We start from the raw sequence: 461,373 nt of genomic DNA, 5'->3' as shown, positions 1-461,373 counted from the left end.
CGGACATATCGTCGTGAGTACACAGACTTTAGTCTATGTTCGTACAGGTGTCAAAGCTGACACTTCTTGGGTGAAATACAACGAAGATTACAGAAAAGATACCAAACCCACACGTTTTGTGGAGCAGGCTGAAATTGATGAATTAAAGGCAATCGCTATGCAAAGTATCGAACAGATCGCCAAAGACTACGAAAATGGTGTTTTCGGAGAGATTACTTCTTTTTCTACAGCGACCTATGGTTATCCAATGAATACAGTTGAAGATGTTATCGCTTTGACCTCTGGACATGACAATGTTCATTATGGTTATGCTTTGGCACAACGTAAATTAGTACAATAAAAAAATAAATAATCAACAACCAATAACAGAAAGAAAGTAAAACAATGGCAAATTATTTCAACACCTTACCGCTTAGAGAGCAGTTAGAACAATTAAGTCACGCTGAATTCATGGATAATACTGAATTCACGGATGGAGTAAATGCTTTAAAAGGTAAAAAAATCGTAATCGTAGGATGTGGTGCTCAAGGCTTGAACCAAGGTTTAAACTTAAGAGATAGCGGATTGGACGTATCTTATGCGCTACGTAAAGAGGCTATTGAACAAAAAAGAGATTCTTGGAAAAACGCTACGGACAATAACTTCAATGTAGGGACTTATGAAGAGTTGATTCCAACAGCAGATTTGGTCATTAACTTGACTCCAGATAAACAACATACTTCGGTTATCACTGCAGTGATGCCGTTAATGAAAGAAGGCGCAACCCTATCTTATTCACACGGTTTCAACATTGTTGAAGAAGGCATGCAAATCCGCAAAGACATCACAGTAATCATGGTTGCTCCAAAATGTCCAGGATCTGAAGTACGTGCTGAATACCTTCGTGGATTTGGTGTACCTACTTTGATCGCTGTTCACCCAGAGAATGATCCTCAAGGAAAAGGATGGGATGAAGCTAAAGCATACTGTGTAGGAACAGGTGGTCACAAAGCAGGCGTATTGAAATCTTCATTCGTAGCGGAAGTAAAATCAGATCTAATGGGTGAGCAAACTATTCTTTGTGGTTTGTTGCAAACAGGCTCTATTTTATCCTTCGACAAAATGATCGAAAAAGGAATTGAAGCTGGATACGCCTCCAAATTGGTACAATATGGTGTTGAGGTGATTACTGAAGCCTTGAAACATGGTGGTGTAAGCGGTATGATGGACCGTTTGAGTAACCCTGCAAAAGTGAAAGCTTTCGAAATATCTGAAGAACTGAAAGATATCATGCGTCCATTGTTCCAAAAACACCAAGACGATATCATGTCAGGTCACTTTAGCAAGACGATGATGGAAGACTGGGCAAATGGAGATGCTAACTTATTGAAATGGAGAGCTGAAACAGGCGAAACTGCATTCGAGAAAACACCTGCTGGTGATGTTAAAATCAACGAACAAGAATACTTCGACAATTATACCTTGATGGTCGCTTTCATTCGTGCTGGGGTAGAATTGGCATTTGAAACAATGGTTGAAGCTGGTATCAAACCAGAGTCTGCTTATTACGAATCATTGCACGAAACACCATTAATCGCAAATACGATCGCACGTAAGAAATTGTTTGAAATGAACCGTGTTATTTCTGATACAGCAGAATACGGTTGTTACCTATTTGATCAAGCTTGTAAACCTTTATTGGCTGATTTCATGAAAACTGTTGATACAGATTTAGTAGGTAAAAACTTTAACGAAAACAAAGATGCAGCAGTTGATAATGCGCAATTAGTTGTTATCAACGAGATTTTACGTGATCATCCAGTAGAAATCGTTGGCCGTAAATTGCGTAAAGCAATGACCGCAATGAAAGCAATCAAAACTGTTTAAAAATTTATACGAATTATTTGTTTTTTTAAAGCCGAATAGCATATTGAGGTGAATTCGATCCATGGATATGCTCCAAAATCATGAATATTTCGTAATTTAGTATATTGAAATCAGGGTGATATTGAGACATTTACAATATCACCCTGATTTCAATAAAAATAACATAAGAGAGATTAAAAAATGTCAAAAACATTAGTAGAAAAGATTTGGGATGCTCACGTCGTCAAGCGTGAAGAAGGGTTTCCGGATATTATATATATCGATACTCACTTGATTCATGAGGTTACTTCACCTCAAGCTTTTGATGGCTTACGCAAAAGAGGAATTCCAGTCTTTCGTCCAAAGCAAACGGTAGCTACTGCCGACCATAACGTACCGACCCTCAACCAACATTTACCGATCAAAGAAGAGTTATCGCGCTATCAAGTCGATATGCTGACCAAAAATTGTGCTGAATTTGGTATTGAATTATATGGTTTGGGACATCCTTATCAAGGGATTGTCCATGTAATTGGTCCAGAGTTAGGTATCACACTACCCGGTAAAACGATGGTCTGTGGGGATAGCCATACCTCAACACATGGTGCCTTTGGAGCTATTGCTTTTGGTATTGGAACTTCTCAGGTTGAACAGGTGTTTGCGACGCAATGTTTATTGCAGTCCAAGCCCAAAACAATGAAAATTGAAGTTAATGGCACCTTGCAAAAAGGGGTTGGCGCAAAAGATATTATCCTCTATATTATTGCCAAGATTTCTGCTGCAGGTGGTACAGGCTATTTTATCGAATATGCCGGTTCAGCAATCCGCTCTTTGAGCATGGAAGCACGTATGACCATCTGTAACATGAGTATCGAAATGGGTGCACGCGGTGGACTTATTGCACCGGATCAAATCACATTTGACTATGTAGAAGGTCGTGAATTCGCACCAAAAGGAGAAGAATGGGACAGCGCCTTAGCCTACTGGAAAACATTGTATTCAGATGAAGATGCCATCTTTGATAAAGTATTGACCTTTGATGCAGCAGACATCGCCCCGATGATTACCTACGGTACAAATCCAGGCATGGGTATGGGTATTGCAGAACATATCCCAGCAACAAATGCACAACCTGAATCAGAAAGACCATCGTATCAAAAAGCCTTAGATTATATGGGCTTTAAGGATGATTCAACAGTCTTAGGTAACCGTGTTGATTATGTTTTCATCGGAAGCTGTACCAACTCCCGTATCGAAGATTTACGTGAAGTAGCTTCATTCGTTAAGGGAAAACAGAAAGCACAGGACGTCGAAGTTTGGATTGTACCAGGCTCCAAGCAGGTAGAAAAACAAGCCAAAGAAGAAGGCTTGGATAAAATATTTGAAGCGGCTGGATTCCAATTGCGTGAGCCTGGATGTTCGGCATGTTTAGGTATGAACGAAGACAAAATTCCTGCGGGTAAATATTGTGTTTCGACTTCAAACAGAAACTTCGAAGGACGCCAAGGCCCTAATGCGCGTACCATGTTGGTATCACCACTGACAGCAGCGGCGGCAGCAGTAACTGGTAAAGTAACAGATGTTAGAGAGTTGATCTAGTATTGAATAGTGAGACATGAGAATTGATTTAATTTTGACTTTTTAATTTTTGACATGAAAAAATTTGAAACTTTAACATCACAGGTAGTTCCATTACCTATTGAAAATATTGATACTGACCAAATTATTCCAGCACGCTTTCTAAAAGCGACCACACGAGAAGGCTTTGGAGACAACCTGTTCCGTGACTGGCGTTTTGATAGTGAGAATCAGCCTAAAGCAGATTTCGTATTGAATAGCCCAACCTACTCGGGGAAGATACTGGTTGCCGGTAAAAACTTTGGTTGCGGCTCTAGCCGTGAGCACGCTGCATGGGCAATTCAAGACTATGGGTTTGATGTTGTCATCAGTTCGTTTTTTGCAGATATCTTTAAGGGTAACGCCCTTAATAATGGCGTATTGCCGATACAGGTTTCGGAAGAGTTCTTAGCGAAAATCTTCGAACTGGTACACCAAAATCCAAACACAGAAATTATCGTTGACCTCGAAAAACAAACAGTTATGTTAACAGAGACTGGCGATCAATTTGAATTTGAAATCAATCCATACAAAAAATCATGCTTGATTAATGGATACGATGATATCGATTTCATCCTTAATCAAAAAGATCTAATTGAATCATTCGAAACAACAAGAAAATGGTAGACCCAGTCGTCCATATTGCCAATTTAACTATTCAGCATGGTAAAGACACCGTGCTGCAAGATTTAAATTGGCAAATTTTCCCTGGTGAACAATGGATCTTAGGTGGTCCGAGCGGCACTGGAAAAACAACGCTTGCGAAAGCAATTGCGGGACAACTAAAATATGAGGGTACCCTATCCTTTCATTTGGATATGGATAGTCCCTTGCCAGCTCTTGTGCATTACGTTTCTAATTGGTTTCAATTTACCAATCTGGAGGGTGATCGCAATTTCTATTACCAACAACGCTACAATAAATTTTCAAAAAACGATACACTGACGGTTTTTGCGGAATTAAAACATTTTGCAAAAGAACAACAGCTATCCTTTGAAGATGTTGCACCTTACCTCTCCATCTTTGGATTTGAAAATTTCAAAGATCAACAGTTGATCGAACTTTCCAGTGGCGAACATAAAAGGCTACAGTTGGTCAAAGCGCTATGGCTTCAACCCCAGCTATTGATTATCGATCAGCCTTATACCGGGTTGGATGTGCAGTCCAGAAAAGATCTGAATCAGGTCTTTGATCAACTAGCAGAAAAGGGTGTAACACTCCTGCTTATCAGTAATGATGACGAGCAGCCTGATTGCATAAATCGTTTTGCTGAAATACAGGAAGGGAAAATAGTCATTCGTCAAAAGGGTGGCGAAATTTCAAAAGGAATACCACGAAAGCGAAAGGAATTACCTTATTTCTTGCAACAATCGCCTAAAGTCTCCGCTCCCATCATGGTAAAGATGAAACAGATTCATATTTCCTATGGCGAGAAGCAAGTCTTAAAAAACATTGATTGGGAAGTTAAGGCAGGTGAAAAATGGTTATTGCAAGGACATAATGGTTCTGGAAAATCGACCTTATTAAGTCTGATCAATGGGGACCATCCGCAGGCCTATGCAAATGATATCCACCTTTTTGGTAAAAAAAGAGGATCCGGAGAAAGTATCTGGGAAATTAAAGAACACCTTGGCATCATTTCTCCCGAATTACATTGGTATTACGATATGAATGCCAATGTAGGACAAACAATCGCTTCAGGGTTCTTCGACTCGATGAGCCTCTATCAGAAATTGGGGTATGAGCAACAACAGAAGCTGGATCAGGTACTTCATTTTTTTGATCTCAAAGAAGTGAAGCATAAAACATTAGGATCTTTACCCTTAGGTCAACAACGATTAACCTTGCTAGCCCGCACCATTGTAAAACATCCCGAATTGCTTATATTAGATGAACCATGTCAGGGATTAGACAAGGAACAATCGCAATATTTCAATGATGTGATCGATGACCTGAGCAAGAATGGCCAAACCCTTATTTATGTCGGTCATTTCCAAAGCCAATTACCAACCTGTATAGATAACAAGATGGTACTGGAAAAGGGTGAAATTAAATCCGTAGAACGAGTTATCCACAAAAAAGAGGCTTTATCAACATAGAAATTGTGGAAAACGATAATTAACAATAGATATTTAGACGATAGATAATAGATATTAAACAATGGACATGAGCAGATGGATATTCAAATTTTATAAAAATAGCATCTCCATACTCATAGCTCTATACGCAATACTAATAAAACAATGAAAAAAAATATATTAATCATCCCCGGAGATGGCATTGGCCAAGAAGTAACAACATGGGGTAAAAAAGTTTTAGAAAAGATTGGTGAAAATTATGGTCATGAATTCAGTTTTGATGAAGCGATCATGGGACACACAGCGATTGAGGTTACGGGTAATCCGCTTCCGGATGAAACACTAGCGAAAGCAAAAGCATCAGATGCAATCCTTTTCGGCGCAATCGGACATATCAAATACGACAATGATCCATCGGCTAAAGTACGACCTGAGCAAGGCTTACTGAAGATCCGTAAAGAATTAGGTTTGTATGCTAATCTTCGTCCTATCCTTTTATTTGATGAACTATTAGATGCATCGAGTTTAAAGCCTGAGATCCTGCAAGGAACAGATATTCTTTTCTTCCGCGAGTTGACGGGTGACGTTTATTTCGGGGAGAAAAACCGTAATGAGGATAATACCTTCGCTTCGGATTTAATGAACTATCACCGTTATGAAGTAGAGCGTATCGCGCGTAAAGCTTATGATGCTGCCCGTACCCGTAACAAGAGATTATGCTCAGTTGATAAAGCCAATGTATTGGAAACTTCCCGTTTGTGGAGAGAAGTTGTTCAAGAAATTGCGAAAGAATACCCTGATGTTGAAACAGAACACATGTTTATCGACAATGCAGCAATGCAATTGGTTAAGAATCCAAAGAAATTTGATGTCGTATTAACAGCGAATCTTTTTGGTGATATCTTGACAGATGAAGCATCTCAGATCGCAGGATCAATGGGTATGTTAGCCTCAGCTTCAGTCGGTGATGGTACAGGTTTCTTTGAGCCTATCCACGGTTCGGCGCATGATATCGCAGGCCAAAATAAAGCGAATCCACTTGCCTCAATTTTATCTGCGGCATTAATGCTTGACATTAGCTTTGGTCTTCAAGAAGAGGCAAAAGCAGTTACCAATGCTGTTGCTGAAACACTAAAAGCAGGTTGGAGAACGGGAGATATCGCCAATGCCCACACCGAAGCATCTAAAGTCCTAGGTACGCAAGAAATGGGTGAAAAAGTATTAGCGTTTATTAAATAGTAATAAGATATGGGTAGGGAGTTTTACTTCTTACGTTTTTTTATAAATCTTTTGAATTAAGAAATTATGTTACACGATCCTAATCATCTTTACATCTTCGACACCACATTACGTGATGGCGAGCAGGTTCCAGGATGCCAATTAACTACTCCAGAGAAAATTGAGATCGCGAAGGACTTAGAAAAACTAGGTGTCGATATTATCGAAGCCGGTTTTCCTGTTTCCAGCCCCGGAGATTTTCAATCTGTAGTAGCGTTATCCCAGGCGGTGAATGATGTTATTATATGTGCATTAACCCGTGCTAATCAAAACGATATTGACGTAGCTGCCGAAGCATTGAAATATGCCAAGCGTCCACGTATCCATACCGGCATTGGTTCTTCAGATATGCATATCAAATATAAATTCAATAGTACACGTGAAGAAATTTTAGAGCGTGCTGTAGCGGCTGTAAAACATGCTAAATCCTATGTGGAAGATGTTGAGTTTTATGCAGAGGATGCGGGCCGTGCAGATCTGGAATTTTTAGCTAAAATGATTGAATCAGTTATTGCTGCTGGTGCGACAGTGGTGAATATTCCAGACACCAACGGCTATTGCTTACCAGATCAATATGGTGCTAAAATCAAGTATCTAAAGGAGAATGTACGTAATATTGATCAAGCAATCATCTCTGCACACTGTCACAATGATTTGGGGCTAGCTACAGCCAACTCCATTGCTGCGATACAAAACGGTGCCCGTCAGGTAGAATGTACCATCAATGGTATCGGTGAACGTGCAGGTAATACCTCATTGGAAGAAGTTGCGATGATCCTTAAAGTACACAACCAATCTTTCGGCAGCTTAACTTCAAATATTGATAGCCGTATGTTTACCTATCTATCACGTAAAGTGAGTGAAATGATGAACATGCCTGTGCAACCCAATAAAGCGATTGTTGGCCGGAATGCCTTTGCTCATAGTTCAGGTATCCACCAAGATGGCTTCTTGAAACACCGCGAGAATTATGAAATTATCAGACCCGAAGATGTGGGCCTTGACGAAGCAGATATCATCTTAACTGCCCGTTCAGGAAGACATGCACTTAAACACCATTTAGAGCGCTTGGGTTTCCATCTTGAAAAAGATGATCTTGCGGATTGCTATCAACGCTTTTTGGTTTTGGCCGACGAAAAGAAAAATATTTGTGATGATGACCTAAAAAGCCTCATCCAAGAAAAGATATAAAAAAAGGAAAGGCTGCTGATGCAGCCTTTTTTCATCAAGAACATATTTTTTAAGAGGATTCCACAATCATATGTATAAACTTTTTTGTTCTATACACTCGTGGTCTTTTTCATAAAAATCAACTAAATTTAAATCAACTTTTAAACACAGTATAGGTAGAATCTCTAACATAGCGGCGGATATCCCCGTTTTCTTTACTACCTTCATTAGACATATCATCTAACTATGGATCTATCAACCCTAAACATCGATTCCGAAGCTACACTTGAGCGCATCAAATCTGTGGTAAATCGTACACCGCTACAATATAACCGGCATTTATCCGAAAAATATGACGCCGAAGTCTATCTCAAAAGAGAAGATTTGCAAGTTGTACGTTCTTATAAATTGCGTGGTGCCTACAATAAAATTATTTCGTTGACAGATGAAGAAAGACAACGTGGTGTGGTCTGTGCAAGTGCAGGCAATCATGCTCAAGGTGTAGCCTTCTCATGCAACAAATTAGACATTAAGGGTGTTATATTTATGCCTGGACCGACACCTCGTCAAAAAATCTCACAGACCGAAATGTGGGGTAATGGCAATGTTGAAATTGTATTGACCGGAGATACATTTGATGACTGTCAAAAAGCCGCTCTAGCGTACACGGAAGAACATGGTATGACTTTCATTCCGCCATTTGATGATCTCAAAGTTGTGGAAGGACAAGGTACTGTAGCCGTTGAAGCATTGCAGGATCTTCCTGATATGGATGCCATATTTATTCCGATCGGTGGTGGTGGACTAGCTGCTGGAGCAAGCTATTACCTGAAAAGCAAAAACAAAGCGATCAAGTGCTACGGTGTAGAACCTGAAGGTGCACCATCGATGCAGGCCGCACTTGAAAACGGCGCACCCTTTGAATTAGAGCATATCAACAAGTTTGTGGATGGAGCTGCTGTAAAAAAAATAGGTGCTACGACGTTTGCCATTGCTAAGCAACTGCTCGATGATACACGCTCTATTCCTGAAGGTAAAATCTGTACTTGTATTTTGGAGTTATACAATAAAGACGCAATCGTCGTTGAACCCGCAGGAGCACTTTCTGTTGCCGCATTGGAGTTCCACAAAGATGAAATTAAAGGGAAGAAAGTAGTCTGTATTATTTCAGGTGGCAATAATGATATTGACCGCATGAGTGAGATCAAAGAACTGTCGCTACTTTATGAAGGATACAAGCACTATTTTATCGTTCGTTTTCCCCAGCGTCCCGGCGCATTAAAACTTTTCGTATCCGAAGTTCTCGGTCCTAAAGACGATATTACGAGATTTGAGTTTATCAAAAAAACTGAGCGGGAAAGGGGGCCAGCCTTAGTCGGCATTGAACTTAACAAGCCTGAAGATTACGAGACACTCATCGCACGGATGAAAGAATACAAATTCGATGTCATTGAAATCAATAAAGATCAAACATTATTTGAATATCTGGTATAAAAAATAAAGACCTGCGATTTAAATGCTGTAAAAAAAGAAACACAGCCAAGTTTAGATAATGAACTACACCCCAAAAGTTAGACAAAAAACTTTTGGGGTGTATTGTTATGAGCAAACATACTTTTAAAGATAAACTCTCTATTTTTTTAATAGACTAGCTTGGGCAATACCAGGAAGCTGGAACTGTATTTCTCTTTTCAGTAGCATCACGAATAGGTATGAGCAATTTGCTCGATTAATTATATCTGCTAAAAATTAATGCCATTTTCATCATATAAAAATCTTATATTTAAGTGTTTAATCAAAAATAAGCACAGATGAGAGTACTAATTTTAACGATTTTGACCCTAATCGGTCAACTTAGCTTCGCCCAGACAGACAAAAGCAAACGTCCAAGTCCTCCAGACAACACTAAGGTAACAACAACCGATGGTGTTACCATCGACATCAATTACAGCCGTCCTTCACTAAAGGGTCGCAAACTCGGTGTTGATATTGTTCCTGTAGGTGTAGTTTGGCGTACAGGCGCCAATGAAGCCACTACAATCGAATTCAATAAAGATGTATTGGTTGAAGGCAAAAAACTAGCCGCAGGGAAATATGGTCTTTATAGTATCCCTGGAGAACACGAAACAACCCTTATGTTCAGCAAAGTGTGGAACCAATGGGGAACAAAATATGACGCCAAAGACGATGCGCTACGCGTTTCGGTCAGTAATGATAAGTCGGATAACAGTCAGGAGCAGTTCAAAATAAATGCGACTCCGGAAGGTAATGTTTCACTGGAATGGGGAGAGTATGTCATTCCTTTTAAGGTCAAAGCAAGTAACTAGCTGATCCCATAAGTCCGTTTTATAAAAATAGGCTACCGGTCAAAGTACGACTGGTGGCCTATTTTGTATAATCGAAAAGCTTTTATATAGTCTAAAAGCAGTTCGTATGCTTAGTCAATAATCGTCTTTTCAGTGACGGTCTTGTGTGTTTTATTCAACCCGTACTTTACCATAAAGGCATTATATTCCTCCTCATCACGATTCATCTTATCATACCAGTTTTTTTTCAGGATAAGTGTAGTAATACCCAATGTCAAGATTGTTGTGAGCAAGCCCTGTCCCTGTTTGATCACAATATACATGGGCACCAAGGTCAGACAACATTGCCATACTATACCGACAGCCACATTGACCATATCCCGCTTAAAATGATCATTCTTCTTGAGATCCGGGTATTTCTCCAGTGCTTTTTGATGAATCGGTCCCCAAAAACCCCAAGGGCGTACACGCACATAAAAGTCTACCAGCACTTCCTCTTCCGTAGGCCTGGATAACCATGTCCCTGCAAAACAGCCAAACAAAGATAGGACAAACAAAAAAGGAAAAAAATATAGCGGCAGTGTATCCGGAAAAACCTGTGGTAAGATGATCGCCCCAACTATACCCGCCAGCATTCCCCAGAAAAATCCGGCACCATTAAAACGCCACCAGTGCCATTTCAATACATTTGCTGCGATATAACCGCCATATAACGCCGAGACAATCCATTGTAAAACGGAGTTTATATTCTGCACATATAAGCCAATAATAGTACTACAGACGACCACAGCGATTGAAACAGCATAACTCAGACGGATCTGCTTTTTAGGTGAAGCAGATCGGTACATAAACTTCAACAAAACGTCATTTACAAGATAAGCCTGAGCAGCATTTATCGTCGAAGCAAATGAAGACATGAATGCCGCCAATAGCCCTGCCAACAATAGCCCAGTCAACCCAACCTTGCCGAAACGGCTGATAGCTTTAGGCAGAATAATTTCAAAATCCATCTGATTGCCCATCTGTGCAAATTCATCCCGAAAAAACACAAGCGCTAATACCGTGAACCCCATGATCATCAGGTAACGGGGGATAAGTAGGATGACCGACACTGAACCACTCATTAAAGCCGCCTCTTTAGGGGATCTACAGGCTAATATCTTCTGCATGTCATAGTTGGCAGCCGGTCCTGCCATGCTCATAAATATCCCTTTAAATAGCATCATCATGACAAATACCGTGAAAAGATTATATTGATCATCGGCGATCCGATCCATTATCGAGGGGAGCAAAGTACTCCAGTCCAAATCCAATTGCCAGCCGAAAAAGGGTGAGTCCCAGCCTTCCGGTGTGTTTGCTGCCAATAGTTCAGGGCTAACCTGCTGCATGGCTATTACAGCGATGGCAATCCCCGAAATAATCATAATAGCAAACTTGACCATATCTGCCCACACAATACTGTGCATCCCACCAAGCATGACGTAAAAAGTCGTAATCGCTGTAAAGAAAATACCATACAATTGAGGAGCCATCGCTGGATCAATCGTCAATGGAATAAAGCGGGATACCTGTTCCCATGGAAAAAAAACTTCCATGAATTTCCCTATACCGATAAAGCCGTAACACAAAAAACCCATTACCGCAACAATGGCATATAGAATGACGATGGTATAGGCTCCATCAGCTCCCCGACCATGACCAAAACGAGTACGGATCCATTCTGCTCCAGTAAGGACATTGGATCGCCGCAACCAAACCGACAAATAGACCATCAAAAAAATCTGATTGAAAACAGGCCATAACCAAGGGATCCACATGCTTTTTAAGCCATATACAAAAGCAAGGTAGACCATCCACATAGTTCCCGAGATGTCGAACATACCCGATGCATCAGAAATACCGAGCATATAATAGGGTAGCGTTTTTCCACCTAAAAAATAGGAATCGAGATTCTTGGCGGCTCGCTTTTTAAGGATCAAACCGATGACAATCATCGCAAGCAAATAACTGACGATGATAACTATATCTATTGCGGAAATTTCCATGAATATTCTTTTCGTGGTCATCCGCAATCTACAATTATATTTCTATTTCTCCAATTGATCAATCACGACCGAAACAGGGTAGTGATCAGATATCCCCTCAAGTGCAGGACCATTATACACTTCCACCTGTTTCACTTGAGATGCTAAAGGTTCAGACAACAAAATATAATCGAGACGTTCAGAAACAGTGGCCAGCCGGGAGTCTCCCCATTTCCAATTGTAAAGCGTCGCTGCGGGATAGCTGGCACGTTTGATTTCAGGAAATACATACCGTCCGATACAATCGTCAAAACCGGCAGCCAGAAAAGTTGATAATACACGATAATCAAATCTACTTCCGTTCATATTGCCATACTGCGGATGTTCCTGATCCCATTTCGCTAAATTTGTCTTCAATACAGACTGCGTTTCCAACCAAATGGCATCTAGCGGGGAGTAGGCATTCAGATCTCCCATAATAATACAGCTGTCCAAGCGATTATTCTTTACATATTCTACAATTTGTCTCGCCTCTCCCAGCCGGTATTTCCAGGAAAAAGGGCTTAGATGTGTTACGATAAGATCTAAGCGGTTGATCTTCACATGAAGCATCCCATGCCAAAACTGATCTACTTGTGCTTTTATAAGTCTGATCGGATAACGTGAGGAAATACCGACAGGGTAACCTTGCTCTTTTAACAAAACCGTGTAAGTATGTCCATATGTTTTAGCCAATTGCGCGAGATCTGTTTGCTTAAAATCGACCAGTTCCTGCAATGCCACAATATCAGGCTGCTCTTTTCGCATCCAATCACTAAATTTATCCTTTCGATCCTGTTGCTTCTCAAAACCATTCCAGATATTATAGGAGATAATTTTTAAGCTCTCCGATTCTTGAGCCCGCACAGAAAACGCTAAACTGCAAAGACTGATCAAAGCGAGAATTTGAACACAAACATTCTTTAACATAGCATTGTTTTTTTCGTCGCACATTTTTTTATTCGTACATTTTATTGCCCTGTTGCTTAACCGTGTGCTAAGCACACTATTTTCGGCATACGATTTACGATCATTTACTGAGGGTCAGGTACACTTTGTATTTCTTCCAGATCGAACACTATTGTGAAAGATGGCCAAGCTCTCCCCGGCTTTTATTATTTATATAGTGGATATTATGATCAATCAGATTAATCACCTTGCGTAATGATTCCGCTGAGCGGAGTCCGTCCGCTGGTGTATTCAGGCAATAATCCAGCAATTTCGTCACAGAAGAAACTGCAACATGTGTCCGCGTATCGCTGGAGGCGTAATAAATATACACGGTACCATCTGCATCCATAATCCAACCGTTAGAAAAAAGCACATTGGAAACATCCCCCACCCTTTCCTCACCTTCGGGAGCCATGAGATAACCCGCAGGCTCTGCAATTAATTCACTTGGATCCTCTAGGCTCGTGAGATAGAGGTATAATACATAACGTAAGCCCGCTGCAGTACCCCTAACTCCGTGTGCAAGGTGCAACCAGCCTTTCTCCGTCCGTAGTGGCGCCGGTCCCTCCCCATTTTTAAGCTCCTTTATCGTATGATAAGAACGTTTATTAATAATCTTTTCCTCCTGGATAACAGCTTTGGTGATATCCTCCACCAAGGCCCATCCAATGCCACCACCACTTTTTGCCAGAATAAAATCATCCTGGGGGCGTGTATAAAACGCGTATTTTCCTTGCACAAACTCAGGATGCAGCACCACATTACGTTGCTGACTGCCAGCCTTTAAATTAGGGAGACGTTCCCAATGTATCAGATCTTTTGACCGAATGATCCCGGCAGAAGCGACGGCACTAGAAAGATCGCCTGGAGCAGCATCAGACGCACGGCGTTCACTGCAGAAAATTCCATAGACCCAGCCGTCGTCATGTGCCGTAAGCCGAAGATCATAGACATTGGTTTCATCAGATTCCGAATCCGGAAGTGAGACTGGATGATCCCAGAAGCGAAATTGATCTATTCCATTGTCACTTTCGGCAATTGCAAAGAAAGACTTTCGGTCTACTCCCTCCACACGAACGAATAGCAGGTACTTTCCTTTCCAATAGATTGCTCCAGCATTCATGGTTGAGTTGAAGGCAATTCGTTCCAAAAAATGAGGATTTGTCAATGGATTGAAATCGTAGCGCCAGGTAAGCGGAATATGTTCTTTGGTGACAACAGGATTAAAATAACGCGTGACAATTTTTCCAGGACTGGATAATCCAACGTTTGCTTTTTCTAATAATAAACGTTGTGTTTCGATAATATAAGCTTGCTGACGCTCAAAGGATTCGGACATAAAATTACGTAAGTTCAAAAAATAGTTATTTATAAATTCGTTGGATAGAGTGGTATACGTGTTACCCGGTGAAATGCTGTTCCGCTGCCAGTAGCTATTTCAAGTTCAAACAAAACTTCCTTTGTCTTCGGATCGATTTCCATCACACGGCCTCCGGTCCCTATGCTTGTTTTCACCCCCATACCTGGAAAGAATAGAATATTACCAGTCTGTGGCAGGTATTGTACCCCCGATAAAGCTTGAGAAAATGCATTTGCCCCTCTTTCTTTACCATAAGACCAAAGTTGTTGCACTGTTTTCTTAGCCGCATCAATTTTATATTCGACCACTCGGCTATAATTGTTTACACCCGTTCCAAAATTGGGGATCCAGCTTCGGTTATAGCCATTATCAAAGACTAAAATACGATCTTCGGAAAGTGCCACTGGTGTATGAGGGCCCCAGGGCCAGTCAAATCCCGCGATGCTTGCATCACCATTGATGACAGCAGGATCGGTAATAACTGTACCATCTTCGGCAATAGGTTTCAGCAACAACGATTGATAATTGGCACCCCAAAATTTATGTGGTGAAATCATCCATTGAGTCTGTCCTGCGTGGTTAAAACGCACAATACCCTGATAACGTAAGGTCGCCAATAAGTCATTTCCTATTTCGGCAATGGAGTTGTTGTGTGCCCAGTTATTTGCTGTCTGCGAAAATGCAGGTGGGGTAATACCGTCAGGTTTTACGTAACGGGTAGTATCCAGCTGCGCCGCCAGATCCCATTCATTGACTAAACTCCCTGTTTGGGGATTCAATTCAACGATAAAGTCATTGATACGGGGCTCACCATTAACCAGACGTGCAGCTGTTTTTGTGACAGTTATTAAAAAATTTCCGTTGGCAGCTTCTGTAATCTCATGATGAAATCCAAATCCTAGTTTAGCAAGATCCCATTCCCGCTTCAGATTACCGAACATATCAATTTCCACTATCCTTTGCTGCGCCTGGTCACCCGCAATAAAAGTTCCGCTTTTAGTACGCTTGAGGCCAATGGAATAAGAGAGTCGCTTTAGTTCAGGAGATGATTTGAGCTGCAGAAGCCAGCGCAATTCCCCTTCCTGATCGATTATATAAGGAAGTGAAACATCGGCTTCGCTCTGACCTGGATAATGAACCAAATTGACCCCTGGCTCCATCTTACCGGCTTGGGCTTTTACAATCTTCCACCTTGGGAAGTCCTGCAGACTCAATGCCGCAGTCTGGATATGTATGGTCGTTTTCCCTCTTTCATTGCCTTCCCGATCGGTAAAAATCAGATCGACAACATTATCGTGATCAGGATATAAGCCCAGCACAGGCACACTTTGTCGCGGAATATCGGTATGGCACAAATGTGTAATTGCACCCGCAGCTCCATTTTTTCCTTTCACGGTCACCTTCACACGACCATAAGTAGGTAACCACACATCGACCATCGCCGCCAACGGATTATACCCGGAGGGGTTGAGCTTGATCTTTTCAATAATATAATCGAGTGATGTGCCTTTCGTCGGAACGACCAATTTGGAACCGTCACTAAACGTCAGATCAGTCCGCCAGCGTGCCAGTTCAGGTTCTATTTTTGAAATATCCGCCAACGGAATGTATACACTTCCTTTTTCAAAATTGAAGATATACTCATCCACTTTCTTAGTGACGTCCAGTAGCAATTCACCATCCTTAACTTTTACATCCAGGGAAAGCTTAGCTGTTGATTCTACTGCCGTTTCCCGATCTTTCTTACAAGAAACAAACAGCAACAGTAAGGTTGCTCCATAAAAGAGCAAACCTGCAAAAGTACTACCTATTTTTTTCGTTGCTATCATACGTTTATTTCGTTAAATTCGAGCTTTTCTAATATTCCAGCAGCAGGAATACTGCTGCTGGAGAAAAATTTAGGTTTATGTAAGCAGTATTGTACTATCAATTACTGCGTTTTGGGGGAATTTTAATTAGATAACTTATCCTGTTCAGTGTCAACCGAAGCCATATATTATCTCACATCTATCGCCAAAATGGATGCTGATGAATTTTTGAATTCGTATTGATTTCAGCTTCTGGAATCGGCAAATAGTAATGCTTAGGCTGGAAATTATTAGCGCCCTGCTTTTTATTATCGACAAAGATCTGTTTCATTTGTGCTGGTGTATACCAGCGTTTTAGATCGAAAAAGCGATGTCCTTCAAAGAAAAATTCCAGCTCATTTTGTTTGATCACCTCCTTCATCAGCTCATCGGCATTGGCCCAGGTTTTATTTGCTAAACCCGCACGATCACGAACACGCTTCAAACTAGATGCAGCTCCCACTGTATTTCCATTTTTTGTGCAGGCTTCGGCATGCAATAACAAAACCTCAGCAAAACGGAATACGCGAAGGTTATTATTCCGGTTAGCGGCGTCATACATGCTATTCGCTCCGGATATATTTCTATAAAAGTTAGTATATTTCTTAATCAGGAAACGACCAGCTTTACCATCAATTGCGGAAAAAGTAGGCTCGCCGCGTTGACGTTTAGGTCCAGCATTGCTCCACATAAGGTCGAAAGATTGATTACCAAACCAGGCACCGTCAGTAAGCCCTGTTTCATAATCAGAGTATTTCCAAAAGAAACTTGTATACATCCTTTTATCAAAGCGCGTATCAGAGCCCACAGGACGCTCTTCAGAAATAAAATCACGAACGACAGCTGCCCCCGGCATTAATTTAAACCAAGCACCTGTACCATCTGGTCCAGCAAAATTAGGTAGAACAAACCCCATTGCACAAGAAGCACAATCTACACCCCAATTTCCATCTCCTCCAAATTTGCTGTCGTAGACTATTTCCCAAACTGACTCTTTATTAAGCTTGGTTGTTTCCTTGAAATTATCTTCAAAATTAGCCGTCAAATCGTAAGTATAGGGTGCTGTCAATAAGGTTTTCAGTTCTGCTTCGGCCTCAGCATACTGCTTGGTGTATACAAGCGCCTTACCTAGATAGGCAATCGCTGCCCCCTTTGTAATTCGCCCAGCTTCGGCTGCAGATCGTGTTAGCGGTAGATTGTCCTTCGCTATTTTAAAATCTGCAATGACCTGTTTCCATACTTCGGCTTCTGCAGCGGAAGGCTTGCTCGCACCATCTGGATCATCATCTGTTGGCAACAATCTCAAAGGCACATCACCATAATTTGCGGCCAGCAGGAAATAATACATTCCTCTTAAAAAGCTCGCTTCCCCGATCAATTCCTTCTTCCTATTTTCATCCATCGAAACACGTGGAATATTTTTCAAAAATACATTCGCTCTGTTTATCCCATTATATAAGCTACCGAAATCGCTCTCTGGTGTACCTGCCGAATTGAGAAAATTGATATATTCCCAGGTAAATGCTTCTTCACCGCTGAGAAACCACATATCATCCGCCCTATTCATCGTTTGATAACCACCATATGCTCCGTAATAGCCTGACATTTGTGAGCGAATTGGCGAATAAATAGTAGCCATGGCAGATTGAGCATCGGATTCAAGTCTCCAATAGGTTTCCTCAATAGGTAAATTAGGATTGGTTCGATCCAAAAAATCTGACTTGCAACCTCCTAAGAACAACAAGGACGCTGCTATAACCGTATATTTTTTTATTGAAAAGTTCATCTATATCGTATTTAAAACATAAAATTTATTTATATAACAGATCGATTATCCATTAAAAATTAGCTTGAACACCAAACATAATGGTTCGTGCCAATGGAAAACGGCCATGATCCGTACCAGCTGTTAATACACCCGATGGTGTTCCATTATCACCATTACTTTGACCTAAATCTGGTGTATAGCCTTTATATTTTGTCACTGTAAACAAATTGTCCCCAGCCAGAAATACGCGTGCATTTTTCAAAGTAGCCTTACTTAGCCATTGTGCTGGCAATGTATATCCTACTTCAATAGTTTTTAAACGGAAGAAAGCTCCGCTCTCAATCCAACGGTCACTGACCCGGCGCTTATTGTCATTTGGATCCTGTCTAGTGTAACGAGGAATGTCGGTATTGGTATTGCTGGGTGTCCAAGACTCTAATAAACGAGCGGAATGATTATTCACTTCGTTGGTTTGTTCCATGCGAGCTCGGGTATAATTATAAATCTTATTACCGTACATACCATCAAAAAAGACAGCCATATCGAATCCTTTATAGTCTAGACCTCCTCGAATACCATAGGCAAGACTTGGAAAAGGGCTACCAACATACTGACGGTCATTATTGTCGATACGACCATCTTTGTTATAATCTACAAATTTGATATCCCCCGCAGCAGCATTTGGTTGAATTACTTTGCCATCTGCTGATTTATAGGCTTGTGCTTCTGCATCTGACTGGAAAAGTCCATCGGTTTGAATCACCCAGAAACCGCCAATTGGATAACCAACTTTGGCCCAAGTAATTGTTCCCTCACCTTGTGGATTATAGCCACCAAATTCCTGAACATTACCTACTGTAACTGCTTTCACTTTATTTTTCACCGTAGAAGCATTCACGCCAATGTTATAGTTCAATTCTCCAACAGAATTCTTGTATGTCGCTAATAACTCAAAACCTTTATTGCTAATTGTACCCGCATTCATTACTGGTGTTCCTTTAAGTCCAGCGGAAGGAGGTTGATTGATACCTAAAAGAATATTCTTGGTCTCACGTACGTAATAATCAGCACTGATGTTCAATTTCTTTTGCATAAATGCTAAATCCAATCCAATATTGCTTGTCGCAGTCTCTTCCCAAGTCAGGTTTCGAGGCGAAACCCAGTTGATACCTGTACTTGCTCCCTGCCACCAGGTACCGCCTTGTAAATAATTGATACCGTAGGTAGTTATCCGCTGTGTGGTGTAATTTGCAATTTCCTGATTACCTAGTCGACCATAGCTAGCACGTAGTTTAAATTCATTAACTGTACCTTTTGCTGTTTCGAAAAATTTCTCATTCATCACATTCCAGCCCAAAGCGATAGACGGGAACACTCCATATCGCGCTCCATCTGCGAATTTGGAAGAACCATCGCGACGTATTGTGGCAGTAAGTAGGTAACGACTATCATAACTATACATTATCCGTCCAAACTGGGAGATCAATGCAGCCTCATTTAGGCTTCCAGAAGTCGTTTGTTCTGTTGGAGAAGCGGCATCAATAGCATCAGTCCCCAATGGGAGATTATTTCTTCCCACACCAAAACCTCGATTCGTATTTTCCTGCGCGGAATAACCCGCTAAAGCTGAAATGGTATGTTTGTCAAACGTATTATCGTAATGTAATGTATTTTCAACTAACCATTGATTGTTAAAAAATGCACTTTCATTGAGAAAAGATTTACGCACATCGGTACCATAGGTATAGGCATCCCCTTTATTATAATTCCGGCCAGTTGTCTTGTTGACCCCAACATTTAATTTATATTTTAGTCCCTTAACAAACAAATCTACCTCAGCATATCCATTGAGCATAAGATCTGTCTGATATACATGTCGGTTAAATAAGTTCAAAATCCCCACTGGATTGTCCAAGTTCTTCATCCACGGAGCATAAGTAGCATATCCTCCAACTAAATTGGCATCATAAATAGGTACCAACGCGTTTTGTCGTAAGATATCTGTAATGGTCAGGTCTGAAAATTTTCGGTCACCTGATTTTATCAAAAAGGTATTTCCTACCCGTAAGTGGTTGTTAAAAAAACTGAACGTATTTTTTGTACGTAGATTGAATGCTTTATAACCAGTAGTCTTCAAAATACCTTGTTGATTCAAATAACCTCCGGACACACTGTAGGTAGACTGTTCTCCTCCACCCGAAATATCTAGGTTGACCTTATTAACTGGGGCTGTATGAAATACCTCGTCTTGCCAATTTGTATTCGTATTCAGATTTTGTGCTTCCGTTGGTAGATACCCGTTATCCTGTTGAAACTGTTTCCATTGTGGGCCATCCATCAAATCCATTTTTTTAGGAAGGCTTTGAATACCCGTGTATGCATTTACGCTTAAAGTCGCTAGAGTCGCTTTTCTACCGCCTTTTGTGGTAATGATAACAACACCATTGGCCGCCCGAGATCCATAGATCGCAGCAGCTGAAGCATCTTTCAAAACTTCCAGTGAAGAAATATCATTGGGATCCACCATATTGATATCGCCAAATACCCCATCAATGACATAAAGAGGTGCATTATTCCCCATAGAACTTAGGCCACGGACATTAATACTCATACCTGCTCCTGGCGTTCCGCTAGCGCTAGATACCGTTACCCCCGCAACACGACCTTGCAAGGCACCAGCAGCACTCTTCGCTAAATTAGACTGTAGATCTTTACCTGTAACAGAAGCAACAGCTCCTGTCAGATCGCTTTTTTTCACTGTACCGTATCCGATAACAACGACCTCGTCTAATTCCGTTCCCGATTGAAGTATAATACTATATGTCGATGCGTCATTAACAAGAACCTCCTGTTCCTTCATTCCAACATAGGTAACTTTTAAGGTTTTCCCTTTCTCAACATCAAGCGCGAACGAACCGTCAGCCTCAGTTTTTGTCCCCCCGGTGCTACCTTTGATGTTTACTGTGGCCCCCGCCACTGGCTTATTATCTGCATCAAGGACTTTCCCTCGTACTTTTTGGGATTGTTGTGCCCAAGCAAATGTGCCATAAGCCGAAAGTAAAAGCAGTAGAGCTGTTTTTCTCATATTTTGTGTATTTAAGGTTTACAATAAATAGATAGATTGTATATAATATGTCTATACTTAATTTGGTATGCTATTATTGGTCTATAGGACGAAATTAGAGAAAAGGAAAAGCCAAGGATAGCAAGATCTGGTCATTTGTATTGTACTTTTAATTCATATTTCTGACAAAGGAATCGCAAAAAGAACAAACGCAAACGATTGCACGTTCCAAAAAAGAAAAGAGATCAATGAAAAAATATATTAGTTCAACAGAAAATACAATAAACTGAAAAACAACATGTTAAAAACAAGTCAACAGCAATTCATTGAACTCTGAACTCATTTTTATTGAATTATTCCACAGCGTTGAGCAACACGATGCAATCGTTTGTCAGACAGCATGGTCCCTGTCAGACAAATTGCCTTGGCTTGCTTATTGGTATCGTACGCATGAAAGAATGTACTCAGAATCTGAGTATAGGAGTAGGTTACGACCAGATCGCTAGATAATCATCTGCTTCTTCCGTAGGCTATTTCTGTATTCAATGGGGGTTATCCCTTTTTTCTTTTTGAATACACGGTAGAAATAAGAAACACTATTAAAACCACATTGCTCGACGATATCAGCAATTGGAGTCTCCTCTTTTAACAGCCGAACGGCCATATTGATCCGGAAGTCAAGTAAGTAGTCGGTAAAATTCAATGTTGTAGCTGATTTCAAAAAACGAGAGAAGGTTGATTTACTCATGTTCATAATCGCCGCTACCATAGGCAGACTCAATTCTTTGTTAATATTCGCAACAACATATTCCTGTAGACGCCCCATAAGCAGCTCACTATTGCTCAAGACGGAATTTGTCGCTGTAGATAATACACGGATATCCTCACCTTTTGAGAGTTCATAAAGCAGGACAAGCAATTTCATGACCGAATAAAACCCATCGCGTTCCAAGGTCAATATGCGAAGCAAAGGAAGCACCCGGTCAACCGTATCCTTTCCGAATACAACACCACGCGATGCTTTTGCCAAAAGCTGCTGTATGCTTGCAAATTGCTTTTTGTCCAGATATTGGTCAATAAGCGAGGGGTGAAACTGTATCGTGATTTCATGAATATCATTGGACTGACATTCACCATCTTTCCAGGCATGTTCAAGCTCCGGACTCGCAATCAGTACCAGATCCTGCTCACCGATCGTTTCTACAGAATTACCAATGATACGCTGCGCACCGGAAGCCCCCTCCACATAATTAAGTTCATATTCGGGATGGATATGTACCGGAAAAGTGAAAGAAGATTTTCGCCTGTCAAAGACCACAAAGCAATCATCAGAGGACAATGGCGATTTTTCTCGAAATATATCAGGTCTCATAATTAGTTCATTTTTCCCTTTGGTAAATTACCCAAACTTAACTAAAATTATACGCATAATCAATGCCCTCCTCTTGTCAAGAAACATGTTAACTCAGTAGCAATACACTAATTTAAACTGTTCTCTCCCTGCGATTCAGGTATTGATCATCAACTTACAACATAGCACAAACGCAGTACCATGCATTTTATACAGCCGCAAAGTACCTGATGAGACTTTATTCTCCTTATAGGATAGTCAAAAAAAACTGTCTAAAGGCAGCCTTTTTTTCTGAATTGTCTATTTTTTATTGATTCGTATTTTTTCCATTAAGGGATCAATGGACTCCCTATGGCCGATTTATCGACCAGAAAGAACCTTCAGTCGATTTTCATAATGGCTGGTACTCGCGAAAGCATATAGGTTATATCATTCAAATACAACGACTAGTTCTTTAAGTATTTTTCAAGGAATTGATCCTGCTCCCATAAGAGGTGAAAGATATTCTCCTTCGCTACATAACCATGTGCCTCACGCGGCAAAATCACCATACGTACAGGTGCACCCAAATTTTTTAACGCCTGAAAATAACGTTCTGTTTGTAGGGTAAATGTTCCCGGATTATTATCTGCTCCACCATGAACTAACAATAAAGGGGTTTTCATCCGATCAGCACTTACAAATGGAGACATGGTCATATAAAGTTTTGGATCATCCCAAAAGTTGCGTTGCTCACTCTGAAAACCAAATGGGGTCAAGGTCCTGTTATAAGCTCCCGAACGCGCTATCCCAGCTGCAAATAATTTTGAATTAGACAATAAGTGTGCAGTCATAAAGGCTCCATACGAATGCCCGCCCACAGCAACCTTCTTACGGTCAATATAGCCCAGTTTGTCCACGGCGTTGATGGCAGCTTCTGCATTGGCAACCAGCTGCTCGATAAAGTTGTCATTTGGTTCTTTCTTTCCTTCGCCAACAATCGGGAAAGCCGCATTATCTAGCACAGCATACCCTTTTGATACCCAATAAATAAATGATCCATAGCTTGGAAATGTAAATTCCTTTGGGTTCGCCGTGCTTTGGCCAGCTGTATTTTTATCCTTATACTCTCGTGGATAGGCCCACATCAACAAGGGCAATTTTTCTTTTTTAGTAAAATCATAGCCTGCAGGCAGGTATAATGTCCCCGAAAGTTCAACCCCATCCTTTCGTTTATAATTCAGGATTTCTTTATGCACTTTCTCAAGTGATTTAAACGGGTTCTCCAAGGTTGTCAATGCAACCTGTTTGCCTGATTTCATGTTTTTCAGGTAATAATTCGGATAGACTGATGCCGACTGGAGCGAGATCAACAATTCGCCGTTTTTTGGATTTACAATCTCTCCAATCCGTTCTTGCAATTCAGATGCTGCTGCCGTATATAAGCGTTTTTTCTTTAACGTTCGCAGGTCTAATTCGTCGATAAAGGGAAACTCTCCTTCTTTGGTAAAACCTTTTCCTACAAACAGGATCTTGTCCTTGTCCATATACATACTGTATGTTCCGAGAGTATTTTTTTGCTGATATACTGTACCCGGATCATTATAGACATCTTGGCTATTGCGATCATGCAACAATTTGGATTCTCCAGTGGAAGGATTAACGACAAAGGTTTTCGCATTACGGGTATCATACCATTGCGAATGAACCAAGGCATATTTATCGCTACCCCAAACAACCCCAGCATAACGATCTTTAGTTTTGAAAATCAGCTTTCCCGCACCTGTATATGGGAAGTCCAATGTATAAAGCGCATCGCGAAATTCTGCCGGTTTGTTGGCATCACCACCATCCAGGGCTTCAACATAAGCTAAGGTTGCTGGCTGGTCGTCACGCCACTGCAAAGAACGCCTACCCGGACGTGTAGAGGAGAATCCTTTTGGCATGACCTCTGTTAAAGGTACTTCATTAACCAGTGCAATCTCTTTTCCCGATAGATCATAGATCCGCGTCTGTTGTGGAAAACGCGACGCTGGTACCAGATAGGAATAGGGTTTAGCGATTGTTGTTACCATGACATAGGTACCATTTGGCGAAAAGGCAACCCCAGTATAGATATCTTTATCTTTGAATTTGGAAATAGTCCCATCCAGATCCACAAACTGTAGATTAGATTGTACAAGTGTCTCGAAATTCCGTTCGTCCTGTGGATTCTTCAATAAATCTTGGTATGTTCTGAGTTGAGATACTTTGCCATCGCTTGTAGATACGACCGGTCCCGTGGGCAGATCTTTGGCAGGATCCAACAAGGCATTTTTTTCCTTCGGCAACGCCGTAATAATTAATCGTGTTGAATTGCCCAACCACTGAAAAGGCGCATCCAATGTTGCATTCAAATTATAAGCTGTCAATTGTTTCGCTCTTCGTGTAGCTAAATCCAGTACAAACAGTGCGGTTCCAGATTCATTTGTATTGGTAAATGCCAAGCGGTTATTGTCTGGGGAGAATGCAAAATTTGACAAAGAGGGGTTTTCTGGCATTCCAACAAAATCCGTTTCTTCCAACTGTTGTCCAATTTTCTTCAGACCGATCTTATTAAAAAAGACTGTAGAACTTTCCATATTTGTACGCGGATTGATACGCAATCCGGCCAATTTCATTTCTTCCTGTCCCAGATCCTTCAAGCTCTTATAGGTCGATCGGTAGGTGAATAACATCCATTTGTTATCACTGGACATTTTTATCTGAGGTGGCCGCATAAAATCGGCCAAAGCCAAAATTTCGGTAGTCGGTTTTTGGAAAGTGATATTCTCCTGTGCATGCGTCTTCAACGACAATAACAACAAGAGAGCATAGCATAGCTTCTTCATAAATTTATTTTGCATATTAGGGCAATAAAATATAATAAATTTATGAAAAAAAACCAAGTATTGTAGCCGTTTTATGACACTAAAATTAAACTTAGATTGTTTCGTAAAAAACAGGTGAAATTTCTTGATTTAAAGTTATCCACATTCATATCACCCACTATAACAAATACTTAGCACAACCAACTAGCAGTAAACGCATCCTATGACAAACTTTTACCCAAAATGTGGAAAAGTCAAACTACCGCTTCGCAAGAAAATATATGATATTTGTTAAGCTAATGAAAGAATTGGCAATTCAACGAAGTAACGACCTTTCTTTTTCTATGAAGATTGGATAAAAAAAATAAACATACAAACATGGCAAGAATTATCAAATTTGAGAAAAACGATTGTGCTCCTTGTGCACAAGTATCGGCTTATTTGGATCAAAAAGGTATCCAATATGAAACGGTTAATCCTTTTGATGAACCTGACTTGGCCGCAAAATTCAAAATCCGTACGGTACCAACAGTAATCGTATTGGAAGATGAAGAAATTCAACACCGTATCATTGGCTTTAAACCAGAAGAATTGGCTGCCATTGCACTTTAATAAATCGAGGGTATCATTAAATTAAAAACAGCAGTATGATACACATTTATTACGATTCCAGAACGGGTAACGTACAGCGTTTTATGGATAAAGTCGCACAGATCACTGGCTGGCAGATCCATAAAATCAGCGCTGACCTTGAGGTAAATCACCCTGGCCATTTGGTCACATTTACCACGAATTTTGGACAGGTGCCCGAAAACACAAAAGAATTCATGAAACGAGAAGCTAAAAATATCTATTCCGTAACCTCCAGTGGCAACCGCAACTGGGGCCCAAATTTCGGTTTGGCAGCTGATCGTATTTCACAGGATTTCGACATTCCACTGGCGTTCAAATTTGAACTGTCCGGAACAATGGAAGACATAAACCAATTTATTGACATCTTAAAGAACTTTTGCGATGGTAGCAAACGAAGTAGCAAAAAACTGGATATTGCTTAATAATGAAATCATGATTAAGCATGATGACGAGTTCAGCTTACATAAAGATAAGGAAGCTGTTCGCGCATATTTCCTGGAGTATGTAAATAAGAACACTGTGTTCTTTTATACATTGAAAGAAAAAATAGACTATTTGATAGAAAACAACTACTATATTGATTTTTACCAATGGTTTACATTTGAAGAAATGGAAGAGGTATTCAATTATGTGTATGCCAAAAAATTCCGTTTCGAATCCTTTATGGCAGCCTTTAAATTTTTCCAGAGCTATGCGCTTCGTGACGACTCTGGTGAAAAATTCCTGGAGCGCTATGAAGACCGCGTTGTTGCTGTATCCCTATTCTTAGCACGAGAAGAAGGTGTAAAAAAAGCGATAGAATACGCCGAGATCATGATCAACCAAGAGTATCAACCTGCTACACCAACATTCTTGAATGCAGGTAAAAAACGCTCTGGGGAATTGGTATCCTGTTTCTTAGATGAAATTGGTGACAACCTGAACGGTATCGGTTATGCGGTTGATTCAGCCATGAAATTATCCTCTATCGGTGGCGGAGTTTCGTTCAATATCTCCAAAATCCGTGCACGTGGCGAGGCGATCAAAGGCGTTGAAGGCCGTGCAGGTGGTGTGCTTCCAATCATGAAAATCATGGAAGATACCTTCTCTTATGCAAACCAATTGGGACAACGTCCTGGTGCTGGAGCAGTATACTTAAATATCTTCCACTCTGATATTGAAGAGTTCCTTGATTGTAAAAAAATCAATGTGGACGAAAAAGTACGTATCAAATCACTTTCAATCGGTATTATCGTTCCGGACAAGTTCATGGAACTAGCGGAGAAAGATGAGCCTTGTTATTTGATCTACCCACATACAGTAGTACAAGAGTATGGACAATTCTTGGATGAAATGGATATGGATAAGATGTACGATGAGTTGATCACCAATCCAAATGTCAAAAAGAAAAAAATCAACGCACGTCATCTGTTGGTTAAGATCGCACAGACACAAAAAGAATCCGGTTACCCTTATATCTTCTTCAAAGAAAACACCAACCGTGTGCATGCATTGAATGAAATTGGTCAGGTAAAATTCTCCAATCTATGTACTGAGATCATGCAGGTATCACAAGTATCCGATATCGAGATCTATGGCAAACAAGATACAATCCGTTATGGTATCTCCTGTAACCTTGGTTCGTTGAATATCGCTACGGTGATGGACAACAAACGCATCAAAGAAACGGTGAAAACAGCGATGCGTGCACTAACGGTAGTCACTGATGTAACCAACATAGACATGGTACCTTCGATTGCAAAAGCAAACCGCGAATTGCACTCCGTAGGACTTGGTGCGATGAACCTACACGGTTACCTTGCCAAAAGCTTTATCATGTACGAATCTAATGAAGCCTTGGATTTTGCCAATACATTCTTCATGATGATGAACTACTATTCATTGGAAGCATCCATGGAAATTGCCAAAGAACGTGGTAAAACATTTGTTGGATTTGAGAAATCAGCCTATGCAGATGGCACTTATTTCAATAATTACATAAACCGTGATTACATTCCAAAAACAGCTAAGGTAACTGAGTTGTTTGAAGGTATACACATTCCAACTGTTGAAGATTGGTTAGAATTAAAAGCAAAAATCAAAGAACATGGTATCTACCATGCGTACCGTTTGGCGATTGCTCCAAATCAATCAACTTCCTATATCATGAATGCGACAGCGTCGGTGATGCCAATTGTGGATATTATTGAAGTGCGTGAATATGGTGATAGTACAACTTACTACCCAATGCCATATTTGACCAACGATAACTATTTCTATTTCAAATCGGCATATGATATGGATCAGTTCAAAGTATTGAAATTGATTTCGGTTATTCAACGTCATATCGACCAAGGGGTATCTACGATCTTACATACCAATTCGAAAGACTCCACAAGAGATTTGTCTAGATATTATATCTATGCACATAAATTGGGATTAAAGTCCCTTTATTACACACGAACAAGAAAATCGACCATCGACGAATGTGTCTCTTGTTCAGCCTAATCTTGAGATTTTAGTATTTGGATATATAATGTGAATAGGTCAAAAGTTGCCAAGTTATCGGCAACTTTTGGCTTAATCAACAGATCAGAAATTCAAATACATGATAATAAATGCCTAATACTTTAAAATAAAAATGAGTAAAACATATAAAGCTGTCAATTGGAATACTCCCGAGAACGATTATGTATTGATGTTCTGGGAACAAAACATTCGTCAATTCTGGATTGACACCGAATACATTCCATCAAAAGATATCGATAGTTGGAAACGTATCAGCCCAGAAATGAAAGATGCCTATAAAAAAGCATTAGGTGGTTTGACCCTGTTAGATACCTTGCAGAGTCATACGGGTATGCCAAAAATCATCGACCACATAGATACTTTACAGAATAAGGCTGTATTATCCTATATGTGTATGATGGAGGCCATTCACGCGAAATCATATTCAACTATTTTCACAACGGTTTCAACGACAGCTGAAATCAATGATATCTTCGAGTGGGTTCAACAAAATAAATACCTGCAATACAAAGCGCAGATGATCGATGGTTATTACCGTACTATCGATAAAGAAGATGCTTCCGATGAGGAAATCTACATGGCTATGGCCGCTTCCGTATTGTTAGAATCTTTCTTGTTTTATTCTGGATTTTTCCTACCATTGTGGTTATGCGGTCAAGGTGAAATGGTTGCTTCTGCGGATATCATCAAGAAAATCATCGCTGATGAATCTATTCACGGTGTATTCGTAGGATTGATGGCACAGGATCAATTCAAAAAATTAAAGAATCAAGATCAGGTAAAAGCACGTTTCTTGGCTTTACTTTATAACTTGTATGAAAACGAATTGAAGTATACCGAAGAGATTTACACTGAAGTAGGTTTGACTGCAGAGGTTAAAGAATATGTTCGTTACAATGCAAACAAGGCATTAATGAACTTAGGTTTTGATCCGATCTTTGAAGTAAAACAAGTCAACCCAATTGTATTGAATGGCTTGAATACAGAAACGACACAACACGACTTCTTCTCTAAGAAATCGACAAATTACGAAAAAGCGACAGAAATCGTCCATCTAAAAGATGATGACTTCAAAATGGATGTAGTTGTTGATATATAACGATTGTCAATAGATCCAATAAAAAATCCCCAGAAGTTGTCACTTCTGGGGATTTTTTATTTCTGAATTGTCTGTTTTTTATTGATACGCATTTTTTCATTAGGGTATCAATGAGCTCGCTACGTTCAGTTTATTGACAGAAAGAACCTTCAAGTTGATTTTCATAGCCCTTGGGGCTCGTGAAAGCTGACGGTTTTATTGGGCAGATGTATGCTATTGCTGAAAAGCTTTTATTACCTGACCACGCCAAGCAGCATCAAGCGGTGCGCCAAGCAACCAGGTCAATGTAGGTGCGATATCATAAATCATGACCGTCCCTTTGATCTCTTTACCTTTGGGCACTCCCGGCCCAGTCATAACCCAAGGAATCTCAACTTCTGCCAATGATTTACCGCCATGGCCTTTACCCGTTCCACCATGGTCCGCAGCGACAACAAAGATGGTTTCATCAGCAATACCTGCATCCTTGACGGCTTGTTGTAAAGTTCCGATTCGTCGGTCAACATTTTTTAGTTCAGCGTAATATTCTGGCGTATCATGCCCTATATTATGACCAACGCCATCGGGTTGGTCGAAATGTACAAAAGTAATCGTCGGTTTCTCTTTTTTGATGATATCGACAGTCGTATTCAATGCCGCTTCGTCATCATCCTTCGTATTAATGATTTTTTGGACGACCTTATTATCAATTAAATATCCTATCCCCGGCCAGCTATGTACCACAGCAAATTGAGCTTTAGGATTTTTCTGAGCTACAGCATTAAACAAAGAAGGAAACATCCCATTTTCAGTTTTGGTCGTTGACGGAATTTCAGGAGTCTTACTATCCCATTCGGTATAACCATGTGTTGTCGGCCCAGCCCCCATCAACATGGAAGCCCAATTCACCGCACTTGACGAAGGTAAAACGGTACGCACATGTGTACTATAGGTTCCGTCCTGCATCATCTTTTTGAGATTTGGCATTTCAGCTTTAGGCACGGCATAGGCACCGAATCCATCAAATCCCACTAAAACGACATGTTTGATTTTTTTACTTTGTGCCATCACACCACAGGTAGATAGACCTATCAAAAGGAATGGCAATAATAAATTTCTAATTTTCATAATTGTTGAGCTTTCAAAGACTTAATAATTCAAAAATAAAAACTTTATTCTATCTATTATGTTAAGTAAACATTATTTAATATACCTAACCAACATGTTACAGAGGATTCCCGGTGCATAAAAAAACCGCTAGAAAAAAATCCTAGCGGCTTTCTCAAAGACATTGTAGCCAATAATAGGCTGATTTCCGTGGTTTATTATTTTATTTAAATACTAATAACCCGGATTTTGCTTTAAATTAGGGTTCATCGATATTTGTTGTTGAGGTATAGGAAATACTGTCTTTGTCTCAGTTGTCGGCTTGTGATCCCACCAAGTTGCTGTGTGGAATTTACCAAAACGAATTAAATCCCTCCTTCTGAATCCCTCGAAAATAAACTCACGACCACGCTCGGCTAAAAGTTCATCCAACGTTAATGTACCCGTTGTATATTGCCCTTCAGCCCAATCTGTATTCGTAAATGCTCGTTTTTTGCAACTATTGATTAGATCAACAGCTTCTTGAGATGCAATACCACCATTTTTCCGCATTAGGGCCTCTGCTTTCGCAAAATAAATCCAGCTCAAACGATAGACGTTCCAATCCGTATTATTATAATTTTCATCCACTGGTATCTTTACACCATTAACATTCCCCACAAGTGAGTTACCGAGTTTATATTTATTAAAACGGATCCCACTATTTTCTTCACCGTCGCTCATTGTAGAGGATGTACCTCCAGTTTTGGCCCTTCGAATATAATCGACAAAAACCAGCTGTTCTCCCTTATATTCTTCTGATCCTTCCACAATTTTACCATCCACAAACTTAACCATCGGTCCGTTTAAAAACCATTCTTTTTTTCGCAGATCTTTTTCATTGTATTGACCAAAAACCCCCGGGATCAAGACAATACCATTATTTCCAGTTCTCCCGCCACCGTAAATCTCGCTTTGTACGAAATGATAAAACTCACCAGGAAATCCAGTTGCAAAATCTGCTATTTTATAATCGTAGGCAATTGAAAAAATGGTTTCCTTGGACATATCATTCGTAGGCACATAAGAGTCTGTTATATTAGCGTCTAACGCCATAGCACCATTCAATCCTCCCCCAGCACCCGATATCAATTTGTCAGCCGCCGCGATACAATCATCCCATCGTGGTTGCCCATGCCATTTTTCAGCATTTAAATACAGTTCGACTAACATCGCATAACCTGTAGCCTGCGAAACTCGGCCTAACATCGCTCTAGATAGTTTGGGCGCTGAATCAATATTATCCAAGATTTCCTTTTCAATAAATTCAAAAACCTCTTTCGTAGAAGAAGGTTTGGGTAATGGTTCTTCCGCTGTACTAGGGGCTTTAGTCGTTATCGGGATGTTTCCGAATAGATCCATTAATTTTAAATAATGTAATGCACGCAGCAACTTAAGTTCGGCGATGAATTCCGTTTTCTCGACATTTGTTAAACCCATCTCCGCTACATCAGATTTTTCAAGAATATCAATGGGACTATTACACAAACCAACCCCCCAATACATCAATACCCATGCATTGTTTAATCCACCCTCATCTACTGTCCAAGTATGATAATGTAGCCGTTTCCATTTCCCGCCGTCTTCTCCATGCCGTCCCTTGGTTGGCCAGGCCAATTGATCCCCAGATAACTCTGCAGGTCGCCACCATCCATCCTGCCCTGAGGGTGATATCCATGCATTTGCATGCGTATATGGTCGTAATACTGCAGATATCACTTCATTCTTATTCTTATAAAAATCGCCTGCGACAATAACATCATAAGCGTTTTCATCTAGGTTTGTGCAACTTGATGCATTTATTACACACACTAGAAGTAAAATTTTAACAATATTTCTCATAGTAATCATTCATTAAAAACTAAAATTTACGCCAAACAAAAGCGATCTGGTGTTGGGATAGGGACCTCTACTGTCAATGCCCAAACGCTGTCCATTAATTTCATTACCTAAGCCCGTATCCAATACAAAATCTGGATCATTTCCCGAATAGCCAGTAATAGTTGCCAAATTCTGAACGGTTAAATAAGCGCGTACATTATTTACCCAAGTATTGCTCTTCAATTTAAACCGATAACCGATCGTAACTTCATCAATTTTTAAATGGCTACCGCTCTCCAAATAATAATCAGAGTACATATAGGTATCGTCTATTTCTTTATATTTGGTAAACGCGTCTCTCAAAAGATTCCCTGACCATACTTTGTTGCCGTAAGAAAGCGCTGTCGTGTTTAATATATCGTAGTCGAATTTACCTCGCATAAAGATTCTTAAATCAAAATTTTTATAAGAGAAATTATTGGTCCAAGAGAGATAATATTTTGGAACCGCGTTTCCTAACACCGCCAGGTCAGAAGCACTTAAATCATCTCTTGAATTATTAATCGCGTCATTGCGTACAGCCTCGCCGTTTCGATTATAAAATAGCCATTTTCCCTCATCATCAAATCCAGCAAACCGTTTACCAAAAAACTCACCAATACGGTGCCCTTCATAAGTCGTAAAGGCATCACCCAATGCGCCAGCTCCACCGATCTCACCAAATGTTTTATATTTCACTTTGAATATATCGTTTGAATAACTTTCTAATACATTTTTCAATGTACTCGCCGTAAAATCCATGTTCCACTTAAAATTATCACGCTCGATAGCGCGATAGCTTAGTGCTAATTCAATACCTTTCGAGGAAAGTGTACCTACATTGGAATAGATATTATTTCTTATATAAGGTGGCTGAGGGGTAGTATAGGTATCCAAAAGATCAACGGTTTTCCTTTGAAAAAGATCAATTGAACCTGAAAGCTTATTGCTCAACATCGTGAAATCAACGCCAATATTTGTCTCCTTCTTGGTCTCCCACCTCAAATTTGGATTAGGGTTACGATCAGGACCATAGGTTTCCCGATAGATTTCATCTGGGTACAAATACTTACCTCCTCCTCCTAAGGTCAATCGAGAGGCATTATTTGCAAAACCCGTATTTCCTGTTTCGCCATAACCTGCACGTAATTTCAAATTATTTATAAAACCAACATCCTTCATAAAGTCTTCATTGCTGATATTCCAGCCTACTGACACCGCAGGAAAGCTCCCCCATTTGTTATTCGCACCGAATTTGGATGAACCTTCACGTCTTAAAATAAATTGGGCCATATACTTATCCGAGAAAGTATAATTTATCCGACCAAAAAAAGCGATCAATGTATTATCGTTTTTATAACTGTCCAGGTTGGCACGTCCATCGCGTAGCGCTTGCCCTTCCGACATGTTATCCTCATTAAAACGATCGTTTATAAAGCCCCTATTGTCTGCACTTTGCCCCTCATCTTTCTCATAACGGTAACTGTAACCTGCCAATGCCGTTATGCCATGTTTCTCTGCGACTGTCGTATTATATTGGAGTGTGGGCTCAAACGCATACTTTTCATTCAACAGATTGGATTTGGAAGCATAGCCGCCACCTGGATAATCTTGGTCTTCCAACGATGCTTCGCTGTTTAAAGCCCTATAAGCACCATCTATATAAGAATTACGCTGCACTGACCCAAAAACACTGGCCTTTAACCCTTCAATTATATTTAAATCCGCTTTTCCGTCGAGTGAAGATGTCTGTTGTTTCCGATAACTGGTCTCAGTAAATAATCGAGCAAATTCATTTGTACTTGTCCGATCATAGCGATAAGATCCATCTTCGTTAAAATTTGAAAGCGTCGGATTTTTGGTAGCTTCACTTTCCCATCCTCCACCGCCCAACAAGTTTGCATTGTTTGTATTTGTCGCTATATTCAAGAGAACGTTCAAGCGATCATTAAGTCCCTTCTGATTGATACTTGTTCGCACAGTATACTCCTTTCGCGAATTTTCCTTGGCGATACCTTCCAGATTTCGGAAATTCACACTTCCGCGATAAGTGGTTGACTCATTACCTCCTGACAATGAAAGATTATGATTTTGTGAAAAATTATCCTTATTAATCAAATCATCAAAAAACTTTGTGGAATTGCCGAAATCTGTTTGCTTTAACTCACCAGATGCGATCTTGTCCCTAAACTCCTGTGGAGTCAAAAAATCAGGTTTGTTATAAACAAACTCCTTCCTAAAATAACTGGAATAGTTGAATATAGCTTTACCTGGTTTTCCCCTTTTTGTTGTAATTAGAATGACCCCTGCGTTAGCACTAGTTCCATAGATAGCAGCACCAGATCCATCTTTCAATACATCCACAGATTCGATATCATCTTGCTGCAAAAGATCTGGATTACCTCCAGGTATTCCATCAATGACAAAAAGGGGACTGGCGCTACCTGTGACAGAAATCGCACCCCGTAATTGCGTGGCTACTCCCGAATTGGGATTTGATCCACTTCTGGAAACCTGAAGACCTGCGACCTTACCTTGTATCAGATCCAAGGGGTTTCTTGCCCCACTTTGGCGAAATTGGTCTGCGCTTACGTGGGCGACAGAAGATGTTACTTCCTTCATTTTTTGCGTCCCATAACCAACAACAACGACTTCATCCAATTGGCTCTGATCTTCTTCCAACTGGACAGAAATTGCAGTTCCATTAACAGTGATTTCCTTGGCTTTGTAACCAATAGAAGAAACGACTAATACATCTCCAGTTTTAGCCTCCAAAGTGAAATTACCTGACACATCTGACTGTGTGCCCTTTGACGACCCTTTTACCGCGATGCTAACCCCCGAAATTGGCTTCCCAGTGGCATCAAGTACTTTTCCCTTAATTTGTTCTTGATCTCCTTTCAATTCTTTTAGAAATCGACTCATTAGCCTATTTTCAGAAGAAAAAGCTTGGACATGCTGCGTTGTACCGGCAAGGAAAATGAGTGAGAAAAACAATTTAGATTTCCCCTTTAATCGCGCAACTGTTTTAAAATCAATTATGCTCATATATAGTATTTATTGGTGTATAAAACGATTTAGCTAATTTGAAAAAGTATTTGTTCTAGTTAGTATTCCCTCCCAAAATTTTGAGTTGAAAGTAATGATTCTAGCATTTGTACTTAAAACAAATGCTGGAATCAGTAAAACCCCATGTTTAACAATCTTAATTGAATGTGATAAAGCAATTAAATCGCCCTTTTCACCTAGCAAAATCGGTTTTGCTATACAGGTAAAAAAAGCAAAATCTGCTTTTGAAAATTCGATATGATTCTCTCCTTTGGTTTAGTTTTTAGTTTAAGTGTTTGATTCGGACATTAAGGTAGGTATTTTTAAGTTTAAATCAAAAAAAGTTGTTAAAATAAACAAGTTAACCCACAATTGCCGTATTGCGATGGGAGTAATAACGACGATAACAGACATTTTAAACTAATACAATAAAAAATGGATTCATCGAGAAGAGGCAAACCTCTAATCAATGAACCCAATTCTATTCGTTAAGGAAGCTAACGCTTACTTTTTTCTATTGATACCCTGGATTCTGGGTCAATTTATTGTTACGTTGGATCTCATCAGGCGAGATAGGCCACAATAAATCAGATTCTTTAAAAGTTGCTCCAGAGGCGTTTTTCGCGCCCACTAAAGGAACGAAATCTATTTTACCAGCTTCTGTCGTAGAAATTACAGGGAACATCTTCGTCCGTAGGATATCATCCCACATCTTGAATTCCAAAGGGAACTCCCGCAACCGTTCTCTCCAACATTCTTTGACAAAATCATCTGCGGATAAGGCCTGTAATTCTGTTGTCCATGTGGCAACTGTTTTTCCTTCAGTATTTGCACGAGCTTTTACCTGAGCTAGATAACCAGCTGCTTCTGCACTAACGCCAGTTGATTTGGCAATACCTTCTGCTGCGGTCAACAAGGCTTCAGGGAAACGGTAGAAATTCCAGTCTTTGGTTCCGCGACCCGTTACGGTTGCCGCTTGCTCGTCAAAGTAATACCAGATGCCAGGTACATCCGAAGTCCAGGTTTTACCATTTACCGGATTGGTGTATTTATAATGGAAAAACTGATTCGGTTGAATACGTAAATCTTTCGTATTATAAGCATTCAAGAACTGATTAGTCGGGCCATAAATTCGTTCAAAAATTGAATATTTGTCAAAAACTGAAGTAGCTGAAGAACTAAAAGCATAAGTTGTCCACCAACCACTATTGTTGATTGTCGCGTCATACTCTTGTGCGTAAATTACTTCTTCAAGATCATCGGTAGTGCGCAACTTATTATACGCGCTATTGAATTGCAGATCCGCATTGGCTGTCATCTTATGTGGTGAATTGATGACGATCTTAGCAGCAGCTGCCGCATCAGCATATTTACCTTGTTGCAAATAAACACTCGCCAGGGTCATTGCCGCAACATACTTCCCAATACGGTGTCCCCTTGCAGCAAAGGTAGCCGCAGGCAAATCAGCGACAGCATCTTTTAGATCCGTTTCAATCAGCTCATAAACTTTAGCAACATCTGTTCTATCTAAATAAAGCTCGTCTGCCAGCGTCTCATTTGGTTTCACTGATAGTGGAATTGCACCAAATGTTTTGACCAGATAAAAATAATTGTACGCTCTAAAGAACTTTGTTTCGGCCAATAAGGTCTTTTTCCGGGATTCATCCATATTGATCCCAGGTATATATTTGACCCCCGCATTGGCGATATTGATCGCTTTATAGCTTTCATCCCAAATCGTATTCATTGTGCTCGATACCACACTGGTATTTTGTTGTCTTGTCAGCTGTCTCGCAAACAAACAGATTTGTTCCTGACCTTCATAGGTATTGATAAAGTAACCGGTGAGCATCGTGTTAATTGAAGCTGTCGGTCCCACATAAGCACTTGCAGCAACGGAGTAGCGTGATGGCGCCCCACGACGGTAAAGCGAATTCACCGTTGCCATTGCTTGGCCGTCATTTGCATAATACTGTTCCAAGGATAAATTGGACCTTGGCTCCTCTTCCAAAAATTTATTGCAAGATGTTGTCAAAGCCATGCCGGCTAGCAACAACAGAAATAATTTATTTTTCATTTTTGATAAGTTCTAGATTAAAATGTAACATTTACCCCCAAGGAGAAAGTTTTCGCTCTTGGATATGCGAAAAAGGTCATATTTTGTCCAAATTTACCTTCCCCTTGCGAAGTACTCTCTGGATCATAACCTTTGAAATCGTTCGAAGTAAATAAGAACGGATTGTTCGCATTTGCATAGATTCTTAATCGCTGTAGACCAATACGTTTCAGCGCATCAGGTTTAAAGGTATACCCAAGCTGAATTAAATTGACACGCAGGTAAGATCCATCTGCAATCCAAGCATCGTCCACATTAGAGTCCTGTCCACGGTGTCCGCCATTGGTTAGATAAATCGCTTGCTCCTTTGTATTCGGATTTGAACCATTATATGCGTCTGTCAAGATCTCTTTCAAGCCGTTGGTAATACCAAAACGGTCATAAGTGGAGTGGAAGAATTGCTGCATAATCTCTACGCCTTTCACAAATTGAAGATCGAGTGTAAAGTCAAAATTCTTGTATCTTAAATTATTCACGAAGCTTCCCGTCCAATCTGGTAATCCTTTACCAATAATTTCCTTCTCTTTGGTGCGTTTCGCTCGGCCAATATCTTCCAGTTTCGCTTCTCCGGCATCCACGTCAGCCTGTGTATAAACACCTAACCTTCTATAACCATAAAAGCTATTTAAGTTTTCACCCACGCGAATAATACTATTCGCACCGCCTACCCAGCTATTCATCAGGATGTCCGCATTATTCTCACCCAATGTCAATACTTTATTTTTATTGTAGTTGGCATTCACGGACGCTTTCCAATTGAAGTCTTCGTTGTCTATAATCGTTCCATTAACCATAATATCCAGACCCTGGTTTTGGACAGAACCGATATTTTTCATGACAGTACTAAATCCAGAAGCCGTTGGTAAAGGTGCATCCAACAATAGATCTGTGGTTTTTTTACGATAATAAGAAACGTCAAAATTCAACCGGTTCTGCCATAATCCCAATTCTACACCAACATCAAACTGGGCTGTTTTCTCCCATTTTAGATCAGGATTGGCAATGGTATTGACAAAAGAGTATGGAGCCCGATTATTATCTAACAAGATGGTTCCAGCATCCACAATAGCCAGTGATTTGTACGGATCAATCTCCGAGTTACCCGTCATACCAAAACTGGTATGCAATTTCATATTGCTGACAGATTCGCTTCCTTTCAAGAAGTCTTCATTGGAGACATTCCATGCTAAACCTACGGATGGGAAAAAGGCATATTTGTTGTTTTTACCAAATTTGGACGAACCATCGTAACGGCCTGTAACGGTCGCTGAATAACGGTCATCGTATGAATAGGCCGCACGCAAGAAATAGGAGTTCATCGCCCATCTGTTCCAAGCTGATGTTGGTGGATCAGGTGTAATACCGATACCTAAGTTATTATATTCGTAAAAATCATCAAAGAAACCTGTTGTCCGCGAACGGTCGTTATCATAAGTTCTCGCTTGCCAAGATAATCCAGCCATCCCATTGATCCGATGTTTGTCGAACTGCTTATTATATGTCAAATAAGTTTCTTCTTGCCAATAAAGCGTATTGGTATTATTGATCTCAGCCCAACCATTCGGTCTTGAAATATTGTTTAAAGATATGGAAGAGTAGCCCTTATAGATTTTTCGGTGGCTATCAATACCCAATTGGGTCTTTAGATCCAAGCCGTCCGCCAGATGGAAGGTCAACGCGGCATTTCCAAAGATCTGTGTATTGTAACGCATTCTCTTTTGCAGATCCAAGATTGACACCGGATTTGCCATTCCTTCAAACCCTAATTTCTCAGAGACTGTAGAGGAAGATGAATTGGTATATTGACCATTCTGATCATATACAGGATACCATGGCAACATTTCGATCATGGTCCGGCGCGCTTCCTGACCACCTCCATCTTCAGGGGTATAACGTCCCCAAGTATGATTAACCGTCATATTAATAGCTGTAGACAACCAAGAGGTAGGCTTGGCATCATAAGATAGCTTCCCATTCACACGTTTGTTCCAGGTATTGTTTACCACACCTTGTTGATCCGTATAGTTTAAGAAAGCGCCTACCGATGACTTCTCATCACCTTGCTGTACATTTAACTGGTGATTATGTGAAATGGCCGTTCTTGTTGCTTCCCTCTGCCAATCTGTATCATATAATGGATTTCCATTGCCATCAAAGTAGTTCGGATCATTGAACCAGTCTTTTTTATTTAATGACCAAGGCGCCCAGTTTTTGTCTCTATCTTTTAAAAATTGCGCAGCATATTTATTTTCATTTTCCAGACCGATCATAAAAGCATCAACCCATTCCTGTGCATTCAATACATCCATATAGCGCTGCACAGAACTTACACCAGCCGATCCTTGATAACTAATTGTACGTGTTCCATCTTTACTCCCACGTTTTGTTGTTACTAAGATAACACCGTTCGCGCCCCGAGCACCGTAGATAGCTGCTGAAGAGGCATCTTTTAAGACTTCAATGTTTTCGATATCATTCGGATTCAGCAAATGGAAATCTTCCATCACAACACCATCCACTACATATAGTGGGTTTGAAGACGAGTTGATTGTTGCAACACCGCGAATCACCACCCTATTCGCATATGCGCCGGGCTGGCTAGAATTGGAAAAAATGTTTACCCCTGATGCTTTACCTCTCAAGGCATCCAAAGGGCTAAAACTTTGGTCTTTGATCATGTCAGCCCCTTTGACCATCGCAATGGAACCGGTTACATCCGATTTGCGCATCGTACCGTAGCCGACAACAACAACTTCATCCAATTGGCTCTGATCCTCTTCCAATTGTACAGTGATGGTAGCACCGGCGACTGTCACCTCTTTCGATTTATAACCGACTGAAGTAACAACCAGAACATCACCGGACTTTGCTTCCACAGAGAAATTCCCCTGTGCATCCGATTGGGTCCCGTTTGAGGTACCCTTAACTGCTACAGAGGCTCCTACAACAGGTTTTCCGGTAGCATCCAATACTTTTCCTTTCAATTGCTGCTGCAGATTACGAACTTCCTTTACAAAGGATTTACCTTCGTAATTTGCTGAAGTTGCTACAGCGGCATTGACTTGTTGAAATGTACCAGCAATGACAGCCAATGAGAAAAATAACTTTGATTTTTTCCCAAGCTGCACAAATGATTTTACGTCAACTGTGCTCATATTAATAGTGATTTGGTTTATAAAAACGTTTTAGCAAAATAATACTAGAAACGTTTAGTTTAATTTAGTTTTCCCTTATAATCGATTATAATAAAAGGTTTTAGCTCATTACCCTTTTCATTATAATTTTTTCGATTTAATATCCCTTCCCTCAAAGCATCAATTTTATCTCAGTTTAATTGATCGCCATAAATACAGAAAAAATGCTAAATCGCTTTTGCTTTTTTTGTAAAAATTTTTGGTTTGTTCGTTTGGTTTATACTGTTTAATTTTTGTTTGCTTTTCCTATTTGGTTATGTTTTTCTGGTTTTAATATCTTAATTAAGGCTGTAATTTAGTATTTTAAATTCAAACTGGGAAAGATTTATTTCCAAAATCTTTCCCAGCTAAAACTATATATTTCCCTTCTTCATTTCACTGATAGCATAATCAACCGAACGTGCTGAGAACGCCATGTAGGTCAATGAAGGATTTTGGGTTGATGTTGAAGTCATACAGGCACCATCCGTAACGAAAACATTTTTTACCGCATGCATCTGATTCCATTTGTTCAATACAGATGTTTTCGGATCGTGTCCCATACGTGCGCCGCCCATCTCATGGATGTCCAGCCCCGGAGCTTGCCAATGTGTGTCTGGTCGAATATTCGTAAAACCGGCATCGGTAAACATTTCGGTCATGACCGCAATATAATCTTTTTTCATTTTTTCGTCATTGTCATCATAGTCGACGGCAATCTTCAACAATGGAATTCCCCAATCATCTGTTTTACTGCTATCTAGAGACACCATGCCTGATTCTTTTGGTATGGTCTCACCCATCATATGTGAACCAACCTGCCAAATCCCCAATTTCGGGTTTAACAAATTCTCTTTAAGTCCTAATCCTAGGCCAGAGCGGTCTGATTCTTTACTACGCGATGCGCCAAAACCTGCCGCATAGCCGCGTAAGAAATCTGTTTCCTGTTTATGTAGGTTGCGAAAGCGAGGAATATATCCACCGCCGGCAGGATTTCTTCCCTCCGCCGTGTAATCCAATAGTCCCTCGTATTCGGCATAAATACGTGCGCTATAGTTGTGGAAAGCAACATATTTACCCAATACACCACTGTCGTTTCCTAAACCATTCGGGAAGCGGTTAGATTTGGAATTCAACAAGATTAGATTGGTATTGATGGCAGCTGCATTGACAAAAATCAATTTTGCATAGAAATCAATCTCCTCTTTGGAATCTGTATCAATAACCCGAACACCTACAGCTTTTCCTTTTTGTTCATCGTATAGGATAGAGTGAACCACCGAATGTGGACGCAGGGTCATATTTCCTGTTTTAGCGGCCCACGGAATCGTCGTTGCATTGGAGCTGAAATACCCTCCAAAAGGACATCCCCTCTGACAGAGCACACGGTTTTGGCATTGTACACGGCCTTGATCGATGTGAATCTGGTTGGGCTTGGAAAGGTGTGCACAACGCGCAGAGATCACCTTACGTTCCGGGAATTTTTTCTGAACTTTCTCTTTAAAATACTTCTCTACAATATTTAACGGGTAACCGGGCAAAAATTCACCATCTGGCAGTTCTGGAAGTCCATCATGATCCCCGGCGATACCGGCAAACTTCTCTGCATAAGCATACCAAGGAGCTAAATCAGCATAGCGTATAGGCCAGTCTACGGCAAAACCATCACGTGCGGGACCTTCAAAGTCAAAGTCAGACCAACGTTGCGTCTGTCTCGCCCATAACAAAGATTTCCCACCAACCTGATATCCTCGGATCCAATCAAAAGGTTTTTCCTGTATATAGGGATGTTCCTTATCTTTCACAAAGAAATGTGCGGCATCTTCATGAAAAGCATAACATTTGCTGACAATCGGATTCTCCTCTTTCACTTTATAAGGCATCTCATTCCGATGTTCAAACTCCCAAGGCATCATATTCGTGGTTGGATAATCCTTAATATGCTGTACATCACGACCACGTTCCAATACCAAGGTCTTTAGTCCTTTCTCACATAATTCCTTTGCAGACCAGCCACCACTAATTCCCGAACCTATCACGATAGCATCATAGGTCCTATTTTTTTCACTGTCAATATTTAGATTTGCCATATTGGATTTATCCATTAATTTTCACCGCACCATTGTACGGTCCCGGAATAAGCTTATATATCACCTTATTCTTCATCACATATTCTGAATTCATATAACCTTGGATCGCACGCGATTTAAAGATTTCAAAAAAAGTCTTTTCATCCGTTTTATCGGTCAAGTTAGCTAACTTATTTTCTGTCTCTTTGCCATTGGCCAGATTCAGCTGTTTTCTTAGTTTGTTAAAACCGGAAACAAATTTCTCCTGGTTTTCTGGCGACTCACAATCATCCACCATCTTGATTACAAACAGGTGCAGGTTCAGATCCTTCCCACCCGGAGTATCCGTTTTCGGGATAAGGACATCCACCAGGTCAGCCAAAAACTGCTCATCTTCTGCTGATAATTTCAGCTTATTTAATACAATAGATGCACCACCATCATTCAGACAGGATGACAAAATAGTCAGTCCGCCTGCGATAATGAAAAATTGCTTTATTGCGGTTCTACGGTTCATAATCAGAGTTCTCTTTACAATTCGGTAATATTACATATATCCGAATAAAATTACAAATGCTAAAACGATTAAATTATACGATCGCCCTTAAATCCAGTCGGATAATAGCTGTTTTGCCTGTTGCAAGTTTTCCACAATGTTATCAACAGCTGTTAGTCTAGCGCGCTCTAGCTCCTGTTTTGTGACAGCAATCAACTGCAAGCCAGCGTCCAATGCTGATTTACTTCCTGTTATCGTATCTTCTATTGCGACACAGGATGCTCCTGACAAGCCTAATTTTGACAGAGCCAAACGATAAGGCTCCGGATTAGGCTTCGGAAACTCCACACATTCCCTTGTCACAAAAAATTCAAAGTAATCCAGCAGTCCATGCTTTCCCAAAACAGTATCCACTGTACTACGGTAACTTGAGGTCACCAGTCCAATGCGGATGTTATTGTGTTTGAGGTAGACTAAAATATCTTTGGCAAAAGGCATCAATTCGATATCGCTCATATTAGAATCAGCGTAGGCGGCACGCGTCCTTTTCCACATGTGTTCTTCGGTTGTATCGTATCCATAGTCTTCAACCAGGCGCTTTACATTATGTGCTAAGGTATGTCCGGCAAAATCCCGAATCCAATCTTCATAAGTTATCTCCAATCCAAATTCTTGTTTTAAGATCGGCGCCCAATTTTTAAAATAGAAATATTCCGAATCAATTAAGGTACCGTCCAAGTCAAACAGTACGGCTTGTAGTTTATTCATAGTGTTAAAGATACACAAGTAGGCTGAAAAATCCTACTAAATGACACCACAATAGACCGAATTAGAAAGCGCCCTTCTAAAAGTATCCCAAACACCAATGTAAACATGATATTCAGCTTTCTGATTTAATTCAACCGGCATATTCACAAAACATTGACCATCTCTAGCAGATGCAACTGCAAGCTTCAACGAACAGAAATCGTTTAAGCTAACACATGCCAGATTTAACTTATAAATTTCATCATCATACGCTGGGCTTGGTATCCATTCCAAAAATATACGTCCTTCATTCACACTTACCTTAGTACACTCAGGTGGCATTAAATCCCCCACAAACACTTTCAAATTTTCAAAATTCACAACGGGATTATAATCAGCATCAAAAGCCAACACATCATTGAAAACATGTTTTTGCGCGAGCTGAAATGCACCATATTTAGATCCGTTTTCTTTTTTTAGCTCATAGCCAAAATCAAAAACAGCCTTGTTCTCCCTACAAAACTCACTTACCAATTTTAATTTTTGGCGATGTAAGCGTTGTGCTTCGGTTGGAGGTTTATTACTTTTTCTACGCGCACCTCGAATAATCCATTGCCCCATTCGATTATATCCATATATTGAACCGACTTTACCTCGAAAACCACCATTTGGACCATCTTCTAATATTGCCATACTTTAAGATTTTGTTTAATTTAATTCCTATGTCAACTAGATAAACACATGATCAATATTAAAGTTTGAATTAGCTTAGTTATAAAATAGGTTTAAGTTAGATTTAATATAGGTTTTAGTTAGATATTACCTATACTATACCTAACTAAAACCTAAACAAAACCTAAGTAAAACCTATATAAATAGCAATATTGTTATAAATTATAAATACAGTTGTTCTCCTTGATTTTTGGATAAGCATTCTACATTTGTTAAGTTTGTTTTTTCAAGCACCCGAGCGGGCATATCATGCTCGTAAATTCGTCGTTCTCTTGAAAAATGTTCCGATATCATTCAAAAAATAGACAGGCATGAAATCTACATGATTTATTTCGGCATTAGTAGGATACATTCATCAATGACTAGAAAGTAAAGGATGGATAGCTGCCATCATCGAATAGCGCAAAAAATCTGAAAGCTTCATCGCCTTAAAAGACTTATACAATGAAAATAATTGCAATCGGTCGCAATTACATCGACCACGCGAAAGAACTCAATAATCCAGTCCCTGAAAATCCGATCATTTTTTTAAAACCCGATACTGCGGTATTAAAAGATAACAAAGATTTCTATTACCCAGAATTTTCCAAAAACATTCAGTTTGAGACCGAAGTTGTTCTCCGGATCTGCAAGGAAGGCAAACATGTAACGCCTAAATTCGCCTCGACCTATTATGATGCAATCGGTCTGGGAATCGACTTCACTGCAAGAGATCTACAACAGGAGCTTAAAGCAAAAAGTCTTCCCTGGGAACTGGCAAAAGCCTTTGATCACTCCGCTGTGATCAGCAATTTAATTCCCAAAGAAGAATTCAGCACTATCGATGCTATTGATTTCTCTTTGCAACAAAATGGGCAAACTATCCAACAGGGCAATACCAAGGATATGATTTTCTCCTTTGAAGACCTGATTGTCTACACATCCAAATTTATCACCTTACGTAAAGGCGACCTGATCTATACCGGCACGCCGGTTGGTGTTGGATCCGTCACAATTGGCGATCTATTGGAAGGGTTTATCGGAGCGCAAAAAATGTTTAGCTGCAAAATCAAATAGAGGAACGGACATGATGAAAAAAACAACATTTTTAATGAGTGTATTGACCTTTGCCTTTAGCCTCGCCCAAGCACAGGATATTATCAAAAGTCGCAATTATCCGCAGAATTATTTCGTACGGCCGATGGATATCGCTCCCCAAGCATCGGGCTCATTTGGTGAGTTGCGGGCAACGCATTTCCATGGTGGCGACGATTATCGCACTCAGCAGCGCATCAATATTCCAGTACACGCAGCGGCGGAAGGTTTTGTGTCCCGTGTACGTGTACAGATCGGTGGCGGCGGAAATTACGTATATATTGACCATCCGAATGGATATACCTCAGTGTATATGCACTTGGAGAGTTTCAATGCTGATCTAGCAAAAATTATAAAAGACGAACAATACAAACAAAAACGCTTTGATGTTGATGTCTTTCTCAAACCAAATCAAGTACCCGTCAAAAAAGGTGAGTTTATTGCCAATTCGGGAAATACAGGTGGGTCAGCGGGGCCACACCTGCATTTTGAGATCCGCGACACCAAAGCACAACTGCCATTAAATCCCCAATTGTTCGGGCTGTTATTTCCGGATGGTGTAAAACCATTGATCAGAGGTATAACAGTTTACGACCTTGGCCGTGAAATCTTTGACGAGAACACCCCACGCAGGCACCAGACGATTAGATCCATCGGTGATGGAAATTATAATTTGGCATCAGGTGCCCCTATCCCAGTTAATGGCAACTTTGGCCTTGGTATCAATACCGTAGACCGACGCGGTGGTATTTCATTTACCTATGGTGTTTATTCGATCGAACTATTTCTTGACAACAAAAATATCAGTACGGTACTTTTTGAATCCATCCCCTTTGACCAGACCCGTGCGATTCAATCGTATATAGACTACCCTTATTTAAAGAAATCTGGTGTTCGGGTACAGAAGAGTTTTAAAGACCCTAATAATCCGATCAATATCTACAAACAACTGGACAACCTGGGTATGATCGAGTTAAAGGACAATGAGGTCCATGATGTAAAATATGTAGTCAAGGATGTTCAGGGCAATAAAAGCGAACTCAATTTTAAGGTACAGAACAACCCTTCCCTATCTATCAGCCGTAAGTCAGCAGAAGGGCTCAAAATGTTTCATTATGCTGATGAAAACAAATATGAGGCTGAAAATGCACGCGTTTATATGGGTAAAAACATCCTCTATAACGATCTTTATTTCAATTATTCCCAAGGCGCCAAACCAGCAAAAGGCTACTCCGCGGCGCATTACATCCACAATAGCTATACACCCGTATTCGGCTATTACAAACTGATGATCAAACCGGACTATAGCTTACCCGAAAGTTTGTATAGCAAGGCGCTGATCGTCTCCACAGATGGTGGAGCGCAGGGTGGGAAATACGAAAATGGTTGGGTTGTTGCCAATGTGCGCGAATTTGGCGGTTTTTATGTGGCTGTTGATACCATTGCCCCAACCATCAGTGCACGTAACCTGAGCGATGGCAAGAATGTATCCAATCAACGCTCCATAGATTTTACCATTAGTGATAATCTTTCAGGAATAGATACCTTCGATGCTTATATAGATGGCAAATGGGCCCTGATGAAATATGATCCTAAAACAAGACACCTGTGGCACGACTTTGAATCCAATCTAAGCAGTGGCACCCACAGTTTCAAATTGGAGGTCAAAGACAATAAAGGAAATTTAAAAACATACGAGGCCTCTTTCAGCAGATAGTTTTATCTGCTGTTCGTAGTACATCCTTAATGGGCCCTTATTCTTGGATCATTTTTGCAAGCAAGTCTAACGTGCATGCTGGATTTTCATCGGATAATATCGTATCTTAATAGGCTAAATAGAAATACATATGGCAACACTAGAAATAGGACAACAGGCACCGGATTTCAGTGCAAAAAATCAAAATGGTGAAACCGTCCATCTTTCGGATTTCAAAGGAAAAAAGGTGATTCTCTACTTTTATCCAAAAGACAACACCCCAGGCTGCACAACAGAGGCTTGCAATTTTAGGGACAACTATCAATCGCTGAAAAAAGAGGGCTTTGAAATTATTGGCGTAAGCGTGGACAGTGAAGCATCACATCAAAAGTTTATCAGCAAACACGAGCTACCATTTCAACTTCTTGTAGATGAGGACAAAATCCTCGTAGAGGCCTATGGTGTATGGGTGGAGAAAAACATGTACGGAAAAAAATATATGGGTACAGCACGCACTACCTTTGTGATCGATGAGCAGGGCATCATTCAGCACATCATCAAAAAAGTGGACAATAAAAATGCTTCACAGCAGATTCGTGATTTAGGGATAACTAAATAAGTCTCAGGCTTGAATAAAGAGTGGGGAGAAAATCTAAATACTCAATACGCAATACTAAAATCTAAATACTAATATCTATATTTGCCACTTATGAGCAAACAGACAGACGATTTTTTCAAAAGTGTAGTATCACACGCGAAGGAATACGGTTTTGTATTCCAATCGAGCGAAATATATGACGGATTAAGTGCCGTTTACGATTACGGTCAATTAGGTTCTGAACTTAAAAACAACCTAAAGACTTATTGGTGGAAATCCATGGTGCAATTGCACGAAAATATTGTCGGTATCGACGCCGCAATTTTCATGCATCCAACTACATGGAAAGCATCTGGTCACGTGGATGGGTTCAATGACCCAATGATTGATAATAAAGATTCAAAAAAGCGCTACCGTGCCGACCAATTGATCGAAGACAAAATTGCACGTTATGAAGCAGACGGAAAGGCGACAGAAGCAGCAGCGCTTTTAGAAACGTTAAACACGGCATTGAACGCGGACGATCTGGCTGGTTTAAAATCAATCATTGAAGAGCATAATATCGTTTGTCCGGTTTCAGGCACCAAAAATTGGACTGAAGTACGTCAATTCAATTTGATGTTTGCCACACAGATGGGTGCCATGGCAGATGGGGCAGATCAGGTTTATCTTCGTCCGGAAACTGCCCAAGGTATTTTTGTTAACTTCCTGAACGTTCAGAAGACAGGTCGTATGAAAATTCCTTTTGGTATTGCTCAGATCGGAAAAGCTTTCCGTAACGAAGTCATTGCACGCCAGTTTATCATGCGTATGCGTGAGTTTGAACAAATGGAAATGCAATTCTTCTGCCGTCCGGGCACTGAACTGGAGTGGTACAACAAATGGAAAGAAACACGTCTAAAATGGCATTTAGCGCTTGGATTTGATCCTGCTAACTACCGTTACCATGACCACGATAAGTTGGCGCATTATGCCAATGCAGCTGTGGATATCGAGTTCAACTTCCCATTCGGATTTAAAGAAGTGGAAGGTATCCACTCCCGTACGGATTTTGACTTGAAACAGCATCAGGAGTATTCGAAAAAGAAAATTCAATATTTTGATCCGGAAATCAATCAAAATTACATTCCTTATGTCATCGAGACTTCCATCGGATTGGATCGTTTGTTCTTAACTGTTCTATGTAATTCATTGGTAACAGAAGATCTTTCTACCGCAGAGAAACAAGATTCTCGTGTTGTATTGAAATTCCCCGCAGCATTGGCACCGGTGAAAGCTGCAATTTTGCCTTTGACTAAGAAAGACGGTTTACCAGAAAAAGCACGTGAGATCCTGAATACATTAAAATTGGACTACAATGTCCAATATGATGAAAAAGATGCGATCGGAAAACGTTACCGTCGTCAGGATGCAATCGGTACGCCAATCTGTATTACGGTTGACTACGATTCTTTGGAAGATAATACCGTAACAATCCGTCACCGTGATACCATGGAACAAGAGCGCGTCGCGATCGCTGATCTTGAACGAATCTTAAATGATTTAGCAGGTTGGAATACTTTGCTAAAAAAATTGCTATAAATATAAAAGCAAAAACGACCCCGCTACGCATTGAATAGTTGGAAACAAATTGTATAAGGGGCAAACAAATTAAATAAAAATAAGGCTTTCCGAACTGGTAAGCCTTATTTTTAGTATTGAATTTATTCAAATTGGTTCGTTGGATTGACTTTTTTAATCAATATTCTATGACCACATTATCACGCCATTTTTCATTTTTCATCACCTGAAAACCCTGACTTCCGCTCGCGCCATCAAGCAGCTTTCCTTTGAATGAGAGCTGTACATTACTTCGAATCTCACTGCCCAATTCAAATGTACGCATCAGTTCCCCCTTTCGGAAAATGCACAACTCATAGCTGACCATCTTATTTTCTGGGAAATCTCCCATAAACTGATTAAATAAAAAACTTTTCGAACTGCTGCTGAAATTGGGAATAATACGTAAGATGGTCTTATCAGCTAGTTCATCTGTCCCCGTTGCAAAAGGATAATATTGGAAGGCTTTATGCAGCTGCTTGATCTGAATACTGTCGACAAGATCCAGTCCCTCAGTATCCGTGCATTCAAATTTAACTTCGCTATAGATACGGCTCATGGTCAACACTCTTTCAATAGATTCATTCACATCAAAAGTATCGCGTACCGCAAATATTTCAGCAGACTGCTCACTGAAAGCATTAGACACCGAAAGACTCCTAAGATCAGTCACTGATGCCGGAAGCAATAAGGGTAGACCTGAATTTTTGGATAGCAGGCTCAGGTAGTACGTTCCCATCGGCAGAGCGATATTAAATTTTTCTTTTGCGTTGAGTGTACCTGCCTTCACCAGCAGCTTGGTATTAACATCGAAGATATGATAATACAACTTATCGGGCAGAACAGATTGATCTGTCGTCCCCATAATCTTGATATTGTCCATTTTAAAAGTCCCTGTACTCTCGTTGTAGTTACTTGCCCCTTCCCTATTACCCGAAAATAAGGCAATTTTTAACCAACATCCCTGAGCTGCGACCAGGTTAATAGCCCGAAGCGACTGCTCTACAACAAACTTGGCGGAAGTAGTGAGATTTGCCGGATAATGTAGGGTATCCGAGAGATTTTTGAATGTTGCACCTTTATCCGTTGAATAACTCAACAGTAATGCACGAGGTCCAGTTCCAGAGCTATTGGCGTCAAAAGAAAGATTTGTCAACGTAGCGATACCCGAACCAGGTATCTTGATCAGAACCTCTTTGGCCCCTTTGAAACTAATGCCTTTGCCGGACGTCGGCCAACCGGCGACATAGCTATAGTCGGTTTTACCATTGTTGTAATCAATGACAGTGGCATCCTCAAGCGCCAGGGTCGGGTCCGCGTTACCGTTATCAAAATTCCAATGGTAGAGGAGTTGATTTTCGGTGGTGCTTCCGGTGGTCGAAGCACTTTTAAACCTAGGCGATTGTGCTTTCAAGGGTGTGACAATCGTTTCAAAATCCTTGATTTTGAAGGTTACCTCATGCGTTTTCTCAATGCTTTCATCAGGAAGTTTTGCATTTTTCTTGCAGGATAGAACAACGGCTAAAATCACGATGGATAGCCACGAAAAAATCCCCCAAGTAGAAAGGGTTTTCGTTTTCATAATTATGAATGATTTATAAGTTAACTAACCGGCAGATTAAAATTAACTTATAAATCACTAGCCACCAACAATGTAACTAAAAAATTACTTCCGCCCGATCACTCTTGCAGGTTGTTTCTTTATCTACTTTTTGGACATAGACTTTTCGCTTGGTAGTAGTTCGTTCCAACACAAGCATCGTATTTCCACCCGTCGGGCGTACATATTCGCCATTGAATTCATCCCATTCGTAAATTGGTTTACCATCTGCATCCGACCAGATGTAATTGTAGCGTGCATCCGCTTTATCTTGTATGATCAATTGTACCTTATTTTTCTTTTTGTTGATCTTAACGCGGATATTTTTGGGTTTCTCCACTTTTGCTAGTGTTTTCAGGAAGACTTCCGATTGCACTGAATGCTTGTCTTTCCAATATGCGACTACATGATATTTTTTGGACGCAGAGACCTTTTCGATCACAATATTAATCCCCGTTCCGACAGGTGCAGCACTTTGAGTTTCAAACCAACGGTACACTAGTCCACCGACAGGCTTTTTAACCGTAAGCACCTGATCCCCACCAAAACAGGTTTCGAGTGTATCACCCCAGGTATTGATGGGTTTCGCAAGTTCATGGGATTTAAGCTGATTAAATTTCCATACAATGGAATCCTTATGGTTTACATATTTCGGATTGCGGAGCAGATCTGTTGTATCTTGAATAATCACTTTCAATTCGTTCGCACCAATGCGCAACATTCCCGGATCCAAATAGATCGAATCGATGCCATGGGCGATAGCTTCATTATTTAAGGACCATACCAGCTTAAATGTATTCGGGGACGGTTTTGCTAGCTGTAAAGTAAATTTCTGAACGCTATCTAAGGTCAATACATTATTCAATACCGGTTTTACAGCAATAAAAGGGCTAGATTTTTGCTTGATTGAAGCCACAAATTGCTCTTGGCAGACAGGGCAAAAAGGGGCAACAAGATATTGCATTTTACAATACTCATGTGGCCTGAACCAGTTGGACGGAGATCCCTTCCCGCCATAGGAATAGATCCCTACACCATCTTTTCCAAGCCAATGTTTCCAGGGAACAGCATTTGCAGCAGCCGTTTGAGAGCGATTGACAGATTCAATAGCATATTGATTTCCTGCCCAATATTCATCAGCCAGCTGAGCAAAGGAATGCCCGATCTCATGGACAGCGATGTCATTGCTTTTAAAGTTGACCGTCGAGGTGGCCCACTTTCCACCTGATCCACCATAAAATGGTGAATTGACCAATACCACCACTTGTGTATAGTTGGGGATATGTGTTTTTAACACTTCTTCAATACGCTCATTTTTTTGAGGCACTACAAGGCGGTGTAGTCCACCATTGTCAAAACTGCTTCCAAAAATAGTATTGGGATGCGTGACTGGCACAGCATGATCTCTAGTGAATTTATTGTAGCGTCTTGGATATTTGCTGAGATCGGTGTCACCGTGTACACAATCGCTTGCTTTGCAATCATGCGCAGCACCGGATTCTTCGGATATCGTCCGAATAGCAAACACATTAAAGAAACTGCTGTATTGTTTGAAAGGTTCTATTGAAAAAAAATAATTTGTGAACTGCTTGGAATCTTCTTCATAGTCGTCTAATTGATCTTTTGTATAGCCATCGCCCAAAATAACCAGGTTCACTATATTTTTAGCTGTCCCTTGATATTGTAGTGTATCAATCTTGAAATTTTGAGATTGCGCTGTTGCAGGCATCAGATAGCCCAATAACGCAAACAGGACAAAGATTAAATTTTTATTCATCGGAGTAACAATCGTTAGACTCCAAATTTAAGGTTTTCGTATCCCTAATCGTTACATTTTATTGCCGAGTGCTTCTCCGATATTGTCCACTGACGGGATCTGTAAGGTCATACTACGCACCTCTTTTCGAACAATATTTTCAGTGTACCAACGATGGCTTAATCCCGCATCCGATGTTCCTGCACATATTCACTTGGGGAATGTTTTGTGATCTTCTTAAATACCCTATTAAAATTGACCACATTGTTAAACCCTGTTTTAAATGCAATATTGGAAACGCTTTCGGAGGACTCGTCAATCAACATCTTGCAGGCCCGTTCAATTCTGATTTCATTCAGGAAGGTCACATAAGTCTTGCGGGTGTGCTTTTTAAAATACTTACAAAATGCGTGGGGAGTCATGTGAGCTACTGCTGCGATATCTTCAAGCGAGATTTTATCACCAAAATGCTGAAAGGTATATTGAAATATTTCGTTGATACGCAACCCTTCCGCGTCCGAAAATTTCTTCTGGGGAATTCCCGTATATAGGGAGGTCCATTGATCGACCTTTTTACTCAAAAAATTGATCAGTTTTACAAAGTATAATAAGCGATCTATTCCGGCGCTTGTATTGATCTGTACAAATTTATCTTTGAGGGCAATAGCATGTTCGGCATCCAGTTTCTTACTGACATTGATGTGTTCCAAAAAATATTTGACATCGTCAAATTCAGGGAAATCCAAAAAAGATTTAAAATGCTCGTAGTCGAAGAAAATATGAATCGCATGAATGCTGTCCTTAATATCCTCTCCTGTTTTAAACATATGTGGTTCATCTGCATCAACGATATAGATTTCATCCTCTTCAAAACTATGGGTAAAGTTGCCGATCATAAAGGTCCCCCGCCCTTTTAAGATATAGGTCAATTGGATCTCTTTATGCCGATGGTAATTGCTATAGAAGGAGGGCAAGATATCCTCTTGCACGCAAATAGATCCTTGATAAACCACCGGAACTGTAAATTGAACAACTTTCATCGTCTATTGAAATAACAAATATTAAACCGTTAATTCAAATATACCATTTTTTAAGACAATAATCGTTAATTTTTAACCAAAAACTCCTTAACCTTACCAATGAACTTCGGTAAAGTCGGATCTTCACCAGTGAGTGACAAGATTTTGAAGGTCTGTGGATTGATCCATAAATAACTTGGCGAACGGTCTATACCAAAGTCATTTTCCATTGTTGCCCGATCATTTGTATTCAAATAATAGCTATGAGGCCCCAGAACGAGGGAGTTGCTGGTTTTAATCCAGGCATCTTGATCCGCATCTAACGAAAAGTAAATAACCCGCACTCCCATTGCCTTTAACTGCGCCTCCTTTTTGCGTAGTTCAGTAACATCAGAAACACTGTATTTACTGGCTGCTTTCCAGAACGCGGCGATCAACATCTTGGCATTTGAAAATTCACTGATTTTTAGCGAGTCCCGTTGGACATTCATTGGCGTGATGGGTGGAAAGACAGGCATATTCTCGTAAAAATCTTTCACCCGGTCTACTTTCTCACGCGCAAATTTATAATAAGGGTGTTTTTGCAGGGTTGCATCGAACCGCTGTAGTGCAGTATCAAATTTTTTGAAGTTATCCGCATTGATGGAGACATATTTGAAAAAGTAAGGGAGAACTAAAGACGATTGATGTGTACTATCAAGAATAAAGTCAGCATATAAATTGCGAATGTTATAAGGTTTACCAGCCGACAATCGTTGTATTTCATCAATAGTTTTCTCGTAAGATCCATCGTTGCGTAGGGCCATCGCTGAGAGCTGCCCATTTAATCCACCGATTCTGGCGATCTTATTTTCCTCCTTCAATTTTTCTTCTTTTTCACGTTGGCGATAGCGTTGCGTAAACTGAACAAATTCCGTTGCATTACTGGAGGTTGTAGTCAAGGTAAAGCCGCCTTTATTTTCTTTCAGTTCATAGTCACTTCCCCCTTCCAAAAACAGGATGTAAGGCTCTCCACCACTAATCTGAATTGCATAAAAACCAGTCATTGCCAATTCACCTTCCAAGACAAATTGCCCGTTCGTTACACTTGTTTTTGTAAACTGTTGCATTTTGTTTTCCGGATCGATAAGCGTCACTGAGCTCCCCTCCGCAGCACTTGTCTGCCCAGTAATTTTATAAGCGAACGTTTTCAAAAGCTCTTCTTTTTTAGCTTTGTCTGTTTTCTGGGAACAAGCAGTTGTTCCCAGAAAAATAAATAGAAAGCAAAAATAGCTAAAGGACTTTATGGTCCTTATAGGTTCCATTTTCAAATATGCGAACATTTCTCTTTTTTCCTTTTATGTTAAGCTTCACAATTTTCCCATTTTCCCAGCTCATATCCACGGTGTAATTTCCTCTGGCTTTTAGCCCTTTGACCTGTCCCTTAGACCAAGCTTTAGGCAGGGCTGGTAGCAGATGGATATATCCATTGTGGCTTTGGATCAACATCTCTGCGATACCTGCAGCGCCGCCAAAGTTGCCATCAATCTGAAACGGTGGATGAGCACAGAATAAGTTGGGATAGGTGCCGGCGCCTACACCCTGATAGGTTGTTTCACTGGCAAAAGCCGGTTTCAGCAACTGACGAAGGATTTCCAAGGCATGATCGCCATCCTGCAATCTTGCCCAAAACAATATTTTCCAAGCTCTTGACCAGCCTGTCCCTTCATCTCCCCTGACAGCAAGCGTTTTTCGTGCAGCTTCGGCCCAAGTCGGAGTCGTTTGGGGAGAAATAAATGCTGCAGGATATAGACCATAAAGATGGGATACATGACGGTGTTTGGGTTCAACCTCCTGATAATCTTCAAGCCATTCCATCACACGTCCAGATTTACTAACCACTACTGCTGGGGGAATCTCTTTTAATTTTCCCTTCAAGCTAGCTACAAAACTATCCTTGACAGCCAAAATAGAATCTGCCTGAATAACGGCTTGATACAGCTCGCGTACAATCTGATTGTCGATTGTGGGGCCCATCACCACTGCTGCGATCTTTCCATTAGCCATCCGAAACGCATTTTCGGGTGATACCGATGGTGAAGTTACCCACCATCCCGTTTTTGGATCTTGCACCAATGTATGGTTGTAGAATTCTGCGGCACCTTTGAGTATCGGATAGATTTCTTTCAGATACCCTTGGTCTCCTGTAAAAAGATAATGCTCCCACAGGTGGTTACATAACCAACCGGAGGCTGTACTTGCACCCCAAGAAGCCTGTTCACCTGGCGCTGAATATCCCCAGATATTGGTCATCATATAAACAACCCATCCAGGTGCGTTATAATAGGCTTTTGCAGTTTGCTCCCCTGTTTTTGCGATCCGTTTTATCAGCTCGATAAAAGGTTGATGATATTCACTTAGATTGTTTACCTCTACCCCCCAGTGATTCATCTGCGCATTGATATTTAGATGATAATCACCATTCCAAGGCGTTTGGATCTGATTGGCCCATAAGCCCTGTAAGTTTGGCGGAAGTGCATTTGTATTTTTCGGCGCTGAACTTGAAATATTCAAATAACGACCATACTGATAATAAATCGTTGCCAAATCCGGATCTTGTGTTGGGTCTTTATAAAAATTTGCAATCCGTTCATTGGTCGGAATATTCGTATTTGCTTTATTCCCAAAAAGGTTAAGCTCCACGCGGTTAAAAATCCGTTGATAGGAATTCACATGATTGCGGTACATTTTAGCTGCATCGTACTGCTGTACCGCAGCAATAGTCGCCTTTGCTGTAGCTAGCGGATCCTGTCCATAATAGGATGTACTTGCCGTGAGATAGATTGAGAGATTTCCTGCTGCTGAAACTTCCAGCACCTGATCTTTTCTGTTGACCTGAAGATGTTTACCTTGTACTTTCAACAAGCCGACAAATTTTAGGTTCTTGTCCCCTTTACCATCCGGTAGCGACCCTTCGACCAAAATACCATCATCCAACAGGGTGTAGCGGTCTATATTCTCCTTCCGCTCAAAAGAAATACCAACGCTCTGTCTGGCGTCGCTGTTCTGATTCAATTGAATAACACCGACATTCTTGTCAAAGGAGGTGTAGTAGGTACGTTGAATTTTTGTGTTTCCGGCACGAAAAGAAGTCTGTGCTGTCGCCGTGGCTAGATCCAATGACCTTGTATAGTCTTCAATAGAAGAAGATGGCAGTTGATAGTGCAAAAGTAGATCTCCGAGCAACTGATAACAGCCAAAAGGAACATTAGCGCCATTTCCAAAACCGGAACCTTTACCATTGGTGACAAAAGTTTCATTGACCAATTTCTCGGCTTCGTCATTTTTACCCGCCTTCAACAAAGCCTGTATGGTGTTGACATTTTTGTGCGCGTCATAGTTATTGGGATCCTCCGGGCTTCCGGACCACATACTGATCTCATTCAGTACAATTTTTTCCTGCGTTGGATTTCCATCAGGCATCATACCAATTAGCCCATTACCCAACGGCAGTGTTTCTTCCCAGATTTTGGCAGGCTTATTATACCAAAGACGAAGTGGATTTTGTTGTGCAAACAAAAGCGTGGTCTGACAGATGCAGACCACGAAAAGTATTAAAATTCTATTTCCCATAAAGTTCAAGCTCGGCAATTGTCAGCTCATTCCCTTCAATAAATTGCGTTGGTTCAAATTTGATAAACTTGATATTATTGCTTGTTTCAAAAAATACCTGCTGCAAAATTGGATTTGCTTTGATATTGGAGAATTCACCTTCTTTCACGCTTGTCCATTTTTTACCGTCTACACTGGTTGAGATCCTGTATTTCGTCGGGATACCGCTTGTCTTTTTATCCTGACGTGGTAAGAAACCAATACCCGAGGTTGCGCCATCTGTTTCAATGACCAAGACTCCCTGATCGCCCACAGTTGCAAAGGTATTTGGATTACCATCTGTTATATAAGCCTTGTCGGTCATACCTGCTGTCCGTAATTTAAAGCCCGTTTGTTTTTTAAGCTCTTTTGTATCGAAGGCAAAAGATTCATTATACTCCTTGAATAGACCAAAATCACTTAAAGTAATTGCTACCGGAGCATAAATATGTAGCTGTAAGCGTGTCGTTGTCGTTGGTTGTTCAAGCTTTATCAAGCGATTCGCACCAATACTGGTTGCTCTGGCCAGTGGCTTCCAGGTGTTGTCAGCCCATTGTTCCACAACAACGCTGTCAATCCGTTGTCCCAATTTGATGTTTTCGCGCAATTGAATAAGATCGAACGTCGCCGCTGACTTTAGCTTAATTTCAAGTGTAGCTGAAGTTTTTGTATCATCGGTCGCCCAATAGCTATAACGGTCATTATCCGTAATCAGCGATGTGGCATATGTTTTAGTGTCGGCATTACGTGTATTTGAGGCCGTTATGGTGGCGCCTTTTGCTAGATTGGCACGGAAAGTTTCTTTGATCTTTTTACCAAAAGCCTTTAGGGATTTCACATCATTTTCATGGAGTGTACCTGAAGGCATTGGAGCTAGACCAAGATTCATACTGGCACCTCGACCGACCGATTTCAGGTAGATTTCAAACAGTTGATTGGGTGTTTTCACCCGGCCATTCTGTTCCTCATGATAAAACCATCCTGGACGTTGGGGAACATCACATTCTGCGGGAATCCAATATTTTCCATTACGGTCACCCGATTCGGCATTATGCGATTCGGTCGCTCCGGGCACTGCTACTTTTCCATTGAGCCCTATTGGTGTAAATGTCGCCCACGAGGTTTCGGCAGCAAAACCATGTTCATTACCTACCCAGCGCATATCGGGTCCAATATCCGAGAAAATCACCGCATTAGGTTGAAGTTTACGTACAATAGGCCATGTTTTCTCATGCCATTCATAATAAGTTGTTCGGTCAATGATCCGTTTCCCCTCATGTCCACCGTAGTAACCATCACCTCCATTGGCACCATCGTGCCAAGAGGTAAACAAGGGGCCATAATTGCTCATCAATTCGGTCAGTTGCTGTCTGTAGGCATCGGCATAAGCTGGTGTACCATAATGTTCATCGTGACGGTCCCATGCAGATAGATATACACCGAACTTCATTCCATTACGATGTGTCGCTTCCATAAATTCCTTTACCATATCGCCTTTTCCATTTTTCCATGGAGAGGATGCGATACTGTAGGCGGTTGTTTTGGTCGGCCATAAACAAAATCCATCATGATGTTTGGCAACACTGATCAGGCCTCTGAAACCTCCATCCGCTGCTGCTTTGGCAATCTGATTTGCATTAAATGCCGAAGGATTAAACAAAGCAGGCTGTGCATCACCATAACCCCATTCTTTATTTTGAAAAGTTGTGGGTGTATAATGGATCAAGCAGTAGGTTTCCATCTCCTGCCATTTTAATTGGCGTTCGGTTGGCAAAACTCCATAAGGTTTTAACGTATCTGGTTTAGCTACCGTACTGCTGGAAAGTAAGATGGAGGATAACAAGATTGTGAACATATTCTTTATTATAAGTACTAGAAAATTAGGTTGTAAAGTCCTAATATAAGAAGTTTTATAAAATTATCTATGTAACATTTGCGTACAGAAATCGGCTGGGAAAATCCAAAAATGTATACTAATAGTCGATAATTAGCCTTATTTAATCAAATCAATCGATTGATCTAAAACATTTCGGTGAAACAATATAATAGTTTGTTGGGGCTTTGTTGCTGTTCTTTTTTTAGTATGATTCGACCAAAACGAACTTATTTACCTGTTGGAGTGCAAACAAAAAACACAAATTTGTTATTATTAGAGGATAAAGAAGTTAGATGTACTATAATAGGTGATTGGATGCTATTGGGACGAGATTGGCATGATAATTATAAGTTGTAGTGCAGAAAAAGGAATGTTTATATATTATTAGAAATTATTATGAAAGTGAATTTAATGATTTTAGCAGTTGCATTGGCATTTTCAACTGTTGCATGTAACACAACAGGAAAAAAATCTGAAGCAACAGGAGCTGGCGATACCGCAACTACAGTCCAAAAACCAAGTGTAGTGGATAACGCATCTTTGGAAGGAACATGGGAACTTAAATCAATTACCACACCGGAGACAGCAGGAAAAGCGCTCAAAGAATTGTTCAAAGACAAAGTTCCAACATTGACTTTCACAAGCAAAGATCACAAAGTAGAAGGTAACAACGGCTGTAACGGTATCGGCGGTACTTACGAAAGCGAAAAAGGCAATTCCATTAAAATCGGCGATAAATTGGTATCTACGATGATGCACTGTGAAAATGCAGCTTACAATGAATTTATGAATGGCTTAAAATCTACGACAAACTTTGATGTTAGAGATAATGAGTTAACATTTATTTCTGGCGATATTGTGGTGATGCAATTTGTAAAGAAATAAGGAAATACTCAATAGAATGAATAGGCCCCAATACGAGGGCCTATTTTCTTGATTTTTATATTAGCCTTTGCAAGCTCTTTTAGCATATTAAATTCTTGATTGCTTCGGTATCATTTGTTCTATAACCTTCTTATTTTTAAGCGAACTCTCCTTTATTAAAAAAAGTTGCGCTCCCCATGTTCGCTCTTCTCTTAGCACCCGCTCGCCAGATCCGGATATGGTTATGATTGTTTTTTTAGATAATTATTTGGGGACAATGCTCTTGACAACAACTCTTCCAATACCATGACTCCTTTTATTTTATTAGGTTTTTTATCATAATAAGTAAATATCTCAACAGACTTATGGGTGTAAGTGTTATGACTTACGACCAGACTATCCAGATTTCCTGCAGTATTATAATAAAATGCTTTTCTGGATAAGAAACTGACTGTCCTTATAAATTTGCTCTTCTTTCAGCAAGTCACCATTATATTCATACGTATAGATTATGGGCGTATTAGCCTTTTCGAAAATTTTTCGTTCGACGATTTTGTTTCCCTGATAACGCAGTTCATGTTTATCTGAAAATGTGACCGACTTATCAATGCTCTTTTTTTCCAATGTTACCCGATTGTCGTTTACAACAACATTCCAATAAACCTGATCCGTGAAAAGTTTGCGGAATCCGCCCACCATAGGTATAAAAGCAAATCCACCAGTAATACGAGTCAGCTGTCCCCCATCATAACTCAACTTCATTTCATTTACAGCAGGGATAAACGATGCGTTTGTCGGTGACTCCAGGTAAAAAACCGGAATTTCTTTCAATCCCTGACCTAAATTAATTTCTCCATCTTTCGAACATGAAAAACAGGTTAATAACGACAACGTACAGACTGATAGCCAGTTTTTTTTCATAAAAACAAGTTATTTAGCAGCTAAATATACCATATTAAAATTTCATCTCGTAACTTTACACATCATGAAAAAAGATCAATCTAAAATCATACGTGAACAGGTCGATCGTTCAGCACTTCGCGAACATTCGACTCCTTTATACCTCACATCAAGTTTTATCTTCGACAGCGCTGAACAAGGTCGGGCGGTCTTTGCTGGAGAAGAAGATGCAATGATTTATTCCCGCTATGCAAACCCGAATACTTCCGAGTTCATCAACAAGGTCTGTATTATGGAAGGTGCTGAATCGGGCTTATCTTTCGCATCGGGTATGGCTGCAGTATTTGCATCCTTTGCTGCAATTATCGAAAGTGGAGACCATATCGTTTCTTCACGCGCGATATTTGGTTCTACCCATCAGTTATTTACAGAACTTTTTCCGCGTTGGGGTGTTACCACAACTTATGTAGACGCGGCTAATCCCGAGGAATGGGAAAAGGCCATACAGCCAAATACGAAAATTATATTCTTGGAATCACCATCCAATCCCGGATTGGAATTAGTTGATTTAGAATGGTTGGGTAAATTCAAAGAAAAATATCCGAATATTATTCTTTCGATCGACAACTGTTTTGCGACACCATATCTTCAGAAACCAATTCAATATGGATTTGACTTGGTCATCCATTCGGCGACTAAATACATGGATGGACAGGGACGTGTTTTGGGTGGTATTGTCGTTGGAAAACAGGAATTGATAGACAAATTGATGTTCTTCATCCGTCACACAGGCCCTGCATTGTCACCATTTAATGCTTGGATTATTTCCAAAAGTCTGGACACCCTAGGTATCCGTATGGATCGCCATTGTTCCAATGCACTCGCACTGGCACAAGCGTTAGAAAATCATCCGGAGATTGAAGATGTAAAATATCCTTTTCTACCAAGCCATCCACAATATGAGCTAGCTAAGAAGCAGATGAAAGCAGGCGGTGGTATTGTTACACTGGTTGTCAAGGGTGGTTTTGAACGTGCAAAAGCTTTTGTTGACCAATTGGAAATGATTTTATATACATCCAACTTAGGTGACTCCAGATCAATCGCTACGCATCCGGCATCCACCACACACTCCAAGCTGTCCGAAGATGAGCGACTGAACTTAGGTATACAACCGGGCAGTATTCGATTGTCGGTTGGCTTAGAGGATCAGGAAGATATTATCAACGATATCTTACAAGCCCTAGAGAAGACAAAATAAATACTAAAAAAGCGTGCTAAGCACGCTTTTTTAGTATTTATTATTGAGATATGAGATGCTGGTTGTTTAAGCCTTTGGCTAATAGTTCTGCCTTCTTTATCCTCATACTACTCATGATTTCCTAGTTCAACGAAGCAATCGCTGCAGCATAGTTTGGTTCGTCAGCGATTTCGGCAACTTGCTCTTCATACAAGACTTTACCATTCTCGTCCAAGGTAATCACAACACGGCTCAATAGACCTGCTAATGGTCCATCGGCGATTGCCAATTGATAAGCATCAGAGAAATTCGCATCTTTATATTCTGATAATGTCACTACATTGCTCAAGCCTTCGGCTGCGCAAAAACGACCTTGTGCAAATGGCAAATCTTTCGATATACATAATACAACGGTATTGTCCAATTGAGATGCTTCTTTGTTAAACGCACGTACAGATGCTGCACAAGTTCCAGTATCCACACTAGGAAAAATATTTAACACAATTTTTTTTCCTTTGAAGTCTGCGAGTGACTTATCTGAAAGATCTCCTGCAGTTAATTTAAAATCAGGCGCTTGCTCACCAACTTGTGGTAAATTGCCTTTTGTGTTCACTGGATTGCCCTTAAAAGTGATTGTAGCCATAAAATATGTTCGTTTAATTTTTAGTTTCCTTGCTCTTAAAGGTACGAGCAAAAAAAATATTACACAACATTTATTAATATTAGCCAAACATTTATTATGTTAGCATTGTATTTTAAAGAGGAATGTTAACCAACAATAAACACTAGTATGAAGAAATTATTATTCTCAATACTTTGTGCATCACCATCACTGCTCTTTGCACAAGGGTCTCAAGTGAACACGCAGGGCGTACGAGCATTAGGTATGGCTGGTGCTGGATCTGCACTATTCACAGACGAAACAAGTATATTCTACAATCCGGGAGGTTTAGCAAAAATGGACCACAATGCGGTATCTGCAGGGATATCTACGGTAATGTATCGATCAGCCTTCAAAGAATCAGGAAGCAATCAAGTCTACAACACACGTTCGCAAGTTACCCCACCATTTTCTGTCTTTGCTACATTTGGCCCAGACAATGCACGTTGGAAAGCTGGTCTAGGTGTTTACACACCTTACGGTGGAGCAGTGGATTGGGGAGACAGTTGGCCTGGAAAATACGAGCTCAACCACCTCAAGTTGCGCGCGATTTACATACAGCCTACCATTAGTTATAAACTTACCGATAACTTAAGTGTAGGTGCCGGATTTGTGTACAACATCGGTATGGTCGATCTAGCGCGGTCATTACCTTTGTTTTTACCTGACGGATCTTCTGCAAGCGCTAAATTAACCGGTACTGGTACTGGTATAGGTTACAACGTTGGTGCACATTACAATTTTGACAACAACGTCGCGATCTCCCTATCTTACCGATCGAAAGTCGTTACCAAACTGAAAAAAGGGGATGCTGATTTTACAGTACCTGATGCTGTTGCGGCCTCGTTTCCTGATACCAAATTCAGTGCAGAGCTCCCTTTACCGGCATCACTCAACCTAGGCATTTCGGTCCCGGTTAGTGACAAAGTAGATGTTGTTGCTGATGGAACTTTTATCCAATATAATATTTATAAAAAGTTAGTATTTGATTATGCAGACAATACACCGCTGCTACAAGATACTGAGCAGATAAAAAATTATAAGAATGCATTTTCCGGGAAAATTGGGGTGAATTATAAAGCCTGCGAGCATTTGGCTGTACGTGCCGGAGTAGGTTATGTAAAAACACCGGTTGACAAAGACCATGTTTATGCGGAGACTCCAGACAACGACCGTATCATGGGTGCACTGGGATTGTCATATGCAATTAACGACAAATTCAGCCTGCACGCAGCTTATGTTTTACAAAAATTGAAAGAGCGTACTGTCGTAAGCCCAGCTACACAAATTGAGGGTGCTTACAAAACTAACATTCATGCTCCTTCAATTTCATTCACCTATAAATGGTAATAGATTATGAAAAGATTTCAAAAAAATATTAAGCTTTATATTGGTTTTGCGGCGATAGCATTGGCTGCGTCCTGTAAACCGTCTATCGACCTTGACACCAAAGGCGGAAATCCCGAAAATGTAGATTTCAGCAAATATATAGCTGTTGGTAACTCACTAACTTCTGGCTACGCCAATAGTGGGCTCAGTCTCAAGGGTCAGGAACAATCTTTCCCGAATATGCTCGCTCAAGAAATGAAAAAAGTAGGCGGAGGAGAGTTTTTGCAACCTTATTTTCCTGCGGAAAACTATAATGGTAGCGGGTTCTTATATTTAAAAGCACTGGTGAACGGTCAACCGCAATTGGGTACAATTACTGACCACCTGGCCATCCGTGGACAAACGGAAGACAAAAAGCCGCTTTACATCAAGTACACTGGTCCCATCAATAATCTGGGCGTACCGGGAATGCGTTTGGATATGGCATTTGCGCCAGGAATAGGTACCACAAAAGGGAATCCTTATTTTGAGCGATTGCTACCAGACAATGCGCCAGTTACCACAACTTATGTAGATTTCGCAACCACGAAAGACCATACATTTTTCTCCTTCTGTTTAGGAAATAATGATGTGCTGGGCTATGCCACAAACGGTGCTGTAACCACTGATCCAACAAATGCCTTGATTTCAGAACAGACCTTTACAGTGCGTTATACTGAATTTATAACCAAATTGACCAGCAAAGAACAAAAAGGAGTTGTTGCGACCATTCCTGATGTGACGGCCGTTCCTTACTTCACAACAGTAACACGTCAGGCATTATTGGCTGCAGCGAATGCGGCGTTAAAAGCACAAGATCCCAATGCCGCACCACTCACGGATATCTACATTAAAACAAAGACAGCCCCTTTTCGTCCAGCAACGGATAAAGACATGTTTATTCTGCCATTTTCTTCGGCTGGCTTATTGGGTAGACGAGATCTCAAAGATCCTGTAACTGGCATTGTCAATCCAGCTCCTTACGGTCTACATCCGGCAAATCCTGTTGGCGACAATTTTGTATTGGATGAGGCTGAGGCAAAAATGGTCCAAGATCGTATCGTCGCGCTAAACACAACGATCAAACAGATTGCGGACAGCAAAAAACTTGCAGTAGCGGATATCTACAGCTTCTTGAACAAAGTAAAATCGGGCTATCAGATTAACGGTATCGCCATCAGTAATAAATATATCACTGGTAATATATTTTCGTTGGATGGTGTTCACTTAACACCTATGGGCTATGCCATTATGGCCAATGTTTTTGTTGATGCGATCAATGCAAAATATAGCACCAAATTAGGGAAAGTAAATGTCAGCCAGTATGGTGGAGTTGCCTTACCTTAGTGCTATAAATTAGCCAAAAGGATAACAAAAAAAGGTCATTTGAATTGAACATTCAGATGACCTTTTTTTGTTAGACAATGCTTATTTTTGTTTAGCATTCATCCGCTTCAAAAGCTACACCTAACAAATCTGCATAGGATAAGAATGGTACAGTGGAAGTCATCATAGTGGCCGCGTGGATGCGTTAACAGAGAAATACAATACGCATAGTAAATAATTATTCTTATGAAAATCAAATTAAACCGTGTCAACCAAGCTGTGCATTTCGAAGCCAGCAGTGAATTATCTTCCGTCAAAGTCAACATCGATGGTTCTGAAGCGATTGGTGGTGAAGGAAAAGGTGTTCGCCCCATGGAGTTGGTATTGATGGCATTGGGTTCTTGCAGCGTTTTTGACCTACATAGTATTCTATTAAAACAACGTCAGCAAATTGATGATGTCCAAGTGGAAGTAGAAGGAAAGCGCCGTGAAGAAGTGCCCCAAGTGTTTACGGATATTCATATCAACTTTTTCCTCAAAGGGGAAATTGATGAAGTGAAGGCGGCGAAAGCAGCCGAGCTAGCTGTCAAAAAATATTGTTCAGTACATGATATGCTTGCAGCGGGTGGTATCAACATCACTTATTCGCTAAAAATAAACTAATATTTTAGGCTGTCTATTGTTCAGATTTGTTTGCAATAAAAAATCTGAACAATAGACAGCTATATAAATAATAATGCGGGGCTAAAGTCTTGTTTGCTCTTCGGTCTTATTCGGTTGGTTGCCGCTCTTGACCTTTTGGTTCCCAAAGTGATACCGCAATGTCACATTTACCTTTCTTGTATCCCGATAATCATCAAAATAATTGTTTTGATCGGCATATTTTGACGATATTCTCATTTTCTCTGTCCTAAAAATATCCATAAACGCAAGGTTGACCTCTAATCGCTTATTAAAAAACTTTCGATTGGTCATCACGTAGGTACTGGAGTAGCCTGTAATTCGGAATGGTCCCTGAATAGTCGGTGAGGTAAACGTATTGCCGAGTTCCAGATTCCAACCCGCATTTTTGTCCAGGATATAGTTTGAACTTATGTTACCATTACCGATATAAACATCGTTCTTATGCAACACCGCATCGGCCCCCATAAAATAGTTTTCATTGTACATTCCTTCCAGTTGAAGATTTAATCCCCAACGGGAGGTCAATTGAAAGCTCTTCCCCAAATCTATTCCTGCCCCTTGCCCTTTCTTAATATTGGTATATTGAAAGATCAGCTGGTGATTGATGTTATCCTGCAAAGCAATTTCCATATTAGGCCATTTTTCAAAACGATAAAATAGATCCATATTCCAATTATCCTTTGTCCAGGTCAGGTTGAGATTATGCACAATCGTAGCCCTCAAGCGGGGATCTCCCTGGAAATATGAAAACAGGTTATAATAGGATTTCGCCGGATTAAGCCATGAATAAGCGGGACGGCTGATGCGTTTACCATAGGAAAATCCGAATTGCTGCTGATCCGAGAGCGCATATTGCATGTAGAAAGTGGGAAATAACACAAAATAATCCTTTTTATTCATGTCCTCCGGTTCTGAAACCCGTCCTTCTAGATCGGTATACTCCCCTCTTAAACCCGCTTTCCAGCTCCATTTCTTCCAGCTATAGTTAAACGATGTATATAGGGCGGCATTACGCTCATTATAATCAAACAGGCTGCTCTTGTCGGGCCGGTATTGAAGGGTACCTGATTCATCGTCCGAAAATATTAAGTCACTTGTTGTTTTGACAGCGCTAAACTTTCCACCGAACTCAACCTCTAGCCCTTTAATCTTTCCCGTAATATCCATTTGTGTGGAAAAAAGTCGGTTTTCACTATCGTTATTACTGATAAAACGCGTACTTGATGGTTTTTCCCCCTTAAAATTCAATGCTGTCAAAACATCTTGATCGTTGGTCGCACTGCTGGACGTGAAATAAGAAGACCAATTGATACTCCATTTGGAACTGAGTTTCTTGGCCACCTGGAGATATAGATTGTTGTTTTTATTGGACCGTTCATGATCATTTGTTGTAAAATAGCTGGATTCCTGCACATGGTCTTTGTTATAGATTACTGTAGGCACCTCATAGATGCCGTAGGACCTCGGCCCATAATAACCCGTTAAGCCCATATTGATTGACCATGTTGTGTCTGGTGTATATTCCATAGAAAGCACATAACTATTTTGGCTATTATTGGTATCGAAACGATCCATCGTGCCTTCCCATGAAGTCTGTTCCTTCGGGTAATACACGTAGTTTGTTTCATAACGGGCATAGGTACCGCGTCCAAAATTGTATGTTGCCCGTAGATTGAATTTTTCATTCTTGTAATACTGTGTCAGTCCAAACAACTGTTTCCAGGTCGTGCTTTTTTCTGCCAGGCCCACTACCGTACCCCGATAGCCATATAAGGTAGATTTGGAAAGCTTGATATTGATGATTGTACTTCCCTCCGCTTCATATTTTGCAGGGGGATTGGTAATCACCTCGATGGACTGGACATCGTTGCCCGCGGTATTCTCTAGATAGGTTTTCAGTTCCTCACCACTGAGCAGAATCTTGCGGTCATTGATCAGCACCATAATCTTTTTACTTCCGCGGACCATTAAGTCCGAGCCACTCGCCATCACCAAAGGTGTACGTTTAAGGATGTCCCAGGTATTGAGCGCAGAGAGGTTACTATGCCGTACGTTAAATTCTAGGCGATCCAACTTGCGGATCAATCGGGGTTGCCGGCCTACAACATTCACTTCCTCAAGCTCTTTCGCCTTAGGAAGAAGCGTCACGATCAGCGGACTTTTTATGGTATCGCTGTAAAAAAATAATTCCTTGGTGCCAAAATTCAAATGTGATGCTTTGAGATAGTATTTCGTATGCTGTGCTAATGCTAATTCAAACTTCCCGGAAAGATCAGTCTTCATTTCGCGAACCTGTTGATAAGTGCTATCCAATAACACAATAGATGCATCAGCCAGTCTCTCGCTATTTCCATTTTGAATCTGTCCCCCTACTTGCCTAGTCTGTGCTGTAGAAAGCAAAGGTGCTAAAAGCAAAAATAATAATCCTTTCATATTTCGGTATTTAATGCTCCAAAATTGTCCATTACCTCCGCTAAATATGGTTAATGAAGAGTTAATGCTGTGTTAAGGTGTCTGATGTTGCTTGCAAGCAATTATATTTGTATATGGAATTGAAACCTAAAAACTATATTATTCTTTTCATCTTATTTTTTGCTGTTCTTATCGGCATCCAAGGTTATCAATTGTACAACACCTACCAACTCAAACAACGTGAGATGCTCGGGATGGTCAAAAAGAATCTGGACAACTTAGATGACTCCGATTCCATTTTTGACCACAACCTATTAAGCAAGGATATCGCTAGAGATTACTACATCAAATTGGTCAAGAAAGAGATCACAGAAGAAAGCCTAAAAAATCTATATCAAACACATGCGCATAAAACTTCCAGAGAGCTGACTAAATATGTCGACAGTATATTCCAGCCCTTGGGTATGCATGTCATCCTTAAACAGGAAATACTAGGTATTTATTATAAAGATGCTGTAAAACCATTGGCCAAAGGACCGATCACCGTCTATACAACAAGCGGTACCTTTCACAATCCCACGGAATTATCCACAAGCAAATGGGTTACGGAAAAAACAGAAACAAATAAGATAGAGGATCGTATCGAAAGCAAAGAAATATTATATATTTTTTCAGTTCCGCGAAAGACTTCCTTTGAAGTGGTCAATCTGGGCTGGATTTTATTTAAGGAGCTGGCTTCCCTCCTGTTAAGCACCTTATTGATTCTGGCAGCATTTATCTGGCTATTTTATCGAACCATCACGAATCTCCGAAAACAAGACAAACAGATTGCGGTATTACATGATGTCGTAGACAATATTTCGCATGAGCTAAAAACACCGGTTGCGACCTTAAAAATTGCGGCTAAAACACTCCGAAAGTCTACCGATGATAACATCATCACGGTTATTGAACGCCAGGTAAGCCGCTTAGAGCAAACGCTAGATCCATTAAGCGAGAATCAAAGCGCATCAAGCCTATCCCCAATAACAGCAGGGGAGCTACAGGCGATTTTTAGTGATTTTCAGCTTTGTAATCCAACCATCCAGCTCATTTTAGAGCCAGGCCCCAAAGCGCAAATTTGCCTTAACGTCACTGATGCTACGACATTATTTAATAACTTAATGAATAATGCTGTTAAGTATGGTGCCACACAGTTGGGTATTCGTCTTGAAGAACAGAAAAATTATCTATCCATTCAGGTCAAGGACAATGGTCAAGGTATGGCAGAAAGCGAGTTGCCCTATATTTTTGAAAAGTTTTACCGTATCCAAAAAGACAATATCCATGATACAAAGGGATTAGGGATCGGTCTGTTCCTTGTTAAGAATATCATCAAGAAATACGGCGGGGAGATCAAGGTTATGAGTAAATTGCAACATGGAACAACTTTTACAGTGCTCTTACCACGCTAATTTATCGGGTTATGAAGAATAAACTATTACTGGTAGAGGATGATCCGGATTTTGGATTTATGTTGAAACAATACCTGGAGCTTTCGGATTTTAACGTGGATTGGATTGAACAACCGAATGATCTTACTGCCAATTTTCAAAGGCTCACGAGTTATGATTTAATTATTTTGGATGTTATGCTTCCACAAGTGAGCGGTTTCACTTTAGCAAAAGAGATCAATACGCTTTTTCCTTTACTTCCATTTATTTTTTTAACAGCCAAGGAGCAAAAGATCGATAAACTAACGGGCTTGAAAATCGGTGCTGATGATTACATCACCAAACCCTGTGATCCCGAAGAGTTGTTACTTCGTATACAGAATATATTAAAGCGTAATCAAAAACATGTTTCATCAGGTTCCATTTCAATTGGTTCATATCTATTTTCACCAGACCAGCTACTGTTAAGTCATGCTCTTGAACACTATAAGCTCACAGAACGTGAAGCACAGTTGCTGTTATTCCTGTGTCAACACAATGGTCAACTCGTAACGCGGGAAGATATTCTCGAAAAAGTATGGGGAACTGCTGATTTTTTTACGGGTAGAAGCATGGACGTCTTTATCACACGTATTCGAAAATACCTGAGCCATGACCCCACTCTTAGCATTAGTTCGAATCGTGGTGTAGGGTTTACCGTTCATTTCTGAAACTTACACCAGAGGTTGTTTTTAACGATGCCATCTATTGGAGGATTCAATTGTTATTACCTTTCAAGCTCCTCTTTTCGTCTATTCCATAATTTTTCCGCCCAGCGTCCGACAAACCAAAAGGAAACTGCCAGGATCAGGAAAAATACAGCTCTATTGATATTATCCCATAGGTACTCGACATAGCGTGTATAGATATTCAGTACCAAAAACACAAAACCCACCTCACGGGTGACATTATCTTTTGCTTTTAGCCCATAAATAACGAGAAAAGCGGACACTGCTGTAGATAAAATACCCCAATAAAACATATGGTATTGACGGACGGTGGTCCATTCGTAAAAATCCGAATAGTTACCAAAAATGGACAGTGTCCATAAGGAGACCATGAGGTAAATCAATCCAATAATATAACTGACCGGCTGAAAGATCTGCAAGCGTTCGAAACGCGGCTGCAGCCAAACCGCTGCTGCTGTGATCATTGCACCGAAAATAGTAAAGCGCAACGGATAATTCATTCCCCAGAATTTAAATCCCCAGTTGCTGTGATAGGCTGTCTCGGTAGCGAACCAAACGCCAAGGGCCAATAGCATAAAAGTCCAGATCAGCTTGCTATCGAGCTTTACGGCGAGAATTCCGTAGATCGCGACGGACAATAAAAACAAAAGCGAATAATGCATGGTATCTTTATCCAATACCTTGCCCATAAACCCGATGCAGGCTGCCGTTCCGAATACTCCGATCAACATCATCGTTTCTGTGGAAAGATTCTTATAAGGATAACGCTTTTTATAACGAAACCCCAGTGTATAGAACAGTACAGCAACCGCAGCAAAAAAGAAGCAGAATAAAATGTTGGGTGCTTCATAGAGGGTATCCACAAAAGCCAGGAAAGAAGCGTCTGTAAATAGCGAAAAAACAGCGAATACCAAAGAGGCTAAGGCGATCCAAAAAGCATAACGCGCCAGTTGCCCCCAATCAAAACTTTTAACATCGAGGCTATCCATCAGTTCATTGGCTTTTTGTTCATCCAAGAGATTCTCCTTTTTCCAAAATTGGACAATATCTTCGATGGATTGTTTCTCCTGTTTGCTGACGTCGTATTTTCGCATTATTTATTGTATTAAGTATTGAGCATTGAGACCCTAGTGAAACATAACTCTGGTCTACAAACTCGTTGAATTGGCTTTTTTAATTTTAACGTTTTATTTTCGAGACACTTCCTGTATAAACTTACAGCTTACAAGGTTGTCATAACGATCTAAATCGATCACAAGATAACAATAACCTTCATAACTTTCCTAAATCATTGCAGCATCACAAGAGCTCCGCATCACCTGTATATCACATTTTATTCCAAAAGTCAGATAGGCTCGCATAATTCCTTTAAAATCTGTAATTTTGCATGTTTTGCATTTTATCCCTTTACAAGGGTTTTAAGGAGTTTTCATGGCAGTAAAAAGAAGCCCAGATTTGGGCGAACAGAGTGAAGTTCAAGTATTTGGAGCGCGTGCGCACAATCTAAAAAATATAGATGTATCTTTTCCGAGAAATGAATTGGTCGTCATCACCGGTTTAAGTGGCAGTGGAAAGTCTTCCTTGGCTTTTGACACCATTTATGCGGAGGGACAACGTCGGTACATGGAAACTTTTAGTGCCTATAGCCGTCAGTTTTTGGGGGGTATGGAGCGTCCGGATGTGGACAAGATATCGGGTTTGAGCCCTGTGATTTCCATTGAACAGAAAACAACGAGCAAAAATCCAAGGTCAACCGTAGGAACCATCACTGAAGTATATGATTTTATGCGTCTTTTGTTTGCCCGCGCAGGTGAAGCATTCTCCTATGTCACTGGCAAAAAAATGGAACGCATGTCTGACGACCAGGTTATCGACCGTATTTTGGACGAGTTTGAAGGGCAAGCGTTAAATATCCTCGCTCCTGTTGTAAAAGGACGTAAAGGACATTATCGGGAGCTTTTTGAGCAAATTCGTAAACAGGGTTATGTCAAAGTACGTGTAGACGGTGAAATACTGGACCTTGTCCCAAAAATGCAAGTAGACCGCTATAAAATTCACGATATTGAGATTGTCGTTGACCGTCTGAAAATAGAACGCGATGACAAAAAGCGGCTACAGACTTCGGTTATGCAAGCCATGAAAACGGCAAAAGGCATTATCAAAGTGTCTACCAAGGATAATCAGGAACAATTTTATAGTCGCTATCTGATGGATGCGGAGTCAGGGATCTCTTATGATGAACCCCAACCCAATACCTTCTCATTCAACTCACCTTATGGCGCCTGTCCGACATGTGATGGGTTAGGCTATATCTTTGAGATTGATAAAAATGCCGTCATTCCTGACAAGAAACTCAGTATTCAAAAAGGGGGGCTGGCACCATTGGGGCCAACACGGGAGAACTGGACTTTTGAAGTACTTAAAGCAGTAGCCAAAAAATTGGATTTTGCGGTAACAACACCACTGGAAAAATTGAGCGATGAGCAGATCGACCAACTTTTGTTTGGTAATAAAGAAGAACCTATTGTCGTCACCGTATCCTATGGAAGTTATGGTACCCGTGAATATCGTGTGGAATTTGAAGGTATCTTCAAAATGCTCGAGGAATTTTCGGGAAAATCTTCTGATGAAGCACCTTCACTGGATGATTTCAGGACCAAAGTTACCTGCCCTACTTGCGAAGGAGCACGGTTGAAGAAAGAATCGCTTCACTTTATGATCGCAGACAAGAATATCCATGAGCTATCAACATTAGATATTTCTGCGTTAAAAGAATGGTTCGATCAGGTAGAGAGCAAACTGGATGAACGCCAATTGGTCATTGCTACAGAAATACTTAAAGAAATAAGGGCTCGTTTGGGCTTTCTTTTGGATGTAGGCCTGAATTACCTGACATTGGATCGTACAGCAAAAACCTTATCCGGAGGGGAAGCGCAACGGATCCGTTTAGCCACCCAGATTGGTTCACAGTTGGTCAACGTACTTTATATTCTGGATGAACCGAGCATCGGATTACATCAACGCGACAACGAACGTCTCATTAAGGCGCTCAAAAACTTACGTGATATAGGCAATTCGGTCTTGGTTGTTGAGCATGATAAGGATATGATCTTACATGCGGATTATGTGATTGATATGGGCCCGGCGGCGGGTGTTCATGGTGGTACAGTCGTTGCTGAAGGCCAGCCCGACGAGATCTTAAAATCAGACTCCTTGACCGCAGCTTATCTTAATGGGAAAAAAGAGGTTAAGATCCCGGAAAAACGTCGTGAAGGCAACAGCAAAACACTGACCATTCATGGCGCTACAGGGCATAATCTAAAAAACTTGACTGTAACCTTTCCACTCGGCAAATTAATCGTTGTATCAGGTGTTTCAGGCTCTGGGAAATCGAGTTTGATTACTGGTACATTGTACCCGATCTTAAATAAACATTTCTTCCGGGCAAAAGCGACTCCACTTCCATTCAAAAAGATTGAGGGCTTGGAGTATATTGATAAAGTCATTGAAATTGATCAAAGCCCTATTGGCCGTACACCACGGTCCAATCCTTCAACCTATACAGGTGTATTCTCCGATATACGCACGCTCTTCGTTCAGCTTCCCGAAGCAAAAATTAGAGGCTATAAACCTGGTCGTTTTTCGTTCAATGTCAAAGGTGGGCGTTGTGAAACCTGCCAGGGTGCAGGGTTGAAGGTGATTGAAATGAATTTCCTTCCTGATGTGCAGGTTCCTTGTGAAACATGTCACGGAAAGCGTTATAACCGAGAAACTTTGGAAGTGCGCTACAAGGGTAAATCTATTTCGGATGTACTTGATATGAGCATCAATGATGCTGTTGATTTCTTTGAAAATGTGCCAAGCATTTACAGAAAAATCAAGACCTTACAGGATGTGGGTTTAGGTTATATTACCTTAGGTCAATCTTCTACGACCTTATCTGGAGGAGAGGCACAGCGGGTGAAACTTGCCACAGAACTTTCCAAGAAAGATACCGGAAACACATTTTACATCCTCGATGAACCGACAACAGGACTTCATTTTGAAGACGTCAATGTACTCATGGGTGTGATCAACCGACTTGTAGACCGTGGAAATACAGTCTTGATTATCGAACACAACCTTGATGTTGTCAAATCCGCGGACTGGGTGGTTGATATCGGCCCTGAAGGCGGGAAAGAGGGTGGTCAAGTATTATTTGAAGGAACCCCAGAAAATTTAATTAAAAACAAGAAAAGCGAAACCGCACGTTTCCTAAAACTGGAGATGTCATAACAGCGAAGAGCCCATATTTATTAAAGGCAGGCACAAGGCTTCGACGGTTTTAGAGGCCATCTGGAATATCCAGTTGATTTTCATTTGTGTTTGTGCTGTCTAAATATGGATATTTCGTAACTTTGTATTATATGTCGGATATTATTCAATTACTTCCAGATAATGTTGCTAATCAGATTGCGGCGGGAGAAGTGGTGCAGCGACCAGCGTCTGCCATTAAAGAATTGATTGAGAATGCCATTGATGCTGGAGCTGACAAAATAAAACTTATTGTTAAAGACGCGGGCAAATCGTTGATCCAAGTCATTGACAATGGCTGTGGCATGAGCGTAACAGATGCTCGCCTTTGCTTTGAACGCCATGCGACGTCAAAGATCCGGAAAGCTGAAGATTTATTTGCTATTCGCACCATGGGTTTCCGTGGGGAAGCGATGGCGTCCATCGCTGCGATAGCACAAGTAGAACTAAAAACTCGCCGTATCGAAGATGAACTTGGTACTGTGGTCGAAATAGAAGGATCAAAAGTTGTCAATCAATATCCAGAAGCTGTTGCTGCTGGAACAAATATTTTAGTCAAAAATCTTTTTTACAATATTCCTGCCCGCAGGAACTTCTTAAAGAGCAATTCTGTTGAAATGCGCCATATCATTGACGAATTTCAACGTATCGCCTTGTCCAATCCACAGATTTTCCTTTCACTACATAGTGATGGAAATGAAATATATCATCTCCCTGCTGAGACACTGAAACAACGGATTGTCCATATCTTCGGAAACAACTACAACCAACGACTGGTCCCTGTGGAAGAGGATACATCCATTATTAAAGTGGAAGGTTTTGTCGGAAAGCCTGAATTTGCGAAGAAAACACGTGGCGAACAGTTTTTCTTTGTCAACAGGCGATTTGTCCGTGACCCTTATCTGCACCATGCGGTTATGAATGCGTACGAGGATATTATGCAAGCGGAAACTTTTCCGTTTTATGTCCTATTTATCGATATAGATCCTGCTCGTATTGACATCAATGTACACCCAACAAAGACCGAAATCAAATATGAGGATGACAAGGCAATTTATGCCATCATCCGTTCAGCGGTGAAAAGGTCACTGGGACGCTATAATATCATGCCTTCTTTGGATTTTGAACAGGAGACAAGCTTCACCAATCTGATTACCAAGAAATCATTGGACGAAATTATTGCGCCAACAGTCACCTTTAATCCAGATTTTAACCCTTTTGACACGGACAAGTCCAAATCGTCGTATTCCAGATCGGATAGTTATGCGGAAGGCTTTGCAAAAAAAACAGGGGGAATACCAAGCAATTGGGATTCATTGTACGAGATCGTCGAAAAGGAGGAGTCTGTACAACTTCCTTTGCATACTGGTTCAGAATTGGAGACGGACCGCCCACAGGCCATCCAAGTGGAAGATAAAACTTCCTCTAAATTATTTTTTCAGCTGCACAATAAGTATATTGTTTCACAGATTCATTCTGGTTTTATCCTTATTGATCAACAAGCTGCCCACGAACGTATTTTATTTGAACAGTTTCTGGAGCAGCTCGATCAGCATAAAGGTTTGAGCCAACAAAGTTTATTCCCGCAGACCATAGATCTCAACCCTGCGGATAATGAGTTGATGAAAGACTTATTGGACGACATCAACGGTCTAGGTTTTCAGATTCGTGAATTTGGAAAAAATTCCTATATTATTGACGGAATTCCGGCAGACTTGGGAACAGGCTTTGATGAGATCAAAATGATTGAAAAAATATTGGAAGATTATAAAAATAATCAATCCGAATACAAGCTAGCTAAACGCGAGAATCTAGCGAAAAGCCTTGCTCGCAATGCTGCGATCAAACCAGGCACACAGCTTGACAACACCGCTATGGCAGAATTGGTCGACAAGCTCTTTGCCTGTCAATCACCGAATATCTCCATCTATGGTAACCCTGTTATCGTAACATTTACATTGCAGGAATTAGCAGAAAAATTTGGTAAAAACTAGAAGATAAAACTATATGTTTCAACAATTGACACCCGTTATCAAGAATTTACTGATCGTAAATATTGTATTCTTTTTAGGATCAGAATTTGTGCCCATTGCCCATAATTATCTTCCGGTTTTCTACCCTGACTCGCCATATTTTAAAGTATGGCAGATAATCACGCATATGTTTATGCATGCTAACCTCGGTCATATCTTCTTTAACATGTTTTCTTTGGTCATCTTTGGCCCGATGATCGAGCAAGTACTTGGCCCAAAACGTTTTTTGAATTTCTACCTGATTTCGGGTATTGGAGCATGGCTATTGCAAATGGGTGTTCAGGGTGTTGAAATATTTAATGCAACAGGAAGCTTCTTCCCATTGCACCATAGTCTGGACTTGTCCACGCTAAACACATCCAATCCAGGTTTGGTGCAAGAGATCTATACTTCACGTATGCTGGGTGCCTCTGGTGCCATATATGGTGTATTACTCGCTTTTGCTTACCTTTTCCCAAACATACCGCTTCAATTTTTGTTTATTCCTGTACCAATCAAAGCAAAATATATGATCGGAGGATATATTTTGATCGAGATCTATATGAGCTTATCTAGGCCAGGGGATTCGGTAGCCCATCTAGCACACGTTGGTGGTGCACTGTTTGGTTACTTGCTACTCAAATTTTGGAGGATTAGAAAGGGAATTTATTAATAGCGCGAATAATGAATAGCATTGGTTTAAAAGATTTTTGGAGACAAACATATAAAACAGGTTCACCGATTCCGGTTGTGATCAGTATTCAGGTATGTTTATTTATCCTCATTTATTTTTTGGACCTGCTCTTTGAGTTGAAATTTATCGCTCAAAGTTTCCTACAGCCTATCGTTAAGCATTTGAGTTTACCAAGCAATTTTTCGGTTTTCTTAGCACAGCCTTGGTCCTTGATTTCGTCCAATTTTGTCTATGTTCAGCTTTTAAATTTAATCTTCGACAGCTTATGGCTGTATTGGGTAGGCCAGATATTCTTCACATTCTTAAATAAAAGACAGTTTTTCTTTGTCTACATTGCCTCATGGCTCTTGAGTAGTACCCTCTATGTGGGTTTTGGCACACTTATTCCTCCGCCGACAGATCTGCATTTAATGGGGGGAGCTCATCCATTGGCAGCGGTACTCGCAGCAATTGTCACTTTAGTTCCGAACTATGAATTGCGGCTATTACTGTTTGGTACTGTTAAATTAAAAATAGTAGCCATCGTCTATTTTGCATTGGAATTTTTATTTTTCGCCATTGGCAACAGACCTGCCGCAGTCTCTTACTTTGCTGTTGTTCTCTTTGGAATGGCTTTTACCTATGCCCTAAGATCAGGAATGGACTGGTCAACACTTTTTCAGAAAAAACAAAAAAAGCCTGCAAAAATGAAAGTTGTTGTAGGCAATCATATACCGACAAATCGGAAACATCGTTATGACTTACCAAATCAGGATGAAATTGATGCTATCCTGGACAAGATTTCAGTATCTGGTTATGAAAGTCTGACACACCATGAAAAAGAAACGCTCTTTAGGGCAAGCAATAGTGGCGACAAGGTTGATGGATAGAAGGACATTTTTAAGGAGAAAACTGGGATTTATAAGCAAAACAATGTTCCTGGCAAATATGCTTGGGATCATTGCATTGCTCATGAGTTACTCTGCAACCTTCATCAACCCCAAATCTTTTTGGCCCATTGCATTTATGGGGCTGGGCTACCTTCCTATTCTGCTTGTCAATATTGGCTTTATCTGTTACTGGTTACTGCGTAAACGAAAGGTTGCCCTTTACTCTTTGGCAGCAATCTTATTGGGGTGGCCCTTTCTAACCAAACATTGGAATATCCGCAAAGAAAACCCACCTGTCCCTTCTGAAACACGGACATTACGCATCATGACTTTCAATGCCCATTTGTTCAAAAAAGTTGATGAGGAAAAAAAGAACTTTAAAGCCGACGTTGTCCGTATCATTGATAGCATCTCTCCTGATGTCATTTGCTTTCAGGAGTATATCAGTAAAATCAAAGGGAAACATGTTTTCTCCGAAGAGTTTAAGGACAAATTGGGTTACGATTATTTCTTCTTTGAACCCAGTTCCAAAAATGACTACGAGGCCTATGGCATGGCTGTTTTATCCCGTTTTCCCATCTACGATTCGGGCACTATTCGTGACAATGACTATGGCATCAACAGAATATGCTATGTGGACATCAAAAAGCAGGACACCTTGGTGCGCATCTATAATATCCACCTGCGATCCTTTGCCCTGCAGAACGAAGACAAGGAATTTATTCAAAATCTGTCCAACAAGACTGAAACAGATAATAGGGCCACTCGCCGGTTAAGCCGAAAGCTAAAAAATGCATTTGAACTCCGCAGTGAACAGGCTCATTCGCTGAAAAAACATATGAATGACTGTCAGTACCCTTATATTGCTGTTGGTGATTTTAATGATACGCCTATGAGTTATTCGGTGAATCTAATTGGAGATGGCATGTATAATGCCTTTAAGGAGAAAGGAAATGGATGGGGGGTCACCCACCATGCGCTTTTGCCGATTTTTCAGATTGACTATATCTTTGCCAGTCCAAAATTTCAGGTTATGAATTATCAGGTCGTCAAACAAAAGCTGTCCGACCACTACCCGGTGTGGTCAGATTTACGACTTAAACCTTAGGCATCTGATAGCCCAACGATTTGAGACCTATTTCGATAAATTTATCCCTTCTATTTTTTATTTTATAATAAGCTTCGCGGCCAAAATAATACCTTCCGACCAAAGCTTCAATATCCGACTGAATCAGATCATGCAGATTTTTTGCTTCATTTGCATTCACCGGAATCCGCTTTTGTGTTTTCAGAAATGAAATAAAAAGATCAAACTCTGCCGCAGGTAAATGGTAACCACTGATAAAGTTTTCAATGGAATATGCTGGTAGATGTTTGGTGAACCGGTCGTACACAAATTCTTCGATTGAATTGGAATGGTAGATCTCCCGATACTTAGCGCTTGTTTCGTTGGTATCAATTGGGATATTCACATCCGGCAAAATTCCACCACCACCAAAAACCAGTTTACCCTTGCTTGTTGTAAACATTTCCTTTTGACGAAATTCGGTATCAAGTGTCCAGAGATCAAAACCTGTCATATATTTTGCAGCATCAAAGTTTGCCCGGCTATATTTACGTTGAATACATCTTCCTAATGGGGTATAATATCGCGCGACAGTCAAATTTACGGCAGATCCATCGGAGAAATCAAATTGCTCCTGGACTAGTCCTTTTCCATAGGATCGCCTTCCTACGACAGTAGCCCGGTCTAAATCCTGTAAGGCACCACTCAGAATCTCACTCGCTGATGCTGTGCTTTCGTTGATCAATATGACCACACGACCGTCACCAAACTCACCCGGTTTCTCTGAATAATAATCCTGACGTTGTTCATTAGCCCCTTCGGTATACATCAACAGTCTCTTTTCTTTAAAAAACTGTCCCGCCAGATCTATCGCAGTATGCACAAATCCGCCACCGTTATTTCGTAGATCTAAGATGAGGTCCTGCGCACCGCTTTTTCGCAGATCAATCAGCGACTGTTTAAATTCGTCTGAGGTCTTATGTCCAAAGCGACGGATCTTGACGTAAGCAGTCTTAGGAGCGATCATATAAGAGGCATCAAGGCTTGTTACGTTTACCTGGTCACGGATGACTTTCAGCGGATTAACGAGTGCCTGTCCATTCCGTTGGATCGAAATAAATACAGCAGTTCCCTTCTTTCCACGAATCAATTTTTCAATTTCTGCCTCAGGCACTTTTTTCCCCGCAAGATCCTTGTTCCCGATTTTTAAAATACGATCACCGATCCGCATGCCGCTTTTCTCCGCAGGTCCTGCAGAAACCATTCCTACGACAAGCAGCGTATCCTTTAAACGGAAATATTCCACGCCTATTCCATCGAATGAACCTTCCAGCGTTTCCTGCTTAGCGAGCACCTGATTAGGTCGTAAAAAAGTGGAGAAGGGATCAAGGCGAGAAACAACGTGTTCAATGGCTTCATCTTGCACAGTGTCAACGCTAATATTGTCAACGTAATTTTCAGCGATCAGCTGGACCAGATATTGTAATTTGTCCGAATTTCCATTGGAGCCTAAACTTGAAAATGTTGTTTTTTGGTTACTACCTTGTTCTTCGGCATAATTCTGTCCCAACAGCAAGCCAAGAAGCAATACTGCAGCATATGTAGCGGCTACAAAAATATTTCGCTTAATACTCTTTTGCATTGGAAAAACCCAGTGTTTATAAAAAGATAAACCGAGCCTGTGCGCTCATGAAATTACGTCTCAAAAGTAACAAGTTTATTCGGTTTAATCTGTAAACAGCCGTATAATTTTACATTAAAAACAAAAAATTGTCGCTGACTGTTTACGTCCAGAAGTTCCGCTCACTCGCTTTGACAGAAAACACGAAATAGCGGCAATGAAACTTGCAAATAAGCACAAATTTATCTTAGTTTGAATTTGGAAAGGAATTTAATATATGCACGAAATCGAACCTTATTACAATTGGCGCGACTATTATATCGCTGCCGAGGACGGACAATCACCATTTTATGGCACAGTATACAGCGAATTCGATTTCGACAAACAGATCTACAATTTTTTACTGCATCCACAATGGGATGAATTCGGTTCGCTCACGCTGTATCTAAAGGTATTATTTGTCGATTATGAAAAACAATACTGTGTTATTGAGTTGATCGGTGAATGGAATGATGCCATATACAATGATATCATGTTACTGAAAAGAGAGCTTATAGATGTCATGATCAGTCAAGGTATAAAATATTTTATCCTCATTGGAGAGAATGTATTGAATTTCCATGCTTCCGATGACTCCTATTATGAGGAATGGTTCCAAGATATCGACGATGGCTGGATTGCGGGCGTAGGCTTCCGTGACCATGTCATTGAAGAATTTCAACAACAGAATATTGATTATTACATCAATTTTGGCGGTGCACTCAATGAACTATCTTGGCGTGCATTAAAACCAAAGCAGGTATTTCATCATGTAAATGAATTCCTGACCAAGCGTCTTGGCTTTTAAGTCTTGAGTAGAGAGTATTTAGATTTTGGTTATACAAGCCTATGGCTTACTAATTGTTTCAATTTTTGATTTTTACCTTTTAATTTTTACTTTTTACTGTATTATCCGTTAACTTTGTGATCGATGTGTTCTGTGCTTTGCACAGATACTGATTAATTTTTACGTTTTACTTATACAAAACAATATGTCATTCAGAATTGAAAAAGATACGATGGGTGAAGTTCAAGTACCTGCAGATAAATACTGGGGTGCACAAACAGAACGTTCACGCAACAACTTCAAAATCGGACCGGCAGCTTCTATGCCACATGAGATCGTCGCAGGTTTTGCTTACTTGAAAAAAGCAGCAGCATATGCAAACCACGAATTGGGTGTATTACCTGTTGAAAAACGTGATGCCATTGCAACTGTCTGTGATGAGATCCTAGCTGGTAAACTAGACGATCAGTTCCCATTGGTGATCTGGCAAACTGGTTCGGGAACACAATCCAACATGAATGTGAATGAAGTTGTGGCAAACCGTGCCCAAGTATTAGCTGGACATAAGATTGGCGAAGGAGAACCTGTATTAAAAGCTAATGATGATGTAAACAAATCACAGTCATCAAATGATACCTTCCCTACTGGAATGCATATTGCAGCTTATAAAGCTGTTGCCGAAGTAACCATTCCAGGTGTTGAAAAACTACGTGATACATTGGCTAAAAAGGCTGAAGAGTTCAAAAATGTTGTTAAAATCGGTCGTACACACTTAATGGATGCGACACCATTGACATTAGGTCAAGAGATTTCTGGCTATGTGGCACAATTAAACCATGGTCTGAAAGCGCTAAGAAATACACTTTCACATCTATCTGAGGTAGCATTAGGCGGTACTGCTGTAGGAACTGGTTTAAACACACCTACTGGTTATGATGTTGTTGTTGCAAAATACATTGCTGAATTTACAGGTCTTCCATTTGTTACTGCGGAGAACAAATTTGAAGCTTTGGCAGCACATGATGCTATCGTAGAGACGCATGGTGCGTTGAAACAATTGGCTGTAGCATTGAATAAAATTGCCAACGACATCCGTATGTTAGCTTCTGGTCCTCGTTCAGGTATCGGTGAAATCCTTATTCCAGAAAACGAACCGGGATCATCTATTATGCCAGGTAAAGTGAATCCTACACAATGTGAAGCATTGACAATGGTCGCTGCCCAAGTTATGGGGAACGATGTTGCGATCACTATTGGTGGTACACAAGGGCATTATGAGTTGAATGTATTTAAACCATTGATGGCAGCTAACTTCTTACAGTCTGCACGTTTATTGGGTGACGCTTGTATTTCTTTTGAAGAGCACTGTGCTGCCGGTATCGAGCCTAACTACAAACGCATCAAAGAATTGGTTGACAACTCATTGATGTTGGTAACTGCGTTAAACACGAAAATTGGTTATTACAAAGCTGCTGAAATTGCACAAACGGCGCATAAAAACGGAACTACACTTAAAGAAGAAGCAGTACGTTTGGGTTATGTGACTCCGGAAGATTTTGATGCTTGGGTAAAACCTGAAGAAATGGTTGGAAGTTTAAAATAAGCTGTGGCAATAATTTCAATAAAAAATATAACATCAAAAACATACCTACTGGCTCTTGCCATAGGTATGTTTTTCTTTTTTACCGCCTGCAAATTTAATTCAGATATGCAGGGTGAAGGAGCTTCATTTTTACAGGGCGAGTGGGTACAGGACAGTATTCCGGGACAGCAGCAGATGATGCAATATACATTGGCTGAATTTAAGTTTACCTGTGATTCGGTTTATGCGACAATGCATGTGAACAACAAAGTACAGACTATCCCTGATAGTTGCTATAAAAACGGTTCCTGGACAGAGCATGCCAAAGGTATTTATGTGCTACGTGGTGATTCGGTTATCGTAGACGGAATATACACCAAAGAAAATGGCAAGCAGAAGATCTCAGGTTGTTATCTTTCGGGTCAATATATTCCACGTTTTAAAGTTGTTTATCATTCTGCGGACTCCGTTGTACTGGAAAGTCGATTTGATCAACGTCCTATTGTCCTTAGAAAGACCAAAGATATTACCTGCGTACCTAAAAAGAGATATTAGTATTGAGATATTAGTATTTAGACTTTACTTGTTCAAGCCAGCGGCTTACGAGCACTGTCTTTAATCCTTGCCCCTTAATCTTTGTTCTCTACGCAAGCCTTTGGTGGTCTACTTCAACCTGATCTTGATCGATCGGCTCGTCCAAAGGGATTATTACATCGATGCGTAAATCAACATGTAATAACCCGTTTTTTATTTTTACTTTTGATTATCAACTTCCAACCATCCATATGAACAAAGGAATTATTGCCTTAGCTTTTGGGGGACTTGCCATCGGGATGACCGAATTTACGATGATGGGTATTCTGCCTGATATTGCTAAGGATCTGCATATCGAAATCCCTACTGCGGCTCACCTTATTGCCCTGTATGCGCTCGGTGTAGTTGTAGGTGCTCCTACGTTAGTCTTATTCACGGGTAAATATCCTCCAAAAAAGGTTTTACTCTTTTTGATGTTACTATTTTTTATTTTCAACGGCTTATTCAGTATTGCACCGGGACAGTTTTTGATCAGTCTTTCACGTTTTATGGCTGGACTTCCACACGGAGCATTCTTTGGCGTAGGATCCGTTGTTGCAGCCAAGCTTGCACCGAAAGGCAAAGAGGCTCAGGCCATCTCGATCATGTTTACGGGCATGACTATTGCGAACCTCGCCGGAGTTCCGTTAGGAACCTATCTTGGTCATCATTATTCCTGGCGACTGACTTACGGCATTATCAGTATACTGGGACTGGTTACCTTCGCTGCAATATATGCCTGGATGCCGAAAATTGAGGCTTCCAAAGGAAATAATATATTCAGTCAGCTCAGCTTTTTCAACAAAAAGATTGCTTGGTTATTAATGGCGATTATTGCTATCGGTACAGGTGGGTTGTTTGCCTGGATCAGTTATATTGCTCCCTTGGCGACTAAAGTTTCTGGCGTTCCTGCTGACCGGGTACCGCTGATTATGATTTTGATAGGTGTTGGTATGTTTTTCGGAAATCTGATCGGCGGGAAATTGGCAGACACAATCTCACCAACAAAAGCAGCTATCGCGAGTTTCTCGGCTATGGCGCTCTGTTTGGTTATGGTCTATTTTGTTTCGCCACTAGGCTGGACAGCGTATCCTTTGGCTTTTATTACTGGCTTGGTTTCTTTTACCATCGGTTCACCAACCCAGCTGATGTTGATCCGGGCTTCGAAAGATTCCGCAACATTAGCCGCAGCAGGCGGACAAGCTGCTTTTAATCTCGGCAATACACTTGGTGCATTTTTAGGAGGCATTCCCATCACTATGGGATTAGCGTATAATACCCCCTCCTTGGTAGGTGTGGGTATGGCAAGTATCGGCGCTTTGTTGACCTTGATGTACCTCAAGGTCTATGACAATAAAAGTTAACACATAAAAAAAAGATTCTAATGGCCCGAAGTAGTTATATCAGTGTATTGCGTATTATAGCAATCTTTTTGATTATTCTAATCCACTCTTCTTCGGGCTATTTAAATAGTAATGACTTTAATTCTTTTGATTGGGATTATGCCAATTGGATCAATAGCTTTTCGCGCTTTGCAGTCCCTCTTTTTGTCATCATCTCAGGTGCATTGCTTTTGCAAAGAGATGAAGATACAGGCACATTCTACAAAAAACGTCTGTTTAAAATTATTCCGCCATTTGTCTTTTGGACCATTGTCTACCTGATCTATTATTTTATCCGTTACATTGATTTTGAGTATGTGGGTTTTCCACAAGTTATCAACATCGTGTTAATTCGCTTAAAGTCAGGAAGCAACGCACACCTATGGTACCTCTACATGCTTATCGGGCTCTATCTAGCAATACCTTTTTTGCGAAAAATGATCCGGAACTGTTCAAAAAGAGAGATTGAGATTTTCTTATGTCTGTGGTTTGCTTCACTGTTTTTCAGCAACAAATGGTTTAATGCATATCTTCCGAATTTTGACCTAACCTTTTTTACAGGCTACATGGGTTATCTCGTCTTGGGGTACTATCTCTACAATCATCCGCTCCCCCAGTTAAGATGGCATAGCCTCCCCCTCTTTGTAGGTTGTTGTCTGATTACGGGTTGGGGGACTTACTATCTCAGTCTGGAAAAAGGCGAATTTGACCCTACATTGTATAATTATCTTTCACCCAATATTGCATTAAGTGCAGGCTTATTATTTGTATTTATCCAATGTCTAAAACTCCCAGAACGGTTGAGTGCATTCTGGGAATTCATCGACATCCATAGTTTTGGCATCTATTTAAGCCATATCTTGTTTTTGAATTATATTCATCCACTGCTACCGTTAGCGACGCTTTGGAAAATACCGGTAGCAGCGATTCTCACTTTATTCGCCAGTGCTTTGCTGACATATTGCCTGCGAAAGATCCCGTTTGGGAAATATGTGAGTGGTTAATTCGTTTTGATCCAGCTATTATTTTTCGCCTTCGACCTTATTGTAAATATAGCGATCCGCATTGGGACCATCGATCTCTTTGCCTTCCTGATCCAGTCCGATCAGTCTATTTTCACCTACCTTTAATTTCATATTGGTTTCTTTGCCCGTCAGGTGTACAACAGAACCATTGTCATGCCACATGACTTTACCTGAATCTTCAACTTTGGTGTTCTTATTGATATATTCACTTACAATCGAGAAAGTATTGTCATTTTTTAAAGTAATATTAGTTTTTATACCTTCACAATCCGCACAGGGAATGGTTGCTTCATATTTACCGGGCCAGTCCAACGAATTTTGAGACGTATGGACGGTATCTGCTATCATCGTTGTATGATCGGACGAATCTGCTGCTATCACTTGTTGATTTTCCTTTTTTGTTTGATTACATGCACTTAAAGAAAGTGCTACCAGGCAAATAAATAATACTGATGATTTCATAATGTGCTGTTTTGATTTAAATATACCCCATATCAAGCAATTTCGGCGCCAAGAAAATAATTGATGTGATTCAAAAAATTGCACACCATAAAATAACGAGTGGTACCCAAAGCGTGTTGCGTAGCAGTTGGATATCGAATAAGGGTGAGCAAACCGAGGCAGAATGTGCGCAAAATAAAAAGGACTGCCCGAACAGGGCAGTCCAATCTATATGATATACTGTAAGGCAAAATACGATACATACAATGCATGTATCGGCTATGCCGACAGGATTTGAATGTCTTATTTCAGACTAGAACGGCAAATCATCATCATCTGATGAACCAGACAAATCTACAGGAGCAGGCATATCAGCATAACCTGGAGTAGATGGTGCTGGAGCAGCATTTCCTAGTTTTGTTACACGCCATGCAACCAATGAATTGAAATATGTCGTTACGCCATCTTTATTTGTCCAAGGACGACCACGAAGATTAAAAGATACCTCTACCTCTTCGCCAATAGCTAGGTTATCAAAAATTGAAGTTCTGTCTTGTGTTGATTCAAAACGGATATATTCAACAAATTGTGGGTTTTCGGCATAAGCTACAATCATATCACGTTTTTTGAATGATTCTGTCACTTGTTGTGTCGCTCCTATCTCGTGTACTTTTCCTCTAATTTCCATAATCAAAAAAATAAATATTAAAGCGTAAAATTAAGCAATTTTTGAGGAAGAGTTTAATTAACTTTGTACAAAATATGATGGAAGTTTTCAACACCCCCAATAAAGTTATCATTACGTGCAATAAACGCTTATCGCCGTATTTGCAACAGGAAGTTAAAGAGTTAGGTTTTGACATCGTCAGAGCATTTCCTACTGGAGTCGAATTGAAAGTCAGCGTAAATGATACGATCAAGCTCAATCTGAACTTGCGTACCGCCTCGCAGATTCTATATTCGTTAAAGGAATTTTCAGCGAACAATCCTACTGAGCTCTACGAAGAGCTGAGCACGATTGCTTGGGAAGAGCTCATTCAATTCGATGGTTATTTCTCTGTGAGTTCCAATGTGGACAATGAAACAATTAGTACGCCTTTATTTGCGAATGTCAAAGTGAAAGATGCGATTGTAGATCGTATTAAAGATAAAAAAGGTATACGTCCAAATTCTGGTCCGGAAAACAACAAAGCTGTCATTCACCTCTACTGGAAGGATGACCGTGCTGAAATTTTCATTGATACCTCCGGAGAAACGCTGGCCAAACATGGTTACCGTAAGATTCCGGGCAAGGCACCCATGCTGGAAGCCCTAGCAGCCTCAACAATTATTGCTTCAAAATGGGATGGCGAATCCGCTTTTGTCAATCCGATGTGTGGATCGGGAACATTGGCCATCGAAGCGGCATTGATTGCTACCAATAGAAAACCTGGACTACTGCGTATGAATTATTCATTCATGCATTTCATCGGTTATGATGAAACAGTTTTCTTCCAGGAACGCCGCCTGTTAAAAGATCAGATCAATAAAAAAGCAGCTCCTCAAATTATTGCTACGGATATCTCCGAAGAAGCGATCAACGTTTCCAAAATGAACGCCCGCACTGCAGGGGTGGAACAATTAATTTCATTTGAAGTATGCGATTTTGCGGAAACGCACGTTCCTAAAGAAGGAGGTGTCATCTTATTCAATCCAGAATACGGTGAACGTTTAGGTACGCATACCAAGTTGGAGATTACCTACAAACGTATGGGTGATTTTATGAAACAGGAATGCAAAGGTTATAGAGGCTATATATTTACAGGTAATCCGGATCTCGCAAAGAAAATTGGGCTCCGTGCGTCCAGACGTATAGAATTTTATAACGGTAAATTAGATTGTAGATTATTAGAATACGAATTATACGAGGGTACTCGCGAAAAAACAAAAGTATTGTATGAATAACATTATTGAACGCACAGTCGCATTTGTGCAAGATCGTTTGAAATTTGCGGAAGCAGGCCATGATTGGTCGCATATTCAACGCGTATGGAACAATACGAAGTTAATTTTAGAAGATGAAGAAGCTGATGTCATGGTCTGCGAATTAGCAGCGCTCCTGCATGACATTGCAGACAGCAAATTCCATGACGGTGACGAAACAATTGGCCCTCGCGTTGCCGGAGAGTTTTTGGCAAGTCTAGAAATTTCTCCTGAAATCATTGACCATGTCAAAAAAATCATCTTTAACATGTCTTTCAAAGCAAGTTTGGGTGAAGTTTCTTTCCATTCCAAAGAAATGGAAATTGTACAGGATGCCGATCGTTTGGACGCCATCGGTGCAATAGGTATTGCGCGTGCATTTAGTTTCGGTGGAAATAAAGGTCGTGAAATGTACAACCCCAACATTCCGGTACAGGAATATAAAGATAAGGAAGCCTATAAACATTCTGAAGCTCCAACAATCAATCACTTCTATGAGAAGCTCCTCTTGTTGAAAGATAAAATGAATACACAGGCCGCAAAAAGAATTGCGGAACACCGTCACCAATACATGCTTGGATTCTTGGATGAGTTCATGGCAGAATGGAATGGTAAAAAATAAATTACAGTTAACAATAACTAAACATAAAAGTGGTACTTTAGATCTTGTGAATCAGGATAAAAAGTACCACTTTTTTTATACTGTAAAAATCAGCTTTCAAACTAACACATATGAAAAAACACATTTTTAGCTGTCTGACGTTGGCTATGGTCATTTCATCGGCAACACTATTTGCACAGACCAAAGCAATTGCACATCGTGGCGTATGGAAAAACAGCCATCTTCCTCAAAATTCCATCGCCTCTTTAAAAGCCGCACATGACCTTAAACTCTTTGGTTCTGAGTTTGATGTACACCTCACCAAAGACAATATTCTTGTTGTCAACCACGACAATGATTTCTACGGTATTGACATCGCAACAGCAACATACACAGAACTCCTAGCAAAAAAACACCCGAATGGGGAATCTATCCCAACACTGGAAGAGTATATCAAAGCGGGAAAAAAATTAAAGGGCTTACGTCTGATCCTGGAGTTAAAAACCAACAAATTAGGTGTAGAGCGTACGCTTGAGGCAGCAACCAAGTCTGTTGAAATGGTGAAAAATCTGAAAGCAGAGAAAATAACAGATTATATCGCATTCAGTTTTGAGGCTTGTCAAAAGATTCATGAGCTCGCTCCAAAAGCAAATATCCAGTACCTAAATGGGGATAAATCACCTGCTGATGTGAATGCCGCAGGAATCAATGGTCTAGATTATCATTTTTCAGTCTTCAAAAAGAATGCAAGCTGGTTGCAGGAAGCGCATCAATTGGGTATGAAAGTGAATGCCTGGACAGTCAATACGGAAGAAGAAATGAGCAATCTAATTGGACAAAAGATCGACTTCATCACAACAGATGAACCAGAATTGTTGCTTCAGGTATTGAAAAAATAAAGATTATCCCTGAGATCATCACTAACAAAACAAGCTGAAGATCAGTAAAATAACATAACTGAAGATCTTTTAATTTCCTACAAGCCGAATATAACAAGTTTAGCCTATGGCTTTATTGACACGAGACCCAAGGTGGGAAATACAAATGAAATTCGAAATTAAACAACGGACAAAATCGGAATACTGCACATCTATATATTAATGAGATAATTATTCCTAAACTAATTATTCTAATGAAAAAATACTTTATTCTCGCAGCAGCATTATGCCTATCGTATATCTCCTATGCGCAAGATTTCATTGCTGCCACATACAATATTAGACAAAGAAATACTGTAGATACTGGTAATATGTGGGTTGACCGCAAAGTGCCTCTGACCAATCTGATTAAGTATCATGGTTTTGATATATTCGGTGTTCAGGAAGCCTTTCATGATCAGGTTCAGGATCTAAAAACGTTGCTTCCGGGATTCGATTATGTTGGTGTGGGGCGTGATGACGGTGCACAGGAAGGTGAGCACTCTGCAATTTATTACAACACCAATCGGTTCAAAGCCATCAAAAGTGGTACATTCTGGCTTTCTGCAACAGATACCGAACATCCGAACAAGGGTTGGGATGCGGCCTTACCACGTATCTGTACCTGGGGAATTTTTGAAGACAAAGCCAATAAAAAGCGCTTTATTTTTATGAATACCCATTTTGACCATATCGGACGTACAGCCCGCACGGAAAGTGCAAAATTGATCCTGGCAAAAGCAAAAGAATTTGCGAAGGATCTTCCGCTGATCTTAACAGGCGACTTCAATGTAGACGAAAAAGATGAGGCCTATTTTACACTTGCCAAGAGCAATATCGTCACAGATGTACATGAAGTATCTCCGCTTAAATATGAGCCCAACTCTTCTTTTAATAGTTGGGGAAAGAGCCTAAGGCCTTCTGGTCGTATCGACCATATCTTTATCACCAAACCTTTTCAGGCGAAGAAATATGGTATTTTGACAGACACTTACCTGAGTAAGTTTCCTTCTGACCACTTCCCTGTTGTGACAACACTTTCGTGGAAATAGGCTCTATAAGATTAAAAAAGCAATTTTATTATATAGCGGATAAAGCGCCCCTTTTTGGGGCGTTTTATTGTTAGACCTTACCCCTTCCAACAAAGACTGCTGTGACAATGCGCAGCTTTCGTAGCATTAAGGTTGTGGCGTATCTGCTACGGATACGGACAATCTCATGGAAAGAACAACCGACAATTTAAACTTTTACAAAAAATAACGGTCGATATCCTTAATTTTGACAGCAAAACATATCATGATGAAATTTCCATTACTATATTGTACCCTATTTGTTTCAGCGCTTTTGTTCTCTAACAACAGTGAAGCGCAAATCTTTAAAAAGATCAACGACGCGTTGAATAAAGCAAATCAGAGTCAAACTGACAGCACAAAAAAGACGAATTCGTCAACAGCGAGCTCTTCAACAACGGGTTCGAACAAGTCGAACCCCCTGGCTTCATTATCAAATAAAGATGCTTCATTGGGTATCAAACAAGCTCTAAGCAACGGCCTTAACCTAAGTATTGAGTCTTTGGCAAAAAAAGATGGCTTCTTAGGTGATGCCGCAGTGAAAATTTTAATGCCTGCGGAGGCCCAAAAGATAGAAAAAACACTTCGTGCAGTCGGCATGGGCAAGCTTTGTGATCAATTTATTCAAAGCATGAACAGAGCCGCTGAAGGTGCAGTAAAAGAGGCCGCTCCGGTATTCGTAAATGCATTGTCTAAAATGACCATCACTGATGCGACCAATATCCTGTTGGGAAGCAAGCAAGATGCTGCAACAACATTTTTCAAAACAAATACATCAACCGAATTAACAAACAAGTTTAGTCCGGTCATTCAATCTGCTATGGGTGTAAATAATGTAGACCAATATTGGACGCAATTGACCTCAGCCTATAATAACTTGCCGCTAGGCAATAAGGTGGAAACAAATCTGACTGCTTATGTTACGCAAAAGGCCATAGATGGTTTGTTTATCAAAGTCGCTGATCAGGAATCAAAAATCAGAAACAATATCGGCGGAAGCAGAAATACAAATATCTTGCAGAAAGTATTTGGCTACGCCGACGAAAAAAAATAAGCTAAACGTAGGGTTAGTCCCCCAAAAAGATATAGGAGGTTAGCGAAATATTACCTCTAGTAAACAAGACTTGTCAGTTTATTGACAAGTCTTGTTTGTTTTTGGTCGAAGCCCGTTAGAATTTGTAAATTTGGTCACCCTTATCACATTAAGGCTATTAAAATGAGTACATTTGAGATTAATAACATAAGTGACTTTTCAGTTTCGGAAAGATTTCAACGCTACGTACAGATTGATACACAATCTGATGTAAATTCACCAACATGCCCGTCTACTGAAAAACAGAAAAATCTGGGCAAATTATTGGTAGAAGAACTCTTATCATTGGGTATTTCGGATGCCGCTATAGATGAAAATGGTTACATCTATGCGACCATCCCTTCCAATACTTCCAAGAAAGTTCCAGTTATCTGTTTCTGCTCACATATGGACACTTCTCCGGATTCTTCGGGCAAAGATGTAAAACCATTGGTACACCGTAATTACCAAGGACAAGATTTGGTCCTTCCGGATGATAATAGCATTGTGATCAAATATGCAGAACATCCCGATTTAGCCAATCAAATCGGAAACGATGTAATTACGGCCAGCGGAACAACGCTCTTAGGAGCGGATGATAAGGCTGGTATCGCTGAAATAATGGATGCTGCACGCCTATTGATGAAACACCCGGAGATTAAACATGGTGATATCAAGATTTTATTCACGCCAGACGAAGAAATCGGCCGTGGGGTTGATAAAGCAGACTTAAAGCGTCTGGCAGCAGACTTTGCCTACACCATGGATGGTGAAAAAGCTGGCACGATCGAAGATGAGACATTCTCGGCAGATGGAGCAACTTTAACAATCCATGGCGTCTCTGTACACCCTGGTTTTGCAAAAGGAAAAATGCAAAGTGCAATTAAAATCGCAAGTGCCGTCATTGATGCATTACCGAAAGACAGACTTTCTCCTGAAAGCACCAATAAAAAAGACGGTTTTGTGCACCCCGTCAATATCAGTGGGTCGGTTGAAAAAGCTGAGATTCAATTTATCATCCGTGATCATGCGACAGCTAATCTAAAAAAACATGAAGATGAACTGGAAGCAATAGCAAAATCTATTGTTGAGCGTTATCCAAATTGTACCTATACATTCAGTGTAAAAGAGCAATACCGCAATATGAAAGAGGTTCTGGATCAACATCCCGAAATTATGGAAATCGGTATGGAAGCTATTACAAGAGCAGGGATGGTCGCAGAAAGAAGAAGTATCCGTGGCGGTACCGATGGATCACGCCTGTCATTTATGGGGCTTCCATGTCCTAATATCTTTGCCGGTGGACATGCTTTTCATGGAAAGCAAGAATGGGTATCAGCACAAGATATGGAAAAAGCGGTCAAAACAATTTTGCATGTTGTATCTTTATGGGAAGAAAAAGCATAAGTACATTCTAAAATCAACATATTTTTAATGAAAAACGACGTTTTAAAAGCAATACACTACAGAAGATCGGTATTTCAAGCTTCTTTTACCGAAAAAGAAGTAAGCAAAGAGGATATCCTTAGCATTTTGGAAGCAGCTAATGCTGCTCCAACACATAAACGGACACAGCCTTGGCGTTTTGTGATCTTCCGTAAAGAAGGACTTCAACGCTTGGGCACTGAATTATCGCGCATCTATAAATCGGTTACACCAGCGGAGAAATACACGGAAGCGACAGAGATCACCATGGGCAAGAAAGCAACACAATCGAATGTTGCCATTGCGCTTATCGTCAATTATACGGGTGAAGTTCCTGAATGGGAAGAATTGGCTTGTACTGCTGCTGCCGTAGAAAATATGTGGCTCGCGGCACATTCGTTGAATATTGGTGGTTACTGGGCAACACCAGGCTTAATCAATCATTTGGGTGGTTTCCTTAATCTGGAAGAGAACCAAAAATGTATCGGCCTATTTTACTTAGGACATCATGAATCAGATGCACGCGAACCTGTACGTACGCCTATCGAAGAAAAAATTCGTTGGGAAGAATAAGGTAGCACAGCTTACCATAAATAGACAAGGGCTCGAATAATTCGGGCCCTTATTGCTTTTATATCCCAAAACAATGTGGTGGTTTGATGATATTCGACTGGGCAGAATTCTTCATCTCCTTCAGAGGAAAAGTGATCTTCAGGCGCCCTTTTGTTCCTTGCCATTTAGCACCTGACTGAAGAAGCCGTACAGCCTCGTCAAAAAGAGCTTGCTCGGGTGTTCCTTCTGCGTGGATCTGATCAGGCAATCCATTCTTTCCGATTGTGAAATTAACAATAATCTCCCCACCTTTTCCGCCATCCCTCACCTGATTGTTTAAATATTGTTCAAAGGCTTTCCATCCACCGACCGGAGTAGCATCACCACCATCCAACAGAGGCTCGATCGCTAAAAGGTTTTCTGGTTCGCTCAACGTGACATCTGTCGTCCGCTCGGCTTTACCATTGAAATGTTTAAAATATAGAAGCGCTAATAAAACAACAAACAAAACCCCTGCCGCCGCGCCTATAGCCAGACGTTGCCAAGTATAATATTGTGCATGTCTTGTCGCTATGGTATTTTCGACCCGACGATTAAGTCGCTGCTGCAGCAAGCTTAATTGCCGGGTATCAACTCCATTCTGCAATCGGTATCCATCGATGGCATCCTGTAAAAAGGGGTCTTCCAATGCTTCTTTTTCCAGTTGAAACATTTCCTCCTTGCTCATTAGACCATGGATGTAATTATGAATTCGTGATAACTGATAATTATTTTCCATTTTCTTTCCTTTCCATACAGATTTTCAGATTGCGTTTCCCATTCTGGATGGCACTCTTGACTTTATTCAGATCATACCCTGTTAAATCTGCGATATCTTTATAGCACTTTTGTTCCAGATAAAACAAACGTACACATTCTTTTTGCTCTTCATTTAAAGTCTGCATACAACCTTCTAGTTTTTCAAAATCCCGCTCCTCCCATTTTGTCTCTTCACTGGTATTGAGTTTTTGTTCGCTTTCAAACAAATTATCTTCAATATCCACCTGTGTCGTCCGTTTATCTTTGCGCAATTGCATCAAACAATAGTTCTTACTGTATACGTGCAACCAGCTTTTAAAATTATCAACCTCGTAATGACGCAGTTTCTGAATCAGCTCTTCAAAGATCTGCATGACAGCATCCTGGCTACGATCGGGATCTTGCAAATACTTGAAACATACACCATAAAGCAAGGACATATAAGGCGAATATAATTTTCCCAGCGCAGACAGGTCTCCTGTTGTTTTATAATGTTGTAATAGCTCTTTTTCGTTCATGCGCAAATCTTTCACCTTAATGATGAATTAAGATACGGTTTTCCATAAATAAAGCAAGTAGAGGTTGCAAATTATCATCGATAAAATTTCTATTGACACAATCTCTCTTTTCGGACAAAAAAAACCGTCTCTAAATAAATTAGAGACGGCTAATGAAAATATGTTATGAATTACGGTCCTAATTTCCCTGTTTCCAATTGTACCGCAGTGTTACTCCATAGGTTCTCGGATCGGCTATGACTCCAGCATATTGACCATAACTGCCAGGAGCTGCGAGCAATTGCTCATAGTAATCTTTATTTGTCAAATTTCTGCTCCACACAAAAACTGAAACGCCATTCGACCCCCTAAAGCCTAAACGCGCATTCAGCAAAGTATAAGCATCAATATTCAAATACTGCGATGGAGATGAGCTTGAAGAGAATTTGGAGCGATGGAAAAGATCTGCTCCCAAAAAGTAGGAGCCATTGATACCAATCAGTTTACCGCTCTGATTAACTTCTCCGCCCAAAGACCAAGACCATTTGGATACTCCCGGAAGCACTCCACCCGAAATATCTTTAAAAGCCTGCGGCCCACCAACTTCTTCCAGCGGAACTGGTGCATTTGTAAATTTCACGTATTTCGCATCTGTATAGGCCAGCGCACCATTCAGGCGCAGAAAGTGGCCAATATTAATATTACCGTCGAGTTCCACTCCTTTGACACGTACTTTCTCAGCATTGGCCAAGTAACCCCGATTCACTCCTGGTTCAGGCGTTTGTACCTGTGTTTGATAATCTTTAATATCAGTCTGGTAAACGGACAAGTTAAGGATCGAGTTGCGTGTTGGGTTAGTTTTCACACCCAACTCTTTGTGGCGAACCGCTTCTGGTTTTACTTCAGCTAGATCTAGCAGCACAGCACCATTTGCTGTTGGCAATCCACCTACATTGATTCCAATTGGCTTATAGCTGATGGAGTAGGTTGCATAAGCATTGATTTTGGGGTTGAAACGGTATTTCGCAGACAGTTGTCCTGAAAAATTATCCGCATCCGCGTTTATATCAAAAGTTTGGTTGGTATAGACCCCATTTTTGAGTGCCAACAGTGCTGGATCGGATGTCTGTAGCCCACCATAGGTCTGTCTATCGTAGTTTGCTTTCTTTTTGTCGTAGTTATAGCGCAGTCCTGGTAAAATATGAAGTTTGGAGGTCACCTCCCAGTCAATCTGTGTATAAGCGGCTAAACTTGTACTTTTGATTCCATATACAGTCTTAATGCCAAAATTGTCAAATAACCCTGGAGTCTCCCATAGGGCGCTCGTAGAGCTTTTCTGGAAGCGCCAGAATGCGGATCCCGTCTCTTCTGTATGCACAGGATCAGTACCAAGATCCTGCCAAAGGCCAAATAAGCCGATTACACCACTTACTTTCTCACTGATTTTGCCAGAATACCTAAATTCTTGCGACCATTGGTTATGCACCGAATTACCTGCGGAAACAGTATAAACAGGAAGACCTAGATAATCCCGATCATTGAGTGGCACCCAAGTCCATTTCCGCCAAGCTGAGGTAGAGGTTAATGTTCCCGCTCCGATTTTAATGTCTGCATTCAACGCTACACCGCCCAATTTGTTATCAGCTTTGGATTGTGTATCGAGGTCAATCTTACGTTCAAATGCACTTTTATAGGGTAATTCATACCCTAAATCTTTGATTATAGCATCAAATTGTCGGTAATCAGCACGTTGGGTTTTGACGACACCTGCGACTGCCCAACCATATCCATCAGGCTTTTGGGAAGAGACATCTCCTGAGAGTACCAATTTGATATTCTCAGTTGGTGTAAACAACAATTGCCCCCTAAATCCGAGGTTATTGATATCATTGATCTTTCGATTGGTATGGACGTTAAACAGATTACCATCCCGTTGCGTGCCCGAAAAGGAAGCCCGCGCAGCTAGATTCTTAGCTAGCGGTCCGGAGATAGATGTCTTTGCCTGAATAAATCCTTGATTGCCATAGCTAACTTCAACATTAGCCTCAGGTGTAAATTGGGGTAGCCGCGAAGTAATATTAAAGGCTCCTGCGGTCGTATTTTTACCAAAGAGTGTCCCCTGTGGCCCCCGCAATACTTCGATCTGATCAATATCAATAAAGTCTAGCCAAGTTGCAGCTGGCCGAGCGATGTATACACCGTCCAGATAGAATCCGACACCCGGGTCTATACCATCATTGGTAAGACCGTAAGTGGAACCAAGACCACGAATATTAAGTGTCGTGTTACGCGCATTGGAAGAATACAGTTGTACCGTCGGAACAAGTTCTTTCAGTCGATTGACATTAAAAGCTCCAGCATCTTCCAATGCTGCACCACGGATAATAGAAACGGGAATCGGTACATCTTGCAATTGCTCCTTGCGTCTACGGGCCGTCACAACTACCTGGTCCAGGGCTTCCAACCGGGGTGTCAGTTCGATCACGGTAGGCGATTGGTCCACGACAACCCGCCTTGTTTGATAACCTACAATGGATACAATAAGTGAAAACGGCAGTTTCTGTCCTGTAACAAATTGAAATACGCCTTTGCTATCGGTCTTCACCTGGTGGGTAACGGCTTCAATTTGTACCGTTACACCCTGTAGGGGCTCTTTTGTAACCGCATCGATCACAGTACCTGTCAATGAAGCATTTATAATGGGTTTAGGATTTTCTACCTGCGCATAAGTCTGATAAGAACCAGCTAAAAGCAAGCTAAAAATGACGCTAATTCGAAAAATAGCATTTTTTTTCATAAATTTATTCAGTTTAATAGTGAAAATAAACAAGTGCCAACGCCAATAGAACTTGTTTCATTGTTAAAACTTTGTTTAAAAAGGGAAGCCTCGGCTTCCCTTTTCTAATATAAGAGAGTGTAAGAGAGAAATTTTAACAACACATTCGTTTTTCACTATTTCCTTGGGTAGTAAAAACCACTTCCAATGAAGTAATCTGTAAGCTTGTTTTTAAGAAGTATTCTTTTTTCATTCTTTCCATAATTAAGTATGCTCATTTTTTGCCAATCCTCATGACTCACTGTAAATCAGGACGACAGTACAAATATAGAAATATTTTTTAAAAGACTACTAATTTGATAGATTTTATAAATATTTTTTTAAAATATCATTAACCACTAATTAACAGCTACTTATGTCATAAAAATAATATTTTACATATCATATTTTTTGTATAAACCATTCAGATCCGTTGCTATACATGAGATATTTCCCTTAGGTTTAGCTTTACTTTTTCATGTGCGACCAACATTGTCTTATCCGACAACCTAAACACTTTAGTAAGAAAAAATTGGTTCCTCTATTTTCGCGGAGGCCATTCGGCAGGACTATTTCGAGATCGAGAAAATGAAAAAAGAGTAGAACAAAAAAGTCCGCCAAGGACGGCAGACTTTTGTACAAATGTTATTCAGTTCCGAAAGTATTCGGTCCATATCTTTATCTATAAATTATCGGAACAGCACTAATGCGATCAACAAAGTCACTACGACATTAAAGGTCTGCGCAATCAAAAATGCATAAAGGGGTTTCTTATTATCTTGTACAAAAAGGTCTTTGAAATTTGTTTCCAGACCGATCGAAGTAAATGCCAATGTAAACCAAAGTCCCTGCAGGTTTTTCAGACTACCTTTGACGACATCAATCTTTTCAGGAGAAATTACAAAGGAAAATAATAGCGATGCAAATACAAACCCAAGCACAAATTTAGGAAAGCGTTCCCAAATAATCTTTAACGTCGGTTTATCCCGCTTTGTTTCGTCATCCACAGATTTTGCATAGGTCCAATAAATACTGATCGCAAATGCTGCTAGTCCCAGCAATACGTTTTGCGAAAACTTGACAATTGTGCTGATCTTTAACGCCTCCTCTCCAACAAGGGACCCTGAAGCAACAACAGCTCCTGTTGTATCGATACTACCTCCTAGCCATGCGCCGGTCACTTCCTGTGACAAGCCCATCCATTCAGCCATATAGGGCATAAAAATCATCATTGGAATTGCGGTGATCAGCACCAAAGAAATCACATAAGAGAGTTTTTTACTATCACCTTTAATGGCTCCGGAAGTAGCGATAGCCGCTGAAACACCACAAATAGAAACTGCACTGGACAACATCAGGGACATTTCCTTGTCTATTTTCAATTTTTTACAGAGCCAAAAAGCGAAATACCATACTGACAATACAACTGCCAAAGCTTGGATAAGCCCTAAAGAGCCCGCTTTAAGGATATCCCCAAAGATAACGGTGGTACCCAATAGGATTAATCCGATCTTGACATATAGTTCTGTACTCAAGGCTTCTTTAAACCAAGCAGGCAGCTTAAAACAATTGCTAATGACCAAACCTATAATCAAACTAAAAATAACAGCCTCGAGATTATATTCTTTCACTGTCGAATTGCCCGCTAATATGAGCGCGAATACAGTCAAAATAAACACTACAGGAAATACGACCAGCAAATGTTTAACAGATTTACCGAGCAAAAATACCCCTAAAACACCTGTCACAAAAACAAAGATAAACTGCTGGAAAATCTTGTTGAGATTGGCCGAATCAAAAATTGCGGAGGTCAATTCGGAAGAATTACTCCAGGAAAAATTAGGCACAGGTGCAAAAATACCCGAAAGTGCTAAAAAAATGGTAGCGAGTCCCAAAATAACGACGACCCAGTCTTCTGTAAGTGCAAATGATCTTGACGATGCCATATAACGGTTAGTATTAAAAGGCTAAATTTAATATAATTGCTGCTACTTTTCGTTATTGTAACACAAAAATGGCCGAAGATTTCTCTCCGGCCACACAACCAAAACCAATAATCATTATCAATCAAAAACAATATTTATTTTCTTCTATTAATTTTTTGGCAATCCGCTGACGTGCATCTTTGATATTAAATGGCTGCGCTTTGGTGAACCGACGTAATCCAACAAGCATCATATTCAATTCATCGCCCTCACCAAAGGAATACAGCGCTTCTTTACCTGCAGCGTTTATTTTATCGATCGCACCATATAGATAGATCTTCGCCATATCTGTCGCGTACTCGGCCTTTTCAGAACCAGTATGGACAAGCTTTTCCGCACGTAACAGTACAGATTCCGCAATGTATACGTAACCGATAATATCTGCGATATTCATCAGGATCTCTTCTTCTTTTGAAAGCGACATCATCAGCTTTTGAACGGCGGCTCCAGCAATGAGTAAGCCTGCTTTTTTGAGGTTAGCGACAATTTTCTTCTCTGCTGCGAATGGCGCATCATCTTCTTCTCCGAAGTCAGGAATAGCCAACAGTTCACTTGCCACTGCCTGCGCTGGCCCCATCAGATCCAGCTCACCTTTCATTGCACGTTTTAACAACATATCTACAACAAGCAGTCTATTCACCTCATTGGTACCCTCGAAGATCCGGTTGATACGTGAATCGCGATAAGCACGCTCCATCGGTGCATCGGCCGAATAGCCCATTCCACCATAGATCTGCACACCTTCATCCACAACATAATCTAACATCTCAGAACACCATACTTTAATAATGGCACACTCAATCGCAAATTGTTCAACGGATTTCAATTTGGCTTTTGCTTCATCCATACCGCCCGCAATCAATGCATCATAGGCATCATCAATATTTTGACCCGCACGATAGGATGCTGATTCCACAGCAAATAAACGGGTCGCCATTTCAGCCAGTTTGTATCGAATAGCACCAAACTTAGAAATCGGCAGGTTAAACTGCACACGTTCATTGGCATATTGAACCGCATGATTGATCACCATACGAGCTGAACCATTTGTCGCAGCACCCAACTTGATCCGTCCGATATTCAGGATATTTACGGCAATCTTAAATCCATTTTCCCGCTCGGATAGCATGTTTTCAACAGGCACGGGACAATCATTAAAGAAAATCTGACGTGTAGAGGATCCCTTGATGCCCAGTTTATGTTCTTCGGGGTTCATGGTGATCCCACCAAAATCTTTTTCGACAATAAATGCTGTCAGGTTTTTATCATCATCGATTTTTGCAAATACAATAAAGATATCTGCAAATCCACCATTGGTAATCCACATTTTTTGACCGTTGATCAGATAATGGGTTCCTTCAGCATTTAGTTTTGCGGAGGTACGGCCGGAATTGGCATCCGATCCGGCATTTGGTTCTGTCAAACAGTAGGAAGCCTTCCATTCGCCAGTTGCGAGTTTAGGAATATACTTTGCTTTCTGCTCCGCATTACCATAATAAAGGATAGGCAAAGTACCAATACCCGTATGTGCAGACAAGGCGACAGCAAAGGAGAATCCTCCTCCTACTGCCTCTGCTACGAGCATCGACGTATTGAAGTTTTTACCAAACCCACCATACTCTTCCGGAATCGACACACCCAGCATCCCCAGCTCGCCGGCTTTATCCATCAGGCTAGGCATCAATCCCTCCTCTTGCGCATCAATACGATCAAGCTTATTTAACACTTCGGTATCTAAGAAATCCAAACAGGTCTGACGAATCATTTTCGCTTCTTCATCAAACTCCTCTGGGATAAAAATAGCTGTATAGGGAGTCTCTCTAATAACGAACTCACCGCCTTTGATTGCTTTATTTTCGCTCATTGTTTTTTAGATTTGAGGTGCAAGCCCTGAGCTGGCTTTTGACCACCCAGGTTTACACAATATTTTGAATACTTTTATCTGCTATGAGACTAGCAAATAAAATGGTTTATATTGTTATTTTTAGTGTTCGAACTTAGTCCAATAGTTCAAAGATACCGGCCGCTCCTTGACCAGTTCCCACACACATGGTCACCATACCATATTTTTTGCCACGACGTTTCAATTCATGCAAAACCTGCACGGTCAACTTCGCTCCTGTACAGCCTAGCGGATGCCCCAAGGCTATCGCCCCGCCATTGACATTGACTTTTTCTTCATCAAGCCCCAGTTCACGAATAACAGCCAAAGACTGGGAAGCGAAAGCTTCGTTCAATTCAAATAAATCAATATCCTCTTTTTTAAGTCCAGCCCGTTCCAAAGCTTTTGGTATCGCATAGATCGGTCCGATTCCCATGATCCGTGGCGGCACCCCTGCAACAGCAAAACTGACTAACTTGGCAATGGGTTTAACCCCTAGCTCTTTCACTTTTGCCTCGGACATGACCAACACAAATGCTGCTCCATCAGATGTCTGTGAGGAGTTTCCTGCTGTCACCGAACCATTGGCTGCGAAGACAGGCTTCAACTTACCCAGAGCTTCCAAAGATGTGTCTGCACGAGGCCCTTCATCTGTATCTACAACATATTCACGTGTTGCGATCTTTCCGTCTTTCAGATAGTTCTCTTTGACTGTGATCGGTACAATACCATCTTTAAGATGACCATTTTGAATAGCTGCTATTGCTTTTTGATTGGATTTAAGTGCAAAAGCATCTTGATCTTCACGGGATACATTGTAGTCTTTTGCTACAGCCTCTGCAGTCAGCCCCATACCCCAATACCAATCGGGATGCTCTTTGGCCACGACAGGATTGGGAACAATCTTCCACCCCCCGAAAGGCATTCCGGACATCACTTCAACACCTCCCGCGATAATGACATCAGCCATACCGGTTTTGATCTTTGCAACTGCCGTAGCGATCGTCTCCAATCCAGAGGCACAATACCGATTGACAGTGACGCCAGGCACTTTATCTGTATCTAAACCCATTAGGGAAATAAAACGTGCCATGTTCAGCCCCTGTTCTGCCTCGGGCATCGCATTACCCACAATGACATCATCTATATCTTCTTTATTTAAATTCGGCACAGTGGACACAAGATGTTTAATCACATCTGATGCTAAATCATCAGCCCGCATAAAGCGAAATCCTCCTCGAGGCGCTTTACCTACTGCTGTACGAAATCCTGCTACTATGTATGCTTCCATTATTTGAGATATTAGTAGTTAGATATTAGTAGTTAGATTTTTGACCTTGAGTAAAAGCTTTTGTTGAAAAATGTAGTTCATTTTCTGCAATTCCTCCAGCTTTTCCAAAAGGCCCTCTAAATCCTCTTCTGATAAATAACCTAAATTTTTTGATATTATTAACTGTGTTTCGACTTCATATGTAGACGCATGTGCTATTGCCAAAAACTGGACAAACTCTTTATCTGAATTTCTTCCTGCACCCTCAGCAATATTTGAAGGAATAGATACAGCAGCTCTATTTATTTGTGAAATGAGATTAAATCGTTCACGATCTGGAAAAGTAGCTGTAGCTTTATATACATCAGATACCAACGTGATAGATTTCTGCCAAAGTATTAATTCCTTATAATTATGCATATCTAAATACTATGTACTAAATACTTTCGTCTATACTAATTTCGTAAAGGCTTTCCTTTTGTCAACATGTACTGGATTCTTTCAAGCGTTTTACGTTCAGCACAGAGCTCGAGGAAGGTTTTTCGCTCAAGATCCAACAAGTACTGTTCGGAGACTTCCGTTGGCGATGACAGATTGCCACCACACATCACCCAACCCAGTTTTTCCGATATTTTACGATCATAGTCGGAGATATAATTTCCTTCACGCATCGAAGATGCACCTACATAAACGATCCCTAAACCTTGATTGCCCAACACTTTGATATCGTTTCGTAGCGCAGGTTGTACGTAGCCTTCATCCGCCAACTCCAATGCCTTTGCTTTGGCGTCAGCAAGTAAGCGTGCACGGTTCATCGTGATCGCAAATTTATCTTTCTGTAGATATCCCAGCTCATAGGCCTCGTAAGCAGAGGTCGATACTTTCGCCTGACCAATAGTTAGGAATTTGTCCTTTAACGTGTTCTGAACAATTTGGTCATCTTTAAATTCTTCGGAAGCACGCAATGCAAATTCTTTAGTTCCACCACCACCTGGGATAACACCTACCCCCAGTTCCACTAAGCCCATGTAGGTTTCGGCATGTGCCTGCACAAAATCTGCATGCATTGAAAATTCACACCCACCACCCAAGGTCATCTGAAATGGCGCTACGACAACCGGAATGGATGAATAACGCAAACGCATTGAAGTATTTTGAAAGGCCCTAACGGCCATATTTAACTCATCAAAATCCTGCTCCACAGCCATCATGAAAATCATTCCAATATTGGCTCCAGCAGAGAAATTTTTTCCGTCATTGGAAACAACCAATCCACGGTATTCCTTTTCAGCAAGATCTATTGCCTTATTCAATCCCTGAATCACATCGCCACCGATCGTGTTCATCTTGGTATGGAACTCACAATTGATGATTCCATCACCGAGATCAATAATTGAAACACCTGTATTTTTCCAAATTGTTTTGCTTTCGCGGATATGATCCAAAACAATCAAATCCTCTGTTCCAGGAATAGCTTTGTAAGATTGGGATGCAATATCATAATAATGGCGAACGCCATTTTCTATTTTATAGAAAGACTCATGTCCCGAATCCAACATTTCGTGCACCCAGGATGCTACTTCACCATCCTGGCCCGGCAACCGTTTCTCTTCAGCCTTAATCTTAGCCAAGGTCTCACGCACACCTAAAGCATCCCATACTTCAAATGGCCCAAGTTCCCAGCCAAAGCCAGCACGCATCGCATCGTCAATACGGAAGAAATCATCTGTAATCTCAGGAACACGACGTGAAACGTATTCGAACAATGGATAGTGCATGGCACGAAAAAGCTCCGCAGCCTTGTCTGTTCCCTGTTCATAGACTTTCATCCGTTTACGAATATCTTCGACTGGCTTGGTAGCTTCTAATGTCGTTGACTTAACTTTTTGTTGCGAGCCAAATGTTAATGTTTTAAGATCTAAGGACAGGATTTCAGAATTACCATCAGCGGCTTTTACTTTTTCGTAAAATCCTTTTTTTGTTTTTTCACCTAGCCATTTATTTTCAACCATCTTACTGATAAAGGCAGGAAGCTGGAAGACGCCTTTGGCTTCATCTTCGGGCGCATTCTGTGCCAGCCCATTGGCCACATTCACCAAAGTATCAAGACCTACAACATCCGCAGTACGGAAAGTTGCCGATTTTGGATGTCCCATCGCGGGGCCTGTATATTTATCCACTTCCTCCACTGTCAGCCCCAAAGGCTCAACCAGGTGAGTCACTGCCAACATCGAATAAACTCCAATCCGATTACCGATAAATGCTGGTGTATCCTTACACAAAACAACCGTCTTCCCTAGCATCTTATCGCCAAAATGAAGCACGAAATCAACAACCTCAGGCTTAGTATGCGGTGTCGGAATCACCTCCAATAGAGGCAGATAGCGCGGTGGATTGAAGAAGTGTGTCCCGCAAAAATGATCTTTAAAATCTTCACTACGTCCCTCTGTCATGAGATGAATAGGAATACCAGAAGTATTGGAAGTAATCAATGTACCTGGTTTACGGAATTGTTCTACACGGTCAAAAACAGATTTTTTAATATCTAATCGTTCCACAACGACTTCGATGATCCAGTCCACTTGTGCGATGTCTTGGAGGTTATCATCAAAATTCCCTGTTTTGATACGTTTTACAAATGATTTGCTGTAAATTGGCGAAGGATTTGTCTTTAATGTAGTCTCTAACGAACTGTTGACAATCCGATCCCGAACGGCTTTACTCTCTAACGTTAGACCCTTAGCTTGCTCTGCTGGCAGCAGTTCGCGAGGAACAATATCCAGCAGCAAAACCTCGACACCAATGTTAGCAAAATGACAAGCAATTCGCGAACCCATAACACCCGAACCGAGAACTGCCACTTTTCTAATATTTCTGTTCATCATAACATATTTATCATGCACACCTGTACATTTGGTTTAACTTCTATACGATCACTTCTTCCTTATAACTGGTCGCCAGCTCATTGAGCTTAGCCAAAGAAGCAATCAATTGATCACGTTCATTTTCCGAAAAATTATCAGCGAGGTACTGATTAAAATTACGTACCACATCCTTGGCTATTCTTCTTTTCTCCCGACCTAAATCTGTCAGATACACCTTTACAGAGCGTTTATCCGTTTCGCTGGTCTCCCTGTAAATGAATCCCAAGGATTCTAAGTTATTTAACACCCGGGACAAACTCGTTGTTTTAACTCCCGTCAAATTCGCAATCTGAGAAACAGGAGTACCCTCTTTATGGATATTGATTAAAATATAACCAGCAGCCTGGGTAAAGCCATACTGCGAAGCAATTTGATTATATTTATTGGCAATCGTTTGCCAACCTGTTTTTAAAAAATAGTCGATTGTCTGATTTTGGTCCATAGCGTAATCACAAGCGATTTATTATTATGCTTGCATAACAAATATAATAGTTAAGAATTAGAATAACAAACTAGAATATGTAATTTTTATGAATTATCGCCCAGCACCTTCTAACAAGTGTATTTCTTGCACTTTTATGACCAAAACCCCCATTGTGGAAAACTTTTAACAACTGACACACAGCTAGATAAAGTAAAACATAAAACTTTTATTAACAATCAATGTATAATATTCAAAATTAATTGCGTTAAATTTGTCCTAAACAAACATCAACTTCGTATGGCTTTAGTAAACATACCTCGCTTGGACTTGTTACATTACACACAAGGAACCCAAGAACAACGAAATCAATTCATTCAGGATATTGGCACGGCTTTCAACGAGACAGGCTTTGTAACGATTGCAAACCATGGTTTATCAAAAGAATTAATTGAGGAATTATATCAGGTCGTTCCAGAATTCTTTGGTTTACCAACTGAAACAAAAGAAAAGTATGAATTTCCTGAACTTGCGGGCCAACGTGGATATACTGCTAAGGGAAGAGAAAAAGCGAAAGATGCTAAAACACCAGATTTAAAAGAGTTCTGGCAACGTGGTCAAACTATCGTTGGTGAAGAATATTCAAAAGCTGACTTTCCAGACAATCCTCAAGTGGAAGAAATTCCGCGTTTTAATGGCGTAACGGCTGAAGTTTATAAAAAACTAGAAGACACAGGTCGCGAACTGCTAAAAGCTATTGCCACTTACTTAGATCTTGAAGAAAGTTATTTTGAGAAATTTGTGATCAATGGTAACTCAATTTTGCGTGCGATCCATTATTTTCCAATTGCAGATCCAGACGCATTAGCTCCTGATGCAGTACGTGCAGGTGCTCATGAAGACATCAATTTGATTACACTATTAATTGGTGCTAGCGCCGATGGACTGGAAGTCTTAACAAAAGATGGTGAATGGTTCCCGATCAAAGCAAAAGGAGAAGATATTGTCATCAACGTGGGAGATATGTTGCAGCGTTTGACCAACAACAAACTTAAATCAACAACCCACCGTGTAGTCAATCCTCCGCGTGAAAAAATGGGCACCTCCCGCTTTTCGATTCCTTTCTTTTTACATCCGAAATCTTCTATGAGTTTAGCTTCGTTGGACTCTTGTATTGACGCAGCTCATCCTAAGGCCTATGAAGACTATACCGCAGGTGAATATCTGGATGAAAGATTGAGAGAGATCGGCTTAAAAATGTAAGGCGAGTAGCTTCATTTAAATAAAAACAGTCCGTTAGTAAATCAAACTAACGGACTGTTTTCATTTTATCCTAATGAAATTGTAATGTAAAATAATCCACACGATGATCGGATTTTATACCATCCGTATCCATTAGAAATTGTATCCAAATCCCACATTAAGGTAGATATTATGCATACCAAAATCTATGGAGGTAAAATCTTTTTCTAAAATATTATTAAAACCGTAGGTAAGATCTGTCAATAATTTGAAATGTCTGTTCATCTTCCACTCCGCTCCAAGTTGCGTTCCCCATTGAAATTTCCGGATATTATCAGAGAAGTCATAAGAAGCTTGACTCCCTTCTTCAAATGTAATTTTCGTTCCTACTGGGGTATTTTGTCTCAAATATCCATCCGATACATTTCCATCAAATGTATTATCCAGCAATGTCGAGAAGTAAAACCCTCCATATAAATTCCAATGATCCGATAATTTGTAAACAGCTAAAACGGGCAATGTAAGATAGGTGTTTTGTACGTTGGTTTCTACCTTTCCAGTATAATACCCTTTCACTTTTGAATTATCTTTCACAATCTCTGTCAGATAATTTTTCACACGAGCTTCGGTCTTCATTCCTTTCGTCTCGAAACGAATTCCCGTACGAATTCCCCATCGTTTATCTCCCTGCAACCACTTTGTGGCATTTGCCTCCAGGCCTACCTGTAACCCGGGATTATAGCTTTCGATTTTACGTATAGTCTTAGGAAGGCCTAATGGGCTACTACCACCGATACTGAATTGCGCCTGTACCGAGTAGTCAATATCTGTATTAAAAAAATTCGCATTACCGTTTGACGGACCATTTTGAGCCTGTACATAACCGGTCGCCATCATGAAAACAGCTATTATATAAAGTATTTTGTTCATTAAAATATTCTTTTGATGTATGTTTATCTTCAGAAATCAGCGCCCTATATTCTTAGAGCCTCCTCTTCCTCATACAAGCACCCATGTAAAAATTCACCTAGTTAGCAATTACACCATATTACTGTATTCAGCATATGGACCAATAATTATTTGGCATCATCGACGACAAGTTCTACTTCATCAATAAGCAATGTACTTCCTACGGCGCCGTTAAATTTATCTCCCTCTTTACTCGAGCTGAACACAATCGTATACATATATTCTTTATTGGGGTCAAATGATTTGCCATTTACAAAAGAAAAGGGTAAGCTAAATGCGGTCCACTCGTTAGTCTCGATCTGTTCTTTGGCTCCGACCCGTGCTATTGCGACTATTCGCTTGTCAACAAAGCCATGGTCACCCGACAAAAAGTCGTCATTGGGTGGTAGAGCTCTTTCAAATAACAGCGCATAACCATCCCAGGTATCCTTGGTGAGCGATGATGGCTTATTATTGACAACAAATTTTTCACCAGCTTTATATTTAAAAAAGCCCTTTATAGCTAATGGTGCAGTTTTTTCCTCATACAATATGCCAAAACGAGGAGATTTGATCGTCGGGAAAGTGGTTTGAAACGCTCCTAAGAATAAATTACCAGCAGCCAGAGGTGTGCCGAAAATCCCACCTAAAGAGCCTGTACTCTTAGTCAAAAGCCGCGCACCTTTACCAATATAGCCATCGGCAATTTGGGATGTTGGATAAAAACTGGGAACCAATTCCTCGCCATCTTCCAAAAGTGTTTCAGCCAGAATATTATAGCCATCATTTGCAGTTGCCCAGCTATATGTCTTCTGCCCAAGTTTTGTTAATTCATAAAATTTATGGTAGTGTCCTTCAGGGCTATCTGTATCTACCACTTCAGCATATTCAAACGCTGAATACAAATCTGCGCCTTCATCAATAACAAATGAAACAGTATAGGTCTTGGACCAAGCCCCATCCTCAGAAGTAACCGTGTATTTCTGTGGTTCAGTGAAATCAAGCTGGGTTCCGCTTTTCGGCTCTATTGTAGCTCCTGGAGTTAATACAAATTCGGGCGAATGCACATAACTTCCCGTAAAACGTTTTAGAGAAAAAACAACTGTATTATTATCAATGGAAGGTTTTCTCTTTAAAAACTGGTCACTCTGAGCAATAGTAGCTCCTTCAATATCCGCTTCAGCATTTAATGCTTCCTCCTTTATGCAACTCCCCAGACTAAAAAGTAGCATAAAACAAATTACCCAAGGGTAAATTCGTCTTTGTTTCATAAAAAATAGTATTAGTGTAAATATATTCCCAATGCTGTCGATTATGCATTGAAATGACCGCAAAGCTACTATTATAGCCCCCAAGAAAAGTCATTTCTATCACCTTTTCCTTCAAAGCAACTAATTCTTTACACTTCAGAAGGATATTAACTACCTTTTATTTCCTGTTTAACTCTAGTCGGCAAGCTTTCAACAATCAGGCTATAACTGTGCAAGACAAGTTCTTCCAATGCTCGATCATTCAGTTCCCGATTCGCAATGACGGTATTCCAGTGCTTTTTGTTCATATGATACCCCGGAAATACAGTCTGATCATATCTTTCCCTGAGTTCCACCGCTTTCTCTGGATCACATTTTACATTAAATCGCAGCATATCGACCTGATCTAATCCGACCAATAAAAATATCTTACCCCCAACCTTAAACACCAAAGTATCTGGTCCGAAAGGCGTCTCCTCTGTAACTGGCCCAATGGACAAACAATAATCTCTTAGATCTTCAATATTCATATCTTCTTAATTTAAGTTCGCTCATTTTCAACTACTAACAGTTAGATTTATATATAAATTTGACAATAATCAATATAAATCTAACAAAACAACCGCTTAGTTTGTACCTAAATTTGTAGTATATCAAAAAGCGAATACAAAGAAACTAAAATGAATAAGAAAGATTATTAACCCATTCCTCAAAATGAAAAATTTATACATTAAGATAGTGTTGCTCTTTATCATATCAACACTTTCAGTACAGTGCAAAAGTATGGACACGACAAATCAAGACAATATCACCCAGAACGACATCATTGAAGCCGTTACCAAAGGGCAGATTAACACCGTAAAAGCACTCTTGGACAACGGAGCTAACGCAAACCAAAAAGGTAAAGATTCAAAATCGCTGTTGTTGATCGCCACAGAGAAGAAAGACCTAGTAATGGCGAAATTACTTCTTCAATATGGTGCGAATGTGAACCAGCAGGACAACATCCTAAATAGCCCCTTTCTATATGCTGGTGCTTTGGGCTATACTGAACTAGTTAAACTTTACCTTGATCACGGTGCGGATTTCAAGATTTTCAATCGGTACAATGGTACAGCACTTATTCCGGCCTGCGAACGCGGGCATGTGGAGACTGTAAGACTATTGGCTAATACAAAAGAGTTCCCTATCGACCATATCAATAGACTAGGTTGGACTGCGCTATTAGAGGCAATTATACTTGGAGATGGCAGTCAAAAATATGTGGATATTGTCCAGATACTACTGGACGCCAACAGCAATAAAAATATCGCCGACAATGAAGGTGTAACACCGCTCCAGCACGCAAGAAAAAGAGGGTTTAATAAAATTGTAACACTACTGGAGGCAAAGAGCAGTATAAAACAATAGCTGGATTTTCGAAAATAAACCTCTATAGAAAAGATAGCAAAAAGGAAGAACCAAATCAAGTGAATCTAGTTCTTCCTTTTTATCACCTTTCTTCTATTTCTGCAAAAGCGCCTGAATCTCCTTTTGGATCTCCGTTCCCTTATCCGTATTATACCATTTTTGAATCTCTTCTTTAATATCAGAGAAATCTTTCCCTTGTTCCTTCAAGCTCAAGAATAGGTCTTGACAGCCCTTTGGTCGTGGTCCCCAGACAGCTAAATCTGCACCATCCTGATTTCGGATTACTAGAATCGGGATTGATTTCCCGCCGTTTGTTAAATACGAATCTATTAAAAAGGGAGCGCTATCACGCAACTGGATATCGACAGTAATATTGGGATTTTGGGCCGCCATCTTAGCCAGCATTGGGACAGAGTGTGCCGCATCGCCACACCAAGGCTCCGTAATAATGATCCATTGTTGTCGTTCCGAAATCGTGTCAATAAACTGTTGAAAAGCCTCATTTGGTTCAAAACGTTTTAACCAACGGCCCATCCTTGTCCAGTTCATTTTAGTGTATTGATAGTACTCGTCATCCTGATAGGTGGGGTGATTTTCAGGATGATTCAATATATCTTCGAATTGTTGCAAATAATTTTCAAACGTCATAACATCAATTTTGTGCAAAGGTAATTTTTAGATCCTACTTTGTCAAAAATCTCTATACCAAAGATTTTACACGCCTTGACAATAATTTCACATTTATTAACAATTAACTAAATTATCTTTGGCACATACAACCAGTAAATGAAAAGATTAATTCAATTATTCCTATTATTTTTTGTTATCAGCACAGCTTATTCCCAGACAAGCATAAAGGGGAAAATTTTAGACAAAGCTGACAATAAGCCATTGACCAATGCCTCAATCATCCTGTTGAATAAAGACTCTGTGCTCCGATATTTTAACAGAGCCAATGAGGAGGGGAAATTTCTGATCAAAAATATTAAACCAGGAAGCTATATACTTTTAGCCACCTACCCAAAGTTTGAACTTTATAGTGACACCATCGACATTAAGGATAAGGAAATCGACCTCAACGACATTAAAATCAATTCGCAAAAAAATGTTCTTGAAGAAGTTATCATTACACGTAGGCTGCCCATTACACTCAAGGGAGACACGATAGAATATGATGCAGCAAGTTTTGCAACCGAGAAAAACGCAAAGCTCGAAGATCTTTTTCGACGATTGCCAGGTTTCACAGTGTCTGGAGATGGAAATATCACCGCTCAGGGTAAAGCAGTACAGAAAGTCTTTATTGATGGCGAAGAATTTTTTGGTTATGACCCTAAAATTGCCATACGGAATGTACGGGCCGATGCAGTAGACAAAGTACAATTGTATGAAAAAAAATCAGAAGAGGCCGAACTATCGGGTATAGATGACGGTGTACGTATTCAGACCGTCAATGTAGTATTAAAAGAAAAGGCGAGAAAGGGTATCTTCGGAAATGCTGAGCTATTAGGTGGTACCAAGGAGCTCTACGCTGGAAATTTGTTTGCAGCCAAATTCAATCAGACGGAACGGATTGGCATCACCGCCAATCACAATAATATGGGGAGCTCTAATAGTCGTGAAGGCTCTTTGCGGATGAACAACCAGATCACGGGGCAACCACTGAACACATCTCTCGGCGCTAACTACGAAAACCAGTTTCTCAAAAAGACTTTAAAGGTAAATGCGAATTATAATTACAATAACAGCAGCAACAAAAATCAATCGGAAAATTACAACAAAAACATCCTCCCTGATAACTCGATCTTAGAACGAAATAGCAAAAATTACAACGAAAATAGCGCAAGAAGCAATGGCGTCAGATCCAATCTCTCCATGCGACTGGATTCAACTCAAAATATAGAACTACAGACCAACGGAAATTGGTCAAATAATTTCAGTTTAAGTCAGTCGGAAAGTGCCACCAATGATGGCGTCGGTGCCGCTGTTAGCTCCTTTAATGAGAAAAATGAATCGAATACTTCGAGCCAAAGCAATAATTTTCGTCTGAACTATAGAAAAAGACTCAAAGCCGGCAGTTCATTAAATTTAATGGTCGGCAACAACTATAATGAGTCAACTTCCGACAGCAAGGTTAACTCAGAAACAATTATCCATCAGAGCAATGATACCACGCGTATTAACCAAAATAGAAAGGGCAATAACAAAGGCAATAACTTTTCTACTTCATTGAATTTCAATAACAGGCTAAATGACGCCATGAATTTAGCTTTGGGCTACAGCTTCAATCAGTCAAACAACAGGAATGAACAGATATCAACAGACATAGAAACTAAAGAGAAAGATCCCTTATACTCTAAAAATCAGATTGACAATAATACCAACCAGGGAGTTAATGTCCATTTGTCTTATCGGAAGGATAAATTTGAGGTCAATCTCTCCAACCGCACATTCTACAAAAATCAAAAGTTAAGCGATAGTGACCGGGATATAAACCTTTCGAGAAATTTTTGGGACAACAATCTAAACTTTGATGCCAATTACCGGATTTCAAATAGCAAAAATATCCGACTGGCCTACCAGAGTTCGAATATCATTCCTTCCTTTGATCAGTTACAGCCACTGCAACCGCAGACCAATCCATTGTTTCAACAGATCGGTAACCCTGACCTTAAACGGGCTGTCAACAATAACATCTCGGCAAATTATAATGCATTCAGTTTATTGAAGGGAACCAACATTAATATTAACGGAAATTTCTCTTTTGTCAATAACCCAATTGTCAATAAGACAACAGTCATGGAGAATTCGGCCCAGATTAGTAGCTATGAAAATTTATCGGGTAAATCAAACTGGAATGGTGGATTAAACATCAATCATATGCAACCCCTGGCCAATCGTCGCATTAACTTCAATAAAAGTGCAAATATCCGATACAACAATAGTTACAGCTACACAAAATTTGAAAGTGGTCAATCTCAAGGTGAGTTTCTCTTGAACAATTCAAAAAACACCTCATTCGGCCTAGGCTCGAGTTTAAATGAACAAGATTCAGAAGGATTTGATTTTGACATATCTTTGAATGCAGGTCTTAACGCACAGCAAAATTCGATCAACACACAATATAACGCAACAAACTTTGAAGGTGGGGCTTCGGGATATATCAAATATTTTCTACCGAAGAAATTCAACATTATGACCAACGTTTATTATAGTTACACCGGCCCTACCAAGCTCTACAAGAAATCAATTAATCAATTTTACACCAATTTAGAGCTGGAAAAAAAGGTATTGAAAGATGAAAGTCTTACAGTCAGCCTTAAGGCTTTTGACCTCTTTAATACATTTAATAATACACGTCGGAATGGCAGTGATACCAATTATTCAGAATCTACCCAACAGGTATTGACTCAGTATTTTTTAGTTGGTGTCAAATGGGATTTCAATAAATATTTAGGAAAAAGCAATGATTAGAACATATTTGACCATTATTATATTTTGTCTAACCGGATTATCTCTGCAGGCACAATACGCCTATTTTGGTAATAGGGGTACCATTAGTTTTGACAAGGTGACGTATACAAAAGCACGCATGCGACAAATGTCCAATGACATGAACTCAAAAATGATGGGGCGGGGAATAGACTTCATGGAACACCTAGATAAAATGCCGGACTCGCATACAGATCGACTGAACTTATACTTTGATGAAAACGCGACCGTTCTTATGCCTGAAGAAAGCACAAGTACCGAAAAACAGAATGGAGAAGGCAAAATGCGTGCTCCCAGTATCACTGCAAGCGGTCGAGGTGGTAGAAATCAAGGTGGTTCGCGAGGTGGAGGGAACCAGCGTGGTATGCTCAGAGGTGGAGCCAGTAAAAATGGAAAAGTGCTCTATCAGGATTTAAAAGCTGGAAAGGCCGATATCCAGCTCGATATCGATGAGAAATATTTGCTTTCTGAAACCTTGGACAGTATCACTTGGCGCTTTACGGAGGAATTTCGCAATATCGCCGGCATAAACTGCCGAAGGGTGAATGGCGCGACCAAGGACTCTCTCTACCTGATTGCTTATTATGCCGAAGAAATACCAGTGTCAGCAGGACCGGCTTTGAGCCATGGTCTGCCGGGTATGATATTGGGGCTGGTCATACCCGAGATGCATATCCAATACTGGGCAACAAATATCGCCTATACCAATAATCTCGTCCCCACAGATTGGCGCGACAAAAAATCAAAACAGATGAAGCTGGACGAATTTACAGCGCTCTTTGGCAGATATATGCCACGCAATCGTCAAAATGAGTCAGCAAAAAAAAGGATCTTGGAGCAACTTGTCTATTGAAAATGTCAGTTTGGCAGTACCTAACGACAAATTGATGACAAATAGTGATTTTTTTACAAAACTTTCGGATTGGCATAAGGGTTGATAATAGAGTGATAGAATTTATTTAAGTAAAAAAATTAAAATACAAGATATGTCTAAAATTATAGGAATTGACTTAGGTACTACAAACTCATGTGTTGCCGTAATGGAAGGTAACGAGCCTGTAGTAATTACGAACAACGAAGGTAAACGTACTACTCCTTCCATTGTAGCTTTCGTAGAAGGTGGTGAGCGTAAAGTGGGTGACCCAGCTAAACGTCAAGCAATTACTAATCCACATAAAACTATTTATTCTATTAAACGTTTTATGGGGCTTTCATATGATGAGGCAATAAAAGAAGCTGAACACGTACCTTATAACATCGTTAAAGGTGATAACAATACACCACGCGTAGAAATCGACGACCGTAAATATACGCCACAAGAAATCTCTGCAATGATTCTTCAAAAAATGAAGAAAACTGCTGAAGACTTTTTAGGTCAAGAAGTAACTGAAGCTGTCATCACAGTACCTGCATACTTCAACGACGCACAACGTCAAGCAACTAAAGAAGCTGGTGAAATCGCTGGTTTATCTGTTAAACGTATCATCAACGAACCGACTGCTGCTGCTTTAGCTTACGGTTTGGACAAAGCGCACAAAGATATGAAAATCGTTGTGTTTGACTGTGGTGGTGGTACACATGACGTTTCCGTATTGGAATTAGGTGATGGTGTATTTGAAGTAAAATCTACTGACGGTGACACTCACTTAGGTGGTGATGACTTCGATAACGTGATCATCAACTGGTTGAATGAAGAATTTAAAAATGAAAACAATGGTTTTGATCTGAAAAAAGATCCAATGGCATTGCAACGTTTGAAAGAAGCTGCTGAAAAAGCTAAAATTGAATTATCAAGTGCGACTTCTACTGAAATCAACTTACCATATATCACAGCAGACGCTACTGGCCCAAAACACTTAGTTCGTTCATTATCACGTGCTAAATTTGAAGCTTTGGCAGCTGACTTGATCAAGAGGACAATTGCTCCTTGTGAGTCAGCATTGAAAAACGCTGGTTTCAGCAAATCAGATATCGACGAAATTATCTTAGTAGGTGGTTCTACACGTATCCCTGCAATCGTTGATGCAGTAAAAGCATTCTTTGGAAAAGAGCCTTCTAAAGGTGTAAACCCTGACGAAGTTGTTGCTTTAGGTGCTGCAATCCAAGGTGGTGTATTAACTGGTGAAGTAAAAGATGTATTGTTATTGGATGTAACTCCACTTTCATTGGGTATTGAAACAATGGGTGGTGTAATGACTAAATTGATTGAAGCGAATACAACTATTCCGACTAAAAAATCGGAAACATTCTCTACTGCTTCTGACAATCAACCATCAGTAGAGATCCACATCTTACAAGGTGAGCGTCCAATGGCAAGCCAAAACCGTACAATCGGCCGCTTCCATTTGAACGATATTCCACCAGCGCCTCGTGGTGTGCCTCAAATTGAAGTTACTTTTGATATTGATGCCAACGGTATCATCAAAGTATCAGCAAAAGATAAAGCAACTGGTAAAGAGCAAAACATCCGTATTGAAGCATCTTCAGGTTTATCTGATGACGAAATCAAACGTATGAAAGAAGAAGCTGAAGCAAATGCTGATGCTGATAAAAAAATGAAAGAAGAAGCTGACAAAGTAAATGCAGCGGATGCCTTAATCTTCTCAACTGAAAAACAATTGAAAGAATATGGTGACAAAATTTCTGCAGATAAAAAAGCTCCTATTGAAGCTGGCTTAACGAAATTAAAAGCTGCATACGAAGCGAAAAACTTCGCAGATATTGATTCGGCTTCTGAAGAATTACAAAATGCTTGGAATGCTGCTTCTGAAGAAATGTACGCTGCTTCTCAAGGTGGTGCACAACAACCCCAAGGAGATGCTGGTCAAGCACAAGGTGGAAACCAAGGTGGTGATGACGTAACTGACGTAGATTACGAAGAAGTGAAATAATCACTCCTCCTGATAAATAAAAAGCTCCGGGTATGTATACCCGGAGCTTTTTTATTATAAGAACTGTTTCTCTTTTTAACACTTCGAAAAGCGAAAGAGCTGTTTATCTATAATGCGCAAAAGAATTCAATAAGCCACAGCTATTTCCGATAATGGCTCAATATTCCTTTATCCAAGGTCGCCCAGACTCCTGCTGGCATATTTGCCTTCTTCAAAGCATTGTTTGTCCACGTATTACAGGAATAGAACATGCTATAAGCTCCTTTGGCTTCATAGAAGGCATCTGAATCATCGTATTGTGCATCCGTCTCGACCAATATAGGTTTACCTTCACGCAAATCCAAAGAATCATAGATATACTTTACCAGTGCGCGATATTGTTCCTCATTTATTTTATACCCAAAACATAAGTCATTCTCTCGAATGGAATTATAGTAGGTCACATGTATTGCAGACTGCCCCAATCCAAAGGCCGCCACAAAAGCTGTTGATGCCTTGAGATCTTTCCATTCCGGTGTATCCAAATAAAAGCCTTTGTCCCCCCAGCCTATACCCATATATTGATAACCGTTTTTTTTACCAACTGTGTTGGCATAAGGAAATACGTTGGACCAATCCATCTCTTTCACGATGACCGGCAAAACAATATCTGTATGCACACCGTTGGATTTGACAAATACCTGAATCGTCTGATCTGTGGACGACGCTTTACATGATGCTGAGAGTCGCGACAGGCTATACTCGCCAACAATATATAAAACGCAAAACCCAATAATTCCTAAAACAATATACCCTAACACCTTAAGTATTTTTTTCATTTAAAATAATTCGCTTTTCTATCATAATCTAATGTATCGGTTTAATCTTAGCTCTCCCAATACCTCCTTCTCCTAAAACAGTACAGCCCCCATCCACAGCACTGTTAAGCACAAAAAAACCTGTATTGTTGACAATACAGGTTCAATATAAGCTATTTCTCTTAGCTCTTAAAATAACTTTTCAGGATATACACCATCGGCAACCAATTTAGAAATTGATTCTTGAACGATAGGTTTATCTTCTTTATAGGTTACTCCAAACCATTTCGATGATGTCGGGATTACTTTGAAATCCGCCAGTTTATGTTTGACCATATAATCAGGAACCGAAGGAATAAAGAATTCCGCTTTCAAATTCTCTTTGTTTTCTTCAACAAAAGCTGGAAACATCGCTTGTGCTACTTCGAAGATTTTTGGTGTAAAGCCCCAAAAATTCATCGATACACGCGTTTCTGGATCTAAATCGTTTTCAACGCCGTTTTCTTCATAAACGATTTTGCGATCGTCACCCTCACCTTTGTAATAGATGTTTGTACGTTCTGTGACACTGTCCATTTGTCCTGTTGGACTAACTTCACAGACACCACGTGATACATAGCCGTAATCAGACATTGTATTACCGACCTGAAAGCCCATCAATGACATTTGTTGATCTGACACCTCAGTGGTTAAGAACTTCGCCATTTTGTCAAAAGAATCTGAACCATAGAAATCATCTGCATTGATTACGCAGAATGGTTCATTTACTTTATCCTTAGCACTCATGACAGCATGTGCTGTACCCCAAGGTTTCGTTCTTTCAATGACGTGATTCACGCCAAATTTCGTTAAATCAAAATCTTGAAAAGCGTAGTCAACTTCTATTTTACCTTCCAATTTTTTATCAAAAACTTCTTTCATTTTCTCCAGGAATTCTTCCCGAATAATGAATACAACTTTTCCAAATCCTGCACGAATGGCATCATAGATTGAATAGTCAATAATTGTCTCGCCGTGTGGGCCAAAACCATCTACTTGTTTTAAAGAACCATACCGGCTAGCCATTCCTGCTGCCAAAATCAAAAGGGTTGGTTTACTCATATTTAAATTGCGTTAATAGAACTTTCGTTTCGTCCGCAAACTTAGCTAAATTTGCCCTTAAAAGCAAATGTAGCTGAGTGCTGATCACTGTCTAAAAATAGTGTATCGGAACGAAAATCATCAATAAATTTGTGTTATTTCTTTTTTAAGAATGCGTTCAATAGACCGCTCGCCAATTTCCCTAAAAGCTTGACCCCTTCTCTTGCGAGTGTCGTTGTCGCAGTACGCTGCGCAGCTTCTAATGGCGTCTGTCTTCTGGATGTCGGTCGGTCAGCTTTGGCGGCCTCTTTTTCCGCAGCTGCACGCTGTTCTTCCTGCTCTACAACCTGCATTTTCTCATCAATCATCTCAGCGGCAGAACGATTTTCCTGTCTTTCCTGATATTTTATCTTTAAGTCCGATTGATTAATAATCTGATTGATTGTCGCATCGTCTGCGGGGCCCATTACAGCACGGGCTGGTACCAGATGGGTTGCCACCACTTCGGTAGGAATACCCTTATCATTCAATACCGTAATTAAGGCCTGACCTGTACCCAAAGAGGTCAAAATCTGATCAATCTCATAAAAGTCCGATTTAGGGTAGGTTTTCACTGTTTTTTTTAGGTTTTCGGCATCATTCGGTGTAAAGGCCCGCAAAGCATGTTGCACCCTATTTCCCAATTGGGCCAATACCGATTCCGGAACATCTGTCGGAGACTGTGTGCAGAAAAACACACCGATTCCTTTGGAGCGGATAAGACGGATAATCTGATCCACCTGGGTTAAAAAGGCTTTGGAAGCTCCGTTAAAAAGAAGATGCGCCTCATCAAAGAAAAATACCAATTTCGGTTGATCCAAATCCCCCACTTCGGGCATATTCTTAAACAGCTGGGCGAGCAGACTCAACAAAAATGTAGAATAGAGCACTGGTTGATCCTGTACATCGGAAATGTTCAGTAAACTGATTATACCCTTTCCGTCGACTTTCTGAAATAAGTCATTGATGTCAAATTCCTTTTCTCCAAAGATATGTGCTAACCCCTGTTGCTCCAGGGCGACGATCTTCCGCAAGATCGTTCCCGAGCTTGCGGAACTGATCTTACCATAATCATTTTTGATTTCCTCGCTTCCGGGACCGTCAGAAAGATAGGTTAGCAGCTTTTTGGTATCTGTAAAGTCTATTAATGGCATCTGATGATCTTGCGCGTATTTAAACATTGCTGCCAAAACCCCAGTCTGTGTTTCATTCAATTCCAGGATCCTCCCCAACAAGACAGGCCCAAAATCATCGATCGTAATGCGCATCGGAATTCCTTTGTTCCCTGACAGGGAATAGAGCTCAACGGGAAAACTCGCTGGTTCGAAGGGCACTCCTACCGCATTTCCACGATCCAACAGCGCTTGATTTGTCACTCCCGGTACAGCAAGACCAGATAGATCACCTTTTACATCCAGCATAAATACCGGTACAGATGCATCTGATAATTGCTCGGCTATCAATTGTAGCGTCCTAGTTTTACCTGTCCCTGTTGCACCGGCAATAAGCCCGTGGCGATTCATCATTTTCAGCGCTAGATTGACCTTTGCATCCGCCAAAATTTCACCATTCAAAATACCCGCTCCCAAATATATAAAAGCCCCCTTGGGGTTATAAGAAGCTTGAACCTTCTCGATAAATTGTTCTTTATTTGCCATAGAAAAGGCTTAATATTTATAGTTCATAAATGATATTGAAAACTCTACAAAAAATAATCTTTTCGTCACAATTTCGTGCCAAAATTCATTTTTTATGCACTTTTAATTTGAAATTAACATAGAATTGCTATTTTTACCATGTAAAACAATACCATTAAAGGTACTAAAAAATGTTAAATAAGAGATTTAGATTTGTGGCAGCATTCTTATGTGCGATCATCTTTTTCACAAAGATGGCCATCTCTATATCGCCTATTTTTTCCAATAGCTTGGATCAGAATACCATTTTACAAATTGTTTTACAAATCGAAATCGAGAACAATAATGGCGCAAGCACTGACACGCTTGAAACTGCCTCAAAATTTTTCAATACAAAAACAGACGAACCCATTGTATTCGAGACCATCATTGTTGAGAACCAAGGAAAACAAAAGAATTACCTTAAAAACGAGAAAAGCATTTTAGCTTTCCATCCTACGGTTCCAACGCCGCCTCCTAACTGTTAATAAAGGCATCCCTTTATGAGATGTATTCAAATTGTCCCCATGCTGAATCCCAGTATGCGGTTTCTTATTGATTTCTTCTGAAAGTACAATGCTTCTTGGCATTTAATACCCTTCAATTTGGTATCTATTGCTATTGTCGCAGTTGGCATCAGGAAGATTTATTATACAGATAAACACAAATTTTATGTTTGGAACTCGTACGTCGGCTTTTCTGAAACTTTCGAAAAGAGACTTAAAATATGATTTCCCTGCTAGTGTTGTGGTGTTTTTGGTGGCACTTCCATTATGTTTGGGAATTGCAATGGCCTCAGGTGCGCCATTGTTTGCAGGATTATTGACTGGTGTAATTGGTGGAATCGTTGTTGCTTCAATCAGTAAATCACCACTCAGTGTCAGTGGGCCAGCTGCTGGCCTCACAGTTATTGTTCTAGGGGCTATCCAGAGCCTAGGCGCCTATGAAACCTTTCTCCTTGCGGTTGTCATCGCAGGTGTCGTACAAGTGGTTCTCGGTATTCTAAAAGCGGGTATGATCGGAAATTATTTCCCTTCCGCAGTTATCGTCGGCATGTTGGCTGCTATCGGTATTACGATTATCATGAAACAAATCCCTTTGGCCTTGGGATTGATCGAGACACACGCTTTTGAGCTGGACAATGGGCACGGCATAGGTGCATATTTTGACACCGTTGCCTCCGCCATCAATTTTGGTGCATTGATTATCTGTGCCCTATCGTTAGCCATTCTGATCTTTTGGCCAGCAATCCCTAAATTGAATAAAGTGCCTGCTCCGCTGGTAGTCGTTATTGTCGGTGTCGCTTTGGCTTATCTTTTTAATGGCTCCTTTTTTCAATTACACAATAAACAATTTGTACTTGTGCCAATTGTAGGGTCATTTGCAGAGTTTACAGGTTTATTCACATTACCTGACTTCACCCAGATCGTCAATAAAGATGTTTGGATCGCGGCATTTACTATTGCCATTATTGCTAGCTTGGAAACCCTATTGAGTATTGAAGCAGTAGACAAGATTGATCCATATAAACGCAATACACCAACCAACCGCGAATTAGTCGCTCAGGGGATCGGTAATATGACAAGTGGACTCTTGGGTGGGCTGCCATTAACATCAGTTATCGTACGGTCATCAGCCAATGTCAATGCTGGTGGAAAGACCAGACAGTCTGCAATCTTACACGGTATCTGGCTGCTCGTTGCCATGTTGGCTATTCCAACAATGTTAAATATGATTCCGCTAGCATGTCTTGCCGCAATACTGTTACATACAGGGTATAAATTAGCTAAACCAAGCTTATTTACCTCAATGTATCGAAAAGGTCTGGATCAATTCATTCCGTTTTTCGTGACTATTGTTGCTATCGTATTTACCGACTTATTAATGGGTGTTGGAATTGGAATCGTTGTGGCAACATTTTATATTCTAAGAGCAAATATGAAAAATGCTTTTAAATATAATATTGAAAAGGACAACGAAGAGGATAAGGCTGTCATCACATTAGCAGAGGAAGTTTCATTTTTGAACAAGGTTCCTATCCAGCAGAAACTATATAGTTTACCAAAATCAGTCAGTAAGATCCGTATCGATGGTACATTCAGTAAATTTATCGACAAGGATGTTATCGAAGTCATTAAAGACTTTGAACAGAACGCAAAAAGTAAAGGCAAGGAGATCGAACTTCTACAGGTCGTTTATAAAAAATAAAGTTGTTTCTAGTAAACAATAAATTAGGAAATTTGTATTATTTTATCGAAAAAGAGCTCTAGAGCAAAGTGATATTAAAAAAGGAATATGGAAAATAAAGATTTAAAAACAGGATTTGATAATATTATTAAGGGAAATCAGGAATGGATGGATTTTGTAAAAAATGATACCACAGGACGTTTCCAACAACTTGCAAAAGGTCAAAATCCTGAAATTCTTTGGATCGGCTGTGCAGACAGCCGTGTACCAGCCAACGAGTTGACCGGTACAAAACCAGGTGAGGTTTTCGTACACCGTAATATCGCCAATATGGTTATCCATTCAGATATGAGTTTATTAAGTGTCCTAGATTATGCCGTCAATGTATTAAAAGTACAACAGGTCATCGTAGCTGGACACTATGGTTGTGGTGGGGTTGCTGCATCTTTAAGTCGCAATCAATATGGTATCATTGATAACTGGCTGGGTCACATCAAAGATGTATACCGTTTGCATAGCGAAGAGATAGATAGCATCGAAGATAACGAAAAGAAAGTGGACCGCTTAGTTGAACTCAATGTCAAAGAACAGGTTTTTAATCTTTGTTCTACTTCCATCATTCAAAATGCATGGAAAAATGGCCAGGCACTAGCTGTGCATGGTATGGTAATCAATATCGGAACAGGCCAGTTGATTGATCAAAGTTGTACATTTACAAGCAATGAATCCCTTGGAAAGGTGTTCGCTTTCAAATAGTAACAAATCGGTAAAAAGGGACGGATCTGCGTCCCTTTTTTATTTCAAGTTATCACTGCCCCCGCAGTCACAACTAAAATAGGTATTTTTCGGTTGATTACCGGCTCAGACTAAGCTGAATATCTATCATCTCCTAGCTAATATCTCGCTTCTAATAATTAACTTTGTATTATGAGTGAAGAAAAATCATTAAATTTTATCGAGGAAATTGTCGAAGAAGATCTTCGTACAGGAAAACATGGCGGACGTGTATTGACACGTTTTCCTCCTGAGCCAAATGGTTACCTCCACATTGGTCACGCCAAATCCATCTGCTTAAATTTCGGATTAGCACAGCAGTATAACGGCAAGACTAATCTACGTTTTGATGACACTAACCCTGTCACTGAGGATACCGAGTATGTTGAAAGTATCAAGAAAGATATTCAATGGCTAGGATTCCAGTGGGCGGAAGAACTATATACTTCGGATTATTTTGAAACACTTTACAGCTACGCTGTTGAGCTCATAAAAAAGGGTTTAGCATACGTGGACGATAGTACAGCGGAAGAAATTGCAGCAGCAAAAGGTACACCCACAGAACCGGGTGTTCCAACACCTTACCGCGCCCGATCTATAGACGAAAATCTGACCCTATTCGCAGATATGCGAGCTGGGAAATATAAGGATGGCGAGAAAGTGCTCCGCGCAAAAATAGATTTGGCTAGTCCAAATATGCACCTGCGTGATCCTTTGTTATACCGTATCAAACATGCTCACCATCATCGGACAGGCAATCAATGGTGTATCTACCCAATGTATGATTTTGCGCATGGTCAATCGGATTCAATTGAAAAAATTACCCACTCGATCTGTACCCTTGAATTTATCCCACACCGTCCTCTTTATGACTGGTGTATCGATAAACTGGAAATTTTCCCATCCAAGCAATATGAATTTGCACGCTTAAATATGACATACACGGTCATGAGCAAGCGTAAATTATTGCAATTGGTCAATGATAAATTTGTTGAAAGCTGGGATGACCCTCGTATGCCAACGATCTCCGGCTTGAGAAGAAGAGGATATACACCGGCAAGTATTCGCAACTTCTGTGAAAAGATCGGAGTTCAAAAACGTGAAAATATGATCGACGTCAGTCTATTGGAGTTTTGCATCCGGGAGGATCTCAACAAAACAGCTTGGCGTAGAATGGCTGTCCTTGATCCGATCAAATTAGTGATCACAAACTATCCTGATGGTCAAGTGGAAGATTTAATCGGTGAGAATAACCCTGAAGTTGAAGGTGGTGAAGGCGCTCGAATCATACCTTTTTCCAAAGAACTTTGGATAGAACGTGAAGATTTTATGGAAGATGCTCCAAAAAAATTCTTCCGTCTCGGCCCAGGACTTTCGGTTCGTCTAAAACATGCTTATATCGTTACCTGTAACGATTTCGTCAAAGATGAAAATGGAAAGGTAACAGAAGTACATTGTACCTACGTGCCTAATTCCAAATCAGGTGAAGATACATCCGGATTAAAAGTAAAAGGAACAATCCATTGGATTTCTGTTCCTCATGCTAAGGAAGCTGAAGTAAGATTATACGACAGGTTGTTCAATGATGAAAACCCTGCCGCAGCTGAAAACTTTAAAGATTCTATCAATCCTGAAAGTTTGCATGTGATTGAACGTGCCTATATCGAGCCCGATCTGGCTACTGCTACACCTGGAAAAGGGTATCAATTCATCCGTTTAGGCTACTTTACATTAGACACACATTCCATTCCGGAACACCTTGTCTTTAACCGTACAGTTACGTTGAAAGATTCTTGGGGGAAAGAAGTGAAAAAAAATGGATAAGTAAACGATTACATAAAAAACAAAAGGTCGGAATTGTTTCCGACCTTTTGTTTTTTATAGCGTAAAATAACGTTCCATTTAAATCAGCTATCTCTCTCTATCTAAATATACATAGACAATACGGCTTGTCCATATTTTTAGGAACAGCAAATAATAAAGGTACATCTTTTCTGTTAACCAATAAATTATTTCATTCAGTTTTTAACTTGATTATCGTCATTCACTCAATGCTGTAAAACAAATAGTTTTACAGCAAACAAATACCATTAACGATATGAAAAAGTTACTATTTCTTGCTCTCGCACTTACATTCGGCGCTGTAAATTTACAGGCACAGAATATTCCCGAGCAACGCTGGCAGATGCGCCTTAGAGGAGTCGCGGTAATGCCCAACGAATCGGCCAATATCAGCGCTATTGGTGGCGACATTGCGATCAACACAAAATTTATCCCAGAACTAGATTTCACTTATTTCTTTACCAAAAATATTGCCGCGGAGCTGATTTTAGGAACAACGAAACACAAGGTCAATACTGTTGGTTCCGACTTAAGTGCCATTGGTGGTCACACTTCAGCAAATATAGATTTAGGTAGTGTATGGCTCCTGCCGCCGACCTTGACGGCGCAATATCATTTTCTGCCGAATGGAAACCTCAGACCCTATATAGGTGCAGGAATAAATTATACAATTTTCTATAGTGCAAATGAAGGCCCCACGGTCAAGAACGTTAAGTATGATAATGCGTTTGGGTTTGCCACACAACTTGGTATTGATGTCAAACTTTCAGAAAAATATTTCCTGAATTTGGATGCTAAGTATATCCTTTTGAAGACGGATGTTCAAGTGGATGCGTCCAACTTGGCTCCAAACTTATCAATACCGGCAAAAGTTGATATAAACCCCTTTCTTTTGGGGGTTGGGTTTGGCATGAAGTTCTAGCATTTCTTTAAGCTCCCTATATAAAATGAGGCACCTTCTGATCGTTCAAAAGGTGCTTCTGAATTTCTATTCTATGCCATACCATTGCTGATACTGCTTTCTAAGCCCCTCAACACGTGCCAGTCGCTTGCTATCATTGGCTACCAATAAGATATCTCGATAACGATCGACTGAGTCTAATGCCGTTTGTATATCGTTCCATTCAAAGCCTAGATTTTTCTTATCCAATACCAGCTGATGCAGATATTCCATATTTTGTGACACATAGTCCAAATTTCGATCGACTACGTTTCCAGCAAGATGTCCCTGTCCAGAACGGTATAGGCTATCAATGATATCCACATAATTAATCGCATCCGACATCGCATATACACGATCAGGTAATTGGTCGTATGCTTTCTTGGCCACTTCCCCAGCTTGTTTAACCTGCCCTTTTTCCAACAGCAATCGTGCTGTCTTTCCAAAAATATCCCGTGCATACATACTCGAGAAGCGAAAGGAGTCGGTATCTAAATATTTTGCATTCTTGGTATTTCCCCAATTATATTTATGCATGATATTATCATATAAGGCTTCCACGTTGACCAAAGCTGCCATCTCGCCAGCAGACGCCTGCTGTTCATTGGTCACAGCAACTGGCATCAGCCTTGAAGCGAACCCCTCGTTGACAAGGTATTTGTCCAACCCCAACTTAATATCACTAGGGAGCATATTCGAAAAATAGATCGGTCGATCCCAATGATTATTTTCAAGGAGGGACAACAAAGTCAGATCCGATCGGGATAAGTGATCCCCGGGAATTTCCCATTCCATTGTTGAAACGACCGCATCCTGGAAATAAGCGGGCACAGCATTCTTTTTCAAAATCTCAGCTTTGTTAATGGCTAATTTGACCTTCTTAGTCGGAAAATAATTCTCCAGATTTCCCGAATTCAGCTGTACTTTATAATCAGGATCATCAGAAGTAACAAACTCCAATAACTGTTGGATATCCACAGATTCATTCAACTGCCTATCCACAAAAGGTATGTAATCGCGAATACCCTTTTTTGTCTTTTCCGCTGGGATCGCAATCGGAAGTCCCGCAGCCCGATAGGTTGATTTCTTGGCCTGCTGCATATACCAATCACCCGTTAAGTAGCTCAGTACAACTATTCTTACATCCTGACGAACACCTTCCACCTCCTGCAAATACCATAACGGAAAGGTATCGTGATCGCCATAGGTAAACAAAATCGCATTTGGGGCACAGGTTTCAAGGTAATTACGGGCCACGTCCCGAGCCAAGGATTTCTCGGAACGATTATGATCATCCCAATTTTGATGTGCCAAAATAATTGGTCCACCTAACAGGGCAAAAGATAATCCCGTAGCCATGGCGGAGCGGTTATTGAGAAAACGTTTAAAAAAGCGCATCAGTGCAATTGTACCCAGTCCGATCCAGATCGCAAAAGCATAAAAAGATCCTGCATAAGCATAATCACGTTCACGGGGTTGCAGTGGTGTCTGATTGAGATAAACAACAATCGCTATACCCGTAAAAACAAATAGCAAAGTCAACACCAAAGTATAGGGTTTATTGTTTTTATACAACCAGATCGCTCCAGCTATCCCTAATATCAAAGGCAAGAAAAAGTATGTATTTCGACTGGGATCATGCTGCTGTGACTCCGAAAGATTATGTTGCCCGCCAAGGCGCCAATTATCCAGCATTTTCACTCCAGAGAGCCAATTCCCCTCCGTGTAGGATCCATAGCCTTGCTTGTCATTCTGCCGGCCAACAAAATTCCATAAGAAGTAACGTGCATACATTTCTCCCAATTGAAAATTAAAGAAAAACTTAAAGTTATCGGAGAACTGAGGTCTTTCGCCCTCTTTTAACTTGAGATAACTTCTATAGTAGGCTTGATGATTTGCATCCTGGCTATAGATACGTGGAAAAAATGTTTCGCGATCAAATGTATACTTATCAACCTGTGTAAACACCGTATAATTGGATTCATCTTTCCGATAACTGGTCTTGCTTTGGACATCCACAGCCCTTGAATCAAAATATGGACCTTTGACTAGAGGCTCTCGCGTATACTGCTCCCGCTCTAAGTAACCCAAAAACGAAAAGACATTATCAGGCGCATTGTTATTTAAGGATGGATTTGCCTTTCCACGGATCAGCACCATGGTATAGGAACTATAACCAAACAGAATAAAGCAAAATACTAATAAAGCTGTATTTAAAGTATACTTGCGTTTTTTATGGGTATAAAAAAGACCATATACAATTGAGCCACCGAAAAGTAGGCATAACAAAAGAATTCCTGTACCAAATCCCAGTCCAAAAGAATTCACAAACACTAGATCTATTTTGGAAGCAAAACCGATCAGCCACTGAATAACACCCCAAAGGATTGCTGCAAGAACTAATATCCCTAATAGAAATGCCTTTATAATGCCTTTAAAATTAATTTCTGAAGTCCTTTTAAAATATACCACCATGGCTATGGCCGGAATAGCCAAAAGATTTAATAGGTGGACTCCGATCGAAAGCCCCATAACGAAAGCGATAAAAATCAGCCAGCGGTCACTTCCGTCCTGATCCGCGCGCACCTCCCATTTAAAAATCGCCCAGAAAACCACCGCAGTACAAAGTGAGGACATCGCGTACACTTCGGATTCTACGGCCGAATACCAGAAGGTATCACTGAAACTAAAGGCCATAGCCCCCACTGCACCTGCTCCAAAGATCTGTAAATAGTAAGAAAAAGCAGATTGCTGTGGCTTCTTTAAAATCTTCCGGGCAATCGCTGTAATTGTCCAAAATAAAAATGTCACCGTCAGACCACTACAGACTGCCGAACCAATATTCATCCAGTAAGCGACCTGCCCTGTATTACCAAAAGCCAGATTGGAAAAAACATTCTGAATAAGTAGAAATAGTGGGGCGCCAGGTTGATGTGCCACCTCAAGTTTGTACGCGCAGGCGATAAATTCACCACAATCCCACCAGCTCACGGTCTTTTCAACAGTAGCAATGTAGACAACAGTAGCAATGAGGCCACTGGTCAAACCAAATAGCGAGTTTAATTTATTATACGTCATAAGGAAAATTGGTCTATATCTTAGTTCCTTTTAGTACTTCAAATTAAATAGTTATCTCGATTTAAAAATGTTAATTAACACTATTTAACACTACTGTCTAACAAAAAATATTTTTTGAAAGAGACCACTTCTATAGTGAAAAGAGAAATGCTGATTTTGAAAGCAGAGGTAATGGCATACTTCATCCCAAAAGCTGCATATGGCCATGGAGTAAATGGGGATTCATTTCACAAGTACAAAACAGTATACCGCCTATAGGAGCAATAAAAAAGCGAGGGAAAATCCCTCGCTTCTCTTGTATTTTTTAGGCTAACTTCTCGACAATCTTTTTCGTTGGCCCAGGATTACTCATGGTATAAAAGTGCAATACTGGAGCACCAAATTTAATCAGCTCCTGACATTGTTGCACAAGCCATTCTTCACCTACTTGTCTTACATCAGCATTGGTTTTACATGCTGCGACAGCATCACTCAATTCCTCAGGAATATCCAGGTGGAAAATTCTTGGCAAAGTAACCAGTTGCTTTTTGGTCGTCAATGGTTTGAGGCCTGGAATAATAGGCACATGAATTCCATTGTCCCGGCATTTGGTCACAAATTCCTTATATTTCTCCACGTTAAAGAACATCTGAGTTACAATAAACTCCGCACCCATATCCACTTTTTGCTTCAGATATTTAAAATCAGTATTGAAATTAGGAGATTCAAAATGCTTCTCAGGGTATCCTGCGACACCAATACAAAAATCGGTCTTTTCGGATGTGATAATATCTTCGTGGAGATACTTTCCTTTATTCATATCCGTTACCTGTTCCAATAGATCCGTTGCAAAAGCATGTCCGCCTTCACTTGGAATAAAATCAGCATCTCCTTTGCGTGCATCACCTCGCAATACCAATACGTTATCGATACCCAAGAAATTTAAGTCGATCAGGGCATTTTCAGTTTCCTCTTTGGTAAAACCACCACATATCAGATGGGGCACTGCGTCCACTTTATACTTATTCATGATGGCAGCACATATCGCCACTGTTCCTGGTCGTTTGCGATAAGATACACGTTCCAACAGCCCGCTTGCATGTTCCTTATAGATATAATCTTCACGATGATAGGTCACATCAATAAAGGGAGGTTTAAATTCCATCAGTTCATCCATTGTTTTAAAAATACTTTGGATGCCCTGTCCCTTTGCAGGAGGCAATAGCTCAAAAGAAAACAATGTTTTTCCTTTAGCATTCTGGATATGGTCGATAATCTTCATTAAAAAACTGTTTTAAGTTTGGGTTGGCTTACATCGAAACGCACAAGTCGAGGATATGTCTATCTGCATGTAACTTATCTTTCCCACATGGAGCAGGGTAGAATTTAGCACCTTGAACAATACAGGTTGCTAAGGCTTCACTGGGTCTAGTCCCTCGGCCTTTCTCTATAAGCGTTGCTAATATCGTCTTAAAAAACCAAACAACAAAAATATTTTTTCGAAAAGCTATAAATTATAGCAACAAAGCTGTCTTTTTTCCAGATTTCCCATGCAAATTATTTCAAAGTTGAGAGAGAATTACGTAGATTCTTTAAATAGAATGTGATCAGCAGCAGACCCGAGACACTATACTTCTCCTTCTGCCCGTATTTAAACCCATCCATTAAATATTTATAAGCAACCAATGCATTCTCCTCATTGTAAAACAGCTCTTTCCATGAGACAGGAACGTCTTCCCATTGTTTCAATACAATGCCATTTTGCGCATAAGTAATTGGAGATTCAATCCCATCTATCTTATAATCACTATGGACGCCAGAATTTGAGATGTGCTGAAAGTATGCTATAGAATAATCTAAAAAGTTTAATGCGCGGGCCTTTACCTCTTGATCATTTTCAGCACTTGTCGGAATATTACGCCAAAGATTGACTACACTATCAAATTTACTAGGCTGCTCGCGAAGGGGTGTTCTGTCCAATTCGAAATTGAGAAACAACCGTTCCGTATTTGGCAAATGGGCTGAATTGAATTGGGAGAAATCACCTTTCAATTGTATGAAATTCTTTTTTACTTGAATTATATCCAAAGAGATGGTTCCCTTTTTATCATCCATCAATTCAATTTTATTCCCTTCAAATCTATATCTGCCATAGAGCAAGATATCGCCTATCGCGAGGACAAATTGCCCTTTATCCTGAAGGGAGAGAAAGGAACGATGATGAAGCTGATGATCACAATATGTATCAGATTCAATATTTAGCGGATCCTTAGCTTTAGCCTCTCGGTAGCTGTCATTGGTATAACCGCAAATAACTTGATAATTTCCGATCGGAAATTCTTTGTTCTTCCCAAAGAAAGCACAAGAGGATAAGAATATCGTTGAAATAATTAGCAGTAATAGTTTCAAGACAGATCGTTTATAGTGGTCAATATATTGATTATTCAGTACCAATTTAAACAAAATCCATCAGAGTAAGAGATCCCTGACTGTCCCAAAACAAAAATTTTGTCAGATGAAGCAAAATATGATTTAAAACCTCAACTTATTGGATCGAAAAAGGTCTAAATTCCTTTACGAACTTAGACCTTTTTCATTCAAATTTATAGGAATTAAGAACGATGCTCTAAAGTAAATCCCGATTTGCAATCAGGGATAATTTACGAGAGGTCCGTCCACTTTTATTCTTTATAAAGATCGACTAGCCCTTCAGGCAATTCTACTTCTATAATCTCCTCTTCACCATCTATGCCAACGATTAAATCATCGGATAGGGGGAACATCAATTCTTTACCATTCATATCAACTGTCGCGACGAATTGCTGAGGAAATTCCTGTACATCCGTAATTTCCCCCAGTTCACCATGAGTTTCATCGATCACCAAAAATCCGATTAAATCCGTATATCTAAAATCATCGGGATCCCGTTCTGGCATTTTATCATTGGGTAGATAAACCTTTTTGTGAACAAGCACCTGTGCCTTGTCGATATGATCAACATCTTCAAATGTCACGTAGGCGGTACTATTTTTCTGCAGTTTTATAGCATCGATAAAATAAGGTACAAGTTTTTTGTTGACCTCCAAAAAAACGACATCTATATCCAAACTCTCATAGTCTTCAAATTCGAAAAACAATTGCATCTCGCCTTTTAGACCTCGCGTTTTGCTGATATAGCCTATATAAAAACTTTGATCGATAGTCATTTTGTAATATTGCGTATTAGGATATTAGTATTGAGATGCTTTTCCTTTCGGCTTCCACTATATATTCAGCATCTGTTTTATTTTCACTTTTTTGTATAGCGATATGATAATATGCTCTGCCTTCTATTTTAGATTAGAGCAATCAGCATCACTTTTTAACACATAAACTATTTTATTAAAAAAGCCGGCTCAAGATTGAGTCGGCTTTCTCGAATACTTTATGAAAGAATTAACCTTCAGTTTCTTCTGCTGCAGGAGCTTCAGTCTCTTCTGCAGCAGGTTCTTCTGCTACAGGAGCGTTTTTAGCAGCTACAGCAGCAGCTTTTTCTTCTTTTTTCTTCGCTTCAGCAGCTAAAGCAGCTTTCTTAGCATCAGCTTTAGATTGAGCTAAACCATCTTTTTTACCAGAGATTCTAGCTTCGTTAGCTTCAGTCCAAGCAGTGAATTTAGCTTCAGCAGCAGTTTCATCAAAAGCACCTTTTTTCACACCACCTTGTAAGTGTTTTTTGTAAAGAACACCTTTGTAAGAAAGGATAGCACGAGCTGTGTCAGTAGGTTGAGCACCTTTATTCATCCAATCCAAAGCTTTTTCAAAATCCAAAACGATAGTTGCAGGATTTGTGTTTGGGTTGTAAGAACCGATACGTTCGATGAATTTACCATCACGTGGAGCGCGAGAATCCGCTACGACTACGTGGTAAAAAGGACGTCCTTTTTTACCATGTCTTTGCAATCTGATTTTAGTTGCCATTTCTTAATTTTATTTTATGTATTCAACATATCCCCCGAGCTTCATACTAGAGGGGACGCAAAGATAAACATAAAAAAAGGAAAAACGAAAATAAAAAAAGCTAAATTTCAGAATACCAAAGCACTAAGTATCTCTCCGAAAGAAAATACATTTAAACGTCTAAATCATCCAATTACAGGGATAACAGCCTAATGATAGCAGATCTCGTTCAAAAGGTTTATAAAAAGTATTACTCAGTGACACAAATGATAATCATAGTTTAATTGCTAGCAACTGTCGCGCTTTTAGTTTCGAAAGCAGTAAATTCGACAGAGACCTGGATACATCCTATGCACAGCGATACCCATTTGCTTTTCACCAAAGCATTTGCCAATTCACATTTTACTTTCTACCTTCATTCCATGAAATCTGTTGCGCCATTAAAAATACTTAAAGCTTCGGCCGGTTCCGGAAAAACCTTTAGTCTGACACTACATTATCTAACATTATTGCTGTCCAATGAAAACAGCTATAAGGAGATATTGGCAGTAACGTTTACCAACAAGGCCACCGCAGAAATGAAACAGCGCATACTCTCTGTGCTCCACGGCCTAGCTATTGGCGATCTCAGTTCCAAAATCGAAGATTTCAGAAAATTATTACTGCAGCAACAACCCGATTGGACAAGCTATTTGATCCAGGAGAAATCCTACCGTGTCTACCGTCGGATCTTACACGATTATAGTCATTTTACCATCAGTACAATTGATGGTTTTTCTCAAAAAGTTATCCGTGCTTTCACCTATGAGCTCAACCTCGACGCGGCCTACAAGATAGAAATGAATGTCAATAAAGTCAAAAATGAATTGACAGTCATGCTCAATCAGTTGTTGGATGAACGCCCAGACCTCCTCGATTGGATCATCGCCTATGCGGAGAAAAAAATAGCCAAAAATGAAAACTGGAACTATCGACAACAATTGATGGGCCTAGCCAACCTTATTTTTTCTGAAAATTTCCAGGAATTTGACAGCTATATTAATTCAGCTAACCCAAGGGAAGTTTTCAACCTCCTGAATCAAGAAATCGAACAAAAAATAAATGCCTTTACCGAAGCACTTTCGCTGACCATCGAAACTTTCAGTGATACGTTCAAAAGATTCAACATCAGTGAAAATGAGCTCAAGGGAAAATCACGCAATAAGATTATCTCAGCGAGCAAGACCAGTAAAAAGACAGACAAGTTAAGTTCTTCCGAAATTGCCAAAATATTGGACAAATATGTACAATTGATAGGTAATGAGGACGCATTTACAGATAGCGACAAAAATATACGCTACGACCTCCAATCAGCGCTTGCTCCCATCTTACAGTCTTTTCAGGCACTACAGGAGAATCTAGCAGCTTACATTGCTTATCAGGCGGTACAAAACAACCTCTATTACCTACGTTTGCTCAAAGAAATGAGCGACTTACTGACCCAATGGCGTAAGGAAAACGGCGCTCAATTAATCTCCGATTCACAGATCCTGTTAAATAAACTTGGGATCGATGAGAACAACGATCCGACATTCATCTGGGAAAAGATCGGCAATCGCTTCAATTATTTTTTATTCGACGAATTTCAGGACACCTCGCGTATCCAATGGAAAAACTACAGCCCCCTATTGATTAATGCACTTGCAGATGCTAATGGTGCACTAAGTGAGCATCTCATTGTTGGAGATGTCAAACAGAGTATATACCGTTGGCGGAACGGAGATTGGCGCATATTGCTCCAACAGGTCGAACAGCAAATTGGTCATGCATTCCACTTGGATGAGAGTACCAAAACCAGCTTTATAGAAAATGGTAGTCTTGACACCAATTTTAGAAGTCTCCCAAATATCATCCAGCTAAACAACTATCTTTTTAACAGTATCCCTCAACATCTGCAGCGTGTTCTCAATGAAAAAGTAGACGAAAACTTAGACGAAGAGGGGAAACATTGGTGGGCAGCCTCAGGCAATGATAATATGCTGGTTAAAGCTTATGAAAATAGTCAACAGGAAATCCCTGCACACAAAAAAGGGAATCTCGACAAGTTGGGGTCCATCGAGATTTCGTATATCTCTGTGTCTGACGGTCGCTACAGGAGAAATCAGGTCATCGAGGAGTCTCTTCATCTTTTATGTAAGAAGATAGGTGAATGGTTTCATACTAGCCGATATCAAGCCAAACAAATAGGGATCCTTGTACGTAGTAATGCACAAGCGAAATTAGTTATCCAGAAATTGATGGATTTCAAAAAAGAGGAGAATCTTAGCTTTGAGGTCATCTCCGGAGATGCGCTATCCTTGGCCAGCAACGACGCTGTACTCCTCCTGATTGAAACATTAAAAGCGCTCGTATACAATTCGGACAAACATAGTATACATAAAGCAAAAATGGTCTATCTCTATCAGACCATCCAGAAAAATACGGTCAATCAAACCGCTTGGCTAACCTTCGCTTCAAACGACATCCGTGTGCTGAAAGATTTTCTTCCCCACGCATTGATCGACTCCTGGGAAATTTGGCAAAAACAGCCTTTGGTTCATTTAATAGAAAAACTCATCGAAATCTATGGCTTCACGACGGAGCAGAACATTCACCTTCCCTACCTATTGGCATTCAAGGATATGATTTCGGCTTTCTCGACCAATGGTGAGCGTGGAATTATTCAGTTTCTAGAATTCTGGGAAGAAGATGGTAATCGTGCAGTACTCCCCTCAAACGGTGATATAAACGCAATTGAGGTAACAACAATCCATAAATCAAAAGGACTGGCTTATGATGTTGTTATGCTCCCTTTCTGCTCCTGGGATCTGGACGGGATGATCAATGGAGACTTCTGGATCGACACTTACGATACGCCATTTGCCCAGTTAGGAAAAATTCCCATAAAATATACCACGACAGTTGGAAAGTCTGTGTTCTTCAAACAATATTTTGAGGAAATGCTATTCAATTATATGGATGCACTAAATACGTTCTATGTAGCTACAACACGTGCCGTTGAACACCTCTATATTACTGCTCCATCATTTAAAGAATCTGTAGACAAAAAGACCGGCGAAATTACAGGATATGACATCAAAGATGAATATATCAGCGATATCCTCTATCAAGTATTGGATTCCTCTATTGCTCCATTTACATTAGAAGATGCCCATATAAAGGTTGATCAGATCATCGAACGAGTCGACCCTAAAAGTCAAGAAAACAATATCATTGCACTCAGCCATTACCCTATTTCCAAAGAATTGGAGATGGCCTTGGAGAAATCCAGCACACGCACGATCAACGATATCATGATGCTGGAAAAAGCCGCGCAATATGGGATATTGGCGCATGAAATCATGTCCCAGATCGCTAAAGAAAAAGATATTTCCAGATTAGTCCGTCAACTGATTCAGGAAGGTATACTCTCAAAAGAGGATGAGCCCTACCTGATGCAAGAAATCAATCGGATCTGGAATCATCCCATCATCAATCAGTGGCTTACCGGAAAATATAAAATCTGGAATGAAGCCAGTATCATTACCGCTAAAGGAGAAACCATCCGCCCTGATAAAGTCTTCACATCTGAGGAAGAGACAATTGTCCTCGACTTTAAATTTACACAAACGGATTACATCGGACATAAATATCAGGTTGACAACTATAAGAAAAACTTGGAGAACCTAGGCTACAACAATGTCAAAGCCTACCTCTACTATGCTAAATCAAATCAATTAATTGAAGTAAAATAAACGATCACGATGCAAACAGCCTTTTTAAAATTAGTAGCAGCGGATATTCAGCAACGTTTTGGAAACGATTTGAGTGAGATTGCCATCGTGTTTAACAATAAACGTCCGATTACATATCTCAAAAAACATCTTGCCGATGTCTATGGACAGGCAATCTGGTCTCCACAGTTTTTTACTATACAGGAATTCTTCAAATTATCGACCAATGATGCCGAGGCTAGCCCCTTGGGACAGTTCTTTCAGCTGTTTAAAATCCATAACCAACTTTTGGCCACAGAGGGTAAAGAACCGGAAACATTAGAAGAATTTTATCCTATCGCAGAGATTATATTGAGTGACTTTGGACAACTGGATTATGATCTGGTTCCTATCGATCAGATCTATATGGAGCTTTATGATAACACCAAAATTGATCTTGCTTTTCAACACCTTACGCAAGAACAGCAAGGGTTTATCCGTCAGTTTTGGCAATCCTTTTCCATTGCTGGTCATAGCGGTGTACAAGAGCGGTTTCTACAATTATGGAAAAGACTGCCAATATTATACACAAGGTTTAAAGAAACGCTTAAAGCTGCCGGTCAGACTAATTATCCGACGATTTATCGTGATCTAGTCGAGAGCAAAGCTACCCTTCAGGACTTTACATCATCCTTTAAGCAGATTCTTTTCGTTGGATTCAATGCCCTGAATAAAGCCGAAGCTAAATTATTCCGTCAATGGCAAGAAGAAGGAAAGGCACTATTTTACTTCGATGCAGATGCCTATTATCTGGACGACAATATGCAAGAAGCGGGTCTGTTCATTCGTCGGAATATCTTTCAGACCGGACTTGTCAACGCGCTCGGCAGCAGCCCCAATATTATTGGCAACAGAACCTCAACGGTAAACTTATATGCAAGCACAGGAAAAATAAGTCAGACAAAACTACTCTATGACATTCTTGAAAAACAAAATAACAAAGAGCAAACCTCAGCCATTTTATTAGCCGATGAGAACCTATTGGTTCCTTTATTGCAAAGTCTACCTGATGTTAATCCCAACATTACTACCGGCTATCCCTTAACCCAATCCCCTATTTATGGTATATTGGATTTATGGATGGAAGTACATTTAGAAATTTCGCAGTTAAAGAGGAACAAGATCTCTTATCAGACCATTGAGACATTCATTAATCATCCCTTGACACAGGTTTCTTTGGAAGACAAGCTGCAAATTCAGAAAGAAATCGCCGATAAGCAATTATTTGAAATTGCACTGGAAGAACTCCATTTCAAAAGCTCACTACCTCAATTTTTCGTTCCGATTGTACACGCGGCGCAATTGATCCCTTCGCTCATCACAATTGTTGACGATCTGCTGCATAGTATTTCCGCACATGAGCGCATCCGTCAGATTGACAACAACCTGTTGATAGAAACCAAAAAGACACTCAACCAGTTACTCTTGGGATTTGAGACAGTGGCACCTTTAAGTATCAGCTTCCAGATTGGCCTGATCAAGAAAGCCATATCGCCGATAAATTCTGCCATAGAAGGAAATCCACTGGAGGGCATCCAGATTATGGGACTTCTGGAAAGCCGTTGTTTAAATTTTGACAATGTATATATTTTAGGTGCAAATGAGGGTATCCTACCCAAAACATCCAATTCCCCAACCTTTATCCCCAACAGCCTGCGAAGAGCCTATGGATTGCCAATATTGGAAAATCAAGATGCTTTATCAGCCTATTTGTTTTATAGACACTTTCAATATAGTGAGGGGATCCATATTTTTTACAATGGACTTGTAGACGAAAGTTCAACAGGAGAGGAAAGTAGGTTTATCAAACAGCTTGAGTTCGAGAGCAAGTTTAATTTTGAACGCAAAATTCAACAACAAACGATCCAGTTCGCCGACAAAACAACAGAGATTATCATCGAAAAACAAGGCGAAGTATGGGAAAAGATGTATCAGGACTTTATTGTCGACCAAAAGAGAATATCAGCAACGGCGCTCACAACCTATCTACAATCGCCATTACAATTTTTCCTCAAACATATCGCGAATATCAAAGAACCACCTTCCATTTCACAGGAATTTGAGATGAACAAGTTGGGGACTGTTATCCACAATGTCATGGAGAAAATATTCCTACCCTTCAAAGATCAGAAAGACTTCATACCAACGAATATCCTGCAGCAGCAATTCAATCAGATCGAATCTTTTGTTGTGCGGGAAATAGGCTTTCAATATCAGGTTGAATTAAATTCCACAAGCGATTTAAATAGTCTACAGCGCATCATGCTAAAGATCGCCTCTGAATATATCAAAATGTATCTTGAATATGATATCGCCAATTATAAAGCTTTCCGTATTATAGAACTTGAAAACGACACAGATTACACACTTCCATTCCCTATTTCTATAAATGGTAAAGAGGAACAGGTTACTTTATACGGTATCATCGATCGTGTCGACGAGGTCGTCACACATGATGATCGTATCATCAGCCGGATTGTCGATTACAAGACAGGAGGTGATTCAGTTATATTTAGAGAGATCGATCAAGTGTTTGCACCAAACACCGAAAATAAAGCACTAATACAAACACTTTTCTATGCCTATGTATTTGAGCAAAAGACAGGTCGGAAGCAACTGGAGCCACATCTATATGTCGCCCGAAAAATGCGTGAGGAAGGAACTTTGTTTAATGGCAAAGAAGGGGTATTGACCGCCGACTTTCTCGCCTTTCAAAAAGAGAACTTTGTCGGATTCCTAAGCAATATACTCAGTGAGATTTTTAATCCTGAAATTCCATTTAGACATAATCCAGATGCGACCATCTACCCCGGTGATCCTTATACGCTGTTCTACAGAGAAGCAAGCAAATGGGCAGAAAATGAAGAATCGGTTTAGGAAAGATCTTTATTCTGTAGATCAAACAAGGATAAGCGATAAAAATAAAGGGGATATCAATTGATATCCCCTTTATTTTTATCGCTTCTTTCTCTTAATGGCATTATTTGCGCGACGCTTGGCTGTATTTATTTTGTAATGAAACCAATGATCCTTAAAAATCTTCCGCATCGTATTATCAAAATGTCTTGTTATAAAAAGATTTCGTGCCCCCTGTAATTTCTCACTGATCGAATTAGCCAATGCTCTTACCGAAATCGAATATCCTTCAGTCTCATATTGTATATAGTGCCACCATCCTGCGGGCATGTACAGTGTCTCTCCGGGATGGATCACAGCTTCATATCCCTCCAGATATTCTATTCCCGGAAATTCCTCCACATTGCTATACTTCGGATTGGCGATACTATGAAAGTTGTACGGTAACTTATACATCAGATCCGATTGATCATTCGGAAAAAGCCAGATCCGCTTAAGTCCCTGAAATTGCGAAATGAACACATGGGACATATCAATATCAAAGTGATTGCGGGTGCTAGACCCCTCTCCTCCGAAAAACATAAATGGTAGCCACTGTAACACTTTTCCACCGGTCACATCATTATAAATAACATCCTGCTTTAATTCAGGACGTATTTTGAGTAGATTGAACAGAAATAATCGCAACTCGGTAGGTTCTTTGGTAATCAGATCCAAATATTCCGCAAATGTCATTTGCCCCACAGGAGCACTGGCAGCACGGTCCATTGAATCTTCTTCTTTTCCATAGACATCAATCTTAATATCCCCCGCAATTTCCTTAAAGTAATCATAACTCCATTTCTTCAATGCAGGACTATCAGCACTAATGAAATCTGTTATGACCACCGGAAATCCTGGTTTCAGATAGTTTTTTAAAAAGTCTTCTGATCGAATGCCCGAAATTTTATCAACTTGCTTTAACTTCACGACTGACTAATTTTGCTTAATTACAAACATAAAAAAAATATCTCTACCAAATTTTAAAAATAACGTCTACACCTTATTTTAATTGGAACAAATAACCCCATTACAATTTAATAGAAATATAATTAAAATCTCAATGACATATGTCACTTTTATTACATTTCATCCTACAACAATCCAGTTCCATCATATAGAACCTTATTTTAACAAACCAAATGAATCACCTGTTATAACAACTCAATTATCTACAAACTGTATGCCTTGATCAAGTTCCTAGCAGGTTTCTTTATCAATCGCATGAAAACTAAGCGACTATTTTTATTGTGATTGTGCTAGACAGGCAAACTCAATGCTATCATAACACATTGAATCCCACGAAATAACCAAATCAAACAAAAAAAGGGTTTAAAAAAACCCTTTATATCATCAACCTAAGATAGGTTATTATTTATTCACTTTTTTAATGTATTCTTCTACAGCCATCGTCATACTAGGTGCTTTTGGTGTAGGAGCAGGAATATCCAATATCAATCCATGTTCTAAGAGAGCCTGTTGCGTTGAAGCTCCAAACGCTGCGATACGGGTATTGTTTTGTTTAAAGTCCGGGAAGTTGTCATATAACGATTGAACACTAGAAGGACTAAAGAATACAATTACATCATAAAATACATCTTTAAGATCGCTCAGGTCACTTACCACAGTTCTAAAAAGAACTGCTGGGGTAAACTTATAGCCATTTTGTTGTAACCAATTGCTTGTTTCTTCATTAGCAACATCCGAACAAGGGAACAGGAAGTTTTCAGCTTTATGTTTTTTCAAAACTTCTTCCAGATCTTTAGCCGTTTGTTTACCAAAGAAAATTTTGCGTTTCCTATATTGAATATATTTTTGAAGATAGAGAGCGATCGTCTCGGAAATACAGAAATACTTCATTTCCGCCGACACTTCAAACCGCATCTCTTCGCAGATCCTAAAATAATGATCTACAGCATTTCTACTTGTAAATATTACCGCAGTGTGATCTGCTAAATTAACTTTATCCCTACGCACATCTTTGGCAGGAACTCCTTCTACGTGTATAAAACCTCGAAAGTCTAATTTTAACCCGTATTTCTTTGCTAAATCATAATAAGGGGACTTATCGTTTTCAGGTTTTGGTAAAGTCACCAGTACACTTTTTACCTTCTTTGCTCTTTCTACGTCTGAAGTTTGCATATTAACCAGTTTTAGCTCAATAATCTTAACAGTATTAATATTGGTGCTATTTCTAGGCAACAAAGGTACAAAATTAAATAGGAAATTGAAAATTTATACATCGACATAATATGCGCTGCTGTCTTGAGAAATCTATATAAGAATAACAGGATTGCTCCAACAATAGCCAAATGTAAAACGACGCCAACAGCGCTTAATGGGACAAGACTCAATATTAATAACACAGGAAGCATCAAAAAGAGTGTGTTAAAATAAATCAGATATAACACCGTCACATATTCTTTTACCAGCTTCCTAATTTCAAAGACAAAGGATAAAAATCGGATAAAGCCAATTTTTAAGGCAAATAACCCACCGACCATACCTACTGTTTTAATATAATTGGGAAAAGTAATAAAATCAAAGCGGTTCAATTCATATGCATAAAATAAACTGACAAATAGCGCCATTGCTCCCGAAAACAATACAAACAGAAAAATGAAGGGCCAAGAGGTTAGGATAGTATCTTCCTTACTAACCGACAACAGCACCCGGTCATCAAAATAACCCTGAAAGACCAACTTTATATCTGAAGGAAAAAATATGCGAATTAACCCAACCCCAAATATCAGGAAGAGCACAGTAAATAAAATCCAGTTCTCCCGGTGCGGCTTAGGACTTCCATATTGTCGAGCCAAAGCATTATTGTGCTGCTCACCTTTAAAATATTGTTTCACATCATAGTCATACATATTGTGAACAACCAACCCCTCCGCTTCTACAGTTACAATCCGATATTGTTTCTGCAGTACTGGATTTAAGGATGCCAGAACCTCCTGGTTAGGCGACAGAATAGAATCGCTTAAAATATGTGTACTATCGGATAGGGATAGGCTATCTTGGACAATATGTCGCAATGCCCGTCGCTGTGCACTCACCTGTACAGCCGAAAACACAAAGAGAATTACAAAGACAATAAAATATTTAAAGATGTTAACTTTCATTGAAATAAACTGTTCCTTAACGGTGATGAAGAAATCATAGACCTTTTAAATTCGAAACTTTTTTATGGTCGTAAAGTTAGGATAAAAAGTTATATTGCATTCAAAAAATCTTTATAGAACATGCCAAAAGAAATTATACGCTGCCAATGGTGCGGATCTGATGAACAGTATGTCAGCTATCACGATAAAGAATGGGGACGACAGGTCAAGGACGATAAAACCTTATTTGAATTTTTAGTGCTAGAGTCGGCTCAGGCTGGTTTGAGCTGGATTACGATCCTCCGCCGAAGATCAGCTTATCAGGAAGCCTTCGCCAATTTTGATGTCAGCAAAGTCGCGATTTATACAGCAGATCACGTCGAAGCACTCCTGAAAGATTCCGGTATTATTAAACATCGAAATAAGATCGAATCGACCATTACAAATGCACGACTGTTCAAAAACGTCCAACTGGAATATGGCAGCTTTTACAATTACCTGTATACATTTTTACCAGAACAACAACCGTTGATCAACCATTGGCCGAGTTTGCAACATGTTCCAGCAACGACTGAGATTTCTGATAAAATAGCAAAAGACATGAAGAAAAGAGGTTTCAAGTTTTTTGGTTCAACGATTTGTTATGCTTACATGCAAGCAGTGGGCATGGTCAATGATCATATTGAAACTTGTACTTTTAAATATTAAGCTATATTGCTATAGGATCAAGGACCAAAGATAAAAAAGACGACCTCACTGAAGGATCTTTCTATCCTTAAAACTATTCAAAAAAATACGCTATATGAAACAGATCGACTTAAGACAAAACCGATTAATGTTAAAAGAACAAACGGGGTCCCTAATTGCCAGATTATTCATCTATCTACTCACAATATTTACAATCGTCCTACCTTTAAGTGGCCTCATTGCCAATATACTCAATGGCGGAGTAACTATTGTGAGTATTGCTATCTATGCAGTATTTGGATTAATAGCGTTCTATATGCTTCGTGTTTCGCTATGGAATACTTATGGCTCCGAAATAATTCATTTTCAAGAAAACAAATTAAATTACACCGCGGACTACCATTGGTTTAAGGGCGGTTCAAAAGAATTTGATTTTGACAAGATAAACTTTTCGATAGAAAGAACGGGGTATAATGAAGATAATAAAGGGATCTTAATCATTAAATTTGATGAGAAAGAAAAATTTGAAACTGTCTCCAAATTACCGTTATCTGATCTGGAAGATTTGATCATACATTTGAAAGAATTATACAACAAGCAAATGCTTTAATAGCGCACAATTTCACAAGTAAAATATCATTATCTCTGGTAGCATCAGACCACGACGTTTTTATAAATATCAGGTAAGTTGCGGCATAGACCATTAAAATCCATCCCATACCCCACAACAAACTCCTTACTAATCTCAAAACCAACATAGGTCAGCTCTTCAAAATGATATTGCAGTGCTTCAGGCTTAACCAGAAGTGCACATGCGATGACGCTGGCTGGATTTAACCGTTTCACGGCATCCAATGTATGTTTCAGCGAATGTCCGGAGTCTACAATATCTTCCACGATAATCACATCACGCCCCTCTAAATCAATACCTAAACCCAAAAGCTCATTCAATTCAGATTGACCAGTACCGATATAAGAGGCCAATTTAATAAAAGACATCTCACAGGGAACTTCAATTTGTTTAAGCAGATCTGCCATAAACATAAAACAACCATTCAACACGCCTATAAAAACAGGTTGCTTATGTTCATATCGTAGACTAATGTCTATCCCCATCAAACGTACCCTTTTCTGAATCTGTTCTTCTTCAAAAAGGGGCTCAAAAAGCAATCCGTCAATTTCTATTTTTTTCATTCCATTATATTATTTTTATCGGTATCATTTCCTTTTTCCAGACAGATTTTCCAAAATATTGAGCACGCTAAATTTTTTAACCCACCCCCGATGATAACAAATCAACAGTTTTTTCAATATGAAAACTACTAATTTATAAACCTAGTTTACCAGGCTACTTTTGTACTTTTTTAGGGTACTTAGTTGTCTCGTCCTCCGTTTTTTCCTTTTCTTCCTTGTTACGGCCTAGGATTTTATCGAAAATAGACCGCTTATGTTTTTCTGGTTCAGCTGTTTCCTCGTCCTGTTTTTCAGGATGAGACATCTTTTTTATGGTTTTAGGAAGGGAAACCCCTTCTAAATTATCAGTTGCTCCTCCGCTCCCAAGATCATCGAATAACAATGGATCATCTCCCATATCCAATGTGTCTATCGAATCTACAACTGCAGGTCTAGCGGCACGCAAATGTGGCTGCAAGACGACTTCGTAGAAACCATAAGCTACTGTGGTCGAATCAACACCTATCTGCCCTGTTTTAGTCATGATATGGCCATAGGTATTAAAATAGCGCAACATATTTCCCTTAAGATGTCCAGTCCAGTCAAAAAAGTTAAGTCCTTTCTTCGGACGCGGTACGATACTGGACAAAAATATACTTTCTCCAAGTCCGAGTTGCGCAGGAGTTTTTCCAAAATAGTAGCGTGCGGCTTCAGTAATCCCATAGACATTATTACCCCACTCGATAACATTGAGATAAACCTCATACATCCGCTTTTTACTTACCTGCTGCGAACGCTCCATTAGCCAAACCAATAGGATCTCCTCAAGTTTCCGAACGACAGTCTTATTACGGTTTAGAAATACATTCTTCACCAATTGCATCGATATGGTACTTGCACCCCGCTTAAAGCCTTTTTCTTTGATATTCGTGACAATAGAGAGTTTGAAAGCCTTTTCTTCAAAGCCCTTATGCTTGAAGAAAAAAGGATCTTCGGTGTTGATCAGACTAATCTGCATGTAACGGGAGATCTGATCCAATGGTGTAAAATTCGGATTTTGCGGACCAACCACAATCTCACGCATCGGTTTACCATCCTCATAAGCTGTATACGTAAAAGGCGTATTTAGCATCCCAATGTTAGCCTCGCCCCATTTCACGACTTGCAGATCTTTATCATCCATTTTTGACGAAAAGAGAAGCTTATCCGGCCTTTTTAATTCTAAAGCGAAATTTAGATCGTATTGAATATGCCCCTCAACCTGAATTCCGTCCACCCCTGGAAACAACCCAACTGGCATCGCATCAAAAAAGTCTTGTGCCTTGATTTTATCTGTGTGAATAGCCAAAAAAACCTCTTTTTCAGGTTTATGTACATATTTTATGTATGGAGAAAAAACAAAATCTTTTACCTGTACTGTACTCTCCTTACTGACTTCAATGGAAGAAGCTCCGATATTGAGTGCCCCCTGCATCGTCGCTTCGGGGAAAATAACGTCTTTACTAGAGATACGCCAATGATTTACCTTCAGGTTTTTAAAGCCCCATTGCCCATGTAACTCCAACAGCTCCTTATTACGTCGGTTGGCCTTGTCCAATCGAAAGGATATCTCATCAAAACTAACAGCCAGACCGAATTTGCGCCGCAATAGTGGGAGATTCACCTCCCTCTTATCCGAAAAAAGACGCAGATCACATTCCTGATTATCCGAATCTATTGTCCCTGTTAGGTTCCAGGCAGCCTCATGATCATTTAGCAAAAACTTAGATTCCATATCGCCACCGTCAATGACAGCAGAAGGTATGACAATACGTTGTGAAGTACTGTCGTCCTTATAAGAAAGCTCAAGATTTTTAAGATCTAGATCATTTGGGATTTTAAAGAATACATTCTTTAGTAGACGGTCCGCCAAAGCAGCCAAATTCTGCTTCGGATTATCATTCTCGACTGTATCCTTCTTTTGTTTCTTAAACAGGAAATCGTAGTTGCTAATGGAATCTTTCTTGACCAAAGACACTGTTGCATTGTCCAGAATAACCTCCCCAAGCTTTACATCACCGAATAAAAGGGGCCATAATTTAACAGATACAGTCAGATCATTAATCTGTGCCAGCGGCTCCCTATTTTTAGGTAACAACTGTATATTTTTAAACTGCACTGCATTAATTCCCTGAAAAGCATAATATTGAATTTTCAAATCCATATCATACTTTTCCAACAGCTTAGCTTTTGCTTTATTGATTGCCCCCATGAGCATCCCGTCTCTCTTTTGGTAAGCATAAGTACCTGCTGCGATTACCAAAATCAAGAAAACAGCCAAAGTAATGTAAAGCCATCGCCACTTGCGGGACTTCAGTGTTGTTATAAATCGATTGGACATAATTACAATTTCATGCAAATCCATGCATATCAATAGTCAAACTTAGATAAATTTGCCTTTATATACAATTATAATTACCCGGAAACCATCCGAAGCACAGCTTATTTAAAACCCCAATTAGAATGAAGACAAGATTATCAGGCGATTTTCTGGCCAATATAAAAACTATCTCCGTCAAAAGTTATCCCAGCGCATTCACTATACCACGCTATAGAGTTGTCAAGGATTTGTTCAGTGTTTTTGGACAACCCCTACATCATAAACAGGGAACAGTTACAACGATCTAAATTCCATTAAAAACAAACAAATGACATGAAATTGATCGGCAATGAGTAGTTTTGTATTCCATGATTTCAAATGAATAATAGATGGTTACCAAAGAACAAGTATTAAATGCATTATCCTATGTTGAAGAGCCTGATCTAAAAAAGGATCTTGTAACATTGAATATGATTCAAAATATTCAGATCGAAGACCAAAAAATTGCCTTCGATGTCATATTGACTACCCCCGCCTGTCCACTAAAAGACCATATAGAGCATGCTTGCCGCAACGCCATAGCACATTTTATTGATAAAAATCTTGAAGTTCAGATCAACATGACTTCCAATGTGGTCGGTAAACAGGGCGCTCAGGTTTCAGGGATTAAAAACATCATTCTGGTTTCATCAGGTAAGGGCGGTGTTGGAAAATCAACAGTCGCTGCGAACTTGGCACTTGCACTTCATTCCAAGGGAGCAAAAACAGGTCTATTGGACGCCGATATCTATGGTCCATCACTACCGATGATGTTCGGATTGGAAGGAGCCAAACCCGGATCTGTTGAGATGCCTGATGGCCAGGTTAAAATTGAACCACTTGAAAAATTTGGTCTAAAACTACTTTCAATTGGTTTCTTTACGGATCCCAACCAACCTATTCCATGGCGTGGCCCAATGACCACCTCGGCCATCAAACAACTTTTCAATGATGCCAATTGGGGTGAACTGGATTATCTTGTTGTCGATATGCCACCGGGAACCGGTGACATCCATATCACGGTATCACAGACTTTCCCAATCGCCGGAGCAGTTATTGTCACCACACCGCAGCAGGTAGCGCTAGCCGATGCTGTCAAAGGAATCGGCATGTTTTTAATGGACAGTATCAATATTCCGCTCTTGGGAGTGGTTGAAAATATGGCTTATTTTACACCGGCAGAACTACCTGATAACAAATACTATATCTTTGGTAAAGATGGTGGAAAACGTTTAGCCGAAGAATATAAAGTACCATTCCTTGGCGAAATACCATTGCTTAAAGGGATTTCTGATGCCGGAGACAACGGTTTCCCTGTCGCAATAGATCAAGAAGATCCTGTAACAAAATCATTCCTGACGATTGCGGAGAAGGTTGCGCAACAACTCTCCATCATCCATAGTCAGATTTAAATATAACAGCTATTGAGACACCGGACCGACTAAACAGTCGAACTCCATTTAATGGATTGATCAACATACCACTTCCATAAAAACAGGGGTATCCGAAAATGTTCGGCTACCCCTGTTTTTCTTTAAATTCATTCATATCCCCCGCCACCGCTTTTCAAATATCCAATACTTAGGGGCTTCTCTTTTATTTTCTAGACAACATATCTTTTTTGCGAGGTCACTCTTATCTACACATCCAGTTCCAACAGAACCGGGCAATGGTCCGAATGAACCGCATTTGCTAAAATCTGTGAAGATCTGATCTGCGCCTCTAACGGTTTTGACACCATATTATAATCGATGCGCCAACCCAAATTTCTGGAACGTGCACCAGCACGATAGCTCCACCAGGTATAGTTATGCGGTTCCGGATTCAAATGACGGAAAGAGTCAATGTATCCCGAATTGATAAAGTTTTCCATCCATTCGCGTTCTTCCGGCAAAAATCCTGAAGAGTTTGCATTCGATTTTGGATTATGGATATCAATAGCGCGATGACAGATATTATAGTCACCACATACAACCAAATTAGGCTTTTCAACTAACAATTTATTGCTATATAACTGGAAATCATCCAAAAAACGATATTTAAAATCCTGTCGAACATCTCCTGTTGTTCCGGAAGGGAAATAAGTACTCATCACTGACACTTTATCAAAATCAGCACGAATGATACGGCCTTCAAAATCATAATCTTCATGACCACAACCATATTCGACATGTGTAGGAGTAATTTTACTGAAGATGGCCACGCCACTATATCCCTTTTTCTGTGCCGGATACCAGTAATGCTCATAACCCATTTCTTCCAGCAAAGCAACTTCCGGAATTTGATCAGGAGTGGCTTTAATCTCTTGAAGACATATGACATCTGCATTCACATTTTTCAACCAGCCTAACCAATCTTTCTTTAAAGCGGCCCGCAAACCATTCACATTATAGGTTACTATTTTCATTTGTTTAGATATGAGTATTGAGATATTAGATTTGAAACTTTACACCTTTTAATAATCTTTAGATGAGAATAGATCACCTATTTTGGTAAAGAAACCTGTTTGAGGCTTCAGGCCTTTCAGCTCGCGTTCCAGATTAAGTGCTTCACGTCTGGTCAACACGTGCATGCTCATTTTTTGATCTACTTCCGGTCGATCATGTTTGTCGGTCTTCACCGCCGCAATCTGGTCGATAATTTCTATTCCCTGAACCAATTCACCAAATACCGTATAGTTCCAGTCCAGATGTGGAGCTCCGCCTACTGTTGTATAGGCCTGACGTTGTGCTTCAGAAAATTTCTTTCCGTTCATCCGTGTCTGTTCTAATCGGCTGAGATCTTCAGGGGTGAATACTTTGCCCTGAACAAGGTAGAATTGAGATCCAGAAGATGCTTTCGCAGGGTTATTGTCCCGGGCGGCACCTATTGTCCCCTTCTTGTGGAATAGTCCATCCTGGATTTCCGAAGGAATGGTATAACCGGGACCTCCGTTGCCTAGCTGAGCTCCACCAACCGCATTTCTTGAATCTGGGTCACCACCCTGTATCATAAAATTCTGAATAACCCGATGGAACAGGGTCGCATCATAATATTTGCTTTTTGCTAATTTCACAAAGTTATCCCGATGTTTTGGTGTTGCATTATACAAGCGTAATACACAGATTCCCTTGTCGGTAACAATCTGAACATATTTATACTCCGGTTTAGCTGCAAATGCCATGATCTGCAAAAAACAAAATACTGTTACTAAACAAACTTTTAAAAATCTCATACTTTAGATGACGTTTAACTCTTCAAAATAATCAATAATCAAGGACTTCATAATAAGTTCCTGCTCCAATAAGGTGTAGTTAGGAATGGGTTTTATCAGCTCCCAGTGTGGCCACCCTTCTTCATCCAGCCCCTTTAGGGTATAGAATCCCATTGCACTGAACAAGCGACATGTAGCGATATGCATCAACTCCTCTTTTTGTCGCTTTGAGAAATTCTGTGGACCTTTTCCCAATTCCTGCACACCAATAAGGAATAAACACACCTTGATGTCAGGTTTTTCCATATCAAATAAAGAAGCTATTTCACCCTGCAAGGTGCTCCACTTCTTGTTTACTTCTGCTGCTTTCATTTTTTTTCTTTAAACAAAAAAGACAAATTCACCTGCGTAGGCTTATGATATTATCCTTTTCTAAAACATTATTCACCGAGATCTCCAAAAGTCTTCCTCTCCTTTTGGAATTTTTAACCATCGAAAATTAGGAATTAATTCACGATATTCAGATAATATCAATGTCATTTACGAGAAGGGTGACACCTTCGCGATAACCTCCGTACAACGCTTGTCAATCATTTGAAAAACGGGGTCAAACAAATTGTCATCAAAATACGGATCAGGAACGATATCATCATCTAAAAACAATTGTACCTTCTCCAAATCATCTTTGTTTTCCGCCTGTGCACAGACATCCGCAAAATTCTGACGGTCCATGACAAAAATAAGATCATATTCATTAAAAAATGCAGGGTGGAAATGTCTTGCCCGTTGTCCGGATATATCGACCCCATATTTCTTTGCAATCGCAATTGCCCTTCGGTCGGGCGCCTCAGCAATATGCCAGTCACCTGTACCTGCAGATTCTACTACCCAGTTTAATTGTTTATCTTTTACTTTTTGCTTCAATATCCCATGTGCCAATGGCGAACGACAGATATTTCCCAAACAGACCATTAAAATTTTCATCGAAATACTTTTTTTAAACCATGTAACCTAAAGAACAATACGATAAATCGACTATCTCAATTGCTATCAACATTTGGACAGATCGTATGTTATTGACTTCCGAAAGGCCCTCTAAACTTCCATGGGTATAATTATGTAACTATAAATCATAAACATGTTACAGCTCATTTTTCAAAGCGGGAACAGTCTATCTCAACATTATTGCGCAAAATAACTAAACTTAAACTATTAAAGAAACAACCCTGATGAAATCGTACTTTCCGGTTACAATTGGAGCATCCAGACGATTCCCAAAATTCCGGCATTTTAGACTAAATTTTCATGCATCCACGGCATTCACACAAAGGTTTATGAAAGTGCGCACAATAGGCGATGATATCATGTACCAAAATCTCAGTGACCATATCCTAGTGGGGATTATTTTCCCGTGACAAATGCATCAAATATTTAAAGATCTTGCTCGCCCTTAAAACAAACGATACCCTTTAATAAAAAAGGTGGTCTAACCTTACGGTTAGAACCACCTAAACTATATTAATCAACCAATTCTTAATTCAATTTTTAATATTCCACTGGGAAGCTGAGTTGAACTGCACCACCTTGCGGAGACACACCTTTTAAGCGTACAATATTACGCTGAGTGGCACCCAATGCAGATTCTACATCATCAACACTATTGACAGCTTTTCCATTGATCTCTGTAATTACTAAGCCTCTTTCGACACCGAAGTAATCAAATATACCACCACGGTTTACTTGTGTCACCACAACACCGGAGTTTACACCCAATTCTTTTTTCTTCGCTGCAGAGGCAGGAATAAAGCTTGCTCCTAATTTGTTGTAGATTTCAGTTGCGCTTTTCGAAGCTTTTCCACTCGCGCCAGAAGCTGATTTAAGCGATTCTTCACCTTTCAATGTCAAAGAAACCTGTTTTTCCTTACCCTCACGTTTGTAGGTAATATTCACTTTATCACCCGGACGTAGACGGCCGATAGTTTCACTTAATACAGGAGAACCCGTAATCACCTTACCATTGATCTTCGTTAAGATATCTCCTTTTTTAATACCTGCAGCTTCAGCGGCTCCACCAGTGACCGCATCCTCCACATATAAACCATTAATCTCTGTAATACCTTTTTCTTTGGCCAATTCTGAGGTTATAGGCACATAACTAACACCAATATAACCACGTTTTACATTACCAAATTCAACAAAATCATCCGCAATTTTTTTCACCAAATTAACTGGAATCGCAAATCCGTAACCGGCATATACCCCCGTTGGTGACGCAATTGCTGAGTTGATACCTATTAATTCACCCGAAGCATTTGTTAATGCTCCACCACTATTCCCTTTGTTGATTACGGCATCTGTCTGTATAAAAGATTCGATAGCCGAGCTTGCAAGTGGCTGCTCTGCACCACCCCCAAAAGGATTACCACGTTGCTGTTGTCCCTCTCTTAAGATACCAATATCGCGACCTGTTGCACTGACGATACCCGCTGTCACCGTAGACTGTAAACCAAGTGGGTAACCAAAGGCCAATACCCATTCACCTACATTGACATTATCCGAATTACCCATTTTTACAACAGGAAGACCTTTGCCTGCAACTTTCAATAATGCAATATCCGTATTGGGATCACGTCCGATCAATTTTGCTTCAAACGTACGTTTGTCTGTCAGTACCACCTCGATCTTATCCGCATCCTCTACCACGTGGTTATTAGTAACGATGTAACCGTCATCCGAAATAATAACACCCGATCCCGATGCTTGTACTGGCTGTGCCTGCATCTGACGGCGTCCACCACCCTGCGGCATACCAAAAAATTCTTCAAACATATCAAAAGGAGAACCCTGCGATTGTTGGGAACCCTTTCTACTATATGTTGTCTTAATATGTACCACACCTGGAGCTACCGCAGCCGAAGCCTGGGTAAAATCAGGATTGCCTGTGGAAGACATCACACCTGTAGGATTATTGGCAAAATAAACTTTCTGTTTGTCTTCGAATGACATACCATCGAGTTTTTTATTCTCAATAAGCTTGTAACCACCTAATGCTACTGCTCCACCGAAAACAGCTGTTAATAGCGTTAAACCGACCTTATTCATAAACTTATCTATATTTTAAATTGTCTTAATATAAGCTGATAATTTTTGCTCTTAAAATTACCGATTTTATTCGGATATGTTCAAATGTAATACCATTTCAAGGCCTTCGGAAAATCCGACACGTTAAAAAATGTTAATTGCTAGACAAATGCAATAATTTTAACAAATCTTAACTTTCTAGCGGTTTTTTGTAACAAAAAAACGTATTTTTGTTACTACAAATCAACATAATGGCATCGAAAGTAAGATTTTCAAAATATCAGGGAGCGGGAAATGATTTCATTTTAGTGGACAATCGCAATAATTCATTCAACCGTGCAGATGAAGCACTGGTCAAAAGTCTTTGTGACCGCAGATTTGGTATTGGTGCAGATGGTCTTATGCTGCTCCAAAGCAAAGAAAATTACGACTTTGAGATGATCTATTATAATGCAGATGGACGTGAGGGCAGCATGTGTGGCAATGGCGGACGCTGTATCGTGGCATTTGCACATGACCTGGGTATCATTACTGACAGTACTGCCTTTTTGGCAGTAGATGGAATACATCATGCCTCTTTATCGAACGATCTTGTCAACCTACAAATGATTGATGTCAGCGAATTTGGTCGCGACGGCGATGCTTATGTCTTGCAGACCGGCTCTCCCCATTATGTTTCCTTCGTTACAAACCTGAAAGAGAAAAATGTTTTTCAGGACGGCTTCTCGATCCGCAATAACGCGACCTATGCCAAAGAAGGTATTAACGTCAATTTTATAGAAAAAGAAGAAGATGGTTATTTCCTCCGTACATTTGAGCGCGGTGTAGAAGACGAAACTTATGCCTGTGGCACAGGTGCTACTGCAGCAGCGATGGCAGTAGCGCTACAAGCAGATCTTCAAGGCAATATCAATATTCCAATTCGCGTATTGGGCGGCCAACTCTATGTCTCCTTTCATAAAGACGGACACAATTTTACAGATGTCTTCCTCAAAGGCCCAGCACAATTTGTTTTTGAAGGCATTTTTTAGTCATTAGATAGAGATATTGTCCATTGATACGTTCAAGTGTATGAATAGGCTCTCTATATATTTACCTGAACTTTTACACACAACTTCCGTTAGCTATATTTTTTTAATTTTCGTCTGGCAAATTGTGATTAATGGTATATTTTATTGTATATTAGATACCTTTATTTACAAGGTCCGCTATTTTTAATGCAACAGTCAAAGTCATTTCCAGTATATAAAATCGTTTATTCTATCTGTGAGCATCCCTATCTTGGCTATCTCATTGAGCCACACATGGTCAAACTCAATCCCAATGGGACTTATTCACTACGATATCAACGTATATTTAGCAATACTGTAGATGCCTATGCTGCAGAATTGGATGAGGTAGACTACAAGCTCATCCGACTGCTCGACGATATCGAACAGACAAATCTCATCAAAAAATACTATAAAAAAGCAATCAGACCCGTAGACTTTTTCTCTAAAGTTTTTGACAAAAAACTCTATGACCTATTGCGCCCAAAGATTGATGAAAAGATGATTCAATTCTTTGAGTCTATCGGAGATAAACCGCTTTTCATGATGAGTAAAGATGGTTATCCAGCAGATCAGGAAATTAAACGCGCAACATCAGCGGCCTCTATCTTATTTCACTTTCGCCGAACCGAAGAAGAAACACGTTACTTTCCAACCATAAAATACGAAAACCAACGCTTGGAGTTCATGTTTAAAAATGCCATTGTATTAACCAATGCACAGGCATGGCTAATTTTAAACAATACACTATACTATTTTGATCAGGCCCTGGAAGGAAAAAAATTGAGTCCCTTTCTAAATAAACGATATATTTCCGTTGGAAGAAGTACCGAAAAAAAATATTTTGAAACTTTTGTCTGTGGATTGATCGAACGCTACCATGTTTATGCCGAGGGCTTTGAAATACAGACACATCAGCACCAAGCAATCCCGTTACTTCATCTGATCTACGTAGAAGATGGAGCTTCGCAATTACAGCTGCAATTCAAATATGGTCCCCACACATTTACCGCGGGAGCGGAAAATAAAGTTACCGTCCGAATGAAGTATAATGAGGATAAAGACCAGTATATCTTTCATCGGGTCAAACGATCTTTACAATGGGAGGAACAACAACAGGAGAATCTTAAAGCCCTAGGCCTAGAGGATCTGGATCGCCAACTTGGATTACTTGCGCCATCTATTCAATCCGGAAAACGCATTTCAATATTTGATTGGATAAATAATCATCAGGAACAAATAAAGGCCCTGGGAGTTCAAATTATACAAAACAGTGAACAAAAACGCTTTTTCATCGGACATACCTCATTGGACATCGCTATTGATGAGGATAATGACTGGTTCGATATCAGCGCTATCGCTAAATTCGGCCCTTACGAAATTCCTTTTATTCAGTTAAGAAATCATATTCTAAACAATATCAAAGAATTTACCCTGCCAAATGGTGAAATCGCCATGATCCCCGAAGAATGGTTTGCACAATACAATCACCTCTTTCAGTTTTCTGCCGACAGACATGAGCTTAAATTAAACAAAGTTCATATCGGCCTGCTCTTTGAGATTAGCGAACACACCAAATTGGTTTTCAGTCGTAAATTACAAAATCTTGCTACATTTGAAGAAATTGAAGATATTCCGGAGCCAAAGCACTTCAAAGGTAATCTCCGGCCTTATCAGAAAGCAGGATATAACTGGTTCAACTTTCTGAAACAATATAAATTTGGCGGCTGTCTCGCAGATGATATGGGATTGGGTAAAACCATACAAACCTTAGCCCTATTACAACAACAAAAAGAACAGATTGTCGATCAGCAGGAAATACATACATCACTCCTGGTATTACCGACGTCACTTGTTTACAACTGGCAGAAAGAAGCACATCAATTTGCTCCCCAGCTCAAAATCCATCTGCACACGGGAAACAATCGCATCAAAGATGCCTCACTGTTCTCCAAATACGATCTAATTATCACCACCTACGGCATTGCACGTATTGATGAAGATATATTGAATAGCTTCTATTTTAATTATATCATCTTGGATGAAAGCCAGAATATTAAAAATCCGACATCAAAATCCTTTAAAGCCATAAAAAGTCTGAAGAGCAAAAATAAACTGGCTTTAAGCGGAACACCGGTAGAAAACTCTGTTTCCGATCTTTGGGCACAAATGCACTTTACTAATCCCGGTTTATTGGGAAGTTACACCTACTTTCAAAAAGAGTTTGTACAGCCCATTGAAAAGAAAAAGGATGAAGAAAAAGCACAACGCCTTCAGGCGATTGTCAAACCTTTCATTCTAAGACGTACAAAAGATCAGGTCGCAAAGGAACTGCCGCCCAAAACAGAACAAGTGCTCTATTGTGAAATGACCGATAAACAATCGGAACTTTATGAGAAGGTCAAATCTGAGTATCGCAATGCCATTCTTGATGGACAATTGGACAACAAACCAAAATCAACGCAAATTGCACTATTACAGGGACTGACTAAGCTTCGTCAGCTAGCCAATCACCCTAGAATGGTCGACGAGGACTTTTTGGGTGATTCGGGAAAATTTGACGCCGTCATAGAGACCCTTGAAATGGTGATGCAGCGAGGAAATAAGGTTCTTATTTTCTCCCAGTTTGTCAAACAGCTCAATATCTTCAGGCAATATTTTGATAAGAAAGGGACAAACTATGCCTACCTGGACGGAGGTACCAAAAACCGCGACGAAGCGGTGAGCCAATTCCGCAAAAACAATAACACCAAGTTGTTCTTAATATCAATCAAAGCCGGTGGCGTAGGGCTCAACCTGATTGAAGCGGATTATGTCTTTATACTAGATCCATGGTGGAATCCTGCGGTAGAACAACAAGCCGTAGACCGTTCACATCGTATTGGACAGACACGGAATGTATTTATCTATAAATTTATCAGTAAGGACACCGTAGAAGAGAAAATATTGGCGCTGCAGAACCGCAAGAAATCCATTGCACAAAGCCTCATTACAACAGAAGAAAGTTTTATAAAATCGCTTTCTCAGGAAGATTTGCACGAGCTTTTGGCATAAAAAAAGCAATCAATTCTTGTATTCATTAATTTTCGACATATAAACCGAAGGACGAATACCCGTTACACGCGTAAAGATATTACTGAAAGATGATAATTCGTTGTAGCCAATCCGCATAGCGATTTCTAGGATAGAATAGGAATTTTCAGCCATCAGCTCCAAGGCTTTTGCAATGCGTATAGCTCTTAAAAACCGGATATAGCTGATGCCCATGTCTTCCTTAAAAAGTCGTGAAAGGGATCTACTGCTCATTCCAAACTGCGCCGCCACCTGTTCGATACTAAAGGCTTGATCAATATACATGTTTAAATATCGAGCGACACGCCGAAGCTTTTCGCTTTTAGGATAAGGATGTTGCATAGGAAATGCATCTATCGGCCGACTCATCTCCGGAATAATAGCCATCATCGCCCGTAGCAAACAATACCTTGAGTAGCGGGTCTTTCTACTGATTCCCCCTTCCCAATCCCTCGCAAATAAGAACATCTCTCGCATCAGGTCGTTGCTTAAAAATATATTGGGATCCAAAAGGACGGGGTGAGTTCCCTCTTGTTCTTTAAAGTAAAAGCTATACAAGTGAATAGAAGAACTGGAACTTTCCAAATGATAAGCAGTATTGGCGGGAATCCACATGTAAAACCGACCCGGCAAATACCAATGTTTCGTGGCAGTAAATATATGTATAATACCACCATCCGCATAAAGTAATCGTGCTTTCCGATGTATATATTCACGGGGATCAATCCGATCTACATGTGTATGACATACATAAAAGTCGTATTGATCGTCATCAATAGCCGCTAGTTGTTCCTGTTCCATAATTTAAATTTACATTTTTTTGCAATTTGGCGCAAATGAACAAATATCCGTCCGACTATACAAAACTAAACTCCCGTCCACAGCAGTATCTTTGTACACAGTTTCACTCCTTGCTTACAGAAGTATCCTATACAGCGCATCCGGGCAATCTCGATTCATGAACAATTTGTCATCCTATTTTGGAAATTGCTGGTTGAAACCTTGGATGCAAATCACTCATACCTTAACGGGTAGATCACCAGGAGAATGGATGAAAAAGCAATTAAATATTCATAAAAACAATAATGGGTAAAGAAGAAAATAAAGATAAGACAAAGGGATTTAATAAAGTTTTAGTTGTATTTGCCGCGATCTTGCTGCTCATAGGGATCGGCATTTTGGGTAAACATCTGCTATTTACTAGTCAGCACGTAACGACAAACGATGCTCAGATAGATCAGTATGTTACACCAGTTGCAAGTCGAATAGCAGGCTTTGTGAAAGAAGTCAGATTTGAAGAAAATCAATATGTACATCGTGGTGACACCTTATTGCTCATCGATGCCAGCGAGTATCAGACCAAAGTAGATATGGCTAATGCCGAACTTCGAAGTAGTCAGCGAAATGCCGAAGTGATTGTCAAAAGCACAAATGTTACCGCCAATAGTATTTCTGTCCAAAAAGCAAAATTAGAAGCTGCCAAAGTGAGTGTATGGCAAACGGAACAAGATTATAGACGGTTTAAAAATTTGTTTGAAGCAGATGCCGTGGCCAAACAACAATACGATAATGCCAAGGCAGCATATGAAATTTCTTTGGCGCAACTCAATGCCATACAGGAAGAATACAACGCTGCACAATTAAATACAAGTAAAGAAAAAGCCAACGAGCTACCTGCCAGGGCAAATATCGATATTAAAAAAGCCGCAAAAAACAATGCAGAGGTCTTCCTTTCCTATACGATAGTAACAGCACCCTACGACGGTTTTGTTGGGAAAAGAACAATCCAACCCGGGCAATTTGTTAAAGAAGGGCAAACTTTAGTCAATGTTGTCAGTGAAGAGAAATGGATAAATGCGAATTTTAGAGAGACCCAACTAACGAATCTCGCCGAAGGTACCGAGGTGAATATACAAGTAGATGCCTTTCCAAATTTACATCTCAAAGGCATCATTCATTCCTTTTCTCCAGCTTCGGGGTCTAGATTTTCGGCCATACCTCAGGATAACGCAACCGGAAACTTCGTTAAAATTGAACAGCGCATACCGATCAAAATTATCTTTTCACCAAAACAGGACCTGACAAAACTACGTGCTGGAATGAACGTCGTGGTTCATGCCCCTCACCAATCTTAATCATTCATGAGTTCAAATACATCTTTATATTATAAGTGGGTACCCGAATGGATTAAACTTCCCATGATGATTTTGGCCATGTTTCCGCATCTCATGTTGCTGTCCCTTTTTCATTCTAATACAGCTTTTACAGCTTCCACATTAGCGATCGAAATGGAGGATATACAGTATTTTCTTTCATTGATGTATGGTGCTATTGTTGTAGCACTATTGATATTTCACCGACTATTTGCATTCTTTCGGGTAAGGACGTATATACTTTTGACCTGCACGGTGTCCATCCTCATTCTCTTAGCCATCTCCCTGACTAGAGATCCATTTGTCATTGCTGTGCTCAGAGTGATTGAAGGCATTTTCTGTGTACTTGAAGGAGCCTGTTTTCTTCCCTTGCTGATGATGCAAATCAGGCATTCCAAAAGTCGAACCATAGCCTATTTCTTCTTGTATACCTTTATGCTGACAGGCGGCACCATAACAACATCCCTTCTAAAAGAAAGTATTATGGATTATGGCTGGGAAGATATGATCCATGTTGTACTCTATTGGCATTTGATGGTCATCGCGATTGCTTTACTACTCTTGAATAACAACAGATTAAGCCGAAAATTCCCACTTCATCAATTGGATCTGGCCAGCTGTCTCTTCCTGTTGCTTTCGTTAAGTTGTGGTGCATATGTATTAATTTATGGCCGAAAAAATTATTGGTTCGAAAATGAGGCAATCTCGATTAACCTGGCACTTTTCCTTATTTTTGGTGCGCTTTTTATCATCAAACAACATCTCGTAAAACGACCACTATTTCATTTTGAAATTTTGAGCTATAAGAACATTATCTTTGGTGTTATCCTATTTTTCCTATTTTATTTGATCCGAAGCAGCCTCAACAATATCTACACCGTCATGGCTAATGTATGGAAATGGCCCTGGCATTACATCGTCGATATCCAATACATTAATGTATTTGGGACCATAGTAGGAGTAGGTAGCTCAGGCATACTGTTATTGCGCGATGTATCACCGAAATACATTTTCGGACTGGGGTTCCTGGTCTTGACCATATCGTGTTTTTTGTTTGTCCCCACGTTCTACCCCGATACCACGATTTGGGCAATAGGCCTACCATTATTTATCCAGGGAATCGGACAAGGCTGGCTCTTTACACCACTTGTGATCTATATTATAACAGGGGTTTCTCCACATCATGCGGGCAATGCAGGTTTAATGGGCACGACCGTTAGATTCTGGAGTACCAATATTGGCTTTGCGCTGATTCAGAACATCAATTACACCTTAAATCAAAAACATTTCATCCAGATCGAACAACACTTAAATACGGGCAATCCGATCACAGGCGCCTATTGGAGCGCTTTGGTCGAAAAATACGCGGGGACATCCAGCGATCAATTGGCAACTAATCTCGCCAGCAAAAGTCTACAGGCAACACTTAGTCAACAGGCATCTCTGGTTAGTAATATGGAGATATTTACCTATCTCGGGATATTGGGATTATTCATCACGCTGATCATTTTTCTATTTACCCCAGCTAAAACAATGTTCATGCGGTTGCGGATTCCATACCTATAAAAAAAGCTGTTGCAAGATTTGTCAACAGCTTTTTTAAATGATATATTTCAGCGTTTAAGCGTCAAATTCCTGAAGTGCTTTCTTTATACGTTCAATGACTTCACGTTGACCAAGTAACTCAACGATTTGGAATACATCAGGGCCAAATTTACCGCCTACTAGCATAATCCGGAATGGCATCATCAATTCCCCCATCTTCATTCCAGAGTTTTGAATTGCTTCTTTAAAGAATGACTCAAGCTCCGCCGCTTTCCATTCTGTAAATCCTTCAAATGATGTCATCATATCTTCAAAGAATACTGTCTTTTCAGCAGACCATTTTGGTTTTACCGCATTCAGATCGTATTCAACGGGCTGCACAAAAAAGAAAGAAGCTTGGGCCCAGAAATCCTCAACAAAGGTTAAACGCTCTTTGACGGCTGCCAAAACACGGTTTACATAACTTTCTTCAGCTGCTACCTGATGGTGAGTCAATACATCCTTGATCTGTGGCAATAAAGAATCGCTTGAGGAACGTTTAATCCATTCATGATTGAACCATTTTGCCTTCTCAAAATCAAATTTTGCTCCGGCTTTGCTGATGCGATCGACACTGAATTTCTGGATTAACTCCTCCAAAGAGAATAATTCCTGTTCTGTACCATCATTCCAACCCAATACACCAAGCATATTGACAAAAGCTTCCGGCAAGAATCCCATCTCGCGGAACCCTTTGGTTGTATCACCAGATTTGGCATCTGTCCAGTTCATGGCATACACAGGGAATCCTAAACGGTCTCCATCACGTTTGCTTAATTTTCCATTACCGTCAGGCTTAAGGATTAACGGGAGATGTGCCCATTGTGGCATGCTGTCCCCCCATCCTAGGTATTCCCACAATAGGATATGAATCGGCGCAGAAGGCAACCATTCTTCACCACGAAAAACATGCGAGATCTCCATCGCCTTATCATCCACGACCACGGCTAAGTGATATGTTGGCATTCCATCGGCTTTAAGCAAAACCTTATCATCGACAAGGTTGGTATCAAAAGCAACTTTTCCACGGATCATATCCGTGAAGGACACCGTTTCCTCGGTTGGAATCTTTATTCGGATTGTATGCGGTGTTCCCGCTTCTAGTAATTGTTGAGTTTCGCTCTCACTCAGGCTCAAAGAATTGCGCAATTGCAACCTATTTTCATGGCTATAACGAAAGTTTGGCTGTAGCTTGCGTTGCTCCTCTAGTTCCTCTGCTGTATCAAATGCATAATAGGCGTAACCATTCGCGATCAATTGTTCAGCATATTTGCGGTAAGACGGTTTTCGTTCACTTTGACGGTAAGGGCCATATTGACCACCTTGCAATGGACTTTCATCCGGAATCAGGCCACACCAAGCTAAACATTCGTTGATATACTCCTCGGCTCCTGGGACAAAACGAGTTTGATCCGTATCCTCGACACGTAAAATAAAATCTCCCTGATGCTGACGTGCATAGAGAAAATTAAACAAAGCTGTACGTACGCCTCCAAGGTGCAGGCCACCAGTAGGACTCGGTGCAAATCGCACTCTTACTCTTCTTTCTGAACTCATGCCGCAAAATTACCACAAAATTTTTGATTTGGATAACAGGATGACTTCTAAGGTGAAATAAAAGTGCAGAAAACAGACATTTATTCATTAATTTGCAATAGAAGTACACTAATAAGGAATCATGAAACCCTCTCAGATAAGCCAACAACGCTGGAAATTTATTTTGCTCATCTTTGCAGCAGTCATTGCCATCGCATCATTGGTTTATACCAATTACCTTGTCCGAAATCTTGCTCACGCCGAACGCTCAAAAGCCGAAGTATGGGCCATGAGCACCAAAAATATTATGACTATGCCCGATGTCGATGATGAATTCATTACATTCATCTACGCTGTCAGGGATAGCCTCAATTTGCCGGCAATTATCACAGACGATAAAAACGATATTATTTTCTGGCGCAATCTAGATTCCACCAAGACCAATATTAAGCCGATCCATGACGACAGTGTTACAAACGACCTGGATTATGACCCCGCTTATTTCCAGAAACAGCTTGCCTTTATGAAGAAGAGTCACCCCCCTATTACCTTGGAATTGGAAAATGGTCAAAAATGGCATGTTTACTACAAAGACTCCTGGTTTTTGCAACAATTGCGGGTATTCCCCTATGTTCAACTATCGCTGATCGCCCTCTTCCTTATTATTGCTTATACCGTTTTCAATTCTATTCGAAAATCCGAACAGAATCTAGTATGGGTGGGACTGACAAAAGAAGCCGCCCATCAGCTGGGCACCCCAATATCTTCGTTAATGGGCTGGCTGGAGCTTATTCGGATCAAATTTGACGCCGAAGAAGACGATACGCTCAATGAAATGGAAAACGATATTAAAAGATTAGAAATCGTGGCTGATCGTTTTTCGAAAATAGGGTCAACCCCCGTGTTGACCAATCACAACCTCTATAATGTCATCAAAAATTACATGGATTATTTCCGAATACGGACCAGCAACAAGATTATATTCGAATTACATGGAGACACACATGTGGAGGCCAAACTCAATATTCCACTCTTCGATTGGATCATTGAAAATTTATTGAAAAACGGGGTAAATGCTATTGGCACAGAGGGAAAGATAACTGTTAATATTTCAGAAAATATTGCGAAAGAAGAAATTTTTATAGACATTAGTGATACGGGCAAAGGAATTCCAAGGTTAAATTTTGAATCTGTCTTCCAGCCAGGTTTTACAACACGCAAAAGAGGTTGGGGACTTGGCCTGAGTTTAACCAAACGAATGGTACGGTATCATCAAGGACAAATCTTTGTTAAAGAATCTGAAATAGGTAAAGGAACAACATTTCGAATAATCTTAAAAAGCAACTTAAAATATGAAGCCACTCAAATCTGACGAATATCCGGCAGTCTACGCTCCCTATATTGAGACTGTAGTCGATAACGTATTAGATGCATTGGAAGAACAGACGCTCTCCTTTCCTGCATTTCTGGATGCTATTCCAGAAGAAAGAGGCAATTTCAAATATGCCGAAGATAAATGGACAATCAAAGAGGTCGTCGGACATGTCATCGACAATGAGCGTATCATGGCCTACCGTGCATTACGTTTTTCGCGCAACGATCTCAAAGAGCTCGCAGGATATGACCAGGACTACCTTATTCAATATTCCCGTTACAATGACCGCACATTGGAAAGCCTAAGTAAGGAATTTACTTACCTACGCAAAGCCAACCTAATGTTGTTCAACAGCTTTAACGACGCAGAATTAGAACGCAAGGGCATGGCCTCAGAGCGGCTCACGAGTGTCAAAGCACTATTATATGTGATTGCCGGGCATCTCAATCATCACCGTATTATCATTCAAGAACGTTATTTAAATTCAGACGATGTCAAAAATTTGGTTTCAGCCTTACAGCATTGAGGAAATAAATGTCTTTTTCAATAAATACCTCTCGGGGTTATTGGAAATCAGGGCAACCGAAATAGATGATAACTGTATTACAGCAACCATGCCGGTCACAGATAATGTGAAACAACCCCACGGTATTCTGCATGGTGGCGCCTCAGTAGTCCTGGCAGAATCTTTAGGGAGTATTGCGTCCAATTTGGTGGTTGACCCCGACAAATACCGGGGGGTAGGACTCGAAGTGAACGCAAATCACATCCGCCCAGTAAGTAGTGGAATCATCACAGCGAAATGTAGCCCGATACATATCGGTCGGTCAACCCACATCTGGGAGATAAAAATGTATGATCGCTTCGATAAATTGAATTGTATCTCAAGACTTACAGTAGCTATTGTACCAAAGTAAGCTAATGTTTGCTAACTCGATTTATCAATCCCATGTAATTCGAAATCAACAATATTTGCAACTAAAGAAGGATAATTTTTACAATTTATTCTTCTTTTTTTTGCCAAATAATTATCAAAATACCCCTTTATTTATTTCCAATATTCAAGAAAATTAAGTAGTCTTGTAAGATGGATATTTTAAAAATCAACAAAAATTTCATGCAATCGTTTGTCTAAAGCTATTTTTTTGACTGATTTCCAATCCTTGAACGATAACTTAACTAAATATAATTAAAAAAATGACCACTAATCCTAATTCGGGTAAAACAGCGATAGTTCCTATGCTTATTTGCTGTGCATTATTTTTTATTCTGGGGTATATCACCTGGGCCAATGGGGCCTTGATCCCATTTGTACGATTGGCATTCAATTTGGAGACAGATACGCAAGCGTTTTTAATCCTTTTTGCCTCGTATATCGCCTATTTTTTCCTGGCATTGCCGAGTTCATGGATTTTAGGTAAAATAGGTTTTAAAAATGGCCTTGTTGCTAGTTTGGTCTTAATTATTATTGGTGCACTTATCATTATTCCCGCCGCATCAAACCTAAGCTATCAGCTCTTCCTTGTTGCGATCTTTGTCCAAGCCTCAGGTATGGCGCTATTGCAGACCGCGATCAATCCATATCTCAGTATCATCGGACCAATAGAAAGTGCTGCTCAAAGGATCTCTATTGTAGGAATTTTCAATAAAACAGCCGGTATGATAGTACCAGTGGTTTTGGGAAGCATTTTATTAAAAGATTACGACAGTATTTCCAGCAAAATCAAAGAACTGAAAGCGGGTGCAGAGCATGATGCTTTACTAGCTGAATTATCGGAGAGACTCCACGGTCCTTATATTGGCGTAGCCATTGGTGTTGCGATTCTAGCTATTGTCGTATTCGCGGTAAAAATGCCAGAAGTAGATGTTAATAAGGAAGAAGAAACAACAGATGATGCTGCTGTAACAAGCACAAAAAAGACAAGTATATTCCAATTTCCACATCTATTTTTAGGGTTTCTCGCTATTTTCTTCTGTGTAGCAGTGGAAGTGATGGCAGGCGATATCATCGGAACTTATGGAAGATTACTATCTCTTCCGCCATTTTTTGTTAAATATGGTACGACTTTCACGCTTGTCTGCATGCTTGTTGGTTATTTTATTGGTATTATTTCTATTCCAAAATTTGTATCGCAACAGACAGCTTTGCGTATTTGTACAATTGTCGGAATTACCTTCACTGCAATTTCTGCATTTTCTACAGGTCTGACGTCCTATATCTTTGTTGCCCTATTAGGTATTGCAAATGCATTGATGTGGCCAGCTATTTTCCCACTAGGAATTAAAGGACTGGGACGATTTACAAAAACAGGATCTGGTATTATGATTATGGGTATTGCCGGAGGAGCAATCTGGCCTTTGATCTATGGTTATCTGAAAGACACTTTACATGTTGATTTTCAACATGCATTTCTCTTTGCAATGGTTCCAGCATACTTATATATCTTGTTTTTTGCCACAAAAGGGCACAAAATCGGAAAAGAAAATTAATATCAAAACAAAATATTGGTATAACGAAAGGGCATCTAAAAATAGATGCCCTTTTTTGTGAAATTCTTCCTATTTTTAAGTGATGAATCTTCGTCCGATTGCAACAGGATTCATTCCACATGCCATGATGTAGAGTGCCTCATCCGAAATAAATGAGCCTCAACCATTAATTCGCAAAATTCTATATTCATAAATAATCGAGCAAACAAGCTCACAATGTAATTATCGAACAAATGAAAAAGAAATTCTTTGCCATTGCTTTTGCAGCAGCCCTGATGTTTACTGCAAATGAATCCTTTGCTCAGTTAAAACTCCCTGCAGCAAGTAGTGCTCAAACAATCACACAGGGATTAGGGATTGAAAATGTAACGCTAAACTATAGTCGTCCAAGCATGAACGGCCGTAAGATTTTTGGTGAACTCGTACCATACAATGAAGTATGGCGTACAGGTGCCAATACCAACACAACCTTAACATTTGAAGGCGATGTTAGCCTAAATGGACACAAACTTACTGCGGGAACCTACGCATTATTTACCATTCCTAATAAGAATGAATGGACTGTTATTATTAGCAAGAATACCAAGCAATGGGGAGCCTACACCTACAATCAATCTGAAGATGCATTTCGCTTCAATGTGAAACCGCAGAATTTGAGTTCGCCGGTCGAAACATTTACGATCTCTTTCGACAATGTTACACCGACGGATGCCGTATTAACTCTTGCATGGGAGAAAACAGCAATAAAAGTTGATCTTAAAGTCAATCAACAGGCAAAAATTATCGCTTCCATTGATGAAGCTATGAAAGGTGAAAAAAAACCTTATTTCGCCGCTGCCCAATATTATTTCAACAACAATCTGGATCAAAATAAAGCATTAACTTGGTTTGACGAAGCGGCCAAAGCACAGCCTAAGGCTGCCCACGTATTATACTGGAAAGCAAAAGCACAATTAAAGGCCGGCGATAAAAAAGGCGCGTTAGAAACCGCGACGAAAGGAGTTGAAGTCGCTACTGAAGGTAAGAATAACGAATACATCAAATTGAATACACAAATAATCAATGCTGCAAAAAAATAACGCATTGGAAACTGTATAACGAAAATGGGGGTATCCGACTTTTTGGATACCCCCATTTTTTGTTAATTTCTTTCTTATGTCTTCCCCGCTCTTTTCGAATATTCAATGCGCAGGCACTTCTTTTACTTTTGACCAACTTCATTTTTATAACTCATCTTTTAGCAGTTGTTCCAGTTCTTCGGGAGAAACATTCATGTTCACATTACCGTCCTTTGCAAAAGAGATTTCCCCAGTTTCCTCGGAGACAATGACCGCTATGGCATCGGAGATTTCCGTCACCCCAATTGCCGCACGGTGCCGCAACCCGAATTGTAGCGGTAAATCCTCACTATCTGACAATGGCAGTACACAGGAAGCCGTCATAATCTTGAAATCGACAATCACGACTGCCCCATCATGTAGGGGGCTATTTTTATGAAATATACTCTCAATTAGACGTTTTGAAATATGTGCATCGATATACTCACCACTGCTCTGGTAATATTCCTCATCAAAATATTTTGAGAAAACCAATAGTGCTCCGGTTCGTGTACGCGACATACTTCTGCAGGCTTCCACAACCGGCCTTAAATCCTCCGTCAGGTCCTTCTGTATCGCTTTCTTGTTTCCTAAAAAGGACCAGAAAACCTTTTTTCGCTTCATCGATATATTCTTCCCCACATGAAGCAAAAAACGTCTGATTTCCTGTTGGAATACCACAATAAGCGCAATGGATCCTACAGATATAAATCCACCAAATATTTCGGTCAATAGACGCATGTGCATCTGTTTGACAACAATATAGACCCCATAAAACAAGGCAACCCCGATCAAGATATTCACGGCTATGGTACCCCGAATCAGACTATAGATATAGTAAATAATAATCGCCACCAATATAATATCGATAACGTCCAATAGGCGAAAGCCACTAAACAAACTATAATCGATTCCATCCATATATGCAAGTTAAAAAAAAATAGATATTATTCGTATTTTTACCGTATAACATACAGGAAAATGACTAGACTTTCAGTAAATATCAATAAAATTGCAACACTCAGAAACTCCAGAGGGGGTAATAACCCCAATCTTGTAGCTGCTGCATTAGCCTGTGAACGTTTTGGGGCACAAGGCATCACTGTCCACCCAAGACCGGACGAAAGACATATCCGCTATCAGGATGTATTTGACTTAAAAGCCGAAATTCAGACCGAACTCAATATTGAGGGCAATTGCCAGGAACAGAAATTTATTGACCTTGTACTGGCCAACAAACCTGCTCAGGTAACCTTGGTTCCTGATACCGAAGGCCAGCTGACTTCCAATCACGGCTGGGACACTATCAAAAACAAAGCCTATCTAAAGGATATGTGCCAATTGTTCAAAGATGCTGGCATCCGTGTATCAATCTTTGTAGATCCCGTGGAGGAGATGGTCGAAGCGGCAGCAGAAACAGGGACAGATCGAATAGAGTTATATACAGAAGGTTTTGCCAGCGAATATGGCTTTGATAAAGAAGCCGCCATCAGACCTTACTTCAAAGCCGCATTAAAAGCACGCGAGGTTGGCTTAGGTTTAAATGCAGGCCATGACCTAGATTTAAACAATCTCCAGTATTTCAATCAACATATACCTGAATTACTGGAAGTAAGCATTGGACATGCCTTGATTTCTGATGCCCTATACCTTGGACTTGAGGAAACAATCAAACGTTATCTGATCTGTCTAAAATAAACGATACGATGAAGGCTGGATGCCTTAAACAATAACTATTGCAAATAAAAAAGGCTTTCCTGTGGGAAAGCCTTTTTTTGACTCACGTCCGCTATAAGAAGAAAATGATTTCTTCGTTATAGCGACTATTAATGAATTCCTTTAAATATACGGTTCCAACGGATTTTAGTCAGTCCCGAACCGATTTCATCCCAGCTCATCCAGGTGAATAATGCTTTACCTACAATATGGTCTTCAGGCACAAATCCCCATCCTCTTGAATCCAGGGAATTGTGACGGTTATCGCCCATCATCCAGAAATAGTCCATTTTAAAGGTATAGTTATCCGCTTTAACATCGTTGATGTAGATACCATCGGTACGTTTTTCCAATTTGTTATTTTCATAAACGCGAATGGCGCGCTCATAGATTGGTAAAGTCTGAGCATTCAAAGCAACAGTCCAGCCTTTTTTCGGAATCAAGATAGGTCCAAAGTTATCAAAATCCCACTTATACTGAGGATCGTACGGATAAGCACCTTCACCAGCTGGACTTCTTCTGATTTCCTTTACATTTGACCATGATTTCACAAGCGCGACCTCATCATCTGTCATATACAGCTCATATACACCTGGTTGCTGATCAGATCCACCACCTTCGATACGTAATTCACGTAGACGTTCCATATCCAAGGGCGTGCCATCTGTCAACACATAATAATTCAACTGGCTTTCAGGCGGATCAAATCCCGGTTGATCATTGATAAAAAGCTTGGCATCCTTCATTGCAATCTTATCCCCCGGCAATCCGACGCACCGCTTGATATAATTTTCACGTTTGTCTATTGGTCGGGCCTGAATGGTAAACTGCGAATTAACGGTCTGCCAGCCGTAGGCTCTGACCAAGTCATAGTAACTTGCATTCTGGTTTTCCAAGGCTACTGTATCACCTGCGGGGAAATTAAAGACAACGACATCATTTCGCTCTATCTTTTGAAAGCCCGGCAATCGTTTGTAAGGCAACTCAATCAACTCAGAGTAAGCCTTTCCTCCTGTTATTGGCATCGTATGATGCGCAAAAGGAAAAGCAATTGGCGTATTAGGCACACGAGGGCCATAATTCAATTTACTCACAAATAAGAAATCCCCGATCAATAAGGTACGTTCCATTGATCCTGTCGGGATCATATACGCCTCGATTAAAAATCCGCGGATAAGTGATGCCGCAACAGTTGCAAATACGATTGCATCAGCCCATTCACGCACCATAGATTTCTTATAAGGATATTTGATTTTATATTCCTTATAGGAGGCTTGTTCAATTTCCGCAAGCTTCTCTTCGGTCAATTCCACCCCTTCCTGTGCAGCGGTCTTCAGGTTTTTAGCATACAAACCATTCAAGAAACGCACGTTAGTATCTTTTGCCCACATAGGCAACACGATAAATGGTACCAAAACAGCAGCAGCATTCTCCCAAAAGCGACGCTTGCCAAAACAATGGATAAAGTCGAGGTAAAGGTTATAGAAGACAAAAATATTGACTATTGGAATCAACAATAAGATCACCCACCAGGTTGGTCTTCCTGTTAATTTAGCCTGTATATATTGACTATAAAAAGGTACGATTGCTTCCCAGCCTTTTCTGCCAGCTTTAACAAACAATTGCCACAATCCATATCCCGCTATTGCCGTTAAAACCGCAAAGATAATTAACCACATAATCTATTAATTAGTACTATTTATTAAAATCAAAAATTTCAGTTACTTGATAGAATCCTTTCTTACCATTCAACCATTCGGCGGCTACGACAGCGCCCAACGCAAAGCCATCACGACTATGCGCAGTATGTTTAAATTCTATTTGATCCACTTCAGAACTGTACAGCACGGTATGTGTACCCGGAACTTCCTCAATCCGATGGCTCTCGATGAGAAGTTCTTGTGGTTTAGGAATAATTTCATCTTGCTCGCCCACAACAGTATTGACCCAGTTTGTTTTCACATCACTGTAATCCAAGATACCCTCTGCAATGGTAATCGCAGTACCACTAGGAGCATCTAACTTGTGGATATGGTGGATTTCTTCCACCTGCACATCATATTGTTTATAAGGTTGTAAGGCTGCAGCCAACATACGGTTGATATGAAAAAATACATTCACTCCGATCGAATAATTTGAACCATATAAAATTGTTCCATCTGAGTCCAGACATTTTTCTCTGACACTTTCCAATTGATCATACCAACCTGTTGTCCCCACTACAATTGGTACACCTGCTTCCAAACAGAGGTTCATATTATCCAAAGCAGCAGATGGCACACTAAAATCAATAGCTACATCAGCTCCCTTGATATCATCAACTGTCAGGCCGGGACGATTATTTTCATCCACAATTAAAAAAATCTGATGGCCCCTTTTCAGTGCATACCTTTCGATAATCTGCCCCATTTTGCCATATCCCAAGAGAATGATGTTCATATATCTAGAAAATAAAGTATAGTTTATTTTTAAAATTAAAAAATTCCATTGAAAAACAGACACAAAACCGTGATTAACAACGATTTTTTATTGAAAGTGTCCGTATTCAAAGACCAATAAGAACCCTATTTCGTCGGCCATTGCACTTGCTGCAGGCTTCAGCGCGAGGTTTTTAATTGAATTTTATGGACAACTTTAATCCGACTGTAGGTTTAAAAGTAAACGATCCAGATGCGAGACTTGCATCCATTAATGTAGGTCCGATAGAAAAAGCTGTCTTTTTGGGCTTGTCATCACCAATACTCCAGCGATATTTTAGCATAGAATCAATATACGCTTCGGCAACGTTCAATCCATAGACCCCGAGCGTTAGCAATACCATCAAATCCCTGTTTCGTCTTGCATTGTCCTTTGCCCGTATAATTGACTGATCTGGGATTCTTTCATAAAAAGGATCTACTGGTCGACCTTCAGCCCTATCTTGTAATACACCCAAAAGTTCTTTGTAATATTTATTATTGAAATCAAAAACGAGCACGGTAGTTGCCAATCCACCATAGATCACAGGCACTTTAATCCACCATACGCCACCGTTGGTATACTGACCCCAGCCAGGGAGCACCAAAGAACGTTTCCAGGCCTGTTTATTCTTTGCTTCAATAGCTAAGCGGGTTGAGTCTTTAAAAACGACCTTCTCCTTCGCTTTGGCCTCCTCCTTTTCGCGCTTTTTACGCTCTTTTCGGGATTCCTTTTTAACAGTATCCTGTGCTGATTTTGGTTTCAAACTTTCTGCTTTAACAGTTTGAACCTGTTTTTTTGGAATTGTATCGACAGTCTGCGCTTGTACGATCAGTACAGCAAATACGGCAAAAAGCAGACTTATTAATTTGGTCATATTACCAATCTAAAAGTTCAAGAATACGGCTCAAATCATCCTCCGATTCAAAAGGAATCTCAATCGCCCCCTTACCTTTGGTACTCTTCAAATTCAATTTGACTCTCGACGAAAATTTCGACGCCAGATCATCTTCAATTTTTTGCAGCTGAAATGACATCGCAGTTTTCTCTTTGCCAACTTTTTTCTTCCCGCCTTTTTGAAGTTCGCGAACAAGTTCTTCGGCTTTTCTAACAGACAAACCTTGATCGATGATCAATTTAAAGATATATAACTGTTTATCTACTTCTGGAATATTAATCAGTGCACGAGCGTGTCCCATGGTCAAGGCGCCATCTCGTATCGCCGCCTGAATGACAGGTGGAAGTTTCAATAGGCGGAGGTAGTTTGTCACTGTAGAACGGTTTTTACTGACACGTTCACCAAGTTCCTCTTGCTTTAGATTACATTCTTCGATCATACGCTGAAAGCTCAAAGCAACCTCAATGGCGTTTAAGTTTTCGCGCTGGATATTCTCGATCAATGCCATTTCCAGCATTTGCTGATCATTAGCGGTACGGATATAAGCTGGAATTTCCGTGATTCCCGCCAATCGTGAAGCACGAAGACGTCGCTCCCCTGAGATCAACTGATAGTTGCCATCCGAAATCTTACGTACTGTAATCGGTTGGATTAAACCCTGCAAAATAATAGATTCGGATAATTCTTGTAGGGCAACCGGATCAAATTCGGTACGAGGTTGAAATGGATTCACCGATATTTCTTCTACACGGACATGGCTGATGCTGCCATTTTCTTTGTTTGTATGTACTGTAGAAGAAGTCACAAGCGGTGACTCCTCAACTTGCTGATTACTTTTAGCAGGAGCTTCTACACTATCGTTTAATAGCGCACCTAAACCTCTTCCCAGTCCTGTTTTACGCTGATGTGCTGCCATATTATGCGGTTACTGTTGTATTCATTTCATTAAGATGCCCGTTTTTCTGCAATATCTCACGCGCCAAATTCAAATAGTTGATCGCTCCTTTACAAGAAGCGTCGTGCATGATAACAGAAATACCGAAGCTAGGAGCTTCACTTAAACGAGTATTACGTTGAATGATGGTGTCAAAAACTAAATCCGTAAAATGCGTTTTCACCTCTTCTACAACCTGATTAGAGAGTCTTAAACGAACATCATACATCGTCAATAAAATACCTTCAATCTCCAAGCTAGTATTTAAACGGTTTTGAACGATTTTAATTGTGTTCAGTAATTTACCAAGACCTTCCAATGCAAAATATTCACATTGAACAGGTATGATGACCGAATCAGATGCTGACAAGGCATTAATCGTGATCAAACCCAAGGAAGGAGAGCAGTCAATGATAATAAAATCATAATCATTTTTCACCTGATCCAAGATTTTTTTCATCTTATACTCCCGTTCGTGCATATTGATCATTTCAATCTCAGCACCCACCAAGTCGATATGAGCAGGTAAAAGATCAAGATTTGGCGTTTCAGTTGACTGAATAGCGTCTCTTGGACTCAAATCATTGACCAAACATTCGTATATACTTTCATTGATCGTACGAGGGTCAAAACCAATCCCAGAAGTAGAGTTTGCTTGTGGATCTGCATCCACCAACAATGTTTTATATTCTAAAACCGCCAAACTAGCCGCCAAGTTAATTGACGTTGTGGTTTTTCCGACCCCACCCTTTTGGTTTGCGATTGCGATTATTTTTCCCATCTTGAATGAAAACCTTTCTTAATTAAAATGTCATTTTACACTACATTTCACTTTTCCGAAGATCAATTTGTCCAAATATTTACGCTAAATTTAAATTAGCCTAACAAATTCAGCATATTTCGTACTTTTGATTGATCAAAGGCACATATCCTCAGGATGCTAAGATACAAAAAATCAAGATATGTATCCACTTTGAAATAGTGCTTTTTATAAGTATCAACAACACAATGATTTTAATAATATCCGGAACAAACCGTCCAAATAGTAAGACGTTAAAAATAGCAAAATGCTACCAACAGCTTCTTAATCGTAAATCTATTGAGAGTGAGATCTTTTCGCTATCAGATCTCACTCCAAATATTTTAGAAACAGATCTTTACGGAAAAAGAAGTACCGCTTTTGAACCGATTCAGCAGAAGGTTAGTCAGGCCGATATGTTTATTTTCATAGCACCCGAATACAATGGAAGCATCCCTGGCGCGCTTAAGCTTTTTATTGACTGCTGCACTTTTCCGATTAGTTTTTACCACAAAAAAGTTGCATTGGTTGGTTTATCTTCTGGAAGATATGGCAACCTACGCGGGATAGATCATCTCACGGGAATATGCCACTACCTCAGAATGCATGTTCTCCCCCTCAAGATATTTCTTCCCAATGTACAGCAGGAACTGAACGAAAACGGTGAATTATTTAAAGAAGATACACTACAGTTTATCAACGAACAGGTTGAGGAGATCATTCGATTTTAAGCCCTTATGACGAAGATCAAACACAATTCAGTAGATCATCCCTTCCATTTTGCAAGAGATTATCATACGTTTTTGATAAGCAAGAAGCTAGCTTATCGGCAATTTTAAGAATACAAACAACAATTAGATAACCAGTGGGAAGACTATTCCAAAAATAAAAGCACCATTGAGAACTAACTATTTGAAAAGAGACTATCGGGGATACCAAATAACATAACAACGGGGCTGCCTAATTGAGTAGCCCCGTTGTTATGTTAATGTAGAAAATCAAGAAAGGAGATAATAGTTTATCAAACAAAGGCCTAAAAACTATTGTCTAAAATCTCTTGTCCAGATACTAATATCTAAAAAAACTAATAGCCAAATATTTCTTTTAAATCCAGTTTTTTCACCTCGCCCAATTTAGCAAGATCTTCTGGTTTGAGGCTATCTTCCTTCGCTACGATACAGTATACATAAGGCTTCTGGCTCATCTCTTTCTTATGGAACATATTCAAATCAGCATAAGTCAGCTTGGGAGCTTGCTCATAAACAACTTTACGAATATCTGTTGTGTTCCCCATACGTTGTGCACTTAAATAGCTACCTAGAATAGAAGCATTCTGTACACGCTCACTCGCAATAGACTTCTGCAAACTAACTTTCGCAATATCCAAACCCTTTGTACTTTCAGGAAGTACATCCAATAATTCATTCATACCCTTGATTGCCTCATTGAATTTATCGGCCTGTGTACCGACATAAGCACCCACTGTATAATGATTTTCTTTTTTATAAGGCTGGCCATAGAATGCGTAAGTAGAATAAGCCAACGCTTTCGATTCACGAATAGTTTGGAATACAATACTTCCCATACCACCACCAAAATAATTATTGAACAACGATACTGTTGGTGTAAGTGGACTAGAATAAGCGTCAGATGTTCTATACCAGAATACTTCTGCTTGTTTCATATCAAAATTAGCAAACAATACCTGATTTTTATTGGTTGGCTGCTCCGCAAACACCAAGCTTTTTCCCCCTTGTACATAGTCACCCGAACCTTGTTTTAATGGTTTTGCCTTCGCTACAAATTCACTCGCGCTCAATGGTCCAAAATAAAGCAATGTATGTTTCATATTCGCCAGATCATGTAATGCTTTTACGAGATCTTCCGCTTTTAAGGCATCCAGTTCCGCATCTGTAAAAACATTATTGAATGGGTTCTTAGCACCATATTTTGCATAAGATTTCAATCCCTCCATAATCGCTCCCTTGTTTTCCTTTGCATTCGCTCTGGACTTCTTAAGGCGTGCAATATACATTTTGAATGCTTCTTGGTCAGTCACGCAATTGCGCAATAGATCCTGAATTAAAGATTGCGTGGAGATAAAATTCGAATTCAAACCCGAAATTGAGACCAGTGTTTCTTCATTTCCCGCAGAGACCGAGAAATCAGATGCCAATTGATAAAAGTCTTTGCTGAATTGCTCACTGGATTTATCTTTAGTTCCCAAAAACTCCAGATAACCTGCCGCCAACGACAACAATTTATTACTCCATTTCCCTACATCAAAACGATAAGACAGGGAAAATAATTCATTGTCACTATTCTTCACAGCAAGCACCGGCAAACCATTTGCGGTAGCTTTCTGAACATCTTTATTGTAGTCTACCCACACCGGCTGGATCTTATCCTCTGGCATTGCCTCCACTTTTTTCAAGAAATCAGATTGATCGTCACGGTTTACAGTGACAGGTGTAATTTCCGGTTTCACTACCTTGACAACATTATTGTCTACCCCTTTACGTTTATAAACGACAACGTAGTTATTATCGTTCAAATATTTATTGGCAAAATTGACAATATCTTGTTTTGTAATCTTATTCAACCCATCCGAATAACTAACCACCGACGACCAGTCCTGACCCGATGTAAAAGCATCCATCAATGCTTCTGCACGATCGCCATAACTTTCATTCTGTTTGATCTCATCTTTTTTCGCGTTATTGACAATTGCTCCAATCAAATCATCAGAGAATTCACCTTTCCGCAGTTTATCCAGTTCTTTTAGCAGCAACTGTTGTACTTCCTCTAGGCTCTGACCCTGCCCTGGATTTCCCTGTAGAATCAATAGTGAATAATCCTTCAACACATACGGGAAGGCTCCCGCACCCAATAGCTTCTGGTTCTTCACCAAATCCAGATCAATCAGACCTGCAGAACCGTTCGTCAAAATCTGACTCATCAGATTTAATAGCTGCGCATCCTTGGTGGCTGCACCCGGAAAACGGAACCCCATAAACATAAATTCCGCATCCGGCCCTTTTACCTCCCGAACAATTGGGCTTAAAATAGGCTTCTCAGGATCAAAAGTATATGGCGGCACCTCTTTTGGCTGCATAAAGGCAAAACTCTTATCCACCTTCTTCACAACTTCTGTAGGATCAAAATCACCGGACATGATCACACCCATATTGTTAGGCACATAATAGGTATTAAAATATTCTCGGATCGCTTTTAACGATGGATTTTTTAGATGTTCTACTGTACCGATAGTGGTCTGCTTACCATAGTTGTTATTTGGAAAAGCTGCTTCAAACATTGCTTCAATAGCCCTACGGCTATCTTTATCCAATCCGATATTTTTTTCTTCATACACCGCTTCCAGCTCCGTATGGAACAGACGGAGTACCGGATTTCTAAAACGCTCGGCTTGTACAGCAAGATACTTATCCATTACATTGCTCGGAATCTGCTCCTGGTAAACTGTTTGTTCAAACGAAGTAAATGCATTTGTACCTTCAGCACCCATGGATGCCATCAGTTTATCGTATTCATTAGCAATCGCGTATTTGGCCGCTTCACCAGACACGCGGTCGATTTCCTTGTATATCGCTTTCCGTTGCACCTCGTCAGTCGTACCGTTGTACTTTTCATAAAGTGCATCAATCTGATCCAGCAAAGGCTTTTCCTTGGCCCAATCTTTGGATCCAAATTTATCCGTACCCTTAAAGAGCATATGTTCCAGATAGTGAGCCAAACCTGTATGATCTTTTGGATCGGTTTTACTTCCGGCTTTTGTTGCAATGTAAGTTTGGATACGCGGTTCTTTTTTGGTTGGACTTAGGATAACGGTTAGACCATTTTTGAGTTTGTAAAACCTCGAATGGGTAGGGTCATTGGTCACATACTTGTAGGTATACCCACCCTCAGAAGATTCTTTCCAGTCAAATTTGGCGTTCTGAGCAAACAAAGTACCTCCTGCTGTTGTTAGAGCAATCGTAACAGCAGTAATTTTAAATAGATTTTTAATCATATTTCCTTTTTCTTTTCAGCTCAAACTTAGATAAATTGCTGTGGATATGCAATATAATTACTTAGATATAAAAACAATTTATTGCAAGTCACTACTGCTGCACTTTCTTCTTTGTAGCTGAAATAGGGCAATTTGTCATCTGTATTTCCCATATGTTGAATGAATATTGTTACAATGGTTTATCATTCTTATTTTTGCAAAAATTTTAAAAAACGCAAACGTTTTATTTCATGAGATCAAGCATACTTGTTTTTGTGATCTTCGCACTTCTTTCCTTTCGTACAAATGCGCAGGTCACTCCTAGAATAGAAAATCAGAAAGACACATCAAACAACCGTACTCCCGCAAAAACAAGGTTAATATTTCAACTTGAGCATGAAAGTGGTGGCGAACTCAAATTTAACGAACGTTCGAAGCAAACCCTGGAAGACTCCTATTACAGTGGCCTTAATTTTCGCGTTGGCTTCCAAACACAATTTCAGGATTCGTTAAAAAGCATTTATAACGAAATATATAACTATCCTATTTATGGTGTCGGCATCTATAGCAGCACTTTTGGCCAGGAGCACCTGGGCCAACCTTTTGCTCTCTATGGCTTTGTTGCGATTCCCATAAAACCGAAAGTCAACAGCCGATGGAATTTCAACTACCGGATTGCATTGGGACTTTCCGGCAGGTTCAACCCTTACAACGAAGAGGACAACCCTTTCAATCTACTTATTGGAAGCAAAAACAATGTATTTATTGACCTTGGACTTCAGGCAAACTACCGATTAAGCCAAAAATTTCAGATCGGTGCCGGCGTGGCGTTCCACCATTTCAGCAATGGCGCATTGGCTTTGCCAAACACCGGAATAAACCTCCTGCCATTGAGCTTATCCGTCTCCTATACGCCAACGAGCAAACCATTTGATTTCAGAAAACGCACGATTCCAAAAATGGAAGAAACGGAGGAACTACATTTCAACTATGCTTTTGGATTTAAACAGATCGATCGGGAGCACGATGGCCAGTATTTCAAATCGACCCTAGGGGCCTATTATAGCAAGCATTTTGGATACAAATGGCGTCTTGGTGCTGGAATGGACGCATTCTATTCAGCAAGTGGTAACGACGAAAACATCGCTGGGGATAAAGCCAGTAAATTCTCCGCATTATTTTCCTATGGGCCCGCTTTCTATATTGACCACGTGTTAAATTCCAGACTATATATCAATGGAAATGTCGGCGTATACTTACACCGTAATAAATTCAATGGTGAAAGCACACCCGTATACCTAAGAGCAGGTGTACGCTATAAAGTGTATAAAGATTTCTTTGCTGGAGTTTCCATTAAAGCACATGGTGGTAAAGCAGACTTTATCGAATGGACAACAGGCTATGGCTTTAAGTTAGGTAAAAAACGGGGGACTCCAACCAGCAACTAATACATGCGCTCTACGGCTCCGATAACAGAGGCAAATACATTGGTACTATAGAAAGCCATATTAACAGCATAAAAAAAGCGTTCATAAGAACGCTTTTTTTATTGTGGGGATTACTGGGTTCGAACCAGTGACCCCTACCTTGTCGAGGTAGTGCTCTAAACCAGCTGAGCTAAACCCCCTAACGAAAAAAAAGCACCATTTTATGATGCTTTGTGGAGGCTACAGGATTCGAACCTGTGACCCTCTGCTTGTAAGGCAGATGCTCTGAACCAGCTGAGCTAAGCCTCCGTTTTGGATTGGTGGAGAATACTGGATTCGAACCAGTGACCCTCTGCTTGTAAGGCAGATGCTCTGAACCAGCTGAGCTAATTCTCCGACTTTGTATGGTGGAGGCTACAGGATTCGAACCTGTGACCCTCTGCTTGTAAGGCAGATGCTCTGAACCAGCTGAGCTAAGCCTCCATACTTTTTTAAAGAACGCCGTTCCCTAATTGCGTGTGCAAATATAGCTTAAAAATTCTATTCTCAAAATTATTTTCAAAGATTTTCTACATTTAAAACCGCAACAAGCTAAAAAACACCCACATAATTTTCATAGCTATTAATCGTAGAACTTCCACGAAATACCAAATCTAAAATTGGCTGTATTCATTGGATAACGCCGTACAGTATAATAACCATTCGGGTAGAAATTCTGATTTAGGAAATTATAACTTAAAAACATATTGACCCGCTGTATATTGGCGGTGATCCATAAGTCCATAATCGGATAAGTAGAAAATTCTATCTGCTGATAAGCGTTATAAAACTGTCCTGTTCCTATCGAGTAATTTGGATTGGCATAAGGTGTATTAAATTTGGCATCAATACCTATACTATAATCAATGACTTTATAAAAGAGATTGCTATAATAGAGACTATGCCAAGTATAAACCTCAGGAATAGCCAATACGCTCTGTTGATCAGTTTTTTGATAAACCACCAAGTTATCAAGTGTAAAATGATTGAGTTTAAATTTTTGGCCCACACTCACTTTCAATAAATTGGCGTTATCCAGTTGCGCTGGATTAATCCATTTATCCTTCCTACGGTCGTTTTGCGGATTCGGCAGCTCTTCAAAATAAGTATAGTTATTCATCAGAAAATACTCAACTTTCCCGTTGAACCCCAATGTAGGATTACGGTATTGAAACGCCACATTTTGAATTTTGGTCTTTTTCAAGCCCAGATCATTCCAGTTACCATAAGTATAGTTCAGGTTCTCAAAAATCATTTCAGGAGATTTGTTCTGCGAATAGGCAGAAAGAGTTACCTTTCCGATTTTATCCCCCATGGAGATATCCGCCTTTGCTTCATAGAGGAAATCTCCTATATTATGGCCAAAAACAATCTGGTTGGCTTTTAAGCTAAAATCTAACCGGTCTGAAAATTTGTAACCCAACTCTCCCTTAACAATTCCATTTTGATAGAAACGATCAAAAGTTGTGCTATCTGGCAATTTCTTAAGCGGTTCAGGATAGGCCGTCTGATTGCTATAATATCGCAATGAGTCCACCTGGCTCTGCTCCACCCAGTTCATATCATGTTGAAAAGCGAGGTTCAGCTTAGCTTCATTTTTAAAAATTGATTTACCGCGCAGAAAGAAATTATACTCAAACTCATTGGAAACATTAGTGATCGCTGTTTTATCATTATTCAGCGCAAGTGCTTTATTATTGTAAGGCATTGCAGCAGCACGGTCGTTCATGTTCTTGAAGAAGTTATAAGTCTGCCTTCTTACCCGGGTGTTATGCGCCATACTGTTTGTCGGATAGATCTGCATAGTCGGCTTACCCTTATCTACGGTATCAATCCGACCTACATAGAGTGACTGACGTAGGAACAGCGAGTTGTCCCACCACTTTGATCTTGGCACAGTAGCATTACTAGCATCCTGAAATTTGACAGGAAACCGATCCGGGGACTGTTTGTTTTCGGGAGCAAATGGACGATCTTCAATAGTAGAGCCATTTTCCATCGCATCTAAGCGGTTAAAAACGGCGTTGATCAATAAGTTATAACGATTATTTTTAGACTCGTACCACGATGCAATGGATGCCTTCAGATCCGAATAATTCTGATTAAGATAAAATCCATCTGTTTTCGTTGAATGAAAGTCAACATTCATATTCCATTGCGAATTGATATTCTGTGCTACCCGGGCCCTAAAAACCTGATCATTGAAAAAGAACCCCACCGCTGACAGTTCGGAATAACGCGCCCGAGCCCTAAAATATTGAACAGAGTCAGGATTTAACAAATAACGTTCTAAGGCAGTGAATCCAGACTGAAATCCAATTGTCTTTTTGGGCTGGAATAATAAGTCACGTGTGGCAAGACCATATGATCCTAGATTCACACTGGGATTCCAGGGTAGATTTTGGGGATTGTAATATTGATAATTACGATGTGATGTATCTATTTGCCTTGTGTAGGTTCCTTTTTTAAGCATATCCAATGTCGCATAACGGATATACTTTGCAGAAAGGATAACCGAATCTTTTTTCCCATCTTCTTTGGCTCTCGCCGAATCCAATGCGCTGCTCCACTCTTCTTTGCTTTGCGCAATAACATCCATGGAACAAACAAGTAAGACACACAGTGCGGCTAATACGCGTACGATCAACTTCATCTAAAATTGTATATAGTCTAAATTTACTGCAAAGCTATCAATTCTTTCAAAATTAATGTCATCTTAGGTTCCGCTTTCTCAGCGACAGCGACGATTTCCTGCAAAGAGACAGGTTTTAACACATCGTGAAAGCCCTCATCCGTAACAACAGAAATCGCGAACACCGGAAGAGCCATATGATTGGCAACAATCACCTCTGGCACCGTACTCATTCCGACTACATCCCCACCAATAATCCGCATGAAGCGGTATTCAGCTTTTGTTTCCAAGTTTGGTCCCTGCGAGGAGACATACACAACCTTTCGCGCTGTAATTCCATGCTTTGCGGCAATTTCAAGCGCCTGTTCAATCATTACCCGATTATACGGCTCACTCATATCCGGAAAACGAGGCCCAAATTCAGTCAGGTTTTGTCCACGCAAGGGATTGTCGGGCAATAAATTGATATGGTCTTCAATAACACCCAGATCTCCATTCCTGACCTCAGGATTCAGCGATCCCGCTGCATTTGACACAAAGAGCTTTTTGACGCCCAACACTTTCATGATCCGAATAGGAAAAGTAATCTGCTGCATATCATAACCCTCATAATAATGAAGTCTTCCCTGCATGGCAACCACATTCTTACCATTCAACTTTCCAAAAATCAATTTACCGGAATGAAATTCTACTGTAGAGATGGGGAAATTAGGAATATTGGAATACATCAGCTGATATTCGATCTCAATCTCATCAACCAATTTACCTAAGCCAGTACCCAGGATGATACCGAATTCTGGAGTAAAATCTCCAATTTTTCTACGGATAAATTCCGTAGTCTCATTTATGCTATGATACATACGTACAAAAAAACTAAGTATCTCAAACTTAACTTAATTTTTTTGTACGTACAAATCAAATATCGCAGCTTAGTTATGCGAAAGCGCCTTTTCACTCGCCTTACCTGGAGAACTGACCAAAAGCATCAGGAAAGTGATAAAACCATTGATGATAATCAGATCCAATCCGATCACATAAGGTGTATACACCTCAATCACATAGGTTTTCAGTAAATACAATATGGTTGGTGAAAGCACACAGATATAAGGCACCGCCTTATCCCGGACAGCAGATTTTGTGAAGATCCCAAAAACAAACAATCCAAGCAATGGGCCATAGGTATAGCTCGCCGCAGTAAATATCGCATTCACCACTGAGTCGTCATTGATCAGCTTAAATACGAGTATCACCAATAACATGACAATCGAAAAACCAAAATGAACATAATTACGCTGTTTGATGAGAGCGGGATCATTGGGATTTTCCTTTTTATTGAAGTTCAGGAAATCCACACAGAACGAAGTTGTCAATGCTGTAAGCGCACTATCGGTTGTTGCAAATGTCGCTGCAGTCAGCCCCATCATAAAGATAATCGCCGGAACGATCGCCAAGTGGTTCAACGCAATCTCCGGATAGAGGTAGTCGCGTGTCGCCAGTTGTGACACATCAATACCATTTTTGGCGGCATAGATATACAGCAGGGCTCCCACCGCCAAAAAGAAAATATTGATCACCACAAATACGCTTGTGAAGGTAATCATATTCTTTTGCGCTTCTTTGATCGTTCCCATAGACAGATTCTTTTGCATCAGGTCCTGATCAAGTCCCGTCATGGCAATAGTCACAAAAATTCCACCCAAGAATTGTTTCCAAAAGTTTGCTTTACTGCCAACAAAGTCATCCCAGAAGAAGATTTTGGAATAGCTGCTTTCTTTAACCGCTTCGAATGTATCCACGATCCCGAAGTCCAATCCCTTCGCCATAAAATAGATCGACAGAATAACAGCAGTCACTAAAAAGGTAGTCTGTAGGGTATCTGTTACGATAATCGTCTTTAAGCCCCCCTTATTGGTATATAGCCAGATAAGCACCAGACAGATCACTACCGTGATCGCAAAAGGCACATTCCAGGCATCAAAAATAAAATGCTGTAGGACAATTGCAACCAGGTATAAACGAAAGGCTGAACCAATGGTACGGGAAATCAAAAAAATAGCGGCACCGGTTTTATAGGTTGTGTGCCCAAAACGTTCTTCCAGATAGGTGTAGATGGAGGTCAGGTTCATCCGGTAGTAAAGCGGAAGCAATACATAAGCGATGATAATGAAGCCAACAGCATTCCCTAGCACAAATTGAAAATAGCTAAATTCCGAAGCGCCAACAGCACCGGGAACAGAAATAAAAGTTACACCGGAAAGCGCCGTACCGATCATCCCGAAAGCGACCATATACCATTTCGAATTTCGGTTAGCGACAAAGAAGGTAGAGTTGTCGGAAGATCCTTTTGAAGTGAAGTGCGCTACAGCGAGTAAGACCGCAAAATAGATCACAATAAAGGATAATAATATAACTGGTGACATAGTTTGTTTTTAATAGGTGATTGTGATGCTGATAGTTTTAATGTGTTGCCTGGTAGGCTTCGATTGCTTGCCTTACATTGCCAAATTGTTCCAACAAAGCTGCGGCATCCTCTTCAGTTGCCCCAGTCTGATCCATAATAATGCGCACACCCCGGCCGACCAATTTGTGGTTTGACAATTGCATGTCAACCATTTTATTCCCCTTAACGCGGCCCAGCTGAATCATTACTGCGGTACTGAACATATTTAATACAAGCTTTTGTGCTGTACCAGACTTCATACGGGTAGACCCCGTCACAAATTCTGGCCCTACAATGACCTCAACAGGATATTGTGCAATTTCAGCAATCGGAGAACCGTCATTACAAACGATACAACCTGTTATCAGTCCTTTTTCGTTTGCAGTCTTCAAGCCACCAATGACGTAAGGCGTAGTACCCGAAGCGGCAATACCGATCACGACATCATTCTCATCAATATCATAAGCTTCCATATCCTTCCAGGCCTGCTCCAGATCATCCTCAGCAAATTCCACAGCTTTACGGATCGCTGTATCCCCACCAGCAATTAACCCAATGATCCACTCAAATGGCACACCATAAGTCGGAGGCAATTCAGATGCATCTAAAACCCCCAGTCGACCACTTGTACCAGCTCCGATATAAAATGTCCGACCACCAGCCTTCATTTTCTCTACCGTAACCTTAACCAATGCTTCGATCTGAGGAATAGACCTTTCAACAGCTAGTGGCACAGATTTATCCTCGTTATTGATATTAGTCAATAACTCATGTACAGACATCTTGTCCAAATCCTGATAATTCGAATCTTTCTCCGTTGTATTAACCATTCTTAATATATATTGTATTTCTTAATTCAATAAACTAGGAATATCCACGATTTGATACCCCTTCTTTTTTAATATCTTAATTATATCATCCAAATGATGATATAGTTTATCTTTACGTCTGTCATCCGTCCCCATATGGATTAGTACCATAAAACCATTCAGGCCAGATTTCGCTTCATGAGACCAAAGGCCTTCCAAAATTGCGGCAGAAGACAGATAACGTTTCCCCATTTCGGGATACGTGTAATCTGCAGCGGTCCGTATTCCGGGTGTATAATTGATTGAAGACAACCCTACTTCTTCTGCCCACGCTACCGTCTGGCTATTATACCATTCATAAGAAGGAATATAATAATTTATCTTGCTTGTATCCGCCCCCGAAAGCGCCAATTCAATCAAATTAGCCTTCAAATCCCGCAGGAACGAATCCCGGCTGATCAGCAATTTATCCCGGTTCCCCCAATCACTGATCAGGAGATGCTTATCTGAATGTCCTGATACCAAATGTCCGTCTTTCAACATCTGCCTGATATAAGGCTTGAAACTTGCATTCCGTAGATAATCTCCTGTTAAGAAAAAATTCCCCTTCACATGATGATGCTTCAAACTTTTCAAAACCACCGCTGTTCCTTCTGACAAATCATGTCCTGTAAAAAGTAAGGACACTTTTTTTGTTGTCGAATCGCCACGGACAACAGCACCAAAAACATCCCTGATTACTTTTTTCCAACAGGCTCCTCCAATGCCTTTCCTTCTTTAGCCGCTAGCAAGTAGATCAATGAAGCTGTTCCATCCATGGTGGGTTCATTGGTACTGTAGTCGCCATAATCATCATGGTAGACAGCCAGGTCACTCTGAAAGTCCGCATAGCTATCAGGGTTGTTTAGTTTAATACCGATCAGGTTACGATAAGTAGAGGCCATTATTGGGCCATCTACCAAGCCACCATCAATCGGATGTTTACCCAAATAGGTAAAAGCAGAATGTGGATCAACTGGTGTATCGCCCCAAGATGGAAGACCATAGACCATACTTGTTCCCCATGGATTGGCACCAAAGAGCCAATCGAAATTTGCCTGCTCCAGTTCATCAAACCGATTATCCCCTGTCAGCTCTTTATACCAAAGGCATTGCATTGCGAAAGAAGCCGTTAGATTGTTACTGCACCAGATAAAAGGAACCCCTCTTAAAAATGCATTTTGCTCCGCACGTTTATTGACCTCTTCAATACCTTGTCTATAATATGAAACAATCTCCTCGCGATCCTGTCCTTTCAATTTTTTTGCCAATTCATAATGTCCCAAGTTGATAAAAGGATACCACTGATAATGTGCAGCAGTATCTGTTATCATCCAGGGTGTTACTTTTTCTTGTCTGGCATACTGCATAGCTTCTTCGGCGAACTTGTTTTTCCTTGTTACCGAAAGTCCCATTGCCGCTGCCAGCTGCATATCATCCACCCAATTGTCTTCGGCATAGATATAAGGTGATTTGACCGAAACCGTCTGTGTCACCCCGGGTTTTATATTTGCATACGCATAGGCTGTCTCCGCTTTCTGTGACAGCAATTTTGTATATTTTTTATCCTCTTTTCCAAAAAGCACAGATCCCAAACGGAAAGCACTGCTAAATTTCCCTGCTGTAGAACTTGTTCCGGTCGTGTTATTCATAAACTTGCCCCTTTGTTGCGGCTCGCCATCTATGAAATACACTGGGCGTTCAAATCCACGACCATAATAAGGGTCCTCCTTGGGCATGCGCATACTTGCATGATCTCGGTCATCCGCAATCTGATTATACATCTGATTTGCTTTGGGATGCATCTTCAACAACCAGTCCAGTCCCCATTTAGCTTCATCCAATATATCAGCACGGCCGTTCTTCCCGTCCAGACCATTTGCCTGCTTTTGATCTGCAAACACCTTAGGAAAGTCCCGATAAGCCGCCAGCAGATGAAATGTTGCATTTGCCGAAGTCGTCGCGTATTGCAAATAATCAGAAGCATCATGCCAACCTCCGCCAGCATCAATATGCGAGCTATCTGCTACACCCACTTTACCTGCATACAATGTAAAACCATCGTGCGTATGACAACTGTCTTTTAAAAAGGGATTGAACAATGTTCGTTGTTGACGCATATATCGCAATACAAAGTCCGCTGCACCCTTATAGACATCTCGGGCAATCCTAAAATGAGGAGATTTGATTTCTCCCAACTGGATAAAAAAACTTCCCGTATCCTGTAAAGCTGAGAAATCGAATCGAAAACTCTGCACAAAAGGGCCGTAAACACCATAATCTTTCCCTACGGAATGAGCATACACTGTCTTACCTGTCTTTGCATCTTTAACCTCAAAAGAACGAAGCTGCCTGATTGATTTCCCGCCCCATACCGCGACCTTTTTACCTGCCGGTGTATAGCCTAATTGGTTTATTCGAATCCAAGCATTTTGCTGTGCTTCCGCAAAGTTACAAACAAAACATGCAAAAACAAGCAAAAAAGCTTGACGTAAATTTAAGAAGTTTAGACATTCTTTTATCATAATAAGGCATTTATTTTTAATAAAATCAACTCAAACGGTTGTTTAAAACCTCAAAGAAACTATTTTACCGTCCATCGTACCTGCAACAACCTCATTACTACCGTTTACAGCAACAGGATTGACCATTCCATTGGAAATTTTATATTGCCACATTATATCGCCTGTTTTTGCATCAACAGCCGAAAGCAAACCCGAATGACTCGGCACAAACACCAATTTACGATTTGTTTTTATCGCCGAGGGAGTCAATTCATAAGGCAATTTTAGTTTTGCTTTCCAAATTACGTCCATTTTCTCACCTGAAGAAGAAATCCCCAGCAAATCGCCATCCATTGTCTTCACGTAAACCTGTTTTTTATTTACAGCCAGTCCCATAGACTCCCGCACACGTATGCGGTCTTTCTTTTCTCGCCAGACCACAGTACCATTCTTTGCATCCAATGCAGTCATAAATCGATCCGGCGCTACAACAAATACGCGATTATTTACTCCAACGGGATTGCAGGCGGCAGCCGAAAACATCCGATTGGCGTGACCATTGTTCCATTCCCAGGATAGCTCTCCAGTTTTAGCATCCAATGCATAAAATCCATTTCCCCACGAACCGAAGATGACATTACCCAAATAATACGTTGGCAAAGTCGATACAAACCCTTTGACCTGATCAAAACTCCATCTTAATTTACCAGTCTTTATATCCAACGCCCTGAATTTACCATCCGAACCACCGATAAAAGCGACACCATCATGCAGCAGTGGCGAGCCCAATACTGCCTTATCTGTCCGCACCTTCCAGAGAAGTTTTCCATTTTCCGCATTGACAGCATATATAAAGTGATCAGAAGAACCGGCTACAACAATACCTTTCCAAATCGCTGGCGTAGAGTACACTTTCCCTCCCGTCCTGTAAGCCCAAAGTTTTTTACCGGATTTAAGATCCAGCGCAAAGATATCGCCCGCGGTATTGGAGGTAACAACCTTATTTTTATAGATTGTCAGCCCTGCACCAATATCGCTCGCATCTTCAAAAGTCCAATTTACATGAACAGCACTTGCATACTTTTCATTGACCGCATAACTCGGCCGTGGATAAGTCGCAGTTTCGCGGTCATAGTGATGATCAAACAAAGGCACTTCTAACCAAGGTTTTTCTTGTGTACCAATTTCCGGATTACGCTCCTGATAAGAGGCCTTTCCATCACCGATGGTCACAATATTATAACCACCGACAGCTTTATTTGCACGTAGATTGGATCGCCCCATTACACCCGGAATCCCCTCCCAGTCATACGCTTTGTTAGCATGTCCATGGCCACAGAAAGCCAATTGTACATTGCGTGTTTTAACACGCTTCAATGCATCAAACCAATTGTTCAGGGAAGAGTCTTGTGGGTAATGATTAATATAAATTAGCGGTGTTTGCCTGTCAGGGTTCGCAGCAAAGATGGAATCCATCCACACCAGATTTTCTCGTGGTATCTGCCCAGGACTCATCCGCATATTCGGACCAGAGTTTGTTCCAATAAATTCATAGCCCTTATGTTTAAAGAAAAAAGTCTCCCCACCAAAGACAGTACGAAAAGTATTGGCGCCGTTTTCAGACCAATTCCCATCGTGGTTACCTGGAATAACGTACCAGGGCAGCTGCAGGCTATCCAAAATCCGCTTTGCCAATTTCAATTCCTGATCAGCCCCAAATTCAGTGATATCTCCTGAGAGTATAACAAAATCGATGTCTTTCAATGTATTAAGATCCTTTACAGTACGTCGCAGATCTTCCTCCCCTGTTGCACCACCGACATGTGTATCCGTGACATGGGCAAATTTAAAAGACTGCGCAAAGGACACATTGATAATGCACAATAATGCAATAATTAAGGCTTTAAGCTTCGGTTTCATGGATAAAGTTTTCTTAAAAATAGCGTTTTTATGCGTAAACATAAAACATAAATGCGTTTTTATGCATGATATTTTTGATACAACAAACATATTACCTATTTCTTTTCCAATAGATTTACAAAAAAGCCTTGTCTAATTCTTAGACAAGGCTTAATAGTATTAAGAATCGAATTACCAGCCCTTTGTTTGGGTCAGTTTATAACCGCGCTGCTCATATTCGACCATTTGCGCCTGACCAACAGGAGCCAGATAATTCTTATCCATTATCGCATTTCTGTTTGAAGCATTTTGTACGACAATAAAACCAACCATTTCAGCAGCATTTGAGCCATTGTAAGTCACAATAGTACCATCCGCCTTTCTAACTTTGGTAACATTAATATAATTTGCTTTCAAAAAATCTGGAGCTTGTTTTGCCACATCAACCCAGATACCCGTAAAGTAATCAGTATTTTTGGAAAAATCCATATAATTCAGTTTCTTCCATCTTCTAAGATCCATTAAACGTGAATACTCAAAAACAAACTCCATGCGACGTTCACGACGGATCTCCCACATCAAGGGCGATACATCTCCATCACGCAAAGGATCATTCGCGATAGCCCCTAATTGAAGCGCTGCCGTTTTCTTCACCCCTCTTGCTACTGCTATTTCATCCAAAGGCCTGCTACGAATCGCATTAATTGACTTATCTATATCCGACTGGCCAACAGCAGCTCCCCCAAAGAATTCTGCCAAAATCTGCTTTGCCTCCAACCAGTTTAACACGACTTCCGCATATCGGATAACAGGAGCATCAGAAGTATTTGTATTGGAATTCCATTTTGAATAATCCGGGTTTGCGCTTGGAATTTTATATCCATTTCGTGCAACATACTTCGTTCCATAAACAAAAGTGGAAGCCTTCGAGTTTAGATCAGTATCAAATGAAGCCTCAAACCGCGGATCGCGCGTTTTTGCCAAATTTGCTAGGGAAAAATCCGAGACATTTTCTACAGTAGATGAAGCAAATGGCTTGCCATCAACACAAATAAACTCCTTGATCAGCTTCAAGTTTGGAGCTGCCGCCTGTGCCTCTATGCCATTTTGATAAGAACCGATTGCGTGAAACACATTAACAGAAGCGTCATACTTGCGATAAAGGATAACCTCCTTGTTGCTATTCAAGTCTTGTGAAGAAAACAAGCTTTTAAAATCAGAACCAAAGGAAAATTTACCAGAATTCATCACAATCTCTGCAGCACTTTGCGCCAATTCCAAATATTTTTTTGCTTTAGCCTGATCCAAACCATGGTATTTTTGCCAAGACCCTTCAAATAGCATCAAACGCGAAATAAAAGAAGCTGCCACATATTTATTCAGGACATTTACCCCGTCATCATTACGCATATTTTGTAACACAAATACAAAGTCATCATACACGTGATCCATTACTTCGCCACGATTCGTACGATCTTTATACTGAGTATCAAAATCAGCCGCAGGTATTTCTTTCTCAAAATAAGGCACATCACCAAACACAGAAACCAAGCGCGCATATTCAAATCCTTTGAAAAAACGAGCCACGGCAGTCCAATGATTATACTGCTCAGGTGTCAAATTAGGCTTAGCCATATTCTCTAGACGGTCTAAGAAAATATTAGACTTACGTACCCAGGAAAAATTCCAGGTCGGTCCTGCATAACCACTCAACCAATCACCAGCTTCAGCAACAGAATATCTCGAATCTGGAATAGAGTTTTCAAAACTAGTCTGCTGACCACTAAAAGTCAAATCATCAGAAAAGGTATATCCCCTAACTGGCGTATAATCCGTTGTATAGGAACTATTATAACCATTGAAATACTGCGTATAAAATCCATTCGCAAACAGCCTGAGATCATTTTCATCCCGCCAGTAAAGACCTTGTCCGTCTGTAATTTTATCCAGGGCTGGGCGATCCAACAAACTATTACAACCTGTCAGTCCCATTGAAACCCCTAATAATATATATATAAATTTTGCTTTTATTTTCATGATAATTTCAATTAGAATGTTAATTGAACACCCACTGATGCCGATTTAAAAGTTGGCGTTCCAACTCCAGTACGACCACCGTTGTAATTATTTTTTAACACATCAACAAACATATTCACACCGTCCACAGCCTCCGGATCGATTGGTAGTCCCTTCAACTTATCCCATGTAAAGAAATTCTCCAACGCAGTGTAAACTCTAAGGTTACTGATACCGATTCGTTTTAAGGTACCTGCCGGAACCGTATAACCGAGCGTCAGATTCTTCACCCGCAGATAAGACATATCTAGCAAATAACGGCTTTGAATCTGCATATTATTGATATCATTTGTTCCACCATTATTAAAAGGAGCCGGATAAAACGCATCTGTACGATCTTTAGTCCAGTAGTTTGAAGACATTACCGCTGGCATAGCACCATCTGAAGAATTAAAGCCCGCCTGCGCTAAGAAACCTGTCCCCCATACTTGTCTACTACCTACACCCTGAAAGAATGCCGAAACATCAAATCCTTTAAAATCAGCTCCCAATCTAAAGCCATACTCATATCGCGGGGTTGAATTACCAATAACTTTCAAATCACCATGGTCCGCCAATGTTTTCTTACCATTATCGATCTTACCATCTCCGTTCAGGTCCTTGAATTTAACATCACCTGGGCCAAAGCGGAATGTCGCGGAATTTTGCACCCAGCTTTGGTAAGCTCCATTCGGATCCGACAACTTATTCATTGTCTTACCATCTATAACCGCGGTAACTAAGTCATTTCCATTATAGACGAAATCGCTATTTTGATATAAACGATCTGTTTCATATCCCCAAATTTCGCCATAAGTCTTACCACTATAGTTTTCAGTAACAATCGTTGTGGTTCCATATTCCGTGATAACAGACTTCGCATCAGAAATGTTAGCTCGCAAGTTGATACCTAAGCCATTCTCAAATCGATGATTAAAATCGACAGCAAATTCCCATCCGCGAGTGCGCAATGCTCCAAAATTACCCATAGGAGCTTTAGAACCAAATGTTGGCGCAACACCCTCCATTGGTACAATCATATTCTTTGTATCCCGTTGATACCAATCAAATACAAAACCCAGTTTGTTTTTAAAGAAACGCGCATCAAAACCAACATCTAATGTTGCAATATCTTGCCAACCGATAGCAGATAAAACCGCCGCCGGCGTTCCGACAAACCAATTCCTATCACCGGCATTGCCTATCCATGTAGATTGCGAGTTTTCCATAAAACTTGTGTATAACGCATTGGAAACAGATTGATCCCCAATACTACCCCAAGATCCTCGGATTTTCAATTGGTTCATAAAATCACTAGACCAATCCATAAAAGACTCTTGCGACACTACCCATCCTGCGGACACCGATGGATACCACTTCCATCTTAAGTTTGTCGGGAATTTTGAAGACCCATCTCTACGCAAATTAGCCTCAAAAAGATATTTATCTTTATAAGCATAATTCACACGACCGAAGAAACCTATTTGTGATTCCCAAAATTTCGCACCCGATCCAGTCACAGTTCCTGAACCAAATGTCAATTGCGGATTCTTAATATCTAGCAATTTAGTAACTTGAGTCCAAGAATTTTCTGTCTTCTCCGCGATACGGTTTAGACCTAACATAAATTTAAAATCATGACCACCATCAAGATTTAAATTATACGTCGTAAAAGCGTTGATCGTGTGACGTAGAATATTTGAATTATCCCTGCGGTAATGATCCGGATTAGCTCCGGATGCTGTATATGTAAAATAGTCTAAATCATATGCTGGCACAGCACCTGTAGCCGAAGCATCCACATAGTTACCCGATCCATCCACATATCTCTGATTGCCAGCAGCATCTAATTTTTTCACTGGCGCACCCCATGAATTACCAGCAGTAAAACGAGTTCCCGGCTGGTTCCAGAGCATTTCTTGATTTGACAACGTATAATCAAAATCAAGCTTCCAGTTTTCCATAAAGTTTACTGTAGCACCGGCATTAAAATTCATGTAATTCTTCACTTGACTGGCAACATTTGCCGCCCCAGTCTCATAGGCAGGGCTACGGATCGGATCGCCGTCACCATCATTTCCGTACGGATACAATGAACTCCATCGATACATATAAAGCCACGGATCGGCCGTGGTTGAATTTGTTGCATAAGGATACTGTTTATTCGTCCGAGAATAGATGGCACCTGCACGCGCTGTAATATACTTGTTTAATTCACTTGTAACTCTTACTGACGCATTGTAACGCGAGAATTGATCTGTATTGGTTTTTAACATACCGGACTGATCGAGCATCCCCAACCCAACGTTATAACCTGTTTTACCAGTCTTCCCTGACAGTGACAGATTATGCTGCTGTGTCGGAGCCCATTCACGAATCATATAATCAAATGGATCGTAAGTCCTGACACCATATTTATATCCTGTAGCAGGATCAAAATACCAGTCACGCTCATACAAGGTTGGATCGTCTTTACCAATAGAACCGCCATACTTTTCCTGCCATTCGACAGCTCTCTTGTAGCTCTCTTCGTTGATTTTATAGAAAGCCCCAACAAAATTGTTTCCTTCTCGTTTTCCAGCATCCAACGAATACCTCAAAGCATCCACTGTCCCCATTTCATATTTCTTGAATGGATTCTGAAAAGAGAAATTATTGGAATAACTGATTGTATTACTTTCCGTTTTAGCCCCCTGCTTAGTCGTTATCAGAACAACACCAAATGCCGCCTTAGCACCATAAATAGAAGAAGCAGCAGCATCTTTTAAAACAGTAATTGACTCAATATCATCAGGATTGACAACATTAATGCTTGGGATTTCAACATTATCCAATAAGATCAATGGATTGCTAGATCCATTAATAGATCCTATTTGTCCCCGAATCTTAATTGTCGGATCAGATCCAACCTCGCCATTAGGTATAGTAACACTCAAACCTGGCGTACTCCCTTGCATTGCACGACCAGCGTCGGCAATTGGCCGCCCCTGCATCGTCTCTTTAATATTTATAGAAGCAACTGCTCCTGTCAAATTACCTTTCTTTTGTGTACCATAACCGACAACAACAACCTCTTCCAAGGATTGATTATCATCCACCAACGTCACATTAACTGTATTTGACATAACAGTAACATCTTGCGCAACATACCCAATGGATGAAAAACGCAGCTTACTTCCCACAGCGGCTGTAATCTTGAAATGCCCCTGTGCATCGGTTTTAGTAGACGCGGTCCCGCCAATGACAGAAACGCTTACTTCTGAGACTGGGCCTTTTCCATCCGTTACAGTACCTTGCACCGTATTTTGAACCGAAGTCTTCGATGAAGAGCGAAGAAGAGCACTTGTCAAGTTAGCACTGCTCAAAGCGCCCTCTTTCTTTACGAAAGAATAGGATTCAGAAGGAAAACTCAATCCAAGAGCAACAGAAAATAGTACAAATTTTCTCATTGATTATAGAGTTTTAAAAATAAATGATTCTAGTTAGTATTGTTTATTCGTTAGTATTGTTCGCAATAGGTTATTCAAAATCGCTATACAACAGGTACTTTTTACGCATTTGCTTGTAAACCTTCAAGTCTGCAGCCCAAGAAGCGCGAATCTGCCCCTCGGATTCTCCGTCCATAATTTGTTTGCGCAATTGATCTGTCCCAGCTAGCTTATCAAAAAATTCTGGCCGAGCAAAAAACGTAGTCTTATCCGGTGTTTTATTATAAAAATCCAGCAAGTATTTTAGTGTAAATTTTTGTTTATCAGGATTCAGGCTACGTAGGTCGATACCATAATTCATAGCGCCTTTTCCCTCTACATGCTTTGACATACCATGACGCTCACCTGGAGTAAACGTAAAAGATCCATAAACAGGATTTGTATATCCCAACACCTGAAAGGGCCAGTCTGTACCGCGACCTACCGAAATATCTGTACCCTCAAACAAACAGAGGGAGAGATATAAGCGTACCGAAAGCTGATTGGGTAAGCTTGGCGATGGAATAACAGGCAGATCATACATCTTCTTGTGATTCCAGTTTTGCACTTTTACAACTTGCACATCAGCCTGGCGCCCATTCTCCAGCCATTTCTCACCATTGATCATCTGCGCGAGTTCACCAATGGTCAATCCATGAATCATGGCAATTTTATGCCAGGAAACATCTGACTTAAATTTATCATCATGGCGCACGGGCCCATCTACCTGATCTCCGTTTGGATTAGGGCGATCCAAAACAATAAGTTTCTTATTGTGCTTCGCACATAATTCCATGACACGGTGTAAAGAAGTAATGTACGTATAGAAGCGTGCTCCCACATCCTGTAAGTCAAAAATCATCACATCGATGGAATTGACAATCGAATCTTGTTTTTTATTACCGCCGTAAAGAGTAAATAAAGGTAATCCAGTTTTTTGATCAATATCGTTTCCAAATTTCTCTCCACGTTCAACATTCCCACGAAAACCATGTTCCGGAGCGAAAGCAAACTTCAGATCTACTTTATTTTCAAGCAACACATCCACTAAATGCTTTTTATCGTCCCCTACAATGGAAGTTTGATTCCCCATAATACCGACTTTTTTGCCTTTTAGTTGCGGCAAATACAGCGACAATTGATCCGCCCCAGGAATAGTAGTACCGACACTCCCTTTTACATCATCCATAGCATTCGTTTCATTCAGGACAACGGTTCTTCGCGCATAACCACAAGAAGAAGCCAGGGAGAAAAGAGAGACCACGAAGGTTAATTTTAGTAAGGTATGTTTCATCATAAATAGACCATTAGACCATGCATAAAATGCAGTTTTATGCATGAATAATTGAAAATCAGGATAAAAGTAAGTAGATTTTTTCGTTTTATAAACGAAACAAATTAAAAAACGCAAAATAAAGTAAGTGCACACTAAGTATCCTACCCAAGCCTTCAAGATTAAAAAGCCCTATATTCGACTAAAAAACAAGAAAAAAGACGTTTTCATAAACAAAAACACCTCAAATATATCTTTTCAAAAAACATTCCCATTAAACATGGTTATAAAAAAAACACTCACAATAAAGCATAATAACGCACATCTTTACCCTAACCGCACCCTAATAAAAAAGTCGGAAGAAATCCTTCCGACTTTTTTACGCAATCTATTTTAATTGATATTACTTCATTTTCACAAAACCAACTCCATTTAAACTACCAATCATGCTCACAGGCGGCTTATTCACAACGTTCCACGACGCCAATCCAACCGAACCGGCAGAAAGCTGCCGCTGAGCCATTACACTAGCACCACCGCTATTAACCACAAAAGCATCATAAGAACCGATTGCCTTCATTATCCGAGCCAAATCATTAAAAGTGACGCCCACTGAAAAACTACTATTTGCCCCATCTACGACAACGGCATATAAGATAGATCTATCAGAAGATAAGCCAAGAGCTGTATTTGCCTGCACCACTGCCGAAGTAGACACAATAACACCTCCTCTATACTGCAGCCAGCCTGTCCCAGAAATCAAACCCTTAAATTTATTTATATCATAAGGCTCAAAATTAAACTGCAAAGTATCAAAACAATTTCCAATATACGCTGTCCCGTCAGATTGAACAGCAAAGAACGGCCTGGTCTTTTCCTTTCCTGAAGTGGTAGAAATATTGATCTTACGCCCATTTTTTATATAGGAATAAGTAGAAGTAGTAGCCCCATTAATCACAGCCAGAATCTCCCCTCCAGATGAAACCTCATTATATTTAGCCATATCCGAAACCGGCTGCGCGACATAAAGATGATCATCGAACGAACTCATCACATAAGGAACAATCTTTTTCTTGAGATCTATTTCTAAGATTTGAATGCTCGTCGGTTGATTTAATTTATTAAGAAACCGAATATGGGTCCTTTCTAATCCATCAGCCAGACTAACTGTAGAATCCATCTGAAAAACCCCAACTACATCTGCCTGATTCATAATTTTCTGGGTAATTTTTTCGATTTTATCGTCTGGAGGAATAACATCTTCTGGCACAAGCCCATCTTTTTTGTCATCAAATTTAGGATAATCATCCCTTTTCTTACAGGAAACAAAAGAGATCAAAAACAAGACAAACATCAAGCTGATCTTAATTGGGCAATATAATATATTCTTTTTCATAACTATCGGACTAAGAAAAATGAAAGATAAGGCTTCATAATCGCCGTCGTAAATCCATTATACCCTAACGCATACACAGCATAGGACCTTCTATCAAGAACAGCACCCGCATTCGAATAAAATGCAATAACCGAAGCATTTGTAACCGGAGCACCGGCAGGCCGGATCTTCCAGGTCCTCGTCGCAATACGATTCAATTCAAAATAAGGACTACTATCAAGGTATTGGATATTTTTTGCGACCAAAGAATCTTGGGTCGGCTCAGCGGCAGTTGCAGCCGCCCCATAGTACAAGTCTATCGCAGGAACATTAGGCATCAGATTCGTGAATCGATAACGAGCCTGCGTAGAGTCTGGCCGAGACAAATCTTCTTCATTCAAAATCATCTTGGTATTACTAGCTGTATCGGTCACATGTAATGTATACCTTTTCCCTGCTTCGAAATTCACCTGCGTTTCATACAGGACTATTGAATCCCTACCATCATCTATACGATAAGGAAGCCCCACCTGAACCTTAATATTACCAGCCTTATATTTCAAAAAATCAGGTCGAGAATCCCCTCTTGTATTATAACCACCACCTGGAAATGGCTCTCGACCCCTGATTAGCGAAGTAACCCGTTGTCCGTCAAACTTAACATACATATAGCGATCATCAGGATAAATTGAAGCCATATTTATTTTAACGATAACATCACCACTACCCAAGAACTCCACTTGACCGAAGTCTTGAATAGATTTTTTACAAGCGACTATTCCGAATGCCGCTAGTCCAAAAAATATAGTTTTATATAAAAATCTCATAATGTTCAATCAATTTTATCAATTCTCAGCAGTAACAAACCAGGTTGGTTTAGTTATATATTCAGGCTCCAATGCGCCCCAACGATCCAATTCCTTTTCATTCCAAACATATTCTGAATTATAACGCGGCCGCACCCTGTAACAATAATCATTATAAGTAAGCTGACTGCCACTTAATGGAATATACTGTCTAAAGATATCTGAACTGTAACGATATTTCCTAAGATCACACCATTGCTCTAAGCCTCCCCACCCCCATTGCACTATATACTTCTGCCCCATAATATCAGCCAAAGTCAGGTCCGCAGCAGATTTTGCAACTTCGCCTCCTTCCAGATAAGCCTTCATATCATTCAGCGAAATCGCAACTTCTTTATTATCTATATATTTATTCACAAAGTTCATATGTGCCACAATTCCTTTTTGATAAGCATCATAAGCTCCAGATTTATCTCCTTTAACAAACAACGCTTCGGCTTTCACCAATTGCAATTGCGCATGTGTCATTAAGGGAAAATCGACCGTATTTCTAAAGATAAATTTCCCCTGATAGGTATTGTTCACAAATTCTCCCAAAATATTTGGCACGGTACTATTCGTAACATTTGGCTCCCCGCCGATATAAATACTATCCCTCACATTATTTATCATCAGCATGCGGGACAAACGAGGATCAGTAGATGATTTTGGATTCTCAATTGGCGTACCACGAAGTCCCCCTGTAAGATAACTGACAATAGGCTTCCCTGCACGATTATAATAGGAGGTTGTATAGATTCCAAACAAAGCGCTTACCACATTCGCATTCGCAGACTTATCTCCAGTAAACTTGACCCCCGCATCGTCTGCGATAGATTGAAAGGACAGATCAACAAATTTTGCCACAGAATCAGCATATTTATCTTTAAAATCCTGCTTATTGACCAAATGAATATATTGTATCGCTTTCAAACCATACACAAAACGCCGCCACTGCTCCATATTACCCCGATATAAATTATCTCCTTTTATAGAATTCAATGAAGCACTATAATCTATCGGACTCTTTTTATCGAGGTATAACAATGCCGAATCACACCATTGCCTTACTTTCGCATAGACCTCCGGTTGGTCATTGTATTTGAACGAAAGTTGGTTTGAGCGAAATGCCTCATCTAGGATAACTGGCCCATGATAGTCCGTCAGAGATTGGTACCCCCAAGCTTTTATCGCATAACCAATCGCCGCATACTCATATTTTTCATTTTCTAGCGCATCTTTTATCATACGCTCCAGATTCAATCCCAGATCAAAATATACCATACGCCACATGACACCCCCAACATCGCTTCTTTCCGGGAAACCGTGTTTTTCCCAAATTTTGGAAGAAACATCACTACTCCCACCAAGAATTGTCTGATTAAATTTATTCATCTGACGCTGATCCTGCGAATATCCACTTGCCATCTGCGCTATAATAGGCGCTAATAACAACTCAGCTTTCACCAACTGAGGATTAGACGGATTTTCATTTATATCCAGGTATTTTCTGCAACCACTCATCAGCATGAGTACGGCAACAACGATTATATAGAAACGTTTACGCATCTCTTTTTCCTCCTATAATTTTAAAGTAAGACCAAAGTTAAAACCCCTAGGTTTCGCCATGTTTCCAAAGTCGATACCATAACCACCAATACCACCTAAGCCAGGGGTATTCATATTACTTTCAGGATCTAATCCTGTATAATTTGTAAACAAAAAAACATCAGTAGCTGTAAAAAACACGCTCAGACCAGCTTGTGCTCCAATTTTTCGTGTCAGATGCTTCGGCAGGCTATACCTCAACGTGACATCACGTAAACGCACCGTATAGATATCCTTTTCTATAAACATCTGCGGCTCTGTATTGACCGTATAATACCCAGAAGAAGAATAAGGAGTCACAGCAATCCGATTGATTGTTGGATTTTCGCTATTCTGCAAACCATCCTCCAGCACCCCTGCAATCACCCTTGGCTCCTCTCTATTCAGCGTTTTAGAGGACATACCATTGATATACAACCTATAATCCAAACCATTCAATACATCTCCACCTTTCCGCCAGTCCCACAAAAATGTAAGGTAAAAATCTTTATAGGTTAATTTATTGACTATTCCAAGCGTAAAATCAGGGATTCGATCTCCAATAGGATAATAACGATCCGTACCCGCTATTGGCAAGCCTGTTTGCGCATTGATCAAAACATCTCCACGATCATTTCTTTTGAATCGAGTACCCGTCAACGTACCGATACTATATCCAGGAACCACTCCAGAGCGAACACCACCCAATACCTGCGTATCCGATTCATAAAGCTCCGGAAGGTCCTCCGCCAGAGACAGCACCTTACCTTTATACTGTGTAAAGTTGAACGTTAGATCCCATTTTAGATTATCCCTACGGATCGGGTTAATTGTTGTCTGCAATTCCGTACCATAAGTTTTCACCTCGCCTCCATTCATCATGCGCAGTACAAATCCGGAACCATAACTCAATCTAGGCATAATAATCTGGCCGGTACTTAACCGATTAAAATAACTAAAATCAAAGGTCAACCTACGATCCAGCAACGCCAGCTCTAAACCTGTTTCAAAATCCCTCGTTTTTTCCGCCTTCAAATTAGGGTTTCCGCCATTGACGCCATAAGCAAACCCACCCCCTGTCGTATTCTTTGGTTCAAAATTTGAGAGCGTATAGTAACTCTTATACGGCGCTTTTCCTGTAGTACCTACTGAAACCCGATACTTTCCATTGGTCATCCAAGAAACCTTATCCTTGAAAAAATCCAGATCAGTAAAATTAAAAGCCAATGAAGCAGAAGGATAGGCAAAATATGGATTATTAGGCATCATACGCGAGGCCGCATCCAAACGCCCCGTCAAATTCAGGTAAACCATATCATTTAAATATCCAAATCCGGTCTGCGCCATAAATCCTACTGTTCGAAAATTCGCTGCAGCACTCTTTACGAGTCTTGAACTTGGAAATGTATTATTAATACTATAAAAATCTGGATCATAAAAATCCTCGCCATATTGTGAATTTGTCAAAAAGTCATAGTCTTTAAATTCAGCACCTAGATTTGCACGAAAAGAAAAATCCTTTGACAAATTCTTTTTTACATTTGCCATGAACGAGCCCGAAAGAATACGTCCGTTTACAGTATACTCATTAATAGAACCATTCCTCATAGCCGTACTGGAACCAGAACCCGAAAAAGACTGTGGATGATACACACTCTGGCCTAGTGTATTTGAAAAATCGATACCGATAATCCCATTCAAGCTCAACCAGCTGTTTGCACGATAGGAGATATTGGAGGTCGCAAGCACACGATTAACGACGTCATACGCTGTATTCCGATAAACATCCCAAAAAGGATTATCTCTTTCATTAAAAATATCGGAATTATGAAGCACCCGATTGCCTTTATCATCTATCCAATCGCGTACATCAAAAATCGGATTGAAACTCATTAATGTCATCAGATAGCCAGAAGCCCCCCGTCTAACCTTATCATTTTTTGAATAAATATAATTCAATGAGGTATTGAACTCTAATTTATCGCCAAACTTAGCCGTGCTGTTTAACCGCGTTGAAAAACGTTTATACAAGGTATTGGGCACTACACCGGTATTGTTATTATATTCATTTGACCAGCGATAGGTCACCTTTTCGGTTCCTCCTTCAAAAGCCAAACTATGTTTTTGGTTATAGCCTGTGGTGAAGAAATTTTTCACATTATCTTCATAGATATGAACACCTTCAGGATAGCGCGGGCCAAGTGCAGTCGACGCTGTTCCATCATAGGAACCATTCAACCCTTGCGCATAAACATACTGTCTTTCAGGAAATTTATTAACGCTTTCAACACGTCCCGAGAAGGTATAATTCGCAGTGAACTTACCAGCTTTTCCTTTTTTTGTGGTAATTAAAATTGCGCCACCAGCACCTTGACTACCAAACTGAGCTGTAGCTTCAGGCCCCTTCAAAACTGTATAGGTCTCGATATCATCTGGATTGATATCCATAGCTCTATTGGAGTAATCCAAACTCTGGTTAGCCCCATTACTTGCAAGATCATTCTCATTGATGGTAGAATTATTGATCGGTATCCCATCTACAACAATGAGCGCATTATTATCCCCTGATATAGATGCAAATCCTCTAAGTACAATTTGCGCGGAAGCACCAGGCAAACCACTTGTACTATTAATAGATAAACCTGGGACACGACCTTGGAGGCCTTGAAAAAAGGATTCCCGTTGGGTATCTGAGACATCCTCACCAGAAACAATTGGCGTTGAATACCCTAAGGATTTTCTATCCCTCTTGATACCATAGGCAGTCACGATGACCTCGTCTATTGCCGCACTGTTATCAGAGAGAACAACATTAATTACCGATCGACCCTGGATATTCTCTTCGGTAGACGTATAGCCTACAGATCGGAAAATCAATGTCGCACCGTCGCTTACTGTAATTTTGTAAGCACCGATAGAACTGGTAGCAGTTTGCGTGTTCTTTCCCTTTTCTTGAACAGTAACGCCTTTTAACGCTTCACCTTTTGTATCAGTCACTTTACCTGTAATGACTTTTTGGGAAAAAGCAGTACAGTACATACATAGTAAGCTCATTAGCAAGAGCAGACTTCTTTTCATACTTAAACAATTTAATTCGTTAACTAGGTTTTATAACTTTAAAACTCCCCTTTCCAGCAAGTAGCTAAGACTGGGAAATTTCTCAAATCCTCAATTATTTACAAAATGAATCTCAGGCAAAATATTGGTTTATATATTTCTTTAATCAAATATAGCATAAAAACGCATATATTAAAACAAAAAATAGATTTAAAACGCGCAATAACGAAAAAAGCCGAATAAACAGGATTTATTCGGCTTAATAACGTAAAAAATAACCTACGGCATTTTATTTAATTGCAGATCAACCAAACGCCCCCTCAGCGCATGCATAAATTTATCCCCTGGATCATCTTTACCAGTGATATATTTAGGATCAGTTTCCTTCCACCAGGAAGTTTTTTTAAAGCGTTGATATTCATGGTGCCCGATCACATATTCAATAGCGTATTTTTTACGAAGGTAGCGAATCAGCTCTTCATTTGCCTTCAACTGCGCATCAGTCAAAGGGTTCTGGCGGCTACCTATATTTTCGATACCAATTGCACAATAATTGAGACCAATGGTATGTCGGGCAAAGATAGTATCGGGCAGAAATTGATAGATTGTTCCATCACGGTCGATTACAAATTGAGAAGATACATTCAAGGGACTCGCCTTTGTCAGTTCAGGCCGGCCTGGCAATTTCACAGGATTAAAGGTATTGAATGTTGCTTTTACACTATTGTTAGCTGTCCAATGCACAACAACCATTTTGGGCTGTATCGTTGGCGCAGCTTGACTTAGCCCATGTCTATTTTTCAGATAATCCAAAGACAGCTGTATGCGCTCTTGATTCCAGGTGATAGGCTTTTGAACAATCTTGGGCGATTGGGCAAAAAGAAAAAATGGAAATGCTGTGAGGAAAAATTTAATAAAGTATTTCATCGAAAAAAGTATTAGATAAAGAAAGCCGCAATTGCGGCTTTCAAATTTAAACTATTCTTTAGTATCCCACCAAACCGGAAATGACCATATATCGTCATTCAACGCATTTGGATGAGATGCTTTTAAATTATCGGAATTATAGTTGATCTCATGCGAAACTTGACGAACTCTTCTGAACTGTTTTCCCTGCGGTATTTTTAGCTGCGCGGCAGCAGTCACTGTATACTCATAAGGAACAGCCCAGCCCGGATATACCGAATTACTGAAATCGTAGCGACGCATATCATTCCAGTTTTGCTGCGAAAACGAAAGTGCGATAAATTTTTGCGTCATAATTTTAGCCAGTGTGATATTTCCAGCCGTACCAATGCCATTGTTTAGGAAATTATCAATCTTGGCCTGCGCCATTGGCGATTTACTCACGTTAATATTTCCATAAGAATTAAGCTTCATATTCATCAAATCTATATGTGCTTTAATCCCCTCTTTATATGCATTAAAAGCTCCTGCTCTGTCACCTTTGTTAAATAGGACTTCTGCCTTTATAAAGCACATTTCAGGATAGGCAACCAGATGGGTAGGCGCATCCGGACGTGAATAAAAGGTACCTGAAGCAGCTATCGTTCCACTATTTTCATCTGGAGAATCCTTCCATCTATAAATATCAGACTTATCTTTATCGTACCCCTTAGAACTACTTTTAATTGAAACATAAACTGTATCACCCCATCTTGCTGTATTTGCTGAATTTATATACCAAGAATGCGGCGCCACTTTACGCCCGTTACTTTCTATTTCGACATCTTTTACGTTAAAAGATGATGCTATAGGGCCTGATTCCATTCGGATTTTCGATTGCACATCAACACCCTTAGACCGGATAAGTGTTTTAGGGTAACCGAACTCTGCCCAAGGCAATAATTTGTCCGCCCGCGGATCCTCTACACCTTTATTGTCAAAATTGGTCAATAAATTTTCATACCACTTAGTAACCAAGATATTGGTATTCATACCCGCATTATTAAAAACGATAGATGTTTTTACAGGATCTGCAAATAGGATATCCCCGATATTATCAGTCGCATCATCCATATGGGCAATTACTGTACTTTCTCCAACCGAAGTAGCAGCCTTACTTAACGCTGCCAATACATCATCTGGCTTGTATAAAGCGCTCTTTTTCGACAAGTTATTTAACCACCTTGCTTTTAGCCCATAACACATTTTCAACCATTTACCGACATCACCACCATTCCAGCTATCACCAGCTGACAAAGGTGCCGCAGTACCCGGCTGAGCCATATTAAAAAATTCAATGGCTTTATCAATGTCAGCAAGGCAACCTTCGAAGATTACTTTTCCACCATCAAACTTTGGTGTTATAATGGTACCCAAGGCCTCCGTATATGGCATTTCACCATACCAATCCGTCATCAGCATAAAACCCATTGCGCGGATAGCGTGCAATGCGCCAAGATAATGATAAGCCTTATCTGCCGTAGCCTTATCTTCCATATCTTTAAAGTTGGCCCCTGCTCCGACAAAGAAAAACTGATAGGGCGTGGTCGACATACCTGCTGCAGGATTCCAGCCAGCAATCATACTGTTTGATGCAGTACCGTTGACAAATGTAAGTTGCTGTGTCACAAAACCCGCTCGCGTTCCCGCTGTCCCTTGCGCATACATATAATAATGCTGTATCCAAGCCAAACGACTTTGAACCGAAGCAACGGTACTTGAAGGCGTATTGGGATCTATATTGATATCCAACCAATTTTTACTACAGGACGAAAATAAAGTTAGAACCAACAGAAATGAGACTATTTTCTTATATTTATTCATGACTTTTCTATCTTAAAATCTAAAATTTAAACCAAACATAACACCAGCAGTACTCGGCACGCCGTTGTAATCAATACCGACCGAACTGGATCCTGTTACGCCAGACCCCGCAGCAGAAGCTTCCGGGTCGAGACCTTTATAATTAGTCAGCAACCAGAGGTTAGTGCCAGTCAAGGTCGCTGTAAGACCTTTAACCACTTTGGAAACACCGGCATTCTTCAGGACACCATCCGAAAAGTTATAGGACATCGAGATATTCCGCAAGCGCAACCAGTTAGTCTTCACCATAAAGTTCGCACTTTCACGGGCATAAAAATCACTCCAATAATCTTGAATAATCTTCCGTCCACTTGTTGACACACCTTTAATATCATACATTTGATCTGCTAAAAATGTAAATGTTTTATCTTCGTACACCGGCGCATCATTTGTTCCACCGCTACGGATCGCACCGTTTAACACCAACTGATCACGATCCTCAGTTCGTTTACTCATCCCGCCGACCGTCATCGCATAATCTGTACCATTGTAGATATCGCCACCTATACGAAAATCAAACAGAAAGGACAGATTAAAATTCTTATAAGTCAAGCTGTTATTGAATCCACCGGTCAATTTAGGCTCACGATTTCCAATATTATAGGTCACCTGGTTATCACTGGTCGGCATGCCGGTATTGGCATCCAGAACAACTTTTCCATCCGCTGTGCGCGTCCATTGCGAACCTGAAATCCCCATAAAATTCCCTCCGTTAAAGGATGCAGCTTTTGCATTTCCGACCTGCACATCGGTGACATACAGAATATTGACACCCGCAAGTAAATTATCTACTGTCCCTTTATTTTTGGACATATTCAAAGTCGACTCCCAAACAAAATCGTTCTTCACAATCGGTTTACCAGTCAGGGACAATTCCATTCCTTTATTGTAGATATCCCCCCCGTTGACCGAGATGAAAATATAACCTGTCGACTGTCCCAAACGTGGAGACAGAATCTGGTTATAGGAATTATTGGTATAGTAGGCATAATCCACACCCAATCGCCCTTTAAAGAAACGCAATTCAGCACCGACTTCAAACGAACCTGTTGTCTCAGGCTTTAAAAACGGATTACCTTTCTGCCAGTTATTTCCCGCACCGACAATTCCGCCTAAATATTCAACAGGCTTCCATAGATAGGTATTGGTCACATACGGATTTGCATCTTTACCCACGCGAGCCCAGGAAGCTCTCAACTTCCCAAAATCCAACCAATCTGGACGACTGTCTTTCATGAGTTCGGTAAACACGAAGCTACCCCCGATAGATGGATAAAAATAAGATCTATTATCCACTGGCAGTGTTGATGTCCAGTCATTTCTTCCAGTGACATTCAAAAACAACATATTTTTATAGGAAGCCCTTAACTCACCATACAGACCAAACAGGCGTTTTTTTGTATTGTTCACCGCAAACTGTTTATTCGCCGCAGCAATATTTTCGAAACTATAAAAATTGTCTACCTCAAAATGATAGCCCATCCGGCGGTTTGTCGTGGTCTTGGTTTGCTCTGAGAAAAATCCCACTAAAGCCCCCAGATCAAAATCACCCACCTTTTTATTGAAATTGGACATGATATTGGAAGACCAATAGTTATATTTGAAATCACTTTCTGACATCATGCCCTTTTGCCATGGTTTTTTGATAGCGCCATTTTCGCCAATAATAGTTGAGTTCTTTGTAAGATAACTGTCCATACCTACACGATAGGTAAGACTCCACCAATCGAAAATAGGCATCATTGCATTGATACTACCTGTAATGCGCTCCGTATTATCCCCTAAAATATTTCGGTTAATTGTCCAATACGGATTTTCTATGTCGTCTTCTAGCTGTTGACGTCCTTCGAACATACGATATTTTGTACCATCATCATTGAGGTATTTCTTCATATTATCACTACGGGACCAGCTGTATAGCGATTCCATTGCACCGGTTCCACCAGAGCCCCATAGACCCGCAGAGGTTAACGTCTTGTCTGTATTCGCAAGCGAATACCCGACATTAGCGCCCACAGTCAACTTACCAAATTTTTGATCACCATTAAAGCGGAATGTGGTTTTATCAAAGCTCGTATTTGGAACGATCCCTTTTTGGTCAAAGCGAGAACCAGACAAATAGAAGGATCCATTTTTACTTCCCCCCGATAAATTCACCGTATTATCAAATACCGTCGAATGCTGGAAAAAATCTTTCACGTTGTTATACACGACATCATTATTTCCAAATTTTTCACCCCAAGATTGAGTTGTATAATCATCCAATACGCCTGCACTATTATAATAGCCACGTTTATATTTCCCTTGTTGCTCCGGCAACCGATTAACCCAATTATTTGAAAATCTACTTGAAAAACCGATTTCAGTTCGACCTTCTTGTCCTTTTTTTGTGGTAATGATAATAGCCCCCGCTGCTGCTCTCGATCCATATAGTGCCGCTGCAGCGGGCCCCTTTAATACAGACACATTATCGATATCTTCGGGATTAATATCCATAACACGATTACTATTAGAAGTAGATGTAGCCTGAGCTCCATCGAAAGCACTATTCCCACCAATTACTGTAGAGTTATCATAAATTACGCCATCTACAACAAATAAAGGTTGATTATCTCGCTCCAATGAAGTACCACCCCTTAAAATAATTTGTGCACCCGCACCCGCCGAACCAGAAGCTTGTGTGACATTAACCCCAGCAATCTTTCCTGCTAAAGAATTCACAACGTTAGCCGTCTTATTCTTCATCAATTCATCCGACTTGATATCCTGAACAGCATAGCCTAAGGCTCTCTTCTCCTTTTTTATCCCCATTGCCGTGACAACAACCTCTTCTAAGGCTTCTTCGCTCCCCGAAAGAGCGATGTTAATGGTAGCATCTGACCCCACAAGCTGCTGCCGTTCTTTCGAACCCACAGCCCTAAAAATCAAAATATCTCCGGGCTCGGCTTTAATTGTGAAACTTCCATCTGGATTGGTTTGCGTATTGATGGGTTTACCTTTGATGCTTACTGTAACATTTGCCATAGACCCACCATCTGAGGCATTTGTTACCTTACCTGTTACCGTTTTGGTTTGAGCCCATAAACTGGTAGATAGCATCACTCCTGAACAGAATAAGAGCAATTTTTTATTCATGGTATTTAGTTAGTTGTTAATAACTGATCATAACGGGAGGTTCCAGCCCGAGGTTTACACCAATTATAATACAATACTATAAAAAGCAGTTTAGTTATGCAAGTTTATGCATAAGTATTTGAAAAAGAAATAAAAATAAACGAACTATCGCACACATCGACACGCACAAAACCAATTAAGAGGCACCAAAAACACACAAAACCGCAAAATGTAGCAAAAAAAATACAAAACAACCCTAATAACCTATTTAAAACTCTATATTTATATGAAATAAAACCACAATAGATAAGCTATTGTATTTAAAATCTGACTTTATGATAAAACACTTACTAAACAGCAAAGTGCCTTATCGTTATTATGCGCTTTTAATGATGCTCGGAACAAGCTCCATGGCATTTGCGCAGCAAAAAAATTACACGATCAAAGGCAAAGTCACCGATTCTCGTACCGGGCAATCCGTTCCCGGAACAACCATCAAGCTCAAAGGGACTAACCAATCCGTCAGCACCAATGCCAATGGAGAGTTTACATTAACCACATCCATCAATCCCGGAAAGTATGACCTCGTGTTATCCAATGTAGGCTACACTCCGACCACCACAAGTATCGAACTGGGAAACCAGACAACCCTTACCCTTGCTCCGAGTCTTCAGGAAGATTTAGTACGGATGAATGAGGTAATTGTTATCGGTAACGCTGTTGGAACAAGCCGTAAAGTCCTAGGTAACGCGGTATCTACCGTCAATGCCAAAGATATCGCCAATAGCAATGCGACATCCATTGACCAGGCCTTAACCGGAAAAGTCGCCGGAGCGCAAATCTCTCAAAACTCCGGAAATCCAGCCGGCGGTATTAGTGTACAGTTACGCGGGCCAAGTTCCATCGTGGGCGGTGGCAGCCCACTCTACATCGTAGATGGAGTCATTGTCAATAATTCCTCTGCAGAATTACTGGATCTAGGTGGATATAGTCAAAACAGATTGGTCGATATCAATCCCGCCGACATTGAAAATATCGAGATTATCAAAGGTGCCGCAGCAGCTGCAATCTATGGATCACGGGCAAGCAATGGCGTGGTACAGATCACCACAAAAAAAGGAAAAGAAGGAAAACCTGCTTTCACCTTTAGCACAAGCCTGAAAACTTCTTCTCTACGAAAGAAACTTCCTTACAACACCTATAACAAAACATTCGTCAATACAACGGCTACCGATCTGACGCAAACCGATGTCACAAGATACGACTATCAGAACAAAATCTTCCAGACCGGCATTGGTACAGACAATAATATTTCTATGTCTGGAGGTACAGCAGGCACTAAATATTACATCAGCGGCAATTACCTAAACAACCAAGGTATTATCAAAAGTTCTGATTTCACTCGTGGCGGACTTCGCGCTCGTTTGGACCAAGATCTCAATTCTTGGCTAAAACTTGGTGCGGGGATGAATTATGTGTATAGTCATTCCAATGAAATGCCCAATGGCGGCATGACCGAGGCCTATGGTGCATTAACCGGATTTATTTTTAGCAATAATTTTATTAATCCCGAACGAGATCCAGCAACTGGTTATTATCCATCCACAACACCGGTCGCTGTTGTAAAACGCACCAACCCTTTAGAAGCGATTAACAACTTCAAGTTTGCACAACGCACAAGTCGCTTTATTGGAAATCTGTCCTTACAGGCGAAACCTACAGAAGGGTTAACATTAAATTATGTCCTTGGTTTTGACAATGCCAATTCCATCGGAACAGCTTATATTCCACCAAGAAATACCACCCCTTCCTACACAACAGGCTATGCGCAGCGCGCTGACTTAACCACATTCTTGCTGAACAATGATATTAACGCTTCCTATCAGACAAAAATTGGAGACTGGCTAGAATCAACTACCGGAGCTGGACTGACCTTTCAGACTGAAAAAAACATGTCCACCAACATAAAAGCCACGCAAATGGGATATGGAGGCGAAACTGTCAATAATGGCGTCATGGTTCCTTCTGAATCCCGTTCAGACATGAATATCTTTGGAGCCTTTGTACAACAAACTTTTGGAATCAAAGAGAAGCTATACATTACAGGTGCCGCAAGATATGATATGTCCTCGGCCTTCGGCGCTGACAACCGGAGTCAATTCTACCCAAAATTAAGTGGAAGTTATGTCGTTTCAAACGAACCCTTCTGGCAGAATTCCAAAATCAACAACGTTGTCTCCAGCTTTAAAATCAGAGCTTCTTATGGCCAATCCGGAAATCTTACCGCTTTATCCCCTTTTGATAGATACACACTCTTCAATCCGGTAACGGTTAGTGGCTTAAACGGCATTATTGTCAGCAACAAACTTGGAAATGAGAATATCAAACCTGAACGACAAGAGGAATTCGAAATCGGAACCGACCTTAGTTTATTTAGAGACCGTTTAGGATTGGAGTTCTCCTACTACAAAAAGAATGTCAAAGACCTACTTTTGAACGTCAACCTCACTCCGTCCATGGGCTATAGCACGCAGTTTGTCAATGTAGGAACAATGACTAACAAAGGAATGGAGGTGATGCTGAGAGCTGTACCTGTATTGAAAGAAAATTTGAAATGGAATGTCACAGCCATTTATTCCCATAATAAAAACGTTGTAAACAATGTCCCAGGGGGAATATTAATGTACACTGCCGGATTTGGCCAGGTGGCGGCGGTAGACGGATATCCTTTAGGAGCCTTCTACGCAACCTATTTTGCCCGAAACGAAGACGGATCCATTTATCACAATGCTGCAGGGCTACCGACTACTGCCAAAGTCGGAAAAGACAATAATGGTACCCCTATCGGCGCCACTCTTAAAAAAGTCATTGGCGACCCCAATCCAGACTGGACTGGATCCTTGATCAATGAAATCAATGTCGGATCAAAATGGACTTTTAGAGCTCAATTGGATGCCGTCGTCGGACAGGATGTCTTTAATTTCACCAGACGTGTCGGCGATCGAGACCTATATGGTGGCCTTGCAGGCTATGAGCCGGAGCTGAGAGGCGAGGTACCCAAAGGTACTTCAGCAGCATTGTTCTCCATTATGGAAAACTGGATTGAAAAAGGATCCTTCGTCAAAGTAAGAGAAGTGTCAGCATCTTACAATTGGGCACGTCCAAACTCAAAGATTAAAAATATCCGTTTTTCTCTAGCTGGCCGTAATTTATTCTCTTTCGACGATTATAGCGGCTGGGATCCTGAAGTGAACGCTGCAGGCCAGAACAATGCCGTCCGTGGATTCGATTTTGTCGAAGTCCCCCTCCCTCGTCAAGTAATCTTAGGTGTAAATCTTTCATTTTAGACTATCATGAACAAAAAGATAACTATCATCACAATCCTTGCAGCCTGTCTCGGTATGACGCTCAATAGCTGTAAAATGGATCTACCAAATGTGAACCAACCTTATGGAGATGAAGTGCCAAAAACTAAAGATGGCATCTATGCGTTGAGTGTAGGTTTACGAACATTATATTCAACAGATGTCATTGCTGCTACTTACTTCTATCCAGCAGTTACATCCAGAGAATTAAAAGGTGTAGCTACCTTTACAAATACGCTTGAGCTAGAGGCAGGTGGCAAAGATTTGCCAACAGCCAACGGCAATATACTGGCCTATTGGACTGTAAACCAAAAATTGATGGGGATAAGCGAAACCATACTGGCCAACGCCTCCAATATACCTACAATAACTGGTGGCACGCTATCCGCAATCATCGCACATGCCAAATTATACAAAGCAATTGCATTGGGAAATCTTGCGGCTGCGTTTGAACAATCAAATATTCAAACCGACTTAGGCGGAAAAGCGGCTTTTGTCCCTCGTCAACAGGTATTGGAAACCGCTGTTAAATTACTCAATGAAGCAATCCAAGAAATCCAAACGACACCAATATCTTCCGAATTCAATTCAACAATTGCCGGCCCGAACTTTAACCTGACCAATGTGTTGTACGCATTTGCTGCACGATACAATCTCATGGCAGGAAAATATGCGGAAGCTTACAACTTGGCAAGCAAAGTCGATTTGACTTCAAAAAACCAGTTTCAATACACCGCACTGGCCCAAAATCCGCTTTGGCATACGACTATTAACCTAAAATATTATGTCGCCCGCGAAAATCTCGGTTTACCGACTGGACTTTTTGATGCAGGAGACAAACGTATAGGCTTTTATACCGGACTTATCGATAATATACTGAGTCTTAAAGGATTTGCGTTAACACAGAATGGAGAGGTTCCCGTTTACTTACCTGACGAAATGAAACTGATCAAAGCCGAAGCCTTATTACGCAACAACGGTCCATTGACCGAAGCACGCGATCTGATCAATGAAGTTCGTACCCAAACGGCTAGCGATCTATTCAATGTCAATGCTGGGCTGCCCGCATATGCTGGCGCCATCAACAAAAATGATCTACTGCTCGAAGTCTATAAACAACGTTGCGCAGAGTTATTTATGTCAGGATTACGATTGGAAGATAGTAGGCGATTTGGTCGTCCTGCCCCACCGCAAAATACAACGGAACGCAACCGGAATTTCTATCCTTACCCGGATCAGGAAAGAATCGGCAATCCGAATACACCTGCAGATCCAGAAATCTAAAAAAATAAGGGGTTATCACAACAAGATAGCCCCTTATTTTTTTAAGGCAATCTTGACATCATAATGCGCCCTGATATAAGCCTGCTGCTCTAGGGAGTCCCGCTCCAGATCATGAATCGCACGATCACGTTCTTTATCCACCTCCATCTTTACCACACAGCGATAAAACCGAAACACGTCCTTCTCCGTCTCCAAAATCAATCGAGGTACCCGTGCTGGTTTACCCCTTTCATCTTTAGCGACCATGGTAAAGTAAGAGGAGTTGCAATGTTTTGTTTCACCCGTTTGGATGTTCATTGCCTCCACCCGAATCCCTACCTCCATAGACGAATTGCCCACATAATTAACCGAAGCGATCAAAGTCACCAGTTCCCCTACCTCAATCGGCTTCAAAAAATCAACCTTACCAACAGAAGCCGTCACACAATAATGTGCCGAAAACTTAGAGGCCACCGCGAAGGCTATTTGATCCATCAAGGACAAAATATAGCCTCCATGGATCTTTCCGCCAAAATTAGCATTGGATGGTAACATCAACTGTGAAATTCGGATCACCGAATCACTAACGGTTTTATATATCTCTTCCATATCCCTAAATTTACCCCAGACAGATTGAAATTCAAAACAAAATCACTGTGTTCCAGAAAATCCCACTATTTCTGATCAAAAAAAGACAAATCATCCCGATCACTCAAAATACAACGGAATGATATCCGAATATGAAGTCTTCACCATGCGCGAAAAGAAAAGAGGGCTATCCGAACAGAGTCAGATAGCCCTCTTTGAAATCGTATAAAAATGTCTTTATTTTACCTTTTCTGCAATGTAAGGACTTTCATTGCTCAAACGGTCAATCGCCTTAACCGCAACATATTGCAATTTTTTATTATTCAATGTCGTCGGCACATCTTTCGTTGTTACGCCTGGATCCAAGATCTCATACGTCCATTGACCACCATAGTTTAGGTATAACACCCATTTTGCCACCTGGTCAACTTGTTGATGTTGCCATTTCAAGAAGATATTATTGCCTTGTGGTGTCAGCAATAAACTTGGTTTCAAGAGCGGGTTCGCATTGAGCCATGGTGTTGTTGGCACCAAAGCTTTAGTTTGATAAGGTCCATCCACAAGTGCCTGCGCCATTGCCGGATTTTTTGTTAATCCAGCCAAGCTCCAATGGATGACACCATCGCGATTATCTGGCAAAATATTCCGGGCCGCAGCAACCTGATTGACAATCTCCTGTACATATTCCGGCCCACGTCTCCCAACGGTATTGATACCCGGCCAAAGGTGACGTCCCATTGTATTTTCACTATCCCACCATTTCAACAAAGCCGTATAGCTTTGTTTTGCTGGTTGGATAGGCCAATAAAGCTGTGGTGCAAAATAATCGATCCAGCCTTTGTTCAACCACAGTTTAGCATCAGCATATAACATATCGTATTGACTTGACCCTTGTATTCCCGCGGGATAACCGGGCTTCCAGATCCCAAAAGGACTAATCCCAAATTTCACAAAGTTCTTTTCCTTTTTAATATCCTTGTAGATACGTTCAATAAAGGTATTCACGCTGTTTCTTCTGAAATCACCACGCGACAGGGTGCCACCATTACGTTTAAACTCATTATAGCTATCCGAATCCGGAAAATCCTGTCCACCATTGTATTCAGCATAAGGATAGAAATAGTCATCAAAATGAACCCCATCAATATCATAGCGCTTAACAATATCCATGACCACACGCGCAGCATGATCCTGTGTCGACTGTTTCGATGGGTCAAACCAGTAGTAGCCCTGTTTTAATTTCACAACAGATTCAGGCATCTTGCGTGCCATTGAAGCCGAAGTCACCGCACCGCCGGCGGTATGGTGCGCACGATAAGGATTTAACCAAACATGAAGTTCGATTCCCCGTTTGTGTGCCTGTTCAACCCAAAATTCAAGTGGATCATAATAGGGCGATGGCGCCTGACCTTCAGTTCCCGTCAAAAAATAAGACCAAGGTTCAAGATCACTTTTATAAAAAGCATCTGCCGAAGGGCGTACCTGAAAGACAACTGCATTAAAATTATTGTTCTTTAAAAAATCCAAAATCCCAATCGCTTCCTGCTGTTGCTCAGCAGTACTGAGGTAATTTTTGCTCGGCCAGTTGATATTCGCAACAGAAGCAACCCAGGCAGCACGAAACTCGCGTGGCACAGCTGGAAGTTCAACAACGATATCCTTCTTCTTTTCAACAGCAGGCTGTTCTTTAGTCTCTTTAGTCTCGATTGTATTTTTCATCCGCTCTCTTTTTGGAACCGAAGGCGGATCTTTTTTTACAATTTCAACATTGGTCTTCGTATTAACAGGTTCTTCCTTCTTATTTTTCTTGGATGAACAAGAAGACAAAAGAAAGGCTGCCGTAGCTAAAAATAATAAGGAACGTTTCATTAAGCGATAAAGTCTAGTGTTTTTTTTCAAAATAACCCCCAAAACTAAGCTAAATTTCAATAGAAAAGAAATTTAGCGTTCTTTCATCCTTCTTACAATATATTTCTATCAGATGAAAATACACATTATATAAGTCAATTTCAGATTACAAAATAACCTTCCCAAACAGGTTCATCAATAACGCAGTTCCCCTTTAAAGATAACATGCTCCAACTTGAAATCATCCGTAAACACGATGACATTGGCCGTACTTCCTGCATTCAGGTTTCCGATATCGCTTCGTCCTAGCAGATTCGCCGGATAGGTTGTCGACATTCGGATCGCTTCGTCCAACGGAATCCCTACTTGCTGTACACAGTTTCTGATTCCTTCAAATAGGGAAATTGCTGCCCCTGAAATCGTGCCATCCGGCAAGGCGTAATAACCGTCATTCAACACATGCTGATAGATCCCCTTATTGCATGCCGCGACAGCGTCAGTAATCATAAATAGACGGTCGCCCATTTGCTTTTTAGCAATTTTCACAGCTTCGAAGCTGACGTGGTGTCCATCGACAATAATACTCGCACAGGCTTTGTGATGGTTAAAAATAGCTCCGACCAAACCCACCTCGCGATGATGCAATGGTGACATGGCGTTGAACAGATGTGTGCTTGTCGGAATTCCCGCATCATAGCCATGGGTCCCTTCGGCAAAAGTAGCATTACTATGTCCTGCACTCAGCAACAACTGATACGTTTGTAAATACCTCAGCACCTCATCCGAAATACATTCAGGAGCAATCGTCATCATCTTGACAACTTGAGTTCCCTGAAGCAAATCTTCGATCCGTTCTCTTGTCGGTGTTATAATCAGTTCTTCAGGATGTGCACCACGTTTTTTTGCATTCAAAAATGGACCTTCCAGGTGCAGTCCCAAAAATGCATCATGATGATAGTCCTCAGCAACACGAATGGCTTCTTTAAATACCGGAATGGTATTCGTCGCCAAAGTCATCATATAAGAAGTCGTTCCCTTATCAATCAATCCATTGGTGATCCGTTCCAATGACGCCAGGCTAAGTTCAGCAGAATAAAGATCCGAACCATCGCCATATAGCTGCAGATCGACCAATCCAGCACAGATATTGGCACCGTTGACGTCAAGAGACTGATATCCCGCTGGGATATCCTTATCATCGACCGTCCCGACTATTACACCACCATCCAAAAGCAATGCCTTCTTCTCTAAAATTTCATTGCCGGTATAGATCCTACCGCCTACTAATGCTGTTTTCTTCATCAAAATAATTTTTACATTTTTCCTTTCCGATACTTCAAATGGGATACATTTCACGATGAATATATTGACTTACAATCCTCTCGAAAAGCTTCCGATATGAAACTCGCTGTAACAATCCGCATTGTAACATCTATATATCCCTTTCGGTCTTTCCTTTCCACTTATACACAACAGCAAATTTTGCACAGCACACTTCATATTACTAAAGTTAGGATTTGTCTTCACGCTATCCCAAAGTTTTTACTTTTTAATTTTAACTTTTTAATTTACTGTCGTAACTTAGTTCCATGTACTTTTTCAGAAAGCGCAACGCTGACCAACCCACCAATGGCAGTATCAAAGCCATGCATATCATTAATGCAACGGCTATTATTGTCTTTTTATTGGGGTTGATCTATAAAATATTTTTTTCATCCTAAACAAGCAACCATGTCAAAAAAAGAGATCTTAAATACAGACAAAGCTCCAGCAGCGATCGGCCCCTATAACCAAGCAATCAAAGCGGGAGATACCCTCTATGTATCCGGACAGATACCACTTGTTCCAGAGACCATGGAACTGATATCTTCGGGCGTAAAAGATGAAACACACCAGGTTTTGAAAAATGTGGAAGCCATCTTAACAAATGCAGGATATACATTTCAGGATGTTGTAAAGGCCTCAATTTTTCTAAGTGACATGGGCAACTTTGGCCTTGTAAACGATGTTTATGCCGAATATTTCAAGGACACACAACCGGCACGTGAGTGTGTAGCGGTAAAGACATTACCAAAGAATGTCAATGTCGAAATTTCGGTCATTGCCTGGAAAGATTAGTCCGTGGAAAATAATAACGAAACTGTAAGCCGCGGAAAATATCTTTTCGCGGCTTTTTTAGCACCCTTTATTTGGGGCTTCATGTCCATTCCCGTTCGGTGGATACGGGAATATCCTGCAGAGGACATTCTATATTTTAGGATTGTAACAGCCTTAGCGGTGCTCTGGCTCTATCTCCTATTATTTCAAAGAAAGACACTGCGTGCAGATATTCAAAAATTCAAAGACCTCCCGCGAAACCGCAAGATTCAACAGACCGGTCTCACCATTCTTGCGTCCCTATTGATCTTCGGAAATTGGTTTACCTATATCTATGCCGTCAACCACATCAGCATCCAATCCGCGGCATTGGCCTATCTCACCTGCCCATTGATCACCGCAGCAGCAGCCTATTTTATCTTAAAAGAAGAACTGCGCTCCTTGCAAAAGCTAGCTTTGCTCATTGCCTTTGGTAGTGTTTGCCTACTGGCTAAGGGCTCGTTAAATGATGTTTTATGGGCCGCAACCATCGCGACCTGCTATGCCTTCTACCTTATCGTACAGCGTATATCGACAGGCTTCAACAAACTCAACCAATTGGTTTTCCAATTGAGTATATGTGCACTATTCGTTATCCCCAAGCTGATCTATAATCACCATGACATCCCTACCAAACCCATCTTTTGGGGCACCATAATACTGATTGCGGTTGTCTTCACCATTATCCCGCTTTTCTTGAGTATGTATGCCCTAATTGGCATTTCCTCAACAACGACAGGCGTATTATTATACATCAACCCAATCATAGCCTTCACGTTGGCAGCGACCTATTTTCAGGAACCTGTTCCCGTCATCAAGTATGTAGCTTATGGCATAATATTGGTTGCGATCGTTCTCTTCAATAGCAGCAATTTCCGTCAGATTAAGAAAAATTAGGTTAGGCTTCCTAGTACTATACTTCATCTAACACCGAAAGGCTTCAACTATAAAATTTGGGAGCCTTTCGTAATTTAACATGTCCCCACAAAGATACATTTTTGACAAAGCACAAAAAATTACAAAACAACACAAAACTAAAAATCAACTAGTTAACACCATTCACTCTACATTTGTATCAATTTTGTTTCTTAAAATTTTTGATTTTTAATCAACAGTAGTAAATTAGTATTAATTAAAGGAATCACACCCCTCTAATCCAATCAATTTAGGGTATTGAATACTATACTATAATTACTTGCTTCACTCTCCAGCAATATTCAATACTATTTCCCTAACCAACATGCTAAATGGAATTAGCCCATTACTGCGAAAAATAACTTCTGTTGTGAAAATATGTATATAAAAACTGAATATAACACATATTATACTACATGAATAACAAATTATACACTACACTAAGGATGTTAAGTATTGTTCCGACAATGCTTTTTTCAGCATCTTTACTTCACGCACAAAGCAACCAAGTGAAAGGGACGGTTGTCGATGCAAAAACAAAAGCTCCACTTGTAGGTGCCACTATTAAAGTGTTGGGCACTTCAACAGCTAGTTCTACAGACAGCAAAGGGGCTTTCCAGATCAATGTCGACGATAAAAATCGTGTCCTGAATATCAGCACGATTGGCTACGAAAATAAGACGGTTACACTTGGACCGGGCGAAACAACAGTTACAATAAGCCTAGATGAGCAGACGCAACAGCTTGAAAGTGTTGTCGTCACAGCGCTGGGTATCAGCCGCGCACAGAAATCATTGACCTACTCTACACAACAGGTCAGTGGAGATGAACTGAACAAGGTAAAAAGCACCAACTTGGCCAATAACCTGAATGGTAAAGTAGCAGGGGTTAATATCGCTTCCAGCTCCTCAGGACCAGGCGGATCAGCAAAAGTCGTTTTACGTGGTAACAAATCTGCCTCAGGCAATAACCAAGTACTTTATGTTGTCGATGGTGTACCGATCAATAACCAAACTCTAGCCGGCCAACCAGATAATGTTTTCGGTGGTCAGCGTGATGGTGGGGACCCAATAGCTATGATTAACCCTGAAGATGTGGAAAATATCTCCGTCTTAAAAGGTGCCTCGGCGGCAGCATTATATGGTAGTCAGGCCGCCAATGGTGTGATTTTGATTACAACCAAATCTGGAAAGCAAGGACGTACGACCATTAACTTTTCATCAAGTGCCCAAATCGAACAAGCTGTATCAACACCGAAGTTCCAGAGCCAATATGGCCAAGGTTCTAAAGGCAAAAACAGTGGTACGAGTGTATTTAGTTGGGGTGATAAAACGAATGGCGCTAAATATGATAATGTTGGCGAATTCTTCCGTACGGGGAGTAATTTCACAAATTCACTAACGCTATCTGGTGGTAATGAGAAAAATCAAACCTACTTTTCTTATGCCAATACCCTTGCAAAAGGAATACTACCGGAAAATGACCTAATGCGTCACAACTTCAATCTCAAAGAGAGTGCAACATTCTTTGATGACAAATTAACGGTAGAAGCAAGTGCAAATTACATTACACAAAAATTGGACAATGCTCCTACTTCAGGCTTCTACTACAGTCCTTTAGTCGGCCTTTATCTTTTACCTCGCAGTTTGAATATTGCAGATTATAAAAATTACGAAAAATTTAATCCAAGTCGTAGTCTCAATGAGCAGAATTGGTTTACACTTTCGGATGATGAAACTACACAACAAAATCCCTGGTGGATTGCAAACCGGAATTCGACAAGATCTACCAGAAATCGCTTATTGTTGAACGGAAGTGCAAAATACAAAATCGCACCATGGATCAGCGTGCAGGCACGTGGTAGTGTAGACCGGACGAGTGAAGTTTGGGATAGAAAAGCCTATGCAGGGACCCAGAAAATTCTTGCCCGCGAAAATGGTGCATATAGCTACACAAATACCACCATTACACAACAATATGGTGATGTCGTTGCTAATATGAACTTTAATGTTGGTGACAAATTGCAGATCACAGGATTGGTCGGCACAAGTATCACGGATTGGAAAACAGAAGGATCTGACTTCACGACAGGAAAAGACGGCTTGAAGGTTCCAAATCAATTCTTTATCCAAAATACCACCACACCTGTCACATCCACATTATCTGCCAACCGCAGACAATTACAATCGGTATTTGCCTCGGCAAATTTAGCCTATGATAATTGGATTTATTTGGATCTGACGGCTCGTAATGACTGGTCGAGTACACTTGCTTTTACTGGCACAAAATCCTTCTTCTATCCCTCAGCGGGTTTGGGGATTGTCCTGAATGACAAGCTGAACCTACCTGAATTTGTCAATATGGCCAAGATTCGCGGTTCTTATGCTGTAGTGGGTAATGACCTTCCGCCTTATACAAGTTTATTAACAAATACAGTGAATCCTTATGCGGTATTAACCGTTAATGATATCGCCTTTTTGAAAACTTTAAAACCGGAAAAGACGAAGTCATTGGAAATCGGTACAGAATGGCGTATGTGGAATAATCGTCTGAATGTTGACGTGACCTACTACAAAACCAACACAACAAATCAATTCTTTAAGGTCGCAGCAAGTCACGCTTCACTGAACAAACAATATGCGATCAATGCGGGAAATATCCAAAACCAGGGTGTCGAAGCATTGGTTTCATTGGATGCCATCAAGAATGATAATTTTACTTGGACCACAAGTGTAAACTTCACCTACAACAAAAACAAGATTATCGAACTTGCAGAAGCTGTACCTGAATTTAATCTGACCGGAGAAGGTAGAAATAACTTTGCTTCCAAATTGGAAGTTGGAGGATCTTTTGGTGATATCTACGGACAGGATTTTGTCCGCGATAACCAAGGCCGTATCATTATTTCCGCGGACGGAATTCCACAAAAAAACAACGTCTATACCAAACTTGGAAATTCCAATCCGATTTGGCAAATGGGCTGGAACAACAGCTTTAACTACAAGAACTTTAACTTAAGCTTCCTCATCGATGGCAAGTTCAACTATGACGTCATGTCGGTGACACAATCTTTACTTGACGGTTATGGTGTATCGAAAGTAACTGGCGATGCGCGTGCGAATGGTGGTGTGATCGTCAATGGCGTAACACCAGATGGTAAAGCAGTCACAAAAGTGGATGCAGAACAATGGTACACATCAACTGCTGGTATGGGGCCTGTGAGTAGTCAATATATCTATGACGGAACTGTAGTGAGATTGCGCGAGCTAACCTTTGGCTATGATTTTAACATTAAAGATAGCTTCTTCAAAAAACTTCGTGTTAATGCTGTCGGAAGAAACCTATTCTATATCTCGAAAAAGGCACCTTTCGATCCTGAAGTGACCATGTCTACGGGCAACGCACTAAGTGGTGTTGATATCTTTATGATGCCAGCAACACGTAACTATGGTCTAACATTAAACGCAACGTTCTAACAGAAATACAATGAAATTTACAATAAAAAATATATCCAAGTTCTCTCTCGCTCTTTTAATTTTAGGAGGCTCTATGACTAGCTGCACCAAAAATTTTGAAGACTACAACAAAAACAATATTGGCGTTACAGATGAGGACTTAAAAGGAGACGGACAAGATCTTGTCATTTTTCTTCGGAACGCTCAAATGTCCATTTATAATTTTTCAGGTGCCGGCGATCCAAACTCATACCAGGTACAACAGAATCTGAATGCGGACGTTTATTCAGGCTTCTTTATGTCACCAACACCGTTCAATAGTGGACAGAATAATCTCAATTATGCTATGGTAAATGGCTGGAATGGCGAACCCTTTCAAGTATTATACCTCAATGTCATCAAGGCGATCGATAAATTAAAAAAGAATGGTCTTGCAGAAACATACCCAGCATTATGGGGGTCAGCGCTGGTCATCAAAGTGGAAGCGGCAAGCCGGGTTACGGATATCTATGGCCCCATCCCTTACAGTCAGGTAGGTACATCCAATACAATTCCTTACGACAAACAGTCGGACGTGTACAATAGCTTCTTTAAAGAACTTGATGAAGCGGTAACTGTATTGAAGGCCTATAAAGCAGATAGTCCAATGGCGGCAAAAATCGACCAGATTGATTTGGTTTTTCCAAATACAGATAATCAGGTAAGATTTAAAAATTGGTTGAAAATTGCCAACTCCCTGCGCTTACGCCTTGCGATGCGCTTGGTTAAAGTTGACCCACAGCTAGCAAAAACACAGGCAGAAAAAGCATTGGATCCAGCAAATGGTGGTGTTTTGGAAAGCAATTCCGATAATTTCAAGGTTACCGTACCTACTGATGGAACCTATAGCAATCCCCTTTGGTTTATTGCCAAAAACTGGGCCGATACGCGTATCAATGCAACACTTTCGTCTTACATGGTCGGACTAAAAGATCCCCGGATCTCAAAATACATGTCCCCCGTTTCAAACGATCCTACACTGACATCAGTGGCAGGCCAATACATTGGTATTCGTACGGGTGCAGAGGGTATTGAAAAAGACAAATACCAAAAACTTTCAGCACTGAATACAGAAGGTACCACACCAACCTTCACCGCCAGTACGGCACCTATTCTAATGACAGCTGCAGAAGTTTACTTTTTACGTGCTGAAGCAGCTTTAAGAGGATGGGGAAATACAGGCGGGACAGCACAGTCACTTTACGAAAAAGGAGTTGAAACTTCCTTCACACAATGGGGTGTCAGCTCCGGTTTGAGTGCATACTTAAATGACAATACAAGCAAAGCGGCGGCCTATAAGGACCCATTCAATGCGGAAAACAACGCAGTTTCACCTAGTGCACTAACCATAAAGTGGAACGATGGTGCCACGAATGAGGAAAAGTTAGAACGTATCATTACCCAAAAATGGTTGGCAATCTTCCCGGAAGGACAAGAGGCATGGAGCGAATTCCGTCGTACCGGATATCCACGTTTATTTCCAGTAGTTGTCAATAACAGCGGTGGACTGATCGACACCAAAATACAGATACGTCGTTTGCCGTTCCCACAGAACGAATACAATACCAACAAAGCTGAAGTACAAAACGCAATATCACTTTTGGGTGGCCCCGACAATGGCGGCACTCGCCTTTGGTGGGATGTTGCGAAAGGTAATTTCTAAAAGAATTCCCTGCAATACCGAAGCGGCTTAACCATATGGTTAAGCCGCTTTTTTTATCGTTTGGCTCCTGTTTATCTCCAAATTCATCGCCCGCCCTACGTTCCGGCACAAGCTACAGTTTCGAAAAAAAATCACAGCTATGAGAAATTTTCGATCCTCACTGTAGCACCTATACAAAATTGCCCGTTCAGTCAAAAAACCAAATACGCTATTATGAAAAATCTGTCCGTCCTAGGCATTACCTCCCTGCTCGCATGTACTATGTTATTTGTTGTTTGTAAATCCGAATCCCATCTTGAAAACCCTTATAAAGAAAAAACCGAAAAGGAATTGGAAACACTTTCAAATGAAAAATACAGTAAAATTATAGCCCTGGCCCATCCAAAAGAATGTTCCAATGCCGATGACTGGAAAATAATAGACATCGAGACTGTATGTGGTACCAGTCATATCGCCTACCACCGTTCCGTTGATAATACCACCCTACAAAACATGATCAATGATTATAATAAGTTGATTGAAATATACCAGCCCATGATGGCACCAAAGATCAATTGTATGCCCTATCGAAAACCGCTAGATGTCATCTGTAAGGAAGGAAAGGCCACGATTAAATACGAATAAACCGATTCAAAATATAAACATTAAACAGATTAAAAACTTAAAAGTACCGAAAACCCAATTTAACCAAACATGAAAAAAATAATATTTATACTCCCGATTATTGGGCTTCTACTATTTATAGCCTGCTCGAAAGACAGTTCTAAATCATATGAATACTGGAATGAGCAAATCAATGAAAAAGCACAGGAGCTTACCAAAGTACTCCAGTCTGTTCCCTGTAAAAATATTGAGGAATTTGAAATTATACAACGCCCCTACTATACCTATTACCTGGTACATTCGTCACTGAAAAGCCAATTCGAAAAATTGCAGCAAGAACTGGATTATTTGCAAAATGAACGGAATAAAGCGGCCGAACGCGAAGGTAAAATTTTCTATGATACACATCTGATGTCGATGCCAGTCCCCGACCCGCCCCTGGGTAAAGTCTGCGACAATGGGAAAGCAATGCTCCGCTTTGCGCATAACCTTTCCCTCGAAGAAGTCAACCTGGAATTGCCCAAAAGATACAAAGAACTTCAAGAATTCTATAAAGACGTTGCTTGCAGCAACCCAAACGATTGGCAAAGTCATTTTTTACGAACAGGCTGTTGCATGGAGGGAATCGCCGTACACAAAACCATCCGGTCCAATGAGATGATAGAAAAAATTCAACTATACAATCGTCTCACCGAAAGAAAACTCAGTCTAGAAAAAACAAGCTGTCAGGGGGGGTGTCCAAATATGGCAAGGCCAGTTCAATGCAGGGATGGTAAGCCATTTGTAGAAGTATTTAAATCGTAAAAATTAAATTTTTCGTATTTTAGCCCGTCAAGAAGAATGGCTGAATTAAGTTTAATTACCCCAATAGAATACCTCAAAGGTGTAGGTCCCCAAAAGGCAGATGTACTCAAGAAAGAGTTACAGGTATTTACCATTGGGGACCTGTTGACCCAATACCCTTTCCGTTATATCGACCGTACAGAATTTCACAAAATACGGAAGCTACACCCCGATATGATGGCAGCACAGGTTTTGGGACGGCTGGTTTCACTACAGCTCGTGGGTGAGAAAAGGACCAAACGACTCGTCGGCTCATTCAAGGATGAAACTGGCTCCATGGAGCTCGTCTGGTTCCAGTCTATTCCCTGGCTCCAAAAGTCCCTAAAAGTAGGTTCGGCCTATATCATTTATGGCAAACCCAGTGAATTTAATGGGCAGCTATCCATCACCCATCCTGAAATGGACCTGTACAATCCGCAAGTCAAACAGGCCGGCAACATGAGCTTACAGCCAGTCTATTCTTCCACGGAGAAACTCAAAAAATTCAATTTGGATACCAAGGGCATCCAACGTTTGCAACAGACAGCATTGGAGACCGTATTTCGGAGTATCGGAGAGACGATCCCCCAGGAAATAATAGCAAAACATCAGCTGGTTTCCCACCAGCAGGCTTTAGCGTCCATTCATTTCCCGAGCAACCAAAAGGAATTGAACCAGGCGATCAAAAGGATCAAATTCGAAGAGCTGTTTTTCATACAGCTCAAACTGCTCAACAACAAACAACTGAACACCCAGAAATTCAGGGGGCAGCGTTTCAATAAAGTGGGGGAAAAGTTCAACACTTTTTTCAATGAGCGTCTTCCATTTCCGTTGACAGGCGCACAGAAACGCGTTGTTAAAGAAATCCGTATCGATACCAATACCGGCGCACAGATGAACCGCCTCGTGCAGGGCGATGTGGGCTCCGGTAAAACGGTGGTTGCCCTGATGAGTATGCTGCTTGCAGTTGACAACGGCTTCCAAGCCTGTATGATGGCTCCCACCGAGATCTTAGCCACACAGCATTACCATGGACTCAAACAGCTCGTCGGTGATGATCTCGTCAGCATCAAGCTACTCACGGGATCGACCGGCACCAAAGAACGTCGGCTGATCCATCAGGCCCTCGAAGAGGGCACGCTCGACATCCTGATCGGCACCCATGCACTGATTGAAGATAAGGTACAATTCAAGAATCTTGGCTTCGTCGTTATCGATGAACAACACCGTTTTGGTGTAGAGCAGCGCGCCAAGCTCTGGCGCAAGAATGTCATCCCACCGCATATGTTGGTCATGACAGCCACACCCATTCCACGGACGCTGGCGATGACCATGTATGGTGATCTCGATATTTCGGTGATCGACGAACTTCCTGCCGGACGTAAACCGATTAAGACTGTACACTTTTTTGAAAGCTCCCGTCTGCGGATGTTTGGCTTTATGCGTGAAGAAATCGCCAAAGGCAGGCAGGTCTATCTGGTCTATCCCCTGATCAAAGAAAGTGAAAAACTGGATTTGATCTATCTAGAAGCCGGACTGGAAAATTTGCAGCGCGAATTTCCCCTGCCGCAATACAAGATCAGTATTGTTCACGGCAAGATGCCCGTGAAAGATAAGGATTTTGAGATGCAGCGTTTTGTGAAACACGAAACACAGATCATGGTGGCAACAACCGTAATTGAAGTCGGTGTCAATGTGCCTAATGCCTCTGTCATGGTCATTGAGAACTCCGAGCGATTTGGTCTCTCCCAACTCCATCAATTGCGGGGTCGTGTGGGCCGTGGAGCTGAGCAGTCCTTTTGTATCCTGATGTCGGGCAATAAGCTCAGCAAAGAAGGACGTCTCCGGTTGGATACCATGGTACGCACCAATGATGGCTTTGAGATTGCCGAAGTTGACCTGGAATTACGCGGTCCCGGTGACATCTCCGGCACACAACAATCCGGTGTCCTCGACCTTAAGATGGCCAACCTGGCAACAGATCAGGCCTTATTGACCGAATGTAGAAACACTGTGATCGCCATATTCAAAGAAGACCCTACGCTTCAGAGCGAAAAAAATCAGTTACTTCGAAGCTTTTTGGCACGGAAATCAGATGGTATTGCCTGGGACAAAATATCCTGATCAACAGCCAATCAGCACTGCCGCGTTCAAATTCAAAACAAGAAGCACTAAATATTCGGCACAAACCAGATAAGAACACCTTCAGCGCTCAATTCATTTGTATATAAAATCAAAATTATTTATTTTTGCATCATTATGAACATGATATAGAAAAATATCCCTTCTTTTACTAGGCAAAAGATGGCGACTGACCGCTTACTTATTTTGAGTTGCCCCTGGTAAGCAAATCACAAAAAACTTATTGGTTTTTCTTAAATTCACCTTTTTCAAAACAAAAATTAAAAGTGGAAGTATGATAAGAGGTAGACGATCGCTATGAACTCGTAGCTGAACGCGCTCCATACGCTACAATATACTTAATAGTACAAAATGGCCAGAATTAAAATACACGATACAGCAATAAAACCCGAAACAGCCGTCTTGGTCAGTGTGATCACCCAAGGCGTGACTGAAACAAAAGCAAAGGAATATCTGGAAGAACTTGAATTTCTCGTACAGACAGCCGGTGGAGAGACCAAAGGCATGTTTACACAGAAATTAGCTTTTCCAGATAGAGCGACATTTGTCGGTAGCGGAAAACTTGAGGAGATCAAAGCCTATGTCGAAGCCGAAGAGATCGACATTGTTGTCTTTGACGATGAGTTATCCCCTTCCCAATTGCGTAACATCGAGAAAGAACTCCAACGCAAAGTCTTAGACCGTTCCAATCTGATCCTGGATATCTTTGCCCGACATGCGAAAACTGCACAGGCAAAAACCCAGGTGGAACTGGCCCAATTGCAATACCTATTACCACGATTGACCCGCCTGTGGACTCACTTGGAGCGTCAACGCGGGGGTATCGGTATGCGTGGTCCCGGTGAATCGCAGATCGAAACCGATAGACGGATTATCTTGGACAAAATTTCGTTGTTCAAGGAAAGACTGAGAACGATCGACAAGCAGAATGAAACCCAGCGCAAAAACCGTGGCGAGATGATCCGCGTAGCTCTGGTAGGTTATACAAACGTTGGTAAATCAACGATCATGAATATGATCTCCAAATCTGATGTATTGATCGAGAACAAACTTTTTGCAACGCTGGACACTACGGTACGTAAGGTCGTTATCGACAACCTTCCGTTCCTGCTGTCCGACACAGTAGGTTTTATCCGCAAACTACCGCATCACCTAGTGGAATGTTTCAAATCTACATTGGATGAAGTCAGAGAAGCAGATGTGCTGATCCACGTGGTGGATATCTCACACCCCAACTTTGAAGACCATATCCAGGCGGTAAATGAAACATTGGAAGATCTGAAAGCTTTAGATAAGCCCGTTATTACAGTGTTCAACAAAATCGACCTGTACAAACCGGCTGTTGAAGAGGGACACGATGGTGAAGAGGTAGAGATTACATTGGACGATTTCCGCAATTCATGGATGGCGAAAAACTCCGATCCGGCGATCTTCCTATCTGCGACAAACAAGACAAATATCGAAGAGTTCAAACAGAGACTTTACGATATCATCGTGAAGATGCACAATGAACGTTATCCATACAACAACCTGTTGTATTAATTTGACAAACATGACGGCGGATCGTTACTGACGATCCGTCTTCTTAAAAAAATAAGCAATGAATAAAGTGGTGCAGTTCCAAGATTGGGGACTTGTAGACTATCAGGAAGCCTGGGACAGACAAGAGTCCATCTTCAAGGGCGTATTAGACGTCAAACACGACAATCGGGTCAATGCGACAACGACAGACACGCCAAACTACCTGATTTTCACAGCCCACCCCCATGTCTATACCTTAGGAAAAAGCGGACACGAAGAATACCTGCTCTTGGATGAGAAAGGCCTGGAAGAAAAAGAAGCGAAGTTCTATAAGATCAACCGTGGCGGTGATATCACCTACCATGGACCTGGTCAGATTGTAGGATATCCGATTCTGGATCTCGACAACTTTTTTACCGATATCCACCTTTATTTAAGGACATTGGAAGAAGCGATCATCCTGACCTGCGCCGATTATGGTGTTCCGTCGGGGAGATACCCCGGATTTACGGGAGTCTGGATCGAGCCAGACAAGCCCACGGCCCGCAAGATCTGCGCGATGGGCGTGCGTGCCTCACGCTGGGTCACCATGCATGGCTTCGCCTTTAACGTCAATACAGACCTGGATTATTTCAGCAATATCATCCCATGTGGTATCGACGACAAAGACGTGACCTCATTGAAGCGGGAACTGGGTCAAGAAGTCGATATGGATGAAGTGAAGGAAAAACTTCGCGGACACATCGCCAGACTTTTTGAAATGGAAGTAATCTAGCATTAGAAATCATAGAAACGAACAAGGACCTGCTCAACACAGGTCCTTATTTGTTTATGGTGTCCTTAAAAACAGAGAACCTCTGTAAAATACGTTTCTTTATTTAGCGCCTTACTCTGGTCGGCTAACAATAGTACATACAGTCATAGCTAAACAATTTGCCATCTTTAAAGGTAATGATCAGTTGACCTGCATCGCCATTTTGAAGACGGTATACATGCGGCTCCTCGATCATATTTGCAGAGACCATATCGCCAAAATGATTGATAAAATCCCTTTCAGTGTAATTGGCATCCATACGCTCATTGCCTATCACCAAAATCTCACCATCCGTAAAGTATAGCTTATAGACCGTTCCGACGATCTTCTTTTTGTAATTTTCCTCGAATGCCACAATCATATTCGGGGTTTTATAGAAGTAGCGCGGTTCCCAGCCACATTCGGGCATATCCGGTATATCCGCAACACGTTGCATCTTCAATTGGTTCATTTGTGCATCCTTGATCTCTCCGTCCACGAGCGACAACCCTTTCCAGATAAAATGCAGGTTCAGCGCCTTCATCTTTTTTTCATACGCGTCAAAATCAGGCTTTTTATCCAGTTTACTGGCCAGCAGCAATTCAAAATCAATATCGACTTTCGGATTTTCCACCCCATAAGCGGCATAAGATTCCTTCCAGTAGGAAAAGGCCTGTTTTAAGTTTTTCCCCTCCCGCCAGGCCAGCTCCCGCAATCTTCCTACCTGAACCAGTTCTTTTTCTTGATCCTTACCTTTTACCGCCAAATAATCTTTCAGTACTTTATCGTAGGTCAGGACGGAACCCAAAAATTTCAATTGCACATATTCAGGCTGTTCATGAAAATGATCGCCGATATACACCCAACCGTCGGTATATAAAGGGACATAATCAATGCACAGCAACTCATTGAGCGGTGCGCGGCGCACAGCGGTACTTGTCGTTGACGGCGCTTTACGGACACGCAATTCGGACACCTGTACATAATAGTGCGGGCACTGATACCCTTCGACGCCCCGATAGAAATACTTGGCGGGCTCCCCAGCAGATTTTTTCCCGTCCATGAATTTCTTCAACGGTTGTCGATCGATAAATCCGATATCACCGTTGCTGACCTGCACCTTATACTGCATGCTGGTCGAGTCGACCAGATAAATAGGCGCTTCGGTAATAAATACCCCCAAAGGATCATTGTTATTTCCAGCCTCCCGATAGAGATAGCCCCACTTGGATGTATACACAGGCCGTTCACCCGCTGGCTGCGCCATGCTTCGGTTCACAAAACAACTGTATAGGATACAGCACAGGAGTAATACTTTTCCAAACATATAGCTTTATTTCTTTAAATAGCGATACAGATATCCATCAATGTTGGCTAAATCCGTTGAAAACTATCCATAAGGGCAAGTCAACTTTTTTAGCATAACAATAGCATCTCTGATACTTAACAAAAATAGGCAAAAAGGAGGCCAAGGAAATCGCTATAATCAGCTATTTCGCGAACGAAGGGTTGATCTTATTTTGGGTTTTATTTCCGACTCAGTAATGCCACCTGTCCCTCCAAAGCGGAAATGGTCTTTTCCTGCGCTTTGATCGTCTGTTCAAGCGCGGCGACCAATTGTCTGGAAACTGATGAACCTTCGGAACTGGTCGCGGCCATCTGCGGCTCGGGGCTAACGGTTTCCGCAGTGCGCATCATTTTGCCTTCGCCCATCAATAACCAAGCAGGGCTAATATCCGGATGGCGGGTCAATATCGCAATCATTGCATCCGAACTCAGCGCCGTATTTTTCTGACCGCCCTTAAAATTGGCATAGGAAAGACCCACATCTTTAAAAAATTCAGTTTTACTGATGCCCTTTCTTTCAGCGATCAGCAATACGCGTTCTTTTACGTTCACAATTATTCAATTTTTAAGACGCTATTATTCTAAACCAAACAACAAACCAAATTTCCCGTCTGTGCAGGAGTTTATCTCTACAAAAAAAAGAGGCTCACTAATTCCTATTGATTCCACAGCGATTGAACAACTTATTCCCATGCAAATAATGACCAATTAGCTTCCCGTCTCCGATAAGAAAACAAAAATTTATGGTTAGAATCTATTTATTCCGCAGCGATTCAATCTCACGCTCCAACGACAATAATAATCGCTCCAATGATATAATTGTCTTTTCTTGAGATTTAATAGTGATATTTTGTGACGAAATCAATTGCTTTAACGTATTAATCTCCCTGTTGGTGATTCTTTCCAATTCAGTAGTTAGATACGTTTCTTCATCTTCTTTAGCTAAAACAGGCTTAAGCATTTCTCCTTCCCCTTTCAATAACCACTCGGAGGAATATTCCGGATATTTTTCGACAACACTGATCAGCCATTTAGCCTGAACATCTGTATTATTGCTAAGTGCACGTGTAAATACGCCTCTACTGGCTCCAATAGCCGATTCAAATGCTGTTACACTCAATCCCTCTCTATCAGCAATAACCTTAATTCTCGTTAAAAAAGAACTCATAATCAATAATTATCAATATATAATTTGTTTTATCGAAAATTAGTGCTTAAATTAGCTTTACCATTGATAATTATAAACACATTATTTAACTAAAAACGTTCCTAGCATGAAAAATACGCAAAAGAAACTAAAAGCGAAACATTTTCGCTATTTAAGCAAGGAGTATATTGAAGATCCGCTGAAATATCTCGAAGATTTTTATGAGCAAGAGACTTACCATCATTACTTTGTTATGGAAATAAACTTGCTTATAAACGCGGCGTCAAATGTAAAGATGAACTGCCCTAATTCCAGTTTAGGTTACAACACAAAAAAACTGATTACGTTTGTTGAAATAGCCTATGTCATTTTCAAAAAATGCAATTTGAAAAAGCTGAAAAATCCCTTGAATTTTATTCAATGTGTTTCCGACTATTGGAATTACGTATCAGGGGAATGTTTCAGTGTAAATGACATTGAATCGCCAGAAGATGAGATCAGCCGATTTTTCTCACATCAATCATTAGGACAATGGTACGAGACTCTGGATGAAATCTGGATAAATATTAGCGATAGAAATGGTGATTTTCTAGGAAATGAGGGAAATAACATCCTTGCCGTTAGAGAATTATTACAAAGATTAGCGATATCGCTGCATAAAATATATGAAAATAAATCGCTTCCAGACATTATTGCGAACAATCAAGAAGAGATTGAACATGAGGAAAGCCAAGATCAAAAGTCTTTGGAACAGACCGACAGCATAAAGACAAAAGAGGAACCCTTCGATGACGCCGTAGAAAACGAAATATTTAGTCCCAAAAAGCAAGTTACTCTACCACCTTGGTTGGCACCTCAGCCTTTTTCTATAAAAGCAATTCAAGACTTCTTTTCCCACGGATGCCTCGACAGATGGAAGGAACATATAAAATACTGGCATAAAGCAGCCATCACAGAAAACTGCTTTTGGTCTGCGACCAAAGAGAGTCCTTTCTACGGTGGATCAACTCTATTATTCAACTATTCCTGTATCTATACCCTATTAGAAATGTTTCGTAATGAAGCCGATTTAAGAAAGATCGAATATATAGTCAAAGATCCAAATCAACAAATACTTATCCGTGATAAAGTGTCAATTACCATCGTAAATAAAAATGATAAATTTCACCTAAGTCACACAAATACTGAACAACTCGAAAATCTATTTCCTTCAATTGCCAATTTGATCAATCAATACACCAAAATAGAATGGGACGAAATTTTATATGACTGGTTAGAATATGGACTATCTAAAGAAGCATACGCCAATGAAGATTTTTCAAATCAAACCTTGCTTATTTACGAGACTTTGATCAACCTCGTTGAACTTGCTTATATATTAGCATACGAAAATGAGATTGAAATACTAGATGCTGTAGCCTAATTACAAAGACGTTCAGCTCTGAGTGTCAACTTACCTTAAAGTATAACAATAGGCGATAGACTAACCAAATAACCTCAATACCAAACCAATCAATTATGAACACCGAACTTACCCCAATCATCGAAGCTATCCTTCGCGTAGTCGCGGTTGATGAAATCTATCAATGGACCTATGCCCACGATGGCAAAAAATATCAGATGTTACAGATCAATCTACCTCCAAATCCCGGAATTCGGTTTGCCGATGCACGCGAACTGGTCAACGAAGCATTAGAAAGTTACCCCAACCTTTACTTCAACTTAAATTTCGTACATGAAATACAAAAAAAGCTCGGACAGGGATTAGGCCGCACTTACCTGATTTGCCAACCTGAAAACCGTATCTACCACAATCCCACACAGGAAATACCGCTCGTATTACCTAACGATTCTGCCGAACAGATTATTGAAAGATCCAGCCTGTATATAGATAAAGAGAAAACCAAAATCCGTTCTTTTATTGACGGCTACAACTTCTATCTAGGACATGATAACCATGCACATGCCGCATTTATGCTACATCAAGCCATTGAGCTATCACTTAAAACAGCAGAAAGCCTATTAAAAGGAGACGAAAAGAAATCACATTCGCTAAAAGGTAATATTAGCTACCTGAAAACATTTGATTCTAAAATTGCCAAGCTCGCAGTTAAAGATCAGGAAAAAAAAGCGCTAGACAAGATCGACGAAGCTTATATTGATTATAGATATAATCACGATTACACAATTGACAAAAACTTATTAGAAACAGCTTATCAAATTGCTATAAACGCATTAAATTGGATCTACGATTATTCCAATCTTTTATTCGAAGAAATCAGAGAACAACTTAGCCCAGAACAAATTCAGTACAGGAGGATTGAAAAATTCAAAAACAACATCGCTATTTACAACAATAATCATTGTAACAGCAATTATCGTGACCTGATCTTAAATATTCTGGAGTTATACTGTACCCCTTCCTTAGTTGCCTGCTTCGGTTATTATTCGGATCAACATAAGTACAATAGTCTGCTCCAAAACAATAAAGAAGACCAGATAACGCATGCTTACTACCTCTTTATTGCGTATGATAGCCTAAATACAGACCTCGCCAACCTACAACAACAGACAATGGATCTCTTGCCGAAAAGTGTTTCGCTGACCTTAGTCACCGAAGAAACAGCACACTTTATCAAAAAACTTACCAAAGGCCATCCTTTCTTTCTATCCCTCGTAAAAGCTGGCGATATCTGGTTTCAAAATGCAGTAATTGAAAATATCAAACCTGACAGCATCACTGCTCCTCAACTTGACCTGGAGTATGCACGCAAGCAATGGGACAGTCGCTACAAGAATGCCCGCTGCTTATATCTAGCTTATGAAGAAGGCTGGCCTAGTGGTGTCGAAGCGGTATATTTCACCCTCTCACAGGCTTTAGAACAAACCTGCCTCGGTGTTATCAATACAATCCTTCAATACAAACCTCAATCAGTAGGTCTTCCTTTTTTAATGAATCTCTGCCGACTAATTGTTCCCGAAGCACACGCGACCTTTTGTCTCAACAACAGCGACCACGTTAAACTGTTTAAGGAAGTTATCAAAGCTCAGCAGGAATTTAGACATAACGCCAACTATAAAGGAGACCCATGCGCCATTATAAGATTACAGGAGCTTACAAAGTTGTTTATCGAAAAATGTAACCAAGAGATGGAAGATTACTTTGGGAAAATAGCAAGTGCTATTCAGGTCGAGAAAATAGCGTAAGAAATAAAACCATTTCCAGTTATCTTACCAATTTAATACATTTAAATTATGAAAGAACTTCAACTAACCCTTTCCGAGCAAGATCAACTGGATGCATTGCTGTTCAGCATGTCCAAATCACCTCAAATAATTAAAGCACGCAAAAAATCAAGATTCATGTTTATGCTGCTCATGCTGATACTTGCCATCCCATTTTTCTTTTATGAACGTCAACTGGCCATTCTGATTATCGTAGTGAGCATAATCGCCTTTTTGTTCTTTCCCAAATATCTTGGGATATACTATAAACGTTATTTCACCAAATATGTCAAAAGCCCCGAATTCCAGAATCGAATCGGTATTCTACACACAATCAGCTTTGAAGATAATTATCTCCAGATCAAAAGCACACAAATGGAGTCCAAATATCAATACGATCAGTTTGAATATATGAGCGAAACGGCCTTCGCATTTTTTATCAAACTAAAAATGGTCGATCAACTGTTTTTCCCAAAACAGCAGATCGAAGATACCGCCGAATTTAAAGCTTTCCTGGTAGAGCTTAGCCAACGCCTTCATATCGCCTATAAGGAGGAACTGGACTGGAAATGGAAATAACAGTCGAAAGACCTTATGTCCATGCATAAACTAAGCCAATGCCCTGATATCCTTGATTTCCAATATATTTTTCACATCGTCCCGCTCCACAGCATGAATCATCGCCCGCCCCACCTCATGTAGGGACAACACCGCCGAAGGGGCAAAGAATTTTATAATCTTCGCAACAAATGAAAACGGATTGGCATGCTTCTGTCCCGCAACGGTGGTCATTCCACCTGGCCGGAAATTGTATTCCTTCTTAAAAGGCAATTTCGCTAGATCATTTTCCGTCTTGCCCTTCACCCTTGCCCACATCACCCGCCCCCGTTCAGTACTGTCCGTACTCCCGCCCGATACGTATATAAAGCTGATTTCAGGATTGATATTCAACAGCGATTTTGCAAATGCCAATGTCGTATCATAGGTGATAAATCGGTATTTATCTTCTTTCATGCCAACCGAACTGACACCTGCGCAATAAAAACAGGCATCATAGCCCCGGATCTCCGCTTCAACTTCGGAAAGATCCGTGAAATCTTTCACCAAAAGCTCCTTTAGCTTTGGATGTTGTATATCAGCAGTACGACGTGATATGCTCAATACCGCCTCTACTTTATTATTTTGAAGACATTCCAATAAAACACCTTCTCCGACCATTCCGGTGGCCCCTGTTATTATAACTTTCATCGCAATTCAACTTATGTACCAAGCCAAAGGGCTATAACTATTATTATTTATCCAGATCAATAGGATGCCATGGCATTATATCATGCGCAAGCGCTCCTCCTCCAAATCAATCTGATAGAGCTGCGAACGGATAAGATCCTCATCAATCTCCGACTCGCTGTTCAATCTTTCCAGATATTCGCGCTGCACATCCAACAATTCAATGAAAATCACTTTAGTGCGCTCATTCATCCACGAATCATCCGCAGCATTGACTTTTTCCTCCCAATGTCGCAAGATCCTCTCCATGGCCTCCCGATTATGTTCTTCTTGCTCATATTTATTTTTGAGAAACTGATAGACATGCTGTTTTAAGCCTTGCTTCATCTGCTGTTTGGCAACCTCTTCGGGCGCCTCAGCAAGAACGGCATCAAAGAGCTTCGTTCGCTTGATCAGATAGGGTAAAGTGAGTCCCTGAACCAAAAGGGTTGAGAGAATGACGACAAAGGTGATAAATAGAATCAGATGCCGCTGCGGAATCACAGTACCATTCATGACCAAAGGAATGGAAAGTGCCGCTGCCAGGGAAACCACTCCCCGCATTCCTGTCCAGCCCAGTAATAGTGGCATAAAGAAACGTTGTTTTGAAGACCGCGCCCTAGGTGCCACACTTGGACGAAAGATAAGCGTTGCAATCATTGCAGCATAGGCGCTGATCACGCGAGCAAAGATAAGAACAGCCGTCACCAAGAGACCGTAACCGATCGCCTCCCGAAGCGAAGTACCATTTGCACGCAAGCCGGCAACAATCTCGGGGAGATCCAGACCAATAATAAAAAATACAATCCCATTCAGGATAAACACAAAACTTTCCCAGACACTCAGCCCTCGCACACGACTGGTACTGTTCAGAAATTTAAGCCGCTGGTTGGACATCAACAGACTTCCCGCAACGACCGCCAGCACCCCAGAACTGTGAAACTGCTCGGCAATCCAATACATAAAATAGGGTTCGATCAAGGTCAATGCAATATCCGATGGCGCGTCTGTCGGTAAGCGTTTATGTGCCTGGATAAAAAACCAACCCAACAGAACACCGATACCAACCCCACCGACCAACATCCAAATAAAAGATACCGCTGCCTCCTGCCATACAAACTGCCCCATACCCACGGCAATCAGTGCAAAACGGACAATAATCAAAGAGGAAGCATCATTCAGCAGACTCTCCCCTTCCAAGATTGCAGAAGTAGATTTTGGAACTTTCACAAACTTCATGATGGCCCCCGTACTGACGGCATCTGGCGGGGAAACAATCCCGCCCAGTAGAAAACCCATTGCGAGCGTGAAACCCGGAATATAATGATTGGCAACCACCGCAACAGATAGTGCGGTGAAGAAAACCACCAAAAAGGCGAAACTTCCAATAATACGCCACCATTTCTTCATCTCCTTATACGAAATCGACCATGCAGCCTCACATAGCAAGGGTGGAAGGAAAATCAGAAAAATAACATCCGGATCGATCGTAACAACGGGCAATGTTGGAATAAAGCTGACAATCAAGCCCGCCAAAACCAGTAAAATGGGATAAGCAACCCGAAGTTTCGTTGCCAGCATTTCGAGTAGAACGATGGCCGTAATCATGGCGATAAATAGCGGAAACAAGTTATGCATAGGCTGTCATAATTTATTGGTCCTGAGACATATCATTAACTCTTGTAAATATCTTAAATGGAAATTAAAAACCATCAACTCCCGGTCATATTTTTTACTTTTTCATCTGTACCCTAGTTTTACCCCAATTCTGTACCTCAAATTGAGCCTGTACCCTTCTTAAATTAGCAAAAAATGATTTATTGCCATGTCGACTACAACACATCAATCGTATTCCATCAGACAGGTTGATCTCTCTGATCTCTCTGATCTCTCTTTACTAAAAAAGGCTCAGTCTGAAGCGAGCAACAAAAACTTGCTGCACATGCCTTTTCTCTTGCTTGCGCAAAACGAAGAAATAGCAGCTGTTTCTTCTGCTACGGTCTCCGAAAACAACAACCTTACTGTCGAAATTTCTTATCGAACTGAAGTTTCCGAAGACTTATCAACCGTATTTAAGCGCAAAGCGCAGGCTTATTTCGAACAGCAGCTTTTAAATATGTTTGGCAGCGAAGAAGCACTAAAAAGGGGAATCCGTCATTTCCATGATTGGGTAAATCCAAAGGGAAACAGTAAATTAGTATAAGTATGGAGCAGCAACAATTGTATAAAAAAATTGCAAACATCGTAGAGAACCAGATCAAAAATGGCTCTTTGACCTACGGAGATCGTCTACCTTCTGTCCGTAGTGCACAAAAATTGTATAATGTGAGCTTAAATACGGCAAAGAGCGCCTACATGGAACTCGAGAGCAGATCGCTGATCGAGTCTCGCCCCAAATCTGGCTTTTTCGTCAGCCTGGCCGGCCAACGCCGGATGTCCATACCGTCGATCTCAACATTTAAGATTGACGAAAAGAAGCAAGATCCCGCGGCATTGATTGATAAAGTTTTTCACTCGTTGGAGGATAAGGAAATTACGCGATTCTCTTTGGGATTGCCCAGCCCCTCTTTGCTCCCCATTCAGAAACTCAATAAATGTATCCTGGAAACGGTGCACGAGCTGCACGATTACGGCGATCAGTACGGACAGGTGCAGGGTAGTCCGACTCTACGTAAAGAGATTGCCAAATGGTCGCTCGTACTGGAGGGAAAAATAAGCGACGAAGATCTGATTATCACTTCGGGTGCCATGAACGCCATTTATAGCTGCCTCCGCGCAGTCACGAAGCCTGGTGATACCATTGCTGTGGAAAGTCCGCTCTATTTTGGCTTTATCCAAGCATTTCAGGTATTGGGATTGAAGACCATTGAGATACCGACACATCCCATTACAGGTATTGAACTGGACGCCCTTAAAAAAGTAATCCATAAAATCGATGTATGCTGCTTTGTTTCTAATTTCAGCAACCCCTTAGGTGCCCTGATGCCCGATGAACATAAAAAAGAACTTGTCAAGCTCCTTGCTTTCCATCATATTCCCTTGATCGAAGACGACCTTTATGGAAATATTTATTTCGGAAACTCAAGACCCAAGCCCTGTAAATACTTTGATGAAGAAGGTTTGGTCATGTGGTGTGGATCTGTCACCAAGGTATTGGCGCCAAGTTTTCGGATCGGGTGGGTTGAACCGGGACAGTACAAAGACAAGATTCTCAAACAAAAGCTGATCCAGACCATCTCGCAGCCGGCTATTTACCAAGAGGCTGTTGCCAAATTTCTGCAGATCGGTCGTTATGACCACCACCTCAATACCTTTAGAAAGAAGTTGTACAGCAATTACATCAATTTTAGAAATAGTATCGAGGCCCATTTTCCCGAGAATACCAAGATGTCACAGCCCGAAGGTGGATTTGTGCTCTGGTTGGAAATGGATCCAAAAATTGATTCTACCGTACTATACGATTATGCGCTAAAACAAAAATTGAGCTTTGCTCCAGGTCGAATGTTTACCCAACATGATCAATTTAAAAACTGTATTCGCCTGAACTATGCCGTCGATTGGAACGAAAAGACAGCACATGATCTGATGCGATTGGGCCGCTTTTTTAAAGCCGTCATCTAATCGGCTAATCCCAGTCAACTTCATCATCGTGACTTGGTAAAATAGGCGGTGGCAGTTTATCGGATTTTTCTTCGGGGAATATCGTATGCTTACCTCCACGGATCAGGAGCGCATCGAAAATTTCACCAGTCATCAAGGTGCCACCGTTGGACATAAATTCGTCCTGCCCATCAGGGCTCGTCAGCCAGCACCTTACTGTACCCAGACATAAAATAACAGCATCTTTGCAATCCTCCAATGTGAAAGTAATTCTACGGTCCGCTTTATGATCTCCTTTCCTTAGCTCCAATGTCTTGCTAGCATGATGAAATAGGGTATTCCGGTCATCCAGTTTAATTATCACACAATATATTTTTATGTCTATTTTAGCTAGCCTTTCGTGAATTAATTCAAATTTACGGAGACCTGCCAAATGAAGCTGAACCTGAACTTGTTGCTGGGCTTCATCAAAATGCGCAACTGGGTGATTCATAAAGAAATTGTTCCAGCTGACCCGTTTGGAGTACCGGAAACCTTTCAAGGGGAGTACTGATCCATATCCGAGCCGTAAGCTCCCGAGATCGTGCACCCGATCATTGCGAACAGCTTCATAAAGTATATTTTGTAATCGTATATAGGTACTACGTTCACAGGCACGAGGTTGAATGGATTTTAGAATCTGGTACAAACGACTGGCTAATCCACTGTTATAGGTAAAATCAAGTCCAGCTAGACGACTATTTTCACTCAGCACGTATGATACCATCTGCTTTACTCCTGTATTGCGGTTACCAGAAGATTTACTCATTTCATAAAGTTAAATTGGTATACTTTAAAAATACAATAATCGTATGAATTAAACAACAGCTCGTTTAACAACACATAAGACTATGATTGCTAAAGCGCACAAAGTCCCTTCAACTCCCTTTAAATCCCCTCAAGTCCGCTCAAGTGCCAACAGTATTCGAGGAGGTTTCGCACATACTTCGTACCAACTCCGGGATTGCTTCGGAGTCGGTTCGACATCTGGTCGGTTCGGCTTCGGTCATTCATCGACAATAAGGCAAACAACAGTCAAAGAACAGTCAAACCAAACCCGACGTTGTCCCAACGCAGTGCCGAAGCAGTAGCAACGCCCACCCGAAGGATCTCCGAACAACTATCGAACATGGGGCAACAAATCAGCGGAAACGTACTACCCGTCCAGTACTGTACCTCCTCCCAAATTGTATAAGGCGAAAAGTACTTTATAGGTGCTTTAGTGGTACCTTATATATGCCTAGGGGCTGCTTGGATAAAGCAGTCCCTAGGCATATATTTTACAATACGGAATGTTTAGGTACCCAACGACATTCATTAAATGACTTGGAATTATATGTTTGCCCTAAGAATTTCTCCTTTTAGGTGCGAACTCTTAGCATATACACCATCAAAGGGGCTTAAAAAATCTCTAAAATAATGAAGACGTCCTAAAAGGACGCCTTCTAATTACTGAATTTTTTGAAAGAATTTTTTTGTCTTATAGAAAGCCAGTAATCCGATGATACCAATCATCAACCAAAGAAAATCGACAACAAATAAATCACGTTGCCCATCAACAAATGTTTTCCAAAGCCAATTATGTGTCACCAGACCATTGGCTATCGGAACGAGAAATGCAAGGATGCTTCCGACCAATAGTGTTTCGCGATTTGTCCTTCTTATGCTGCGACGAATGATATAGTAAAGCGACAGCAGCAACCATGCGTAAAAATAGACCCGATAAATAAAGGACTGATCAACTTTAGGACTGATTTTAATCGCAATAAATGTAATCGCCGTAACCGGGAGCATCGTCAAGCATATCGCTGTGAAAACATTAGCTGCCCAAAAGTTGAATTTGCGTTTTCTTGGAATAACATTGTTTTTATCACGTGCAACCAACCAGATCAGAATTCCTGAAATAATAACCAGACAGCCCATTACCCCTAAGATGAAATAGACCATTTTGAGCGGGTATCCACCATAGTCGCCATAATGCAAACGGTAGATAATGCTGCGGACATAGTCCCCATAGCTCGCTCCTGTTAAGGGTGATTTCTCTTCTACAATCTTATTATCGGCCACCTTCACGGTCAATATTCCAGATCCGGCAAAGCTGCTGTTAAAATGCGGTTCAAGCTCCATAATAACATGCATATTTGAATCCGCATAGTTTTTTACGACAATACGCAGGAACTCGCTTTCTGGCCACTTTGTCTTTGCGATGTCCAAGATAGGAGCAATTTTCACATCCTTATTTAAAGATTTATAGCTATACACATAGTCCTCCTTGGCGGAAACACCAATGTCCTGATACATTTTCTGCTGATCGCCATCGTACAGCAATTTGCTGAAAGGCAATGCCAAAACTGAATTAACAATCAGAAATGTACCTGTAACGGCAAAAATAAACTGAAAAGGGAACCCAATCACCCCCAGGGCGGTGTGCATATCTGTCCAGACAGTCTTCCATTTGCTGAATGGCCTAAACACAAAGAAGTTCGACACTAATTTGTCCCAATGCAATAATAGCCCTGTTATCAATGCAAATAAAAAGATAAAGGCTGTAATTCCGGCAACAAGGTATCCAAATGGCGCTATTCCTACGCTAATGGGTACTTGATTGAGTTGGGCCAGAAAATGTAAGCGGAATAAAAACTCGCCCATGTCATAGTTCTGCGCATAATCCCCTACCTTTTGATTGACAAAATTATAGGTAAAATTTTTCGAGTCATCATCTCCACCTCTCCGTCTCCGGCCTTTCTTTTTTTCAGCTTTCTGTTTGGGCGTTATCTTGGATAGATTTTCCTTATTGAGTATCGTGTCGTTTGACGCTGTGTACCCCACATAAGCAGAAGTTCCTTCCCGGTGCATATAGAAGTTGATATCACGCCCATGAAGGTTGGCTTCTCCTTTTAGAGAATCCAGAAGCTTGTCAAAGCTCTGATGGTTTTCCTTGTATGTTTTGTATGACGCATTATTTTGCCAGGCCGCAATCTCATTTCTAAAAAATGCAAAAGAACCTGCAAAAAATATCACGTACAGAAGCGCACAGATGATAATGCCACTGATGGTATGGGTATTAAAATAGATATTGTAATTTCTGTTGTTCATGATTGATTACATCTTTAACAAATAAGGCAACGAAAAAACCGCAGCCAAGAGTAAATAAATTCCCCATATTTTCCATCCGCTTTTGGAAAGAAAAGCCAGGAGCATCAGGACTGCCCAAAGTAGATAACCTGTGAATCCTGCAGTCATAACAACATCTTTTTTCTCAAAAAGGTTAGTCAACAATACATGAAAAGAGAGCATAACAACATAACCGCCGATAAATCCGGCCGTAATCTTCAGAAATCGTTGCAAGGGCGAACTCAGGTATTTTTTATTTGCTGGCATAAGAAATCAATTAGGATATCAAAAATTCAACACAGAGACTGGCGGCATACAATGCGAGAACTTGGTACCCTGTTAAATAACGGTAAGGGTTCAGTAAAACGACAAGGCTCATCATGCACATGACATAGGCAAAAAAAGCAAAGAATCCAGCACCAAGCCCCTGCAGATAGAGGATAACCCCAAATGGTAGCAGGAGCATCACAATGCTCAAGATACGCACAGACTGTGTCTGTGCGCAAAGCTTTTTCAACCACTCGGGTCTATGATGGAACTTCACTTTTTTACTGCTGTTATAAAAGAGGTAAGCGCCAATAAGTATAATTATTAAAAGTGTGCTATACATCGTGTAAATGATTTATATAGAATCGCTTAATTAAAACTTGTAAGTTATACCCATACGGAAATTACGTCTTGCTTCAACGATGTACGAATAATAATTTACACTTCCGGCTATTTTTGCATTAGCAGCACCTGTCGAACCCGCTGTTAACAACTTACGGTTATCTAGCAGATTGTTAACCATAAGAGAGATATTATATTTACCTTTTTGATAACTGATACCACCATCAGTACGTAGATAGTTCTTAAAATTACTTTCTTTTGTCGTTCCTACGGCACGGTCAAACATCCCTTGAACACTTCCAACAAAACCTACACCTTTTAGCACACCTTGTTGTAACCGATAGGATAACCAGGCATTTGCCGTATGTTTGGCCGTATTGGGTGTAATATTGCCAACATTTTCTTCTTTCGTATCTTTTGATATTTTGGAATCTGTCAACGCATAATTGGCATTGACATTTAATCCTCTTAAAATCTCTCCTGTGATATCAAACTCAATACCTTTAGATCTTGTTTCGCCTAACTGTGCCTGAAAAGATACCCCATTAACAACATGGCTCGGATCAGGATCGGCAACTAAAGCATTCTTACGTGCAATAGTATAAGCACTAAGCGTAGAAATCCATTTTCCTCCCATCCATTCTTTCTTCACTCCCGCCTCTAAATCAACACCTCTTACCGGCTTAAAAGCATTACCTTCCCAATCCGTACCAGCTACAGGAACAAAAGATTGGTCAAATAATCCGTATATACTCGTGGATTTGTTAATAGAATAGCTTAATCCAACACGAGGAGTAAATGCTTTATCTGTTCTATCCGAAACAGCTGTCTTTCCAACAACTTCATTAATCGTATAGCGCAGGCCTAAAGATAATCTCAATTTTTCTTCCAAAAACGCCATTTCATCGTGCGCGTAAAAAGAAATATAGTTTGTTGAGGTAACGTAATTACTGCCTCCAGCGCGTACTTTCACACTTTTAGAACGATCTACTGTCGGAAGCAAATTTCCAGGTATACCATAAACAGGATTATATACATTCAATGGAGTCAAAGGAATCGGCGCAAATCCAGTACTATCTTTAGGCATTAGATCTCTGAAATCGCCCCAAAACTTTTTATTTCCATAATCAGCACCAACCAAAATTCGGTGACGGACGCTTCCCGTATACTCCTCGCCATTTAAAGAGATTTGACCAAAACGATTTTCGCCATGCTCGTCAGCTATTGAATAAGTTCGGGGCATATCTCCCTTTGCTGTCATATAGGTAAGCCAAGTACTTGTCGCCTTCATATCGAAGTTAAAGTAGGCCATCTGCGCGTGTAATTTCCATCGATCATTCAGTTTGCGGTCTAAATAGATGTACGCACTGTGATCCCTTAGCTTACCCGGCTCCATAGATGGATCACCATAGAAAAAATCATTGGAAATATCTGAATCAGCAAATCCTTTTGGCGAAAAAGTATAGTTACCATTAGCCAAATAAGTTGAACCTTGATAAGTATATTCGAATGTCAAATTAGTTAATGAATCCAATTTGTAAGTTACCACTGGCGCAATCACTACACGATTACTATAGTTGTATTTTGTAAAATAGTCCTTTTGCTGTGCAGCCATATTTAAGCGGTACAACAATTTACCATCTTTACTCAACTTGCCATCAAAATCAACCGCGGCACGGTATGTACTAAAGCTCCCCATATTGAATGTCGCCGAGCCTTTCGTATTTCCTGTCGGTTTTTTGGTCACAACATTATAGAATCCCCCCGGTTCACCATTGGCCAGCATAAAGCCAGCTGGGCCTTTTACAAATTCAATACGCTCAATCATAGATGCGTCCTCAGCTGTGGGCCCCCATGATGCTTCGATATTCATGCCGTTACGAAATGCCGGGATCTTGGATCCACGCATACGAATATTGGCGTATTGATTGTCCCAGTGTCCTTGACGTGTTGCACCACTGATATTGCGTGTAATACCATCGACAATGTCAAAAACCTGTTGATCAGCCATGAGGTCAGATGAAATAACCTGAATATTTTGGGGTAACTCCAAGATCGGTGTTTTAAGACGTAATGACCCAGATATACTATCAAACTTATAATGCTCATAGTACTTACCGTACACGGCCACTTCATCGATTGACTCGGATTGGTCTTTCATAATGATGGGCCCTAAATGTGTTTCTTCGTCTTTTACGGTTACCTCCATAAAATGTTTACCATAGCCGAAAGCTTTGATTTCCAGGCTGTAAGTCTTGGCAGAAAGTCTATCAAAGATAAAGTGTCCCTCACTATCGGTACTGGTCGTTACACCTGTATTCGATAGTTTAATTGTTGCACCCGAAATAGGTTCGGATTTCTCATTGACAAGGATACCGTCAATCTTCAATTTGCTCTGCGCTTGCGCTACAGAAAAAATTGAGCTGATCATCGGAATAGCTAGAAAGGATAAAGTTTTATTCATACGTATTTCACTGGTAGATATGTAATAAAGAATAGATTCATTTTGAATGTGGGATTTAAAATGAATCCATCTAATTTGTAGGTATCAATTTTTATTTTACTGCAAAAAAGGTTGTACTTCCCTGCCACGACGATGCATATGGTTTTCCCTCATGCTCGCCTGCTTTTTCGACAAATGTACTTGCTTCGAGTACATAAGCACCAGCCCAAAGGGCATCGAACGTAACAACACCGTTGGCATCAGCTACAAATTCTTTTCCCCAACCTGTGGACGAGAAAACAGAGACCTTGGCATTTGGAACAACTTTTCCTTCGCTGGTTATCTTAGCCTGTAAGCTAGCGCCTTTTTTTGCATTTGCAGAATTGATCAACTCAACCTGTAACGGATTTTTTAATGCACTATAGTCTAATTTGCTTGATTTGCCAATGACAACGGGCATTAGTGAGGAAAACTCATATTTTGTCTGGCCACCCAGATCTTTAGGTGCCTTTACGATCGATAAAAAGTAAGTTCCTTGCTCAGTCGGTTGGAATGAACCGCTGAAATGATCTCCTTTATTGGTCAATTGCACTTTAACAGGGGCTTTTCCCGGAACATACAATAACAAGGTGAAATCCTTCACATCAGAATACCATTTTTCAATCTGATCTCTTTCATTGGTAACATATTCACCATAATAGACTTTTACTTCATGCGACTGATTGACTGTACCATGAGGAGCGGATTCTATCCAAAGTGCGTGAGCGGAACTGCTGTTACAGTAAAACAATACTGTAAGGAATGCAAAGAGTGATGTTAAAATTTTCATAATATGTTGATTGAAGCGTATAGTTTTTCAACTTATTATGGAGGAGCTTACAGGTAAAAAAAACGGTTAACCAATAAAACCGCAAATTTCGTTATCTTGCAAGTTCTTCCATATCCTATATCGGAAGCAACTGGAGCAGCGAGCTGCTTCAGTCAACTAGAGACAGTTGCCGCTGTCTGTAGCTTTTCGCCATGTGATAGATTGCCGTCTATTGCATGGTGTTTTTGTCTTTAATCAGACCAGCAAATTCTTGTTTAATAATTTAGACTGATTAAAAACAAAACAAATATAAAAGGAATTATTTGGAAATCAACTATATTTTAATTTTTTCACTTCTGAAGTTTTCTTTGATTTTTTCACGAAATTTCACTGTAAAACAAGAACTTACAAGGTATTGATCAATAAAATCAGCTGGCCCGTTTCTTTAAGTCGCGCCAATAGGACATGCCATAGCGGATCGGTATCAGCAAAAAAAGGAAGTGGTTGAGACTTTATTAAGAGTGATCATTGATTTTATGAGGAGTAGCGGTTAGTTTAATTATCCGAGGAAGGTCCTTTGGCGTTGAAACAGACTGTTTATGTAGCAGCCCCTGTGTCGGATCGATATCAGCAATGAAAGCGAAGTTGTGGTTGACTTTACTAGGAGTAGCGGCTGACTTTATTCGGAGTGATGGTCGCCTTATTAGAAGCAGCGCTCAGTTTAATTATCCAAGACAGGCCGTCGGCGATGAAACCGCCTGTTTATTTAAGATATGGGTAATGTCAAACAATTCCGTTTCCTGATAACGTGTAGCCACATGAAGTTTGATATGCTCACAATGGGGTTCAAATGTCGTATGAACAAGATCGACCGTATTATTTTCACCGGAGAGGTGTGTTAAGATCAGATGCTTGAGACGATCAGTTTTATATTGATTGAATAGTTCAACCGCAACACGATTGGAAAGATGCCCCCATCCGCTGCTGATCCTATTCTTCAAAAAATAAGAATATCTTCCTGTATGCAACATATCTTCATCGTAATTGGATTCCAACAAGAGAATATCCGAATGTTGGATCACATGCTGCACATTTTCGCAGGGCCGTCCAATATCGGTCAGCACACCGATATTATGAACTCCATCAGAGACAAGGAAACTACAGGGTTCTTTTGCATCATGGTATTTGGGGATCCCATAAATTTTAAGCCCTCCTATTTCAACTTCCTCATTGGGCGCAATGATATTGACCAGGTGGGAAGGTAAATGTAGTCTGGATCCTTCATAACTTCCCTTCGTGATATACACGGGTAGATTGTATCTTTTTGCAAAAACCGACAATCCGCGGATATGATCGGAGTGTTCGTGCGTTATGAAAATTGCTTTAATCTGGGTCGGAATAATCCCAAGATTATACATCCGGAGATGAATATGTTTACTGTTGATACCAGCATCAATTAATATAGCCGAATCATCTTTGGCTATATAATAACAGTTTCCATTACTCCCGGAGGCGATCGCACAATATTTCATTCGCGTATACTAATTATGAATATATATGTTCTACTGCAGCAAAGATACAAAAAACAAGAAAACTCAGTTGAACCTTAACATTCCGGCAAACTCAATGGAATATTGACCGCCAAACCGCCGTCTGCTGTTTCTTTATATTTGGCGTTCATATCCAAAGCGGTCTCCCACATGGTTTTGACCACTGTATCCAAACTTACTTTGGCTTTGTCGGGATTTGACTGTAAAGCCAGCTGCGCTGCTGTAATCGCTTTTATCGCCCCCATAGTATTGCGTTCGATACAAGGAATCTGTACCAGTCCTCCGATCGGATCGCAGGTCAACCCGAGGTGATGTTCCATGGCGATCTCCGCAGCCATCAGCACCTGGCGTTGTGATCCACCCAGCACCTCCGTCAGCGCACCGGCAGCCATTGCTGAGGATACCCCAATTTCTGCCTGACACCCCCCCATGGCGGCTGAAATAGTCGCATTCTTTTTAAAGATGGATCCGATCTCCGAAGCTGTTAGGATAAACTGCACAATTTTATTTTCCCGCATACCGTCATGGAAAGTAATATAATACTGTAAAACCGCAGGTATAACCCCTGAAGCACCATTGGTAGGAGCAGTAACAACACGTCCAAACGATGCATTTTCTTCATTTACAGCAAGTGCAAAACAGCTTACCCAGTCTAGGATATATTGAAAATTCTGTCCACCTTCACGAATTGCCGTTATCCATGATTCATAATCTTGGTAACTACGTCCCTGCATCAATTTTTTATTTAATTTTGCAGCCCTACGTTCCACATTCAAGCCTCCGGGCAGTGTACCACCAGTGTGACAGCCACGATAGATACACTCATAGATCGTCTTATAGATATTCAGGACACCAGCAACAGTTTCACTTTCCTCCCGCCATGCACACTCATTTTCAAGAACAAGTTCTGATATTTTCAAGCCTGTTTTCATGGTCCAGTGCAGTAGCTCCTGTGCGGTATCCACCGGAAAAGGAAGATCCACTTCGGATAATACACCCTCGGTATCATTTTCCTGAACGACAAATCCACCACCGATAGAATAATAGGTTTCGGTAATGGCTTTACCACTTGACAGGAAAGCCTGAAAAGTAACAGCATTTGGATGGAAGGGTAAACTCTCTGTGTATAAAAACAGAAGGTCTTCCTGATAGGAGAATGGAATCGTGCGCTCACCTGCAACCACCAGTTCGCCTACCGCTTTGATATGCGCCACTTTCGGTGTCACCTGATCTACATCAAAGGTAACCGGATCATCGCCACTCAGTCCAAGCAGAACAGCGATATCTGTACCGTGTCCAGCACCGGTCTTGGCTAAAGATCCATAAAGCAAAATCTTGACCTGATCGACCTCATTCAATACACCTTTTGTCTTGAGGACATGGGTAAATTGCTGGGCTGCACGCCAAGGGCCTAAGGTATGCGAACTGGATGGTCCGATACCGATCTTAAACATATCAAAAACGGATATTTGTTCTTTGCTCATAATCTTTATTGTTGCGGTTAGCTCGCTTTGCATAGCTTTTGTGAAAACCGCATCTAAATTAGCACAAATAAGTGTACAATGTTACCTGTATTTGCATTATTATCAATTTCAAAACCAAGCTGACATTCTTTTAACAAGTATCCAACAAACATCTTACATTTTTTAGGGAAAAAGTAAGAAATGCTTCCCTATCTTTGTTGGCTACAATTTATAGAATGACGGGAAAAACATATTTATATTCTTTTTTTGCCTTTTTTATCTGTTTATTTTCGATCAGAACATATTCCCAACAAATACCTAAGCGAGAGTTTCGTGGTGTATGGGTTGCAACCATAGGTAATATAGACTGGCCTTCGGTCAGAGCCGGCAACAATGTTGCCCAGCAAAAGCAGGAATTTATAGACCTCCTCGACCAGCACCGTAGTGCGGGTTTAAATGCAATCATTCTACAGGTACGGCCTGCAGCAGATGCTTTTTATGGTAAAGGTCGTGAACCTTGGAGTAGATACCTGACAGGAAAACAGGGGCAGGCCCCATCCCCATTTTATGATCCTTTAGAATTTGCCATTGAGGAAGCACATAAAAGAGGCATGGAACTGCATGCCTGGTTCAACCCCTATCGGGCCTCGACCACATTGAATCCCGCACATTTCTCAGAGGACCATATCACCAAACGGCACCCCGAATGGTTCTTTACATACGCAGGAAAAAAGCTTTTCAACCCGGGACTGCCCGATGTCCGTAAATATATCATCGATGTCATTATGGATGTTGTCAAGAATTACGATGTGGATGGTATTCATTTTGACGATTATTTTTACCCTTATCCCGATAGCCGGAGTACATCTGTCCCGGATCAGCTGACTTTTGCCCAGTATAATAATGGCATCGAAAATATTGAAGACTGGCGACGCAATAATGTGAACATGCTCGTGCGCGACCTCGGCATTGCCATAAAAAAAATAAAACCTTATGTTAAATATGGGATCAGTCCATGTGGTGTATGGGATAATAAGGAAAACAATAGTATCGGTTCGGAAACACGTGGGCTAAGTGCCTATCGGGAGCTCTATGCGGATGGTGTAAAATGGATGCAGGAAGGCTGGATCGACTATATCAATCCACAGATCTACTTTCCATTTAAAAACCGCGCCGCGGCGTATGAGGTTCTGGTATCCTGGTGGCAACGACATACCTATGGTCGGCATTTTTATGTAGGTCATGGAGCCTACCGGGTAACAGAAAATAAGAGCGGTTGGACCGACAAAAGTCAGATCCCGCGACAGGTACGCCACCTACGCGAAGAACATGATGTAGAAGGAAGTATCTATTTCAGTTCCAAATCGCTCATGGACAATTTGGCGGGACTACAGGACTCCATGCGAAATGACCTGTATCGTAGCCCTGCTTTACCCCCAACAATGCCTTGGCTGGACAGCATCCCACCAAACGCTCCTTTCGGCTTGCTGGTAAAATCATCCGCTAACGGGAAAATGAATACGCTTTTTTGGCAGAAACCGGATGTGGCCAGTGATGGTCAATCCGCTTACGGGTATGTGGTCTATCGATTTGTCGTAGGTGAGCGGGTCAATATCAAAGATCCGGGCAAAATTATCTTTATCACATACGATGCCGATAAACTCCAGTATACGGATGATGACATCAAACAGAATCAACGTTATAAATATGTTGTCACTGCAATAGACCGGATGAAAAACGAGAGCCGTCCTTCTGACAGTCGAGAGGAAAACGAGGAGAGCTAATCTTCTTCAGAACGATTGGCATTGACAAAAAATAAGAAGAGCCCTCCCGGATGGCTGTGCTGATGACAGCAACACGATCCAGGAGGGCTCTTTTATTGGTGTGATTTTATAGCGACCTTATTTGCCTTGTCCGTACTTGAATTTTTTATTGATGGTAACAGGCAATTTTCCTTTAGGAACATTTTGTCCCAATATCGTTTTGGCAGCAGCCTTCTGCATAAAAGCATCATTTTGATAAGCTAGCAAAATTGTCTTCGCTTTCTTGGATGCTTCAACGCCATCTAATGCATATACATTTGTAAATAGGGTCAAGATGGATTTCTTTGCAAACTTCTTCATCAGGTCCTGCACATTTTCATTCAATTGCATTGTAGGACGTGGACGTAACCGCGTATCGTGTACAGCGATGATGTATTGCTTGTTTTTCTTGATTTCCTTCACAAGACGTTTCATATCATCTTTGCTCAAGCTGTCTGGCACAAAATAGTGAGTTTCGTTGGTCAATCCCGCCGCCAGTTCGTTCTGGAATGTTTGATTGGCAGCAACACCGACATTGATAATCGCTGTAGGCAGATCCTTTTTAAAGGATTTTAATTTTTCGGTGCTGTTAAGAGCTGTAATAGCAGCATTGGACAATTCATCAATCAGCTGAACTGCAGACGCTCTATGTAAATCGGCATACAGATTCTGCTGCGGGGTTGCCTGGTATTTGTCTAGGCCTAACCATAGTTTAGCAGCCAATACCCTTTTCACGCGTGCATCAATATCCACCTGTGAAATCCGACCTTCCTCAATTGCTTTCAGAATAAGGTCAATCGCGCGTTTACTATTCTCGGATACCTCAAGGAGATCGTGTCCCGCAATGATTGCCTGAACATCGGCTTCACCATTCGGGAAGAATTTTTTAACGCCTTTCATGTCCATTGCGTCTGTCACTGTTAAGCCTTTAAAGCCAAGTTCATTCCGCAATAGGTCTGTAACAACCTTTTTAGAAATAGAAGATGGCATATTGGGGGTATCATCCAAGACAGGAATATTCATATGCGCAACCATAACTGCTGGAGCACCTGCTTTAATAAGTTCTTTGAAAGGGTACAGTTCCAGCGTATCCAATCTGGCTTTATCAAAAGGGAGCTTAGGCAGATCATAGTGTGAATCTACATCTGTGTCACCGTGTCCCGGGAAGTGTTTAATGGAGGCCAAGATACCACCATCCACCATACCGTCCATATAAGCTTTTGCTTTTTTGGTGACATTATATTTATTATCGCCAAAAGAACGAATACCGATGACCGGATTTTTCGGGTTGTTATTGATGTCCACATCTGGTGCAAAATTGAAATGCATACCGATACGATGAAAATCCAGCGCAACCTCACGTCCCATGCGATAAATCAACTGATTATCCTGCACAGCACCAAGTGTCATCTGATAAGGGAATGATAACGTAGAATCCGGCATACGCATACCAAGCCCCCACTCTCCATCAAAGGTTATCATTAATGGTACTTTAGATAATGACTGATATCGATTGAACATGTCCACATGACGCACGGGACCACCCTGAAAAACCACAAGGCCGCCCAGATGTTCATCTTGAACAACCTGTGCAACGGAATCAATATATTTCTCACCAAGATTAGTATGCGCCCTTACAAGGAACAACTGGGCCACTTTTTCCTTTGGAGTCAAGGTATTAAACACGGCATCTACCCAATCATGCTGGGAATTGATGTATTTTACAAAATCTTTCTTGTCCTGTGCCTTCGCAAATGATAGCGCACTGGCCAATGCCAATAGGCCCAGACTGAATTTTTTGAACATAAATTAGTTTGTATAATGTCTTAAATAGAATACTAATAACGTTATTATTTTGGATAATATGAAATTGTTTTTGCAACAATTTTATTAAAACATGCAACAAGATGCATTTCGAACACAACAATGGGGAATATAATGATACAATACCTGAGAAGTGCTGCCGGATGTACCTGTTGTCTATCGTTGATTTTGTTGAGAACCTGCTTCGGGACAAATCTGGTTATGGATTTGATTAGGTAATGAACGTCAGTTATAGCTAAGTCTCTGCAATAAGCTTAAGCAAGCCTAAAATACCCAAGAGTAAAAACAAACGAAGTATCAGCTGTAAGCTTAAACAACCAGAATCTAAATACTCATTACTAAATACTAGGTACTAAAAGATAAGACGAGGTATCAGCTGTAAGCTTAAGCAATCAGAATCTAAATACTCAATACTAGATACTCAATACTATGATCTAAATCAAATTATACTTTTTCTCCAGAAACAGCGTCAATTCCATGACATGCTCCAATTCGCCAATTGCCTCCTTTTTCCAAAATGAATCAATGATCAATAGGAGAAACTGCGTTTCCAATTCAGGATTTTCATAACCCAGTTCTTCAAAAGCACGATGGATAATCGGCTGTACAGGTTTCATGAACTGCTCATGTTGTTGTTTGGAAAAGGGATGATGGGACAGTCGTTCCTGCAATTTCCAGAATATGGGTTCAGCACTGACCAACTTATTGGGAAGATTGATCATGGTACGCAAGAAGTCTTTGGGTTCACGATAGGTCATCATCCCACGGTGATGGGTCAGAACCTTGCGATATCCAGATTTGATCAAATAGACCAAGAGTGCATCTTTGTTACCAAAATGTTTGAATATCAAAGCCTCAGAAACGCCAGCGTTCTGCGCTATTGTTTTGGTAGACGTATTGGTATAGCCCTGGTCTGAAAAAAGCAGCAATGCTTCTTTCATAATACGCTCTTTTCTACTCAAAACACTTTCTTTCATATACTATGCCGTTCAGTTGATTTCTAATTCTACTGCAAATATATCTAATCTTTCCGTTCAGTTAGGATTATTGTAACTAAAATGATAGTAATTCGTATCAAATAGTCGCATAAATTTGACAAATAAAAAAATAGAACTAACAACAGCGCCTAAAACCACGCAGACATCCTCAACCAATGAAAATCAAGACCTGGACAATTGTTACTCTCTCGCTTAGTTTAATGCTGTTAACGATGAATGCTTTTGCCCAGCAATATATCTCAGGGAGACTCATGGATAGCAATGGTTCAAAACCAATTTCGGGAGCCAGTGTTACGATCATCGCCTTAAAAGATTCCAGTAAGCTGCAAACACCAACGGATATCTTGGGCAAGTTTACCAGTGTAGCCCTTCCCAATGGTGATTATCTGATTTCGGTGCAGCCAATGGGTTATACTACAGACATTCGGAAGATCAAATTAGTAGGTAAAACTGTGGAGGTCAATTTTAAACTCAACAGCTCGGAGATCGTGTTGGAAGAAATCAGCATCTCACCGACGAGTGTACAGGTACGGGGGGACACCTTAGAATTTGATGCCAAAAAATATGTTACACCTGAATTTGCGGATGCTGACGAACTGGTCAAACAGATCCCAGGTGTAGAAATCGACGAAGATGGTAATGTAAAGGCGCAGGGGGAAGCCGTAAGTAAGATTATCATTGATGGCCGTGAGTTTTTTAGCACTGACCCAAAAGTGGCCCTTAAAAACTTACCTGCGGATGTCATTGCCAAAGTGCAGCTTATTGATGACAAAACCGAACAAGCGAAATTCAGTGGATTTGATGATGGCAAACGGCTGAAAGTGATTAATATTGTCACCAAACCGGATAAAAGAAAATCTTATTTTGGTAAAATCAGTGGCGGAGCCGGTCCGGATGAGAAGTATGCCATCAATACGCAGGTCACCAAAATGAACCCAAAGCGCCAATATTCCATAGATATCAATACCAATAACGTCAATCAGCCCAATGGTTTTGCGCCACGAGGCAACACGCGAGGACGTACAGGACAGGGCGTCACAACACGTTTCAATGCTGGATTCAACTATCTCGACCGGTTTTTTGCGGACCGGATGGATTTTAACGCCAATTACGCCTACAACTATACCGACAATAACACCATCAGCCAAAACAAAACGGAATACACTGCAGGCAATAGAGCCAACCAGATCAACAATCAACAACAATCTGGTAGCACCTACACAAACAATCATGCATTCTCCCTGCGGGCGAACTGGAAAATAGATTCTATTCAAAAGCTGGACATACAGCCCAATTTCTCCTACCAGAGCAATAATAGGCATAGCAGCTCGCTGGGCAGCACCTTATTAAACCTGAGCGAAATGCTCAACCAATCCGACAGGAACAACAGCAGTTTTGGCGAAAATTTCAACTGGGGTGGCGATCTGACTTATATGCGCAGGCTAAACAAACCGGGACGAACCATTAGCGTCAACTTTAATGGTTCTTTCAGTACAAACAAGGGGAATGCCGCAAACTATGCCTTGAATACCTATTACAGAAATGGGGACTTCAATCGAATTGACACCACAAACAATCGCAACTACTCAAATGGTGACAATAATGGCTTTCGTTCAAAAATTGCCTATACCGAGATGCTGGATAAATACTCCCGTTTGCAGGGTAATTACACCTTCCGAAATACGGCGCGCTACTCTGACCGTAAAACGTATGAATTCCTGGCAGAAACGGAACAATTGGGAGAGTTGAAAAATCGCCTTTCGAATGAATTTCGCAATGACTTTGTTTACCACAGTGCGGGGCTATCTTATTTATTCAATAAAAAAGATAGTATACGATTTCAAATCGGATTGGACTACCAGACCGCGAATCAGACAAATGACAAGCTATTTCCAAACAAATTGAAAACAAAGAGCCATTTCAACAGCCTGCTGCCAAACTTGAATTTCCAGTACAATTTCAACAAGGAAACACGTATTGAATTGCGCTATAATGCCAAAACGAATACACCTGCCATTGAGCAGCTACAGGATTTTATCGATAATCAGAACCCACTACGTATTACTTCGGGCAACCCGAACCTAAAACAGGAATATGACCATAACCTGGTTATGCAGTTTAGGTCTATCAATAAGGCCTCTGGCCGAAGCTTTACATCTGACTTTACAGCCGATTTTATTCAGAACAAGATTTCAAATACCATCTTTACAACTGATTCGGCATTTACCATTGAGAATGATGTCGTATTGGGACCAGGAGGCCAATATATCAAACCGGAAAATTTTGATGGGGTCTACAACCTAAAGTGGCACAATAGCCTTGGTTATCGTATAGAACCTTTAAAACTCAATGTCAACCTAAATAATAATCTATATTTCAATCAAAACTACACTTTGTTGAATCTGGAAAAAGTAGATGCAAAGACATATGGCATAAATCAACGTCTCGGTGTGAACACAGCTTTCAGTAAGGAGCTGATCATCGGATTGGATTATAATGGAAATCTATCGTATTCAAAAAATTCGGCAACTGAAAAATCCAATTATTCTGTTTATAAGCATACCATCAGCAATTCCATTGCTTTGACATTATTGCAAAGCTGGACGTTAAATTCGACTTTTAATTACTTATATAACGGAAGTATTCTTAACGCGCCTAGTACGACAAGCTTATTGTGGAATATTTCCGTCGGCAAGAAGCTGTTCAAAAAGAGAAATGCAGAGATCAATTTAACGGTTTTTGATATTTTTAATGACAATAAAAACGTCAATCAACAGGTCAACGACCTTTGGGTACGTGTATCGCAATCCAATGCAATTACCCGTTATGCCATCTTAAGTTTTACTTATCATATACGAGGTATGGGTGGAAAGGCTAACCGAATGCGAAAAGAGTAAAAAATCTCCACGTGGAACGCTGTTATCAATCCACTGTAAGCATATAGCCGACTCCCCGTATATTGGTAATTTTGATCCTTGGATCCTGACTTAAATACTTTCGTATACGACTAATGAATACATCTAGGCTTCGTCCTGTAAAATACTTATCATGGCTCCAATAAGCACGCATGATCTCTTCCCTGGGGATTACCTTGTCCTTCTGTTCGTAGAGTTTACGGAGGAGTTCACTTTCACGAAAAGACAACTTGAGCATTTCATCCTGATAAATCAGCTGGTGCTTCAAACTGTCCAGTGTATAATCACCGATCATCAGTTTCTGCCCAAACAGCATCTTGGGGCTATTCTTTAACAGAGACTCTATCCGTACGACCAATTCTTCGATTTTAAACGGTTTTTTGACATAGTCATCTCCCCCAAGACGAAATCCCCGGACCACGTCTTCTGTCTGCACTTTCGCTGTTAAGAAGATGATGGGAAGCAGGGTGTCCATCTCGCGGATTTTTGCCGCCAAGGTGAACCCATCCATGACAGGCATCATCACATCTACAACCATAATATCCGGTTTCGCGATGCTAAAAGATTCCAAGGCCTCCTCCCCATTGTTGCAGTGTACAACCTGAAAGCCATTGGCCTCCAGACTATCTGCAACAATCATCGCCAGACTCGGTTCGTCTTCTACGTATAAAATATTAATCATAATTCCTGTTATTCAATAATAATGCTTTTTCTATACTAACGTTATGTTGAAGATAGCTTTCTTTAGGTTAATATGGTAATCTGATCATAAAAGTACTCCCTTTTTCCAGCTCACTCTCTACACTGATCTTACCCTCATGGCGTTTTACAACTTGTTTGACATAAGCAAGTCCCAGTCCAAAACCTTTCACATCATGTAAGTTGCCCGAAGGTACCCTAAAAAACATATCGAAGATCTGCTGATGGTATTCGGCTGCAATACCTTTGCCATTATCCGTAATATGGATCTGAACATGCTCCTTAGCCCCTTTTATTTCAACTTTAATCTTAACATGCGGTCCAGCATATTTAATCGCATTCTCCAATAGATTATTGATGACATTTTTCAGATGGGACTCATCTCCTTTGATCAGGATTGATCCAGGGTCAGCAAAAAGCTCGACCTCGACGGTTTTTGTTTTATTGAGCTGAGCCACTTCAATCACACTTGCCACCATCGCGACAATATCGAAGTCCGACCGTTGTAAAACAATTCCCCGAGAGGCATCAATATCCATCTGCAAGACCTTTTCAATCATACCAGAGAGGTGCTCAAGTTCCTTTTTTGAAATATCAAGGTAACGGTCCATCTTTACCTTATCGTCCCGTACCCCATATAATTGTATGGCTTCAATCGCTGCCATCACGGTGGATACTGGAGTTTTCAGTTCATGGGTCATATTGTCAACAAAGTTCTTTCGGAGCTCAGCCATTTTATTTTGGTTAAAAATGGTTTTCATCAGGTAAAAGAAGGTTCCTAACAAAAGACCAATCAACAGCAGTGAAATCAGTAATTGCCAGCTCAAGCTGTACAGCAGGTATTTCCAATCCTCCTGAAATTTGACAACGAGGAATTCATTCTTTAAGGGATTGACCATCATCGGTCTGGTCCAGGCTAGGTTCTTTTCCCGATATTCGCGGCGTACGTCCTTCACCTGTTCACGTGGAATGGTTACGATACTCAGTTCATAGGGTACCGAAATGCTTTTATTGCTCAGTGATTCCTTGAATTTATTGTCGATCTGCTCTAGATTCGTTTTGTTCATTTCAAAATCACGGAACAAAAAGGGTGGAATAATGGCATTCTGATGATCACGATCTTTGGAATACATTTTACCTTTTCGATCAGGATCGCCACGAAAAGCATGTTCTTTGCGTGGCTGGCGGGCGCGTACCCTTTGCAAAGCCTGATCAAGCTCCCTCTCGGGTACCGCAGGTAGAAGTTCTTTTTTGACATCGTTGAGCAGCTGATCTCTTTCGGTCTCAGGCCCATCCAATCGTTGATCACCATTTTCCGCCTGGTATACCTCCTGCACCGCATTAAAGAGCGACCGCTCAGCCGTGGACAGAAAAAGATCCCGCCGATTGGTATAACTTCCGTAAAGCCAGATGCCCAGCACAATGGTGATTCCTGTGCCTATTAAAACGATCAAGCTGATCAGCAATTTAAATCTTCTACCCATAATGAAAACAAATTTAAATTACTAGATTTGCAATCGCTGTGGTAATTAACCATATTTAACAAAATATAACACTGATTAACAGTAAGCATTGATTACTTTTGCACTATTCAAAAATTAATATGATCAAAAACTTTAAGAAACGTAGTATACAATTTTTACTTCCACTTTTTACGTTGGCAGCTTTTGTCGGTTGTAATAAAGACATTTCACTTTCTTTGGATAACTCAAGAGATGAAACGATTGGCGTAGTACCAATTGATACTGTTTCCGTGAAAGTTTCCACTTACCAATTGGATCCTCTTCCAACTTCAAATACGGGGACGATTCTGGTAGGAAAAAATAACAATGCTGTCACTGGTAGTGTCAAATCAACTTCCTATATGCGTTTGGGGATTGGTACAATAAACAGTACCGCCATTCCAGATGATGCGGTATTGGATTCTGTGTCTTTGGTTCTAAGTCCGAACAAATACTATTCTGGTGATACAACCAAAGTTCAGAAAATTGCTGTTCATCGTGTTACGGAAGATATCACCCTGACACCAATTGATCCGACACAGCCAACGACATCAAGGCCACTTTATGTAACTGCAGCCAGTATATTCAGCAATAAAAAATTTGCTTATGAAAACAAACCATTAGCAGAGCTTTCCTTTAACCCTCGTGTCAAAGCAACAGATTCATTGTTCTTTAAGTTCAATAGTACCATTAGCAATGAACTTTTCAGATTGATCAAAGATGGTGATAACAGGATTCAAAGTAACACTAGTTTTCAAGAATATTTCAAAGGGTTAGCGCTTGTCCCAGATAATAACAATACAGCGATTATCGGCTTTAAAGACACTGTTTTCCTACAGGTGCATTATTCTTTTGAAAACAATGAGGGAAACAAGACAAGAGGCAAGCAGTTTTTTGCTATTGACAACAAAGCATACCAATATAACCAAATTGAGACAGATCGTTCTGCGACAAAGTTTTCTTCTATGACGCTATCAAATCCGCAGATTGATGTTGAAAAAACTGATGGAAATACATTCTTGGAAGGTTCAAGTGGTGTTGTAGCGAAAATTGAGTTTCCTACGTTATTATCATTGGTCAATGATCCAACAATTTCAATCAATAAAGTGGAACTTGTCATTGAAGCAGAAAATAATCCACTGGAAGGCTATGAGCAACCAAGTAATTTGGTCCTTATGGTCGCAAATAGCGAAGGGACGCCTGTTAGTGCCTTAGCATCATTAGAGACTGCAAACGCAATGCAAGTAGCCCGATTGATTAAAATTGGAGACGCAAATGGTAAATACACCTTTAATTTGATTGATTATTTAAATAAAATTAAAACAACAGCATATAAAAACACTTCATTATATCTATCTTTACCCCCATTGCCAGTACCAGTTGGAACTGTAGGTGGGAGTTCAATAGCAATACCTCCACAGCTATCAAGTACAGCGAATCGGTTGATATTGGCAAAAGATGGTAATGATCCAAGAATTAAATTAAACATCCTTTATACTAAATTTCAATAATTTATGAACAAGAAAAATTGGCTACTCGTATTGTCAGCTTTTGTAGTTACAGTTACATCATTCTCTTCTTGTAAAAAAAGCGACGACAACACTGAAGATAAATCTACGGAGTGGTTTCAAAAAGCAGCTTACAAAGGTCCACAAACTTCTTCCGCAGCAAGTTTTGTAATAAAGAATATCGCTTATGTAACTACAGGTCAATCAAACAATGCAGGTAGCAAGCCTGTTAACCTAAAAAACACCTATGCTTATGATCAAGCATCTAACACGTGGAGCGAAAAAGATCCATTAGCGGATAATAACGCAGAAAGCAGTGGTCGTCGTGGCGCAATTGCTTTTGCTATCGGAGATTTTGGCTATGTAGGTGGCGGTAATGATGGCGCAAACTTCTTGAAAGATTTCTATAAATTTGACCCTTCGGCAGAAAAAGGAAAACAATGGACTAAAGTTGCTGATTTACCTATCGTATTAGCAAATGCTGTAGCATTTACTATCGGAGGAAAAGCCTACGTGGGTACAGGAGAGACAACGATTGCAAATGGTACTTCCTTTACCAATCAGTTTTTCAAATATGACCCAGATTTAAATAAATGGGAAGCAATTCCTGATGCTCCATTTACAGCTAAGAGAAAAGGTGCTTTTGTATTTGTATCGGGTAATGCTGCATATGTTGGTGGCGGAGTTTCCAATGGTGGTTACCCAGGAGATTTTTACAAATTTGATGGTAGCAAATGGACACAATTAGCAGATCTAAACAGAAACGATGGCACATATAGTTATGATATGACTCGTTCTAATGCTGCTGCTTTCGTTATTGGCAATAGTGGTTTCTTAGTTGGTGGATTAAAAGGGACTGCAACAAGTTCAGTTGTGAAATATAATATCAGCGGCGACTATTGGACAAGTGACAATACAGCCCTTGGTGGTGGTGCAAGACAAGATGCTGTTGCTTACACAATCGGATCAACAGGTTATGTTGCTACAGGCCTAAATGGTACAACACGTTTTGATGATAACTGGAGCTTTGTTCCTGTTTATTAATAACAAAATATAAATCAAAAAAAGGGATGGAACATATGTTTCATCCCTTTTTTTATAGTGCCTGTTTTTTTCTGGAAGTGTCTGTTTTCTATTGGTCAGGAAGAACCTTAAGTCGATTTTCATAGCTGTTGGTGCTTGTGAAAGCATGAAAGTTTTAGGCCAAGATCTGTCGTTGTTGGTTTCTGTCTGATCGCTTTAGTTATAGAGGCCAAGATGTAAAATGACCTCTTCGATATAGATTGGTGGCTACTTTTTAATGTTTGAAGGATCCATGCGTCAATGTCCTACAATGAATTGATATGAGTTTGTGTTTCTCAGGAGGCCTATCCATGCATTCGTTTTGCGTGGACCAAGTCGCCTCGCATGAACGATCAATACTCTTTACATGATATTGGCACTGTTAGACCCACCGCAAAAAGAAAAGCGATATCCAGGGACATCGCTTTTCTTTACATGTATTTTGCTTAATACGTTACTTTTCTATTGCTTTGATTTCATACAGTGTGTTCCACAACTTACCAGTTACGAACAAGCGTTTATTGGCCTGATCATAGGCGATTCCATTCAGCTCATTATCATAAGCTGAAGTATGCTCATAGATTCCAACCAGATTAATCCTACTCTCTACAGCACCTGTCTCTGGATTGATAATTGCGAGAACATCCTTTTGATAGACATTTGCGTAAACTTTTCCATCAATATACTCCAATTCATTCAGTTGATCTACGGGACCATTCTCGTCATATACACCAATTGAGCCCAACTCTTTACCAGTAACGGCATCCAGGAAAAACAATTTATTGGAACCATCTGACTTGATCAAACGCTTGCCATCGTAGGTAATGCCCCAGCCCTCTTTACTATTTTCGTATTTAAATGAGCTCTCTTTTGTAAATGAATTTTTATCAAAAACGTATCCTTCCCCTTGCTGCCAGGTTAGCATAAACAATTTATTACCGACTAACGTCATCCCTTCAGCAAAAGTTTTCTCATCGAATTTGATTTCTTTCAGGACTTTTCCAGTTGTCAGATCCACCTTTCTAAGATTAGATTCACCATATCGTCCATTTGATTCATACAATACACCATCGGCAAACTGAAGTCCTTGGGTAAATGCAGTTGTGTCATGCGGGTATTTGTTGACAACCTGAAATCCATAGTTCTTTGCACTTGCAGGAACCACAAAGAACGTACTGGAGACGGAATTTGACTTACCACCGCTATAGACTGTTGCGGAAATATTGCGTGAACCATAGGGCATATCTTTGGTCTCTACAGTGATTGCGGCAGTATCTGTAGAGGACCCTACATGTTTGTCGTCCACAAAGTAAGCGACAGAATCCATGGTAATTGCGTCAAATTTCAATTTTAATTGCACTTGACTGCCCTTTAAAACGGCTTGGTTTGCACCAGGTGACGCAAATTCCAAAGCAGATTTTTTCGATTTACAGGAAGCAAAAGCAAGTGTTGCTATCGCAATAAAATACGTGATTTTTTTCATCTAAATAATCTATTTTTAAAGCTGATGAAACGATCGCATTGTTATAAAACAGTATGTTTAATAAATCATGATCGTTTCATTTTTATAATATAAAAGTCTGATTCAAAACCAGAAACTTGGTAAACTGATGGCTTATACGCCCAAGATCTCTTATTTCAAATCGGATAGCTCAATACTATTCTCAACTATCCCAAAATGCATCTTTAATATAAGTAAGTTTTGAATGCGTGTTATTCGTTACAGCTACTACGTCGAATCTCACTTCACCACTATATGCATGTTTCAATATATAGGCTTGCGCTGCCCGAATCAGTCGCCGTTGCTTGCGCACATCTACAAATTCATAAGGCTCACCAAAATCTGTCGTCGATCGTGTTTTCACCTCCACGAATACCAGGGTACTCCCATCCATGACGATCAAATCTACTTCTAAATTCTTAAATCGCCAATTTCTTAACATTATTTTATAGCCCATCTCGATCAGGTATTCCATAGCCAACTTTTCGCCCTGTATTCCTATTTCAAGATGTTTCGCCATATTATCCGGATTACTTTACAATCGTATTTCCCAAAAATCCCCCCAAAAGACGCTCCGCCTCTTTGAGTTTTTGATACTTAAAGATAAGCACTTCCAGATTAGCAACATCCTGCTCTTGCTTCATTTCTTCACGAATATGATGCATTTCAGCGCCGATCTTTTGCTTTTTTATCCGATAGATAGCCTCTACGACCAATTGTTTGAGATGCTCATACTCTTGAGTCACATAGATCTTGCGTTTATCGTCATTCCAATTTTCACTGAGTGAATATTTCGTCGCCACGCAATTGATCGCCAGCTCGGAAACTGCAGCATCAGCATTGGAGTAAAATAATTTTGCATCGGGGATTTCATAATTTTCAGCAGCATCCCGATAAGCTTTCAGAATAAATGCAGCGCCCTTATCTTTGAATTCAATATCGCTGATATTACCCAGCAAGACACCCGCAACCGGAATGTCGCCATCCCCTTCCCAGGTCGCCAGGTAATCACCATAGTTGATCAGGATACGGACGATCTCACGTTCCTGCAGGATCTCAGCAGTAAGCTGTGTAGGCTGCTCCGTAGCCTCCATGGCCGGCACACCTCCACGCTCATCTTCTGTCATAAAGAAATCAGGCGGCGGGCCATCCATTCCAAAAGACGGCATTCCCGTGTTTGCAGGGGTATTTTGGGCCTTGCGAGAGGCATCCTTATCGGCTTTTTTTGCCTTATTCAGCCTTATCTTGTTGAGCTCGGCAAGCAAAATACGCTCCTCAATATCCAATAAGCTGCTACATTCCCGAATAAAAACAGAGACTTTAATCTCATCCGGGATCAAAGCGATACTTTCAACAACATCGCGTATCACTTCGGCCCTTTTGATGGGATCGTTGTTGGCATCGCGAAGTAAAATATTGGTCTTATAGAAGATAAAATCCTGCTGATGGGATTTCACATATTCCTTAAAGGCTGTGGCTCCATATGTTTGCACATAGGAATCGGGGTCATTCCCATCCGGGAAGAGCAATACCTTTACATTTAACCCTTCTTCCAGCAACATATCGGTACCACGCAATGAGGCTTTTATACCAGCTTCATCTCCATCATAGAGTATGGTTACATTTTTGGTAAATCTGGAAATCAATTTAATCTGACCAGTGGTCAGCGAGGTTCCCGAGGAAGAAACCACATTTTCAACACCGGCCTGATGTACAGATAGAACATCCGCATAGCCCTCAACGAGATAGCAATTGTCCTCTTCCATGATTGCCTTCTTGGCAAAATTCAACCCATAGAGTACATCTGACTTATGATAGATCTCACTTTCGGGTGAGTTTACATATTTGGCGACCTTCTTATCCGTTTTTAGCGTACGTCCACCAAACCCGATAATACGTCCGGTCAAGTTATGAATAGGGAACATGACACGCCCCCTGAAGCGATCGTAGAGCGATTTATCGTCACGTTCAATAGCAAGTCCACTTGCAGCCAGGTAATCCGGATGGAAGCCTGCTTCCTGTGCCTTATCCACCAATGCCGTCCACTCTTCGGGTGAATAGCCTAGTTCGAATTTCTTGATGATATCCTCACGGTATCCCCGCTCTTTGAAATAGTTGAGTCCGATGACCTGCCCCATTTCACTTTTCCAGAGCTGTTCTACGAAAAATTTACCTGCCCAGGCACTCAAGACATAAAGACTTTCTCTTTTATCCTGTGCAGCGAGCTGTGCTGGAGACCGTTCAACCTCTTCAATCTCAATGGAATATTTATCAGCCAGATAACGAATCGCTTCGGGATAGGAGAACTTTTCCAGTTCCATCACAAATTTGAGGGAATCCCCTCCTACACCACAGCCAAAACATTTGTAGATACCTTTTGAGACAGAAACGTGGAATGATGGTGTTTTTTCGTGGTGAAATGGACAATTCCCGATCAATGAGGTACCACGCTTCTTTAAATCAACGAAGTCACCCACCACTTCCTCTATCCGTGCCGTTTCCAGTACTTTGTCAATAACGTCTTGCTTTATCAAAATCGTGCTCCTATTTTTAATGTAAAATTAGTATAAATCTGATAGATTTTAGTCCAGATCCAATTATTTATGCTGGCCCTTCGCTGTACAATTAAACAGCTCAAAAAGATATTTACACCCAACTAAACCGCCCACTTCAGTTCTTATACCTTCAGAATGAGCCAGACAAAGGCTGTGATGGAACCTCTATGCTACAATAACGTCTTGTTTTTATACTTTCGAAATGAAATATTGACTTTTATCGACAAAAAACAATTTCGAATTCTTTACATTTGTTGTTCAATTTATAGCTGATTAAGATAATCAAAATGAGTAAAACTATCAAGAAAATATGCTGTATAGGAGCTGGTTACGTGGGTGGGCCAACAATGTCGGTTGTTGCGAAACAATGTCCTCATATTGAGATTACCATTGTTGATATGAATGCCGAGCGTATTGGAGCATGGAATGATGAAAACCTAGAAAACCTTCCTGTTTACGAACCGGGCCTCCAAGAAATCGTTGCTGAAGCGAGGGGACGCAATTTGTTTTTCTCAACCGATATCAACAAGGCTATTGATGAGGCCGAGATGATTTTTATTTCGGTCAATACCCCAACCAAGAATTACGGAAAAGGAAAGGGGATGGCTGCGGATTTAAAATATATCGAGCTATGCGCTCGTCAAATCGCTTCAGTCGCCAAAGATGATAAGATTGTTGTCGAAAAATCCACTCTTCCGGTACGTACAGCTGCTGCATTGAAAAGTATCCTTGACAATACCGGTAACGGTGTGAATTTTCATATTTTATCAAATCCTGAATTCCTCGCCGAAGGGACGGCAATACAGGATTTGATCAATCCGGACCGTGTACTTATCGGCGGTGAAAATGAAGAAGCAATTGCAGCATTAGTGAATATCTATGCGCATTGGGTAGATCAAAGCAAAATCTTGACGACAAATCTGTGGTCTTCTGAGCTTTCTAAATTGACCGCTAACGCTTTTCTGGCGCAACGGGTTTCTTCTATTAACTCAATTTCTGCTCTTTGTGAGAAAACGGGTGCCAATGTTGATGAGGTATCCAAAGCTATTGGTATGGATACACGTATTGGCGCTAAGTTTTTAAAAGCATCGGTTGGTTTCGGGGGGTCATGTTTTCAGAAAGACATTCTCAACCTCGTCTATATCGCACGCAGTTATGGGCTTACGGAAGTCGCTGAATACTGGGATCAGGTTATTTTAATGAATGATTATCAAAAGCAGCGTTTTGCTGACAATATTATCCAGACATTGTACAATACGGTATCAGGAAAAAAGATTGCTTTTTTGGGCTGGGCGTTTAAAAAAGATACCAATGACACTCGTGAATCCGCAGCGATCTACGTTGCCGATTATCTATTAAATGAGCAGGCGGAAATTACAGTGTATGATCCAAAAGTGTCTGCTGAACGTATTTACGCTGACTTGGATTATCTGAACACGCGTTCATCGGAAGAAAATAGACTCTTGGTCAAAGTTGTCGATACACCTTATGAAGCCTGTGACGACGCACACGCTGTTGCCATATTAACAGAATGGGATGAATTCAAAAGCTATGACTGGAAGAAGATCAAGGATCAGATGAAGAAACCTGCCTTTGTATTTGATGGGCGGAAACTATTGAATCGGAAACAGCTTGAAGATCTCGATTTTAAATATTATGCGATAGGCGAATAACCGCATCACGAGATAAAGTAGAACCCTCAGTAGCTATCTGTATGTTCATACGGATATCACTGAGGGTTTTGTTTGTGCCTGTTGGCAACGCATAAGGAAAGAGAGATGAAACACAAGCGAAGCAACAGGACTTTTTATCTTAATTGTTTAACATGCCATAAAATTCATTCATGTAATACGATTCTTGTAGCGCGTCCCTAAAGTTGTGCCATTGCTCTTCATCAAACGAGAAAACAATGTCAGGATAAGGGGTCTTCATAATCAAGCGAAATTCACCATCCGGGAATGAACTGAAGAAAAGTTCGTCACCATTACTCTTAATGATGGTCAGAAAATCGAAAAACTTATTCTGTGTAAATGTCAGTACAAAACTTTGCTGCCAGATATAATATGTTCTGCACTTATGGCAAACACTAATGTGGGTATCTCCGCGTTGACTTAGAATCTTGGTATCACACATACTATACACATTTATTTAGACTCATTATAAATAATATCCAAATGTAAGCATTGTTTTTAGAATAACAAGTATGAAAACAAAAAAAGGAGATATATTTTCATATATCTCCTTTTTTTGTTTTCTAGTGGATTAATTCAACCCTCTTTTTTTCAATAAATATTTCGGATCTGGGTCTGCTCCTCTAAAGGTACGGTACATTTTTGCCGGATCATCTGTGCCTCCTTTTTCGAGGACGTTCTTACGGAATGAATCCGCTGTTGCTTTATCATACAAAGATTTCTCTTTGAAGGCTGCAAAAGCATCTGAATCCAACACTTCCGACCAGATATAAGCATAATATCCTGCTGAATAACCTCCAGCAAAGATATGCTGAAAATAAGTACTTCTATAACGCGGGATAATTGCGTCAATAATACCTATTTTCTTCATGGCTGCTTTTTCAAATCCATTGACATCTTTCGAAATTTCCTTGGTTGTCGCATGGTAATCCATATCCAACAATGCTGCTGAAAGGTATTCCACTGTTGCAAAGCCTTGGTCAAAAGTACCTGCTTTTTCCATTTTCTGGATCAATGAATCTGGCATGGCCTCTTTGGTTTTAAAATGTTTTGCATAGGTCTTTAATACCTCTGGATCTGCTGCCCAATTTTCCATGATCTGTGATGGCAATTCTACAAAGTCACGTGGTACGGAAGTACCAGCCATTGATCTGTATTTGACATTAGAAAGTAGTCCATGTAAAGCATGTCCAAATTCATGAAATAGCGTAGTCGCTTCATCAAATGTCAGCAATGCAGGGTTCTTACCAACAGGTTTTGTGAAATTACATACAATAGAAATTACCGGAGCAACGCGTTTGCCATCTTTTGTGGATTGATCACGGTAAGATGTCATCCAGGCACCACCACGTTTAGATTCACGCGGAAAGAAGTCTGCATACAAAAGTCCCAGATGTGAACCATCTTTGTCTTTCACTTCGTACACCTCGACTTCTTTATGATAAGTTGGTACATTGTTGAGGGCAACAAATGTCAAACCATATAGTTTGTTTGCTACTGCAAAAGCGCCTTCACGTACTGTTGGTAAGCTCAAATAAGGTTTGATCTCATCTTCGTCCAGTGCAAAGCGTTTTTTGCGTATAATCTCTGTATAATATCTCCAATCGTATGGCGCAACCGCAAAAGTACCACCTTCGCCTTTAATCTCTTTTGCGATATCTGCCTCTTCGCCTTTCGCTTTCGCCAAAGCCGGTGTCCATAACTTATTCAATAAAGCATATACATTTTCAGGTGTCTTAGCCATAGATTCCTCCAAGACATAGGCCGCATGCGATTTATAGCCCAATAGCTTCGCTTTTTGAAGGCGAAGGTTGACGATTTTCCGAATGATTTCTTTGTTATCATTTGTGTTATCGTGGTTCCCGCGCATTTGATATGCTTCCCAGATCTGCTTTCTCAGTTCCCGATTTTTGGCATATTGCAGGAAAGGCATGATCGAAGGATTCTGTAAGGTAAATACCCATTTATCTTTTTTACCTTTGGCAACAGCTTCCTCGGCAGCTGCAGTTTTTAATGACTCAGGTAGGCCTTCCAATTGACTCGCTGAATCAACAACAAGTTGGTAGGCATTGGTTTCAGCCAATAGATTCTGTCCGAACTGTGTTGTCAATGTCGAAAGTTCGGCATTGATCTTTTTCATTTTTTCTTTATCCGCATCTTTTAGGTTTGCGCCAGAACGCACAAAGCTCTTATAAGTCTCTTCTAGGAGCTTGTTGTCTTGGGCGTCCAGACCAAGTGTGTTACGGCTATTCCAAACTTCCTTGATTTTATCAAACAATTTGGAGTTCATCGAGATCTCATCCGAATGACTAGACAATATTGGGGCTAGATCTTTTGCGATTGCCTGAATGCTATCGTTAGTGTTTGCACTGTTGAGATTATGAAATACAGTAGATACATTATTTAGCAAGCTTCCAGCATTTTCAAGGGCTACTATCGTATTTTGGAAAGTCGCTTTATCAGAGTTATTGACAATGGAGTCAATTTCCAAATTATGCACTTTTATTGCCTCCTCAAAGGCAGGCCTGAAATGTTCGGTTTTGATCTTGTCAAATGGTGGAACATTAAAGGGTGTTTCATAGGCTAACAAAAGAGGATTATCTGTCATCATTTTTTTTTCCTCACAACCAACAATTGCAGTTGCCACTATCATTAAAAATGGCAAAAGTTGTCTTTTCTTCATATCGTCTGATTATTCATGATTTTTTTTCAAAGATAATAAAATTAGGCAAATACGGGAGTCCCGCTTCTTTGGATCACAAGCGACCGAAAAAACGTCATCCTATTGTAAAACAAAAACTTATTCGTAACCTTGTTAAAAATAATCTGTCAATTTGGGTAAAAATATTTAAATGAGCGCTATTAACCGTTTCTTTTGGAGATGTGCAGGTGCACATCAAGAAACTCTTGAAAAGTATCCGGAGGAGCATAGTAAGTACACAGCCATAGGTGCTACTATTTTTTTTACCGGATTGTTTGCCAGTCTTTCTGGCGGCTATGCGATGTATTTTGTGTTTAGTGGGGGAACACTGGACTGGTTCCTTGCAATCGTATTTGGTATCATTTGGGGCTTAGCGATTTTCAACATGGATCGCTATATCGTACTGAGTATCAACAAATCAAAAAGTGGCTGGATGCAACTCTTGCAGGCGCTACCTCGTATTCTCTTGGCTATTTTAATTGGTTTAGTTATTTCTCGGCCTTTGGAACTGAAAATTTTTGACAAGGAAATCCGTGAGAATTTACGTGTACGTTTTCTCGCTGACCAACGTGCAAAAATTGATACCCTGAACAGTACATTCAATAAAAAATACAGCAATGAGGTCAATCAACTAAAAGCCATAAGTGTAGAACGTGATTCACTGGAATCAGGTATCAAGACCGATCGCACCAAATTGAATTATGAAATCTATGGTAATAAAACCACGGAGACATCGGGTGTGATGGGTTATGGTCCTTATGCTAAAATGAAGGAAGAAGAACTCAAAAAGAAAGAAGCTTATCTGGACACGCTGCGTAATAAGATAGCAGCACAACAAAATGCTATCCGTCAAAAGCAAAAATTTGAAGGAATCCTGGATCAAAAGGTTTTGTCCAATGCCTCGCTGGACAGTGCTGTCAACGTCGCAGGTTTTGCTGATCGCAATTCAGCGCTAGGTAATCTACGCTATGATGCCAATGGAAAAGTCAATGAATCCAATGCGAATGCGGTATTTTTTATCGCGCTACTCTTTGTCTTTTTAGAATGTCTTCCTGTCATTGTCAAACTGTTGGCCGGACGTGATCCTTATGACAATGAAATCCAAAATCTAAGAACCTTACATGATTACGAATCAGATACCAATCTTGTTGTCGAGAAAGAGGCTGTTGATCGTCTCAAGGATACTTACGTCGATGTTTCGATCAATAAACGCATGAAAGAACTGTAGGGAGTTATTAGTATTGAGTAGTTAGTAGTGAGTATTGAGACGTTGGTGGGGCAAGCCTTCGGCTTATGTTATATAAGTGAGTTGGCTTTATCTATTAGTATTGAGATATGAGTATTGAGTATTGAGACTTTAGTGAGTTCAAGCCTTCGGCTTACGACCTTAGCTTGAGGATTGAAGAGCTTATCTGCAAGAAGCCTAGCGTTTTTATGACCAGCTCTTCAATCTTTGTTGTTATGCCTGCAGAACCTGCCGGACAGGTAGGACTTCATTATTCGTCCTCGTCCAGAAATTTAGCATCGATCTGTTTATTTGCTTTTGCTCCCAATCGTTTCAGCTTCTCCACTTTCCCGATGACATTTCCGGCACCAGTAGAAAGCTTTTTGGTGGCATCCTCATGGCTTTTCAGCGCACGCTCCAGCTGATTTTGAACCTGCTCCATATCTGTCAGGAAGCTCACAAATTTATCGTACAAACTTCCTGCTTCTTTAGCAATTTCAATGACATTGCGTGTCTGGCGCTCTTGCTTCCAGATACTCGCGATGGTACGCAATGTCGCCAGCAACGTCGAAGGGCTAACGATAACGACCTTACGATCCCAAGCATCGCTGAATAGATCTGGTTTTTCTGCGACAGACATACTCAATGCAGATTCGATCGGCATAAACAACAAGACAAATTCGGGCGATTCTATCCCATACAACTCATGATAGTTTTTGGCGGAAAGTTCCTTCACGTGATTTTCAACGGACTGTACATGTTGTTTCGCGAAAATCGCACGGTCTTCATCAGTCTCAGCATTTACCCAACGCTCGTAAGCGATCAAGGAGACTTTAGAATCCACAATCAGATGTTTATCTTCGGGAAGGTCAATAATCGCATCGGGCTGCATTCTCCGTCCTTCAGCATCCATTAAAGAAACCTGTAACCTAAACTCACGGTCTTTCATCAGTCCCGAACGCTCTAGGACTCGTTCCAAAATCACTTCACCCCAATTCCCCTGCTTTTTTGTATCTCCTTTTAAAGCTTTGGTAAGACTATTGGCTTCATCTTTAATCTTGAGACTTTGTTCGACCAACTGCAACACGACGCCTTTCAGGGAATTTCGTTCGGCCGCTTCCTGATTATAATTTTTATCTACCTTCTCTTCAAACAGCTTGATTTTCTCCTTGAGCGGATCTAGGATCAGTCCAAGTGAGCGGTGGTTTGTTTCGGTAAATTTCTGAGTTTTCTCTTCCAATATTTTATTGGCGATAACCTGAAATTCATTGTTAAACTGCCTTTTTATTTCGGCAATTTCATTTTTTTGCTCCTGAAATTTATCCATTTGGGCCTCATAGAATGAACGTGTGCTTTCCAGCGAACGCTCAGCAACCAATACACTCTCACGCTCCTTGTCCAATTCATCTCTTAGTATTAAACGTTCTTCCAGCAAACTTTGCTCTCGTTGTTGGGAACGCGCCAGCTCTATTTTCAATGCCTCTACTTCTTTATTCTGGCCCACATCCATAGCAGGAGCGCCATTTCTTTTCAACACCAATATGATCAAAATGACCAACAACAAGACAATTCCTGCAAAGAAAAATATTTCCATGATTTATATTTTACGAGAATAGCAGCTTCTTACCTGTCGTGACAGAACATCTGCTATCAAATTTGATTAATGTTAAGTTTACTTGTCAACAGCAGTATACAATAGTCTTTGTTGACTGATCATACCACTACTGACTGATGAATTTATGCAGCTGCAATTGTGTAATGCTTTCATCAATCCAATACCGCTTTAATTTAGACATTGCATTAAGACACAAGCAAGATATTGCGTTATTCTGATTTACTGCAACTTCTGATGGGTTTTCCACCATAGATCGGGCATCTCCCCAGAAACGGCCATTTGGTAATCTTCATAACGGCATGGCACAAGGTAGTACCTTTCGTTGACAGATTTTGATCCAAAATAAGGCACTTGTATCCACCAGCGGTCTGATTTTTTGCTTTTCACAAAAACCAATTCATGTTCTTCATTTTCAAGTGTGGTACGGTAGATGATATAAGATGATTTAGGATACAACGGTGTATCCTGCTTGCGATTATAATAACCGTCGATAAAACACCAGATCATTTGAGAAACCAACATTGCGGTCTGTTCCATGGGATCAAATGTAGGGTTCAATTCGTAGAAACCAATAGAAGTACATTTGTCCGACATGCCTGCATAACGTGCAAGCTGACAGGCTTCGTCTCCGTACAAGCCATTTGGAATCGCATTGGCATTGCCCGGTGCCTCTGATGCCCGTATGGCGCCGATATCGAAACTGATCAAGTCAGCAGCCCGGATAAGCGGTTCAGACTGGTCCATTTTACCCGCGATCATTCCCACGCGGGTTGCATTGAAAAACAATTTGTCGTACATATTGATGGACTCTTTGCTGACGAGGTAGGTCTGATAAGCAATGGAATTCAGGTTAAACAGATAATCGGGCTGATGCAAAATAATGTGATTGACATAAGACCGAGAGTTTAGGCTGACATTTTCAGCTTCCTCCTGATTGAGATCGAAACGCGAATCCACAATAGCCAATTCGATCTTCCGTTCCAAATTCTGGTAGCCTAGGTATTGTGCATAGGTCAGATCCTGTCCGCCACCGATAATAATCGGGAGAATATTCGTCTTTACTAATTCTTCTACCACCGATTTCAAGGCCACGTAGGTATCCTGAATAGTATTACCTGCTTTTATATTCCCCAGATCGACAATATTTATCTTATAGTCCCCTTGATACAAGGTATAAAGGTGTTTGCGTACCGCATCCGGAGCTTTATCTGTTCCATTATTATTGACCGATGCCCGATCCTCCTGTACACCGATAATAGCCAATTGAGGTTGTTCATTTTCCTCCCAAGTGGGAAAATCTGTTTCATAAGCCTGAATCACATTCCCTAATTGGGAATTTAAGAAACCATGCTCTGGAGAGATACTTGCAATTGAAATCGGGCTAAAGAATACGGACAATGATGACATAAGCTATAATTTGTTTAAAACATCTTATTTTTTCGGGATGCAACTCACACAAATATCCATTTATTAACTAACTTTTGAAAACATTATTTTTAACAGTATCTTTATCAAGTGATATTAATAACAGGAGGAACAGGTTTTTTAGGATCTACATTGATCAAACAATTGATCGATCAAGGAATTGACGTCATTGCGACCAAGAGAGCTCAATCGATTATTCCAGCCAGCCTGTTATCTTCTTCGTTGATTCAGTGGATTGATGCAGACATCAACCATTATTTTGAACTGGAAGACGCGCTGGAAGGCGTAACGAAAGTGTATCACTGCGCGGCACTGGTCTCCTATCAGAAGAAAGATGCTAAATCACTCTTTAAGGTCAATGTAGAAGGAACAGCAAATATTGTCAACCTTTGCCTGGAGAAAAACATCCGTCTACTTCATGTTAGTTCAATCGCCGCATTGGGCACCAACAAAGACAACTTACCGATATCTGAAAAAGACCATTGGGAGCATAGCCCCACTACCTCCAACTATTCGCTGTCTAAATATCAGGCGGAAATGGAGGTTTGGCGCGGTATTACGGAGGGACTGGATGCTGTTATCGTAAACCCTTCGGTGATATTGGGGGCGGCAGCCAAAGACAAAGGATCTGGAGCCATATTCTCAATGATCAATAAGGGATTGAAATTTTATCCGAAAGGGAGTGTCGGCATCGTCGATGTTGAGGATGTCGCGTCAATTATGATCCAATTGATGGAAAAGGGCGAGATTACCGCTGAACGCTATATTATCAATCACCTCAACATTCCCAATAAAGATCTGCTCAGTGTCGCCAGCGTCCTGATGAACAAGCCCGAACCCACGATTGAAGTCTCCGAGACTCTTCTTCAGATCGCATCCACTGTTTCTAGCATGCTCGCTGTCTTCAAGAAATCGGACTCTTCGCTGACCAAAGAAACGGCAGCAGCGTCAAGTGCCAAATTACAGTACTCCAATGCGAAGGTACAGTCACTCTTGAACCACAGTTATCGCCCGTTGGAACAGACATTAAAAGAAATTGCAAATTTGTACAGCAAACAGTAAAAACAATATAAAATATTAAACAACCGAACCCTGAACCCGTCATGAGCTTACCAAACTATCCGATTCAAAATAAAGCCTGCGTGTTTATGATTGTTTCATTTGCTAAACAGTATCCCGATGAAACCATCAAAAGCTCCAATTGCTTGCCAAGGAAATGACAGTTTGCCCATGATCGCTTCATCGCCATTAAAAAACAAATAATTAAGATGAAACCATCATGGTTAACTAAATCACAGTTCGATAGTAATAAGTATCCTCATGATAGATTCATCACCACTAAAAAACAAATAATTACGATGAAAAACTATTACATCATTGATTTTGATAGTACATTTACCCAAGTAGAAGCGCTCGATGAGCTCGCCCGGATCTCACTCGAAAATCATCCTGATCGCGAATCTATCTACAATGAAATTGAACGATACACCAATCTTGCCATGGAGGGAAAACTCTCTTTCCGTGAAGCCTTGGCCGGTCGTGTGAAATTACTAAACGCGAACAAAAGCCACCTGGATAAATTGGTATCTCACCTCAAGAAAAAGGTTTCAACGTCTTTCTCACGTAATCGTGAATTTTTCAAAAAACATTCGGATACGGCCTGGATTGTTTCCGGAGGATTTAAGGAATTTATCACCCCTGTGGTGACTCCTTATCATATCAAAACCGAAAATATCTACGCGAACACATTTAGATTCGATGCGGAAGGCAATATCATTGGCTTTGATGAAGATAATCCCCTATCCACTGAAGGCGGAAAAGTACAGCTCCTAAAACAACTAAATATCGAGGGGCGGCTTTTTGGCATTGGCGATGGTTATTCGGATTTCCAATTGAAAGAATCGGGTTTAATCGAAAAGTTCTTTGCCTTCACCGAGAACATCCAACGTAAAAGTGTCACTGAAAAAGCGGATTTTATTACGCCAAGCTTCGATGAATTCTTATATGTAAATGATCTACCCCGTGCGATCTCTTACCCTAAAAACCGTATCCTTTGTCTCATTGTCGGGGATGTTCCGGAGATTGCTGCCCATATTCTAAAAAGAGATGGTTTCTCAATCCGTACAAAAGAGACTTTCGAAGAAAAATATATAAAAGATGTTGGCATGCTTTTGCTAGGCGACAATATCGACATCACTGATGAACAGCTTCAACAGGCAGATAAATTAAAAACAATCGGTTATCTGGGCGACATCAAGGGGCATATCAATAAAGATATCTGCAACGCCAAGGGAATTGTCGTCTTTGATGATAAGAAAAGTAAAAAGAAAAATTCGGAATTTATACCACGTCGTATGGCCGAATTTATCAACAATGGTGACACTTATCTCAGCCGCAATTTCCCGAATCTGGTATTACCGAAAGTAAAACAGGTGACAAGATTACTGCATATCCATAAAAACGTACCTGGTATCATGGCCCAAATCAATAAGGTCTATGCACAAAACAACATCAATATTGTTGCACAATTTTTAATGACCAGGAGCGATATTGGCTATGCCGTTACAGATATTCAGGGCGAATATGATAAAGATCTATTGAAGCAATTGAAGCAGATTGACAATACGATCAAATTTAGAATATTGTATTAACAATCAACCAGCTGATCTATGCGGTAGAGTCTGGATGATACTTCCCGTCTACCTAATTTTAGGTCGCTGATAAAGTATGGATAAGGGAGCAAGGATAACAGACTATTAGCTGAACAATCAGTAGTCTTTCATCTTTGCTCTTTCATCGCTAATAACAAGATCATTTTACGTAAACATTATGTCTCTACATCAAGATGCCGAGCTAAAGAAAGCTGTCCTTGAGTTACCTCAAAAAGAAAAAGACAAATTACTTGTCCGTCTGATCAGTAAGGACAAAATGCTGATGAAACAATTGCATTTTCAATTGTTGGAGAACGAGTATGATTTGGAGGAACGTATTGATAAATTGCGCAAGCAATTAGCTCAATTATTTGACATCGGAACAAGTCAGATTGGCAATACTCCGCATCATAGTAATTTTATCGCGCTGAGCAAGCTGGTCAAGCAGGCAAGTGGTCTGGTGAACGAGCATGAGAAAGTCACCAAAGACAAAACCAGTGAAGCTGAATTCCGTTTTTATATCTTACAGCGGGTCATAGGCGACTATGAACGACTATTTGATTCGTCTTATCAATCGGCAGCCCATAAATTGCATAAATATATCACAGGCCGTATTAAACATGCTGTCGGCAAATATGATAAACTTCATGAGGACTTTCAGTTCGATTATCGGGAAGATTTTCAAAACGCACTACATGCTTTTGGTAATACAACATTAAAAAGCTATATTAGTGAACAGCGAATCGAGCTTGACCTGAATTAATTATGAGAAACAGCAAAAACCGTGTTAAAATTGGATCTTATCGTGTCACAGCCTACGAGCAATATAAATTGCTCTATTTGGCGATCCTTTTAATCTTATTAGGCTTTGCCTATACATTCCACTTAGCAAAATAATTCATTACGGAACCTCAATTGCTAGTCTTCAATGAGAGGCAGTATAATTGGTCGTTTGCCAAAATACTCTCGCTCGCCATTCATGGGATATTCTCTTTTTGTCCCAGCAGCAAAGTTATTTTTTCGACAAGTTTTTTACCAAAAAATTTAGCACAATATACCATATACTTACGAGGAATTAATTAAATTCGCAATTATTCGAAATTTTTGCTCGTGGGAATTCAAGAAATACTAGAGAAATACAGCCAAAGCGAATCAGTCCAGTCGCTTACAAAGGCTATGCAGTCCAAAAACCCAAAGATTCAACTTAAAGGTCTTATCGGTTCTTCGGATGCATTCATTGCCGTTTCATCCTACAAATTGCAGGAGCGTCCAATGGTGTTTATTTTGCCAACGCATGAAGATGCCTCCTACTTTTTGAGTGACCTGGAAAGCTTATTGGACAAACAGGTACTTTTTTTCCCTTCTTCTTACCGAAAAGCTTTTGATTTCACACAGACGGATTCGGCAAACGTACTACAGCGTGCTGAAACATTAAGTTCGCTCAATCATACGTCTGAATTACCAAAGATGGTGGTTACCTATCCCGAAGCGATTACTGAAAAGGTAATCAATCGTACCGATCTGGAGAAAAACACGCTGGAGATTACAGAAAACACGGCTTTAAGTATTGATTTTATCAATGAGTTTTTGATCGAATATGATTTCGAACGTGTAGATTTTGTCTATGAACCCGGACAATTTGCAATACGAGGAGGTATCGTAGATATTTTTTCTTTCTCGAACGACCTTCCCTACCGCATCGAATTCTTTGGTGATGATATCGAAAGCATTCGGACCTTTGACATTGAATCTCAGCTCTCGGTCAATAAAATCCATAAGGTTACCATTGTTCCGAATGTTCAAGCCAAGTTCCTGACTTCGCAGCACATTTCTTTACTGGAATATATCGATCAGGGGGCATCCATCTGGATCAAAGACGCCCTGTTTACGCTGGATATTGTCAAGGATGGGTTGAAAAAGGCGAAGCAACTCTGGGCCAGTTTGACTGATAAACAGAAAAAAGATAATCCAGATTGGCATAATCCAGCGTATGAATTTACCGATGAGAAAAACCTCAATGCCCTATTTTTTGATTTCCCGATCATTGAATTTGGAAAACAGTTTTTCTATAAGGGGGAAGTCACGATCAAGTTTGATATTCATCCACAACCTTCTTTTAATAAAGACTTCAATCTACTGATCCATAATTTCAAGGAAAATGAGAGCCATCGGATCCAGAATCTGATCTTTTCGGATTCAACGAAACAGGTTGAACGGATCTATACGATATTGGAGGATCTTGACAAAGCGGCTACATTTATCCCTATTCATAAAGCATTGCGTGAAGGCTTTAGGGATGACAGCTTGAAATTAGCTTGTTATACGGATCATCAGATATTTGACAGATATTACAAATACAAACGTAAAAAAGCATATGAACGTTCGCAGGCAATTACGCTAAAAGATCTACGGGATCTTAAACCCGGAGATTTTATCACGCATATTGATCATGGGGTGGGTCGGTATGGCGGCCTGGAAAAGGTGGACGTCAACGGCAAATCACAGGAGATGATCCGGTTGATCTATGCGGACAATGACTTGCTTTATGTCAATATCAACTCATTAAACCGAATTTCAAAATATTCCGGCAAGGAGGGTACAGTTCCGAAGATGAACAAGCTCGGTACGGATGCCTGGGATAAATTAAAGAAAACGACCAAGAAAAAGGTTAAGGATATTGCCCGTGACCTGATTATGCTCTATGCAAAACGGAAGGCTCAGCATGGGAATGCCTTCTCTCCGGACAGCTATTTGCAGAATGAACTGGAGGCATCGTTTATCTATGAGGATACCCCAGATCAGGAAAAGGCTACCGCAGATGTAAAAAAAGATATGGAATCGCCGCATCCAATGGACCGGTTGATCTGTGGTGATGTCGGATTTGGAAAGACAGAAGTTGCCATCCGGGCAGCATTTAAAGCCGTTGCAGACAGCAAACAAGTTGCTGTGTTAGTTCCAACAACCATCTTAGCATTACAGCATCATCGTACATTTACAGAGCGCCTAAAAGGACTTCCATGCAATATTGACTACATCAACCGTTTCAAAACGACTAAACAGATCAAGGACACTTTAGCGCGCCTTGCGGAGGGAAAAATAGATATCATCATCGGTACGCATCGCTTGGTGAGTAAGGATGTCAAGTTCAAGGATCTGGGTTTGATGATTATTGATGAGGAGCAGAAATTTGGTGTTGCCGCTAAAGAGAAGTTAAAGGCTATGCGCGCCAATGTGGACTCGTTGACCTTAACAGCAACCCCTATCCCAAGGACCTTGCATTTCTCCTTGATGGGAGCGCGAGATCTAAGCATTATATCTACTCCTCCCCCCAATCGTCAACCGGTACAGACTGAGCTTCATGTATTTAATGAATCATTGATCGGTGAAGCAGTCAGTTATGAACTCGATCGGGGTGGACAGGTTTTCTTTATTCATAACCGCGTGGCTGACCTTCCTCAATTGGGCAATTTGATTCGCAAGCTCGTACCCGGGGCACGTGTTGGTGTGGCCCATGGTCAGCTGGAAGGTGATGAATTGGAAGATGTGATGCTCAAATTCATCAACCATGATTTTGACGTACTTATCGCAACAACGATTATTGAAGCAGGTCTGGATATCCCGAATGCCAATACCATTATCATCAACCATGCGCATATGTTCGGTTTGAGTGACCTTCACCAGATGCGGGGCCGTGTAGGTCGTTCGAATAAAAAAGCCTTCTGTTACTTATTGAGTCCACCATTATCGACATTGACACCGGAGGCATACAAACGACTTTCGGCGATAGAGGAATTCTCAGAACTAGGTTCGGGATTCAATGTTGCCATGCGGGACTTAGATATCCGGGGTTCCGGAAATTTACTGGGCGGAGAGCAATCAGGCTTTATTGCTGAAATAGGTTTTGAAATGTACCACAAAATCTTGGATGAAGCCATCCAAGAACTGAAAGACGATGAGTTCTCGGAGGTATTTGCGGATGAACAGGAGCGCAAATATGTTAATTTTACACAAATAGACACAGATCTTGAAGTATTAATCCCTGATGAGTACGTAACGAATATCACCGAACGCTATAACCTCTATACGGAGCTTTCCAAACTCGAGAACGAGCAGCAGCTGGCGGCATTCGAGAAAGAACTCGAAGACCGCTTTGGCCCGATTCCACACGAAGTATTCGAGCTATTCAATACTTTACGCCTGCAATGGTTTGGAAAAACAATTGGGTTTGAAAAGATATCCTATAAAAAGAATACACTAAAAGGGTATTTTGTCAATAACCCCAAATCGAGCTATTTTGAATCGGATCAATTTGGTCGGGTCTTGTCTTTTGTGCAGTCCCGCCCTGAAATCAGCAATCTAAAAGAAGTAAAAGGGCAACTTCGCCTTGCGCTAAGTAATGTAAATACAATAAGCTACGCGCTAAACCTACTCAAACAGATGTTATCATAACAGTCTTGGCACTCAGCTATAAATAAAATCTACTTATTGTGTAGATTTTATTTATATTTGGGTATACAAGAAACCTTCCTATAGCAATCTGCGCCAAGTGCAATGAAAGGATATTGAAGGCTCTTATTGGCTCTCAGGAACAGACATATATGTGATGGGTCTCTTGAAGCTAAAAAAAGGACACTTATCAATAAAAATTAGCATGGCATCCAATACCGAAACGATACTCGTCCATGAAGGACAACACTTCAATTCAACTGCAGCTGTAACGGCTCCTATCTTTCAGACATCAACTTATATTGCGGACAGTGATCCCGCGGAATACATTAGGGCAGCGACCGAACCCAAACATCCTTACTTTTATCACCGCCATGGTAATCCAACCAATAGCCAAGTTGCGGCAGTCATTGCCAAACTTGAGAAAACAGAAGATGCACTCGTATTTGCAACAGGCATGGCCGCTATCAGTACTGCCATATTAGCTATTGTGAAATCCGGTGACCACATCGTTACACAGCTTGCTCATTACTCAGGAACAGCTATTTTTTTTAAAGAATTTCTAACCGACTATGGTATCACCGTCACAGCCGTAGACCAGACGGATACCGCAGCCTTTGCCGATGCTATTCAGGTAAATACGAAACTCATCTATATCGAAACTCCTTCCAATCCGAATTTAAATATTACGGATCTAAAGGCTGTAGGTGAATTAGCTAAGCAGCATAATATTTTGAGTATGGTTGACAATACCTTTGCTTCCCCTATAAACCAGACACCGCGGGACTTTGGGATTGATATTGTTGTTCATAGTGCCACGAAATATTTGGGCGGGCATAGCGATCTAACGGCTGGTATTGTCTGTGGAAGCCAGGACTATATTGCAAAAGTATGGAAACGCAGTGTTGCTCTGGGAGCATCTCTGGCTCCATTGGATTCTTGGCTGCTGCTCCGCGGACTGAAAACGCTGAGTCTACGTGTCAAACAAATCAATTCAAATGCATTAGAACTCGCCAGCTTCCTTGATCGGCATCCTAAAATTAAGAACGTAAGTTATCCGGGGCTTTCAAGCCACCCCCAGCATAAACTGGCGGCCCGCCAGATGCACGGCTTTTCAGGAATGATCTGTATTGAAGTTGAGGGAACAGACGAGGAGCAGGCCTTCAAAAATGGCCAGGCTTTAATTAACAATCTGGAAATATTTATCAATGCAGCTAGTTTAGGTGGTGTTGAATCACTCATTGTGCATCCGGCCAGTATGTGGGGCGGCCATCACACGCAAGCGCAGAAGAAAGCCTCCGGTATCACTTTGGGTATGCTCCGCATCTCTGTTGGTATTGAAAATGTAGCAGATTTAATTGAGGATCTAGAGCAGGCGTTGAGGAAACTTGACTAAATTCGGGTAGCGGCCCCGCTTTAGTCCCATAAAATAAAAGAGAGCGGACAGTTAATATAGACTGTCCGCTCTCTTTTATTCTATTCGTTTATTAGCTAAAGTACGCGCGTACCATTGGCAATTTTTACCTGGATGACTGAAAGTTCCTTATCAAATTTTTGTTGATATTCTTTCTCCAATGTTGGTAAAATTGATGCTACGGCACCTTCTTTAACAATATTGATTGTGCAGCCACCAAAGCCGCCGCCCATCATCCGGGCACCAATGACTTCAGGGAATTGTTTGACATAATCAACCAGATAATCTAATTCGGGGCAACTGACCTCATATACTTTGCTCAAACCCTCATGACTCTGGAAAATATATTTACCCAATTGTTCGATATCACCTGAACGTAATGCTTCGCAAGACTTTTCTACCCGTTCATTTTCACGGACAACAAAACTTGCTTTGGCATAGATATCTGCATCTTTATCTTTAACCAGTTCATCCAGCATATCTACTGTAACATCTCTCAGATTTTTAACTTGAGGATATTGCTCTCTTACCCATGATGATGCCTGCTCACATTGCTCTCTACGTGTATTGTAAGCCGTCGAAGCAAGGGAGTGTTTCACGTTTGTATTCAATAGGACCACTTCATAACCTTTGAGATCAAGTGGCACGTATTCAAATCCCAAGGAGCGACAATCCAGTTTGATGACATTTTTCTCTTTACCAAAGGCCGACGCAAATTGATCCATGATACCACACATCACACCAGCATAGGTATGCTCAGCTTTTTGTGCGATCTGTGGAATATCAATCTGTTCCACATTCAATTCAAACAGTTCACTAAGGGCTAAAGTAACAGCACATTCTACTGCTGCTGAAGAAGATAAGCCGGCACCCAATGGCACATCACCATCAATATAAAGGTTAAACCCGCCCAATATAGCACCTCGTTTTTGGTATTGGTCCACCACACCGAGGATATAATTCGGCCAGTGCTTTTCTGAAATAGCAATTTCATTTAATTTTACTTCATGGTTTTCTTGATAGTCTTCAGCATACAACACAATATTATCGTCCGTCCGTCTGCTGACAGCAACATAAATAGCCTTGTCAATAGCTGCAGGTAATACAAAACCATCGTTATAATCGGTATGTTCGCCGATAATATTAATTCGGCCCGGAGAGGAAACCACAATGGGTTCTTCCTGATATAAGCTTTTAAATTTATTTACTATAGTTTCTTTTGCGATCATTCTTACTTAGATTTATAATGTTTGGTAGCACAATTCCGCAATTGTTCGGCGGCGACTTCGGGTGTAATATCCCGTTGTGGATTAGCGAGCATCTCGTATCCGACCATAAATTTTTTGACTGTTGCCGAGCGTAATAAGGGTGGATAGAAATGCATATGCCAATGCCATTCTGGATGATCTCCATCATTGACTGGAGCTTGGTGCATACCCGCAGAATAAGGAAAAGATGTTTTGAAAAGGTTATCGTAACGTGTGGTCAATAACTTGAGTATTGCGGCAAGATCTTCCTTTTCCTTTTCGTCAAATCCGGCTATATTTTGCACAGTTCTCTTGCTGACAATCATGGTTTCATAAGGCCAAGCGGCCCAAAAAGGCACCAAAGAGACAAAAGAATCATTTTCATCAATAATGCGCTCTTCTTTTTTTAGTTCGGCTTTAATATAATCGGCTAATAGCGTACGCTGGTATTTATCGAAGTACTTTTGCTGTTGCACACACTCCTTTTGAATCTCTACCGGTAAATGATTTTGTGACCAGATCTGTCCATGTGGATGTGGGTTGCTACATCCCATAATAGCACCTTTATTTTCAAAAATCTGAATATAGCGGATCCATTCCACTTTGGAAAGTTCCTCAAATTCCTTCTGCCAGAGATCAACTACAGCCTTTATCGCTGATTGTTCCATTTCGGGCAAAGTGAGGTCATGGCGTGGTGTAAATGCAATAACTTTACAGATTCCTTTTTCGGTCTCTGCAATAAACAATTCGTCCTCATTAAATTCCTGTTGGCTAGTATCTTTCAATAATGCCGAAAAATCGTTGACGAAAACAAAGCTTTCTTTATAATCTGGATTGATATCCCCATCTGCCCGCTTATTGGTTGGGCACAAATAGCATTTGGGATCATAAGCCGGTCTATCATCGCCAGGCAGATCTTCTACCTGTCCTTGCCATGGCCGCTTGCTGCGATGTGGAGACACAAGTACTTTTTCCCCGGTAAGAATATTAACGCGTGTGTGGGGAGAGTCCCCAAAGTTTAAAGTTGATTGCATGTTATGTATAACTGGTGTACAGAATACACAATATTAGCTTTTTTAAGTAAAAAGTTAAAATTAAAAAGTAAAATTATCTAAAGATGAATCCTTTAAAGCTTAAAAAACTGACGATGTCATCTTCCCACTGTATGGTTAGTCATTTTTAGACTTAAGTAAGCCCCAGGTCGGAACGACCAAAACCTCCATACAGCAGGTTAAGCCTTAAATTTCGGATCTTGTCCTTTAATCAACTCAAAGATTGTAATTTCAGGCAGGATACCAACACGGCCAGGATATCCTAAGAATCCATAACCGACATTAACATAAAGACGTTTGTTTTCTTGTGCACGATATAATCCAGCCCATTCTTTATAAATATATTGTACTGGGCTCCATTGCAACATTTCAGCGCGTACACCAAACTGCATACCATGGGTATGGCCTGCGAACATCACATCGACATCAGTATCCAATACTTGTGCGCGCCAATGAGAAGGGTCATGGGACAATAATAACTTAACGGACTGTTCCTCGGTTCCCATCAATGCCTTTTTGATATCGCCATGTTTTGGGAAACGACCTGTTCCCCAGTTCTGCACCCCAACGATACAGAGCTCTTCACCATCTACTTTGATTTTGCGGTTTTCATCCATTAATAGATCCCAGCCCATCACTTTATGGACATCAATCACATCCTTTAAATTCTTCCGCTTCTCGGGAGAATCTTCTTTTCCATAATAGTAATCACCATAATCATGGTTACCCAATGTTGAGAATACCCCTAAATCCGACTTCACCCGTGCAAAAATATCCTGGTATTCGCGCATTTCAGAAGCTTGGGAATTCACGATATCACCTGTAAAGAAGGTTACATCAGCTTTTTCTTTCAATAACATATCGATTCCACCATTTACAGCGGTCTTATTATAAAAGGATCCCGAGTGTACATCTGATATCTGTGCGATGGTCATGCCATGGAAAGCTTTCGGAAGATTAGGTAAATATAAAGGTACACGTCTTACGCGGTAATCATATGCGCCAGAAATAATACCCCAGCTTAATGGAATCAACGGTGAGGCCCCAATTAAAATACCCGCTTTGGTCAAAAATTCGGATCGACTGATGCCCTTAACAGGATTTTCGGGTAATGGATCGCCAGCATCTTCAACAACATCCTCTACAGACTCTTTCTTGCTGAACAAACGTTTGACCCAGACTCCACCACGACGGATATCATCAATCAATAAAATCAAAAAGAAGAATAACTTTGAAGCTGCTGTCAGAAAGAACCCGACCAAAATAACAGATCGTACAATCAATGGAATGTTATATTTGGCAGATATAAAAACGCCTAATAATAATAGGGCTGAATACGACCACCATAAAACGGCGAATATTTTTGTTTTGGGAAATTTAATCTTCGTAGCACGAAGGGCAAAAAAGATATAAAAATCTAGAATGAGTAAAACACATGCATTTACTAACAACATCATTAATTCGTTTTAATTTTTGGCATTGAGTGCCAATTGCTTCAGAGATGCAATCCATTTGGGATCGTCATTGAGACTTTCGACCAAACAGACCTCCTCTCCACCTAAATCCTTGAATTCATTAGCATATTCCACGCCAATTTCATCGATAGTCTCTATACAGTCTGCCACAAATGCCGGACTGAAGACCAATAATTTTTTATAGCCTTTACTAGCGAGTTCATGCAACAGATCGGAAGTATAGGGTTGAATCCACGGTTCTTTGCCCAAACGGGATTGGAAGCACAGGGAGTATTGTTCTTTCTGCAAACCTAGTTTTTCAACAATGGTCCGAGTCGTCGCATAACACTGAGAAACATAACAATATGCGTTGACATTTGTTTTGCAGGAATCACAACCCGATTCAGGGCATTTCAGTTGACCTGTAGGATCTACTTTGCCAAGCTGCCTGACGGGAAGGCCATGGTAGCTAAACACAAAGTGGTCGAAATGTGTAAGATCGTGTTTTCGAGCATGGTCTGCAAACGTCTCAGCCATTAATTCATCCGTGCAGAAATTGCTAACAAAACTAATCTCAGGTAAATAGTTCCATTTGCGGATCAACTCCATCACACGGTCTATTACCGAGCCTGACGTCGCCGATGCATATTGTGGGAATAATGGAATAACGCGAACGGATTCGAGCAGCATTCCCTCCATCTTGCTCAGTGCAGCTTCTATGGATGGATTTTGGTAACGCATGGCCAACTCCACATGATACTCCTCCCCTAGCGATTCCTGCAAGAGGTCTCGCTGCAATATGCTGTAGTGCATCAAGGGAGAGCCGGTTTCCTTATCCCAGATTGTTTCGTAAATTTTTGCTGATTTTGGTGCGCGCGTACGAGCAATAATTCCTTTTACCAATAATGTCCGTTGAAAATAAGGAATATCTATGACGCGGGGATCCATTAAGAATTCGGTCAAATATTTTTTCACGTCTGGAGTAGTTGGACTATCGGGTGTACCTAATTGTACTAAAAGAATACCTTTTTTGGCTTTATTGCTCATAGCCTACAAAAATAAACAAAAAAGCATGTACTGCAGATTCACTCGCGATAATATGAAATATCTATGACGGGTAAATTAGGCTAGAGTGCTTCCAAGGTCGCTTTTACATCTTTCATCAGCCACATTGGTGTTGATGTCGCTCCGCATATACCAATACGGTCACCTTTACTAAAAACTGTCGCATTCAGTTCGGCAGGGTCAGAAATAAAGTAACTTTCAGGATTGGCTTTTTGGCATACTTCAAACAAAACTTTTCCATTGGAAGACTTTTTACCAGACACAAAAACAATTTTATCATATTGTCGAGCAAAGGCACCAAGGTCTTCATATCTGTTAGACACTTGTCTACAGATGGTATCATTGGCTTTGACCTCATACCCTCTCTTGATCAACTCATCTTTGATGGCGTAGAATTTATCCACACTTTTTGTTGTCTGACTATAGAGCGTAAATGAAGCTGGCAAATCAGCATCATCCAACTCAGCTATATCCTGAAATACGAGTGCTTCGTTATTTGTCTGTCCCTGTAGACCGATGACCTCCGCATGCCCATGTTTTCCAAAGATCAAGATCTTTTCCTCCTGGTCAAAAGAGGTTTTGATCCGATTCTGCAACTTGAGTACGACTGGACAGGAAGCATCAATTAGGGTAATATTGTTTTCTAACGCTGTACGATAGGTTTCGGGGGCTTCACCATGCGCACGGATCAGTACCTTCTCGTTTTGTAGTGTAGGCAGTGCAGCATGATCGATAATACGCAGTCCTTTGGCTTTCAGCCGGGCTACTTCTTCGTCATTGTGTACAATGTCACCAAGACAATAGAGGTAACCATCCTCTTCCAAAATCTCCTCTGCCATATCTATAGCGTATACCACTCCAAAGCAAAAGCCGGAATCCTTATCGATGTCTACTGTTAGATTTAATGCCATAACATTACAAAGTTACATATTCGTATCGAATATATTTATTTTATAGATTTGTTTACAGTTGATTTTTTATTTCCGCTCATTATCAATTGCCTATAGACTTATTACATTCTTCACGGCAAAAAGATTACCTGTGACGGAGGGAGGCACAACTTGCGGGTTCAGCATAATTAAACTGAGACTTGTTTCAAGGCCGCGAGTACCTTTAATTAACATACTAAGGTGAATAAATTGTTTTTATATAAGCCTAATTATATTGCATATAAAAAGCAATTTATCTAAGTTTGCAAAAAAATTAAAATAATGGCAACTAACAGAACTTTTACGATGATTAAACCTGACGCAGTAGCGAACGGTCACATCGGTGCAATCTTAAACGATATTATTGCTGGTGGTTTTAAAATCATTGCAATGAAATACATTCAATTATCAAAAGAAACTGCTGGTGCATTTTATGCAGTGCACAAAGAACGTCCTTTCTACGGTGAATTGGTAGAATTCATGACTTCAGGTCCTATCGTTGCTGCAATCTTAGAAAAAGACAATGCTGTTGAAGATTTCCGTACATTAATCGGTGCTACTAATCCAGCTGACGCAGCTGAAGGTACAATCCGTAATAAATATGCTAAATCTATCGATGCTAACGCTATCCACGGATCTGATTCTGATGAAAATGCGGCTATCGAAGGTAGCTTCTTCTTCTCTCAATTTGAAAGATTTTAGTCATTAGCAATGCTATAAAAAAAGCGTTGTACAGCTGTACAACGCTTTTTTTATGTATTATCGATTTGCTATCTCCACATAAATCCACCAATCCTAAAAAAACGGAGGAATTTATTGATCGCAGTTAACGCCGGTTTCTTAATCTTCCACTTTAATCCGCTTATACCTGTTGGCGGAGCATCAAAATCCTGTACGGTAGCAGTACCTGTTCTCATATGTGTTGGCGGCTGCATTTTATGTTTCTCAACAACCAATATACTGTCGTAATAATGCAAGGAGTTGACCGAACGTGTAAATTCATTGACTTTCAGCCCGCGTTGTTCTGAATGATGGGCATTGATGTAATCAATAAAATTCTTACTGTATTCGATAAAAGTGCCATTCCGTTTATGCCCACCGCCATAAAAAACTTGGTAAGAGGTATGCAGGTCTTCACATAGATAGACACCATCCTCTTTTACATGTCCAAATAACTCTTCAAATGTAATAATCTGTTGCAGCATGGTATGCCCGCCATCATCTATCAGGATATCTATTGGCGGGATTGATTCTTTCACTTTACGAAGGAATTTACGGTCTGACTGAGATCCGATAAATATTTCAACGTTCTCCTCTTCTAGTTCTTTGCAATTGGGGTTGATGTCTACCCCATAGATTTTTGCTTTGTCGCCAAAATATTTCTTCCACATCTGAAGGCTTCCGCCCTGAAAAACACCTATTTCCAGCACAACGATCTCTTTATCTTTAAATCGACGAAAATGGCGATCGTATACGTCGAAATAATGCATCCATTTGTTTATCAGCTTCGCATTGTTATTTCGGAAATATTCCTCTAATTCGTTCATATTAGACACAAATAAATGGTTTAGTAAATTTGTGTTTTGAAGCTAATTAAATATAATGGGAAAGTCAAGTTTTTTTGATGGAAAAACTTATGAGATATTCGCATATATACCTTATACTTAAGTGTTCCTCAGCCGGGAAGATCTAAGTCAGAATAGAACAGATCACTTGTATAAAAAAGAAGTTGTCAAAAAAGAGAAAGCGCCTCGTTGGAGAATTTAACTACTGAAATGAGGCTCTGAGAGGAAACGAGTAAAAAATAGGGTATCCGTTTTTTTTGGACACCCATACAGACATTGGATTGTAGAATAAACTAGAAATTTCTTTTCCCTAGATATTCATCTTCTTTAGCCGTCATCTTAGCTTTATCAGCCGGCTTTTTATCCGGATATCCACAAAGGTGCATAACACCGTGAATAATGACGCGATGCAACTCATCACGTTCATCAACCTTAAATTTTTGTGCATTCTCCTGGATACGTTCCACACTGATAAAAATATCGCCAGCAATGGTATCCTCATCTTCTGATGAATCAAAAGTCACAATGTCGGTATACGTATCGTGATTCAGGTATTCTTTATTGATCTCCAACAAATAGGCATCCGAACAGAGGATAAAACTTAGCTCGCCTACGCGCTTAAATCCCTCGCCTTTAATCGCATCAGCGATCCATTGACGAATCTTACCTTTTTCTTTTAATTTAAAATCTATGTCTTCTGTAAAAAATAATATACTTTTCATCTGTAACTATGTATTAAGTGAGCCCGCTACACCCAGTTTTGATTCCATCGCCTAAATGGACTATATGATCATAAAATTGACATTAATCCATCAATAAACGAGTTATCTATTGCTAACGGCTCATGCGATAAAATTCGTATTTAAAAATTCCTACCCTCCATATAGCTCTGCAAGATAATTGTCGCTGAGACCGTATCGACTAGGCCTTTCTGTTGACGGTCCTTTTTCTTCTTCCCACTTTGAGCGATGGCTGCCGAGGCCATTTTTGAAGTAAACCGTTCATCAATTTCCACAACTGGAATTGTAGGGTAGGTCTTTTTCAATTTGCGCATAAACCCGACCACATGCGAAGCTGACTCCGAATCCGATCCGTCCAGTTGTTTGGGTTTACCGACAACGAATGTTTCGATCTGTTCGGTTTGGAGGTAATCCGTTAGAAAAGTCCAAATATCCTGTGGGTGAACTGTTGTCAGTGCCGTAGCAATAATCTGCATCGGATCCGTAACCGCAACCCCAATTCGTTTTGTACCGTAATCAAATGCCATTAACCTCATGGAAAATCTTTTTTACAAAAGTACAATTTAGATTTGAGTATCGAGATATGCGTGTTGAGATTCTGCCTCTAAAGGCTATAAGCCCATGAAGTGTCATCATTTTTTTATTTTTTATTGTGTAAAACCTCAATTCACTAAAAAAGCTATAACTTTGATAGACTATTTAAAAGATAAATGAGAAAAACAGTTATTGCCAGCCTTTTTGTTGCATTTTGCCTATATGGTCATGCGCAGAGCAGTTATGAGCAACAAATTTTGGCCCAGCGCAAGGAAAAGGCTTTGGAATTAGCCAAAGAACAATTTGGCCCATTGAAAGCCGATCAAGTGGCATCTTTAGATTACTTTCCTATTAGCCCTAACTATAAAGCTAAAGCAAAAATAGAGGTCTTATTTGATGAACCTGTATTTCGTATGCCCACCTATGACGGTACCAGCAATGAATACAAACGCTATGCGATTGTGACATTTCAATTGAATGGGGCTGAAAGGACATTGAATATTTACCAAAGTGTGGCCTTATTTCAAAATCCTGCTTACAAAAAACATTTATTTTTACCATTTTTAGATCAGACAAACGGCCAGGAGAGTTATAGTGGTGGACGGTATATCGACTTGTCCACGGATGACATCAAAGGCAGTACCATTGAGATAGATTTTAATAAGGCTTACAATCCTTATTGCGCCTACAGCAACGGTTATCGTTGTCCAGTTCCCCCAGTAGAAAACAATTTAGAAACAAAAATTATGGCAGGAGAAAAAGCCTTTCATAAAGCGAAGAATGAACGACCGGTCAACCTGAATGCCGGACAGGAATTTACAGAAGCTGACAAGAAGATTATTCTATCAAGGAATGAAAACACGCTTCTTCGTGTATTACAAACTACCGATGAAAAAGATTTAAAGGTATTGAAAGCGACAAGCAGTGATGTTAAGTACAATGACCCACTGTTAGAAACACTTTCAAAACGGATGTTTGCAACCGTTAGGGATCCAAACCATCCAGGGGTAGGAATAGCGGCTCCTCAAATTGGGATCAACAAAAACTTGATCTGGGTACAACGGTTTGACAAACCGGAACAACCTTTCGAGTTTTATGTAAACCCAAAAATTCTGTGGCGTTCAAAGCTAAAACGGAAGGGTGCAGAAGGCTGTCTATCCATCCCTAATCGCAAAGAAGATGTTCTGCGGAGCTATGCGATCCGTTTACAATACATCAATAGGGAGGGAAAAGTTATCGAAGAAAATATTGAAGGGTTTACCGCAGTAATCTTCCAGCATGAAACGGATCACCTCTTCGGCATATTATTTCCTGACCGTCTGGAAGAGCAGGAAAAAGACAGCTATGTACCATTGAATGATAAGATTGATTTTTCCATCTTGCCAAAGACTTTGACACCATAGCAACAGATTTGTTGGACCAGGCTGAAAAATGCCTGTCCTTCAAGAAATCATAAATGTACCTATAAAAAAGAGCCCCCATGAATTGCTTCATGGGGGCTCAATATTATGGAATCTACTTGAGTTAGATCAATCCTTTTTCTGCCAATAGTTCAGCAACTTGAACAGCATTTGTTGCTGCACCTTTACGCAAGTTGTCTGCTACTACCCACATATTTAACGTATTCGGTTGCGATTCATCACGACGGATACGTCCTACAAAAACCTCATCTCTACCATGTGCATCTTTTGGCATCGGGTATTGAAGATTAGCAGGATCATCAACAACGATACAACCACTTTGAGCAGCTAATGCAGCACGTACATCATTTAAATCAAAGTCATTTTCAAATTCAATGTTCAATGATTCGGAGTGTCCGCCCATCACTGGAATACGCACAGTTGTTGCTGTTACCTTGATTGAATCATCACGCATGATTTTGTTTGTTTCCAAAATCATTTTCATTTCCTCTTTGGTGTAGCCATTTTCCTGGAATACATCGATATGTGGAATGACATTCAAATCAATCTGATAAGGATAAGCTTTTTCGCCTTCTTTACCTGCGCGCTCGTCCATCAACTGGTTAACGGCTTTTACTCCTGTGCCTGTTACGGACTGATAAGTCGAAACGACAACACGCTTAATTTTATATTTATCGTGTAATGGTTTTAACGCCACTACCATTTGAATCGTTGAGCAATTTGGATTTGCGATGATCTTGTCATCAGCAGATAACACATCGCCATTTACTTCTGGAACGACCAATTTCTTCGTCGGATCCATACGCCATGCTGAAGAATTGTCAATGACTGTAATTCCAGCTTCTGCAAATTTTGGTGCAAATTCTTTAGACGTATCACCTCCTGCGGAGAACAATGCAACATCAGGTTTCAAAGCAATAGCCTCAGATGGTGTAACCACCTTATACTTCTTTCCCTTGAATTCAATTTCCTTACCCTTGCTACGCTCTGAAGCTACTGGAATCAATTCTGTTACTGGGAAATTTCGCGCCGCCAACACGGTTAGCATCTCAGTACCTACAAGGCCTGTTGCGCCGACTACTGCCACTTTCATTTTTGTCTGTGTTTAAATTGTGTATATAAAATTTGTTATTTGATTTGTTTTTAGTTGATTCTTGAAGAATGAATTCTTCAAATTTAAAAAATATTCCCCAATTACAATATTAAAATAACAAAATATCGCTTATTCTGCTAAAAAAGTCACAACGGTTTTGTTTTTTCCACCTCAGTCAAAAAAATTATTGGCCACGAACCAGGGAATTGACTAAAAAAATTGAAGTAACGAGAATTCAAAAAAAATAAAAATTTTCGCTGCTCGTTCAAAAAAACAGAACAAACGATTGAAACGGTTTAAAATCTCATAAAAACGGTGCCAAGAGTCTATAAATTAACATTTTTAGAAAGATATCCTTTGCATCAAACAGTTGCTAGATACTGAAAAGCCGTTATATTTGCATCATGAAAGAAAGCATTATTATCATTGGTGCAAACGGCCAAATCGGTACTGAATTGGCAATCGCTCTGCGTAAAAAATTTGGTGCAGAAAATGTTGTCACCACAGACATCAGAGAACCACAAACAAAAAGCCCCGACGAGAATTTTGAAATTGCAAATGTGCTTGACAAAAATGGTCTCGACATATTGTTTCAAAAATATAAACCTACTCAAGTATATTTATTGGCAGCCATGCTTTCAGCAACAGGAGAGAAATATCCTGAAAAAGCCTGGGAGCTTAATATGAATGGATTGCTCAACGTGCTTGACCTTGCTGTTACATATAAAGTTTCAAGAATATTCTGGCCAAGTTCCATTGCCGTCTTCGGACCACACTCACCGAAAGTAAATACGGAGCAATACTGTGTTATGGATCCGAATACGATCTATGGAATCAGTAAGCTTGCAGGTGAGCGTCTTATCGAATGGTATCAGGAGCACCGCGGATTGGATATCCGTAGCGTAAGATATCCAGGTATTATCTCCTGGAAGACAGAACCGGGAGGTGGAACGACAGATTATGCTGTTGATATATTTTATGAGGCGCTGAAAACAGGTACTTACGAATGTTTCTTATCCGAGAATACAGCATTGCCGATGTTATATATGGAAGATGCCATCCGTGGCACACTTGAGCTGATGGACGCACCACAGGAAAGTCTGAGCATCCGCCACGCCTATAATCTTGGTGGAATTACTTTTACTCCAAAAGAACTCGCACAAGAAATTAAAAAAATTCTTCCTAATTTTGCAATCTCTTACGTAGAGAATGACCCAAGACAACAGATTGCCGATTCATGGCCTGCAAGTCTGGATGATTCATACGCAAGCAAAGACTGGAACTGGAAGCCAGAATTTGACATCCAGAAGATGACAGTCGATATGATTGAGAATCTTAAAAACAAAATATAACAATGGGAAGAGCTTTCGAATTCAGAAAAGAGCGGAAATTCAAACGCTGGGCTAAGATGGCCGTGCAATTTACACGTTTAGGTAAAGAGATCGCTATGGCGGTTAAAGAAAGCGGCCCTCACCCTGAAACCAACTCGAGACTTCGCACAGCAATACATAATGCTAAGGCTGTAAATATGCCTAAAGATCGAATCGAAGCAGCTATAAAACGTGCTTCAGAGAAAGATTCAAAAGGCTACGAAGAATATGTATATGAGGGTTATGGCCCACATGGTGTTCCGGTTTTGATCGAAACAGCAACAGACAATACCAACCGTACCGTAGGAAATATCCGCAGCTATTTTACCAAAGCTGGGGGTTCATTGGGAAAAACAGGATCCTTAGATTTTATTTTCAATCGCAAGTCTATTTTCCGCTTTGCAGCTACAGACGAATTGGATCTTGAAGAATTGGAACTGGAGCTTATCGATGGTGGTTTGGAAGAATTATACGTTGAAGCTGATGAAGAAGGCAATGATGTTGCTGTAGTTCAGACTTCTTTTGAAGATTTCGGTAATATGCAAAAATTGCTGGAAGAGAAAGGTATCGAAGTAAGCTCGGCAAAGTTGGAGCGTATTGCTTTATCACACTCTGATATTACTGAAGAACAAGCGGCAGATGTGTTAAAGATGATCGATAAAATCGAAGAGGATGATGATGTTCAGGCGGTATACCATAATATGGCATAAGCTATTTATCTCACAAAATATCTAAAAAGAGCGCTTGTCGCTCTTTTTTTATAACAAGGTCTCTCAGCGCCGTCAGAAAAATTACTACATTTGTAATAGACTATATCAAACTCGTAACAGGATGACTTTTGAAGAATTTTTCACGAAAAAGAAAATTGATTTAAAAGCTTTAAAAGCTGCAGATGAACCTTTATTTGAAGAGTTCAGAGCGCACTATTCTGCTATGGGCGAGAAAAGCTTTGATCATAGCAAGAAGTTTTGGTTCAACAAGCTTCGTAAAAGCTACCATCTGGCAGAAGAAGAAACGGTGGTTATCAAAAAACCGATCCAAACAGATCCTGTTGAGAAGGCTCCAGCCGCAACAGATGCCACTGCCGCAAAACCTGCAGGTTTCAAACCTAGGTTTAAAGCAACAACTCCAACAACTGAACCTGCTGAGCAGAAAGAGGAACCTAAAACAGAACCATCAACAGCAGCTGCAAATTCTACCGCAGGATTTAAGCCGCGCTTTAAACCGGGAATCACTAAAAATACAGCGACTTCAGCCGAAGAGACGTCCGCACCTACAGATTTGTCGAACGACACTGCTCCAGAAACGGCTAAACCGACAGGTTTTAAACCACGGTTCAAGCCGGGTGTGACGAAGGTAGCTGAAGCTGGCCCTGCCAATTCATCCATTGAACCACAACAGGAGAATATCGCTGAAACGGATGCAACCGCAGTAAACAAGCCCGCAGGTTTCAAGCCTAGGTTTAAAGCTGGTGTAACGAAAACAGAAAATACTGATTCTTCGTCGACAGTAGCTCCCTCAGCAGCGGATACAAGCGAAGAGCAGACAGCTGCCCGTGTCCCAGAAGCAACACCAACTGACAGCAACACGGCCAATCCGACGGTTGAACCGCAGCAGCATGATGATACTATAGAGGAACAAACTGTAACTAGTAAACCCACAGGATTCAAACCTCGCTTTAAAGCGGGGATAACCAAAACAGCAAGTACTGATTCTTCGTCGACAGTAGTTCCCTCAGTAGAGGATACAAGCGAAGTGCAGACAGCTGCCCGTGCCCCAGAAGCAACACCAACTGACAGCAACACAGCCAATCCGACTGATGAACTGCAACAGAACGATAATACGACACAGGAACAAACTGCAACTAGCAAACCCACAGGATTCAAGCCTCGCTTTAAAGCGGGTTTAACAAAAATTGATAAAAAGGAAGAATAATTTTCATTACATTTAAACTGATTTTTTTCAATTAATTTCAAAATTCCGATTAAAACCAAAGACCAATGTTAAAGGAAGAAAGACAAGCATTTATTATACATCAGATCAATCTACATAACAAAGTTTTATCTTCAGATTTAAGTGTCCAACTTAATGTATCCGAAGATACGATCAGACGTGACTTGAACGAGCTTGCAGAAAATGGCAAAGTTTTAAAAGTCTACGGTGGAGCGCTTTCCAAATCTTTTCAATTTCCTTTTCAGGACGGAAATGTCTACGCTAAAGAAGCGAAGAAAGAAATTGCCAAGAAGGCAAGCTCATTGATCTCAAATGGTATGACTGTATTGGTCGGCGGGGGAACGACCTTGATTGAACTGGCGCGAACAATCCCTGACCACCTTCAATGTACATTCTTCACGATCAGCCCATTAGTTGCATTGGAACTAGCTGAAAAGCCAAATCTTGAAGTGATCTTGGTTGGCGGAAAGCTTTCGCGTAATACAAATATTGTATCAGGTGCACAGGTAGCCAATGAATTGGCAGACCTAAAAGTAGATCTTTGCTTGCTGGGAACCAATTCACTCTCTGTAGAAGATGGGGTAACGGATTCAGACTGGGAAGTTGTTCAGATCAAACGTGCAATGATCAAATGCTCTAAGAAGGTTGCTATACTCAGTATTGCGGAAAAACTTAATTCCGTTCAAAAAATGAAAGTGGTACCCCTACGTGATATTTCCTATTTGATTACTGATATCAATCCGACTGATGTTTCCTTAAAAGAATTTGCGAATACAATTGCAATACTTTAATATTGCCGCTCATTTAATTTAGCATGTCATCGCAAACGGGAAATGACTCTTTAAAATCAAAAACAACAAAAGGATTGCTATGGGGTGGTATGGCCAGTATCATCCAGCAGTTTTTGGGCTTCGGCTTCGGTATTCTACTAAATCGTAAACTAACAGCAGAAGATTACGGTTTAGTAGCCATGATTACCATATTCTCTGTTCTTGCATCGGCATTTCAGGAAAGTGGTTTTATCTATGGTATTGTCAATAAAAAAGAAGTACAGCACAAAGATTACAATGCCGTATTCTGGACAAGTGTTGGGATAGGTACATTTATTTATATTGTATTATTCTTTTCAGCTCCTCTCATTGCCCTGTACTACAACCAGCCGGTACTTGTTGAACTCAGTCGCTTCACCTTTCTATCCTTCTGGTTAGGAAGTTTCGGGATTGCACATAACGCCTACCTTTTCCGCAATTTAAAAATCAAGGAAAGAGTGATCACCGGGACTTTGGCCCTTATCTTATCAAATACAATTGGTATATATTTAGCCTATAAAGGTTATGCCTATTGGGCATTTGCCGTTCAAATCGTTTCCTATAGTGGTTTTAATATGCTTGGCTTTTGGTATTTCTCCAAATTCAAGCCCTCATTTACCTTTGATTTCAGTCCTATCCGCGATATCCTAGGGTTTAGCAGTAAAATACTGGTTACCAATATTTTTATCAATATCAATAAAAACATATATGCGGCAATTTTGGGAAAACATTATACAACCGAAGAACTAGGATATACTGTTCAACCAAATAAATGGAGCCAAATGGCTCAGTCTATTTTAACCAATATGGTTAATAACGTCACACAACCTATTCTACGTGAGATAGAAGACGATAAGGACAGGCAGGTTCGTGTATTCCGCAAGCTCGTCTCCTTTACTGCTTTTTTGGCTTTTCCAATGTTATTTGGTTTAACCACGGTTGCACAAGACTTCATTACGATTACAATAACCGAAAAATGGCAGCAAAGTGCTATCTTTCTTCAAATTTTCTGTATTGGCGCGGCTTTCGATTCTGTAAGCAATGTCTTCTCCAGCTTGATTATCAGCAAGGGTAAGTCCCAGATCTATATGCGAAATATCGTTGTTTTTGGTTTACTTCAAATCGCTATTTTAGTCTTTGGCAAATCGCTTGGCATTGAAATGCTCATCGCCTTAACCTCAGGATTAAACGCGCTATGGATATTTGTCTGGTACGCTTCGGCTAAACCCTATATGACCTATTCATTCCGTTATCTAATTCAGGATGTATTTTCATATGCTATATTAGCCGGTATCAGCTGTTTGGCAGCACACTACGCCACCGCATCCATTGCCAACCTGTACCTTCGATTTGCAAGTACTATCGCTGTCGCTGTATGTGCATATATTATCGTCAATAGAGTCTTTAAGCCGAGTATTTTACTTGAATTATTTAGCTATTTCATCACAATTATCCGAAAAAAATAGATGGCCAAGATTCTCACCATAATCGTTTCTTATAATTTTGAACCTTGGATTCACAAATGCGTACCCAGTTTGTTAGCATCAAGCCATCAAACGGATATCCTTGTTATAGATAATAACTCAAGGGATCATACTACCCGTATCATCAAAGAAACTTATCCTGCTGTCAGGCTGATAGAAAGTCCCGAAAACCTCGGTTTTGGGAAAGCCAACAACATTGGATTGACTATCGCCCTAGAGGAAGATTATGACTACGCCTTTTTGGTCAATCAGGACGCTTGGATAGATCAGAACTGCATCGCCAACCTGATCAAGGTAAACACCGCAAACATTGGAATTATTTCCCCCATCCACTACGATGGTACGGAGGAAAAACTCGACCATGGGTTCTCGGTCTATACGAAGCATACGCAGCTTGAAAATTCCTACCGAACCTGCTCATTCGTCAATGCTGCTTTTTGGTTGATACCTAAAGCTGTCATCAAAAAAGTCGGCGGTTTTTCACCAGTTTTCTTCCATTATGGAGAAGATAAAGATTATGCCAACCGCATCCATTATTATGGATTGAACTTTGTATTAGCCGAAGATGCCAGGGCTTATCACGACAGACAGCAACGCCAGGTAGATCGCAAAGCTTTTCTAAAGAGCGAATTTGTCTATCATCTGACAGAGTATTGCAATATCAATTATACGTTTATAAAGGCTTTCTCAATGGCGATATTGGCAAGCGTAAAGAAAATGCTGTCTTCTTTGGGTAAAGGTCGTATTTTTGAAACAAGAAGTTACTTCAATATTGCTTTTAGACTATTGGGTAAGACCATGGAAGTCCGAGATACCCGCCAGGCCAATAAAAAAGCTTTTAACAAAATTTTTTGATAGATGAACAGTCTTGCTCCAGTCTTACTCTTTGTGTATAATCGTCCCGCACATACGCTAAAGACACTTGCAGCACTTGAGAGAAACAAGTATGCTGACCAGACGATTCTCTATATTTATTCGGATGCGGCAAAAGATGAGCGCGCGATTGAGGCTGTAGAAGAGGTACGTCGGATTATAAAAAAACCGTGGTATTTTAAACAGATCAAAATTGTCGAGCGGGACAAAAATTGGGGCCTGGCTGCGAATGTCATTGACGGTGTTACCAAAGTCGTGCAAGAACATGGACAGATTATAGTCTTAGAAGATGATCTTGAAACATCAGCATTTGCGCTCGATTACTTTAATAAAGCACTAGACCGCTATAAAGAGGACGAACAGGTCATGCAGATCAGTGGCTACGGCTATCCGGTAAAAAATCTGAATGAGCTTCCTGAAACGTTTTTCTTTCGGGTCGCCAATAGCTGGGGTTGGGCAACATGGGATCGTGCGTGGCAACATTTCAATCCCAACATAGATGAGCTTGTCTCCGATTTTTCGGAAGAACAGATTCATCAGTTCAGCATTGAAGGAAAAGAGAACTTTTGGAAGCAGGCACAGGAGCTTCGCACGGGAAAGATCAACTCCTGGGCAATACGTTGGTACGCTTCGGTATTCAAAAAAAATGGACTAGTTTTGTATCCGAGGAATTCGATGACACAGAATATCGGTAACGATGGTTCGGGCACTCATACAGCTGCAGAATCAACCTATCAGGTCACTTTAGCAGATCATCCTGTACATGTTTTCCCTACCGAAATAGCGGAGAATGTACAAGGGTATGAAGCTATAAAATATTTCTACACACATCGGAAAGGTTCTTTATTCAATCGGGGCATCCGATTCCTCAAGAAAAAAATTAACAAATTCAATAAATAGACATGTCTGCTCATCCAAAATTTTCAATCATCACTGTCGTTTACAATAATGTGCGGGATATTGAGCATACCATCACATCTGTTGTTAACCAGACTTACGACAATATTGAATATATTGTCATTGACGGGGAATCGTCCGATGGCACTTTAGCCGTTATTCAAAAATATCAGGATAAAATTGCGATCTTATTATCTGAAAAAGACAAAGGAATTTACGATGCGATGAACAAAGGCCTTGCTTTAGCTACAGGTGACTATGTACTCTTTTTGAATTCCGGCGATGAAATATACGATCTCAACAGCATCGAAAACCTAGCGAAGCTCAGTGATGATGCCGATATCCTCTATGGTGAAACGATACTGGTAGATGACAATAGGGCTTTTATTGGTGAACGTAGACATAAGGTCCCTGCAAATTTCAACTGGAAAAGTTTTCGTTATGGCATGAATATCTGTCACCAGGCGATTTATATCAAACGGAGTATTGCAGAACCGTATGATCTCAATTATAAGTTATGCGCGGATATAGATTGGGTCATTCGCTGTGCTAAAAAAGCAAATAAATCTGTTAATGCACATCAATATGTAGCGCGCTATCTCGTGGGCGGGATGTCAAAACAGAAACATAAGGAGTCGCTAAAAGAACGCTTCGCTATCTTCAAACACTATTACGGCACCATTCCCAATTTATTCAATCATGGGATCATCGCTTTAAAAGCGATCTGGTACCGCATTAATTACGGAAAACCCCAAGACTAATGTTAAATCCTGAAATCCTCACTGAACTTGTAACAGTTAAAATGCCTTTCGGCAAATATCAGGGCTACACCTTATGCAATCTTCCTGAGCCTTATTTGGTCTGGTACAATCAAAAAGGATTTCCTAAAGGCAAATTAGGACAGCAACTGGCCACCCTTTATGAGATCAAGCTAAACGGTCTGGAGTATCTTCTGGAACCTTTGAAGAAAAGGTGACGAAGGTCATTTCCTTCCATTTATTATTTTTTGTAGCTTTGCAGTGAATTTATTTTTGCATTAAACGCCGTTTGCAGCGGTATCAATGAATATCATGACACAATATCAAACATTGCTGTACTATTGCTACAGCCCTATCGAAAACGCAGAACAGTTTGCGACTGATCACCTTGAATTTTGTAAATCACTTGACTTAGTAGGACGTATTATCGTCGCTGATGAAGGCTTGAATGGTACCGTTTCGGGTACGACTGAGGCTTGTCAGCAATATATGGATGCAATTTATGCGGATGGTCGTTTTAACAAAACAGAATTTAAAATCGATCATGTTGAAGAACCTTCTTTCATCAAAATGCACTGTCGCTACAAAGCTGAAATCGTGCACTCTGGCCTAAGAGATCCGAAAGAAATCGATCCTAACCGCCAAACAGGTGTGCATCTGGAACCAAAAGATTTCCTGGCGATGAAAGATCAGGAGGATGTGGTTGTATTGGACGTGCGTTCGAACTATGAGCATAACGTAGGCCGATTTAAAAATGCGGTGACTTTGGACATTGACAACTTCCGCGAATTTCCAGAAAAAATCAAAGAGCTTGAACAGTATAGAGGCAAAAAAATACTGACTTACTGTACTGGTGGGATCAAATGTGAAAAAGCTTCTGCCCTATTGTTAAAAGAGGGCTTTGAGGATGTCTACCAATTGCATGGTGGAATCATTAAATATGGCAAAGAAGCAGGTGGTAAAGATTTCGAAGGACAGTGTTATGTCTTTGACAACCGTGTCACAGTAGATGTTAACTCGGTCAATCCATCGGTCGTATCAACCTGTTTCAATTGTGGCAAACAGACAACTAAGATGATCAACTGTGCCAACCCCGTATGTAATGAGCATTTCACCCAATGCGACGAGTGTGGTGAGGAAATGGACGGCTGTTGTTCGGTTGCCTGCAAAGAAAGCCCGAATAAACGAGAATATGATGGTACAGGATACTATGTAAAGGTACCTCAACCAGTCAACGTAGACAAAATCAGTAAGAGAAAACATAAGAATTTTCCACCGAAAGTAACGGTAGAAGATTAATTCAATACAACATAAAAAAAGTCGGTAACTGATCAGTTACCGACTTTTTTTATGTTGTAAGATTGCTTTACTTCGCAAACATTCCTGCGATCGAGTCAAGGATATTTCCTTTGGATTGACCATCGTTACTTTTATCAAAGAAGCTGCCGGCCAAACCACCCAACATATCAGTCATACTACCGCCTGTAGAAGCCTGTTGTGTTTCTTGTGCAGGCTCTTCCTGTCCGCCACCTAGAAATGAACCAAGGATCCCCCCTAGCATACCACCACCGGCACCTTGCTGTCCGCCACCACCTAAAACAGATCCGATCAGGTCACCAATACCACCACCGCTGGACGCCTGTTTTTGTTGTCCTAGATATCCCATGACAATAGGCGCGAGTGTTGCCAAAACCCCAGTGACCTGCGCTGAACTGATACCAGCTTTATCGGCAATATTCTGTGTCACCACTTCTGTATTTTGCCCAAACATATGGTTGACAATCTTGTTCCCGTCGTCGGATCCGCCCTGACCAAATAAATCACCGATCTTATCGAAGATACCGCCACCACTATGTTGATCGATCGCTTTGTCGATGTTTTCCGATTGGCCTTTGTTTTTCGCATTGTAATTCAGTGCTGCGATCATCAAAGGAACAGCCGCTGCCACAATCCATTTTGCTTTGGATTCACTGACGCCTGTCATTTTAGAAATGGCTTCTATTGCTTTCGAGCCAACTCCTCCTGTAACTAAGTCTGTTAAGTTCATAAGTCTTCGTTTATAGTTATGATGAAGATAACGATTTTTTATGAGGAGTTTAGAAAATATATGTCAACAACAGAAAACCCTGTGGAGTCTTCACTACACAGGGCGTTTACATCATCAATCGTTCAACCTAATAACTCTTATATATCGCAATATCATCCAGGCCGAGCCTTCCATTATTAATGACATTGTTACTGGTTCCCAATCCAAGCTTGGTAATCCTGAAACGAACAGCTCCTTGAATATTCATTAAAAATACAGCCTGTTTTGAATTCATACTCTGCGAAGTTGGGTGTGCGTCAGCGATGGATTCACCTGTTTGCTTCCATGTTGTACCCTGATCCGTAGAATATTCCAGTTTAAACGTACATGACCGATCCGTATAATATGAGCCATACCAAAGCGTCACTTTTGAAGCGCCATTTGGTACATCAAAATTCATCTGCACATGACCATCCACACTTAAATTCTGTTGCATGCGTATCGCATTTTTACCCGAAACAATACGGTCACGACCAGCAGTAGTACCCAATATTGCCTGATATAACTTCCATTGCCCAGTTGGGAAAGACACGTCGTTCTTTTCGCCCATATCGTAACTTCCTTTCACACTCGCGTCTACAGCATCAAAAGTCTCCGGCCATCCAGCATATAGTTTACCACTTGCATAAGCCATGTCGGAGTAGTCCTGCATTCGGATTTGCAATTTATCCCCCTCTCTGAATGCTATTCCTCTGAAAGAGGCGCTGGGAGCAATAGACTGTCCCGCAAATGTTGCATTGTCCTCGGTATGCAAGGTTATCTCATTTTTATCTCCATCCATCAAGATCTTATCGCCTTTTAGGGCTGTTCCGGTTGCAGGCTCTGGCTCGACATCAGCAGTTACATCAATGTAAGTTGATTCAAACTCATCGAATTTCGCTTTAAGATTTGCAACCGAAACCGCTAATGGAGCAACGTTTTTATTTGAGGCAAAGACATTGACCTGTTGATTTTTAACGGACGATAAAACCATTAAGCCAGATTTTTTGACCAATTTTGTACCATCGATATTGATCTGAACAGAGTCACCAAATTTGAAACTCGAGGCATCAGTAACCTCTACTAATATTCCTCTACGCTGATTGCGCCAGATATTCTGAACAGCGATTGTATTTTCGGGCAAATTCTTATTCTCAGCGCGTGAAACCACAAGCGCCTTCACGTACTTTGCGCCAAGCGCACTTGATTCGTTGAGTTGTAGATCCGTATTTTTATAGAGGCTACGTAATGTATACAATGATATTTCAGGATTTAATTCTCCGATTGACTCATTGATATCTTCTTTACAGCCTGTCAGGAGCGTTGACATCGCCAACGCAGTCCATATTACTAACTTTAACTTTTTCATGAACTAGTTGATTGTAGGTTGCCACCACATTTTTTCGTTGATCCCATCTCCGCCCATACGACTGACAGCTTCTTGGTAATTAGCCTTATTCAAGGATTGAACAATCAATGGGTAGTTTAAACGTACAGGCATTTTCCCATTATTTAATAAGCCCGGTCCTTTATATAAATCCAAGAGCTGTGTTCTACGATACTCATACCATTGTTGAAAATCTGTAAACATCATGGCATAGTATTTTTGTAGATGCACTTTTTTCAGTTTTTCAGTTTCGGGGTCAGTGTTAGAAAAAGCTACTTTTGGATTCGTTAGATAAGTTGCTGGTGCCGTTGTTCCCCAAAATTCCATAGCTGCATTTACTCCCTTCAAATTTGCGGCTGAAGCATCTACATTAGCATAACCTCTGATACCACATTCGGCTATAATAAACTGCAATTCCGCATAATTCATAATATTGCCCATTCGCGCATCTGACTTTAATGCAACTTGGAGGGTAGATTGGCGTTCAGGAACGTTTCCTCGTGCATAACCAGATTGCATGCCACCATAAACACCAAGAGTAGCTTCTGTCGCCCAAATCTTTAACCGTGGATCTCCAAGATCCATCAAATTATTAATAAAAAACTCGGAATATCCCCTCGTGCCATTAAAATCTATATCCCGTGCATTATAGTTGGGATTCATGTAAGGTTGTACGTTAGTATAGTACAGCGCTGCCGTTTCGGCATTGCTTTGCATAATCGGATATTCGACCGCATTGGTCTCCAATATTTCCTTAATCTTCGCTACGGCATTAGTTTCTGTTTTATGTGCTGCACGTAATAACAACCTCAAATACAATGAATTTCCGAACTTACGCCATTTAACTGGATCGGAATTAAAGATAGGATCCATTCCTGCATTCGCAGATTCTACAGCAATGTTCTGTTTAAGTAGTGTATTTGCGTCCTCTAGCTTCTTAAAAAGATCTTTGTAGATATCCTCTTGTTTATCAAATTTTGGAGTAAGATTGTCTTCTGAAAAACCTTTGTTGCTATCGAAATAAGGCACATCACCATACATATCAGTTATTAGTGAACTTACCCAGGCATCCAGCACCAAGGATATGCCCATATAAGTCTGATAACCGGTCTGTTGTGCGGCGTTAGCTTTTTGGTATATATCCCTAATATTCGTCAGTTGCACATACCAACCAGACCAGCTTGACTCCGATTCTGATGGCCTAATCTCATAACGCTGAATTTCTAAATTATCATTTATGGTAACTGTCACTTGCATCAATTCATTATTGATCCTTAGATTACGTGACAGATTGGTACCTAAAATGCTAACCAAAGCGGGCGCCACCAAACTTTGCGGTGCCACCGCGGAAACTTTATTTGGGTCAGTATTTTTTTCGACAAAATCTTTGGTACAACCCTGGAATATAAAACTCCCGAGCATCAGTAAACATGTTATACGGATAATTTTTTTCATAATGTCAATAATTAAAATGAAAACGATAGATTTACGCCCATTGTTCTCGTCGAAGGAAACTGAGCGATTTCAGCTCCTTTCTCAATTCCACTGCCAGTTAAAGAAGCAAACTCTGGATCAAAAGCGGGCCATTTAGTAAATACAAAAAGATCCCGTCCATATAAACCGATAGAGGCCTTTTCAATTTTGTAACGACTTAAAAAAGATTTCGGCAATGAATAATCCAGTCTAACTTCCCGCAGTTTGATAAAATCAGTAGAAAACGTATTTGATTCAAGATTGTCACGATTAAAATGTCTGGCATAATAATCTCCAGCCGTTGCTACGACCGTATTTTTGCTATAACTTCCATCTGGATTCAGCACAACACCATCACCAATAATCCCTGTATAACGTCCCGGAAGAGTCTTCTTTAATTTCCCCTCTTCCATCAGAACAGCATGCGTCAATGAATAACCTACCCCGCCAAACTGCCCATCAAATAGGAAATTAAAGCGGAAACCTTTGTACTTGAATTCATTCCCCCAACCAAATTTCGTGGTCGGATTGGGGTTACCAATATAACGGCTTTCCTGTGCCAATACAGGTACACCATCAGCATAGATGATCTTCCCGTCAGCATTTCTTTCATAGCCTAAACCCCAGATATCACCAAATCTACGTCCTGGTATAGCCTCTACAGTACCTCGGCTACCAAACAATGTAGAAAGCACAAGTCGTCCTTCAAGGGAAGCCGGTATAGAAACGACTTTCGAATCATAATTTGTCAAGTTCCCATACATATTCCAGTTTAACTTATCTTGGCTTTTCAAAATATCTCCCGATAGTGCAATTTCAATTCCTCGACTCCTGACCTCTCCACCATTCGTAAACTTCCATCTGTAACCACTAGAAGGATCAACAGGTGTTTCAATTAACTGTTTTTCCATCGATGTACTGTATACCGTTAGATCTAATTTAATCCGATCTTTAAACATCCGAAAATCTGTTCCTAATTCATAAGATAGAGTATTTTCAGCTTGTAAATTTTCGTCAGGAACTGTTGCAGGATTAGACAACCCGCCGTTAAAACCAATTACACTACCATAACCGTAAAAATTATTATAAGGTTTGGTTCCTCCCCCTCCAACTCCAGCAATAGAGGCCCGTAATTTCCAATAGTTGATTGATTTTGGCAATTCAAAGATTTGACTTAGGATAAAGCTTGTATTAACCGATGGGTAAAAGAAAGGCTTAACTTCGTTTTTTTTGGGAGAGGCTAATGTACTAGCCCAGTCTACACGCCCTGTAAAATCAATAAAATACCTGTCTTTGTAACTATAATTTGCCAAACCATAGACACTATGAATAGCATACTCCGCTCTATATGGATCATAAAGTACCCTTTCTCTCGCATTTGCAAACTTATACTGATTTGGGTAGATTAAACTATTTGCTGATGCATCATCTTTAATATATTTATTATTTAATAAGGCCCCACCCGCTGAAACACCAAAACGATGATCCTGTGAGCGTTGGTTATTATACTGCAATAGGAAATCGGAGTTTCGCTCTTCTGCATAGATAGACTGTTCGCGATAGTAACCGAAGGCGTATTTATAGGTATCAAAAGGCCTTGACTGCTTGCGTTTATCGTAGCCCATATCAATTCCGGTTCGTAACATCAGACTAAGCTCTTTGGTAAACTTATAATCCAATTGAATATTTCCAATCAGGTTATTTTTATTTTGTGCATTGACCATATCATAAGATATCGTTCTCGGATTATCCAACAAATTGGAAAATGGTGTCATTTGCTCAATACCTTCCTTGCCCGGAAGCCAATTCTGATCCAACCAAGCCGCATCTATATTCGGAACAATCCCCCTAACAAAATACATGTAACTTTGGTTATTGTAACCGCTATTGGGCAGGTTATCGGAACCTCTATTATTAAAATTAATCTTCGTGGATAAGCTCAATTTATCGGTGATCTTGTTGCTAAACTGCATCGCAATAGTGTGTCGATTATAGCCCATATTGGGGATAATCCACTTATTGGTTACATTGGTATATGAAAAACGTGCTGTTGTCTTGTCCGTGGATCCAGAAACACTAATGGAGTTCGTTGAGGTCAGTTCTGTTTGAAACAGATCCTTACGATTATTTTCGTATGGTCTCCAAAGCGTACGTTCGGTAGGTGTTTGTCTATATTTAGCAGGATCGTATTGATAAAAGTATTGGCCATCAAATTTTGGTCCCCAAGCAGATGAGGTACTCAGGGTGCTTGCGCCGTCTTCCGATTGTCCATAGGAGTAATACAAATCCTGCCCTATAGCACCTTGTCCATATTCATATTGATAATCAGGCCACCGATTAATTGTCCCGATTGCGGTATTTGAATTAACAGTAACTCCTATTCTATTTTGTATACCCTTTCCCTTTTTGGTAGTAATAATGACTGCACCACGCGAACCTCTATACCCATATAATGCCGCAGCTCCAGGTCCTTTCAAAACGGAAACTGACTCAATATCCTCAGGATTAATATCAGCCAAAGAAGAGCCAAAATCTACGGGTGAATCACCATCCAAATAGGCAGAATTTCCGTTCCCTGTCATTTTAGTGCCCCCCCCCATGATAATTCCATCCACAACAATAAGTGCATCATTATCATTGGTCATGGATGTTTCGCCACGCAGGATAACTTTATTCGAGCCCAATGGTCCTGCACCTGATTTCACTAAATTTAAACCAGCCACTTTTCCAGTCAATGCATCTGTCCAGTTGTTTGAAATCGCATTTGTCAATTCCTCCCCTTTTACCGTGCTAATCGAATAACCAAGTGCTTTCTCCTCACGTTGAATACCCAAAGCCGTAACAACTACTTCATTCAATGCCTCGGAAGTAACATTTAATGCGATTTGAGCATTTGACTGTGCTGCTGCAAAGCTCTTCGTCTGCCCCTCATAACCAATCAATTGAAAACGGACCGAAGCACCGGCTTCAACCTCTATTTCAAAATGACCTGTTCGATCAGTCGTCCCTTTGGCTACTCCGTCAGCAAGGATAGATACCGAAGCCAATGGCTCCTGTGTCTTGCTATCTACAACTTTTCCTTTTATTTTAATCTTGGTTTGATTAAACGAATGTACAGCTTGACCATGCCCCACTGGAGCTGCTGTTGCCGTGAGATCCGTATTGCCCGCAATCGCCAATGCAATGAAGAGCAATTTTGAGGAGGAGTGCCTCAGGTTAATTTGGATAGGATTAATACTAAACATAGATATGAATGTAAATTGTAATTTTTCAATTTGGCACAAAAATATATTCTTAACAAAAAGTTAGTTTTAATTTAATGTTTTCTTTGTGTTAAGAATTGTTTCGAATTAGATTTCCTTTCGCAAATACAGCAATCTATTATCAATACCGATTGATGTATCTAAAATGATCTAACTGGCTCTAAATTGCAATTATCAGGTTCAAATAAAATTGTTAGTTCTGGTTATTGTTTATTAAACGATCGAAAATAATTAATATTCTCTAAAAAACGAAATAAATCGAAATTATTTAAAAGAAAACACTCCAATAAAAAACTAATATCGAGCGTATTGCATAGTAAAAAAACAAAAGAAAAAACATGGTATTGGCACCCAAAGCAAGCTCCTAACCAGACATTTAAACCTACCAAGACTGGCTGAAGTATATGCTTGCAATACTATATTGATACTACATCAATACTGTCACAATACTATAACTATACTTCAATGTAGTAGCAAGGGTGAGATAACAGTGTTTTATACGAACAGATGTGCAAATATCCATATGCATCAATTAGGTTTAAATTCCAGGAGCTAAATTACTGATACATTTACTACGCTTAAAAAACAAGAAAGCCCAAACTTTCGTTTGGGCTTTCTTTTATAATAAAACTTTGATATTAGCGTTTCTCAAAGCTCCATTTCACATAGTTTATATTCTTATCGTCAGCAAGATACTTTTTCTCATAGTAGGTCTTGATTGATAAAACATTATCCACCAAGTCCGAGTGATACAGATCTGTTGTCTCTTTATATTTCTTCAGGCCTTGTAACTCTATTTGCTCAAGAGTATAGGCATAGAAGCCATCATTATCTGTCTTTAGATTCATCATCCCTTCAGGCTTCATGACAATCTTGTAACGGTCTAAAAACTTAGGGCCTGTCAAGCGTTTCTTTTCGCGACTGTCCTGCGGCTGTGGATCTGGAAAGGTAATCCAAATTTCATCAATTTCATTTTCAGCAAAGTGCTCAAGAAGCGTTTCAATCTGTATCCGTAAAAATGCGACATTTTTGATACCATCTTCCAACGCAGTTTTTGCACCACGCCAGATACGGTTGCCTTTAAAATCAATCCCGATAAAGTTCTTTTCCGGAAACAATCGCGCCAAATTAACTGTATATTCTCCTTTACCGCAGGCAAGTTCCAAAACAACCGGGTTTGCATTTCCAAATTGCTTCTCAGCCCATTTTCCTTTATATTCTTTGCCGGCATCGAGCTGGATGACATTCTCAAAAGTCGCTACTTCGGCAAATTTACGTAGTTTATCCTTTCCCATTTTTTAATTAATATCCCGCAAAAATAACCTTATATTTGCAGGAATCAATAACTTATCGTGGAAAAAGACGCTAAAATTTATGTAGCAGGCCATCGAGGAATGGTCGGATCGGCAATATACCGCAAATTAACAGAACTGGGTTACAACAACATCGTGACCCGTACGTCTCAGGAATTAGATCTGCGCAATCAACAGGCAGTTGCTGACTTTTTCAACGAAGAGAAACCTGATTATGTTTTCCTTGCAGCAGCTAAGGTTGGTGGGATTATGGCGAACAACACCTATCGCGCAGATTTCATCTACGAAAATATGGCGATACAGAATAATGTTATTAAATCCTCTTACGACAATGAGGTTACAAAGTTGATGTTTTTAGGTTCAAGCTGCATCTATCCTAAAATGGCGCCACAACCTTTAAACGAAGACTTACTGTTGACAGGTACCTTGGAACCTACCAATGAGCCTTATGCCATCGCCAAAATAGCGGGTATTAAAATGGCAGAAGCCTTTCGTGATCAATATGGCTGTAACTATATATCAGTTATGCCAACCAATCTGTATGGTATCAACGATAATTATCATCCACAAAACTCACATGTTTTACCAGCCCTGATCCGTAGATTTCACGAGGCAAAGGTTAATAAACTGGACGAAGTGGTTATTTGGGGTACTGGTACTCCTTTAAGGGAGTTTCTTTTTTCGGATGATCTAGCTGACGCCTGTGTGTTTTTGATGAATAGCTATAACGAGAAACAGTTCGTCAATATCGGAATCGGTGAAGATTTAAGCATAAAGGATCTTGCTGAACTCATTAAAGACGTCATTGGATATACCGGCAAAATCTCTTTTGATACAAGTAAACCAGACGGAACGCCACGCAAATTAATGGACGTTTCCAAATTACACGCCTTAGGCTGGAAGCATAAAACCAATCTTCGCGAGGGAATTAAATTAGCTTACGAGGATTTTTTGAGTAAAGAAGAGGCAACTTCCTAGTAGGTTTCACTATAGGAAGGAATACCATATTCATTGACTTCATCTTTTATGGTATCATCCCCTTCAATTTGTGAGGCTTTCTTTTTCTTCTTTTTGGGACGGATGAAATTGCTGAGTTTACCTATCAATCCACTGATTTTATCCTGATTGATCTGGCCGACAGCACGCTCTGATAAAAGCAACATTAACGCTTTTTTCAGCATTCCTGAATTTTTCAAAAACAGCCTATTCATCACAAAAGGAACACCTATGCGCAAGGTTTTTGTCAGCCAATCCGAATCAGGATTGCTACTTTTCGCAAATAATTGCTGAATGATATTGACTCCGGGAATATTATTTTTTAATGAATTGAAAAAACGAATCGGAGCTTCGATCTTGTTATTAAATAAAGTAAACTGTGTTTTCAGGTAAGCCTCTTGTTCATTTTTGAGTTCCTTTAAACGAGCGATTTCAGTTTTAAGCTCCTGTAAATTGCGTATTTTCGTTTGCTTGTTATTCATTTGTATTCCCTTCTCTATCAAATTTTTCCTCTTTTTTCAAATCTTCTTCTTCTTCTTCGATCTCGTCATTCCATTTGGCCAAAAAACGACGGATAGAAAGATCCATAAACTTCGATTCCAGAGCAGGTTCAAAAATCCGGATTATAACGATAATCACCATAAAAATACCTGCTGTTGCCAAGAATCCCAACGAATTACTTCCCAACAGTTCACCTAGCCAAAACCCCAAAGCCAGACATAAGAAAAAGACAACAAACAAAGTGAATATCAATTTGGTCGCATCCACCACCAAACTGGCAATCAGGCGCGATGACCGCTCGATTGTCTTTAACTTAACGAGCTTAAACTGGGAATCTATGTACTCCTTTGTTTTCTGAAAAGTACCACTAAGTGAAAATTTTTCTTCTTCCATGCATCTTAAATTTATTTAGGCTATCTCAAAAGTTTTATACGAATTTCTATAGATTATTTATATTAAGCCTTTTGAAATAGCCTATAATTCTATGTATCTCCTCAAATTGCCCTTAAGGACAATTTGTCTTTTATGCATGCTCGATGATATCGTCATCAACATTTTCCTCTGCTTGATTCAATTTACCTTTTAGGGTGGAGACAATTTTTTCTTTAAATTCATTCAGTTGATCGAATTGTTCTTCAGCTCTCTCACGAATAGCATCACTCAAATCGCTTAATGAATCATTGATCTTATCTCTCGTATCTGATCCTTTGTCCGGAGCAAATAAAACTCCCAAAGCTGCACCTGCAGCAAGACCTGCCAATAACGCCAAAGCTACTTTACTTGTGTCATTCATTTCTTTTTCGTTTTAAAGTTCTAATTCTATTATACGATGAATCTAGTCTTCGATAATAATACAATTTATAAAGCAAATCGTTTGCCAAATACCGCAATTATCCATTATTTACTAGAATCTATATAATTACAATATAGTCATTTTTCAACAATTCTCTATCGATTCACAATAATTCACTAAAGCATTATTATTTATGATTTAATATTTAGTATCTTTAAATCAACCGATTATAAAATTTATGTTGAACAAAACCTATTGTAGCGCCGTCTATGGTATTGAAGCATGTACCATAACAGTTGAGGTAGTTATTTCTACTGGACTACATTATTATATAGTCGGGCTTCCTGACAATGCTGTCAAAGAAAGCCTCAGACGTATTGAAAGCGCCATTACTTCCTGTCAGCTTCACATGCCACGACAGAAAATTGTGGTCAACTTGGCACCGGCTGACATCAGAAAAGAAGGTTCCAGTTATGATTTATCGATCGCCATTGGTATACTCGCTTCCTCGGGGCAGCTTACAAATGAGTTATTGGAACAGTATCTGATCTTGGGAGAACTATCCCTGGATGGTAGTATAAAACCTATCAGAGGTGTATTACCCATTGCCTTACAGGCATTAAATGACGGATTTAAGGGAATAATACTTCCGCAACAAAATGCACAGGAGGCCGCCATCGTTGCTGGCATCGATGTGATTGCCGTCGAAAATCTAACAGAGGTGGTACAGTTTCTTAATAACTCAAAAAGTATCCTTCCAACCACAGTCGATATCCAATCTCTCTTTCACACCGAAACAAATAAGTATGATGTTGATTTTGCAGATGTTCGGGGACAGGAAAATATCAAAAGAGCATTAGAAATAGCCGCTGCTGGAGGGCATAATGTTATTCTAATAGGTCCCCCTGGCGCGGGGAAGACCATGTTAGCGAAAAGATTACCAACGGTATTACCGCCCCTCAATATGATCGAATCGCTTGAAACAACCAAAATTCACTCTGTTTCGGGAAACCTTAAAGCTAAAGACGCCTTACTAACGATACGGCCATTTCGCGCTCCTCACCATACCATCTCTGATGTAGCCATGGTGGGTGGAGGCTCCAATCCGCAACCTGGCGAGATTTCACTATCACATCATGGCGTACTATTTCTGGATGAACTTCCTGAATTTAAACGTAGTGTCCTTGAAGTCATGCGACAACCACTCGAATCCCGAAGTATCACCATATCGCGAGCAAAACTAACCATAGACTATCCTGCCAGCTTTATGTTGATCGCCGCAATGAACCCATGTCCTTGTGGATACTTCAATCACCCCGAAAAAGAATGCATCTGCGGTAGTAATACCGTTCAACGGTATTTAAGTAAAATATCGGGTCCATTATTAGACCGGATTGACCTCCATGTAGAAGTCACACCTGTACTCTTCGATGAGCTAAGTGCCTCGGAACCTTCTGAAAATAGTCTGACGGTCCGCAATCGTGTCATCCAAACGAGGCTGATCCAAAAACAACGATTCGAATCCATCCCAGATGTTCATTGTAATGCACACATGAGTACCAAGTTAACCAGAGATATCTGTCAGATCGGCGAACCGCAAAAGAAACTACTAAAGACAGCTATTGATCGTCTAAATCTTTCCGCTAGGGCTTATGATCGAATATTAAAAGTCGCCCGCACTATCGCAGATATGGAAAATAGTCCCACGATCGAAAACCACCATCTCGCTGAAGCGATCCAGTACAGAAATTTAGACCGGGAGACTTGGGGTGGAAAGTTCTAGAATTGCGCTAAGCAATGTTTTATGACCCATGGGAAGCAAATGATCGTCAAGATCAACCCGGATAATGCGCCATAAAAATGCGCATCATGATTAACCCCGTCCTGCGCTTTTCGGGAGGCCCAGATACAATATCCCAAAAATAGAAAGGCAAATAAATAAGCCGGCATCGGGATAATCATCATTACACCGATAGTTATCTTCGGGTTGAAAAGGATATAACTAAATAAAACGGCACAGATAGCGCCCGAAGCCCCCAGACTGTAATAACCGTAATTATTTTTCTGTTGGATAATCGTTGGAATATCACTCAGCACCAAACTACCTAAGTAAATGACAGCAAAGAGAAGATGACCATAAGGACTTGCCTGTGCTAGCATCTGCTCCAATCCAAATGCAAAATAATAAAAAGTGATCATATTAAACAGCAGGTGCCCCCAGTCTTTATGGATAAAACCACTGGTAAATATTGTATACAAGCGCTGTTTACGCGCGATACTATACGGATGGAGCATTAACTTACCATAAAGCTGCTCATGAGAAAAGGTATAGATACTCGTTACAAGCGTAAAAAAGAAAATAACACTTGCTACAGGAGTCTGTTGTAAATAAAAAGTAAGCATTGTTAGAAACGGTCTTCTAAAAGTAAAACATATAACTCTTTAGGCCCATGAGCGCCCAAAACCAGCCTTTTCTCAATATCCGCAGTACGTGAAGGGCCTGTAATTGTTGATATCATTGTTGGAATCTCCTGGCCATAACGTTTCTGCATATAAGCTAAGGCATCTTTCACATCCCACACCAATTGAGAAGCTTTGGCAACAACGATGTGAATCGGAGGGTAGATACTTAGGCGACGTCCGGAAGCATTTGCATTACTCACCATAATACTGCCATTACGCGCAATCAACGCTTCACATGAGGTAATACTCGCATTCGCAGACTCAAAGTCTTTCTCCGTTTTGAAAAAAGGGAAACCATAGGGACTCAGCAGATTTTGGATCCCCTGCTCCCAGGCATAGATATTTTTTATATTGTTTACCTCGGTTAATGTAATCAGATTTTCGATGAGGCCAATCTCACCATCGCAATAAAGGAACTTGCCGCCAGCGGCTGTCAATTCACGAACAAAAACAAGATCAACCAATTCATCCTCTTCTTTGTAAAGGGGTGTTTCTTTGAAATTAGGGTGTGGATTATCGTTTTTTTGAAGTAATGCCTGACGTATGCGTTTTAACATTACCTCCTTCGCTGTCGCGTTCTTTACGTTCATGGCTCAATAGCAATATAAATACAGCGCTAGAGTTTTTCTAGCGCTGTAAAATCTAAATTAGTTTAAACTATTCGATGATGGATTATCCAATCGCTGTTCATCTTTTGAAGTTGCCTCCTCAGGGTGAACATCCAATGGCAAATCGGTCTGTGGTACACCGCCACCATCCGCACCGTTGACAAACTCATCATAAGTTGTTTTGGTATCGAAAGGACGCTTACCTAATATCTCTTCAAGGTCAGATTGGAAAAGGATCTCTTTTTCCAATAGCTTCTCTGCAATTTTAATCAGCCCCTCACGTTTGTCCAACAAAAGTTGTTTTGTACGTGCATAGACATCTGTAATCAGATTACGAACTTCGGCATCAATCAGTTCTGCCGTTTTGTCAGAGTATGGCTTTTGGAAAGAAGCCTCTGAGCTGTCACGGAAAGACACATTTCCTACCTTATCGTTCATACCATAGATGGCAATCATTGCATAAGAAAGCTGCGTGATACGTTCTAGGTCATTTTGAGCACCTGTGGAAATCCGCCCAAAAGTAATATCTTCTGCTACACGTCCACCCATAGTCATACACAAGCTGTCTACCAGTTGCTCTGTTGTATATAAGAACTGTTCACGAGGAAGATATTGTGCATATCCCAAAGCCGCTACTCCACGCGGAACAATAGAAACTTTTACCAAAGGATCTGCATGTTCCAAATACCAGCCCGCAATAGCATGCCCTGCTTCGTGGTAAGCAACGATACGTTTCTCTTCAGGAGAAATGATTTTATTCTTTTTCTCAAGACCACCGATCACACGATCCACAGCATCCTGAAAATCTTGCATATCTATCTCAGGTTTGTTTTTACGTGCAGCAATTAGCGCCGCTTCATTACAAACATTAGCGATCTCTGCACCAGCAAAACCTGGAGTCTGTGCTGATAATTTTTTGGCATCTACCTCCGCTGATAACTTCAATGGTTTTAAGTGCACTTTAAAAATATGCTCACGACCGATTAAATCTGGTTTATCAATAGAAATCTGACGGTCGAAACGTCCTGGACGCAATAATGCTGTATCTAATACATCAATACGGTTTGTCGCTGCTAAAATAATAACACCCGAATCCGTACCGAAACCATCCATTTCCACCAATAACTGGTTCAATGTATTTTCACGTTCGTCGTTACCACCCATCATAGAATTTTTACCACGGGCACGACCGATCGCATCAATCTCATCAATAAAAATAATACATGGAGCTTTCTCTTTGGCTTGTTTGAATAAATCACGGACACGTGAAGCACCCACACCGACAAACATCTCTACGAAGTCTGAACCAGATAGGGAGAAGAAAGGCACCTGTGCTTCACCAGCAACAGCTTTTGCCAATAAAGTCTTACCTGTTCCCGGAGGGCCTACCAACAATGCTCCTTTTGGAATTTTACCCCCTAGATTCGTATATTTACGTGGATTTTTCAAGAAATCCACAATTTCCATTACTTCTTGTTTTGCTTCTTCTAAACCTGCAACATCATTAAAGGTGATATTGATTTGTGATTCTTTATCGAATAACTGCGCTTTGGATTTGCCGATATTAAATATCGCACCACCGCCACCACCAGCACCACCGCCCATACGACGCATCAAGAAGATCCAGATCGCTGCTAATACTAACAACGGCAACATAAATGTCACAAACCAGCTCGCCCAAGGATTAGAACGATCGGCATATTTTAATTGCACTTTAGGTGTTCCTGGAGCCAGTTCAGCCTGCGATGCAGTTAATTTTTTCTCCAGAACCTCTGCTGAGGCATCCTTAAAGATATACTGCGGACCTGTTTCCTCTTGACCAGCAAGACTAGGGATTGGATCATTGCTCTTGGTTACGTCCTTAAAATTGGGATTATCTTTCCAGCCCTTTTTTAGATAAACTTCTACCTCGACAAGATCATTTTTCTTATATGCTTCCAAACGCTCTACAGCGCCGGTTTTTAACATGCGTGTTTCAAAATCACTATAGCTAATTTCCTTAGCCGGGTTTTCTCCAAAAACATATTGCAAGGCAAAAAAACCTAAAAACATGGCAATCATAAGCCACACAAAATTAAATTTTGGGGGTTTTGGGCTTACCTTACTACTTGGGATTTTTTTCATTATATCGTAATTATATTTTCTGTATAAATTATTGAATTGAGGCTGTTATTAAGCGCTTTGGAAATGCTGAACTTGTGCATCTCCCCACAAATCCTCGATTGCATAATGCGCTCTTTTTTCGGTCTTAAAGATATGTACAACCACATCCACAAAATCCAAAATCAACCACTCTCCATTTGATTGTCCTTCTTTATATTGGGGTTCTTGACCAAAAGCCTTATAGACTTCCTCCTCTACACTCTTGGCAATAGCGTTAACCTGAATGTTGGAGTCGGCATGGCAAATCACAAAATAATCAGAAACAGAACTGTGAAGATCTCTTAAATCCAAACGAACAATCTCGTTTGCTTTCTTTTCCTGCATACCATGAACGATAATTTCTGATAGACGTTGCGACAATTCTGAACTTTTATTTTTACTCATTAAAAAATATGATAGTTTTGACTTAATATTTATTTAATACTTTCAGTTTGCAAAATAACAATATTTCGGGACTTATCATCGGTCAAAATACAATATATCTTGACAAAGTTGCCTCTACAAACGATTATTTAAGAGAATTATTGTCAAATTTCAAGCCACTCGCAGAGGGCACTGCCATTTTAGCAGGAGAACAGTATCAGGGAAAAGGGCAACGAGGAAGCACCTGGGTCAGCGAACCTGGGAAAAACCTGACTACATCAATTCTTTTAAAACCGCATTTCTTATCAATAGCGCAACAATTTGCCCTCTCAGCCACAGTTGCAATCGCTGTAGTCAACTGGCTTAAACGCAAGACTGAGCAGGCTGTGACCGTAAAATGGCCCAATGACATTTATGTTGGCAACAAAAAAATAGTAGGCATCCTTATTGAAAATAAATTAAAGGGAAATAAAATTGAAGCGTCTATTGTTGGAATCGGCATTAATATTAATCAAGTCAATTTTGACACAGCGACAACAATTACTTCGCTAGCTGTTCTTACAAAAAAAGCCGATTATGTCATAAAGGACCTGGCCGTCGAACTTTTTGAAAGCATACAGCAGGAATACAACAACCTCTTCACCCAATCCTGGCAGCCTATATTGGACCGCTATAATGAGTCACTATTTTGGAGAGACCAGGAACGCCCTTTTTTAGTTGCAGGCGAAAAAAAAACTGGGGTCATTAAGGCAGTGGGAATTGATGGTCAACTACAAGTGCTTATTGACAACAAATTGCAGAAGTTTAACATCAAAGAGATACGCCACCTTATATCCTAATCTTTACACTAAATACAGATAAACCATTTTAGAATATGCTAAATTTGTAAAGTGGATAAATTAAACCTTTATCAACTTTAGTTATCAAAGGTGTATAACGAACTGCAATAATTATTTAGGAAAATGAAAAAATTAGTATTGTTAATAACTGCAGTAATTTTCGCAGTTACTGGAGCCTTCGCTCAAATTCACAAACCTGTAAAATGGACTGTAGCCAGTAAGAAACTGAATAAAAACGAAGCTGTTGTCTATGTCAAAGGAACAATCCAAAACGGTTGGCACATTTATTCTCAAAATGTAAAAGATGGTGGGCCTATTCCGACTTCTTTCAATTTTGCAAAAGCCGCTGACTACGCATTAGTCGGTAAAACTGCGGAGCCAAAACCAAAAGTAAAACACGAAGAGGTGTTCAAAATGGACGTTGGTTACTTTACAAATGAAGTGATCTTTCAACAAAAAGTAAAGTTGAATAAAGGTACAGCAACAGTAAAAGGTACCGTTGAATGGCAAGCTTGTGATGCATCACAATGTCTGCCTCCTGACGAATATGCTTTTGCTGTGACAATCAAATAGTAAAAATGATCATACACGGATAAAATAATAAGGCGATTCTCATCGCCTTTTTTTATTTTTGAAGCTGACATCAGAAACAGATACTCATGTTAAAAAACACATTTATTCTACTTTTAATTGCTTTTTTCAGCCTCTCTCTTACAACGACGACTTTTGCCTTCGAACAAGATAGTTTAACGAGTACAGAAGGGCTTCAATTTGAATCTTCACCTGACACAACTCCCATTGTGGAGGCTGTGCCGGACGACTTGGCTTTTTCAGACGCTCCGGATACAACCCTGAGTCAAGATAGCAGCAAATTGGATAAGGCAGCAACAAATATTCCCGCCGGCAATTCCGAAACTGGGAAAAAATCCCTTTGGAGTATTTTTATCGCTGGATTAATTGGCGGTTTTGCCGCACTCTTGATGCCATGTATATTCCCAATGTTACCACTTACAGTCAGCTACTTTACCAAACAATCTGGTACGCGCGCAAGTGGCATTAGCAAAGCGCTATTGTATGGCCTTTTTATTATTGTGATATACGTGGCGCTCGGAATGATTATTACAATTGCTTTTGGTTCGGATGCGCTTAACGCCTTATCGACCAATGGGATATTCAATTTCCTGTTTTTTCTATTGCTCGTTGTTTTTGCGGCATCATTCTTTGGCGCTTTCGAAATCACATTACCAAGTTCTTTTGTTAATAAAATGGATGCCAAATCAGATAAAGGGGGCCTTATTGGACTTTTCTTTATGGCATTCAGCCTTTCGCTTGTATCCTTTTCCTGTACAGGTCCGATCATCGGCACCTTACTTGTTGAGGCCGCATCAAAAGGCGAGCGCTTAGGCCCAGCCATTGGTATGTTGGGTTTTTCTATTGCATTAGCGATTCCTTTTGGTCTATTCGCTATGTTTCCTTCGATGTTAAAGTCATTGCCCAAATCGGGAGGATGGCTCAATTCGGTAAAAGTAGTTCTTGGATTTTTAGAGCTTGCCTTGGCCTTAAAGTTTTTGTCCAATGTAGACCTAGCTTATCACTGGAATTGGTTAGATCGTGAGGTATTCCTATCCTTGTGGATTGCTATATTCGGTCTCATGGGCTTATATCTTATTGGAAAGATCAAGTTTTCACATGACAGCGAACTAAAATTCCTTTCTGTACCGAGAACCTTACTGGCAATCATTGTGTTCTCTTTTGTTGTCTATATGGTCCCTGGTCTATGGGGCGCACCATTGAAATCCATCTCCGCTTTCTTACCCCCTTCTGCGACACAGGACTTTGACCTTTCGGCTGGAGTAGCAAGCGCACCTGCTCACAGTGATGGTAAAGTAAAAAAATATGCTGAAATCTTCCATGAGCGTGGCACCCCAAAAGGGTTTGATCCATACTACGATTATGATCAAGCTTTGGAAACTGCAAAAGAGCTGAACAAACCTGTATTAATAGATTTTACAGGATGGAACTGTGTCAATTGCCGAGAGATGGAGGCAAATGTATGGACGGATCCCGCTGTTGCCAAACTATTAAAAGAAGAATTTGTTATGGCCGAACTATTTGTTGATGATAAAACAGAATTACCGGCAAACGAACAATTTGTTTCCAAATATAGTGGCAAGAAAATTAAAACAATCGGTAATAAAAACAGTGATTTTCAGGCATCGACGTTCAATAGCAATTCACAACCTTTATATGTGATCGTGGATGCCTCAGGTAAAGTATTAGTACCTCAATCTGGTGCAAATAGAAATATTGAACAATACAAGGCTTTTTTACAAAGCGGAATTGACGCTTTTAAAGCTAAAAAATAAGCCTGCTGATATAACAACTGGGAATAGCTCATTTAACATGTAAAAGGCTATTGTAAAGTTTACATGAAGTTTGCTACTCGCTTAGATTAATTGCACAGCAGAAGGCAATTATTTAAGCACTTTTAAGCGATTCAGAACTTTTTATAACAGAAATATAATTGTATATAAACACAAAAATAGCTAAGTTTGAGTACGTATGAGTAACATTAAAAAAATTGCTGTTTTGACATCTGGAGGAGATGCTCCAGGAATGAATGCCGGTATTCGCGCGGTAGTGAGAGCGGGTATCTTTAACAATCTTGAGGTATTTGGTGTACGCAGGGGCTATGATGGTTTGGTAAATGGAGAAATTTTCCCCATGGATGCCAAATCTGTAGCCAATATCATACAACGTGGCGGCACAATCCTAAAAACTGCGCGCAGTGAGGCTTTCAAGACCATAGAAGGCCGTAAACAAGCTTATGATAACTTACGTAGCCATGAAATTGACGCTATGGTCGTCATCGGTGGTGACGGAACATTTACAGGTGCATCAAAATTCATTGACGAGTTTGACTTTCCAATTATCGGTCTACCGGGAACAATCGACAATGATCTGGCCGGAACTGATTTCACCATTGGCTATGATACAGCAATAAACACCGTTATTCAGGCAGTAGATAAGATCCGTGACACTGCTGAGTCTCATGATCGTGTTTTTATTATTGAGGTTATGGGACGTGACTCTGGCTTGATCGCCATCCGTTCTGGTATAAGTACCGGAGCCGAAGCGGTATTGGTTCCTGAATTTGAGGTAGATTACGATGCAATCATGAAAAGATTGGATAAGAGCCGTAAGAACAAATCTTCGCGTATTATTATCGTTGCTGAAGGGGACAAAGAGGGTGGAATGATTGTTTCGGAAAAAATAAAAGAAAATTTCCCGCATTACGATGTAAGACTTTCTATTTTGGGTCACATCCAACGTGGTGGTAGCCCAACATGTATGGACCGTGTACTGGCGAGCAGACTTGGTGTTGCCGCAGTAGAAGCGCTTGTTGCAGGCCGTAGAGGTGAAATGGCTGGACTAATCTGTAGTGAAATCAGATTCACTCCTTTCAAAAGCGCTATTAAACATAACGTCAAACTTAATGAGGATCTGCTTCGTATCATTGAGATACTTTCGCTATAAAAAGACAGGTTTCCAAATTGGCGTATAAGAAAACGAAGCTGCAAAAAAATAAAAGTACTTCCCCTAGGAACTGAGTATTGGAAAATAAACTATAGGGGATAAAAATAAAACCAAAGAAAAAACGGTGTGTCCAACCAGCTTGGACACACCGTTTTTTTATGAATTCTTAGTACTATATCCCTGCCTTAATATTCTTTTTTATCTTCTTTTGAGACCGCTATTTCAGCAAGTTATTTAGATACTCTTCATTGACAACTGGTAGTTGAATGGTCTGTCCAGCCTTAGCCATTGAATCGGCAAAATGATTGGTATTTAAAATAGCCTGCTCATAGGCTTTGACAACCTGATCGGAAATATGCAAGGACTTTGGGTCTTTGATATTAACCTTATACTGGTTGTCCGTTAACGTTACATGATGATAGAAACGATAGGCGGCAGCCTTCAACAAGCCTAGTTCCTGTTGCGATAATTCATCTATCCGTGCATTAGGTGGTAATGTCACATCGATAAACGTTATTCCTTTAGCCAGTGTGTCAATAGAATGATCCAAAGGAATTGCATTAAGCGATTCTAGGTTAACCACAGGGACGCCAGTTTCTTTCTCCGAATTACAGGCAACAGCACATATAGCCAAAGCCATCACCACAATCAGTTTCTTTCTCATTTTATTATTTTCTGAGTGTACTACACTCTGTTGATTACTTATGAAAACCCGAGTAGTTGTCCTCGCGGGCCAAAATTATGTCGTGCTCGATTTCATCCCTACAAATTACCCTAATTCGATTGTGTGGGGATATAAATCGACAAAAAATCATCCTTCTTGTTTCTTGCATGATCGGGTCCTTCCAAAGCGTCAATACAATCCTCAACCGCTTAAAGGGGGAAACCAAATCAATTTCTTAAACAAAGGCAAAGAAAAGATGTGTAGAACAGCCCCTAACAAAAAGACACTTATTTAAAATCTCTCATACATAAAAGATATTAAATAAGTGTCTTTGTATAGCACAGTCTTAGACTGTAAGATCAGCCTATTTCAACAATTCTGCTAATTTAGCTTCCAAAGCTTCTCCTCTTAGATTTGAAGCGACAATTTTGCCTGAAGGATCAATTAAGAAGTTTTGCGGAATTCCACGCACCTCATATAATTTAACAGGAGCAGATTTCCAACCTTGTAAATCGGAGACATGCGGCCATTGCTGCAAATTATCATCATGGATCGCTTTCATCCATGCATCTTTCTTACCGGGATTGTCCAAGGAAACACCAAAAACTGTAAATCCTTTGTCTTTAAATTTATTGAATGCTGCAACAACATTCGGGTTTTCATGACGACAAGGTCCACACCAGCTTGCCCAGAAATCCAACAAAACATATTTTCCTCTCAACGAAGATAAAGAAACATTGTTACCGGTCGTATCAGGCAATGTAAAATCCGGCGCTACAGAACCGACGGCGACAGCTTTCAATTTTTGAATACGTTCTGCCAGTTCTTTTCCTTTTTCAGAATTTTTTAATTCCGGAGACAGTTTATCAAATGAAACCACATATTCATTCACATTTTCGCCACTTACATTTTCTGCAAGCAGATCCAATGTGTACCAGCTTTTTGGATTCTTATTGATAAATTCAGCGTCAGCTTTTTCCATCTTTTCGGAAATCTCACCGGCTTGCTTTTGCAATCCCTCAATAAATTTCGGATCTTGTTTTTGAGCTTCAGATGCCGCAAAATATTGTTGGTTTAATGCCTCATATGCATCTGTATGAGGTTTTACAAAAGTTTTGTATTGGGTAAAATCATCATTGATTGCTGTACCTGTTACCGAAGCATCTTTAAATCCTTTGGATGCATCAACCTTGATCACACCTTTGGATAAATACAATTGTGCTGTTTCAGGCTGTTTTTGAGCGCCTCTTAAGTCTCCGAAAGAAAGTCCTTCAGGAGAATAAATCATTACACCTTTAGTTGGTGAAGCTACCTGACCATTGAATTTAAACTCACCTTTAACGACAGCTGCTGAATCCAACTGACGTGTGCCATTATTAGGATACTGCAAAAATACTTTGGCTTTGTCAGAAGCTGCATTCACTTTTCCTGTTACCGTATAGCTTTCTTGTGCCATCAATAAGGCTGGTAAAAAGCTTAAACCCATTAATATTCCCTTTTTCATAATTATATACTTCCCATAAATGTAAAACATTTCCTTTGCACTGACATGCTATTTAACATTATTTAGCAAAGTTGTTACCAACGTCCCGAAGCACCACCGCCGCCAAAATCGCCGCCGCCGAATCCACCAAATCCACCTCCAGATCCACCACCAAATCCGCCGTCACCACCTCGGCCGCCACCACCAAGACCGTTAAGCAAGGTCCACCAGAAAATATCGGACGAGCCACGACCATTCATCACACGACCACCGCCCTTTCCTCCTCCACCTCGATTTGAAAACATCACAACAAGAAATATCACTACAATGATGACAAATATAATTGATCCCGATCCACCACCACTAGGCTGTTTAGGATCAGCTTTATATTCTCCTTTTGCATACGAAATCAGGGAATTCGTCGCTTTGTCAACTCCACCATAATAATCACCCTGACGAAATGCTGGCTTGATATCATTTTCAATAATACGATAGGCGATTGCATCTGGAACAGCTCCTTCAATCCCGTAACCAGTTTGAATGGTAACAGCCCGGTCGCCCAATGCCGCTAATAATAAGATACCATTATTGTACTTTTTATTACCGACACCCCACTTCTTTGCCAGACGGACCGCATAATCTGAGATATCATACCCCCCGGTAGAGTTCATCACAACAACGGCAATCTGTGTGGAAGTAGAATCTTCAAATGCCAACAGCTTTTGCTCCAATTGCTGTTTTTGACTGGCTGTCAATGTATTTGTATAATCGTTGACAAGTTTATTGGGTGTCTCTGGAAAATCCTGCCCTATTGCAGTCATAAAAGTCAGTGCCCACAGCACCATTACCATGACTGGAATCCGAACCCGAGAAAATAATTTCGACATAAGTTTTATTTTTTATTGACTAGCGATCACCGAAAACAATATCATTTGGAAGTTCATTGATATCATCATGTTCCCTGGGAAAGAATTTCGCTAATTGTTTGCCCGCATGCTCAATTCCCTTCACGAGACCTTCAACAATCTTATCCATACGGAATTCTTCGACCATAAGATCTTTGGTACAATTCCAAAAGTCGCTTTCCACCCTTTGATTGATACCTTTATCACCAATGATAGAAAATTTATGATCCTCCAATGCGATGTAAATAAGCACGCCATTTTTTAGCATGGTTTTATGCATGCCCAATTTGGAAAAATAGTACGTTGCACGATCGTGAACTTCCTCGGGGCAATGATTTTCTATCACAACACGGATTTCTCCCGACGTCTCGTTTTCAGCCACATTGATGGCATGAACGACTCTTTCTTGTTCCTCAGCATTTAAAGCCATAATATATCTTCATTTATGTTCGCGTTAGCGTTCGTCTGCCTGACTAGGCCCGCCGGCAAACACTTACCACCTATAAAACATTCTGTATAAAAAATGGATGAAGGGCCCATACGCAAGCCGCATCATCCATTATATCGTGTAATTCTAATAAAGGTATTATTAGAATGATACGGTCGGCGCTTTGTCTGAGCCTGGAGCAGCAGTAAATGTTCCCTTGGCTTTAAATCCAAACATACCAGCCATTAAATTATTTGGGAAACTACGTACAGTCGTATTAAATTGCTGTACAGCCTCGTTATATGATCTGCGTTCGGTCGAGATACGGTTTTCCGTTCCTTCCAATTGAGCCTGTAATTCCAAGAAGTTTTGATTTGCCTTCAAATCTGGGTATGCCTCTACCGAAGCCAATAGGCGGCTCAAAGAACCACTGAATTGATCTTGAACTTTTTGGAACTTCGCAATATTCTCTTCTGTTAAGTCATCTGCATTAATTGTCACAGATGTTGCCTTAGCTCTCGCTTCAACTACTGCCGTCAATGTGCTCTCCTCGTGTTTTGCTGCACCTTTGACAGTATTTACCAAGTTTGGCACCAAATCAGCGCGGCGCTGGTACGCATTTTCAACCTGTGCCCATTTCCCTTTGACGTTCTCATCTTGAGAAACCATCGTATTGTAACCACATGAGTTTAATGATACTAACGCAAATAAACCGCATAGGGCTACTAAAAATCTTTTCATTTTCATTGTTCAAAGAATTAAATACTATTCAAATTATACGGTTACACTATCAAAGCATATACCAAGCTCTTACTAAGATAAGAATATTTTTATTTCCAAATCGGCAAACAGTCAATATTCCGTAACTTTGTCGCGGTTTTGGGATAAAAACCCAGCCCTTTATCTTATGCAAAAAGAAATTGAGATTGCTATCCTTCCCGAAAAAATCGAAGATGAGCAATATATTCTACAACAAGGCGTAAAAGCCCTACGTCTGAAACCACAACAGGTCAAAGGTTATAAAATCCGTAAACGTTCTATCGATGCCCGTGGTAAACAGGTGGTCTATCGGGCAAGAGTCATTTATTATATCGACGAACTCCCACTACCGGAGATTTATGAAAACCACTTTAAATCTGTCCAGGATGGCAAACCGGTCATTATCGTTGGCGCTGGCCCTGCTGGCTTATTTGCGGCGATTCGCTGTATTGAACGTGGCCTCAGACCGATTGTCATCGAAAGAGGAAAGAAAGTACAGGACCGAAGACGTGACCTTGCGAAACTGAACCGCGAAGGTATTGTTAACCCTGAGTCCAACTACTGTTTTGGAGAAGGTGGCGCAGGAACTTATTCAGACGGGAAGCTCTATACCCGCTCCAATAAACGAGGGGATGTAGACAAAGTTCTCAAACTTTTTGTATCTCATGGAGCGACAACAGACATCTTAGTGAATGCCCGCCCCCATATCGGCACAAACAAGCTTCCTCATATTATTGAGGCGATGCGGGAGAGTGTGATCGAATTTGGCGGTGAATTTCTTTTCGACCAACGTGTAGATGATATATTGGAATCCTTTGGTCAGGTTCGTGGTGTAAAATTAGTCAGTGGGGAGGAAATCAAAGCTGATCATATTATCGTGGCCACTGGCCACTCCGCAAGGGATATTTTTGAACTGTTTCATCGCAACAACTGGCTAATCGAAGCAAAAGCCTTTGCGCTAGGCGTCCGCATAGAACACCCGCAGGCTATTATTGATCAGGCACAATACCATTGCCAGGTCAGAAGTGAACATTTACCTCCAGCCTATTATAGTCTGGTCGAACAGATTAATGATCGTGGTGTATTCTCATTCTGTATGTGCCCTGGCGGCGTTATCGCTCCTTGTGCAACAGACCGTGATGAAATCGTCGTCAACGGATGGTCCCCTTCCAAACGTAATAATCCACATGCCAATTCAGGCACCGTTATTCAGATCAACCTCGAAGATGTACCTAATGCCTTAAATGATCCCTTTGCTTTACTTGATTTTCAAAAGCAAATTGAACGCAAAGCTTTCGAGGTTGGTGGAGGAAGTCTTGTTGCCCCCGCACAACGAATGGTTGACTTCGTTGAGGGACGGGTCTCGATGGACCTACCCGAGAATTCATACAAACCAGGGACATCTTCGGCAGACCTAAGAGATGTTTTACCAACTTTTGTGCATGAAGCACTTCGTGGTGCCTTACCAATATTTGGAAAAAAGATGAAAGGGTATTATACAAATGATGCGATTTTGGTCGGTGTAGAATCGAGGACATCTTCACCCATACGTATACCTCGAAACAAAGAAAATCTGCAACACCCTCAGGTCAAAGGACTTTACCCTTGCGGGGAAGGCGCAGGCTATGCAGGGGGTATTATTTCGGCTGCTATAGATGGAATTAATTGTGTTGATGCTATTGATTTAAGTTAAGATTTTTTACTTTTTCTCTTGCAGAATAAGAAGAAATGCCTTACTTTTGTAGCATCAACGCGAAAGTAGCTCAGTTGGTAGAGCACAACCTTGCCAAGGTTGGGGTCGCGAGTTCGAATCTCGTCTTTCGCTCCAAATAAAAAACGCTTCCAAAATTTGGAAGCGTTTTTTATTTGTGCTCAACTTACTTTTCCGTGCGCCCTAAACTCATAATTGATGCATTGAAAAAAGATAGTAGTCCGACCAATACAACAATAAGACCAGCAATAATAAAAGCTGTTGCCACTCCGATCGCGTCTGCGATCAAGCCTGTAAAAAGAAGTCCTATCATACTCGGTAAAATGGCTATGCTAAAATAAAGCGAGAAAACACGCCCCAACATTTCTACTGGAACTTGCTCTTGAATAATTGTCATAAATGATGCCGAGAAGATAGACATTGAGACTCCGCCTAAACCTGTCATGAGGACAAATAAAATAAACCAGGTCGAGGGAAACCAACCCGATAGCGCAAAGGTTATCCCCAATACAATATGCATGCTGTTTACTAATACTACTTTTGATAGAGACACTTTTGCAAGTCCCAAAAAACTGCCTCCAACAAGCATACCTATTCCCCAAATAATCTCAATAATACTCATCTCCCACTTTCCACCGCTATAATGACCAATCGTCAACAAGGGAAACATAATGGCAACAGGCATAATACAGAAAGTCGCCACCATGGCATATAGGAACAACATTTTTAGTCCATTATTATGATAGATAGCACGCATTCCCTGTTTAAGATCATCCAAAACAGCAGCAATAGAAGGTTTCACATCAGAACGGGACAGATGTGGGATAGTCACAAAGAGTAAAGATGTAATAGCTACTGCGGCACCAATGACATCCAGATACAAGACACTCGAAATAGGAAAATAGCTAATAGCCAAGGTTCCCAATGCGGGACCTGCAATACTGCTTACCGATTGTAACATCTGATTAATACCTGAAACACGTAGTAATTTGTCTTCGGGAACGAGAAGTGGCGCAATTGCCTGCATGGCTGGTGAGTGAAATGCCGAACCGATCGAACGACAGGCCATTAACAGATAAATCAGAAACATATTGGTACCATCACTTTTGAGTACAAAGGTCATTCCTAATGTACAGAGCGCGATAAAGCCATCTGCAAAGATCATGACTTTCTTTCTATCCCATCGATCAATATAGACACCAGCAAATGGCCCGATGATCGCTTGCGGTAATAATCCTGCGATAGCAGCAAAAGCCAATATTTCAGCAGACTTGTGCGTCAAACTCAACCATATCATGATCGAAAAGTTGACAGCTGAACTAGACAGCAAAGAGATAAATTGCCCAGTCCATATATAACTATAGGTACGAAACCAGTTATTTTTTTCCATAAAATTTTATATAAAATACAACAGGTGTATGATCAAGAATGACCAACACATTAAAATAAAACGTTTATTACGCATGCCAGGCCAACGAAATAAAATAGAAGGAAGTTCTTCCACGAGTATCATATCAGTTAAAGCTGATTTTTTGATATCTCAGTATGAAACAAGCCATTCCTTTCGTGAACAGATGCGTTCTATTAGGATTTTAAAAACGTAAATGAGCTATAAAACCCAAGGTTTATAAGCGTAAGTTGTATATAAAGACATGTACATAGCACTACAAAAGTAAAAGAAAAAGACCGAAAAAGGAATACCTATCAAAAAATAAGGCGTTTACTGAATCAGTAAACGCCTTATCAAGTGTATAGTTTGTGTGATTTAGTTTAGTTCGTTCTTAAACTTTCTTCCACCAATTCTTCCACATATCTCCGAACAACCTCATTTGAAAAACGAGTTGTTACGTCAAATGCGAAAGCATGTACGAGAAGAATACGTGCTGACTCCTCACCAATTCCGCGTGCTCTCAAATAAAACAAAGCTTCATTATCAAACTGACCGATCGTACATCCGTGTGAACATTTCACATCATCTGCAAAAATCTCCAGTTGGGGCTTAGTATAAACCGCTGAACTATCGGACATCAACATATTATTATTCTGTTGGAAAGCATTGGTTTTTTGTGCATCCTCCCGAACAAAGATTTTTCCGTTGAAAACAGCTGTAGATTTATCTTGAGTAATATTCTTATACCATTCGTAAGACTCACAATGTGGTTTAAGATGGTCCACAACAGTGTGATTATCGACCAATTGATCCCCTGCGGTCAGGTTAATCCCGTACAAATGACTTTCTACATTTTCTGCATCCAGACGTACATTAATATTGTTACGGATAAAAGATGCACCCGGGAAATTACAGTTGTAGTTATTATAAAGACTGTATTTCTCTTGGTATACTTCTGTATGATTAAAGTAACGGCTTACAGATTGAGCCACTTGAAGATAGTAATGTTGAACTTTAGCATTCTCTCTTACGACAATCTCTGAAACTTTATTATGCACATTGCTTGCAGCACCATCTGCAGTGATAAAGCTTTCGATCAATTCAAGTTCAGCATTAGCTTCAACAACAATCAAATTCCGTGTTTGTGCAAAGAAATCTTCTGTTCCTGTAGCGACGTGAATAATCTGTATAGGTTTATCAAGTACAACACCTTTTTTCAAATGGATGAATATACCATTGGTAAAAGCAGCTGTGTTAAGCGCCACCATGATATTATCGGATTTATCAGCGTACTTCGCAAAATGTGCTTGAAATGCAGGTTCAGCAACAGCGTCATCCATTGGAATAACAACAAGTCCTTTTACCTTTTCCAGCTCGCTCACTGCCAGTACATACTGGCCATTAACCAGAATAATACGGTACGCATCCAAATTAGGGATCTCCCCCGCACTAAAATCCAAGCCCTCGATATCCACATCTACATCAAGCGCATAGGGCTTATTGATAATACTGTGGATGTTTGTATATTTCCATTCTTCATTCTTAACTGTGGGAAAGCCTGCTGCTTCGAAACGTTCGAATGCTTGTTGACGTGCCTCTGTAAAGAAAGCAGGTTCGTCTGAAACACCTTGCTCTTTAAAAGCTCCCAACACTTGTTGAAGTAATGATTCTGAAACTAATGTACTCATGTTATTTTTTAATCAAATCGCCAAAATTCTCTTCCACTCCTATTTTACCGGTGTAAAAGATTAGGCGTTTTGTGTATCATATTCTTTTAACCAATCGTATCCTTTTTCTTCCAGCTCTAAAGCCAATTCTTTAGGGCCTGATTTCACGATACGACCATTGTATAATACGTGAACAAAATCTGGAACGATATAATCCAATAAACGTTGGTAGTGTGTGATGACAATAAAAGCATTGTCTTTAGAACGCAACTCATTCACACCATTTGCAACAATGCGAAGTGCATCGATATCCAAGCCTGAATCTGTCTCATCCAAAATTGACAATTTAGGATTCAACATCGCCAATTGAAAAATCTCGTTACGTTTTTTCTCACCACCGGAAAATCCTTCATTCAACGAACGGTTAGCTAAGTTGGCTGAAAATTCAACCAGCTTCTGCTTGTCTTTTACCATTTGTAAGAACTCTTTCGCTTCCATCGGAGGCAAACCTTTATATTCACGAATATCATTCACTGCTGTTTTCAGGAAATTGATATTCGATACTCCCGGGATTTCAACAGGGTATTGGAATGCCAGGAACAGACCCTCACGGGCACGGTCTTCTGGAGAAAGATCCAATAGATCTACTCCATCCAATAAAGCAGAACCTACACTCACTTCGTATGATTCACGTCCAGCCAATACATTACCTAATGTACTTTTTCCAGCTCCATTAGGCCCCATAATAGCATGAACTTCCCCTGCTTTAACTTCTAGGTTTAATCCCTTTAATATTTGTTTGTCTTCTACAGACGCATGTAAATTTTTAATGCTTAACATTTTATTCTTATTGAGTATTGAACAATAGGCCAGTATTAGCTAGCTTGCTCAATTATTTTTTATCTATCCTACTGAACCTTCTAAAGAAATCGCCAATAATTTCTGTGCCTCAACAGCAAATTCCATTGGCAGCTGATTTAACACCTCTTTGGCATAGCCATTAACAATTAATCCCACCGCTTTTTCAGAGTCTATACCACGTTGGTTCAGATAAAATACTTGATCTTCACCAATTTTTGATGTAGTTGCTTCGTGCTCTAATTTTGCAGTCTTATTCCGGTTTTCGATATATGGGAAAGTATGTGCACCACATCTATCACCGATCAATAAGGAATCACATTGGGTAAAGTTTCGGGAGTTATCTGCATTCGGTCCGATTTTCACCAAACCTCTGTAACTATTATGGCTTTTTCCAGCAGAAATTCCTTTTGAAACAATTTTAGACTTCGTGTTTTTACCTAAGTGGATCATTTTTGTACCTGTATCAGCAACTTGGTAATTACGGGTCATCGCAACGGAGTAAAATTCACCGATTGAATTATCTCCTTTTAGGATTACCCCCGGATACTTCCAGGTAATTGCAGATCCAGTCTCTACCTGAGTCCACGAAATCTTGCTGTTATCCCCTCTACAAATACCACGTTTGGTTACAAAGTTAAAAATACCACCTTTACCATCTTTGTCACCAGGATACCAGTTCTGCACAGTAGAGTATTTAATCTCTGCATCGCGCTCAGCGATCAATTCCACCACAGCAGCGTGTAGTTGATTTTCATCACGCATAGGTGCAGTACAACCTTCCAGATAGGACACATAAGCGCCTTCATCCGCAACGATTAAGGTACGTTCGAACTGACCTGTATTTTGTGCATTAATACGGAAGTAAGTTGATAACTCCATTGGACAACGCACTCCTTTTGGAATATACACAAATGATCCATCCGAAAAAACAGCAGAGTTTAATGCCGCGTAGATATTATCTGTTTGAGGAACTACTGTTCCCAAGTATTTCTTGACGAGATCAGGATGCTCTTGCACGGCTTCACCAAATGAACAGAAGATTACCCCTTGTTCTTTCAGTTTCTCGCGAAAAGTTGTTTTTACCGATACAGAATCAAAAACAGCATCGACAGCAACCACACCTGCCAAAATCTTTTGCTCATCCAAAGGAATACCCAACTTTTCAAAAGTAGCAATCAATTCAGGATCAACTTCATCCATGGAATTTACTTGTGGTTTTGCTTTAGGGGCAGCATAATAAGATAGATCTTGAAAATCAATCTCTGGAGCTCTGAAATTTTGCCAAGTAGGCATCTTTAACGTCAAGAAATGACGAAAAGCTTTCAATCTCCACTCCAATAACCATTCAGGCTCATTCTTTTTTGCCGAAATAAAACGCACCGTATCCTCTGTAAGGCCTTTGGCTGCAATTTCCATTTCGATATCTGTCGTGAACCCGTATTTATATTCTTCGAGCTCCAGCTCTTTTAATAAATCGTCGTCTTTAGTACTCATATTGCGCTCTCACGGTTTAACTAATTCAGGAGGGTCTAGCCTCCGCAACTATCGAACTGCAAAGTTACAATTTCAAAGCCAATAAAATACATTTTATGTACCCTCAAACAGGTATTTTTAATAAAAAAATGACATTTATCACTCCATTTCATTGAAATGCGCACATTTCAAACGATTATGACAGTCAAATGATTTTAAATCAATTAAACTTATAATACATATTAAATCATATAGTCAAAATCTATTAATCATCAATAATTTTGTATATTTTTAAATTTCCAAATATAATTTTGTATATTTACAAATACTATTGATTATTAAGACTCTAAGATATGCCGTTTGCACCAGACAAAACAGATTTAAAAATTCTTAAGCTATTACAAGAGAATGGCCGCATTACCAATTTGCAATTAGCATCAAGTATTGGGCTTTCTCCTGCACCAACGTTGGAACGTGTAAGAAAACTTGAAAATTCGGGCTTCATCAAGAGTTATCATGCTTTTGTTGACGAAGAAAAATTAGGACTTGGTATCAAATCCTTTATACAGATCTCATTGGACTTCCATACACACAATGCAATTCCCGAATTTGTTGCTGCCGTAAAAATGATCCCTGAGGTCACCGAATGTCATCACGTCACCGGAAATTGCGACTTTATCCTCAAAGTCTATGTGAAAGATATAAAGGCCTATGAAGGCGTTATCATGGAGAAGATTGCCAAGATTCCATTTGTAAAAACATTCCAGACAATGATGATCATGTCTACCAGTAAAAAGGAACCTATTATCCCATTGGAATACTAAAAAAATATTTATGAAAACATCATCCGGGTGCCAAAGGCTCATAGTCTTACTCCCTCAAGTTGATGCCACAATGCATTTCAACGAAAAATGGATGATGTTTTCTAAAAAATAATAACAGCCCTAAGACAACCGCCAGTCAATCGGAGCCTTACCATGTTCCACCAAATATTTATTTGCCTTTGAAAAGTGTTTGCTCCCAAAAAAACCCCTATACACAGAAAGTGGTGATGGATGCACCGATGTCAAAACAAGATGCTTCCGGGCATCAATTAATACACTTTTCTTTTGCGCATAACTCCCCCAAAGCAGAAAAACCACATGCTCACACTGTTCCGAAATAGCATGTATGATACTATCAGTGAAAATTTCCCAACCCCTTTTTTGATGTGATCCGGCCAAATGTGCCTGAACAGTCAACGTTGCATTGAGTAACAATACCCCCTGTTTGGCCCAAGATGTCAGATCTCCAGAGCGAGGTTCTACAAAGCCTTCAATATCGTCTTGTAATTCTTTAAAAATATTTTTTAGCGAGGGAGGTAAAGCAATCCCTTCTGGCACAGAAAAAGACAAACCATGTGCCTGACCATCGTTATGATACGGATCCTGTCCCAGGATGACGACCTTAACATCTTGGATCGGCGTAAGCTTAAAAGCATTCATCACCAGATCAGCAGGCGGAAACACCTTTGTCCGCTGACGTTCCTCTTGCACAAAGGCAGACAACTGTTTCATATAGGGCTGGCTGAACAAAGGTTTCAGCACCGATGCCCAAGACTCATCATATAGCTTTTCCATAAACCAAACTTAGATAAAGTTGTATGTAATGACAAATTTTTTCACTTGCATCTGTTCACAAAGCATTTATAACGGCAGCATGATCGGCTACCCTAAAGAATCTTTGATAGTCATTATCTATATTAAAAACATAATTTTACAAAATAACCACTTGAACGAGTTGCTTAAACGACGAAATTAACGGATATTTGCAGAATTAAATTGAACACAAATATTTTTTAAACAAAGATTTATGTCAAATCTCGTTAGAATCATCATTTGCAGTGCATTGCTGATTGGAACAGTTGCCTTATTTTGGACTGGAAATTGGGGATGGGGAATTCTAGGCATCTTGATCACTATCCTAGGTTTTGTCACTGTATTTTTTCATGAATACATGCTCATCGCGCAATGGTACATGCGCAAACAAGATATGGCTAGCGCCGAAAAATGGTTGAGAAAAATCACGAATTATGAAAAACAATTGATCCCACAACAACACGGTTATTACAACATGTTGATTGGATTGATTGAATCTCAACGTGCTCCGATGCAATCCGAAAAATATTTCAAAAAAGCACTGGCACTAGGGCTCCACATGGACCACAACATTGCATTGGCAAAATTGAGCTTAGCAGGTGTTGCCATGGCAAAACGCAATAAGCGCGAAGCAGAAAAATTACTTCAAGAAGCTAAAAAAGCAGACAAGAATAAATTGTTGGCTGACCAGATCAAAATGATGAAAGATCAGATGGGCATGCTGGACAAACAACAAATCCGATACAACCGATAGGTTGAGGCAAATTGCTAAAGACTAAAAAAAGCGCTGTGATCTATGAAGATTACAGCGCTTTTTCTATTTTAACTTTTAACCGCTTCGATCAACTATTTATTCAGCAAGATAGGGACATCCAAAAATTTACCTTCCTCCTCACTACTCTCAAAAACAAGCTTAATACTACTGGGTTTATCTGTCTTCTTCCAGTCTTTCACAATGACCTGGATATCTACAGGTTTATCCTCCTCAAGTAGGTAATGTAAATAGTTCAGTTTGTCCTCAAATCTTATCTGGACATTTCCCATTTGAATCGAAGAGAAAAAGTGAGGTTGTTTCTTTTGATCTAAAATCTGTGTGGAGAACGTATTCATTTTAAATTCCCTAGGATCTTTACTATAGGATATTGCGAACAAATTAATAACCAGTTCATTTGTAGTCTTATCGACATGGTATTCCTTTACATCAAACTGAATATCATCAACCACCAATAATGAATCTGCTGACTGGGCCTTTACCGCGCCACCTACAAAGCAAAGAAAAAGCAGGGTGGCGGCATAACGAAAAAAAATACTCATATATTATATCATTTAAAAAGCCACGCTAACCGTGGCTTTCCATATTAAAAATCTATTTAAATAAAATTATGCACGCAAACGATCGGCTGAGCGAATCAATTTTTCATCCCGTCGCACTCCACCTAATGCGAGCGCACAGAAAATAATTGATATCGGCAGCAAAAAGAAACCTACCCCAATATTACCAGCCCCCAAAAATTGATTAACAGTAGTGAGATGTGTACTTGCCGAAGAATAAAGCCAGATCGCGAAAAAGATAATCGCAACAATCTCTACCCATATCAGCAAAAGCTGTACCTTACGCTGTTTAAATTTGAAGATCGTGAAGATCGGGAGCAATCCCAATAGGGCTGTCACGACGGTCTGCAGGATATAACCAAAACCACCTTCATGCACCGGCTGTCCGGCAGCAACACCATAAACACCTGTCACCTTCACATTCTTTCCCAAACCGACTAAATCACTGTAATTTACATAAGGGAATAAAAACAAGCCGAATATAACTAATCCTGCCACTAATAAATAAACAGTTTGGATACGTTGAATCATATTTTAATTTTTGTATATCAACAAATATAATAAGCTTTCTTTCTATTTAGAAATCAGAACAATCGAAAGGGCTATTTTGTTGCAACTTTTGGTAGATAAAACATCCCTTTTGATCTTTATGTCACTTGTATTTACTCCAGACTCATTCCTTACGACAGCAGAAAGTTCACTATACTGTGTACGACTCCAATACCAGTCCCGATTCACTATTCCACTATTGATGCGGGCTACCTCATGGAGTTCTTTTCAGAAAGCACTATCTTTGCACAAATTTAAAAGATCATGCTATACATATATGGAGCAACAGCACATGCAAAAACTGCAGTAGATGTTGCGGAGGATTTAGATATCGAAATAGGTGGCCTTATTGACAAATCTTTGTTGATAGAGGATGTATTTGACTATGAGGTCCAACTCCACCATCAGGTTAAAGATGCTGCAGAAAATTTCTTTGTTGCCGTTAAAAACCCTGGGCTTCGTGAAAGAATTGTATCTGAAAATCCAGAATGGAATTTTCAATCCTTAATCCACCCTAAAGCCTATGTTTCAAAAAGAGCTGAAATCGGCGAAGGTTGCATCATTCTTCCTGGAGCAACGATAGCCCCAGATGTACAGATTGGCAACCATTGTATCATTTCGGGTTCGGCAGTCATTGAAAGCAACACCATCATTGAGGACTTTGTGAACGTTGGACCAAATGTCTCCATTGGAACCAATGTACTCGTAGGCCGAGGATCAGAAATCAAAGCGAATACACATATCGAAGACGAAGAAACCATCCCCAAAGAGAGTGTCGTTTAACGACTAAATTCCTGCGGAATGGAACTGTAGATCGTATAGCTTTTTATAATAACCATCAAAAGACAAAAGCTCTTGATGTGTTCCTATTTCCTTAATTTCACCTTTATCCAATACGATGATCTTGTCTGCCTTTTGAATGGTGGACAAGCGGTGCGCAATGACAATGGATGTTCGTCCCCGCATTAGATTGTCAATCGCACTCTGGATCATTTCTTCGGTTTCAGTATCGACGGAAGAGGTCGCTTCATCCAAGACCAGAATTCTCGGATCATGTACCAATGCCCGAATAAAGGAAATTAATTGCGCCTGCCCTGCTGACAGTGTAGCTCCCCTTTCCCTGACATCATAATCGTATCCACCCGGAAGCCGCATAATAAAATCATGTGCTCCCACTTCTTTCGCTGCCTCGATGACCTGTTCCCTCGAAATTGAAGGATCTCCCAATGTAATATTATTGATGACAGTATCTGAGAACAGAAACACATCTTGTAGTACCGTTGCAATGGTATTTCTTAAATAATCAAGATCATAATCGCGAATATTTACACCATCTAGTAAGATCTCACCCTTATTTACTTCGTAAAATCGGCTTAGGATGTTAATAGTCGATGATTTTCCGGCTCCCGTAGCTCCAACCAAAGCCAATGTTTCACCAGGTTGTACGCTAAAATTTACATCTCTTAACACCCAATTCTCATCATTATAGGCAAACCAAACATGCTTAAAAGTAATTTCTCCTTTGATATGATCAGGCTTCAAAGTACCCAAATTAGGCGTCATCTCGTCTGTATCCAGAACCTCAAAAATACGTTCAGCACTAACCATGCCCATTTGAAGTGTATTGAATTTATCGATAAGCTCACGAATAGGCCGAAAAATCATGTTGATATACATGATAAAGGCAACGACCACACCCGGTGATATCACGTCACCCATAATCTGTTTGGCCCCAAACCAGACCAACAGACCAAGTGAAATAGCCATGATGATTTCCAGAACAGGAAAAAAGATAGAGAAGTACCAGTTCGTACGGATATGAGCATTCCTATGCTGTGCATTGATCTCCTTAAATTTATCCATCTCCTGCTTTTCGCGTGCAAAATATTGGATAATCCCAACTCCTGTGATATGTTCCTGCAAAAACGTATTTAAATTAGACACCCATTTCCTGACATCTATAAAGGCGGCTTTCATCGCTTCTTTAAATACATAGGTTGCGGCGACCATCAAAGGCATAGGAATAAGCACGATCAGCGTCAATTTCCAATCCGAATAGAACATAACCCCCAATATCACGGCCAGTTGCAATAGATCACCAATAATCTGAATCAATCCCTCAGAGAAGATATTGGAAAGTGTTTCAAGATCAGATATCGTCCGTGTAATTAGCTTTCCTAAGGCTGTCCGATCAAAATACTTAAGACGTAACTGTACAATATGATTAAAGACCTGGATGCGAATATCCTTGATAACAGACTGCCCCAGGGTATTTGTCATCAGGGTGTGATAATAACGGATTAAGGTCTGCACGATGACCAATGCCAGCATGGCAATCAGCATATAAGACAATCCGCCAGTGTCAAAATTCAAGATATAATTGTCTAGTGTATGCTGGATCAGCATAGGTAGGGCGGGCGCTACAGCCGCCAATAGGATCGTTAAAACGACCGATATCCAAAATGCGACATGATAGGGTCGCATATAGCGACTCATGCGTCGCAACAAATTGACATCGTATGTTTTACCTGTTATTTTATCTTGACTCACGTTAATATTTATATATAAGGGTACGCTACTTCTGTTAAATACAATCCATGTGCAGGGACAGACACACCTGCCTTGCCACGACTTTTGCTCTTAATCACTTCTTGCATAAAGGACGCTGGTTTACCCTTCAGTCCGATCTCCAACGAAGTTCCTACGATAGCACGAACCATATTGCGCAAAAAACGATCAGCCGTAATATGAAAAACGAGATCCTGCTCGTTATGCCATAACCATTCTGCTCTACGAATATCACAAATATTTGTAAACACTTGCGTGTGAGACTTGCTAAAACATTCAAAATCTTGCCTACCCAACAAAAACTGGGCAGCTTCGTTCATTTTATCGACATCAGGGCGGTCGCGCATGAAACAAGAATAGGGATAAATAAACGGATCCTTATGAAAATGAAGGTGGTACTCATAAGATCTATGCGTCGCATCGAATCGGGCATGTGCATCATCGGCAACTTCAATCAATCTTTTAACCGCAACATCAAACGGCAATAGGGCATTAAGTGAATGAATAAAACGCTCTGGTTTTGCTAATATCCCTACAGGAGCTGCATCAAAATGAGCATACAATTGCTTCGCATGTACACCGGTATCTGTCCTCCCGGCTCCAGTAGTCTCGATAGGCTCACGTAACAAGGTCTCCAAAGCACCATTCAATACTTCCTGTACAGAAATCGCATTGTTTTGAACCTGCCAGCCATGATATGATTGCCCAAAGTAGGCTATTTCTAAAAAAAAACGTCTTTTGTCCATTATACGATACAAAGGTACATTTTTCCAAATGAGCTACATTTCCCAGAAGGACTATTTTGCTCATTTTCGTCAATATTTAATCCTCACATGACAAAACTTGCGCTGCCTTTAAATTTAACTTAGCACCTTGAGTCCGTGGTAAGTCCAGCTTTTTTAGGTCATTAAGCATGAAAACATTGCGCTGATAGGTCTGACAAAGTCCAACCTTAATACCTGGTTGACCCTAAGAAAAATAAAACGAACTTACAGTATGTCTATCAGATTTTCAAAAGCCATACCACGGGAAGCTTTTAATAATACGGTAGCTCCAATAATCGGTTTTTCTTGCAAGGCAGTCTTCGCTTCTATTGTCGTTTCATAAAACTCGGCATCACCATTTCTATGTTCAAAAAATGCCTTTCCGACAAAAATCTTACGATCAGCGAACATACTCTTTACATTATCCACGATTTTCCGATGTTCTTCAAAAGATTCTGCTCCAAGTTCAAACATATCCCCCAAGATAACCGCCTTCTTATCGGCCTCAATAATCCGAATATTATCCAAGGCAGCAGCCATACTCGTTGCATTGGCATTATAGTAATCACAGATCACCGTATTTTGAGCTGTCTTCATGATCTGCGAGCGATTGTTGGTCGGCGTATAACCTTCAATACCTGAATTGATTTCCTGCGGAGAGATATTGAAATGTAGACCCACTGCAATAGCGGCCAAAAAGTTTTCTGTATTATATGAACCTGTAAGTTGCGTATCTATCACATAGGTTTGTGGATCTTCTTTTGTCTTCCAGGAAATCTGCAACAACGGGTTTGCTTTCATCAATTTACCGATGACATCATTACTCTCAGAAAATCCATAAGTCACAATTTCAGCAATTTGACGGGCAGCAGCCATTTCTCCAAGATGTGGGTTATCCCCCTGCAAAAAAAGTGTTCCTTGATGATCCTGAAGCCAATCGTATAGTTCCCCTTTGGTTTTCTTAACACCTTCAAAAGAACCAAATCCCTCCAGATGTGCCTTACCCACATTGGAGATCAGCCCATGCGTTGGTTCAGCGATTGCACATAAAAAGGCTATTTCTCCGAGATGATTTGCCCCCATTTCTATAATGGCAACTTCCACAGTTGCATCAATAGCCAACAAGGTCAATGGAACGCCAATATGATTATTTAAATTCCCTTTTGTGGCATAGGTCTTATATTTCTGAGAGACAACCGAATATAATAATTCCTTTGTTGTTGTCTTTCCATTCGTTCCTGTTACACCAATAACGGGAATATTTAGCTGTTTCCGATGATGGTTTGCCAGGCCTTGTAGTGTTGTCAACACATCTTCTACCAAGATATATTGTTCCCCTTTTTTATAAATTTCCTCATCAATGACAACATACCTCGCTCCGATTTCAAGAGCCTGCTCCGCAAAGGTATTTCCGTTGAAATTTGCGCCTTTCAGTGCAAAGAATATACTATCCTTCTCAATTTTACGCGTATCTGTTGTAATATTTGGATACTGTTTATAAATCTGATATAGCGATTGAATGTCCATGTTTAGAAATTTGATGAGCAAATATAACCATTCTGCCTGATTTCAGATAAATCGGGAAGCACATCTAAAATAATTGGATCCCAAATACAATCCCCGATAACGTTTGCGCATTTATTTTAATCAATTTCCTTTAACTAAGGCTTTAATATTGGTAATTTCATTGACCAATTAAACAGTTTGAAATGCGGACGACCAAACTTTCAACTCTTTTGCAATTTTTCTTTCCTTTTGCCTCAACAGCGAAAGTTATGATGCTTTGTAATCGCAAAAACGGTACTGTAGTAAAATGGAATACAAGCTTATAAATTATATATATGAAAGCTTTTTTAGACGAGAATTTTTTATTAAACAACAAAACAGCAGAAGAGCTGTACCACAATTATTCAAAAGATCTACTCATCATTGATTACCATAACCACTTGATTCCAGAGCAAATAGCCAACGATATCAAGTTTGACAACATCAGTCAAGCCTGGCTTCATGGAGACCATTACAAGTGGCGGGCTATGCGGGCAAATGGGGTCAATGAGCGCTATATTACTGGGGATGCATCGGATGAAGAAAAATTCATCAAATGGGCCGAAACTGTTCCTTATACATTACGGAATCCGCTTCACCATTGGACCCATCTTGAGCTGCAACGCTATTTTGGTATAACGGATTTGCTCTCTCCCAAAACCGCATCCAAAATATATGCAGACACTCAAGCCAAACTACAACAAGACAGTCATTCCGTACGCGGGCTGCTTCGGATGATGAATGTAGAGGTCGTCTGTACAACCGATGACCCGATCGACAGCCTCCAATATCATCAACAGTTTGCCCAAGAAAAGGAATCTTTCAAAATGCTTCCGGCATTCCGTCCAGATAAAGCCATGAATGCCGACAACATCGCAGCGCTCAATCGGTATATTGACGAACTTGAAAGGGTAAGCAATCGGCAAATCACTGATTTGCAAGATTACCTGAATGCTTTAAAATCGAGACATGATTTCTTCGCTGCCAATGGCTGTAAGGTTTCTGACCATGGGTTAGAGCAAATTTATGCAGAGGATTATACGGAACAGGAGATTAAGGATATATTCGATAAGATCAGAAGTAAAAAAGAAATTAGTCCTATCGAGAATCTAAAATTCAAATCGGCTATGTTGATCTATTTTGCCGAATGGGATTATGAAAAGGGCTGGGTACAACAGTATCATATTGGTCCGCTGCGCAACAACAATGCCCGCATGCACCGTTTGATCGGCCCAGATACGGGCTGGGACTCAATCGGTGATTTCAGTCAAGGACGCGCTTTGTCAAAATTTTTGAATAAATTAGATAATGAGAATAAACTCACCAAGACAATCTTATATAATCTGAATCCGGCAGACAATGAACTCTTTGCGACAATGATCGGTAATTTCAATGATGGTTCCGTAAAAGGGAAAATACAGTTTGGTTCGGCTTGGTGGTTCTTGGATCAAAAGGATGGCATGACAAAACAAATCAATACCTTATCAAATATGGGCCTGTTAAGTCGATTTGTTGGCATGTTGACTGATTCTAGAAGCTTCCTTTCCTTTCCACGGCATGAATATTTCAGGAGATTACTCTGTAACATCTTTGGACAGGACATCGAAAATGGCGAGATCCCAAATGATATCCAGTGGGTAGGAAAAATTGTACAGGATATCAGCTATAATAATGCAAAAGAATATTTTGATTTTTAATGAAAATGCAAGGTAAAGTATTAAGTTTCGGAGAATTGTTGCTTCGGATCTGTCCAGACATCGAGCAGGATTGGATTGAACAGCATCAACTACCTTTTTATATTGGAGGAGCAGAGTTAAATGTCGCTACTGCATTGGCACTTTGGGGAGTGCCATCGTCTTATCTATCAGCCATTCCTCAAAATGCGATCTGTGAAGCAATTGATCTCTATTTAAAACGAAAAAATATAGACACCTCTCCCATGCAATGGACAGGAGATCGGCTAGGAATTTATTACCTACCTAAAGGAAAGGACCTGAAAAACGCAGGGGTAATCTATGACCGGGCCAATTCCTCATTTGCTAGCCTAAAAGTAGGCAGTATAGACTGGGATCAGACATTTTCGGATGTTCAATGGTTCCATTTCTCTGCGATCTGTCCTGCAATCAGTGCAGACATTGCCGACCTCTGCCTTGAAGCTGTTAAAGTGGCGCAAGAAAAAGGAATTTTTGTGTCTTTAGATCTTAATTACCGTTCAAAGCTCTGGAAATATGGCAAGGATCCCAAAGAGGTAATGCCAGAGATCGCAAAACACTGCAATCTAATTATGGGCAACATCTGGGCTGCACATCAAATGCTTGGCACACAGCTCGACAGTAAGTTCATCACACAGTCAGCGGGATACGAAGAAGAGGAGTTATTGCAGCAAGCAGAGCAAACAAGCAAGGAGATCATAGCGAACAACCCGTTGTGTCAGTATGTTGCCAATACCTTCCGATTCGACTATGAATCCAAAGGAATAAAATATTATACCACCTTATTTAATCAGGGTAATTTAATTGAATCATCGGAATTCCGCGCGGCAGAAATTTTGGATAAAGTAGGTAGCGGAGACTGTTTTATGGCTGGCCTGATCTATGGCTTGTATTCCAACCTTTCGCCAACGGAAACACTGGAGTTTGCAACGCTCGCTGCATTTGACAAACTGTTTATTCCCAGCGATGCCACAACAAGTACAGTTGACGACATAAAAAATAGAATGATAGCATGAGTTTGAAAGAGAAAGTATTAGAAAAGATTATTGAACAGGGGATGCTTCCTTTGTTCTTCCATCATGATAAAGAAGAGAGCATTGATATTCTCCGTACTTTATATCAGGCAGGCATACGTGTTTTTGAATTTACGAACCGTGGGCCTGAAGCACTAAGTGTATTCGAAAGCTTACTCGCCGTGAGAGACCTAGAGATGCCAGATCTTTATCTGGGTATAGGCACCATTAAATCCGTCGAAGATGCAACACAATTTCTTCAAATCGGGGCAGATTTTATCGTTGCACCTCTGGTCAATCCTGCGGTTGGAGCTCTCGTACATGAGCAAGATAAACTTTGGATTCCGGGCTGTATGACACCGACTGAAATTTATACGGCTCAACAGCAAAAAGCCGCACTCATTAAATTGTTTCCGGCAAACATCTTGGGACCAGCCTTTATGTCATCTATACGCGATCTCTTTAAGGATCAAAAATTTATGCCTACGGGGGGTGTAGAAATCGAAATGGAAAATTTAAAAGCATGGTTCAAGTCAGGAGTGTGTGCCGTCGGTATGGGCAGCAAGCTGATCGATCCAAAGAATACTGATCAATTAGCTGAAAACACAAAGCTGGCACTCGAGTTCGTGTCGAAAGCACGATAAACTAAAAAAAACAAACTTATAAACCTATTATGATGAATACGGAGAAAAAGGGAAATTACCGTTGGGTAATCTGCTCCCTACTATTTTTTGCTACTACGATCAATTATTTAGACCGTCAGGTACTCTCTTTGACCTGGAAAGATTTTATTAGCCCCGAATTCCATTGGACAAATACACACTACGGTAATATTACGGCCTTATTTTCTATTTTTTACGCCATCAGTATGCTTTTTGCAGGTCGGTTTGTAGACTGGATGGATACAAAAAAAGGATTTTTATGGGCTATTGGCATTTGGTCTATTGGCGCCATATTGCACGCTTTTTGTGGCATCGCGACCTCTGGCATTGTCGCTGGTGAATGGTTTGTAGGCTTTGAGGGCGCAAAAGAAGCGATTTCTCATGTTAACAATGCTGGTCTTGTCATAAGTGTCAGTGTCAACCTATTTATCTTTGCCCGCTTTATCCTCGCCGTTGGAGAGGCCGGGAACTTTCCTGCGGCAATCAAAGCTACCGCCGAGTACTTCCCAAAGAAAGATCGGGCGCTGTCGACAAGTATCTTCAACTCAGGTGCAACAATAGGTGCCCTGGCTGCACCTTTGACCATCCCCGTTATCGCCGCACATTGGGGCTGGGAAATGTCATTCATTATTATTGGTGCCCTAGGATTCGTTTGGATGGGTTTTTGGATCTTTCTTTATAAAAAACCAGATGAAAATCCGAAAGTAAATGCCGCGGAATTAGCCTATATCAATCAGGATGATCACGAGCAGCAGCCGGAACTACTGAGGAATACAAAAGTTCCAAGAACAACAATTTCTGAATGCCTTAAATACAAACAAACTTGGGCCTTTGTCTTCGGAAAATTTATGACAGACGGTGTTTGGTGGTTTTTCCTATTTTGGATGCCAGCCTACCTCTCCGCTGTATACGATATAAAATCGTCCGATACTGAAGGACAGCTGGCTATATTCGTGCTCTATGCAATTACAATGCTTTCCATTTATGGCGGCTGGTTACCGACCTATTTCGTTGAAAAGAAAGGTATGAATGCCTATGAAGGCCGTATGAAAGCCATGCTTTTATTCGCTTTTGTTCCATTAGTGGTTCTCCTGGCCCAACCATTGGGACATATATCCTACTGGATACCTGTAATCTTGATCGGTTTTGCAGGTGCGGCACACCAGTCATGGTCCGCTAATATTTTTTCGACAATCGGAGATGCATTCCCAAAACGTTCCATTGCAACGGTTACCGGAATTGGTGGACTTGCGGGTGGTGTTGGCGCTTTTATCATCAATAAAACATCAGGATGGTTATTCGATTATGCCAAGGAAACACAAATGACCTTTATGGGCTTTAAAGGCGAGGAAGCAGGATATTTTATCATCTTCTCTTTTTGTGCGATTGCCTATTTGATTGCATGGATCGTAATGAAAACACTAGTACCTAAACTAATTTTAATAAAAAATTAACATATATTGTAAAATTTATATTATATTAGCAATATCATTACAAATATCAATCTAAACCATTTTTTAAAAACAATGAGCTTAAACTTAGAAGGTATCTTCTACGAGGAGAAAGACATTCCCGTAGAATTTACACTGGACGAACAGGTCGATCAAAGAGAGTTCCTTTCCAATGGAGAAATGATTTCTTGGACGGGTCAAGTAAACGAGGTGTTTTCACCGATTTGTGTGAAGACTAAGGATGGCTTGAAACGTAAGCGCATCGGCAGCTTTCCTGTTTGTACAGAAAAAGAGTCCATCGAAGCCCTTGACGCTGCTGTAAAAGCATACGACAACGGACGTGGAGAATGGCCAACAATGAGTGTTGCCGATCGTATTACCTGTGTTGAAAATTTCACACAAAAGATGATTGCCAAGAAGGACATTGTTGTCAAGCTTATTATGTGGGAAATCGGCAAGTCTTATGCAGACTCTGTAAAAGAATTTGACCGCACAGTAGAATATATCTATGCAACAATCGATGCACTAAAAGATATAGACCGCGATTCATCACGTTTTCAGATTGAACAAGGTATCATTGCACAGATCAGAAGATCTCCTTTAGGTGTTGTCTTATGTATGGGACCATTCAACTACCCATTAAACGAAACTTTTACAACATTGATCCCTGCATTGATCATGGGGAACACGATGCTGTTCAAACCACCTAAACACGGAACGCTATTACATTACCCTTTATTAGAAGCTTTTAGAACAAGTTTTCCAAAAGGTGTAGTTAATACTATCTATGGTCGAGGCAACAAGATCGTACCTAGCTTGATGCAATCCGGCAAGATCAATGTCTTGACCTTAATCGGTTCAAGCCGTGTAGCTGACGAACTTAAAAAGTTACATCCAAAAGTGAATAGATTGCGCGCTATTTTAGGATTGGATGCCAAAAATGCAGCAATTATTACAAAAGATGCAGATTTAAACCTAGCTGTCTCCGAGACAGTATTGGGTTCCTTATCTTTCAACGGGCAACGTTGTACAGCATTGAAAATAATCTATGTACACCGCAGCTTAGCTCAGGAATTTTTAAAACGTCTCTCTGCCGAAGTGAGCAAACTTAAATATGGAATGCCATGGGAGAAAGGAGTATCCTTAACACCACTTCCAGAAGTTAATAAGCCTGCTTATCTGACTGAATGTATCGAAGACGCAAAAGCCTATGGTGCAAAAGTAGTAAACGAGAACGGCGGTCAGGTTGCCGAATCGTTTTTCTATCCTGCTATTGTCTATCCAGTAAATTCACAGATGAAGCTTTATAGAGAAGAACAATTTGGACCTGTCATCCCTGTTGTGCCTTTTGATGATCTGGAAGAGCCTATCGAATACCTCATCGGTTCATCTCATGGACAGCAGGTGAGCATTTTCAGCAATAACGCGGCTGTAGTCTCCTCTTTGATCGACCCATTGGTTAATCAGGTTAGCCGTGTCAATATCAATTGCCAATGTCAGCGCGGTCCAGATACCTTCCCGTTCACCGGAAGAAAAGATAGCGCAGAGGGAACACTGTCTGTGGTAGATGCATTACGCTCGTTCTCTATCCGTTCATTGGTCGCAGCCAAATTTACCGAGGAAAACAAAAAACTCTTAAATGAGATTGTCAGCGAAAATGAGTCCAACTTCCTGAGTACAAAGTATATTTTTTAGTAGTTAGTATAAACCAAAAGAGGGCGTCCATTTCATTGAACTGCCCTCTTTTTTGTTACCCCATATTTTATTAAGCTTTCTATTGAGCCCGGTCTTTCTCTTCGTTGCTCGTATCCTTTTTACGATAATTGTTTTTAAGATTACCAAATTTATACGAGTAGGTCAATCGTACTACCCTGCGATCTTGACGCTGCCTGATCTTAGAATCAAATTCGCCAAAAGTAGTGAGTAAATTCTGATTGCCTGTATTGAACAAATCACTAACAGCTAGTTTTAATGAGCTTCGTTGATCCCTAAATGTTTTGGTCGCACCGACTTCCATATCCCATCGCCCTTCTAGATCATATACACTATATTTAAAAGGTGAGAAATAACGTAAATTGACATTGGCAGAAAGACTCTTACTTAATTTTAGGTTATGCATAGAATTTGCTTGAAGCAGAAATGATTTCCGTTTGACCGGAATACCTGAAATCATACCATCGAAATCAAAATAGATTCCAGTGATGTTATTGTTCATACTCCAGATCTTCGACACAGTCACAGGAATATTGAGGTTTAAATAGGAATTCAGGTTCCGCCCTAAATTCTCCCGAATGACCCAGGTTTCACCTTTGACCGAATCCTGTCCCATGCTTTCGACAATTGCATCTTTCACATCATTAACCCCCAACGTCACATTGTAACGCTGCAATAGCGTATAGTTCAATGTGTATTCATTTGAAAATTGAGGATTTAAATAAGGATTTCCACGCTCAAAGGTCAACTTGTCAATATAATAGTCAAATGGATTCAATTGTCGATAATTAGGACGTGTCACTTTTCTGGTGTAACCTAATGACAGTATATGGTTTTCACTTAGCGAATAGGTCAAATTAGCGTTAGGGAAAAGTTGAAAATAATCACGTTTCACACGTTTACTTGTCGTAAGAGAATTACCGTCCGAAATCGTATATTCACCCCTCACACCCGCCTTAAGGCTCCACTTTTCGATACTGGTATTATAATCCAGATAGCCAGCCACGATTTGCTCTTTGTATACAAAATGGTTTGTCCGTGTCGTATCATTTACCCAGGAAGCATTCTGCAGCTTTTCGAAAAGGAGGTCGTTATCGGACTTTACATTTGAATATTTAGCTCCCATCTCCAGCTTTGACTTTTTTGATAAGGGATGTTCATAGTCGAATTTTGCAACATAGATATCAATACCAATTGGCATTCCACTACGTTCATTTTCTGCAGGACCAATTGGTTTACTATTGAGATCAGCATATTGATTGAGATAGGTAACACGTTTACTGCTCCTAAATTTACTCCAGTCCAGGTCAACAGTCAGTTTCCTTCCATTAGAGTCTATCTTAAACTCGTTATTGAAATTAGCCGAATAACGGTCAAACAATTCTTTGAAAGAAGAGGAAGAGCTTAATATTGTATCATAAACAGATACAACTGTACCAATGTTGGTTTTACTATTATTGTCATTGTATTCGGTATTATTAGATCCATTGAATTGCAGGGTCAATGTGTTTCTTGGAGATGTCTTTTGTTCAACACCGAAACGGTAAGAATGATTGCGCTCATCCTCATCCAATGTAGACTTTTGATTGAAATACTTCTTTTTACCACCATTCTGTATGACACGATCGATATACAACTTACGATGAGATTTCTCATCAGAATAGGCATATGATCCAAATAGCGTGGTATTATTTCTTTTGTAATTCAATGAAAGGGAACTATTTCCCCGGAACTTTTCACCATGTCCCGCCGTCAGATTAAAGGCTCCGTTAAACCCCTCCATCCGATTCTTTTTAAGGACAATGTTAATCGTTCCTACTGCTCCCTCAGCATCATCTTTTGCGGCTCGAGTCGTAATCACTTCCACAGATTTAATTTGATTGCCATCCGTACTTTTCAGAAAATTAAGCAATTGTTCACCAGACATGTAAGTCTGTCGTCCATCTATGGTAACCGCTACACCCGATTGCCCCATCAACTGCAAATTATTGTTGTTATCGAGGCTGACACCTGGCGCACGTTGGACAATATCCAATGCATTGTTGCCAGCGGCTAATGGAGAATTTTCAACATTTAGAATCAACTTGCCAGGTTTACTCTCAACCATAGGGCGTTTGCCTTCCACCGTGACCTCCTGCAATTTTCGGTTATCAGCATTAAGCTGGATCACCGTAAGTGAATGATCGGACTTATTGATAGCAAAGGTGGTACTTCGATTTGAAGCATACCCCACCATCTTTGCCTCGACCAGATAGTTCCCCGGCCCCACATCTGTAAATTGGTATTCTCCCAATTCATTCGTCACCACAGCTTTTAGGACAACAGCAGAATTGACTTTCATCAGGTAGGCCGTTGCTAAAGGCAGTGGCACACTATCTGCAGATTGCACTTTTCCCGTAACCTTCACCTGCGCTTGGACAAAGGAGACAATCAACAAATTTAACAGTAAGAAGTAAAAACACTTTTTCATTAGGCTAATCATTTTTTTAAGGCAATGAACTTCCTATGACGCAAATATTTATCTGGCTTTGCAGATTCAATAAGCTCATGAGGGTTTCATAATGGTATTGGCTTGTATCATTTATCTTCCGCTCCTATGGAGCGGAAGACTTCTAAAGATTTATTTCTTTTTTATCTGAACAGACACACCGTCTTTTTTCGCATTGATGATTGTATCCCTACGGATTACAATGGATGTATCAGCAATAACAATATGATTGCTATCCGAATCATCAGTTTCTTCTTCCGCAGATTCCTTTTCTGGCAAGGCACATTTCACCCCGAGTGAGGTCACCACAAATTCGACATCTCTCACGTCCCTTAAATCTTTATTATACCGATCGCGGCAATCGTAAAATGAGATGTCACGTAACTTATCCTCCAAATTATCATTGATCACCAGTTTGGTACCCACAGGCAAAAACAACGTAACATTTACCTCTTGATCCCGATAGCGCTCACCCTCACTCAACTGGAACGCATTATCAAAAATTAGTGCAGTAGTATCTTGTTTAAGGGTATAATTGATTTTGGCAGCCCTGTCCGTAGCCACTTTATAAGTATTTCCTTTAGCAGAATATTCATAGCGTACATAGGGAGCCTGTAATGAATCAATACGTTCGATCCGAATCCGGATATCACGTTTCAGATAGGACGAAAAGTTATCGCTTTTTATTCCGACACCACTTTTAACACCATTTTTTAAACGGATTACCCGAATATCATTTTCACTTAAAAAGTATACAGATTGTTTTTGTAGAGGCTTTTCTTCGACAATGGTACTCGATTCTCTAAATTCTTTTGCCACTGAAGTAGAATAATAGATAATCGCTCCTATAGACGCCAACCACACCAAGAAGAGCGTTGTTGTCAAATAATTATTCATTGGCTTCTTTTCAAAGAGAACCCGTAGAAGCAAGTAAAATAACCCCGCAAGAGGAATAAATATTGACAAAAAGCCAGCTATCAAAGCAAACGGCACATCATTAGGTTCCATTAAATAGAATGGTCCAGAGTCATCCATTACATCAGGGATCACATTCACAATAGCCAATGCAAAGAATATTAATCCGATAATCAATCCAATGAGTGTCGCCCCAACAAGGATAACAAAAAAGACACCGATGGCTTTTACGATGATTTGCAGTAGTTTTGTCACTCCATCTCCTGTCCGATCCAGTCCGCGTGAAAACGTATCCCGCACACCGCTCATTTCCTCATCAAAAGAACGTTTAAAATTCTGGATATTCGGCGCTTCGCCCCGCATTTCCATTTTATCCGCCCTTGTCATAGCGGGTGGCATTACAATCCAAAGAATGACATAGACCAACAGCCCCGATCCTCCGATGATGACGAACAGCGCAAAAAGTAGTCTAACCCATTTGGCCTCAATACCAAAAAAATGACCTAGACCGCTACAGACACCACTGAAAACGCGATCATCGGGATCACGCATCAGCTTTTTGCCAACCTTAAAACCGTCGGAATTTGTCTCGCGGCGAAAAGAAGCATAGTCGTCCTGATCCTCTGATTCGAAATCACTCACCCTGCCCATCTGATCAATAACAGCGTTTACATCTTCCATATTGAGGACCTCTTTACTTCCTGCCTGGATCTTCTCTGTAAACATCTCAGAAATACGGTTCTCAATATCTTCCAAAATCTCGCGGCTATCCTCCGATTGACCAAAATGCTTCTGTATATCAATCATGTACGACCGCAGTACCTCATAGGCATCCTCCTCAATATGGAAGACGATGCTATTTATATTGATAATTATTGTCTTATTCATCGCTATTGTCTTTAACTGGTTTAGTTGAATCATTGTTTCTACCTACCAATGATGTGTTTACAGCAAACACTAATTCATTCCAGGTAACATCCAATCTTGAAAGGACATCGAGCCCTTCTTGGGTAATTTCATAATATTTTCTAGGCGGACCTGAAGTCGATTCCTTCCATATATAACTCAACAAGCCATTATTTTTTAGACGTGTTAAAAGCGGATATAAGGTTCCTTCCACAACCAACAATTGGGCTTTCTTCAGTTCGCTGATAATATCGGAGGCATAAATTTCTCCTCGAGAAATTATGGATAGGATACAATATTCAAGTATCCCCTTCCTCATTTGGATTTGTGTATTTTCAGCTATCATAACAATACAAAGATATATGTATTTTATGGTACCATGCAATACATAGTACCATATAAAACAAAACAAATACAATAATCAGCTGAATATCAGTGTAATAATTTTTTAAAATTATTTAAATTTCATTTCTATCAGGAAATTTTTGGATATTTATCCCCATGATTAAAATCCTACTGGACTATAAATGGTGTTTTATTTGGGCCATCATAGTTATTGTTTTGTGTACGCTTCCCGGAAATAATTTTGATACAGTGCCTAGCTACCCCGGCATGGATAAACTCGTTCATGCAGGTATGTTTTTCGTTTTCTGCACGCTCTTGTATAACGGTGTTATACAGCAATTTAGAGGAAAACCAACACGTTGGCTCCCTATTTTCATTGTATCTTTCCTAGGCTTTGCATTTGCCGGATTGACCGAATTACTACAGCTTTATATTTTTACTTACCGTAGTGGTGATTGGTGGGATTTATTTGCTGACTCTGTAGGTATTGGTATGGCGGGATTTGCTTATCTATTGAATTACGTAAACAGAAGGGTTTAGAAGATCTTATTCATGTACCCTGAACTATTTCTTACTTTAGAGCGCTAGGATCAACCATAGCTTCGTCATGGGTTGTCAAAGGCAACTATTGGGCACGAGCCAAAGTTGCGACCGATACCTTACACCCGAACGATTCCCGTAGGGTAAGTGTAGCCGAAACGATTGTCGCACCGGTTGTTAGAACGTCATCAACAAGTAGCACATGTTCTCCCAACGGTTGTGAAATCTGTGTACAGACAAATACGTCTTCCACATTTCCATAGCGTGATAGACGATCTTTGCCTGTTTGTGTCATTGTCGCCCGTTCGCGTTTCAGAACGTCTTCCCGCAAAGGAATATTCATTGCCCGAGAGAGGCCTTGTCCAAAATATGCCGATTGGTTATATCCTCTTTTCCTGAGTTTACTCGCATGTAAAGGAATTGGCACAATCGCTGATAAACCCCGATATAGCTCCGATTCAAGCAGTTTGAGACCATACTGATAACCAAAATATTCGGCCAAAAAGGGTTGGTTATTGTATTTAATCTGGTAAATTAAATGCTCCACACGGCTCCCCTTTTGTAGTAGCATAAAAGAGCAGGCCTCTTCAATAGGGACTTTCCCCCAAAGCTGCCTAGCAGTATCATTATCCGAGTAAGTATGAAAATTGGTATAAGGCAAATGAAAATCACAGGCAATACAGATGTATTTTTCCTGATATTTAAGCGCACAACCGCAGCACGCACATTCCTTGGGAAAGAATATGGCGACAAAATCACCCAGAATATTTCGTAGATCAAATTGCATACAGGTAACTCCTTCAGTTAAAGATACCAACAATCTTGTAAACTACGCCTCTGAAGTCTCCTTATCTTTGTCTTTTATTGCCAATTGTCCGCAAGCGGCATCAATATCTTTCCCTCGGCTTCTTCTTACATTGGTAATGATTCCTTGGCTTTTGAGGTAGTTGGCAAATACATCAATCTTATCAGCTTCGGCATTCAGGAAGTCAGCAAGAGCAATTGGGTTGTACTCAATCAAATTTACTTTACAAGGCACATGCTTACAGAATCTAGCAAGTTCCTTTGCGTCCTCCAATTCGTCATTGAAATTATTGAAAACAATATATTCAAATGTTATTGGGCTTTTTGTCTTCGCATAAAAGTATTTCAGTGCTTCCGCCAATGCAGCTAAGGTATTCTGCTCATTGATCGGCATAATCTCATTCCGTTTTTTGTCATTGGCTGCATGCAACGAAAGAGCCAGGTTAAAACGCACCTGATCATCCCCCAATTTTTTGATCATTTTCGCAATACCGGCAGTAGATACGGTGATTCGCTTGGCAGCCATATTAAGACCATCTGGAGCTGTGATACGCTCAACAGACTTCATCATATTGGCATAGTTCAACAATGGCTCACCCATGCCCATATAGACAATATTCGTTAGCGGCTGATTGTAATTTTCCTCAGCTTGTTTACTGATTAGCACCACTTGATCATAAATTTCATCCGCATTGAGATTACGTTTTCGATCCATGTAACCCGTCGCACAAAATTTACAGGTCAGACTACAACCGACCTGCGAACTCACACAGGCTGTCATACGTTCAGGTGCGGGGATTAGCACCCCCTCGATGATATTGCCATCATAAAGCCTAAAGCTGCTTTTTATTGTCTTGTCTGAACTGATTTGCGACTCTTTAACTTTGACAGCATTAATTGTAAAATTTTCTTTCAGCTTTTCGCGTAGGGGTTTGCTCAAATTACTCATTTGATCAAAATCTACACAGGATTTTTCCCATAGCCACTCGTAAATCTGCTTTGCACGAAAGCCTTGCTCACCCAACGCGGTCAGTTGATCTTTGATCTGACTCAAAGACAAACTCCTGATATCTATTATTTTACTTTTTTCGATCACGGTACAAAGATAAGAATAATTAAGTGACAAAAAATCCCGTTCTAAAGAAAATAGAACGGGACAACTGTTATGTATGTGTTTTAAAATAGGTAGATTCGCTATCCTTTAGCCATGTATGGCTTCTTTATTTCCGTAAGACTGGATCAGTTTACCCTCAAAATCCAACCATTCCTTCCAACGTTTGTCTACGTCGACATCCACGGAATATTTCCTTGCAAAATTCAGGAATGTGGTATAATGGTTTGCTTCGGACACCATCAGATCGTAATAAAATTGCGCTAGATCTTTATCTTGAATATTTTGCGATAAAACCCTAAACCGCTCACAACTACGCGCTTCGATCATCGCAGCAAATAGTAGTCTGTCTATAAAAGCCATATTCCGGCTGCCATCTTTTTTGGAGAATTTCATCAGCTGACCGACATAGTCATCTTTCCGTTCACGCCCCAATGTATAACCCCGTTCCTTGATAATGTCAATAACCATTTTGAAATGCTCCATTTCTTCAATGGCTATAGCTGTCAATTCATGAACCAAATCCTCATGCTCTGAGTTGTTTGTGATCAAGGATATTGCATTTGAAGCGGCTTTCTGTTCACACCAAGCATGATCTGTCAGAATCTCCTCCAAATTTCCTTCAGCGATATTTGCCCATCGCGGATCTGTCAACAACTTAAGTCCAAGCATTCTACTATCTAAAATAATTTACTGACAAAGGTAGGTAATATCTCTGCTTAAAAAAAATGATAATACGCTCTTTTAGCTATCTTTATTAAGTACCGATCTAATTTTAGGTGCTATTTTTTCGCCATAGATCTCAATAGACCGCAACATTTCTTTATGTCCGGGTGCGCCGACGTCCATATGTGCAGAGAAACGGGTCAATCCAAATTTCTCATGGATCTCCAAAATTTTGTCAACTGCATATTCTGCATCACCAACGATAAGATGCCCCCGAGATGATCTACCAAAGTCATATTGTGTCTTTTGATAGGGTGGCCATCCTCGACTCGCTCCGATCCGATTCATCTGTGCCGAGTAGATCGGATAATAATAGTCCGCAATCTGCGTACTGTTATCACCAAAAAAAGCATGCATGTGAACACCAACTTGAAATTTTGACATATCGTGTCCATTATCTTCATAAGCTTGGCGATACATTTCAAACAAATGGTCGAAACTTTCATACATCCCGCCAATAATTGCGAACATGACAGGTAAACCCAATTTTCCGGCACGGATAACAGATGAAGTGGTACCCCCTACTGCAACCCAGATTGGCAAAGATCCATTCTTTGGTCGCGGAAAAATTTCCTGATTGATCAAAGGAGCTCTAAAATTTCCACGCCAAGTTACCGGATTCTGTTTATTCAACCGAAGTAGTAGTTCCAGTTTCTCCTCAAACAAATCCGCATAATCCTTTAAATCATATCCAAATAGTGGAAATGACTCAATAAACGAGCCTCTACCTGCCATAAGCTCCGCCCGACCATCGGACAACAGATCTACTGTTGCAAAATCTTGAAACAATTTGACAGGGTCAGCCGAGCTCAATACCGAAACAGCACTACCCAATCTGATGTTTTGGGTAACTGTAGAAGCTGCCGCCAGTATAATTTCGGGAGCAGCAACAGCATAATCTTCCCGATGGTGCTCGCCGATACCAAAGAAATCCAACCCAACCTGATCCATCAATTTGATTTCTTCAATAATTTCTTTCATTCTACCCTGTGCAGCCTGGATCTGACCTGTAGCGGGATCTATCCTCGAGTCACCAAACATTCCTATTCCTAATTCCATGTGTCTTCTCTATTTAAAAACTAATTCAAAAATAGGGGGTCTTTTTATCAATTTATTTGATCTAGGATAAGAAATACTAAAAAAGAGACAGGGTTGTCTTAACCACTTTATCTGCATTGCCACTAAAATGGTGTCCGCCTGAAAGATATTTCTTGTTAAAGTTTTTCAATCGAATCTTCTCCACCGGAAATTCGGCCTCATCATCTCCCAAAACAATACTCGTTTTAATCCCTTCTATCCGATTAATCTCAGCAACAACGTCAAGGCTACGTTTGGTACTGCTCCGCCCCAAGATATCGGCGATATGAATCTCCAAATCTGTGGATACCGAGGGTTCCAACAGTACGATGCTTCGCACATTTTTCTTTATTAAGGGATCGATACGATTTATGATAAAAGGTACTGCATCTGCTCCAAAAGAATAGCCCACAATAAAAAGCTGCTGGTTCTGTCTTGTCAAAATAAGGTTTTTGAGTGTATTTGAAATATCCGCGGCAATATCCTTGGCGGTCTTTTTCTTCCAAAAATAGTTCTTGGAGTCAATGGCAGCCACAGCGTAACCCGCATCAGCAATCAACTGACATATCTTATTTGAAAAAGAATTGAATCCACCATCTCCACTCAAGTAAAGCACCAGAGGCAATACTGCTTTATTATTCCAATATTTCATTTCGATCAAACGTTGTTGGGCGAGTGCATGAAAAGCCATGCAACCAATAATAAATAAAACGGTAAACTTTTTCATAGGATCAGTAATGCTGGCTGAATAAGGCTCCAGAGTATATTAATCATTAGGTTTCATCACCTTAACTAATGCAACAGGAAGCTGTATCAGATCAAAATCATTATCAAAGATAAGGTATTTGTTTTCCCAAAAGGTCGCATATTTCTCTTTAAAATCGCGCAAACTATGATAATGTTTGAAGTTTCCCAACCGTGTGGAAGCAAATTTCATAATCTTTTCTGCCGGACTATCAGTCGTTTCCAACCCCGTCATGGGAACCATTCCCATATTCAAATAACTATAATTTTGGGCTTTTGCATAGCTGATCATCTCAACTATTAGCGCATCCATACTTCCGCCCGGTGCTTCCAGCGACTTTCGGATCATATCATAAGTACATTCATCCTTGGCATAATCAGGAATAATATTCAGGAAGGCCACGATTTTGTCACTATCATTTTTAAGGACAATAATATCCTGCTCGACGAGCGTTTCGGCGCTGAACATCCCCTGAGAAAAGACCATTTCTTTTTTATCAAATTCCCTCAACCATTCGTCAGAAATGGCCTTAAGCTCATCCAACGTCTCTAGTTGCTGCGGCGCTTTCAATACTGCTGTGGTAAACCCTTTTTTCTGAATTGCATTAAGCCCATTACGCAGTGATTTGCGGTCTTTTCCTTCCAGTGTAAATGTCTCTAATTCCAAAACAGCCTCTTGGCCGATTGTTATCTTCTGTTTTCGAAGCGATGAGAAATGAACCAGACTATTTTCATCAACCCGATAATAAATAGCCTTTAATCCATTTGCATAACAATACCGGTCAAACTCTTCAACCAGTTCTTCTTTATCGCCTTGCTCACAGACTGGCTCATCCAATACAATTGCAAACTCATTTGCTAGTCGATAAGCTGTAAACCCCTCAGAAATCTCAGAGAAAAAAAGAACTTTGTCCTTCGCCAATTTGAAAAAATCCATCGGTGATTGCCCAAATTCATCCAACAGTTGTTGCGCTCGTTCTAATTCAGACTTACTTGAATCCTCATCGGTAAGCAAGCGCGGGCGGGCCAACGCATAGATGAGTAGAAACCAGCAAAAAATCCCCAAAACTTGCGTAATCCGCAGGAATTCCTGTCCAAAATTGGTATGTGGCATCAGATCATCATCAGCGAATAACAGAAAACTTTTTACGGTATGATAAATAGACTGCCGCCAAGTAAACTCAACACCAAAATGTTGTTTATCAATAAAGTAAAAGCTTAATATTTCAAATAAACAGACCCCGATCAATCCGACCGCAAATGTTACAAATCCGATCCTTACCCAGCGAATATTACTTTTTATCGGATACTGTTTATAGCTAATCCCCAAAAAGATCAGGGTCAACAGGGCTACTGATGCTTCCTCATAGTCCAATGCTTTAAACACATGTCCGAATAAAGAAAGCGCACTGAACACAACAGCTATCCAAAATGCCACCCGAAAGCCTTTGATCAAATAGGCTGAGGTAACCAACAAACCCACTCCCAGAACAAATACCATAAACTTAGATGCGTGGATAGCTTCGAGAGGTAAATAAAACCGGTCTAGCTTCATGCGATCTGCCAATGGTGGCGTCAGCACCGAAACAATGTTGATCATACCCAAAAAGAAAATCAGCAAGGCTGGTCCTACACGTGCTAAAAGCTGCCTACCCCGCCAAGCAAAAGCAATCAATCCTAACAATAGCGGCAGCCAGAATTCGAATACCCGATATAGAATGGTTATGCCCAAACCTTCGGCCTGACCGTAGCCGTATGCTTTGAAGATATATAGCATAGTTAGTTCCACTGCCCCCAATCCGCGCAAGAAAGGGGATACAATCATCAAAACTACCGAAACCGTATAGGCAATAGCTGCCGCCTCAAAGGAATGATCCAAGCCCAAAGCATACATACTGACAAAAGCATGTGCTATCCCACAGCACTCCACGACGATTGAAGCCAATACTGTCCCTAAGAGATATTTCATCTTCACTTCTCCCGAAAATATCTCGTCAATATTGGAGGCAACTGCCGGAAATTTTAATTCCACCCATCGATAGATCCCTTTATGTGTACGAAAGGACCATACCAGCCAAAACACAACGGCCAAAAGTACTCCCAAGATCAACAATGAAACCCAAGCATCCCCAAAATTTTTATTGTCCCAAATGGTATATAATATCACGGGTACACCGATCAGAAAAACGGTTAGCAGTCCCACATAACCATAGAGAGCACCAGCCTGATGAATCTGTGTCGTATTTAGATTCCTCTTTCGCAACTGCGTGGTAGTATAGGCGAGTGAACTAATACCACCTGCGGGGAGGAATACACTGAGCAGGTTTCTTTTTAAGAATAGATCTATGGCAATTTTCAAACTGATCGAAAGACCAATGGCTTTGAAACTCTGCACATACATCAGACCTTGCAATAGGACATAGAGCAGGGTTATACCAATGCCGACCGAAACCCAAGTCAGATCTGCTGCCTTTAACTGGGGAATAATGGCGGCTAGTTCTTTTCTTTCATTTCTAAAAAAAACAAAGGCTAACAAAATGACCAAAACAGCTATTAGCTCCTTCCAATAGGTTTTTGGCGAAAAATGCCGAATGCGTTGAACAATAGTTTTGCCCATATTATCGTTTATTGTATAATAACCAACCGTATTATAAACACGAAATAAAGCTAATCGTTTGAAAATGATAAATTGTTAAGTTTTCATCAATTCTTTTGACATTAATCTGTAATTTTCGCCCATGAAAGAGAAAAGGGTTTTGTTTATCGGACTGGTATGGCCAGAGCCAACATCCTCAGCTGCCGGCTTTCGGATGATGCAACTGATCGAGACATTCCTGGATCGTTCTTATCAAATTACATTTGCTTCCGCAGCGGCGAAGTCGCCCTATAGCGCAGCATTAAAACCGCTAGGTGTTAATGAACAATCCATTGTATTGAACAGTGACAGTTTTGACGGATTTATTGCAGCGCTACAACCTGATATTGTTGTCTTTGATCGCTTTATGGTGGAGGAACAATATGGTTGGCGGGTGGCCCAACAATGTCCTGATGCTCTTCGGGTACTTGACACCGAGGATCTCCATTTCTTAAGACAGGCACGACATACCTGTATCAAAAACAAGGACGATTTTTCCTTCGAGGAATTATTTACCGACACTGCAAAAAGAGAGATTGCTTCAATATTACGATGCGATTTATCATTAATCATTTCGGAGTCTGAGATGAAAATTCTAACGGAAGTATTCCGCATTTCACCCGATATTCTATATTATCTCCCTTTTCTTGAAAATGAGATTACTACTACCGATATTAATGCCTGGAAACCATTTGAAGAGCGAAAAGACTTGTTGTTTATTGGCAACTTCATCCATGAGCCCAACTGGCATACCGTGCAATATCTAAAAACAACGATTTGGCCAATTCTTCGGAAAATGCTTCCGAAAATAGAATTACATATTTATGGTGCGTATCCTACCCAAAAAGTACTTCAGCTGAATAACCCCCAAGAGAATTTTCATATCAAGGGAAGAGCTGATTCTGCAAAGCTCACCATGTCCAATTACAGACTATTGATTGCTCCAATCCAATTTGGCGCTGGTGTAAAGGGCAAATTTATCGATGCCATGCAAACAGGGACTCCTTCCATCACAACATCCATTGGTGCTGAGGCGATGAGAGGTAACCTAACCTGGAATGGCTTTATCGAAGATGAGCCTGAGACATTCTGTCAAAAAACACTGGAACTTTATAACGATGAAATCGCTTGGAAAACTGCCCAGACAAATGGCATCCATATCATCAATGAGCGTTATGAAAAACGAAAATATCAAGCGGATTTCATGACCAATCTATCCTTACTTAAGGTTCAACTGGATAAACATCGGCAGCAGAATTTTATTAGCCAAATACTCCTGCATCATACTGTGCAGAGCACAAAATATATGTCGTTGTGGATTGCTGAAAAGAACAAGTAATAATTTAATTAACCTCTCGCCACCAAGGAGAATATACGGTATCCAGTTTATTTAGATGGACCAGTTCTCCTATCTTTGGGGTAATAAGTTTACTATGTTCCTTCTGAGCAGTTTCATAAAACCTCTCCATCGGCTCCTTCCATCCATGCATGGCCAAGGCAAATTTTGAAGAGTGGACAGGCAGTGTGACTTTCGCTTGTAGATCTTTGGTTTCAAGGCCCCATTCTTCGGGTAAAGAGTGAATATAATGCCAAGCATCATTGTACTGCCCATTTTCTAAAATAGCCAGGTCAAATGGACCAAACCGTTCACCGATTGTCTTAAAATGTTTTCCATAACCACTATCGCCTCCTAAAAATAAATTATATTTTGAAGTCTTCAGGACGAAGGAAGTCCAAAGGGTATTGTTTCGAGTGATTCTGCGTCCCGAAAAATGTCTAGCAGGGGTAAAAGTTACCTGAAAATCAGGCAAAAGATTTATTTGATCATACCAATCGCCTTCGACAATCTGTGCTGGTTTATAACCCCAGGACTCGAAATGTGCACCTACCCCCAAACCGCAGATGACCTGACCGACTTTATCACGCAGTTTAATTATGGTCTCATAATCAAGATGGTCATAATGATCATGGGAAATAAATAGGTAATCTATTTTTGGGAAGTCTGCCGCAGTATAATCCACAGCGATTTCAAACGCTTTGTTACTCCCTGGAATGGGCGAGGCGTTGTCACTGAATACAGGATCAACGAGCAGCAGTTTGCCATCAATCTTCAGCAAATACGATGAATGGCCAAACCACACCAAAATATCTTGTGACGGCAGATTTTTTAGATCACATTTCATGGCCGGCAGTACCCCCAATGGCTTCAGCCCCGGCTTTTTATTAAAAAGAAAATCCCACATTAAAGAGACGATGTTTACATCACTCTTCAAGGAAGGTGTCACCTCAAGATTATGAAATACACCGTTTCTGAAATTAGGTGATTGCTTCATCCGCTCCAATCGCGCACCTTTAAAGCTTCCGCCAAACATTGGATGGACAAAGTAATAGAGCAACCCACTGACCAAGACAATCAATAGCATCCCTAAAATAATCCATCCAACGTTCTTCATTTTAGAAACTATTCTTCCACATCATGGATTCGACAGGACGGATGGTCTTGCCATTATATTTTGCATTACCCTTTGTATTGTAAAACGTCTCTATCTCTCCTTCTACAGCAAAATAAATCAATTGACCGATTGGCATACCGGCATAGACTCTGACGGGTTGTGCAACAGATATCTCCAATGTCCATGTATTACAAAAACCCACATCACCTTTACCAGCTGTTGCATGAATGTCAATTCCCAAACGACCAGTACTGGATTTTCCTTCCAAAAAAGGAACATGTTTATGTGTTTCTGTATATTCTTGAGTGACGCCTAAATAAAGGGTATTGGGTTCCAATACAAAACCCTCCTCTGGAATTTCAAAATGATTAATTTCATTATGCTTTTTGGCATCCAATACGCGATCTGCATAAGTTGCCAAATATTTACCCAAATGCACATCGTAGGAATTTGTTCCTAAGCACTTACGATCAAATGGTTGAATGACAATACTGCCATTTTCAATCTCTTCAAGAATTCTTTTATCCGATAAAATCATGTGTATCAAGATAGCAAGAGCATCAGGCCATGCTATATAAATTCAAAAATACGGTTCTCACTCAAATTTTTATGTTATTTTTTACTTTAAAAAACAATCCCATCAATTTTTCAGATCGCTCGGCATTGATTGTGCGATAATTTGCGATTTGTTTTTTAAATTTGGTTATGAGTCTAGTGTATTTACGTGAAATAGATAGCCAAACCAAATTTGCCATTTGGCGGATTGAAGAATCGGATGATGATTTATTGTCCAAACTTCAGTTGGATGAGCGTGAGAAGGCCAAATTAGGCTCTTTTAACAAGGGTAAGCGACGCTTACATTGGCTGGCTACGCGTGTATTGTTGCGGACCTTACTGAATACTTCACGTTATATTGACTGTCCTTCCGATGCTAACGGTAAACCTTATCTTGCCAATTTCCCGCAGAAGATATCCCTTTCACACTCTTTTGACTATGCCGCAGCAATGATAAGTACCGAAGGGGAAGTAGGTATAGATATGGAAATTATCAAGACAAAAGTTGAGCGCATCCAACATAAGTTTCTCAAACCCGTTGAACTTGCTTTTATTACACAGTGCGATACACGATACGAGCAGCTATATGCCTGCTGGTGTGCCAAAGAGGCAATCTATAAACTTCAGGGGAATTCAGGGGTTTCTTTCTTAAACAACATGACCATACAACCTTTCGAATACCAAAAACAAGGTGTGTTGAAAATCGAACTGGACAGCAACCATACCCACCAGACTTTTGAGGTACATTATGAAAAATTCAATGAATATATGCTTGCATATGCCGTTGGTTAAGGTCGCTTAAAAAAATAATTTTTCTCAATTTCAGCGAATTAGCGATATAAACGCACTTTTTTTTTGTGCTTATTGAAAAAGCTTCTATATTTGCAGCATCACAAAGGAAATGGCCCGTTCGTCTAGGGGTTAGGACGCAAGATTTTCATTCTTGAAACAGGGGTTCGATTCCCCTACGGGCTACAAAAAAAACAAAAAATCCTGCAAACAAAATTTGTAGGATTTTTTACTTTTACGGCCTAAATGCAGTAGTACCTCCAGCCTTATCATATATATCCACAAAGAGGTCTATTATTATTGGTCTTAAACAAATAAGCTAATTTGTGTCTTGCAGATTAATAGCACAATGCAAGATATAATGAGAGTAAATAGAAGCCACTCCAAATATGGAGCGGCTTTTATTTACTCTAGATAATAAAATAAATGCCATATATCGCTACAGACCTTTTACATATATTTCGGCGATAGCAGATGAAGGAGGACGGTTACTCTCAGTAACAATACATTTCAAATAACGTGCTTTCGTCGTCGGAATATTGGTCATAAGTGTATGTTTAGGATTATTTGTACCAAAGTCAACTTTGCCTACTGGAATATAGGTTTTATTATCGGTACTGACTTCAAATAATACCGTTTTCAGATCATTGTTTGCTCGTCTTATGAGCTCTATCGCCATCATTTCTTGCTCTTTACCCAAATCAATGATTAAGAAATGGGGTAGTGGCGGTTCTCCCCCCATCCAAATGTTATGCCAAAAGGTCTCCGTTTTACCGTCCAGAATATTCTCTTTTTCACCTCCACCGATCCATTCGGATGAAGCCTGGATTACTTTCCATCCTGTACGAACGATATCTGGTGGTTGAAACGAAACGGGTATCAATATGGTTGATGCTTCGGGATTAATACTATTTTTGGAAACAGATTTGATCCGTAGAGGCAAGGCATACTCTCCAAATAAATTTGTGGTTCCACTAACAAGTCCCTTCCTGATAATCGTAAAATCAAAGGTTGCCTTATTTTTCTTCTCTCCAACTTTATAGGGCATCTGCGGCAACTGATAAGCTGCCTTTGGAAGCAATTTCAATCGTTTATCCTTTTCTTCCTCCTTTATCGTTGCATTATATGCATCTAAAGCAGCTGGATACTCCTCGATTTCATAATCAAGACTCCACTGATTAGGATAGTTTGTTGCGACCACTGCTTCCCCTTTTATCTGTTCGGCACTTGTTGGCGTCAATTTGACCAGATCAAGTTGCAAACCCGGAGAGATAAACTCCAAAAAGGGATCTTTGACAATAGGTATTAGCAAAACGACTCCCATCTCTGGCTTAAGTGGCTGCAACAAGCCACCCTTAGACTCGATACGGCAAGGAAGCACATATTGCTCTTTGTATTTCCCTTGTAGCGCTTTTATTTTCTCACTATCGAAGATAAATGGAACATCTCGCTGCGTGTCTTTATCTCCAAATGTCAAAACAGAATTGCCCATTGTATAACAATCTGCTGGAAGCAGTTTATAATTTGTCCCCTCCTTTGCGTTGTAATCTGCAAGATAAGCTTCGTCAAGCTGAAAATTTACTGTTGTAGCTTTCTGCCCAATACCCGCCTTTATTATTGTCACATTGTAATCAAATTTTCCCCAATCAAATACGGTTATTTTATTCTCTTTATAGTCGCGGATATATATGGTATCGTCTACCATATTATTCATCCGGTCATCTTTCTGACACCCATTCATTAGAAGTAGTGCAAATAGAAAAACACAATAGGATATATAATTTCTCATCATCTTCAGTTTTAATAAATAACTACCATCCATAATTTTGTGTAATATGAATCATTTCACTCAACTGCTTTTGTTGTATCGGGAAGAAATAATGCTTAGGCTGGAATGTCCGTTTGCCAGGAAATACATCCTTCGTCCTTTCCCATGAAGATTCATAGTTTGTTGCCGCTACATTACGTGTATAGTAAGGTTCATTCATTTCCTGCTCCGCTGTCATCCAAGTCCTTAAATCTAAGTAGCGATGTCCCTCAAATGCGAGCTCTACCATCCGTTCCTTCCGAAGAAGTGTTCTAAGCATTTCTTTATCGCCCAATACTTCGGGGTACGCTACCTCTAAATTATTTAAGCCACTACGTTGACGAACGAGATTGACATACTTTAAGGCCTCGGTTTCATTCCGATTTGGTTTTTCGTTACATGCCTCTGCATAGTTGAGGTATATCTCTGCAAGCCGATAATAGGGCCAAGCAAATTGTCCCCAATTTCCAGCTTCAATGTCATTGGTCGGGTCGCTCATTCTCCGCCAGAGGTAGCCTGACTTCACACAGTCGCCTGTCTTTGTATAAGAAGAAGTACCGCCTTCAAAAAATGTCACCTGTCTAGGCTGAGGCTTCGGATTTGTCCAATACATACCGCTTGCTAGAATGGATGCATAGAATCTGGCATCCCGTCCAACACAGCTGTTATGGGCTTTAAATGAAGCAAAATTATCCAAAGGATGTACATAGTTGTCTGTAAAACCAACCTCTTTATACCCCGATTTTTCATCAATAATCGGCTGGCCATTAGCTCCATACGCTGTAACTGGGTAACGACCAGAACTTGCCATTGGATATGCATCCACCAATTTAAGCGATGGAGCATAACCTCCATAACCGATAGTCACCACTTTTGGTGGGGCTGTACGCACATTATAGTTAAACCCATCATCCGACCAACGTCCCCATATCACCTCGGAATTCCATTTATCAAAATAAATCCCCATATACGATTTTATCGCGTGACGAAAAGGATCTTTTTCTTTGGTATCCACATATAAGGAATAAAGATTCAAATCAATGACATCCTTGGCTGCTTTTGCCGCGAGTTCCCATTTATTGGCATCCGCTGTCTGGGGAAAAAGAAATTCGCTGTCTTTATTTTTCAAGCCGACATAGAGTTTTGCGCCATTAAATAAAGGCCGTGCCATATACAATAACAGTTCTGCTTTCGCCGCCATTACTGCACCTTTGGTTATACGACCATACCAGGCCTGATCTGTGATTTCCTGTGGTAATATAGCCGTTGCCTTATCAAATTCGGAGAGAATGAAATCGACATTGGTCTGTAATGGCATCCGATCTACAGTCTTTGGATCAATTTTATCATCTGCAGCACGATCTCCCCAGACAAATACCGGTCCATATCGCCGCAATAGTAAATAATAGAAGTATGCTCTCAGAAAACGAGCCTCCGCTTTCATCGTGCTTTTTACGGATGCGCTCAATTCAACATTTTTATCGACATTATTGATAAAGACAGTTGCCTGGTTGATACCTCTATAGTTGTGTTCCCATGTTGCATAATCAGTTGTCGTTACCCCCCAAGCGCCATTAGCGAAATTGAGCCAAGGCACCCATGAAACCCAAGAGAATAGGGCCTCATCACTGAGTGGTACATTTCCACCTTCACTATAGAACATATCATGTTCTATAGGCAGATAGCCATATACCTGAGCGAGGTACTGTTCAGTGGTCTTACGTTTGTTAAAGACTTCGTCGAGTGTCATTTGATTTTCCAAATCAACATCAAGGTATTTGCTGCAGGCACTGAAGAACACTGGTAGCAAAATGCAAGACAGGAAGTATAAATATTTTTTCATCGTTTCTTTCATTAAAGTGTTACACTTAAACCTATATTAAACACACGCATTTGAGGGTAACTACTTCCAGAAACCGTTTCCAGTTCGGGATCCCACATCTTGAACTTGCTGAATGTAAACACATTCACTCCCTGCGCATAGAGGCGTACAGCCGACATTTTCCATTTTTGTGTCCATTGTCTAGGCAAAGTATATCCAAATTCTAAATTCTTTAAGCGCATAAAGCTCATATTTCGTTGCCATAAAGTAGATGGTCTTGAGTTATTGGCAATATTAAATGACAATCGCGGATAAGCTGCATTTGGATTTGGATTATCAGCACTCCAACGGTTATCCGCCACATCAGCATAAATTTGTCCATATCCCCAAATATTTCCTGTTTGTCCGTATAAAGGACCTCCAGCTATAATTCGAGTTATTTGGCCCACACCATGAAAGAAAGCCGCGAGGTCAAAACCTCTCCAGGAAACACTCGCCCCAAATCCATAATTCAATTGTGGCATTTCAGTGTCACCGATTGCCACCATATCTTCATCTGTGACTTCTCCATCACCATTGATATCTCTATATTTCACATCACCAGGGCGTATAACATCACCATATCGCTGAATTGGACTATGTGCAATTTCCTCTTCGGATTCAAAAAGCCCTAAAGCGATCAGGCCTCGTTGCTGTCCCCAGCGTTGCCCTACTTCCGATAAATATGGCCATCTTGGTGTAGGCTTATCATCGAATAGTTTTTTATTTCTGTTGTACGTAATATTACCTCTAGCCTGTATGCCCAATTCTCCTTGTTGATGATTAAATTCAAAAGAACCCTCAATACCTTTATTTTCCATTTGACCTATATTGACATAAGGTTTTACATTGATACCTACAATCGAAGGGACGCTTTCCTGAACGATATAAATCCCATCTCTTTTCTCAGCAAAATAATCCGCCTGGATCGTCAGTTTGTTGAATAGGCCTAATTCCAGTCCAACATTTCGTTTTAATGCGCTTTCCCAGGCTACAAGCGGATTCCCCGGGTAACCCGTAGCGATCCCTTGAATCCAATTTTTCCCTCCAATACCAAAAGAATAAGCTCCTTCCAACTTCATCTCGGAATTGTAAGCAAATCGACGGCTACCGCCAATCTTATCGCTACCGATCCGACCAATAGATCCTCGTAACTTCAAAAAATTGACAACAGGTAATAAGGGCTGAAAGAAGTTTTCGTTACTCAGAATATAACCTAAAGCCAAGGACGGGAAAAAACCAAAACGTTTCTTTGGAGCAAAATTTTCAGAACCATTATAACCAAAGTTTCCTTCAATAAAATAAAGATCCTGATAGGAATAGGTCAGACGCGAGGCAATACCTGTATTCCGATAAGGGAAAGCGGCGATGTAATCATTACTGGGAAAGTTATTCGTCCGTTCGCGCATAGAAAAAAGAAATAGTCCTCCTACTCTATGTTTTCCACCATATAACTGATCATACATTAATGAACTTTCAAAGTTGGTAGCTCTTTCGCCCGAGTGCCAATCTGCTAAACTTAAATAATCACTGCCATTGCCATTGTCCTTTAAAATCAGATTTCCTTCACTGTCTCTGGGATTGGCCTTATCAACATAATAGGTTGTCGGGCTCTTCCTTTTATCCAATGTGGAAGAATTTTTAGCGTCCCAAGAAAATTTAACATTCGCTTTTAGTCCTGGTGTTATCAATTCAGAAAAGTCCTGCGTTACTCCGATCAACGATTGTGCGTTATTCCAAAAATCTTTTGAAAAGCCCGTTGTATTGAGGGCATAATATGGATTATTCCCGCCTTGTGGTTGAGCATAAGCACCATTAGAAAATTGGATTGGAGTCGCTACTGGCGTTGTGTGTAATACCATTTCGTACATTCGCCAAAGGTCCACCCCCAGTCTATTTTTTGTTTCGTACTGGTTTGAAAGATTTAAATTTACTTCTGTGGAACGAGAGAGTCTAATATCTACATTTGAACGGAAATTGATCCGATCAAAGTTTACCGAAGGATCATAGTTTGATGTCCTCCTGGGCTGAAAGATACCATTTTCCTTCATATAAGAACCCGACACATAATATTTAATGAAATCACCACCTCCAGTAACATTTACATTCAATCGTTCGTTGGAGGTCCTTTTCTTAAAAATCTCTTGCATCCAATCTACGTTAGGATAGACGTCAGGATCCACTTTGTTCACATACTTGTCAATCTCATCCTGTGACAATTGAATTTTACCTGAAGCTTCGTAATTGATGTCATTATAATAATCTAGCCACTGTGCTGCATTTGCCAATTTAGGTAAAACACCGGGCTGTAATATACCTCGTTCAATACGTGCATTGATAAGTGGCTTATCACTCTTCTTACCCCTCTTTGTTGTAATAAGTACGATTCCATTTGCCCCCCGCACCCCATATACGGCCGTTGCTGTAGCATCTTTTAGAATGGAAAAGGACTCCACATCCTCAGGATCCACCAAGTCCATGGGCCGTTCGATACCATCTACTAAAATCAATGGCCCAGTGCTTTCGCCGAAGCTCGCTACTCCCCGGATCCAAAAAGAGGTGCCTGATCCCGGTTCTCCAGATCCCTGTACAGTGACCACCCCTGCCATCTGTCCGGCTAAAGCACTACTGATTTTTGCAACTGGGGTTTTCAATTGCTTTGGAGAGACCGAGGATATTGCGCCTATCACACTGAGTTTGCGCTGCTTTCCATAAGCGACAACCACCGCTTCCTCCAAATCACTTACTGCTGCCACTAAGGTCGTATTGATTTGGCTGGAACTACTTATCATATGTTCAACTGATTGGTAGCCCACCAAGGAAAATATAAGTATCTTGTGTTGATCTTCTACTTCCAAGCTATATCGTCCCTGTGCATCGGTCTTTGTTGCCACACTTGTCCCTTTGACCGCAACGGTGACGCTCTCCAATGCATTCCCCTTTACATCTGAAACGACCCCGGTAATCTTTTTTTTCTGTACCCAAGCGGCACTTTGTAGCAGATTTGACGATACAGGTTTTGCAATGATCAATACTGTATTCAGATTTAGCTCATAAGCGAGGTTTCTTTCGGTCAAAAACTCGTGCAGGACCTCCTTAAAGTTTCTATTCTTTGCTTTAATGGTTACCCGCTTCTGTTTATCGATTAATTTATTATTGTACAAGAATTCGTACCCCGTTTGTTTTTGAATCTCATCCAGGACATCCACCAAATGTCCGTTTTTTATATCCAAGGTTACTTGTTGGCCAAAGCTAGCTGCATGGACATGCACCATGGAGATGATGAGGATTAGTATACATACTTTCATCCTGATAAATGCTTTTACAAAGAATTTCTGTTTAAAAAAGCAACTTTTGCTATTCCTTTTATACATTTGTATAGGTTTGGTGTTAAATGGTTTATAACTCAATTAGGTCTATTTAATTGCTAAGCATCGATCGGGAGTGTTACGAGCACTTCCGATTACTTTTAGCTTCATCTCGTATTGTCACATAACAAGGACCCTCCCATCCTGAATTTTAAATTTATAATTGGATGTCTTTTCGAGCTGCTTAAGTAAATCTGAGAGCCTCTTGGTTCTTTTTATCATAGCAGTAAATGTGTCTGTTGAAGTAGATTGTATCCTGATCTCCTTGATATCATACCATTCTTTTACTTTTTGAAGCACTGTTTCTATATCATCTTCTGTAAAGCGGAAAAAGCCATCACGCCAAGCCAAGATCTCTTTTAGATCAGCCTTCTTCAATACAATCTGTTGTTGTTGTGGATCTGACTCAGCTTGCATACCCGGAGCTAGAATTTTATGGGCACTGCCCAAGCTGACCTCAACTTTACCTTTGATCAAAGTCGTCAGGGTTTTGGTTTTGGTTAAATCAGATGACACATTAAACTGTGTCCCAAGGACTTTAATCCGTGTTTGCTTTGTTTCTACGATAAAGGGCTTCGCAGGATCATGGGCGACATCAAAATAAGCTTCACCATTTAAGAAAACTAACCTACTGGCGGTCTCAAAATGTACGGGGTAAGTTAAACTGGATCCTGAATTCAAATGTACCTTTGTTCCATCAATTAGTTGTAGCGTCAAAGCACTCCCTTTGGGGCTATGCAATGTCCTCTTTTCAGAACTGCGCTCACCATGTTTCAGCTGGTATAGTAGCGTTCCATCGCTGTCCCTGACAATAGTCAGGTTACCCTTGTCCAATGACTCGGGATTATCGGCAGAAATCGAATATTGCTCACCTGTAGAAAGTGTAAGTATGGGGGCATTCCCATCAGGGAGAGCGATCTCATTCGTTAAAACCTGTTTAGGATCTGTTATCGGCGCCGCTTCGCGCTTTACAAAGTATACAATTGAAAAACAAAAAAGAACAACTGCAGCCGCTAAACCACCCCACTTGACATAGCTTGTTCTACCTCTTCCACTGTATGCTGATTCTTCTTTGTCTTCTTGAATACGATGGGAAAGCTGCTCGGCCACGCTATCCTTGTCAAATAGTTCTGAACGAACTGGAACCTTCTCTTCTAGGCTCTCAAGCAGAGATGAAAACTGGGATTCATCCAGATCATCCAATTGATCTAACATCTCTTTTAACTCAGTCCGCGAGATTGTATTTCGGAAATAATTGGTCAGCAAATAGCGTAGTCTTTCTTCTTGCATGGTCAAATTGGTTGGTACTTTCTAAGTTTATTTTAGACGGTACACCACAAAAGCAAAAAAGGACTACATGAAATATTCTTTTTTTAAAAAAAATAAAAAAATAGGGATAATAACAGGTTTCTTCCAGATCGGACCTGTTTCAGGGATTTCGACGCTCGGGCAAGGTGATTTTTTACCGTGTTTTTAGAGAGGTTCAGTTCCTCGGCTATTTGTTGACAGGAAACTCCATCTACCCTGCTCAAGGTAAATATAAGTTTTTGTTGAGCTGGCAACTGGGAAAGGTAACCCTCAATTTCCTCGGACAGCTCTTTTCGCTCGACCATTCGATCAGCGGTATCCGATTGGCTTTCGATGTGATATGCTAATCGTTCAAAAGCAGCATGCGAACGCTTAATACTCCTTAATTTGTTAAAGCACTCTCTTTTGGCCAAAACATATAGAAATGGCCAAAGATCCAAATCTTGTTTTAAGCTCATACGATTGGTCCACAACTTAACAAACACTTCCTGCACAATATCTTCGCTCCACCCCGTATCTTTCAGCAAATGAAAGGAAACATCAAAGATTCGATCTGCATACAGCTGGTAAAACTGTAGCAAAGCGACCTCACTTCCCATAGCGAGATCCTGAATCAAATTAGCTTCATAAAATTCTTTTCTCATAACCCAAGTCTCAACGCTTCAGTATATTGGTCGTTTTCCTTTTCCGGTAAAAAGCAGTGCTGTTGAGACAATTTAGCAATTATTTCAACAGCACTGCTTTTTTTATTTAAAGTTTCATTTTCTCATAAAATTAATTACTTGCGCATCAGCTTATAATCTATATTATTTTTTTGTTTCACCTAAGTCCTGCAACTTCTTTTTTATTAAACTTATTGATATACTGACTTTAACCTGAATGCATCAACTTAATAAATAGCACCTGGAGCAGCCTTTTCCTGCAATTCTTTATATTGCAAAATCTTCTGCAATACCTCAGGATTTTCGATAACCTTTGGTGCAAACCTCGAACTATTCATATAGGAGAGTATGGATTGCAGCATCTGTTTTGCAACAGGTCGCTGGTCCAAATCAGTCGCGAGATCAAATGAAGCTACCATCAGTTTGCCATTCCCCACTGTCCCCTCAAATAGTGAAGCCAATTTTCTATTGTTTGCAAAATTATCTATCATCTCAACAAGAGTTTCGCCGCCTTTGATCTGATCCATCAACATTGTTGTCGATTTGATCTGTAAGTCCCACCATTGCCAATCGGTATGTCCCTCTGTCGGAAAATCAGCGAATACAGGATGTTTTGGATCACAGAGCAATCCCATTGTCCCAGCCTGCTTCGGAAAATGTACCGGGCTCCAAAATACCGGAACAAACTTGCCTTCTATACCTGTAATTTTTTTCCAATCAGGATTTAAAAGAACCTTTTTACCTGCCTGCAACAGCCGTAAAGCTTCGTCCAGCTCCCTTGTATAGCTTACATCAGCAAAATCAATTTGATTTTCTTTAGGATACACCCATATATTCCAATGATTTTCATAGCTAGTGCCTTTGAGATTAATATGAACTGTCAACTTTTTGGCTTGTTGTATCGCCTGCAGTGGGACTTCAAAGCGGCCTACATTCCCGTTGTACCCCTGACCTACGACTGTCTGAAAGAGGCCTTTTGCAACAGTTTTCGTACCATCTTTCATAGACCACTCGACCAACTGATCGCACAATGCTGCACCTCCATAATTGCTGATATCTAAAATCCCCTCAAATACTTCATCATTGGTATATACGGCTTTGGAAAACTGGAGCAGGGGAACTACTGGTGCACAAAACTGTCTAAATTCAGCCGCCGAAAGAATGTTCTTACTATCCCAAAAGGCATCCAATAGTCCCACCAAAGCTGTACCTTGGCCCGGAAAATCATGGAGATCCAATAGTTGATAACCACTGATGCCTGGTGTTTTTAAGGCCCGTTCCAGCTCTTCTTTATAGAGAATTGCTGCCAACTTGCCTGACGACATGGTATATGCCTTCGCTTTATGCAATAAACCCTTGCGTTTCAGATCTTCGGCTACAGCAATAAAGTTTAAAGGCTTTAAAACACCTGTGTACTTTTTGATCTCCTCCAAATTGGGATAAACAGCATATTGCCCGATCTCATGAGTAACCACAGGAATAGAAACGCCATCCAATGAAGCGCTGTAATTTTTATTAAAGACAGGAGGTTCACTATTAAAGACCCCCTGCCCTCTCACCCATCCCTTTGCCGTCCACTGCGTAATCAGAAAATCGTCAAAGGGTTCGCCGACAATTCCATGTGCTTGTTGGAAAGTAAATGATGTCGCTGTATATAGATGTCTCTTATCTTTATCTTTCAGTTTTTTTACCAGTGCGTTAAGGGCATCGAAGTCACCACTCAGCTCATTTCCCATACTCCAAAAGCAAAACGATGGATGATTGCCATATTGCCTGATCATCTTATCAGCTTCCTCATATAAAAAACGTAGCACTGCATCATCCTTACCAGCATTATTTTCCCAGATAGGCAATTCGACCTGAAGATAGAACCCCATTTCATCAGCTACAGCAAAAGCTGCTTCCGGAGGGCACCAAGAATGGAACCGTAAATGATTGAGTCCCCATTCCTTTGCAGTCAAAAATACCTTCTTCCATCCTGCTTTGTCCATTGGGGGATGCCCTGTCAACGGAAAAATACTGCATTCCAATGTCCCCCGAAGAAACAGAGGCTGCCCATTGATTTTCATGATCGTTCCCTCCCTTGACAATTCACGCATACCAAATGATGTACTCATCACATTGACTCCCTCACCCGATTGGCACTCCACTTCTACATCATAGAGATTTGGTGAAAATTCGCTCCATGTGCGGATATTTGCGCCCAGATCATAGCTCAATTGTATAGTGGAATCACCAGGGGCTAATAAGACTTCCTTTTCTTTTGTCGGAAGATACTTCCTCTCACCCTTAAATTTGGTTCTTACCCGAAGTGTACTACTGGTATTTCTTTGTGTTTTATTTGAAAGAACTACCAGCAGGTCCACACGTTTTGCTGTCAAAATCGGAAAAGTACTTACTTGCTTGATATGAACTCGATCTAATGCTTCAATGTACATCGAACCGATCATTCCGTTCCACATAATCTGGGTATGATCCGTATAAGCATGTGCCATATCATCGACACTGATCGCCAGCTTCTTGCGGTTATCAATACGTATAGTCAGACGATGCTTTTTTCCAGCCTTTAACAAAGAACTTAAATCAAATTCATGCGAGCCTACCAGACTGCGCTGTTTTTGCGGAATTTCCACTCCGTCAACCCAGACATTAGACTCCCATATAATCCGCTCCAGTTTCAGGATCATTTCTTTACCCACCCAGCCTTTCGGAATAAATAGCTCCTTGCTGTACCAGGCTGCCCCCACATACCGATGTTTCCTTGTCAGATGTGAAAGTTGGGGTTTTGTTAGTGCCGGTGTTAAGCTATTCGCAGTTCCCAGTCCTGCATCGTCGGTTGTCCCAGGTAATTTAATGGGTGTTGTGAAAGACCTATTAGTCCAACCGTTCTTCACCCCCATATCCTCGGGGTCAAGTTGTGCACTCCATTGTCCGGCAAGATTGAGCCGATGCCCTCCAACTGCCAAAACGCAGTAGCTCTGTAGAAGAGCAAGCAATAAAATGAGATAACGATGCATGTCTGAATTTAATTATTTAGGGTGACTTCCGCTATAAAAGAGCGCAGTATTGATAAACAACCCTGATGATTGGGCTCTAATTGCCTCACCTGTGCAAGATATTCCTTAGCCAGATCCAAATCTCCTTTACCTAAGTAACCTAAACCCATTACGTACAAGCAATGAATCTTATTTTTATGGTCAAGGTCATCCTCCCAGATATCCATATCAGGCAATGAAACTGCAAAATAATCGATTTTAAAAGGTTTGTCCAAATAGGTTTTACCATGATCAATTAGACTTTGGAAACATTGTTCAGCTCTTTCTTCTTGTTTGAGCTCAAGCCAAGCCAAGCCTTGAAAAAAGATCTTATCCGGTTGTGGATCATTATAAAAAAGAGCCTGTTGAGGTTCCTGAGCCCCCAGCGTAGCTTTGATGAGATAGGCTCTTGCCTTCTCCTCATTTCCCAATGAACGGTATGCAACGCCTTTGTAGTAATAAATATCGTTTTCCTCCATTGTAATCAGTTTACCCTCACCAAGATTATGTGGATAGCTGTCAATAGCTGTCAACAGGGCTAAGGCACTCTTCGGATCATTGGCTTTTAATTTTTCTTTTGCCAGCTCCAGATGACAGATTGTATATTGACGGGACACCTTCCCTTCTCCGCCTTCCCAAGGTTTAAACTGTCGGGAAGCCAGTAATTGCCGAGCCTCTTCGTATCGCCCCAGAAGATTGAAAAGTGTAATCCGTTCCAAGAAAAGATCATCTCGACTAACGACAAGATCTGCATAGCGATCCAATAGCGTCAATCTTTCCGCGTAATTGTATCCTTGTTTCTTATAGAGCTGGTGAAGTTCCATCAGCAGCCGTGCATCTGTCTCATCCAATGCGAATGCTTTTTCAAGCAAAGCAATAGCCTCCTCTTTTCGATCCATTCGATTATAATAGGCCAGAGCCAGATTCCGGAAAACGGTAGGGAATTGTTGATCCAATTGTATTGCTTGCTCCCAGCAGTCTACCGCATCTTGATGTTGTCTCTTGCCGTACCATAGATTCCCCAGGTAGTAATATGCTTTTGCATCGTCATTTTTGTTCAGGATTGCATCCTGAAGTATAACGATCTCTTCCAACCGATTTGGGAAGCAATAAGTCGGGTCCATGATACGCGCTTTGTCATAATAGGCTTTTGCTTGATCATTCTGTCCGATACAGGCGTTAAAATAACCCAGCGCATAATATATCATTGGATATACCGTTTGCGGATCATCGATTGTTTTTTCCAATAACTGGATGGCTTCCTCATACAGACCAGCTTGAGCAAAATCCAGCGCATATTCCACCACACTCTGTACATTGATTTTACATAAATCTAGAATAGGCAATAATATAGTCTCGTCCTTTGTCAGCAGGTACCATTCAAATTGACAGCCCATATTAAATGGATCTATTTCCAGAGAATCTTTAATGTAACCCAACGCTTCATCTACCCGCCCCAGTTTTCTTAAAATCGAAGTTTTTAATTGCCGGGCTTTATGATGCTCCCAATTTCGGTTTATTGAACGTTCTATTTTTTCCAAAGCAACGTCCCACTGTCCACACGTTGCATCTATCTGTGCAAGACCAAAATAACCTGCATCCTGCCAGGCAGCATTCCAGGTTGCCTTGTAAAAAGCGGCATAGGCAACTTCCAGCTCACCGGATAATTGTAAAGCTAAGCCTAGATTATAATAGGCCTCGCCATCGTAAGGATTTGGATTACGTTCGGTAAGTCGCTCAATTGCGGTACGGAAGTAAGGGATGGATTCGGCGATCTTTCCATTTCTCAATAGAAGAGCACCCATTGCATTGTTACATCGTACATCATGCGGATCCCGTCGCAATGCCTCAAGATAGTAATCCACAGGGCTATAGGTTGCGTGCCGATATTGTTCAAGATGCTGTCCTGTCAGGAACAATTCCTCCACGGATTGAACATCCCCTGGTATTGACGCAGCTTGAGCCGGTTCTGGGATATCCGTAATATCTTTTTGTTTTTCCAATTGATAATGCAACATTTCATTTTGATCACTATCATAAACCGATAGAATCAAATCAAATGGATCACTCTGCAAATCGGAAACAGTTTGTTTATAAATATCACGAGGGGAACAATTGATCTTTTCCTCCAGATATATTCGCCCTTGCTTATCCCTCAGAACAACATTAAGTCCTTCAAATGCAGCTGTTGCATATAGAATAATGTCGGCACGCTGCTGATGGACCTCCATATTGAGGACAAGATCTTTCGTTGCATTCTTCACATGACCAACAGCCGCATAGGGCATAAAATATTGTGACCATGATTTCACCTCATAAGGCTGTAACCAAGCAAAATCAGGTTGATTGTCGGTGTAAACACCTGCCATTAATTCGATATATGGACCATTTTCGTCTGTCAGATTCCGGTCCCAAGCTAAACCAAAATCACCGTTACCCCATGTCCATTGTTTCTTTCCCGGAGAAATGTGGTGGTCCGCAACGTGTAACATCCCCGCATTGGTGTCTCCCGCTTCGTAACCGCCCACAAAATTATATTTTGATTGGATGGCCATATAGGATGTCGGAACAGGAATATTTTTGTATTGTGCGATATCAACTCCAGCTGAATAATCGTATTTATAATAGGTTCCTGTCGCGATCGGAAATGTTGAAACTTCTCTTTTGCCATGATCAAAAACTGCATTTACATCAGGTGGAAAAACAGAGTAATAGTCGTCATTGACGACAACAGCTGGATTGGCCCACCAGAGGAAAGTTTGCGGTAAGGCCGTGCGGTTATAGACCTGCACCTTTATTTCAATAAAGGCTTTGTCGGGATAAAGTGTAAATCCCTGCATGGCCTTCATGCGAAACATGCGTTCGATTTCATTGCACCATACGGTCACACTGCCATCTGTATTATGTTCAACTAAATATTCTGTTGGCATAAAGGTTGTTGGCCGGTGATGCTGAGGCCAGTTGAACTCGATTCCCCCAGAAATCCAAGGACCTGTAAGCCCTACCAGAGCCGGCTTTATCACCTCATTATAATAAACAAAATGCCGTTCTCTGACTTTATCATAGGCCATGTGGATCCTTCCGCCGAGTTCAGGCAGAATCATCACTTTGATATATTCGTTTTCAATAAATAGTGCCTGGTAGATCTTATCCTGTTTCTCATCACTAATTTTTTCAATAATGGGATAAGGATATACCACACCTGAGCTACCTTGGTACACACGTTTTTCAGCAAAAATCGGATTTTTTTCCATCGTACCAACCTCGTAGGTTGGTATCGCCACAGGTTCCTCCCAAACTTTTACTATACCGCGCTGATCGACTGTGGATTTAATGAGATAACGTGTCAATTCTGTCATGTTCTAAAGAGCTATTAGGTTATATACTGTAAGTTGATTTAATTATAAAAATGGATTCCCATATGCAAAAATCAGGGTGTTATGGCTTCATCAGACCATTCCTGTTCAATTTCCTCGAGACTTTTGCCTTTGGTCTCTTTCAATTGCCTCCATAAAAAGACATAGCCAATCAAGCAGACTATTCCATACAGCCAAAATGTGCCCGCCGCTCCCAAGCTTTGGTTCAATATCGGAAAGGTATAAGTAAGTACGAAACATGCTATCCATAATAGCGAGGTAGCTATAGCCATAGCTTGAGCTCTAACTGCCGTAGGGAAAATTTCAGCAATGATAACCCAGGTCACCGGTGCTAATGTCATCGCATAAACCGCAATTCCAGCTAATACCAGAAGAAGTACAAAGATGCCGCTGCAATTGAAATAGTAGCAAGCACCTAAAGCCGCATAAATACCAAAAAGTCCGGCTGCACCAAACAACATTAATCCGCGACGCCCGACCCTATCGACCATATACATTCCTACGAAGGTAAAGATGACATTGATCACACCGGTTATAATAATATTGAAGAGCATCCCTGAAACCGTGTATCCCGCAGCTGTAAAAATCTCTTGCGCATAATTAAAGATCACGTTGATGCCACACCATTGTTGAAAGACTGCGATAAAACTTCCGAGCAGCAACAACTGCAGTAATTTCCCCTTAAATAGGTTCCTTTTCTTTAGTTTATCATGGTTTTTAGTAGCGGCATCAATGGAAGCCATGTTTTCGTAAGCATAATAATCACCACCCATCCGCAAAAAGATACGTCTGGCCTCTTCATGTTTTCCTTTATTGTATAGCCATCTGGGGCTTTCTGGGATCAGAAAAAGTAGCAATAAAAAAATAACTGCTGGAATCGCTCCTGCCCAAAACATCCACCGCCAGCCCTGCTGTCCATTCCATGTTGTCGCGATAACCTCATCAGGTAACACAGGTTTTGCAATTAGCCAATTGACAATCTGCGCAGCGAGTATACCCAATACAATCGTCAGTTGGTTGATCGAAACAAATTTTCCACGACTCTCCGCAGGTGCTATCTCAGCAATATACATCGGCGCCAAATTGGAAGCTACGCCTATGCCGATCCCCCCTAGCACTCGATAGATAATAAAGATGTTAAGGTTAGCAGCCATACCCGTCCCTACCGCAGAGATAATAAATAGAATTGCGGCTGTATAGATCAATGGTTTTCGTCCAAAACGATCTGCCAAACCTCCTGAAAGCAATACGCCGATAAAGCTGCCTACAATCGCTGACGACATCGCCCAACCTTGAAGCACTGGGTCAGATTCCAAATGAAAATATGCCTCATAGAAAGGTTTCGCCCCTCCAATGACAACCCAATCATAGCCAAAAAGAAACCCACCAATAGCGGCCACAAAAGTGATTAACAGCAAATACGTCGTCGCAGTCTTTTGCATAAGAATTTACATATTTAGATTTATTGACGTAAAATTACAGGAATACTGCATGAGAATCATGTAAGTGAACACGATAAACATGTAAAATATTATTATTTTTACAGCATACACCAAATTTCCTAACTTATGATTCGAGATACGGATGTCATTGCAGAAGGATTCAAAGGAGAGAAAGCTATTGTGCTTCCTTATTCCGTGTGCAGCTTTCAAGCACAGAATAATATCACTTCAAAATTGCATATCACACATATCGGCTACTATCCGACTGCAAAAAAGCATTATCGCGATAGACAGGAAGGCTGTACAGAATATATTTTGATCTATTGTGAGAAAGGCCGCGGTTGGATCAAACAAGACGAAATAATGTATAATCTCTCCCGGAACGACCTTTATATCATTCCAAAAAATACAACACATTCCTATGGATCCAAAGCCAATGATCCCTGGAGTATTTATTGGATTCACTTTCAGGGCACGGAGGCTTCCCTTTTTGAAAACATAATCGGACAGATCATTCATATCAATGATACCGACTCAAATAAACATACTGATCGTTTTCAGCTGTTCGAAAGTATTTACAAAAATTTGGAAATGGGCTATAGTCCAGAGAATTTAGAATACACGAGCTTCTGCCTTCAATATTTTTTGGCATCTATCAAATATTCCACTCAATACGAGGAAAACAATCGAGTTAAAGTCGATAATATCATTCAGGATATCATCATGTTTATGAAGGACAATCTGGAGAACAACATTAGTTTAGATGAAATTTCAGCACATTTCAGTTATTCAAAATCGCACTTGATTAACCTCTTCAAGCAGAAAACATCCTATCCACCCATGGTATACTACAATCAATTACGTATGCAAAGAGCCTGTTCGTATTTACAATTTACGTTGCTGAAAATTAAAGAGATCGCTTTCAAATTGAATTTCTATGATCCATTTCATTTTTCCAAAGCTTTTACCAAAGAAATGAAGATGTCTCCCCAAGATTATCGGAAAAAGTATCAGAAATAGTGTCGGCTAAATTATACAAGCTCACTATTCATAGGGCACAGACACCGCAAAAAAGCTTTCTCTGAAGAGTCATATTTCTAGCACAACAGTCTGCAACAGTAGTTTTTATAGAAACCCATTTAGACTGCAACTATTTCAGATAGGTTTTTGCCTGCGATTCACTCCTCGATGAAAGAAGATTGTCAGACCAAATTTATCATTCCCCTACTTCATGTTACCTCAAGGGTAGAGCTATTTTTACAGTGGAAATTTAGGTGATCTTTTTTCGAGAAAAGCAGAAACTCCTTCTTTGAAGTCATCCGTTCCGAATAAATGACCAAATGCATCCATCTCCACCTTACTACCATCCCGCTTTATATCTTCGGCGGCATTGATGGCATCTATGGCGTTGGCAACCGCAACACGTGACCGCGTAAATATTTTTTGAAGGATTTCCTCTGCTCTAGCGATTAACTTTTCTTGTGGGACAACTTCGTTAACCATACCCATTTCGTAGGCTTTCTGTGCATCAATCATATCGCCGGTCAGAATCATCTGCATCGCTCGTCCCTTTCCTATTAATGCGGGCAGGCGCTGTGTACCTCCGTAACCCGGTATTAATCCCAGCGAAACTTCTGGGAGTCCCATTTTTGCATTTTCAGAAGCGATACGTATATGACAGGCCAATGCCATCTCAAGTCCTCCTCCTAACGCATAGCCATTAATAGCGGCTATAACAGGTTTCGGAGCTGCCTCAATAAGATCTGTAAATATGATATGGCCACGCTCGCTCAACCAACGTGCCTGAACGACAGACAGGTCAGTAAACTCTTTGATATCCGCACCCGCAACAAAAGCTTTGTGTCCAGCTCCTGTCAAAATAATACCGCGCACATGATTATCTGCATTAAAGTGCTTAAAAATCTCCTGTAATTCATCGAGCGTCTCCTGATTCAGAGCATTCATCTGAGGCTCGCGATCGATTATAATATAGCCAATGCTATCTTTAACCTCATATTTTAAGTTCGAATATTGGATCATAAAGCTAAAAATTAAAATGTATGGATGCTGTGAAGGTATCTGAAGGAACCCCTTCTCCGCCTTTGTAGCTCAATCTCTTTTTATACTCTAATCTAAGCAATTTAAATATATTATCCACACCTACCAAACCTTCAACATAAGGTTTATCGCGGACCGCTTTAGTTTGAATGATACCATCTTTATCCGCTTCAAATTGAATATTTTCAGGGGTAACAAAAGGATTATTCACATCGCTTAATTTTCCATAGAAAGCCTTGAAGCCAGTAACTTCACGCCATTTCAGCCTTTTAAATAAAGGGATTCTATTGAAGAAAAAACCGTTCCAGTTGTGATAATAGGTCAATTTTAAAAACTGATCTGATGCAAATTCCGAAGTGGCCATCAAGTCAAAATTTACCAAAGGCCCCGATTTATCTCTAGTGACTTCAGGAAGCTCTAATAGGGTGTATGGCAAATGTTTCCCCCAGATCCTTCCACCTGAAAACTGAAGATCGGCCTGACCAGCTGGAGATAAAAATAATCTCTTGAACACACTAAATCGCAAAGCATCATAACTATAATCTGCTCCCCAAAAGCCTTTCAAGCCCTTGTTATATTGAAGTGTGAAAATTGGATATTTGTTCTCTACTGTCCCACGATCTAGATTATGATAAGTAAAATCCTCATTTGGAGCCCAGCGCAAGATGACTTGTAGATCGTTGGTATTTACGCGACGGATAGTGTCTGGACTAGGTAAACTATTGACATAAAATAAATCGCCCCTAGGCTGTCTACGGGTATGTGTAAATGCCGTTCCAATACTCACATGGTTACCAAATTCGATCAGATGATCAAGGCGATAGATATCATTGAATTGCCATTTATTCGGCCTGTTCTTTCCAAAGGACCTGAAAAATCCGTCACCTTTTAGAAAACCTAAATTGCGTCCCGGCTCCATGACATCGTGCTGGACGGTAAAACGCAGGTAGTTCGCTGGGAATTGAACAATACGTTCTCCATTTAATGTAAATGCTGTACTCAGATAATATTTTATTTCTTTGTCTTTATCTCCATAGGCGGTATAACCCTCAATAAATGCTTTCTCGGAAAATAAACGCGTTGTCCGACCGCTCAATCGAATACGATTGCCTTCATAGTTATTTCGACTATAGAGATACTCCAATGGTCCGAATTCAACCTTCCCAGCATTATAATATCCCTTGGCCAATAGATAGCCTAATGCTACCAACTGATTGAAGGAACGCATGTTTTGAACGGAGTCAACTTTCTGATAGGCTCCCAATTCTGCCTTGCTTAATGGTGTAGGTCTGACTTGAACTATTGGGACTTTTGTTGCAGACTGCAGCAGGTACTTTTTTTCAACAGGGACACCAACAAAATTCTCATTTGAGATTGAATCTGTCCGATGCCCCAGATACTGCGTTTCGCGCCGGCCATATAAAACGTCGGATTTACTTCCTCCAATCAACATTTTCAAATCGGTATGTACCGGAAGCATACTACCATTTTTAAATTCGCTGTACCCCAGATCAATCTGTACATCATTGATCCAGTTGATATTTGCAGTCTTTCCAATATTCAGTGTCGCCTGATGAACAGCATAACGTGTATCATCTGATATCAAAAGTACACCATAGAACAATAAATCAATCTTAGACTTACCCTCAAAATAAAGTTCGATATAGTCTTTACCAGCTATTTGAATGGTATCCTGTATACGATATTTGTAAAAGGCTGTTGCGCCAGTGGCTATCGGACTCAATATACCCTTATTCGTAACCTGTATGGTATTGACGTAGAGATCGACATCACGAAGTATTGTTTGAAAACGGGTCTGCCAATTGTCGTTATTAAAAAAACGGGGATTTAGTTCGGTTTGATTATGGCTGATAACGATCTTCTTGCTTCGGTTAGGATCATATGAAGAATAAACATTCGCATAATTTTCCTCCAAATAGAATGGTGCGATCGTTACTCCCCTAAATACAGCTGAATCTATATTCTCAAAAAGAAATCGAAATGGTTTCGGAAATTTTTTTGCTTTATCTTCTGGATTCACAAAACCAAATTGCGTCTTCTCATATTCGTCAAAACGAATTTCAGGAATACGGCTATAATGATTTTGTGAGCGATGGGCAATTACCTGCTCTATCAAAGCAATGGCAGGATCTTTCGGCTTCTTATTTTTTCGATTAATAACAACCATATCCAAGGTATTATCTTTCGCTGTCAACCGAACAGTCATTACAGAATCACGTCCACGACGTACATCAACTGTCCTTCGTTCATAAGCCACCCCCCCAAATACCAATTGCTTATATTGCTTTTTATCCAGAATCTTAAAATAACCAAGCGTATCGCTGACGCCACCACCATCCTCCCCAACCCAGTTGATGGAGACGCGACTAATCCCCTTCCCTGTCTGTGCATCAACAACCTTTCCACGGATAAATTCTTGCGCAATCGCTTCTCCTCCTATCAGTAGGAACAGCAACACACTCAAAAAGCTTATTGAAAAAGATTTAACACACACTTTAAACACCATCTGCAAATTGATAGGATTTCTTTTTTACAATATACAATTTGTATTCAAGAGTTATATCAATAAATATAAAAAAAGCATAACGAAATCGCTATGCTTTATTAAACAACAAGTATTTTAACAGAAACTTTATATTAATTTTAAAAGACAGTCCGGATATACTCCGATAAGAATTGTCAATCCAACCGCAAGCAGTAGAACAAATGAATAGTTCCACTGCACATTTACACAGGATTCTTCACTGTCTCTAAAGTACATTGCAACCACCACTTTCAAATAATAATAAACTGCGATAGCAGCATTAATCACTGCCAAAACCAGCAATACAATGTGGTAATCCTCCATAACCGAAGAGAACATCATAAACTTACCAATAAATCCTGCAGTTAAAGGAATGCCTGCAAGTGAAAGCATAGCCACCGTCATGGCAAATGCTAGCATTGGATTTCGTTTTCCTAGTCCATTGAATGCCTCAAAATGTTCGGATCCCGTTGTCTTCTTTACAAGGATCAGCCCTGTAAATGCTACAATTGTTGCGAGTGAATAGGCCAGCCCATAAGCAAAGATACTGTTGGCTGAACTCGCCCCGACAGCGATAATTGCAAACAACATATAACCAGCGTGGGATATACTGGAATAAGCCAGCATGCGCTTGAAAGAAGATTGCATTAAAGCCGAAATATTTCCGATAAACAATGTGATAACCGCTATAATCAAGAATACAGGTTCCCAGAAATCTTGTAAAGGAAGTAGACTGTAACTAAATAACCGCAATAAACCGGCAAAAGAAGCTACTTTGACCACAGTACTCATATAACTTGTTATCAGAATAGGCGCCCCATCATATACATCTGGCGTCCAAAAGTGAAATGGTGCTGCCCCAACTTTGAATGTCAGACCAACAATAAGCAATAGGATACCACCATAAAATAAGGGTGAAATCGCATGCGGATTATTTACAACATAGGCTTTTATCTCATCCAAATCAAAAGAGCCTGTGGCTCCATATAATAACGCAATACCAAACAGTAAAAATCCGGTCGAAAATGCGCCCATTAAAAAGTATTTCAGTGCGGCTTCATTTGACGCTTTATCCCGCTTACGGATACCGACTAAAATATAAAGCGCCACGGACATAATTTCTATACCCAAAAAGAGCATGGAGAAATTGTGATAGCTATTTACCAAAACAGCTCCCGTCAACGAAAATATCAGTAATGAATAATACTCTGCAACCTGTCCCCCTTCATCAAAATAACCTTTGGAGATAATAAATATGCACAAAGTAACGACGATGCATAAGACCGAAAAAGCAATCGCGTAATGATCGAAATGAACCATCCCACTGAAAAGAAGTCCCTTGTCAGCTGTCCAATCGTTCAATAGAAAACCAATCGCTACCAAGAATCCAAGGATGGAAACCGGCAAAAGCAAGGCTTTCGCTTTGAACAAGCCAAGATAAAGAACAACTAATGCTAATATTGAAAGTGTAATTATAGCTCCCATACAAATTGATATATCTATTTATCTGCCTAAAAATGTGCTTAAAACTTCCACTGAACCCGCAGAAAGATTCAATAAGAAGTTAGGGAATATACCGATATAAAGAATCAAGAAGGAGATCAAACTCAATACAACGAGTTCTCCCCCTTTTACATCTTCAAACTGCATGGTTTTGTCCGTGGTTTCACCCAACATCGTCTGCTGATAAAGGCGCAGTGTATAGACAGCCCCTAATATTAACGTTAGTCCGCCGAAAACTGCAAACCAGAATCCATATTGAAATACACCTTTCAATAACAGAAACTCACCTATAAAACCGTTGGTTAGGGGCAGTCCAACTGCACCCATACAGATAATCATAAAAAAGATCGCTAATTTCGGAGCCTTGCTCGCAATTCCGCCAAGTTCTGAAAGACTACGTGTTTGTGTACGTTGCTGCACGATATCCAGTACATAAAAAAGTCCAATGACCGAAATACCGTGATTTAACATTTGTATTGTTGCGCCACTTAGACCATTTGTATTCCAGGTGAAGACCCCCGCACTGATCAATCCAACGTGCGCAATAGAGGAGTAAGCGATCAACCGTTTGGCATCGTCCTGCTTAATGGCAATGATAGAAGCATAAACAATTCCAATGACACATAAGATCATTGCAAATTGCCCATACAAAGCAACCCCAGTAGGAACCACAGGCAATAACCAACGCATTAAACCATATACCCCCATTTTCAACATAATACCGGCCAACAACATGGTTCCGGCCGCCGGAGCATTCGTATATGTATTCGGCTGCCAAGTGTGAAACGGAAAGATTGGAATCTTAATCGCAAAGGCGATAAAAAATGCCCAGAATAACCAACGTTGTGTGTTATCCCCGAGCTCCAAAGCGATAAAAGAAGTCCATTCAAAATCGTGATTTGGTACCTGTTGATAGAGATAAAGAATTCCAATCAACATCAAAAGGCTTCCCAAAAAAGTATAAATGAAAAACTTTAGATTAACCCGAATACGATCACCTTCGCCCCATAGTGCGCAGATAAAATAAATCGGAATCAAAGCGATCTCCCAACCCACATAGAACGTAAAAGCATCCAATGCCATAAACACAAGCAGTAATCCAGCTTGCATAAAAGCCATCAATGCATAAAAATTGCCCTTATAGTCTTTAGAAAAGGTTGTCGCAATAATGAAAGGCATCAATCCATTGGTCAGCAGTATCAGCGGTAAGCTAATCCCGTCTACCCCAAGATGAAAATGAATATGCAAAGCGGAAATCCACTCCCAATTTTTTTCGAATTGCATTCCGCCATTTGGATCAAATTGACAAAGGAATGGGATAGTCAATGCGAGCGATATTATTGATAAAATCAATGCTATTGACTTGGCGGCATTGGTCTTTAATAAAGCTAAAATCAATGCACTGATTAACGGCAATAAAATAAGTAAGAAAAGGTTATCCATCGATTATACTAAATATTAAAGACTCAAAAATCCATAAACGAAAATAGCAATCACTCCAATTACCATCATCAATAAATAAAACCCGACATTTCCATTTTGAAGCAAGCGGAGTACTTTTCCTGTATCGAATGTTGCTTTACCGGCTCCATTAACAATACCATCAATACCACGTTGATCTACGACCTGACCAAAGAAAGTCGATAGCCAGTTGATCGGGCGTACAACGACCGCATCATAAAGTTCATCCACATAAAATTTATGGTAGGAAAGATTTGCCAGAAAGCCTCGCGGAGCTTCATCTCCAGCAGGTATTTGCTTACGCTTCACATAGACATTGTAGGCTAGGCCAACCATAATTAATACACCAACTACAGAAACCGCCATTAACATATATTCGGTGCTATGCTCCAAATGATGTGCCGCAGGAATCAATGTTTTCCCCTCAGCAAACACAGGCGCAAGAAAATTCTCCAACCAATGATTTCCACCTAGCGCCGCAGGCAAATTGATTGCTCCACCAACAACAGAAAGCACCGCTAATACTATTAAAGGGATTGTCATGCTTTTTGGTGATTCATGTAGGTGATGCTTTTGTTCGTCGGTGCCTCTAAATGAGCCAGAGAATGTCATGAATAGCATTCTGAACATATAGAAAGCTGTCATTAACGCTCCCAAAAATCCGAAGCCCCATAAGAGCGGATTTGCAGCAAATGCATTGGCCAATATTTCATCTTTAGAGAAAAACCCAGAAAATGGAGGGATACCTGCAATTGCAATCGTTCCAATTAGCATAGTGATATAAGTAATTGGCATTGCTTTCTTTAATCCACCCATTTTTCGCATATCTTGCTCATCACTCATCCCGTGAATAACTGACCCTGCACCGAGAAATAATAAGGCTTTAAAGAACGCATGAGTCAATACATGAAAAAATGCACCAGTAAATGCTCCCACGCCTAGACCAAGAAACATATAACCTAATTGCGAAACTGTAGAATAAGCCAGTACTTTCTTAATATCATTTTGCGTTATTGCGATTGCAGCGGCCAACAAGGCGGTACAAATCGCTATAATGGAAATCAGCTGCAATGTAATCGGTGAGAGTATAAACAATACATTGGATCGTGCAATCATATAGATCCCTGCTGTCACCATAGTCGCAGCGTGTATCAAGGCCGATACGGGCGTAGGACCAGCCATAGCGTCCGGCAACCAGGTAAATAATGGGATTTGTGCGGATTTACCTGTTGCAGCGATAAATAGCAATATCGTGATACTCACGACAGCGATATCACCAACAGCAAAATTCTTTGCCCCCGCAAATACCGTAGAAAATTCAAGTGATCCGAAAGTCCCCAATATCAAAAATACCGCTAACAAGAATCCCAAATCACCAATTCTATTCATCACAAATGCCTTTTTCGCAGCATTGGCATAAGAAGAGTTTTTATACCAAAATCCGATGAGTAGGTAAGAACAGAGTCCTACACCTTCCCAACCAATAAACATGACAAGGTAATTAGAGCCTAATACTAGAAGCAGCATGAAAAAGATAAATAGATTCAAATAGGCGAAAAACTTACCGAATCCGCTATCATGATGCATATACCCAATAGAATAAATATGGATCAAGAAACCGATGCCAGTGACAATCAATAGCATAATCGCACTCAATGGATCTACTAAAAAGGACAAACTTATTTTGAGATGCCCCACTGAGATCCAGTCAAATAGATGTTGTTCGATAACTCCTGCTTGTCCTGCCTGTCTTGATTGATATACTTCAGAAAAAAGGATGCAACTGCAGATAAAAGAAATAAGAACCACGGCACTGCCCAAAGCACCGATCATACCTTTGGAAAAGGCATTTCTGCCCAATCCATTCACTATAAACCCGATTAAGGGCAAAAGGGGAATCAACCAAATTAATTCACTCATCGTATTTATTTCTTAAGTTCTACCAACGAAGTTTATTTAAGGAATCGATATCCACAGACTTCGTATTCCGATATACCATAATAATAATAGCCAGACCGACGGCTACTTCCGCGGCTGCAAGTGCCATAATAAAGAAGACAAACACCTGTCCTGATGAATCGCCATGCTGCACCGAAAAAGCTGCTAATAGCAGGTTGACAGCGTTAAGCATCAATTCGATGGACATCATAATAATAATTACATTACGACGGATCAATACGCCGATCACACCAATAGCAAAAATAATAGTGCAAAAAATCAAATAATGATTTATCGGTACGCCTTGCAACTGTTGAACAACTGTTTCCATTAGATTTGTTTAGGTTCTTTCTTAGCTAATAAAATCGCCCCTATCATGGCTGTCAATAATAATAAAGAGGACAACTCAAAAGGAAGCAAAAATTCGTTAAACAATACCTTGCCCAGATTTTTCACCAATCCAATTTCGGGATTAATGACAGTCAAGGGGTTGGAGATCTCAAACACACGATATACTCCAAAAAAGGTAACCAAAAGACAACAACCGGCAATTACCCCCATAAATTTGACCAGATTGGATTTCATCGGTTCGGTATCCTTATTTAAATTGAGCAACATGAGTACAAATAAAAAGAGTACCATGATCGCCCCCATATAGACAATAAAATTGACCACAGCCAAAAACTGGGCATTCAATAAAATGTAATGCACTGTAAATGTGAAAAAAGTAATGACCAAGTACAAGACACTATGTACAGGGTTCTTTGTAAAGATGGTCATCAGCGCAAAGAAAATAGACAAGAAGGCTACTAAATAAAATACTGTCATAATTTCTTGAATTAGCTCTTTAATTTGGTGATATCAAAGGTTGGCTCGACCAGCTTATCCTTCCCATAAATAAAATCCTTACGTAGGTAATCTGCTGTCACATGTGGACCATCCAAATAAATGGCCTCTTTTGGACAGGCTTCTTCACAAAGACCGCAGAAAATACAACGCAACATATTAATTTCATAAACTGATGCGTACTTTTCTTCACGATAAAGGTGTTCTTCACCTTTTTTACGCTCAGCAGCTGTCATTGTAATGGCCTCCGCAGGACATGACAACGCACATAGTCCACATGCAGTACAGCGTTCTCGTCCATCCTCATCACGCTTCAGCGAATGTTGCCCCCTAAAATTCTTCGAGTAAGGTCTTATTTCCTCAGGATACTTAACAGTAGGGATTTTCTTAAAAAAATGCCTCAATGTAATCCGTAAACCTCTGATAATTGCCGGAAAATAGATTCTTTCCGAAAAGGTCATTGGTTTTTGTTCGATTACTTTCTTACGATTGCTTAGTTGCATAAAAATCCTTTCTTATGATGAGAAATAAGTATCTTTTATCAATGTAAATACACCTGTAAGTACAATATTGGCAATAGCCAAAGGAATCAGCATCTTCCAGCCCAAATTCATCAATTGATCATAACGGAACCGTGGTAATGTCCAACGTACCCACATAAAGAAAAAGATAAATCCAAATATTTTAAGGAAGAATACAATGACACCAATAATTGTGATCCAATTTGTAGACAGCCCCAGATCATTCATAAAAGGGAAATTATACCCTCCAAAGTAAAGTGATGCCATCAGCGCAGAGGACACAAACATATTAATGTATTCGGAGAACATATAGAGCCCCAATTTCATGGAAGAATACTCTGTATGATAACCACCGACCAACTCAGTTTCACATTCTGGTAAATCAAAGGGAACACGATTACACTCCGCAAATGCACAGACCATGAAAATAATAAATCCAAGTGGTTGTGCCCAAATATTCCAATTGACAAAACCTGATTGTTGAGCTACAATTTCTTTAAGGGAGAGACTTTGTGTCACCATCAATAACGCGATAATGGAAAGCCCCATAGCTATTTCATAGCTAATACTTTGTGATGCCGCGCGAATTGCGCCCATTAACGAAAATTTATTATTGGATGCCCATCCACCCAACATGATGCCATATACCCCTAAAGCGATCACACCAAACATGTACAATATACCGACATTGACATCTGCCACCTGTAGAGAGACCACACGGTCTCCAATTTGCAATTCCTGCCCCCAAGGGATAACCGCCGAACTGATACAGGCAGTAATAATTGCGATGGTCGGTCCGACGATAAAAAGGACCTTATGTGCGCCAGCGGGAATAATCTCTTCCTTAAAGAAGAACTTTCCGCCATCACACAATGGCTGCAGGATACCAAATATACCAGCTCGATCTGGACCATATCGATCCTGCATAAAACCTGCTATTTTACGCTCGGCTAGTGTTGAATACATCGCAATCACCAAGGTAATTACGAAGATCACAGACACCAATATTAATTTTTCTATAACAAAAGACCACTCCATGATTCCTGCTTATTTCAATTTTTCTGTTCTAGCCAACTGTTCGCGATTCTGCTGTTGAAGTATCGGATTCTCCTTCACTACCTTTGGCGGGTTAAATAGTTCATAATGATTGGCCGAGATAACAGATTGCGAATCAATTTCTGTTGGTTCATCCAAGATCCAATCACTTGTTTTTTTCTGATCAAAGCGACAGGTATTACAAATAAATTCTTCTACCTCACCAAATTCATCTTTCCGTGCAGTTACACGGATAACCTCTTCTCCTTTATACCATAAAGTCACTTTACCAGAACAAGTCGGACAATCACGATGCGCATCTACCGGTTTTGTAAACCACACCCGGTTTTTGAAACGGAACGTTTTATCGGTGAGTGCTCCAACCGGACATACATCAATAACATTTCCCGAAAAATCATTGTCAATGATATTTTCGATATAAGTAGATATTTCCGAGTGATCCCCACGGCCCAAAATACCATGCACGCGTTGATCTGTCAATTGGTTAGCCACATAAACACAACGATAGCATAGGATACAGCGATTCATGTGCAATTGGATTTTGTCACCTAGATCAATTTGTTCAAACGTTCTTCGATCAAATTCATATCGTGTATCGGCGCTACCATGCTCATACCCTAGATCTTGTAACTTACATTCCCCCGCCTGGTCGCAAACCGGACAATCCAAAGGATGATTGATCAACAGAATCTCGACAACGCCCTTTCTCGCCTCCACTACTTCTGGCGAAGTGATATTTTGCACCTCCATGCCATCCATAACAGTAGTCCGACAGGAGGCAACTAGTTTCGGCATTGGCCGAGGATCCTTCTCGGAGCCTTTCGATACCTTCACTAAACAAGTACGACACTTTCCGCCACTCCCTTCCAATTTTGAGTAATAGCACATTGCCGGCGGAACGATGTCGCCACCAATTTGCCTTGCTGCATTCAATATGGTTGTCCCCGGTGCTACCTCCACTGGTATACCGTCGATTGTGACCTTAAACTTTACATCTTCCGCTTCTGCCATGATATTTATAATTTATCGTTACAGCTTTTATTATGATACAATTGGTTGCAATGGATCTGCGTAATGCGCCAATCCATAATTTCTTGTTTGTGACTCTTCAGGATGTAATATATGCCATTCAAATTCATCCCGAAAGTGCCTGATAGCTGCGGCTACTGGCCAAGCAGCAGCATCACCCAATGGACAAATTGTATTTCCCTCGATCTTGCGCTGTACATCCCAAAGCAAGTCAATATCGGACATCGATCCATGTCCACTTTCAATTTTATGCAACACTTTTTCCATCCATCCGGTTCCCTCACGACATGGCGAACATTGTCCGCAACTTTCATGATGATAGAACCGAGCAAAATTCCAAGTGTTACGGACCACGCATTGATCCTCATCAAATACGATAAAACCACCCGATCCGAGCATGGTTCCCGTTTGGAAGCCCCCATCAGATAATGACTCATAAGTCATCAAGCGACTGTTTCCAGCAGCTGTTTTCAAAATAAGGTTTGCAGGAAGAATCGGTACCGAAGAACCTCCGGCCACAACAGCTTTCATCAGTTTTCCGTTAGCTATACCACCACAGTATTCATCCGAATAGATAAATTCTTCGACCGGTAGACCAAGTTCGATTTCATATACCCCAGGTTTAACGATATTACCACTGGCTGAAATCAATTTAGTCCCTGTACTACGCTCGACACCGATCTTTGCGTATTCTTCTCCGCCCAAGTTAATAATAGGGACGGTTGCCGCAATGGACTCCACGTTATTTACTACTGTGGGACAGTTATATAATCCTGCTATAGCAGGGAACGGTGGCTTAATCCGCGGATTCCCGCGCTTTCCTTCCAAAGATTCCAACAAAGCTGTTTCTTCCCCACAGATATAGGCACCACCACCCGGTTGGACATAAATCTCCAGATCATAGCCTGACCCCAATATATTTTTACCTAAAAATCCCTTCTCCTTTGCTTCAGCAATAGCACGTTCCAAGATTCTGATCTGTGGCATCATTTCCCCCCTCACATAGATGTATGAAGCATGTGCGCCTAAAGCAAAACTGGCAACAATCATCCCTTCAATCAACGCGTGTGGGATATAAGTCATTAAATAGCGATCCTTAAATGTCCCTGGTTCAGACTCATCAGCATTACAAACTAAATAACGTGGCACCCCTTCCGGTTTGGCCAAAAAAGACCATTTCATTCCCGTAGGGAATCCAGCGCCACCTCTTCCACGTAATCCAGATTTTTTCACTTCCTCAACCACATCCTCAGGAGACATCGTTTTTATTGCCTTCTCAACAGCAACATACCCTCCTTTTTGACGATACACTTCAAAGGTATTAATGCCAGGAACATCGATATGTGTCAGCAAAAGTTTACGTGCCATATTATTCCGTTTTAGCTTTTAAATTATCAATCAATTCATCCACCTTGTCTTCATTCAAATTCTCATAGAATGTATACTCAGGACCAATTTGTAGAACCGGACCAAAACCACAGGCAGCCAGACATTCAACACCACGCCAGGAGAAAAGCCCATCTGCTGTTACCTGTCCCTCTTTTACCCCAAGTTTCTGTTCCAAATGTGTCATAATTCGTTCCGCCCCAACTAAGCAACAAGGACCAGTACGACAGATCTCCAGCACGTATTTACCTTTAGGCTCCAACAAAAACATCGTATAGAAAGTTGCAACCTCATAGACCTCAATAGGTAAAATATGGAGATAAACAGCCACCTGATCCATTGCATCGGCGCTAACCCAACCAAATTCTGCTTGGACCAAATGCAAAATAGGCAATAGACCAGATTTTTGCTTCCCTTCCGGATAACGGCTCACTACTTCTCCAAACTTGCCCAATAGTTCCGGGGAAAACGTTACATTTTCATTATGTTGTTTTACACTAAGCATCTAATTCTCCTGCTATAACGTTAAGACTACTCATATTTAAAATCGCATCTGATATCAGCATTCCCGCGCTCATAGGTGCAAACATCTGATAATTGACGAAAGAAGGCCGTCTAAAATGAAGACGATAAGGCGAGCGGCCACCATCGTGAATCAAATAAAATCCCAATTCGCCATTTGCACCCTCTACCGCATAATAGACTTCAGCTTTAGGTGTATCTACTTCCCCCATAACGATTTTAAAGTGATAGATCAGCGCTTCCATATTGGTATAAACCTGCTCTTTGGGTGGCAGATAAAAATCGGGCACTTCCGCATGAAACACACCTTTAGGCTCCTTTTCGATTTTTTCCAAGGCTTGCTCAATGATGCGAAGCGATTGCCACATTTCTTCATTTCTGACCATAAATCGGTCATATACATCTCCCGTTGCTCCAACAGGCACATCAAAATCAAACTCCTCATAGGAACAGTAGGGGTTTTGTACCCGGACATCATAATCTACACCTGTTGCTCTTAGAATAGGTCCAGACCAACCATAATCCAATGCCTCCTCTGGAGTAACGGCGGCAACACCCGAAGTTCGCTCAATAAAGATTCTGTTTCGCACAAACATCTCCTCAAATTCTTTCAGCACGGGTGGATAGCGTTTTAGAAATTCACGAATTTTCTCAAAAGCAACTGCATTAAAGTCGCGCTCAAATCCACCGATACGTCCAATATTTGTAGTCAGACGTGCACCACAGATCTCTTCGAAGATCTCATATATAAATTCGCGTTCCTGCATGACATACAAGAATCCGGAAAAGGCTCCGGTATCAACACCCAAGATTCCATTGCAAATGATATGATCAGCTATACGCGCGAGCTCCATCACGATGACACGCATGTATTGTACACGCTTCGGAATTTCGATTTTTAACAGTTTTTCTACTGTCATATGCCAGCCCATATTATTGATAGGTGCCGAACAATAATTTAAACGGTCCGTCAGCGGAGTAATCTGATAAAAAGGTCTATGTTCAGCAATTTTCTCAAAAGCACGATGAATATAGCCAATGGTGGAAACACCACTGACGATACGCTCACCATCTATCTGCACTACATTCTGAAATACACCATGCGTTGCAGGGTGTGTGGGGCCAATATTCAGGGTGATTAACTCATCCTGTGGATCGTTATCATCGAAAACGGGTTGATTAGGTGTTATCTTGCTTATAAACTCGCTCATATCATATAAATTAACGGCCGAAATACAAATCTTTTTTATCTACTCGATTTGGATCTTCCAAAGGATATTCTTTTCGCATTGGAAACACGTCCATATCGTCAACATTCAGAATTCTTCTTAAATCCGGATGACCTATAAAGTTTACACCAAAAAAATCAAATGTCTCACGCTCCATCCAGTTTGCTCCCTTCCATACAACTGTTGCTGTCGGAATTTCGGGATTTGGACCATACAAAAACACTTTTACGCGTATACGGATATTGTGAATTAAACTATGAATATGATATACAACAGCAAATTCTTTCTCCAGATGAGGATAGTGCACAGCAGTAATATCAGTTAAATGAATAAACTGCAATTCCCTATCTGTCTTTAGAAAACGCAGCACATCGATTATATCATCCGCATCTACAAGAATCGTTAGCAAATCATGTGCATCTGGAATTTCTACAATCTTGGCAGGAAAATTTCCCTGGAGTTTCTCCAATAAAAAACTGTTCTCCATCCTCTATTTATTAGTATGTATACCGTATTTTTCTAATAGTGCCTTATATTCTGGTGTGTTTCGCCTATTTAACGATTCATTTTTGACAATATCTTGCAAACGCAATACACCATCCAAAATTGCTTCTGGACGCGGAGGACAACCGGGCACATACACGTCCACGGGAATCACCTCATCTATACCCTGCAATACAGAATAGGTATCGAAGATCCCACCGCTGGAAGCACAGGCCCCTACAGCGATCACCCAACGCGGTTCCGCCATTTGCACATAGACTTGTCTCAAGACAGGAGCCATCTTCTTTGCAATAGTTCCCATGACCAATAACATATCCGCCTGCCGCGGAGAAAAGCTTGGTCGTTCTGCACCGAATCTGGCCAAATCGTAGGTAGAACCCATCGTGGCCATAAATTCTATACCACAACAGGATGTCGCAAAAGGCAAGGGCCACAATGAATTTGCGCGCGCCAACCCGATCGCTTTATCCAAGCTTGTCGCAAAGAAACCTGCGCCTTCTACTCCCGGAGGAGCCTCTGCTAATTTTATATCACTCATGAAAAGACGATTTATAAGGTTTAAGTACAATCGGCCATTACAGCCAATGTTACAGGACAACTTAGTCCCAGTTTAATGCTTTTTTCTTAATGACATAGATAAAGCCCAACAAGAGCATCCCCATGAAAATAAACATCTCGATCAAGCCTTGAAAGCCCATTTCTCTGAAGTTGACAGCCCATGGATACATGAAAATAACCTCAACATCAAAAATGACAAACAAGATTGCTACCAGAAAATATTTAATTGAAAAAGGCTGCCTAGCGTTCCCTATGACTTCAATACCGGATTCAAATGCTCCGAGCTTATTTTCCGTCCTGACCTTAGGCCCTATAAGATGTGTAATAATTATGGTACCTACTCCGAATCCTACCGCTACGATAAGCTGTATGAATATAGGTAAGTAGTCTATCGGCATACTATTGGCGTGCTCCATCTCAATCAAAATTTATATTGGTAACTGTCTTTAAATATAGAGATTCCAAGACTAAAATCAAAACAAAAAAGGCGCAGATATTACTACCTGCGCCTAATTTAGAATGATTTTAGTTAAGCTTATTTTAAAGCCTCTAAGTATCCTTTAACGTCCTCGTTTGCCGGATCAATTTCCAATACTTTCTGGAAATTTTGTTTGGCTTTCGCCGTATCTTGTTTCAAATAATGGAAAAGACCGATATAAGTGTATCCATCAACTAAATACGCTTTATTTTTCTCTTGCGTTCCTCTTTGATTAATGGTATCAATCAATTTTTGGAATGGAGCAACGAAATCACCTTTTGGCTGTGCCATATCATCGGAACCCAAAGCTGAAAAAGCTTTGTAATATAAAGCATTAATCAAGTATTTATCTTGTGCCTCTTTGTTATCAGTCGTTTCAATGATTGTCAGCTCCTTTTGTGCGTTAGCAAAGTCTGCAATAGCTTGATTTCTCAAATCTTGATTAACATAATTTCCTTCAGCATCTTTCGCTTGAGTATCTTTTTTGAAACCAATTTGGTAACTACCTTCACCAGCGTAATAGTGTGAGTCGAAGTAGTAAGGAGTATCTTTATACTCACCAACAAGTCCAAATAAAGAGACCGCAGTCTGCAATTCCTGTTCTTGATATTTCGCAAATGCCAATTCAGCAACCTCACCCAATAATTCTTTATCACCATCTATTGCTTTCTTGATATTCGCAATGCCTTTTTGGATATTTGCCGTATTTTCAGGAGTTAAAACTGGAGCTGTAGCTGTGCTATCAGCACCAGCTGCTGCCGGCTTTGGACTGTTCGTCGCAATCTCAGCCATACCTAAGTACATATAATCCAAAGGAATTACACGGTCTTTCTCCATCTTGCTGAACATCTGATTTAAATATTCTAAAGCTTTTGGATAATCCTTTGTTTTTTGGAAAGCATTATATCCCAAGTAACGATAGATTTTTGGATCCACGGATGGATTTTTCGCCAATTCTTCAGAAACAGTTTGTAGTTCATCATATTGACGGGAGTAAACTAAGAAATCGGCATAACGGATTTTTGCTTCCAATGAATTATCACCAGCTGCCTCCAAATATTTCTTGTATTGAGCAACACCTTTTTTGTTTAATTCAAGGTATTTTTCATCCGTAGTTCCGGGCATTCTTGACCATTGGTAGTATGTTTCAGCTAACTCACGATAAGTCGGCGCGTAAGCTGGAGTTTCAGCTGCAATAGCTTCCAATTGTGTTACAGCTTCGTCGTAAGCTTGTGCTCCACGAACAATAATTGCCTGACCAACTTTCGCTTTAACAGAGTTTTGATCAATATCCATCGCATCACCATAGCTGGTATACGCCAAAGAACCTTCTCTCAAGCCACGGTACGCATCACCTAAAGCTAAAGGAATCGCAATATCTTTTGTATTTTTTGCTTTCGCTTGTGTCAAATATTCTAAAGCTTTCGCATAATCCGGCTCCGGCGTTTCAATATATGCACGACCGATTTCCAATAATGGCTCGTAATCTTTTTTACCTAATTTTGCTGTTGCCAAAGCAAACTTGGATTCAGCTCCAGCTTTATCTTTTTTCAATAAGTCAACATAACCCAAACCTACGTTGTTGATAGTCGCTTTTGGATCAGCAGTCAAACCTTGGTTGAAAATCGCAGCCGCAGAGTCCGCTCTGTCGTTTACCAAATAAACTTGACCCAAATAGAAATAATTATCTCCATTCTTAGGTTGCTTAGTCACTAATTGTTGAAGAATAGTTTTCGCTTTACCATAGTTTTCAGCCTCGATAGCTGCTCTAGCATCTTTCAAACTTTGCGCACTTACTGTGCCCACAGATCCAGCCAATAAAAGACTAAATAATAATTTACTGTTTGTCATAATCTATTTTTGTACTATTTATTATCTATTTAATATAACTCTCATCTCTAATAATGATCTCGCGTCCCGGCATTGTCACAGGGACTAATCCCGCTTTTAATACGATCCGTTGCCCGCGATCTCCTGTCAAAAAAGCACTAAAGCCCAAGCCTAGCCCCATGTTCGGTTGGTAATTCATGATGTAAACCGGTCTGATGAACGGATACACTCCGTCGGCTATGGTTGACTGTGATGGCTTATAAAAATGTGCCTTGTCTGCCCCCGCACTAACATTTTCGATGCTCAATGTACGAATTTTATCCAATAATTGCGAATTTTTTTCAACCGCTTTCAAGTACCAATTATAACCGATAACCCCCACTGCATTAGCATTTTCACTAATATACTTCATTACATCCTCACTATCTCTCATCGCTGAAACAGCCTTCGGATCAATTTTCTCAATTTTGAAGTAGTCCTTTAAAAAGCGTAAGGTACTTGAATTAGCATTGTCAAAAATCAAACGTTGACCACTTAAGTTACCCTCCAACAAAGACTTAACGTTCTTTTGGGACATTATAGTATCAGTACTGTTACGATTATTAATTAATACTACGGCATCGGAAGCCATCTGGAATATTTTAGGCTGAATACCACGCTTCTTAAAATAGTCATCTTCTTGGCTGTTTAATTTCCTAGTTAATACAATCACATAGGCAGAGTCCGACATTAAAGCATTAACAGCTTTGATCTCTGGTCTCGCCATAATTTCAAGACTGGAATTCGGATAGGAACTCTCAAACACATCAGCAGATTCCTTAATGATCGGCAATAATGTCTGATCAACCAAGACGGGCAATTTACCGGTTAGAATATCCTCGCTCCCTTTATTGTTCTTTGCTCGATCTTTACAGGATAACAACAGTCCCACGCAAAGGCTAAGCATCACAAGAATTACACTATATTTTCTCATACGATACATCATATAATAAGACAATTAAAATAAAAGAATAGTTTAATTTTTGAAGAGAGTTGAATGAAATTTAAAAAGACCGCTAGCAGCTAATTAAAAATTGTTTTGCCAAAGTCGTACAAACCGCATAAAAGAATAAAGAATCAGTACAACACCAAAAACTGTTTTGTAAGCTGAATTAATTTCAATGGGAAAATTGTCCCAAAAAATAATCAGCAGGCCCAAAACAAAATAAAAACCAAACATAAATAGTCCTAAAATAGACAGAAATCGCTTTAAAGGCGATTTCTGTCTATAATTAGAATTATTATTCGAATTAAAATCTGTCATTCTATTGTGTCTGAAGATTCAAACGAATTGGCAAGGTGTAAGCTACACGAACTGGACGACCATTTTGAATACCCGGTTTCCATTTTTTAGCTTTCTTCAACAACTTAACAGCTGCATCTCCTGTACCATATTTCAAATCGCGTTTTACACTGATATCTGTCAAACTACCATCTCTTTCCACGACAAAGGAGACTTCCACCACACCATTAACTCCACTTTCCTGTGCCGCTTGCGGATAATCATAGTTAGAAGACACCCATGACATAAACGCCTTCATACCGCCGATTGGTTCAGGATTAACCTCTACCGCAGTAAAGATTTTATCCCCATTTGGATCCCCATTTGGATCTCCTTTTGAAACACCAGTGATTCCACCGTCTTGTTTCTTTGAACCAAACTCACCACGTGCTACCGAAGTACCTGTCGGACTACCTTTCAAAGTAATACGCGCCGGAGTTTTATTTGGATCCTTCAACTCTTCCTGTGAAGCAACTTCTTCTACAACTTTATTTGCAGGAGCTACTTTTGGCTCAGGAAAACGAATCAAATCTTCTTTCGGCACATCCATTGCCACTTGCTGAGGTTTCTCTTCCGGTTCTTGCGGAAGTGGTTCCTCTTCTGGTGGTTCTGGGGGTTTGATCTCTTCAAGGTCTTCCAAGGTAACTTCTGTTACCGCTGGAGGTGCTTCAACAGGTTTCTTTGGAAAAAGCTTATTTCCATAAACACTAAGGAGACTGGCTATGACTACGATGCCGATAACGACAACAAGCCCTCTATTGGTCGCTTTAGGGGCAAGTTTACGTAGCTCATACGCTCCGTATTCCTTGTTACGTCCCTGAAAAACGACCTCAAGCCATTCTTTCTTAAAAATATCTAATTTTGACCCTATCATATTTTTATACTTTATCGTGCTATCTAATAATGATTAATCATTGTAGATATTATCACGTTTTAAAACCTCCACTTCTTCTGGACTGATTTTAGCAATCATGTAACGTTTAATATCCACGATTTTCATTTCATCAAGAATATCAACTAGGTTACGTTGCGTGCTTTTATCACTCGGTCTAATGATAACGATCAAATCCTTGCCACCAGCAACGCGTGGTACATAGGCTTTTTTCTCCATCAATACCTTGCGAATACCATCAGCTCCGAAACCAACTGTAGTTGGTCCTTCGATAGGATTTTTTACTTGTCCGTAAATCACAGAGACTTTGTTATCAGATCCCAATAAAACTGTCAATGAACGGTTATCAGCTGTCAATAAATCTGGCTGAGGCTCATCCTTAACTTTATTTTTATCTGGCATCGCCACGTCCATCGCTTGTGGTTTATTTAAAGATGTGGTTAACATGAAAAAGGTAATCAATAGGAAGGCCAAATCCACCATGGCTGTAAGGTCGACCTTACCACCATTCTTCTTAGACCGTACTTTCCCGCCTTTGCCTTTTTTACCACTATCCTGATTTAATTCTGCCATTTTTTGTTCTTATTAAATCGTCAATTATTTTTCCTCAGCACGCATGCCAGTGATGAAACTAAATTTGTTTTGCTTTTGATTACGCAATGTTTCAATCACCTGGTTTACAGAAGGATATTTCTCGTTTGCATCAGCTTTGATCGCAATTTTCAAAGGTCCTGGGTGAACAAAGTTCTTATCCGAAGACTCTTTTTCTTTATTTACTTCCTCAGCAGCTAAACGTGCATTCTGAACCCAGTAATACAACTCATTCGAGGTGTTCTCTGTACTATCAATTGGAATACCAGTCTGTACTCCTTTTTCAGTACGTTTGCTACCATCCAAAGCCAACAATCCTTTCAACTTAGACATTGGTACACCGAAGTTTTCCATCAGTTTGAAATGATCATAGTCTTCTTGTGAAAAGCCAATGCCATATTTTGCAGACATTCTTTCCAATGCTTTCACGCGAACTTGCTGATCTGTCGTTCCGAAGAAAACTTTTCCACCATCACCGATCGTAATCATACCCACATTAGAGTCAGGTAATTTATCTTTCGTAGTTGATGCTGGGGTATCCACCGTCAATGCTTCCGGTTGGCGCGCTGTCGCCGTTAATACGAAGAACGTAAGCAGCAAGAACGATACGTCACACATCGCTGTCATGTCGATTGACGTACTGGCTCTTTTTACTTTTGCTTTACCCATTTTAAATTCTTCTTTTTAAATTAAAAACTCAATCTTCTATCCTATGATGCTTTAGATTTTTGATTTCCATAAAATAAAATCAAAAATTTTCATCATAGTTCTTATTTGTGGTTTGCAGCGTATGTTTGTACGATTGAGAAACCAGCTTCGTCGATAGAGTAAGTTAATTTATCGATTTTTGCAGTAAAGATGTTATACAATACGATAGCGAATGTAGAAGTCGCGATACCTGTTGCAGTATTGATCAAGGCCTCAGAGATACCGTTCGCTAATTTAGCTGAATCTGGAGCGCCACCGGTTGCTAATGCCGAGAAGGCTTTGATCATACCTGTTACTGTACCTAATAGACCACATAATGTACCGATAGAAACTAATGTTGCGATTACGTTTAAGTTTTTCTCTAACATTGGCATTTCTAATGCTGTAGTTTCTTCGATTTCTTTTTGAATTGCAATAGTCGCTTTTTCAGTATTCACTTCAGGATCTGCTGATACGGCTTTGTATTTCAATAAACCAGCTTTTACTACGTTTGCAACTGAACCTTTTTGTTTGTCACACTCAGCAATAGCTGAATCGATGTTTCCACCATTAATCAAAGATTGGATTTTTCTAACAAAGTTTCCAACGTTTCCTGTACCAGAAGCTTTGTTAATAACGATAAAACGTTCTACGGAGAAAACCCATACCATCAAGAATAAACCAAGCAAAACAGGTACGATAGCCCCAGCGTGGTAAACCATTCCTAAATAGTTACCAGGGTTAGGAGCATTTTCAGGATTGTTATCAACGAAGTTAGTTGGATTACCCATTACAAATTTCCATAAACAGAAACCAACGATGAAACAGATGATGATTGCAGCTTGAGCGAAGAAAGATCCTCCGTTGTTGCTTTCTTGTTTTGCAGCAGTTTTAGGTGCGTTTGCCATTTTTCTAATTTTTAGTTTTTTACTGTTGTTTAAATATATAATGTTGTTTAAATTATATGCACTCTTATTCGCTTTCGAAATCAATTTTGCAAAGCAAATTTAATATTTAATGTCAAATTTAAAATATTCATCTCAAATATATAAAAAAAATCAAATTTGTTTTTTCAAACTGAACACACCATTCATAGTGTTATTTTTCTCAGCAGTTCCCGTTATATAATCCTTATTACCATGAGCTAAATCGCTTATTAGCAATAATTATTTTACAATGAAAACCATTTTTTTTTTGATATGCAAGAAAAACAAGGATTTTAAGCGACAAAAAGTAAGTGATTACTCATGTTTTTCGTCCCCTTCTCATATCTTTTTTATATCATATTTATCTAATAAACAATTCATTAGATTTACTACAATTAGCACAGATATAGTTGTTTAACCACCAACCAATTTCACGCGATATCCCTCTTTAAGTAACAACTCATAGATCTTTTGCTTAAATTCACCTTGAATCACAATCTCCCCATCTTTAACCGTCCCTCCTACTCCACACTTCTGTTTCAATAATTTACCCAAGACTTCCAGATCTTCTATTTGGCCCACAAATCCAGTGATCAAGGTAACAACTTTACCTTTCCGCATTTTACGATCGAGTTGAACTTTAAGGTTTTGCTGGTTCACTGGTAACGTCTCTAATTCCTGAAAAGAATCAGCAAGTTGGTAATTATAACTGTCATCCGTTGAATATACAACGCCTTCGTAAGACTGTTTCTTATTTTTACTCATGATTTTTAACAAATAATTTTTATCGCTTTTGGCATAATGGAAATATTAAGCTTATCACCAAGCTCAATTGGTTCACCATCTACATGTACTGGTGAAATAGAGTCTACTTCAATTTCAATATTTCTTCCCGGTATAATCTCCACATAGCTTGACTGGTCAGCGGATTTATTGAACAGATGAAAAATCATCTTAGGCAAGATATATAAAGGGAACTTATGTACAATACAAACATCGAGTATACCATCATTAACTGAAGCCTGTGGTGCGATATATGCATTATTTCCATATTGAGGTGAATTGGCCACACTAATCATAAAGGCTTGCCTTTCATACACTTGCCCATCTATTGTTAATTTATAATGCGCTGGTTGATATTTGCTTAGCACATTAAAAACAGATTTCATATAACCCAGGGGCCCACGGATATTCTCGTTGGCAAAATTCTCACTTACTGATGCATCGAACCCCAGTCCCGCGATATTAAAAAAACGACGCTCATTAATGACACCACAATCGACTTCAATGGATTCAAAACGATTTATACGGCGGATAGCCGCAGCCTCATTCATCGGAATACCTAAATAAAGTGCCAGACCATTACCTGAACCTTCAGGAATAATACCCAAAGGTATCCCTGAGCCAACCAATGCAGAACCCAATTCATTGATCGTCCCATCTCCCCCAACAGCGATTACAGCATCATATCCCTCCTGAATAGCCTTTAAGCCAATTTCGTAGGCATGATTGGGTCTCGCTGTTTGCTGAAATGTAGGATCAAATTTCTGCAAATCCAGCACATCCAATACCTGCTTTTTAAAGGACGTTTTACGTTTTCCTCCTGAAATAGGGTTAATAACAAACAATATTTGTTTACGTTCTGACATATCCAAAGATAGCGGAAATTACCAATTTCTTAAAATAATGTAATCTTTATACCGTTTTAGCATCGCTTTCTACGCTTTTTAAAATTTAAAGACAAATTTGATTTTAAATATCCCACAAAGTATCGTAGCTTTGTCGCAACAAAAAATAGAATGTGGACTGATTTGCGTGCTGTTGCATACACAAAGCAACGACAAGGAGATTGCAACCACAGTAAAAAAGTGCTAAAAACCCTTCGCTATCACGGCTCTTATCACTTTGCTGTTATTTCATTTCTAGCGCAAATCCAATATTAAAATTACGTAAGGCATGGCTTATTTATTTACGTCAGAATCTGTTTCTGAAGGGCATCCGGACAAAGTTGCGGATCAAATTTCAGATGCATTAATCGACAATTTTTTAGCATGGGATGAAGACTCACGTGTTGCTATTGAGACTTTGGTAACGACTGGACAGGTTGTTCTTGCTGGTGAGGTTAAATCAAACATCTACTTAGATGTACAGAAAATAGCGCGCTCTGTTATCCAAAAAATTGGTTACACCAAGTCTGAATATATGTTTGAAGCAAATTCTTGTGGCGTGTTATCTGCTATCCATGAGCAATCTGCTGATATCAATCAGGGTGTAGACCGCAAGACAAGACAAGAGCAGGGAGCTGGAGACCAAGGTATCATGTTTGGCTATGCAAATAATGAAACTGAAAACTTCATGCCTTTAGCATTAGACCTTTCCCATCGTCTTTTATATGAACTAGCGGAATTACGTAGAGAAAACAATGAAATAAAGTACCTACGACCAGATGCAAAGTCACAGGTAACATTGGAATATGGCGATGACCATAAACCAAAAAGGATTGATACCATCGTAATTTCGACACAACATGATGACTTCGATAGTGAACCGGTCATGTTAGATAAGATCACACAGGATATAAAAACAATTTTAATTCCACGTGTTAAAGCACAATTGAAACCGGAACTTCAGTTGTTATTTAATGATGAAATTAAATTCCATATCAACCCAACCGGGAAATTTGTTATTGGTGGCCCACATGGAGATACAGGGCTTACCGGCCGTAAGATCATCGTGGATACTTATGGAGGTAAGGGAGCACATGGAGGTGGGGCTTTCTCTGGAAAAGATCCATCGAAAGTAGATCGCTCAGCGGCCTATGCAACCCGTCATATTGCCAAAAACTTGGTTGCGGCGGGTGTGGCGGACGAGCTACTCGTTCAGATATCCTATGCAATTGGTGTAAAAGATCCTATGGGAATTTATGTAAATACCTACGGCACAAGCAAAGTAAACCTGACAGACGGCCAGATTGCTGATAAAATAACCCAATTGTTTGACATGACTCCTTATGGCATTGAAACCCGTCTTGGTCTTAGAAACCCGATCTACTCTGAGACCGCTGCTTACGGCCACATGGGACGGACACCAAGAAAAGTGATTAAAGAATTTGAAAGTTCTACCGGAGAAAAGAAGCAAATTGAGGTCGAGTTATTCACTTGGGAAAAATTGGATTACCTTGAAAAGGTAAAAGAAGAGTTTGGTCTATAAAAAACCAGCCTACTAAAATAAAAAAGGGATGCAGCAAATGTATCCCTTTTTTTGTATCTTAATCGCTCTAAACCATTTCATAATGAAAAGACGCAATTTTTTGCTTGCTCCTATGGTGCTCGTCACCGCACCTGCATGGGCAAGTCCGGCTCAGTCAGGTAGTGACCTGCACCCTAACACAATTGTCCATGTTGTTAATTTTTGGCTGAAGGAAGACATCAGTGAAAAAGATAAAAAGGATTTTGTGGGCTTCTTTGAAGAGCTCCGGAAAATTGAGACAATCAAGACGCTCAACTACGGTGTTCCTGCACCTACAAATGCACGATCAGTCGTTGATAATAGCTTTGACTATACATTGATTGTCACATTCAAAGACCTTAAAGACATCACTGTTTACGAAACACATCCGATCCATCTTAAAGCAATCGAAAAATATCAGCGTTTTTGGACGAAAGTAATGGTTAAAGATACCTCCATTATTAAATAAGACCACGCGCTTTTATTTCTAGATATTTGTTGATGGAATTTATTGTCAAATTCTCCGGAGCAGTGTAAATAGTCTGAAATCCATTCCTGATAAGCTCCTGCACAATAAGTTGCTTCTCATAGATAAATTTCTCAGCAATAATCTGATTATAGATCTCGATAGTCTTTTTGGGTGAGCTTTTAGCCAAATCTTCAACTTCAACATTTTTGAAGACCACCACAACAATGATATGACTCCTGTTTAACATCGACAGATAATTCATCTGTCTTCTTAGCGAGTCTAGCGTTTCAAAATTTGTATAGAGAAAGACCAGCGAACGTTTATTAATATGTGCATTTGCATAACTATAAAGTTTCCCATATTCAGGCTCGTCAAATTTTGTAGCAACCTGATATAAAGCTTCCGAGATCTTGAGCATCTGATTATTTCTTTTTTCAGCCGGAATAAAAACGTTCACATCTTTTGAAAAGGTCAATAATCCAGCTCGATCTTGCTTTAATATTGTTGCATTTGAAAGAACCAAGGAGGCATTGATTGCATAATCCAATAATGTCAGACCTTCGAAGGGCATCCGCATGGCCCGTCCCAAATCAATAAATGAATAGATAGGCTGTGACTTCTCATCCTCATACTGATTGACCATTAGCTTTTTGGTTTTTGCTGTTGCCTTCCAGTTCATACGACGATAATCATCGCCTTGAACATACTCCCGAACATGGTCAAACTCCATCGCAGAACCAATACGGCGGATTCGCTTTATACCCAATTCATTTAACCTATTGCTAGTTGCCAAGAGCTGATACTTTCTCAATTGAATATACGATGGATAACATGGAATTTCCTGAACCTGGTTGGTCACAAATCTTCTTTTGAAAAATCCAAAACGTTTCACTAGTGCCATACTTCGACCAAACTGATATATCCCCCTTTGTGTTGGCCGCATCAAATAAGAAATCTCAGAACTTTGATGTGCAGACAAACGAATAAAGAATTCGTTGTTACGAATTTGAAGTTGTATCGGAAATTCCTCTAGGATTTCTATAATAGTTGGAAATGGATAGAAGGAATTGACGATTAACTTCATCGGGTTTTCATCCCCATTGGACAGCTTCTCAGGATATACCCTTGTGATTTCAATACGCCCTTTGCCTGCGAATAATATAACGAAATCAAAAATCAATACAGCCAACCATAGCCAAAATACAATCCATGCAACAATAAACAATCCCTTAATAAAAAAAGAAATTGCAAAGAGTGTTGCTATCCCCAATAGAGAATAGAAAAACTGATTGGTTAGAAAAAGCTGCTTTAATTTTCTCATTATCTTGGAATTTCTACCGTATTAATGATTTGGTCAATAACATAAGAAGTTGTAAAACCCTCCATTTCTCGTTCAGGAGTCAGCATGACACGATGCCCCAAGACCGCAGATGCAACCCTTCTAATATCTTCAGGTGTTACAAAATCTCTTCCACTCAATGCTGCAGATGCTTTGGCGGATTCCAATAAGGCAATAGAAGCCCGCGGTGAGGCCCCTAAAGTTAAACTTGGATTGGTACGCGTCTTTATGATCACCTGAGCGATGTAGTTTAACAATTCTTCGTGTACAAAAATTGATTTGATAAGTCGCTGAAATGAGAAAATTTCCTCCGCTGAAACCACACTGTTTACTTGATCCTCTTTATTCAATGCTTTCTGCGCATGATGCTCTTTCAAGATCTCCAACTCTTGCTCAAGTTCTGGATAATTCACATTGATCTTAAAAAGAAAACGATCTAGTTGTGCTTCAGGCAATCGATAGGTTCCTTCATGTTCGATCGGGTTTTGCGTAGCGAACACAATAAACGGAACTGGCAAAATATAGGTATTTCCATCAACAGAAACCTGATGCTCAGCCATACTTTCAAAAAGTGCAGCCTGTGTTTTTGCTGGAGCACGATTGATCTCGTCAATCAAAACAATATTGGCAAATATAGGCCCTTTTCGAAATTCAAATTCGTTGCTTTTTAGATCCAAGATAGATGATCCCGTCACATCTGAGGGCATCAAATCTGGGGTGAACTGAATACGTTTAAAGTCACTGCTGATTGTCTTAGCTATCAATTTTGCTGATAAAGTCTTCGCTACACCAGGTAAGCCTTCTATTAGCGAGTGCCCAGAAGCCAAAATCGAAATCAGTAACATATCAATCAGTTGATCCTGTCCGACAATAACCTTTTTTACCTCCGACTTTACTTGAGCCATTTTATCATACAAAACCGAAATATCAATTCGGTTTTCGAAAGATATATATTTATCGAAGTCACTCATATCATTTTTGCTTTATGTTTAAAATCTTCTATAATTTCATTAATCTGCCTTAATCCTGCCACATCATTCTGCTGCATTCCTTGCATGCGAATGATTAATCTGATTAGCTGTTGTGTTTCAGCCAGAGAGACACCAGACCTTTCTGCCAATTCTTCACAAAAGTCCTCTTCTCTTAACGCTAAGGTATCCATATGAAAACGGTTTCGTATATCGTGTAAGAAATAGTCTATTTTCTTATCAACCATATTACCTGGTGTGCCGTTTTCGTAATATAACGTTGCAATTGTCTCACAAAATTCTTTGGAAAGATTGGGTTCAGGTTTAGCAATTTCCACTGCACGCTGCTCCCTTTTACTCTTAAACGCAAGCAAAAGAACAAGCCCCCCCAAAAGTACATACCATGCTTGCCTCAATCCCGGATTAGTCAACAGAACCCGTAATGGGGTACTGTACTGAGCGGTGTTCGCCTTAAAATCATACCATGCAATAGGTTTATCATTTAAATAAGATAATGATTTTGCGACATAAGCATATTGAGAGGCTGAATTAAGTAGATAATAATTTCCAAATAAATCGGGAGTCAAGTGCAAATAAAGTCTGCCCTTGCCAATCTGTACCTCAACAAAATTAGGCAGCAAATAATCCTGATAAGTGATCCCACCCAGAATAGTTGCGTTCTTGGGAAGCTTACTAAAGACAGTACTTAAATCTGATTTCGCATAATGAATTTTACTATTATCGTTAGTCAGCTTGACCCTTAAATGGCTTTTAATATCAACGCCCTTTTTATAACCATAGAAATCAAGTACCTTAATGGCCAAGGAATCCAAAAGATAATAATCAATCGTTTCAGCAATAATCATTGCCTTTCCTCCTCGGGATACGTAGTCGAGTAATTTATTTTCCGCTGCTTCACCTAGGGAAAAATATGAAGTGTAAAATAGAAGGTTTTTATCCGTTCCTTTCGTACTATCCAGATATTGATATAATGGACGATTAACATCCTCATTATGCTGATCAATAATATGTTTCAATTCATTTCTGAGTACATAAGCTCCAAAAGGATTTTTATCTTTCGCATCGAAAGTCCGATCCCAAATAATTGGTTTCTTGCTCGTCATGTCGATTATACCAATCAATAACAGGACGATTCCCAATAATATCAATCCAAATTTTACTGATCCCTTCATGTAATTTGATTTTGATATTGATTAAACAATTGTTCATACTGGCTAAAATCTGAAGCATTTAATTCAAATTGCCCAAACCAGACATAGTCAAATATTCGGGTACATTCCTCGAATCCCTCACGTAGGGTATTGTTCTGTATCTCATTAGCAAATTCAGCATTTGTTTTACTATGCTTCCACTTAATGTGACCTGTTTGTGCCAGCTTTTGAATATTCAATAATTGTAGGTAACGAATGCCCAGCGCATAATTTTTCTGTTCAACAGCATCATTAATATATTGTCTGAGATCGCTGTTCATCAAGTTTCTCTCCACATAAGCCAATGTATCCAAGGCATCTTCTTCCCGCTCATGTTTAATGAAATATTGATTTTTATTATATAGCACCTTATAGAGAACGAAAGCCAACGCGATTAACGCCAAAAAAGCAAAGACATAACCAAATTCTTCATTAAATTTATACGGATTATCAGGCATTATATCCTCCAGCCATTCCGAAATACGGGATAAAATACGTTGCAATACGCTTATCTTATCTTTGATATTCTCTGAATACACAAAATCGTCCCGCTCATATCGCTTGATAATTTCTGGATAGGGATCCATCTTAAACATCCGTTCCTGGCTATATTTAGGAATAGAATCAAATAAGTGGGGATCCCAAAGTGCATTCTCACTATTGTCAGCTTTTGTCATTGCAACAGAATCCATTGCTGCAGAATCCACGGCGAGACCCACAGAATCCAATAAGGGGGCAATAGAATCAACTGCTACTGAGTCCGCACTATAGGTTTCCGAATCATCGATGCGCGGTTTCGGATCGCAAGCGCTTAGGAACAGCATAAATACAAAAGAAACAACGAATAATATTCTATTCATTCTTGCCTCCAATCTGATCAATTATACCATAAATACGTTCACCAAATTTGAGGTCCTTTGCCGTTTCATAAATTATACCATTGGCCAATACACCTGCCATATATAAGAAAAGGGTAAACAATGTAATAAACATCCCTCCCAAAGTCATTAGCAGTTTTCCCCAGGACGAATCAAAGAAAGCTGCGTCCAATCCCAAAAAATTGTAAGATATAAGGGAAATAATTATCATGGGAATTATAGAAATCATCATGACGGCCATCTGGAAGATAAAATTGACAATATATGTTGCAACCCCATATTGGATCAGCTTTTTACTCAGCATAACATAGGAATCAGTAAAACAGCTTCCTAGATCAGAATACCCCTCACGGTAGAATAAGAACGAGCTAAACAACCAGATTCCAACGATTGACATCAATATACCAATCGCAAAACTCCCAATAAACGGAATAAAAGCGGAGAGGATCGCAACAATTGCGAGTGGTATAGAAACAACGATCAACGCCAGAACCATCGCAAATAAAAACATAAAATACCGACCTATATTTGCTCTAAAATTTTGTAAGACCTCCTTTCCTGTAAATAGTGTGTTTTTACGTTCTTTCAGAAGAATAAAATATTCAATAGAAATACCATAAACATATAAACCAAGCCCAATTAATGCTAAAATCAGTAATCCGGCCCAAGTGAATCCATCAATATCTTCGAATGAGCTACTGCTTGCAGAAAAGGTGATTTTTGTTGAGAGGAAATAATATACCAATGCTATTCCAGCTAACGGTAATGCGGACAGCCCAAATATTGTTGTCACAAAATGTTTATAGATCAATTTAAAAAGATCAATAAAGTTCTGGACAAAATCTCCTATCTTTCGTTCTTTCTGAAATTCAAATTCTACTTCCATTGAAACCGTTTTGCTAATCGATAGGGGTTAATAACATAAAAGAATAAGATAGCGATCAACGATAGGACTATGATGAATAGACTAAGCCATATCGACACATCATAATATCTAGTTACAAAGCCCTCCAATGTACCCGCGACAATAAAAAATGGTATTGTACTAACCAGTACTTTCATAGCAATCTTTGCTGTCTGAACAAAAGAAGCCATCCGGGTATAAGATTTTGGGAACAAGATGCTATTTCCGATCGCAAGTCCACAGCTTCCCGCAACAATGATCACCGAGATTTCGATAGTTCCATGAATCCAAATAGCCGACATCGCTTTTCCCATTACACCATATTGGAAGAACATCTGATGAAAAGCACCCAGCATAATACCATTGCTAAACAATATATAACCCGTGCCAATACTCAAAAAAAGCCCAAATGCAAAAGCCATAAAAGCAACACGAACATTATTGATCGTAATCCAGATCGCCGAACCAAAATTACTTCCTTTACCGTAAACTGCGGCAGGATCACCGGCTTTAATGCTCTCTATTGTTGAATCAACATAAAAATCGCCTAAGATCAGTCGAATGAAATCTATATCATACACCGCCGAAAGAAAGCCAATAGCCGATGCAAGTACAAAAATCAAGAGCGAATAAAAAAGTGGCCGACGGATTGACCAAATTGCCTGCGGAATCTCTTCGTTAATAAAGGACGTAAATTTGTTATTAGAGGCTTTTCGATCCTTATAGATTTTTTGATGCGCGGTTACTGCAAGTTCATTTAAGTAACTGCGAACCTTACTATCGGGATAAAATGTTTGTGCGTAAGCCAAATCATTTGTCAGCTCAATATAGTTTGAAGCCAGTTCGTCTGGATCAACCCGAATATTAATTGACAAATTATTTTCAATTAACGTCCATTTTTCTTTATTTCGTTCTACAAATGATGCTTCTCTCATTAATTTTTTTAACTGGCTAAACCAAATATATGAATAAGCTTGAGATAAACACAGCACAAAATGTAAAAATCCAGTATAATCTTGCTAGTCTAGGTTCAAGGATGATCGCATTTGCAATAGACTATTTTATTATCGTGTGTTACTTTTTCTTTTGTATGTTTCTGTTGGATGCATTAGATATCACGAGTAGAGACCCTTATCTTTTCTACGGTATTATTATGGGGATGACTTTACCTGCATTTTTTTACACCTTGATTACCGAAACGGCATTTGGTGGTCAGACCATTGGTAAAAAAATCATGAAAATAAAAGTGGTGAAGCTCGATGGCTCTCGCGCTGACTTTTATCAGTATCTATCACGATGGACATTATCAATAGTAGATATATGGATGACAATGGGTGGTATTGCGATTACTGCTATTGTTCTATCCAAAAATGGTCAACGTATTGGAGATATCGCCGGAGAAACATCCGTCATTAGCTTGAAACCTAGCTTGAAACTCAGTGATACCATTTATGAAGAGATCTTTGAAAATCATCCTATTCTATTCCCCCAAGTCATTAAGTTGAGCGACAAAGATGCAAATGCGATCAAAGAGGTTTATCAAACGGCATTTGACAGGAGAGATGTAGGAATACTGACAGCCTTGGTGCAACGCCTCGAGGCGGTTATGGAAGTTAAACACCCTGAAAAAATGACACCTAATGATTTCGTTTTACAGGTCATGAAAGATCATTACAGCATGTTTAAGGACAAATAGACTTAATAATTCGCTATTAAGTCTTGCATTTATTTGGTTAAGCAATGGGTATTAACCAGAAGTACTACGGCTTTTATACCCTAGCAACCGAATCAGCACCAAAGAAGTACCATGAGAAGACAAAGTTTATGCGCTCTCAATTGCATTTTGTAAAGAAGATACCATGGGATTTTATGTATAAGAAAAGGGCCGAATAATCGGCCCTTGATATCTTTTAGCTAGAACAACTCTCAAGCTGTTACCGAAGCAGCAGAAGTTTGTACCTGACGATCTACTTTCTTAACTAAACCTTGCAAGACATTTCCAGGCCCAACCTCCACAAATGCAGTAGCACCATCTGCAAGCATATTTTGTACAGTCTGTGTCCAACGGACAGCACCGGTCAACTGTGCAATCAAATTTTGCTTAATAATAGCAGGCTCCGTTTGTGGCTTTGCATCAATATTTTGATAAATAGGACATCTTGGAGATAAAATATCAGTTGCTTCAATGGCGGCTTGTAATTCTACTTTAGCTGATTCCATCAATGGCGAATGGAATGCACCACCAACATTTAATTTTAAAGCTCTTTTCGCCCCAGCTTCGGTCAACAAGGCACAAGCTTTATCGACACCTTCTATTGATCCCGAAATAACCAATTGTCCAGGACAATTGTAATTCGCCGCTACAACCACTTCATCCACTTTAGCGCAAATTTCTTCTACAACAGCATCTTCTAAGCCCAAAATCGCTGCCATTGTTGAAGGTTGCAATTCACATGCTTTTTGCATGGCATTCGCGCGCTGTGATACCAATTTCAATCCATCTTCGAAACTCAAAGCTCCTGCTGCAACCAATGCTGAAAACTCACCTAAGGAGTGTCCTGCCACCATATCTGGCTGAAATGAATCCCCCAAAGCTTTGGCTAAAATAACAGAATGGAGAAAAATTGCAGGTTGTGTTACATTGGTTTGTTTCAATTCCTCGTCCGTACCGGAAAACATAATATCCGTGATACGAAATCCTAAAATATCGTTAGCCTTTTCAAACAAAGCTTTTGTTTCTTCATTTAAGTTATACAGGTCTTGTCCCATCCCAACAAATTGGGCTCCTTGACCAGGAAATACATATGCTGTTTTCATCTGTTATATTTTTTTCTTTAATGGCTGATGAGAGCTCGCAAGCTCTGTTTCATATTTAAGAATTACTGTAACCACAAATATATAGAATTCTATCAAATATTAATCTTCTGGAACAAAACTCAATGACAGCATCTTCCTGGGATCAAATACATCCTGGGCAATGGCTAAAAGACTTGTGTTATCTAGATGTTGGATTTTTTCGATCACTTCATCCAATAATATAACACGATTGTAATCCATCACATTTTTAGCCGCCGAAATAATCATACTCATCCGATTCTCTTCTGTTAAAGCAATTTGACCGATAAACTTCTGTTTTGCTTTCTTCAGTTTAACATCGGATAGGGATTGATCGCACATTTTAGATAGCTCTTTAAACACCAACTTTTTTGCTTTTTCAACCTTTTCTTCATCGGTTCCAAGATAAATACTAAATAACCCTGTATCCGAAAAGATCGTGTAATTAGATTCGATGGTGTAGGCAATTCCATATTTTTCCCGAATAGATAGATTAAGGATAGATCCCATTCCCATTCCTCCCAACATATTATTCAGAAGCAACAATCCGGTTTTGCGTTCGTCACGATAATCATAGGCCAATGAGCCCAGCATATAGTGCACTTGATTAATTGGTTTGGGAATCTCAATATGTTGTTCTATAATTGGACTAACATCATTTCTCGTCCGCGAAATAGTATTTTGCGTTATTCCTCCAAAGATTTTATGTAACAACTTTTCGACCTCCTTCAACGTATAATTACCTGTAATACCGATAACCATTTCGTGAGTATCATAATTAGAGTCCATAAAATCCGTAATATCGTTTTTTTGCAATGCTAAAAGCTGATCTTCAAGCCCCAGGATGTTATGCCCCAAACCCGATCCTCTAAATATAAGATCTTCGAAATCATCGACGATAGATTCTTCTGGGCTGTCCAGGTAAGACGCCATTTCATCGACAATAACCGATTTTTCCTTGTCCATCTCCACCTCAGGAAAAGTAGAATGAAAGAAAATATCCTCAAATAGATCTAGCGCTCGATTGAGATAAGGCTGTAGTATAGAGGCATGAACACAAGTATACTCTTTTGTCGTATAAGCGTTCAGGTCTCCTCCGACAGACTCCAGATAATCAATAATCTGTTGCGTTGAACGTTTCTCGGTTCGTTTAAATAAAAGATGTTCAATAAAATGAGCGACACCAAACTTACCCTCCGATTCGTCCCGTGACCCTGCATTAATAACCATACACACATGGGTTATTGGCAAATTTTGATATTGGAATACCACACGGATTCCATTTGAAAGTCTAATGATTTCGTACTCCATTCAGTTTATGAAATTTCTTTAATTGATCTATTCTCACTTCCCTAAACGCATTTCCTCCTCACAAACCGACCAAGCTTTCCTTATTTACGATAATTAGCGAAAAGATCGCCCAAATATATGTTTTACAGTCAACCCATTATTGCAACAATAGCTCAAACATATTATATGCCATAGGTCAAACTTAACTATTTTGGTGTATTTTCAGCAAAACTAGGGATTTTTAAACGCAAAACGGTCATAGCGAAATCACTATAACCATTTTTTAGCTAGCTTTTTTGTTCGACTTACATACGGGGTCTTCTCATACCTCCATGAAAGTCATCTCCCCCTTGTGGGGGCCCCATTGCAAACTTCTGGAATTTATAGGTGAATAACAGCATAAAATAACGTCCGAGGCGATTCGTACGACTATCCGTGATCATGGATTCGTTCACTGTTCTAGATACATTGGTCTGTTCGTTCAGCAAATCAAATGCCTGCAGACGTATAGTACCACGTTGTTCCTTTAAGAACTTTTGCTCAACATAAGTATTAATAACAAATGGATTTGCATTGATCCCCGCACCATAACCACTATTAAACTGTTTTGAAAGATCTGCCCCAAAAATTGTTGTCGGTGTAATATTTATTGAACCAATCAAAGTCGGTGTCCAAGAAGAAACATTGGTTGTTCGATTTGTCAATGAATTTTCCGTATGATTGTATTGATAACGAACTCCAGGATTTATTTCTAGATTTTCGGAAGGATTATACCTAAACATCAAGCCCTGATTAAATACAATATTGCGGGCAATATTTTTTTGACCAATATTATCGTCCTTCTCCGTAGAAATATAACCTATGTTTTTGTTATAAGAAACTCCCCCCATCAACATAATATTGTAGGTTTTTTCTTTTAGTGATTTCCCATAATGATAAAAAGAACTAACATTAAATGGTTTGTCATTAGTTTCATTCAAATACCGTGTTTCGGAAATTAAGGTGGAATTTGTTTGTCCTGTCTGATAATCTATTAAATCATCAAAATAACTCTTGCTAAGGCTCACAATTTTATTATTTGTCAGGCCAGCATTGACAAAAGCGAAGAAGTTATTCCCTTTCTGAAAATCATTTTTGCGAAAACGCATATTCAATTGGTGGCTAAACTCGGGATTTAGATTTGCATTACCGATGACTATACTCGTACGATTTGTACTCATATCAAAGGGTAGAATCTGGGTAACTGACGGTTCATTTGGCGTGCCGGAATAGTTCACTGAAATATTGGATTGTCGGGAGAACTTATACTCAAATCGCGCAATTGGCATCCAATTCATATTGTTGCGATGTATCGGAACAATTAATCCCGAACTGATTGCATCCCCCCGCAATTGAGACGGTTGTGCAGCAGCCCCAATGGAATAGGTGATTTTATCGCCATTATATAGATAATTAGCACCTACTTTATGTGTTGAGAAAGAATAATCATAATTATAGTCAAAATTCAATTTAGGATCATTAGCAATCAGCTCCCCAGCCATATTACGACCTTCCTGTCTATTGGAATTATCATATTTATTCTTGTTGAAATCATAGGTAAACTCTAATCTTCCTTTTTCTGAAAGTGGCTCTGTATAGTTCAACGAAGCACCTGCGTTCCAGCTTTTATTGCTGGCCTCTAAAATCGTTTTCTCATAAATCGAACTTAAAGGAGCATCTGCATTATTAGGATCTGCCAATAACCTATCCAAGATTGCGTTTTGGTCCTTTTCCGTTTTTGCGTTATTGAAGTTCATGTTTACAAAAACATTTCTGCCTTTATCATTCAGTTTACGATTGTATAATCCGCTGACACCAAATCGAGGAGCTGTCGAATTAGCGATTATATCCTGTTTTTGTGAATTGTTAAATGCGTTGTTGCGATAGGTAGTTGATTCAGAAAATGTTGTTACATCACTTTCATCGTAACCAAACTGTGGTGAGATTTTAATATAGTCATTGGCTGAGGGTTTCCACTCCACATTTGCCTCAAAACGATGACTACCGCCAATCGTGTTGCTATTAGAAGTAACACTATCCGTTTGCATGATATTAGGAAGCGTGTTTTCCTGAAATCGCTGTGACAATGTTGTATTATTACTGTGGCTATAGCTATAGCTACCATACGCAGTCAGCTTATCAGAAAAATCCTTGCGAAAATTAAGCCCAATGGAGCCAATTTTCGTAAGCCCATCTGAACCGCCAAACATACCTCCGCCACGACGTCCACCACCGCCTTGACCACGTCGAGCGCCACCACCTGTTGTATTGAAATCAAACAAGGGTGCATTGGTATTGTTTAAGTTCCCTAGTACAGAAATCTGCTCCCCTTCACGCATCCCCATCCACATTCCTGTTGCCTGATAACGATCCTCCGTTCCATACCCAGCACGGAGCGTTGTCATATGGCCTTGGTTATATTTGGGATCGATCTGGATGTTCAGTACTTTTTCGGAATCGCCGTTCTTGTTGCCTGTAATATTAGCCATGTCCCCATAATCATCAATAATCTGCATTTTTTGCACAATATTGGCCGGAAGATTCTGTGTCGCTGTCTTAACATCACCTCCAAAGAAGTCTTTGCCATTAATTCTGACCCTCTTTACAGATTCACCCTGCGCGGTAACATTCCCATCTTTATCGACTTCAACGCCTTGTAATTTTTTCAAAGCATCCTCTGCTACCGCCCCATCACGTAACTTCAGATCCTTCATTGTGTACTCCAGCGTATCACTTTTCACAACCACGGTAGGTACCCCATCCACAACAACCTCCTCAAGCATCTGCGAATTCTGTTGCAAGGTCAAACTTGGGATAATGTATTTTACTTCTCCCTTAGGAAAATCAAACTCCTTTTCAAAACGTTCAAATCCTAAATTAGAAACGGTAATCTTAAACGTATCCGCCTTGATCCTATCAAAGATGAAAATACCGGCCATGTTTGAACCTGCTACCATAGAATCCAATTTTGAAGTCAACTTAACTGTTGCTCCAGCGACAACTCGGTTCTTGTCGTCTTTCAACATTCCTTGTACGCTTCTCGTCTGGCCATATACAGTCCATCCCGTTAACATACTCAACAAAAAAAGCATGAAGCCTCTCATAACATCTATTTTTATATTTCTATAATTGACAAATTATTTGACCGAATGCCCCAGTGTAAGTTTAAGCAACTTCTCTTCATTTCTATTCACAACAGTGCATTCTAAATCTTTACAAAAGAAGATATTATTAGTGTTAATTAATGTAAAAGGGCATTATTCACACAGAAGTTACAATGCATAACTCTAATTTTATTTGTACTTTCGTTCATTTACAGAACTAGAAAAATGCTATTATCATATTATCAAGATCAACAGGTTGAAGCTGGATGTGACGAGGCCGGCAGAGGTTGTTTGGCGGGTCCAGTCTTTGCTGCAGCAGTAATTTTCCCGGCTGATTATCACCATGAACTTCTGAACGATTCGAAAAAATTAAGCGAAAAAAAACGAATGGCATTGCGTCCAATCATTGAACGGGAAGCACTTGCCTATGCTGTGGCGAGTGTCTCTGCGGAAGAAATAGACCGCATCAATATTCACAATGCCAGTTATCTTGCCATGCATAAAGCCTTAGATAGGCTACAGATAAAAGCGGAATATATTATTGTGGACGGGAACAGGTTTATTCCTTACCAAGAGACCCCCCATTCATGCATCATAAAAGGTGATGGGAAATATCTTTCTATTGCAGCAGCCTCCATCTTGGCCAAAACCTACCGCGACGAATACATGGACAATATTGCTTCGGATTACCCCGCTTATGATTGGCTTAATAACAAAGGCTATCCGACCGTAAAGCATCGGACTGCAGTGCTCGAATATGGTTCGACACCACATCATAGAAAAAGCTTTAGAATAACTGACCCACAGCTCAAATTATTCTAAAGCTTTAACCTTTAAAAAGAAACAGCTTGCTATGCAGCTGTTTCTTTTTTTGTCTCCCGTAATGAGAAATATGCTGCTGCTGCTACTCCTAATCCAAGGATAATCGACGATATTAGAGTCAAAAGATTACCCATCTTATGTGATTCTGGATCAAAGATAAATTCGACTTTATGTGTTCCTGATGGCAACTGTAAGGCTCTCAACAAATAATCTGCACGGATAATTGGTATTTCCTTTCCATCAACATAAGCCTTCCATCCTTTATCATAAAACACTTCGGAGAATACCGCAAATGCATCATTGGTAGCCGTATATTCGTACTGCATTTTATCAGGATGATACGATATCAGTTTAATTTCCCCTGTTGTAGCCGCGCTTGAAGTTTTTGCTTTGATTTCATTCTGGTATTGTTGATTCACAAAAGCTTCTTTACGTGGATCAAAAGAGCTGATCGCTTGCATTTCCTCTGCATTTCCTTTTACAAAAGTCACCTTGTCTACAAACCAAGCATTTCCAGCTGCAGTGCTCCGTCTCACAATACGCTGCGATTGATTCTGAGGATCTGTTGTGATCAAATAACGCACATTGAACATATCCAGCACGTCTTCATTAAGCGCTCCATTGAATTGATTCTCTAAAATCTCCTGAAAACGCATTAATTTAGCCGCATGGTAGCCTCCTAACGATTTATGGAAATACGAAGGGCGGGCATCAGAAAATGGATCAGTCGTCAAATCAAGGACGCGATAACTCAGATCCTTATCCATCAAAATCAATTGATCAACTTCGCGTTGCTGAAACACCTGCTGTGCAGTCGCACCTTTCTCCATAAAGGATTTATCATTCAAAAAGCGTTTATCTACGCTCCACAAATCGAATAAGAACAAGATAAGCAGGGTACCCAATAAAACACCTTCATTAAGCTTTTTCTTAAGGTAAAACCAAACAAGTCCGAATGTGAGCAAAATAATCACAAAGGAGCGGTAAGCATCTTTACTCGCGATATCTTTACGATCCAAAACCAGTTGATTGGCCAGCTCCGTAGCAAAAGACTTGTCTCCAATCTGTTGGGTGAACGACTCTATTAAATTATTATGACCTGCATTTCTGAAGTTTAAGAACAAATCCGGCATCAAACCAATCAACAGACAAACACCACCCACACCTGCGAAAGTATATAGCACTTTCTTATCCAAGTTTGGAATTTCTTTCGCCCGTGTCAACAGTTCATTCACTGTCATAATAGCCATCAGCGGCACTGTAATTGAAACGAGAACAAGGATGGATTCAACAGCCCTAAACTTGTTGTACATCGGGAAATAATCAAAGAATAAATCCGAGACCAATGTAAAATTCTTTCCAAATGACAAAAGCAATGCTAATATGGTAGTCGTTAATATCCACCATTTGAAACGGTCTTTAACAATAACCAGCCCCAATATAAACAAGAAGAAAACGCCCGCTCCAAAATACCAGGGGCCTGATGTAAAGCGTTTGTCCCCCCAATAGGTTGGCATGCCTTGTGCCATCTGTCCCGCTTGAACTTCAGACACACCTCCTTTCTCCATAAAGAATTTGGCAACATGTGATTTTTCGTCCAATTGACCACCACTAGCTCCGCCATAAGCATTAGGAATCATAAAGGTCATGGTCTCGCCAACACCTTGGCTCCATTCATAAGCATACTCTTTATCAAGTCCTTTTGCTTTTGTATTATTATTGTCAACCTTCGTAATATTCGCATGGCCACGTGTACTTAGCTTACTGTATTCCCAGGTAGGCAATAAAATGGAAGCGTTCACCATTAAAGCAATGATAACCGCAATTACCTGTCTGCCGGAGGCAATAGAGAACTCCTTTATTTGTTTTTGTTTGATTGCATCGACTAAGGCAAAAATAACGTAGACCATCAGCGCCATTAACAAGTAATAAGTCGTCTGTAAGTGGTTAACACGGATTTCCAAGGAAAGAAATAATGCCAACAGTACCGGTCCCCATAACTTACTCCCACGATAACACATAATCACCGCAGCAATAACAGGCGGTATAAAGGCGATAGCATTTGCCCTGGTAATATGTCCAGCTTCAATATAAATAAAGTTGTAGGAAGTAAAGGCTATTGCAACTGCGCCCACCGCAGCGAGCCAGGGTTTGATGCGTAATACGCTGAAAAGAAAGTAGGCCCCCAATAGATAAAACAACACGGTGTCCATCGGACTTGGAAAGGCGAACTTCACCGCTTTCAACAAGTAGGTACCAATATTATTTTCATTTGCCTGCCAGATTTGATAGGTAGGCATTCCTCCAAACATAGAATTTGTCCATAAAGGCGCCTTTCCATCTTTAGCTTTATAATCAAATAATTCCTTTTGTCCAGCTTGTGCCTGTATAACATCTGATTGAGCAAGTGTCTTTCCCTGCCAAACAGGTGTGAAATAAAAAAATACGAGCGCAATAAATACCGCAATAACGATCAAATGTGCTGAATTCGCCTTAAACCAATTTTTCATTTATCCTCTTAGGTTGTTTAAAAGTCTTAAAAGCCAAACTTAGATAAATTTGTTTTTATATACAATTATAATTATGCGCAATCAATTAAATACATAAATACAGTTCTCTTAGATGAAGAAATGAAATAAACCTCAAATTGCTATAATTTATCAAAGACAGTTTAGCCCAAAAATGCATGGAAAATGAATAACGATGGATTCATTCCCACCTTTTTATAAAAAAAATGCCCTAATTATATTAGGGCTATCTTGAGTTTATTTCATTTTAACGGCCGTCCCCGTGGCCCCTACCATCATCATCCCCCCTGTTCCAACAGTTTGAAAATCCAATCGTACGCCAACGACCGCGTCAGCTCCCAATGCTTTCGCTCGATCTTCTAACTCACGCAATGCGGCCTCACGAGTCTCCTGAAACGCCCGCTCATAGGAATTGGATCGACCACCAAAAAAATCTCTAAATCCAGCCATCATATCCTTAATGGCATTCGCTCCCAAAACAACCTCTGAAGAAACAATCCCCAAATAACGATCGATCTGGTGTCCCTCGATAACACTTGTAGTTGTTAATAACATAATTTTATTCTCCTTTTTGAATTAACTTATTGATATCAGATAATTCACCAAAAACAACTAAGATATCCCCTTCCGCCATGATGGTTTCAGACGTGGCAATACCAGATGCTTCCTTTTGTTCTTTGGTGATTCCGTCTTTTTTTGTCTCTGTAATTTTCACTGTGGTCAGCACAATAATTTTATAAAGATTTGTCAGATTAGCCTCTCGTAGCGTCATACCAACATAACGCTGTGGAACCTTTGTTTCAACAATAGAATACCGATCTGAAACCTTAAAGGAATCAACAATATCGATATTGTCCAATCGCATCGCCAAGCGCTCGGCAGCCTCTTCTTCTGGCATAATATACTCATTGATCTCCATCGCTTCCAGAACTGTTTTCTGCAATTCGGATACAATACGGCCGATTATACGCTTTACTTTTAATTGTTTTAGGAGTGCTACAGTCATAAGAGATGCTCCCTCATCTTCCCCAATAGCGACAATTACAGCATGCGCATCTTTCAAGGGCAGTGAAGATACAGCCTCCCGATCTGTTGTATCCAAACATACGGTATGCGTGATCTTATCTTTGAGCTGCTCCACTATATTTAAACTTTTATCTGCTCCAATCACTTCATGACCGAGTTCAGTAAGATGAACACCTAATGAACGCCCAAAATGCCCTAACCCTAAAACAATATACTTCATAACTCAAACTAAGATAAATTTATTGTATTTACAAGTAAAATCGCATCGCATACTATTAAATCAGCCTCTTCTCTTCATTTTCAAATTTATGTGTAAAAAAAAGAATGCATTTAAAACAAGATCTTTTCCTCCGGAAATATAATATTCCGACGTGTCGTATTTTTGATAAAGGCAACCAATAATGTTAACATACCAACACGACCAACCAGCATGGTCACCACAATGATCAGTTTTCCTCCCATACTTAAGGAAGGTGTAATACCCAAACTCAAGCCACAGGTCGTATATGCTGATAACGACTCAAACAACAAATCTTTCATACTTTTATCTGGATCAGTAAAAATAAGGGCAAAAAAACTGAGCCCAACGACTATAAACGATAATAAAATGATTGCAAACGCCTTATTGACGGATTCGCCTGCTATTCTTCGTTTAAAAATTTCAATATATTCCTTACCCTTTGCTAAAGAAATAATATTTATAAAAGAAAGTGCTACTGTTGTCACTTTAACTCCACCTCCAGTAGACCCTGGAGAGGCTCCTATCCACATCAGTAACATGATCAGAAAAATAGTAGGAGCTCCGACAAAACTCAAATCAATACTATTGTAACCAGCGGAACGCGCGGCATTTGCCATAAAAAAAGACGTAGCCCATTCGCCATCTAAGCCCTTTTCTAAGGAAAGCGTATTCTTCCGTTCCAAAAAGTAAAAGAATAGTGTTGCCGCAACAATAATAATCGCATTACAGAGTAGAACTAACTTGGAGTTGAAGCTAAAACTCCAGGCTTTATGTTTGTATTTTTTCTTCGTGATCAAACGGTGGTACCACAGGAATATAGATTCCTTTATATAGGTATAAAAGTTGAGCACGATTCCAAAACCTAATCCCCCAAGAATAAACAACGAGGAAAGAGCCAATTGAAATGGATAGTTGAACTTATACGCATCATTGGTGATTCCCCCAGACAAAATAGAAAATCCGGCATTACAGAAAGAAGAAATGGAATGAAAAATTGAGAAGAAAATCATACTCCCCATATTTGGGAAGTCGGTCCTTTCCAATGTACTAAAAATCAATAACGCACCAAGAAATTCAAACAACAGTGTTATAAATATCATGGTCAACAATGTCTTAATGACTGATGCTACTTTATTTTCGCCCAATATTTCACCAAACATCAGTTGGTTTTTGAATGAAAATCCACCAGAAAAAAAATAACCAAAAAATCCTGTAAATGTCATAATTCCCAATCCTCCAACCTGTATCAATACAATAATAATGGTCTGACCAAACATGCTAAAGTTTATTGAAATATCTGCTACCGACAATCCCGTTATACAAACCGCACTAGTGGCCATAAATAAGGCATCGACAAAACTGAGCGGAGCTTCAATCGTTGTTCGTGGAAGCATCAATAAGACTGTCCCTATTAGGATAAGCACAAGAAAGCTAATAACAAATAGGATGGTAGGATTAAAATAAAAATTATCGAAAAAGAGTGTGCTTTTCGATAATTCGGCAATAAAAATAATATAGATCCCTAAATAAATCCACTGTTCGCGTGAAAAGACCGATAGCGCATCAATCCCAGCGAAACGTGCAATCAAAATAAAAATAAAATAAATCAGGATAAACAAGCCTGAATAATGTTCAACAGCAATTTTCTTCAGTGCATAGATGGATGAAGATTCCCGCAATGCAATCATAAAGAAAAGCACAAAAAATAGGTAGTGAATGGTTTTACCGAGCAGAGTCCCTAAAGTTGGATCTGTTACATAACCAACATTGAAAATAACTATCGCAGCACAAATCATGCTGACATAGAACATGATCTTATCTACAAGACCGTTTTTATATTTGAAAACAAATCGAACAAAACTTAATATAGAATCTACCATTATAAACCGCAAACTAAGATAAATTTGCCTTTATTCAAAAATCTACCAACATCTTATCTCCTAAAAGCACTTTATTTTCACGTGAAACGGAATCTACCAGTGTCTTTCACTACATCTCCTCTTTCTTAATCCCCAGGCTTTTCTTTCTCCAATTCCTTTTCAGCCTTCTCTCGATCCCGTTTTCGCTTTTCCTCTATTTTGGCAGCCGCTTTTGCTTCTTCCTCCTTTTCTTCTTTTAGCAGCTCTTCAGCGGTTTTATGCTTTTTGAATATCCCTGAAAATAATTTCTTCGCTTTCTCCACACCACTCACGACCTTCTCAACACGATCCGCTGTGTTCATCAATTTTGCCTCCCGCTCTGGCCCTAAACCGACACATTGTTTAATTCCCATCAGCAAACTTTGCCACATTGCCTTAAAGAAAGGATGATAGGGATCTCGATGTTTGTTGATATGCCCAACAGTATATTTACCATAAAGGTCTGGGTTGCCAGGATTAAATAGAACCTGATTGACCATAAATGAAAGGAAGCCCTTCTTTTCTCGACGTCCGTCTTCACCTGTTTCAGAGAGTATGTTAACTTTCAAGTCGTTGTAATCCATTTTAAACGTCCCCTTACTCCGGTAGTCATTAGCCCAGACATCAAATACGATTTGTTTTAGATTACCAGATTTAACCTCAACATTCAGCAATGGTCGAATCATTTTATTGACAGCTGTTAAATCCATCTGTCCAAGACTCCCCTTGTACGTATAAGCACCAACTTTGGAGGTCATATCAAAGACAAAATTAGTCAATAGCTTTCCTGAGTTCATAAAATTAGTACTCAGATTAGCACGCATAAGCTTCTGCTTCAACAGCTTTGTCGAATCATTTGTCACATTCAATATGGTACCATAGGTATGATCAAAAGTAATAGTTCCGATTTGGCTATATTGATCACTCATCTCGGAATAGGAAATACCAATATTATCCAGAATCAGCGAATCAATTCCCATTCTAGTCGACATTTGCATCAATTTCATATGTGGTGCATTTCCTATTTGTCGGGTAGCAGCACTCTTATAATGCTTATCGCTATAGATGGAAAGTTGCCCGTTTTTTAAGAATGCTTTTTGTGCATAAACCTTTTTATCTCTGGAAAGTTGCCCAAAATTGAACCCGGTCAGTTGCAAAGTGTCCATTTTAAAGACAATATAACTTCCACCCTCCCCTTTCTTCTTATAATAGGCCGCCTTGTTTAATGTCGGCTGATAAGCGACCTTGGTCAGGAGAACATTCCTGTCTCTACTATTGATATTAAGTTTATCAAAATTGATTTTATAAAAACCATCCGGAGTTTTATAAGTAAAGCCAGGCACTTCGATCTCGATCATCTTCGTATGATAAAAACGTTGTCTGTCTTGTTCCGAAGTTGAATCAATAAGGACATCATCAATCCGCACTTTCACTTTTTTTATCTCAAAATCCTGATGTACACCCTTTTGTACCTGCGTATATTTAAAATCAATATTATTCAAATTGACAGCTTCAACATGAATCTTCTTTAAATTATCTTTTATTTTTTCGTACAAGGGTTTCTTAGGCCCCTGGCTTACAGTATCGTTATAACTATGCACCTCATTGATAATATGTACCATTGGCGTATCTACAGTGACATCGTGTAAGAAAAGCTCTTTATCCATGAGTACCTTACGGATCCCAAAGCTTTTAATCTTAAGCTTGTTGATGATTATTGCATATCGATTATCAGGAGCCTTTTTCATAAGCTCTAATTTTTTATACACAACACTATCCGGAATTAAATGAAGGTTATCTATGGTTAGATTTCCAAGTGCAAGATTAACATGAATATCGTCGTAGTGAACTGTATACAGACTATCCGTAGCTTGCAAAACCAGCTGCTTTATTTTGGTATCCAACAGTGGTTTCCATTTATTGCTAAAATACATAATACCCCCAGTCAAAGCCAGGAGAATAAACACAATAATACCAATGATCCACTTAAAAATAGGCTTCATAAAGTCACAATCTCTTTGTAATTTAGTCTTTATTTATTGAATAGCAAACAAGATCAATTCCCCTTTTGTTTCAAATACTACTAAATAAAGCAAATATGCAGCTCCGAATACGACTTTTCTTATTTCTTGTACCGTTTTGGCTACTTATATTCAATTCCTGTTCAAATTCCAAACCCGAAACAGGCTTCTATTTTTGGAAAACAGTCTTTCAACTTGATACTGTCGAAAACCGTGCGTTAAAAGAAATTGCTGCTAAGTCCATATATACACGAATTATGGATATAGACTTCGATCCTTCCGGTGTTCAGGCCGTCCCCATTAGCCCCATTACATTCTCCCAGCCTGTGCCTAAAGAACAAGCTTTAATACCAGTCGTATTTATCAATCAGCGCATCTTTTCAGAAATGGACAGCTTACAGATAAGGGCCTTAGCCAATAAGATTGTCCCATTTGTCTCTGCAAAAATTAAGCAGGCTGGCAAAGAAAAATTCAACGAATTGCAACTGGACTGTGACTGGACACAATCCTCTCGGGACAAATTCTTCTACCTACTCAATTACCTTCAAGAATTACCTGATTTAAAAGATGTTATTATTAGCTCAACCTTAAGATTACATCAAGTTAAGAATACTGTGACAAGCGGTATTCCTCCAGTAAAGAAAGTGACTTTAATGTGCTACAATATGGGTAATTTACGCCAGTTTGGAAACCAAAACTCCATTCTGAATCAACAGGATCTAAAGACATATTTAAGTGGTACATTACGCAATTATCCAATGCAAATGGATATTGTACTTCCTCTATTTCAATGGTTTGTGGTTTTTAGAAACAATAGTTACATTGGTATTTCAAAATATATCAGTGAACAGGATATCAATAATAAAGCCCTATTTACACGCAACCCAAAAACTAATTTATATATTTTAATTACCGACCTTCCAAAAGCAAACCTCAAAAAAGGAGATGTTGTCCGATTTGAACAGGTAACTCAAGATGATCTTTTGCAAACGGCAAAATTTTTGCGGGGAGAACTGAAAGGAAAAAAACATCAGATTATTTTTTATCATTTAGATCAAGCTACATTAGCAAATCATGGCAATGCCGAGTTACAAGAAATTATTCGTGCTTTCTAGCACCACGCTTGCTTTCTTTTTTGGAGAGATTGCAACAAATATCGCTTGCGGGCCCGAAGTGGATCCCTATGACAACCAAACAACTTACTACCTTCCGAATCTTGAAGACAATGGATTTTCTGCATTTCAATACATCCCCTATCAATTTCTTTATACCGAAGAAGCTCCAGTCAAGGAAAGCATCGTCAACAGTGAAGCTTGGGCGAAACACCTCGGGTCAGCTGTCAATGTAAAAGATATCGAACAATTGATGTACTACAGCGACTCAGCAACCTCTGATTTGGTCAGTAATCAAAAAAGATCATCCTGGAGCAATCTTCCGGATTCTATCAAAGGAAATACATTTTTACAAACTTTAGTTGATGGTAAACATGAATCTGAGCGAGCTTACTTTGTTTTCACAAAAAAGCAAGAGCCCATTACAAATGTTCAACACAGTTATTGGGATCCCGATACACGCAATTTTAAAGAGATCTTACAATATGCTGAACTCGCCGAAGCACAGATCAACAAACATAAGAAAAACAGCTTCCTTTTTGTGCGTTACGCTTATCAAGCCGCACGCTTATATCTATTCGGCCAGGAATATGCCAAAAGTATTGCTGTCTATGAAAAGTATTTACAGCCTATAAAAGGGAACGAGGCTATCTTAAATTGGGCGCTTTCCAACTACGCTGGTGCTGTCCGTAAAAATGGTGATGGGGCTAAAGCCGCCTACCTTTTCTCCAGGCTATTTACAGCAAGCCCCGAAAGACGGGTTTTGGCGTACGCTAATTTTCATTATATCACAGCTTCTGACACCGAGATTTTTCAATACGCTAGCACGGATGCAGACAACTTTAACATTAATGCCATTATTGGTTTCGGTACAGGAGATCGTACCATGAAATATCTGAATGCCTGTTACAAGCTTGACCCGGCCAATACTGTAAATGCGGTTCTGCTGGGAAGGGAGGTCAACAAAATAGAAGGCGATATGAACCAGTCTTTTTATATCGGTTATGGCGAAAACTACAACTATTATTCTAGGAATGAAGACAAAAGCACCGTTAAACAACATTTGGATTCACTTCGCGATTTCGCATTAAACCTCTATCAAGACAAAAAATACGTTCAGCCACAGCTTGGCCTGATTACAGCAGCCTATTTAAGCTGGATGAATAGAGAAAATGATCTAGCAAAAAAATATCTTGCTCAGGTAAAGGAAAATGAATTGAATCCTAGGTTGGGCGATCAGTATCAGATTACAGTGCTGCTTACGCAATTAGCCGATTGGCAAACCAGTAAACAGATTGACCAGCCAAAGCTGGTCAAAACATTAGCGTGGCTGGAGCAGAAAGCCAAACAGGATGGCAAAAATTCAAGTAACAAAAAAGAATGGAGCTATAGTGCTTTCGAATACAGCAATTACAGTTTGATTGCAAGAAATATCCTCCAGAACCTTGTCGTCAAACATTATCTCAACACTCAAGATACGGCGATGGCAAGTTTAGCCGCTGTTAAAGCCGACATCTTCTATAATTATGGTGTCGCCAAAGATTCTCTTGAAGACAACATGCAGTGGTCTACCATGCATTTTTGGGAAAATAGCCTCACGCCTAAAACATTATTAAAAATAAGGGCACTACTGTCAGACAACACACAACAAAATACATTATCCCGCTTTTTATTGGAAGATATCAAGCATTTTAATAGAGATTATTTGACAGAACTACTAGGCACGGCATACCTACGGGAGCTTGATTTTCAAAAAGCGGCTACAACATTACAGGCACTTCCTAAAGATCACAAAATAAAGGAAATAAGGAATTCGTACAATGAAGATGAAACGGATGTTATCCCCAGTCCATTTATTGTCACCATCAACGACTATCCAAAGAAATATGGAAAAGAGAATACAACTAAGTTAAAATATGCTGAGCGTATGGCCCGATTGGAGAATGCCATAAAAAGCGAAAAAAACAATCAGAAAAAAGCCGACTATTACTTTCAAATGGCCACAGGCATTTATCAGACCAGCACTTACGGAAACGCCTGGTCTCTAGTGTCGTACGATTGGTCATCCTCAGAAAACCATGCTGCCACAACAATTCACTGGCAACGGAATTACTTACAGACAAAATCAGCAAAAGATTGGTATAACAAAGCCCGTTCACTAAGCTCGGATAAAGAGTTTAAGGCCAAATGTACTTTCATGCTCGCAAAATGTGAACAGAAGGATTTTGTTTATACGGATGAAACACGCTGGCAATATTATGACTTCCCCTTGAAAAATCCGTTTTACCGCTTTTCACTACAAAATAAATACTTTAAAGAATTAAATACACAATATAAGGATACGCCTTTTTTCAAGATGGCTTCAAAGGAATGTACCTACTTGAGAGACTACATAAATCTGACCCAGGCTATAAAATAAAGGCGCTCTTGCTTAATACAAAAAAGGCCTCCATATGGAAGCCTTTTTTGTATTAAGCTCTGCTATCTTCATTGTGATATATACTGAGATAACTATCATAACGTGAAGATTCAATTTCTCCCTCCTCGACGGCTTGCATAATCACACAGCCGGGCTCATTGATGTGCCGACAGTTATTGAACCGGCATTGGTTCATCAACGCACGCATCTCAGGAAAAAAATGGGACAGTTCCTGTTTTTCAATATCCACGATTCCCAGCTCGCGAATACCGGGTGTATCAATCAGTTTACCCTCAAAAGGTAAGTCAAACATCTCTGCAAACGTAGTGGTGTGCTTCCCCTTATCTGACCAATCCGAAATTTCTCCTGTTTTCAAACCATATTCAGGCACAATAGCATTAATCAAAGTGGACTTACCAACACCTGAGTGACCTGACACTAATGTAATTTTATTCTGAAGTAGCCCCTTGACAACATCAATATTCTTTCCAGTCAAAGCCGAGACCTCATAGCATGGATAACCGATTCGTTCATAAATCGCCTTATAGTCGGCCAATATTTCCAAACCTTCATCACTGAAAAGATCAAGTTTATTAAAAATAAGTACTGCAGGTATCCCATAGGCTTCGGTCGTTACCAAAAAGCGGTCAATAAAACCCAAAGATGTTGGCGGGGAAGCCAACGTAACAACCAAAAAAGCCTGATCTAGATTCGCACCGATAATCTGCGTTTGCTTGGAAAGGTTCACCGATTTTCGGATAATATAGTTGCGACGAGGTTCCAATTCACGAATAACAGCACTTTCAAGATCTGGCTCCACATCAAAATGCACCCAGTCTCCTACAGCCACCGGATTGGTCGTTTTAATTCCTTTGGTACGAAATTTCCCTTTGATCCGGCAATCATATCTCTTGCCATCTTCGCCCAAAACCTGATACCAACTACCTGTGGACTTTGTTACCAATCCTCTCATAGAACCTGTTGCATTAAATGTGTCATAGCACAAAAATCGGAAAAATTTATTAAACTTACGGTTTGATGAATTTCTTACCTTTGTAAGGAGACTAAAATTCAATTTTGTGAAAAAACTATTTCTTTTAGATGGCATGGCTCTCATATATAGAGCATATTTTGCTTTGAGCAAGACCCCACGCATCACCTCGACAGGGTTGAATACTGGGGCAATCATGGGTTTTACCAATACACTGTTGGAGGTATTGAAAAATCAGCAACCTTCTCATATAGCGGTAGTGTTCGACACAGCGGCTCCTACAGCACGCCATATTGAATTTGAAGCCTACAAAGCACATCGTGAAAAAATGCCCGAAGACCTTTCAGCTTCCATCCCTTATATCTACCGCCTGATTGAGGGATTCAATATCCCTATTATCACAATGGACGGTTATGAAGCGGATGATATCATCGGAACATTAGCAAAAAAAGCAGAACAAGAAAACTTCCAAGTCTATTGTATGACACCAGATAAAGATTTTGGTCAGCTTGTCTCAGACAATATTTTTATTTACAAACCAGCTCGCATGGGTAATGGGGCTGAAGTACAAGGTGTCAAAGAAATTCTCGAAAAATGGGAAGTCACAGATGTGAACCAGGTCATTGATATCTTAGGATTATGGGGTGATGCCGTAGATAATATCCCAGGAATTCCAGGTATCGGTGAGAAGACCGCAAAAAAACTTGTTCAGGAATTTGGGTCAGTCGAAGGAATTATAGCGAATGCAGATAAGTTAAAAGGAAAACTGCGCGAAAACGTTGAAAATTTTGCGGAACAGGGATTAATTTCAAAAAAATTAGCAACAATTTTGTTGGATGTACCCGTTGATCTTAGCGAAAAAGCCCTAGAACTTGAAGATCCAAATAAAGACATTTTAGAACCCCTTTTTGCTGAATTGGAATTTAGGACATTGGGAAAAAGAGTTTTTGGAGACGATTTCTCCATACTTGAAAAGAATGCACCTGTAAATGGACAGATGGATTTATTTGCGACCCAGACAACAACAAATACAACAAGTACAGCAATAGAAGTATCAAGTGAAAATATTGTTCTAAAAAATATTCACAATACAACACACGAATATACACTGTTAGATACCACAGAAGAACAAGAAAAACTTGCCGAGGAACTCAATTCAAAAAGCAGCTTTTGTTTTGATACAGAAACAACGGGACTAGATGCGAATCTTGCTGATATTGTCGGACTTTCATTTTCGTTTGAAACCGGGAAAGCATACTATATCCCTACACCAGCAAATCGGGAAGAAGCCCAACGCATCGTCGATATCTTTAAGTCTGTACTGGAAAATCCAGCAATTGAAAAGATAGGTCAAAATATCAAATACGATATCCTCTTATTGGCAAGATATGGTGTTAAGGTACAGGGAGCCTTATTCGATACCATGTTAGCGCATTACCTCATTGACCCTGATACGCGGCATGGCATGGATGTCCTTGCTGAAAACTATCTGAATTACACGCCAGTCTCCATTACCGAACTCATTGGAGAAAAAGGAAAAAAACAAGGAAATATGCGGGATGTTGATTTCGAAAAAATCAAAGAATACGCAGCAGAAGACGCAGACATTACTTTGCAGCTAAAAAATATATTCCATCCCCTTTTGGTAGAAACGGACACCTTAAAATTGGCCCAGGATGTTGAATTTCCACTTGTATATGTGCTTGCAGAAATAGAACGAAATGGGGTAAAAGTGGATGTCCCCGCACTTGGCGAATTTTCGAAAACATTGGAACAGGACATCAAGGATCTAGAGAATGCCATATTTGAAAAAGCAGGAGTGAACTTTAATATTGCCTCACCAAAACAGTTAGGCGAAGTATTATTCGACAAGCTCCAACTGGATCCGAAAGCAAAGAAAACAAAAACAGGGCAGTACAAAACCGGTGAAGATGTTCTATTGGCACTGGCGCACAAATCAGATATTGTTCAGGATATTTTGAATTTTAGGCAGTTACAGAAATTAAAATCAACTTACGTAGATTCATTACCTGAATTGATCAATCCGGAAACGGGGTTGATCCATACGTCCTATAATCAAGCTGTCGCCGCAACAGGCCGCTTGAGTTCTACAAATCCTAATCTACAGAATATTCCGATCCGTACGGAAAGAGGTCGTGAAGTGAGGAAAGCATTTATCCCTCGCTCAGAAAATAACGTAATTTTATCCGCCGATTATTCTCAGATCGAGTTACGTTTAATCGCAGAGTTGAGCAAAGATCAAAATATGTTGGAAGCCTTTAGTCAAGGACATGATATCCATCGCGCCACAGCGGCAAAAGTCTATAATATGGCTTTTGAGGAGGTGACATCGGAGCAAAGGCGTAATGCAAAAGCAGTAAACTTTGGTATAATATACGGTCAATCCGCTTTTGGTTTGTCTCAAAACCTAGGCATCTCGCGTAAAGAAGCTGCAGACATCATCAACGAATATTTCAATCAATATACCGGTATAAAGAAGTATATGAGCGACGCCGTTGAATCCGCTAAAGAGAAAGGCTACGTTGAAACAATTTTAAAGCGTAGACGTTATTTGAGAGACATTAATTCAGCAAACATGACTGTTCGGGGATTTGCTGAACGAAATGCGATCAATGCTCCTATTCAAGGTTCGGCAGCTGATTTAATCAAGATTGCCATGATTGCAATACAAAAGGAAATCGAGCATCAGGGATTGGTAGGTAAAATGATTATGCAAGTACACGATGAGTTGGTGTTTGATGTTCCGAAACAAGAGGTCGAAGCATTCAAAACCATTATTCTGGACAAAATGACAAATGCTATAAAAACAAATGTTCCATTGATTGTTGAAATCGGAGAAGGTAAAAACTGGCTTGAAGCACATTAATTTTTGTTATGACTAAAAAAATCATTTATATATTGTTATTGTTTTCCTCGTTTTGCTGCCAATCTATTCAGGCGCAAGACGGTAAACCTGTATTTTACGAGAAATTAGATCAAGGCCTAATTCGGTTCTATTTTGATAAGTATTATTATCTGGCTGCAAAAGATTGCGAATTCAAATCAATTGAACGTGTAAGCAAATTTGATTTCACAAAGCAAATTTTCGAAGGGGAGTTTCGTGATTTCGCGCCCAATGGCAACCGTATACTGGTCGGCAATTATAAGGATGGTAAAAAAGAAGGCGTATTTCAAGCTTTTCATCCGAATGGTGTGTTAAAATGGGAAATAAATTTTAAGGATAACTATCCTGTTGGTGATTGCAAATATTATTATCCCGATGGTAAACCGCTATTAACGGTGGCCTATGGTGATTACGGTTATTTCATTAAAGATTATTGGGATAATCGAGGAAAACAGGAAATCGTTGGCGGTGAAGGAAACTATGAATTCGCTATTCCATTCGAAGGGTTCACAGAATTTGGTTATGATTTTTATCTACGTAAAGGTAAAGTAAAAGGCGGTAAACCACAGGGCAACTGGAACACCTACTTTTATAATATTGGACAGCAACCCATTTACGCGATGACACAACGCTTTGTTGATGGAAAAATCGTCGCTACTTATGATGATAATGGAGAGCTTCCAAGCGAAGATTTTCAGGCTTTAAGCGTTTTACCCTACGATTATTTTATCCGAGCTGAACTATTAAACAGCAAATCCTGTAGTTTTGATGACTTTTCAAACTTCTATGCGTTCCTTGCTAAACGGTTTACCGATAGGATCAACAAAAGCGGATTAGAAGTCGCAACTCAGCTAAATTTCTCCTATGAGGTTGAAGTCAAAAAAACAGGCTTGGCCAATTTGCGAAGTCTTAAATTGAATGTAGACTCCAATAATGAAAATGATCACACCATTTTGAATCGAATTGCTAAAAGTGTAGATTTTTATTTTCCTACCTACAAACAAGATCAACCTCAAGACGATACGATTAAAGTTTCTGGAAGCATTGCCACAGGAAGTGATGGAAAAGTCTATACCCATTCAATTAAAATCGAAAGACAAATAGACAATTCGAGTAAATAATTATCTTTGCAGAAATAAATAGATATGAAATTCCATAAAGAAGGATATACCACATTAGCGATTGCTGTACTTTTTATCTTTATCATCAATGCTGTTGCGGATTATTATGATGCCCCGCAGTTTGTCAAATGGTTTATTTATACCCTTTCAGCATTCCTATTCATTACAGTTGTCCAGTTTTTTAGAAGCCCCAAGAAAGTAGTGATTCCACAAGATGGCACAATCTTATGTCCTGCTGACGGAAAAGTTGTGGTTATCGAAGAAACCGAAGAAAATGAATATTTTCATGACAGAAGGATACAGGTCTCTATTTTCATGTCTCCAATCAATGTACATGTTAACCGAAATCCAATCAGTGGTTTGGTGACTTTCTTCAAATATCATCCCGGGAAATTCTTGGTTGCTTGGCATCCAAAATCATCGACAGACAATGAAAGAACGACTGTTGTCGTAAAAGACAAAACAGGCAGGGAAGTTCTTTTCCGTCAAATTGCTGGCGCATTGGCCCGCCGTATTGTTTGGTATGTAAAAGAAAATGATCAGGTTGTTCAGGGCAACGAGTTCGGCTTTATCAAATTTGGTTCACGTGTGGATCTATTCTTGCCTTTAGGAACGGAGATCAATGTGAATATTGGTGATAAAGTTACTGGAGCTAAAACCGTTATCGGAAAATTTTAACAATTTATTAATATCATTATAAGTAACTTAGGCTCCAATTAGGGGCCTTTTTTATTCAACAGATGAATTTTAGACAATTATTATTAGCAAACTCCGCTGGTGTTGGCATTGCAATATCCACTATCAGCTTTTATTATAAACATGACCTTCAGACTGCACTGATTATTTTTTTTGTAGCCTTGGTCATTTGTTTTCTTCTATTCAACTACCTGTTCGAGAAATACATCTACCGCCGTCTTAATACCATGTATAAGTTGATTCATAACCTCAAACTTGGCAAAGATCTAAAAGATGCGATTGGTGAACATGTCAGTGAAGATCCCATTACAGATGCAGAAAATGACGTAAAGGCTTGGGCAAAAGATAAAAAAAATGAAATTGAACAACTGAAATCGCAGGAAAAATTTAGACGTGAATTCCTTTCCAATATATCCCATGAGTTCAAAACACCCCTTTTTGCTACACAAGGATACATCGAGACATTACAAGATGGGCTGATGGAAGAAGACATGGAAATGGCAAAGAATTTTTTAGATAAAGCTGCTCGAAACCTTGACAGATTGAATTATCTAATTCAAGATTTAGATGAAATATCCAAACTGGAATCAGGTAAAATGGTATTGAACATTGAAAAATTTGATATTGTAGATCTCATCAAAGACACTTCGTATTCATTAGAAGACAAAGCCAAACAACACAATATTAAGATAGAGTTCAAACCTAAAACCGGTACACCACATTGGGTTAAAGCAGATCGCAATAAAATACATCAGGTATTGTATAATCTTATCGATAACTCACTCAAATACGGAAAAGAAGGAGGTACCACAAAAATCAAAATCTTTCCGCTTTTTGAACAAGTATTAATAGAAATTACTGACAATGGCTATGGCATCGAAGAAAAAAATCTGAGCCGGGTATTCGAGCGATTCTTCCGTACAGATAAAAGTCGCTCAAGAGATATTGGTGGATCGGGCTTAGGTCTTGCAATTGTCAAACATATTGTTGAAGCACATCAACAGAATGTTAATGTCCGTAGTACAGAGGGCATTGGAACCACTTTTGGCTTTACTTTGCAAAAAGTTCAGACCGGAGATTAAACAATTGATGACATTTTTGTGTTTAAACAAAACCAATGTTAACATTAACTTAACATTAGGGTATTATTTTTGCAAAAATAAATTTAAGATATGTCTTTAAATAGCATTTTTCAATACTTCGTTCCAAAGGACAAAAAATTCTTCCCTTTGTTTGAACAAGCCGGCAACAATTTGATCGAAATGTCTCAATTGTTAAAAGATATTGTTAACTCAAACAATCCGGAGAAGAAGAAAGAGTTCACGCGTAAGATGGAAGACTTGGAGCACAAAGGCGACAACATCACACATCAAATTCACTTGGAACTAGGTAAAAATTTCATTACGCCTTTCGACCGCGAAGATATACACTCGTTAGCAAGTTCATTGGACGATGTAGCCGATTTTATACACGGTGCAGCTAATAGAATGGATTTATACAAGGTAGAAAAAGCAACAGAGCCAATGATCGAAATCGCAGATCTATTGGTAGAAGCGACTGAGCATGTTTCAAAAGCAATCCATGAACTTCGGGATCTAAAAAACATTCGCAACATCACCGATTCTTGTGTACGTATCAATAGTGTAGAAAATAAAGCAGATTATATTTTTGACAAGGCGGTAGCTGATCTTTTTGAATTTGAAAAAGATGCGATCTCATTGATTAAACACAAAGAAGTGTTATCCGCGATGGAGGATGCAACAGACAAATGCGAGGATGTTGCTAACGTATTAGAAAGTATTCTAGTTAAAAACGCATAATCATTCGATCATAAGTGCATAAAAATTCTACGAGATTATGATGTCAACATTACTCGTTGTTGTGATTGTCTTAGCAATTGCATTTGACTACATCAATGGATTCCATGATGCAGCCAACTCTATTGCGACAGTTGTATCAACAAAAGTTCTAACACCAGCAATGGCTGTATTATGGGCTGCCATATTCAACTTTGCTGCATATTTCTACTTTACAGATCACAAAGTAGCCAACACCATTGCCAAAACGGTATTGGAAGAATATATTACCCTTGAGGTTATCTTTGCGGGCTTGCTCGCTGCGATTGGCTGGAACTTATTCACTTGGTACTACGGAGTACCCTCAAGTTCCTCCCACACATTGATCGGAGGCTTTGCTGGATCGGGAATGGCATATGCTTTTATTCTTGGAGCAGACCCTATCCATGCCATCAATATCGACGCCACTTTAAAGATTATTGCTTTCATTGTCTTTGCACCGATTATTGGTATGACCATATCGATTATCATTACCCTCATTGTAATCAATTTAGCTAAAAACTCGCGGCCTAGTGTCGCTGAAAAATGGTTTAAAGTATTACAATTGGTTTCATCAGCAGCCTTGAGTTTTGCTCATGGGGGCAATGACGCACAAAAGGTAATGGGTATTATCCTTGTAGCTATGGTTGCTGGCGGTTATATGCAAAACACGGAACACATGCCAGAATGGATTCCATTGACCTGTTATGCGGCAATTGCTGCTGGAACAATGAGTGGAGGCTGGAAAATTGTGAAGACAATGGGAACCAAGATCACGAAAGTGACACCATTAGAAGGAGTTTGTGCCGAATCTGCAGGAGCTGTTACATTGGGTATAACAGAACATTTCGGTATCCCAGCATCTACCACACATACCATCACAGGAGCAATTATTGGTGTTGGAGTTGTTAAACGTGTTTCAGCAGTACGCTGGGGGGTAACTATTAGTTTGTTATGGGCTTGGGTATTGACTATTCCAGTATCGGCTCTGCTTGGAGCACTCTCTTTAGTCATTGTACATTATTTACTTTAGAAAGAATTTCTTAATTTTTTTCTAAAAGCTATTGAAACAAAACAAAAATTTGGTACTTTCGTACCGAATTTTTGTTTTGTTGTTTCACATTAAATACTTAATTTAGTACGAAATATCAAGAATTTAAAAATTTAACATAATTTTAAGACTTTGGCACGGCAATTGTACTGTTCCAGATATTAAATAAGACAACAAAGTTTGAAAACAATTAAAATTAATAATAACCTTAAAAACAAGAGTATGAACTATTCTACAATTAAAAAAACAGCTGTTGCTGCTACATTAGTTGCCGCTTTAGGTTTCGCTGATACAGCACAAGCTCAACAAGTATTCGGTGGTAGATCACAATACAGAACTTGGTCTATCGGAGTTCAAGGTGGTATCACTACGCCTAATGCTTTAATTGGTGGTAACAATAACTTTGGTCAAAAAGTTGGTTACTTCCAAAACAAAGTTGGTGAGTACTACGGTTTAACAGTACGTAAACAATTCTCTCACCTATTCGGTTTAGAAGTTGAAGCAAACCGTGGTAAGATCAAAACTTACAACCACAACGAGTCTGGTCCTGCTTTCGAAAATCTTTCTGGCTCTAATTTGGGACGTGCTCAGTCAGCAGAAACTAAAGTAAACTGGGCTGCTAGCTTAAACGGCGTGTTCCAATTGGGTACAATCGATTTCTTGAGAAGAGAAAATGCTGTTAACTTCTACGCTAAAGTAGGTATCGGTGCTTTCGCTTATAACCCAACTCAATTCTCTAATAATGACTTTGGTGGAACTGTTGTTTACGATCAAAAATGGGGTGAAGATGTCCTTGGAGACCGTTCTCCTTCAAATCCTCGTGATAAAGACTACCGTTTAGGTATGATCGTTCCTGTAGGTGTTGGTGCTAAATTCAAATTATCTGAGGTTGTAGCCTTGAACTTAGGTTACACAATGAACTTTACTGATGAGGCATTATTGTACGGACCTGGCAGAAACAATAATACAAAACAACGTTTCTCTAACATCTATGGTGGTTTAGAGTTCACTTTAGGTTCAAAAGACAAACAAAACTTGACTTTTGCTAACCCTGTAGCTACAATGTATGATGAGTTGAAAGATCCTTCATTGAGAAACGAAGTTGAAGCATTGAAACAACGCGTAAGCACTTTAGAAGGTACTGTTAACACATTAAGCGCTGATGCTGATGGTGACGGTGTATCTGACAAATTTGATAAATGCCCTGGTACTCCTGCTGGTACTCCAGTAGATGGTTCAGGATGTCCAATCAAATTCCCAGAGCCTCAAGTTCTTGAAAACAACAGTAACGGTTACTATGCTCCAATTCAATTCGAATTTGATAGCTCAGTATTGAAAACTTCTTCTTACTCAACTTTAGATAAATTGGCTAAAGAAGTACGTGACAATAATTCATCTGTAACTTTAGACGGTTATGCATCTGCAGAAGGTTCTGAAGCTTACAATACAACTTTGTCTAAAGACCGTGCTAACTCTGTAAAACAATACTTAGTAAATGCTGGTGTTTCTTCATCAAGCATCACTGCTAACGGTTACGGAGAGAAAAACCCAATCGCATCTAATTCAACTGAAGAAGGTCGTGTTCAAAACCGTCGTGTTGAGATCAAAAAATAATCGTATATAACTTATACCATTATATTAAAAGCCGGCTCTAGAGCCGGCTTTTTTATTTTGACAGTATTTATCCTTAACTTTGTGGATGATATCCAATTTGTGGAAAATTTATTCAATCAAATTAGATAAGAAATTAGTATTTTGATTTAAGGAACAGAATACTGGTTTTAAACTTTTGAGAATGGAAGAGGATTTTGAATTTGAAAACCCCGAAGAAAGAAAAATCTCGGTGGACAGATATGAGGAAATGCTTCGAAACGAGGATCAGTATTTTTTTGACTCCAAGGCTTTCGAAGGAATAATAGACTACTATGCTGAAAAAAATGATCCTGTAAAGGCGCTACAAGTGACCGAATTTGCAATCAGCCAACATCCCTTTGATATTACATTTTTGTTGAAGCAAGCTCAATTGTTTTCAACAATTCAACAGTATCAGAATGCATTAGCGGCCTTGGACAAAGCAGAACTACTGGAAGCTTCGGAAGGAGATATATTTCTAATTAGGGGTGGTATTTTGGGGAGCATAGGGCAATTTGATGAAGCATTAGATCAATTATTCAAAGCATTACCCTTATTAGACAATAAAGATGAGGTTTATTTTCATATTGCCATGATTTTCCAAGCGCAAATGAACTATGACAAAGCTATTGTTTATTTAAAGAAAGCGCTTGAACTCAATATGGACTATCAAGAAGCACTCTATGAACTAGCTTATTGTTATGATGTACTTGATAGGCAAGAAGAAAGTATATCTTTCTATAAAAAATATATTGACTCAGATCCTTATTCGTACTATGCTTGGTATAATCTAGGCAACTCCTATCATAAAATAAGCAAGTTTGAAGAAGCATTAGATGCATATGACTATGCCATATTAATCAAAGAAGACTTCTCATCTGCTTATTTCAATAAAGGAAATGCACTAGTCAACTTAGATCGTTATCAGGAGGCATTGGATGTATACAAACAGACCTTTGAATACGAACAGCCCAGTGCGGATACCTATTGTGCTATAGGTGAGTGTTACGAGAAGCTGGAACAAATGGAAGAAGCTCGAAACTACTATAAAAAAGCCGTAAAATTAGACGCCGAGCTTGCAGATGCATGGTTTGGTATTGGTGTCACGCTGGATTTTGAAGAACGATACTTTGAGTCGCTTCATTTCTACAAAAAGGCTTTGGAACTAGAAGACACAAATCCGGATTACTGGTTTGCAATCGCAGATGCTCGGTATAAGCTACAGCAAATTGATCAGGCTGAAGATGCGTATAAAAAAGTAGTTGCATTAAATCCATCAGATATAGATGCTTGGCTCGATTACTCTTCGATCTTATTTGAACAGAGTAAAATTGATGAAGCCATCAATGTCATGTCGGATGCGATTACGCAAAATCCCGAAGCGGCGGAATTATATTATCGTGTAGTGGCCTATCTATTTGCAAACGGACAATACAATGAAGCTTTAAACTTTTTGGAACTAGGCTTAGCAACGAATCCGGAAAAACATCACATTCTCTTTGATTACCTTCCTCAATTGCAAGGAAATCAAATTATCACTGAAATTGTAAAAAAATATACCAAACCAAAAAATTAAAGTAGAAAACACATAATACTCCCAGGCCATCTTTAGGACTTGCCTGGGAGTGTAAAATGCGTTCAGATTAAGCTTACCTTTTCACCCAAAGAAGTACTAAACATTCAATGAAAAAATTAGGTCTGATAGGATTTCCGCTAGGACACTCCTTTTCCAAAAAATATTATTTAGAGAAGTTTCAGAAAGAAAATATTCAACATATAGATTATGACCTATATCCAATTGAACGTATATCAGATTTTCCATCTATATTTAAGAATAAGGACTTTTATGGGGTAAATGTGACCATTCCATACAAGATAGAGGTCTTGGACTATTTAAACGAACTATCAGAAGAAGCTAAAGCTATACAAGCTGTAAACTGTATCCGCATTACACATCTAGCAAACGGCGCTTCACACTTAAAAGGCTACAACACAGACGCATATGGATTTAAAGAATCACTGAAACCACTTTTGAACCAAAATGACAAAAATGCTTTAATCCTTGGAAATGGAGGAGCAGCAAAAGCAGTGATCTATTCATTAGATAAATTAGGGATAAAATACAAGCTCGTCAGCCGAACAAAACAAACGGACAACTACACGTATGAGGAATTAGATGAAACGATTTTAGCTGAATATACATTAATTATCAATTGTTCGCCTGTAGGAACATTTCCCAATATAGCAGAGTCTCCGGCTTTACCGTACGAATATATCAATGCCAAGCACCTATTGTATGATCTGATTTATAATCCAGAAGAGACAACATTCCTAAAGAAAGGCAAAGAAAAAGGTGCTCGAACTAAAAATGGGCATGAAATGTTGCTGCTTCAGGCAGAGAAAAATTGGGAAATTTGGAATAGCTAGTCTTTCTCTATATAGAGAACAATAAAAAATGTAATTTTACTTTATGCTAACGATCAGAACATTCACTTTCAATCCATACCAAGAAAACACCTACTTGTTGTATAACGAAGAGGGAAACGCCTTAATTATTGACCCGGGTATGTATGGCGAAAAAGAACAGGAGGAGTTTTTAACCTTTATCGATCTTCACAATCTCACTCCGCAATTGTTACTGAATACACATTGTCACATTGATCATGTCTTGGGCAATTATTTTATTCATGAGAAGTTTGATTTACTTCCTCAATTTCACGAAGGAGAACTATCTACATTGGTTGCAGTTCAAAACTATGCCCCGCAAATGGGATTCCGGTATGACATCTCTCCTATTGGAGAAGTATTTCTAAAAGATGGAGACAAAATACAAATAGACAATGACGAATTGCAAGTGATATTGGCGCCCGGCCACTCACCGGCCCATATCTGTTTTTATTCCGCTTCTCAAAAATTCTTAATTGGTGGGGATGTCTTGTTCCGCAATAGTATTGGTCGTACTGATCTACCCGGAGGAAATCATCAGCAGCTTTTAGATAATATTAAGCAAAGACTTTATACTTTACCCGATGACACCGTTGTCTACCCAGGTCATGGCCCATCAACGACAATAGGTTTTGAAAAGAACTCCAATCCATTTATACAAGGATAAGATATGAACTTACCTTTTCTATTTGCCAAGAGATACCTGTTTTCAAAAAAATCAGTCAACGCTATTAATATCATCTCCTCAATTAGTGTGATAGGTGTTACGGTAAGTAGTGCCGCATTAATCATACTCCTTTCCTCTTTCAATGGGATGGAGGAGCTTATTATATCTATGTATAGCAAATTTGCTCCTGAACTAAAGATAGAGCCACAAAAAGGTAAGCTCTTTACAACAAATAAATCAGTCTTTAATGAGCTGCGAAAGAATCCTAATGTTATCCATTATACAGAAGTATTAGAAGAGAAGGTATTACTTCAATATGCAAATCGACAGTATATCTCAACTATCAAAGGAATCGAGCCCAAATCGCTTAATAAGAGTATTGGTGATAGTATTCTTGTGGATGGCGTATATCAGCTCTCACGTGATTCAACTAACCTGGCTATACTTGGAGCAAGTGTCCAGGCTAATCTCGGTATTTCTATGCAAAATACCCCTGATTTAATCCAAGTTTATTCACCAAGAAAAGGCGTCAAAAACACATCTAATCCTGCTGAAGAATTTAATATTAGAGCTATCAGTCCAGGAGGTGTCCTCAGATACCAACAGGACTTTGACAATTTCGTTATTACACCCATTTCGTTTGCCAAAGAAGTACTCGGTGAATATGACAGAGTTTCCGCTATTGAATTTTATCTAAAGGAGGGCACTAACATCAAGCTATTTGAACAGGACCTTCAAAAAAAATTAGGTGAAGAGTATCTCGTCAAGAATCGGGAAGAGCAAAACCCAACCTTATATAGAAATGTACGTGTAGAGAGATGGGTTGTGTTTTTTATCTTAACATTGATTAGTATCATCGCAATTTTTAATATTGTAGGTTCATTGACGATGCTAGTATTGGATAAACAAAAGGATATGACAGTCCTAAAAAGTCTAGGTGGTAACAATAGCTTAATTCAACGCATCTTCTTTTATGAGGGGTTGATGATTGCAATTATTGGCTGCATTTTAGGTTTATTAATTGGAGCAATATTCAATTATATTCAATCAACCTATGGTATAATACGGGTTGAAGATGGTGCTAACGCTATTTTGGATAGCTACCCTATGCTTAGCCGCTGGAGCGACTATGGTTTAGTATTCATCACGGTAACCAGTATTTCGGGATTAGTTTCTTATTTCTCAGCAAAGATAAGTGTAAAGGAGCTGAACAAGCTCAAAGCAACAGATTAATAGCGGGAGCTTTTGGAACGGCTTTGACTTCCCTTCGTTATTTGCTGTATTAAACTTCCCCATGCAAAAGGATTTAATAGCGGATTTGCGTAACGTTGGTTAATGACTTTATTATTCATTGTATTGAAACTTTGTGCGTTATTGATTGAACGCATCTCGTTGCCATCGCGAGGTACTACAGCAGCCATAGCTGATAAAGATTCGTTGGAAAGTGTTCTTTTTGCCCGTACAATATGATCCTCAGATACATCTAAGTTCATAAATGCAATATTAAATTCCTCAATACTCGCCCAGGGATATGGAGTCACCATTGGCAATTCAGTTACCAAATTTTGCATTACGATACTAGCTGTATATTTGTCGCCGGCAACTTCAGGTACAGTTACAATGAGCGGATCGAATCCTACAGAGGAAAAGCGAAGTGTGTCTCCTACATGAGCTACGAAAGAAAAATAGCCTTCATTATTGGCCGAAATGGCCTCGTTACGGAAAGATAAATTGGTTACTGTAGCATATCCAACAGGAAGCCCAGACCCCACAGTAGTTACAATACCGGAATATTGGACGATCTTCCTTTCTTGCGCCTTTAAAGTCGAAGACTCAAAAAATACAGATAAAACTAATAATATAGGGATCAGCAACTTCATAGAACAAATTTACACAAAAGCAGCTGAGCTAGCCGTTAAATTGTGTTAATAGATAAACTAATTGGCCGACGGCAAGGTCGCATCAGGAGAATCTGGATCAGTTAGATTAATTGCTTCAACAGCTGTTACCTCTGGTACAGCTTTTTTTATAGCTTGTTCCAATCCTGCTTTAAAAGTCATAATGCTCATTGAACATGAAGCGCAAGCGCCCAATAGTTTTAATCGCACGACATTATCTGCAGTAATCTCTTCAACACTCACATTTCCGCCATCAGTTTCCAAATAAGGTCTCAAGGTATCCAATGCTTGCTCCACTTTTTCTTTTAAAGTCATACTCTTTATTAAATTCAATGATTGTACATGTAAAGATAATCAAATATTTTAAAATCTATATTTTTCCTCTCCTTGGGCAATGGAAAAACAACAAGTTCATGACAATACTGCCACCAAATTGCATCCAACGAGTTAAAGAATGTTAATAAAAAATGTTGTTTTTGGGATCAAATAATTATTAAACTATATTGCGCAGTAAAATTTAATTGATTAGTATAACAAATTCACTTATCTTTGTAAAATGTTTTTAAATAGGCGTATAGCGGCTATCTGTGCCGGCATGATGTTTCTATTGGTGTTTACTGGTTGCAAGAGTAAATTTGAGAAATTGCGCGCAAGCAATAATATCGCTCAAAAGTACGAAGAAGCCGTAAAACTTTATGAGAAAAAGAAATATACAAAGGCGTTAGTTTTGTTTGATGACTTGCGGACAAAATTCCGCGGACAAGCTGAGGCAGAAAATATCTACTATTATTTGGCATTTGCCAATTACCGTTTGAAAGATTATACTTCTGCGGCATATCACTTTAAGGACTTTGCAGATGTTTATCCGAACAGTCCACGGGCGGAAGAATGTCGTTTTATGCATGCTTATTGTTACTATTTGGATTCACCTCGGTCAACTTTGGATCAAGCAAATACGAAAAAAGCAATCGATGCCCTGCAGCTTTTTGTCAATCTCTATCCAGAATCAGAACGTTCTAAAGAGGCCTCAGACCTCATTCAAAAGTTAAGAGATAAACTCGAACTTAAGGCTTTTGCCAATGCTAGACTCTATTATGATATGGGGTTGAATGATGATTATAGAGCCGCTGTAATTGCGTTACAAAATGTACTGAAAGAATATCCCGACACCAAATACGCTGAAGAAATTGAATTTCTGACGCTAAAGGCACAATATATATTTGCTTCAAAAAGTATTTTGCAAAAGCAGGAAAGCAGATATGACGAAACATTGGATTACTACCGTAGCTTTGCGAGTAACTATCCCAATAGCAAACATATAAAAGAAGCGGAATCTATTCGTCAAGATTCTGAAAAAGGAATTAAGACGGCCGCTTCCCACATGAAAGAATATAATAAAGCTCTTGCTGAGCAAGAAGCATATATCAAAGAACAAAAGGCGAAAAAAGAAAAAGAAAATACCCAAAAAGATGAGTCAAAAAAATAATAATTCAATTCCAAATTCTACAGTTACACGTGACTTAAGACAATTGGACAAAGGAACTGACAATCTCTATGAATCCATTGTAGTTATTTCTAAACGCGCGAATCAAATTGCAGTAGATATTAAGGAAGAACTAAACGGAAAACTTGCTGAGTTTGCAAGTAATAACGATAACTTAGAAGAGGTATTCGAAAACCGCGAACAAATAGAGATTTCTAAACATTACGAACGTATGCCAAAACCTACTTTGGTAGCAATCGATGAATTTCTACACGATAAAGTGTATTACAGAAATCCTTCTAAAGAGCAGGACTAATCGCAGAATCAACGATGGCTTTAGCTGGAAAAAATATTGTAATTGCTGTATGCGGCAGTATCGCCGCATACAAGATTGCAACTTTGATTCGTCTGCTTGTAAAAGCGGATGCTCAGGTTAAAGTAATTATGTCGGAGGATGCCACAGCATTCATTACCCCGCTTACACTATCTACGCTTTCCAAAAATCCTGTTTTTGTTGACTATTATCAGCCGGATACTGGAGAATGGAATAATCATGTGGAAATTGCGCTAAATGCAGACTATATACTTGTAGCCCCAGCCACAGCAAACACCATCGCAAAGATGGCGAATGGTCTCTGTGATAACCTACTGATGGCTGTATATTTATCCGCAAAGTGCCCGGTCTTCTTAGCTCCTGCAATGGATTTAGATATGTGGAAGCACCCGTCCACGCAATCGAATATCGTTAAACTAGGAGCTTATGGCAACATTATTATCCCACCTGAAAAAGGTGAATTAGCTAGTGGATTAGTAGGAGAGGGACGTCTCGCCGAACCAGAAGAAATTTTTCATTTCCTAGAAAATTACTCCAACCAAAATCTCCCATTATTAGGTAAAAAAGCGCTTGTATCAGCTGGCCCCACTTACGAGGCAATAGACCCTGTACGCTTTATTGGAAATCATTCTAGTGGAAAAATGGGCTATGCTATTGCCCAACAATTAAAAGAACTTGGGGCTGATGTAACCCTAGTTTCCGGGCCTACCGCACTACCGAAACCTGATCAAATAACTGTTGTTCCGGTCACTTCTGCTGCAGAGATGCTTCAAGCCTGTGAAAAGTACTTTGATCATGCTGCTATAATTGTCATGAGTGCCGCAGTTGCCGACTACACCCCTATTGAAGTAGCATCTCAGAAGATAAAGAAGAAAGAGGAAGAATTTTCTATTGCTTTAAAGAAAACAACGGATATTCTCGCCACTTTAGGAAGCAAAAAGAAGAAAGATCAATTACTAATCGGATTTGCTTTAGAAACCAACAACGAGCTCGAAAATGCAAAAGACAAATTGGTCCGAAAGAATCTCGATTTTATCGTTCTCAATTCCATGCAAGATCAGGGAGCTGGATTTGCTACCGATACAAATAAAGTCACAATTATCAATCGTTCAGGCGAAAGCAACGTATTCCCATTGAAATCGAAGGAAGATGTTGCAAAAGATATCTGTTCGATTATCTTACAGCATATTCCTTCGACAATATAAATTTTCCCTAAATTTAGGGGAGTATATGATTTCTATTATCTGTTATAGATTCACAATTCGTAATTCCTTAGGATAATAATTATTGATCCTATTTGGTAATAGTTTCATCCACCCAAGTGACATTCCTTTATATTTAGCAAGGGTCCAGCCTTTCATACCAGAAGATACAGTATCTAGTGTCACGTTTTCCTTTCTAAGGTAGTTTTGAGCCTCCTCAAGCGAAAGTTCAAGACTTTGGAAGCCTGGGTTTAATACATTACTTAACGCCAGTGCGTGGCTTGGAATGAGTTCCTTTCGATTAAGTTTTCCAGTATTGATTCCAGCATTTTTGAGATAGAGTACATTCTGAAGATATTTCAAATCATTTTCATACTTTTTGGGGAATATATATAGGTCATCATGATGGATAAATGGGAAGAACTCGTCAACGTTCAATATCCAAGTATCTAGAATTCCCTTCGGCACATCCGATTTCTCTGGTTTTATTCTTTTTCTATTAAATGTACCTTGCTCTGCAACTTTCTTCAAAACTGTAATAAAAAAACCCTCCCCGCCTAACTTATGTGGATAGAAACGATAGCCATGTGCCCCATGCCCAACCGACTTAGTACGCTCGATCCCCCAATTATCATCAATGGCGATTTCGATAGATTCAAAATCTCCGTTTTCTATTAGCCAATCTGCAATATCTTCATTTTCCTCCTCCGAATAAGAGCAGGTTGAATAAAAGAGGTATCCACCTGTTTTCAATGAAGCCATACTTTCTGCCAATATTCTTTGTTGTCTTTCGCTACAAAGTTTGACATTTGCTTCCGACCATTCATCTATTGCATCAGCATCCTTTCTAAACATACCTGATCCAGAACAAGGTGCATCTACCACCATAATATCAAAATATCCTGGCAATCGATCAAAAGCCGAAGGATCATTATTGGTGACCACCGTATTTGCATTTCCCCATTTTGTTAGATTATCCTGTAAGATATTCACACGGGTCTTGATTATTTCATTGGCGACAAGTAGACTATCGGGATGTAAGCTACTGTTTAGCAAAGTAGACTTTCCTCCAGGAGCTGCACAGAGATCCAATGCACGAACTGGTTTAGATCCTATTTCCAGCTTATGGATAACGTGGTCTATAAACATAGATGATGCGTCTTGGGGATAATAGCCACCAGCATGAAATAAAGGATCCAGCGTGAATACAGGGCGTTCCTTGAGATAAAAAGCGCTCTCGCACCAAGGCACCGTTCCTCCGCTGGAAAATGGACATTCCTTCAATTTGCGAGGGTTTAACCGTATCGCTGTTGCTCGCTTGCCTTCCTCATGTACTTTAATAAATTCAGCGGTATCGAATAATGGGTTTACACCTAATTTTTTCACTAATGAATTTGGCAGAAAATTACTCATGTCGTCCTAATAGTTTGTGCTAAAAATAATATAAATAAAAATGAAGTCAAAATAACTAGTAAATTACGGGAAAGAGTAAATTTGCATTATGAAAGATCTCAAGAAATACGCTATTATCCCGGCGACACCAGATGAACTGTATCTCGCCTTAACAACCGAAATTACGGCCCGCCTTTGGACTGGCGATCTTGTATCAATAGATGCAACTGTAAATGGTGAATTTTCTTTGTGGGATGGTGCAATTACTGGCCGGTTCTTGGAATTGGAACCTTCTACCAAAATTGTGCAGGAATGGTATTTCGGAGAAACTGACAGTCCTTCCATTGTTACATTAAAACTACATGAACACAAAAAAGGAACTTCATTAGAGATTAGACAGACCAATATACCAGATGAAGATTATGAAAATATTGCTGAAGGTTGGGAAGATCCTTATATCTCTTCTCTAATTGATTTTTATACTGAAGAAGATTAATTTTAAATAAGATCAACAGAGAGCCTAGTTTTTTAAAGCTAGGCTCTCTTAACCATTATGCTATTTAACAAAAAATTTTTAAATTCTCCCTGAACTAACCATTCAATATCTTAAATTCAATAGTTTCCTTCCTTCATAATGGATTTTGTACCACTTCAAATCTTTTCCATATATAGCAGCTATCTTGAGAGGCTGTTTTTCATTTATATATTGCAAGAGAATTCCATCAACATCTGATAATATAGTATATTTCCTTTGTTTAAGTATTACATTTTTCTTGCCTGGTTTAAGCTCGAAGTAACTATTTGTAATAACAAATCTAAACGGTTCTTATCTATCTCCAATCTAATCCTCATATTTTAGTAGTACTAAAACAATATATCTTTTAACCTTATCTTCGCATAGAATGGAACGGGGAATATATTCAAAGCTATAAGCTATGCTCCAGAAACTTTTCAACCGAGAACAAGCATAATTATTATAGGGGAGTAAGATGGTATACAAGTTTACTCCCACGCAGAGAAGATCCATATAGAAGTTCATTCGATAAAGATCACTACAGCAAGTGCGGCAATAACATAGGGTAAGATATTCCCCCAAGAATTCTGCTTGATCCGATAGCACCTTAGAGCAGTGCCATACAGCTTTGTACCAGATAGTAGGGTTGCGGAACATCTGTGCCACTTTTCCGAGCGTCACCCCAGTGGGCTTTGTCGCGGCACCATTGCTCTTTGGAATCTTCTGGGAAGTATGTAAACGCAAGAAGCCCTTGACTGTTTCCAGCAAGGGCTTCTGTGTAAAAAAAGGCACCGACCTACTCTCCCACCTGTTACGGCAATACCATCGGCTCTGGCGGGCTTGACTGCTCTGTTCGGAATGGGAAGA

The 461,373-nt window shown here is 40.1% G+C and carries 362 protein-coding genes, 6 tRNA genes and 1 riboswitch (1 of these 369 only partly in view); of the genes, 152 read left to right on the top strand and 216 right to left on the bottom strand.

From position 1 onward, the window contains the following. From LC454_RS09570 to LC454_RS09530, 9 genes are all read left to right on the top strand, one after another. Positions 1–340 carry the 3' portion of a DinB family protein gene (locus LC454_RS09570; protein ID WP_223581839.1) on the top strand. Its footprint begins 125 nt before the window's first position, so only the last 340 of its 465 coding nucleotides appear in the window; the start codon falls outside the window, past its left edge; its stop codon occupies positions 338–340. A gap of 44 nt (positions 341–384) precedes the next feature. Then, complete coding sequence (gene ilvC / locus LC454_RS09565; RefSeq protein ID WP_223581838.1) at positions 385–1,866, top strand: ketol-acid reductoisomerase; 1,482 nt, start codon at positions 385–387, stop codon at positions 1,864–1,866. Positions 1,867–2,046: 180 nt separating this feature from the next. After that, positions 2,047–3,444, top strand: a complete 1,398-nt coding sequence (gene leuC, locus LC454_RS09560) for a 3-isopropylmalate dehydratase large subunit (RefSeq protein ID WP_223581837.1) — start codon at positions 2,047–2,049, stop codon at positions 3,442–3,444. Between the two features lie 54 nt (positions 3,445–3,498). Beyond that, the gene (gene leuD, locus LC454_RS09555) at positions 3,499–4,089 is read left to right on the top strand and encodes a 3-isopropylmalate dehydratase small subunit (protein WP_223581826.1); all 591 of its coding nucleotides are present in this window, start codon (positions 3,499–3,501) and stop codon (positions 4,087–4,089) included. Beyond that, complete coding sequence (locus LC454_RS09550) at positions 4,083–5,561, top strand: ATP-binding cassette domain-containing protein (RefSeq protein ID WP_223581824.1); 1,479 nt, start codon at positions 4,083–4,085, stop codon at positions 5,559–5,561. The genes leuD and LC454_RS09550 overlap by 7 nt, the downstream gene beginning before the upstream one ends. A gap of 144 nt (positions 5,562–5,705) precedes the next feature. Continuing rightward, complete coding sequence (leuB, locus tag LC454_RS09545) at positions 5,706–6,779, top strand: 3-isopropylmalate dehydrogenase (protein WP_223581822.1); 1,074 nt, start codon at positions 5,706–5,708, stop codon at positions 6,777–6,779. A gap of 66 nt (positions 6,780–6,845) precedes the next feature. Then, positions 6,846–8,009, top strand: a complete 1,164-nt coding sequence (locus LC454_RS09540) for a 2-isopropylmalate synthase (RefSeq protein ID WP_223581820.1) — start codon at positions 6,846–6,848, stop codon at positions 8,007–8,009. A gap of 225 nt (positions 8,010–8,234) precedes the next feature. Beyond that, on the top strand, positions 8,235–9,482 hold the full coding sequence (gene ilvA / locus LC454_RS09535; protein ID WP_223581818.1) for a threonine ammonia-lyase IlvA: 1,248 nt from the start codon (positions 8,235–8,237) through the stop codon (positions 9,480–9,482). A 317-nt stretch (positions 9,483–9,799) separates the two neighbouring features. Beyond that, positions 9,800–10,315, top strand: coding sequence for a DUF2911 domain-containing protein (locus LC454_RS09530; protein ID WP_223581816.1), 516 nt, complete (start codon positions 9,800–9,802; stop codon positions 10,313–10,315). Between the two features lie 110 nt (positions 10,316–10,425). On the opposite strand, the gene LC454_RS09525 is transcribed toward LC454_RS09530, so the two are convergent. From LC454_RS09525 to LC454_RS09490, 8 genes are all read right to left on the bottom strand, one after another. Then, positions 10,426–12,339: a sodium:solute symporter family protein gene (locus LC454_RS09525; protein ID WP_223581814.1), complete on the bottom strand. Its 1,914-nt coding sequence runs from the start codon at positions 12,337–12,339 to the stop codon at positions 10,426–10,428. Positions 12,340–12,381: 42 nt separating this feature from the next. Beyond that, positions 12,382–13,287 carry an endonuclease/exonuclease/phosphatase family protein gene (locus LC454_RS09520; RefSeq protein WP_223581812.1) on the bottom strand — a complete coding sequence of 302 codons (906 nt, stop codon included), beginning with the start codon at positions 13,285–13,287 and terminating at the stop codon, positions 12,382–12,384. Between the two features lie 148 nt (positions 13,288–13,435). After that, positions 13,436–14,647: a glycosidase gene (locus LC454_RS09515; RefSeq protein ID WP_223582143.1), complete on the bottom strand. Its 1,212-nt coding sequence runs from the start codon at positions 14,645–14,647 to the stop codon at positions 13,436–13,438. A gap of 29 nt (positions 14,648–14,676) precedes the next feature. Next, positions 14,677–16,497, bottom strand: a complete 1,821-nt coding sequence (locus tag LC454_RS09510) for an aryl-sulfate sulfotransferase (RefSeq protein WP_223581810.1) — start codon at positions 16,495–16,497, stop codon at positions 14,677–14,679. A gap of 178 nt (positions 16,498–16,675) precedes the next feature. Next, entirely contained in the window at positions 16,676–18,301 is a 1,626-nt protein-coding gene (locus tag LC454_RS09505; RefSeq protein ID WP_223581808.1) for a RagB/SusD family nutrient uptake outer membrane protein, read from the bottom strand. Between the two features lie 52 nt (positions 18,302–18,353). Beyond that, positions 18,354–21,368 carry a SusC/RagA family TonB-linked outer membrane protein gene (locus LC454_RS09500; protein ID WP_223581807.1) on the bottom strand — a complete coding sequence of 1,005 codons (3,015 nt, stop codon included), beginning with the start codon at positions 21,366–21,368 and terminating at the stop codon, positions 18,354–18,356. 481 nt (positions 21,369–21,849) lie between these two features. After that, positions 21,850–22,719, bottom strand: a complete 870-nt coding sequence (locus LC454_RS09495; protein ID WP_223581805.1) for an AraC family transcriptional regulator — start codon at positions 22,717–22,719, stop codon at positions 21,850–21,852. A gap of 425 nt (positions 22,720–23,144) precedes the next feature. Then, positions 23,145–25,562 carry a prolyl oligopeptidase family serine peptidase gene (locus LC454_RS09490; RefSeq protein WP_223581803.1) on the bottom strand — a complete coding sequence of 806 codons (2,418 nt, stop codon included), beginning with the start codon at positions 25,560–25,562 and terminating at the stop codon, positions 23,145–23,147. Between the two features lie 342 nt (positions 25,563–25,904). Here LC454_RS09490 and LC454_RS09485 point away from each other — a divergent pair, with 342 nt between their 5' ends. The 4 genes from LC454_RS09485 (at position 25,905) to nrdF (ending at position 29,766) form a co-directional block, all read left to right on the top strand. Continuing rightward, entirely contained in the window at positions 25,905–26,138 is a 234-nt protein-coding gene (locus LC454_RS09485) for a thioredoxin family protein (RefSeq protein ID WP_077437059.1), read from the top strand. 35 nt (positions 26,139–26,173) lie between these two features. Next, entirely contained in the window at positions 26,174–26,581 is a 408-nt protein-coding gene (gene nrdI, locus LC454_RS09480; RefSeq protein ID WP_223581801.1) for a class Ib ribonucleoside-diphosphate reductase assembly flavoprotein NrdI, read from the top strand. Beyond that, positions 26,541–28,646 (top strand): class 1b ribonucleoside-diphosphate reductase subunit alpha, encoded by a 2,106-nt coding sequence (gene nrdE / locus LC454_RS09475; RefSeq protein WP_223581799.1) that lies wholly within the window; start codon positions 26,541–26,543, stop codon positions 28,644–28,646. Before nrdI ends, nrdE begins: the two co-directional genes overlap by 41 nt. 133 nt (positions 28,647–28,779) lie before the next feature. Further along, the gene (nrdF, locus tag LC454_RS09470) at positions 28,780–29,766 is read left to right on the top strand and encodes a class 1b ribonucleoside-diphosphate reductase subunit beta (RefSeq protein WP_223581797.1); all 987 of its coding nucleotides are present in this window, start codon (positions 28,780–28,782) and stop codon (positions 29,764–29,766) included. A gap of 213 nt (positions 29,767–29,979) precedes the next feature. Here nrdF and LC454_RS09465 read toward each other — a convergent pair whose 3' ends face one another. The 9 genes from LC454_RS09465 to LC454_RS09425 form a co-directional block, all read right to left on the bottom strand. After that, positions 29,980–30,873, bottom strand: a complete 894-nt coding sequence (locus LC454_RS09465; RefSeq protein ID WP_223581796.1) for an alkaline phosphatase — start codon at positions 30,871–30,873, stop codon at positions 29,980–29,982. Between the two features lie 213 nt (positions 30,874–31,086). Then, complete coding sequence (locus LC454_RS09460) at positions 31,087–32,703, bottom strand: RagB/SusD family nutrient uptake outer membrane protein (protein ID WP_223581794.1); 1,617 nt, start codon at positions 32,701–32,703, stop codon at positions 31,087–31,089. Between the two features lie 42 nt (positions 32,704–32,745). Next, entirely contained in the window at positions 32,746–35,799 is a 3,054-nt protein-coding gene (locus tag LC454_RS09455; protein WP_223581786.1) for a SusC/RagA family TonB-linked outer membrane protein, read from the bottom strand. 514 nt (positions 35,800–36,313) lie between these two features. Beyond that, positions 36,314–37,876, bottom strand: a complete 1,563-nt coding sequence (locus tag LC454_RS09450) for a RagB/SusD family nutrient uptake outer membrane protein (RefSeq protein ID WP_223581779.1) — start codon at positions 37,874–37,876, stop codon at positions 36,314–36,316. 17 nt (positions 37,877–37,893) lie between these two features. Next, positions 37,894–41,070: a SusC/RagA family TonB-linked outer membrane protein gene (locus tag LC454_RS09445; protein WP_223581776.1), complete on the bottom strand. Its 3,177-nt coding sequence runs from the start codon at positions 41,068–41,070 to the stop codon at positions 37,894–37,896. Between the two features lie 392 nt (positions 41,071–41,462). Continuing rightward, complete coding sequence (locus tag LC454_RS09440; protein ID WP_223582142.1) at positions 41,463–43,178, bottom strand: GMC oxidoreductase; 1,716 nt, start codon at positions 43,176–43,178, stop codon at positions 41,463–41,465. A gap of 7 nt (positions 43,179–43,185) precedes the next feature. Then, the gene (locus LC454_RS09435; RefSeq protein WP_223581767.1) at positions 43,186–43,674 is read right to left on the bottom strand and encodes a gluconate 2-dehydrogenase subunit 3 family protein; all 489 of its coding nucleotides are present in this window, start codon (positions 43,672–43,674) and stop codon (positions 43,186–43,188) included. A gap of 87 nt (positions 43,675–43,761) precedes the next feature. Then, entirely contained in the window at positions 43,762–44,421 is a 660-nt protein-coding gene (locus LC454_RS09430; RefSeq protein WP_223581766.1) for an HAD family hydrolase, read from the bottom strand. Positions 44,422–44,457: 36 nt separating this feature from the next. Beyond that, a complete protein-coding gene (locus tag LC454_RS09425; RefSeq protein WP_223581764.1) occupies positions 44,458–45,093 on the bottom strand; it encodes a DUF6266 family protein in 636 nt (211 codons plus the stop codon). Between the two features lie 483 nt (positions 45,094–45,576). On the opposite strand from LC454_RS09425, the gene LC454_RS09420 reads away from it, so the two are divergent. From LC454_RS09420 to LC454_RS09405, 4 genes are all read left to right on the top strand, one after another. Beyond that, the gene (locus tag LC454_RS09420; RefSeq protein ID WP_223581762.1) at positions 45,577–46,188 is read left to right on the top strand and encodes a fumarylacetoacetate hydrolase family protein; all 612 of its coding nucleotides are present in this window, start codon (positions 45,577–45,579) and stop codon (positions 46,186–46,188) included. A 10-nt stretch (positions 46,189–46,198) separates the two neighbouring features. Next, the gene (locus LC454_RS09415) at positions 46,199–47,923 is read left to right on the top strand and encodes a M23 family metallopeptidase (protein ID WP_223581760.1); all 1,725 of its coding nucleotides are present in this window, start codon (positions 46,199–46,201) and stop codon (positions 47,921–47,923) included. A 130-nt stretch (positions 47,924–48,053) separates the two neighbouring features. Next, positions 48,054–48,521 (top strand): thioredoxin-dependent thiol peroxidase, encoded by a 468-nt coding sequence (bcp, locus tag LC454_RS09410; protein WP_223581758.1) that lies wholly within the window; start codon positions 48,054–48,056, stop codon positions 48,519–48,521. A 90-nt stretch (positions 48,522–48,611) separates the two neighbouring features. Beyond that, positions 48,612–50,081 carry a glycine--tRNA ligase gene (locus LC454_RS09405; RefSeq protein ID WP_223581756.1) on the top strand — a complete coding sequence of 490 codons (1,470 nt, stop codon included), beginning with the start codon at positions 48,612–48,614 and terminating at the stop codon, positions 50,079–50,081. Between the two features lie 157 nt (positions 50,082–50,238). Here LC454_RS09405 and LC454_RS09400 read toward each other — a convergent pair whose 3' ends face one another. From LC454_RS09400 to LC454_RS09375, 6 genes are all read right to left on the bottom strand, one after another. Then, positions 50,239–51,681, bottom strand: a complete 1,443-nt coding sequence (locus tag LC454_RS09400; RefSeq protein ID WP_223581754.1) for a hypothetical protein — start codon at positions 51,679–51,681, stop codon at positions 50,239–50,241. 76 nt (positions 51,682–51,757) lie between these two features. Further along, a complete protein-coding gene (locus LC454_RS09395; protein ID WP_223581752.1) occupies positions 51,758–53,476 on the bottom strand; it encodes a M64 family metallopeptidase in 1,719 nt (572 codons plus the stop codon). A 158-nt stretch (positions 53,477–53,634) separates the two neighbouring features. Further along, on the bottom strand, positions 53,635–54,495 hold the full coding sequence (locus tag LC454_RS09390; RefSeq protein WP_223581744.1) for a helix-turn-helix domain-containing protein: 861 nt from the start codon (positions 54,493–54,495) through the stop codon (positions 53,635–53,637). 65 nt (positions 54,496–54,560) lie between these two features. Beyond that, the gene (locus tag LC454_RS09385) at positions 54,561–55,667 is read right to left on the bottom strand and encodes a hypothetical protein (RefSeq protein WP_223581742.1); all 1,107 of its coding nucleotides are present in this window, start codon (positions 55,665–55,667) and stop codon (positions 54,561–54,563) included. A gap of 79 nt (positions 55,668–55,746) precedes the next feature. Then, positions 55,747–58,086, bottom strand: coding sequence for a glycosyl hydrolase family 95 catalytic domain-containing protein (locus LC454_RS09380; protein WP_223581740.1), 2,340 nt, complete (start codon positions 58,084–58,086; stop codon positions 55,747–55,749). Then, positions 58,076–59,959 (bottom strand): alpha-L-fucosidase, encoded by a 1,884-nt coding sequence (locus tag LC454_RS09375; RefSeq protein ID WP_223581738.1) that lies wholly within the window; start codon positions 59,957–59,959, stop codon positions 58,076–58,078. Before LC454_RS09375 ends, LC454_RS09380 begins: the two co-directional genes overlap by 11 nt. Positions 59,960–60,376: 417 nt before the next feature. On the opposite strand from LC454_RS09375, the gene LC454_RS09370 reads away from it, so the two are divergent. Continuing rightward, positions 60,377–60,865 carry an META domain-containing protein gene (locus tag LC454_RS09370; RefSeq protein WP_223581736.1) on the top strand — a complete coding sequence of 163 codons (489 nt, stop codon included), beginning with the start codon at positions 60,377–60,379 and terminating at the stop codon, positions 60,863–60,865. Positions 60,866–61,261: 396 nt separating this feature from the next. Here LC454_RS09370 and LC454_RS09365 read toward each other — a convergent pair whose 3' ends face one another. After that, the gene (locus tag LC454_RS09365) at positions 61,262–61,765 is read right to left on the bottom strand and encodes a hypothetical protein (protein ID WP_223581734.1); all 504 of its coding nucleotides are present in this window, start codon (positions 61,763–61,765) and stop codon (positions 61,262–61,264) included. A gap of 64 nt (positions 61,766–61,829) precedes the next feature. Here LC454_RS09365 and LC454_RS09360 point away from each other — a divergent pair, with 64 nt between their 5' ends. After that, complete coding sequence (locus tag LC454_RS09360; RefSeq protein ID WP_120260245.1) at positions 61,830–63,002, top strand: trans-sulfuration enzyme family protein; 1,173 nt, start codon at positions 61,830–61,832, stop codon at positions 63,000–63,002. A 121-nt stretch (positions 63,003–63,123) separates the two neighbouring features. Here LC454_RS09360 and tpx read toward each other — a convergent pair whose 3' ends face one another. Next, a complete protein-coding gene (gene tpx / locus LC454_RS09355; protein WP_120260246.1) occupies positions 63,124–63,624 on the bottom strand; it encodes a thiol peroxidase in 501 nt (166 codons plus the stop codon). 147 nt (positions 63,625–63,771) lie between these two features. On the opposite strand from tpx, the gene LC454_RS09350 reads away from it, so the two are divergent. The 3 genes from LC454_RS09350 (at position 63,772) to LC454_RS09340 (ending at position 66,999) form a co-directional block, all read left to right on the top strand. After that, positions 63,772–64,992 (top strand): OmpP1/FadL family transporter, encoded by a 1,221-nt coding sequence (locus LC454_RS09350; protein ID WP_223581732.1) that lies wholly within the window; start codon positions 63,772–63,774, stop codon positions 64,990–64,992. Between the two features lie 6 nt (positions 64,993–64,998). Next, a complete protein-coding gene (locus LC454_RS09345) occupies positions 64,999–66,357 on the top strand; it encodes an SGNH/GDSL hydrolase family protein (RefSeq protein ID WP_223581730.1) in 1,359 nt (452 codons plus the stop codon). A gap of 225 nt (positions 66,358–66,582) precedes the next feature. Further along, on the top strand, positions 66,583–66,999 hold the full coding sequence (locus LC454_RS09340) for an OsmC family protein (RefSeq protein ID WP_223581728.1): 417 nt from the start codon (positions 66,583–66,585) through the stop codon (positions 66,997–66,999). An 81-nt stretch (positions 67,000–67,080) separates the two neighbouring features. Here the strand turns inward: LC454_RS09340 and LC454_RS09335 are convergent, their stop codons facing one another. After that, entirely contained in the window at positions 67,081–69,453 is a 2,373-nt protein-coding gene (locus LC454_RS09335) for an outer membrane beta-barrel family protein (RefSeq protein WP_223581726.1), read from the bottom strand. A 113-nt stretch (positions 69,454–69,566) separates the two neighbouring features. On the opposite strand from LC454_RS09335, the gene LC454_RS09330 reads away from it, so the two are divergent. Next, the gene (locus LC454_RS09330) at positions 69,567–70,886 is read left to right on the top strand and encodes a sensor histidine kinase (RefSeq protein WP_223581725.1); all 1,320 of its coding nucleotides are present in this window, start codon (positions 69,567–69,569) and stop codon (positions 70,884–70,886) included. 11 nt (positions 70,887–70,897) lie between these two features. After that, the gene (locus LC454_RS09325) at positions 70,898–71,575 is read left to right on the top strand and encodes a response regulator transcription factor (protein WP_223581723.1); all 678 of its coding nucleotides are present in this window, start codon (positions 70,898–70,900) and stop codon (positions 71,573–71,575) included. A gap of 56 nt (positions 71,576–71,631) precedes the next feature. Here the strand turns inward: LC454_RS09325 and LC454_RS09320 are convergent, their stop codons facing one another. Continuing rightward, positions 71,632–72,687 (bottom strand): DUF2157 domain-containing protein, encoded by a 1,056-nt coding sequence (locus LC454_RS09320; protein WP_223581721.1) that lies wholly within the window; start codon positions 72,685–72,687, stop codon positions 71,632–71,634. A 337-nt stretch (positions 72,688–73,024) separates the two neighbouring features. Between LC454_RS09320 and uvrA the strand changes: the two genes are divergently transcribed. From uvrA to LC454_RS09295, 5 genes are all read left to right on the top strand, one after another. Continuing rightward, positions 73,025–75,868 carry an excinuclease ABC subunit UvrA gene (uvrA, locus tag LC454_RS09315; protein WP_223581719.1) on the top strand — a complete coding sequence of 948 codons (2,844 nt, stop codon included), beginning with the start codon at positions 73,025–73,027 and terminating at the stop codon, positions 75,866–75,868. A gap of 131 nt (positions 75,869–75,999) precedes the next feature. Next, entirely contained in the window at positions 76,000–77,880 is a 1,881-nt protein-coding gene (mutL, locus tag LC454_RS09310; RefSeq protein ID WP_223581717.1) for a DNA mismatch repair endonuclease MutL, read from the top strand. A 13-nt stretch (positions 77,881–77,893) separates the two neighbouring features. Continuing rightward, positions 77,894–78,571 carry a rhomboid family intramembrane serine protease gene (locus LC454_RS09305; RefSeq protein ID WP_223581715.1) on the top strand — a complete coding sequence of 226 codons (678 nt, stop codon included), beginning with the start codon at positions 77,894–77,896 and terminating at the stop codon, positions 78,569–78,571. Positions 78,572–78,582: 11 nt separating this feature from the next. Beyond that, the gene (locus LC454_RS09300; protein ID WP_223581713.1) at positions 78,583–79,461 is read left to right on the top strand and encodes a rhomboid family intramembrane serine protease; all 879 of its coding nucleotides are present in this window, start codon (positions 78,583–78,585) and stop codon (positions 79,459–79,461) included. Further along, complete coding sequence (locus tag LC454_RS09295) at positions 79,406–80,569, top strand: endonuclease/exonuclease/phosphatase family protein (protein ID WP_223581711.1); 1,164 nt, start codon at positions 79,406–79,408, stop codon at positions 80,567–80,569. The genes LC454_RS09300 and LC454_RS09295 overlap by 56 nt, the downstream gene beginning before the upstream one ends. On the opposite strand, the gene LC454_RS09290 is transcribed toward LC454_RS09295, so the two are convergent. After that, entirely contained in the window at positions 80,559–82,169 is a 1,611-nt protein-coding gene (locus LC454_RS09290; RefSeq protein ID WP_223581709.1) for a S41 family peptidase, read from the bottom strand. The genes LC454_RS09295 and LC454_RS09290 overlap by 11 nt on opposite strands. 256 nt (positions 82,170–82,425) lie before the next feature. Here LC454_RS09290 and LC454_RS09285 point away from each other — a divergent pair, with 256 nt between their 5' ends. From LC454_RS09285 to LC454_RS09265, 5 genes are all read left to right on the top strand, one after another. After that, complete coding sequence (locus LC454_RS09285) at positions 82,426–82,995, top strand: hypothetical protein (protein WP_223581707.1); 570 nt, start codon at positions 82,426–82,428, stop codon at positions 82,993–82,995. 184 nt (positions 82,996–83,179) lie between these two features. Beyond that, the gene (gene fumC, locus LC454_RS09280; protein WP_223581705.1) at positions 83,180–84,577 is read left to right on the top strand and encodes a class II fumarate hydratase; all 1,398 of its coding nucleotides are present in this window, start codon (positions 83,180–83,182) and stop codon (positions 84,575–84,577) included. A gap of 3 nt (positions 84,578–84,580) precedes the next feature. Then, entirely contained in the window at positions 84,581–85,111 is a 531-nt protein-coding gene (locus tag LC454_RS09275; protein WP_223581703.1) for a fumarate hydratase, read from the top strand. A gap of 230 nt (positions 85,112–85,341) precedes the next feature. After that, the gene (locus tag LC454_RS09270; protein WP_223581701.1) at positions 85,342–86,493 is read left to right on the top strand and encodes an MFS transporter; all 1,152 of its coding nucleotides are present in this window, start codon (positions 85,342–85,344) and stop codon (positions 86,491–86,493) included. A 20-nt stretch (positions 86,494–86,513) separates the two neighbouring features. Beyond that, on the top strand, positions 86,514–87,515 hold the full coding sequence (locus LC454_RS09265; RefSeq protein ID WP_223581699.1) for an acyltransferase: 1,002 nt from the start codon (positions 86,514–86,516) through the stop codon (positions 87,513–87,515). Positions 87,516–87,533: 18 nt separating this feature from the next. Here LC454_RS09265 and LC454_RS09260 read toward each other — a convergent pair whose 3' ends face one another. After that, complete coding sequence (locus LC454_RS09260) at positions 87,534–87,998, bottom strand: copper resistance protein NlpE (RefSeq protein WP_223581697.1); 465 nt, start codon at positions 87,996–87,998, stop codon at positions 87,534–87,536. A gap of 292 nt (positions 87,999–88,290) precedes the next feature. After that, complete coding sequence (locus tag LC454_RS09255; RefSeq protein ID WP_120260264.1) at positions 88,291–88,665, bottom strand: DUF3127 domain-containing protein; 375 nt, start codon at positions 88,663–88,665, stop codon at positions 88,291–88,293. Positions 88,666–88,742: 77 nt separating this feature from the next. Between LC454_RS09255 and LC454_RS09250 the strand changes: the two genes are divergently transcribed. From LC454_RS09250 to LC454_RS09220, 7 genes are all read left to right on the top strand, one after another. Next, entirely contained in the window at positions 88,743–89,921 is a 1,179-nt protein-coding gene (locus LC454_RS09250) for a class I SAM-dependent RNA methyltransferase (protein WP_223582140.1), read from the top strand. After that, a complete protein-coding gene (locus LC454_RS09245; protein ID WP_223581695.1) occupies positions 89,914–90,561 on the top strand; it encodes an HD domain-containing protein in 648 nt (215 codons plus the stop codon). Before LC454_RS09250 ends, LC454_RS09245 begins: the two co-directional genes overlap by 8 nt. A gap of 110 nt (positions 90,562–90,671) precedes the next feature. Further along, positions 90,672–91,439 (top strand): glycerophosphodiester phosphodiesterase, encoded by a 768-nt coding sequence (locus LC454_RS09240; protein WP_223581693.1) that lies wholly within the window; start codon positions 90,672–90,674, stop codon positions 91,437–91,439. 233 nt (positions 91,440–91,672) lie between these two features. Beyond that, positions 91,673–92,509, top strand: coding sequence for an endonuclease/exonuclease/phosphatase family protein (locus LC454_RS09235; RefSeq protein WP_223581691.1), 837 nt, complete (start codon positions 91,673–91,675; stop codon positions 92,507–92,509). Positions 92,510–92,753: 244 nt separating this feature from the next. After that, a complete protein-coding gene (locus LC454_RS09230) occupies positions 92,754–93,581 on the top strand; it encodes a DUF4197 domain-containing protein (RefSeq protein WP_223581689.1) in 828 nt (275 codons plus the stop codon). Between the two features lie 162 nt (positions 93,582–93,743). Further along, positions 93,744–95,006, top strand: a complete 1,263-nt coding sequence (gene pepT / locus LC454_RS09225) for a peptidase T (protein WP_223581687.1) — start codon at positions 93,744–93,746, stop codon at positions 95,004–95,006. A 27-nt stretch (positions 95,007–95,033) separates the two neighbouring features. After that, on the top strand, positions 95,034–95,597 hold the full coding sequence (locus tag LC454_RS09220) for a nitroreductase (protein WP_223581685.1): 564 nt from the start codon (positions 95,034–95,036) through the stop codon (positions 95,595–95,597). A gap of 58 nt (positions 95,598–95,655) precedes the next feature. On the opposite strand, the gene LC454_RS09215 is transcribed toward LC454_RS09220, so the two are convergent. The 9 genes from LC454_RS09215 to LC454_RS09175 form a co-directional block, all read right to left on the bottom strand. After that, complete coding sequence (locus LC454_RS09215; RefSeq protein WP_223581684.1) at positions 95,656–96,354, bottom strand: energy transducer TonB; 699 nt, start codon at positions 96,352–96,354, stop codon at positions 95,656–95,658. Further along, entirely contained in the window at positions 96,344–96,892 is a 549-nt protein-coding gene (locus tag LC454_RS09210) for an RNA polymerase sigma factor (protein WP_223581683.1), read from the bottom strand. The genes LC454_RS09215 and LC454_RS09210 overlap by 11 nt, the downstream gene beginning before the upstream one ends. Positions 96,893–97,070: 178 nt before the next feature. Further along, positions 97,071–99,668, bottom strand: a complete 2,598-nt coding sequence (locus tag LC454_RS09205) for a TonB-dependent receptor (protein WP_223581682.1) — start codon at positions 99,666–99,668, stop codon at positions 97,071–97,073. A gap of 707 nt (positions 99,669–100,375) precedes the next feature. Next, positions 100,376–101,632, bottom strand: a complete 1,257-nt coding sequence (locus LC454_RS09200) for a YeiH family protein (protein ID WP_223581681.1) — start codon at positions 101,630–101,632, stop codon at positions 100,376–100,378. A 121-nt stretch (positions 101,633–101,753) separates the two neighbouring features. Then, complete coding sequence (locus tag LC454_RS09195; protein ID WP_223581680.1) at positions 101,754–103,535, bottom strand: acyl-CoA dehydrogenase family protein; 1,782 nt, start codon at positions 103,533–103,535, stop codon at positions 101,754–101,756. Positions 103,536–103,668: 133 nt separating this feature from the next. Further along, a complete protein-coding gene (locus LC454_RS09190; RefSeq protein ID WP_223581679.1) occupies positions 103,669–104,844 on the bottom strand; it encodes an acetyl-CoA C-acyltransferase in 1,176 nt (391 codons plus the stop codon). Between the two features lie 18 nt (positions 104,845–104,862). Continuing rightward, a complete protein-coding gene (locus LC454_RS09185) occupies positions 104,863–105,243 on the bottom strand; it encodes a four helix bundle protein (RefSeq protein WP_223581678.1) in 381 nt (126 codons plus the stop codon). Positions 105,244–105,278: 35 nt separating this feature from the next. Continuing rightward, positions 105,279–107,708 carry a 3-hydroxyacyl-CoA dehydrogenase/enoyl-CoA hydratase family protein gene (locus tag LC454_RS09180; protein WP_223581677.1) on the bottom strand — a complete coding sequence of 810 codons (2,430 nt, stop codon included), beginning with the start codon at positions 107,706–107,708 and terminating at the stop codon, positions 105,279–105,281. Positions 107,709–107,748: 40 nt separating this feature from the next. Next, a complete protein-coding gene (locus LC454_RS09175; protein ID WP_120260278.1) occupies positions 107,749–108,189 on the bottom strand; it encodes a MarR family winged helix-turn-helix transcriptional regulator in 441 nt (146 codons plus the stop codon). Between the two features lie 279 nt (positions 108,190–108,468). Here LC454_RS09175 and LC454_RS09170 point away from each other — a divergent pair, with 279 nt between their 5' ends. Further along, complete coding sequence (locus LC454_RS09170; protein WP_223581675.1) at positions 108,469–109,431, top strand: isopenicillin N synthase family dioxygenase; 963 nt, start codon at positions 108,469–108,471, stop codon at positions 109,429–109,431. A gap of 132 nt (positions 109,432–109,563) precedes the next feature. Here LC454_RS09170 and LC454_RS09165 read toward each other — a convergent pair whose 3' ends face one another. The 3 genes from LC454_RS09165 to LC454_RS09155 all read right to left on the bottom strand — a co-directional run bounded on the left by LC454_RS09165 (position 109,564) and on the right by LC454_RS09155 (position 112,138). Then, positions 109,564–110,340 (bottom strand): porin family protein, encoded by a 777-nt coding sequence (locus tag LC454_RS09165; RefSeq protein ID WP_223581673.1) that lies wholly within the window; start codon positions 110,338–110,340, stop codon positions 109,564–109,566. A 146-nt stretch (positions 110,341–110,486) separates the two neighbouring features. Further along, the gene (locus LC454_RS09160) at positions 110,487–111,629 is read right to left on the bottom strand and encodes a PCMD domain-containing protein (RefSeq protein ID WP_223581671.1); all 1,143 of its coding nucleotides are present in this window, start codon (positions 111,627–111,629) and stop codon (positions 110,487–110,489) included. 146 nt (positions 111,630–111,775) lie between these two features. After that, positions 111,776–112,138 (bottom strand): MmcQ/YjbR family DNA-binding protein, encoded by a 363-nt coding sequence (locus LC454_RS09155; protein ID WP_223581669.1) that lies wholly within the window; start codon positions 112,136–112,138, stop codon positions 111,776–111,778. A 253-nt stretch (positions 112,139–112,391) separates the two neighbouring features. On the opposite strand from LC454_RS09155, the gene LC454_RS09150 reads away from it, so the two are divergent. Continuing rightward, positions 112,392–113,018 carry an ankyrin repeat domain-containing protein gene (locus LC454_RS09150; RefSeq protein WP_223581667.1) on the top strand — a complete coding sequence of 209 codons (627 nt, stop codon included), beginning with the start codon at positions 112,392–112,394 and terminating at the stop codon, positions 113,016–113,018. Between the two features lie 93 nt (positions 113,019–113,111). Here the strand turns inward: LC454_RS09150 and LC454_RS09145 are convergent, their stop codons facing one another. Further along, complete coding sequence (locus LC454_RS09145; RefSeq protein ID WP_223581665.1) at positions 113,112–113,666, bottom strand: thioredoxin family protein; 555 nt, start codon at positions 113,664–113,666, stop codon at positions 113,112–113,114. 138 nt (positions 113,667–113,804) lie between these two features. Between LC454_RS09145 and LC454_RS09140 the strand changes: the two genes are divergently transcribed. From LC454_RS09140 to dnaK, 3 genes are all read left to right on the top strand, one after another. After that, positions 113,805–116,489: an outer membrane beta-barrel protein gene (locus LC454_RS09140; protein WP_223581663.1), complete on the top strand. Its 2,685-nt coding sequence runs from the start codon at positions 113,805–113,807 to the stop codon at positions 116,487–116,489. Continuing rightward, positions 116,482–117,360: a GLPGLI family protein gene (locus tag LC454_RS09135; protein WP_223581661.1), complete on the top strand. Its 879-nt coding sequence runs from the start codon at positions 116,482–116,484 to the stop codon at positions 117,358–117,360. Before LC454_RS09140 ends, LC454_RS09135 begins: the two co-directional genes overlap by 8 nt. A 133-nt stretch (positions 117,361–117,493) precedes the next feature. Next, positions 117,494–119,398, top strand: a complete 1,905-nt coding sequence (gene dnaK, locus LC454_RS09130) for a molecular chaperone DnaK (protein ID WP_120260287.1) — start codon at positions 117,494–117,496, stop codon at positions 119,396–119,398. A 140-nt stretch (positions 119,399–119,538) separates the two neighbouring features. Here the strand turns inward: dnaK and LC454_RS09125 are convergent, their stop codons facing one another. The 3 genes from LC454_RS09125 to LC454_RS09115 all read right to left on the bottom strand — a co-directional run bounded on the left by LC454_RS09125 (position 119,539) and on the right by LC454_RS09115 (position 122,972). Continuing rightward, positions 119,539–120,216 (bottom strand): TIGR02117 family protein, encoded by a 678-nt coding sequence (locus tag LC454_RS09125; protein WP_223581660.1) that lies wholly within the window; start codon positions 120,214–120,216, stop codon positions 119,539–119,541. Between the two features lie 168 nt (positions 120,217–120,384). Continuing rightward, positions 120,385–121,296: a sugar phosphate nucleotidyltransferase gene (locus tag LC454_RS09120; protein WP_120260289.1), complete on the bottom strand. Its 912-nt coding sequence runs from the start codon at positions 121,294–121,296 to the stop codon at positions 120,385–120,387. 134 nt (positions 121,297–121,430) lie between these two features. After that, positions 121,431–122,972: a helicase HerA-like domain-containing protein gene (locus LC454_RS09115; protein WP_223581659.1), complete on the bottom strand. Its 1,542-nt coding sequence runs from the start codon at positions 122,970–122,972 to the stop codon at positions 121,431–121,433. Positions 122,973–123,142: 170 nt separating this feature from the next. On the opposite strand from LC454_RS09115, the gene LC454_RS09110 reads away from it, so the two are divergent. The 5 genes from LC454_RS09110 (at position 123,143) to LC454_RS09090 (ending at position 128,715) form a co-directional block, all read left to right on the top strand. Further along, on the top strand, positions 123,143–123,478 hold the full coding sequence (locus LC454_RS09110; protein WP_223581658.1) for a hypothetical protein: 336 nt from the start codon (positions 123,143–123,145) through the stop codon (positions 123,476–123,478). Between the two features lie 184 nt (positions 123,479–123,662). Next, positions 123,663–125,198, top strand: coding sequence for a SulP family inorganic anion transporter (locus tag LC454_RS09105; RefSeq protein WP_223581657.1), 1,536 nt, complete (start codon positions 123,663–123,665; stop codon positions 125,196–125,198). An 87-nt stretch (positions 125,199–125,285) separates the two neighbouring features. After that, entirely contained in the window at positions 125,286–125,933 is a 648-nt protein-coding gene (locus LC454_RS09100) for a carbonic anhydrase (RefSeq protein WP_223581656.1), read from the top strand. A gap of 171 nt (positions 125,934–126,104) precedes the next feature. After that, the gene (locus LC454_RS09095; protein WP_223581655.1) at positions 126,105–127,775 is read left to right on the top strand and encodes a glutamine--tRNA ligase/YqeY domain fusion protein; all 1,671 of its coding nucleotides are present in this window, start codon (positions 126,105–126,107) and stop codon (positions 127,773–127,775) included. A gap of 274 nt (positions 127,776–128,049) precedes the next feature. Further along, complete coding sequence (locus LC454_RS09090; protein WP_223581654.1) at positions 128,050–128,715, top strand: OmpW/AlkL family protein; 666 nt, start codon at positions 128,050–128,052, stop codon at positions 128,713–128,715. A gap of 66 nt (positions 128,716–128,781) precedes the next feature. On the opposite strand, the gene LC454_RS09085 is transcribed toward LC454_RS09090, so the two are convergent. The 5 genes from LC454_RS09085 to LC454_RS09065 form a co-directional block, all read right to left on the bottom strand. Next, positions 128,782–131,811, bottom strand: a complete 3,030-nt coding sequence (locus LC454_RS09085; RefSeq protein ID WP_223581653.1) for a DUF2723 domain-containing protein — start codon at positions 131,809–131,811, stop codon at positions 128,782–128,784. A 304-nt stretch (positions 131,812–132,115) separates the two neighbouring features. Beyond that, complete coding sequence (locus LC454_RS09080; protein WP_120260295.1) at positions 132,116–133,072, bottom strand: methylenetetrahydrofolate reductase; 957 nt, start codon at positions 133,070–133,072, stop codon at positions 132,116–132,118. A gap of 71 nt (positions 133,073–133,143) precedes the next feature. Continuing rightward, positions 133,144–133,246, bottom strand: a riboswitch (SAM riboswitch). Positions 133,247–133,347: 101 nt separating this feature from the next. Beyond that, the gene (locus tag LC454_RS09075; protein WP_223581652.1) at positions 133,348–134,199 is read right to left on the bottom strand and encodes a hypothetical protein; all 852 of its coding nucleotides are present in this window, start codon (positions 134,197–134,199) and stop codon (positions 133,348–133,350) included. Between the two features lie 272 nt (positions 134,200–134,471). Then, positions 134,472–134,996 carry a ribosome maturation factor RimM gene (gene rimM, locus LC454_RS09070; RefSeq protein ID WP_120260297.1) on the bottom strand — a complete coding sequence of 175 codons (525 nt, stop codon included), beginning with the start codon at positions 134,994–134,996 and terminating at the stop codon, positions 134,472–134,474. A gap of 229 nt (positions 134,997–135,225) precedes the next feature. After that, positions 135,226–135,747, bottom strand: a complete 522-nt coding sequence (locus LC454_RS09065; protein ID WP_223581651.1) for a 30S ribosomal protein S16 — start codon at positions 135,745–135,747, stop codon at positions 135,226–135,228. Between the two features lie 263 nt (positions 135,748–136,010). On the opposite strand from LC454_RS09065, the gene LC454_RS09060 reads away from it, so the two are divergent. Both LC454_RS09060 and LC454_RS09055 read left to right on the top strand, forming a co-directional pair. Further along, the gene (locus LC454_RS09060) at positions 136,011–139,499 is read left to right on the top strand and encodes a UvrD-helicase domain-containing protein (protein WP_223581650.1); all 3,489 of its coding nucleotides are present in this window, start codon (positions 136,011–136,013) and stop codon (positions 139,497–139,499) included. Between the two features lie 9 nt (positions 139,500–139,508). After that, complete coding sequence (locus tag LC454_RS09055; protein ID WP_223581649.1) at positions 139,509–142,394, top strand: PD-(D/E)XK nuclease family protein; 2,886 nt, start codon at positions 139,509–139,511, stop codon at positions 142,392–142,394. A gap of 78 nt (positions 142,395–142,472) precedes the next feature. Here LC454_RS09055 and LC454_RS09050 read toward each other — a convergent pair whose 3' ends face one another. The 3 genes from LC454_RS09050 to LC454_RS09040 form a co-directional block, all read right to left on the bottom strand. Beyond that, entirely contained in the window at positions 142,473–143,342 is an 870-nt protein-coding gene (locus tag LC454_RS09050; protein WP_223581648.1) for a cupin-like domain-containing protein, read from the bottom strand. A gap of 441 nt (positions 143,343–143,783) precedes the next feature. Continuing rightward, entirely contained in the window at positions 143,784–144,554 is a 771-nt protein-coding gene (locus LC454_RS09045) for a uroporphyrinogen-III synthase (RefSeq protein ID WP_077437140.1), read from the bottom strand. Positions 144,555–144,565: 11 nt separating this feature from the next. Further along, complete coding sequence (locus LC454_RS09040) at positions 144,566–145,537, bottom strand: DUF4271 domain-containing protein (RefSeq protein WP_223581646.1); 972 nt, start codon at positions 145,535–145,537, stop codon at positions 144,566–144,568. Between the two features lie 120 nt (positions 145,538–145,657). Here LC454_RS09040 and LC454_RS09035 point away from each other — a divergent pair, with 120 nt between their 5' ends. Both LC454_RS09035 and LC454_RS09030 read left to right on the top strand, forming a co-directional pair. After that, positions 145,658–146,224: a DNA-3-methyladenine glycosylase I gene (locus tag LC454_RS09035; RefSeq protein ID WP_223581644.1), complete on the top strand. Its 567-nt coding sequence runs from the start codon at positions 145,658–145,660 to the stop codon at positions 146,222–146,224. A 94-nt stretch (positions 146,225–146,318) separates the two neighbouring features. Further along, on the top strand, positions 146,319–146,813 hold the full coding sequence (locus tag LC454_RS09030; protein WP_223581642.1) for a hypothetical protein: 495 nt from the start codon (positions 146,319–146,321) through the stop codon (positions 146,811–146,813). A 44-nt stretch (positions 146,814–146,857) separates the two neighbouring features. Here the strand turns inward: LC454_RS09030 and LC454_RS09025 are convergent, their stop codons facing one another. Continuing rightward, positions 146,858–147,397 (bottom strand): phosphoribosyltransferase, encoded by a 540-nt coding sequence (locus LC454_RS09025; RefSeq protein ID WP_223581640.1) that lies wholly within the window; start codon positions 147,395–147,397, stop codon positions 146,858–146,860. 154 nt (positions 147,398–147,551) lie between these two features. Next, complete coding sequence (locus LC454_RS09020) at positions 147,552–149,756, bottom strand: transglycosylase domain-containing protein (RefSeq protein ID WP_223581638.1); 2,205 nt, start codon at positions 149,754–149,756, stop codon at positions 147,552–147,554. Positions 149,757–149,878: 122 nt separating this feature from the next. Here LC454_RS09020 and LC454_RS09015 point away from each other — a divergent pair, with 122 nt between their 5' ends. Together LC454_RS09015 and LC454_RS09010 are read left to right on the top strand one after the other, a co-directional pair. Next, the gene (locus LC454_RS09015; RefSeq protein WP_223581636.1) at positions 149,879–150,043 is read left to right on the top strand and encodes a hypothetical protein; all 165 of its coding nucleotides are present in this window, start codon (positions 149,879–149,881) and stop codon (positions 150,041–150,043) included. An 81-nt stretch (positions 150,044–150,124) separates the two neighbouring features. Beyond that, on the top strand, positions 150,125–151,186 hold the full coding sequence (locus LC454_RS09010) for an Mrp/NBP35 family ATP-binding protein (RefSeq protein ID WP_223581634.1): 1,062 nt from the start codon (positions 150,125–150,127) through the stop codon (positions 151,184–151,186). Between the two features lie 227 nt (positions 151,187–151,413). Here LC454_RS09010 and LC454_RS09005 read toward each other — a convergent pair whose 3' ends face one another. From LC454_RS09005 to LC454_RS08985, 5 genes are all read right to left on the bottom strand, one after another. Then, positions 151,414–152,181 (bottom strand): exodeoxyribonuclease III, encoded by a 768-nt coding sequence (locus tag LC454_RS09005; RefSeq protein WP_223581632.1) that lies wholly within the window; start codon positions 152,179–152,181, stop codon positions 151,414–151,416. 48 nt (positions 152,182–152,229) lie between these two features. Further along, complete coding sequence (locus LC454_RS09000) at positions 152,230–152,937, bottom strand: peptidylprolyl isomerase (RefSeq protein WP_223581630.1); 708 nt, start codon at positions 152,935–152,937, stop codon at positions 152,230–152,232. Positions 152,938–152,991: 54 nt separating this feature from the next. Continuing rightward, positions 152,992–153,339, bottom strand: a complete 348-nt coding sequence (locus LC454_RS08995) for a hypothetical protein (protein ID WP_223581629.1) — start codon at positions 153,337–153,339, stop codon at positions 152,992–152,994. 168 nt (positions 153,340–153,507) lie between these two features. Then, positions 153,508–153,951: a low molecular weight protein-tyrosine-phosphatase gene (locus LC454_RS08990; protein WP_223581628.1), complete on the bottom strand. Its 444-nt coding sequence runs from the start codon at positions 153,949–153,951 to the stop codon at positions 153,508–153,510. Between the two features lie 561 nt (positions 153,952–154,512). Continuing rightward, positions 154,513–156,069: a Do family serine endopeptidase gene (locus tag LC454_RS08985; protein WP_223581627.1), complete on the bottom strand. Its 1,557-nt coding sequence runs from the start codon at positions 156,067–156,069 to the stop codon at positions 154,513–154,515. 230 nt (positions 156,070–156,299) lie between these two features. On the opposite strand from LC454_RS08985, the gene dapF reads away from it, so the two are divergent. After that, entirely contained in the window at positions 156,300–157,079 is a 780-nt protein-coding gene (gene dapF, locus LC454_RS08980; protein ID WP_223581626.1) for a diaminopimelate epimerase, read from the top strand. 186 nt (positions 157,080–157,265) lie between these two features. Next, positions 157,266–160,151, top strand: a complete 2,886-nt coding sequence (locus tag LC454_RS08975; protein WP_223581625.1) for a DEAD/DEAH box helicase — start codon at positions 157,266–157,268, stop codon at positions 160,149–160,151. A 9-nt stretch (positions 160,152–160,160) separates the two neighbouring features. Here LC454_RS08975 and LC454_RS08970 read toward each other — a convergent pair whose 3' ends face one another. Beyond that, positions 160,161–160,970 (bottom strand): helix-turn-helix transcriptional regulator, encoded by an 810-nt coding sequence (locus LC454_RS08970; RefSeq protein ID WP_223581624.1) that lies wholly within the window; start codon positions 160,968–160,970, stop codon positions 160,161–160,163. 284 nt (positions 160,971–161,254) lie between these two features. On the opposite strand from LC454_RS08970, the gene LC454_RS08965 reads away from it, so the two are divergent. Then, positions 161,255–162,304: an HlyD family secretion protein gene (locus tag LC454_RS08965; RefSeq protein WP_223581623.1), complete on the top strand. Its 1,050-nt coding sequence runs from the start codon at positions 161,255–161,257 to the stop codon at positions 162,302–162,304. Between the two features lie 6 nt (positions 162,305–162,310). Continuing rightward, positions 162,311–163,888 carry an MFS transporter gene (locus LC454_RS08960; protein ID WP_223581621.1) on the top strand — a complete coding sequence of 526 codons (1,578 nt, stop codon included), beginning with the start codon at positions 162,311–162,313 and terminating at the stop codon, positions 163,886–163,888. A gap of 54 nt (positions 163,889–163,942) precedes the next feature. On the opposite strand, the gene gltX is transcribed toward LC454_RS08960, so the two are convergent. Then, positions 163,943–165,463 (bottom strand): glutamate--tRNA ligase, encoded by a 1,521-nt coding sequence (gltX, locus tag LC454_RS08955; protein WP_223581619.1) that lies wholly within the window; start codon positions 165,461–165,463, stop codon positions 163,943–163,945. A gap of 121 nt (positions 165,464–165,584) precedes the next feature. Here gltX and LC454_RS08950 point away from each other — a divergent pair, with 121 nt between their 5' ends. From LC454_RS08950 to LC454_RS08930, 5 genes are all read left to right on the top strand, one after another. Next, the gene (locus LC454_RS08950) at positions 165,585–166,814 is read left to right on the top strand and encodes a sensor histidine kinase (RefSeq protein ID WP_223581618.1); all 1,230 of its coding nucleotides are present in this window, start codon (positions 165,585–165,587) and stop codon (positions 166,812–166,814) included. Further along, positions 166,795–167,343: a DinB family protein gene (locus LC454_RS08945; RefSeq protein WP_120260317.1), complete on the top strand. Its 549-nt coding sequence runs from the start codon at positions 166,795–166,797 to the stop codon at positions 167,341–167,343. The genes LC454_RS08950 and LC454_RS08945 overlap by 20 nt, the downstream gene beginning before the upstream one ends. Then, entirely contained in the window at positions 167,309–167,734 is a 426-nt protein-coding gene (locus tag LC454_RS08940) for a hotdog fold thioesterase (protein ID WP_223581616.1), read from the top strand. Before LC454_RS08945 ends, LC454_RS08940 begins: the two co-directional genes overlap by 35 nt. A gap of 280 nt (positions 167,735–168,014) precedes the next feature. After that, positions 168,015–169,307, top strand: coding sequence for a glucose/galactose MFS transporter (gluP, locus tag LC454_RS08935; protein ID WP_223581614.1), 1,293 nt, complete (start codon positions 168,015–168,017; stop codon positions 169,305–169,307). Between the two features lie 233 nt (positions 169,308–169,540). Then, positions 169,541–170,386 (top strand): DUF2911 domain-containing protein, encoded by an 846-nt coding sequence (locus LC454_RS08930; RefSeq protein ID WP_223581613.1) that lies wholly within the window; start codon positions 169,541–169,543, stop codon positions 170,384–170,386. Between the two features lie 144 nt (positions 170,387–170,530). On the opposite strand, the gene cdaA is transcribed toward LC454_RS08930, so the two are convergent. Then, positions 170,531–171,325 (bottom strand): diadenylate cyclase CdaA, encoded by a 795-nt coding sequence (gene cdaA, locus LC454_RS08925; protein ID WP_181390572.1) that lies wholly within the window; start codon positions 171,323–171,325, stop codon positions 170,531–170,533. Positions 171,326–171,385: 60 nt separating this feature from the next. Between cdaA and LC454_RS08920 the strand changes: the two genes are divergently transcribed. Next, on the top strand, positions 171,386–172,102 hold the full coding sequence (locus LC454_RS08920) for a pyridoxine 5'-phosphate synthase (protein ID WP_223581612.1): 717 nt from the start codon (positions 171,386–171,388) through the stop codon (positions 172,100–172,102). Between the two features lie 128 nt (positions 172,103–172,230). Here the strand turns inward: LC454_RS08920 and lepB are convergent, their stop codons facing one another. The 5 genes from lepB to LC454_RS08895 form a co-directional block, all read right to left on the bottom strand. Continuing rightward, on the bottom strand, positions 172,231–173,799 hold the full coding sequence (gene lepB / locus LC454_RS08915) for a signal peptidase I (protein ID WP_223581611.1): 1,569 nt from the start codon (positions 173,797–173,799) through the stop codon (positions 172,231–172,233). A 16-nt stretch (positions 173,800–173,815) separates the two neighbouring features. Then, a complete protein-coding gene (dapB, locus tag LC454_RS08910; protein WP_223581610.1) occupies positions 173,816–174,559 on the bottom strand; it encodes a 4-hydroxy-tetrahydrodipicolinate reductase in 744 nt (247 codons plus the stop codon). 172 nt (positions 174,560–174,731) lie between these two features. Beyond that, positions 174,732–175,454 carry a DUF5683 domain-containing protein gene (locus LC454_RS08905; RefSeq protein ID WP_223581609.1) on the bottom strand — a complete coding sequence of 241 codons (723 nt, stop codon included), beginning with the start codon at positions 175,452–175,454 and terminating at the stop codon, positions 174,732–174,734. A 1-nt stretch (position 175,455) separates the two neighbouring features. Then, the gene (locus LC454_RS08900) at positions 175,456–176,391 is read right to left on the bottom strand and encodes a ParB/RepB/Spo0J family partition protein (RefSeq protein ID WP_223581608.1); all 936 of its coding nucleotides are present in this window, start codon (positions 176,389–176,391) and stop codon (positions 175,456–175,458) included. Position 176,392: 1 nt separating this feature from the next. Then, positions 176,393–177,190 (bottom strand): ParA family protein, encoded by a 798-nt coding sequence (locus LC454_RS08895; RefSeq protein ID WP_223581606.1) that lies wholly within the window; start codon positions 177,188–177,190, stop codon positions 176,393–176,395. 227 nt (positions 177,191–177,417) lie between these two features. Here LC454_RS08895 and LC454_RS08890 point away from each other — a divergent pair, with 227 nt between their 5' ends. After that, positions 177,418–177,939: an NADPH-dependent FMN reductase gene (locus LC454_RS08890; RefSeq protein ID WP_223581605.1), complete on the top strand. Its 522-nt coding sequence runs from the start codon at positions 177,418–177,420 to the stop codon at positions 177,937–177,939. A gap of 353 nt (positions 177,940–178,292) precedes the next feature. Here LC454_RS08890 and LC454_RS08885 read toward each other — a convergent pair whose 3' ends face one another. Continuing rightward, positions 178,293–181,238: a M16 family metallopeptidase gene (locus tag LC454_RS08885; RefSeq protein ID WP_223581603.1), complete on the bottom strand. Its 2,946-nt coding sequence runs from the start codon at positions 181,236–181,238 to the stop codon at positions 178,293–178,295. Positions 181,239–181,468: 230 nt separating this feature from the next. On the opposite strand from LC454_RS08885, the gene LC454_RS08880 reads away from it, so the two are divergent. After that, entirely contained in the window at positions 181,469–182,665 is a 1,197-nt protein-coding gene (locus LC454_RS08880) for an acyloxyacyl hydrolase (RefSeq protein ID WP_223581601.1), read from the top strand. A gap of 104 nt (positions 182,666–182,769) precedes the next feature. On the opposite strand, the gene LC454_RS08875 is transcribed toward LC454_RS08880, so the two are convergent. From LC454_RS08875 to LC454_RS08775, 21 genes are all read right to left on the bottom strand, one after another. Continuing rightward, positions 182,770–182,844, bottom strand: a tRNA-Val gene (locus LC454_RS08875). A gap of 34 nt (positions 182,845–182,878) precedes the next feature. Further along, positions 182,879–182,953 (bottom strand) — tRNA-Val (locus LC454_RS08870). Between the two features lie 9 nt (positions 182,954–182,962). Further along, positions 182,963–183,040, bottom strand: a tRNA-Val gene (locus tag LC454_RS08865). A 9-nt stretch (positions 183,041–183,049) separates the two neighbouring features. Beyond that, positions 183,050–183,127 (bottom strand) — tRNA-Val (locus LC454_RS08860). 139 nt (positions 183,128–183,266) lie between these two features. After that, positions 183,267–185,336 (bottom strand): putative porin, encoded by a 2,070-nt coding sequence (locus tag LC454_RS08855; RefSeq protein WP_223581599.1) that lies wholly within the window; start codon positions 185,334–185,336, stop codon positions 183,267–183,269. A 23-nt stretch (positions 185,337–185,359) separates the two neighbouring features. Then, positions 185,360–186,175, bottom strand: a complete 816-nt coding sequence (locus tag LC454_RS08850) for a purine-nucleoside phosphorylase (RefSeq protein ID WP_223581597.1) — start codon at positions 186,173–186,175, stop codon at positions 185,360–185,362. Between the two features lie 69 nt (positions 186,176–186,244). Continuing rightward, on the bottom strand, positions 186,245–187,735 hold the full coding sequence (locus LC454_RS08845) for a sodium:solute symporter (RefSeq protein ID WP_223581595.1): 1,491 nt from the start codon (positions 187,733–187,735) through the stop codon (positions 186,245–186,247). Between the two features lie 37 nt (positions 187,736–187,772). Continuing rightward, on the bottom strand, positions 187,773–188,585 hold the full coding sequence (gene murQ / locus LC454_RS08840) for an N-acetylmuramic acid 6-phosphate etherase (RefSeq protein WP_223581593.1): 813 nt from the start codon (positions 188,583–188,585) through the stop codon (positions 187,773–187,775). A 21-nt stretch (positions 188,586–188,606) separates the two neighbouring features. Beyond that, the gene (locus tag LC454_RS08835) at positions 188,607–189,251 is read right to left on the bottom strand and encodes a polysaccharide deacetylase family protein (RefSeq protein WP_223581591.1); all 645 of its coding nucleotides are present in this window, start codon (positions 189,249–189,251) and stop codon (positions 188,607–188,609) included. Positions 189,252–189,301: 50 nt separating this feature from the next. Next, on the bottom strand, positions 189,302–191,128 hold the full coding sequence (locus tag LC454_RS08830) for a glycoside hydrolase family 9 protein (RefSeq protein WP_223581589.1): 1,827 nt from the start codon (positions 191,126–191,128) through the stop codon (positions 189,302–189,304). 42 nt (positions 191,129–191,170) lie between these two features. After that, on the bottom strand, positions 191,171–193,027 hold the full coding sequence (locus tag LC454_RS08825) for a PQQ-binding-like beta-propeller repeat protein (RefSeq protein ID WP_223581587.1): 1,857 nt from the start codon (positions 193,025–193,027) through the stop codon (positions 191,171–191,173). Between the two features lie 171 nt (positions 193,028–193,198). Beyond that, positions 193,199–195,043 carry a RagB/SusD family nutrient uptake outer membrane protein gene (locus LC454_RS08820; RefSeq protein WP_223581586.1) on the bottom strand — a complete coding sequence of 615 codons (1,845 nt, stop codon included), beginning with the start codon at positions 195,041–195,043 and terminating at the stop codon, positions 193,199–193,201. Positions 195,044–195,054: 11 nt separating this feature from the next. Beyond that, positions 195,055–198,510, bottom strand: coding sequence for a SusC/RagA family TonB-linked outer membrane protein (locus LC454_RS08815; RefSeq protein WP_223581584.1), 3,456 nt, complete (start codon positions 198,508–198,510; stop codon positions 195,055–195,057). Between the two features lie 70 nt (positions 198,511–198,580). Next, on the bottom strand, positions 198,581–199,867 hold the full coding sequence (locus LC454_RS08810) for an exo-beta-N-acetylmuramidase NamZ domain-containing protein (RefSeq protein WP_223581582.1): 1,287 nt from the start codon (positions 199,865–199,867) through the stop codon (positions 198,581–198,583). A gap of 337 nt (positions 199,868–200,204) precedes the next feature. Next, positions 200,205–201,197, bottom strand: a complete 993-nt coding sequence (locus LC454_RS08805) for a phosphodiester glycosidase family protein (RefSeq protein ID WP_223581580.1) — start codon at positions 201,195–201,197, stop codon at positions 200,205–200,207. A 2-nt stretch (positions 201,198–201,199) separates the two neighbouring features. Next, on the bottom strand, positions 201,200–202,003 hold the full coding sequence (locus tag LC454_RS08800) for a DUF4397 domain-containing protein (RefSeq protein ID WP_223581578.1): 804 nt from the start codon (positions 202,001–202,003) through the stop codon (positions 201,200–201,202). Positions 202,004–202,021: 18 nt separating this feature from the next. Further along, complete coding sequence (locus LC454_RS08795) at positions 202,022–203,590, bottom strand: SusD/RagB family nutrient-binding outer membrane lipoprotein (RefSeq protein ID WP_223581576.1); 1,569 nt, start codon at positions 203,588–203,590, stop codon at positions 202,022–202,024. 12 nt (positions 203,591–203,602) lie between these two features. Further along, on the bottom strand, positions 203,603–206,686 hold the full coding sequence (locus tag LC454_RS08790; protein ID WP_223581574.1) for a SusC/RagA family TonB-linked outer membrane protein: 3,084 nt from the start codon (positions 206,684–206,686) through the stop codon (positions 203,603–203,605). Between the two features lie 258 nt (positions 206,687–206,944). Further along, entirely contained in the window at positions 206,945–207,592 is a 648-nt protein-coding gene (locus tag LC454_RS08785) for an N-acetylmuramoyl-L-alanine amidase (protein ID WP_223581572.1), read from the bottom strand. Between the two features lie 51 nt (positions 207,593–207,643). Continuing rightward, on the bottom strand, positions 207,644–209,434 hold the full coding sequence (locus tag LC454_RS08780) for a SusD/RagB family nutrient-binding outer membrane lipoprotein (RefSeq protein ID WP_223581570.1): 1,791 nt from the start codon (positions 209,432–209,434) through the stop codon (positions 207,644–207,646). A gap of 12 nt (positions 209,435–209,446) precedes the next feature. Beyond that, a complete protein-coding gene (locus LC454_RS08775; protein WP_223581568.1) occupies positions 209,447–212,608 on the bottom strand; it encodes a SusC/RagA family TonB-linked outer membrane protein in 3,162 nt (1,053 codons plus the stop codon). Positions 212,609–212,922: 314 nt separating this feature from the next. Between LC454_RS08775 and LC454_RS08770 the strand changes: the two genes are divergently transcribed. Both LC454_RS08770 and LC454_RS08765 read left to right on the top strand, forming a co-directional pair. Continuing rightward, positions 212,923–215,934: a SusC/RagA family TonB-linked outer membrane protein gene (locus tag LC454_RS08770; protein ID WP_223581566.1), complete on the top strand. Its 3,012-nt coding sequence runs from the start codon at positions 212,923–212,925 to the stop codon at positions 215,932–215,934. Between the two features lie 6 nt (positions 215,935–215,940). Continuing rightward, entirely contained in the window at positions 215,941–217,236 is a 1,296-nt protein-coding gene (locus LC454_RS08765; RefSeq protein WP_223581564.1) for a RagB/SusD family nutrient uptake outer membrane protein, read from the top strand. Between the two features lie 33 nt (positions 217,237–217,269). On the opposite strand, the gene LC454_RS08760 is transcribed toward LC454_RS08765, so the two are convergent. The 3 genes from LC454_RS08760 to nagA all read right to left on the bottom strand — a co-directional run bounded on the left by LC454_RS08760 (position 217,270) and on the right by nagA (position 220,953). Then, a complete protein-coding gene (locus LC454_RS08760) occupies positions 217,270–217,824 on the bottom strand; it encodes an acyl-CoA thioesterase (RefSeq protein WP_223581562.1) in 555 nt (184 codons plus the stop codon). Positions 217,825–218,040: 216 nt separating this feature from the next. Then, positions 218,041–219,672 (bottom strand): glycoside hydrolase family 10 protein, encoded by a 1,632-nt coding sequence (locus LC454_RS08755; protein ID WP_223581560.1) that lies wholly within the window; start codon positions 219,670–219,672, stop codon positions 218,041–218,043. A 174-nt stretch (positions 219,673–219,846) separates the two neighbouring features. After that, positions 219,847–220,953, bottom strand: coding sequence for an N-acetylglucosamine-6-phosphate deacetylase (nagA, locus tag LC454_RS08750; protein WP_223581558.1), 1,107 nt, complete (start codon positions 220,951–220,953; stop codon positions 219,847–219,849). A 287-nt stretch (positions 220,954–221,240) separates the two neighbouring features. Here nagA and LC454_RS26525 point away from each other — a divergent pair, with 287 nt between their 5' ends. The 10 genes from LC454_RS26525 to lipB all read left to right on the top strand — a co-directional run bounded on the left by LC454_RS26525 (position 221,241) and on the right by lipB (position 233,722). Further along, positions 221,241–221,372 (top strand): DUF6728 family protein, encoded by a 132-nt coding sequence (locus LC454_RS26525; RefSeq protein ID WP_317196251.1) that lies wholly within the window; start codon positions 221,241–221,243, stop codon positions 221,370–221,372. Positions 221,373–221,382: 10 nt separating this feature from the next. Then, positions 221,383–221,769 carry a RidA family protein gene (locus LC454_RS08745; RefSeq protein WP_223581556.1) on the top strand — a complete coding sequence of 129 codons (387 nt, stop codon included), beginning with the start codon at positions 221,383–221,385 and terminating at the stop codon, positions 221,767–221,769. Positions 221,770–221,772: 3 nt separating this feature from the next. Continuing rightward, a complete protein-coding gene (locus LC454_RS26520) occupies positions 221,773–222,684 on the top strand; it encodes an EamA family transporter (RefSeq protein WP_223581554.1) in 912 nt (303 codons plus the stop codon). Positions 222,685–223,118: 434 nt separating this feature from the next. Then, positions 223,119–226,178, top strand: coding sequence for a SusC/RagA family TonB-linked outer membrane protein (locus tag LC454_RS08735; RefSeq protein WP_223581552.1), 3,060 nt, complete (start codon positions 223,119–223,121; stop codon positions 226,176–226,178). 73 nt (positions 226,179–226,251) lie between these two features. After that, entirely contained in the window at positions 226,252–227,859 is a 1,608-nt protein-coding gene (locus tag LC454_RS08730) for a RagB/SusD family nutrient uptake outer membrane protein (RefSeq protein ID WP_223581550.1), read from the top strand. A 213-nt stretch (positions 227,860–228,072) separates the two neighbouring features. Further along, entirely contained in the window at positions 228,073–228,483 is a 411-nt protein-coding gene (locus LC454_RS08725; protein WP_223581548.1) for a hypothetical protein, read from the top strand. A 69-nt stretch (positions 228,484–228,552) separates the two neighbouring features. Continuing rightward, a complete protein-coding gene (locus LC454_RS08720; RefSeq protein ID WP_223581546.1) occupies positions 228,553–229,266 on the top strand; it encodes a hypothetical protein in 714 nt (237 codons plus the stop codon). 36 nt (positions 229,267–229,302) lie between these two features. Beyond that, the gene (gene recG, locus LC454_RS08715; protein ID WP_223581544.1) at positions 229,303–231,408 is read left to right on the top strand and encodes an ATP-dependent DNA helicase RecG; all 2,106 of its coding nucleotides are present in this window, start codon (positions 229,303–229,305) and stop codon (positions 231,406–231,408) included. A gap of 369 nt (positions 231,409–231,777) precedes the next feature. Further along, entirely contained in the window at positions 231,778–232,968 is a 1,191-nt protein-coding gene (hflX, locus tag LC454_RS08710; protein WP_223581542.1) for a GTPase HflX, read from the top strand. A gap of 58 nt (positions 232,969–233,026) precedes the next feature. Beyond that, positions 233,027–233,722 (top strand): lipoyl(octanoyl) transferase LipB, encoded by a 696-nt coding sequence (gene lipB / locus LC454_RS08705; RefSeq protein ID WP_223581540.1) that lies wholly within the window; start codon positions 233,027–233,029, stop codon positions 233,720–233,722. 124 nt (positions 233,723–233,846) lie between these two features. Here lipB and LC454_RS08700 read toward each other — a convergent pair whose 3' ends face one another. The 3 genes from LC454_RS08700 to LC454_RS08690 form a co-directional block, all read right to left on the bottom strand. After that, the gene (locus LC454_RS08700; protein ID WP_223581538.1) at positions 233,847–235,067 is read right to left on the bottom strand and encodes a hypothetical protein; all 1,221 of its coding nucleotides are present in this window, start codon (positions 235,065–235,067) and stop codon (positions 233,847–233,849) included. Positions 235,068–235,267: 200 nt separating this feature from the next. Further along, positions 235,268–235,639 (bottom strand): hypothetical protein, encoded by a 372-nt coding sequence (locus tag LC454_RS08695; RefSeq protein WP_223581536.1) that lies wholly within the window; start codon positions 235,637–235,639, stop codon positions 235,268–235,270. Positions 235,640–235,841: 202 nt separating this feature from the next. Then, positions 235,842–236,255: a hypothetical protein gene (locus tag LC454_RS08690; RefSeq protein ID WP_223581534.1), complete on the bottom strand. Its 414-nt coding sequence runs from the start codon at positions 236,253–236,255 to the stop codon at positions 235,842–235,844. A gap of 106 nt (positions 236,256–236,361) precedes the next feature. Between LC454_RS08690 and LC454_RS08685 the strand changes: the two genes are divergently transcribed. From LC454_RS08685 to LC454_RS08675, 3 genes are all read left to right on the top strand, one after another. Next, on the top strand, positions 236,362–237,657 hold the full coding sequence (locus LC454_RS08685; protein WP_223581526.1) for a hypothetical protein: 1,296 nt from the start codon (positions 236,362–236,364) through the stop codon (positions 237,655–237,657). Between the two features lie 95 nt (positions 237,658–237,752). Continuing rightward, entirely contained in the window at positions 237,753–239,441 is a 1,689-nt protein-coding gene (locus LC454_RS08680; protein ID WP_223581524.1) for a HEPN domain-containing protein, read from the top strand. Positions 239,442–239,489: 48 nt separating this feature from the next. Next, complete coding sequence (locus LC454_RS08675) at positions 239,490–240,038, top strand: YcxB family protein (RefSeq protein WP_223581522.1); 549 nt, start codon at positions 239,490–239,492, stop codon at positions 240,036–240,038. A gap of 30 nt (positions 240,039–240,068) precedes the next feature. Here LC454_RS08675 and LC454_RS08670 read toward each other — a convergent pair whose 3' ends face one another. Continuing rightward, positions 240,069–240,707: an NAD-dependent epimerase/dehydratase family protein gene (locus LC454_RS08670; RefSeq protein WP_223581521.1), complete on the bottom strand. Its 639-nt coding sequence runs from the start codon at positions 240,705–240,707 to the stop codon at positions 240,069–240,071. Between the two features lie 75 nt (positions 240,708–240,782). Further along, positions 240,783–242,363 (bottom strand): Na+/H+ antiporter, encoded by a 1,581-nt coding sequence (locus LC454_RS08665; protein ID WP_223581519.1) that lies wholly within the window; start codon positions 242,361–242,363, stop codon positions 240,783–240,785. Between the two features lie 187 nt (positions 242,364–242,550). Here LC454_RS08665 and LC454_RS08660 point away from each other — a divergent pair, with 187 nt between their 5' ends. Further along, complete coding sequence (locus tag LC454_RS08660) at positions 242,551–242,928, top strand: hypothetical protein (protein ID WP_223581517.1); 378 nt, start codon at positions 242,551–242,553, stop codon at positions 242,926–242,928. A gap of 2 nt (positions 242,929–242,930) precedes the next feature. Further along, complete coding sequence (locus LC454_RS08655; RefSeq protein WP_223581515.1) at positions 242,931–244,346, top strand: PLP-dependent aminotransferase family protein; 1,416 nt, start codon at positions 242,931–242,933, stop codon at positions 244,344–244,346. A 4-nt stretch (positions 244,347–244,350) separates the two neighbouring features. Here the strand turns inward: LC454_RS08655 and LC454_RS08650 are convergent, their stop codons facing one another. The 8 genes from LC454_RS08650 to LC454_RS08615 all read right to left on the bottom strand — a co-directional run bounded on the left by LC454_RS08650 (position 244,351) and on the right by LC454_RS08615 (position 254,372). Further along, positions 244,351–245,133 (bottom strand): hypothetical protein, encoded by a 783-nt coding sequence (locus tag LC454_RS08650; RefSeq protein ID WP_223581513.1) that lies wholly within the window; start codon positions 245,131–245,133, stop codon positions 244,351–244,353. Between the two features lie 680 nt (positions 245,134–245,813). After that, positions 245,814–247,460: a PepSY-associated TM helix domain-containing protein gene (locus LC454_RS08645; RefSeq protein WP_223581512.1), complete on the bottom strand. Its 1,647-nt coding sequence runs from the start codon at positions 247,458–247,460 to the stop codon at positions 245,814–245,816. A 6-nt stretch (positions 247,461–247,466) separates the two neighbouring features. Further along, positions 247,467–247,745, bottom strand: coding sequence for a hypothetical protein (locus LC454_RS08640; RefSeq protein ID WP_223581510.1), 279 nt, complete (start codon positions 247,743–247,745; stop codon positions 247,467–247,469). 10 nt (positions 247,746–247,755) lie between these two features. After that, positions 247,756–248,088: a hypothetical protein gene (locus LC454_RS08635; protein ID WP_223581508.1), complete on the bottom strand. Its 333-nt coding sequence runs from the start codon at positions 248,086–248,088 to the stop codon at positions 247,756–247,758. Between the two features lie 30 nt (positions 248,089–248,118). Next, positions 248,119–250,551, bottom strand: a complete 2,433-nt coding sequence (locus LC454_RS08630; protein ID WP_223581506.1) for a TonB-dependent siderophore receptor — start codon at positions 250,549–250,551, stop codon at positions 248,119–248,121. Between the two features lie 91 nt (positions 250,552–250,642). After that, positions 250,643–251,359 (bottom strand): DUF4198 domain-containing protein, encoded by a 717-nt coding sequence (locus tag LC454_RS08625; protein ID WP_223581504.1) that lies wholly within the window; start codon positions 251,357–251,359, stop codon positions 250,643–250,645. Positions 251,360–252,063: 704 nt separating this feature from the next. After that, positions 252,064–252,870 (bottom strand): MBL fold metallo-hydrolase, encoded by an 807-nt coding sequence (locus LC454_RS08620; RefSeq protein ID WP_223581502.1) that lies wholly within the window; start codon positions 252,868–252,870, stop codon positions 252,064–252,066. Positions 252,871–252,944: 74 nt separating this feature from the next. Continuing rightward, positions 252,945–254,372, bottom strand: coding sequence for an L-serine ammonia-lyase (locus LC454_RS08615; RefSeq protein ID WP_223581500.1), 1,428 nt, complete (start codon positions 254,370–254,372; stop codon positions 252,945–252,947). Positions 254,373–254,587: 215 nt separating this feature from the next. On the opposite strand from LC454_RS08615, the gene LC454_RS08610 reads away from it, so the two are divergent. Further along, complete coding sequence (locus tag LC454_RS08610; protein ID WP_223581498.1) at positions 254,588–256,135, top strand: glycoside hydrolase family 10 protein; 1,548 nt, start codon at positions 254,588–254,590, stop codon at positions 256,133–256,135. A 117-nt stretch (positions 256,136–256,252) separates the two neighbouring features. Here the strand turns inward: LC454_RS08610 and LC454_RS08605 are convergent, their stop codons facing one another. Beyond that, on the bottom strand, positions 256,253–257,959 hold the full coding sequence (locus LC454_RS08605; protein WP_223581496.1) for a glycoside hydrolase family 3 protein: 1,707 nt from the start codon (positions 257,957–257,959) through the stop codon (positions 256,253–256,255). Between the two features lie 101 nt (positions 257,960–258,060). On the opposite strand from LC454_RS08605, the gene LC454_RS26390 reads away from it, so the two are divergent. Next, positions 258,061–258,192: a hypothetical protein gene (locus LC454_RS26390; protein ID WP_262903055.1), complete on the top strand. Its 132-nt coding sequence runs from the start codon at positions 258,061–258,063 to the stop codon at positions 258,190–258,192. Positions 258,193–258,411: 219 nt separating this feature from the next. Here LC454_RS26390 and LC454_RS08600 read toward each other — a convergent pair whose 3' ends face one another. Further along, on the bottom strand, positions 258,412–258,954 hold the full coding sequence (locus LC454_RS08600; protein ID WP_223581494.1) for a TetR/AcrR family transcriptional regulator: 543 nt from the start codon (positions 258,952–258,954) through the stop codon (positions 258,412–258,414). Positions 258,955–259,130: 176 nt separating this feature from the next. Here LC454_RS08600 and LC454_RS08595 point away from each other — a divergent pair, with 176 nt between their 5' ends. After that, entirely contained in the window at positions 259,131–261,872 is a 2,742-nt protein-coding gene (locus LC454_RS08595) for a TonB-dependent receptor (RefSeq protein WP_223581492.1), read from the top strand. A 25-nt stretch (positions 261,873–261,897) separates the two neighbouring features. Here LC454_RS08595 and LC454_RS08590 read toward each other — a convergent pair whose 3' ends face one another. Both LC454_RS08590 and LC454_RS08585 read right to left on the bottom strand, forming a co-directional pair. Next, positions 261,898–262,572 carry a response regulator transcription factor gene (locus tag LC454_RS08590; RefSeq protein ID WP_223581490.1) on the bottom strand — a complete coding sequence of 225 codons (675 nt, stop codon included), beginning with the start codon at positions 262,570–262,572 and terminating at the stop codon, positions 261,898–261,900. A 67-nt stretch (positions 262,573–262,639) separates the two neighbouring features. Further along, positions 262,640–264,073 carry a sensor histidine kinase gene (locus tag LC454_RS08585; RefSeq protein WP_223581488.1) on the bottom strand — a complete coding sequence of 478 codons (1,434 nt, stop codon included), beginning with the start codon at positions 264,071–264,073 and terminating at the stop codon, positions 262,640–262,642. A gap of 119 nt (positions 264,074–264,192) precedes the next feature. Between LC454_RS08585 and LC454_RS08580 the strand changes: the two genes are divergently transcribed. Next, positions 264,193–265,602, top strand: a complete 1,410-nt coding sequence (locus LC454_RS08580) for a DUF4270 family protein (protein WP_223581487.1) — start codon at positions 264,193–264,195, stop codon at positions 265,600–265,602. Between the two features lie 3 nt (positions 265,603–265,605). Next, complete coding sequence (locus tag LC454_RS08575) at positions 265,606–266,643, top strand: Kelch repeat-containing protein (RefSeq protein WP_223581485.1); 1,038 nt, start codon at positions 265,606–265,608, stop codon at positions 266,641–266,643. A 472-nt stretch (positions 266,644–267,115) separates the two neighbouring features. On the opposite strand, the gene LC454_RS08570 is transcribed toward LC454_RS08575, so the two are convergent. From LC454_RS08570 to dnaG, 3 genes are all read right to left on the bottom strand, one after another. Beyond that, positions 267,116–268,144 (bottom strand): glutaminyl-peptide cyclotransferase, encoded by a 1,029-nt coding sequence (locus LC454_RS08570; RefSeq protein ID WP_223581483.1) that lies wholly within the window; start codon positions 268,142–268,144, stop codon positions 267,116–267,118. 181 nt (positions 268,145–268,325) lie between these two features. After that, positions 268,326–268,682, bottom strand: a complete 357-nt coding sequence (locus tag LC454_RS08565; protein WP_223581481.1) for a YraN family protein — start codon at positions 268,680–268,682, stop codon at positions 268,326–268,328. A gap of 10 nt (positions 268,683–268,692) precedes the next feature. Continuing rightward, positions 268,693–270,696, bottom strand: coding sequence for a DNA primase (gene dnaG / locus LC454_RS08560; RefSeq protein ID WP_223581479.1), 2,004 nt, complete (start codon positions 270,694–270,696; stop codon positions 268,693–268,695). A gap of 308 nt (positions 270,697–271,004) precedes the next feature. Here dnaG and LC454_RS08555 point away from each other — a divergent pair, with 308 nt between their 5' ends. Continuing rightward, entirely contained in the window at positions 271,005–272,390 is a 1,386-nt protein-coding gene (locus LC454_RS08555) for a nucleotide sugar dehydrogenase (RefSeq protein ID WP_223581477.1), read from the top strand. A 139-nt stretch (positions 272,391–272,529) separates the two neighbouring features. Here LC454_RS08555 and LC454_RS08550 read toward each other — a convergent pair whose 3' ends face one another. Next, the gene (locus LC454_RS08550) at positions 272,530–272,850 is read right to left on the bottom strand and encodes a hypothetical protein (protein ID WP_223581476.1); all 321 of its coding nucleotides are present in this window, start codon (positions 272,848–272,850) and stop codon (positions 272,530–272,532) included. 129 nt (positions 272,851–272,979) lie between these two features. Beyond that, positions 272,980–275,091, bottom strand: coding sequence for a M3 family metallopeptidase (locus LC454_RS08545; RefSeq protein WP_223581474.1), 2,112 nt, complete (start codon positions 275,089–275,091; stop codon positions 272,980–272,982). A 169-nt stretch (positions 275,092–275,260) separates the two neighbouring features. Here LC454_RS08545 and LC454_RS08540 point away from each other — a divergent pair, with 169 nt between their 5' ends. Then, the gene (locus LC454_RS08540) at positions 275,261–276,337 is read left to right on the top strand and encodes a DUF4407 domain-containing protein (RefSeq protein WP_223581472.1); all 1,077 of its coding nucleotides are present in this window, start codon (positions 275,261–275,263) and stop codon (positions 276,335–276,337) included. A gap of 268 nt (positions 276,338–276,605) precedes the next feature. Here LC454_RS08540 and rmuC read toward each other — a convergent pair whose 3' ends face one another. Together rmuC and LC454_RS08530 are read right to left on the bottom strand one after the other, a co-directional pair. Continuing rightward, positions 276,606–277,928, bottom strand: a complete 1,323-nt coding sequence (gene rmuC / locus LC454_RS08535; protein WP_223581470.1) for a DNA recombination protein RmuC — start codon at positions 277,926–277,928, stop codon at positions 276,606–276,608. Positions 277,929–278,168: 240 nt separating this feature from the next. After that, on the bottom strand, positions 278,169–279,356 hold the full coding sequence (locus LC454_RS08530; protein ID WP_223581469.1) for a formimidoylglutamase: 1,188 nt from the start codon (positions 279,354–279,356) through the stop codon (positions 278,169–278,171). Between the two features lie 108 nt (positions 279,357–279,464). On the opposite strand from LC454_RS08530, the gene LC454_RS08525 reads away from it, so the two are divergent. The 5 genes from LC454_RS08525 (at position 279,465) to LC454_RS08505 (ending at position 287,867) form a co-directional block, all read left to right on the top strand. Beyond that, positions 279,465–280,436 (top strand): NAD-dependent epimerase/dehydratase family protein, encoded by a 972-nt coding sequence (locus LC454_RS08525; protein WP_223581467.1) that lies wholly within the window; start codon positions 279,465–279,467, stop codon positions 280,434–280,436. Positions 280,437–280,732: 296 nt separating this feature from the next. After that, positions 280,733–282,025: an HAD-IB family phosphatase gene (locus LC454_RS08520; protein ID WP_223581465.1), complete on the top strand. Its 1,293-nt coding sequence runs from the start codon at positions 280,733–280,735 to the stop codon at positions 282,023–282,025. A gap of 178 nt (positions 282,026–282,203) precedes the next feature. Beyond that, on the top strand, positions 282,204–282,788 hold the full coding sequence (locus LC454_RS08515) for a hypothetical protein (protein ID WP_223581463.1): 585 nt from the start codon (positions 282,204–282,206) through the stop codon (positions 282,786–282,788). A 347-nt stretch (positions 282,789–283,135) separates the two neighbouring features. Next, positions 283,136–286,474 carry a transcription-repair coupling factor gene (mfd, locus tag LC454_RS08510; RefSeq protein WP_223581461.1) on the top strand — a complete coding sequence of 1,113 codons (3,339 nt, stop codon included), beginning with the start codon at positions 283,136–283,138 and terminating at the stop codon, positions 286,472–286,474. 202 nt (positions 286,475–286,676) lie between these two features. After that, entirely contained in the window at positions 286,677–287,867 is a 1,191-nt protein-coding gene (locus tag LC454_RS08505) for a trans-sulfuration enzyme family protein (protein ID WP_223581459.1), read from the top strand. 95 nt (positions 287,868–287,962) lie between these two features. Here the strand turns inward: LC454_RS08505 and galK are convergent, their stop codons facing one another. The 5 genes from galK to LC454_RS08480 form a co-directional block, all read right to left on the bottom strand. Next, positions 287,963–289,114 (bottom strand): galactokinase, encoded by a 1,152-nt coding sequence (gene galK / locus LC454_RS08500; protein ID WP_223581457.1) that lies wholly within the window; start codon positions 289,112–289,114, stop codon positions 287,963–287,965. A 2-nt stretch (positions 289,115–289,116) separates the two neighbouring features. After that, positions 289,117–290,166, bottom strand: coding sequence for a UDP-glucose--hexose-1-phosphate uridylyltransferase (locus LC454_RS08495; RefSeq protein ID WP_223581455.1), 1,050 nt, complete (start codon positions 290,164–290,166; stop codon positions 289,117–289,119). A 197-nt stretch (positions 290,167–290,363) separates the two neighbouring features. Next, positions 290,364–291,638 carry a metallophosphoesterase gene (locus LC454_RS08490; RefSeq protein ID WP_223582138.1) on the bottom strand — a complete coding sequence of 425 codons (1,275 nt, stop codon included), beginning with the start codon at positions 291,636–291,638 and terminating at the stop codon, positions 290,364–290,366. A 12-nt stretch (positions 291,639–291,650) separates the two neighbouring features. Beyond that, entirely contained in the window at positions 291,651–292,685 is a 1,035-nt protein-coding gene (gene hemH / locus LC454_RS08485; RefSeq protein WP_223581453.1) for a ferrochelatase, read from the bottom strand. Positions 292,686–292,765: 80 nt separating this feature from the next. Continuing rightward, a complete protein-coding gene (locus tag LC454_RS08480) occupies positions 292,766–293,614 on the bottom strand; it encodes a 4-hydroxy-3-methylbut-2-enyl diphosphate reductase (RefSeq protein WP_223581451.1) in 849 nt (282 codons plus the stop codon). 300 nt (positions 293,615–293,914) lie between these two features. Between LC454_RS08480 and LC454_RS08475 the strand changes: the two genes are divergently transcribed. Beyond that, positions 293,915–294,334 carry a nucleoside-diphosphate kinase gene (locus LC454_RS08475; protein WP_223581449.1) on the top strand — a complete coding sequence of 140 codons (420 nt, stop codon included), beginning with the start codon at positions 293,915–293,917 and terminating at the stop codon, positions 294,332–294,334. 68 nt (positions 294,335–294,402) lie between these two features. On the opposite strand, the gene LC454_RS08470 is transcribed toward LC454_RS08475, so the two are convergent. From LC454_RS08470 to ruvX, 3 genes are all read right to left on the bottom strand, one after another. After that, complete coding sequence (locus LC454_RS08470) at positions 294,403–295,179, bottom strand: class I SAM-dependent methyltransferase (RefSeq protein ID WP_223581447.1); 777 nt, start codon at positions 295,177–295,179, stop codon at positions 294,403–294,405. A 311-nt stretch (positions 295,180–295,490) separates the two neighbouring features. Beyond that, positions 295,491–295,919: an rRNA maturation RNase YbeY gene (ybeY, locus tag LC454_RS08465; RefSeq protein ID WP_223581445.1), complete on the bottom strand. Its 429-nt coding sequence runs from the start codon at positions 295,917–295,919 to the stop codon at positions 295,491–295,493. Between the two features lie 140 nt (positions 295,920–296,059). Beyond that, on the bottom strand, positions 296,060–296,473 hold the full coding sequence (ruvX, locus tag LC454_RS08460) for a Holliday junction resolvase RuvX (RefSeq protein ID WP_120260402.1): 414 nt from the start codon (positions 296,471–296,473) through the stop codon (positions 296,060–296,062). Positions 296,474–296,647: 174 nt separating this feature from the next. Here ruvX and def point away from each other — a divergent pair, with 174 nt between their 5' ends. Then, positions 296,648–297,874 carry a peptide deformylase gene (gene def / locus LC454_RS08455; RefSeq protein WP_223581437.1) on the top strand — a complete coding sequence of 409 codons (1,227 nt, stop codon included), beginning with the start codon at positions 296,648–296,650 and terminating at the stop codon, positions 297,872–297,874. A gap of 121 nt (positions 297,875–297,995) precedes the next feature. On the opposite strand, the gene LC454_RS08450 is transcribed toward def, so the two are convergent. Further along, the gene (locus LC454_RS08450) at positions 297,996–298,985 is read right to left on the bottom strand and encodes an aspartate-semialdehyde dehydrogenase (RefSeq protein WP_108634677.1); all 990 of its coding nucleotides are present in this window, start codon (positions 298,983–298,985) and stop codon (positions 297,996–297,998) included. A gap of 404 nt (positions 298,986–299,389) precedes the next feature. On the opposite strand from LC454_RS08450, the gene LC454_RS08445 reads away from it, so the two are divergent. The 10 genes from LC454_RS08445 (at position 299,390) to LC454_RS08400 (ending at position 308,428) form a co-directional block, all read left to right on the top strand. Continuing rightward, entirely contained in the window at positions 299,390–300,337 is a 948-nt protein-coding gene (locus tag LC454_RS08445) for an NAD-dependent epimerase/dehydratase family protein (protein WP_223581435.1), read from the top strand. A gap of 2 nt (positions 300,338–300,339) precedes the next feature. Continuing rightward, positions 300,340–301,065, top strand: coding sequence for a YebC/PmpR family DNA-binding transcriptional regulator (locus LC454_RS08440; RefSeq protein ID WP_120260406.1), 726 nt, complete (start codon positions 300,340–300,342; stop codon positions 301,063–301,065). Positions 301,066–301,186: 121 nt separating this feature from the next. Beyond that, positions 301,187–302,290: a hypothetical protein gene (locus LC454_RS08435; RefSeq protein ID WP_223581433.1), complete on the top strand. Its 1,104-nt coding sequence runs from the start codon at positions 301,187–301,189 to the stop codon at positions 302,288–302,290. Between the two features lie 65 nt (positions 302,291–302,355). Beyond that, positions 302,356–303,099 carry a DeoR/GlpR family DNA-binding transcription regulator gene (locus LC454_RS08430; RefSeq protein ID WP_120260408.1) on the top strand — a complete coding sequence of 248 codons (744 nt, stop codon included), beginning with the start codon at positions 302,356–302,358 and terminating at the stop codon, positions 303,097–303,099. Between the two features lie 23 nt (positions 303,100–303,122). Then, entirely contained in the window at positions 303,123–304,583 is a 1,461-nt protein-coding gene (locus LC454_RS08425; protein ID WP_223581431.1) for a lipopolysaccharide biosynthesis protein, read from the top strand. Next, entirely contained in the window at positions 304,584–305,456 is an 873-nt protein-coding gene (locus LC454_RS08420) for a glycosyltransferase family 2 protein (RefSeq protein ID WP_223581429.1), read from the top strand. It begins immediately after the preceding gene. 3 nt (positions 305,457–305,459) lie between these two features. Further along, on the top strand, positions 305,460–306,374 hold the full coding sequence (locus tag LC454_RS08415) for a glycosyltransferase (protein ID WP_223581427.1): 915 nt from the start codon (positions 305,460–305,462) through the stop codon (positions 306,372–306,374). A gap of 2 nt (positions 306,375–306,376) precedes the next feature. After that, on the top strand, positions 306,377–307,132 hold the full coding sequence (locus tag LC454_RS08410) for a glycosyltransferase family 2 protein (protein WP_223581425.1): 756 nt from the start codon (positions 306,377–306,379) through the stop codon (positions 307,130–307,132). Continuing rightward, on the top strand, positions 307,132–307,347 hold the full coding sequence (locus tag LC454_RS08405) for a DUF3820 family protein (protein ID WP_046673143.1): 216 nt from the start codon (positions 307,132–307,134) through the stop codon (positions 307,345–307,347). The genes LC454_RS08410 and LC454_RS08405 overlap by 1 nt, the downstream gene beginning before the upstream one ends. A 94-nt stretch (positions 307,348–307,441) precedes the next feature. Beyond that, a complete protein-coding gene (locus tag LC454_RS08400; protein WP_223581423.1) occupies positions 307,442–308,428 on the top strand; it encodes a rhodanese-related sulfurtransferase in 987 nt (328 codons plus the stop codon). A gap of 67 nt (positions 308,429–308,495) precedes the next feature. Here the strand turns inward: LC454_RS08400 and LC454_RS08395 are convergent, their stop codons facing one another. The 5 genes from LC454_RS08395 to trmB form a co-directional block, all read right to left on the bottom strand. Further along, positions 308,496–309,176 carry a DUF937 domain-containing protein gene (locus tag LC454_RS08395; RefSeq protein ID WP_223581421.1) on the bottom strand — a complete coding sequence of 227 codons (681 nt, stop codon included), beginning with the start codon at positions 309,174–309,176 and terminating at the stop codon, positions 308,496–308,498. A 127-nt stretch (positions 309,177–309,303) separates the two neighbouring features. Further along, positions 309,304–310,563: a DUF5689 domain-containing protein gene (locus LC454_RS08390; RefSeq protein ID WP_223581419.1), complete on the bottom strand. Its 1,260-nt coding sequence runs from the start codon at positions 310,561–310,563 to the stop codon at positions 309,304–309,306. A 3-nt stretch (positions 310,564–310,566) separates the two neighbouring features. After that, positions 310,567–312,036, bottom strand: a complete 1,470-nt coding sequence (locus LC454_RS08385) for a SusD/RagB family nutrient-binding outer membrane lipoprotein (protein ID WP_223581417.1) — start codon at positions 312,034–312,036, stop codon at positions 310,567–310,569. Between the two features lie 11 nt (positions 312,037–312,047). After that, positions 312,048–315,299 (bottom strand): SusC/RagA family TonB-linked outer membrane protein, encoded by a 3,252-nt coding sequence (locus tag LC454_RS08380; RefSeq protein ID WP_223581415.1) that lies wholly within the window; start codon positions 315,297–315,299, stop codon positions 312,048–312,050. A gap of 656 nt (positions 315,300–315,955) precedes the next feature. Continuing rightward, the gene (gene trmB, locus LC454_RS08375) at positions 315,956–316,612 is read right to left on the bottom strand and encodes a tRNA (guanosine(46)-N7)-methyltransferase TrmB (RefSeq protein ID WP_223581406.1); all 657 of its coding nucleotides are present in this window, start codon (positions 316,610–316,612) and stop codon (positions 315,956–315,958) included. A gap of 57 nt (positions 316,613–316,669) precedes the next feature. Here trmB and LC454_RS08370 point away from each other — a divergent pair, with 57 nt between their 5' ends. Continuing rightward, complete coding sequence (locus tag LC454_RS08370; RefSeq protein ID WP_223581404.1) at positions 316,670–317,608, top strand: GDP-L-fucose synthase family protein; 939 nt, start codon at positions 316,670–316,672, stop codon at positions 317,606–317,608. Here the strand turns inward: LC454_RS08370 and LC454_RS08365 are convergent. The 3 genes from LC454_RS08365 to LC454_RS08355 all read right to left on the bottom strand — a co-directional run bounded on the left by LC454_RS08365 (position 317,605) and on the right by LC454_RS08355 (position 318,920). Next, positions 317,605–318,108 (bottom strand): hypothetical protein, encoded by a 504-nt coding sequence (locus tag LC454_RS08365; RefSeq protein ID WP_223581402.1) that lies wholly within the window; start codon positions 318,106–318,108, stop codon positions 317,605–317,607. The genes LC454_RS08370 and LC454_RS08365 overlap by 4 nt on opposite strands. Further along, positions 318,101–318,520, bottom strand: coding sequence for a hypothetical protein (locus LC454_RS08360; protein WP_223581401.1), 420 nt, complete (start codon positions 318,518–318,520; stop codon positions 318,101–318,103). Before LC454_RS08360 ends, LC454_RS08365 begins: the two co-directional genes overlap by 8 nt. Before the next feature lie 130 nt (positions 318,521–318,650). Then, positions 318,651–318,920, bottom strand: a complete 270-nt coding sequence (locus LC454_RS08355; protein ID WP_223581399.1) for a YtxH domain-containing protein — start codon at positions 318,918–318,920, stop codon at positions 318,651–318,653. A 238-nt stretch (positions 318,921–319,158) separates the two neighbouring features. Between LC454_RS08355 and LC454_RS08350 the strand changes: the two genes are divergently transcribed. Next, a complete protein-coding gene (locus tag LC454_RS08350) occupies positions 319,159–320,703 on the top strand; it encodes a YifB family Mg chelatase-like AAA ATPase (protein WP_223581397.1) in 1,545 nt (514 codons plus the stop codon). Here LC454_RS08350 and LC454_RS08345 read toward each other — a convergent pair. From LC454_RS08345 to rsfS, 4 genes are read right to left on the bottom strand one after another with little or no spacing between them, the layout of a single operon-like run. Continuing rightward, positions 320,700–321,323 (bottom strand): rhomboid family intramembrane serine protease, encoded by a 624-nt coding sequence (locus tag LC454_RS08345; RefSeq protein ID WP_223581395.1) that lies wholly within the window; start codon positions 321,321–321,323, stop codon positions 320,700–320,702. The two genes, LC454_RS08350 and LC454_RS08345, sit on opposite strands and share 4 nt — an antisense overlap. A 2-nt stretch (positions 321,324–321,325) precedes the next feature. Next, positions 321,326–321,973 (bottom strand): lactate utilization protein C, encoded by a 648-nt coding sequence (locus tag LC454_RS08340; RefSeq protein WP_104383578.1) that lies wholly within the window; start codon positions 321,971–321,973, stop codon positions 321,326–321,328. A 57-nt stretch (positions 321,974–322,030) separates the two neighbouring features. Further along, the gene (ftsH, locus tag LC454_RS08335; RefSeq protein ID WP_223581388.1) at positions 322,031–324,115 is read right to left on the bottom strand and encodes an ATP-dependent zinc metalloprotease FtsH; all 2,085 of its coding nucleotides are present in this window, start codon (positions 324,113–324,115) and stop codon (positions 322,031–322,033) included. A 48-nt stretch (positions 324,116–324,163) separates the two neighbouring features. After that, entirely contained in the window at positions 324,164–324,538 is a 375-nt protein-coding gene (gene rsfS, locus LC454_RS08330; protein ID WP_104383576.1) for a ribosome silencing factor, read from the bottom strand. Between the two features lie 47 nt (positions 324,539–324,585). Here rsfS and LC454_RS08325 point away from each other — a divergent pair, with 47 nt between their 5' ends. From LC454_RS08325 to pfkA, 4 genes are all read left to right on the top strand, one after another. Beyond that, entirely contained in the window at positions 324,586–325,356 is a 771-nt protein-coding gene (locus LC454_RS08325; protein ID WP_223581387.1) for a biotin--[acetyl-CoA-carboxylase] ligase, read from the top strand. Between the two features lie 123 nt (positions 325,357–325,479). Further along, positions 325,480–325,929, top strand: coding sequence for a protein-disulfide reductase DsbD domain-containing protein (locus LC454_RS08320; protein WP_223581386.1), 450 nt, complete (start codon positions 325,480–325,482; stop codon positions 325,927–325,929). 86 nt (positions 325,930–326,015) lie between these two features. Next, entirely contained in the window at positions 326,016–327,722 is a 1,707-nt protein-coding gene (locus LC454_RS08315) for a protein-disulfide reductase DsbD family protein (protein WP_223581385.1), read from the top strand. 196 nt (positions 327,723–327,918) lie between these two features. After that, positions 327,919–328,893 (top strand): 6-phosphofructokinase, encoded by a 975-nt coding sequence (gene pfkA, locus LC454_RS08310; RefSeq protein WP_120260428.1) that lies wholly within the window; start codon positions 327,919–327,921, stop codon positions 328,891–328,893. A gap of 217 nt (positions 328,894–329,110) precedes the next feature. On the opposite strand, the gene LC454_RS08305 is transcribed toward pfkA, so the two are convergent. The 5 genes from LC454_RS08305 to LC454_RS08285 all read right to left on the bottom strand — a co-directional run bounded on the left by LC454_RS08305 (position 329,111) and on the right by LC454_RS08285 (position 333,113). Next, a complete protein-coding gene (locus tag LC454_RS08305; protein WP_223581384.1) occupies positions 329,111–329,557 on the bottom strand; it encodes a hypothetical protein in 447 nt (148 codons plus the stop codon). A 364-nt stretch (positions 329,558–329,921) separates the two neighbouring features. After that, the gene (locus LC454_RS08300) at positions 329,922–331,061 is read right to left on the bottom strand and encodes a TlpA disulfide reductase family protein (RefSeq protein WP_223581383.1); all 1,140 of its coding nucleotides are present in this window, start codon (positions 331,059–331,061) and stop codon (positions 329,922–329,924) included. Positions 331,062–331,135: 74 nt separating this feature from the next. Continuing rightward, entirely contained in the window at positions 331,136–331,927 is a 792-nt protein-coding gene (locus tag LC454_RS08295; RefSeq protein ID WP_410528655.1) for a TPM domain-containing protein, read from the bottom strand. A gap of 19 nt (positions 331,928–331,946) precedes the next feature. Next, positions 331,947–332,375: a TPM domain-containing protein gene (locus tag LC454_RS08290; protein WP_223581381.1), complete on the bottom strand. Its 429-nt coding sequence runs from the start codon at positions 332,373–332,375 to the stop codon at positions 331,947–331,949. 159 nt (positions 332,376–332,534) lie between these two features. Further along, complete coding sequence (locus LC454_RS08285) at positions 332,535–333,113, bottom strand: LemA family protein (RefSeq protein ID WP_120260560.1); 579 nt, start codon at positions 333,111–333,113, stop codon at positions 332,535–332,537. Positions 333,114–333,279: 166 nt separating this feature from the next. Between LC454_RS08285 and LC454_RS08280 the strand changes: the two genes are divergently transcribed. Beyond that, a complete protein-coding gene (locus LC454_RS08280) occupies positions 333,280–334,824 on the top strand; it encodes an NAD(P)/FAD-dependent oxidoreductase (protein WP_223581379.1) in 1,545 nt (514 codons plus the stop codon). Between the two features lie 59 nt (positions 334,825–334,883). After that, positions 334,884–334,959, top strand: a tRNA-Gly gene (locus tag LC454_RS08275). 49 nt (positions 334,960–335,008) lie between these two features. On the opposite strand, the gene LC454_RS08270 is transcribed toward LC454_RS08275, so the two are convergent. The 4 genes from LC454_RS08270 to sufB form a co-directional block, all read right to left on the bottom strand. Continuing rightward, positions 335,009–336,232 (bottom strand): MFS transporter, encoded by a 1,224-nt coding sequence (locus LC454_RS08270; RefSeq protein WP_223581377.1) that lies wholly within the window; start codon positions 336,230–336,232, stop codon positions 335,009–335,011. A 380-nt stretch (positions 336,233–336,612) separates the two neighbouring features. Next, positions 336,613–337,920, bottom strand: coding sequence for a Fe-S cluster assembly protein SufD (gene sufD / locus LC454_RS08265; protein ID WP_223581375.1), 1,308 nt, complete (start codon positions 337,918–337,920; stop codon positions 336,613–336,615). 60 nt (positions 337,921–337,980) lie between these two features. Beyond that, positions 337,981–338,739 carry a Fe-S cluster assembly ATPase SufC gene (gene sufC, locus LC454_RS08260; RefSeq protein WP_223581373.1) on the bottom strand — a complete coding sequence of 253 codons (759 nt, stop codon included), beginning with the start codon at positions 338,737–338,739 and terminating at the stop codon, positions 337,981–337,983. Between the two features lie 63 nt (positions 338,740–338,802). Then, the gene (sufB, locus tag LC454_RS08255; protein WP_223581370.1) at positions 338,803–340,254 is read right to left on the bottom strand and encodes a Fe-S cluster assembly protein SufB; all 1,452 of its coding nucleotides are present in this window, start codon (positions 340,252–340,254) and stop codon (positions 338,803–338,805) included. A 332-nt stretch (positions 340,255–340,586) separates the two neighbouring features. Between sufB and LC454_RS08250 the strand changes: the two genes are divergently transcribed. Then, entirely contained in the window at positions 340,587–341,057 is a 471-nt protein-coding gene (locus LC454_RS08250) for an Lrp/AsnC family transcriptional regulator (protein ID WP_028071042.1), read from the top strand. Positions 341,058–341,177: 120 nt separating this feature from the next. On the opposite strand, the gene ung is transcribed toward LC454_RS08250, so the two are convergent. Next, the gene (gene ung, locus LC454_RS08245) at positions 341,178–341,852 is read right to left on the bottom strand and encodes a uracil-DNA glycosylase (RefSeq protein ID WP_223581369.1); all 675 of its coding nucleotides are present in this window, start codon (positions 341,850–341,852) and stop codon (positions 341,178–341,180) included. Between the two features lie 232 nt (positions 341,853–342,084). Between ung and LC454_RS08240 the strand changes: the two genes are divergently transcribed. After that, a complete protein-coding gene (locus LC454_RS08240; RefSeq protein WP_077437270.1) occupies positions 342,085–342,624 on the top strand; it encodes a tetratricopeptide repeat protein in 540 nt (179 codons plus the stop codon). A gap of 92 nt (positions 342,625–342,716) precedes the next feature. Here LC454_RS08240 and LC454_RS08235 read toward each other — a convergent pair whose 3' ends face one another. Both LC454_RS08235 and LC454_RS08230 read right to left on the bottom strand, forming a co-directional pair. Then, positions 342,717–343,184 (bottom strand): hypothetical protein, encoded by a 468-nt coding sequence (locus LC454_RS08235; RefSeq protein ID WP_223581367.1) that lies wholly within the window; start codon positions 343,182–343,184, stop codon positions 342,717–342,719. Positions 343,185–343,250: 66 nt separating this feature from the next. Further along, the gene (locus LC454_RS08230; protein WP_223581365.1) at positions 343,251–343,733 is read right to left on the bottom strand and encodes a DUF4293 domain-containing protein; all 483 of its coding nucleotides are present in this window, start codon (positions 343,731–343,733) and stop codon (positions 343,251–343,253) included. 282 nt (positions 343,734–344,015) lie between these two features. Here LC454_RS08230 and LC454_RS08225 point away from each other — a divergent pair, with 282 nt between their 5' ends. Further along, positions 344,016–344,534 carry a hypothetical protein gene (locus LC454_RS08225; protein ID WP_223581363.1) on the top strand — a complete coding sequence of 173 codons (519 nt, stop codon included), beginning with the start codon at positions 344,016–344,018 and terminating at the stop codon, positions 344,532–344,534. 3 nt (positions 344,535–344,537) lie between these two features. On the opposite strand, the gene LC454_RS08220 is transcribed toward LC454_RS08225, so the two are convergent. The 3 genes from LC454_RS08220 to LC454_RS08210 form a co-directional block, all read right to left on the bottom strand. After that, positions 344,538–346,301 carry an ABC transporter ATP-binding protein gene (locus tag LC454_RS08220; protein ID WP_223581361.1) on the bottom strand — a complete coding sequence of 588 codons (1,764 nt, stop codon included), beginning with the start codon at positions 346,299–346,301 and terminating at the stop codon, positions 344,538–344,540. 8 nt (positions 346,302–346,309) lie between these two features. After that, on the bottom strand, positions 346,310–347,065 hold the full coding sequence (truA, locus tag LC454_RS08215; protein WP_223581359.1) for a tRNA pseudouridine(38-40) synthase TruA: 756 nt from the start codon (positions 347,063–347,065) through the stop codon (positions 346,310–346,312). A gap of 243 nt (positions 347,066–347,308) precedes the next feature. Then, a complete protein-coding gene (locus LC454_RS08210) occupies positions 347,309–348,610 on the bottom strand; it encodes a UDP-N-acetylmuramoyl-tripeptide--D-alanyl-D-alanine ligase (RefSeq protein ID WP_223581357.1) in 1,302 nt (433 codons plus the stop codon). Positions 348,611–348,924: 314 nt separating this feature from the next. Here LC454_RS08210 and uxaC point away from each other — a divergent pair, with 314 nt between their 5' ends. The 5 genes from uxaC to LC454_RS08185 all read left to right on the top strand — a co-directional run bounded on the left by uxaC (position 348,925) and on the right by LC454_RS08185 (position 355,161). Further along, positions 348,925–350,325, top strand: coding sequence for a glucuronate isomerase (gene uxaC, locus LC454_RS08205; protein WP_223581355.1), 1,401 nt, complete (start codon positions 348,925–348,927; stop codon positions 350,323–350,325). A gap of 5 nt (positions 350,326–350,330) precedes the next feature. Further along, positions 350,331–351,356: a sugar kinase gene (locus LC454_RS08200; RefSeq protein ID WP_223581353.1), complete on the top strand. Its 1,026-nt coding sequence runs from the start codon at positions 350,331–350,333 to the stop codon at positions 351,354–351,356. Next, on the top strand, positions 351,353–351,997 hold the full coding sequence (locus LC454_RS08195) for a bifunctional 4-hydroxy-2-oxoglutarate aldolase/2-dehydro-3-deoxy-phosphogluconate aldolase (protein WP_223581351.1): 645 nt from the start codon (positions 351,353–351,355) through the stop codon (positions 351,995–351,997). Before LC454_RS08200 ends, LC454_RS08195 begins: the two co-directional genes overlap by 4 nt. 32 nt (positions 351,998–352,029) lie before the next feature. Next, positions 352,030–353,469, top strand: coding sequence for an MFS transporter (locus tag LC454_RS08190; RefSeq protein WP_223582136.1), 1,440 nt, complete (start codon positions 352,030–352,032; stop codon positions 353,467–353,469). Positions 353,470–353,541: 72 nt separating this feature from the next. After that, positions 353,542–355,161 carry an NADP-dependent glyceraldehyde-3-phosphate dehydrogenase gene (locus tag LC454_RS08185; RefSeq protein WP_223581350.1) on the top strand — a complete coding sequence of 540 codons (1,620 nt, stop codon included), beginning with the start codon at positions 353,542–353,544 and terminating at the stop codon, positions 355,159–355,161. 79 nt (positions 355,162–355,240) lie between these two features. Here the strand turns inward: LC454_RS08185 and LC454_RS08180 are convergent, their stop codons facing one another. From LC454_RS08180 to LC454_RS08170, 3 genes are all read right to left on the bottom strand, one after another. Further along, positions 355,241–357,649, bottom strand: a complete 2,409-nt coding sequence (locus LC454_RS08180) for a TonB-dependent receptor domain-containing protein (RefSeq protein WP_223581348.1) — start codon at positions 357,647–357,649, stop codon at positions 355,241–355,243. A 150-nt stretch (positions 357,650–357,799) separates the two neighbouring features. Next, a complete protein-coding gene (locus tag LC454_RS08175; RefSeq protein ID WP_223581346.1) occupies positions 357,800–359,470 on the bottom strand; it encodes a PspC domain-containing protein in 1,671 nt (556 codons plus the stop codon). After that, positions 359,463–359,834 (bottom strand): PadR family transcriptional regulator, encoded by a 372-nt coding sequence (locus LC454_RS08170; RefSeq protein WP_120260448.1) that lies wholly within the window; start codon positions 359,832–359,834, stop codon positions 359,463–359,465. The genes LC454_RS08175 and LC454_RS08170 overlap by 8 nt, the downstream gene beginning before the upstream one ends. 155 nt (positions 359,835–359,989) lie before the next feature. Between LC454_RS08170 and LC454_RS08165 the strand changes: the two genes are divergently transcribed. Beyond that, on the top strand, positions 359,990–360,373 hold the full coding sequence (locus tag LC454_RS08165) for a VanZ family protein (protein WP_223581344.1): 384 nt from the start codon (positions 359,990–359,992) through the stop codon (positions 360,371–360,373). A gap of 85 nt (positions 360,374–360,458) precedes the next feature. Here LC454_RS08165 and LC454_RS08160 read toward each other — a convergent pair whose 3' ends face one another. The 6 genes from LC454_RS08160 to LC454_RS08135 form a co-directional block, all read right to left on the bottom strand. Further along, a complete protein-coding gene (locus LC454_RS08160) occupies positions 360,459–361,160 on the bottom strand; it encodes a ComF family protein (protein ID WP_223581342.1) in 702 nt (233 codons plus the stop codon). Between the two features lie 42 nt (positions 361,161–361,202). Continuing rightward, positions 361,203–362,303, bottom strand: coding sequence for a 23S rRNA (adenine(2503)-C(2))-methyltransferase RlmN (gene rlmN, locus LC454_RS08155; protein WP_262903054.1), 1,101 nt, complete (start codon positions 362,301–362,303; stop codon positions 361,203–361,205). Between the two features lie 75 nt (positions 362,304–362,378). Continuing rightward, positions 362,379–362,960 (bottom strand): tRNA-(ms[2]io[6]A)-hydroxylase, encoded by a 582-nt coding sequence (locus LC454_RS08150; protein ID WP_120260452.1) that lies wholly within the window; start codon positions 362,958–362,960, stop codon positions 362,379–362,381. Between the two features lie 72 nt (positions 362,961–363,032). Next, positions 363,033–364,073 carry an Atu2307/SP_0267 family LLM class monooxygenase gene (locus tag LC454_RS08145; RefSeq protein WP_223581340.1) on the bottom strand — a complete coding sequence of 347 codons (1,041 nt, stop codon included), beginning with the start codon at positions 364,071–364,073 and terminating at the stop codon, positions 363,033–363,035. 76 nt (positions 364,074–364,149) lie between these two features. Then, complete coding sequence (locus tag LC454_RS08140) at positions 364,150–364,818, bottom strand: virulence factor (protein ID WP_223581338.1); 669 nt, start codon at positions 364,816–364,818, stop codon at positions 364,150–364,152. A 39-nt stretch (positions 364,819–364,857) separates the two neighbouring features. Beyond that, complete coding sequence (locus LC454_RS08135) at positions 364,858–367,452, bottom strand: phosphatidylglycerol lysyltransferase domain-containing protein (RefSeq protein ID WP_223581336.1); 2,595 nt, start codon at positions 367,450–367,452, stop codon at positions 364,858–364,860. Positions 367,453–367,573: 121 nt separating this feature from the next. Between LC454_RS08135 and LC454_RS08130 the strand changes: the two genes are divergently transcribed. Continuing rightward, positions 367,574–368,809 (top strand): glycosyltransferase, encoded by a 1,236-nt coding sequence (locus LC454_RS08130; protein WP_223581334.1) that lies wholly within the window; start codon positions 367,574–367,576, stop codon positions 368,807–368,809. Positions 368,810–368,813: 4 nt separating this feature from the next. On the opposite strand, the gene LC454_RS08125 is transcribed toward LC454_RS08130, so the two are convergent. Together LC454_RS08125 and dcd are read right to left on the bottom strand one after the other, a co-directional pair. Beyond that, positions 368,814–369,923 (bottom strand): MBL fold metallo-hydrolase, encoded by a 1,110-nt coding sequence (locus LC454_RS08125; RefSeq protein WP_223581332.1) that lies wholly within the window; start codon positions 369,921–369,923, stop codon positions 368,814–368,816. A 1-nt stretch (position 369,924) separates the two neighbouring features. Further along, entirely contained in the window at positions 369,925–370,461 is a 537-nt protein-coding gene (dcd, locus tag LC454_RS08120; RefSeq protein ID WP_120260458.1) for a dCTP deaminase, read from the bottom strand. A 167-nt stretch (positions 370,462–370,628) separates the two neighbouring features. Here dcd and LC454_RS08115 point away from each other — a divergent pair, with 167 nt between their 5' ends. Further along, entirely contained in the window at positions 370,629–371,270 is a 642-nt protein-coding gene (locus tag LC454_RS08115; protein ID WP_223581330.1) for a 4'-phosphopantetheinyl transferase family protein, read from the top strand. Between the two features lie 111 nt (positions 371,271–371,381). Then, positions 371,382–371,453: transfer RNA gene (locus LC454_RS08110), tRNA-Glu, on the top strand. A 253-nt stretch (positions 371,454–371,706) separates the two neighbouring features. Here the strand turns inward: LC454_RS08110 and LC454_RS08105 are convergent. From LC454_RS08105 to LC454_RS08070, 8 genes are all read right to left on the bottom strand, one after another. After that, positions 371,707–373,059, bottom strand: a complete 1,353-nt coding sequence (locus LC454_RS08105; RefSeq protein WP_223581328.1) for a BT_3987 domain-containing protein — start codon at positions 373,057–373,059, stop codon at positions 371,707–371,709. 19 nt (positions 373,060–373,078) lie between these two features. Further along, positions 373,079–374,917: a RagB/SusD family nutrient uptake outer membrane protein gene (locus tag LC454_RS08100; RefSeq protein WP_223581326.1), complete on the bottom strand. Its 1,839-nt coding sequence runs from the start codon at positions 374,915–374,917 to the stop codon at positions 373,079–373,081. Positions 374,918–374,928: 11 nt separating this feature from the next. Continuing rightward, on the bottom strand, positions 374,929–378,243 hold the full coding sequence (locus LC454_RS08095) for a TonB-dependent receptor (protein WP_223581325.1): 3,315 nt from the start codon (positions 378,241–378,243) through the stop codon (positions 374,929–374,931). A gap of 180 nt (positions 378,244–378,423) precedes the next feature. Beyond that, positions 378,424–379,593, bottom strand: coding sequence for a FecR family protein (locus tag LC454_RS08090; protein ID WP_223581324.1), 1,170 nt, complete (start codon positions 379,591–379,593; stop codon positions 378,424–378,426). 83 nt (positions 379,594–379,676) lie between these two features. Next, a complete protein-coding gene (locus LC454_RS08085; protein WP_223581323.1) occupies positions 379,677–380,255 on the bottom strand; it encodes an RNA polymerase sigma factor in 579 nt (192 codons plus the stop codon). Between the two features lie 245 nt (positions 380,256–380,500). Beyond that, positions 380,501–383,290 (bottom strand): sugar-binding domain-containing protein, encoded by a 2,790-nt coding sequence (locus LC454_RS08080; RefSeq protein ID WP_223581322.1) that lies wholly within the window; start codon positions 383,288–383,290, stop codon positions 380,501–380,503. Between the two features lie 8 nt (positions 383,291–383,298). After that, complete coding sequence (locus LC454_RS08075) at positions 383,299–386,667, bottom strand: DUF5107 domain-containing protein (RefSeq protein WP_223581321.1); 3,369 nt, start codon at positions 386,665–386,667, stop codon at positions 383,299–383,301. 71 nt (positions 386,668–386,738) lie between these two features. Further along, the gene (locus LC454_RS08070; RefSeq protein WP_223581318.1) at positions 386,739–388,127 is read right to left on the bottom strand and encodes a sugar porter family MFS transporter; all 1,389 of its coding nucleotides are present in this window, start codon (positions 388,125–388,127) and stop codon (positions 386,739–386,741) included. Positions 388,128–388,253: 126 nt separating this feature from the next. Between LC454_RS08070 and LC454_RS08065 the strand changes: the two genes are divergently transcribed. After that, the gene (locus LC454_RS08065) at positions 388,254–389,147 is read left to right on the top strand and encodes an AraC family transcriptional regulator (protein ID WP_223581317.1); all 894 of its coding nucleotides are present in this window, start codon (positions 388,254–388,256) and stop codon (positions 389,145–389,147) included. Positions 389,148–389,384: 237 nt separating this feature from the next. Here the strand turns inward: LC454_RS08065 and LC454_RS08060 are convergent, their stop codons facing one another. The 24 genes from LC454_RS08060 to LC454_RS07945 all read right to left on the bottom strand — a co-directional run bounded on the left by LC454_RS08060 (position 389,385) and on the right by LC454_RS07945 (position 413,657). Next, the gene (locus LC454_RS08060; RefSeq protein ID WP_223581316.1) at positions 389,385–390,167 is read right to left on the bottom strand and encodes an enoyl-CoA hydratase/isomerase family protein; all 783 of its coding nucleotides are present in this window, start codon (positions 390,165–390,167) and stop codon (positions 389,385–389,387) included. A gap of 4 nt (positions 390,168–390,171) precedes the next feature. Then, positions 390,172–392,712, bottom strand: a complete 2,541-nt coding sequence (locus LC454_RS08055; RefSeq protein ID WP_223581315.1) for a DUF5686 family protein — start codon at positions 392,710–392,712, stop codon at positions 390,172–390,174. Positions 392,713–392,838: 126 nt separating this feature from the next. Then, positions 392,839–394,215, bottom strand: coding sequence for an NADH-quinone oxidoreductase subunit N (locus LC454_RS08050; RefSeq protein ID WP_223581314.1), 1,377 nt, complete (start codon positions 394,213–394,215; stop codon positions 392,839–392,841). 18 nt (positions 394,216–394,233) lie between these two features. Then, positions 394,234–395,676: a NuoM family protein gene (locus LC454_RS08045; RefSeq protein ID WP_223581312.1), complete on the bottom strand. Its 1,443-nt coding sequence runs from the start codon at positions 395,674–395,676 to the stop codon at positions 394,234–394,236. 15 nt (positions 395,677–395,691) lie between these two features. After that, a complete protein-coding gene (gene nuoL, locus LC454_RS08040; protein ID WP_223581310.1) occupies positions 395,692–397,614 on the bottom strand; it encodes an NADH-quinone oxidoreductase subunit L in 1,923 nt (640 codons plus the stop codon). A gap of 19 nt (positions 397,615–397,633) precedes the next feature. Beyond that, entirely contained in the window at positions 397,634–397,963 is a 330-nt protein-coding gene (gene nuoK, locus LC454_RS08035) for an NADH-quinone oxidoreductase subunit NuoK (RefSeq protein WP_077437306.1), read from the bottom strand. After that, positions 397,963–398,460 carry an NADH-quinone oxidoreductase subunit J gene (locus LC454_RS08030; protein WP_223581308.1) on the bottom strand — a complete coding sequence of 166 codons (498 nt, stop codon included), beginning with the start codon at positions 398,458–398,460 and terminating at the stop codon, positions 397,963–397,965. The genes nuoK and LC454_RS08030 overlap by 1 nt, the downstream gene beginning before the upstream one ends. A gap of 11 nt (positions 398,461–398,471) precedes the next feature. Then, the gene (locus LC454_RS08025; RefSeq protein WP_223581307.1) at positions 398,472–398,981 is read right to left on the bottom strand and encodes a NuoI/complex I 23 kDa subunit family protein; all 510 of its coding nucleotides are present in this window, start codon (positions 398,979–398,981) and stop codon (positions 398,472–398,474) included. A 12-nt stretch (positions 398,982–398,993) separates the two neighbouring features. Then, a complete protein-coding gene (gene nuoH, locus LC454_RS08020; protein WP_223581305.1) occupies positions 398,994–400,037 on the bottom strand; it encodes an NADH-quinone oxidoreductase subunit NuoH in 1,044 nt (347 codons plus the stop codon). Positions 400,038–400,046: 9 nt separating this feature from the next. After that, the gene (locus LC454_RS08015) at positions 400,047–401,066 is read right to left on the bottom strand and encodes a 2Fe-2S iron-sulfur cluster-binding protein (protein ID WP_223581303.1); all 1,020 of its coding nucleotides are present in this window, start codon (positions 401,064–401,066) and stop codon (positions 400,047–400,049) included. 30 nt (positions 401,067–401,096) lie between these two features. Beyond that, on the bottom strand, positions 401,097–402,452 hold the full coding sequence (nuoF, locus tag LC454_RS08010) for an NADH-quinone oxidoreductase subunit NuoF (RefSeq protein WP_223581301.1): 1,356 nt from the start codon (positions 402,450–402,452) through the stop codon (positions 401,097–401,099). Position 402,453: 1 nt separating this feature from the next. Then, complete coding sequence (gene nuoE / locus LC454_RS08005) at positions 402,454–402,975, bottom strand: complex I 24 kDa subunit family protein (RefSeq protein WP_223581299.1); 522 nt, start codon at positions 402,973–402,975, stop codon at positions 402,454–402,456. Next, positions 402,968–404,203 (bottom strand): NADH-quinone oxidoreductase subunit D, encoded by a 1,236-nt coding sequence (locus tag LC454_RS08000; RefSeq protein ID WP_223581297.1) that lies wholly within the window; start codon positions 404,201–404,203, stop codon positions 402,968–402,970. Before LC454_RS08000 ends, nuoE begins: the two co-directional genes overlap by 8 nt. A gap of 10 nt (positions 404,204–404,213) precedes the next feature. Then, on the bottom strand, positions 404,214–404,708 hold the full coding sequence (locus LC454_RS07995) for an NADH-quinone oxidoreductase subunit C (protein WP_223581292.1): 495 nt from the start codon (positions 404,706–404,708) through the stop codon (positions 404,214–404,216). Positions 404,709–404,711: 3 nt separating this feature from the next. Continuing rightward, complete coding sequence (locus LC454_RS07990) at positions 404,712–405,263, bottom strand: NADH-quinone oxidoreductase subunit B (RefSeq protein WP_077437314.1); 552 nt, start codon at positions 405,261–405,263, stop codon at positions 404,712–404,714. A 61-nt stretch (positions 405,264–405,324) separates the two neighbouring features. Then, positions 405,325–405,699 carry an NADH-quinone oxidoreductase subunit A gene (locus LC454_RS07985; RefSeq protein WP_120260480.1) on the bottom strand — a complete coding sequence of 125 codons (375 nt, stop codon included), beginning with the start codon at positions 405,697–405,699 and terminating at the stop codon, positions 405,325–405,327. Between the two features lie 119 nt (positions 405,700–405,818). Next, positions 405,819–407,612 (bottom strand): tetratricopeptide repeat protein, encoded by a 1,794-nt coding sequence (locus LC454_RS07980; RefSeq protein WP_223581290.1) that lies wholly within the window; start codon positions 407,610–407,612, stop codon positions 405,819–405,821. Positions 407,613–407,637: 25 nt separating this feature from the next. Then, positions 407,638–408,564, bottom strand: coding sequence for a PstS family phosphate ABC transporter substrate-binding protein (locus LC454_RS07975; RefSeq protein ID WP_223581288.1), 927 nt, complete (start codon positions 408,562–408,564; stop codon positions 407,638–407,640). Positions 408,565–408,895: 331 nt separating this feature from the next. Next, positions 408,896–409,786, bottom strand: coding sequence for an energy transducer TonB (locus tag LC454_RS07970; RefSeq protein ID WP_223581287.1), 891 nt, complete (start codon positions 409,784–409,786; stop codon positions 408,896–408,898). A gap of 33 nt (positions 409,787–409,819) precedes the next feature. Further along, a complete protein-coding gene (locus tag LC454_RS07965; protein ID WP_120260485.1) occupies positions 409,820–410,377 on the bottom strand; it encodes an ExbD/TolR family protein in 558 nt (185 codons plus the stop codon). A 24-nt stretch (positions 410,378–410,401) separates the two neighbouring features. Further along, the gene (locus LC454_RS07960; protein WP_120260486.1) at positions 410,402–411,064 is read right to left on the bottom strand and encodes an ExbD/TolR family protein; all 663 of its coding nucleotides are present in this window, start codon (positions 411,062–411,064) and stop codon (positions 410,402–410,404) included. A gap of 101 nt (positions 411,065–411,165) precedes the next feature. After that, positions 411,166–411,990, bottom strand: coding sequence for a MotA/TolQ/ExbB proton channel family protein (locus LC454_RS07955; protein ID WP_223581285.1), 825 nt, complete (start codon positions 411,988–411,990; stop codon positions 411,166–411,168). 432 nt (positions 411,991–412,422) lie between these two features. Beyond that, entirely contained in the window at positions 412,423–412,773 is a 351-nt protein-coding gene (locus LC454_RS07950) for a translation initiation factor (protein ID WP_223581283.1), read from the bottom strand. Between the two features lie 5 nt (positions 412,774–412,778). Further along, positions 412,779–413,657, bottom strand: a complete 879-nt coding sequence (locus tag LC454_RS07945; protein WP_120260489.1) for a diacylglycerol/lipid kinase family protein — start codon at positions 413,655–413,657, stop codon at positions 412,779–412,781. A 307-nt stretch (positions 413,658–413,964) separates the two neighbouring features. On the opposite strand from LC454_RS07945, the gene metK reads away from it, so the two are divergent. Both metK and LC454_RS07935 read left to right on the top strand, forming a co-directional pair. After that, complete coding sequence (gene metK / locus LC454_RS07940) at positions 413,965–415,218, top strand: methionine adenosyltransferase (protein WP_223581281.1); 1,254 nt, start codon at positions 413,965–413,967, stop codon at positions 415,216–415,218. A gap of 82 nt (positions 415,219–415,300) precedes the next feature. Then, the gene (locus LC454_RS07935; protein WP_223581280.1) at positions 415,301–415,705 is read left to right on the top strand and encodes a Dabb family protein; all 405 of its coding nucleotides are present in this window, start codon (positions 415,301–415,303) and stop codon (positions 415,703–415,705) included. Here the strand turns inward: LC454_RS07935 and LC454_RS07930 are convergent. From LC454_RS07930 to LC454_RS07905, 6 genes are read right to left on the bottom strand one after another with little or no spacing between them, the layout of a single operon-like run. Then, positions 415,698–417,026: a DUF58 domain-containing protein gene (locus LC454_RS07930; protein WP_223581278.1), complete on the bottom strand. Its 1,329-nt coding sequence runs from the start codon at positions 417,024–417,026 to the stop codon at positions 415,698–415,700. The two genes, LC454_RS07935 and LC454_RS07930, sit on opposite strands and share 8 nt — an antisense overlap. After that, positions 417,026–418,015: an AAA family ATPase gene (locus LC454_RS07925; RefSeq protein WP_223581276.1), complete on the bottom strand. Its 990-nt coding sequence runs from the start codon at positions 418,013–418,015 to the stop codon at positions 417,026–417,028. Before LC454_RS07925 ends, LC454_RS07930 begins: the two co-directional genes overlap by 1 nt. Next, entirely contained in the window at positions 418,012–419,205 is a 1,194-nt protein-coding gene (locus tag LC454_RS07920) for a DUF4350 domain-containing protein (protein WP_223581274.1), read from the bottom strand. Before LC454_RS07920 ends, LC454_RS07925 begins: the two co-directional genes overlap by 4 nt. Further along, positions 419,202–420,083 carry a DUF4129 domain-containing protein gene (locus LC454_RS07915; protein WP_223581272.1) on the bottom strand — a complete coding sequence of 294 codons (882 nt, stop codon included), beginning with the start codon at positions 420,081–420,083 and terminating at the stop codon, positions 419,202–419,204. The genes LC454_RS07920 and LC454_RS07915 overlap by 4 nt, the downstream gene beginning before the upstream one ends. Continuing rightward, positions 420,076–420,987: an ABC transporter permease gene (locus tag LC454_RS07910; protein WP_223581270.1), complete on the bottom strand. Its 912-nt coding sequence runs from the start codon at positions 420,985–420,987 to the stop codon at positions 420,076–420,078. Before LC454_RS07910 ends, LC454_RS07915 begins: the two co-directional genes overlap by 8 nt. After that, complete coding sequence (locus LC454_RS07905) at positions 420,978–421,940, bottom strand: stage II sporulation protein M (protein ID WP_223581263.1); 963 nt, start codon at positions 421,938–421,940, stop codon at positions 420,978–420,980. Before LC454_RS07905 ends, LC454_RS07910 begins: the two co-directional genes overlap by 10 nt. 29 nt (positions 421,941–421,969) lie before the next feature. On the opposite strand from LC454_RS07905, the gene LC454_RS07900 reads away from it, so the two are divergent. Beyond that, positions 421,970–422,701, top strand: a complete 732-nt coding sequence (locus LC454_RS07900; protein WP_223581262.1) for an RDD family protein — start codon at positions 421,970–421,972, stop codon at positions 422,699–422,701. A 230-nt stretch (positions 422,702–422,931) separates the two neighbouring features. On the opposite strand, the gene fabD is transcribed toward LC454_RS07900, so the two are convergent. The 3 genes from fabD to LC454_RS07885 all read right to left on the bottom strand — a co-directional run bounded on the left by fabD (position 422,932) and on the right by LC454_RS07885 (position 428,273). After that, entirely contained in the window at positions 422,932–423,822 is an 891-nt protein-coding gene (gene fabD, locus LC454_RS07895; protein WP_120260499.1) for an ACP S-malonyltransferase, read from the bottom strand. A 99-nt stretch (positions 423,823–423,921) separates the two neighbouring features. Continuing rightward, positions 423,922–425,151, bottom strand: coding sequence for a M16 family metallopeptidase (locus LC454_RS07890; protein WP_223581261.1), 1,230 nt, complete (start codon positions 425,149–425,151; stop codon positions 423,922–423,924). A 284-nt stretch (positions 425,152–425,435) separates the two neighbouring features. Continuing rightward, positions 425,436–428,273 (bottom strand): outer membrane beta-barrel protein, encoded by a 2,838-nt coding sequence (locus LC454_RS07885; RefSeq protein WP_223581260.1) that lies wholly within the window; start codon positions 428,271–428,273, stop codon positions 425,436–425,438. Positions 428,274–428,498: 225 nt separating this feature from the next. On the opposite strand from LC454_RS07885, the gene LC454_RS07880 reads away from it, so the two are divergent. Then, the gene (locus LC454_RS07880) at positions 428,499–429,095 is read left to right on the top strand and encodes a ribonuclease HII (RefSeq protein WP_223581259.1); all 597 of its coding nucleotides are present in this window, start codon (positions 428,499–428,501) and stop codon (positions 429,093–429,095) included. A gap of 29 nt (positions 429,096–429,124) precedes the next feature. Here LC454_RS07880 and LC454_RS07875 read toward each other — a convergent pair whose 3' ends face one another. The 5 genes from LC454_RS07875 to LC454_RS07855 all read right to left on the bottom strand — a co-directional run bounded on the left by LC454_RS07875 (position 429,125) and on the right by LC454_RS07855 (position 436,791). Continuing rightward, positions 429,125–431,605, bottom strand: a complete 2,481-nt coding sequence (locus LC454_RS07875; RefSeq protein WP_223581257.1) for a YfhO family protein — start codon at positions 431,603–431,605, stop codon at positions 429,125–429,127. A gap of 255 nt (positions 431,606–431,860) precedes the next feature. After that, entirely contained in the window at positions 431,861–432,178 is a 318-nt protein-coding gene (locus tag LC454_RS07870; RefSeq protein ID WP_077437339.1) for a YbjQ family protein, read from the bottom strand. A gap of 4 nt (positions 432,179–432,182) precedes the next feature. After that, positions 432,183–432,869, bottom strand: a complete 687-nt coding sequence (locus LC454_RS07865) for a potassium channel family protein (RefSeq protein ID WP_223581255.1) — start codon at positions 432,867–432,869, stop codon at positions 432,183–432,185. Between the two features lie 110 nt (positions 432,870–432,979). Next, the gene (locus tag LC454_RS07860; RefSeq protein WP_223581254.1) at positions 432,980–434,770 is read right to left on the bottom strand and encodes a TrkH family potassium uptake protein; all 1,791 of its coding nucleotides are present in this window, start codon (positions 434,768–434,770) and stop codon (positions 432,980–432,982) included. Positions 434,771–434,895: 125 nt separating this feature from the next. Then, complete coding sequence (locus LC454_RS07855; protein ID WP_223581253.1) at positions 434,896–436,791, bottom strand: hypothetical protein; 1,896 nt, start codon at positions 436,789–436,791, stop codon at positions 434,896–434,898. A gap of 95 nt (positions 436,792–436,886) precedes the next feature. Here LC454_RS07855 and LC454_RS07850 point away from each other — a divergent pair, with 95 nt between their 5' ends. After that, positions 436,887–437,924, top strand: a complete 1,038-nt coding sequence (locus tag LC454_RS07850; RefSeq protein ID WP_223581252.1) for a hypothetical protein — start codon at positions 436,887–436,889, stop codon at positions 437,922–437,924. After that, positions 437,884–440,340: a hypothetical protein gene (locus tag LC454_RS07845; RefSeq protein WP_223581251.1), complete on the top strand. Its 2,457-nt coding sequence runs from the start codon at positions 437,884–437,886 to the stop codon at positions 440,338–440,340. The genes LC454_RS07850 and LC454_RS07845 overlap by 41 nt, the downstream gene beginning before the upstream one ends. A 52-nt stretch (positions 440,341–440,392) precedes the next feature. Here the strand turns inward: LC454_RS07845 and rsgA are convergent, their stop codons facing one another. Beyond that, the gene (gene rsgA, locus LC454_RS07840) at positions 440,393–441,313 is read right to left on the bottom strand and encodes a ribosome small subunit-dependent GTPase A (protein WP_223581250.1); all 921 of its coding nucleotides are present in this window, start codon (positions 441,311–441,313) and stop codon (positions 440,393–440,395) included. Between the two features lie 106 nt (positions 441,314–441,419). Between rsgA and polA the strand changes: the two genes are divergently transcribed. The 11 genes from polA (at position 441,420) to LC454_RS07785 (ending at position 454,916) form a co-directional block, all read left to right on the top strand. Continuing rightward, positions 441,420–444,218 carry a DNA polymerase I gene (polA, locus tag LC454_RS07835; protein ID WP_223581249.1) on the top strand — a complete coding sequence of 933 codons (2,799 nt, stop codon included), beginning with the start codon at positions 441,420–441,422 and terminating at the stop codon, positions 444,216–444,218. 8 nt (positions 444,219–444,226) lie between these two features. After that, positions 444,227–445,357, top strand: coding sequence for a toxin-antitoxin system YwqK family antitoxin (locus tag LC454_RS07830; protein ID WP_223581248.1), 1,131 nt, complete (start codon positions 444,227–444,229; stop codon positions 445,355–445,357). 24 nt (positions 445,358–445,381) lie between these two features. Then, positions 445,382–446,035 carry a phosphatidylserine decarboxylase family protein gene (locus LC454_RS07825; protein ID WP_223581246.1) on the top strand — a complete coding sequence of 218 codons (654 nt, stop codon included), beginning with the start codon at positions 445,382–445,384 and terminating at the stop codon, positions 446,033–446,035. Positions 446,036–446,097: 62 nt separating this feature from the next. After that, a complete protein-coding gene (locus LC454_RS07820) occupies positions 446,098–447,135 on the top strand; it encodes a sensor histidine kinase (RefSeq protein ID WP_223581244.1) in 1,038 nt (345 codons plus the stop codon). A gap of 90 nt (positions 447,136–447,225) precedes the next feature. Beyond that, positions 447,226–447,873, top strand: a complete 648-nt coding sequence (locus LC454_RS07815) for a DUF47 domain-containing protein (protein WP_104383452.1) — start codon at positions 447,226–447,228, stop codon at positions 447,871–447,873. Between the two features lie 37 nt (positions 447,874–447,910). Further along, entirely contained in the window at positions 447,911–448,921 is a 1,011-nt protein-coding gene (locus LC454_RS07810) for an inorganic phosphate transporter (RefSeq protein ID WP_120260513.1), read from the top strand. Positions 448,922–449,119: 198 nt separating this feature from the next. Then, positions 449,120–450,553, top strand: a complete 1,434-nt coding sequence (locus LC454_RS07805) for an OmpA family protein (protein WP_410528654.1) — start codon at positions 449,120–449,122, stop codon at positions 450,551–450,553. Positions 450,554–450,734: 181 nt separating this feature from the next. Then, complete coding sequence (locus LC454_RS07800; protein WP_223581242.1) at positions 450,735–452,147, top strand: tetratricopeptide repeat protein; 1,413 nt, start codon at positions 450,735–450,737, stop codon at positions 452,145–452,147. 107 nt (positions 452,148–452,254) lie between these two features. Continuing rightward, positions 452,255–452,998 (top strand): shikimate dehydrogenase family protein, encoded by a 744-nt coding sequence (locus LC454_RS07795; protein WP_223581240.1) that lies wholly within the window; start codon positions 452,255–452,257, stop codon positions 452,996–452,998. Between the two features lie 43 nt (positions 452,999–453,041). Further along, positions 453,042–453,683 carry an MBL fold metallo-hydrolase gene (locus LC454_RS07790; RefSeq protein ID WP_223581238.1) on the top strand — a complete coding sequence of 214 codons (642 nt, stop codon included), beginning with the start codon at positions 453,042–453,044 and terminating at the stop codon, positions 453,681–453,683. 3 nt (positions 453,684–453,686) lie between these two features. After that, positions 453,687–454,916 (top strand): FtsX-like permease family protein, encoded by a 1,230-nt coding sequence (locus LC454_RS07785; RefSeq protein ID WP_223581236.1) that lies wholly within the window; start codon positions 453,687–453,689, stop codon positions 454,914–454,916. Here the strand turns inward: LC454_RS07785 and LC454_RS07780 are convergent. After that, the gene (locus tag LC454_RS07780; protein ID WP_223581234.1) at positions 454,913–455,563 is read right to left on the bottom strand and encodes a hypothetical protein; all 651 of its coding nucleotides are present in this window, start codon (positions 455,561–455,563) and stop codon (positions 454,913–454,915) included. The genes LC454_RS07785 and LC454_RS07780 overlap by 4 nt on opposite strands. Positions 455,564–455,620: 57 nt before the next feature. Continuing rightward, positions 455,621–455,896: a NifU family protein gene (locus LC454_RS07775; RefSeq protein ID WP_028070934.1), complete on the bottom strand. Its 276-nt coding sequence runs from the start codon at positions 455,894–455,896 to the stop codon at positions 455,621–455,623. Positions 455,897–456,137: 241 nt separating this feature from the next. Between LC454_RS07775 and LC454_RS07770 the strand changes: the two genes are divergently transcribed. From LC454_RS07770 to coaBC, 3 genes are read left to right on the top strand one after another with little or no spacing between them, the layout of a single operon-like run. Continuing rightward, a complete protein-coding gene (locus LC454_RS07770; protein WP_223581232.1) occupies positions 456,138–457,067 on the top strand; it encodes an outer membrane protein assembly factor BamD in 930 nt (309 codons plus the stop codon). Beyond that, on the top strand, positions 457,051–457,380 hold the full coding sequence (locus tag LC454_RS07765; RefSeq protein ID WP_075990346.1) for a DNA-directed RNA polymerase subunit omega: 330 nt from the start codon (positions 457,051–457,053) through the stop codon (positions 457,378–457,380). The genes LC454_RS07770 and LC454_RS07765 overlap by 17 nt, the downstream gene beginning before the upstream one ends. Positions 457,381–457,394: 14 nt before the next feature. Beyond that, a complete protein-coding gene (coaBC, locus tag LC454_RS07760; RefSeq protein ID WP_223581230.1) occupies positions 457,395–458,603 on the top strand; it encodes a bifunctional phosphopantothenoylcysteine decarboxylase/phosphopantothenate--cysteine ligase CoaBC in 1,209 nt (402 codons plus the stop codon). Positions 458,604–458,645: 42 nt separating this feature from the next. Here the strand turns inward: coaBC and LC454_RS07755 are convergent, their stop codons facing one another. Next, positions 458,646–460,013, bottom strand: coding sequence for a methyltransferase RsmF C-terminal domain-like protein (locus tag LC454_RS07755; RefSeq protein ID WP_223581229.1), 1,368 nt, complete (start codon positions 460,011–460,013; stop codon positions 458,646–458,648). Positions 460,014–460,101: 88 nt separating this feature from the next. On the opposite strand from LC454_RS07755, the gene LC454_RS07750 reads away from it, so the two are divergent. Beyond that, entirely contained in the window at positions 460,102–460,488 is a 387-nt protein-coding gene (locus LC454_RS07750) for an SRPBCC family protein (protein ID WP_223581228.1), read from the top strand. Positions 460,489–460,833: 345 nt separating this feature from the next. On the opposite strand, the gene LC454_RS07745 is transcribed toward LC454_RS07750, so the two are convergent. Next, positions 460,834–461,373 (bottom strand): hypothetical protein (locus LC454_RS07745; RefSeq protein ID WP_223581227.1); only part of this gene is annotated, 540 nt, incomplete at its 5' end.

This window comes from Sphingobacterium sp. GVS05A, from assembly GCF_019969845.1.
Classification (GTDB): Bacteria; Bacteroidota; Bacteroidia; order Sphingobacteriales; family Sphingobacteriaceae; genus Sphingobacterium.
The sequence above is the reverse complement of the archived record's forward strand: the minus strand, read 5'-3'. Positions and strand labels throughout refer to the sequence as shown.

Coding starts and splice junctions, on each gene's coding strand:
- LC454_RS08050 (WP_223581314.1), bottom strand. CDS start 394,215: ATGGGAGCTATAATTACACTTTCAATATTAGCATTAGTTGTTCTTTAT.
- LC454_RS07875 (WP_223581257.1), bottom strand. CDS start 431,605: ATGAAAAATTGGTTTAAGGCGAATTCAGCACATTTGATCGTTATTGCG.
- LC454_RS07870 (WP_077437339.1), bottom strand. CDS start 432,178: ATGTTATTAACAACTACAAGTGTTATCGAGGGACACCAGATCGATCGT.
- LC454_RS09165 (WP_223581673.1), bottom strand. CDS start 110,340: ATGAACAAAATACTTTATATAATAGCTGTTTTCATGATGGCGACCGGT.
- LC454_RS08090 (WP_223581324.1), bottom strand. CDS start 379,593: ATGCAAGAAGAAAGACTACGCTATTTGCTGACCAATTATTTCCGAAAT.
- LC454_RS09025 (WP_223581640.1), bottom strand. CDS start 147,397: ATGAAAAAAATAGAAATTGACGGATTGCTTTTTGAGCCCCTTTTTGAA.
- rmuC (WP_223581470.1), bottom strand. CDS start 277,928: ATGGAAATATTTTTCTTTGCAGGAATTGTCTTGTTGTTGGTCATTTTG.
- LC454_RS08685 (WP_223581526.1), top strand. CDS start 236,362: ATGAAAAATACGCAAAAGAAACTAAAAGCGAAACATTTTCGCTATTTA.
- nrdF (WP_223581797.1), top strand. CDS start 28,780: ATGAGTAAAACATATAAAGCTGTCAATTGGAATACTCCCGAGAACGAT.
- LC454_RS08545 (WP_223581474.1), bottom strand. CDS start 275,091: ATGAAGAAAAGACAACTTTTGCCATTTTTAATGATAGTGGCAACTGCA.
- LC454_RS07885 (WP_223581260.1), bottom strand. CDS start 428,273: ATGAGAGGCTTCATGCTTTTTTTGTTGAGTATGTTAACGGGATGGACT.
- LC454_RS09120 (WP_120260289.1), bottom strand. CDS start 121,296: ATGAGTAAACCAACCCTTTTGATTTTGGCAGCAGGAATGGCTAGCCGG.
- LC454_RS08890 (WP_223581605.1), top strand. CDS start 177,418: ATGATTTTAATAATATCCGGAACAAACCGTCCAAATAGTAAGACGTTA.
- LC454_RS08610 (WP_223581498.1), top strand. CDS start 254,588: ATGACGGGAAAAACATATTTATATTCTTTTTTTGCCTTTTTTATCTGT.
- LC454_RS08435 (WP_223581433.1), top strand. CDS start 301,187: ATGACTTTTGAAGAATTTTTCACGAAAAAGAAAATTGATTTAAAAGCT.
- LC454_RS08065 (WP_223581317.1), top strand. CDS start 388,254: ATGATTCGAGATACGGATGTCATTGCAGAAGGATTCAAAGGAGAGAAA.
- LC454_RS09440 (WP_223582142.1), bottom strand. CDS start 43,178: ATGGCAAATCTAAATATTGACAGTGAAAAAAATAGGACCTATGATGCT.
- LC454_RS08480 (WP_223581451.1), bottom strand. CDS start 293,614: ATGGCATTAAATCTAACAGTAGACATCGATAAGGATTCCGGCTTTTGC.
- LC454_RS09450 (WP_223581779.1), bottom strand. CDS start 37,876: ATGAAAAATAAATTATTTCTGTTGTTGCTAGCCGGCATGGCTTTGACA.
- LC454_RS09335 (WP_223581726.1), bottom strand. CDS start 69,453: ATGAAAGGATTATTATTTTTGCTTTTAGCACCTTTGCTTTCTACAGCA.
- LC454_RS09365 (WP_223581734.1), bottom strand. CDS start 61,765: ATGAAAAAAAACTGGCTATCAGTCTGTACGTTGTCGTTATTAACCTGT.
- LC454_RS07890 (WP_223581261.1), bottom strand. CDS start 425,151: ATGGAGTACGAAATCATTAGACTTTCAAATGGAATCCGTGTGGTATTC.
- nrdE (WP_223581799.1), top strand. CDS start 26,541: ATGGTAGCAAACGAAGTAGCAAAAAACTGGATATTGCTTAATAATGAA.
- nuoK (WP_077437306.1), bottom strand. CDS start 397,963: ATGGAAACAGTTGTTCAACAGTTGCAAGGCGTACCGATAAATCATTAT.
- LC454_RS07820 (WP_223581244.1), top strand. CDS start 446,098: ATGAATTTTAGACAATTATTATTAGCAAACTCCGCTGGTGTTGGCATT.
- LC454_RS09485 (WP_077437059.1), top strand. CDS start 25,905: ATGGCAAGAATTATCAAATTTGAGAAAAACGATTGTGCTCCTTGTGCA.
- LC454_RS09260 (WP_223581697.1), bottom strand. CDS start 87,998: ATGAAATCATCAGTATTATTTATTTGCCTGGTAGCACTTTCTTTAAGT.
- LC454_RS08210 (WP_223581357.1), bottom strand. CDS start 348,610: ATGGACATTCAATCGCTATATCAGATTTATAAACAGTATCCAAATATT.
- LC454_RS08445 (WP_223581435.1), top strand. CDS start 299,390: ATGAAAGAAAGCATTATTATCATTGGTGCAAACGGCCAAATCGGTACT.
- lipB (WP_223581540.1), top strand. CDS start 233,027: ATGAATAAAGTGGTGCAGTTCCAAGATTGGGGACTTGTAGACTATCAG.
- LC454_RS08015 (WP_223581303.1), bottom strand. CDS start 401,066: ATGGCAGAAGCGGAAGATGTAAAGTTTAAGGTCACAATCGACGGTATA.
- sufB (WP_223581370.1), bottom strand. CDS start 340,254: ATGAGTACTAAAGACGACGATTTATTAAAAGAGCTGGAGCTCGAAGAA.
- LC454_RS07765 (WP_075990346.1), top strand. CDS start 457,051: ATGAGTCAAAAAAATAATAATTCAATTCCAAATTCTACAGTTACACGT.
- gltX (WP_223581619.1), bottom strand. CDS start 165,463: ATGAGTTCAGAAAGAAGAGTAAGAGTGCGATTTGCACCGAGTCCTACT.
- LC454_RS08315 (WP_223581385.1), top strand. CDS start 326,016: ATGTTAAAAAACACATTTATTCTACTTTTAATTGCTTTTTTCAGCCTC.
- LC454_RS09080 (WP_120260295.1), bottom strand. CDS start 133,072: ATGAAGATTATCGACCATATCCAGAATGCTAAAGGAAAAACATTGTTT.
- mutL (WP_223581717.1), top strand. CDS start 76,000: ATGTCGGATATTATTCAATTACTTCCAGATAATGTTGCTAATCAGATT.
- LC454_RS09550 (WP_223581824.1), top strand. CDS start 4,083: ATGGTAGACCCAGTCGTCCATATTGCCAATTTAACTATTCAGCATGGT.
- LC454_RS09035 (WP_223581644.1), top strand. CDS start 145,658: ATGCCAAAAGAAATTATACGCTGCCAATGGTGCGGATCTGATGAACAG.
- LC454_RS07995 (WP_223581292.1), bottom strand. CDS start 404,708: ATGGAGAACAGTTTTTTATTGGAGAAACTCCAGGGAAATTTTCCTGCC.
- LC454_RS08625 (WP_223581504.1), bottom strand. CDS start 251,359: ATGAAAATTTTAACATCACTCTTTGCATTCCTTACAGTATTGTTTTAC.
- LC454_RS08655 (WP_223581515.1), top strand. CDS start 242,931: ATGGAGCAGCAACAATTGTATAAAAAAATTGCAAACATCGTAGAGAAC.
- LC454_RS08160 (WP_223581342.1), bottom strand. CDS start 361,160: ATGCAATTTGATCTACGAAATATTCTGGGTGATTTTGTCGCCATATTC.
- LC454_RS08000 (WP_223581297.1), bottom strand. CDS start 404,203: ATGAGCGAGTTTATAAGCAAGATAACACCTAATCAACCCGTTTTCGAT.
- LC454_RS09005 (WP_223581632.1), bottom strand. CDS start 152,181: ATGAAAATAGTAACCTATAATGTGAATGGTTTGCGGGCCGCTTTAAAG.
- LC454_RS08235 (WP_223581367.1), bottom strand. CDS start 343,184: ATGAGTATTTTTTTTCGTTATGCCGCCACCCTGCTTTTTCTTTGCTTT.
- nuoH (WP_223581305.1), bottom strand. CDS start 400,037: ATGGAGTGGTCTTTTGTTATAGAAAAATTAATATTGGTGTCTGTGATC.
- LC454_RS08730 (WP_223581550.1), top strand. CDS start 226,252: ATGACTAGCTGCACCAAAAATTTTGAAGACTACAACAAAAACAATATT.
- LC454_RS07810 (WP_120260513.1), top strand. CDS start 447,911: ATGATGTCAACATTACTCGTTGTTGTGATTGTCTTAGCAATTGCATTT.
- LC454_RS08530 (WP_223581469.1), bottom strand. CDS start 279,356: ATGTCATCATTGTCCGTATTCTTTAGCCCGATTTCAATTGCAAGTATC.
- leuD (WP_223581826.1), top strand. CDS start 3,499: ATGAAAAAATTTGAAACTTTAACATCACAGGTAGTTCCATTACCTATT.
- LC454_RS09540 (WP_223581820.1), top strand. CDS start 6,846: ATGTTACACGATCCTAATCATCTTTACATCTTCGACACCACATTACGT.
- LC454_RS08350 (WP_223581397.1), top strand. CDS start 319,159: ATGTTGAACAAAACCTATTGTAGCGCCGTCTATGGTATTGAAGCATGT.
- LC454_RS07925 (WP_223581276.1), bottom strand. CDS start 418,015: ATGAGTGACTTCGATAAATATATATCTTTCGAAAACCGAATTGATATT.
- LC454_RS09330 (WP_223581725.1), top strand. CDS start 69,567: ATGGAATTGAAACCTAAAAACTATATTATTCTTTTCATCTTATTTTTT.
- LC454_RS08085 (WP_223581323.1), bottom strand. CDS start 380,255: ATGAGAAAAGAATTTTATGAAGCTAATTTGATTCAGGATCTCGCTATG.
- LC454_RS09325 (WP_223581723.1), top strand. CDS start 70,898: ATGAAGAATAAACTATTACTGGTAGAGGATGATCCGGATTTTGGATTT.
- LC454_RS08825 (WP_223581587.1), bottom strand. CDS start 193,027: ATGAAACCGAAGCTTAAAGCCTTAATTATTGCATTATTGTGCATTATC.
- LC454_RS08030 (WP_223581308.1), bottom strand. CDS start 398,460: ATGACAGTATTTTATTTAGTAGCCTTCTTGTCTATTTTCTTTGCGCTG.
- LC454_RS09340 (WP_223581728.1), top strand. CDS start 66,583: ATGAAAATCAAATTAAACCGTGTCAACCAAGCTGTGCATTTCGAAGCC.
- LC454_RS08170 (WP_120260448.1), bottom strand. CDS start 359,834: ATGATAGCTGAAAATACACAAATCCAAATGAGGAAGGGGATACTTGAA.
- LC454_RS09125 (WP_223581660.1), bottom strand. CDS start 120,216: ATGAAAAAAATACTTAAGGTGTTAGGGTATATTGTTTTAGGAATTATT.
- LC454_RS08250 (WP_028071042.1), top strand. CDS start 340,587: ATGCCGTTTGCACCAGACAAAACAGATTTAAAAATTCTTAAGCTATTA.
- LC454_RS09185 (WP_223581678.1), bottom strand. CDS start 105,243: ATGCATAATTATAAGGAATTAATACTTTGGCAGAAATCTATCACGTTG.
- LC454_RS08320 (WP_223581386.1), top strand. CDS start 325,480: ATGAAAAAATTAGTATTGTTAATAACTGCAGTAATTTTCGCAGTTACT.
- LC454_RS09195 (WP_223581680.1), bottom strand. CDS start 103,535: ATGAGCGAAAATAAAGCAATCAAAGGCGGTGAGTTCGTTATTAGAGAG.
- LC454_RS08115 (WP_223581330.1), top strand. CDS start 370,629: ATGAGTCTAGTGTATTTACGTGAAATAGATAGCCAAACCAAATTTGCC.
- LC454_RS08345 (WP_223581395.1), bottom strand. CDS start 321,323: ATGCTTACTTTTTATTTACAACAGACTCCTGTAGCAAGTGTTATTTTC.
- LC454_RS07790 (WP_223581238.1), top strand. CDS start 453,042: ATGCTAACGATCAGAACATTCACTTTCAATCCATACCAAGAAAACACC.
- LC454_RS08575 (WP_223581485.1), top strand. CDS start 265,606: ATGAACAAGAAAAATTGGCTACTCGTATTGTCAGCTTTTGTAGTTACA.
- LC454_RS08620 (WP_223581502.1), bottom strand. CDS start 252,870: ATGAAATATTGTGCGATCGCCTCCGGGAGTAATGGAAACTGTTATTAT.
- LC454_RS08930 (WP_223581613.1), top strand. CDS start 169,541: ATGAAAAAGAAATTCTTTGCCATTGCTTTTGCAGCAGCCCTGATGTTT.
- nuoL (WP_223581310.1), bottom strand. CDS start 397,614: ATGAGTGAATTAATTTGGTTGATTCCCCTTTTGCCCTTAATCGGGTTT.
- LC454_RS08600 (WP_223581494.1), bottom strand. CDS start 258,954: ATGAAAGAAAGTGTTTTGAGTAGAAAAGAGCGTATTATGAAAGAAGCA.
- LC454_RS07930 (WP_223581278.1), bottom strand. CDS start 417,026: ATGAGAAAATTAAAGCAGCTTTTTCTAACCAATCAGTTTTTCTATTCT.
- LC454_RS08140 (WP_223581338.1), bottom strand. CDS start 364,818: ATGAAAAAGTTTACCGTTTTATTTATTATTGGTTGCATGGCTTTTCAT.
- LC454_RS08975 (WP_223581625.1), top strand. CDS start 157,266: ATGCAACAGTCAAAGTCATTTCCAGTATATAAAATCGTTTATTCTATC.
- LC454_RS08590 (WP_223581490.1), bottom strand. CDS start 262,572: ATGATTAATATTTTATACGTAGAAGACGAACCGAGTCTGGCGATGATT.
- LC454_RS07915 (WP_223581272.1), bottom strand. CDS start 420,083: ATGAATAGAATATTATTCGTTGTTTCTTTTGTATTTATGCTGTTCCTA.
- LC454_RS09210 (WP_223581683.1), bottom strand. CDS start 96,892: ATGAACGAAAAAGAGCTATTACAACATTATAAAACAACAGGAGACCTG.
- LC454_RS08070 (WP_223581318.1), bottom strand. CDS start 388,127: ATGCAAAAGACTGCGACGACGTATTTGCTGTTAATCACTTTTGTGGCC.
- LC454_RS09205 (WP_223581682.1), bottom strand. CDS start 99,668: ATGAAAAAAAATGCTATTTTTCGAATTAGCGTCATTTTTAGCTTGCTT.
- LC454_RS07845 (WP_223581251.1), top strand. CDS start 437,884: ATGGCAATGCCGAGTTACAAGAAATTATTCGTGCTTTCTAGCACCACG.
- LC454_RS09230 (WP_223581689.1), top strand. CDS start 92,754: ATGATGAAATTTCCATTACTATATTGTACCCTATTTGTTTCAGCGCTT.
- LC454_RS08280 (WP_223581379.1), top strand. CDS start 333,280: ATGCAAAAAGAAATTGAGATTGCTATCCTTCCCGAAAAAATCGAAGAT.
- ybeY (WP_223581445.1), bottom strand. CDS start 295,919: ATGAAAAGTATATTATTTTTTACAGAAGACATAGATTTTAAATTAAAA.
- LC454_RS08180 (WP_223581348.1), bottom strand. CDS start 357,649: ATGAAAAAGTGTTTTTACTTCTTACTGTTAAATTTGTTGATTGTCTCC.
- LC454_RS09415 (WP_223581760.1), top strand. CDS start 46,199: ATGATGAAAAAAACAACATTTTTAATGAGTGTATTGACCTTTGCCTTT.
- LC454_RS08735 (WP_223581552.1), top strand. CDS start 223,119: ATGAATAACAAATTATACACTACACTAAGGATGTTAAGTATTGTTCCG.
- LC454_RS09245 (WP_223581695.1), top strand. CDS start 89,914: ATGAATAACATTATTGAACGCACAGTCGCATTTGTGCAAGATCGTTTG.
- LC454_RS09045 (WP_077437140.1), bottom strand. CDS start 144,554: ATGCAAACTTCAGACGTAGAAAGAGCAAAGAAGGTAAAAAGTGTACTG.
- LC454_RS07980 (WP_223581290.1), bottom strand. CDS start 407,612: ATGACAAACAGTAAATTATTATTTAGTCTTTTATTGGCTGGATCTGTG.
- LC454_RS08230 (WP_223581365.1), bottom strand. CDS start 343,733: ATGATTCAACGTATCCAAACTGTTTATTTATTAGTGGCAGGATTAGTT.
- LC454_RS08410 (WP_223581425.1), top strand. CDS start 306,377: ATGTCTGCTCATCCAAAATTTTCAATCATCACTGTCGTTTACAATAAT.
- LC454_RS08830 (WP_223581589.1), bottom strand. CDS start 191,128: ATGATAAAAGAATGTCTAAACTTCTTAAATTTACGTCAAGCTTTTTTG.
- LC454_RS08700 (WP_223581538.1), bottom strand. CDS start 235,067: ATGTTTGGAAAAGTATTACTCCTGTGCTGTATCCTATACAGTTGTTTT.
- LC454_RS08650 (WP_223581513.1), bottom strand. CDS start 245,133: ATGAGTAAATCTTCTGGTAACCGCAATACAGGAGTAAAGCAGATGGTA.
- LC454_RS08440 (WP_120260406.1), top strand. CDS start 300,340: ATGGGAAGAGCTTTCGAATTCAGAAAAGAGCGGAAATTCAAACGCTGG.
- LC454_RS08665 (WP_223581519.1), bottom strand. CDS start 242,363: ATGCATAACTTGTTTCCGCTATTTATCGCCATGATTACGGCCATCGTT.
- LC454_RS07855 (WP_223581253.1), bottom strand. CDS start 436,791: ATGAAGCCTATTTTTAAGTGGATCATTGGTATTATTGTGTTTATTCTC.
- LC454_RS09405 (WP_223581756.1), top strand. CDS start 48,612: ATGAGCAAACAGACAGACGATTTTTTCAAAAGTGTAGTATCACACGCG.
- LC454_RS08520 (WP_223581465.1), top strand. CDS start 280,733: ATGAAAAACTATTACATCATTGATTTTGATAGTACATTTACCCAAGTA.
- LC454_RS09115 (WP_223581659.1), bottom strand. CDS start 122,972: ATGGCAAATAAAGAACAATTTATCGAGAAGGTTCAAGCTTCTTATAAC.
- pfkA (WP_120260428.1), top strand. CDS start 327,919: ATGAGTAACATTAAAAAAATTGCTGTTTTGACATCTGGAGGAGATGCT.
- LC454_RS07770 (WP_223581232.1), top strand. CDS start 456,138: ATGTTTTTAAATAGGCGTATAGCGGCTATCTGTGCCGGCATGATGTTT.
- LC454_RS08805 (WP_223581580.1), bottom strand. CDS start 201,197: ATGAAAAAGAATATATTATATTGCCCAATTAAGATCAGCTTGATGTTT.
- LC454_RS08540 (WP_223581472.1), top strand. CDS start 275,261: ATGAGCGCTATTAACCGTTTCTTTTGGAGATGTGCAGGTGCACATCAA.
- LC454_RS08775 (WP_223581568.1), bottom strand. CDS start 212,608: ATGAATAAAAAATTGCTCTTATTCTGTTCAGGAGTGATGCTATCTACC.
- LC454_RS08385 (WP_223581417.1), bottom strand. CDS start 312,036: ATGAAAAAAATTATCCGTATAACATGTTTACTGATGCTCGGGAGTTTT.
- LC454_RS08505 (WP_223581459.1), top strand. CDS start 286,677: ATGGCATCCAATACCGAAACGATACTCGTCCATGAAGGACAACACTTC.
- LC454_RS08430 (WP_120260408.1), top strand. CDS start 302,356: ATGTTAAAGGAAGAAAGACAAGCATTTATTATACATCAGATCAATCTA.
- LC454_RS08635 (WP_223581508.1), bottom strand. CDS start 248,088: ATGTATAGCACACTTTTAATAATTATACTTATTGGCGCTTACCTCTTT.
- LC454_RS08780 (WP_223581570.1), bottom strand. CDS start 209,434: ATGAATAAATATAAGAAAATAGTCTCATTTCTGTTGGTTCTAACTTTA.
- LC454_RS08100 (WP_223581326.1), bottom strand. CDS start 374,917: ATGAAAAAATATTTATACTTCCTGTCTTGCATTTTGCTACCAGTGTTC.
- LC454_RS09285 (WP_223581707.1), top strand. CDS start 82,426: ATGCACGAAATCGAACCTTATTACAATTGGCGCGACTATTATATCGCT.
- LC454_RS08585 (WP_223581488.1), bottom strand. CDS start 264,073: ATGGGTAGAAGATTTAAATTGCTGATCAGCTTGATCGTTTTAATAGGC.
- LC454_RS09430 (WP_223581766.1), bottom strand. CDS start 44,421: ATGAATAAACTACAAGCCGTACTGTTTGACTTGGACGGTACCTTAATT.
- LC454_RS09420 (WP_223581762.1), top strand. CDS start 45,577: ATGAAAATAATTGCAATCGGTCGCAATTACATCGACCACGCGAAAGAA.
- rsgA (WP_223581250.1), bottom strand. CDS start 441,313: ATGAGAGGATTGGTAACAAAGTCCACAGGTAGTTGGTATCAGGTTTTG.
- LC454_RS08605 (WP_223581496.1), bottom strand. CDS start 257,959: ATGTTCAAAAAATTCAGTCTGGGCCTATTGGCATTGGCCAGTGCGCTA.
- LC454_RS08820 (WP_223581586.1), bottom strand. CDS start 195,043: ATGAAAATAAAAGCAAAATTTATATATATATTATTAGGGGTTTCAATG.
- uvrA (WP_223581719.1), top strand. CDS start 73,025: ATGGCAGTAAAAAGAAGCCCAGATTTGGGCGAACAGAGTGAAGTTCAA.
- LC454_RS08025 (WP_223581307.1), bottom strand. CDS start 398,981: ATGCAACTAAGCAATCGTAAGAAAGTAATCGAACAAAAACCAATGACC.
- LC454_RS08125 (WP_223581332.1), bottom strand. CDS start 369,923: ATGAAGAACGTTGGATGGATTATTTTAGGGATGCTATTGATTGTCTTG.
- LC454_RS08765 (WP_223581564.1), top strand. CDS start 215,941: ATGAACAAAAAGATAACTATCATCACAATCCTTGCAGCCTGTCTCGGT.
- LC454_RS09500 (WP_223581807.1), bottom strand. CDS start 21,368: ATGAGAAAAACAGCTCTACTGCTTTTACTTTCGGCTTATGGCACATTT.
- LC454_RS07775 (WP_028070934.1), bottom strand. CDS start 455,896: ATGACTTTAAAAGAAAAAGTGGAGCAAGCATTGGATACCTTGAGACCT.
- LC454_RS08680 (WP_223581524.1), top strand. CDS start 237,753: ATGAACACCGAACTTACCCCAATCATCGAAGCTATCCTTCGCGTAGTC.
- LC454_RS09270 (WP_223581701.1), top strand. CDS start 85,342: ATGAACAAAGGAATTATTGCCTTAGCTTTTGGGGGACTTGCCATCGGG.
- LC454_RS08645 (WP_223581512.1), bottom strand. CDS start 247,460: ATGAACAACAGAAATTACAATATCTATTTTAATACCCATACCATCAGT.
- LC454_RS08755 (WP_223581560.1), bottom strand. CDS start 219,672: ATGAAACGTTCCTTATTATTTTTAGCTACGGCAGCCTTTCTTTTGTCT.
- LC454_RS07905 (WP_223581263.1), bottom strand. CDS start 421,940: ATGAGAGAAGCATCATTTGTAGAACGAAATAAAGAAAAATGGACGTTA.
- ung (WP_223581369.1), bottom strand. CDS start 341,852: ATGGAAAAGCTATATGATGAGTCTTGGGCATCGGTGCTGAAACCTTTG.
- LC454_RS08290 (WP_223581381.1), bottom strand. CDS start 332,375: ATGGCTTTAAATGCTGAGGAACAAGAAAGAGTCGTTCATGCCATCAAT.
- LC454_RS08720 (WP_223581546.1), top strand. CDS start 228,553: ATGAAAAAAATAATATTTATACTCCCGATTATTGGGCTTCTACTATTT.
- LC454_RS07880 (WP_223581259.1), top strand. CDS start 428,499: ATGCTATTATCATATTATCAAGATCAACAGGTTGAAGCTGGATGTGAC.
- LC454_RS08690 (WP_223581534.1), bottom strand. CDS start 236,255: ATGAGTTCTTTTTTAACGAGAATTAAGGTTATTGCTGATAGAGAGGGA.
- fabD (WP_120260499.1), bottom strand. CDS start 423,822: ATGAAAACAGCATATGTATTTCCTGGTCAAGGAGCCCAATTTGTTGGG.
- cdaA (WP_181390572.1), bottom strand. CDS start 171,325: ATGGATGGAATCGATTATAGTTTGTTTAGTGGCTTTCGCCTATTGGAC.
- LC454_RS09445 (WP_223581776.1), bottom strand. CDS start 41,070: ATGAGCACAGTTGACGTAAAATCATTTGTGCAGCTTGGGAAAAAATCA.
- LC454_RS09160 (WP_223581671.1), bottom strand. CDS start 111,629: ATGAAACAAAGACGAATTTACCCTTGGGTAATTTGTTTTATGCTACTT.
- LC454_RS08295 (WP_410528655.1), bottom strand. CDS start 331,927: ATGTCGAAATTATTTTCTCGGGTTCGGATTCCAGTCATGGTAATGGTG.
- LC454_RS08965 (WP_223581623.1), top strand. CDS start 161,255: ATGGGTAAAGAAGAAAATAAAGATAAGACAAAGGGATTTAATAAAGTT.
- coaBC (WP_223581230.1), top strand. CDS start 457,395: ATGGCTTTAGCTGGAAAAAATATTGTAATTGCTGTATGCGGCAGTATC.
- nrdI (WP_223581801.1), top strand. CDS start 26,174: ATGATACACATTTATTACGATTCCAGAACGGGTAACGTACAGCGTTTT.
- LC454_RS08785 (WP_223581572.1), bottom strand. CDS start 207,592: ATGAAATACTTTATTAAATTTTTCCTCACAGCATTTCCATTTTTTCTT.
- LC454_RS08515 (WP_223581463.1), top strand. CDS start 282,204: ATGTCTCTACATCAAGATGCCGAGCTAAAGAAAGCTGTCCTTGAGTTA.
- LC454_RS08360 (WP_223581401.1), bottom strand. CDS start 318,520: ATGGAAGAAGAAAAATTTTCACTTAGTGGTACTTTTCAGAAAACAAAG.
- nuoE (WP_223581299.1), bottom strand. CDS start 402,975: ATGCTTAGTGTAAAACAACATAATGAAAATGTAACGTTTTCCCCGGAA.
- LC454_RS08895 (WP_223581606.1), bottom strand. CDS start 177,190: ATGGGAAAAATAATCGCAATCGCAAACCAAAAGGGTGGGGTCGGAAAA.
- LC454_RS07900 (WP_223581262.1), top strand. CDS start 421,970: ATGAATAAGCTTGAGATAAACACAGCACAAAATGTAAAAATCCAGTAT.
- LC454_RS09530 (WP_223581816.1), top strand. CDS start 9,800: ATGAGAGTACTAATTTTAACGATTTTGACCCTAATCGGTCAACTTAGC.
- LC454_RS08555 (WP_223581477.1), top strand. CDS start 271,005: ATGAGTAAAACTATCAAGAAAATATGCTGTATAGGAGCTGGTTACGTG.
- LC454_RS08240 (WP_077437270.1), top strand. CDS start 342,085: ATGTCAAATCTCGTTAGAATCATCATTTGCAGTGCATTGCTGATTGGA.
- LC454_RS08640 (WP_223581510.1), bottom strand. CDS start 247,745: ATGCCAGCAAATAAAAAATACCTGAGTTCGCCCTTGCAACGATTTCTG.
- LC454_RS09390 (WP_223581744.1), bottom strand. CDS start 54,495: ATGAAAGTTGTTCAATTTACAGTTCCGGTGGTTTATCAAGGATCTATT.
- LC454_RS09465 (WP_223581796.1), bottom strand. CDS start 30,873: ATGAAAATTAGAAATTTATTATTGCCATTCCTTTTGATAGGTCTATCT.
- LC454_RS07850 (WP_223581252.1), top strand. CDS start 436,887: ATGCAGCTCCGAATACGACTTTTCTTATTTCTTGTACCGTTTTGGCTA.
- LC454_RS09105 (WP_223581657.1), top strand. CDS start 123,663: ATGTTTGGAACTCGTACGTCGGCTTTTCTGAAACTTTCGAAAAGAGAC.
- LC454_RS07750 (WP_223581228.1), top strand. CDS start 460,102: ATGAAAGATCTCAAGAAATACGCTATTATCCCGGCGACACCAGATGAA.
- LC454_RS09395 (WP_223581752.1), bottom strand. CDS start 53,476: ATGAATAAAAATTTAATCTTTGTCCTGTTTGCGTTATTGGGCTATCTG.
- ruvX (WP_120260402.1), bottom strand. CDS start 296,473: ATGAGGTTAATGGCATTTGATTACGGTACAAAACGAATTGGGGTTGCG.
- LC454_RS09135 (WP_223581661.1), top strand. CDS start 116,482: ATGATTAGAACATATTTGACCATTATTATATTTTGTCTAACCGGATTA.
- LC454_RS09010 (WP_223581634.1), top strand. CDS start 150,125: ATGGTTACCAAAGAACAAGTATTAAATGCATTATCCTATGTTGAAGAG.
- LC454_RS09065 (WP_223581651.1), bottom strand. CDS start 135,747: ATGGCAACTAAAATCAGATTGCAAAGACATGGTAAAAAAGGACGTCCT.
- dcd (WP_120260458.1), bottom strand. CDS start 370,461: ATGATTTTATCGGATAAAAGAATTCTTGAAGAGATTGAAAATGGCAGT.
- sufD (WP_223581375.1), bottom strand. CDS start 337,920: ATGAGTACATTAGTTTCAGAATCATTACTTCAACAAGTGTTGGGAGCT.
- LC454_RS08305 (WP_223581384.1), bottom strand. CDS start 329,557: ATGAGAAAGAAACTGATTGTGGTGATGGCTTTGGCTATATGTGCTGTT.
- LC454_RS08885 (WP_223581603.1), bottom strand. CDS start 181,238: ATGATTAAAAATCTATTTAAAATTACTGCTGTTACGATTGCTCTAACA.
- LC454_RS08675 (WP_223581522.1), top strand. CDS start 239,490: ATGAAAGAACTTCAACTAACCCTTTCCGAGCAAGATCAACTGGATGCA.
- LC454_RS07965 (WP_120260485.1), bottom strand. CDS start 410,377: ATGGCAGAATTAAATCAGGATAGTGGTAAAAAAGGCAAAGGCGGGAAA.
- uxaC (WP_223581355.1), top strand. CDS start 348,925: ATGAAAGCTTTTTTAGACGAGAATTTTTTATTAAACAACAAAACAGCA.
- LC454_RS09095 (WP_223581655.1), top strand. CDS start 126,105: ATGAGTGAAGAAAAATCATTAAATTTTATCGAGGAAATTGTCGAAGAA.
- ilvA (WP_223581818.1), top strand. CDS start 8,235: ATGGATCTATCAACCCTAAACATCGATTCCGAAGCTACACTTGAGCGC.
- LC454_RS09295 (WP_223581711.1), top strand. CDS start 79,406: ATGAAAAAGAAACGCTCTTTAGGGCAAGCAATAGTGGCGACAAGGTTG.
- LC454_RS09085 (WP_223581653.1), bottom strand. CDS start 131,811: ATGACGTATAATAAATTAAACTCGCTATTTGGTTTGACCAGTGGCCTC.
- LC454_RS08760 (WP_223581562.1), bottom strand. CDS start 217,824: ATGGAAGAGATATATAAAACCGTTAGTGATTCGGTGATCCGAATTTCA.
- LC454_RS08175 (WP_223581346.1), bottom strand. CDS start 359,470: ATGAATAAGACAATAATTATCAATATAAATAGCATCGTCTTCCATATT.
- LC454_RS09300 (WP_223581713.1), top strand. CDS start 78,583: ATGAATAGCATTGGTTTAAAAGATTTTTGGAGACAAACATATAAAACA.
- LC454_RS07910 (WP_223581270.1), bottom strand. CDS start 420,987: ATGGAAGTAGAATTTGAATTTCAGAAAGAACGAAAGATAGGAGATTTT.
- LC454_RS08200 (WP_223581353.1), top strand. CDS start 350,331: ATGCAAGGTAAAGTATTAAGTTTCGGAGAATTGTTGCTTCGGATCTGT.
- LC454_RS08080 (WP_223581322.1), bottom strand. CDS start 383,290: ATGCATCGTTATCTCATTTTATTGCTTGCTCTTCTACAGAGCTACTGC.
- LC454_RS08490 (WP_223582138.1), bottom strand. CDS start 291,638: ATGTTGTTAGTAAATGCATGTGTTTTACTCATTCTAGATTTTTATATC.
- galK (WP_223581457.1), bottom strand. CDS start 289,114: ATGATCGCAAAAGAAACTATAGTAAATAAATTTAAAAGCTTATATCAG.
- LC454_RS07785 (WP_223581236.1), top strand. CDS start 453,687: ATGAACTTACCTTTTCTATTTGCCAAGAGATACCTGTTTTCAAAAAAA.
- recG (WP_223581544.1), top strand. CDS start 229,303: ATGGCTGAATTAAGTTTAATTACCCCAATAGAATACCTCAAAGGTGTA.
- LC454_RS09240 (WP_223581693.1), top strand. CDS start 90,672: ATGAAAAAACACATTTTTAGCTGTCTGACGTTGGCTATGGTCATTTCA.
- LC454_RS08795 (WP_223581576.1), bottom strand. CDS start 203,590: ATGCGTAAACGTTTCTATATAATCGTTGTTGCCGTACTCATGCTGATG.
- LC454_RS09375 (WP_223581738.1), bottom strand. CDS start 59,959: ATGTTCACAATCTTGTTATCCTCCATCTTACTTTCCAGCAGTACGGTA.
- bcp (WP_223581758.1), top strand. CDS start 48,054: ATGGCAACACTAGAAATAGGACAACAGGCACCGGATTTCAGTGCAAAA.
- LC454_RS09360 (WP_120260245.1), top strand. CDS start 61,830: ATGAAAAAAGATCAATCTAAAATCATACGTGAACAGGTCGATCGTTCA.
- hemH (WP_223581453.1), bottom strand. CDS start 292,685: ATGAGCAATAAAGCCAAAAAAGGTATTCTTTTAGTACAATTAGGTACA.
- LC454_RS08960 (WP_223581621.1), top strand. CDS start 162,311: ATGAGTTCAAATACATCTTTATATTATAAGTGGGTACCCGAATGGATT.
- LC454_RS09290 (WP_223581709.1), bottom strand. CDS start 82,169: ATGCAAAAGAGTATTAAGCGAAATATTTTTGTAGCCGCTACATATGCT.
- LC454_RS09090 (WP_223581654.1), top strand. CDS start 128,050: ATGAAAAAGTTACTATTTCTTGCTCTCGCACTTACATTCGGCGCTGTA.
- LC454_RS08355 (WP_223581399.1), bottom strand. CDS start 318,920: ATGAATGACACAAGTAAAGTAGCTTTGGCGTTATTGGCAGGTCTTGCT.
- LC454_RS09180 (WP_223581677.1), bottom strand. CDS start 107,708: ATGATGAACAGAAATATTAGAAAAGTGGCAGTTCTCGGTTCGGGTGTT.
- LC454_RS07935 (WP_223581280.1), top strand. CDS start 415,301: ATGAAAAGACGCAATTTTTTGCTTGCTCCTATGGTGCTCGTCACCGCA.
- LC454_RS08990 (WP_223581628.1), bottom strand. CDS start 153,951: ATGAAAATTTTAATGGTCTGTTTGGGAAATATCTGTCGTTCGCCATTG.
- LC454_RS08145 (WP_223581340.1), bottom strand. CDS start 364,073: ATGGAATTAGGAATAGGAATGTTTGGTGACTCGAGGATAGATCCCGCT.
- LC454_RS08405 (WP_046673143.1), top strand. CDS start 307,132: ATGTTAAATCCTGAAATCCTCACTGAACTTGTAACAGTTAAAATGCCT.
- pepT (WP_223581687.1), top strand. CDS start 93,744: ATGAGTACATTTGAGATTAATAACATAAGTGACTTTTCAGTTTCGGAA.
- LC454_RS09040 (WP_223581646.1), bottom strand. CDS start 145,537: ATGAAAGTTAACATCTTTAAATATTTTATTGTCTTTGTAATTCTCTTT.
- LC454_RS07945 (WP_120260489.1), bottom strand. CDS start 413,657: ATGTCAGAACGTAAACAAATATTGTTTGTTATTAACCCTATTTCAGGA.
- LC454_RS08770 (WP_223581566.1), top strand. CDS start 212,923: ATGATAAAACACTTACTAAACAGCAAAGTGCCTTATCGTTATTATGCG.
- LC454_RS08075 (WP_223581321.1), bottom strand. CDS start 386,667: ATGACAGAATTGACACGTTATCTCATTAAATCCACAGTCGATCAGCGC.
- LC454_RS09350 (WP_223581732.1), top strand. CDS start 63,772: ATGAAGAAATTATTATTCTCAATACTTTGTGCATCACCATCACTGCTC.
- LC454_RS08725 (WP_223581548.1), top strand. CDS start 228,073: ATGAAAAATCTGTCCGTCCTAGGCATTACCTCCCTGCTCGCATGTACT.
- LC454_RS09400 (WP_223581754.1), bottom strand. CDS start 51,681: ATGAAAACGAAAACCCTTTCTACTTGGGGGATTTTTTCGTGGCTATCC.
- LC454_RS09155 (WP_223581669.1), bottom strand. CDS start 112,138: ATGAATATTGAAGATCTAAGAGATTATTGTTTGTCCATTGGGCCAGTT.
- LC454_RS08615 (WP_223581500.1), bottom strand. CDS start 254,372: ATGAGCAAAGAACAAATATCCGTTTTTGATATGTTTAAGATCGGTATC.
- LC454_RS08425 (WP_223581431.1), top strand. CDS start 303,123: ATGTCATCGCAAACGGGAAATGACTCTTTAAAATCAAAAACAACAAAA.
- LC454_RS08570 (WP_223581483.1), bottom strand. CDS start 268,144: ATGAAAAAAATCACGTATTTTATTGCGATAGCAACACTTGCTTTTGCT.
- dapB (WP_223581610.1), bottom strand. CDS start 174,559: ATGAACATCATTCTCTTGGGATATGGCAAAATGGGGCAGATTATCGAA.
- LC454_RS08595 (WP_223581492.1), top strand. CDS start 259,131: ATGAAAATCAAGACCTGGACAATTGTTACTCTCTCGCTTAGTTTAATG.
- LC454_RS09175 (WP_120260278.1), bottom strand. CDS start 108,189: ATGGACCAAAATCAGACAATCGACTATTTTTTAAAAACAGGTTGGCAA.
- LC454_RS07975 (WP_223581288.1), bottom strand. CDS start 408,564: ATGAGAAAATATAGTGTAATTCTTGTGATGCTTAGCCTTTGCGTGGGA.
- LC454_RS08150 (WP_120260452.1), bottom strand. CDS start 362,960: ATGCTTGGACTTAAGTTGTTGACAGATCCGCGATGGGCAAATATCGCT.
- fumC (WP_223581705.1), top strand. CDS start 83,180: ATGTCATTCAGAATTGAAAAAGATACGATGGGTGAAGTTCAAGTACCT.
- LC454_RS09380 (WP_223581740.1), bottom strand. CDS start 58,086: ATGGGAAATAGAATTTTAATACTTTTCGTGGTCTGCATCTGTCAGACC.
- rimM (WP_120260297.1), bottom strand. CDS start 134,996: ATGACTATCGATCAAAGTTTTTATATAGGCTATATCAGCAAAACGCGA.
- LC454_RS09265 (WP_223581699.1), top strand. CDS start 86,514: ATGGCCCGAAGTAGTTATATCAGTGTATTGCGTATTATAGCAATCTTT.
- LC454_RS08340 (WP_104383578.1), bottom strand. CDS start 321,973: ATGAACGTAAAGAACGCGACAGCGAAGGAGGTAATGTTAAAACGCATA.
- LC454_RS08790 (WP_223581574.1), bottom strand. CDS start 206,686: ATGAAAAGAAGTCTGCTCTTGCTAATGAGCTTACTATGTATGTACTGT.
- LC454_RS08395 (WP_223581421.1), bottom strand. CDS start 309,176: ATGAACTTAACAGACTTAGTTACAGGAGGAGTTGGCTCGAAAGCAATA.
- LC454_RS07800 (WP_223581242.1), top strand. CDS start 450,735: ATGGAAGAGGATTTTGAATTTGAAAACCCCGAAGAAAGAAAAATCTCG.
- LC454_RS08800 (WP_223581578.1), bottom strand. CDS start 202,003: ATGAGATTTTTATATAAAACTATATTTTTTGGACTAGCGGCATTCGGA.
- LC454_RS08380 (WP_223581415.1), bottom strand. CDS start 315,299: ATGTTTAGTATTAATCCTATCCAAATTAACCTGAGGCACTCCTCCTCA.
- LC454_RS08815 (WP_223581584.1), bottom strand. CDS start 198,510: ATGAGAAAATTTGTACTATTTTCTGTTGCTCTTGGATTGAGTTTTCCT.
- LC454_RS09200 (WP_223581681.1), bottom strand. CDS start 101,632: ATGGCATCGTCAAGATCATTTGCACTTACAGAAGACTGGGTCGTCGTT.
- LC454_RS26390 (WP_262903055.1), top strand. CDS start 258,061: ATGCATTTCGAACACAACAATGGGGAATATAATGATACAATACCTGAG.
- LC454_RS09000 (WP_223581630.1), bottom strand. CDS start 152,937: ATGGCATTTGCAGCTAAACCGGAGTATAAATATGTTCAGATTGTTACC.
- LC454_RS09215 (WP_223581684.1), bottom strand. CDS start 96,354: ATGGAAAATAATTATCAGTTATCACGAATTCATAATTACATCCATGGT.
- LC454_RS08195 (WP_223581351.1), top strand. CDS start 351,353: ATGAGTTTGAAAGAGAAAGTATTAGAAAAGATTATTGAACAGGGGATG.
- LC454_RS09190 (WP_223581679.1), bottom strand. CDS start 104,844: ATGGAAGCATACATAGTAGCAGGATTTCGTACAGCAGTAGGTAAAGCG.
- LC454_RS08060 (WP_223581316.1), bottom strand. CDS start 390,167: ATGATCCAATATTCGAACTTAAAATATGAGGTTAAAGATAGCATTGGC.
- LC454_RS09320 (WP_223581721.1), bottom strand. CDS start 72,687: ATGCGAAAATACGACGTCAGCAAACAGGAGAAACAATCCATCGAAGAT.
- LC454_RS08920 (WP_223581612.1), top strand. CDS start 171,386: ATGACTAGACTTTCAGTAAATATCAATAAAATTGCAACACTCAGAAAC.
- lepB (WP_223581611.1), bottom strand. CDS start 173,799: ATGTGGTTAATTATCTTTGCGGTTTTAACGGCAATAGCGGGATATGGA.
- LC454_RS08660 (WP_223581517.1), top strand. CDS start 242,551: ATGTCGACTACAACACATCAATCGTATTCCATCAGACAGGTTGATCTC.
- LC454_RS09255 (WP_120260264.1), bottom strand. CDS start 88,665: ATGGAAATTAGAGGAAAAGTACACGAGATAGGAGCGACACAACAAGTG.
- LC454_RS09495 (WP_223581805.1), bottom strand. CDS start 22,719: ATGAGACCTGATATATTTCGAGAAAAATCGCCATTGTCCTCTGATGAT.
- LC454_RS08900 (WP_223581608.1), bottom strand. CDS start 176,391: ATGGCAGCACATCAGCGTAAAACAGGACTGGGAAGAGGTTTAGGTGCG.
- LC454_RS07990 (WP_077437314.1), bottom strand. CDS start 405,263: ATGAGTGATATAAAATTAGCAGAGGCTCCTCCGGGAGTAGAAGGCGCA.
- LC454_RS08045 (WP_223581312.1), bottom strand. CDS start 395,676: ATGGATAACCTTTTCTTACTTATTTTATTGCCGTTAATCAGTGCATTG.
- LC454_RS08580 (WP_223581487.1), top strand. CDS start 264,193: ATGATCAAAAACTTTAAGAAACGTAGTATACAATTTTTACTTCCACTT.
- sufC (WP_223581373.1), bottom strand. CDS start 338,739: ATGTTAAGCATTAAAAATTTACATGCGTCTGTAGAAGACAAACAAATA.
- dapF (WP_223581626.1), top strand. CDS start 156,300: ATGGCATCGAAAGTAAGATTTTCAAAATATCAGGGAGCGGGAAATGAT.
- truA (WP_223581359.1), bottom strand. CDS start 347,065: ATGGACAAAAGACGTTTTTTTTTAGAAATAGCCTACTTTGGGCAATCA.
- LC454_RS07970 (WP_223581287.1), bottom strand. CDS start 409,786: ATGATAGGGTCAAAATTAGATATTTTTAAGAAAGAATGGCTTGAGGTC.
- LC454_RS26525 (WP_317196251.1), top strand. CDS start 221,241: ATGTACTTTTTCAGAAAGCGCAACGCTGACCAACCCACCAATGGCAGT.
- leuB (WP_223581822.1), top strand. CDS start 5,706: ATGAAAAAAAATATATTAATCATCCCCGGAGATGGCATTGGCCAAGAA.
- nagA (WP_223581558.1), bottom strand. CDS start 220,953: ATGAAGAAAACAGCATTAGTAGGCGGTAGGATCTATACCGGCAATGAA.
- LC454_RS09305 (WP_223581715.1), top strand. CDS start 77,894: ATGTTTCAACAATTGACACCCGTTATCAAGAATTTACTGATCGTAAAT.
- trmB (WP_223581406.1), bottom strand. CDS start 316,612: ATGGGAAAGGATAAACTACGTAAATTTGCCGAAGTAGCGACTTTTGAG.
- nuoF (WP_223581301.1), bottom strand. CDS start 402,452: ATGGCACGTAAACTTTTGCTGACACATATCGATGTTCCTGGCATTAAT.
- LC454_RS08855 (WP_223581599.1), bottom strand. CDS start 185,336: ATGAAGTTGATCGTACGCGTATTAGCCGCACTGTGTGTCTTACTTGTT.
- LC454_RS09455 (WP_223581786.1), bottom strand. CDS start 35,799: ATGAGCATAATTGATTTTAAAACAGTTGCGCGATTAAAGGGGAAATCT.
- LC454_RS09435 (WP_223581767.1), bottom strand. CDS start 43,674: ATGAACCGTAGAACCGCAATAAAGCAATTTTTCATTATCGCAGGCGGA.
- LC454_RS07950 (WP_223581283.1), bottom strand. CDS start 412,773: ATGAGTAAAAATAAGAAACAGTCTTACGAAGGCGTTGTATATTCAACG.
- LC454_RS09235 (WP_223581691.1), top strand. CDS start 91,673: ATGAAAAAATACTTTATTCTCGCAGCAGCATTATGCCTATCGTATATC.
- LC454_RS07830 (WP_223581248.1), top strand. CDS start 444,227: ATGACTAAAAAAATCATTTATATATTGTTATTGTTTTCCTCGTTTTGC.
- LC454_RS08905 (WP_223581609.1), bottom strand. CDS start 175,454: ATGACCAAATTAATAAGTCTGCTTTTTGCCGTATTTGCTGTACTGATC.
- LC454_RS09015 (WP_223581636.1), top strand. CDS start 149,879: ATGAAGACAAGATTATCAGGCGATTTTCTGGCCAATATAAAAACTATC.
- LC454_RS08400 (WP_223581423.1), top strand. CDS start 307,442: ATGACACAATATCAAACATTGCTGTACTATTGCTACAGCCCTATCGAA.
- rsfS (WP_104383576.1), bottom strand. CDS start 324,538: ATGAGTAAAAATAAAAGTTCAGAATTGTCGCAACGTCTATCAGAAATT.
- LC454_RS08940 (WP_223581616.1), top strand. CDS start 167,309: ATGTCAAAAATTTGGTTTCAGCCTTACAGCATTGAGGAAATAAATGTC.
- LC454_RS09515 (WP_223582143.1), bottom strand. CDS start 14,647: ATGTCCGAATCCTTTGAGCGTCAGCAAGCTTATATTATCGAAACACAA.
- LC454_RS08190 (WP_223582136.1), top strand. CDS start 352,030: ATGAATACGGAGAAAAAGGGAAATTACCGTTGGGTAATCTGCTCCCTA.
- LC454_RS08390 (WP_223581419.1), bottom strand. CDS start 310,563: ATGAAAAAGTTAAAGTTAGTAATATGGACTGCGTTGGCGATGTCAACG.
- LC454_RS09370 (WP_223581736.1), top strand. CDS start 60,377: ATGAAAGTGAATTTAATGATTTTAGCAGTTGCATTGGCATTTTCAACT.
- LC454_RS07985 (WP_120260480.1), bottom strand. CDS start 405,699: ATGGAGCACGCCAATAGTATGCCGATAGACTACTTACCTATATTCATA.
- dnaK (WP_120260287.1), top strand. CDS start 117,494: ATGTCTAAAATTATAGGAATTGACTTAGGTACTACAAACTCATGTGTT.
- LC454_RS08970 (WP_223581624.1), bottom strand. CDS start 160,970: ATGGAACAGGAACAACTAGCGGCTATTGATGACGATCAATACGACTTT.
- LC454_RS09345 (WP_223581730.1), top strand. CDS start 64,999: ATGAAAAGATTTCAAAAAAATATTAAGCTTTATATTGGTTTTGCGGCG.
- LC454_RS08300 (WP_223581383.1), bottom strand. CDS start 331,061: ATGAAAAAGGGAATATTAATGGGTTTAAGCTTTTTACCAGCCTTATTG.
- LC454_RS08670 (WP_223581521.1), bottom strand. CDS start 240,707: ATGAAAGTTATAATAACAGGGGCCACCGGAATGGTCGGAGAAGGTGTT.
- LC454_RS08745 (WP_223581556.1), top strand. CDS start 221,383: ATGTCAAAAAAAGAGATCTTAAATACAGACAAAGCTCCAGCAGCGATC.
- LC454_RS07815 (WP_104383452.1), top strand. CDS start 447,226: ATGTCTTTAAATAGCATTTTTCAATACTTCGTTCCAAAGGACAAAAAA.
- LC454_RS08470 (WP_223581447.1), bottom strand. CDS start 295,179: ATGAACGAATTAGAGGAATATTTCCGAAATAACAATGCGAAGCTGATA.
- LC454_RS09525 (WP_223581814.1), bottom strand. CDS start 12,339: ATGGAAATTTCCGCAATAGATATAGTTATCATCGTCAGTTATTTGCTT.
- ilvC (WP_223581838.1), top strand. CDS start 385: ATGGCAAATTATTTCAACACCTTACCGCTTAGAGAGCAGTTAGAACAA.
- LC454_RS08995 (WP_223581629.1), bottom strand. CDS start 153,339: ATGAAAGCAGCAGAAGTAAACAAGAAGTGGAGCACCTTGCAGGGTGAA.
- LC454_RS08365 (WP_223581402.1), bottom strand. CDS start 318,108: ATGAATAACAAGCAAACGAAAATACGCAATTTACAGGAGCTTAAAACT.
- LC454_RS09250 (WP_223582140.1), top strand. CDS start 88,743: ATGGAAGTTTTCAACACCCCCAATAAAGTTATCATTACGTGCAATAAA.
- LC454_RS08475 (WP_223581449.1), top strand. CDS start 293,915: ATGGCAACTAACAGAACTTTTACGATGATTAAACCTGACGCAGTAGCG.
- LC454_RS08810 (WP_223581582.1), bottom strand. CDS start 199,867: ATGCATAAAACTGCATTTTATGCATGGTCTAATGGTCTATTTATGATG.
- LC454_RS08950 (WP_223581618.1), top strand. CDS start 165,585: ATGAAACCCTCTCAGATAAGCCAACAACGCTGGAAATTTATTTTGCTC.
- LC454_RS07825 (WP_223581246.1), top strand. CDS start 445,382: ATGAAATTCCATAAAGAAGGATATACCACATTAGCGATTGCTGTACTT.
- LC454_RS08850 (WP_223581597.1), bottom strand. CDS start 186,175: ATGTATCATAGCATAAATGAGACTACGGAATTTATCCGTAGAAAAATT.
- LC454_RS08185 (WP_223581350.1), top strand. CDS start 353,542: ATGAGCTTAAACTTAGAAGGTATCTTCTACGAGGAGAAAGACATTCCC.
- LC454_RS08135 (WP_223581336.1), bottom strand. CDS start 367,452: ATGGGCAAAACTATTGTTCAACGCATTCGGCATTTTTCGCCAAAAACC.
- LC454_RS08630 (WP_223581506.1), bottom strand. CDS start 250,551: ATGAATAAAACTTTATCCTTTCTAGCTATTCCGATGATCAGCTCAATT.
- LC454_RS09055 (WP_223581649.1), top strand. CDS start 139,509: ATGCAAACAGCCTTTTTAAAATTAGTAGCAGCGGATATTCAGCAACGT.
- LC454_RS07955 (WP_223581285.1), bottom strand. CDS start 411,990: ATGGCAAACGCACCTAAAACTGCTGCAAAACAAGAAAGCAACAACGGA.
- LC454_RS08285 (WP_120260560.1), bottom strand. CDS start 333,113: ATGAAAAGATTTTTAGTAGCCCTATGCGGTTTATTTGCGTTAGTATCA.
- LC454_RS08450 (WP_108634677.1), bottom strand. CDS start 298,985: ATGAAAGTGGCAGTAGTCGGCGCAACAGGCCTTGTAGGTACTGAGATG.
- LC454_RS09140 (WP_223581663.1), top strand. CDS start 113,805: ATGAAAAGATTAATTCAATTATTCCTATTATTTTTTGTTATCAGCACA.
- LC454_RS09520 (WP_223581812.1), bottom strand. CDS start 13,287: ATGTTAAAGAATGTTTGTGTTCAAATTCTCGCTTTGATCAGTCTTTGC.
- def (WP_223581437.1), top strand. CDS start 296,648: ATGAGAAAAACAGTTATTGCCAGCCTTTTTGTTGCATTTTGCCTATAT.
- LC454_RS08880 (WP_223581601.1), top strand. CDS start 181,469: ATGAGATCAAGCATACTTGTTTTTGTGATCTTCGCACTTCTTTCCTTT.
- LC454_RS08105 (WP_223581328.1), bottom strand. CDS start 373,059: ATGATGAGAAATTATATATCCTATTGTGTTTTTCTATTTGCACTACTT.
- LC454_RS08420 (WP_223581429.1), top strand. CDS start 304,584: ATGGCCAAGATTCTCACCATAATCGTTTCTTATAATTTTGAACCTTGG.
- LC454_RS08550 (WP_223581476.1), bottom strand. CDS start 272,850: ATGTGTGATACCAAGATTCTAAGTCAACGCGGAGATACCCACATTAGT.
- LC454_RS07780 (WP_223581234.1), bottom strand. CDS start 455,563: ATGAAGTTGCTGATCCCTATATTATTAGTTTTATCTGTATTTTTTGAG.
- gluP (WP_223581614.1), top strand. CDS start 168,015: ATGACCACTAATCCTAATTCGGGTAAAACAGCGATAGTTCCTATGCTT.
- LC454_RS08985 (WP_223581627.1), bottom strand. CDS start 156,069: ATGAATAAGGTCGGTTTAACGCTATTAACAGCTGTTTTCGGTGGAGCA.
- LC454_RS07865 (WP_223581255.1), bottom strand. CDS start 432,869: ATGAAGTATATTGTTTTAGGGTTAGGGCATTTTGGGCGTTCATTAGGT.
- LC454_RS09150 (WP_223581667.1), top strand. CDS start 112,392: ATGGACACGACAAATCAAGACAATATCACCCAGAACGACATCATTGAA.
- LC454_RS08945 (WP_120260317.1), top strand. CDS start 166,795: ATGAAGCCACTCAAATCTGACGAATATCCGGCAGTCTACGCTCCCTAT.
- LC454_RS08055 (WP_223581315.1), bottom strand. CDS start 392,712: ATGGTGTTTAAAGTGTGTGTTAAATCTTTTTCAATAAGCTTTTTGAGT.
- leuC (WP_223581837.1), top strand. CDS start 2,047: ATGTCAAAAACATTAGTAGAAAAGATTTGGGATGCTCACGTCGTCAAG.
- LC454_RS08225 (WP_223581363.1), top strand. CDS start 344,016: ATGCTATACATATATGGAGCAACAGCACATGCAAAAACTGCAGTAGAT.
- LC454_RS08565 (WP_223581481.1), bottom strand. CDS start 268,682: ATGGCGAAACATCTTGAAATAGGAATACAGGGCGAAAAGTTGGCTATG.
- LC454_RS07795 (WP_223581240.1), top strand. CDS start 452,255: ATGAAAAAATTAGGTCTGATAGGATTTCCGCTAGGACACTCCTTTTCC.
- LC454_RS08270 (WP_223581377.1), bottom strand. CDS start 336,232: ATGGAAAAAAATAACTGGTTTCGTACCTATAGTTATATATGGACTGGG.
- LC454_RS09220 (WP_223581685.1), top strand. CDS start 95,034: ATGAAAAACGACGTTTTAAAAGCAATACACTACAGAAGATCGGTATTT.
- LC454_RS07755 (WP_223581229.1), bottom strand. CDS start 460,013: ATGAGTAATTTTCTGCCAAATTCATTAGTGAAAAAATTAGGTGTAAAC.
- LC454_RS08495 (WP_223581455.1), bottom strand. CDS start 290,166: ATGCAATCAACTTTAAACTTTGGGGACTCTCCCCACACACGCGTTAAT.
- LC454_RS08130 (WP_223581334.1), top strand. CDS start 367,574: ATGAAAGAGAAAAGGGTTTTGTTTATCGGACTGGTATGGCCAGAGCCA.
- LC454_RS08095 (WP_223581325.1), bottom strand. CDS start 378,243: ATGAAAGTATGTATACTAATCCTCATCATCTCCATGGTGCATGTCCAT.
- LC454_RS09020 (WP_223581638.1), bottom strand. CDS start 149,756: ATGTCCAATCGATTTATAACAACACTGAAGTCCCGCAAGTGGCGATGG.
- hflX (WP_223581542.1), top strand. CDS start 231,778: ATGGCCAGAATTAAAATACACGATACAGCAATAAAACCCGAAACAGCC.
- LC454_RS09170 (WP_223581675.1), top strand. CDS start 108,469: ATGGCTTTAGTAAACATACCTCGCTTGGACTTGTTACATTACACACAA.
- LC454_RS09425 (WP_223581764.1), bottom strand. CDS start 45,093: ATGGCAATATTAGAAGATGGTCCAAATGGTGGTTTTCGAGGTAAAGTC.
- murQ (WP_223581593.1), bottom strand. CDS start 188,585: ATGGTTAATACAACGGAGAAAGATTCGAATTATCAGGATTTGGACAAG.
- LC454_RS09030 (WP_223581642.1), top strand. CDS start 146,319: ATGAAACAGATCGACTTAAGACAAAACCGATTAATGTTAAAAGAACAA.
- LC454_RS09510 (WP_223581810.1), bottom strand. CDS start 16,497: ATGATAGCAACGAAAAAAATAGGTAGTACTTTTGCAGGTTTGCTCTTT.
- tpx (WP_120260246.1), bottom strand. CDS start 63,624: ATGGCTACAATCACTTTTAAGGGCAATCCAGTGAACACAAAAGGCAAT.
- LC454_RS08845 (WP_223581595.1), bottom strand. CDS start 187,735: ATGTCACCAGTTATATTATTATCCTTTATTGTGATCTATTTTGCGGTC.
- LC454_RS09100 (WP_223581656.1), top strand. CDS start 125,286: ATGGAAAATAAAGATTTAAAAACAGGATTTGATAATATTATTAAGGGA.
- LC454_RS07920 (WP_223581274.1), bottom strand. CDS start 419,205: ATGAAGGGATCAGTAAAATTTGGATTGATATTATTGGGAATCGTCCTG.
- LC454_RS07960 (WP_120260486.1), bottom strand. CDS start 411,064: ATGGGTAAAGCAAAAGTAAAAAGAGCCAGTACGTCAATCGACATGACA.
- metK (WP_223581281.1), top strand. CDS start 413,965: ATGGCTTATTTATTTACGTCAGAATCTGTTTCTGAAGGGCATCCGGAC.
- LC454_RS08415 (WP_223581427.1), top strand. CDS start 305,460: ATGAACAGTCTTGCTCCAGTCTTACTCTTTGTGTATAATCGTCCCGCA.
- LC454_RS07860 (WP_223581254.1), bottom strand. CDS start 434,770: ATGGTAGATTCTATATTAAGTTTTGTTCGATTTGTTTTCAAATATAAA.
- ftsH (WP_223581388.1), bottom strand. CDS start 324,115: ATGAAAAAAATCCCAAGTAGTAAGGTAAGCCCAAAACCCCCAAAATTT.
- LC454_RS08165 (WP_223581344.1), top strand. CDS start 359,990: ATGATTAAAATCCTACTGGACTATAAATGGTGTTTTATTTGGGCCATC.
- LC454_RS09145 (WP_223581665.1), bottom strand. CDS start 113,666: ATGACGTTTGAAAATTATTTGCAACAATTCGAAGATATATTGAATCAT.
- LC454_RS09110 (WP_223581658.1), top strand. CDS start 123,143: ATGTTAAATAAGAGATTTAGATTTGTGGCAGCATTCTTATGTGCGATC.
- LC454_RS09505 (WP_223581808.1), bottom strand. CDS start 18,301: ATGAACTTTTCAATAAAAAAATATACGGTTATAGCAGCGTCCTTGTTG.
- LC454_RS09490 (WP_223581803.1), bottom strand. CDS start 25,562: ATGCAAAATAAATTTATGAAGAAGCTATGCTATGCTCTCTTGTTGTTA.